399 protein-coding genes, 9 tRNA genes, 1 other RNA gene and 1 pseudogene (2 of these 410 only partly in view) are annotated in these 454978 nt (G+C 72.4%); 225 read left to right on the top strand and 185 right to left on the bottom strand.

Annotated elements, in window-relative coordinates; all coding sequences use genetic code 11:
* The 4 genes in view from iolC to OHA81_RS11905 are tightly spaced (at most 13 nt apart) and all read left to right on the top strand, a layout consistent with a single transcriptional unit that may run on beyond the window.
* On the top strand, positions 1-385 hold the final stretch of the coding sequence (gene iolC, locus OHA81_RS11920; RefSeq protein ID WP_443056760.1) for a 5-dehydro-2-deoxygluconokinase. The gene continues 527 nt to the left of window position 1, outside the view; only the last 385 of its 912 coding nucleotides appear in the window; the start codon falls outside the window, past its left edge; the stop codon is at positions 383-385.
* Positions 382-1218, top strand: a complete 837-nt coding sequence (gene iolB, locus OHA81_RS11915; protein ID WP_443056509.1) for a 5-deoxy-glucuronate isomerase — start codon at positions 382-384, stop codon at positions 1216-1218. The genes iolC and iolB overlap by 4 nt, the downstream gene beginning before the upstream one ends.
* Positions 1215-3092, top strand: a complete 1878-nt coding sequence (iolD, locus tag OHA81_RS11910) for a 3D-(3,5/4)-trihydroxycyclohexane-1,2-dione acylhydrolase (decyclizing) (RefSeq protein ID WP_329195352.1) — start codon at positions 1215-1217, stop codon at positions 3090-3092. The genes iolB and iolD overlap by 4 nt, the downstream gene beginning before the upstream one ends.
* A 13-nt stretch (positions 3093-3105) precedes the next feature.
* A complete protein-coding gene (locus OHA81_RS11905) occupies positions 3106-4605 on the top strand; it encodes a CoA-acylating methylmalonate-semialdehyde dehydrogenase (protein WP_329195351.1) in 1500 nt (499 codons plus the stop codon).
* Between the two features lie 37 nt (positions 4606-4642).
* On the opposite strand, the gene OHA81_RS11900 is transcribed toward OHA81_RS11905, so the two are convergent.
* The 6 genes from OHA81_RS11900 to OHA81_RS11870 form a co-directional block, all read right to left on the bottom strand.
* A complete protein-coding gene (locus OHA81_RS11900; protein ID WP_329195349.1) occupies positions 4643-5689 on the bottom strand; it encodes a WxL protein peptidoglycan domain-containing protein in 1047 nt (348 codons plus the stop codon).
* 112 nt (positions 5690-5801) lie between these two features.
* A complete protein-coding gene (locus OHA81_RS11895) occupies positions 5802-7094 on the bottom strand; it encodes a hypothetical protein (RefSeq protein WP_329195348.1) in 1293 nt (430 codons plus the stop codon).
* A 170-nt stretch (positions 7095-7264) separates the two neighbouring features.
* Positions 7265-8527: a S8 family peptidase gene (locus tag OHA81_RS11890; RefSeq protein ID WP_329195346.1), complete on the bottom strand. Its 1263-nt coding sequence runs from the start codon at positions 8525-8527 to the stop codon at positions 7265-7267.
* Positions 8528-8603: 76 nt separating this feature from the next.
* The gene (locus tag OHA81_RS11885; protein WP_329195344.1) at positions 8604-9023 is read right to left on the bottom strand and encodes a GNAT family N-acetyltransferase; all 420 of its coding nucleotides are present in this window, start codon (positions 9021-9023) and stop codon (positions 8604-8606) included.
* Between the two features lie 475 nt (positions 9024-9498).
* Positions 9499-10200, bottom strand: coding sequence for a 4'-phosphopantetheinyl transferase family protein (locus tag OHA81_RS11880; protein ID WP_329195342.1), 702 nt, complete (start codon positions 10198-10200; stop codon positions 9499-9501).
* Positions 10201-10618: 418 nt separating this feature from the next.
* Positions 10619-11146 carry a hypothetical protein gene (locus OHA81_RS11870; RefSeq protein ID WP_329195340.1) on the bottom strand — a complete coding sequence of 176 codons (528 nt, stop codon included), beginning with the start codon at positions 11144-11146 and terminating at the stop codon, positions 10619-10621.
* Positions 11147-11539: 393 nt separating this feature from the next.
* Between OHA81_RS11870 and OHA81_RS11865 the strand changes: the two genes are divergently transcribed.
* The gene (locus OHA81_RS11865; protein ID WP_443056507.1) at positions 11540-12016 is read left to right on the top strand and encodes a phospholipase; all 477 of its coding nucleotides are present in this window, start codon (positions 11540-11542) and stop codon (positions 12014-12016) included.
* 108 nt (positions 12017-12124) lie between these two features.
* Here the strand turns inward: OHA81_RS11865 and OHA81_RS11860 are convergent, their stop codons facing one another.
* Positions 12125-13216: a hypothetical protein gene (locus OHA81_RS11860; protein WP_329195338.1), complete on the bottom strand. Its 1092-nt coding sequence runs from the start codon at positions 13214-13216 to the stop codon at positions 12125-12127.
* Positions 13217-13480: 264 nt separating this feature from the next.
* Between OHA81_RS11860 and OHA81_RS11855 the strand changes: the two genes are divergently transcribed.
* Positions 13481-14578: a glycosyltransferase gene (locus tag OHA81_RS11855; RefSeq protein WP_329195336.1), complete on the top strand. Its 1098-nt coding sequence runs from the start codon at positions 13481-13483 to the stop codon at positions 14576-14578.
* Between the two features lie 223 nt (positions 14579-14801).
* Here OHA81_RS11855 and OHA81_RS11850 read toward each other — a convergent pair.
* Positions 14802-14874 (bottom strand) — tRNA-Arg (locus OHA81_RS11850).
* Positions 14875-15206: 332 nt separating this feature from the next.
* On the opposite strand from OHA81_RS11850, the gene OHA81_RS11845 reads away from it, so the two are divergent.
* From OHA81_RS11845 to OHA81_RS11825, 5 genes are all read left to right on the top strand, one after another.
* A complete protein-coding gene (locus OHA81_RS11845) occupies positions 15207-16814 on the top strand; it encodes a dynamin family protein (protein ID WP_329195334.1) in 1608 nt (535 codons plus the stop codon).
* Positions 16815-16818: 4 nt separating this feature from the next.
* Complete coding sequence (locus OHA81_RS11840) at positions 16819-18636, top strand: GTPase (RefSeq protein ID WP_329195332.1); 1818 nt, start codon at positions 16819-16821, stop codon at positions 18634-18636.
* A 100-nt stretch (positions 18637-18736) separates the two neighbouring features.
* On the top strand, positions 18737-19144 hold the full coding sequence (locus OHA81_RS11835) for a single-stranded DNA-binding protein (protein ID WP_329195329.1): 408 nt from the start codon (positions 18737-18739) through the stop codon (positions 19142-19144).
* Positions 19145-19401: 257 nt separating this feature from the next.
* Positions 19402-20529, top strand: coding sequence for a TQXA domain-containing protein (locus OHA81_RS11830; protein ID WP_329195328.1), 1128 nt, complete (start codon positions 19402-19404; stop codon positions 20527-20529).
* A 617-nt stretch (positions 20530-21146) separates the two neighbouring features.
* On the top strand, positions 21147-22673 hold the full coding sequence (locus OHA81_RS11825) for a bifunctional phosphatase PAP2/diacylglycerol kinase family protein (protein WP_329195326.1): 1527 nt from the start codon (positions 21147-21149) through the stop codon (positions 22671-22673).
* A 69-nt stretch (positions 22674-22742) separates the two neighbouring features.
* On the opposite strand, the gene OHA81_RS11820 is transcribed toward OHA81_RS11825, so the two are convergent.
* Positions 22743-23297 (bottom strand): hypothetical protein, encoded by a 555-nt coding sequence (locus OHA81_RS11820; protein ID WP_329195324.1) that lies wholly within the window; start codon positions 23295-23297, stop codon positions 22743-22745.
* A 115-nt stretch (positions 23298-23412) separates the two neighbouring features.
* Here OHA81_RS11820 and ettA point away from each other — a divergent pair, with 115 nt between their 5' ends.
* Genes ettA through OHA81_RS11805 form a run of 3 tightly spaced genes read left to right on the top strand, consistent with a single transcriptional unit; the run spans position 23413 to position 26278 of the window.
* Positions 23413-25077 (top strand): energy-dependent translational throttle protein EttA, encoded by a 1665-nt coding sequence (gene ettA, locus OHA81_RS11815; protein ID WP_329195322.1) that lies wholly within the window; start codon positions 23413-23415, stop codon positions 25075-25077.
* Between the two features lie 11 nt (positions 25078-25088).
* A complete protein-coding gene (locus OHA81_RS11810; protein ID WP_329195320.1) occupies positions 25089-25562 on the top strand; it encodes an acyl-CoA thioesterase in 474 nt (157 codons plus the stop codon).
* Complete coding sequence (locus OHA81_RS11805) at positions 25559-26278, top strand: hypothetical protein (protein ID WP_329195318.1); 720 nt, start codon at positions 25559-25561, stop codon at positions 26276-26278. The genes OHA81_RS11810 and OHA81_RS11805 overlap by 4 nt, the downstream gene beginning before the upstream one ends.
* 109 nt (positions 26279-26387) lie before the next feature.
* Here the strand turns inward: OHA81_RS11805 and OHA81_RS11800 are convergent, their stop codons facing one another.
* Entirely contained in the window at positions 26388-26789 is a 402-nt protein-coding gene (locus tag OHA81_RS11800) for a globin (protein ID WP_190182506.1), read from the bottom strand.
* A gap of 113 nt (positions 26790-26902) precedes the next feature.
* Between OHA81_RS11800 and OHA81_RS11795 the strand changes: the two genes are divergently transcribed.
* Positions 26903-27889, top strand: coding sequence for a methyltransferase domain-containing protein (locus tag OHA81_RS11795; protein WP_329195314.1), 987 nt, complete (start codon positions 26903-26905; stop codon positions 27887-27889).
* 12 nt (positions 27890-27901) lie between these two features.
* On the opposite strand, the gene OHA81_RS11790 is transcribed toward OHA81_RS11795, so the two are convergent.
* From OHA81_RS11790 to OHA81_RS11725, 14 genes are all read right to left on the bottom strand, one after another.
* The gene (locus OHA81_RS11790) at positions 27902-28897 is read right to left on the bottom strand and encodes an FHA domain-containing protein (RefSeq protein ID WP_329202193.1); all 996 of its coding nucleotides are present in this window, start codon (positions 28895-28897) and stop codon (positions 27902-27904) included.
* Between the two features lie 45 nt (positions 28898-28942).
* On the bottom strand, positions 28943-30271 hold the full coding sequence (locus tag OHA81_RS11785) for a vWA domain-containing protein (protein ID WP_329195312.1): 1329 nt from the start codon (positions 30269-30271) through the stop codon (positions 28943-28945).
* Between the two features lie 10 nt (positions 30272-30281).
* Entirely contained in the window at positions 30282-31988 is a 1707-nt protein-coding gene (locus tag OHA81_RS11780) for a protein phosphatase 2C domain-containing protein (RefSeq protein ID WP_329195310.1), read from the bottom strand.
* A gap of 3 nt (positions 31989-31991) precedes the next feature.
* Positions 31992-34499, bottom strand: a complete 2508-nt coding sequence (locus OHA81_RS11775; protein ID WP_329195307.1) for a serine/threonine-protein kinase — start codon at positions 34497-34499, stop codon at positions 31992-31994.
* Entirely contained in the window at positions 34496-35779 is a 1284-nt protein-coding gene (locus tag OHA81_RS11770) for a hypothetical protein (RefSeq protein WP_329202191.1), read from the bottom strand. Before OHA81_RS11770 ends, OHA81_RS11775 begins: the two co-directional genes overlap by 4 nt.
* Before the next feature lie 100 nt (positions 35780-35879).
* The gene (locus tag OHA81_RS11765; RefSeq protein ID WP_329202189.1) at positions 35880-36815 is read right to left on the bottom strand and encodes a glutamate ABC transporter substrate-binding protein; all 936 of its coding nucleotides are present in this window, start codon (positions 36813-36815) and stop codon (positions 35880-35882) included.
* A 179-nt stretch (positions 36816-36994) separates the two neighbouring features.
* On the bottom strand, positions 36995-38425 hold the full coding sequence (locus OHA81_RS11760; RefSeq protein WP_329195305.1) for a hypothetical protein: 1431 nt from the start codon (positions 38423-38425) through the stop codon (positions 36995-36997).
* Positions 38426-38670: 245 nt separating this feature from the next.
* Positions 38671-39717: an N-acetylglucosamine kinase gene (locus tag OHA81_RS11755; RefSeq protein ID WP_329195304.1), complete on the bottom strand. Its 1047-nt coding sequence runs from the start codon at positions 39715-39717 to the stop codon at positions 38671-38673.
* Positions 39708-41024 (bottom strand): 6-phospho-beta-glucosidase, encoded by a 1317-nt coding sequence (locus OHA81_RS11750; RefSeq protein ID WP_329195302.1) that lies wholly within the window; start codon positions 41022-41024, stop codon positions 39708-39710. Before OHA81_RS11750 ends, OHA81_RS11755 begins: the two co-directional genes overlap by 10 nt.
* A gap of 5 nt (positions 41025-41029) precedes the next feature.
* The gene (locus OHA81_RS11745) at positions 41030-41923 is read right to left on the bottom strand and encodes a carbohydrate ABC transporter permease (protein ID WP_329195300.1); all 894 of its coding nucleotides are present in this window, start codon (positions 41921-41923) and stop codon (positions 41030-41032) included.
* 1 nt (position 41924) lies between these two features.
* On the bottom strand, positions 41925-42806 hold the full coding sequence (locus OHA81_RS11740) for a carbohydrate ABC transporter permease (RefSeq protein ID WP_329202187.1): 882 nt from the start codon (positions 42804-42806) through the stop codon (positions 41925-41927).
* A gap of 68 nt (positions 42807-42874) precedes the next feature.
* The gene (locus OHA81_RS11735) at positions 42875-44209 is read right to left on the bottom strand and encodes an extracellular solute-binding protein (protein WP_329195299.1); all 1335 of its coding nucleotides are present in this window, start codon (positions 44207-44209) and stop codon (positions 42875-42877) included.
* A gap of 108 nt (positions 44210-44317) precedes the next feature.
* Complete coding sequence (locus OHA81_RS11730) at positions 44318-45571, bottom strand: ROK family transcriptional regulator (RefSeq protein ID WP_329195297.1); 1254 nt, start codon at positions 45569-45571, stop codon at positions 44318-44320.
* Between the two features lie 128 nt (positions 45572-45699).
* The gene (locus OHA81_RS11725) at positions 45700-46767 is read right to left on the bottom strand and encodes a mechanosensitive ion channel family protein (protein ID WP_329195295.1); all 1068 of its coding nucleotides are present in this window, start codon (positions 46765-46767) and stop codon (positions 45700-45702) included.
* A 260-nt stretch (positions 46768-47027) separates the two neighbouring features.
* Here OHA81_RS11725 and OHA81_RS11720 point away from each other — a divergent pair, with 260 nt between their 5' ends.
* The 4 genes from OHA81_RS11720 (at position 47028) to OHA81_RS11705 (ending at position 50772) form a co-directional block, all read left to right on the top strand.
* On the top strand, positions 47028-47564 hold the full coding sequence (locus OHA81_RS11720; protein ID WP_136216423.1) for an HNH endonuclease: 537 nt from the start codon (positions 47028-47030) through the stop codon (positions 47562-47564).
* Positions 47565-48217: 653 nt separating this feature from the next.
* Positions 48218-48445 carry a hypothetical protein gene (locus OHA81_RS11715; RefSeq protein WP_329195293.1) on the top strand — a complete coding sequence of 76 codons (228 nt, stop codon included), beginning with the start codon at positions 48218-48220 and terminating at the stop codon, positions 48443-48445.
* 30 nt (positions 48446-48475) lie between these two features.
* A complete protein-coding gene (gene malQ, locus OHA81_RS11710) occupies positions 48476-50512 on the top strand; it encodes a 4-alpha-glucanotransferase (protein WP_329195291.1) in 2037 nt (678 codons plus the stop codon).
* Positions 50513-50532: 20 nt separating this feature from the next.
* Complete coding sequence (locus OHA81_RS11705) at positions 50533-50772, top strand: hypothetical protein (protein ID WP_329195289.1); 240 nt, start codon at positions 50533-50535, stop codon at positions 50770-50772.
* Positions 50773-50925: 153 nt separating this feature from the next.
* Here the strand turns inward: OHA81_RS11705 and OHA81_RS11700 are convergent, their stop codons facing one another.
* Positions 50926-51423: a MarR family winged helix-turn-helix transcriptional regulator gene (locus OHA81_RS11700; protein WP_329195287.1), complete on the bottom strand. Its 498-nt coding sequence runs from the start codon at positions 51421-51423 to the stop codon at positions 50926-50928.
* A gap of 136 nt (positions 51424-51559) precedes the next feature.
* Between OHA81_RS11700 and OHA81_RS11695 the strand changes: the two genes are divergently transcribed.
* The 3 genes from OHA81_RS11695 to OHA81_RS11685 are packed head-to-tail and all read left to right on the top strand — an operon-like array spanning position 51560 to position 54412.
* A complete protein-coding gene (locus OHA81_RS11695) occupies positions 51560-52516 on the top strand; it encodes an EamA family transporter (RefSeq protein ID WP_329195286.1) in 957 nt (318 codons plus the stop codon).
* 41 nt (positions 52517-52557) lie between these two features.
* Complete coding sequence (locus OHA81_RS11690) at positions 52558-53493, top strand: DMT family transporter (RefSeq protein ID WP_443056505.1); 936 nt, start codon at positions 52558-52560, stop codon at positions 53491-53493.
* A gap of 10 nt (positions 53494-53503) precedes the next feature.
* Positions 53504-54412, top strand: a complete 909-nt coding sequence (locus OHA81_RS11685) for a LysR family transcriptional regulator (RefSeq protein WP_329195285.1) — start codon at positions 53504-53506, stop codon at positions 54410-54412.
* Between the two features lie 50 nt (positions 54413-54462).
* Here the strand turns inward: OHA81_RS11685 and pepN (OHA81_RS11680) are convergent, their stop codons facing one another.
* The 4 genes from pepN (OHA81_RS11680) to OHA81_RS11665 all read right to left on the bottom strand — a co-directional run bounded on the left by pepN (OHA81_RS11680) (position 54463) and on the right by OHA81_RS11665 (position 62731).
* Positions 54463-57045 (bottom strand): aminopeptidase N, encoded by a 2583-nt coding sequence (gene pepN, locus OHA81_RS11680; protein ID WP_329195283.1) that lies wholly within the window; start codon positions 57043-57045, stop codon positions 54463-54465.
* A 221-nt stretch (positions 57046-57266) separates the two neighbouring features.
* A complete protein-coding gene (locus tag OHA81_RS11675; RefSeq protein WP_329195281.1) occupies positions 57267-58298 on the bottom strand; it encodes an aspartate-semialdehyde dehydrogenase in 1032 nt (343 codons plus the stop codon).
* A gap of 253 nt (positions 58299-58551) precedes the next feature.
* Positions 58552-61887: a S8 family serine peptidase gene (locus OHA81_RS11670; protein WP_329195279.1), complete on the bottom strand. Its 3336-nt coding sequence runs from the start codon at positions 61885-61887 to the stop codon at positions 58552-58554.
* 274 nt (positions 61888-62161) lie between these two features.
* On the bottom strand, positions 62162-62731 hold the full coding sequence (locus tag OHA81_RS11665; RefSeq protein WP_329195277.1) for a CGNR zinc finger domain-containing protein: 570 nt from the start codon (positions 62729-62731) through the stop codon (positions 62162-62164).
* Between the two features lie 125 nt (positions 62732-62856).
* Here OHA81_RS11665 and OHA81_RS11660 point away from each other — a divergent pair, with 125 nt between their 5' ends.
* Both OHA81_RS11660 and OHA81_RS11655 read left to right on the top strand, forming a co-directional pair.
* On the top strand, positions 62857-63315 hold the full coding sequence (locus tag OHA81_RS11660; RefSeq protein ID WP_329195275.1) for a VOC family protein: 459 nt from the start codon (positions 62857-62859) through the stop codon (positions 63313-63315).
* A 23-nt stretch (positions 63316-63338) separates the two neighbouring features.
* Positions 63339-64250 carry a pyridoxamine 5'-phosphate oxidase family protein gene (locus OHA81_RS11655; RefSeq protein WP_329202183.1) on the top strand — a complete coding sequence of 304 codons (912 nt, stop codon included), beginning with the start codon at positions 63339-63341 and terminating at the stop codon, positions 64248-64250.
* Here OHA81_RS11655 and OHA81_RS11650 read toward each other — a convergent pair.
* Positions 64226-65188: a hypothetical protein gene (locus OHA81_RS11650; RefSeq protein WP_329195273.1), complete on the bottom strand. Its 963-nt coding sequence runs from the start codon at positions 65186-65188 to the stop codon at positions 64226-64228. The two genes, OHA81_RS11655 and OHA81_RS11650, sit on opposite strands and share 25 nt — an antisense overlap.
* A gap of 209 nt (positions 65189-65397) precedes the next feature.
* Positions 65398-67971, bottom strand: a complete 2574-nt coding sequence (gene pepN, locus OHA81_RS11645) for an aminopeptidase N (protein WP_329195271.1) — start codon at positions 67969-67971, stop codon at positions 65398-65400.
* Positions 67972-68096: 125 nt separating this feature from the next.
* Between pepN (OHA81_RS11645) and OHA81_RS11640 the strand changes: the two genes are divergently transcribed.
* On the top strand, positions 68097-68744 hold the full coding sequence (locus tag OHA81_RS11640; protein WP_329195269.1) for a mycothiol-dependent nitroreductase Rv2466c family protein: 648 nt from the start codon (positions 68097-68099) through the stop codon (positions 68742-68744).
* A gap of 123 nt (positions 68745-68867) precedes the next feature.
* Here the strand turns inward: OHA81_RS11640 and OHA81_RS11635 are convergent, their stop codons facing one another.
* Together OHA81_RS11635 and OHA81_RS11630 are read right to left on the bottom strand one after the other, a co-directional pair.
* Complete coding sequence (locus tag OHA81_RS11635) at positions 68868-69524, bottom strand: superoxide dismutase (RefSeq protein ID WP_329195267.1); 657 nt, start codon at positions 69522-69524, stop codon at positions 68868-68870.
* 258 nt (positions 69525-69782) lie between these two features.
* Positions 69783-71189 carry an amino acid permease gene (locus OHA81_RS11630; protein WP_329195265.1) on the bottom strand — a complete coding sequence of 469 codons (1407 nt, stop codon included), beginning with the start codon at positions 71187-71189 and terminating at the stop codon, positions 69783-69785.
* Positions 71190-71355: 166 nt separating this feature from the next.
* Here OHA81_RS11630 and OHA81_RS11625 point away from each other — a divergent pair, with 166 nt between their 5' ends.
* Positions 71356-72138, top strand: a complete 783-nt coding sequence (locus OHA81_RS11625; protein WP_329195263.1) for an SDR family NAD(P)-dependent oxidoreductase — start codon at positions 71356-71358, stop codon at positions 72136-72138.
* 68 nt (positions 72139-72206) lie between these two features.
* Here OHA81_RS11625 and OHA81_RS11620 read toward each other — a convergent pair whose 3' ends face one another.
* Positions 72207-73604: an amino acid permease gene (locus OHA81_RS11620; RefSeq protein WP_329195261.1), complete on the bottom strand. Its 1398-nt coding sequence runs from the start codon at positions 73602-73604 to the stop codon at positions 72207-72209.
* 287 nt (positions 73605-73891) lie between these two features.
* On the opposite strand from OHA81_RS11620, the gene OHA81_RS11615 reads away from it, so the two are divergent.
* Positions 73892-74473 carry a biotin transporter BioY gene (locus OHA81_RS11615; protein ID WP_329195259.1) on the top strand — a complete coding sequence of 194 codons (582 nt, stop codon included), beginning with the start codon at positions 73892-73894 and terminating at the stop codon, positions 74471-74473.
* Positions 74474-74549: 76 nt separating this feature from the next.
* Here OHA81_RS11615 and OHA81_RS11610 read toward each other — a convergent pair whose 3' ends face one another.
* Positions 74550-75992, bottom strand: a complete 1443-nt coding sequence (locus OHA81_RS11610; RefSeq protein WP_329195257.1) for an amino acid permease — start codon at positions 75990-75992, stop codon at positions 74550-74552.
* 230 nt (positions 75993-76222) lie between these two features.
* On the opposite strand from OHA81_RS11610, the gene OHA81_RS11605 reads away from it, so the two are divergent.
* Together OHA81_RS11605 and OHA81_RS11600 are read left to right on the top strand one after the other, a co-directional pair.
* On the top strand, positions 76223-76708 hold the full coding sequence (locus OHA81_RS11605; protein WP_329195255.1) for a ribose-5-phosphate isomerase: 486 nt from the start codon (positions 76223-76225) through the stop codon (positions 76706-76708).
* A gap of 219 nt (positions 76709-76927) precedes the next feature.
* Positions 76928-77734: an Fpg/Nei family DNA glycosylase gene (locus tag OHA81_RS11600; RefSeq protein ID WP_329195253.1), complete on the top strand. Its 807-nt coding sequence runs from the start codon at positions 76928-76930 to the stop codon at positions 77732-77734.
* Positions 77735-77808: 74 nt separating this feature from the next.
* Here OHA81_RS11600 and OHA81_RS11595 read toward each other — a convergent pair whose 3' ends face one another.
* Positions 77809-79044 carry a GNAT family N-acetyltransferase gene (locus tag OHA81_RS11595; protein ID WP_329195251.1) on the bottom strand — a complete coding sequence of 412 codons (1236 nt, stop codon included), beginning with the start codon at positions 79042-79044 and terminating at the stop codon, positions 77809-77811.
* A gap of 141 nt (positions 79045-79185) precedes the next feature.
* Between OHA81_RS11595 and OHA81_RS11590 the strand changes: the two genes are divergently transcribed.
* From OHA81_RS11590 to OHA81_RS11575, 4 genes are all read left to right on the top strand, one after another.
* Entirely contained in the window at positions 79186-80301 is a 1116-nt protein-coding gene (locus OHA81_RS11590) for a PP2C family protein-serine/threonine phosphatase (RefSeq protein ID WP_443056503.1), read from the top strand.
* 202 nt (positions 80302-80503) lie between these two features.
* On the top strand, positions 80504-81904 hold the full coding sequence (locus tag OHA81_RS11585; RefSeq protein WP_329195247.1) for a pyridoxal phosphate-dependent decarboxylase family protein: 1401 nt from the start codon (positions 80504-80506) through the stop codon (positions 81902-81904).
* Positions 81901-82356: an HD domain-containing protein gene (locus tag OHA81_RS11580; protein ID WP_329195245.1), complete on the top strand. Its 456-nt coding sequence runs from the start codon at positions 81901-81903 to the stop codon at positions 82354-82356. The genes OHA81_RS11585 and OHA81_RS11580 overlap by 4 nt, the downstream gene beginning before the upstream one ends.
* A 166-nt stretch (positions 82357-82522) precedes the next feature.
* Positions 82523-82717: a hypothetical protein gene (locus OHA81_RS11575; RefSeq protein ID WP_136216973.1), complete on the top strand. Its 195-nt coding sequence runs from the start codon at positions 82523-82525 to the stop codon at positions 82715-82717.
* Between the two features lie 252 nt (positions 82718-82969).
* Here the strand turns inward: OHA81_RS11575 and OHA81_RS11570 are convergent, their stop codons facing one another.
* Both OHA81_RS11570 and OHA81_RS11565 read right to left on the bottom strand, forming a co-directional pair.
* On the bottom strand, positions 82970-83176 hold the full coding sequence (locus OHA81_RS11570; RefSeq protein ID WP_329195242.1) for an Imm32 family immunity protein: 207 nt from the start codon (positions 83174-83176) through the stop codon (positions 82970-82972).
* 111 nt (positions 83177-83287) lie between these two features.
* Positions 83288-84043: a GntR family transcriptional regulator gene (locus tag OHA81_RS11565; RefSeq protein ID WP_329195240.1), complete on the bottom strand. Its 756-nt coding sequence runs from the start codon at positions 84041-84043 to the stop codon at positions 83288-83290.
* A 78-nt stretch (positions 84044-84121) separates the two neighbouring features.
* Between OHA81_RS11565 and OHA81_RS11560 the strand changes: the two genes are divergently transcribed.
* The 6 genes from OHA81_RS11560 to OHA81_RS11535 all read left to right on the top strand — a co-directional run bounded on the left by OHA81_RS11560 (position 84122) and on the right by OHA81_RS11535 (position 87984).
* Entirely contained in the window at positions 84122-84400 is a 279-nt protein-coding gene (locus OHA81_RS11560; protein WP_329195238.1) for a hypothetical protein, read from the top strand.
* Positions 84401-84800: 400 nt separating this feature from the next.
* Positions 84801-85025, top strand: coding sequence for a hypothetical protein (locus tag OHA81_RS11555; RefSeq protein WP_329202180.1), 225 nt, complete (start codon positions 84801-84803; stop codon positions 85023-85025).
* A gap of 8 nt (positions 85026-85033) precedes the next feature.
* Positions 85034-85765: a GntR family transcriptional regulator gene (locus OHA81_RS11550; RefSeq protein ID WP_329195237.1), complete on the top strand. Its 732-nt coding sequence runs from the start codon at positions 85034-85036 to the stop codon at positions 85763-85765.
* Positions 85762-86100 (top strand): hypothetical protein, encoded by a 339-nt coding sequence (locus tag OHA81_RS11545; protein WP_329195235.1) that lies wholly within the window; start codon positions 85762-85764, stop codon positions 86098-86100. The genes OHA81_RS11550 and OHA81_RS11545 overlap by 4 nt, the downstream gene beginning before the upstream one ends.
* Positions 86101-86570: 470 nt before the next feature.
* Positions 86571-87359 (top strand): glycosyltransferase, encoded by a 789-nt coding sequence (locus tag OHA81_RS11540; protein ID WP_329195234.1) that lies wholly within the window; start codon positions 86571-86573, stop codon positions 87357-87359.
* Between the two features lies 1 nt (position 87360).
* The gene (locus OHA81_RS11535) at positions 87361-87984 is read left to right on the top strand and encodes a hypothetical protein (protein ID WP_329195232.1); all 624 of its coding nucleotides are present in this window, start codon (positions 87361-87363) and stop codon (positions 87982-87984) included.
* Positions 87985-88679: 695 nt separating this feature from the next.
* On the opposite strand, the gene OHA81_RS11530 is transcribed toward OHA81_RS11535, so the two are convergent.
* Positions 88680-88889: an e9imm peptide gene (locus OHA81_RS11530; RefSeq protein ID WP_329195230.1), complete on the bottom strand. Its 210-nt coding sequence runs from the start codon at positions 88887-88889 to the stop codon at positions 88680-88682.
* Positions 88886-89350, bottom strand: a complete 465-nt coding sequence (locus OHA81_RS11525; RefSeq protein ID WP_329195228.1) for an NUDIX hydrolase — start codon at positions 89348-89350, stop codon at positions 88886-88888. Before OHA81_RS11525 ends, OHA81_RS11530 begins: the two co-directional genes overlap by 4 nt.
* An 18-nt stretch (positions 89351-89368) precedes the next feature.
* Between OHA81_RS11525 and OHA81_RS11520 the strand changes: the two genes are divergently transcribed.
* The 11 genes from OHA81_RS11520 to OHA81_RS11470 all read left to right on the top strand — a co-directional run bounded on the left by OHA81_RS11520 (position 89369) and on the right by OHA81_RS11470 (position 96496).
* Complete coding sequence (locus OHA81_RS11520) at positions 89369-90148, top strand: GntR family transcriptional regulator (RefSeq protein WP_329195225.1); 780 nt, start codon at positions 89369-89371, stop codon at positions 90146-90148.
* A 137-nt stretch (positions 90149-90285) separates the two neighbouring features.
* The gene (locus OHA81_RS11515) at positions 90286-90624 is read left to right on the top strand and encodes an SCO3933 family regulatory protein (RefSeq protein WP_329195223.1); all 339 of its coding nucleotides are present in this window, start codon (positions 90286-90288) and stop codon (positions 90622-90624) included.
* Positions 90625-90626: 2 nt separating this feature from the next.
* Entirely contained in the window at positions 90627-91985 is a 1359-nt protein-coding gene (locus OHA81_RS11510) for an FtsK/SpoIIIE domain-containing protein (RefSeq protein ID WP_329195221.1), read from the top strand.
* An 81-nt stretch (positions 91986-92066) separates the two neighbouring features.
* The gene (locus OHA81_RS11505) at positions 92067-92711 is read left to right on the top strand and encodes a DUF2637 domain-containing protein (RefSeq protein WP_329195219.1); all 645 of its coding nucleotides are present in this window, start codon (positions 92067-92069) and stop codon (positions 92709-92711) included.
* A gap of 12 nt (positions 92712-92723) precedes the next feature.
* On the top strand, positions 92724-92915 hold the full coding sequence (locus tag OHA81_RS11500; RefSeq protein WP_329195217.1) for a mobile element transfer protein: 192 nt from the start codon (positions 92724-92726) through the stop codon (positions 92913-92915).
* A gap of 17 nt (positions 92916-92932) precedes the next feature.
* Complete coding sequence (locus tag OHA81_RS11495; RefSeq protein WP_329195216.1) at positions 92933-93091, top strand: hypothetical protein; 159 nt, start codon at positions 92933-92935, stop codon at positions 93089-93091.
* 23 nt (positions 93092-93114) lie between these two features.
* Positions 93115-93429, top strand: coding sequence for a hypothetical protein (locus OHA81_RS11490; RefSeq protein WP_329195215.1), 315 nt, complete (start codon positions 93115-93117; stop codon positions 93427-93429).
* Between the two features lie 89 nt (positions 93430-93518).
* A complete protein-coding gene (locus tag OHA81_RS11485) occupies positions 93519-93704 on the top strand; it encodes a hypothetical protein (protein WP_329195213.1) in 186 nt (61 codons plus the stop codon).
* Positions 93705-93739: 35 nt separating this feature from the next.
* A complete protein-coding gene (locus OHA81_RS11480) occupies positions 93740-95155 on the top strand; it encodes a replication initiator (RefSeq protein ID WP_329202178.1) in 1416 nt (471 codons plus the stop codon).
* Complete coding sequence (locus OHA81_RS11475) at positions 95148-95351, top strand: excisionase family DNA-binding protein (protein WP_329195212.1); 204 nt, start codon at positions 95148-95150, stop codon at positions 95349-95351. Before OHA81_RS11480 ends, OHA81_RS11475 begins: the two co-directional genes overlap by 8 nt.
* Positions 95351-96496 (top strand): tyrosine-type recombinase/integrase, encoded by a 1146-nt coding sequence (locus OHA81_RS11470; RefSeq protein WP_329195210.1) that lies wholly within the window; start codon positions 95351-95353, stop codon positions 96494-96496. The genes OHA81_RS11475 and OHA81_RS11470 overlap by 1 nt, the downstream gene beginning before the upstream one ends.
* A gap of 70 nt (positions 96497-96566) precedes the next feature.
* On the opposite strand, the gene OHA81_RS11465 is transcribed toward OHA81_RS11470, so the two are convergent.
* Positions 96567-96637: transfer RNA gene (locus OHA81_RS11465), tRNA-Gly, on the bottom strand.
* 203 nt (positions 96638-96840) lie between these two features.
* On the opposite strand from OHA81_RS11465, the gene OHA81_RS11460 reads away from it, so the two are divergent.
* The 5 genes from OHA81_RS11460 to clpX all read left to right on the top strand — a co-directional run bounded on the left by OHA81_RS11460 (position 96841) and on the right by clpX (position 101579).
* Positions 96841-96914: transfer RNA gene (locus tag OHA81_RS11460), tRNA-Pro, on the top strand.
* 202 nt (positions 96915-97116) lie between these two features.
* The gene (tig, locus tag OHA81_RS11455; RefSeq protein WP_329195208.1) at positions 97117-98511 is read left to right on the top strand and encodes a trigger factor; all 1395 of its coding nucleotides are present in this window, start codon (positions 97117-97119) and stop codon (positions 98509-98511) included.
* A 287-nt stretch (positions 98512-98798) separates the two neighbouring features.
* Positions 98799-99416 carry an ATP-dependent Clp protease proteolytic subunit gene (locus OHA81_RS11450; RefSeq protein WP_329195206.1) on the top strand — a complete coding sequence of 206 codons (618 nt, stop codon included), beginning with the start codon at positions 98799-98801 and terminating at the stop codon, positions 99414-99416.
* A 48-nt stretch (positions 99417-99464) separates the two neighbouring features.
* Positions 99465-100139, top strand: coding sequence for an ATP-dependent Clp protease proteolytic subunit (locus tag OHA81_RS11445; RefSeq protein ID WP_308433546.1), 675 nt, complete (start codon positions 99465-99467; stop codon positions 100137-100139).
* Between the two features lie 153 nt (positions 100140-100292).
* A complete protein-coding gene (gene clpX / locus OHA81_RS11440; RefSeq protein WP_008738998.1) occupies positions 100293-101579 on the top strand; it encodes an ATP-dependent Clp protease ATP-binding subunit ClpX in 1287 nt (428 codons plus the stop codon).
* A gap of 65 nt (positions 101580-101644) precedes the next feature.
* Here clpX and OHA81_RS11435 read toward each other — a convergent pair whose 3' ends face one another.
* Positions 101645-102571 (bottom strand): hypothetical protein, encoded by a 927-nt coding sequence (locus OHA81_RS11435; protein ID WP_329195191.1) that lies wholly within the window; start codon positions 102569-102571, stop codon positions 101645-101647.
* A gap of 93 nt (positions 102572-102664) precedes the next feature.
* On the bottom strand, positions 102665-103306 hold the full coding sequence (locus tag OHA81_RS11430; protein WP_329195190.1) for a hypothetical protein: 642 nt from the start codon (positions 103304-103306) through the stop codon (positions 102665-102667).
* 97 nt (positions 103307-103403) lie between these two features.
* Between OHA81_RS11430 and OHA81_RS11425 the strand changes: the two genes are divergently transcribed.
* Positions 103404-106025 carry a valine--tRNA ligase gene (locus OHA81_RS11425; RefSeq protein WP_329195188.1) on the top strand — a complete coding sequence of 874 codons (2622 nt, stop codon included), beginning with the start codon at positions 103404-103406 and terminating at the stop codon, positions 106023-106025.
* A 166-nt stretch (positions 106026-106191) separates the two neighbouring features.
* Positions 106192-107340 carry a sensor histidine kinase gene (locus OHA81_RS11420; protein ID WP_329195187.1) on the top strand — a complete coding sequence of 383 codons (1149 nt, stop codon included), beginning with the start codon at positions 106192-106194 and terminating at the stop codon, positions 107338-107340.
* Between the two features lie 8 nt (positions 107341-107348).
* Here the strand turns inward: OHA81_RS11420 and OHA81_RS11415 are convergent, their stop codons facing one another.
* On the bottom strand, positions 107349-108410 hold the full coding sequence (locus tag OHA81_RS11415; RefSeq protein WP_329195185.1) for a rod shape-determining protein: 1062 nt from the start codon (positions 108408-108410) through the stop codon (positions 107349-107351).
* Between the two features lie 117 nt (positions 108411-108527).
* Here OHA81_RS11415 and folC point away from each other — a divergent pair, with 117 nt between their 5' ends.
* The 18 genes from folC (at position 108528) to galE (ending at position 132343) form a co-directional block, all read left to right on the top strand.
* A complete protein-coding gene (folC, locus tag OHA81_RS11410; protein ID WP_443056502.1) occupies positions 108528-110066 on the top strand; it encodes a bifunctional tetrahydrofolate synthase/dihydrofolate synthase in 1539 nt (512 codons plus the stop codon).
* A gap of 3 nt (positions 110067-110069) precedes the next feature.
* Positions 110070-110420, top strand: a complete 351-nt coding sequence (locus OHA81_RS11405; RefSeq protein ID WP_329195183.1) for a DUF4233 domain-containing protein — start codon at positions 110070-110072, stop codon at positions 110418-110420.
* Between the two features lie 62 nt (positions 110421-110482).
* Positions 110483-110893: a nucleoside-diphosphate kinase gene (gene ndk / locus OHA81_RS11400; protein WP_329195182.1), complete on the top strand. Its 411-nt coding sequence runs from the start codon at positions 110483-110485 to the stop codon at positions 110891-110893.
* 330 nt (positions 110894-111223) lie between these two features.
* The gene (locus OHA81_RS11395) at positions 111224-112243 is read left to right on the top strand and encodes a rod shape-determining protein (protein WP_008738981.1); all 1020 of its coding nucleotides are present in this window, start codon (positions 111224-111226) and stop codon (positions 112241-112243) included.
* Positions 112244-112410: 167 nt separating this feature from the next.
* The gene (mreC, locus tag OHA81_RS11390) at positions 112411-113355 is read left to right on the top strand and encodes a rod shape-determining protein MreC (RefSeq protein ID WP_329195181.1); all 945 of its coding nucleotides are present in this window, start codon (positions 112411-112413) and stop codon (positions 113353-113355) included.
* A gap of 13 nt (positions 113356-113368) precedes the next feature.
* Positions 113369-114064: a rod shape-determining protein MreD gene (gene mreD / locus OHA81_RS11385; RefSeq protein WP_329195180.1), complete on the top strand. Its 696-nt coding sequence runs from the start codon at positions 113369-113371 to the stop codon at positions 114062-114064.
* A 13-nt stretch (positions 114065-114077) separates the two neighbouring features.
* Positions 114078-116252, top strand: a complete 2175-nt coding sequence (gene mrdA / locus OHA81_RS11380; protein WP_329195179.1) for a penicillin-binding protein 2 — start codon at positions 114078-114080, stop codon at positions 116250-116252.
* Positions 116253-116259: 7 nt separating this feature from the next.
* Positions 116260-117462, top strand: coding sequence for a rod shape-determining protein RodA (gene rodA, locus OHA81_RS11375; RefSeq protein WP_329195177.1), 1203 nt, complete (start codon positions 116260-116262; stop codon positions 117460-117462).
* A gap of 69 nt (positions 117463-117531) precedes the next feature.
* Complete coding sequence (locus OHA81_RS11370) at positions 117532-119052, top strand: CYTH and CHAD domain-containing protein (RefSeq protein WP_329195175.1); 1521 nt, start codon at positions 117532-117534, stop codon at positions 119050-119052.
* 85 nt (positions 119053-119137) lie between these two features.
* Positions 119138-121063: a TIGR03960 family B12-binding radical SAM protein gene (locus OHA81_RS11365; protein WP_329195174.1), complete on the top strand. Its 1926-nt coding sequence runs from the start codon at positions 119138-119140 to the stop codon at positions 121061-121063.
* A gap of 63 nt (positions 121064-121126) precedes the next feature.
* Positions 121127-121927, top strand: coding sequence for a hypothetical protein (locus tag OHA81_RS11360; protein ID WP_329195173.1), 801 nt, complete (start codon positions 121127-121129; stop codon positions 121925-121927).
* A gap of 111 nt (positions 121928-122038) precedes the next feature.
* Positions 122039-122818 carry a TIGR03936 family radical SAM-associated protein gene (locus OHA81_RS11355; protein ID WP_329202174.1) on the top strand — a complete coding sequence of 260 codons (780 nt, stop codon included), beginning with the start codon at positions 122039-122041 and terminating at the stop codon, positions 122816-122818.
* A gap of 233 nt (positions 122819-123051) precedes the next feature.
* Positions 123052-127074: an Rne/Rng family ribonuclease gene (locus OHA81_RS11350; protein ID WP_329195171.1), complete on the top strand. Its 4023-nt coding sequence runs from the start codon at positions 123052-123054 to the stop codon at positions 127072-127074.
* Between the two features lie 268 nt (positions 127075-127342).
* Positions 127343-127663 (top strand): 50S ribosomal protein L21, encoded by a 321-nt coding sequence (gene rplU / locus OHA81_RS11345; protein ID WP_030159347.1) that lies wholly within the window; start codon positions 127343-127345, stop codon positions 127661-127663.
* A 13-nt stretch (positions 127664-127676) separates the two neighbouring features.
* Positions 127677-127931: a 50S ribosomal protein L27 gene (gene rpmA / locus OHA81_RS11340; protein ID WP_030013081.1), complete on the top strand. Its 255-nt coding sequence runs from the start codon at positions 127677-127679 to the stop codon at positions 127929-127931.
* A gap of 169 nt (positions 127932-128100) precedes the next feature.
* Entirely contained in the window at positions 128101-129546 is a 1446-nt protein-coding gene (obgE, locus tag OHA81_RS11335) for a GTPase ObgE (RefSeq protein WP_329195168.1), read from the top strand.
* Positions 129547-129601: 55 nt separating this feature from the next.
* Positions 129602-131239 carry a glycosyltransferase family 2 protein gene (locus OHA81_RS11330; protein ID WP_329195167.1) on the top strand — a complete coding sequence of 546 codons (1638 nt, stop codon included), beginning with the start codon at positions 129602-129604 and terminating at the stop codon, positions 131237-131239.
* A gap of 102 nt (positions 131240-131341) precedes the next feature.
* Entirely contained in the window at positions 131342-132343 is a 1002-nt protein-coding gene (gene galE, locus OHA81_RS11325; RefSeq protein WP_329195166.1) for a UDP-glucose 4-epimerase GalE, read from the top strand.
* Between the two features lie 88 nt (positions 132344-132431).
* Here galE and OHA81_RS11320 read toward each other — a convergent pair whose 3' ends face one another.
* Positions 132432-133625: a glycosyltransferase gene (locus OHA81_RS11320; protein WP_329195165.1), complete on the bottom strand. Its 1194-nt coding sequence runs from the start codon at positions 133623-133625 to the stop codon at positions 132432-132434.
* Positions 133622-136492, bottom strand: coding sequence for a bifunctional glycosyltransferase/CDP-glycerol:glycerophosphate glycerophosphotransferase (locus OHA81_RS11315; RefSeq protein WP_329195163.1), 2871 nt, complete (start codon positions 136490-136492; stop codon positions 133622-133624). Before OHA81_RS11315 ends, OHA81_RS11320 begins: the two co-directional genes overlap by 4 nt.
* Before the next feature lie 182 nt (positions 136493-136674).
* On the opposite strand from OHA81_RS11315, the gene OHA81_RS11310 reads away from it, so the two are divergent.
* The 7 genes from OHA81_RS11310 to OHA81_RS11280 all read left to right on the top strand — a co-directional run bounded on the left by OHA81_RS11310 (position 136675) and on the right by OHA81_RS11280 (position 143712).
* Positions 136675-137667 (top strand): glycosyltransferase family 2 protein, encoded by a 993-nt coding sequence (locus OHA81_RS11310; RefSeq protein WP_329195161.1) that lies wholly within the window; start codon positions 136675-136677, stop codon positions 137665-137667.
* Complete coding sequence (locus OHA81_RS11305; RefSeq protein WP_329195159.1) at positions 137664-138194, top strand: GtrA family protein; 531 nt, start codon at positions 137664-137666, stop codon at positions 138192-138194. The genes OHA81_RS11310 and OHA81_RS11305 overlap by 4 nt, the downstream gene beginning before the upstream one ends.
* 78 nt (positions 138195-138272) lie before the next feature.
* The gene (gene proB / locus OHA81_RS11300; RefSeq protein WP_329195157.1) at positions 138273-139400 is read left to right on the top strand and encodes a glutamate 5-kinase; all 1128 of its coding nucleotides are present in this window, start codon (positions 138273-138275) and stop codon (positions 139398-139400) included.
* 108 nt (positions 139401-139508) lie between these two features.
* Entirely contained in the window at positions 139509-139907 is a 399-nt protein-coding gene (locus tag OHA81_RS11295) for a hypothetical protein (protein WP_329202172.1), read from the top strand.
* Positions 139908-140512: 605 nt separating this feature from the next.
* Positions 140513-141787, top strand: a complete 1275-nt coding sequence (locus tag OHA81_RS11290) for a glutamate-5-semialdehyde dehydrogenase (RefSeq protein ID WP_443056499.1) — start codon at positions 140513-140515, stop codon at positions 141785-141787.
* Between the two features lie 77 nt (positions 141788-141864).
* Complete coding sequence (locus OHA81_RS11285) at positions 141865-142431, top strand: SCO2584 family spore wall biosynthesis protein (protein WP_329195155.1); 567 nt, start codon at positions 141865-141867, stop codon at positions 142429-142431.
* Between the two features lie 81 nt (positions 142432-142512).
* Positions 142513-143712: an SCO2583 family membrane protein gene (locus OHA81_RS11280; RefSeq protein ID WP_329195153.1), complete on the top strand. Its 1200-nt coding sequence runs from the start codon at positions 142513-142515 to the stop codon at positions 143710-143712.
* On the opposite strand, the gene OHA81_RS11275 is transcribed toward OHA81_RS11280, so the two are convergent.
* Positions 143699-144799, bottom strand: coding sequence for a M48 family metallopeptidase (locus OHA81_RS11275; protein ID WP_329195151.1), 1101 nt, complete (start codon positions 144797-144799; stop codon positions 143699-143701). The genes OHA81_RS11280 and OHA81_RS11275 overlap by 14 nt on opposite strands.
* 138 nt (positions 144800-144937) lie before the next feature.
* Here OHA81_RS11275 and OHA81_RS11270 point away from each other — a divergent pair, with 138 nt between their 5' ends.
* The 14 genes and pseudogenes from OHA81_RS11270 to OHA81_RS11205 all read left to right on the top strand — a co-directional run bounded on the left by OHA81_RS11270 (position 144938) and on the right by OHA81_RS11205 (position 159293).
* A complete protein-coding gene (locus tag OHA81_RS11270) occupies positions 144938-145105 on the top strand; it encodes a hypothetical protein (protein WP_190182442.1) in 168 nt (55 codons plus the stop codon).
* Positions 145106-145203: 98 nt separating this feature from the next.
* Positions 145204-145821 carry a nicotinate-nucleotide adenylyltransferase gene (gene nadD / locus OHA81_RS11265; protein WP_136215685.1) on the top strand — a complete coding sequence of 206 codons (618 nt, stop codon included), beginning with the start codon at positions 145204-145206 and terminating at the stop codon, positions 145819-145821.
* A gap of 29 nt (positions 145822-145850) precedes the next feature.
* The gene (locus tag OHA81_RS11260) at positions 145851-147542 is read left to right on the top strand and encodes an LCP family protein (protein ID WP_329195146.1); all 1692 of its coding nucleotides are present in this window, start codon (positions 145851-145853) and stop codon (positions 147540-147542) included.
* A 128-nt stretch (positions 147543-147670) separates the two neighbouring features.
* Entirely contained in the window at positions 147671-148117 is a 447-nt protein-coding gene (rsfS, locus tag OHA81_RS11255; protein ID WP_136215683.1) for a ribosome silencing factor, read from the top strand.
* A gap of 86 nt (positions 148118-148203) precedes the next feature.
* A complete protein-coding gene (locus OHA81_RS11250; RefSeq protein ID WP_329202168.1) occupies positions 148204-148824 on the top strand; it encodes a histidine phosphatase family protein in 621 nt (206 codons plus the stop codon).
* Between the two features lie 133 nt (positions 148825-148957).
* Positions 148958-149030 (top strand) — tRNA-Ala (locus OHA81_RS11245).
* A gap of 144 nt (positions 149031-149174) precedes the next feature.
* A complete protein-coding gene (locus OHA81_RS11240) occupies positions 149175-149408 on the top strand; it encodes a hypothetical protein (protein ID WP_136215681.1) in 234 nt (77 codons plus the stop codon).
* A gap of 150 nt (positions 149409-149558) precedes the next feature.
* Positions 149559-149631 (top strand) — tRNA-Ala (locus OHA81_RS11235).
* 248 nt (positions 149632-149879) lie between these two features.
* Entirely contained in the window at positions 149880-152765 is a 2886-nt protein-coding gene (gene leuS / locus OHA81_RS11230) for a leucine--tRNA ligase (RefSeq protein ID WP_329195143.1), read from the top strand.
* A 121-nt stretch (positions 152766-152886) separates the two neighbouring features.
* The gene (locus tag OHA81_RS11225; RefSeq protein WP_329195141.1) at positions 152887-153615 is read left to right on the top strand and encodes a hypothetical protein; all 729 of its coding nucleotides are present in this window, start codon (positions 152887-152889) and stop codon (positions 153613-153615) included.
* Positions 153616-153895: 280 nt separating this feature from the next.
* Positions 153896-154741, top strand: a complete 846-nt coding sequence (locus tag OHA81_RS11220; RefSeq protein ID WP_329195139.1) for a DegV family protein — start codon at positions 153896-153898, stop codon at positions 154739-154741.
* A gap of 217 nt (positions 154742-154958) precedes the next feature.
* A complete protein-coding gene (locus OHA81_RS11215) occupies positions 154959-155906 on the top strand; it encodes a helix-hairpin-helix domain-containing protein (RefSeq protein WP_329195137.1) in 948 nt (315 codons plus the stop codon).
* 23 nt (positions 155907-155929) lie between these two features.
* Positions 155930-158287 (top strand): annotated as a pseudogene (locus OHA81_RS11210) (ComEC/Rec2 family competence protein); the annotation flags it as partial.
* Between the two features lie 124 nt (positions 158288-158411).
* A complete protein-coding gene (locus OHA81_RS11205; RefSeq protein ID WP_329195135.1) occupies positions 158412-159293 on the top strand; it encodes a YceI family protein in 882 nt (293 codons plus the stop codon).
* Between the two features lie 17 nt (positions 159294-159310).
* Here the strand turns inward: OHA81_RS11205 and OHA81_RS11200 are convergent, their stop codons facing one another.
* Positions 159311-159553, bottom strand: coding sequence for a hypothetical protein (locus OHA81_RS11200; protein WP_329195133.1), 243 nt, complete (start codon positions 159551-159553; stop codon positions 159311-159313).
* 79 nt (positions 159554-159632) lie between these two features.
* On the opposite strand from OHA81_RS11200, the gene holA reads away from it, so the two are divergent.
* Complete coding sequence (gene holA / locus OHA81_RS11195) at positions 159633-160625, top strand: DNA polymerase III subunit delta (RefSeq protein ID WP_329195130.1); 993 nt, start codon at positions 159633-159635, stop codon at positions 160623-160625.
* Between the two features lie 276 nt (positions 160626-160901).
* On the opposite strand, the gene rpsT is transcribed toward holA, so the two are convergent.
* A complete protein-coding gene (rpsT, locus tag OHA81_RS11190) occupies positions 160902-161168 on the bottom strand; it encodes a 30S ribosomal protein S20 (RefSeq protein ID WP_030159297.1) in 267 nt (88 codons plus the stop codon).
* 188 nt (positions 161169-161356) lie between these two features.
* Here rpsT and lepA point away from each other — a divergent pair, with 188 nt between their 5' ends.
* The 3 genes from lepA to hemW all read left to right on the top strand — a co-directional run bounded on the left by lepA (position 161357) and on the right by hemW (position 166613).
* The gene (gene lepA, locus OHA81_RS11185; protein WP_329195127.1) at positions 161357-163222 is read left to right on the top strand and encodes a translation elongation factor 4; all 1866 of its coding nucleotides are present in this window, start codon (positions 161357-161359) and stop codon (positions 163220-163222) included.
* Positions 163223-163461: 239 nt separating this feature from the next.
* Entirely contained in the window at positions 163462-165348 is a 1887-nt protein-coding gene (locus tag OHA81_RS11180) for an AMP-dependent synthetase/ligase (protein WP_329195126.1), read from the top strand.
* A gap of 32 nt (positions 165349-165380) precedes the next feature.
* Positions 165381-166613, top strand: a complete 1233-nt coding sequence (gene hemW, locus OHA81_RS11175; RefSeq protein WP_329195125.1) for a radical SAM family heme chaperone HemW — start codon at positions 165381-165383, stop codon at positions 166611-166613.
* A 247-nt stretch (positions 166614-166860) separates the two neighbouring features.
* Here the strand turns inward: hemW and OHA81_RS11170 are convergent, their stop codons facing one another.
* Both OHA81_RS11170 and OHA81_RS11165 read right to left on the bottom strand, forming a co-directional pair.
* Complete coding sequence (locus tag OHA81_RS11170) at positions 166861-167670, bottom strand: DUF3097 domain-containing protein (protein ID WP_329195124.1); 810 nt, start codon at positions 167668-167670, stop codon at positions 166861-166863.
* Between the two features lie 28 nt (positions 167671-167698).
* The gene (locus OHA81_RS11165) at positions 167699-168424 is read right to left on the bottom strand and encodes an MBL fold metallo-hydrolase (RefSeq protein WP_329195123.1); all 726 of its coding nucleotides are present in this window, start codon (positions 168422-168424) and stop codon (positions 167699-167701) included.
* A gap of 164 nt (positions 168425-168588) precedes the next feature.
* Here OHA81_RS11165 and hrcA point away from each other — a divergent pair, with 164 nt between their 5' ends.
* From hrcA to OHA81_RS11105, 12 genes are all read left to right on the top strand, one after another.
* The gene (gene hrcA / locus OHA81_RS11160) at positions 168589-169605 is read left to right on the top strand and encodes a heat-inducible transcriptional repressor HrcA (RefSeq protein ID WP_190182427.1); all 1017 of its coding nucleotides are present in this window, start codon (positions 168589-168591) and stop codon (positions 169603-169605) included.
* A complete protein-coding gene (gene dnaJ, locus OHA81_RS11155) occupies positions 169606-170745 on the top strand; it encodes a molecular chaperone DnaJ (RefSeq protein WP_329195120.1) in 1140 nt (379 codons plus the stop codon). It begins immediately after the preceding gene.
* A 146-nt stretch (positions 170746-170891) separates the two neighbouring features.
* Positions 170892-171983, top strand: coding sequence for a nitronate monooxygenase (locus tag OHA81_RS11150; protein WP_329195118.1), 1092 nt, complete (start codon positions 170892-170894; stop codon positions 171981-171983).
* Positions 171980-172726, top strand: a complete 747-nt coding sequence (locus OHA81_RS11145) for a 16S rRNA (uracil(1498)-N(3))-methyltransferase (protein WP_329195116.1) — start codon at positions 171980-171982, stop codon at positions 172724-172726. The genes OHA81_RS11150 and OHA81_RS11145 overlap by 4 nt, the downstream gene beginning before the upstream one ends.
* 97 nt (positions 172727-172823) lie before the next feature.
* Positions 172824-173183: a histidine triad nucleotide-binding protein gene (locus tag OHA81_RS11140; protein WP_329195114.1), complete on the top strand. Its 360-nt coding sequence runs from the start codon at positions 172824-172826 to the stop codon at positions 173181-173183.
* Positions 173184-173186: 3 nt separating this feature from the next.
* The gene (locus OHA81_RS11135; protein ID WP_329195112.1) at positions 173187-174092 is read left to right on the top strand and encodes a ribonuclease Z; all 906 of its coding nucleotides are present in this window, start codon (positions 173187-173189) and stop codon (positions 174090-174092) included.
* 170 nt (positions 174093-174262) lie between these two features.
* Positions 174263-175360 (top strand): carbohydrate kinase family protein, encoded by a 1098-nt coding sequence (locus OHA81_RS11130; protein WP_329195111.1) that lies wholly within the window; start codon positions 174263-174265, stop codon positions 175358-175360.
* A gap of 139 nt (positions 175361-175499) precedes the next feature.
* On the top strand, positions 175500-176558 hold the full coding sequence (locus OHA81_RS11125) for a PhoH family protein (protein ID WP_329195109.1): 1059 nt from the start codon (positions 175500-175502) through the stop codon (positions 176556-176558).
* A 13-nt stretch (positions 176559-176571) separates the two neighbouring features.
* Positions 176572-177069: an rRNA maturation RNase YbeY gene (gene ybeY / locus OHA81_RS11120; protein ID WP_329195108.1), complete on the top strand. Its 498-nt coding sequence runs from the start codon at positions 176572-176574 to the stop codon at positions 177067-177069.
* Positions 177066-178376, top strand: a complete 1311-nt coding sequence (locus OHA81_RS11115; RefSeq protein WP_329195106.1) for a hemolysin family protein — start codon at positions 177066-177068, stop codon at positions 178374-178376. The genes ybeY and OHA81_RS11115 overlap by 4 nt, the downstream gene beginning before the upstream one ends.
* The gene (locus OHA81_RS11110) at positions 178373-178726 is read left to right on the top strand and encodes an MmcQ/YjbR family DNA-binding protein (protein WP_329195104.1); all 354 of its coding nucleotides are present in this window, start codon (positions 178373-178375) and stop codon (positions 178724-178726) included. The genes OHA81_RS11115 and OHA81_RS11110 overlap by 4 nt, the downstream gene beginning before the upstream one ends.
* 36 nt (positions 178727-178762) lie before the next feature.
* The gene (locus OHA81_RS11105; RefSeq protein WP_443056497.1) at positions 178763-179128 is read left to right on the top strand and encodes a cytidine deaminase; all 366 of its coding nucleotides are present in this window, start codon (positions 178763-178765) and stop codon (positions 179126-179128) included.
* 590 nt (positions 179129-179718) lie between these two features.
* On the opposite strand, the gene OHA81_RS11100 is transcribed toward OHA81_RS11105, so the two are convergent.
* A complete protein-coding gene (locus OHA81_RS11100) occupies positions 179719-181023 on the bottom strand; it encodes an MFS transporter (protein ID WP_329195100.1) in 1305 nt (434 codons plus the stop codon).
* A 70-nt stretch (positions 181024-181093) separates the two neighbouring features.
* Here OHA81_RS11100 and OHA81_RS11095 point away from each other — a divergent pair, with 70 nt between their 5' ends.
* The 3 genes from OHA81_RS11095 (at position 181094) to era (ending at position 185391) form a co-directional block, all read left to right on the top strand.
* On the top strand, positions 181094-182125 hold the full coding sequence (locus OHA81_RS11095) for a GlxA family transcriptional regulator (protein WP_329195098.1): 1032 nt from the start codon (positions 181094-181096) through the stop codon (positions 182123-182125).
* A gap of 393 nt (positions 182126-182518) precedes the next feature.
* Positions 182519-183520: a beta-xylosidase gene (locus tag OHA81_RS11090; protein ID WP_329195097.1), complete on the top strand. Its 1002-nt coding sequence runs from the start codon at positions 182519-182521 to the stop codon at positions 183518-183520.
* Positions 183521-184440: 920 nt separating this feature from the next.
* Positions 184441-185391: a GTPase Era gene (gene era / locus OHA81_RS11085; RefSeq protein WP_229873350.1), complete on the top strand. Its 951-nt coding sequence runs from the start codon at positions 184441-184443 to the stop codon at positions 185389-185391.
* Between the two features lie 60 nt (positions 185392-185451).
* On the opposite strand, the gene OHA81_RS11080 is transcribed toward era, so the two are convergent.
* From OHA81_RS11080 to OHA81_RS11065, 4 genes are all read right to left on the bottom strand, one after another.
* Positions 185452-186144 (bottom strand): class I SAM-dependent methyltransferase, encoded by a 693-nt coding sequence (locus tag OHA81_RS11080; protein ID WP_329195095.1) that lies wholly within the window; start codon positions 186142-186144, stop codon positions 185452-185454.
* A 110-nt stretch (positions 186145-186254) separates the two neighbouring features.
* Complete coding sequence (locus OHA81_RS11075; protein WP_329195093.1) at positions 186255-187076, bottom strand: GNAT family N-acetyltransferase; 822 nt, start codon at positions 187074-187076, stop codon at positions 186255-186257.
* A 57-nt stretch (positions 187077-187133) separates the two neighbouring features.
* Entirely contained in the window at positions 187134-187403 is a 270-nt protein-coding gene (locus tag OHA81_RS11070) for a protealysin inhibitor emfourin (protein WP_329195091.1), read from the bottom strand.
* Positions 187404-187413: 10 nt separating this feature from the next.
* On the bottom strand, positions 187414-188478 hold the full coding sequence (locus OHA81_RS11065; protein WP_329195089.1) for a M4 family metallopeptidase: 1065 nt from the start codon (positions 188476-188478) through the stop codon (positions 187414-187416).
* 376 nt (positions 188479-188854) lie between these two features.
* On the opposite strand from OHA81_RS11065, the gene leuA reads away from it, so the two are divergent.
* The 4 genes from leuA to OHA81_RS11045 all read left to right on the top strand — a co-directional run bounded on the left by leuA (position 188855) and on the right by OHA81_RS11045 (position 193238).
* Positions 188855-190618 carry a 2-isopropylmalate synthase gene (gene leuA, locus OHA81_RS11060; RefSeq protein ID WP_329195087.1) on the top strand — a complete coding sequence of 588 codons (1764 nt, stop codon included), beginning with the start codon at positions 188855-188857 and terminating at the stop codon, positions 190616-190618.
* A 227-nt stretch (positions 190619-190845) separates the two neighbouring features.
* On the top strand, positions 190846-191541 hold the full coding sequence (locus OHA81_RS11055) for a TerB family tellurite resistance protein (protein WP_329195084.1): 696 nt from the start codon (positions 190846-190848) through the stop codon (positions 191539-191541).
* Positions 191542-191655: 114 nt separating this feature from the next.
* Positions 191656-192402, top strand: coding sequence for a DNA repair protein RecO (recO, locus tag OHA81_RS11050; protein WP_329195083.1), 747 nt, complete (start codon positions 191656-191658; stop codon positions 192400-192402).
* An 11-nt stretch (positions 192403-192413) separates the two neighbouring features.
* Positions 192414-193238 carry an isoprenyl transferase gene (locus OHA81_RS11045; protein WP_329195081.1) on the top strand — a complete coding sequence of 275 codons (825 nt, stop codon included), beginning with the start codon at positions 192414-192416 and terminating at the stop codon, positions 193236-193238.
* Between the two features lie 49 nt (positions 193239-193287).
* Here OHA81_RS11045 and OHA81_RS11040 read toward each other — a convergent pair whose 3' ends face one another.
* Genes OHA81_RS11040 through OHA81_RS11025 form a run of 4 tightly spaced genes read right to left on the bottom strand, consistent with a single transcriptional unit; the run spans position 193288 to position 196425 of the window.
* On the bottom strand, positions 193288-193743 hold the full coding sequence (locus OHA81_RS11040) for a Fur family transcriptional regulator (protein ID WP_329195079.1): 456 nt from the start codon (positions 193741-193743) through the stop codon (positions 193288-193290).
* A 20-nt stretch (positions 193744-193763) separates the two neighbouring features.
* On the bottom strand, positions 193764-194630 hold the full coding sequence (locus OHA81_RS11035; protein ID WP_329195077.1) for a metal ABC transporter permease: 867 nt from the start codon (positions 194628-194630) through the stop codon (positions 193764-193766).
* Positions 194630-195424, bottom strand: a complete 795-nt coding sequence (locus tag OHA81_RS11030; protein WP_329202166.1) for a metal ABC transporter ATP-binding protein — start codon at positions 195422-195424, stop codon at positions 194630-194632. Before OHA81_RS11030 ends, OHA81_RS11035 begins: the two co-directional genes overlap by 1 nt.
* Before the next feature lie 35 nt (positions 195425-195459).
* The gene (locus OHA81_RS11025; protein WP_329195075.1) at positions 195460-196425 is read right to left on the bottom strand and encodes a metal ABC transporter substrate-binding protein; all 966 of its coding nucleotides are present in this window, start codon (positions 196423-196425) and stop codon (positions 195460-195462) included.
* A gap of 154 nt (positions 196426-196579) precedes the next feature.
* Between OHA81_RS11025 and OHA81_RS11020 the strand changes: the two genes are divergently transcribed.
* Entirely contained in the window at positions 196580-197962 is a 1383-nt protein-coding gene (locus tag OHA81_RS11020) for a glycine--tRNA ligase (RefSeq protein WP_190182402.1), read from the top strand.
* A 93-nt stretch (positions 197963-198055) separates the two neighbouring features.
* Here the strand turns inward: OHA81_RS11020 and OHA81_RS11015 are convergent, their stop codons facing one another.
* The 4 genes from OHA81_RS11015 to OHA81_RS11000 all read right to left on the bottom strand — a co-directional run bounded on the left by OHA81_RS11015 (position 198056) and on the right by OHA81_RS11000 (position 203673).
* Complete coding sequence (locus OHA81_RS11015) at positions 198056-198766, bottom strand: VC0807 family protein (protein ID WP_329195070.1); 711 nt, start codon at positions 198764-198766, stop codon at positions 198056-198058.
* A gap of 178 nt (positions 198767-198944) precedes the next feature.
* A complete protein-coding gene (locus tag OHA81_RS11010; protein WP_329195068.1) occupies positions 198945-199538 on the bottom strand; it encodes a TetR family transcriptional regulator in 594 nt (197 codons plus the stop codon).
* Between the two features lie 21 nt (positions 199539-199559).
* A complete protein-coding gene (locus OHA81_RS11005) occupies positions 199560-200621 on the bottom strand; it encodes an aldo/keto reductase (protein WP_329195066.1) in 1062 nt (353 codons plus the stop codon).
* Between the two features lie 1627 nt (positions 200622-202248).
* Positions 202249-203673 carry an MFS transporter gene (locus OHA81_RS11000; RefSeq protein WP_329195065.1) on the bottom strand — a complete coding sequence of 475 codons (1425 nt, stop codon included), beginning with the start codon at positions 203671-203673 and terminating at the stop codon, positions 202249-202251.
* Between the two features lie 65 nt (positions 203674-203738).
* Here OHA81_RS11000 and dusB point away from each other — a divergent pair, with 65 nt between their 5' ends.
* From dusB to OHA81_RS10980, 4 genes are all read left to right on the top strand, one after another.
* Entirely contained in the window at positions 203739-204881 is a 1143-nt protein-coding gene (gene dusB, locus OHA81_RS10995) for a tRNA dihydrouridine synthase DusB (protein WP_329195063.1), read from the top strand.
* Between the two features lie 376 nt (positions 204882-205257).
* Positions 205258-207966, top strand: coding sequence for a pyruvate, phosphate dikinase (gene ppdK / locus OHA81_RS10990; protein WP_329195062.1), 2709 nt, complete (start codon positions 205258-205260; stop codon positions 207964-207966).
* Positions 207967-208409: 443 nt separating this feature from the next.
* Positions 208410-209462: an ArsR/SmtB family transcription factor gene (locus tag OHA81_RS10985; protein ID WP_329195061.1), complete on the top strand. Its 1053-nt coding sequence runs from the start codon at positions 208410-208412 to the stop codon at positions 209460-209462.
* A gap of 211 nt (positions 209463-209673) precedes the next feature.
* Positions 209674-210084, top strand: coding sequence for a VOC family protein (locus OHA81_RS10980; protein WP_329195059.1), 411 nt, complete (start codon positions 209674-209676; stop codon positions 210082-210084).
* 12 nt (positions 210085-210096) lie between these two features.
* On the opposite strand, the gene nirD is transcribed toward OHA81_RS10980, so the two are convergent.
* The 3 genes from nirD to OHA81_RS10965 are packed head-to-tail and all read right to left on the bottom strand — an operon-like array spanning position 210097 to position 214267.
* Complete coding sequence (gene nirD / locus OHA81_RS10975) at positions 210097-210435, bottom strand: nitrite reductase small subunit NirD (RefSeq protein WP_329195057.1); 339 nt, start codon at positions 210433-210435, stop codon at positions 210097-210099.
* Positions 210432-212993 carry a nitrite reductase large subunit NirB gene (gene nirB, locus OHA81_RS10970; RefSeq protein WP_329195055.1) on the bottom strand — a complete coding sequence of 854 codons (2562 nt, stop codon included), beginning with the start codon at positions 212991-212993 and terminating at the stop codon, positions 210432-210434. The genes nirD and nirB overlap by 4 nt, the downstream gene beginning before the upstream one ends.
* Before the next feature lie 2 nt (positions 212994-212995).
* Complete coding sequence (locus OHA81_RS10965; RefSeq protein ID WP_329195054.1) at positions 212996-214267, bottom strand: NAD(P)/FAD-dependent oxidoreductase; 1272 nt, start codon at positions 214265-214267, stop codon at positions 212996-212998.
* A 172-nt stretch (positions 214268-214439) separates the two neighbouring features.
* Here OHA81_RS10965 and OHA81_RS10960 point away from each other — a divergent pair, with 172 nt between their 5' ends.
* Positions 214440-215216 carry a sulfite exporter TauE/SafE family protein gene (locus tag OHA81_RS10960; protein WP_329195052.1) on the top strand — a complete coding sequence of 259 codons (777 nt, stop codon included), beginning with the start codon at positions 214440-214442 and terminating at the stop codon, positions 215214-215216.
* A gap of 34 nt (positions 215217-215250) precedes the next feature.
* Here OHA81_RS10960 and OHA81_RS10955 read toward each other — a convergent pair whose 3' ends face one another.
* Together OHA81_RS10955 and OHA81_RS10950 are read right to left on the bottom strand one after the other, a co-directional pair.
* Complete coding sequence (locus OHA81_RS10955) at positions 215251-215886, bottom strand: class F sortase (RefSeq protein ID WP_329195049.1); 636 nt, start codon at positions 215884-215886, stop codon at positions 215251-215253.
* A gap of 131 nt (positions 215887-216017) precedes the next feature.
* Positions 216018-216560, bottom strand: coding sequence for a hypothetical protein (locus tag OHA81_RS10950; RefSeq protein ID WP_329195048.1), 543 nt, complete (start codon positions 216558-216560; stop codon positions 216018-216020).
* Positions 216561-216931: 371 nt separating this feature from the next.
* Between OHA81_RS10950 and OHA81_RS10945 the strand changes: the two genes are divergently transcribed.
* A complete protein-coding gene (locus tag OHA81_RS10945) occupies positions 216932-217387 on the top strand; it encodes a gamma-glutamylcyclotransferase family protein (RefSeq protein ID WP_329195046.1) in 456 nt (151 codons plus the stop codon).
* A 10-nt stretch (positions 217388-217397) separates the two neighbouring features.
* On the opposite strand, the gene dnaG is transcribed toward OHA81_RS10945, so the two are convergent.
* The 4 genes from dnaG to OHA81_RS10925 all read right to left on the bottom strand — a co-directional run bounded on the left by dnaG (position 217398) and on the right by OHA81_RS10925 (position 222784).
* Complete coding sequence (dnaG, locus tag OHA81_RS10940; RefSeq protein ID WP_329195044.1) at positions 217398-219296, bottom strand: DNA primase; 1899 nt, start codon at positions 219294-219296, stop codon at positions 217398-217400.
* Positions 219297-219330: 34 nt separating this feature from the next.
* Positions 219331-220605 carry an NAD(P)/FAD-dependent oxidoreductase gene (locus tag OHA81_RS10935; protein ID WP_329195042.1) on the bottom strand — a complete coding sequence of 425 codons (1275 nt, stop codon included), beginning with the start codon at positions 220603-220605 and terminating at the stop codon, positions 219331-219333.
* Positions 220606-220698: 93 nt separating this feature from the next.
* Positions 220699-222015, bottom strand: coding sequence for a deoxyguanosinetriphosphate triphosphohydrolase (locus OHA81_RS10930; protein WP_329195040.1), 1317 nt, complete (start codon positions 222013-222015; stop codon positions 220699-220701).
* Positions 222016-222070: 55 nt separating this feature from the next.
* Complete coding sequence (locus OHA81_RS10925; RefSeq protein ID WP_329195038.1) at positions 222071-222784, bottom strand: sirohydrochlorin chelatase; 714 nt, start codon at positions 222782-222784, stop codon at positions 222071-222073.
* Positions 222785-223112: 328 nt separating this feature from the next.
* Between OHA81_RS10925 and OHA81_RS10920 the strand changes: the two genes are divergently transcribed.
* The 4 genes from OHA81_RS10920 (at position 223113) to OHA81_RS10905 (ending at position 228176) form a co-directional block, all read left to right on the top strand.
* A complete protein-coding gene (locus OHA81_RS10920) occupies positions 223113-223811 on the top strand; it encodes a SanA/YdcF family protein (RefSeq protein ID WP_329195036.1) in 699 nt (232 codons plus the stop codon).
* Positions 223812-223856: 45 nt separating this feature from the next.
* Positions 223857-224621: a glucose 1-dehydrogenase gene (locus OHA81_RS10915; RefSeq protein WP_329195034.1), complete on the top strand. Its 765-nt coding sequence runs from the start codon at positions 223857-223859 to the stop codon at positions 224619-224621.
* A gap of 153 nt (positions 224622-224774) precedes the next feature.
* Positions 224775-226856 (top strand): molybdopterin oxidoreductase family protein, encoded by a 2082-nt coding sequence (locus OHA81_RS10910; protein WP_329195032.1) that lies wholly within the window; start codon positions 224775-224777, stop codon positions 226854-226856.
* A 114-nt stretch (positions 226857-226970) separates the two neighbouring features.
* Complete coding sequence (locus tag OHA81_RS10905) at positions 226971-228176, top strand: RNA polymerase sigma factor (RefSeq protein ID WP_329195030.1); 1206 nt, start codon at positions 226971-226973, stop codon at positions 228174-228176.
* 80 nt (positions 228177-228256) lie between these two features.
* Here the strand turns inward: OHA81_RS10905 and OHA81_RS10900 are convergent, their stop codons facing one another.
* The 4 genes from OHA81_RS10900 to OHA81_RS10885 all read right to left on the bottom strand — a co-directional run bounded on the left by OHA81_RS10900 (position 228257) and on the right by OHA81_RS10885 (position 233913).
* Positions 228257-230179, bottom strand: a complete 1923-nt coding sequence (locus tag OHA81_RS10900; RefSeq protein ID WP_329195027.1) for an ABC transporter ATP-binding protein — start codon at positions 230177-230179, stop codon at positions 228257-228259.
* Entirely contained in the window at positions 230176-231909 is a 1734-nt protein-coding gene (locus OHA81_RS10895; protein ID WP_329195024.1) for an ABC transporter ATP-binding protein, read from the bottom strand. The genes OHA81_RS10900 and OHA81_RS10895 overlap by 4 nt, the downstream gene beginning before the upstream one ends.
* 120 nt (positions 231910-232029) lie before the next feature.
* Positions 232030-233508 (bottom strand): FGGY family carbohydrate kinase, encoded by a 1479-nt coding sequence (locus OHA81_RS10890; protein ID WP_329195021.1) that lies wholly within the window; start codon positions 233506-233508, stop codon positions 232030-232032.
* A gap of 102 nt (positions 233509-233610) precedes the next feature.
* Positions 233611-233913 carry a YtxH domain-containing protein gene (locus tag OHA81_RS10885; protein WP_329195019.1) on the bottom strand — a complete coding sequence of 101 codons (303 nt, stop codon included), beginning with the start codon at positions 233911-233913 and terminating at the stop codon, positions 233611-233613.
* Between the two features lie 145 nt (positions 233914-234058).
* On the opposite strand from OHA81_RS10885, the gene OHA81_RS10880 reads away from it, so the two are divergent.
* From OHA81_RS10880 to OHA81_RS10855, 6 genes are all read left to right on the top strand, one after another.
* Positions 234059-234131: transfer RNA gene (locus OHA81_RS10880), tRNA-Asn, on the top strand.
* Positions 234132-234136: 5 nt separating this feature from the next.
* Positions 234137-234209 (top strand) — tRNA-Asn (locus OHA81_RS10875).
* 174 nt (positions 234210-234383) lie between these two features.
* Positions 234384-234457, top strand: a tRNA-Ile gene (locus tag OHA81_RS10870).
* Positions 234458-234804: 347 nt separating this feature from the next.
* Positions 234805-235638: a class II glutamine amidotransferase gene (locus OHA81_RS10865; protein ID WP_329195017.1), complete on the top strand. Its 834-nt coding sequence runs from the start codon at positions 234805-234807 to the stop codon at positions 235636-235638.
* A 45-nt stretch (positions 235639-235683) separates the two neighbouring features.
* Positions 235684-236097, top strand: a complete 414-nt coding sequence (locus OHA81_RS10860) for an SHOCT domain-containing protein (protein WP_329195016.1) — start codon at positions 235684-235686, stop codon at positions 236095-236097.
* A gap of 46 nt (positions 236098-236143) precedes the next feature.
* Complete coding sequence (locus OHA81_RS10855) at positions 236144-236827, top strand: GAP family protein (protein WP_329195014.1); 684 nt, start codon at positions 236144-236146, stop codon at positions 236825-236827.
* A 27-nt stretch (positions 236828-236854) separates the two neighbouring features.
* On the opposite strand, the gene OHA81_RS10850 is transcribed toward OHA81_RS10855, so the two are convergent.
* From OHA81_RS10850 to OHA81_RS10840, 3 genes are all read right to left on the bottom strand, one after another.
* The gene (locus OHA81_RS10850; protein ID WP_329195012.1) at positions 236855-237820 is read right to left on the bottom strand and encodes a hypothetical protein; all 966 of its coding nucleotides are present in this window, start codon (positions 237818-237820) and stop codon (positions 236855-236857) included.
* A gap of 50 nt (positions 237821-237870) precedes the next feature.
* Positions 237871-239493, bottom strand: a complete 1623-nt coding sequence (locus OHA81_RS10845; RefSeq protein ID WP_329195010.1) for an MFS transporter — start codon at positions 239491-239493, stop codon at positions 237871-237873.
* Between the two features lie 210 nt (positions 239494-239703).
* Positions 239704-240861, bottom strand: a complete 1158-nt coding sequence (locus OHA81_RS10840) for a carboxylate-amine ligase (protein WP_329195008.1) — start codon at positions 240859-240861, stop codon at positions 239704-239706.
* Between the two features lie 223 nt (positions 240862-241084).
* Between OHA81_RS10840 and OHA81_RS10835 the strand changes: the two genes are divergently transcribed.
* Entirely contained in the window at positions 241085-242353 is a 1269-nt protein-coding gene (locus tag OHA81_RS10835; protein WP_329195006.1) for an MFS transporter, read from the top strand.
* 372 nt (positions 242354-242725) lie between these two features.
* Here the strand turns inward: OHA81_RS10835 and OHA81_RS10830 are convergent, their stop codons facing one another.
* Positions 242726-244078, bottom strand: a complete 1353-nt coding sequence (locus tag OHA81_RS10830) for a carboxyl transferase domain-containing protein (protein WP_329195005.1) — start codon at positions 244076-244078, stop codon at positions 242726-242728.
* Positions 244079-244187: 109 nt separating this feature from the next.
* Positions 244188-244901, bottom strand: coding sequence for a hypothetical protein (locus OHA81_RS10825; protein ID WP_329195003.1), 714 nt, complete (start codon positions 244899-244901; stop codon positions 244188-244190).
* Positions 244902-244971: 70 nt separating this feature from the next.
* Between OHA81_RS10825 and OHA81_RS10820 the strand changes: the two genes are divergently transcribed.
* Complete coding sequence (locus OHA81_RS10820; protein ID WP_329195001.1) at positions 244972-245412, top strand: Lrp/AsnC family transcriptional regulator; 441 nt, start codon at positions 244972-244974, stop codon at positions 245410-245412.
* A 382-nt stretch (positions 245413-245794) separates the two neighbouring features.
* On the opposite strand, the gene OHA81_RS10815 is transcribed toward OHA81_RS10820, so the two are convergent.
* The gene (locus OHA81_RS10815) at positions 245795-247390 is read right to left on the bottom strand and encodes a sensor histidine kinase (RefSeq protein WP_329194998.1); all 1596 of its coding nucleotides are present in this window, start codon (positions 247388-247390) and stop codon (positions 245795-245797) included.
* A complete protein-coding gene (locus tag OHA81_RS10810; protein ID WP_329194997.1) occupies positions 247387-248424 on the bottom strand; it encodes a rod shape-determining protein in 1038 nt (345 codons plus the stop codon). The genes OHA81_RS10815 and OHA81_RS10810 overlap by 4 nt, the downstream gene beginning before the upstream one ends.
* A gap of 223 nt (positions 248425-248647) precedes the next feature.
* Between OHA81_RS10810 and OHA81_RS10805 the strand changes: the two genes are divergently transcribed.
* Complete coding sequence (locus tag OHA81_RS10805) at positions 248648-249346, top strand: esterase/lipase family protein (RefSeq protein WP_329194995.1); 699 nt, start codon at positions 248648-248650, stop codon at positions 249344-249346.
* 115 nt (positions 249347-249461) lie between these two features.
* Here the strand turns inward: OHA81_RS10805 and OHA81_RS10800 are convergent, their stop codons facing one another.
* Positions 249462-250058 (bottom strand): hypothetical protein, encoded by a 597-nt coding sequence (locus OHA81_RS10800; protein ID WP_329194993.1) that lies wholly within the window; start codon positions 250056-250058, stop codon positions 249462-249464.
* 234 nt (positions 250059-250292) lie between these two features.
* Between OHA81_RS10800 and OHA81_RS10795 the strand changes: the two genes are divergently transcribed.
* Positions 250293-251141 (top strand): hypothetical protein, encoded by an 849-nt coding sequence (locus OHA81_RS10795; protein ID WP_329194991.1) that lies wholly within the window; start codon positions 250293-250295, stop codon positions 251139-251141.
* A gap of 20 nt (positions 251142-251161) precedes the next feature.
* Here the strand turns inward: OHA81_RS10795 and OHA81_RS10790 are convergent, their stop codons facing one another.
* The gene (locus OHA81_RS10790) at positions 251162-251584 is read right to left on the bottom strand and encodes a MarR family winged helix-turn-helix transcriptional regulator (RefSeq protein WP_329194989.1); all 423 of its coding nucleotides are present in this window, start codon (positions 251582-251584) and stop codon (positions 251162-251164) included.
* A 114-nt stretch (positions 251585-251698) separates the two neighbouring features.
* Here OHA81_RS10790 and OHA81_RS10785 point away from each other — a divergent pair, with 114 nt between their 5' ends.
* The 3 genes from OHA81_RS10785 to OHA81_RS10775 all read left to right on the top strand — a co-directional run bounded on the left by OHA81_RS10785 (position 251699) and on the right by OHA81_RS10775 (position 254190).
* The gene (locus tag OHA81_RS10785; RefSeq protein WP_329194988.1) at positions 251699-252721 is read left to right on the top strand and encodes an NADP-dependent oxidoreductase; all 1023 of its coding nucleotides are present in this window, start codon (positions 251699-251701) and stop codon (positions 252719-252721) included.
* 65 nt (positions 252722-252786) lie between these two features.
* Complete coding sequence (locus OHA81_RS10780; RefSeq protein ID WP_329194987.1) at positions 252787-253209, top strand: organic hydroperoxide resistance protein; 423 nt, start codon at positions 252787-252789, stop codon at positions 253207-253209.
* 147 nt (positions 253210-253356) lie between these two features.
* Positions 253357-254190 carry an EI24 domain-containing protein gene (locus OHA81_RS10775; protein ID WP_329194985.1) on the top strand — a complete coding sequence of 278 codons (834 nt, stop codon included), beginning with the start codon at positions 253357-253359 and terminating at the stop codon, positions 254188-254190.
* Between the two features lie 19 nt (positions 254191-254209).
* Here OHA81_RS10775 and OHA81_RS10770 read toward each other — a convergent pair whose 3' ends face one another.
* Both OHA81_RS10770 and OHA81_RS10765 read right to left on the bottom strand, forming a co-directional pair.
* The gene (locus tag OHA81_RS10770; protein WP_329194984.1) at positions 254210-254923 is read right to left on the bottom strand and encodes a carbon-nitrogen hydrolase family protein; all 714 of its coding nucleotides are present in this window, start codon (positions 254921-254923) and stop codon (positions 254210-254212) included.
* 128 nt (positions 254924-255051) lie between these two features.
* Complete coding sequence (locus OHA81_RS10765) at positions 255052-255633, bottom strand: TetR/AcrR family transcriptional regulator (RefSeq protein ID WP_329194983.1); 582 nt, start codon at positions 255631-255633, stop codon at positions 255052-255054.
* A gap of 181 nt (positions 255634-255814) precedes the next feature.
* Here OHA81_RS10765 and OHA81_RS10760 point away from each other — a divergent pair, with 181 nt between their 5' ends.
* Complete coding sequence (locus OHA81_RS10760; RefSeq protein WP_329194982.1) at positions 255815-258268, top strand: beta-glucosidase family protein; 2454 nt, start codon at positions 255815-255817, stop codon at positions 258266-258268.
* Positions 258269-258362: 94 nt separating this feature from the next.
* Here OHA81_RS10760 and OHA81_RS10755 read toward each other — a convergent pair whose 3' ends face one another.
* A complete protein-coding gene (locus tag OHA81_RS10755; RefSeq protein ID WP_329194980.1) occupies positions 258363-259259 on the bottom strand; it encodes an SGNH/GDSL hydrolase family protein in 897 nt (298 codons plus the stop codon).
* A gap of 251 nt (positions 259260-259510) precedes the next feature.
* On the opposite strand from OHA81_RS10755, the gene OHA81_RS10750 reads away from it, so the two are divergent.
* Positions 259511-260005: a DUF3145 domain-containing protein gene (locus OHA81_RS10750; protein WP_329194978.1), complete on the top strand. Its 495-nt coding sequence runs from the start codon at positions 259511-259513 to the stop codon at positions 260003-260005.
* 69 nt (positions 260006-260074) lie between these two features.
* On the opposite strand, the gene fabF is transcribed toward OHA81_RS10750, so the two are convergent.
* The 5 genes from fabF to OHA81_RS10725 all read right to left on the bottom strand — a co-directional run bounded on the left by fabF (position 260075) and on the right by OHA81_RS10725 (position 264989).
* Positions 260075-261340 carry a beta-ketoacyl-ACP synthase II gene (gene fabF / locus OHA81_RS10745; protein WP_329194977.1) on the bottom strand — a complete coding sequence of 422 codons (1266 nt, stop codon included), beginning with the start codon at positions 261338-261340 and terminating at the stop codon, positions 260075-260077.
* Positions 261341-261421: 81 nt separating this feature from the next.
* Positions 261422-261670: an acyl carrier protein gene (locus OHA81_RS10740; RefSeq protein WP_329194975.1), complete on the bottom strand. Its 249-nt coding sequence runs from the start codon at positions 261668-261670 to the stop codon at positions 261422-261424.
* A 57-nt stretch (positions 261671-261727) separates the two neighbouring features.
* Complete coding sequence (locus OHA81_RS10735; RefSeq protein WP_329194974.1) at positions 261728-262732, bottom strand: ketoacyl-ACP synthase III; 1005 nt, start codon at positions 262730-262732, stop codon at positions 261728-261730.
* Between the two features lie 20 nt (positions 262733-262752).
* Positions 262753-263670, bottom strand: a complete 918-nt coding sequence (locus OHA81_RS10730) for an ACP S-malonyltransferase (protein WP_329194972.1) — start codon at positions 263668-263670, stop codon at positions 262753-262755.
* A gap of 89 nt (positions 263671-263759) precedes the next feature.
* A complete protein-coding gene (locus OHA81_RS10725) occupies positions 263760-264989 on the bottom strand; it encodes a PucR family transcriptional regulator (RefSeq protein WP_329194970.1) in 1230 nt (409 codons plus the stop codon).
* A gap of 116 nt (positions 264990-265105) precedes the next feature.
* On the opposite strand from OHA81_RS10725, the gene OHA81_RS10720 reads away from it, so the two are divergent.
* Positions 265106-265762, top strand: coding sequence for a pirin family protein (locus OHA81_RS10720; protein ID WP_329194969.1), 657 nt, complete (start codon positions 265106-265108; stop codon positions 265760-265762).
* A gap of 52 nt (positions 265763-265814) precedes the next feature.
* Here OHA81_RS10720 and OHA81_RS10715 read toward each other — a convergent pair whose 3' ends face one another.
* Positions 265815-266633, bottom strand: coding sequence for a serine hydrolase domain-containing protein (locus OHA81_RS10715; RefSeq protein WP_329202164.1), 819 nt, complete (start codon positions 266631-266633; stop codon positions 265815-265817).
* A gap of 70 nt (positions 266634-266703) precedes the next feature.
* Here OHA81_RS10715 and OHA81_RS10710 point away from each other — a divergent pair, with 70 nt between their 5' ends.
* On the top strand, positions 266704-267084 hold the full coding sequence (locus OHA81_RS10710; RefSeq protein WP_329194968.1) for a MerR family transcriptional regulator: 381 nt from the start codon (positions 266704-266706) through the stop codon (positions 267082-267084).
* Positions 267081-268103 carry an aldo/keto reductase gene (locus OHA81_RS10705; protein ID WP_329194965.1) on the top strand — a complete coding sequence of 341 codons (1023 nt, stop codon included), beginning with the start codon at positions 267081-267083 and terminating at the stop codon, positions 268101-268103. Before OHA81_RS10710 ends, OHA81_RS10705 begins: the two co-directional genes overlap by 4 nt.
* Before the next feature lie 45 nt (positions 268104-268148).
* On the opposite strand, the gene OHA81_RS10700 is transcribed toward OHA81_RS10705, so the two are convergent.
* The 3 genes from OHA81_RS10700 to OHA81_RS10690 form a co-directional block, all read right to left on the bottom strand.
* Complete coding sequence (locus OHA81_RS10700) at positions 268149-268973, bottom strand: DUF4429 domain-containing protein (protein ID WP_329194963.1); 825 nt, start codon at positions 268971-268973, stop codon at positions 268149-268151.
* Between the two features lie 87 nt (positions 268974-269060).
* A complete protein-coding gene (locus OHA81_RS10695) occupies positions 269061-270227 on the bottom strand; it encodes an alpha/beta hydrolase (protein ID WP_329202163.1) in 1167 nt (388 codons plus the stop codon).
* 262 nt (positions 270228-270489) lie between these two features.
* Positions 270490-271143, bottom strand: a complete 654-nt coding sequence (locus OHA81_RS10690) for a TetR/AcrR family transcriptional regulator (protein WP_329194962.1) — start codon at positions 271141-271143, stop codon at positions 270490-270492.
* 164 nt (positions 271144-271307) lie between these two features.
* Here OHA81_RS10690 and OHA81_RS10685 point away from each other — a divergent pair, with 164 nt between their 5' ends.
* On the top strand, positions 271308-272915 hold the full coding sequence (locus tag OHA81_RS10685; protein ID WP_329194960.1) for an MFS transporter: 1608 nt from the start codon (positions 271308-271310) through the stop codon (positions 272913-272915).
* 199 nt (positions 272916-273114) lie between these two features.
* Positions 273115-273510, top strand: a complete 396-nt coding sequence (locus OHA81_RS10680; RefSeq protein ID WP_329194958.1) for a peptidase inhibitor family I36 protein — start codon at positions 273115-273117, stop codon at positions 273508-273510.
* Here OHA81_RS10680 and OHA81_RS10675 read toward each other — a convergent pair.
* Positions 273491-274357, bottom strand: a complete 867-nt coding sequence (locus OHA81_RS10675; protein WP_329194956.1) for a potassium channel family protein — start codon at positions 274355-274357, stop codon at positions 273491-273493. The genes OHA81_RS10680 and OHA81_RS10675 overlap by 20 nt on opposite strands.
* Before the next feature lie 70 nt (positions 274358-274427).
* Positions 274428-277160, bottom strand: coding sequence for a pyruvate dehydrogenase (acetyl-transferring), homodimeric type (gene aceE, locus OHA81_RS10670; RefSeq protein WP_329194954.1), 2733 nt, complete (start codon positions 277158-277160; stop codon positions 274428-274430).
* 449 nt (positions 277161-277609) lie between these two features.
* Here aceE (OHA81_RS10670) and OHA81_RS10665 point away from each other — a divergent pair, with 449 nt between their 5' ends.
* From OHA81_RS10665 to OHA81_RS10640, 6 genes are all read left to right on the top strand, one after another.
* Positions 277610-278035 carry a DUF3052 domain-containing protein gene (locus OHA81_RS10665; protein ID WP_030009300.1) on the top strand — a complete coding sequence of 142 codons (426 nt, stop codon included), beginning with the start codon at positions 277610-277612 and terminating at the stop codon, positions 278033-278035.
* Positions 278036-278208: 173 nt separating this feature from the next.
* A complete protein-coding gene (locus tag OHA81_RS10660; protein ID WP_329202161.1) occupies positions 278209-278667 on the top strand; it encodes a peroxiredoxin in 459 nt (152 codons plus the stop codon).
* A gap of 128 nt (positions 278668-278795) precedes the next feature.
* Positions 278796-279371: a TerD family protein gene (locus tag OHA81_RS10655; RefSeq protein ID WP_329194952.1), complete on the top strand. Its 576-nt coding sequence runs from the start codon at positions 278796-278798 to the stop codon at positions 279369-279371.
* 238 nt (positions 279372-279609) lie between these two features.
* On the top strand, positions 279610-280185 hold the full coding sequence (locus OHA81_RS10650; protein ID WP_329194950.1) for a TerD family protein: 576 nt from the start codon (positions 279610-279612) through the stop codon (positions 280183-280185).
* A 25-nt stretch (positions 280186-280210) separates the two neighbouring features.
* Positions 280211-281329: a DUF475 domain-containing protein gene (locus OHA81_RS10645; RefSeq protein WP_329194948.1), complete on the top strand. Its 1119-nt coding sequence runs from the start codon at positions 280211-280213 to the stop codon at positions 281327-281329.
* A 107-nt stretch (positions 281330-281436) separates the two neighbouring features.
* A complete protein-coding gene (locus tag OHA81_RS10640; protein WP_329194946.1) occupies positions 281437-282204 on the top strand; it encodes a TerD family protein in 768 nt (255 codons plus the stop codon).
* A gap of 63 nt (positions 282205-282267) precedes the next feature.
* Here the strand turns inward: OHA81_RS10640 and OHA81_RS10635 are convergent, their stop codons facing one another.
* Complete coding sequence (locus tag OHA81_RS10635; protein WP_329202159.1) at positions 282268-283059, bottom strand: TerD family protein; 792 nt, start codon at positions 283057-283059, stop codon at positions 282268-282270.
* Positions 283060-283267: 208 nt separating this feature from the next.
* Here OHA81_RS10635 and OHA81_RS10630 point away from each other — a divergent pair, with 208 nt between their 5' ends.
* The 4 genes from OHA81_RS10630 (at position 283268) to OHA81_RS10615 (ending at position 288553) form a co-directional block, all read left to right on the top strand.
* A complete protein-coding gene (locus tag OHA81_RS10630; protein ID WP_329194945.1) occupies positions 283268-284434 on the top strand; it encodes an HpcH/HpaI aldolase/citrate lyase family protein in 1167 nt (388 codons plus the stop codon).
* An 80-nt stretch (positions 284435-284514) separates the two neighbouring features.
* Complete coding sequence (locus OHA81_RS10625) at positions 284515-287070, top strand: phosphoribosyltransferase (protein WP_329202157.1); 2556 nt, start codon at positions 284515-284517, stop codon at positions 287068-287070.
* Positions 287067-287897, top strand: coding sequence for an HAD family hydrolase (locus OHA81_RS10620; protein ID WP_329194943.1), 831 nt, complete (start codon positions 287067-287069; stop codon positions 287895-287897). The genes OHA81_RS10625 and OHA81_RS10620 overlap by 4 nt, the downstream gene beginning before the upstream one ends.
* Complete coding sequence (locus tag OHA81_RS10615; RefSeq protein WP_329194941.1) at positions 287894-288553, top strand: O-methyltransferase; 660 nt, start codon at positions 287894-287896, stop codon at positions 288551-288553. Before OHA81_RS10620 ends, OHA81_RS10615 begins: the two co-directional genes overlap by 4 nt.
* A 53-nt stretch (positions 288554-288606) precedes the next feature.
* On the opposite strand, the gene OHA81_RS10610 is transcribed toward OHA81_RS10615, so the two are convergent.
* From OHA81_RS10610 to OHA81_RS10600, 3 genes are all read right to left on the bottom strand, one after another.
* Complete coding sequence (locus OHA81_RS10610; protein WP_329194939.1) at positions 288607-288828, bottom strand: FmdB family zinc ribbon protein; 222 nt, start codon at positions 288826-288828, stop codon at positions 288607-288609.
* A gap of 94 nt (positions 288829-288922) precedes the next feature.
* Positions 288923-289495, bottom strand: coding sequence for a DUF4383 domain-containing protein (locus OHA81_RS10605; protein WP_329194936.1), 573 nt, complete (start codon positions 289493-289495; stop codon positions 288923-288925).
* A gap of 101 nt (positions 289496-289596) precedes the next feature.
* Positions 289597-290841 carry a hypothetical protein gene (locus OHA81_RS10600; RefSeq protein WP_329194934.1) on the bottom strand — a complete coding sequence of 415 codons (1245 nt, stop codon included), beginning with the start codon at positions 290839-290841 and terminating at the stop codon, positions 289597-289599.
* Positions 290842-291025: 184 nt separating this feature from the next.
* On the opposite strand from OHA81_RS10600, the gene OHA81_RS10595 reads away from it, so the two are divergent.
* The 4 genes from OHA81_RS10595 (at position 291026) to OHA81_RS10580 (ending at position 293258) form a co-directional block, all read left to right on the top strand.
* A tRNA-Val gene (locus OHA81_RS10595) sits at positions 291026-291100 on the top strand.
* A gap of 563 nt (positions 291101-291663) precedes the next feature.
* On the top strand, positions 291664-292254 hold the full coding sequence (locus tag OHA81_RS10590) for a DUF4352 domain-containing protein (RefSeq protein ID WP_329194932.1): 591 nt from the start codon (positions 291664-291666) through the stop codon (positions 292252-292254).
* 119 nt (positions 292255-292373) lie between these two features.
* Positions 292374-293006, top strand: a complete 633-nt coding sequence (locus tag OHA81_RS10585) for a TRADD-N-associated membrane domain-containing protein (RefSeq protein WP_329194931.1) — start codon at positions 292374-292376, stop codon at positions 293004-293006.
* Positions 293007-293024: 18 nt separating this feature from the next.
* Positions 293025-293258 (top strand): DUF2277 domain-containing protein, encoded by a 234-nt coding sequence (locus tag OHA81_RS10580; RefSeq protein WP_329194929.1) that lies wholly within the window; start codon positions 293025-293027, stop codon positions 293256-293258.
* Between the two features lie 10 nt (positions 293259-293268).
* Here OHA81_RS10580 and OHA81_RS10575 read toward each other — a convergent pair whose 3' ends face one another.
* From OHA81_RS10575 to OHA81_RS10560, 4 genes are all read right to left on the bottom strand, one after another.
* The gene (locus OHA81_RS10575) at positions 293269-293763 is read right to left on the bottom strand and encodes a hypothetical protein (RefSeq protein WP_329194927.1); all 495 of its coding nucleotides are present in this window, start codon (positions 293761-293763) and stop codon (positions 293269-293271) included.
* Between the two features lie 248 nt (positions 293764-294011).
* Positions 294012-294644: a DedA family protein gene (locus OHA81_RS10570; RefSeq protein ID WP_329194925.1), complete on the bottom strand. Its 633-nt coding sequence runs from the start codon at positions 294642-294644 to the stop codon at positions 294012-294014.
* Positions 294645-294884: 240 nt separating this feature from the next.
* Positions 294885-296543: an alkaline phosphatase D family protein gene (locus OHA81_RS10565; protein ID WP_329194923.1), complete on the bottom strand. Its 1659-nt coding sequence runs from the start codon at positions 296541-296543 to the stop codon at positions 294885-294887.
* 160 nt (positions 296544-296703) lie between these two features.
* Complete coding sequence (locus tag OHA81_RS10560; RefSeq protein ID WP_329202156.1) at positions 296704-297357, bottom strand: HNH endonuclease family protein; 654 nt, start codon at positions 297355-297357, stop codon at positions 296704-296706.
* Positions 297358-297851: 494 nt separating this feature from the next.
* Here OHA81_RS10560 and OHA81_RS10555 point away from each other — a divergent pair, with 494 nt between their 5' ends.
* Positions 297852-298433 (top strand): TMEM165/GDT1 family protein, encoded by a 582-nt coding sequence (locus OHA81_RS10555; protein ID WP_329194921.1) that lies wholly within the window; start codon positions 297852-297854, stop codon positions 298431-298433.
* Positions 298434-299935: 1502 nt separating this feature from the next.
* On the opposite strand, the gene OHA81_RS10550 is transcribed toward OHA81_RS10555, so the two are convergent.
* Entirely contained in the window at positions 299936-300634 is a 699-nt protein-coding gene (locus OHA81_RS10550) for an HAD-IA family hydrolase (protein ID WP_329194920.1), read from the bottom strand.
* A gap of 179 nt (positions 300635-300813) precedes the next feature.
* On the opposite strand from OHA81_RS10550, the gene OHA81_RS10545 reads away from it, so the two are divergent.
* Positions 300814-301155 carry a DUF5713 family protein gene (locus tag OHA81_RS10545; protein ID WP_329194918.1) on the top strand — a complete coding sequence of 114 codons (342 nt, stop codon included), beginning with the start codon at positions 300814-300816 and terminating at the stop codon, positions 301153-301155.
* A 111-nt stretch (positions 301156-301266) separates the two neighbouring features.
* On the opposite strand, the gene OHA81_RS10540 is transcribed toward OHA81_RS10545, so the two are convergent.
* A complete protein-coding gene (locus tag OHA81_RS10540; RefSeq protein WP_329194916.1) occupies positions 301267-302268 on the bottom strand; it encodes a peptidoglycan-binding domain-containing protein in 1002 nt (333 codons plus the stop codon).
* 142 nt (positions 302269-302410) lie between these two features.
* On the opposite strand from OHA81_RS10540, the gene OHA81_RS10535 reads away from it, so the two are divergent.
* Positions 302411-304462 carry an MFS transporter gene (locus OHA81_RS10535; RefSeq protein WP_329194914.1) on the top strand — a complete coding sequence of 684 codons (2052 nt, stop codon included), beginning with the start codon at positions 302411-302413 and terminating at the stop codon, positions 304460-304462.
* A 110-nt stretch (positions 304463-304572) separates the two neighbouring features.
* On the opposite strand, the gene OHA81_RS10530 is transcribed toward OHA81_RS10535, so the two are convergent.
* Positions 304573-305151 carry a GNAT family N-acetyltransferase gene (locus OHA81_RS10530; protein ID WP_329194912.1) on the bottom strand — a complete coding sequence of 193 codons (579 nt, stop codon included), beginning with the start codon at positions 305149-305151 and terminating at the stop codon, positions 304573-304575.
* 129 nt (positions 305152-305280) lie between these two features.
* Between OHA81_RS10530 and OHA81_RS10525 the strand changes: the two genes are divergently transcribed.
* On the top strand, positions 305281-305676 hold the full coding sequence (locus OHA81_RS10525; protein WP_329194910.1) for a nuclear transport factor 2 family protein: 396 nt from the start codon (positions 305281-305283) through the stop codon (positions 305674-305676).
* A 126-nt stretch (positions 305677-305802) separates the two neighbouring features.
* On the opposite strand, the gene OHA81_RS10520 is transcribed toward OHA81_RS10525, so the two are convergent.
* Positions 305803-306138, bottom strand: coding sequence for an antibiotic biosynthesis monooxygenase family protein (locus tag OHA81_RS10520; RefSeq protein WP_329194907.1), 336 nt, complete (start codon positions 306136-306138; stop codon positions 305803-305805).
* 121 nt (positions 306139-306259) lie between these two features.
* On the opposite strand from OHA81_RS10520, the gene OHA81_RS10515 reads away from it, so the two are divergent.
* The gene (locus OHA81_RS10515; RefSeq protein WP_329194905.1) at positions 306260-308302 is read left to right on the top strand and encodes a bifunctional glycosyltransferase 87/phosphatase PAP2 family protein; all 2043 of its coding nucleotides are present in this window, start codon (positions 306260-306262) and stop codon (positions 308300-308302) included.
* Between the two features lie 232 nt (positions 308303-308534).
* On the opposite strand, the gene OHA81_RS10510 is transcribed toward OHA81_RS10515, so the two are convergent.
* Entirely contained in the window at positions 308535-308909 is a 375-nt protein-coding gene (locus OHA81_RS10510; RefSeq protein WP_329194903.1) for a DUF6193 family natural product biosynthesis protein, read from the bottom strand.
* Positions 308910-309032: 123 nt separating this feature from the next.
* Positions 309033-310283 (bottom strand): cytochrome P450, encoded by a 1251-nt coding sequence (locus OHA81_RS10505; RefSeq protein ID WP_329194901.1) that lies wholly within the window; start codon positions 310281-310283, stop codon positions 309033-309035.
* Positions 310284-310524: 241 nt separating this feature from the next.
* On the opposite strand from OHA81_RS10505, the gene OHA81_RS10500 reads away from it, so the two are divergent.
* Complete coding sequence (locus OHA81_RS10500; RefSeq protein WP_329194899.1) at positions 310525-311694, top strand: steroid 3-ketoacyl-CoA thiolase; 1170 nt, start codon at positions 310525-310527, stop codon at positions 311692-311694.
* 149 nt (positions 311695-311843) lie between these two features.
* Here OHA81_RS10500 and OHA81_RS10495 read toward each other — a convergent pair whose 3' ends face one another.
* The 7 genes from OHA81_RS10495 to OHA81_RS10465 form a co-directional block, all read right to left on the bottom strand.
* A complete protein-coding gene (locus OHA81_RS10495; RefSeq protein ID WP_329194897.1) occupies positions 311844-312299 on the bottom strand; it encodes a transglycosylase SLT domain-containing protein in 456 nt (151 codons plus the stop codon).
* A 338-nt stretch (positions 312300-312637) separates the two neighbouring features.
* Entirely contained in the window at positions 312638-313444 is an 807-nt protein-coding gene (locus OHA81_RS10490) for an ECF transporter S component (RefSeq protein WP_329194895.1), read from the bottom strand.
* On the bottom strand, positions 313441-315570 hold the full coding sequence (locus OHA81_RS10485; RefSeq protein WP_329194893.1) for an ABC transporter ATP-binding protein: 2130 nt from the start codon (positions 315568-315570) through the stop codon (positions 313441-313443). Before OHA81_RS10485 ends, OHA81_RS10490 begins: the two co-directional genes overlap by 4 nt.
* A complete protein-coding gene (locus OHA81_RS10480; protein ID WP_329194891.1) occupies positions 315567-316667 on the bottom strand; it encodes an energy-coupling factor transporter transmembrane protein EcfT in 1101 nt (366 codons plus the stop codon). The genes OHA81_RS10485 and OHA81_RS10480 overlap by 4 nt, the downstream gene beginning before the upstream one ends.
* 128 nt (positions 316668-316795) lie before the next feature.
* Positions 316796-317437, bottom strand: coding sequence for an SCO2322 family protein (locus tag OHA81_RS10475; RefSeq protein WP_329194889.1), 642 nt, complete (start codon positions 317435-317437; stop codon positions 316796-316798).
* Positions 317437-318669, bottom strand: coding sequence for a prenyltransferase/squalene oxidase repeat-containing protein (locus OHA81_RS10470; RefSeq protein WP_329194887.1), 1233 nt, complete (start codon positions 318667-318669; stop codon positions 317437-317439). Before OHA81_RS10470 ends, OHA81_RS10475 begins: the two co-directional genes overlap by 1 nt.
* Before the next feature lie 375 nt (positions 318670-319044).
* The gene (locus tag OHA81_RS10465) at positions 319045-320097 is read right to left on the bottom strand and encodes an MBL fold metallo-hydrolase (RefSeq protein WP_329194886.1); all 1053 of its coding nucleotides are present in this window, start codon (positions 320095-320097) and stop codon (positions 319045-319047) included.
* Between the two features lie 218 nt (positions 320098-320315).
* Here OHA81_RS10465 and OHA81_RS10460 point away from each other — a divergent pair, with 218 nt between their 5' ends.
* Together OHA81_RS10460 and OHA81_RS10455 are read left to right on the top strand one after the other, a co-directional pair.
* A complete protein-coding gene (locus OHA81_RS10460; RefSeq protein WP_329194885.1) occupies positions 320316-321788 on the top strand; it encodes an aldehyde dehydrogenase in 1473 nt (490 codons plus the stop codon).
* A complete protein-coding gene (locus OHA81_RS10455; RefSeq protein WP_329194883.1) occupies positions 321788-322021 on the top strand; it encodes a ferredoxin in 234 nt (77 codons plus the stop codon). Before OHA81_RS10460 ends, OHA81_RS10455 begins: the two co-directional genes overlap by 1 nt.
* Positions 322022-323049: 1028 nt before the next feature.
* On the opposite strand, the gene OHA81_RS10450 is transcribed toward OHA81_RS10455, so the two are convergent.
* Entirely contained in the window at positions 323050-323673 is a 624-nt protein-coding gene (locus OHA81_RS10450; RefSeq protein ID WP_190182302.1) for a TetR family transcriptional regulator, read from the bottom strand.
* A gap of 227 nt (positions 323674-323900) precedes the next feature.
* On the opposite strand from OHA81_RS10450, the gene OHA81_RS10445 reads away from it, so the two are divergent.
* From OHA81_RS10445 to OHA81_RS10430, 4 genes are all read left to right on the top strand, one after another.
* Positions 323901-325211 (top strand): glycosyltransferase family 4 protein, encoded by a 1311-nt coding sequence (locus OHA81_RS10445; protein ID WP_329194880.1) that lies wholly within the window; start codon positions 323901-323903, stop codon positions 325209-325211.
* A 54-nt stretch (positions 325212-325265) separates the two neighbouring features.
* Positions 325266-326000: a class I SAM-dependent methyltransferase gene (locus OHA81_RS10440; RefSeq protein ID WP_329194879.1), complete on the top strand. Its 735-nt coding sequence runs from the start codon at positions 325266-325268 to the stop codon at positions 325998-326000.
* A complete protein-coding gene (locus tag OHA81_RS10435) occupies positions 325997-327106 on the top strand; it encodes a prenyltransferase/squalene oxidase repeat-containing protein (protein ID WP_329194877.1) in 1110 nt (369 codons plus the stop codon). The genes OHA81_RS10440 and OHA81_RS10435 overlap by 4 nt, the downstream gene beginning before the upstream one ends.
* An 84-nt stretch (positions 327107-327190) precedes the next feature.
* Positions 327191-327709 carry a GNAT family N-acetyltransferase gene (locus OHA81_RS10430; protein ID WP_329194875.1) on the top strand — a complete coding sequence of 173 codons (519 nt, stop codon included), beginning with the start codon at positions 327191-327193 and terminating at the stop codon, positions 327707-327709.
* Here OHA81_RS10430 and OHA81_RS10425 read toward each other — a convergent pair.
* On the bottom strand, positions 327697-327996 hold the full coding sequence (locus OHA81_RS10425; RefSeq protein WP_329194873.1) for a hypothetical protein: 300 nt from the start codon (positions 327994-327996) through the stop codon (positions 327697-327699). The genes OHA81_RS10430 and OHA81_RS10425 overlap by 13 nt on opposite strands.
* A 113-nt stretch (positions 327997-328109) precedes the next feature.
* Between OHA81_RS10425 and OHA81_RS10420 the strand changes: the two genes are divergently transcribed.
* From OHA81_RS10420 to OHA81_RS10410, 3 genes are all read left to right on the top strand, one after another.
* Positions 328110-328757 carry a hypothetical protein gene (locus tag OHA81_RS10420; protein WP_329194872.1) on the top strand — a complete coding sequence of 216 codons (648 nt, stop codon included), beginning with the start codon at positions 328110-328112 and terminating at the stop codon, positions 328755-328757.
* A gap of 107 nt (positions 328758-328864) precedes the next feature.
* A complete protein-coding gene (locus tag OHA81_RS10415; RefSeq protein WP_329194871.1) occupies positions 328865-330376 on the top strand; it encodes an immunity 49 family protein in 1512 nt (503 codons plus the stop codon).
* Positions 330377-330488: 112 nt separating this feature from the next.
* Positions 330489-330869, top strand: coding sequence for a hypothetical protein (locus OHA81_RS10410; protein ID WP_329194869.1), 381 nt, complete (start codon positions 330489-330491; stop codon positions 330867-330869).
* Here OHA81_RS10410 and OHA81_RS10405 read toward each other — a convergent pair.
* From OHA81_RS10405 to OHA81_RS10380, 6 genes are all read right to left on the bottom strand, one after another.
* On the bottom strand, positions 330866-331876 hold the full coding sequence (locus tag OHA81_RS10405) for an LLM class F420-dependent oxidoreductase (RefSeq protein WP_329194866.1): 1011 nt from the start codon (positions 331874-331876) through the stop codon (positions 330866-330868). The genes OHA81_RS10410 and OHA81_RS10405 overlap by 4 nt on opposite strands.
* A gap of 124 nt (positions 331877-332000) precedes the next feature.
* Complete coding sequence (locus tag OHA81_RS10400) at positions 332001-332807, bottom strand: hypothetical protein (protein ID WP_329194865.1); 807 nt, start codon at positions 332805-332807, stop codon at positions 332001-332003.
* Positions 332808-332947: 140 nt separating this feature from the next.
* Positions 332948-333931: an N-acetylmuramoyl-L-alanine amidase gene (locus OHA81_RS10395; protein WP_329194864.1), complete on the bottom strand. Its 984-nt coding sequence runs from the start codon at positions 333929-333931 to the stop codon at positions 332948-332950.
* 141 nt (positions 333932-334072) lie between these two features.
* Complete coding sequence (locus OHA81_RS10390; protein WP_329194862.1) at positions 334073-335134, bottom strand: alpha/beta hydrolase fold domain-containing protein; 1062 nt, start codon at positions 335132-335134, stop codon at positions 334073-334075.
* Between the two features lie 61 nt (positions 335135-335195).
* Positions 335196-336137 carry an aldo/keto reductase gene (locus tag OHA81_RS10385; protein WP_329194860.1) on the bottom strand — a complete coding sequence of 314 codons (942 nt, stop codon included), beginning with the start codon at positions 336135-336137 and terminating at the stop codon, positions 335196-335198.
* Positions 336138-336212: 75 nt separating this feature from the next.
* Entirely contained in the window at positions 336213-336854 is a 642-nt protein-coding gene (locus tag OHA81_RS10380; RefSeq protein ID WP_329194858.1) for a class I SAM-dependent methyltransferase, read from the bottom strand.
* Between the two features lie 227 nt (positions 336855-337081).
* Here OHA81_RS10380 and OHA81_RS10375 point away from each other — a divergent pair, with 227 nt between their 5' ends.
* From OHA81_RS10375 to OHA81_RS10365, 3 genes are all read left to right on the top strand, one after another.
* Positions 337082-339217, top strand: coding sequence for an acyl-CoA dehydrogenase family protein (locus OHA81_RS10375; protein WP_329194856.1), 2136 nt, complete (start codon positions 337082-337084; stop codon positions 339215-339217).
* A gap of 22 nt (positions 339218-339239) precedes the next feature.
* Positions 339240-340427, top strand: a complete 1188-nt coding sequence (locus tag OHA81_RS10370) for a thiolase C-terminal domain-containing protein (protein WP_329202154.1) — start codon at positions 339240-339242, stop codon at positions 340425-340427.
* A 189-nt stretch (positions 340428-340616) separates the two neighbouring features.
* Positions 340617-342344 carry a DUF4153 domain-containing protein gene (locus OHA81_RS10365; protein WP_329194854.1) on the top strand — a complete coding sequence of 576 codons (1728 nt, stop codon included), beginning with the start codon at positions 340617-340619 and terminating at the stop codon, positions 342342-342344.
* Positions 342345-343088: 744 nt separating this feature from the next.
* Here the strand turns inward: OHA81_RS10365 and OHA81_RS10360 are convergent.
* Positions 343089-343439: a DNA-binding response regulator gene (locus OHA81_RS10360; RefSeq protein ID WP_329194851.1), complete on the bottom strand. Its 351-nt coding sequence runs from the start codon at positions 343437-343439 to the stop codon at positions 343089-343091.
* Positions 343440-343683: 244 nt separating this feature from the next.
* Between OHA81_RS10360 and OHA81_RS10355 the strand changes: the two genes are divergently transcribed.
* From OHA81_RS10355 to OHA81_RS10345, 3 genes are read left to right on the top strand one after another with little or no spacing between them, the layout of a single operon-like run.
* On the top strand, positions 343684-344538 hold the full coding sequence (locus tag OHA81_RS10355) for a MaoC/PaaZ C-terminal domain-containing protein (protein ID WP_329194850.1): 855 nt from the start codon (positions 343684-343686) through the stop codon (positions 344536-344538).
* Between the two features lie 34 nt (positions 344539-344572).
* Positions 344573-345649 (top strand): alcohol dehydrogenase catalytic domain-containing protein, encoded by a 1077-nt coding sequence (locus OHA81_RS10350; protein WP_329194848.1) that lies wholly within the window; start codon positions 344573-344575, stop codon positions 345647-345649.
* A 23-nt stretch (positions 345650-345672) separates the two neighbouring features.
* Positions 345673-346626 (top strand): 3-oxoacyl-ACP reductase, encoded by a 954-nt coding sequence (locus tag OHA81_RS10345; RefSeq protein ID WP_329194847.1) that lies wholly within the window; start codon positions 345673-345675, stop codon positions 346624-346626.
* A gap of 554 nt (positions 346627-347180) precedes the next feature.
* Here the strand turns inward: OHA81_RS10345 and OHA81_RS10340 are convergent.
* Positions 347181-347387, bottom strand: coding sequence for a hypothetical protein (locus tag OHA81_RS10340; RefSeq protein ID WP_329194846.1), 207 nt, complete (start codon positions 347385-347387; stop codon positions 347181-347183).
* Positions 347388-347520: 133 nt separating this feature from the next.
* Between OHA81_RS10340 and OHA81_RS10335 the strand changes: the two genes are divergently transcribed.
* Positions 347521-348810 (top strand): helix-turn-helix transcriptional regulator, encoded by a 1290-nt coding sequence (locus OHA81_RS10335; protein WP_329194845.1) that lies wholly within the window; start codon positions 347521-347523, stop codon positions 348808-348810.
* A gap of 42 nt (positions 348811-348852) precedes the next feature.
* Here OHA81_RS10335 and OHA81_RS10330 read toward each other — a convergent pair whose 3' ends face one another.
* Entirely contained in the window at positions 348853-349917 is a 1065-nt protein-coding gene (locus OHA81_RS10330) for a hypothetical protein (protein WP_329194843.1), read from the bottom strand.
* A gap of 187 nt (positions 349918-350104) precedes the next feature.
* Between OHA81_RS10330 and OHA81_RS10325 the strand changes: the two genes are divergently transcribed.
* Genes OHA81_RS10325 through OHA81_RS10315 form a run of 3 tightly spaced genes read left to right on the top strand, consistent with a single transcriptional unit; the run spans position 350105 to position 352991 of the window.
* The gene (locus tag OHA81_RS10325; protein WP_329194841.1) at positions 350105-350962 is read left to right on the top strand and encodes a Nif3-like dinuclear metal center hexameric protein; all 858 of its coding nucleotides are present in this window, start codon (positions 350105-350107) and stop codon (positions 350960-350962) included.
* Positions 350959-351702, top strand: a complete 744-nt coding sequence (locus OHA81_RS10320) for a zinc ribbon domain-containing protein (RefSeq protein WP_329202152.1) — start codon at positions 350959-350961, stop codon at positions 351700-351702. The genes OHA81_RS10325 and OHA81_RS10320 overlap by 4 nt, the downstream gene beginning before the upstream one ends.
* A complete protein-coding gene (locus OHA81_RS10315) occupies positions 351702-352991 on the top strand; it encodes a bifunctional RNase H/acid phosphatase (RefSeq protein ID WP_329194839.1) in 1290 nt (429 codons plus the stop codon). Before OHA81_RS10320 ends, OHA81_RS10315 begins: the two co-directional genes overlap by 1 nt.
* Before the next feature lie 61 nt (positions 352992-353052).
* Here OHA81_RS10315 and rnpB read toward each other — a convergent pair.
* Positions 353053-353454: RNase P RNA component class A (gene rnpB, locus OHA81_RS10310), an RNA gene on the bottom strand.
* A 78-nt stretch (positions 353455-353532) separates the two neighbouring features.
* On the opposite strand from rnpB, the gene OHA81_RS10305 reads away from it, so the two are divergent.
* Positions 353533-354252, top strand: a complete 720-nt coding sequence (locus tag OHA81_RS10305) for a MerR family transcriptional regulator (RefSeq protein WP_329194837.1) — start codon at positions 353533-353535, stop codon at positions 354250-354252.
* A 14-nt stretch (positions 354253-354266) separates the two neighbouring features.
* Complete coding sequence (locus tag OHA81_RS10300) at positions 354267-354863, top strand: hypothetical protein (RefSeq protein ID WP_443056496.1); 597 nt, start codon at positions 354267-354269, stop codon at positions 354861-354863.
* Here the strand turns inward: OHA81_RS10300 and OHA81_RS10295 are convergent.
* The gene (locus tag OHA81_RS10295) at positions 354860-356302 is read right to left on the bottom strand and encodes an RNB domain-containing ribonuclease (RefSeq protein ID WP_329194833.1); all 1443 of its coding nucleotides are present in this window, start codon (positions 356300-356302) and stop codon (positions 354860-354862) included. The two genes, OHA81_RS10300 and OHA81_RS10295, sit on opposite strands and share 4 nt — an antisense overlap.
* Before the next feature lie 141 nt (positions 356303-356443).
* On the opposite strand from OHA81_RS10295, the gene yaaA reads away from it, so the two are divergent.
* Positions 356444-357244 carry a peroxide stress protein YaaA gene (gene yaaA, locus OHA81_RS10290; protein ID WP_329194831.1) on the top strand — a complete coding sequence of 267 codons (801 nt, stop codon included), beginning with the start codon at positions 356444-356446 and terminating at the stop codon, positions 357242-357244.
* A gap of 21 nt (positions 357245-357265) precedes the next feature.
* Here yaaA and OHA81_RS10285 read toward each other — a convergent pair whose 3' ends face one another.
* Genes OHA81_RS10285 through OHA81_RS10275 form a run of 3 tightly spaced genes read right to left on the bottom strand, consistent with a single transcriptional unit; the run spans position 357266 to position 359538 of the window.
* Positions 357266-357844, bottom strand: a complete 579-nt coding sequence (locus OHA81_RS10285) for a GNAT family N-acetyltransferase (RefSeq protein ID WP_329194829.1) — start codon at positions 357842-357844, stop codon at positions 357266-357268.
* Between the two features lie 13 nt (positions 357845-357857).
* Positions 357858-358733 carry a PhzF family phenazine biosynthesis protein gene (locus OHA81_RS10280; protein ID WP_329194827.1) on the bottom strand — a complete coding sequence of 292 codons (876 nt, stop codon included), beginning with the start codon at positions 358731-358733 and terminating at the stop codon, positions 357858-357860.
* A 43-nt stretch (positions 358734-358776) separates the two neighbouring features.
* The gene (locus tag OHA81_RS10275; RefSeq protein WP_329194826.1) at positions 358777-359538 is read right to left on the bottom strand and encodes an SDR family oxidoreductase; all 762 of its coding nucleotides are present in this window, start codon (positions 359536-359538) and stop codon (positions 358777-358779) included.
* A 138-nt stretch (positions 359539-359676) separates the two neighbouring features.
* Here OHA81_RS10275 and OHA81_RS10270 point away from each other — a divergent pair, with 138 nt between their 5' ends.
* Together OHA81_RS10270 and OHA81_RS10265 are read left to right on the top strand one after the other, a co-directional pair.
* The gene (locus OHA81_RS10270; protein WP_329194824.1) at positions 359677-360969 is read left to right on the top strand and encodes a Bcr/CflA family multidrug efflux MFS transporter; all 1293 of its coding nucleotides are present in this window, start codon (positions 359677-359679) and stop codon (positions 360967-360969) included.
* 66 nt (positions 360970-361035) lie between these two features.
* Positions 361036-362061, top strand: coding sequence for a small ribosomal subunit Rsm22 family protein (locus OHA81_RS10265; protein WP_329194822.1), 1026 nt, complete (start codon positions 361036-361038; stop codon positions 362059-362061).
* A 21-nt stretch (positions 362062-362082) separates the two neighbouring features.
* Here the strand turns inward: OHA81_RS10265 and ddaH are convergent, their stop codons facing one another.
* The gene (ddaH, locus tag OHA81_RS10260) at positions 362083-362946 is read right to left on the bottom strand and encodes a dimethylargininase (RefSeq protein WP_443056757.1); all 864 of its coding nucleotides are present in this window, start codon (positions 362944-362946) and stop codon (positions 362083-362085) included.
* Positions 362947-363046: 100 nt separating this feature from the next.
* Between ddaH and OHA81_RS10255 the strand changes: the two genes are divergently transcribed.
* Both OHA81_RS10255 and OHA81_RS10250 read left to right on the top strand, forming a co-directional pair.
* A complete protein-coding gene (locus OHA81_RS10255; protein WP_329194819.1) occupies positions 363047-363715 on the top strand; it encodes a TetR/AcrR family transcriptional regulator in 669 nt (222 codons plus the stop codon).
* A gap of 158 nt (positions 363716-363873) precedes the next feature.
* Positions 363874-364623: a bifunctional DNA primase/polymerase gene (locus OHA81_RS10250; RefSeq protein WP_329194818.1), complete on the top strand. Its 750-nt coding sequence runs from the start codon at positions 363874-363876 to the stop codon at positions 364621-364623.
* An 83-nt stretch (positions 364624-364706) separates the two neighbouring features.
* On the opposite strand, the gene efeU is transcribed toward OHA81_RS10250, so the two are convergent.
* From efeU to efeO, 3 genes are read right to left on the bottom strand one after another with little or no spacing between them, the layout of a single operon-like run.
* On the bottom strand, positions 364707-365564 hold the full coding sequence (gene efeU, locus OHA81_RS10245) for an iron uptake transporter permease EfeU (protein ID WP_329194817.1): 858 nt from the start codon (positions 365562-365564) through the stop codon (positions 364707-364709).
* A gap of 26 nt (positions 365565-365590) precedes the next feature.
* Positions 365591-366877 carry an iron uptake transporter deferrochelatase/peroxidase subunit gene (gene efeB, locus OHA81_RS10240; protein ID WP_329194815.1) on the bottom strand — a complete coding sequence of 429 codons (1287 nt, stop codon included), beginning with the start codon at positions 366875-366877 and terminating at the stop codon, positions 365591-365593.
* Positions 366878-366912: 35 nt separating this feature from the next.
* Complete coding sequence (gene efeO / locus OHA81_RS10235) at positions 366913-368061, bottom strand: iron uptake system protein EfeO (RefSeq protein ID WP_329194813.1); 1149 nt, start codon at positions 368059-368061, stop codon at positions 366913-366915.
* A 230-nt stretch (positions 368062-368291) separates the two neighbouring features.
* Here efeO and OHA81_RS10230 point away from each other — a divergent pair, with 230 nt between their 5' ends.
* Positions 368292-368951, top strand: coding sequence for a PhzF family phenazine biosynthesis protein (locus tag OHA81_RS10230; RefSeq protein ID WP_329194811.1), 660 nt, complete (start codon positions 368292-368294; stop codon positions 368949-368951).
* 55 nt (positions 368952-369006) lie between these two features.
* Here the strand turns inward: OHA81_RS10230 and OHA81_RS10225 are convergent, their stop codons facing one another.
* Entirely contained in the window at positions 369007-369654 is a 648-nt protein-coding gene (locus OHA81_RS10225) for a biliverdin-producing heme oxygenase (RefSeq protein WP_329194809.1), read from the bottom strand.
* Positions 369655-369852: 198 nt separating this feature from the next.
* Positions 369853-370710 carry a type I methionyl aminopeptidase gene (gene map / locus OHA81_RS10220; protein ID WP_329194807.1) on the bottom strand — a complete coding sequence of 286 codons (858 nt, stop codon included), beginning with the start codon at positions 370708-370710 and terminating at the stop codon, positions 369853-369855.
* Between the two features lie 81 nt (positions 370711-370791).
* Between map and OHA81_RS10215 the strand changes: the two genes are divergently transcribed.
* Complete coding sequence (locus OHA81_RS10215; RefSeq protein WP_329202150.1) at positions 370792-371049, top strand: hypothetical protein; 258 nt, start codon at positions 370792-370794, stop codon at positions 371047-371049.
* Between the two features lie 27 nt (positions 371050-371076).
* On the opposite strand, the gene OHA81_RS10210 is transcribed toward OHA81_RS10215, so the two are convergent.
* Positions 371077-371685: a hypothetical protein gene (locus tag OHA81_RS10210; protein ID WP_329194806.1), complete on the bottom strand. Its 609-nt coding sequence runs from the start codon at positions 371683-371685 to the stop codon at positions 371077-371079.
* A 99-nt stretch (positions 371686-371784) separates the two neighbouring features.
* On the opposite strand from OHA81_RS10210, the gene npdG reads away from it, so the two are divergent.
* Positions 371785-372489 (top strand): NADPH-dependent F420 reductase, encoded by a 705-nt coding sequence (gene npdG, locus OHA81_RS10205; RefSeq protein ID WP_329194805.1) that lies wholly within the window; start codon positions 371785-371787, stop codon positions 372487-372489.
* A 24-nt stretch (positions 372490-372513) separates the two neighbouring features.
* On the opposite strand, the gene OHA81_RS10200 is transcribed toward npdG, so the two are convergent.
* Positions 372514-374571, bottom strand: a complete 2058-nt coding sequence (locus tag OHA81_RS10200) for a TerD family protein (RefSeq protein WP_329194803.1) — start codon at positions 374569-374571, stop codon at positions 372514-372516.
* Positions 374572-374778: 207 nt separating this feature from the next.
* Here OHA81_RS10200 and OHA81_RS10195 point away from each other — a divergent pair, with 207 nt between their 5' ends.
* Positions 374779-374952 carry a hypothetical protein gene (locus OHA81_RS10195; RefSeq protein ID WP_329194801.1) on the top strand — a complete coding sequence of 58 codons (174 nt, stop codon included), beginning with the start codon at positions 374779-374781 and terminating at the stop codon, positions 374950-374952.
* An 18-nt stretch (positions 374953-374970) separates the two neighbouring features.
* On the opposite strand, the gene OHA81_RS10190 is transcribed toward OHA81_RS10195, so the two are convergent.
* Together OHA81_RS10190 and OHA81_RS10185 are read right to left on the bottom strand one after the other, a co-directional pair.
* A complete protein-coding gene (locus OHA81_RS10190) occupies positions 374971-375576 on the bottom strand; it encodes a DUF1707 SHOCT-like domain-containing protein (protein ID WP_329194799.1) in 606 nt (201 codons plus the stop codon).
* Between the two features lie 30 nt (positions 375577-375606).
* The gene (locus OHA81_RS10185; protein ID WP_329194796.1) at positions 375607-376401 is read right to left on the bottom strand and encodes a site-2 protease family protein; all 795 of its coding nucleotides are present in this window, start codon (positions 376399-376401) and stop codon (positions 375607-375609) included.
* A 66-nt stretch (positions 376402-376467) separates the two neighbouring features.
* Here OHA81_RS10185 and OHA81_RS10180 point away from each other — a divergent pair, with 66 nt between their 5' ends.
* A complete protein-coding gene (locus OHA81_RS10180) occupies positions 376468-379857 on the top strand; it encodes a BTAD domain-containing putative transcriptional regulator (RefSeq protein ID WP_329194794.1) in 3390 nt (1129 codons plus the stop codon).
* 63 nt (positions 379858-379920) lie between these two features.
* Here OHA81_RS10180 and OHA81_RS10175 read toward each other — a convergent pair whose 3' ends face one another.
* The 3 genes from OHA81_RS10175 to panB form a co-directional block, all read right to left on the bottom strand.
* Entirely contained in the window at positions 379921-380775 is an 855-nt protein-coding gene (locus tag OHA81_RS10175) for an ABC transporter permease (protein ID WP_329194792.1), read from the bottom strand.
* Positions 380772-381797 (bottom strand): ATP-binding cassette domain-containing protein, encoded by a 1026-nt coding sequence (locus tag OHA81_RS10170; protein ID WP_329194790.1) that lies wholly within the window; start codon positions 381795-381797, stop codon positions 380772-380774. Before OHA81_RS10170 ends, OHA81_RS10175 begins: the two co-directional genes overlap by 4 nt.
* A gap of 225 nt (positions 381798-382022) precedes the next feature.
* The gene (panB, locus tag OHA81_RS10165; RefSeq protein ID WP_329194788.1) at positions 382023-382904 is read right to left on the bottom strand and encodes a 3-methyl-2-oxobutanoate hydroxymethyltransferase; all 882 of its coding nucleotides are present in this window, start codon (positions 382902-382904) and stop codon (positions 382023-382025) included.
* 288 nt (positions 382905-383192) lie between these two features.
* Between panB and OHA81_RS10160 the strand changes: the two genes are divergently transcribed.
* On the top strand, positions 383193-384224 hold the full coding sequence (locus OHA81_RS10160) for an endonuclease/exonuclease/phosphatase family protein (RefSeq protein ID WP_329194786.1): 1032 nt from the start codon (positions 383193-383195) through the stop codon (positions 384222-384224).
* Positions 384225-384332: 108 nt separating this feature from the next.
* Here the strand turns inward: OHA81_RS10160 and OHA81_RS10155 are convergent, their stop codons facing one another.
* The 6 genes from OHA81_RS10155 to OHA81_RS10130 all read right to left on the bottom strand — a co-directional run bounded on the left by OHA81_RS10155 (position 384333) and on the right by OHA81_RS10130 (position 390448).
* Complete coding sequence (locus tag OHA81_RS10155; RefSeq protein ID WP_329194784.1) at positions 384333-386087, bottom strand: NAD+ synthase; 1755 nt, start codon at positions 386085-386087, stop codon at positions 384333-384335.
* Between the two features lie 94 nt (positions 386088-386181).
* A complete protein-coding gene (locus OHA81_RS10150) occupies positions 386182-387585 on the bottom strand; it encodes a DUF4190 domain-containing protein (protein WP_329194782.1) in 1404 nt (467 codons plus the stop codon).
* 293 nt (positions 387586-387878) lie between these two features.
* Positions 387879-388298, bottom strand: coding sequence for a CBS domain-containing protein (locus OHA81_RS10145; RefSeq protein WP_329194781.1), 420 nt, complete (start codon positions 388296-388298; stop codon positions 387879-387881).
* 157 nt (positions 388299-388455) lie between these two features.
* Positions 388456-389172, bottom strand: coding sequence for a DUF305 domain-containing protein (locus tag OHA81_RS10140; RefSeq protein WP_329202148.1), 717 nt, complete (start codon positions 389170-389172; stop codon positions 388456-388458).
* A gap of 8 nt (positions 389173-389180) precedes the next feature.
* Positions 389181-389843, bottom strand: coding sequence for a DUF3105 domain-containing protein (locus OHA81_RS10135; protein WP_329194779.1), 663 nt, complete (start codon positions 389841-389843; stop codon positions 389181-389183).
* An 80-nt stretch (positions 389844-389923) separates the two neighbouring features.
* A complete protein-coding gene (locus OHA81_RS10130) occupies positions 389924-390448 on the bottom strand; it encodes a hypothetical protein (protein ID WP_329194777.1) in 525 nt (174 codons plus the stop codon).
* A gap of 173 nt (positions 390449-390621) precedes the next feature.
* On the opposite strand from OHA81_RS10130, the gene glnA (OHA81_RS10125) reads away from it, so the two are divergent.
* Complete coding sequence (gene glnA / locus OHA81_RS10125; protein ID WP_329194776.1) at positions 390622-391983, top strand: type I glutamate--ammonia ligase; 1362 nt, start codon at positions 390622-390624, stop codon at positions 391981-391983.
* A gap of 140 nt (positions 391984-392123) precedes the next feature.
* On the opposite strand, the gene OHA81_RS10120 is transcribed toward glnA (OHA81_RS10125), so the two are convergent.
* Both OHA81_RS10120 and OHA81_RS10115 read right to left on the bottom strand, forming a co-directional pair.
* On the bottom strand, positions 392124-393116 hold the full coding sequence (locus OHA81_RS10120) for a hypothetical protein (RefSeq protein WP_329194775.1): 993 nt from the start codon (positions 393114-393116) through the stop codon (positions 392124-392126).
* 73 nt (positions 393117-393189) lie between these two features.
* Positions 393190-395283, bottom strand: a complete 2094-nt coding sequence (locus tag OHA81_RS10115) for a PIG-L family deacetylase (protein ID WP_329194773.1) — start codon at positions 395281-395283, stop codon at positions 393190-393192.
* 515 nt (positions 395284-395798) lie between these two features.
* On the opposite strand from OHA81_RS10115, the gene OHA81_RS10110 reads away from it, so the two are divergent.
* Positions 395799-398786 carry a bifunctional [glutamine synthetase] adenylyltransferase/[glutamine synthetase]-adenylyl-L-tyrosine phosphorylase gene (locus tag OHA81_RS10110; RefSeq protein WP_329194771.1) on the top strand — a complete coding sequence of 996 codons (2988 nt, stop codon included), beginning with the start codon at positions 395799-395801 and terminating at the stop codon, positions 398784-398786.
* A 6-nt stretch (positions 398787-398792) separates the two neighbouring features.
* Here OHA81_RS10110 and OHA81_RS10105 read toward each other — a convergent pair whose 3' ends face one another.
* The 3 genes from OHA81_RS10105 to OHA81_RS10095 all read right to left on the bottom strand — a co-directional run bounded on the left by OHA81_RS10105 (position 398793) and on the right by OHA81_RS10095 (position 402462).
* Complete coding sequence (locus OHA81_RS10105; RefSeq protein ID WP_329194770.1) at positions 398793-399692, bottom strand: phosphatase PAP2 family protein; 900 nt, start codon at positions 399690-399692, stop codon at positions 398793-398795.
* Between the two features lie 105 nt (positions 399693-399797).
* Entirely contained in the window at positions 399798-400829 is a 1032-nt protein-coding gene (locus tag OHA81_RS10100; protein ID WP_329194768.1) for a LacI family DNA-binding transcriptional regulator, read from the bottom strand.
* Positions 400830-400854: 25 nt separating this feature from the next.
* The gene (locus tag OHA81_RS10095) at positions 400855-402462 is read right to left on the bottom strand and encodes a glycoside hydrolase family 13 protein (RefSeq protein WP_329194766.1); all 1608 of its coding nucleotides are present in this window, start codon (positions 402460-402462) and stop codon (positions 400855-400857) included.
* A gap of 222 nt (positions 402463-402684) precedes the next feature.
* Here OHA81_RS10095 and OHA81_RS10090 point away from each other — a divergent pair, with 222 nt between their 5' ends.
* The 5 genes from OHA81_RS10090 to OHA81_RS10070 are packed head-to-tail and all read left to right on the top strand — an operon-like array spanning position 402685 to position 408486.
* Complete coding sequence (locus OHA81_RS10090; protein WP_329194765.1) at positions 402685-403959, top strand: extracellular solute-binding protein; 1275 nt, start codon at positions 402685-402687, stop codon at positions 403957-403959.
* Positions 403960-403967: 8 nt separating this feature from the next.
* Positions 403968-404990: a carbohydrate ABC transporter permease gene (locus OHA81_RS10085; RefSeq protein WP_329194763.1), complete on the top strand. Its 1023-nt coding sequence runs from the start codon at positions 403968-403970 to the stop codon at positions 404988-404990.
* The gene (locus tag OHA81_RS10080; protein WP_443056495.1) at positions 404987-405844 is read left to right on the top strand and encodes a sugar ABC transporter permease; all 858 of its coding nucleotides are present in this window, start codon (positions 404987-404989) and stop codon (positions 405842-405844) included. Before OHA81_RS10085 ends, OHA81_RS10080 begins: the two co-directional genes overlap by 4 nt.
* 48 nt (positions 405845-405892) lie before the next feature.
* Positions 405893-407482 carry a glycoside hydrolase family 13 protein gene (locus OHA81_RS10075; RefSeq protein ID WP_329202146.1) on the top strand — a complete coding sequence of 530 codons (1590 nt, stop codon included), beginning with the start codon at positions 405893-405895 and terminating at the stop codon, positions 407480-407482.
* Positions 407467-408486: a LacI family DNA-binding transcriptional regulator gene (locus OHA81_RS10070; RefSeq protein WP_443056493.1), complete on the top strand. Its 1020-nt coding sequence runs from the start codon at positions 407467-407469 to the stop codon at positions 408484-408486. Before OHA81_RS10075 ends, OHA81_RS10070 begins: the two co-directional genes overlap by 16 nt.
* A gap of 55 nt (positions 408487-408541) precedes the next feature.
* On the opposite strand, the gene OHA81_RS10065 is transcribed toward OHA81_RS10070, so the two are convergent.
* From OHA81_RS10065 to OHA81_RS10055, 3 genes are all read right to left on the bottom strand, one after another.
* Positions 408542-408877, bottom strand: coding sequence for an SCO5918 family protein (locus OHA81_RS10065; RefSeq protein WP_329194760.1), 336 nt, complete (start codon positions 408875-408877; stop codon positions 408542-408544).
* 48 nt (positions 408878-408925) lie between these two features.
* Positions 408926-410395: a DEAD/DEAH box helicase gene (locus tag OHA81_RS10060; RefSeq protein WP_329194758.1), complete on the bottom strand. Its 1470-nt coding sequence runs from the start codon at positions 410393-410395 to the stop codon at positions 408926-408928.
* 347 nt (positions 410396-410742) lie between these two features.
* Positions 410743-410946, bottom strand: coding sequence for a cold-shock protein (locus OHA81_RS10055; RefSeq protein ID WP_053678014.1), 204 nt, complete (start codon positions 410944-410946; stop codon positions 410743-410745).
* Positions 410947-411512: 566 nt separating this feature from the next.
* Between OHA81_RS10055 and OHA81_RS10050 the strand changes: the two genes are divergently transcribed.
* Both OHA81_RS10050 and pulA read left to right on the top strand, forming a co-directional pair.
* Complete coding sequence (locus tag OHA81_RS10050) at positions 411513-413210, top strand: carbohydrate-binding module family 20 domain-containing protein (protein ID WP_329194756.1); 1698 nt, start codon at positions 411513-411515, stop codon at positions 413208-413210.
* Between the two features lie 30 nt (positions 413211-413240).
* Positions 413241-418592, top strand: a complete 5352-nt coding sequence (gene pulA / locus OHA81_RS10045) for a pullulanase-type alpha-1,6-glucosidase (RefSeq protein WP_329194754.1) — start codon at positions 413241-413243, stop codon at positions 418590-418592.
* A gap of 54 nt (positions 418593-418646) precedes the next feature.
* Here the strand turns inward: pulA and OHA81_RS10040 are convergent, their stop codons facing one another.
* The 7 genes from OHA81_RS10040 to OHA81_RS10010 all read right to left on the bottom strand — a co-directional run bounded on the left by OHA81_RS10040 (position 418647) and on the right by OHA81_RS10010 (position 425565).
* Positions 418647-419174, bottom strand: coding sequence for a GNAT family N-acetyltransferase (locus tag OHA81_RS10040; RefSeq protein WP_329194753.1), 528 nt, complete (start codon positions 419172-419174; stop codon positions 418647-418649).
* Between the two features lie 37 nt (positions 419175-419211).
* A complete protein-coding gene (locus OHA81_RS10035) occupies positions 419212-419916 on the bottom strand; it encodes a TetR/AcrR family transcriptional regulator (protein ID WP_329194752.1) in 705 nt (234 codons plus the stop codon).
* A 52-nt stretch (positions 419917-419968) separates the two neighbouring features.
* Positions 419969-421012, bottom strand: coding sequence for a PDR/VanB family oxidoreductase (locus tag OHA81_RS10030; RefSeq protein WP_329194751.1), 1044 nt, complete (start codon positions 421010-421012; stop codon positions 419969-419971).
* Positions 421009-421959, bottom strand: a complete 951-nt coding sequence (locus OHA81_RS10025; RefSeq protein ID WP_329194750.1) for a metal-dependent hydrolase — start codon at positions 421957-421959, stop codon at positions 421009-421011. Before OHA81_RS10025 ends, OHA81_RS10030 begins: the two co-directional genes overlap by 4 nt.
* Before the next feature lie 78 nt (positions 421960-422037).
* A complete protein-coding gene (locus OHA81_RS10020; RefSeq protein ID WP_329194748.1) occupies positions 422038-423969 on the bottom strand; it encodes a hypothetical protein in 1932 nt (643 codons plus the stop codon).
* Between the two features lie 146 nt (positions 423970-424115).
* On the bottom strand, positions 424116-424916 hold the full coding sequence (locus OHA81_RS10015) for a tyrosine-protein phosphatase (protein WP_329194746.1): 801 nt from the start codon (positions 424914-424916) through the stop codon (positions 424116-424118).
* A 70-nt stretch (positions 424917-424986) separates the two neighbouring features.
* Positions 424987-425565, bottom strand: coding sequence for a rhomboid-like protein (locus OHA81_RS10010; RefSeq protein ID WP_329194744.1), 579 nt, complete (start codon positions 425563-425565; stop codon positions 424987-424989).
* A gap of 167 nt (positions 425566-425732) precedes the next feature.
* On the opposite strand from OHA81_RS10010, the gene OHA81_RS10005 reads away from it, so the two are divergent.
* Positions 425733-426506 carry a hypothetical protein gene (locus tag OHA81_RS10005; protein ID WP_329194742.1) on the top strand — a complete coding sequence of 258 codons (774 nt, stop codon included), beginning with the start codon at positions 425733-425735 and terminating at the stop codon, positions 426504-426506.
* A gap of 63 nt (positions 426507-426569) precedes the next feature.
* A complete protein-coding gene (locus OHA81_RS10000) occupies positions 426570-428057 on the top strand; it encodes a PepSY-associated TM helix domain-containing protein (protein WP_329194740.1) in 1488 nt (495 codons plus the stop codon).
* A 72-nt stretch (positions 428058-428129) separates the two neighbouring features.
* Here OHA81_RS10000 and OHA81_RS09995 read toward each other — a convergent pair whose 3' ends face one another.
* Positions 428130-428726 carry a winged helix-turn-helix domain-containing protein gene (locus OHA81_RS09995; RefSeq protein ID WP_329194739.1) on the bottom strand — a complete coding sequence of 199 codons (597 nt, stop codon included), beginning with the start codon at positions 428724-428726 and terminating at the stop codon, positions 428130-428132.
* Between the two features lie 494 nt (positions 428727-429220).
* Positions 429221-430240, bottom strand: a complete 1020-nt coding sequence (gene glnII, locus OHA81_RS09990; RefSeq protein ID WP_329194737.1) for a glutamine synthetase — start codon at positions 430238-430240, stop codon at positions 429221-429223.
* A 211-nt stretch (positions 430241-430451) separates the two neighbouring features.
* Between glnII and OHA81_RS09985 the strand changes: the two genes are divergently transcribed.
* Positions 430452-431384, top strand: a complete 933-nt coding sequence (locus tag OHA81_RS09985) for a Gfo/Idh/MocA family protein (protein WP_329202143.1) — start codon at positions 430452-430454, stop codon at positions 431382-431384.
* A 90-nt stretch (positions 431385-431474) separates the two neighbouring features.
* On the opposite strand, the gene OHA81_RS09980 is transcribed toward OHA81_RS09985, so the two are convergent.
* Together OHA81_RS09980 and OHA81_RS09975 are read right to left on the bottom strand one after the other, a co-directional pair.
* Positions 431475-431990, bottom strand: a complete 516-nt coding sequence (locus OHA81_RS09980) for a hypothetical protein (protein WP_329194735.1) — start codon at positions 431988-431990, stop codon at positions 431475-431477.
* A 101-nt stretch (positions 431991-432091) separates the two neighbouring features.
* Positions 432092-432460, bottom strand: coding sequence for an ArsC/Spx/MgsR family protein (locus tag OHA81_RS09975; RefSeq protein ID WP_329194733.1), 369 nt, complete (start codon positions 432458-432460; stop codon positions 432092-432094).
* Positions 432461-432603: 143 nt separating this feature from the next.
* Between OHA81_RS09975 and OHA81_RS09970 the strand changes: the two genes are divergently transcribed.
* Positions 432604-432858, top strand: coding sequence for a hypothetical protein (locus tag OHA81_RS09970; protein ID WP_136215518.1), 255 nt, complete (start codon positions 432604-432606; stop codon positions 432856-432858).
* 122 nt (positions 432859-432980) lie between these two features.
* Here the strand turns inward: OHA81_RS09970 and OHA81_RS09965 are convergent, their stop codons facing one another.
* The gene (locus tag OHA81_RS09965; RefSeq protein ID WP_329194730.1) at positions 432981-434075 is read right to left on the bottom strand and encodes a PP2C family protein-serine/threonine phosphatase; all 1095 of its coding nucleotides are present in this window, start codon (positions 434073-434075) and stop codon (positions 432981-432983) included.
* Positions 434076-434154: 79 nt separating this feature from the next.
* On the opposite strand from OHA81_RS09965, the gene OHA81_RS09960 reads away from it, so the two are divergent.
* From OHA81_RS09960 to OHA81_RS09950, 3 genes are all read left to right on the top strand, one after another.
* Positions 434155-434856, top strand: a complete 702-nt coding sequence (locus tag OHA81_RS09960; protein WP_329194728.1) for a VIT1/CCC1 transporter family protein — start codon at positions 434155-434157, stop codon at positions 434854-434856.
* Positions 434857-434898: 42 nt separating this feature from the next.
* Complete coding sequence (locus OHA81_RS09955) at positions 434899-435798, top strand: TIGR01777 family oxidoreductase (RefSeq protein ID WP_329194726.1); 900 nt, start codon at positions 434899-434901, stop codon at positions 435796-435798.
* Positions 435799-436001: 203 nt separating this feature from the next.
* Entirely contained in the window at positions 436002-437267 is a 1266-nt protein-coding gene (locus tag OHA81_RS09950; protein ID WP_329194724.1) for an FAD-dependent oxidoreductase, read from the top strand.
* 62 nt (positions 437268-437329) lie between these two features.
* On the opposite strand, the gene OHA81_RS09945 is transcribed toward OHA81_RS09950, so the two are convergent.
* Positions 437330-438769: a regulator gene (locus OHA81_RS09945; protein WP_329194722.1), complete on the bottom strand. Its 1440-nt coding sequence runs from the start codon at positions 438767-438769 to the stop codon at positions 437330-437332.
* Between the two features lie 370 nt (positions 438770-439139).
* On the opposite strand from OHA81_RS09945, the gene OHA81_RS09940 reads away from it, so the two are divergent.
* The 5 genes from OHA81_RS09940 to OHA81_RS09920 all read left to right on the top strand — a co-directional run bounded on the left by OHA81_RS09940 (position 439140) and on the right by OHA81_RS09920 (position 442488).
* Complete coding sequence (locus tag OHA81_RS09940) at positions 439140-439394, top strand: hypothetical protein (RefSeq protein WP_329194721.1); 255 nt, start codon at positions 439140-439142, stop codon at positions 439392-439394.
* Positions 439395-439469: 75 nt separating this feature from the next.
* The gene (gene lipB / locus OHA81_RS09935) at positions 439470-440267 is read left to right on the top strand and encodes a lipoyl(octanoyl) transferase LipB (RefSeq protein ID WP_329194720.1); all 798 of its coding nucleotides are present in this window, start codon (positions 439470-439472) and stop codon (positions 440265-440267) included.
* A gap of 108 nt (positions 440268-440375) precedes the next feature.
* Complete coding sequence (gene lipA, locus OHA81_RS09930) at positions 440376-441323, top strand: lipoyl synthase (protein WP_329194718.1); 948 nt, start codon at positions 440376-440378, stop codon at positions 441321-441323.
* A 258-nt stretch (positions 441324-441581) separates the two neighbouring features.
* On the top strand, positions 441582-441779 hold the full coding sequence (locus OHA81_RS09925; RefSeq protein WP_136215599.1) for an SCO2195 family GlnR-regulated protein: 198 nt from the start codon (positions 441582-441584) through the stop codon (positions 441777-441779).
* Between the two features lie 10 nt (positions 441780-441789).
* Positions 441790-442488: a DUF4191 domain-containing protein gene (locus OHA81_RS09920; protein WP_329194716.1), complete on the top strand. Its 699-nt coding sequence runs from the start codon at positions 441790-441792 to the stop codon at positions 442486-442488.
* Between the two features lie 98 nt (positions 442489-442586).
* Here the strand turns inward: OHA81_RS09920 and OHA81_RS09915 are convergent, their stop codons facing one another.
* Positions 442587-443054: an RDD family protein gene (locus OHA81_RS09915; RefSeq protein WP_329194714.1), complete on the bottom strand. Its 468-nt coding sequence runs from the start codon at positions 443052-443054 to the stop codon at positions 442587-442589.
* A 185-nt stretch (positions 443055-443239) separates the two neighbouring features.
* Here OHA81_RS09915 and glnA (OHA81_RS09910) point away from each other — a divergent pair, with 185 nt between their 5' ends.
* Positions 443240-444649, top strand: a complete 1410-nt coding sequence (gene glnA, locus OHA81_RS09910) for a type I glutamate--ammonia ligase (protein ID WP_329194712.1) — start codon at positions 443240-443242, stop codon at positions 444647-444649.
* Between the two features lie 90 nt (positions 444650-444739).
* Here the strand turns inward: glnA (OHA81_RS09910) and OHA81_RS09905 are convergent, their stop codons facing one another.
* Entirely contained in the window at positions 444740-445393 is a 654-nt protein-coding gene (locus tag OHA81_RS09905) for a TetR/AcrR family transcriptional regulator (protein ID WP_329194710.1), read from the bottom strand.
* Between the two features lie 86 nt (positions 445394-445479).
* On the opposite strand from OHA81_RS09905, the gene OHA81_RS09900 reads away from it, so the two are divergent.
* A complete protein-coding gene (locus tag OHA81_RS09900) occupies positions 445480-446250 on the top strand; it encodes an SDR family NAD(P)-dependent oxidoreductase (protein ID WP_329194709.1) in 771 nt (256 codons plus the stop codon).
* 17 nt (positions 446251-446267) lie between these two features.
* Here OHA81_RS09900 and OHA81_RS09895 read toward each other — a convergent pair whose 3' ends face one another.
* From OHA81_RS09895 to OHA81_RS09870, 6 genes are all read right to left on the bottom strand, one after another.
* Positions 446268-446786 (bottom strand): DUF4240 domain-containing protein, encoded by a 519-nt coding sequence (locus tag OHA81_RS09895; protein ID WP_329202141.1) that lies wholly within the window; start codon positions 446784-446786, stop codon positions 446268-446270.
* Between the two features lie 163 nt (positions 446787-446949).
* Positions 446950-449631, bottom strand: a complete 2682-nt coding sequence (gene aceE, locus OHA81_RS09890) for a pyruvate dehydrogenase (acetyl-transferring), homodimeric type (protein WP_329194708.1) — start codon at positions 449629-449631, stop codon at positions 446950-446952.
* A 220-nt stretch (positions 449632-449851) separates the two neighbouring features.
* Positions 449852-450475, bottom strand: coding sequence for a GntR family transcriptional regulator (locus tag OHA81_RS09885; protein ID WP_190182736.1), 624 nt, complete (start codon positions 450473-450475; stop codon positions 449852-449854).
* 222 nt (positions 450476-450697) lie between these two features.
* On the bottom strand, positions 450698-452479 hold the full coding sequence (gene sucB / locus OHA81_RS09880; RefSeq protein WP_329194707.1) for a 2-oxoglutarate dehydrogenase, E2 component, dihydrolipoamide succinyltransferase: 1782 nt from the start codon (positions 452477-452479) through the stop codon (positions 450698-450700).
* A 53-nt stretch (positions 452480-452532) separates the two neighbouring features.
* Entirely contained in the window at positions 452533-453921 is a 1389-nt protein-coding gene (gene lpdA, locus OHA81_RS09875) for a dihydrolipoyl dehydrogenase (RefSeq protein ID WP_136217365.1), read from the bottom strand.
* 292 nt (positions 453922-454213) lie between these two features.
* Positions 454214-454978 carry the 3' end of a leucyl aminopeptidase gene (locus OHA81_RS09870; RefSeq protein ID WP_329194705.1) on the bottom strand. The gene runs 777 nt beyond the window's last position, so 765 of the gene's 1542 nt are visible here — the last part of the coding sequence; its start codon lies beyond the right edge, outside the window; it ends in the stop codon at positions 454214-454216.

Genomic DNA, 454978 nt, shown 5'->3' with positions numbered 1-454978 from the left:
GGCGCTCGCGCACGCCACCGTCGCCGTGGGCAACGCCGAGGAGTGCGCGATCGCCACGGGCGAGCGGGAGCCGTACGCGGCGGCGCGGGCCCTGCTGGACGCCGGGGTGGATCTGGCCGTCGTCAAACGCGGCCCGGCCGGTGTCCTCGCCGTCCACCGCGACGGGACGGCGGTCGAGGTGCCGCCGGTGCCGGTGGAGGTCGTCAACGGCCTCGGCGCGGGCGACGCCTTCGGCGGCGCGCTGTGCCACGGGCTGCTCGCCGGCTGGGACACGGCGCGCGTGCTGCGCTTCGCCAACGCGGCGGGTGCGATCGTCGCCTCCCGCCTGGCCTGTTCGACGGCGATGCCGTACGCGAAGGAGGTCGAGGAGGTGCTGGAACGGTGACGGTGACCGCCTCCCACACGATGGCCTCCACGGCCCTGCGGGTCCTGGACCTCGCCCCCGGCGAGAGTCACGAGCACTCCTGCGGCGACCACGAGTGGATCGTCCTGCCGCTGGCGGGCGCCTGCGCCGTCACCTGCCGTGCCCCCGATCCGCAGGTGATCGAACTCCGGGGCCGCGAGGGCGTGTTCGCTTCGGTGACCGATTTCGCCTACCTCCCGCGCGACGGCCGCGCCTCGATCACCTCTCCGGGCGGGGGCCGGTTCGCGCTCGCCGGGGCACGCTGCGAGCGGGCGCTGCCGGCCCGGTACGGGCCGGCGGAACGGGTACCGGTCGAGCTGCGCGGCGCCGGGCAGTGCTCCCGCCAGGTCAACAACTTCGCCGCCGCCGACGCCTTCGCGTGCGACCGGCTCATCGCGGTCGAGGTGCTGACCCCGGGCGGCAACTGGTCCTCGTACCCGCCGCACAAGCACGACGAGCACCGCCCCGGTGAGGAGTCCCGGCTGGAGGAGATCTACTACTTCGAGATCGCCCCGCACGAGGGCACGCCCGGCTGCGGCTACCAGCGTGTCACCCCCTCCCCGGCCGGGAAGACCGACATCCTCACCGAGGTGAGGACCGGGGACGCCGTGCTCATCCCGGACGGCTGGCACGGGCCGTCCATCGCCACCCCCGGGCACGACATGTACTACCTCAACGTGATGGCCGGCCCCGAAGGCCCGCGGGAGTGGCTGATCCGCGACCATCCCGACCACGGCTGGATCCGGTCCACCTGGGCCGGCGCGGAGGTCGACCCCCGGCTGCCCTTCTACCGAGCGGAGGACCACCGCCCATGACCACGATCAGGCTCACCGTGGCGCAGGCCCTCGTACGCTTCCTCGCCCGCCAGTACACCGAGCGCGACGGCAGCCGTCGGCGGCTGGTCGCCGCGACCTGGGGGATCTTCGGGCACGGCAACGTCGCCGGGATCGGGCAGGCACTGCTGGAGAGCGGCCCGCAGGAGATGCCCTTCCTCCAGGGGCGCAACGAGCAGGCCATGGTCCACGCGGCCGTCGGGTACGCCCGCCAGTCGGGGCGGCTGTCGGCGCACGCCGTGACCACCTCCATCGGGCCCGGCGCGACCAACCTCGTCACCGGGGCCGCCCTCGCGACGGTCAACCGGCTGCCGGTGCTGCTGCTTCCGGGGGACACCTTCGCCACCCGGCCCGCCGATCCGGTGCTCCAGCAGCTGGAGGTGCCCTACGCCGGCGACGTCTCCGTCAACGACACCCTGCGGCCCGTGTCCCGCTTCTTCGACCGGGTCACCCGCCCGGAGGCGCTGATCCCCGCCGCCCTCCAGGCGGTGCGGGTGCTGACCGATCCCGTCCAGACCGGTGCGGTGACGCTCGCGCTCCCGCAGGACGTACAGGCCGAGGCCCACGAGTGGCCCGAGGAGTTCTTCGCCGAACGGGTGTGGCGGGTGCGCCGGCCCTGGCCCGACCGGGACGAACTGGCCGCCGCCGCCGAAGCGGTACGGTCCTGTGCGCGCCCCCTGATCATCGCCGGGGGCGGCATCCGGCACAGCGCCGCCCAGGCCGCCCTCGCGGAGTTCGCGGGGGCCACCGGGATCCCGGTCGCGGTCACCCAGGCGGGCAAGGGCGCGCTCCCGTTCGGGCACCCCGCCGAGGTGGGCGGCATCGGACACACCGGCACGGCCACAGCCGACGCCCTCGCCCGCGACGCCGACCTCGTGATCGCGGCGGGTACCCGGCTGACCGACTTCACCACCGCCTCCGCGACCCTGTTCCAGAACCCGGCCGTCCGCTTCCTGGGGCTGAACCTCGACCCGTACGACGCCCACAAGCTCGCCGCCCGGCCGGTGGTCTGCGATGCGCGGGTGGGCCTGGAAGAACTCCGGGTCGCGGTCGCGGGGTACCGCGTGGACCCCGCGTACGAGGCGACGTACGAAGAGGGCAAGCGCGGCTGGGAACGGCTGGTCGAGCAGGCCTTCGCGAGTCCCGACGAGGACGCCGCCCCGACGCAGGCGCAGGTGCTCGGCCTGCTCGACGGCATCGTCGACGCTTCCGACATCCTGATCAACGCGGCCGGCTCGCTGCCCGGCGACCTCCACAAGCTGTGGCGCCCCCGGTCCGCCGACCAGTACCACGTCGAGTACGGCTACTCCTGCATGGGCTACGAGATCCCCGCTGCCATCGGGACGGCGCTGGCCGCGCCCGGACGGCCCGTGTGGGCGCTGGTCGGCGACGGCACCTACCTGATGAACCCCACCGAGATCGTCACCGCCGTACAGGAGGGCGTCCCGCTCAAGGTCGTCCTCCTCGACAACCACGGCTACGCCTCGATCGGCGGCCTGTCGGGGGCGGTGGGCGGCGAGGGTTTCGGGACGGCGTACCGCTTCCGGGCGGCCGACGGGGCGTACACCGGCGCGCCGCTCCCGGTGGACCTCGCGGCGAACGCGGCCTCCCTCGGGATGGCCGTCCTCCGCGCCGAGACCGTCCGTGACCTGCGAAAAGCCCTGGTGGAGGCGCGGGCGTCGGACCGTCCCACATGTGTCTACACGCGGACCCGAACACCCGACACAGTGTCGGGCCCACCCCCGGCACAGGCGTGGTGGGATGTTCCCGTGGCCGAGACCGCGACCCGTGCGGCGGCGGCCTCGGCCCGCGAAGAGTACGACCGGCAAGCCGCGCAGCGACGTCGCCATCTGTGAAGGAGCAAGGCAAATGAAGACCGTCAACCACTGGATCGGTGGCAAGACCGTCGAGGGCGCGTCGGGCAACTACGGCCCGGTCACCGACCCCGCGACCGGAGAGGTCACCACGCAGGTCGCGCTCGCCTCCGCCGAGGAGGTCGACGCGGCCGTACAGGTCGCCACCGAGGCCTTCCAGAGCTGGGGCCAGTCCTCGCTCGCCGCCCGTACGAAGGTGCTGTTCGCCTACCGCGCCCTGCTGGACGCCAACCGCGACGCGATCGCCGAGCTGATCACCGCCGAGCACGGCAAGGTGCACTCGGACGCGCTGGGCGAGGTCGCGCGCGGCCTGGAGATCGTCGAACTGGCCTGCGGGATCACCACGCAGCTCAAGGGGGAGCTGTCGACCTCGGTCTCCAACCGCGTCGACGTCTCCTCCATCCGCCAGCCGCTGGGCGTGGTCGCCGGCATCACCCCCTTCAACTTCCCGGCGATGGTGCCGATGTGGATGTTCCCGCTGGCCGTCGCCTGCGGCAACACCTTCATCCTCAAGCCGAGCGAGAAGGACCCCTCGGCCGCCAACAAGCTGGCCGAGCTGGCGGGCGAGGCCGGTCTCCCGGCGGGCGTCCTGAACGTCGTCCACGGCGACAAGGTCGCCGTCGACGCGCTGCTCGCCCACCCGGGCGTCGCGGCCGTCTCCTTCGTCGGCTCCACGCCGATCGCCCGCCACATCCACACCACCGCCTCCGCCAACGGCAAGCGGGTCCAGGCCCTGGGCGGCGCCAAGAACCACATGCTGGTGCTGCCGGACGCCGACCTGGACGCCGCCGCCGACGCGGCGGTCTCCGCCGCCTACGGCTCGGCGGGCGAGCGCTGCATGGCCATCTCCGCGGTCGTCGCGGTGGGTTCGATCGCCGACGAGCTGGTGGACAAGATCCGCGAGCGCGCCGAGAAGATCAAGATCGGCCCCGGCAACGACCCGTCCTCCGAGATGGGCCCGCTGATCACCGCCGCACACCGCGACAAGGTCGCCTCGTACGTGAAGGGCGCCGCCGACCAGGGCGCCGACGTGGTCCTGGACGGTACGGGGTACACGGTCGACGGCTTCGAGAAGGGCCACTGGATCGGCCTCTCGCTGCTGGACAACGTCAAGACCGACTCCGACGCCTACCGCGACGAGATCTTCGGGCCGGTGCTGTGCGTGCTGCGCGCCGAGACCTACGAGGAGGGCGTGGCGCTCATCAACGCCTCGCCGTTCGGCAACGGCACCGCGATCTTCACCCGCGACGGCGGCGCCGCCCGCCGCTTCCAGCTGGAGATCCAGGCCGGCATGGTCGGCGTGAACGTGCCCATCCCGGTGCCGGTGGGCTACCACTCCTTCGGCGGCTGGAAGGACTCCCTCTTCGGCGACCACCACATCTACGGCAACGACGGCATCCACTTCTACACCCGCGGCAAGGTCGTCACCACCCGCTGGCCGGACCCGTCCGAGGCGCCGGTGGGCATCGACCTCGGCTTCCCGCGCAACCACTGACGCCGCCCCGTCGTCCGACCGCTCGCCCTCCGCACCCTCACGCGGGGGGCGAGCCCCGTTCCGGCCGGGGCCCGGCCCGGCGCCGGCGCAGGACCCGCACGGTGAGGGCGGCCGCCGACAGGAGCAGGAGGGCGCCGACCGCGGGCCAGGGCACGGCGATGAAGTCCGTACCGGCCCGGGAACGCAGGTCCGGGTAGGCGGACGCGCCCGCCTCGACCCGGACGCGCACCCGGTCCGCTTGCGGGGCGTCCGGCCACGCCTCGGTGAGCTCGATCCGCTGGCCCGGGAGCAGCGTCAGTTTGAGGTCGCGGGCCGGCCGGTCCAGCACGGTCCGCCCGAACAGCCCCTGGGCGGACAGCGTCACCCGCGGCCCGACCACCACGTTGCCCCGGTTGACCAGGCTGTACGAGACCTTCGCGGAGGCGCTGTGCACCCAGGGCAGCAGCGGCGCGTCCCGGCTGACCCGCACGTCCTCCACGGACAGGCCCGCGGCGACCGGCCCCGCGACGCGCACGTACAGGCGGGCGCCGACCGAACGCTTCACCCCGACCTGGACCTTGCCGTCCTGCCGGATCCCCTCCACCGCGGTGTTCAGCGCCACGATCCCGCCGACGTGGTCACCCGGAGCGGCGTCCTCGGGGACCTTCACCGTGAAGGGGACGTCCTTGCGGCCCTTGGGCGGGACGGTGACCGTGGGCGCCGTCCCGGGCGGCAGGGTGGTCCAGGCGCCGACGTCCTTGGGCTCCGTCTCGACCGGCAGCAATGCGAAGGCGCCGCCGACCGGCGTGTTCACGGCGTCGGCGGCGAAGACCCGGAAGGTCAGCTCCTTGTCGGAGGAGTTCAGGATGGTCACGCTGTCGCTGAGCGTGGACCCGGCGGCGCCCTGGTGGAAGAAGTACGCCCGCTCCGTCATCGCAGCCCCGGGCGGCGGCGTCGGGAAGACCCCCCAGGTGCCGTTGTCGGCCGCGCTCGCGGCGGGCACGCCGAGCAGGAGCGGGGCGACGGGCAGCAGCAGGGCGAGGAGCAGGGCGAGGAGCCGCGCGCAGGGGGAAGGGGCGCAGGGCGAAGGGGTGCGGGGGCGCATGTCGGTTCTCCAGCTCTGGGCGGGCGCCTCGTTCTCGGACCGGAAGCTCTCGGAGGGTTCGAGGAACGGAAGGGTGGCGCGGCGCCCGGCCGCACCACCCTCCCGGCCGGGATCAGGCGATCGAGAAGGTCACGACCGACTGGTAGGTGTCGGCGAACATGAACGGCGGCAGCTGGAGCATCGCCGCGCCGCCCACCGCGAACTCGCCGCCCGTCAGCTCGTCACCGCCGGCCGCCTGTGAGGCGATCTTCATCGGGGTGTCCGTGATGGCCCCGGGCGCACCGGCGGTGCAGGCGCTCGGGCTGTCCGGGTTGGTCACCGTGCAGGACGGCTGGATGCCGATCTGCGCCTTGGCCAGGGAGTGGCCCGTGGAAGAGTTCAGGAACGGAGTACGGGTCGCCGTGACGTCCCAGCCGAGCGAACCGCCGCGGAAGTCCTGCACGGTGGCGGCGTTGAACGCGCCGAACACCGACTGCGCCTTGCCGTTGATGGTGACCGCGCCGAAACTGACGGCCGGCTGACCGTCCTTCGGGCCCAGGGCCAGCGCCCCGGGCAGCACCTCGACGTCGACGGGGTTCTTGACGCCCGCCTGGTCCTCGACGAACACGAACGACTTGTACGGGGTGACCGAGCCGTCGATCCTGATCGCGTCGGCCTTCTTCGTCACCGTCAGGCCGCAGGTGGCGGCGCCGGACGCGTCCGCCGTGCCGCTGCCGGTGTCACCGGTGGCCGCACCCGCGAGGAGCGCGGAGCAGGTGACCGGGCCGGCCGGGAAGTTGGCGCCCGTCACGGAGACGGCGGTGCCCGCCTTACCGCTGTTGGGCGTGACCTTGGTCGTCACCGGGTCCTTGGGCAGGGCCTCGACCGCGATCGAGGCGACGGAGGCGCTGGGACGCGGGTCCGGCGTGCAGGTGGTGGTGTAGACGGTGCCGCCGAGGTCGGCGTCCGTGACCACCTGGTCGATGGTGATCTGCAGCGTCGTGCCCTCGCTGCCGTCCGGGATGGTGAGGGTCCCGCTGAACGCGGGCGGGTCGGACTTCTTGCCGGCTTCCTGGTGGCTGGGGACCGCGGGGCTGGTGACCGTCTGGGCCACCCCGCCGACGAGCAGCTTCGCCTTGATGGTGTTGACCGTGTCGATGGTGAACATCGGGACGACCGGGGTCTCGCCCGGGTCGATGGTGATGGGCACGCTCTGACCGGCCTTCGCCGTGTCCGGCACCGTGATCGTGTAGTCCTGGGTGCCGTTGGCACCCGGCTGGGGAGCGGGGGCGACACACTTCACCGGCACCGGGGTCGTCTTGGTCGCGGCCTGGGCCGTCCCCGTCATGGCGACGACACTACCCGTCAGGGCCAGGGACAACGCGCCCGCCCCGGCCAGCACTCTTCGTCGGAACGTTGTACTCACTGGGTCGCGACTCCTTCGTCAGACGAACCCTCCCCCCACCCGCTGTGTGGGGGAGGACGAGCCGGTGCGGAGGCCGACATTGACGCGTCGCGGTGATGAGAAGTCAATGACTTGGCTTCCGGGGAAGCGCACACACATTGATGTCCCATCAGGGTCGGTGAGGGCGGGGTCTATTCGGCGGTGGGGGTGTGCAAGAGGAGGTTCGGGGTGCCGGCGGGGAGGCCGGTGATCCGGTCGGGGACGGCGCTGCGCAGCAGGGTCCGGGTGACCTGGGCGGGCGTCCTGCGGACTCCGTCCGCCAGGATCAGCGCGGCGACGCCCGCCGCGTGCGGGGCGGCCATGGAGGTGCCGGTGGCCCGGGCGAGGGCGGTGGCGGAGCCCTTCCAGGCGGAGGTGATGCCGACGCCGGGGGCGGAGAGGTCGACGCAGGCACCGTACGCGGAGAAGGCCGCGCGGTGGTCGGCGGTGTCGGTGGCGGCGACGGTGACGGCGTCGGGGACGCGGGCGGGGGAGCCGGTGCAGGCGTCCCTGCCGGAGTTGCCGGCGGCCACGGTGAAGGTGATCCCGGCGGCGATGGCCCGGGTGACGGCGGCGTCGAGGGCGCGGCTGCGGGTGCCGCCCATGCTCATGTTGGCGACGGCGGGCGCGGCGGCGGTGGCGGTGAGCGGCGCGGTGCCGTCGGCGGGGGTGGCGGCGGTGCCGCCGGCGGCACCGGGCGCGGTGCCGGTGCCCGCCGCCGCCTTCGCCGCCTTCGCGGCCTTGAGGGCGTCCCTCACCATCCAGTCGATGCCGTTCACGAGGGACGACAGCCGCCCGCTGCCCCGGCAGTTCGCCACCTTCACCGAGACGAGGGAGACCCCCTTCGCCACCCCGTACGTCGCCCCGCCGATCGTCCCCGCCACGTGGGTCCCGTGGCCGTTGCAGTCGTCGGAGCCCTCCAGCCACACGGCGTTGACGCCGGCCCGCGCGCGGCCCCCGAACTCCTGGTGCAGCGTGTTGATCCCGGTGTCGACGACGTACACGGTGACGCCCTCGCCCTTCGTGGCGTACGTGTACGAACCGTCGAGCGGGAGCTCGCGCTGGTCGATCCGGTCCAGGGCCCAGGGCGCGGGCTGCTGGGTGTCACTGGTCCGGAACTCCGTGTCCGGCTCGACGTACGCCACCCGCGGGTCGGCGGCGAGCTCGGAGGCGCGGGCGGCGGTGGTGCGGACGGCGAAGCCGCTCAGGGCGGTGTCGTAGACGGCCACGACCTCGTCGCCGGACGCGGCCGCCCCCGCGGCCATGGCGCGGGCCGCGGCGGCCGGCACGCGTGTGGCGCCCTCCTTGAGGACCACGACGTAGGGGGCGGTGGGGGCTTCGGGGGCCGGAGCGGTGGACAGGGCGGCCGTCGTCAGCAGGGCGGCGGCCGGGAGCAGCGCGGTGAGTGCGGTCATGCCGCGATGTTCGGCCGGGTGGGGGGCGGCCGCGCGGGGGGTGCGCCGAGTGGCCCCCGACACGCCGCCGCAGGGGTTACGGGGTGTCAGACAGGGGCCAGCCGCGCATGGCGAAGACGCCCTCGTCGCGGGCGCCGGCGGAGGCGTACGTGGCCAGGGCGGCTTCGTTGTCGGTGTCGACCCCCACCCACATGCCGTAACAGCCGCGCATCCGGGCCTCGTCGGCGAGTGCCAGGGCCAGCTGCCGGCCGATGCCGCGGCGCCGGTAGCCCTCGTCCACCGAGAGCTCGTACAGGCACATCTCCGTGCCCTTGTCGGGGTGGCTCATCTCGACGCCGGAGACCATGCCGGCCGGGACGCCATCGACGTAGGCGATCAGCATCAGATGTCCGGGCGCGTCCAGGAACCGCAGCGCCCACTCTTCCCGCACGGGCCCGTCGAACAGCCCTTCGGCGGCGACCAACTCGGCGACGGTCCGCGCCTGACGGATCTCCATGCGGACGATGATAGGCCGTCACGGCCCCGCCGCAGCCCCGGCGGGCGGGCCCCGCTACGTTGGCCCACGGCGGCCCGGCGGCTCGGTCGCTCGGCGCTGGGACGGCCCGGCGAGGGAGCAGTGGAGCGGCCTGGCCGTGGGACGGCTCTGCCGCCCGCCGAGTCGCCCCACCCCCAGCGTGCCGACCGCCCGGGCGGCAGGCGTCGACCCCCCCCGCAGTGGCGTGGTCCGGACGGCCGGGCGGGCCACCGCCCCGCCGGGGTGGGCCGCCGCTGTGCCGTACGGCGCTCGTGTCGCGCCGGCGGCTGCACCGGCGCGGTGACGTGGCCGCGCCCGGCACGGTCTGCCGCCGCCCCCGGAACCGCCGGGCCGGGGGCCCGTCGGGTCGGCCCCGGTGCTGCTGAACGGGATGTTCCGTCCGGCCCCGCACCGGTCCGGGGCGCGGGCGGGGCGGGCGCGCTTCGTCAGGGGCCGGTCAGGGCCCGGCCAGGGCAACGGCGGCGGCGTAGCCGGGTGGGGCCGTCAGGTCGCGCAGGGTCCAGCCCGTCACCTGGGCCGGGATGGCGCCCGAGCCGACGTACGGTTCGGCCACGCCACGCGCGAGGCCCGCGCCCGTCGCCTTGAGGACGGCCTCCTTGCGGGCCCACAGCCGGCCCAGCGCCTCCGGGCGGTCCGCCTCGGCCAGCGCCGTGAGTTCCGCCGTTTCCGCCGGGTGCAGGGTGCTCATCACGTCCGTCACCACCGCAGGGCCCGGAGTGCCCTCCACGTCCACCCCCACCGGTACCGCGGCGAACGCCAGGTACGCCACCCCCGCGGTGTGCGACAGCGAGAAGTGCAGCCCGCCGCCCGCCACCGCGGGGCGGCCGTGCGGACCGCCGCAGCAGGGGCACTCCTCGCGCATCAGCGGTACCGCCTCCGGTGCCTGCCCGAGGTAACCGCCGAGCAGCGCCCGCAGCCCCAGGTGGGAGGCCAGGTAGGCGTGCCGGTCAGTGGCCCGCACCAGCCGTCCGGCCCGCTCCCGCTCCGCCGCGTCGAGTACCGCCGCGGCCTCTTCCACCGGGTGCCCGGCCACCACGCTGCGGCCCGTGTCCAAGGCCCACACGATCACGGCCTCGCCCTCGGGCGGCGGGCCGACGCGCGGTAGGTCACCGCCGAGTTGGTTCACGTACACCGTCACCTGACGAGGGTAGACGAGGCCGCCGCCGCCCTCCGCGCCCCGGTTGCCCTCGTGCCTCCTCCGCCGCACCGCCGTTCCAGGGGGAAACACCGTGCACAGTGCCACCGTGACACCGCAGGACGACCGCATCCGCTGGGTCGAACTGCCCGGGGAGGAACCTGCGCGCGTGTACCTCCACGGCCTCGGCTCCACCTCGCCCGCCTACTTCGCGGCGGCGCCGAGGTGATCGCCCCCAGCATGGGCGGTGCCGTGGCCAGCGTGCTGGCTACGCGCCACCCCCTCCCCGGAACCGAGGCTTCGCCCGCGCCACCGCCGAGGCACTGCGCCCTGCCTGGCGTCGCAGACCCCGGCGCACCGGACGCTGCCTGACGGGCCGGTGGCTTCCCCGCCTCGGCGGCCGCCGGCGGACCGGCAGGGGCTACCGCGGGGCGGACGCCCGCACCACCGGGGGCGTCGTCCCCTGGGATATGAGGCCGCCCGGGGACGGCGTGCCGTCGGTCCAGGCGTAGACCCGCTTGCCGCGCACCGCGACCTGGTACTGGTAGTGGTCCCGGCACTCGGGGCGCGCATCGGCCCGGGTGTCGCCCGGCCACCACCGGGCGTTCAGCTGCGGCCCCCGCACCTTGTGCGGCGTCCCCGCAGCGCACTGCGGGCCGTCCAGCGGGGTCGCGCCGAGCGTGAACCGGATCAGCCGGGCCTGGCCGTCGGTGCGCGCCCGAACCCGTATGTCGGTGGCGTCCTTCGGCACCCAGCTCGGCAGGGCGAAAGCCCGGTCACCGCGCGTGTGCGCCTCGGCGGCGGTCGCGAAGTGCTTCCCCTTCTCCTTGAACAGGCTCTCGTTGAAGGACTCGGACACCGGGTTGGGCGGCAGATGCGGCAGGGCGAGGGCGGCGGTGGTCAGGACTCCCGCTGTGGCGGCGACGAGGACGAGCGGACGGCGGTTCATATCCACAAGTGTTCGCTCGCAGGACCCGCTCGCGCGTCCCTCCGCAGAACGAACCAGAAATCTGCCGGAAGTCTGACGGGGCTCATACCTGAGAGCGGTGGCCGCCCCCCGAGCGCCGCCCGCCCCTACGCGATGCGCTCACCTCCTGCCCCTCCCCGGCGTCTTCGCGATGCCCGCGCGATAAGAACGGCCCCGGTCACCGCCTTGGGGCCCGCAGTCCCCGACCGGCCGGCGGCCGCTGACGGGCCGCCCCGCCGAGTGACACGAAGTCATACCTGAGGCGTACACGGCCGGCGACGCCCCCCATACCCGGGACGGAGTGCCGCGTTAGAACAGCCGTAGCGGCCGCCCGTTCCGCGCGCACCGCCCGCAGCGACCCCCCGGAGAACCGCCTTGCGCCTCGTCACCCCCCTCCTCGTCTCCGCGGCCGCCGGTCTGCTCGCCCTCACGCCCCCCGTCGACAAGCCGCAGGTCCTCAGTGACTGGACCCAGCCCGGCGCCGCGAGCTACGACGCCTGGGCCGACGCGCGCGCGAACCGGCGCGACTGGGCCGCGTACGACTTCGACTGGACGACGGACTACTGCACCACCTCGCCGGACAACCCGTTCGGCTTCCCGTTCCGGATGGCCTGCGCCCGCCACGACTTCGGCTACCGCAACTACGGGGCCACGGGCCGCTTCCGCGCGCACAAACCGCGCCTGGACGACGCCTTCCACGCCGACATGAAGCGCGTGTGCGGCCACTACGCGGGGGCGCGCAGGGCGTCCTGCCTGAGCACCGCCTGGACCTACTACCAGGCCGTCAAGGCCTTCGGTGTCGGCGACCCGGGCACCGCCGTCGCCGAGGACGCCGTCACCCCTGCCCCCTGAATCCCCCGGACGCGCCAGTGTGCTGTGCCCCGCGACCAGGCGGACACAGCACACGTCACCGCACTGCTTCTGTACCTCTGTACTTCTCCTGCGCCACGGGCCGGAGGGTCAGGGGCGCTTCATGCCGTTCGCGGCGACCATGGGGCTCGCGGCGCCCTTGGGGCCGGCGGCGGGTTTCACGGCCGTCGCGAACTTCTTGCTCCGGAGCACCACCGGCGTCGGGGTCGTCTGCTGGGTCCAGGCCTCGTCCCAGAGGAACGTGGTGCCTTGGACGTCGCCGTGTGTCTGCCACACGGTCCCGTTCACCGTCACCGCCTTGACCCAGGCATTGCCGTCCCGCACCTCGATGGCGATGCCGCAGACACCCGCGGGGTAGTTCGGGTTCGCGGGGTCGTTCATGGTGGCCGTGGCGTTGGTGAGGTCCTGCCAGACGATCGGTCCGCCCAGCGGGGTCCCCCTGCCCACGTACGTCTTGCCGCCGGTGAGCACGGCCTGGAAGTCCACCGCGTCCCGTGCTGCGAGGGCGTCGATGTCGGCGCACGGCCCGGTGGCACCCGCCGGCCCGGCCGGTCCGGCGACTCCCTGGGGGCCGGCCGGTCCGGCCACGCCCGCAGGCCCCGCGGGTCCGCCGGGTCCTGCCACTCCCTGGGGGCCGGCCGGTCCGGCCGCACCCGCCGGTCCCGCCGGGCCGGCGGCACCCGGGGTCCCTGCCGGACCCGTGTCCCCGGTGGCCCCTGCCGGACCCGTGTCACCCGTGGGTCCCGTCGGGCCGGTTTCGCCCGCAGGGCCGGTGTCACCCGTCGGCCCGGTGTCGCCCGTCGGTCCGGGGGGACCCTCGGGGCCGGTCGGTCCCGTCGGGCCCTCACACCTGTCGTCGTGGGCCGCCTTCTTGGCCGCCGGCTGACCGGGCATCATCTTCTCGGCGCCCGGCTGTCCGAGCCGCGTCTGCTGGTCCTGCCCCGGCGGCGGGCCGTCCTCGTGGTGGTGCGGCGGCCGCCCCTGGCAGTGGTCGTCGTTCGCGGCCATCGCACCCGACAGACGGATGCCGGCTGCGGTCGTGGCGTGCGGCGCCATGGCGATCGCGGGACTCGCGATTCCCGTCAGCAGCAGGGCGAGCGACGCGACGACGCCGCCTTTCAGCCAGGTGCCGCGTTGGGGAAGCGGTCCGAGACAGGACCGGTTCGTGGGCCCAGGACTCATTCGTGTGCTCCTTGTCGAGCAGGATCAAGTGGTGTGGGGGAGACGGGTTCCCGCTCCCCCTGCCGTCTTCGGAGTCCTGATGCGGTGACTTGAGGCTTTTGTCGGTCGATTAACGGATTGGCCTACAAGCCCACCTCCAACGGCCGCACGCCCCCGGCAACCCGCCCGTGCGCCCCGGCGTGCCGCCCACGGTCGTCCCGGACCGGTGCCTAAGGTCGCATGTCGCCAGGTCGCCCGGCCCGACCCGCACGAAATGGTGATGCCGTGAAGAAGCCGTCCATCTGCCTCTGCATGATCGTCAAGAACGAGTCGAAGGTCATCGAACGGTGCCTCGCCTCCGTCCGCGACCTCGTCGACACCTGGGTCATCTCCGACACCGGCTCGACCGACGGAACCCAGCAGCTCATCCGCACGGCGCTCCACGGCATCCCGGGAGAACTCCACGAGGAGCCCTTCCGCGACTTCGGCCACAACCGGAGCCTGAACATCGCCTACGCCCGCGGCCGCGCGGACTACCTGCTCCTGCTCGACGCCGACCTGGTCATCCGGCGCGACGGCCCGCTGCCCCCACTGACGGCCGACTCCTACATGCTCCGCCACGAGGGCCCGACCGAGTACCGCATCAAGCGCCTGGTCCGCGGCGACCTGCCCTGGCGCTACGAGGGCGTCACCCACGAGTACCTGACCGCCGACCAGGACCACTCGCAGGAGAACATGGACGCGCTCGTCATCGAGGACTACGGCGACGGCGGCTCCAAGCACGACAAGTTCGAACGCGACGAGCGGCTGCTGAGCGCCGAGATGGAACGCGACCCCACCAACGCGCGAACGGTCTTCTACCTGGCGCAGACCCTGCGCGACATGCGCCGCACCGACGAGGCGATCGCCCTGTACGAGCGGCGCGCGCAGATGGGCGGATGGGCCGAAGAGGTGTACTTCGCCCTCCTCCAGTCCGGGATCCTGCGCGCCGAATCCGGCGACTGGCCGTCCGCCATGGACGCCCTCTCCCGCGCCTGGGAGTCGCGCCCGCAGCGCCTCGAAGCATGCTACGAACTGGTCAGCCGACTGCGCCGGATGGGCCGGTACCACGCGGCGCACGCCTTCGTCCGGCTCGCGCTGGGGAAGCCGCGCCCGGACGACCTGCTCTTCATCCAGCCGTGGGTGTACCGCTGGGGGCTGCTGTTCGAGTACTCGATCACGGCCTACTGGGTGGGCGAGTACGCCGCTTCCCTCGAAGCCTGCGACCGCCTGCTGGAACTGCCCGACCTCCCCGAGGCCCACCGCGAGCAGACGCTCACCAACCGCGAGTTCGCCGTCCGCCGACTCGCCCCGCTCCCCGAACCAACCGCGGCGAGGTCGTGACCCCCGCCGCCCGGCGGGGCCGGCCGGGGGCCGCCGGACCGGGCCGACCGGGCCTGTAGTGCCGGTGCGGCGGGTGTCCAGCGCCTGTGCAGTGGCTGTAAATGACACACGCCGGGTACGGACCGGCGTGCCGCGCCCCGGCGCGCCGGGCCCGCCGGCGGGCGTGCCCACGGCTTGCACGGAAGCCCTCCGCGGTGGGAGGGCTTCGACCGTGTGGAAAGAGTGCCCCCGGCAGGACTCGAACCTGCGGCCAAGTGCTTAGAAGGCACCTGCTCTATCCACTGAGCTACGGGGGCCGGAAGGTGGCCGTGGTGGCCTGGAGCCCCTGGGTGGGGGTGGGACTGTGGTCCGTGCCGGGTCAAGGATAGGGCTCCGGTCGCCTTGTCCCGGTTGCTTCACCCGCGTGCCACGATGTGGAGGTTCGGTGAAGCGGTCCGATAATCGCAGGCAGGTGCGATTCTCGCATCGCTTTTGCGCCGCGCCGCCCCTGGGTGTTGTGCACTCGTTATGCCTGCGTCCCACTCGTCCGCCGTGTCCATGATGTCCCGCCGGAGTCGCGGTCGGCGCGCAGAGGGCGTATAAGCTTCAAAAATGGCCTTAAATTGGGCATTCTTCGCATGTGGTGACCTTGGATGTTCGGCCTCAGCTGCTCGATGCCCTGTCCGCCCTGCGCGACCGGGTCGCGTCCGTGCGTCTGCCGCTGCCCCTGCCCGGCGCCCCGCGCGCCCGCCAGACGAGAGCCGAGCTGCTCGCGCAGCTCGACGACTACCTCGTACCCCGGCTCAAGGCGCCCGAGGCGCCGCTGCTCGCCGTCGTCGGCGGGTCCACCGGGGCCGGTAAGTCCACCCTCGTCAATTCCCTCGTGGGCCGCCAGGTGAGTGAAGCCGGTGTCCTGCGCCCCACGACGCGCATCCCCGTGCTCGTCTGCCACCCCGACGACCACCACTGGTTCGCCGGTATGCGGGTCCTGCCCGACCTGACCCGCGTATGGGCGCCGCCGGACGAGGAGGACGTACGCCCCACACCCAGAAGGACGAATCCGCGCGGACATCACCACGCCACCCGCGAACTGCGCATCGAGACCGTCTCCACCCTCCCCCGGGGCCTCGCCCTCCTCGACGCCCCCGACATCGACTCCCTCGTCGTCGAGAACCGGACACTCGCCGCCGAACTCATCTGCGCCGCCGACGTCTGGGTCATGGTCACCACCGCCTCCCGCTACGCCGACGCCGTCCCCTGGCACCTCCTGCGGACCGCCAAGCAGTACAAGGCCACCCTCGTCACCGTCCTCGACCGGGTCCCGCACCAGGTGCTCGCCGACGTCTCACGGCAGTACGGGGCCCTGCTCACCCGGGCCGGGCTGGGCGACGTACCGCGGTTCACGGTCCCGGAACTGCCCGAGTCCGCCGGCGGGGGCGGGCTGCTGCCGGCCAGTGCCGTCGCGCCGCTGTTCGAGTGGCTCAGCCACCACGCCACCGACCCGGCGGCCCGCCAGTACGCCGTCGGGCGCACCGCGCTCGGCGCGCTCGACTCCCTGGGCCGGCGCATGCCGGAACTCGCCTCCGCCGTCGCCGCCCAGCACGCCGCCGCCGTACGGCTGACGGCGGCCGTGGAGGACGCGTACAAGCGCGAGGGCAGGCGGGTGCGCAACCGGCTCGACCGGGGGGCCGTCCTCGCCGGTGACGCCCTGACCCGCTGGCGCGGCTACCCCCTGGACACGAGCGCCGACGAACTGCTCGACTCGCTGGCCGAATCCCTCGCCGCACTGCTCCAGTGCGCCGTCGCCGCTGCCGACGAGCGGATCGCCGACGCCTGGCGGCGCGAACCCGCCGCCGCGGCCCTGCCCCTGCCCACCCCCGACCGCGAAGCGGCGGAACGTATCGGCATGGCCGTACGCCGCTGGCGGCGCGTGCTGGAGGAACTCGCGGAGGACGAGGTGGCACAGCTCGACCGGCAGCCCGCGCCCGACCCCGACGGCGTCGCAGCCCTCCTCGTCTCCGCCCTCCTCGGCGGCAAACGGGCCCGGCCGGCCGGGGAGAAACTCGCCGAACGGATCGGCGCACAGGCCGCCCTGCGCCTGCGAGACCGGGGCGCGGAACTCGTCGGCGACCACCTCGACCAGGTCCTGCGCGCCGAACGCGACCGCCGGCTCGCCCCGCTGGAAGCCCTCGAAGTGACCCCCGAACCACAGGCCGAGCTGATCGCCGCCTTGTCCGTACTGCAGAAGGAGAGGTGACACGGTGGGCGCCTTGACCGACCGCAGCGAGGAACGCTGGGACGACGGGTTCATCGCACGCTCGCGCCCCAAGCCCACCGGCGAGGGCCCGGACGGCGACGACGGCGACGACGCCCTCGTCCGGGCCGTCTCCGGAGCCGGCAACGACGGCGGCAAGGCGCCCGCGCCCCCGCCCAGCCCCGAGGCTCAGGCCCTGCGGACCCGCCTGGACGCGCTGCGCCAGCTCGTCGGGCTCTCCCGCACCCGCATCCTCGACGGCAAGAGCCTCGCCGAGGCCGGCCGCGTGCTCGACGAGGCGGCCGCGCGGCGCGGACTCTCCACCCAGCACACGGTCGTCGCGATCGCCGGAGCCACCGGGAGCGGGAAGTCCACGCTCTTCAACGCCCTGGCCGGCGTACAGATCTCCGAGACGGGACTGCGCCGCCCGACCACCGCCGCGCCGATCGCCTGCAGCTGGTCGGACGGGGCCGCCGGACTGCTCGACCGGCTGGAGATCCCGGGAAGGCTGCGGCGACGGCCCCGGGAGACCCCGGAGGCCGAGGCGCTGCGCGGGATGGTCCTGGTGGACCTGCCCGACCTGGACTCGGCGGTCGTCGCGCACCGCGAACACGTCGACCGGGTCCTGGCGCTGGTCGACGCGGTGGTGTGGGTGGTGGACCCGGAGAAGTACGCCGACGCGGTGCTGCACGAGCGGTACCTGAGACCGCTGGCCGGCCACGCGGAGGTGACGTTCGTCGTGCTGAACCAGGTGGACCGGCTGCCCGCGGACGCCGTCGACCTGGTCCTGGACGACCTGCGGCGGCTGCTCGACGAGGACGGCATGGCGCTCGGCGAGCACGGCGAACCCGGCGCCACCGTCCTCGGCCTGTCCGCGCTGACCGGCGAGGGGGTCGGGGAACTGCGCGAACTCCTCGCCCAGTTCACCCAGGAGAAGGGCGCCGCGACCCGGCGGATCTCCGCCGACGTCGACCGGGCCGCGACGCACCTGTATCCGCTCTACGTGGCCGACGGGCATTCCGGCCCCGAGATCGGGGAGGCGGCGCGCGCCGCCTTCGAGGACCGGCTCGCGGAGGCGGTCGGGGCGTACGCCGCCGGGCTCGCCGCCGAGCGGGCCTGGCGGCGCAACGCCGGGAAGGCCTGCGGGACGCCGTGGCTGCGGCTGTGGCGCTGGTACGAGAGCAGGCGCGCCCCGCGCTCCCTGACGGGGCTGGCCGCCCTCGCGGCGATCGGGCGCTCCCCGGGGGCCGGGCCGGCGCCGGCCGAGGAGGAGGTCACGGCCCGGCAGCGGGTGGAGCAGGCCGTACGGACCGTCGCGGACGAGGCGGCCATCGGGCTGCCCGAGCCGTGGGCACAGGCCGTACGGGAGACGGCGGTGCGCGGGGCCGAGCGGCTGCCGGAGGCGCTGGACGAGATCGCGGTGACCCTCGGCGCGGCCGTCGCCGTCCCCAGGGCCAAGCCGCCGCGGCCCAAGTGGTGGCCGGCGGCGGTACTGACGCAGGCGGCCATGACGCTGCTCCAGATCTTCGGCGGTGCGTGGCTCACCGGGCAGATCATCGGGGTCCTGGAGCCGCGCCTGTTGCCGCCGGTGCTGCTGATGGTGGCGGGCATCGTCGGCGGGCCGCTGGTCGAGTGGGCCTGCTCGATGGCGGCGCGGGGACCGGCGCGCCGGTACGGGCAGGACGCGGAGCAGCGGCTGCGGCAGGCGGCGGCCGGGTGCGGGCGGGCGCGGGTGCTGGAGCCGGTCGCGGCGGAGCTGCTGCGGTACCGGGAGGTGCGCGAGCAGTACGCGACGGTGGCGCGGTTGTCCACAACCCACCAGTAATCCACAGGCCCGAGCGGGACCGGGGGCGGCGGGCCAGCATGGTCGTACCTCGTGCGGATGGTCCGGGCGGGGGAGCGGGATGCGGGGAAGGGAAGCGGGGATGAACGACACCCTGGTGACGCTGGTGGGCCACGTGGCGACCCAGATCGACTTCAAGGAGACGCCGGCGGGTCCGTCGGCGAGGTTCCGGTTCGCGGTGACGCCGCGGTATTTCGACCGGCGCAAGGAGGCGTGGGCCGACGGCTCCACCAGCTTCTACACGGTGTGGGCGCGACGGACGCTGGCGCTGAACCTGGCCAGTTCCGTTTCGGTCGGGGAGCCGCTGGTGGTGCACGGGCGGCTGCGGGTCCGGGACGACCCGCCGGACGGGGACGGCGTGCGGTGGTTCTCGGCGGACATCGACGCCGTCGCCATCGGACACGACCTCAACCGCGGTACGGCGGCGTTCCGCCGGGTCGTGAGAACGGACGTGTCCCTGATGGATCCTCAGAAGGCGGCGGTGGTCTGAATGTTCGAGGGGGCTAAGATCACCCGGTACTCACGGGCACCTGGGCCTTCGGCCCGAAGGGGAAGACTGTGTCGATCGCTGTTCCCGCATCCTCCGTTCCTGCTCCCGCCGTTGTTCCTGCGCCTGACCCTGTCACCGGCGAGCCGCCGGCTCCGCCCGCCCCGTCGGCGGCGGGTGTTCCGGTTCCGTCGGCCGGTGTTCCGGTTCCTGTCGTCGGGCGTGCTTCCGTACGGGCCTCCGCGCGGCGGCCGCTGGCGGTGGCCCTGCTGGCCGCGGCCCTCAGCGCCGCGCCGGGAGCGGCGGCCGCGGCGGATTCCGGTTCGGCGTCGGAGCGGGCCCCGGGGGGCGCGAGCGCCGTGCTGGACGGGTTGAAGACGTTCGGGCAGGCGGTGCTGCGCGGCGGGGACGGATCGGTCCGGCAGATCCCGGCCGGACTGTACGAGATGCGCGTCGACGGCGGCGGGATGCTCCAGACGTACGGAGTCGGGGTGGCGGGCTTCGCGCAGCCCGAGGCCCGGTACACCGAGAGCGGGTGGGGCGGGACCCCGCTCGCCGCCAACCAGGACGCGGGCCGGATCCGCTGGGTGCTGGAGCACTCCTACCCGCAGCTCAACGACCTGGCCGGGCTCGCGAAGGCGGCCGGGGCCGGCTCGCTGACCGCCGAGAGCGCGGCGGCCGGGACCCAGGTGGCGATCTGGCGGCTGGCCGACGGTGCGCAGGTCGAGGCGGCGGACCCGGCGGCGGAGAAGCTGGCCGGCTACCTCCAGCGGGAGGCGGGCCGGCTGCCGGAGCCGCCGGCGTCGCTGGGGCTGGACCCCGGTGAGGTGTCCGGTCCGGTATCGGGGCCCACGGGCGCCCGGCTGGGGCCGGTCACGGTGCGGACGGGCGCGCAGAGCGTGACGGTCACCCCCGACGCGGCGGCCGTGGCGATGGGGGTGCGGGTGGTGGACGCCGAGGGGCGGCCGCTGACCACCGCCGGCAACGGGACCCGGCTCTACTTCGAGGTGCCTGCGGGCACGCCGGACGGGCACGCCTCGGTCACCGTCCAGGGCTCCACCCGGGTCCCGGTCGGGCGGGTCTTCGCCAACGGGATCCCGGGGCAGGCGCAGATCGTGGCCGGCTCCAGCGCCGCCGCGACGGCCGCCACGGCGACGGCACTGTGGCCCTCGCCCGGGGCGACCCCGATGGGTGGGGCGGCGGCGGTGACGCTGTCCGTGCCGCAGGACTCCGCCGACGGGGAGCGCCTGGCCACCAGCGGCAGCTCGGCGGCGACCCCGGTGATCGCGGCCCTGGCCGTCGGCCTCGTGGTCCTGGGCGGCATGGTGGTCCTGCTCCTGCGCAAGCGCCCCCTGGAGGGCGAGGAGGACCCGCGCGAAGGGGCTTAGGGCGCGGCACGCAGGGCGGCGGCCTGACGTGGAGCCGGGGCGGCGGCCGCCCCGCGGAGCAGCGGCCCGCGGTCGGGGGTCGGCCACGGCGCGCGGTGTGCGGCCGGATCCGGCGGCGTGGCCCCGGGAGAGGGGGCGGTGTGGCCGGGAGGTGCCCGGCTCCCGCCCGCGCGCCGGTGGCGCCCGTGCCGTGGATCGCCGCCTGGGTTGCGGGGGTGCCCCGGAGCGCCGGGCGGGCCCGCCCGGGGTGTGGATGCGGCGGCCCGGGCGGGCCGGAGGCGGCGCGCCGCCGCATTTCGGGCAGGGCCCGGGGGTGTGCGGTGCTCGGTCCGTACGGCGGGGAGGCGGGCCCCGCCGAACGGCGCGCTCGCCCGGTGGCGGGCGCCCCGGTGTGTGCGGCGGCGCAACAGAGGGGCCGCCGTGTGGACGCCGGGTGCCGGGTGCCGGGCGAGCGGGGATGGGCCGGCTGCTGCTGGGCGGCCCGGACGCCCGCGGGGGGACGGGCCACGGCCTCGACGGGGCCCGGGGCTCCAGACCGCTCGGCCGGGTGGGGGTCCGGGCGTAGGGGACGCGTGTAGGGGGTGATTCGGATCAGGGTTGCCGGGTAGGCGGTGGCAATGGGTGATCAGAAGCTGACCTGGCAAGGCGCGCTCGCGCGGTGGGACCGGCGGCTGTTCGACGCGGTGGCGCAACGGCACTGGCCGGGGGCCGACCGGGTGCTGCCGCGCCTCGGGCGGGCCGCCAACCACGGCGTCCTGTGGGGCGGGGCCGCCGTCGCGATCGGCGTGTTCGGCTCGACCCGCTCCAGGAAGGCAGCCCTGCGCGGCGCGGCCTCGCTCGCGCTGGCTTCGGCCACCATCAACACCGTCGGCAAGTGGTCGGTGCGCCGCGCCCGCCCGCTGCTGGACGGGGTGCCCACCGTGCGCCGGCTGACCACCCAGCCCTGGACCACCTCGTTCCCTTCGGGCCACTCCGCCTCCGCCTTCGCGTTCACCACCGGGCTCGCGCTGGAGGCCCCGGGGTGGGGCCTGGCCCTCGCACCCGTGGCCGCCTCGGTGGCGTTCTCCCGGGTGTACACCGGGGTGCACTACCCCTCCGACGTGGCGGCGGGCGCCGCCCTCGGCGTGGCCGCCGGGCTCGTCGTGCGCCGGCTCGCGCGGGGCGTGGAGGACGCGCGGGTCGTGCCGGGCGACGAACGCAGGGTGGTCGGGGCGCCCGCGCTGCCCGACGGGGCCGGGCTGACCGTCGTGGTGAACACCGACTCGGGGACCGCTGCCCGGGCCGGCCTGGACTCCGTACTGGACCGGCTGCCCAAGGCGGAACTCGTCGAATGCGCGGGCCCCGACCTGCCCGCGGAACTGGCCGCGGCGGCCTCCCGCTCCAAGGTGCTCGGCATCTGCGGCGGAGACGGCACCATCAACGCCGCCGCCACGGCCGCCCTGCGCGCCGGGATCCCCCTCGCGGTGTTCCCCGGCGGCACCCTCAACCACTTCGCCCTCGACCTCGGGCTCGCCGGGGCCGAGGACACCTGCCGCGCCCTGGCCGCCGGGCACGCGGTCCGCGTCGCCGTCGGCCGCTTCAGCCCCGGCCCCCGCCCCGCCCCGCGGGACGCCGGCTCGGGGGAAGGGTCCGGCGAGGGGCGGCACGCGGAGTCCGGCTACTTCCTGAACACCTTCAGCGTCGGCGCCTACCCCGAACTGCTACGGCACCGGCTGCGCTGGGCGCCCCGGATCGGCGGCGGCCCCGCCGCCCTGCTGGCGGCCTGGCGGGTGCTGCGCGCCGAGCACCCCGTGGCGCTGCGGCTCGCCGGCCGCCCCCGGAAGGTCTGGCTGCTCTTCGCGGGCAACGGCACCTACCACGGCACCGGCCCCACCCCCCGCCGTCGCGACAGCATCGGCGAGGGCCTGCTCGACGTACGCATGGTCTACGGCGGCGGCCGCCCCGGCCCCCGCCTCCTCGCCGCCGCCTTCGCCGGCCCCCTGAGCCGGTCCCCCGTCCACACCGCGACCAAGCTCCGCAGCTTGCGCATCGCCGACATCCCCGAGGGCACGCCCCTGGCCTACGACGGGGAGTACGCCCACGCCCCCTCCGCCCTCGTCCTCGACGCGCTGCCCCACGCCCTCACCGTCTACCGCCCCCACTGAGGACCTGCGCCCCGCCCCCGGCCGCCTGCGCCCGCCCGCGCCCCGCACCCCCGGCCGGGGGAGCCCGTCTCACCCCGGCGGCGGGGCGACTCCCAGGTCGGCCCGCATGGCGCCGCGCATGACCATCCACTGCTCGTTGGCCTGCAGGAGAGCGGTCCGCATCTCCTCGAACGCGCCCTCGGGTGCGCTGTCGGCCTCCTCCAGGCGCAGCACCCCGTCGTAGATCGCCGCGAGGGTCCGCGACATGGAGTCCAGCTCCGCCAGTACCGCGTCGGAGGCTGCCATCTGCGCCTCGGCGAAGGCCGCGTGCATTGCATGACGGGCCTCCTCCAGGACCGTCCGCGCTTCCACGGTGACCTCCGCCCTGTGGACCAGCCACAGGTACTTCATGAGCTCGATGCGGTAACGGCGGTAGCCGGAGTTCGAGGTCACGTAGCAGGCGCGCCGTTTGTCCAGCTCGGCTGCCCGCTGCTCGCGGGCCCACTGGGCGTCCGCCGCGCGTTCCTGGCGCTCGAAGCGGTGCGATTCGGTGCGCGCGACGAGCCGCTGGGACAGGACGGGCGCGAGGAGCGTGCCCGCCACCGCGATGGTCGTGCCGGCGAGCGCCAGCAGGGCGTTGTCCATCCGTCCTCCCCCCGCCCCAGCTCAGGGGGCTCTGACCTACCCATTCGCCCGTGGGTATGGACGTCAGGCAAGATGGGGTGTATCTGCCCACCATCGATCTGCCGGACGGTTTCTCTTGGCTGAGTTCATCTACACCATGCGCAAGACGCGCAAGGCGCACGGCGACAAGGTGATTCTCGATGATGTCTTCTTGAACTTCCTGCCCGGCGCCAAGATCGGTGTGGTCGGCCCGAACGGCGCCGGCAAGTCCACCGTTCTGAAGATCATGGCGGGCCTGGAGCAGCCGTCCAACGGTGAGGCCTACCTCTCCCCCGGCTACTCCGTCGGCATCCTCATGCAGGAGCCGAAGCTCGACGAGTCCAAGACCGTCCTGGAGAACGTCGAGGACGGTGTCGGCGAGATCAAGGGCAAGCTCAACCGGTTCAACGCGATCGCCGAGGAAATGGCGACGAACTACACCGACGAGCTGATGGAGGAGATGGGCAAGCTCCAGGACGACCTGGACCACGCCAACGCGTGGGACCTCGACGCCCAGCTGGAGCAGGCCATGGACGCCCTGGGCTGCCCGCCCGGCGACTGGCCCGTCACCAACCTCTCCGGTGGTGAGAAGCGCCGCGTGGCCCTCTGCAAGCTGCTGCTGGAGGCCCCCGACCTGCTGCTCCTCGACGAGCCCACCAACCACCTCGACGCCGAGTCGGTGAACTGGCTGGAGCAGCACCTGGCCCAGTACAAGGGCGCCGTCGTGGCCGTCACCCACGACCGCTACTTCCTCGACAACGTCGCCGAGTGGATCCTCGAGCTCGACCGCGGCCGCGCCCACCCCTACGAGGGCAACTACTCCACCTACCTGGAGAAGAAGGCCGAGCGCCTCAAGGTCGAGGGCAAGAAGGACGAGAAGCGCGCCAAGCGCCTCAAGGAAGAGCTGGAGTGGGTCCGCTCCAACGCCAAGGGCCGCCAGGCCAAGTCCAAGGCCCGCCTCGCCCGCTACGAGGAGATGGCGGCCGAGGCCGACAAGATGCGCAAGCTCGACTTCGAGGAGATCCAGATCCCGCCGGGCCCGCGCCTGGGCTCGATCGTGGTCGAGGTCAACAACCTCTCGAAGGCGTTCGGCGACAAGGTCCTCATCGACGACCTGTCCTTCACGCTGCCGCGCAACGGCATCGTCGGCATCATCGGCCCGAACGGCGCCGGCAAGACCACGCTCTTCAAGATGATCCAGGGCCTGGAGGCCCCGGACTCCGGTGAGATCAAGGTCGGCGAGACCGTCAAGATCTCGTACGTGGACCAGGGCCGCGCCAACATCGACCCCAAGAAGACCCTCTGGGCGGTCGTGTCGGACGAGCTGGACTACATCAACGTCGGCAACGTCGAGATGCCGTCCCGTGCGTACGTCAGCGCCTTCGGTTTCAAGGGCCCGGACCAGCAGAAGCCGGCTGGCGTGCTCTCCGGCGGTGAGCGCAACCGCCTGAACCTCGCGCTCACCCTCAAGCAGGGCGGCAACCTGCTGCTCCTCGACGAGCCCACCAACGACCTCGACGTCGAGACCCTGGGCTCGCTGGAGAACGCACTCCTCGAATTCCCCGGTGCGGCCGTGGTCGTCTCCCACGACCGCTGGTTCCTGGACCGCGTCGCCACGCACATCCTGGCGTACGAGGGCGAATCCAAGTGGTTCTGGTTCGAGGGCAACTTCGAGTCGTACGAGAAGAACAAGGTCGAGCGGCTCGGCCCGGACGCCACGCGTCCGCACCGTGCCACCTACAAGAAGCTGACCCGAGGCTGAGGTCGGAGGTCATGGCCAGACACCACTACCGGTGCCCGCTGCGCTGGGCGGACATGGATGCCTTCGGGCACGTCAACAACGTCGTCTTCCTCCGCTACCTGGAGGAGGCGCGCATCGACTTCATGTTCCGCTTGGCGCCGGGGGAGGGCAGTGAGTCCTTCACGGGCGGCTCCGTCGTCGCCCGGCACGAGATCGACTACAAGCTGCCCCTCGTGCACCGGCACGAGCCGGTCCTCATCGAGAGCTGGGTGACCCGGATCGGCGCCGCGTCCCTGACCATCCGCTACGAGGTCAAGGACGAGGCGACCGAGGACGCACCGGAGACGGTCTACGTGCGTGCCGAAACCGTGGTCGTGCCGTTCAACCTCGCCGAGGGGCGGCCCCGCCGCATCACGGCCGAGGAGAGGCGCTTCCTGGAGGAGTACCTCGACGAGCCCGTGGCGGCGGGCGCCCCGAAGCACCGTGAAGGGCGCATCGCGGCATGAACGGGCAGTTGCGCTTCGCCGATTCCGGGGAGGCGGCGGACCTCGCCGCCTTCCTGGGCCGGCTGGTGCACTACGACCGCGCCGCCGCCGTCCGCCTGCAGGCCCGGGCGGAGGGCGGCGCGCTCGCCGTCTTCGGGCGGCCGCCGTCCTTCGACGTCCTGGCCATCCGTACGGTGCGGCTCGCCGTACCCGTCGGGCGGCCGCTGGACCTGACGGTGTCCGCCGGTGAGCTGCTGGAGTCCGTGGACGAGGACGCCGCAGGTGCCGTCGTCCCGCAGCCGGTCACCGGGCCGCCGTGGGCCGGTGTGCTGCCGCCCCGGGGAGGCTGGGAGCAGGTGCCCGGGCTGCCGGGCACCGACGCCATGCGGGCCGCCGTGGCGGGGGCCGTCGCGGAGTTCCGCGCCCGGGACGAGGCCCTGCCCCCGCAGCACCGGACCCGGTCCGAGCGCGACCGGATCGGCCGCGACATCTGGTCCCGCACCCTCGGTGACACCGAACTGCCGCTGCGCGCCGTCCACGCGGCGCAGTCCCTCGGCTTCCTGCGGCCGGTCCGCACCACGGTCCCGGCTCAGGCGGCGGCCGCGGGGCGCCCCGAGCCGGTGGCGCTGTTCACCTCCGGCGGCTGGCTCAGGCTGCGCACCCCGTACGGATCCGTCGCCATGCGGCGTCCCGGGCGGACCGGGGGACTCGGGGCCCTGCTGGTCCGGCCGGTCTGAGGCCCCTCGGCCCGAGCTCCGTCGGCCAAAGCCCGTTGATCAGCCAGGGTTCGTCAGCCAGTGTTCGTCGGGCAGTGCTCGTCGGGCAGTGTTCGTCAGCCAGTGCTCGTCAGGCAGTGTTGATCATCGAGGCGGCCGCGTAGGTCAGGTACCGCCACAGCTGGGCCTCGTGCTCCGGCGCCAGCCCCAGCTCGTCCACCGCCACCCGCATGTGGCCCAGCCACGCGTCGTGCGCGGCCGCGTCCACCTGGAACGGCGCGTGCCGCATGCGCAGGCGGGGGTGCCCGCGGTTCTCGCTGTACGTGGACGGCCCGCCCCAGTACTGCATCAGGAAGAGCGCGAACCGCTCCTCGGCCGGACCGAGGTCGCCCTCCGGGTACATCGGGCGCAGCAGCGGGTCTTCGGCGACGCCCTGGTAGAAGCGGTGGACGAGCCGGCGGAAGGTGGCCTCGCCGCCCACCAGCTCGTAGAAGGTCTGCTCCTGGACCGTGCCCTGCGGATTGTCATTCACCCGACCATCGTCTCAGACACCCGGACGGAGGACCGGGGTCCTAGGACCACCACCCGTGGCCGGGCCGACGACCACCGCTCGCCTTCGCCGCCGACCGGCAGGACAGTGGAGGCATGGGAGCACACACCACAGGACGGGACGTGCGCGAACTCGCGCACGCCGCCCAGGTGCGGGAGCTGACCGCCGCCGGGGTCCTGCAGGACCCGCACTGGCGGGCGGCCTTCACGGCCGTGCCCCGCCACGTCTTCGTGCCGTACTTCTGGACCGGCCGCGGCGCCGGGCACGAGCGGCTGTGGGGCGAGGACCCGGACCCCGAGCGGCGGGCCCGCTGGCTGCGGGGGGTGTACACGGACGCGCCCCTCGCGACCCGGCTGCGCGACGGCGAGCTGCTGTCCTCCAGCAGTCAGCCCTCCCTGATGGCCAAGATGCTGGAGTCGCTGGAGGTGCGGGACGGGGACGACGTACTGGAGATCGGCGCGGGCACCGGCTACAACGCGGCGTTGCTCTGCCACCGGCTCGGCGACGAGCACGTCACCACCGTGGACCTCGACGAGGAGATCACCGAGTCCGCCCGGGCCCACCTGGTCCGGCTCGGCTACCGGCCGACCGTGGTCACCGGCGACGGGGCGCGCGGCTGTCCTTCCCGCGCCCCCTTCGACCGGATCCTGGTGACCTGCACGCTCCCGCTGATCCCGCCGGCCTGGCTCGGCCAGTGCAGGCCCGGCGCGCGCATCCTGGCCCCCCTGTCGACGGGCCTGATCGCGCTCACCGTCCGCGACGCCGACTTCGCCGAGGGCCGCTTCCTGCACACCCCTGCCTACTTCGTCCCCCTGCGCGGGGCCACCGCGGCGGCGCCGCCCTCCGCGGCCGCTCAGGAGGCGCTCCCGTACGAGCTGGTGGAGAACGAGCGCTTCCAGTTCATGCTGATCCTCAGCGCGGGCGCGCTGCACCCGCGGGAGGGGCTGGACCTGTGGCGCCGGGAAGGCCGTCCCGGCCGTGAGCGGTTCGGCGTGACGGTCACCCCCGAGGGGCAGTGGTCCTGGCTGGACGACCCCCAGGGCCCGTACGTGTGGCCGCTGGGGGAAGCCGCGTCGGTCTGAGTCGCGCGGGGCTCAGCCGCGCCGGACGGTGATCGTCGTCCAGGCGCCCACGTGGACGCGGTCGCCGTCGGCGAGGGGGATGGGGACGTAGGGCTGGATCGGCTCCTCGCCGCCGTTGATCGTGGTGCCGTTGGTGGAGTTCTGGTCCACCACCGCCCAGCTGCCGTCGGGCTGCTGGACGAGGACGGCGTGCTGGTGGGAGACGCCCGGGTCCTCCGGGGGGACCGACAGGTCGATGTCGGGGGACTCGCCCGTGGAGGCACGGCGGCGGCCGATGGTGACCTGGCCGCCGGAGAGCGGCAGGTGCTGCTCGGGGGAGTAGGCGGGGAGGTTGAGCCCCGCAGCCTCGGGGCCGCTGCGCTGCATCATCGCCATGAAGTACGAACGGTCCGGGCCGATCGTCGCGCTCCAGGAACCGCCGCCGCCCTGGGAGGGGAAGGGCTGCTGGGGCTGTTGCCCGGGCTGCTGCTGCGGCGCGTACTCCTGGTGGTGCTGGGGCTGCTGGTACTCCTGCGGCGCCTGCTGCTGGTAGTGCTGTTGCTGCGGCGGTGCGTACTCCTGCCGGAGCGGCTGCTGCTCGTGCGCCGGCGGCGGGAGCAGCCAGTCGTCCTCGCGCTGGAGCGGCTCGGCCGGCCGGTTGACCCGCGACGGGCGGGAGCCCTGGTACTCGAAGTGGTCCTGGGAGAAGGTCGGCGGCGCCGGTACCGGCGGCGGGGGCACGGGCGCGCGGCCCGGGCCCGCCGGCCCGTCGGGCGCGAAGGAGGGCGGGGTCGGCGTACGGGTCAGGAAGTTGAACCGGCACTCCTCGCAGAACGGCGCCATCGCCTCGCGCGGCGTGCGGCACTGCGGGCACAGCTCGGCCTGGGCGGTCGGCTCGCCGGCCGTGGGAGGGTAGCCGTAGCCGTAGGAGGGCGCCTCGGGAGCGCTCGTAGCGGCAGCCATGCGGTGGCCGCAGACCTCGCACCAGTCGTCGGAGGCGGACTGGTGTCCGTTCGGGCAGGTCGGCATGGCGACGCTTCCCCCTTCTCCCTGCGTCATCGCGTCAGGTTCTTCTCAGGTCTTCTTCACTCGGACGGTCTGCGTCGAACGCGTTTCAAGGGTCATCTCGTCGGCATCGGCGACCTTCGCTTTCAGCCGCACAGTACCCGCCGCCGCATCCACGACATCCACCACCTTCGCCAGAAGCCTGGCGGTGTCGGCGTTCCCGGAGGCGCTCGCCAGCTGCACGGCGCGCCCCAGCTTGGCGGTCGCGCCGTCGACATCGCCCAGTTTGCGGGCCTCCAGCCCCTGCTGGATGGCCTGCGCCAGCTCCGCCTGTCCCGTGTAGTGCGCCACCTGCGGGCTGATGGCGGTGGAGGAGGCGAGGTCGTCCGTCCACACCGCCCGGACCAGGCCCTGGGCGAGCGTGGCCGGCGGCTCACCGGCGCCCTGGGGCATCACCAGCATGGCCCGCGCGGCCAGCATCTCCTGGCCGACGGACGCACCCGGCACCCGTACGCACACGTGGTACTCGCGGGACTCGTCGCCCCACGAACCGGTCGGGTAGTCGCCCGCGCGCGGACCGGCTTCGGTGCGGCGGCCGGTGAGGTCCTGGACGGCGGGCGCGACCTGCTTGACGTACTGGATCTCCGCGCCGACCGGCGTCCACAGGCGCAGCGAGACGTCCGCCACCTCCTTGCCCATGACGTTCTCCATCATGCGCGTGAAGTCCTCGCTCAGGTGGGCGGGATCGGCCACGATGTCGGCGGAGCCGAGCAGCGCGCCCGCGATGTCCGTGACGTCCTTCACCTCCCAGTCGGTGCCGACACCGCGCGCGTCGCAGGTGAAGCGGCCCGCGCAGGCGTCGAGCGTGGCGCGCAGCACGGCGGGCTCCTCGTGCTCGTTGCGGCCGTCGGTGAGCAGGATCCCGTGCCGGATGGTGGCCGTCGACCCGCGCAGCAGGCCGTCGGCGAGGCGCAGCCAGGTGCCGATGGCGGTGCCGCCGCCGGCACCGAGGCCGCGCAGCGCCTCCTTGGCCTGGGCGCGGGTGGCGGGGTCGGCGGTGGCGAGACGGCCTTGGCCCGGGTAGACCTCGCGGGCCACGTGGGTACCGGCGATCACCGCGAACGAGGTGCCGTCGCGCAGCGTGTCGATGGCGGCGGCCGTGGCCTCGCGGGCGCCGCGCATCTTGGCCGGCGGGTGGTCCATCGATCCCGAGCAGTCGAGCATGATCACGACGGCCGCGCCGCCGGGCGCGAGGGCGGCGGGGCGGGCGGCGGTGGCGCCCCCGGTGGAGGTGACCGTGACGATGGCGTGGACGTCGCGGCCGCCCTCGGGCAGGAACTCGTTCTGGTACACCTCCACGCTGAAGCGCGGGGCGCTCGGCTTGGCGAAGTTCGCCATCGGTGGACTCCTAGGAGGTCGGTTCCGTTTCCGGTTCCGTTTCGGCGTGGACGGGGGGCCGCGGCGGGGCGGCGGCGAAGGGGACGACGGCCACGGTGATGTTGTCGTGGCCGCCCCCGTCGAGGGCGTGCCCCACCAGGACCTGCGCGCTGTGCAGGGGGCGGAACGCCGCGTCGGGGGGAAGGACCTCGGCCATCTCCCGTGCGGACTCGGCGTAGTTCCACAGGCCGTCCGTGCAGACGACGACGACGCCGGGGTGGTCCGGCTTGAAGCTGGCGGTGTGCGGTTCGAGGTCGTACGCGTCGGCGCCGAGCCAGCCGGTGATGGCGTGGGCGCGGACGTCCGCGTACGCCTCGGCCTCGCCCATCAGGCCGGCCGCGACCATCTGGGCGGCCCAGGAGTCGTCCTCGGTGAGGCGGCGGGGGAGTGCCGCACGGTCGTCGGGCACCCAGTAGGCGCGGCTGTCACCGACCCAGCCGATGGTGAGCACGCCGCCGCTGACGACGGCGCCGACGAGGGTGCAGGCGGGGGCGTTCTGGGCGCCGGGTACCTCCGGCGCGAGCGCGTTCACGGCGGCCGCGGCGGCGAGGATCGCGTCGTGCATGGCCTCCTGCGGGTGGGCGCCGCGGGGGAGGGCTTCGAGCAGCGCCTCGTTGGCGGCGCCGGCGGCCGCGGCGGAGGCCTCGTCGGGGCGGCTGGCGGAGGAGACGCCGTCGCAGACGATGGCCACGGTGGCGGCGGAGCCGTCGGGGAGGGCGGTGGCGGCCACCGCGAAGGAGTCCTCGTTGCGGTGGTGGCGCAGCCCCCGGTCGCTGACGGCGGCGACGCTCCCGAGCTCCTCTTCGAGGTGGTCCCGCTCCCGCGGTTGCGCGTGCCCGCAGTGCTCGCAGTACCCGTCGGTGTCCACCCGCCCGGCCCGGCACGCGACGCAGGTCTTCCCGTCGCCCGGTGCGGCCCCGGCCTCCTGCGGTGGCTCCTGCGGGGTGCTGTACGGGGGTTCTTGGGCGGGGCCTGACTGCCAGGGGCCGCCCTCGCCGGGCCCGGAGGCCGTGTCACCGTGCGGTGACCCCTGCGCGGTGCCGTACGGGGGTTCGTGGGCTGTGCCGTACGGGGGTTCCTGTGCGGGGCCGGTGCCCTGTGGGTTGCCGTACGGGTGCTCCTGGGCGGGGCCCGATTGCCAGGCGGCGGCCGGGGCCGGGTCGGCCGGGGCGGCGGACCAGTCGCCGGCGTCGTCGACCAGCGTCGGGGCGGCGCTGGTCACACTGCCCCATCCGGGCGCGGGCACACCGGAGCCGTACCCGCCTGCGGGCGCGGCCGGTTCGGGGTCGTAGGGCCGGCCCCTGCCGGTGGGCGGCGACGGTACCGCCCGGGCGGCGTACTCCCCGGCGGACCCGTACTCGCTCCGCTCCCGGTCGTCCCCGGGGTATCCGGGACCGCCGCCCGGGGCGGCGTCCGGCCCACCGGGGCCGGCCGGGGCGGGGGTCTGGTAGGCGTCCGGAGCGCCGGGGTCCCAAGGCGCCGGGGCGCGGGGGGACTCGGCGCCGGACGGGCCCGGGGCCGGGGAGGCGTCCCCGTCCGCCCCGGAGGGCGCCGCCCCGCCGGGCGGCCCTGCGTCGGGGCCGGCGGGGACCGGGTGGCCGCAGACGCCGCAGAAACGGTCAGCCTCTTCCAGGGGCTCCGCACAGCCGGGGCAGCCCGACAGCCGATGCATCGACATCAATCACACCCACGTCCGGGGACGGAAACGGTTAGCCCGCTCCACCAGTTCGATCCTCTCCTCGCCCCGCTGCGCCAGCCGAGCGAGGACGCGGTACGAGCGCTCCAGGCCGAAGCGCAGCCCCCGCTCGTCCAGTTGACTGCCGAGCAGCGAGGTCCGGCCGGGGTCGGCACCCCGGCTACCCGACAGTACCCAGTCCAGGGCCGAGCCCAGAACCTCCACCGACAGCCGTTCCCTGCGCACCGAGTCCAGCCCGAACCGCCCCAGCGCCTCCACCTGCGCGGCAGCCGCCACCAGGTCGGGCAGCAACGGCTCTTCCGGTGACCGGTCGCGCAGGCGTGCCCGTACGGCCGCCACCCGGGCGGCGGTGTAGTGGATCGACACCTCCGGGACCGACTCCAGCGTCCGCACCGCCCCCGCCCGGTCGCCGGACGCGAGCTGCACCCGCGCCAGCCCGAACGCCGCGCTCACGAAGCCGGGATCGGTGATCCAGACGAGCCGGTAGTACTCGGCGGCGTTGTCCAACTGCCCCAGGACCTCCGCGCACAGCCCCAGCGCCAGCTTCGGCGCGGGCTCGCCGGGGAAGGCGTCGTAGACGGCGTCGAAGGACAGGGCGGCCACCTCGTCGTCCCCGGTGGCCAGGGAGGCGATGCCGCGCGCCCACACCACCCGCCAGTCGTCGGGGTGCCGGGCCTCCAGCTCGGCCAGCGCCGCCCCCGCCACCGCGAGTTCGCCCAGCTCCAGCCGGGCCCGCAGCTCCCGCAGCCGCAGTTCGGCGGAGTCGGCCGGCGCCGAGCCCAGCGCCCCGAGGAGGTCGGTGGGCGCGGCGGTGAGCAGTCCGGCGAGGAACCCGGCGTTGGCGTCGGCCGCATCCACCAGCGGAACCGGGAGCGCCAGCGCCGTACCCCGGGCGTCCGGCTCCGCCGGCCCGCCGCGCGGAGCGGGGCCGGCCGGGACGGCCCGGTTCACCGCCCCGCTCCGCCGCTGCGCCGGGACCACCGCGCCGGCCCCGGCGGCGGTACCCGCCTCGTCTGCGTACAACCGGGTGTCCGGCACCCGCAGTTCCGGCCCGAACAGCGTCGAAAGCTGGGGGCGCGGCCGCCCCGTCTGGAGCGCCACGACCTCCCGCAGCACGCCCGTCAACTGGTCCGCCATCTCCTGCGCGGACGCGAACCTGCGGCCGGGATCCGGGTCCGTGGCCCGTACCAGCAGCCGGTAGAACGACTCGTACCGCCGGAACACCTCGATGTGCTCGGGGTCCGGCAGCGAATCCACGAACACGTTCGTGTAGCCCTGGAAGTCGAAGGTCAGCACCGCCAGGGTGCGCGCCACCGTGTACAGGTCCGACGCCACCGAGGGACCCAGTTCCGCCACCTCCGGCGCCTGGTAGCCCACCGTGCCGTAGATGGCCGACTCCTCGTCGTCCATCCGCCGCACCGCGCCCATGTCGATGAGCTTGAGCTGGTCCTGCTGCTGGATCGCGTTGTCGACCTTGAAGTCGCAGTACAGCAGGTTCCTGCTGTGCAGGTGACCGAGCGCCTCCAGCGCCTCGATGCCGTACGCGCACGCCTGCTCGACCGGCAGCGGGTCGCGCCTGCCGTCCGGCCGACGCCGCTCGTTGGCGATCTCCTTGAGCGACTTGCCGCCGACGTACTCCATGACGATGTACCCGTCCAGCGAACCGGTCCGCTGGTCCAGGTGCTCCACGAAGTTGTAGATCCGCACGATGTTGGAGTGCTCGATCTCCGCGAGGAAGCGCCGCTCGGAGATCGCCGCCTCCATCGCGTCCTGGTCCCCGGTGTCCAGCAGGCCCTTGAGCACCACCCAGCGGTCCGAGACCGCCTTGTCCACCGCCAGGTACACCCAGCCGAGGCCGCCGTGGGCCAGGCAGCCCGCCACCTCGTACTGCCCGCGCACCACGTCGCCCGCGTTCAGCTTGGGCACGAAGGAGTACGGGTGCCCGCACTTGGTGCAGAACCCCTCCGTCCTGCCCGGCCGGTCGCCGCGCGCCCGCCCCACCGGGGCCCCGCAGTCCGAGCGGGAGCAGAACCGCTTGCGCTCGGGGACCTCGGGGTTCTCCAGTACCGCCGCCGACGGGTCCGGCCGGGGCACCTGCGGCACGTCGACCAGACCGGCCCCCAGACGGCCGCGCCCCGAAGACGAGCCGGCCGAACCCGAACTGCGCACCGACACCGAACGGCTGGACGCCGTCCCCGGCAGCGAACGCGACAGCCGCCCCGACACCGAACGCCGCGACGAGGACGAACGCGAGGAACGCGCCGACCGGGAGGAGCCGGCCGACGCGGACGAGGAGCGCCCCGAGCCCCGGGAATCACCGTGCCGCGCGGCGCTGGTCATGCCGGTGGGCGGCGACACCAGTTCCTCCGCACCCGCCGACACGGCGCCGACCGGCGCCAGCCCGCAGGTGCCGCAGTAGACCTCCCCGCCCCCCATGTCCTCGTACGACCCCGGGCAGCCGGGGCGCACGCACGCGGTTCCGATCAGGCTCATCCGTCTTCCCTTTCCGCCCCGCCGTCGGCGGGGGGCGTCTCCTGCGGCTGGGGCTGCGACTGCGGCGCCAGCGCCTCGGCCGTCGCCCGCTGGTAGCGCAGCACGGCCTGCTCGGCGGCCCGCAGGTCGCACGGCGCGCTCCACAGCATCCGCCGGGCCGTGTCGTAGCGCTCCATCAGCAGCGGGTCCTCCGCCATGCCGTGCCGGGCGACCTTCGCCTTGTACGCGTCGAGCCGGCCCCGCAGCTCCGCCCGCACCGCGAGCGGCGCCGTCACCGCCGTCAGCGACTCGCGGGCGCGGCGCAGTTCGTCCTCGGCGCGTTCCTCCAGGGACTCCAGCAGCGGTGACAGCCGGTGCCACTGCGCCTGACGGCGGTACTCGGCCGCCGCCGCGAGCTGCTCCTGCAACGCCGTCGGCGGACCGCTGACCGCCGGAACCTCCGACGCGGCGATCTTCGCCAGCACCTCGCCGCGCGCAGTCCGCGCCTCCGCGAGGGTCCGGTCGGCCCGCGAGAGGACGTCCCGCACGCCCATCAGCCGCTGCTCGGCGTCCTGCCGTACCGCCAGCACCGCCTCGATCTCACGGCGTACGTCGTCCAGCGCGCGCGCAGCCCGGTCGTACCGGGTGGTGTCCGGACGGCCGCCGCCCGGGGCGGAGCTCCCCGCCACCCTGACCCAGAACGCCAGCGGGTCCGCGATCACCTGCTCCCGCAGCTGCGCCAGCTCTGCGGTGATGTCCTCCAGGTCGTCCCCCGAAGGATGTTCACCGGGGCGCACGCCGACCGAACGCGCCAGCGAACGGGTCCGGTGCAGTTCGGCGGCGAGCAGGTCGATCCGGGCGGGCAGCGCCGACCAGACCGCGTCGGCGGCCACCACCACGTCCAGGGAGCCGGCGTACAGCTCGTTCATCCGCACCACCAGCTCCGCGAGGGAGAACCGCTCCGCGATCCCGGCCCCCTCGGCCCCTGCCCCGGCGACCACCACACCGGGCCCGCGCAGCCGGTCGGTCAGTTCCGCGAGGTCCTCGCGGCTGGGCCAGCGCCGCCGTTCGCGGATCTGCCGGGCGGCGGCCAGAGCGCCGCTGTAGGCGTCGAAGTACGTCCACAGCCGGGTGATGGCCGCGTCGGCGGCCGTCCACCGCTCCTTGGTGGTCCCGGTCAGCCCGGCGCCCTCCAGCAGCCGCCGCCCGGCGTGGTCCTGGAGCGCGAGCAGGGAGGTCTCCACGGCCTCGTGCTCCGCGCCCAGGCGGGCCAGCGCGCAGTCGACCTCGTCCCGGTCCATCACTGCCGGCCCCGTCTGCGGAAGGCGCACCCGGCTCTCCCCGTTCTCCTCGCCCGCGTACGGCTGCGGTCCCGATCCGTATCCCGATCCGGCCACGGCCTCAGCCGTCCCGGTACTTGGGCGCGGGCGGTGCGGTGACGTTCGGCAGCACGGCCTCCAGGTGGGTGCGGTAGGCCTGCATCCAGGGACTGTCGTTGCCGCCCGCGCGGTAGTTCTCCAGCACCTTGTTCACGCGGCGCACCAGGTCGCCCGCGTCCTTGTTCATCGCGACGCCGTAGAACTCGCGGGTGAAGGGCGAGCCGACCAGCTGCACGGACGGGTCCTGCGCCGCCTGGCCCGCCGCGAGGGCGTTGTCGGTGATGATGCCGTCCACCTCGCCCAGCTGGAGCCGGACCAGGCAGTCCAGCTGGTTGGCCACGGAGACCGGGACCGCGCCGTACGACTGGGACCTGAGGGCCGTCTCCGCGGTGGAACCGGCGGCGGTGCAGATCTTGCGGCCGTTCAGCGAGGGGTCGTAGCCGGTGATCGGGGAGCCCTTCGGCGCCAGGACCTGCTGCCCGGCCTCGAAGTACGCCGTGGAGAAGGCGACGTCCTCCAGCCGCTTGCAGTTGATGGTCATGGTGCGCACCACGATGTCGACGCGGTTCTCCTTGAGCGCGGGGACGCGCTGGCTGGTGGGGATGGCCCGGTAGATGACGGCGTTCTCATCACCCAGGATGTCCTTGGCGATGGCCTTGACCAGCGCGATGTCGAAGCCGTCGAGGTGGCCGTCCGGCTTGCGGTAGCCCCACTTGAAGCTGTTCTGGTCCACGCCCGCGACGAGTTTGCCCGCCTTGCGGATCCGCTCGATCGCCGGGCCGTCCACCCCGCCCGGCCGCAGGCTGGCCTCGGGGTCCTGGCAGGTGTCGGCCGGGGTCGCCGGAGCCAACGCCATCGTGGCGGGCGGCCGGACCGCGCCGGGCCCGACGCCGTCCGGAGCGGCCTGGGCCAGCGGCAGCAGCACGGCCGCCGCGGTCAGCGCACAGGCGACCGCCATCGCGCCGACACCGCCCCAGCCGCGCAGCCGGCGCACGGGCCACCGCGCCGCGGAGCCCCCGGACCGGCCGGCCCCGGGGGCGGCCCCGGACCGGCCGGCCGCGGAGCCCGCCGGCTCCCCGGCCGGGCTGCCGTCGGCGCCGTACCCCTGGTCCCGTCCCGCGCGTATCCGCATCGATCTCACCTGTACTCCGAAAGCCTGCGACCGATGCCGAGCAGTGCGGCCGCCGCACCGACGACCGCCAGGGCCGCCGAGCCCGTCACCAGACCGCCCAGCGCCCCGAGTCCGCCCCGGGCCGCCTGAGTGAACTGCTTCTGCTCGTGGGCCACGGCCTGCTCCAGGGAGGCGTCCACCGTGTCGAAGGAGGCCCCGCTGCTGTCCTTGTGGTCCTTGTCGCCGATGACCTGCGGCAGCGCGAGCTCGTAGTCGCCGCGCATATCGGTCTCCCGGGCCGCCGCGTGCCGCTGCTTCCACTGCGCCACGCCGTCGAGGGCCTGCTGGACGGGCCGGCGGCCACTGCTGTCGTCGGCCAGCCGCAGTGCCGTCGCCAGCCCCGAGTCCAGCTCCTTCATGTTCTTCGTGAACTCCACGTCGTACTTGTCGGACGTCTTGTCCTCGGCCAGTACGGCGCCGCGCGCGATCAGCGTCAGGTTCTCGCCGGCCCGCGCCTGGAGCGAGGCGATCCGCGCGTCGTTCAGCACCTTGAGCGACTCCTGCCCGCCGGAACGGGCCTCACTCAGCCCCGACCGGGCCAGTGTCTGTCCGACGGTCAGCCACAGCAGCACCACCGCCGCGGCGGCCGTCGCCGCGACGAGGCCGTGGTTGAAGACACGGTTGGTCCGGCGGTAGTTGCGCCGCTGCGCCCACACCAGGGCGCCGAGCGCGAGCAGGCCGGTGAGCGTCGCGACGGGCGGCCAGGAACGGGCGTCGTCGTAGTCCTTGTAGAGCCGGCCCGTCTCCGCCTCGTAGAGCCGCTGGGCGGCCGGCAGCAGCACCGTGCTCATCTGCTCGTTGGCGTACCGCAGGTACGCGCCGCCGAGCGGCAGACCCTGCCGGTTGGTGGCCCGCGCCTGCTCGATCAGGCCCGTGTAGCGCGGCAGCTGCTGACCCAGCAGCGCTATCTCCTTGCGGGAGTCCCCGCCGGCGTCGGTGTTGGCGGCCGCGTTCACCAGCAGGCGGGAGGCGTTCGCGATGTCCTTCTCGTACCGTTCGCGGACTTCGCGCGGCTCCTGGGCGCCCGCGAGGAAACCGCTGGAGGACGCGGTGTCCGCGTCCGCGAGGGAACGGTAGATGCTCGCCGCGTCCGCGCTCAGCGGCTGGCTGTGCCCCACCACGTCCTCGGCGGCGGTCACCCGGTCCGAGACCTCCCACACCGCCGACGTGCCGAACAGCAGCACCAGGGCGGCGAGTACCGCCCCGATGATGCGCAGCCGGCCCGGCTCCGTGGTCGCGGCCGCGCGCAGCCGCTCGACGCCCTCGGCCCAGGCGGTGCGCGGCCCGGGCGGTGCGGGCTGCTGCGCGGGCGGTCCGGCGGCGGGCGTCGTGGAGACACCGCCGCCGGGCGCGGGCGCGCGTGATGTGATGGCCACCGTGACCTCCCCCTCGGTCATGACTTCCCCCCGGCTGCCGGGCGGGGCGCCCCCCGGTCCGGTCACCGCGGGAGTACCCGTCGCAGCAGTATGGCCGCATCGGCGGACAACTACAGCACGAGGTACCGGATCTTGACGATCCTTCCCCCGGTCCGGCGCCGCCGCCGCGTCCGTCACCGCTTGCGCCGCCGCTCGCGTCTCCCCTTCACCGTCAATACGTCCGGGCGTCCGTCACGGTTCCACACCGCCCGCCCCCGTGGGCAGGTTCACCCGAAATGGGCACGGAGTTTGCCGTACGCCTCGGGCGGCGCCCCCACCGCGTCCAGCCCCAGCAGCCCCGCGCCCAGTACCGGCGGGGCCACCACCACCGAGATCCGGGCCCGCGGGGCCGCTTCCGCCAGCCCCGACTCGATCGCCCCGTTCAGCTGTGGATGTCCGGCGGCGAGCACCCCGCCGCCCAGCAGGACGGGAACCTCCTCGCCGAGCATCCCGAGCCGCGCCAGCGCCACCGACGCCATGGCCACCACCTCCCCGGCCTGGCGCTCCACGATCGCCGAAGCCACCGGATCGCCGGCCGCGGCCACCGCGAACAGCACCGGCACCAGCTCGTGGGTGCGCTCGTACGCCACCGCGCCCAGGTGCAACGCCTCGATCAGGCCGGCCATCCTCGCGAACCCGAAGTGACCCGGCACCGCCGAGGCCAGCTCGGTCGGGCCGCCGCGTCCGTCCTCGGCCCGCGCCGCCCACCACAGGACCTCCGCGGCCAGACCCGAACCGCCGCCCCAGTCGCCGGAGATCCGCCCGAGCGCCGGGAACCGTGCGGTCCGGCCGTCGGGGGCCACTCCCACGCAGTTGATCCCGGCCCCGCACACCACGGCGACCCCGTACGGGGCTCCCGGCGCCGTCAGTCCGGCCCGCAGGACGGCGAAGGTGTCGTTGCGCACCTCGGTCGCCGTGCCCCAGCCGCGGGCGCCGATCGCGTCCGCGAGCCGCCGTTCCTCCACCGGCAGGTCGGCGTTGGCCAGGCAGGCCGACACCTGCTGCGCGTACGGGCCGTCGGGACGCAGTCCGGCCGCCTCCGCCGCCTCCACGACGGCTTGCCCGAGCACGTCCACGGCCGCCTCGACCCCGGTGCGGGGCGGCTGGAAGCCCCCGGAGCGGCCGGTGCCGAGCACCGTGCCGTCGGCGCTGACGAGGGCCGCGTCGGTCTTGCTGTTCCCGGCGTCGACGGCCAGCACGGCGGCCGGGGGCGGGCCGGCAGCGGGCGGCGCCGCGAGCGGGGCGGCGCGCGGCGCGGCCGGGTTCAGGCCCATGCCAGGTACTCCTTGTTGTGCGCGAGCAGCCGGTCCGTCAGGCCCTCGGCGAGGTCGAACTGCCCGACCAGCGGGTGCGCCAGCAGCGCCCGGAAGACCCGCTCGCGGCCGCCGCGCAGCGCCGCGTCCAGCGCGAGGTCCTCGTACGCGGTGACGTGGGAGATCAGCCCGGCGTACAGGGGGTCCAGCCGGGGCACCGCCAGCGGGACCGGCCCCGAACCGCCCGCGCCGCCGGAACCGCCCGCGCCGCCCGATCCGCCCGCGCCGTCGATGCGCGCCTGCACCTCGATGACGGCGTCGTCCGGCAGGAACGGCAGGGTCCCGGCGTTGCGGGTGTTGACGACCTGCACCGGGGACGCGCCGCGGCCGTCGCCCAGCAGGGCCGCCGCGAGGTCCACGGCCGCCTCCGAGTAGAACGCCCCGCCCCGCCGGGCCAGCAGGGCGGGCTTCTCGTCCAGTGCGGGGTCGGCGTACAGGGCGAGCAGCTCCCGCTCCATCGCCGCGACTTCGGCGGCCCGCGAGGGCTTCGCACCGAGCTCCCGGACCACCTCGTCGTGCGCGTAGAAGTAGCGCAGGTAGTACGACGGCACCACGCCGAGCCGGTCCAGCACGGCCCGCGGCAGCCGCAGGTCGGCGGCGATGGCCCCGCCGTGCTCGGCGAGCAGCCCGGGCAGCAGGTCCTCGCCGTCGGGGCCGCCCTTGCGCACGCCCAGCTCCCACGTGAGGTGGTTGAGGCCGACGTGGTCGAGGTGGATGCCGGACGGGTCGACCCCCAGCAGCGCCGCGAACTTCCTCTGCAGGCCGATGGCGACGTTGCACAGCCCCACCGCCCGGTGCCCGGCCCCCAGCAGCGCCCGCGTGACGATCCCGACCGGGTTGGTGAAGTCGATGATCCAGGCGTCGGGACTGGCCCGCCGGACCCGTTCGGCGATGTCGAGGACGACCGGGACGGTGCGCAGGGCCTTGGCGAGCCCGCCCGCACCGGTGGTCTCCTGGCCGAGGCAGCCGCACTCCAGCGGCCACGTCTCGTCCCGGAGCCGGGCCGCCTGTCCGCCGATCCGCAGCTGGAGGAGGACCGCATCGGCGCCGGCGACGCCCGCGTCCAGATCGGCGGTGGTGGTGATCTTGCCGGGATGGTCCTGCCTGGCGAAGATCCGCCGGGCCAGGCCGCCGACCAGCTCCAGCCGGTCCTCGGCCGGATCGATCAGCACCAGTTCGCTGACGGGCAGGGTGTCGCGCAACCGCGCGAAGCCGTCGATCAGCTCGGGGGTGTAGGTGGAACCGCCGCCCACCACTGCGAGTTTCATCGTCGCTAGCCTTTCACTCCGGTCAGTGTGACTCCCTCGACGAACGCCTTCTGGGCGAAGAAGAAGAGGACGATCACCGGCGCCATGACGAGCACGGTCGCCGCCATGGTCAGGTTCCAGTTGGTGTGGTGCGCCCCCTTGAAGGACTCCAGGCCGTAACTGAGCGTCCAGGCGGCGGGGTTGTCGGAGGCGTAGATCTGCGGGCCGAAGTAGTCGTTCCAGGCGTAGAAGAACTGGAACAGCGCGACGGCGGCGATCCCGGGCCTGGCCATCGGCAGTACGACGCGCAGCAGCGTGCGCAGCTCGCCGCAGCCGTCGACACGGGCCGCGTCCAGGTACTCGTCGGGGATCGTCAGCAGGAACTGGCGCAGCAGGAAGACCGAGAACGCGTCGCCGAACGCCATGGGGATGATCAGCGGCCACAGCGTGCCGGACAGGTCCAGCTGCCCGGCCCAGAACAGGTACATCGGGATGACCACCACCTGCGGCGGCAGCATCATCATCGCGATCACCAGCAGGAGCGACAGCCGCCGCCCGCGGAAGCGGAACTTGGCGAGCGCGTAGGCGACGGGCACGGAGGAGACCACGGTCAGCAGTGTGCCGACTCCCGCGTACAGCAACGTGTTGCGCCACCAGGTCAGGAAGCCGGGGGTGTGCCACACCCGGGAGTAGTTGCCCCACTGCCAGGTGTGGGGCCACAGGTCGCGGGTCAGCGCCTGCCGGTCGTCCATCACGGAGGTCAGGAAGAGGAAGACGAAGGGGAGGACGAAGAACAGGGCGGCGGCCACCCCCAGGCTGTGCACGGCCACCCAGTGCACGAGCGCGCCCCGGGCGCGCCGAGGCGGTGCGGGGGCGGTCCGCGCGGGGGCGGTGCCCGTCGCCGTCGTGGTCACGGCCATGTCAGTCACCTGATCCGATCAGTCCGCCACGGCGGCGCATCAGCAGCGCGGTGAACGCCATGGAGAGGGCGAAGAGGACGAGGGCGGCCGCGCACGCGGCGCCGTAGTCGAAGCGCTGGAAGCCCAGGTTGTAGACGACCTGCGGCAGGGTCAGCGTGGACTTGTCGGGGTAGCCCGGCTCGAACTGCTCGCCCGAGCCGCCGATCACCCCGGCCGCCACCTTCCCGGCGACCAGCGGCTGCGTGTAGTACTGCATGGCCTGGATGACCCCGGTGACCACGGCGAACAGGATGATCGGGGAGATGTTCGGGAGGGTGATGTGGCGAAACCGCGCCCACGCACCGGCCCCGTCCAGTTCGGCGGCCTCGTACTGCTCCTTCGGTACGTCGAGCAGCGCGGCCATGAAGATGACCATCAGGTCGCCGACGCCCCATACCGCGAGCACGGTCAGCGCCGGCTTGGACCAGTCGGCGTCGGTGAACCAGCCGGGCGAGTGCAGTCCGACGCCTTCCAGCAGGACCCCGGCCGGCCCCGTGCCCGGGTTGAGCAGGAAGACGAACGCCAGCGTCGCGGCCACCGGCGGAGCGAGGTAGGGAAGGTAGAACAGGGTCCGGAAGAGGCCGGGCGCCGTCTTGATCTTCGTGATGAGCAGCCCGGTGCCGAGACCGAAGACGACCCGGCAGCCGACCATCACCACGACCAGCCACAGGGTGTTGCGCATCGCCGGCCAGAACAGCGGATAGTCGGTGAACAGGTACGTCCAGTTGTGCAGGCCGCTCGGGACGGGCGGGCGGAAGCCGTCGTACTTGGTGAAGGAGAAGTACACGGTGGACAGCAGCGGGTAGGCGAAGAAGAGCGCGAACCCGATCAGCCACGGCGACATGAAGGCGGCGGTGCGCAGCGCCGAACGGCGCCGCTTCGCCCGCGCGGTGTACGGGGAGGCCACCGGGGTTACTCGGCCTTCGCGATGTCGGTGTCTATCTGCTTGTCGGTGCGGGCGAGCCCGGCCCCGATGTCGGCCACGTCGCCCTTCTCGACGCCGTACGCGAAGTCCTCGAAGGTCAGCTGGTAGGTGCCGCCGTCCGCCTGGGCCGGGGTGGTGGCGGACTTGGGGTGCCGTGCGATGTCGATGAACGTCTTGAACTCCGGGGTGACCTGGAGCTTCGGCGACGCCAGTGCCTCCAGCGTGGAGGGGACGTTGTGGATGGCGTTGGCGAAGGCCACCACCGTGTCGGTGTCGGTGGTCATGTACCTCACCAGTTCCCAGGCGGCGTTCTGTTTGCGGCTCGCCGCCGAGATGCCCATGACCGTGCCGGAGACGTAGCCCTTGCCGTAGTCGGCCACCTGGTCGTCCGGTACGGGCAGCGGCGCGGTGCCGATCTCGAACGCGACACCGGCCTCCTTCGCCATCGCGGGACGCCACTCGCCGTCGATCTGCATGGCGACCTTGCCGGTGTGCAAGGGGTGTTCCGCGCTCCACTCGTCACCGAAGGTGGCGCGGTACTTCTCCAGCTTCTCGTAGCCGCCGAGCTTGGCCACGAGGTCCTTCTGCGCGGTCAGCATCTTCGCGAAGGCCGGGTCCCCGGCCAGGTTCGACTTGCCCCGGGCGTCGAAGTAGGTCCCGCCCCACTGGGCGGCCAGCCGGGTCGGTTTCGTCTCGTAGCCGTGGAAGGTGGGCATCACCCCGAGCCGGTCGTAGGTGTCGCCGCGCGCCACCGTGAGCTTCTGCGCGTCCTCGGTGAACTGGCTCCACGTCTTGGGCGGTTCGGTGATCCCCGCCGCCGCGAAGGCGCTCTTGTCGTAGACGAGTCCGTAGGCGTCGCTGAGCAGCGGCAGGGTGCACTGGTTGCCGCGGTACTGGGTGTACTCCAGCAGCGTCCTGGGGAACACCTTCGCCTTGTCGACGCCGGACTTCTCGAGGAAGGGGTTCAGGTCCGCGAAGGCGCCCGAGTTGCAGAACTTGCCGACGCTGTCGGTGGTGAAGGAGGAGACCACGTCGGGGGCCTTGTCGCCGCCCGCGCGCAACGCCTGGTTGATCTTGTCGTCGGTCATGTTGGCGGTGACGCGGACCTTGATGTTCGGGTGGGCCTGCTCGAACCGGGCGATGTTCTCCTCGATCGCCCTGACCTCTCCCGGCGCGGACCAGCCGTGCCAGAAGGTGAGCGTGACCTGCGCGTTCGGGTCGTCGTCGGCGGAGGCGCCGCTCTGGCCCGTACAGGCGGTGGCGAGGGCGGTCAGCGCCGCGAGGACGGCGACGGCGGTAGTGGGGCGTCCGGATCTGGGCATGGCGGGGCTCGCTCTCTGGGGTGAGGAACTTCCGTGGGGGGTGCCGTGGACGGGGTGGGGGTGGGCCTGGGGGGCTGAGGGGCGGGGGTGTGGAGGGGGGTGGGGGTGTCAGCGTCGGCGGGAGGTGTCGAAGACCTCTTCACGGGTGGTGATCAGGGCGCTCTCCAGCGCGCCGCGCAGGACGGGCCGCTCGCGCACTGCGCCGGGGACCAGGCGGGGCCGGGACGGCGCCAGTTCGGCGAGCTCGGCCTCCAGCAGCGCGCGCAGCGGTTCGCCGCCCGCGGCGATCGCGGCCCCGGACAGCACCACGATCTCCGGGTCGAGTACGGCGACCAGGGAGGCCAGACCGGTCGCGAGGACGGTGGCGTACGACTGGAGGAAGCGCAGGTGCGCGCCCTCCGGCCGGGCGGCGGCCCGCTCCAGCAGGGCGACCCCGGCGGCGACCTGCGGACCGTCCGCGGCCGCGTTCCCGTCGGCCGTCCCGGGCGTCCCCGCAGCCGCGATCCCTTCGAGGGGCTCGATCCCCAGCTCGCGCGCGAGGCGGGGCAGCACCTGTACACCCGCCAGTTCCTGGTAGCCGCCGGTGTTGGCGCGGGTGACCTGCCGCACGAGGGGGTGGCCGGGCACGGGCAGGAAGCCGACCTCGCCCGCGCCGCCGGTCCAGCCGCGGTGGAGCCGGCCGCCGAGCACCAGCGCGGCGCCGAGCCCCTCCTCGTTCCACAGCAGGACGAAGTCCTCGTGGCCGCGGGCCGCGCCGAGCCGCTGTTCGGCGATCGCGGCGAGGTTCACGTCGTTCTCGTACTCGACCGGCATCGGCAGGGCCGCCGCCAGTTCGTCGAGGAGGGTGGGGGAGTGCCAGCCGGGCAGGTGGCTGGCGTAGCGCAGCTGGCCGGTCTGCGGGTCGAAGGCGCCGGGGGTCGCGATGACCAGCCGGTGCACGTCGGTGCGCCGGAGCCCGGCGGCCTCGACGGCCTCGCCGAGCGCCTCGGTCACCTGTGCGACGGCGTCGCTGCCCTCCCGGTAGGGGTGTTCGAAGCTGCCGACCACCTCGCCGGTGAGGTCGGCGACGGCCGCCGCGACCCGGTCGGGGGTGACGTCGAGTCCACCCACGTGGGCGGCGCGGGCGTTGAGGGCGTAGAGCTGGGCGTTGGGCCCGGGCCGGCCGCCGTCGGTGCCGGTGGCCACGACCAGCCCGGCGGCCTCCAGCCGGGCCAGCAGCTGGGAGGCGGTGGGCTTGGACAGGCCGGTCAGGTGCCCGATCCGGGTCCGGGACAGCGGTCCGTGCGTCAGCAGGAGCTCCAGCGCGGCGCGGTCGTTCATGGCGCGCAGCAGGCTGGGCGTTCCGGGGGTGGCGGCGGGCATGGGGCGGGACTCTCCCTCACCGAGGCGAACTGTTAGGTAAGTTTCCTATTGCCGTCCGAGCCGTGTCAATGGCGCTGCCCCGCAGGTTGTGACCTGCGGGGCAGCGGTGAGGTGGCGGTGCCGGGGGACTACTTGGTGATACGGGGGCTCCCCGGCGAGGCCGGGGGCGGGATCGGGCTGGTGGCCAGGGACTGCACCGAGGCCGGGTTGGCGAGCGCCGACGGCGGGGCGACGGCGGCCGCCGGGTCGGCGCCCTCCTCGGCCTCGTCGGCGGCCGGCAGACCGCCGATGATGCCGATGCCCGCGGCGTCGAAGGCCTCCTTGATGCGCCAGCGCAGCTCGCGCTCCACGGCGAACTGCTGGCCCGGCATGGTCTTCGCCGACACCTTCACCGTCATCGAGGCCAGCAGCACCTCATCGAGACCCAGCACCTCCACCGGGCCCCACAGCCGCTCGTCCCACGGCGACTCCTTCGCCATGCCGTCGGCGACCTGCTGGACCACCTCGCGGAGGCGGGAGAGGCTCTCCGTCGGCTTGACCTGCACGGCCACGCCGGCCGTGGCCCAGCCCTGGCTGAGGTTGCCGATGCGCTTGATCTCGCCGTTGCGCACGTACCAGATCTCGCCGTTGTCCCCGCGCAGCTTCGTCACGCGCAGTCCGACCTCGACGACCTCGCCGGAGGCCACCCCGGCGTCGATCTTGTCACCGACGCCGTACTGGTCCTCCAGGATCATGAACACGCCGGACAGGAAGTCCGTCACCAGGTTCCGGGCACCGAAACCGATCGCCACACCGGCCACACCCGCACTCGCCAGCAGGGGCGCCAGGTCTATCCGGAGCTGGGAGAGCACCATCAGCACGGCCGTGCCGAGGATCAGGAACGAGGCCACCGAGCGCAGCACCGAACCGATCGCCTCCGAGCGCTGGCGCCGCCGCTCCGCGTTGACGAGCAGCCCGCCCAGCGCCGTTCCCTCGACGGCCTCCGCGCCCCGGTTCATCCGGCTGATCAGCTTGGTCAGCGACTTGCGGATGACCGAGCGCATGGCGAAGGCGATGACCAGGATCAGCAGGATCCGCAGGCCCATGGCCAGCCAATCGGCCCAGTTCTTCTCGATGAAGTCCGCGGCGTTCGTCACGCTCTCGGTCGCGTCGTCTGTGGTCGCTGCCAGCGGTAGCAGGGTGGCGGGCGAGGGCACGGCGGGGAACCTCCAGGCATAGCGGGCCGACCGCGGGAGAAAAGCGGACGACCCGTCCACACTAACGGGGCGGCCGCCCCGACCCCGCTGCCGTGTTCGAGGGAGAGACCGGACTCACGTGGGGAGGAAGCGGGTGTGTCGGAAAACACCTCCGACCCGTTACGAGCGCGTGGTGGCGCTTCCACCAGCCGTAAGGGGAGACTGGAGAGCAGATCGTCCCGGCGCGAGCCACGCGCCGCCGGCGTACAAGGAGGCAGTCCGTGCCGCACGTCCTGGTCCTCAACGCGTCGTACGAGCCCCTCGGCGTCGTACCGCTCCGCCGCGCGCTCGTCCTCGTCCTGGAGAACAAAGCGGTCTCCCTGGAGGAATCCGGCGCCTTCCTGCACAGCGCGACCAGAGCCGTCCCCGCGCCCAGCGTGGTCAGGCTCAAGCGCTTCGTGCGGGTCCCCTACCGGGGGCCCGTTCCACTCACCCGGCGCGCGCTCTTCGCCCGCGACGGCGGCCGCTGCATGTACTGCGGGGCCGTCGCGACGAGCGTCGACCACGTCGTCCCGCGCAGCCGGGGCGGCCAGCACGCCTGGGACAACGTGGTCGCCGCGTGCCGCCGGTGCAACCACGTCAAGGCCGACCGGCACCTGCTCGAACTCGGCTGGCGGCTGCGCCACCAGCCGGCCCCGCCGTCCGGCCTGGCCTGGCGCATCATCGGCACGGGCCACCGCGATCCCCGCTGGATGCCGTACCTGGAGCCGTACGGGGCCGAGGCGGCGCTGGACCGGATCGGGGTGGCGGCGTCATAGCGCGGGCGTCACGGGGTTCATAGGGCTCCCCCCCCTCGCCCGGGCGTCGGCAGCGGCCGGTGCTGTCCGGTGCGTCCGCGGTGCGCCCGTGAAGTCGGGCCGGGCCGGGCGCTGTTCCCGCAGAGCCGCCCGTCCGCGGGCCCGCCCGGCCGCCGGAGCCGGCCCGTCCGCAGGAGTCGGCCGCCGGTCCGCAGGCCCCGCCCGTCCGCAGGAGCCGGCCGCCGGCCCGGTCCACCGCGAGCGGGGCCCGCGGCCCCTCTACAGCGGCTCGCGGAGCATCTGAGGGCGGGTCCAGGACCGGTCCGGACGAGGGCCGTCCCCGGCTCCCTCCGGGCCGGGTGCGGGGGGCCGCGCGGCACGCGAAGACGCCCGGCGGACCGGTGGGGGCAGAGCGGCCGAACAGCGTTCCCGGTCACCGCGACCGCCGCCGCGGTGGCCGCTCTGCACCCCTGAGCTGCACGGAGCCACCCCGTCCCGAGCCGTCCGCCGCCGTACCCGGCCGCCGGGCCGGCAGCGCGTGCGGCGGGGACGCCGCGCCCGGCGGTGATCTTGGACGGATACGCCAGGAATGCCGGGCGCCCGGCGGGGTAGTGCTGCGGTGTTCGCCGGGCGTGTTACATCGGTCCCACGAACCCGCGCGAAGGAGTGCTTCCATGAAAGCCGGACCCGTCCGCACCTCCACCGTCCACCCCCCGGCCAGCCGCGCCCCCCTCCGCCACCTCCGCGCCCAGAGCGGTCCGGCGGACGTCCCCTGCGCCCCCCTCACCAGCGAACCCCCGCTCACCTGCACCGCGTACGCCCCCCTGACCAGCGAACCGCCGCTCACCTGCGAGGCCGCACTGACGAGCGAGCCCTCGGTACCCGCCCGCGCGGCCGACTGACCACGACCCAGCGATCAGACAGGGACTCACATGGACGACCTCGACCGGCTCGCGGCCCTGCACGGTGTCGCCACCTCCTACCAGCCCGCCGAGGACGTCACGCTGCGGGTCCCGCGGGCCACCGTCGTCGCCGTGCTGGGCCGGCTGGGGGTGGCCGCCGGGGACCCGGAGGCCGTACGGGCCGAGTTGGCGTCGGCGGACCGGGCCGCGGCGGACCGGCTGCTGCCCCCGGTCCTCGTCGGCTGGGCCGGAGCCGCCCCGGACGAGCTGGCCGGACTCCCGCCCGGCACCGCGCTCCGCGTGGCCCTGGAGGAGGGCGGCGAACTGCCCTGGGGACCCGGACTGCCCCTGGGCGTGCACCGCCTGACCGCCCAGGCCCCCGACGGCCGCACCGCCACCGCCACCTTGATCCTGGCCCCGGACCGGGCCCCGGCCGCGCCCGGCCGCACGCACGGCCTGCTCGTCCAGCTCTACTCCCTGCTCTCCGCACGCTCCTGGGGCATGGGCGACCTCGGGGACCTGGCCGCCCTGGCCGGCTGGGCGGCCCGCACGCACGGCGCCGGGTTCCTCCAGGTCAACCCGCTGCACGCGGCCGTCCCCGGGAGCCCGACCGACCCCTCCCCCTACCGGCCGTCCTCGCGCCGCTTCCCCGACCCGGTCTACCTGCGCATCGAGGACGTCCCCGAGTACGCCGCCAGCCCCGACCGGGAGGCGCTGGCCGAACTGGCCGCCCGGGCCGGGGAGCTCAGGCGCGCGGTGCTGGAGAAGGGCGCCCTCATCGACCGGGACGCGGTGTGGGGGCTCAAGCGCGCCGCCCTCGAACTGCTGTACGCGGTTCCGCGGGAGCCCGCCCGGGACGCCGCGTTCCGCGCCTTCCGGGAGGCGGGCGGCTCCGCACTGGCCCGGCACGCCACCTGGTTCGCGCTGGCCGAGCGGTACGGCACCGACCGGGCACGCTGGCCCGAAGGCGCCGAGGACGCGCCGGAGACCGCCCGGGGAGCCGAGTTCCACTGCTGGCTGGCCTGGCTGACCGATGCTCAGCTCACCGCCGCCCAGCGCGCCGCCCGGGACGCGGGTATGACGGTCGGCCTGGTCCACGACCTGGCCGTCGGCGTGCACCCGGAGGGCGCGGACGTCTGGGCCGCGCCGGACGCGTACGCCGCTGCGGCCACCGTGGGCGCCCCGCCGGACGCCTTCAACGCGCGCGGCCAGGACTGGGGGCTGCCGCCCTGGCGCCCCGACGCGCTCGCCGCGAGCGGCTACGCCCCCTTCCGGGCCCTGCTGCGCGGGGTGTTCCGGTACGCGGGCGCGCTGCGCATCGACCACGTGATGGGCCTGTTCCGGCTCTGGTGGATCCCCGAGGGCACCCCGCCCGCCGAGGGCACGTACGTCTCCTACGACGGCGAGGCGATGCTGGCCGTGCTCGTGCTGGAGGCCCACCGGGCCGGGGCCCCGGTCATCGGCGAGGACCTCGGCACGGTCGAGCACGGGGTGCGGCGGGCGCTCGCCCGGCGCGGGGTGCTCGGTACTTCGGTGCTGTGGTTCGAGCGGGACTGGCAGGGCGAGGGGCAGCCGCTGGAGCCGGCCGACTGGCGGGCCGACTGCCTGGCCACCGCCACCACCCACGACCTGCCGCCCACCGCCGCCAAGCTGGCCGGCAGCCACGTCGAACTGCGCGACCGGCTCGGCCTGCTGACCCGGCCCGTCGACACCGAGCGGGCCGAGGACGCCGCCGACACCGCCGAGTGGCTGGCCGTGCTGGACCGGCTGGGCCTGGAGGCCAAGGGCGAGGAGGCCGCCGTACGCGGCCTGTACGCCTTCCTGCTGCGCACGCCCGCCCACTTGGTCGGCGTGTGGCTGCCCGACGCGGTGGGGGACCGGCGGCCGCAGAACCTGCCGGGCACCTGGGACCAGTACCCCAACTGGCGGCTCCCGGTCGCGGACGAGGCCGGCCGGCCGGTGACGCTGGAGGCGCTGATGGCCTCGCCCCGCGCGAACGCCCTGCTGAGCGCCGTGCGGGAGGGTGCGCGCACCCGTACGGCACCCCCGGGCGCGCGCCCCCTTTAGGTGTTCGCTACGTTTGCACCGTGGACAAGAAGAACGCTCTGCGCGCCGGCGCCGTCACGGCCGGAACGACGCTGATGATGCTGCTGATGACGTCTCCCGCCCTCGCGGTGATCCGCGACGACGGCGATGACCCGGGCCCGGGCCTGAGCATCGGCGAGACGCTCGGCCTGTACGTGGCCACGCCGATCGTGCTGTTCCTGGTCATCGCCGGTCTGGTGATGGTCGGCGACAAGTCGCGCAAGCAGCGTCCGACCGACTGATCCGGCCGCCCTCCCACGGGCGGTCCTCCATGACTTCCGGGGCGCCGGGGGTCCGCACTCCGACATGTGGTCGGTGGTCGCGGGACCCCCGGCGCTCCGTCGTGCCCGGCGCCGGTGACCGCCTCCCCGGTGAAGGGGCCGCGGTGGTGAGGCTCAGCCCACGCCCGCCATCAGCTTGCGCAGCAGCCCGCTGAGGGCTTCCACCTCTTCGCCGTCCAGCCCCGACAGTGCGGCGCGCTGCACCTCCAGGCCCGCGGCGACGGCCTCGTCGATGAGCTCGAGCCCGCGCTCGGTGATCGTCACCTGGAGCCCGCGCCGGTCGTTCGGGTCGGGGTTGCGGCACAGCAGCCCGGCCTTCTCCAGCTTGTCCAGCCGTCCGGTCATACCGCCGCTGGTGAGCATCAGCGTGGCCGAAAGCTGGCGCGGCGAGAGGGTGTACGGGGCCCCGGAGCGGCGCAGGGTGGCGACCACGTCGAACTCGCCGAGGGAGACCCCGTAGCGGTTGTAGGTGCGTTCCATCTCGTCGCTGACGGCCCGGGCGATCCGGTTGATACGGCCGAACACGGCCATCGGGACGGTGTTCAGGTCCGGTCGCACCGCGTACCACTGGTCGGTGATCGCGTCGACGGCGTCCTTGTTGGCCTCGGTCATGAGCACAGTATCCGGCCTCTCCTTCTTCGATCACCAAAGTCGCTTGACGAAAAGTAGCTTAGCGCTAAGCTACTTACAAGCAACCTAACGAGGGCGCCGCCGACCTCGTAGCCGTCCCTCTCCCCGAGGAGTAGCCGTGAACCGCCTCGCCACCGTCGCCCTGACCGCCCTGGCCCCCATCTCCTGGGGCTCCACCTACGCCGTCGCCACCGAACTGCTGCCACCCGACCGGCCGCTGTTCACCGGCGTCATGCGCGCACTGCCCGCCGGACTGCTGCTGACCCTCCTGTCCCGCCGCCTCCCCAAGGGCGAGTGGTGGTGGAAGTCCGCGGTCCTCGGGGCGCTCAACATCGGCGCGTTCTTCCCGCTCCTCTTCCTCGCCGCCTACCGGCTGCCCGGCGGCGTCGCGGCCGTCCTCGGCAGCGCCGGCCCGCTGTTCGTCGTGGGGCTCGCCGCCCTGGTCCTGGGCGAGCGGGCGAGCCTGCGCACCGTACTCGCCGCCGTCACCGGAGCCCTCGGCGTCAGCATGGTGGTGCTGACCGCCGCCGCGAAGCTCGACCTCATCGGCATCATCGCCGGTGTGGTCTCCTCCGCCTCCATGGCCGCGGGCACCGTGATGACCAAGCGCTGGGGCCGCCCGGACGGCGTCGGACCACTGGCCATGACCGGCTGGCAGCTCACCGCCGGCGGCCTGATCATCATCCCCATCGCGGCCCTCGTGGAAGGCGCCCCGCCCGCGCTCGACGGCAAGGCCTTCCTCGGCTACGGCTACATGATGCTCATCAACACCGGCACCGCGTACTGGCTCTGGTTCCGCGGCATCGGCAAGCTCTCCGCCACCTCCGTCACCCTGCTCGGCCCGCTCTCCCCGCTCACCGCGGCCGTCATCGGCTGGGCGGTCCTCGGACAGGCGCTCTCCCCGGTCCAGCTCGTCGGCATGGCGATCGCCTTCGGGGCCACCGTGGCGGGCCAGCTGTTCGCCGCCCGGGCCGCCGCCGCCCAGGCCGCCCGCACTCCGGAACCGTTCACTTCTGCTGAAAAGACCGATCGGAACATTTCGATGGACCTGACAGCTGAACCGGTGCGACCGTAGCCCCACGAACCGTCGACCGAATCCCGAGGGGGAGACACCCAGTGGCCGTCCTGGACCGCAACCGCACCGTCGCACCAGCAGCACCGCAGTCCACCGGCACGGGGAGGAAGGGAGCCGCCGGCCTCGGCGTGCTCCTGGCCCTGGTCGCGACGGTCGTCTGGTCCGGCAGCTTCGTCGCCACCCGCGGAATGGCCGAGACCGTACCGCCCGTCCAGGCCGTCTTCTGGCGCTGGGTCATAGCCGCCCTCGCGGTCACCCCCCTCGCCGCCCGCCAGGCCTGGCAGCAGCGGGCACTGATCCGGCGCCACCTGCGCTACATCGCCCTCGCCACCCTCTTCGGCGTCACCCTCTACAACACCCTCGTGCACCAGGCGGGCCTGACCACCTCCGCCTCCAACATGGGCATGATCATGGCGGCCTCGCCGGTCGTCATGGCCCTCTACGCCCGCCTCGGCGGCGAACGGCTCGGGGCCCGCCGCGTCTTCGGGATGCTGCTCGCCGCCTTCGGGGTACTGCTCCTGGTCGGGGACGGCTCGCTCGGCTTCGACTTCACCGCAGGCGACCTGTGGATGTTCGCCGCCGCCCTGTCCTTCGCCACCTACAGCGCCCTGCTCAAGCGCAAGCCCGCCGAACTGGGCGGCCTGGCCTTCCTGCTCACCACCTTCGTGCTCGGCGCCCTCATGCTGGCGCCCGTCTACGCCGTGTCCCTCACCGTCCAGGGCGGCTTCCGGCTCACCCCGGCCGCCGGCGGCATGCTGCTCTACGTCGGCGTGATGTCCTCCGCCGTCGCCTTCTTCGCCTGGAACAAGGCGATCTCCCTCATCGGCGCGGCCCGCGCCGGAGTCGTCTACTACCTCCAGCCGGTCTGCGTCGCCGGCCTCGGACTGCTGCTGCTGGGCGAACGGACCGGCCCGGCGCAACTGCTGTGCATGGCGCTGATCCTCGTGGGCGTGGGGCTGGGGAGTGCCCGCCGGTAGGTTCGGGCCCATGACCGAGTGGGACATCAAGAAGCTGCGGATCCTGCGGACGCTGGCCGACCGGGGAACCGTGACCGCGACGGCCGGGGCGCTGCACATGACGCCCTCGGCCGTTTCGCAGCAGCTGACGAACCTGGGCCGGCAGCTGGGGGTGGTGCTGCTGGAGGCCCAGGGGCGGCGGGTACGGCTCACGGACGCCGCCCACCTGGTCCTGCGGCACGCCGAGGCCGTCTTCGCCCAGCTGGAACGGGCCGACGCCGAACTCGCCGGGTACCTGTCCGGGGAGGTGGGCGAGGTACGGATCGGCGCCTTCTCCACCGCCGTGCCCGCCCTGGTGGTGCCGGCCGTCGCCGCCCTGCGCCGGACCCGGCCCGGGGTGGAGGTGCGGGTGCGGGAGACCGAGGCCGCCGAATCCTACGAGCTGCTCTCCGCCGGGGTCGTCGACCTCGCGCTGTCCCTCGCGGCCCACGCGCCGACCGCCCGCGACCCCCGCTTCACCCGGGTCACGCTGCTGGAGGACCCGCTGGACGTGGCGCTCCCGCCGGACCACCCCCTGGCCGCCGCCGTGACCGTGCGGCTCGCCGACCTGTCGGGGGACCGGTGGATCTACGGGGGCAGCGGCCCCTGGTCGCAGATCACCCGTTCCGCCTGCGAGGCGGCCGGGTTCGTCCCGGAGCAGGCCCACTCGGCGTCCGGCTGGAGCGCGATCCTGGCCATGGTCGAAGCGGGCATGGGGGTGGCCCTCGTACCCCGCATGGTGACCGGACGCGCCTCGGGCACCGCCGTACGGGTGCTGGCCCACGACCGCCCGGCCCGCCACGTCATCGCGGCCACCCGCAGCGGAGCCGAGTCGGCCCCGGCGCTGGCCCCCGTCCTGGAGGCACTGCGCGACGCGGCCGCGGCGCGCGCCACCGCTTGAGCAGACGCAGGTGTGCCCCGGCCGCCGGAGCGGGCCGGGGCACACGGGGCTCAGGACGCGGCTGCCGCGTCCGCCGCCCGGGCCTTGAGGGCACGCTCGACACCCGCGCGCGCCTCCGACACCAGACGGCGCAGACCCGCGTTCGGCTCGGCCGAGGCCAGCCACGCGTCCGTCGCGTCCAGCGTCGCGCGCGAGACCTGGAGGGACGGGTACAGCCCCACCGCGACCTGCTGCGCGATCTCGTGGCTCCGGGTGTCCCAGACCTCCTTGACCGACGCGAAGTACTTCTCCGTGTACGGGGCCAGCAGCTCGGCCTGGTCGGACTGGACGAAGCCGCCGATCACCGCCTCCTGCACGGCGTTCGGCAGGTCGCCCGACTCCACGACCGATGCCCAGGCCTGCGCCTTGGCCTCCGCCGTGGGGCGCGCCGCCCGGGCGGTGGCCGCGTGGCGCTGGCCCGCCGCCGTGGCGTCCCGCTCCAGCTCGGCCTCGATCGCCGCCTCGCCGGCCACGCCCGTCGCCACCAGCCGCTCCAGGAACGCCCAGCGCAGCTCGGTGTCGACCACCAGGCCCTCGATCTCCGCCGAGCCGTCCAGCAGCGCCGACAGGTACGTCAGCTGCCCCTCGGTCCGGGCCGTCGCCGCGAATGCACGGGCCCACGCCAGCTGGTGGTCGCTGCCCGGCGCCGCCGCCCGCAGGTGCTCCAGCGTCGCCTCGGTCCAGGTGGCGAGGCCCTGCTCGCGCCACGCCGGGTCGGCGTAGAGGTCGAGTGCCAGCTTCACCTGGCGGTGCAGCGACTGCACGACGCCGATGTCCGACTCCTTGCCGATGCCCGACAGGACGAGGGAGAGGTAGTCGCGGGTCGCCAGCTCGCCGTCGCGGGTCATGTCCCAGGCCGAGGCCCAGCACAGCGCGCGCGGCAGCGACTCGGTGAAGTCGCCCAGGTGGGCGGTGACGTTGGCGAGGGACACCTCGTCCAGGCGGACCTTCGCGTACGAGAGGTCGTCGTCGTTCAGCAGCACCACGGCCGGACGGGCGCGGCCCACCAGCTCGGGTACCTGCGTCAGACCGCCGTCGATGTCCAGTTCGATCCGGTCCGTGCGGGTCAGCAGACCGTCCCGCAGGTCGTACAGGCCGATCGCGATGCGGTGCGGGCGCAGCACGGGCTCGCCCTTGGCGCCCGCCGGCAGTGCCGGGGCCTCCTGGCGGACGCCGAAGGCCGTGATGACGCCCTGCGCGTCCGTCTCGATCTCCGGGCGCAGGACGTTGATGCCGGCGGTCTCCAGCCACGCCTTCGACCAGGCGGTCAGGTCGCGGCCCGAGGTCTCCTCCAGGGCGCCCAGCAGATCGGACAGGCGCGTGTTGCCGAAGGCGTGCGCCTTGAAGTACGCCTGCACGCCCTTGAAGAAGGCGTCCATGCCGACGTAGGCGACGAGCTGCTTGAGCACCGAGGCGCCCTTGGCGTACGTGATCCCGTCGAAGTTGACGAGGACGTCGTCCAGGTCACGGATGTCGGCCATGATCGGGTGCGTGGACGGCAGCTGGTCCTGCCGGTACGCCCAGGTCTTCATCGAGTTGGCGAAGGTGGTCCAGGCGTGCGGCCACTTCGAGCCCTCGGCGTAGGCCTGGCAGGCGATCGAGGTGTAGGTGGCGAACGACTCGTTCAGCCACAGGTCGTTCCACCACTCCATGGTGACCAGGTCGCCGAACCACATGTGCGCCAGCTCGTGCAGGATCGTCTCCGCGCGCACCTCGTACGCCGCGTCCGTCACCTTCGAGCGGAAGACGTACTGGTCGCGGATGGTGACGGCGCCCGCGTTCTCCATCGCACCCGCGTTGAACTCGGGCACGAAGAGCTGGTCGTACTTGGCGAACGGGTAGTCGTACGCGAACTTCTCCTGGAACCAGTCGAAGCCCTGCCGCGTCACCTCGAAGATCGCGTCGGCGTCGAGGAACTCCGCGAGGGAGGGCCGGCAGTAGATGCCGAGCGGCACGGACTGCCCGTCCTTGCCCTCGTAGGAGCTGTGCACCGCGTGGTACGGGCCGGCGATCAGCGCGGTGATGTACGTCGAGATGCGCGGGGTCGGCTCGAAGCGCCAGACGTTGTCCTTGACGTCCTCGGGAGCGGGCGTCGGGGAGTTCGAGATGACCGTCCAGCCCTCGGGGGCCGTCACCGTGAACCGGAAGGTGGCCTTCAAGTCGGGCTGCTCGAAGCTGGCGAAGACCCGCCGCGCGTCCGGCACCTCGAACTGGGTGTACAGGTACGCCTGCTCGTCGACCGGGTCGACGAACCGGTGCAGGCCCTCGCCGGTGTTGGTGTAGGCGCAGTCCGCGACGACGCGGAGCTCGTTGTCCCCCGCGGCCAGGTGCTCCAGCGCGATCCGGGAATCCCGGAAGACGGCGGCCACGTCGAGGGTCTCGCCGTTCAGGACGACCTCGTGCACGGACGGCGCGACGAGGTCGATGAAGGTCGCGGCGCCCGCCTCGGCCGACTGGAAGCGCACGGTGGTCACGGACCGGTAGGTGCCCCCCTCCTGCGCACCGCCGAGATCGAGTTCGATCTCGTACGAGTCGACGGTGAGCAGCTTCGCCCGCTGCTGAGCCTCTTCACGGGTGAGATTCGTGCCAGGCACGCGGTCATCTCCTTTGATGGTGACGTTGCCGCCCCATCCTTCCACGCGGCCCCGCGCCGGCGCGCCCGAGTAATCCACGGGCGAACAGGGTCGGGCACCGCCGCCCCCCGGGCGCCCTCCCGGCCACCGCCCCGGACGTCTTCGCACGCCGAAGGGGCGGCGCCGGCGCGGGCGCCGCCCCTTCGGCGGTTGCGGGTCGGGCCGACCGGCGATCGGCGTGATCAGCCCTGACGCAGTTCGTCGGCGACGAGCTCCGCGATCTGGACCGCGTTCAGCGCGGCGCCCTTGCGGAGGTTGTCGTTGGAGAGGAACAGCGCGAGGCCGTTCTCCGTCGTCTCGTCGACGCGGATGCGGCCGACGTACGAGGCGTCCTTGCCCGCCGCCTGGAGGGGGGTCGGGATCTCGGAGAGCTCGACGCCCGGGGCGTCCGCGAGCAGCTCGTAGGCGCGCTCCACACTCAGCGGACGCTCGAAGCGGACGTTGACCTGGAGCGAGTGGCCCGAGAAGACCGGCACGCGCACACAGGTGCCGGAGACCTTGAGCTCCGGGATCTCCAGGATCTTGCGGGACTCGTTGCGGAGCTTCTGCTCCTCGTCGGTCTCGAAGGAGCCGTCGTCGACCAGGTTGCCCGCGAGCGGGACCACGTTGTACGCGATCGGCCGCTTGTAGACGGCCGGCTCCGGGAAGTCCACCGCGCCGCCGTCGAAGGTCAGCTGGTCGGCGGCCTCGGAGACCGCGCAGGCCTGGCCCTTGAGCTCGGCGACACCGGCCAGGCCCGAGCCCGACACGGCCTGGTAGGTGGTGGCGACCATCGCCTTCAGGCCGGCCTCGTCGTGCAGCGGGCGCAGGACCGGCATGGCGGCCATGGTGGTGCAGTTCGGGTTGGCGATGATGCCCTTGGGGCGGTTCTTGATCGCGTGCGGGTTCACCTCGGAGACGACCAGCGGGACCTCGGGGTCACGACGCCAGGCCGAGGAGTTGTCGATCACGACGGCGCCCTGCGAGGCGACCTTCTCCGCGAGGGCCTTGGAGGTGGCGCCACCAGCGGAGAAGAGCACGATGTCCAGGCCGGAGTAGTCGGCCGTGGAGGCGTCCTCGATGGTGATCTCGCGGCCCTCCCACTCCAGGGTCGAACCGGCCGAACGGGCCGAGGCGAACAGCCGCAGCTCGTCCACCGGGAACTTCCGCTCGGCGAGGATGCCGCGCATGACTCCGCCGACCTGTCCGGTGGCTCCGACGATTCCGACCCTCACGGTGACTCCCTCATGTGTTGCGTTCGACGCGGGCGCGCGTAAGGCCATCATGCGTTCGGTCCTACGAGCCTTGTCCAATCCATTGTCCGAGGTGCGGACGATCTCCCGCGTGTGAACACCGTGCCGGATCCGTCACAACCCCGCCGCCGGCTCGCCCTGGACCCCGTTTCACCTGGTCAGCGGCGGTATCGGCGCCGGGAACGCCCGAAGGGGCGGCGCTCGGTCGAGCGCCGCCCCTCCGGTGTCGTACGTACTACGGCAGGACCTTGTCGATCTGCACGCTGCCGGTGCCCGCGGCGGTACCGCGGCCGTTCAGCAGCTGGACCTGGCCGAAGAACTGCCGGCCCTCGGGGGCCGCGCTGCTGACCAGGACGTTCGCCGAGACCTGCGCGCTGGCGCCGTTGGCGAGGTTCACCGCGGCGGCCTCGTCGACCTGGACGGAGCCCAGGGCGGTCGAGAAGTACACGTCGCGGTAGTCGTACGTGGTGCTGCCGGACGGGACGGCGTAGCCGATCACCTTGATGCTGTAGGTGCCCGCGGCCGGGTTGAGCAGGCTCACGGCCTCCTCGGAGTCGCCGTCGGCGGAGGAGCCGACCTTGACGCCGTCCTTGTAGACCTCGAGGTCGAGGTCGGCGGCGGCGTCGGAGACCTTGCCGATCGCGACGTCGAGGCGCGAGACGCCCTCGCCGACGGTGACCTCGGTGGTCTGGGTCTCACCGGCGGCGATGGTCGGCTTGGCGACCTTCGCGGAGCCGAGCGGGCCGCCCTGGAGCTTGCCGCCGCTGATGGCCGCGGCGTCGTTCTTGATGCTCCACTGGACGGGCGCCGGGGTGCCCTGCTTGACCTCGGGGAGCACCTTGACCGCGGGGTCGAAGGTGGCGCCGAGGACCGAGACGTCCAGCTTGTACGGGTTGTCGAGCAGCGGCGACGTACGGCGCGACTCGACCTCGATCTCCCAGACGCCCGGGGTCGGGTCGGCGTAGGAGCGCAGGTCGGGGCGGCACTTGTTCGCCGGGTTGTCGTAGTTCGGGTAACACTGCGTCGTCGCGCTGTCCTCGACGCCCGTGCCGTACGGGTGGATCGAGATGAAGCGCGTCTGGCTGCCGGCCGCGAGGCCGCCGAGGGCGACCTCGAGGGTCTTGGCGCCCTGCGGGACGGTCACGAAGTACGACTTGTGGCTGTTGCGCTGCACCGAGGAGGTGTCCGACAGCGCGAACGACGGCTTCGCCAGCGGGGCCGAGGCCACGACCGTGGTCATGATCTGCTTGTCGATGCCCTCGGTGGTCTCGTCGTCCAGCTGCAGGATGCCGCTGTGCACGCCGGCCGACTTGACGTTGGCCTCGACCTTGATGGTGACGGGCTTGTTCAGCGGCAGGGTGACGTAGTCGTAGCCGCCGACGACCTTGAAGGTCCCGTCGTTGTTGCGCCAGCTCAGGTTGTGCCGGGTGCCGTACTTGACGCCCGTGGTGCGGGTGACGACGACGTCGTAGACCTTCTTCTGGCCGACCTTCAGGCCGCCCTCGCGGTCGTAGAGGCCGGTGCCGAAGCCCGGGGTCTTGAGGAACTGGTCGATCGCGGTGTCGACCGGGGCCTTGACGCTGAACTCGTTGGCCTTCGCGCCGCGCTGGAGGGACTCCCACGCGTCGACGATGTTGATCAGACCCGCGCCCTGGGCGTGCGCCGGGACGTCGTCGATCTTCTTCGCGGTGCTGGTGAGCGCCACGCGCAGGCTCGCCGGGGTCACCGCGACGTGCTGCTGCTTGGCCGCTGAGAGGAGCAGGGCGCTGGCGCCCGTCGCCTGCGGCGAGGACATCGAGGTGCCCTGGAGCATGGAGTAACCGGCCGGCAGGGTGTAGCCGGCCTCCTTCACCGGGGAGCCGGGCAGCCAGGTCTGCGTGGTGTTGATGGCCGCACCGGGGGCGGTGAGGGTCGGCGTCATGCCGCCGTCCTCACGCGGACCGCGCGAGGAGAAGGGGAACATGTTGTACTTCTTGGTCACGCCGGAGCCGTAGTTGGCGGCCCAGGTCTCCTTGGAGACCGCGGCGCCCACGGAGATGACCTTGTCCGCGAGACCGGGGTCGCCGATCGTGTTGACGCCCGGGCCCTCGTTGCCGGCCGAGATGACCAGCTGGACGCCGTAGGTGTCGATCAGGTTCTTGTAGAGCTCGGCGCGCGCGTTGTTGCCGTCGTTGAGCGCCGGCAGACCGCCGATGGACATGTTGACGATGTCCACGCCGCGGTTGGCGACCAGGTCGATCATGCCCTCGGTCAGCGCGACGTTGGTGCAGCCGCCGGACCAGGAGCAGGCGCGCGAGGAGACGATCTTGGCGCCGGGCGCCTCGCCGTTCATCTTGCCGCCGAAGAGGCTGTTGGCGGCGGTGATGCCCGCGACGTGCGTGCCGTGCTCGGACTCGATGATGCCGATGTTGACGAAGTCGGCCTTCTTGCCGACCCAGTCACCACCCAGCGGGTCCATCGGGACGTCCTTGCGGATCTGGATCACGAACGGGATCCGCTCGGCGACGTCGGTCGCCGGGTTGTCCGTGCCGAAGTAACCGATCTGGTAGCCGTCCTTGTACGGCTTCATCGGCTCGTTGTTCGTGAAGTCGCCGTCCTGGTCGGTGTCGACGCGGACGGTGCCGGCGGCGGCGTCGTAGAGCATGCCGAACCGGTCGGTGGTGTCACCGTCCCGGTTGACGTCGCCCTTCTCGTCACCGGTGGCGGTGATCGACTCGCTGAAGCGGCTCCACTGGTACGAGCCCTCCGGGGCCTTCCAGCTCTGGCCGCCCGCGGTGAAGGTCCCGCCCGTGGCCGTGACCGGGGTGATCTGGGCGCGCCAGGTGGCGTCGTTGTCCGTGATCGGGTCGGTCGCGGTGACCCAGTCGACGATCTTGCGCTCGCCGGTGGTGGTCTTCTGGAGCGCGGGGTGGCCGAGGTCGACGCCGGAGTCCAGGATGCCGATGGTCACGCCGCGGCCGTCGGCCTGCGGGTTCTTGGCGACGAAGTCGACCGCGCCCGTCTCGAAGGACGGGTTGTACGGGTTCTTCGCCGGCGTGTCCTTGCCCGGCCCCGGGTAGGTCTCGGCCGCGGTCTTCTTGCTCGCGCCGGCGTCCTTGCCCGAGTCCGGCCTCGGGTCCGACAGCTGGATCTCGTGCTTGAGGTCCATGGCGTGGACGGAGGACAGCTTGCCGGCTTCCTTCAGCGCGGCCTCGGCCTTGCCGGTGGGGATCGTGGCGCGCACGTAGCCGAGCTTGTCGTTCGTCTGGCCCACCGAAGCGCCCTGTACGGCACCCAGCTGGTCGGCGACCTGCTTGGTCTGACCCGGCGCGGTGGCCACCATGACGGTGACGGTCGCGTCACCCTTGGCCTTGGCGTCCTGGAGCAGTTCGGCGTCGGACGAACCGAGCTTCTGGTCCGCGGACTTGACCGCCGTCGGGGCGCCGGGGTCAGTGGCTCCCGTCGCGGCGAAGACGGGCATCGCCCCGGACGCGCAGAGCGCGGCCACCAGGCCTGCGGCCGCCGCGACGCGGGCGACGCGCCTGGAGGCCGGTATTGCCCCGGTTGTGGAGCTGGGGGATTCGAGGGTCATCAGCATCCCTGGCTAAGTGAAAGATACGGTCCGGATTTCGGTGCCGGATGACCGGTCAGCCTTGCGCAAGTGACCACTGTTTGGGGAGACATGTCATTGACCGAGACCTGACATGGCGGACACCCGCCAGGGTGGGGTTTCCGCCATCGGGAACAACTCGGGGCAAGCCGGGGCGACTTGTGCCGGTCAGGTAGTGGATTTATCGACTTACAGGCCGTGTGGCAGGGGTCTGTCAGGGTCTGGTCTCACCCGAGGTGTGACAGATTCCGACCGTTCAGCGCTCGCGCGTGCGCGCGTAGTGGCGCGAGGCCTTGGCGCGGTTGCCGCAGACGGCCATCGAGCACCAGCGCCGGGTGCCGTTGCGCGAGGTGTCGTGGAAGTGCAGCACGCACGTCTGTGAGGCGCACTTGCGGATCCGGTCCGGCGCGGACCCCAGCAGGCCCAGGTAGTCGCGGGCCGCGAGCCAGGCCGGCCCCCAGGCCGGGTCGTCGAACTCGGCCCGCTCGCCCGGTCCTTCGGCGGTGAGCGTGGCCCGGATGCGGCCGTGCTCCAGTACGGCGTCGATCAGTTCGCGGGCGTCGGCGTCGGCCGGGTCCGCGACGGCGCGGGCCAGCGCCTCGCGCGCGGTCAGCAGGTGGACCAGGGTCGACTTGTCGGCGCGGAAGCGGGGGGCCAGGCCCGTGCTCTCGAGCCAGAGGCCCAGCCCTTCGAGGCGGCTCAGCCCGAAGGCCCCGGCGAAGAGGTCGGCGGGCTCCCCGTTCGGCATCCAGCGCGTGTTCACCAGGTCGAGGGCGAGCGGCTCCCCGGTGAGCGGACGGGGGTCCGTCGTCGGTACTGCCGTCATGTCCGCCTCCTCGCACCGCTAACCCCTCAAGGGTACGTGACCGGTTGACGCACCGGGATCTAACCCCTAACGTCGCCCTAGGAGGTTAGATCCGAACGTCGGACATCCTCGGGAAGGGAACCCTCATGACCACCACCACCGCCGCCCTCCGCACCGGGCACGTGGGCCTCAACGTCACCGACCTGGAGCGCTCGCTCGCCTTCTACCGCGACGCCCTGGGCTTCGGTCTGCTCGGCGAGGGCAAGGAGGACGGGCGCCGCTTCGCCTTCCTGGGCCGGGACGGCGAGCTCGTCCTCACCCTCTGGCAGCAGGCGGACGACCCGTACGCCCCGCGGGCGGCCGGACTGCACCACCTCGCCTTCTCCGCCGGAGCGATCGAGGAAGTGCGGGCGTACGAGGAGCGGCTGCGCGGCCTGGGCGTCGACTTCGCCTACGAGGGCGTCGTCGCCCACCGCGAGGGCGCGGCCTCGGGCGGGATCTTCTTCCACGACCCGGACGGCACCCGCCTGGAGATCTCCGTGCCGACCGGCGCCGAGGGTGCTCCCGCACCCGTCGAATCCGCTCCCACCTGCGGTTTCTTCTAAGGAACGGGGAAGTGAGGGCCGTCATGGACCGGTACCACCAGGGCTCCCTGGCCATCCAGGAGCGGGTCGGCGTCCGTACGCTCGCCGAGCACGTCGGCCGCTCGATCGGACCCGGCATCCGGGACGTGGCGGCCGCCTTCCTCGCCCTCCAGCCCCACCTCGTCGTCGGCGCCGCCGACGGCGCGGGACGGCTGTGGGCCTCGCTGCTCACCGGTCCGCCGGGCTTCGTCCGGGCCACCGGGCCGGACCGGATCGCGGTCCGCGGGGGCCTGCCGGACGGGGACCCGCTCGCCGGGGCGCTGGCCGCCGCCGGCACCCGGGTCGGCACCATCGCCCTCGACCCGCGCACCCGGCGCCGGATGCGGCTCAACGGCACCCTCGCCGTGACGCCCGGCGGCTTCGCGGTGGCGGCGGAGGAGGTCTTCTCCAACTGCCCGAAGTACCTGCAGAAGCGGCAGCCGCTGGAGCTGGTCGCCGAGGGTCCCGGAACCGTACGGCGCTCCGCGTCGCTCACCCCGGACCAGGAGCGGGCCGTGCGCGGCGCCGACACCTTCTTCATCTCCACCACGGCGGAGGCGGGCGGGGCCGACGCGAGCCACCGGGGCGGGATGCCGGGCTTCGTGGAGGTGCTCTCGCCCACCGAACTGCGCTGGCCGGACTATCCGGGCAACGCGATGTTCCTGACCCTGGGCAACCTCGCGCTCGACGAGCGGGCCGGACTCCTCTTCCCCGACTGGGAGGGCGGCGGGCTGCTCCAGCTGAGCGGGCGGGCCCGGACCGAGTTCGGAGCCGACGGGGGCCGCGAGGTCCGGTTCCGGGTGGAGGCGGTGGTGCAGAGCCTGCATCCGGGGCGGCTGCGCTGGAGCGCCCCGGAGTACTCCCCGGCGAACCCGGGCCTCCCGGGCGCCCCTCACCGGGGCAGGACCACCAGGTAGGCGGCGGGCTCCCGGTCGACCGAAGCCGTCAACGCGGTCCGGACGACCGCGGCCTGCTGCTCGGGCCAGTCGCGCAGCTTGCGCGGGGTGATGTGGATGACGGTCACCCCGAGCCGCTCCAGGGCGTCCCGCTTGCGGACGGTCTCCGACCACTGCTCGTCCTCGCCCTGGCGGGGAGCGCGGGTGTCGATCTCGACGGCGACGGCTTGCTCGGGCCAGTATGCGTCGACCCCGCCGAGGTGGGGGCCACCGGGCAGCCGCAGGTCCACGTTCCAGACCGGCTCCGGGAGCTCGTACCCCCGTACGAGCTGGTACAGCCGGTCCTCGGCGATGGCCCGGCCCTCGGCGAGCAGGGACTCGACGGCGTCGACCACGTGCGGCCGGTCCAGCAGCCGGGCCACCGTCAGCTCCCGCACGACGGCCGCCGGTTCGCAGTGCCCCGCGCGGACGGCCTCGCTCAGCAGGCGGCGTACGGTACCCGCGTCGGAGAGCCGGGCGACGGCGTCGGCGACGGCGCGGGCGACCGGCGCGACGGGCAGGCCGGTCACCTGCGTCGGCCGGGGCGGGGTGTGCGTGCGGATGATGCGGACGCCGCCGGTGGAGCGCAGCCGACGGGTGTTCGAGACGAGTACGTCGATGTGCGCGAGCGCCGTGAGCGCGGGGGCCGCGCCGAACCGGTACAGGGCGAGGGCGGCGAGCCCGGTGATCATGGTTTCGTCGGCGGTGCGGCGCCCGGCGTACAGCAGGGCGGCGTGCAGCCGCTCCTCGCTGGTCGGGGGGCCGGGGTGGAGCAGGAACACCCCCGGCAGGATCTGCTGCCAGGCCCGGCCGGCGGCGTCGGAGGCGCTGACGCCGTGCTCGCGGAGCTGCGCGAGGGTGAGCACGCGGGGCCGGCTGCCGGTGAGGTGGGTGAGGGGGAGGGGCGCGTTGTGGTTCATGCGGCGGAGATTCCCGCACGGCGGGGGCCCGCTAACCCCTGTTACGTTCCCGTCGACAAATCGGGACAAGCCCGCACTAAAGTACGGCCGTTCGAAAGCCGATACCGCCGTTCGCTTCTCGCCCGGACCGCCTGGTCACCGGCGCCGACGTCCGGTGTCCGACGCCTGGGCCGGGCCTGGCGCAGCCGGGCGAGAAGCGCTTGGGGCGACTATCCGGCGGTCGCAGCGCCGTCGGCGGCGCCCGCGTCACACGCCTGGGCGCGCAGCGCGCGGGCCAGGTCGTCACGAGACTCCACCACCAGCCGCCGCAGCGCCGGCGGCGCCGACTCGTGCGCGGCCAGCCACGCGTCCGTGGCCTCCAGCGTGGCCCGCGAGTCCTGGAGGGCAGGGTAGAGGCCCTTCACCACGTCCATGCCGATCTGGATCGACCGCTGTGCCCACACCCGCTCGATCGCCTCGAAGTACCGCTCGGTGTAAGGCGCCAGCAGGGCCCGCTGCGAAGACTGCTGCATCCCCGCGATCGTGGCCTCGACCAGCGCGTTCGACAGCGCGTCCGATTCCACCACCGCCGCCCACGCCTGGTCCTTCACCGCCGCCGACGGCCGGGCCGCCAGGCACCGCACGTGGTGGCGGCGGCCCGACGCCGTGTCGTCACGCGCCAGCTCCGCGGCCAGGAGGCCCTCGTCCACCGCCCCGTGCGCGGTCAGCGGCAGCAGGAAGTCCCAGCGCAGCTCCTGGTCGACCTCCAGCCCGTCGATCTGCGCCGAACCGTCGAGCAGCCCCAGCAGCAGCTGGAAGTCGCCCTCGGTGGTGGCACCCGCCGCGAAGAACCGGGCCCAGATCAGCTGGTGCTCGGACGCGGGCTCCGAGAAGCGCAGCTCCTGCAACGCGACCGCCGACAGCACCCGCCCGCCCTGCTCGCGCCACTCGGGCGCCGCGTAGTGGGTGACGGCCGTCAACGCCTGGTGGTGCAGCATCTGGAGCACCCCCAGGTCGCTCTCCCGGCCCGAGTGGGCCAGGACCAGCGAGACGAAGTCGCGGGCCGGCATCAGGGCGTCGCGCGTCAGGTTCCACAGCGCCGACCAGCACAGCGCCCGGGCGAGGGGGTCCCGTACGCCGCCCAGGTGGGTGCGCAGCGTCGCCAGCGACCCCTCGTCGAAGCGGATCTTGCAGTAGGTGAGGTCGTCGTCGTTGACCAGGATCAGGTCGGGCCGCTCCTGCCCGGCCAGTTCGGCCACCGTCGTCCGCGCCCCGGCGACGTCCGCCTCGGTCCGCGCGTACCGCACCAGGGCGCCGTCCTCCAGCCGGTACAGGCCCACCGCGACGCGGTGCGGGCGCAGCTCGTCCCCCTCCTGGACCACCGCGAGCTCGTCGATCCGGCCGTCCGGGCCGTAGGTCACCACCGGCGCCAGCGCGTTCACGCCGGCCGTCTGCAGCCACGCCCGCGACCACTCGGCCATGTCCCGGCCCGAGACCTCCCCGAGCACCGACAGCAGGTCGCCGAGGGTGGTGTTCCCGTAGGCGTTCGCCTTGAAGTAGCGCCGCGCGCCCTCCAGGAACGCCTCCCGCCCGACGTACGCGACGAGCTGCTTGAGCACCGCCGCGCCCTTGGCGTAGGTGATGCCGTCGAAGTTCAGCTTCGCGGCCTCCAGGTCGGGGATGTCGGCCGTGATCGGGTGGGTGGAGGGCAGCTGGTCGGCCCGGTAGGCCCACGCCTTGCGGTTGTTGGCGAAGGTCACCCATGCCTGGTCGAACCGGGTCGCCTCGACCAGCCCGAACGAGCCCATGAAGTCGGCGAAGGACTCCTTGAGCCACAGGTCGTCCCACCACTTCATGGTGACCAGGTCGCCGAACCACATGTGCGCCATCTCGTGCAGGATGACGTTCGCGCGCCGCTCGTAGGAGGCCTGCGTGACCTTCCCGCGGAAGATGTACTCCTCCCGGAAGGTCACCATGCCCGGGTTCTCCATCGCGCCCAGGTTGTACTCCGGCACGAAGGCCTGGTCGTACTTGCCGAACGGGTACGGGTAGTCGAACAGCTCGTGGAACAGGTCGAAGCCCTGCTTCGTGACGAGGAAGACGTCGTCCGCGTCGAAGTGCTTCGCCAGGCCCTTGCGGCACATCGCGCCGAGCGGGATCGTCAGGTCCCCGCGCGTGTAGGTGTCCGTGACGTAGTGGTACGGGCCCGCCACCACGCAGGTGATGTACGTGGAGATCGGCTCGGTCTCGGCGAAGCGGCGGGTCTGCCCCTCCCGGGACTCCTCGACCCCGTTGCTCCACACCTGCCAGCCCTCGGGCGCGGTGACCTCGAAGCGGTAGGGCGCCTTCAAGTCCGGCTGCTCGAAGTTGGCGTACACCCGCCGGGCGTCGGCCGGCTCGTACTGGGTGTACAGGTAGACCTCGCCGTCCTCCGGGTCCACGAAGCGGTGCATGCCCTCGCCGGTGCGGCTGTAGGCGCAGTTCGCGTCGACCACCAGGACGTTCTCGGCGGCGAGGCCGTCCAGGGCGATCCGCGAGCCGTCGAAGACGGCGGCCGGGTCCAGTTCGCGCCCGTTCAGGGTGATCCTGTTCACCGACGGGGCGATCAGGTCGGCGAACGTCGAGCCGTCCGCGGTCGCGGCCCGGAAGCGGATCGTCGTCACCGACCGGAAGGTCCGCGGGGCGTCCGCCGGTTCGGCCTCGTCCACCGCCGACCTCAGGTCGAGGGACACCTCGTACGCGTCGACGGACAGCAGCTCGGCCCGTTCGCGGGCCTCGTCACGGGACAGATTCTCTCCGGGCACCTGCACTCCTTCGTGCGTGATCGCGGTTTTGGTCGAATCCTCGCACGGGGGGAATGGGAGCGGCCCGGAGCTGGTTGGGCAGGGGGCAACGTGACCGGATTCGGGTGAACGACTTGAGGAGAGACATGGCCGACACGCAGGTGCGCGGGAAGACCCCGGTCGATTTCTGGTTCGACCCGCTCTGCCCGTGGGCGTGGATGACCTCGCGCTGGATGCTCGAAGTCGAGAAGGTGCGCGACGTCGAGGTCCGCTGGCACGTGATGAGCCTCGCCGTCCTCAACGAGAACAAGCTCGAAGAGCTGCCCGAGCGTTACCGCGAGATCCTCGGCCCCAAGGGCTGGGCGCCGGTGCGCGTGGTCATAGCCGCCCAGCAGAAGCACGGTGACGAGTACACCGGCAAGCTCTACACGGCCCTCGGCACCCGCATCCACAACGAGGACAAGGGCGCGACCCGCGAGGTCATCGCGGAGGCGCTGGAGGAGGTCGGCCTCCCGGCCGAGCTGCTCGCCTACGCCGACTCCGACGAGTACGACGAGGTGCTGCGCGCCTCCCACAACAACGGCATCGAGCGCGTCGGCCAGGAGGTCGGCACCCCGGTGATCTCCGTACCGGGCGCCGACGGCGGCGAGGTGGCGTTCTTCGGGCCGGTCGTGACGCCGGCCCCGCGCGGCGAGGCCGCCGCCCGGCTGTGGGACGGCACGCTGATGGTCGCGTCCACCCCCGGCTTCTACGAGATCAAGCGCACCCGCACCCAGGGGCCCGTCTTCGAGTAGGCGCCCCGGGATCCGAGCACGGAAGACCCCCGTGAGTCACGTCCTCACGGGGGTCTTCCGCTGTACACGCCCGCCGGTGAAGGTTGAGAAGACGATCACGAGGCGGCCGGGCCGTGGCGCCGATCAGCCCTTGACGGGGATCAGCAGCGGGGTGTTGGCCTTGGCGTCGGCGTAGCGCCTGGCGACGTCGTGCCAGTTGACGACGTTCCACATCGCCTCGATGAAGTCCACCTTCTGGTTCTTGTACTGCAGGTAGAAGGCGTGCTCCCAGGCGTCGAAGACCAGGACCGGCACCGAGGCCTGGCCGACGTTGCCCTGGTGGTCGTAGACCTGCTCGACGATAAGACGGCCGCTGATCGGCTCGTACGCGAGCACGCCCCAGCCCGAGCCCTGCGTGGCGGAGGCCGCGAAGGTCAGCTGCTTCTTGAACTTCGCGAAGGAGCCGAAGGACTCGGTGATCGCGTCCGCGAGGTCGCCGACGCCGTCCGCGGCGGTCGGCTCGCCACCGCCCTCGCCGGTCTTCGGGCTGGCCATGTTGTGCCAGTAGATGCTGTGCAGGATGTGGCCGGAGAGGTGGAAGGCCAGGTTCTTCTCCAGGCCGTTCAGCGCGCCCCAGTTCTCCTTCTCGCGCGCCTCCTCCAGCTGCTCCAGCGTGGTGTTGGCGCCGGCGACGTAGGCCGCGTGGTGCTTGTCGTGGTGCAGCTCGATGATCTGCGGGTTGATCACCGGCTCGAGTGCCGCGTAGTCGTACGGAAGCTCAGGAAGCGTGTAGATGGCCATGCGTGTATTCCGGTCCCCTCGGCGTGCCAACTGCTTATTGCAATCAATGCGCAACTGAACGCTAACAGTATCTATGGCCGAACACACGTAAGGGTCGCCTGCCTTCGTATGCCTTCGCCGCCCTCGCCGAAGCACCGGGCCAAGGGGCCACGACAGCGACCACGACCACGACCACGACTACGACCAGGACGAGGGGACACACGACAAAGGCGCGCCCCGTGCCGTCGCACGGAACGCGCCTTCTGCGCCGCCGGTCCCTCAGGCGGCCGCGGTCCGCCGCCCGCGTACCCGGCCGACCACCGCGAGGACGGCCGTCAGTCCGGCGGTGAAGACGACCTGGACCCGGGTGTCCCCGCCCAGCGCCATCAGGACCAGCACACCGGCGACCCCGGCCAGCGCGACCCACGTCAGGTACGGGAAGCCCCACATCCGTACCACCAGCTTCCCCGGCGCCTCCCGCTCCAGGCGGCGGCGCAGCACCAGCTGGGAGACGCCGATGAAGCCCCAGACGACGAGGATCACCCCGCCCACCATGTTCAGCAGCCAGGCGAACAAGGTGTCCGAGTACCAGTAGGACAGCAGCACGGTGACGAACCCGAAGCCGGAGGAGGCCAGCACCGCCCGGCGCGGCACACCGCCGCTGACCTTGCCCAGCGCCCTCGGGCCCTGACCCCGGGACACCAGCGAGTGGGCCATGCGCGAGGAGCCGTAGATGTTGGCGTTCATCGCGGACATCAGGGCGATCAGGATGACGACGTTCATGATCTGGCCCGCGGCCGGGATGCCGAGGTGGTCCAGGGCGGCGGCGTACGGGCCGTCCTCGACCACCGCCGGGTCGTTCCACGGCAGCAGCGTGACGATGACCAGCATCGAGCCGACGTAGACGATCGCGATCCGCCACATGGTGGTCCGCACGGCCCGGGCCACGCCCCTGACCGGGTCCTCGGACTCGGCGGCCGCGATCGTCACCGTCTCCAGTCCGCCGTACGCGACCACCGACGCGAGCAGGCCGACCAGCAGCCCGTCCGTCCCCTTGGGCAGGAAGCCGCCCTCGTGGACCAGGTTCGCGGCGCCGGGGGAGGCGGTCCCGGGCAGCAGTCCCAGGACGGCCAGCACCCCGAGGCCCAGGAACAGCGCGATCGCCCCGATCTTGAGGGCGGCGAACCAGAACTCGAACTCGCCGAAGTTCTTCACGGCGGTCAGGTTGCCGACGGTGAACAGCACCATGAAGAGCAGCACCCACATCCACGACGGGGTGCCCGGGAACCAGCCAGTCATGATGTGCGCCGCGCCGATCCCCTCGATGGCGACGCCGACGCACAGCAGCGTCCAGAACATCCAGCCGGCCGTGAACCCGGCCCACGGGCCGATCGCGCGCTCCGCGTGGACGGAGAACGAACCCGAGGCGGGGTTCGCGGCGGACATCTCGCCGAGCATCCGCATCACGCACATCACCAGCAGCCCGGACACGGCGTACGCGAGGACGATCGAGGGACCCGCGGCCGCGATGCCGGCGCCGGAGCCGACGAAGAGGCCGGCGCCGATGACCCCGCCGAGCGCGATCATGGACAGGTGGCGTTGCTTGAGGCCGCCGGCGAGGGGCGATCCGGCGCCGCCCGAGGGGGGCGCCTCCTCGGCTCGGGGTGCGGTGGCTGTCTGGCTCATGAAGGTGTTGCCTGTCCGGTGTGCGGGTGGACGGGAGGAAGTGCCCCAGTCTCACCATTGTCCGATCATCGGACACTTCGCGTCCGTTATTCGGACAACGGGATGACCATCGGTGATCGCCCCCGTACGCTCGCGACAAGACACCCACGACGCGGCAGGGGGCCGAATGGACCACGGCATAAGGGAATTGGCGGCGACGGGCCGGGGCGTCCTGGTCACCGGAGCCTCCCGGGGCATCGGACGGGCCGTCGCCACCGCCTTCGCCCGCCGGGGCGACCGGGTTGCCGTGCACTGCACCGCCCGCCGGGCCGACGCCGAACGCACGCTCGCCGAGCTGCCCGGGGAGGGCCACGTCCTGCTCACCGCCGACCTCGCCGACCCCGCGCAGGTGGCGGACCTGGCCGCCGCGGCCGAGGACGCGCTGGACGGTGTGGACGTACTGGTCAACAACGCCGCTGTCATGGTCGCGCACCCGCTCCCCACCACCTCGTACGCCGACTGGCAGGCGGCCTGGCAGCACACCGCCGCCGTCAACCTGTTCGGCGCCGCCACCTCGTGCACTGCGTCGCCCCGCCGCATGATCGACGGCGGCCGGGCGGGCCGCGTCGTCAACATCGGCTCGCGCGGCGCCTTCCGGGGCGAGCCCGACCACCCGGCGTACGGCGCCACGAAGGCGGCCCTGCACGCCCTCGGCCAGTCCCTCGCCGTCTCCCTGGCCCCGCACGGCATCGCGGTCGCGGCCGTCGCGCCCGGCTTCGTGGCCACCGAGCGGGTCGCCGGCCGGCTCGACGGGGAGGAGGGGATGCGCATCCGCGCCCAGAGCCCCTTCGGCCGGGTCGGCACCCCGGAGGAGGTCGCCGCCGCGGTCCTCCACCTCGCCTCGCCCGCGGCGGCCTGGAGCTCGGGCACCGTCCTCGACGTCAACGGCGCCTCGTACCTGCGGACCTGACGGCCCCCGAACGCCGAGCGGGCCCCCGCCTTCCGGCAGGGGCCCGTTCCTTCACCGCTCCCGTGCCCTCAGGCCCGGCGCGCCCTGAGCTCGCGCACCCACGCCACCACGAGGACGGCCGCCGCCGCACCCGAGGACCACAGCAGCTGCGGCCGCGCCGAGTCGTCGAACAGCATCAGCACCAGCACCGCCGCCATGCCCAGCAGCGCCGCCCACGTCAGGTACGGGAAGCACCACATCCGCAGCGTGAGGCGCTCGGGCATGTCCCGCTCCAGCATGCGGCGCAGCTTCAGCTCCGAGACCGCGATCAGCGCCCACACGAACAGCAGCACCGCGCCGACCGCGTTCAGCATGTAGAGGAAGACCGTGTCCGGCCACAGCAGGTTCAGCACCACCGACACGAAGCCGAAGGCCACCGAGGCGAACACGGCCCGGCGCGGCACCCCGCCGCCCGACACCTTCAGCAGTGCCTTGGGCGCCTCGCCGCGCTCGGCCAGCGAGAACACCATGCGCGAGGAGCCGTACAGATTGGCGTTGAGCGCCGAGAGCAGCGCCACGAACACCACGATGTTCATGATCTGGCCGGCCGCGGGGATCCCGATGGAGTCCAGGACGGCGACGTACGGGCTCTGCCCCGGCTCCAGCGAGTCCCACGGCAGCAGGGTCACGATGACCACCATCGAGCCGACGTAGAAGAAGAGGATGCGCCACACGGCGCTGCGCACCGCCCGGGCCACGGACTTCGCCGGGTTGTCGGACTCCGCGGCCGCGATGGTGACGACCTCCAGGCCGCCGAAGGCGAAGATGACCGCGAGCATGCCCGCGACCACCCCGCCGAACCCCTCGGGGAAGAACCCGCCCTGGCCGGTCAGGTTGGCCATGCCGATGGGATCGGTGTCCGGGAGCAGGCCGAAGATCGCGAGCGTGCCGAGGATCAGGAAGAGGACGATCGCGCCGACCTTCAGGGCCGCGAACCAGAACTCGAACTCGCCGAAGTTCTTCACGGCGGCCAGGTTGGTGACGGTGAAGACCACCATGAAGATCAGCACCCAGACCCACTGGTCCACCGAGGGCAGCCAGCCGTTCGCGATCTTCGCCGCGCCGGTGGCCTCCACCGCGAGCACCACGACCAGCAGGAACCAGTAGAGCCAGCCCGCCGAGAACCCGGCCCAGCGCCCCAGGGCCCGCTCCGCGTACACGGAGAAGGAACCGGAGGCGGGCATGGCCGCCGACATCTCGCCGAGCGCGCGCATCACCAGCATGGCGAGGGCGCCCGCCAGCAGGTACGAGCAGATGATCGCCGGTCCGGCGATCGAGATGCCGGCGCCGGAGCCGACGAAGAGCCCGGCGCCGATCACTCCGCCGAGGCCCAGCATGGTCAGGTGGCGCTGCTTGAGGCTGTGGCTCAGGGGTTCGGGGGAAAGCCCGTCCGCGGGGGCGGGCTTGTCGGTCAGGCGGTCGCGCATGAGGGTGGGCTCGTACTCTCGTTCGGCCTGGTGGCGAAGGGGATTCGCGCAGATTGGAGGGACCCTACAGTCTCGCCGGAGGGCGTTCGTCTGCGCAAAACGGACGTGAAGTCTCTAGTGGGTCGTGATGGGGATCACTGCAACTCTGGTGCGGGGAAGGGTTTTTGTCCACTCTCCACGAAACCGCGCAGTACGGCTTGTTCCTGGCGGCGGTGGGGCGGCGACCGGCCCCGGACTAACGTCGATGATCGTCCCGTCATCCGATCACCCCCACGCGGAGTCCCCTCATGAGCACTGCTTCCGTCTCCTCCCGGCCCGGCGCCGTCCTCGCCGACCTGCTGCCCGCGAGCCGCGTACGTGACGTCGCGCTCGTCGTCGGCGGAGCCGCGCTCATGGGCGTCGCCGCCCAGATCTCCGTCAAGGTCCCGGGCCTGATCGTGCCGATCACCGGCCAGACCTTCGCCGCACTGCTCGTCGGCGCCGCGCTCGGCGCCGGCCGCTCCTTCCTCTCCATGGCGCTGTACACGCTCGTCGGCATGGCCGGAGTGCCGTGGTTCGCGCACGGCGCCTCGGGCGCGGGCGGCGCCACCTTCGGCTACGTGCTCGGCATGCTGCTCGCCTCCACCGTCGTCGGCGCCCTCGCCCGGCGCGGCGGCGACCGCTCCGTCCTGCGTACGGCGGGCACGATGGTGCTCGGCTCGGCCCTCGTCTACGCGGTGGGCGTCCCGTACCTGGCCCTGTCCACCGGGATGACCTTCGCCGCGGCGGTGGCGGGCGGCCTGACCCCGTTCCTGATCGGCGACGCCGTCAAGGCGGCCCTGGCGATGGGCCTGCTGCCCGCGACGTGGAAGCTGCTCGACCGCCGCTGAGCGGCCCGTACGCGAAACGAAGCAGCCCCGGACCACGAGCGTGGTCCGGGGCTGTTGCGCGGGGAGTACCCCGGGACTACGCGGACGTGACGGCCCCGGCGGCCTTGCGGCGCCAGTCGCGGACCGCGCCGATCACCAGGACGACCGCCGCGACCAGCAGCGACAGCATCACGGTCTCGCGGTTGTCCTTGTCGTAGACCATGTAGGCCAGGACGAAGGCGATCATGCCGGCGGTGATCCAGGTCAGGCCCGGGAAGAGCCACATCTTGACGGTGAGCTTCTCCGGCGCCTCGCGTTCGAGGATCCTGCGCATCCGCAGCTGGGTCAGGCAGATGACCAGCCACACGAAGAGCGCGATCGCACCCGAGGAGTTCAGCAGGAAGTCGAAGATCGTGTCCGGGAACGCGTAGTTGAAGTACACGGCGAGGAAGCCGAAGACCACGGACCCCAGGATCGCGGCGGTCGGCACACCGTTCTTGCTGACCTTGGCGAACGCCTTCGGGGCGTCACCGCGCTCGCCCAGCGAGAACGCCATGCGCGAAGCGGTGTACAGGCCCGAGTTCAGGCAGGACAGCACGGCCGTCAGGACGATCACGTTCATGATCTGACCGGCGTGCGCGATGCCGATCGAGTCGAGGGCGGCTACGTACGAGCCCTTGTCGACGATCGACTTGTCGTTCCACGGCAGCAGCGTCAGCACGATGAAGATCGAGCCGAGGTAGAAGACGCCGATGCGCCAGATCACCGAGTTGGTGGCCTTGGTGACCGCGCGGCGCGGGTCCTCGGACTCGCCGGCGGCGAGGGTGACGATCTCACTGCCCATGAACGAGAAGACGACCATCAGCACACCGGTGAGGATCGAGCCCCAGCCGTTGGGCATGAACCCGCCGGCGTCCGTGAGGTGGGCGAAGCCCGCGCCGGGGTTGTCCGAGCCCGGCAGGACGCCGAAGACGGCGAGCATGCCGACGATCACGAACGCGCCGATGGCGACGACCTTGATGCCCGCGAACCAGAACTCGAACTCGCCGTAGGAGGCGACCGAGCCGAGGTTGGTGACGGTCAGGACCGCCATCACGATCAGCGCCCATCCCCACTGGGGGACGGCCGGTATCCAGCCTTCGAGGATCTTCGCGCCGGCGGTGGCCTCCACCGCCAGGACGACGACCCAGAAGAACCAGTACAGCCAGCCGATGGAGAAACCGGCCCAGCGGCCGAGCGCGCGGTCGGCGTAAGCGGAGAAGGAGCCCGAGTTCGGGCTCGCGGCGGCCATCTCGCCGAGCATGCGCATCACGAAGACGACCATCGCGCCGACGAGTGCGTACGACACGAGGATGGCGGGACCGGTCTTGGCGATGCCGCCGCCGGAGCCGACGAAGAGTCCTGCTCCGATGACACCGCCGATGGCGATCATGGACAGGTGGCGGTTCTTGAGACCGGCCTTCAGACCATCGGAGGGCTTGGCGTCGCCGGGGGTGCCGGAGGGGTCGCCTGCCTTCTGAAGGGTCGTCGTGGAGCTCATGGACGATTCCTTAGGTTCTCGGGTTGCGAGTCCCGGCATTGAAACCTGAGATGAACGCCAGACGGAAGACCTCGTTCCGGAAGGTTGCCCCGGGCTAAAGTCCGGGACCTTCGTCCCACCCCGTCCCGTCTGGGTTGTTGGGCATAATTTGAGCTTGGCGGGTGACTCATGCCACACCCCCGTCGCCACCCTCCAGCCGTAGTCCAGGCAGGCCGTGCCACACTCGACCCATGCGCGTGTACCTCGGATCTGACCATGCCGGCTTTGAGCTGAAGAACCACCTCGTGGACTGGCTCAAGAACAACGGCCACGAGCCCGTCGACTGCGGGCCCCACATCTACGACGCGGTCGACGACTACCCGCCGTTCTGCCTGCGCGCCGCGGAGAAGACCGCGGCGGACGCTGACAGCCTCGGCATCGTCATCGGCGGCTCCGGCAACGGCGAGCAGATCGCCGCGAACAAGGTCAAGGGCGTCCGCGCCATCCTGGCCTGGAGCGTCGAGACCGCGAAGCTCGGCCGTGAGCACAACAACGCCAACGTGATCTCCGTCGGCGGCCGGATGCACACCCAGGACGAGGCCGTCGCCTTCATCGAGGCCTTCCTGGCGACCCCGTACTCCGGCGAGGAACGCCACACCCGCCGCATCGACATGCTCACCGCGTACGAGACCACCGGCGAGCTCCCCCCGATCCCGGCCCACCACCCCCAGGGCTGATCCGCACGATCTTGTGGGCCGTGCCGCCGGACACCGGCGGCACGGCTGTTCCCGCCGCTCCGGGCGAGCGGCACGGCTGTTCCCGCCGCTCCGGGCGCCCGCGGCGAGCCGCGCGTCTTTCCGCCCGGCCTCGCGCCCGTCGCCCCGCCCGGCGCCACGCTCGTTTGCCCGCCCGTCGTCCCGCCCGCCTTCCCGCTCGTCGCCGTGAGGAGCCCCGCCGTGCCCGAGGGGCATACGATCCACCGCCTCGCCCAGGACCACACCGCACGCTTCGCCGGGCGTCCGGTACGGGTGAGCAGCCCGCAGGGCCGGTTCGCCGAGAGCGCCGCCCTGCTCGACGGCCGCACCCTGGAGAGCGCCGAGGCGCACGGCAAGCACCTCTTCCTGGAACTCGGCGACGCCTGGATCCACATCCACCTCGGCCTCTTCGGCAAGCTCGGCTTCGGCCCCGCGCCGGCCCCGCCCGCCACCGACACGGTCCGCCTGCGCCTGGCCAACGAGGACCACTGGGCCGATCTGCGCGGGCCGACCGCCTGCGCGCTGCTCGGCGAGGGCGAGAAGAAGGCGATACACGAGCGTCTCGGCCCCGACCCGCTGCGCCCGGGCGACGACCCCGACCGGGCGTGGAAGCGGATCTCCCGCTCCCGTAGCACCGTCGCCGCGCTGCTCATGGACCAGAAGGTGATCGCGGGCGTGGGCAACGTCTACCGGGCCGAGGTGCTCTTCCGGCACGGCATCGACCCGTACCGGCTCGGCAAGGACCTGACGCGGGCGGAGTGGGACGCCGTCTGGGCCGACCTGGTGGCCCTCATGCGCGAGGGCGTACGGAACAACCGGATCGACACCGTCCGCGACGAGCACATGCCGCAGGCCATGGGCCGCCCGCCCAGGGTCGACGACCACGGCGGCGAGGTGTACGTCTACCGCAGGGCGAACATGCCCTGCCACATCTGCGGGGGCGAGATCCGCACCGCCGGCCTCGCCGCCCGCAACCTCTTCTGGTGCCCGGGCTGCCAGATCCGCTAGGCGCCGTCTCTTTCGGATCTTGCCGGGCGGCGCGGGTCAGGCCCGATCCGCAAGAGACGGCCCAGGCGTGCGCCTCAGAACCCGTGGGGGAGCCAGGGCGCCACGTCACCGGCGAAGGCCCGTGAGGCCCGCACCAGTGCGCCAGGGCGCAGCTCGCGCACGCGCCCGGCGCCGGCCAGCGAGGTCAGCGTGATCCCGCCCAGGTACGCCGAGCCCAGGTCCCGCACCGACAGCTCCAGGTCCACCGGGTCGGCGCTGCGCACGCAGGACGCCGTCCCGTCCGGCCCGACGCGCAGCCGCCACCGCCCCTCGTTCCACGGACAGAACGCGTCCTCCACCTCCAGGACCACGTCCAGCGGCGTCCCGTACCTGCGCGCCTCCAGCGCCGCTCCGAGATCCACGAGCCGCACGTACAGCGCGTCGCGCGGGTTCGGCCTCGACCGCCGCACGTCGCTCACCAGGTGCAGCACCGGATCGTCCGCCGGGCGCCCGGTGGCCCGCACGGTCGACGTCAGGTCGATCCCGCAGAGGTAGCGCCACAGCGCCGCGTACACCGCCGGGTCCAGCGCGTCGAGGTCGCACACCTCCACCTTCCCCGCCGCGCCGGTGGGCTCCCACTCGGGCTTCACCCGGTAGCGGGCGTACCCCGCCACCTGCCCGTCCGGCCCCTCGGCGACCACGCACTTGAGCGGCGAGGCGCCCGCCCGCACGGACTCCGGGTCCAGCAGCGCCTGCCGCTCCCAGCCCGGCTGCCGGGCGGGCATCCCCGGCCGCAGCGCCGTCAGGGCGGCGTAGACCCGCTCACAGTCGGCCAGGGCCTTCTCCGGGTCCACGAGGCGCAGCCTGATCGCGTCGGTCCCCGGAGGCGCGCAGAGCCGTACGCGGCTGGTGTCGATCTCCAGGGCCAGCGCGTAGGTGCCGGTTCCGTAGCCGAACCGTCCGTAGATCGCGGGCTCCGAGGCCGTCAGCACGGCGAGTGGTTCACCACCCGCCCGGATGTCGTCCAATTGGCGGCGCATCAGCGACGTCAGCACCCCGCGCCGGCGGTGGGTCGGCGCGACGCCCACCATCGTGACGCCCGCGGCGGGCACCAGAACCCCGCCCGGCACCGACAGCCGGAAGCTGAACGCGCTCGCCGAACCCACGCAGTCCTCGCCGTCCCACACCGCGAGCGAACGTTCCAACTCCGTGAGGGACTTGTAGAGTTCACGCTCCTCGGGGGACTCGGGCACACCGCCGAACGCCAGTTCAAGGTGGTCGTACCAGACATCCCACTCATCAGCCTGCAATACCCGCGTCTCAAGAGCCATATGCGCATCCTTATCAGGGCAATCCCGTCCAGTCGCGTTTTCGCCCCTCGGCGGGCCCCAGGTCCGGGGGTACCCCTGCGCGCGCACAGCCAGGATGGATAGGGTCCCGAAGCAATGGCCGGAGCAGGTGTGGAGACGCTCATGGCCCGGACGCGCATGCTGTCGCACCGGGCACGCACCGGGCTGCGCAAATCCGCGGTCGACTACTTCCGTGGGGACGCCTCCGACTGGCTCGCCTTCGGGGGCCTGCTCCTCACCGTGCCCGCGATCGCCTTCGGCACACTGATGATGCCCGTCTGGTTCTCGCCGTCCGCGCTCGTCCTGCCGATCGTGGCGGGCGGCCTGCTGCTGCGGCCGGCCAGCCTGCTCGCCCTGTACGCCGCCTCGGCCGTCGCCCTGATCGTGGAGGCGCTCGTACTGGGCCCGTACACCGAGGGGCCGGCCAGGGTCACGCCCGGCACGGTGCTGGTGGTGGCGGCCTGCGGGTTCTTCGGGCTGGTCATCGCCCAGTTCCGCAGCCGGGTCGGAGTGCCGTGGCGGCGCGGCGGCACCATGCTGTTCGACCTGCGCGAACGGATCCGGGTGCAGAGCAAGCTGCCGTCCCTGCCGTCCGGGTGGCACCGGGAGATGGCCCTGCGACCGGCCGGCGGCCAGTCCTTCTCCGGGGACTTCGTGGTGGCCGCCCGCACGAACGGCGGCCGGACCCTGGAGGTCGTCCTCACCGACGTCTCCGGCAAGGGCATGGAGGCCGGCTCCCGCGCCCTCCTCCTCTCCGGGGCCTTCGGCGGCCTGCTCGGGGCCCTGCCCCCGCACGGGTTCCTGCCCGCCGCCAACGGCTACCTGCTGCGCCAGGACTGGGAGGAGGGCTTCGCCACCTCCATCCACCTCGTCCTGGACCTGGAGACCGGGGACTACGAACTCCTCTCCGCCGGCCACCTCCCCGCCCTCCAGCTCTCCGCGGGCACCGGCCGCTGGCGGGAGGTCTCCGGCGAGGGCCCGCTGCTCGGCGTCTACGACGGCGCGGAATTCACCCCGGCCCGCGGGAACCTCCGCCGCGGGGACGTCCTGATGCTCTTCACGGACGGCCTGGTCGAGACCGCGGACCGCGACATCAGCGAGGGCATCGACCGCCTGACGGGCGAAGCCGACCGCTACGTCGCCGCCGGCTGGGACGGCGCGACCTGGCACCTCATCGAGAAGGTGGCCAAGGACGTCAACGACGACCGCGCCCTCCTCCTCATCCGCCGCTCCCCGTAAGGGGGACGCTGCCGGCATGATCCAGCCCCGCCGGCGTTTGAGGCGCGGTCCGCAGCCGGGCGGAGCCCCGCAATGCCCGGCGCAGCCGGGGCCGCTCGCGCCGCGGCGCCGCACGGGATCCGGCGCCCCCCGGCGAGGCAGGGGGCCACCCACCGCCGATTGGCCCGCCCCCCGGCCCCCACCCCCCGCATAACGTGCCCGAATGCATCCCACCCTCGCCGCCGACCTCGCCCGCCTCCCCGCCCTCCTCGACGCCACCCGCCACGCCGCCGCCGAGGCCCTCGCCACCCTCGACACCCGCCCCGTCCTCCCCGGCGCCGGGACACCGGCGGAGCCGCCCCTCACCCCCGAGCCCCTCCCCGACACCCCCACCGGCACCGAAGCCACCCTCACCGCCTTCCGCACCCGCTGGGCCCCCCGCCTCTCCGCCTCCGCCGGCCCCCGCTACCTCGGCTTCGTCACCGGCGGCGCCACCCCCGCCGCCCTCGCCGGCGACTGGCTCACCGCCGCCCACGACCAGAACAGCAACTCCGCCCTCGACGGCGCCGGTCAAGACCTCGAACGCGAGACCGTCACCTGGCTCCGCGACCTCTTCGGCCTCGGTCCCGCCCACACCGGCACCTTCGTCAGCGGCGCCACCATGTCCAACACCACCGGCCTCGCCATCGCCCGCGAGTGGCTCGGCGAACGCCTCGGCGTCTCCCCCTCCGACGACGGCGCGGCAGCCCTCGGCCCCGTCCGCGTCCTCTCCGGCGCCCCGCACTCCTCCATCGCCAAGGCCCTCTCCCTCCTCGGCCTCGGCCGGAGCGCCCTGGTCCCCGTCCCGACCCTCCCCGGCCGGGAGGCCGTCGACCCCGCCGCCCTCGACCGGGCCCTGGCCGACACGCCCGGCCCCGCCGTCGTCGTCGCCAACGCCGGCACCGTCAACACCGTCGACTTCGACGACCTGCGCGCCCTCGCCGCCCTCAAGACCCGGCACGACTTCTGGCTCCACACCGACGCCGCCTTCGGCGCCTTCGCCGCGCTCTCCCCGGACCACGCCCACCTCACCGACGGCCTCGACGCCGCCGACTCCGTCTGCGTCGACCTGCACAAGTGGCTCAACGTCCCCTACGACAGCGCCGTCCAGTTCACCCGTCGCCGCGACCTCCAGGCCCGCGTCTTCCAGAACGCCGCCGCCTACCTCGGGCCCCTCGGCGACCACCCGGACCTGGTCCACCTGACCCCCGAGAACTCCCACCGGCTGCGCGCCCTCGCCGCCTGGTTCACGCTCCGCGCGTACGGCCGCGAGGGCCACCGGGAAATCGTCGAGCGCGACATCGCCTGCGCCCGCGCCCTCGGCGCCGAGCTCTCCGCGGACCCGGCCCTCACCCTCCTCGCCCCCGTCCGCCTCAACGTCGTCTGCTTCACCCTCGCCGACGCCCCCACCCCCGCCCGTCTCACCGCCCTCCGCGAGGCCGTGCAGCCGGAGGTGTTCGTCACCCCCACCGTCTACGCGGGAACCCCCGCGCTGCGCGCCGCGTTCTCCAACTGGCGCACCACCGGGGCGGATGTGCGCCGGGCCGCCCAGGCCCTCCGTACGGCAGCAAGGGAGCTCACATGACGGACGGGGTCCTGACCCTCCTCGAAGTGGAGGCCCTCGCCCGCGCGGCGCACGAGGGGCAGACCGACAAGGCCGGCCGTCCCTACGCCGAGCACCTCGCCGCCGTCGCCGAGGGCGTGCGCATGCGCGGCGGCACGCCCGAGCAGCAGGCCGCCGCCTGGCTCCACGACGCGATCGAGGACCACGCCCTCACCCCCGCCTGGCTGGAAACGGCCGCCCTCCCCGAGGGGGTCAAGGCCATGGTCCTCGCGCTGACGAAGATCCCGGGCGAGCCGGTCGAGGAGTACACGGCCCGCATCCTCGCCACCGAGGGCGCCCTGCTGGTCAAGGAGGCGGACCTGGCGCACAACGCCGACCCCGCCCGCCTCGCCGTCCTGGACCGCCCCACCCGCGACCGGCTGTCCGCGAAGTACGCGTATGTCCGCTCGCTCCTCGGCCTGCCCACCCCTTGACCCCCGCCCCGCGCCCGAAATATGCGGCCGACACCTGCGGTTGAGCGAAAACCCGCGATGGCGGTTCGTCACGGGACGGATAGCCGGGCCCGGTTGGTGGGAGGATGGTCCTTGTGGGGGCAAGTGCCCCGGGCCGACCAGGGGACGACCGAAGGTGTGATCAGTAGTGGCCATTTCGCTGTCAGTGGTGGTTCTGTTGGCGATCATTCTGGTGGTGCTGATCCGCGGCAGCCACATCAAGGCCGGCCCGGCGATCGTCGCGGTCCTCTTCGGCTTCTTCCTCGCGTCCAGCTCCATCGCCCCGGACGTGAACCGCTTCCTGAACTCCCTGGCGGACACCATCGCCGGCATCAAGCTCTGACCCGGCCCCGGACCCCGGGCCGCACCCCCCGCAAGAACGACCGAGGGCCGGACGGAGGAGTCATCCTCTGCCCGGCCCTCGGCCATAAGAGCGGGTGACGGGAATCGAACCCGCGTAGCTAGTTTGGAAGATCGCGTACCCGCATCGCCCCTGGCGAGCCAAGACGCTGACCTGGCGCTTTCCCGCTCCCTCACCCGTGCTGCCCGCAGTTCCCCGCTCGCGGCCCCTTCACCGGGCACGTGAGGGGCACGCCTAGAGCGCGTCGTCACGCTCCAGGACAAGGTCGGCCGAGCCTGCCTCAAGGTCGACGTTCGCATCGAGGTGAAGGTGGTATCCGTTCCTGAGGTCGGGGTCGGCAAGCTCCAGCAGCCTCGCCGCGAGGGCGCGCAGCCCTTCTGCGTTGGCCGTTATGAGAGCCTCGCCTTTCGAGCTCTGCACCTTGATCCGCGGTTCATCCATGTCGTCACACTAATGTGCGGCCGAGGAAGCGACCCTGTGCCTTGAGCCGGGTCTCGGGCGCTGGGATGTCCGAGGTCACCTGCGCCGGGAAGGGGACCTGCGCATCGGGGGTCAGCGGCTGATCGGAACCTCGTACACGATCTCGCACAGTGCGACGGGAATGACGATGTCCGCGGTCTCCACGGGCTGTCCCTGGTCGCTGTAGTAGGTCCGTCGGATATGAGTCACCAGGGCCGCCTTCTGGATGCCCAGAAGAGACGCCTCTTCGGCACTCGCCTGCCGCGGCTCCGGCTGCTCCACGGCATGACTGACGGTGATCCCGATCTCGGCCATCCGGTTCACCACCCCCACCCCAGCGTGCGGCCCGCCTTCCGGCAGTACGACGAGCGTCCCCGCGGTGAGTTCGTACGGCTCCCAACTCGTCGACAACTGCACCGGCCTGCCGTCCGCGAGGAACTCGTACACCGTCCGCACGCACAGCTCGCCCTCGGCGATCCCGAGCCGCACTGCGATCTCGGCCGGTGCGGGCACTTTCGCCTCGGTCCGGCTCTCCCAGTTCCCCTGCTTGCCCAGGGCCTGCATGTCCGCGCGGAACGGGGAGCTGCTGAGCTGCTCGCGGGCAGAGGAGCGCACCACCCGGACGCGCTGACGGGGCTCCGCGACGTACGTACCTGAGCCTGCGCGGCCTTCCAGCACACCTTGCGAAATCAGCAGTTCCTGCGCCCGGCGGACCACGTTCTCGCCGACACCGCACTCCTGGGCGATCTGGGCTCGTGAGGGGAGCCGGTCGCCAGGTGTCCACTCGTGATCCGCGACCCGCTGCCGCAGTACGTCGGCGATGCGGAGATAAGGCGGCTGCTCAGGCATGTAGAAAATCTAGTCCACTAGCTCTAACCTAGTTAACTAGCTTTACTCCACGTAATCGTATGGCGACCGGAGGCCCCTGTGCCCGCTTCGGAAGGAAGGGCCGAAGGCATCGCAGCTCGGTTGTCCGACCTCGGACTGACCACCCGCGTGGAGGAACACGCCCGTTACGCGTCGATCGAAGCGGAGGTGCCGGAAGCGCTGCCCGCCGATGCGTGGCGGGACGTCCTGGCAGTGATGGCGGAGGCCGATCGATTCGGGCTTCTCGCCAGCAGTTTGACCGGCCGCACCCTCTGGGCCGCCGTACACAAAGAGGTCCCCGCGACGGGCGACGTCCGGGGACCTGGCCATCAGCGATAGGAGCTGATCAGCGTGTCCAACCCTATGGGCCCCACCGCCACCCACACCAGGGGGCGCTACCCGTCTGAGGGCTGGCGTCGCCTTGCCTTAACGGGACCGCCACCCAACCCGCTTGACGGCAAGGAGCGCCCAGAAAAGGCCTCTACCGCCATCTCCCACCCTCTCCCCACCCAGACCCTCCCCACAGAGGCGGAGACCGTCTGATGCCTCCTCAGCAGCGCTCAGCGGCTTACGCCCCAGCCACCCCCTATCTGTCGAGCTCCTGTGTGATCGGCACTCATCGGGAGTGCGCGCAGTCGTCTCCCGCCACGGCACCGGTCGGTGTACCTGTGATCTACGAGGCATGCGTCTGCTCCTGCCATCCCGCCGACGGGCAATCCGAACCGCGGCGGGTGACCCGGTGAGCGGATGGACACCGAGCGGTGCCCTGGCCGCGAACATCGAGATCACCTCAACCACCGTCCGGCGTGGCGACGTCATCCAGATAGGCGGTCAGCCATGTCGCGTCGCGGACCTCATCCAGCTACCAGCCGGAGCAAAGAGGCTTTTCTTCGAATCGGGTGAACTGCTGACCATGCACGCCCGGACCCGCCTCATCGCCCTTCGGATGCAGAGGAAGTGGTGAGCCGGCTCATGTCCTCTCGTCGTCACGTCATCGCCGATGACCTGCGGAACCAGATCCTTTCGGGCCGCATCGAGGCTGGCGCGCGTCTCCCTTCCGAGGCGCAACTCGCCGCCCGGTACGCGGTCAGCACGCCAACGCTGCGGAGCGCCCTCGCACTGCTCCAGGGCGAAGGGCTGGTGGAGAAGTTCCACGGAAGCGGGAACTTCGTCCGTCGCGCCCGCCTCAGAATCACCTACGTCGGCGGGAGTCGTGCCTCAGCCGTGCAGCTCGCAACTGATCGGACGCTGCGCGTCAGGGTTGAGGCCACACACCTCCGCGCGCAAGCCCACCTGGCTGCCCTGCTCAATGTTCCGCCTGGCAGCCCTCTAACGGAGTTCCTCTGCCTCAGCCACGAGGGGAAGTCGGCGCACAGCCTGACCCGCATCTACGTCCCTCGCGACCTGGCGCCGGCTGACCTCTCCGGTGCGTTGTCTGACCCCGAGGACATAGCGGCGAAGCTGGCAGCGCTGCGTCCACCCCTGGCCGAGGTCCAGGAGACAGTCAGCGCCGGCCTCCCCACCCCGGAAGACGCAGCGGCCCTTCGGATCAGCACATCCCTGGCTGTCCTCTCGATCAGGCGCGTGGCGACCGACACCACCGGTCGCGTAGTCGAAGCAGCCCTTCTGCTGCTCCCCGGGGACCGAGCAGACGCCCACTTCACCGCCCGCCACACGAGGGAAGAGAGGGGTTCGAACGCATGACGCCGCACAACGAACTGCGACTCCTCCCATGGTCGGGCCCAGACGGCAAGCCCTGCTTCCTGAGCGCCGGGGCCAACGACGGCTACCTGTCGCGTCTGGCTGACATCTCAGAAGCGGCTCAGCTCGACCTGGGGACCGAGCTCCTGGAACACGCCCTCGATCTACTCGCCGACGAAGAGGCGGAGCCGGACGAACTGCGCACCCTGGCCACCGACCTGACCCGAGCCCTACGAGATGCCGTCCGGGTAGCAACCAGCCGCGGCCACCGGCTACCGACACCAGCCCCCTTGTCGCAGGAGGAACACGACAACACCGACCACCCGCTGCTGGCCTAACGCCACCCCAGTTGCGACAGCCATGTCCCAGACCTCGTCTGGGACATGGCTGCTTCGCGTCCATTGAGGCCGACACACGGCTCCGGAGGCCCTGTGCGCCTCACGCGTTTCAGCTGGCCAAGGGGCTGGGTGCATTGCTACCCGCTTTGCCAGTCCACGAATAGGCCGCGAGCAACGAAACTGTGCCGCACGGTCAGCGACAGCTGCTTTGTAAGCTCGATCACCGCACGGCTTGACCCTACGGCCGTATGGTCACGCCGTCCACATCAGGGTACTCAAGCATGCTGTCGCCCTACGTTGTTGATGTCACCAACAGATGTCAGCCGCCGCGCCGCGCTCTGCCGGGAAGCACAGGTGGGCACCCCATCGACCACCGACGGAAATCACTCTAATGGGTCTATAACGATGCGCCACACAGAACACCGTTCTAACCTGGCCGGAGATGCGTGACGGAACCGTAGGAGAGGCCCGTGGACAACCCGGAGGAGAAGCGCGATGTGAGATTCAGCGCCGTGATTCCAACATGGAATGAAGAGGAATGGCTTCCCGGACTGCTGTCGAATCTCCGACGGTTCTCACAGATTACGGAAATCATCGTTGCCGACAATGATTCAGGCGATCAAACCCGCAGGATAGCCCGGCTTCATGGCGCTCGCGTAGTTGCCGGAGGGTACCCCGCCGCGGCCAGAAACGAAGGAAGCAAGTACGCGACTAGCGATTACATTCTATTCATAGACGCCGATGCGGCCGTAAGTGCCCCAGTACTCAAAAAGGCCGCCGAAGCATTCGCTGATGACCAGAACGTCGCCGTGCACTTCCCGTTGGCACCCATTGACAGCTCCTCCTCCTTTTTCAAAGTTTGCTACTTTCTCATGAACGCCTATGTGAGAACGCTTTCGATCTTCGGAATAGCGCAAGGCACGGGGACATTCTTGGCAGTAAGAAAGGATGCTTTCCACGCAGCGCGTGGTTTTGATGAATCCATAGGACCTGGCGAAGACGCGGATTTCCTGAGGAGGGTAAGCCGCCAGGGAAGAGTGCGGTACGAAAGGTCGGCGCTGGTAGGCACCTCAACCCGCCGCTTCCATCTTGAGAACCCGCTAATTTTCATGCTCAAGACTTGCGGTTGGGCACTCTTGCGGCTGGTTCAGGCTCACTTCCTGGCAGGGCGGTACACCTGGAAAACCTACCCATCCGGATTGGGCAGCAGGGAGCGCGCGCTCTACGTCGACTTCATACGCGAACAGGAAGCGACCTGAGATGGCTATATTCCGAAGCAAGAGAAGGGAGGAGGCCAGTCGTGGGGAGAGTTTCGAGGCCCAGAGGTCCGAGATCGCCTTCTTCATGGAGAAAGCTTTTCAGATCTCCTTCGTATATTTTGCCGGAGTCGCCGCCTTCTTTGCGGTCTCTAAGAGCGACGTTATGACTTCGATCGTTCAGGCAACTGGGATACCTCTGTCAGGCCTGGCAGCCGTGGTGATCCTGCTCCTTAATCTAGTCTACGTGACACTCGCATGTGCTTGCCTATTTGCCGTGCTGAAGCGCGGCTTGTTCATCCTCACTCACACCTCAAATGCGCCTATAGGGCAAGCTAAGGAGTCGATTCATTGGAAATGGGAGGAGTTTGTTAGGAATGATGAGGCCATGGGCGCCGCAAGGATGCGAAATGTAGCGTGGAACATCGACAACTACTACATGATCCCTCTGTTCTCCGTCATTGTGATCGCTTCGGTAATTTCCGCCGTGATGGCCATGGCATGCGGGTCCGTCATAATCCAATGCACGGCTTCCGTCCTGATAGTCCTGCATGTGATACCGGGATTCATACTGCGGCAGTTGACTGTCCTTGATCGGCAATGCCGCAGAATACTTGAGGGTGAGTAGAGCCGATATGGTCGCGCTTCTCATCGGGGTTCAGTTGGTTGGGGGCCCGTGAGGTAACTAGCCGGTACCACGCTTTCCCGTATTGCAACTCGCGTCAGCCGCAGCACACCCTCGCTGTCATCCCGTCTGCCGTCGACCCACACGGAGTGATAGCAGACCAGGCTTCTGGGGCCCAGGTGGAGCGCCCTGCTGGACGAACGACCTGGGACCCAGAAGCCTGGTCTGCTATGGCTTGCCTGGGGCGACGGCAGACGGGATGACAGCTCCCCACCCCCACCGCAAACCGGCCCGCAGCCGCACGGCCGGCCCCACTCATCCCGGAGCCTGAGCTCCCCCGCCGGAGGCATGTCTTTGAGCGGCTGGTGATGTCGGACCTCGGGATCCTGGTGCTCGGCTCTCGGCGGCTCGGTGCGTTCCGCTGGGGCCTGCGTCAGGGGCTGCGCCTGGTGGTGTTGGCCGAAGTCGTGCCTTCGCTCGGCGCCGTTGGTGGGGCTGGGCTGGAGTCGTGGGCTCGGTCGCGTCAGCCGTACAGCGGTTGTCCCTCCATCGAACCCGTGCCGTCTGGCGGGCGGCCGGCGGTCGGGCTGGAGCGGGGCGGAGACAGGAGCGCAGGCCCGGGCGACGGGCCGCGCGCGCCGCGCTGTGCGCGGCGGGTGCCTTGATGAAGTAGGGAAACTCTTACCGCGTCGCCGGGCTCAGAGCGCGAAGGGCTCGTATGCCATGGCTCGGGCCACGATCTTCTCGGGGCTCAGGTTGGGATCGAAGTCCCAGTAGATGTAGTCGCTGATGTGCGGGCATCGCGGTGCCAGCCTCAGGGCGTCAACGGTCGCGTCAACTTCGGCCTCATCGGTGATGCTGCCGTCCATGAGCCGTGCGACGAGTCGTACCGCTTCGTCGCGGGTCACGCTGTGAGCAGCTGGCGGCCGTCGTGGCTGCGGACGTGGGGGCCCGCGTCGTCCAGGGCGTCCAGGAGGCGGATCGCGTAAACCTCGGACATCTGGGCTGCGACCTCGTCCGGGGTGAGCCAGGCAACCGCGGTCGATTCTTCCGAGGTGCGCTCGGTGCCACCGGACGGCTTGCAGCGGAAGACCAGGGCGACGATGCCTCGGGTCGTGTTCTTGTAGACGCCGGTGAGTTCGTCTACCTCGACCTCGATGCCCGTCTCCTCCAAGACCTCGCGGCGGACGCCGGCCTCCGGGGCCTCGGTGAGTTCGAGTACGCCGCCCGGCAGTTCCCACGTCCCGTTGTCCGCTCGGCGGATCGCCAGGAGCCGGCCGTCCTCGCGGAGCACTGCCCCGGCGACGGACACGGAGTGCAGTGGCGTTGACTTGTCCTGCGGGGAACCCGTACTCATGTACAGGAGCATAGGAGGAAGAGAAGGACTATGGGAACCGCAGTGGGAGGTGGCAGGGCCGTACCTCGGTACGTGCAGATCGCCGACGACATCGTCCAGCAGATCCGCGCCGGGGTACTCAGTGCCGGCGACATGGTGCCGAGTGAGTCCGAACTGGTGGAGCGCTACGGCGTCTCCGGCGGAACGATCCGCAAGGCCATGGTGGAGGTCCGCGCGAGTGGCCTGGTGGAGACCCGGCACGGCAAGGGGTCGCTGGTGAAGGCCCGGCCACCGGTACGGCACCGGTCCTCGGACCGCTTCCGGCGTACGCATCGGCAAGAGGGCAGGGCGGCGTACCTCGCCGAGTCCGCGCAGTCCGGGGCCGAGGCCAAGGTGAGCGTGCTGTTCATCGGGCCGATGGAGGCTCCGGAGGAGATCGCGGAGCGGCTCGGAGTCACTGCGGGAACTCAGGTCCTGGCTCGGCGACGCCTGTACTTCCGGAACGGGACGCCCGTGGAGACGGCTACCTCGTACCTGCCCTGGGACGTGGTCAAGGACATCCCGGAGCTGTTCGCCGAGAACCCCGGTCCAGGCGGCATCTACGCACGGCTTGAGGATCAAGGCCACGTCTTCGCTGAGTTCGTCGAAACCCTCCAGGCAAGGCCGGCCGCCAAGGCGGAGGCGACCGAGCTGGCCCTGAGTCCCGGCGCCCCGGTCGTACATCTCCTACGCGACGCCATCACGGAGGACGGTCGGGTGGTGGAGGTCTGCGACACCCTCATGGCCGCTGACCAGTTCGTCTTCGAGTACCGGATCCCCGCGCGCGACTGACGCACGCTCAACTCTCTACAGCCCGCTGCGATTCCTCGCGTAGCGGGTTGACTCATGTACAGGAGTCGGGCACTCTTCTTCATGTCTCTCATGTACATGAGTGACGGAGTTCGGCATCTGTAGAGGAGTGATCTGTTGTGCGTCAAATTCCCGTCGACACCAACGGCGCGACCGTGATGGTCGCCCAGCCCCCGCAGCTCAAGATGCGTGACAAGAAGACCGGTCAGGTCGCCGTCGACAACGAGAGCGGCAACAACCTGATGAACGTGGACGTGTTGTTCGTGATGAACGGCAACGCCGAGGTCATCTCCGTGATCGTGGCGGAGCCCGACATCTCCGGTGAGCTGGCCATGGGCACCCCCGTTGCCCTGACCGGCCTGGTCGCCCGGCCCTGGGAGAATGAGTTCAACGGCCAGAAGCGCCACGGGATCAGCTTCCGTGCCGTCGCCGTCACCTTGCTGGCCAAGGCGAGCTGAGCATGACCGCCTTATGGGTCACGCTGCTGGTGGTCCTCGTGCTGGCGCTCGTCCTGCGCTGGCAGCGGCCCACCTGGTACTGGATGACCTTCGGCGTCACCTTCGCGGTGATCCGGGTCCTGGTCCGCTACCGCGCGGTGATGGACGCCTGCGGGCTCACCATCCCGCCCTCCCGCTGGCGGCTCACCCTGGCCCGAGTGGCCAACCGCCCCGTCCCCGAGTCCCGCTCGCCCCGCATTCTGCGGCTGCGGCCCACCGCGACCGGCCTCGTCCTGCGGCTGAAACTCCGTCCCGGTCAGGACGCGTTCGATTTCTCCGCCTCGTCCGACAGGCTCCGGCATTCCTTCGTCTTGCACAACGTCGTCTCCCGGGAGATCCGCTCCGGCGTCGTGGAGCTGCGGATGACCGGATACGACGTACTCAAGCGGGTGCGGATGCCAGTCACCCGATCTACCGAAGTGCTGCGGATACCCGTAGCGCTGCGGGAGGACGGGGAGATTCACTACCGGGACTACCGAGCAGTCCCGCATGCCCTGAACGTCGGGGCGACCCAGTCAGGTAAGTCCGTCTACCAGCGCACGCTGGTCGCAGGGCTGGCTTCACAGAACGTCGCGCTCGTCGGCATCGACTGCAAGAACGGTGTGGAACTCTCCCCGCTGGCACGGCGCTTCACCGCCCTCGCGGACAACCCTGCTGCCGCGGCTGATCTGCTGGGCGCACTCGTTCAGTACATGGCCCGGGTCTACGAGGTCATCCGAGCCGAACAGCGCATCAGCGCAGACCTGCCGGATACGGAGATCACCGCCGACCTCTGGGATCTGCCCGCGCACCTTCGCCCCGTACCCGTCGTACTCCTGGTGGACGAAGTCGCGGAGCTGGCCCTCGCAGCCAACAAGGTCGAAGAAGTACGGCGCGACCAGATCATCACCAACCTGGTCCGACTCGCCCAGCTCGGCCGCGCCGCCGGCATCTACTTGGAAGTCTGCGGCCAGCGCTTCGGCTCCGAACTCGGCAAGGGCATCACCATGCTCCGCGCCCAGCTCACCGGCCGTACCGCCCATCGCGTCAACGACGAGACCTCAGCGAACATGGCCTTCGGCGACATCTCCCCGGACGCCGTCCTCGCCGCCGTCCAGATCGGCAAGGACCGCCCCGGCACCGCCGTGGCAGGCGACTCCTCCGGCGGCTGGTCCCGCATCCGGGCCCCGCACACGACGCTGCGCCAGGCCGTGGACATCTGCAATGCCCACGCCCACCGCACCCCGGCGATTCCGGAGCTGGATCCCTTCCGGCCCGTGCTCCCGGCCCGCGTGCTCGTCGGCAAAGTGCAGCCGAAGCCCAATACAGCAGGTGCCTTCTAAGCACCTGGCCCACCCCCGGTCGGCGCGACCTCAACGCGCCAGGTCCCTACCCACCCCATGCCCGAAACGGAGGTGAAGACCATGACCCGCCTGGTCCGCCCGGACGCCGTCCTCGTCCAGGCCGTCATCGCCGGAGCCCTCTCCTTCGCCCACCTTCACGACCTCGCCGCGGCCGCCGGACAGGACGGCTGGAAAGCCTGGGCCTACCCCATCAGCGTGGACCTGCTCCTCGTCGCCGCCTGGCACCGCCTTCGCACCCTGCGGGATGCGGGAGAGCCCTCGGGCTCGGCCTGGTCCTGGTTCGCCGTCGCTCTCGTCGCCTCGCTCGGCGCGAACGTTGCGACCGCCGGCCTTCTCGACCTCGGCCACGTCCCGAGCTGGCTCCGCATCCTCGTCGCCGGATGGCCCGCCCTCGCCTTCCTCGGCGGAACCCTCCTGGTCCACCGGCCAACGTCGCCTCCTGAACCGGACTCGGAGCCTGTCCACGCGCCCCCGCCCGTGGCCAGCCGGGCGACAGAACCCGGCGTACAGGCCGCTTCCTCGGGTCCCGCCCTGCCTGCCCCGGCGCCGGCGGTCACCGCTCCGCCCGCCCTCGTCGCCCACGCCCAGAAGATCGCGGTCGACCACCGCGCCCGGACCGGCTCGGACATCGACGCCGACGCCCTGCGTACCCGGCTCGGCGTCCCGCCCCAGATGGCGGAGGCCATTGCCGCCCAGCTCGCCTGACAGGAGACCGCCATGCCCGCCCGGATCAACTTCCGCTCGCTCCTGAAGATCGGCCCCGTCCAGATCGGCACCTACCGCGACCGCCGTGGCCGCAGCAAGGACACCGCCGTCTGCACCATCGACGGCTGCGGCTGGTCCTCTGACTACAGCTCCTCGACCACCGCCCAGCTCGCCGCCCGCTCCCACCGCTGCCGCGTCAGCTGACCCGAAAGGCCAACGCCATGGACGTACCGCTCTGGTTCGCCCTCCTCGTCGTCGGTGTCCTCGGCTACAAGCTCATCCGCCCGCCGCTCTGGCTCGTCGCCGTGGTCCTCCTCGGCGGCTTCCTCCTCGCAGACAGCTTCCTCGCCCCGGCCATCGACACCGCGATCAACAAGTAGCCCGCCCCGGAAGGAGAACAGCCGTGTTCAAGCCCCAGTACCCCCGGCCCGACACCTACGCCCCGGCGACCATCCGCCCCACCCCCACACCCGTTGAGCAGCCGGCACCGTCCCCGGTTCCCGCGAAGCACCCGACCGCCCTGGGCGGTTTGGTCCAGCAGTCGCCCGGCACCGCGCTCGCTCTCGCCGCCGGCGGAGTCGCCGGAGTCCTCGCCCTGGCCTCCGTCGCCGTCTCGCTGCTCCTGGCGGTCGCCGTCACCGCTGTCGCCCTGTCCGTCAGCGCCGTCGTCCTGCTCTTCCTCGTCCGCGCCCTGCGCCAGGAGTTCAAGGGCCACTGACCGGCCCCGGAACGGCCTCAACCGCCAAGTCTCCGCCGTCCCGGCGCCGTGCTCCTGCCCGATCCAACGAACCGGAAGGAACCCACATCATGGCCCAGCCCATGGCCTTGCCCGCCGAGCCCTGCCCCGACTGCGGCGGCTTCCCCACCGTCCACATCACCCTCGGCGGCCGCGACCGCACCGGCGCCCTGCGCACCATCACCGCCCACTGCCCGGCTTGCCACGGCACCGGCACGCGCTCCATCCGCCGCCCCCGCCGGAGGGTGACCGCGTGACCGACCTGCTCCAGGACCCGGCCACCCTCGGCGACATGCTGAGGGTGGCCTCCGCCCCCGACCACCAGCGCTGGGCCGACCAGATCCACCGCACCGGCGGGTGCTCCGACCCCATCCACATCACCGGTTGGACCGTCGCCAAGGACAAGACCAGCGGCGAGATCCTCCACCGCTACTCCACCGAGACCGAACCCGGGGCCCGCCTGCGCATCGCCTGCGGCAACCGGCGCGCATCCCGCTGTCCCGCCTGCGCGTGGACCTACGCGGGCGACACGTACCACCTCATCCGCGCCGGACTCGCCGGGGACAAACGACGCGACATCCCCGTCACGGTCCGCGAACACCCTCGCGTCTTCGCGACCCTCACCGCCCCATCTTTCGGCCGGGTCCACAACCGCCCGGCCGGCCGCCCCTGCCGCTGCGGCCGGCACCACCAGGAGGACGCCGCCGAACTCGGTACCGCCCTCGACCCGACCACCTACGACTACGCCGCGGCCGTCCTCTTCAACAACCATGCCGGGCAGCTCTGGCAGCGCTTCACGACCCGACTGCGCCGCGAGATCGCCGCTTCCGCCGGACTGACCCAGCGGGAGCTGCACGACACCGCCCGGATCTCCTACGGCAAGGTCGCCGAGTTCCAGAGGCGCGGTGCCATCCACTTCCACGCCGTGATCCGTATCGACGGGCCCACCGGCCCCTCCAGCCCGCCGCCCTCGTGGGCCAGCACTAACCTCCTGGACCGCTCCATCCGGGCGGCTATCGCCCACCCCTACACCTCGGCATCGGTTCCGGCCGCAGCCGACCAGCCCGCCCGTACGTTCCGTTGGGGCACCCAGCTTGACGTCCGCCCGATCAAGGCCTTCGGCGATCACTCCGACGTCACGGAGCAGGCCGTAGCCTCCTACGTCGCCAAATACGCGACGAAGGCCGCCGAGGCCACCGGAGCCTCCGACACAGCCGTGCACTGCCGCATGTGCGGGGGATCGGGCCGCTCCAGCCGGTACAGCAGCTCTGCTTCCCCGCTGAGTCGCTGTGCCCGCTGCCACGGCACCGGGCTGGGTGAGGACCTCGCCCAGATGTCCGTCTCGGACCACGCCCGCCGTCTTATGGGGGCCTGCGCCGCCCTGCAACCCCTCTACCCGGACCGCCCGCTCACCCGCTGGGCCCACATGCTCGGCTTCCGCGGGCACTTCTCCACCAAATCCCGCCAGTACTCGACCACCCTCGGCGCCCTCCGTCAGACCCGCGCCGACTACCGAGCCGCCCAGGAACGCGAAGCCCGCGGCCTCGGAGACGTCGAGCCGGACACCGTGCTCGTCCTCGCCTCCTGGCAGTACGCCGGCCGCGGCCACAGCCCGGGGGAGTCCGTCCTCGCCGCCACCATCGCCCGTGACATCCAGCTCAACCGCCAGACCGCCCGCGAAGCCCTGCAAGGAGAGCAGCATGAATGAGCGCTACCTCAGCGTCGTCCAGGTCGCCGAACTGCTCGGCACCACTGTGCGGTTCCCCCGCCGCCTGATCGAGGAACGACGGATCACCTATGTGAAGGTCGGCAGGCACGTCCGCATCCCGGAAAGCGCCCTGCGGGAGTACATCGCCGCCCACACCGTCGAGCCGCGCCGCCGCCGGATGGGGGTGGCTGCCTGATGGCCACGAAGCGCCGGCAGTTCGGGCGGGTGCGGAAGCTGCCCTCAGGTCGGTACCAGGCTCGGTACGTCGGCCCGGACGGGCAGCTGCGTCCCGCTCCGGAGACGTTCCGTACCAAGAGGGACGCGGATGACTGGCTCGCCGACAAGCAGACCGAGATGCGGCGGGGGGACTGGCACGACCCGGACGCCGGCAAGGTCGCCTTCGGTCCCTACGCCCATGCCTGGATCAAAGAGCGCGAGCTGACCAGCACCACCCGGCAGCTCTACGGGTCCCTCCTCAAGCACCACTTGGAGCCGGTCCTCGGCTACGTCAACCTGGCGGAGATCTCGCCGCCCCTCGTGCGGCGCTGGCGCGCCGACAAGCTCGCCGCCGGCACCGGGCCCACCACCGTGGCCAAGGCGTACGCCCTCCTGCGCGCCATCCTCGGCACCGCCGTGTCGGACCAGCTGATCCGGCGGAACCCGTGCCAGGTCAAGGGAGCCAGCACCGTCCACACGCCGGAGCGGCCGACCGCCACCGTGCAGGAGGTGTATGCGCTGGCCGATGTGATCCAGCCGCGGTACCGCACCCTCGTGCTCATGGCCGGATTCCTCGGCTTGCGCTGGGGCGAGCTGATCGGCCTGCACCGGCGGGACATCGACCTGGAGCGCGGCACCGTGCGCGTCCGGCGGTCCGTCGCCGAGCTGGGGAACGGGCAACGAGAGATCAAGGCCCCCAAGAGCGCCGCGGGCAAACGGACGGTCTCCATCCCGGGCGTGATCATCCAGGACATCCGCGTCCACCTGAGTCTGTACGCCGAACCGGGCGCTGACGGGCGTGTCTTCATCGGGGCCAAGAAGGCCACGCCGCGCCGGAACCACTTCAACCGGCTGTGGCACAAGGCATGTCGCGAGGCTGGGATCAAGGGGCTTCACTTCCATGATCTTCGGCACACGGGAAACACCCTGGCCGCGTCCACGGGAGCCAGCACGCGGGAGCTGATGGCGCGGATGGGCCACAGCACGGCCCGCGCCGCGCTGATCTACCAGCACGCCAGTGCGGACCGGGACCGGCTGATCGCCGACGCGCTGAGCGGGCTCGTGGAGAGGGGCAGGAAAGACACGGACGAGCGCAAGGGGCACGCGGGGGACACGGACGGCTGATCACAGCCCCCGGGAACGACTCAGGGCCAGGCGGAGGAAATGTCCTCTGACCTGGCCCTGAACTGTGGAGAGCGGGTGACGGGAATCGAACCCGCGTAGCTAGTTTGGAAGACTAGGGCTCTACCATTGAGCTACACCCGCAATGCGTGCGCCGCAGGTCCTCGGGACCGCGGCACGGACAGCATACTAGCGGGTCGGGCGGGGGGATCGCACACCGCATTTCGGTCCGCCCTTCGTGGCCGCCGTCGTGGTCGCGTTCGCCGGCGGGGCCCGGGCGGGGCGCGTTCCCTGGGAAAGCGGCGTGTCGGACCGTCTTCGGGCATGTACCCTACGTGTCGCACCGACGGGGTGTGGCGCAGCTTGGTAGCGCGTCCGCTTTGGGAGCGGAAGGTCGTCGGTTCGAATCCGGCCACCCCGACTAGTAGCACCTTCTCCACACAGTGTCCCCGGGCACGCCCCACCGAAGATCGCCGCGGTGATCGCGTTGTGGGCTGATTGCCGCTTGCGGTTACTATGCAAGCTGCGTGCCCGTGTGTCTGATGCCGGGCCGAATCCGCCGAACCGCTGAATCGCAGCGCGACGGCAGAACCCCCAGCAGTCAGCCACAAGGAGACCGAACCGTGAAGAGCGCCGTGGAGACCCTGAACCCGACTCGGGTTCGGCTCACTGTTGAGGTGCCCTTCGAGGAGCTCAAGGACAGCCTCGACGCGGCCTACAAGAAGATCAACCAGCAGGTCACGGTGAAGGGCTTCCGCAAGGGCAAGATCCCGGCCCGCGTCATCGACCAGCGCTTCGGCCGCGGTGCGGTGCTGGAGGAGGCCGTCAACGACGCCCTCCCGAAGTTCTACACCGAGGCGGTCAACGAGGCCGACCTGAACCCGCTGGGCCAGCCCGAGGTCGACATCACGGAGCTGAAGGACGGCGAGCTGCTGGCCTTCACCGCCGAGGTGGACGTCCGCCCCGAGATCGAGATCCCGGACTACTCCGGCATCGAGGTCACCGTGGACGCCGTCGAGGTCACCGAGGAGGACGTCGAGAAGTCGGTCGAGCAGCTGCGCGGCCGTTTCGCGTCCACCAAGGACGTCGAGCGCGCCGCCCAGGACGGCGACGTCGTCACCCTCGACCTGGAGGCCAAGGTCGAGGGCGAGGTGCTGGAGGACGGTGTCGCCCAGGACGTCTCCTACACCATCGGCTCGGGCGAGCTCCTCGACGGCATCGACGAGGCCGTCAAGGGCCTGGAGGCCGGTGGCGAGGCCACCTTCACCTCCCAGCTCAAGGGTGGCTCCGCCGAGGGCAAGGACGCCGAGGTCACCGTCAAGGTCACCAAGGTCTCCGCCCGCGAGCTGCCGGAGCTGGACGACGAGTTCGCGCAGATGGCGAGCGAGTTCGACACCCTCGAAGAGCTCAAGGCGGACAGCCGCAAGCGCCTCGAGAACATGAAGCAGTACGACCAGGCCACCCAGGCCCAGGAGCGCGTCCTGGAGAAGTTCCTGGAGCTCGCGGAGATCCCCGTCCCCGAGAAGCTGCTCGCGGACGAGGTCCAGACCCGCAAGCACAACCTGGAGCACCACCAGCTCGGCCAGATGGGCCTGAACCTGGAGAAGTTCCTGGAGATCCAGGGCAAGACGGTCGAGGAGTTCGACGCCGAGACCTCCGAGCAGGCCGTCAAGGGCATCAAGACCCAGTTCCTGCTGGACGCCCTGGTCAACAAGGAGAAGCTGGGCGTCAACCAGGAGGAGCTCACCGAGCACCTCATGCGCCGCGCGCAGTCCTCCGGCATGTCCCCCGACCAGTTCGCCCAGGCGGTCGTCGAGGGCGGCCAGGTCCCGATGCTGGTCGGCGAGGTCGCCCGCGGCAAGGCCCTCGCGGTCGTCGTCGAGGCCGCCAAGGTCGTCGACACCAACGGTGAGGTCGTCGACCTCTCCGACGACGAGGACGAGGTCGAGACGGCCGCCGAGACGGTCGAGGCGGCCGTCGAGGCCGACGCCGAGACCGAGGGCGACGAGGCCAAGTAACACCCCCGGGCGGGCCGCACGCCCCGCCCACCCGGCAGTGCCCCGAGGGGCCCGGACGCGACCGCGTCCGGGCCCCTCGTCGTCCCGCGCGGGGGCCCCGGGACCTTGCGCTCCGAGCGAACAGTTCGGGAAGCGGGATGGCGTTGTCCGACCTGCGCGTTAGGGTCCATGAATACGAGGGCACGGGATTACCCGACGCCGGCGGACATCGTCCGCACCGGCTGGTCCGCGCCCCAGAACGAGACGCTGAGACGGCATGTGGCCGTCGGAGACGAGCAGGTGGATACGTGACGAATCTGAAGCCTTACGCCGCGGGTGAGCCGTCCATCGGTGGTGGCCTCGGCGACCATGTCTACAACCGGCTGCTCGGCGAGCGCATCATCTTCCTCGGCCAGCAGGTCGACGACGAGATCGCGAACAAGATCACGGCGCAGCTCCTCCTCCTGGCCGCGGAGCCGGAGAAGGACATCTACCTGTACATCAACAGCCCCGGCGGCTCGGTGACGGCGGGCATGGCGGTCTACGACACCATGCAGTACATCCCGAACGACGTCGTCACCATCGGTATGGGCATGGCGGCCTCCATGGGCCAGTTCCTGCTCACCGGTGGTACGGCCGGCAAGCGCTTCGCGCTCCCGAACACCGACATCCTGATGCACCAGGGCTCCGCCGGCATCGGCGGCACCGCTTCCGACATCAAGATCCAGGCCCAGTACCTGCTGCGCACCAAGCAGCGGATGGCCGAGATCACCGCTCACCACTCCGGCCAGACCGTGGAGGCCATCATCCGCGACGGCGACCGCGACCGCTGGTTCACGGCGGAGGAGGCCAAGGAGTACGGCCTCATCGACGAGATCATCTCCGCCGCGTCCCTGGTCCCCGGCGGTGGCGGCACCGGGGCCTGATCCCCGGCACCGCACCAGGCAAGCCTCAGCCCGCAGAACGCCACCAGGATGGTGAACACCCAGATGCACATGAACAACCTTTCTCCCGCGAGCGGCCTCTACACCGGCGCTCAGGTGGACAACCGGTACGTGATCCCGCGTTTCGTCGAGCGCACCTCGCAGGGTGTGCGCGAGTACGACCCGTACGCGAAGCTCTTCGAGGAGCGCATCATCTTCCTCGGCGTGCAGATTGACGACGCGTCCGCCAACGACGTCATGGCGCAGCTGCTGTGCCTGGAGTCGATGGACCCGGACCGTGACATCTCCATCTACATCAACAGCCCCGGCGGCTCCTTCACCGCGCTGACGGCGATCTACGACACGATGCAGTTCGTGAAGCCGGACATCTCGACGGTCTGCATGGGCCAGGCGGCCTCCGCCGCCGCCGTGCTGCTCGCCGCCGGTACCCCCGGCAAGCGTCTGGCCCTGCCGAACGCCCGTGTCCTGATCCACCAGCCGTCCGGCGGTACCGGCCGTGAGCAGCTCTCCGACCTGGAGATCGCGGCCAACGAGATCCTGCGCATGCGCGACCAGCTGGAGACCATGCTGGCCAAGCACTCGACGACGCCGATCGAGAAGATCCGCGACGACATCGAGCGCGACAAGATCCTCACTGCCGAGGACGCACTGGCGTACGGCCTGATCGACCAGGTCGTCTCCACCCGCAAGAGCACCGCGGTCTGATCCTTGCCGCCAGTTGGCGTGGTCGCGCTGTCGCATTGGGCAATGTGAACCACGTCAAGGGGGCCCCGTTCGGGGCCCCCGGCAAGGTACCGTCGGATATGAGGCACCAGGAGCGCTGAACCAGGCGTCTCCCAGGCGAAGGGGAAGCACCTCGTGGCACGCATCGGTGACGGCGGCGATCTGCTCAAGTGCTCGTTCTGCGGAAAGAGCCAGAAGCAGGTGAAGAAGCTCATCGCAGGACCCGGTGTCTACATCTGCGACGAGTGCATCGACCTCTGCAACGAGATCATCGAAGAGGAACTCGCGGAGACCTCCGAGGTCCGGTGGGAGGAACTCCCCAAGCCCCGTGAGATCTACGAGTTCCTGGAGAGCTACGTCGTCGGCCAGGAGCCGGCGAAGAAGGCGCTCTCCGTGGCGGTCTACAACCACTACAAGCGGGTCCAGGCCGGCGAGAACGGCGGCGCGCAGGGCCGGGACGACGCGATCGAACTCGCGAAGTCCAACATCCTGCTGCTCGGCCCCACAGGCTCCGGCAAGACGCTGCTGGCCCAGACCCTGGCCCGCATGCTGAACGTCCCGTTCGCCATCGCCGACGCGACGGCGCTGACGGAGGCGGGGTACGTCGGCGAGGACGTCGAGAACATCCTGCTCAAGCTGATCCAGGCGGCCGACTACGACGTCAAGAAGGCCGAGACCGGGATCATCTACATCGACGAGATCGACAAGGTCGCCCGCAAGAGCGAGAACCCGTCGATCACGCGCGACGTGAGCGGCGAGGGCGTCCAGCAGGCGCTCCTCAAGATCCTGGAGGGCACGACGGCCTCCGTCCCGCCGCAGGGCGGCCGCAAGCACCCGCACCAGGAGTTCATCCAGATCGACACGACGAACGTGCTCTTCATCGTGGGCGGCGCCTTCGCCGGCCTGGAGAAGATCATCGAGTCGCGTGCGGGCGCCAAGGGCATCGGCTTCGCGGCGACCATCCGCTCGAAGCGGGAGATCGAGGCGAGCAACCAGTTCCAGGAGGTCATGCCGGAGGACCTGGTGAAGTTCGGGATGATCCCCGAGTTCATCGGCCGCCTCCCCGTGATCACCTCGGTCCACAACCTGGACCGCGAGGCGCTGCTCCAGATCCTCATCGAGCCGCGCAACGCGCTGGTGAAGCAGTACCAGCGGCTGTTCGAACTCGACGGCGTCGAGCTGGACTTCGAGCGCGAGGCGCTGGAGGCGATCGCGGACCAGGCGATCCTCCGCCAGACCGGCGCGCGCGGCCTGCGCGCCATCATGGAAGAGGTCCTGATGTCGGTGATGTACGAGGTCCCGTCCCGCAAGGACGTGGCCCGCGTGGTCATCACCGCCGATGTGGTCCGCTCCAACGTCAACCCGACGCTGGTCCCCCGCATCGTCCCGAAGGACCAGGGCCCGCAGGAGAAGTCGGCCTAGCCGCAACGGACATACGCGAAGGGGCGCCCCGGAGGACCGGGGCGCCCCTTCGCGTGTGCGCCGGGTCAGACCTTGACGCGGGCGGTCTTGTAGAGCTTCGCGGTGAGGTCCGCGGTCTGCTCCATGGTGTAGCCCGGCCTGCCCGCGAGGATGGAGGCCACGTCCGAGGCGCTGACGACACTCAGCGTGCTGTAGTCACCCCAGATGCAGATGGGGAGGGTCATCTCCTTGGGGCCCTTGGAGGCGGTGTCCTTGAAGGTCACCTTCATCTCCTGGCACTTCAGCACGGCCCCCTTGAATCCGGCGGGGTTGATCTCCTTGGGGCTCCCGATGAGCTCGGCGGTCGCGTCCTTCTTGTCCTCGGCGGCCTTCAGTTTGGCCATGGCGAAGTACCCGTCCACGGCCTTCTCCGGGTCGGCGATCTGGCCGAAGACCCCCTGGAAGTTGAGGCCCTTCATCGACAACGGGTTCTTCGGGTCACCCGCCAGGTATTCCATGCCCACCTGGCTGGCGTTCTTGATGCCCGCCGTTTCGGCCTCTTTCCTGTCCTTGTCGCTGAAGGGCTTCTGCTGGTACTTCGGGTCCTGCTTGAAGTCGTCCACCGACGGCGGCGGGACCAGCTTGTAGCCCTTCGTGTCCGCCGCCACCTTGCCCGAGGCGCCGCCGCCCTTCGTGAAGTACCAGCCGGCGCCCGCGAGCACGCCGAGGACGACCACCACCGCGATCACCGCGCCCGCCTTGGACTTCTTCGGCGGCTGCTGCGGCGGCATCCCGCCGTACGGGGGCTGCGGGGGCATGCCCGGCTGCTGCTGGTAGCCGTAGGGCTGCTGCGGGGGCTGCTGGGGGTAGCCCGGCTGCGGGGGCTGCTGCGGGTAGCCGTAGCCGGGCTGCCCGTACGGGCCGGGCTGCTGCTGCTGCGGCGGCTGCGGGCCGCCGTACGGTCCCGGCTGCTGCGGCTGATGCCCGTACGGCCCCGGCTGGTTGTAACTCATGACCCGCGTCCCCCTTTAGGAACTTCTTATGTTGGTCATATCTTGGCCGAAGTCCCCGCAGGTCCCGGCCCCGGGGCCCCAGGCGTTACCGAACTACGACGCCCGCACCTCCATCACGCCCCGAAGTGCCCGGGTCTGCTCCGCGAGCGCGGCGATCGCGACCGGCTCGTTCTCCACGGGGACCGTGACCGTGACGAGCGAGCTGTGGTCAGCCCACATGCACACCGGGAGCGCACCGGCGTCGACGTGGACCGTGCCGCACGACATGGCGGCGCCCTCCGGCGTCCCGGCCCGCTCCGTGACCGCGTCCGCCGCCCCCCTCTCGTGCAGGCCGCGGACCAGCGCCGAGCCCGGGTCCCTGTCGTCGAACCGGCCGGCCGCCCCGCTGACCACCAGCCGCGCGGTGCCCGATCCGTCGGCGTAGACCACGGCGACCTGCTCGGTGCCCGGCTTCCGCGGGCCCTGCCCCAGCTTGATCGCGTCGACGCGCGGGCCGGAGTCCTGGAGCGTCAGGCCCTGGAAGGAGGGGGGCGGCACCAGCCGGTACCGTCCGGCGTCGGACGGGCCGCCGTCGAGGACCGCGGTCACGGCCGCCTTGCCGGCGGCCACGCCCACGAGGGCCCCGAGCGCCACTCCGACCTTCACGAGCACCCGCTTCTTCGACGGGACGTTCGGGACGGAAGCGTAGGGGTGTACCGAAGGGGCGGCCGCGGGCTGCCCGGTGATCTCGTTCATGCGCACAGTCAGACCGATCGGTCATGACCCGGTCAAGGCGGACCGGAGGGCGGAACGGATTCGTAACCGGGGTGGGGCCGCCCGTATCCTGTGGTGCGTGACCGAGAACACGCAGACACCCAGCAGCCCCGACTCCGAACTGCCGACCCAGTACGCGCCGGCCGAGGTAGAGGGGAAGCTCTACGAGCGCTGGGTAGAGCGTGGGTACTTCGAGGCGGACGAGAAGAGCGAGAAGCCCCCGTACACGATCGTCATCCCGCCGCCCAACGTCACCGGCTCCCTCCACCTGGGGCACGCCTTCGAGCACACGCTGATCGACGCCCTCACCCGCCGCAAGCGCATGCAGGGCTACGAGACGCTGTGGCAGCCCGGCATGGACCACGCGGGCATCGCCACCCAGAACGTCGTCGAGCGCGAGCTCGCCAAGGAGGGCAAGTCCCGCCACGACCTCGGCCGCGAGGCGTTCGTCGAGCGCGTCTGGCAGTGGAAGGGCGAGTCCGGCGGCCAGATCTCCGGCCAGATGCGCCGCCTGGGCGACGGGGTCGACTGGTCGCGAGAGCGCTTCACGATGGACGAGGGCCTGTCGGAGGCCGTCCAGACGATCTTCAAGAAGCTCTACGACGACGAGCTGATCTACCGCGCCGAGCGGATCATCAACTGGTGCCCGCGCTGCCTGACGGCGATCTCCGACATCGAGGTCGAGTACCAGGACGACGACGGCGAGCTCGTCTCCATCCGCTACGGCGACGGCGACGCCTCCATCGTCGTCGCGACGACCCGCGCCGAGACGATGCTCGGTGACACGGCCGTCGCCGTCCACCCCGACGACGAGCGCTACGCGCACCTCGTCGGCACGGAGATCGAACTGCCGCTCACCGGACGCCGGATCCCGGTCGTCGCCGACGAGCACGTCGACCCGGAGTTCGGCACCGGCGCCGTCAAGGTGACCCCTGCGCACGACCCCAACGACTTCGAGATCGGCCAGCGCCACGGTCTGCCGAACCTCGCCGTCATGGACGAGCACGCGGTCATCACCGTCCACGGCCCCTTCCAGGGTCTGGACCGGCTGGAAGCCCGCTCCGCCATCGTCGCCGCGCTCCGCGCCGACGGACGGATCGTCGCCGAGAAGCGTCCGTACAGCCACTCCGTCGGCCACTGCTCGCGCTGCAAGACCACCATCGAGCCCCGCCTTTCGATGCAGTGGTGGGTCAAGGTCGGCCCGCTCGCCAAGGCCGCCGGTGACGCCGTCCGCGACGGCAAGGTCAAGATCCACCCGCAGGAGATGGAGAAGCGCTACTTCGACTGGGTCGACAACCTCCACGACTGGTGCATCTCGCGCCAGCTGTGGTGGGGCCACCGCATCCCGGTCTGGTACGGCCCGAACGGCGAGGTCGTCTGCGTCGGTCCGGACGAGCAGCCGCCCGCCGGCGAGGGCTGGACCCAGGACACCGACGTCCTCGACACCTGGTTCTCCTCCGGCCTGTGGCCCTTCTCCACGCTGGGGTGGCCGCGCCAGACCGAGAGCCTGGCGAAGTTCTACCCGAACTCCGTCCTGGTCACCGGCTACGACATCCTCTTCTTCTGGGTCGCCCGGATGATGATGTTCGGCCTGTACGCGATGGACGGCACCCCGCCGTTCCATACCATCGCCCTGCACGGCATGGTCCGCGACCAGTTCGGCAAGAAGATGTCGAAGTCCTTCGGCAACGCGGTCAACCCGCTGGACTGGATGGACAGGTACGGCTCCGACGCGGTCCGCTTCACGCTGGCGCGCGGCGCCAACCCGGGTGTCGACGTCCCGATCGGTGAGGACTGGGTCCAGGCTTCCAGCAAGTTCGCCAACAAGATCTGGAACGCCACGCGCTTCGCGCTGATGAACGGCGCCACGATCGAGGGCGAGCTGCCGAGCGCCGAGCAGATGTCGGCGACCGACCGCTGGATCCTGTCGCGGCTCAACAAGACCGTCGCCGAGATCGACGCCTTCTACGAGGACTACCAGTTCTCGAAGCTGTCGGACGCCCTCTACCACTTCGCGTGGGACGAGGTCTTCGACTGGTACGTCGAGCTGTCGAAGACGACCTTCTTCGCGGGTGGCGAGCCGGCCAAGGCGTCCGCCCGGGTCCTCGGCGAGGTCCTCGACGTCATGCTGCGGCTGCTGCACCCGGTGGTCCCCTTCGTCACCGAGACGCTGTGGACCACGCTGACCGGCGGCGAGTCCCTCGTGATCGCCGACTGGCCGAAGGACAGCGGCTTCCGCGACGCGGCCGCCGAGGCCGAGATCGAGGGCGTCCAGGCCCTGGTCCGGGAGGTCCGCCGGTTCCGCAAGGAGCAGGGCCTCGACGACAAGCAGAAGGTTCCGGCCCGCCTGGACCTGTCTGCCACCGCGCTGGCCGCGCACGAGGGCGCCATCCGCCAGCTGCTGCGCCTCCAGCCGGAGGGCGAGGCCTTCCAGGCCACCGCCACCCTGCCGGTGGCCGGCGCCACCGTCGCCCTGGACCTGTCCGGGACCATCGACGTGGCCGCCGAGCGCAAGCGCCTGACGAAGGACCTCGGCGCCGCCGAGAAGGAGAAGCAGCAGGCCGAGGCGAAGCTCGGGAACGAGGCCTTCCTGGCCAAGGCGCCCGACAACGTCGTGGACAAGATCAAGGGCCGTCTCGCCAAGGCGGAGGCGGACATCGCCCGCATCCAGGCCCAGCTGGAGGGGCTCCCGCAGGCGTAGCGGCCGCCCCCGGGCCCTGTCCGGGCGGCACGCGAAGGCGCCCCCACCACCGGCCGGTGGTGGGGGCGCCTTCGCCGTACCCCGCCCCCTGCCGAGTGCGGGACATCACCCCGGGGCCCCGCGGCCCGGGTCCGATCGCCCCCGCCGCTCCCGCATGATGGAGGGCATGCACGTCAAGCCCGTCGCCTCGGCGCTCCACCGGGTCGTGGCCGTCGGCCGCAGGGTCACCGAGAGCTGGGCCGGGTCGCCGCGTGCGCTGGACGTCCTGACGGCGCTGAGCTGCCTCGCCCTGATGGCACTGGACCTGCCGGGACTCGCCGCCGCCGACAACTCCCTGAACGGTCCGGCTGCCGCCGCCGTCTTGACCGCGGGCTGCGCGAGCCTGCTGGTACGCAGGCGGCTGCCCTGGGCCGGGTACCTCACCGCGCTGCTGTTCATCGGCTGGCTGCACGAGCTGACGCTGATCCAGTTCGCCCTGTACTCCGTCGGCCGCTACCGGGGCCGCCGGGCCGGGATCCTCGCCACCGCCGGGTACGTGGTCTTCTCGCTCGCGGTGTTCAGCCTGCCGGGCTGGCCCGAGCCGAGGGCGGAGACCCTCAGCGCCTTCCTGAGCCTGGTCGTGCCGATCGGGGTGCTCGCCTCCGCGGTCGGCATCGCCGCCTACCGGCACGACCTCGTGCGGGAACTCGACACCCGCCGCGCCGAGTCCGCCGTCCTCCAGGCCGTCCAGGACGAGCGGACCTCCGTGGCCCGCGACGTCCACGACTTCGTCGGGCGGGAGCTGACCATGCTGACGGTGCGCTCGGAGGTGCTGTCGGTGCGGGCCCGCGAGAGCGCCTACGCGAAGGACTTCGAGGAGCTCGCCGACACGGCCCGCCGCGCGCACCTGGTGCTGAACGACATCATCGTGCAGCGCGGGGAGCGGGCCGCGACCCCGGGCGTGGACGGGCTCGAAGCGCTCGCGCGGGAGAGCGGGCGTGCGGGCTCGCCCGTACGGCTGGTGATGGACCCTCAGGCGCGGGAGCTGTCGCCGCTGCGTCAGGCGGCGGTCTACCGGGTGGTGCAGGAGTGCCTGACCAACGCCGCCAAGCACGCCCGCGGCGAGACCATCGAGGTGTCGGTCACGGCCGGCGCCCGGTGCCTGCGCATACGCGTCACCAACGGCCTCGCCGACCGGAACCCGGCCCGCGCCCCCGTCTCGGCCGGCTCCGGTACGGCGAGCATGGCCGAGCGCGTCCACAGCCTGGGCGGAACCCTCACGGCGACCCGTACCGAGGACGCGTACGTCGTCGAAGCGACCCTGCCGCACGGCTGAGGCGGGTCCTACGCCTTCGCGGGGGCCAGCAGGCCGGCGAGGGTGTCCATGTCCTCCACGCAGCGGCCGGAGCCGAGGGCCACGCAGTCCAGCGGCGCGTCGGCCACGAACACCGGGATGCCGGTCGCGGAGGCGATGCGCAGGTCCAGGCCCGGCAGCAGCGCCCCGCCGCCCGTCAGGACGATGCCGCGCTCCATCACGTCACCGGACAGCTCCGGCGGGCACTCCTCCAAGGTGGTGCGCACGGCGGCGATGATCGCCTCGACCGGCTCGTCGAGGGCGGCCCGCACGTCGAGCGCCGTCAGCTCCAGCGTCCTCGGCATGCCGCCGGCCTTCTCCCGCCCGCGCACGGTGTGGGTGCGGCTCTCCAGCTCGGGCAGGCCCGGGACCGGCCAGGCCGAGCCGATGGCGACCTTGACGTCCTCGGCGGTGCGTTCCCCGATGAGCAGCGCGTGCTCCTTGCGCACGTGGTCGGTGATCGCGGCGTCCATCCGGTCGCCGCCGACCCGCAGCGACTGCGAGGTGACGATGCCGCCCAGCGAGATGACGGCCACCTCCGAGGTGCCGCCGCCGATGTCCACCACCATCGAGCCGCGGGGCTCCGACACCGGCAGCCCCGCGCCGATCGCCGCCGCCATCGGTTCCTCGATCAGGTGTACGGACTTGGCCCCGGCGCGGGTGGAGGCGTGGATGATGGCCCGCCGTTCGACGGGGGTCACCCCCGACGGCACGCAGATCACCATCCGGGTGCGAGGCCGGCGGCCGGGGACCGCCTTGCGCACGAAGTGCCGGATCATCTCCTCGGCGGCCTCGTAGTCGCAGATCACCCCGCCCCTCAGCGGGCGGATCGCGGTGATGGAGCCCGGTGTGCGGCCGATGGTCTCCTTGGCTTCCGTCCCCACCGCCAGGGCCGTCGTCGTACCGGCCTTGACCGCGACCACGGACGGCTCATTGAGGACGATCCCGTGCCCCCGGGCGTAGACGAGGGTGTTCGCGGTCCCCAGGTCGATCGCTATGTCACGGCTGGAAGCCGTCTTTTCCCTGCTGGCGTCCGTGCTGGCCTGCGGCATTCGTTCCCCTCTCTGCTGCCGCAAGGCTTGCATAACGAAACGGTCGCGAAGGCAGCCGAAGGTCCCGAAACGGCCGGGCCGAAGGTCCCCCGGGTCCTCGTCCGTAGACTGGTCCCCGTGAGTGAGCAGCAGCCCGACAGCCACGGCCCCGACGACCTCGGCCGGCCCTTCGAAGCGATCGACGAGTTCGACCGGATCGTCGCGGAAGAGTCCGACCGCGACCCCGACCTGGCGGTGATCGAGGCCGGGAGCCGCACCTTGCGCGCACACGGCGGAGCGCCGCAGGGCGAGCAGGTGCCCGCCGCGCCCGCCGACCCGGAGGTCGCGAAGGCGCTCCAGGAGGTGGAGCAGGAGCTGTCCACCCGCTGGGGCGAGACGAAGCTGGAGCCGTCCGTCTCGCGGATCGCCGCGCTGATGGACGTCCTGGGCGAGCCGCAGCGCGCGTACCCCTCCCTCCACATCACCGGCACCAACGGCAAGACCAGCACCGCCCGCATGATCGAGGCCCTGCTGAACGCCTTCGACCTGCGGACCGGCCGCTACACCAGCCCGCACGTGCAGTCGGTCACCGAGCGGATCAGCCTGGACGGGGCGCCGATCAGCGCCGAGCGGTTCGTCGAGACCTATCACGACATCAAGCCGTACGTGGAGATGGTCGACGCCGCCGAGGAGTACCGGCTGTCGTTCTTCGAGGTGCTCACCGGGATGGCGTACGCGGCCTTCGCGGACGCGCCCGTCGACGCGGCGGTGGTCGAGGTCGGCATGGGCGGCTCGTGGGACGCGACCAACGTGATCGACGGCGCGGTCGCGGTGATCACCCCGATCAGCCTGGACCACACGGACCGGCTCGGATCCACTCCGGCCGAGATCGCCCAGGAGAAGGGCGGCGTCATCAAGCAGGGCGCCACCGTCATCCTGGCGCAGCAGCCGGTGGACGCGGCGCAGGTGCTGCTCAAGAAGGCCGTCGAGGCCGATGCGACCGTCGCCCGCGAGGGCATGGAGTTCGGCGTCGTCTCCCGCGAGGTGGCGGTCGGCGGCCAGATGCTGACCCTGCGCGGCATGGGCGGCGAGTACGACGGCATCTTCCTGCCGCTGTACGGCGCCCACATGGCGCACAACGCGGCGGTGGCCCTGGCCGCGGTCGAGGCGTTCTTCGGCGTCGGCGGCGAGCACGCCCGTGAGCTGGACGCGGACACCGTCCGCCGGGCCTTCGCCTCGGTGACCTCGCCGGGCCGCATGGAGGTCGTCCGGCGCAGCCCCACCGTAGTCCTGGACGCCGCGCACAACCCGGCGGGGGCGCAGGTCACCGCGGAGGCGGTCACCGAGGCCTTCGGGTTCAGCCGGCTGATCGGCGTGGTGGGCGCGAGCGACGACAAGGACGTGAAGGGGGTCTTCGAGGCCTTCGAGCCGATCTTCGCGGAGGTCGTCGTCACCCAGAACTCCAGCCACCGTGCGATGCCGGCCGACGAGCTGGCGGCCATCGCGGTCGAGGTCTTCGGGCCGGACCGGGTGCAGGTGGAGCCCCGGCTGGACGACGCGCTGGAGGCGGCCGTCACCCTGGCGGAGGAAGAGGCCGAATACGGTGGGGCCGGGGTCCTGGTGACCGGGTCCGTGATCACGGTGGGCGAGGCCCGCCTGCTGTTGAAGAGGGGCTGAGGAATGCGCACGCTGTGTGCTTCGACGCTGATCGGCGAGTTCTTCGTGATCGGGTTCGCGGGTCTGGTGGCCATGAAGGACCCGGACCTGACCCAGGCGGCCGTGTGGACGGTGTGCGGGATCGCGATGCTGCTGTCCGTGCTGCTGTGCGGGATGCTCTCGCGCCCCGGCGCGGTCCAGCTCGGCTGGGCCCTGCAGACCGGGCTCGTCCTCAGCGGGTTCGTCGTCCCGACGATGTTCTTCCTGGGAGCGGTCTTCGCCGGCCTGTGGTGGTGCTCGGTGCACTACGGCCGCAAGGTGGACGCCGCCAAGGCCCGCTGGGCGGCGCAGAGCGAGGCGCAGGCCGAGGCGTAGGGCGCCCCCGGGCCCCCTGTAGCCTCGTCGGACCGCACCCGTATGCCGCAAGGAGTTACCACATGACCCAGCGCACCCTCGTCATCCTCAAGCCCGACGCCGTCCGTCGTGGCCTGATCGGCGAGATCATCGGCCGCATCGAGCGGAAGGCCGGCTGGACCATTCCCGCGCTGGAGCTGCGCACGCTGGACCAGGGGACCCTGGAGACGCACTACGGCGAGCACAAGGGCAAGCCCTTCTACGAGCCCCTCATGGGCTTCATGGCGAGCGGTCCGGTCGTCGTCCTCGTCGTCGAGGGCGAACGCGTGATCGAGGGCGTCCGCCAGTTGGCGGGGCCCACCGACCCGATCGCCGCCGCGCCCGGCTCCATTCGGGGTGACTTCGGTTCCATCACCCGGGAGAACCTCATCCACGCCTCGGATTCCGAGGAGTCGGCGGAGCGCGAGCTCAAGCTGTTCTTCCCCGCTCTCTGAGCCGATCCGGAATCCGCACCGGGGCGTCGGCGCGCCGGTCGCCCCTGACGCGAGATCAGCCAAATAGCGCTCATGACCTGGGGCGACCGAAGTAATTTCGGTCGCCCTTCGGTATGACGGGCGGCGAGCGGGAACGCATGTGCAGGACACGACGTCACCACTTAGGGGGCGGGTATCCGTTCCGGCGGGATTACCGGAGTCCCGTCGCGCGATGTCCGTACCCGCGGCACTACGATGGGGCCTCCACCCACACACCCACCTCGCCGACCTGACAGCAGCCGCTATCAACTGGAAGGCCAGACGCTCCTCATGGGGAACAAGGGGAACAACATGTCGTTCATCGGCCGTGACATGGCGATCGACCTCGGGACCGCCAACACGCTGGTGTACGTGAGGGGCCGGGGGATCGTCCTGAACGAGCCGTCCGTGGTCGCCATCAACACGAACACCGGTGGAATCCTGGCGGTCGGCTCCGAGGCGAAGAAGATGATCGGCCGGACGCCCGGCAACATCGTCGCCGTACGACCCCTCAAGGACGGCGTGATCGCCGACTTCGAGATCACCGAGCGCATGCTCCGGTACTTCATCCTCAAGATCCACAAGCGCCGCTACCTGGCCCGCCCGCGCGTCGTGGTCTGCGTCCCCTCCGGTATCACCGGAGTGGAGCGCCGCGCCGTGATCGAGGCGTCCACCCAGGCCGGCGCCCGTCAGGTACACATCATCGAGGAGCCGATGGCCGCCGCCATCGGCTCGGGCCTGCCCGTCCACGAGGCCACCGGCAACATGGTCGTGGACATCGGCGGCGGCACCACCGAGGTCGCCGTCATCTCCCTCGGCGGAATCGTCACGGCGCAGTCCATCCGGGTGGCCGGCGACGAGCTGGACAACGCGATCATCCAGCACATCAAGAAGGAGTACTCGCTCCTCCTCGGCGAGCGCACCGCCGAGCAGATCAAGATCACCATCGGGTCGGCGTACGACCTCGACAAGGACGAGCACACCGAGATCCGGGGCCGCGACCTCGTCTCCGGTCTGCCGAAGACGGTGGTCATCTCCGCCGCCGAGGTCCGCAAGGCCATCGAGGAACCGGTCAACGCCATCGTGGACGCGGTGAAGACCACCCTCGACAAGTGCCCGCCGGAACTCTCCGGCGACATCATGGACCGCGGCATCGTCCTCACGGGCGGCGGCGCCCTGCTGCGCGGACTCGACGAGCGGCTGCGCCGCGAGACGGGCATGCCGATCCACATCGCCGAGGACCCCCTCGACTCCGTGGCCCTCGGCTCCGGCAAGTGCGTCGAGGAGTTCGAAGCACTCCAGCAGGTCCTGGACGCCCAGCCCCGGCGTTGACGCAAATCCCCGTAACGGGGCATGTGGAACACAAGGATCCGCCGTACGGGTGCTAGCGCGCCTGTGCGGCGGATCGTTGATATACAGGCACAGTCCGGTGCGAACCCCCGCTCCGTCGGAGCGGCTCCGGCACCGCGAATACCTACGAGGAAGGCACGCCGCCGCACGTGAGGGACACACGAGAGAGCCGGCTGCTCCTGGTGCTTCTGATCGCCATCGCGTTCGCTTTGATCACGGTGGACATCAGGGCGGGCGAGGAGTCACCGGTCGACGGCGCCCGGCAGGCCGCCGCGGCGGTCTTCGGCCCCGTGGAGAAGGGCGTCGCGACCGCGGTCAACCCCGTCGCCCACGCCATAGGCGCCGTACGGGACTCCGGCGAACGCCACAACCGCATCAAGACGCTCGAACGCGAGAACACCGCGCTGAAGGCGAAGCTCGGCAGCGACGCGCAGACCCACAGCCGGATCCACGAACTGGACGAGATGCTCAAGCGGGCGGGCGCCGGGCAGTACGGGATCAAGGGCGCCGAAGTCATCGGGATAGGAGCGGCCCAGGGCTTCTCCTGGACCGTCACGATCGACGCCGGCAGCAAGGACGGCATCGAACGCGACATGACCGTCCTCAACGGCGACGGCCTCGTCGGGCGCGTCGCGACCGTCGGCCCCGACACCGCCACCGTGGTCCTCGCCAACGACCCCGACTTCACGGTCGGCACCCGCCTGGAGAAGACCGGCGAACTCGGCTTCGCCACCGGCCAGGGCGACCGCGCCCTGTCGGTCCAGATGCTGAACGGCAAGGCCAAGATCGCCCCCGGCGACCGGCTCGTCACCTTCGGCTCGCGCGGCAACAAGCCCTTCGTGCCGGGCGTCCCGCTCGGCGAGGTGGTCAAGGTCGACCCCTCGCGCGGCGACCTGACCCGCACCGTGTGGGTGCGGCCGTTCGTCGGCTTCTCCCGCCTGGACATCGTCGGCGTCGTCGTGATGCCGCCGCGCGAGGACCCGCGCGACACCGTCCTGCCGCCCAAGCCGGAAGTGAAGCCCACCCCGACCGTCACCGTCACCGTGGCCCCGTCGGCGTCCGCCAGTGCCCCCGCCAAGCCGGCCGACGAGTAGGAGCTGACCGATCATGCGCTTCAACCGGATCCTGCTCTCGGCCACGCTGATCGTGGTCGCCCTCGTCATCCAGGTGACCGTCCTCGGCCGGCTGCAACTCCCCGGCGCCGTGCCCGACCTGCTGCTGCTCACCGTCGTCGCCCTCGCCCTGGTCTACGGACACCTCAGCGGCGCCTTCGTCGGCTTCGGCGCGGGTCTCCTCGCGGACCTCGCGCCGCCCGCCGACCACGCCGCCGGACGGTACGCCCTGGTGCTCTGCATCGTCGGTTACCTCGTCGGCCTGGTCCGCCCCGACAACGGGCGGTTCCGCTCCGCGTGGGGGCCGCTGACGACCGTCGTCGCCGCCGCGATCGGCTCCACGCTGCTGTACGCGGGCGTCGGCGCCCTCGTCGGCGACACGGCCGCCCGGCACGTGGGCCTCACCGAACTGCTGTTCACCGCCACGCTGTACGACCTGCTCCTCGCGCCCTTCACCGTGCCGCTCGTCATGGCCCTCGCCCGCCGCGCCGAGAACGACCCGCTGGCCGTCGAAGCGGGCGGCGGACCGCCCCAGGGCAAGGCCGTGTCCTCCGGCTGGCTGGCCGGTGGAACAGGGCTGCGGATCGGCAGCCAGCGCGGCGGACTGCGGCTCAAGACGGCGCGCGGCCGCGCCAACAGGGCCGGCCGCATAAAGGGCGTCAAAGGTGTGAAGAGCGTCAGGAAGCTGTGAGGGGGGAGCGGACGTGACCAACATCCCGGAGACCGGCCGCACCCCCCGGGTGCAGATCCGGCTCGTCATCATCCAGGTGCTCGTCTTCTCGCTGCTGTTCACACTCGGCGGACGCCTTTGGTACCTCCAGATCCGCAACGGCTCCGAGTACGCCGACGAGGCCAAGAACAACCACGTCCAGCAGGTCGTCCAGCCCGCCGTGCGCGGCTCGATCCTCGACGACCGCGGGGTGCCGCTCGCCGACAACGAGACGCGCCTGGTCGTCTCCGCCAGCCGCACCGAGCTGATGAAGATAAAGGACAAGGGCAAAGGCGTCCTCGCCCGGCTCGCCGCCGTACTGGACATGAAGCCGCAGGCCGTCATGGACAAGGTCCGCCTCTGCGACTCCAAGACCCCCCAGCCCTGCTGGAACGGTTCCCCCTACCAGCCGATCCCGGTCACCCTGGGGGCCACCACCCAGCAGGCCCTCCAGATCCGCGAACGCCCCGAGGACTTCCCCGCCATCACCGCCGAGCCCACCGCCGTACGCCGCTACCCGGCGCCGGGCGGCGCCAACACCGGCCAGGTGCTCGGCTACCTCTCCCCGGTCACCGACGACGAGATCCAGAAGGCCAAGAACACCAACTCGCCGTTCCTGCGCTCCGACCAGGTCGGCCGCTTCGGCCTGGAGCGCACGTACGACAAGGAGCTGCGCGGCAAGTCCGGCGTCACCCGCTACGAGGTCGACAACCTCGGCCGGGTCATCGGCGAGGCGAAGAACGACCCGGCCGTCCCCGGCGCCCACGTCGTCACCAGCATCGACGCCCGCGTGCAGGCGGTCGCCGAGTACGAGCTGAACGCCGCGATGGTCGAGGCGCGCAAGCAGATCGACCGCAACACCGGCGTCCCCTACAAGGCCGACGCCGGAGCCATCGTCGTCCTGGAATCCAAGACGGGCCGCGTCGTGGCCATGGCCTCCAACCCCACCTACGACCCCAACGTCTGGGTCGGCGGGATCTCCGGCAAGGACTACGCCAGGCTCACCGCCAAGGAGTCCAACGTCCCGCTGATGAACCGGGCGATCCAGGGCCAGGCCGCCCCCGGCTCCATCTTCAAGGTCATCCCGACCACCGCCGCCGTCAACGCCGGCTACAAGTTCGACGGCAGCTACCCCTGCCCCAGCTCGTACTCCATCGGCGGCCAGGTCTTCCGGAACTTCGAGTCCCAGGGCCACGGTTCGATCACCCTCGGCAAGGCCCTCGAAGTCTCCTGCGACACCGTCTTCTACGGCCTCGCCCACCAGCAGTGGCTCAAAGACGGCGGGCTCAAGCCCGTCAAGCACCCCGGCGACATCTTCTTCAAGACCGCCCACAAGTTCGGCCTCGGCGCCGAGACCGGCGTGGACCTGCCGGGCGAGGTGAAGGGCCGCGTCCCCGACCGCCAGTGGAAGCAGCGGTTCTGGGCGGCCAACAAGGACGACTGGTGCAAGACCGGCAAGAAGGGCGGCACCTACGTCGAGCTGCTCAACTACGAGAACTGCCTCGAAGGCAACCTCCTGCGCGCCGGTGACGCCGTCAACTACTCGATCGGCCAGGGCGACACGCTCGTCACGCCCATCCAGATGGCCACCATCTACGCAGCCATCTCCAACGGCGGCACCATGTGGAACCCGACCATCGGCAAGGCCATCGTCAGCGCCGACGGCAAGAGCGTCCAGCAGATCCGGCCCAAGGCGCACGGCAGGCTGCCCATGGACGAGAAGACCCGGCGGCAGATGGTGGGAGCGCTGGAGGGCGTCGCCACCCGGGGCACCGCCGCCTGGCGCTTCGGCGGCTGGCCGCAGAAGCAGATCCCGATGCACGCCAAGACCGGTACCGCCGAGGTCTACGGCAAGCAGACGACCTCCTGGTTCGCCACGTTCACCGACGACTACACGATCGTGATGACGATCTCCCAGGGCGGCACCGGCTCCGGCGCCTCCGGCCCCGCCGTGCGCAACGTCTACAACGCCATCTACGGTCTCGACATGACCGGCAAGCAGGACCTGGCCAAGGCCCTGCTCCCCAAGCCGCAGGCGCAGCTGCCCGCCATCCAGGCGGACGGCTCCATCGAAGCCCCCGAGATCAAGCCGTACGTGCCGCCGTCCCCCGAGGACGTGCCGCCGCCACTCGCGGGACCGCCCGCGCCGCCCGTTGCCAGGCAGGACTGAGGACCCGATGCAGACCGCCAACAAGTTCTCCGTCTCCCGGTACGCGCCCGAGCAGCGCGGGGCGCTGGCCAGGCTCACCGCGCGCGACTCGGTGCTGCGCCGGCTCGACTGGCCGATACTCCTCTCCGCGATCGCGCTGTCCTTCATCGGCTCGCTGCTGGTGTGGTCGGCGACCCGCAACCGGACCAACCTGAACCAGGGCGACCCGTACTACTTCCTGGAGCGGCACGTCCTGAACACCGGGATCGGCCTGGTGCTGATGATCGGGACCGTGTGGCTGGGCCACCGCACCCTGCGGGGCGCGGTGCCGATCCTGTACGGGCTCTCGCTCGTGCTCGTCCTCGCCGTCCTCACCCCGCTCGGCGCGACCATCAACGGCGCGCACGCCTGGATCGTGATCGGCGGCGGGTTCTCCCTCCAGCCCTCCGAGTTCGTGAAGATCACGATCATCCTGGGCATGGCGATGCTGCTGGCGACCCGGGTCGACGCCGGTGACCTCGACCATCCCGACCACCGCACGGTGGTGAAGGCGCTGTGCCTTGCCGCCGCCCCGATGGGCATCGTCATGCTGATGCCCGACCTCGGTTCGGTCATGGTGATGGTCGTCATCGTGCTCGGTGTGCTGCTCGCCTCCGGCGCCTCCAACCGCTGGGTGCTGGGGTTGATGGGCGCGGGCGCGGCCGGGGCCGTCCTCGTCTGGCAGCTCGGGATCCTGGACGAGTACCAGATCAACCGCTTCGCCGCCTTCGCCAACCCCGAACTCGACCCGGCGGGCGTCGGCTACAACACCAACCAGGCGCGGATCGCGATCGGCTCCGGCGGCCTGACCGGCTCGGGACTGTTCAAGGGCTCCCAGACCACCGGGCAGTTCGTGCCGGAGCAGCAGACCGACTTCGTCTTCACGGTGGCGGGGGAGGAGCTGGGCTTCATCGGGGCCGGGCTGATACTGGTCCTGCTCGGCGTGGTGCTGTGGCGCGCCTGCATGATCGCCCGGGAGACCACCGAGCTGTACGGGACGATCGTCTGCGCCGGGATCATCGCCTGGTTCGCCTTCCAGGCCTTCGAGAACATCGGGATGACCCTGGGCATCATGCCGGTGGCGGGGCTGCCGCTGCCGTTCGTCTCCTACGGAGGATCGTCGATGTTCGCCGTGTGGGTGGCGGTGGGGCTGCTCCAGTCGATCAAGGTGCAGCGGCCGCTGTCGGCCTGATCCGGCCGATCGGCGGGCAACCTTCCGTTTCTTTTCACGTCGTGATCCGTTCAGAGCTACGTTCGAAGCATGGCGGACACGAAACGAGAGATCGAACGGAAATTCGAGTTCACTTCGGCCGCGACGAAGAGGCTGCCGGACCTGACGGGCACGGCCGGGATCACGGCCGTGCGCCGGCAGGGCACCACCCGCCTCGACGCCGTCTACTACGACACCCCCGACCTGAGGCTCGCCGCCGACGGCCTCACCCTGCGCCGCCGCACCGGCGGCGCTGACGAAGGCTGGCACCTCAAACTCCCCGTCTCCCCGGGCGTCCGCGACGAGATCGCGGCCCCGCTCGGTGACGACACCGTCCCCCGCCCCCTCGCCTCCCTCCTGCGCTCCCGCACCCGCGAAGCCGAACTCGCCCCCCAGGTCCGGCTCCTGTCCAAGCGCAAGGTCACGCACCTCCTCGATGCCGACGGAACCCTGCTCGCCGAACTGAGCACCGACACCGTCACCGCCGAACGGGGCCCCGCCACCGCCGCCTGGACCGAAGTCGAGGTCGAGCTCGCCGACGGCGCCGACCCCCTCCTCCTCGACGCCGTGGAGAAGGCCTTCCGCAAAGCCGGCCTCAAGGTCAGCGACGCCCCCTCCAAACTGGCCCGGGCCCTCGCCGAGACCGGCGCCGCCCCGCCCGCCCGGCCCGCACCCGGCCCCGCCGACGACACCGCCGGCGCGCGCGTCCTCACGTACCTGCGAGAGCAGCGCGAGGCCCTGATCACCCATGACCCCGCCGTACGCCGCGGCCTGCCCGACTCCGTCCACCAGATGCGCGTCGCCACCCGCCGCATGCGCAGCGCCCTCGCCACCTACCGCAACGTCCTCGACCGCACGGCCACCGACCCACTGCGCGCCGAACTGCGCTGGCTCGCCGCCGAACTCGGCGTCGACCGCGACCAGGAAGTCCTCCAGGAACGGCTGCACACCCGGCTGGGTGAACTCGACGTCACCCTGCTCCTGGGCCCCGTCCGCGCCCGCCTGCGCATCTGGGACACCGTCCGGCGCACCGAATCGCGCCTGCGCGCCCTCGCCGCCCTCGACAGCGAGCGGTACCTGGCCCTCCTCGACTCCGTCGACGCCCTGCTCGCCGACCCGCCGCTGCGCAAAGCCGCGACCCACCCTGCCGCGAAAGTCCTGGCCAAGGCGGTACGGCGCGACCACGACCGGCTCGCCCGCAAGGTGAAGCGCGCCCTCGCCCAGGGCGCCGGCCACGAGCGCGACCTCGCCCTGCACGAAGCCCGCAAGGCCGCCAAACGCGCCCGCTACGCGGCGGACGCCGCCGCCCCCGCGCTCGGCAAGCCCGCCGAGCGCCTCGCCGAAGCCACCAAGAAGGTGCAGACCCTGCTCGGCGACCACCAGGACGGCGTCGTCGCCCGCGAGGCACTGCGGGGCCTCGCCGCCCAGGCGGCCGGGGCCGGGGAGTCCGCCTTCACCTGGGGCCTGCTGTACGGCCGCGAGGAAACCCTCGCCGAGCGGTACGAACGGCAGCTGCCGAAGGTGTGGAAGAAGGCCTCCGCCCGGGGCGCCGCCTTCGCCCGCGGCCGCTGACCGGAGCGTTGATCACTGCGGCGGGGGGCGGCCGGGACGCGCGGTACGCTAGAGAGTCGCCCCCTGCCCGCTTCACGAAAGTCGCGTGATGTCCGAGTCGGTCTTCCCACAGCTCGAAGCTCTGCTCCCGCATGTGCAGAAGCCCATCCAGTACGTCGGTGGTGAGCTCAACTCCACCGTCAAGGCCTGGGACGAGTGCGACGTCCGCTGGGCGCTGATGTACCCGGACGCGTACGAGGTCGGGCTGCCCAACCAGGGCGTCATGATCCTCTACGAAGTGCTCAACGAGCGGGAGGGCGTGCTCGCCGAGCGCACCTACAGCGTGTGGCCGGACCTCGAAGCGCTGATGCGCGAGCACCAGGTCCCGCAGTTCACCGTCGACTCCCACCGCCCCGTCGGTGCCTTCGACGTGTTCGGGCTCTCCTTCTCCACCGAGCTCGGCTACACCAACATGCTGACGGCGCTGGACCTCGCGGGCATCCCGCTGGAGGCCCGCAACCGTACGGTCGACCACCCCATCGTGCTCGCCGGCGGCCACGCCGCCTTCAACCCCGAGCCGATCGCGGAGTTCATCGACTGCGCGATCATCGGCGACGGCGAGCAGGCCGTCCTGGACATGACCGAGATCATCCGGACCTGGAAGGCCGAGGGCCGCCCGGGCGGGCGCGAGGAGGTCCTCCTGCGGCTGGCCAAGACCGGCCAGGTCTACGTCCCCGGCTTCTACGACGTCGACTACCTGCCGGACGGCCGCATCGCGCGCGTCGCCCCGAACCGGTCGGGCGTCCCGTACCGGGTCTCCAAGCACACGGTCATGGACCTCGACGAGTGGCCGTACCCCAAGCAGCCGCTGGTCCCGCTGGCCGAGACCGTCCACGAGCGGATGTCCGTCGAGATCTTCCGCGGCTGCACCCGCGGCTGCCGTTTCTGCCAGGCCGGCATGATCACGCGCCCCGTGCGGGAGCGAAGCATCACCGGCATCGGCGAGATGGTCGAGAAGGGCCTCAAGGCCACCGGCTTCGAGGAGGTCGGCCTCCTGTCGCTGTCCTCCGCGGACCACACCGAGATCGCGGACATCGCCAAGGGCCTGGCCGACCGCTACTCGGACGACAAGGTGGGCCTGTCCCTCCCGTCGACCCGCGTGGACGCGTTCAACGTGGACCTGGCCAACGAACTGACCCGCAACGGGCGCCGCTCCGGCCTCACCTTCGCCCCCGAGGGCGGCTCCGAGCGGATGCGCAAGGTCATCAACAAGATGGTCTCGGAAGAGGACCTCATCCGCACCGTCGCCACCGCGTACGGCAACGGCTGGCGCCAGGTGAAGCTGTACTTCATGTGCGGGCTGCCGACGGAGACCGACGAGGACGTCCTCCAGATCGGCGACATGGCCGTCAACGTCATCGCCAAGGGCCGCGAGGTCTCCGGCCAGAACGACATCCGCTGCACGGTGTCGATCGGCGGGTTCGTGCCGAAGCCGCACACCCCCTTCCAGTGGGCCCCGCAGCTGTCGGCGGAGGAGACGGACGCGCGCCTGACGAAGCTGCGCGACAAGATCCGCGGCGACAAGAAGTACGGCCGCTCCATCGGCTTCCGCTACCACGACGGCAAGCCCGGCATCGTGGAAGGCCTCCTCTCCCGCGGCGACCGCCGCATCGGCGACGTGATCCGCGCGGTCTACGAGTCCGGCGGCCGCTTCGACGGCTGGCGCGAGCACTTCTCCTACGACCGCTGGATGCAGGCGGCGGAGAAGACCCTGCCCGCCTACGGCGTGGACGTGGCCTGGTACACCACCCGCGAGCGCACGTACGAAGAGGTCCTCCCCTGGGACCACCTCGACTCGGGCCTCGACAAGGACTGGCTCTGGGAGGACTGGCAGGACGCCCTCGACGAAACCGAGGTCGACGACTGCCGCTGGACCCCGTGCTTCGACTGCGGCGTGTGCCCCCAGATGGACACCCAGATCCAGATCGGCCCGACGGGCAAGAAGCTGCTCCCGCTGTCGGTCGTCAAGTAACGCCTGGGTATCGAGAGGCCCCCCGCCGCAACGGCGGGGGGCCTCTCGTGTGTCCGTATGTTCATGGAACAAGACAATCCGCACCCGGCGCAGGGAGAAGGCTGCCTGGTCGGGGCCCTGCGCATCCCCGTGAAGATCGTGGCGGTGCTGATCGTGCTGCCCGTACGGGTGGTCTGCGAACTGCTCGCCGCCCTCGGCCGCGGGCTCGTGCGGTACGTGCTCGCGCCGCTGTGGACGTACGTGCTGGAACCGGTGGCGCGCGCCGTCGGGTGGGTGGTGGCCACCCTGCTCAAGCTGGTCTTCGTCTGGCCGTGGGCAGCCCTGTGGCGCTACGTGCTGCGGCCGGTGGGGGCCTGGGTGTACGCCTACCTCCTCGCCCCCGCCGGCCGGCTGCTCTACGCCTTCCTGCTGCGGCCCTTGGCGGTGCTGACCTGGCAGTACGTGCTCGTGCCCGTCGGGCGGGCCCTGGTGTGGCTGGCCGTGACCGCGTACCGGTACCTGCTGCTGCCCCTCTACCGGTACGTGCTCACCCCGGTCGGGCAGGCCCTCGCCTGGGCCTGGCACGTGGCCGGGCGGATCACCGGTGCGCTGTGGCGGGCGGCCAAGTGGGTCGGGTGGGTCCTCGTCGGGTGGCCCCTCTCGCAGGTGTACCGGTACGTGCTGACGCCCGCCTGGCACCTCCTGCGCGCCGTGTGGCGGACGGTCCGCGACACCGTCCGGGAGGCCCGCGCCGAGGTGCGCAGGGCGTTGTTCGGTACTCCTCCCCGGGAACCGGCGAGGTCACGGGCGCGTACTCTGGGTAGTACGACAGCCGCCGACGCGGCACCCGCTGACGAGATCTCCCTGCGCCAACGGCAGGGGTGAGCCGGAGCGGGTCGAGAAGACCTCAGGGCGACGCGCGAGCCGCGGAGCCCCGCACAAGGAGAAGAACCACTGGGCAAGCGACAGCCCGAAGGCCCGCCCCCCGCACCGGTGGTGCAGCGCATCCGACTGCGCTACACCAAGCGCGGACGCCTCCGGTTCACCAGCCACCGGGATTTCCAGCGCGCCTTCGAGCGGGCCCTGCGCCGCTCCGAGGTGCCGATGGCCTACTCGGCCGGCTTCACCCCCCACCCCCGGGTCTCGTACGCGAACGCCGCGCCCACCGGCACCGGCAGTGAGGCCGAGTACCTGGAGATCGCCCTCGCCGAGCCCCGCGACCCCGCGATGCTCCGCGAGCTGCTCGACGAGTCGATGCCGGTCGGGCTCGACATCGTCGACGCCGTCGAGGCCCGGACCTCCGGGCTGGCCGAGCGGCTCACGGCCTCCGTGTGGGAGCTGCGCCTGGACGGCGTGGAGCTCGCGGACGCCGAGCGGGCCGTGACCGCCTTCCTCGAGGCCGGGAACGTCGAGGTCCAGCGCCGCACCAAGAACGGCATGCGGACCTTCGACACCCGAAGTGCGGTGGTCAGCCTCGAAGCGCATCCCGCTCCGGTTGATAGGCCACTGGACAATGCCTGTGCGATACTGCGGCTGGTTGTTCGGCATCTGACACCTGCCGTGCGACCCGACGACGTCCTGTCCGGTCTCCACGCTGTGGCCGACCTGGCGCCGCCGGTCCCCGCAGCGGTGACCAGGCTGGCGCAGGGGCTCTTCGACGAGGAGTCCGGCACGGTGACCGACCCGCTCGCGCCCGACCGCGAGGCTGTCACGGCCGCCCCACCCACGGCCGCCGTAGCAGCCGACGCGAAGGCGCCGGAAGGTCCCGCCGCGTAAGGATCGTCATCGTCGCGCCGCCCTGGCACCCGGGAGCCAACCGGGTCGGGCAGCGCACAGACCTGAAGACTTCCGCCAGGCCGTACCGACAACGCGTACGGAACCGGCGGCCACGAACTGAGCTCCCGTGTGGCGAACGCGCCCCGGAGGCCGGTTCCGCGCCCTGTGCGCGGAGCCGTGCCGGACCGGATGTCAGCCGCGGCGCCCGGGAGCGTGACGGGAGAACCGCCCGCATGCTCGACAACGAAACCGAGAACACCAACCCCACCGCCGCCGGCAACGCCGACAGCGGGACCCCGAGCGACAGCCTGCCGCCGCGCAGGCGTCGTCGTGCCGCGTCCCGGCCCGCCGGGCCCCCCGGTGCCGCTGCCGCCGAGGCCGCTCCGGCCGCCGCCGCGCCCGTCGCGGCCCCCGCCGAGGAGGCCGCTGCGGCCGCCGCCCCGGCCCGTGCCCGCCGCCGCGCGACCCGCGCCGTGGCCGCTCCGGCTGCCGACGCCGTGGCCGAGGTGGTGGTCGAGGCTCCGGCCGCGGCCCCCGCTCCCGTCGCCGAAGCCGTGCCCGCCGTGGAGGAGCCCGCCGCTGCGGCCGCGCCGCGTGCCCGTCGCCGTGCCACCCGCGCCGTGACGGCCGCCGCGGCCCCGACCGCAGAGTCCCCGGCCGCCGCCGCGCCGGCCGCCGAGGCCGTGCCCGCCGTGGAGGAGCCCGCCGCTGCGGCCGCGCCGCGTGCCCGCCGCCGTGCCACCCGCGCCGTGACGGCCGCCGCGGCCCCGACCGCAGAGTCCCCGGCCGCCGCCGCGCCGGCCGCCGAAGAAGCCGCGCCCGCCGTGGAGGAGCCCGCCGCTGCGGCCGCGCCGCGTGCCCGCCGCCGCGCCACCCGCGCCGTGACGGCTCCCGAGACCCCGGCCGCCGAGGCCCCCGCGGCCGCCGCCGAGGAGCCGGTCGCCGCCAAGGCCACCGTCACCGTCGCCGACGCCGTCGACTCCCCGAAGCGCGGCGGACGCCGCCGTGCCACCCGCTCCGCCTCCCCGGCCGCCCCCGCGCAGCCCGCGGCGGCCGCTCCCGCCGCCGAGCCCGAGGCGCCCGCCGCCCCGGCCCCGGCGTCCCGTGGCGCCCGCCGCGCCGCGCGCCCCGCCGTGGCCGTGTTCCAGGCCCCGGTGTTCGCCGAGCCGATGTTCCAGACCCCGGAGACCGCCGCCATGGCCGCCGCGGCCGCTGCCGCCGCCTCCCGGGCCGAGGAAGCCGAGGAGGAAGAGGAGCCCGAGGCCGAGGTCGAAGCCGCCGCGGCCCCCGCCCCGCAGCCGGCCGGCCGTCGCCGCCGCCGTGGCCGTGGCGCCGTCGAGGCCGCTCCGGCCGCCGAATCGGCGCCCGTCTCGCTGGCCGACGTAGAACTGCACGAGGCCGAGGAGGCCGAGGTGGAGGCCGAGGCCGCCGACCTCGACGACGAGGAGACCGACGGCGAGCGTCCGTCGCGTCGCCGCCGTCGCGGTGGCCGCCGCCGTCGCCGCGGTGAGGCCGCCGACCTGGACGAGTCCGCCGAGGACGAGGCCGAGACCGAGGCCGCCGAGCAGGAGGCGGAAGAGGACGAGGACGCGGGCGAGGGCGATGACGAGGAGAGCGGCGCCCTCGGCTCCAGCTCCAGCCGGCGCCGCCGTCGTCGTCGCCGCCGCAGCGGTGACAGCGGCACGGACGTCGAGGCGGCCGAGGAGGACGGGGTCCGCACCGTCGTCAAGGTCCGCGAGCCGCGTCCGGCCCGCGAGAAGGCCGAGCCGTCCGACGAGGTCCAGTCCATCAAGGGCTCGACCCGTCTGGAGGCGAAGAAGCAGCGCCGCCGAGAGGGCCGCGAGCAGGGCCGCCGCCGCGTCCCGATCATCACGGAGGCCGAGTTCCTGGCCCGCCGTGAAGCCGTCGAGCGCGTGATGGTCGTCCGCCAGGCGGGCGAGCGCACGCAGATCGGCGTCCTCGAGGACAACGTGCTCGTCGAGCACTACGTCAACAAGGAAGAGGCCACCTCGTACGTCGGCAACGTCTACCTGGGCAAGGTCCAGAACGTGCTGCCGTCGATGGAGGCCGCCTTCATCGACATCGGCAAGGGCCGCAACGCCGTCCTGTACGCCGGTGAGGTCAACTTCGAGGCGCTGGGCATGGCCAACGGCCCGCGCCGCATCGAGTCCGCCCTCAAGTCGGGCCAGTCGGTCCTGGTGCAGGTCACCAAGGACCCGATCGGCCACAAGGGCGCCCGCCTGACCAGCCAGGTCTCACTGCCCGGCCGGTACCTGGTCTACGTGCCCGAGGGCTCGATGACCGGCATCAGCCGCAAGCTGCCCGACACCGAGCGCGCCCGCCTCAAGACCATCCTCAAGAAGATCGTCCCCGAGGACGCGGGCGTCATCGTGCGCACCGCCGCCGAGGGTGCGAGCGAGGACGAGCTGCGCCGTGACGTCGAGCGTCTGCAGGCCCAGTGGGAAGACATCCAGAAGAAGTCGAAGCAGATCACGACGTCTTCGCCGAGCCTGCTGTACGGCGAGCCGGACATGACCGTCCGCGTCGTGCGCGACATCTTCAACGAGGACTTCTCGAAGGTCATCGTCAGCGGTGACCAGGCGTGGGAGACCATCCACGGCTACGTGTCCCACGTGGCGCCGGACCTCGCGGACCGGCTGTCGCGCTGGACCTCCGAGGTGGACGTCTTCGCGACGTACCGGATCGACGAGCAGCTCGCCAAGGCGCTCGACCGCAAGGTGTGGCTGCCCTCGGGCGGTTCCCTCGTGATCGACAAGACCGAGGCGATGATCGTCATCGACGTCAACACCGGCAAGTTCACCGGTCAGGGCGGCAACCTGGAGGAGACCGTCACCAGGAACAACCTGGAGGCGGCCGAGGAGATCGTGCGCCAGCTGCGGCTGCGCGACCTGGGCGGCATCGTCGTCATCGACTTCATCGACATGGTGCTGGAGTCGAACCGGGACCTGGTGCTGCGCCGCATGCTGGAGTGCCTGGGCCGTGACCGGACCAAGCACCAGGTGGCGGAGGTCACCTCCCTCGGTCTGGTGCAGATGACCCGCAAGCGGGTCGGCCAGGGTCTGCTGGAGTCCTTCTCCGAGACCTGTGTCCACTGCAACGGACGCGGTGTCATCGTGCACATGGACATCCCGACGGCGGCCGGCGGCGGTGGCAACGGCAAGCGCGCCAAGCGCCGTGGTGGCCGCGGTCACGAGCACGACCACGAGGTCGAGGCCGTCAGCACGGCCGTGACGGTCGACGCCGACGAGTACGAGGCCGAGACGGAGGCGGAGGTCGCGGCCGAGGTCGCGGCTCCGCGGGCGCTGCCCGAGCCGGAGTTCGTCGCGGGCGAGGAGCTGTACAGCAGCCCGGCCGAGGCGGAGGCCGCCGCGGGCATCAGCGGCCGGCGCAACCGTCGCCGTGCCACCCGCAAGGCGACCGCTCCGGCCGGCGCCCCGCGCGGTGCGGCCGCCGCTGCGGTGCAGGCCCCGGCCGAGGTGGCCGCCCCGGTGACCCCGGTCATCGAGGACGAGCCGGCGCTGGAGCCGGCCGACACCGTCCTGGAGCCGGCCGCCGAGGTCGTCGCCGAGGCCGTGGAGGCCTCCGAGACGGTCGTGGCCGCGCCGGTGGAGGAGGCCCCGAAGGGCCGCACGCGTCGCCGTGCGACCCGCAAGGCCACCGCTCCGGCGGGTGCCCCGGCGGCTCCGGCCGAGCCGGAGGTCGTGGTCGAGGCCGTGGTCGCGCCCGAGGCCGCCCCCGTGGCGGAGCCGGTCGCGGTACCCGAGCCCGAGCCGGTCGCCGCGCAGGCCCCGGCGGAGCCCGTCGCCGAGGCCGCTCCGGCCCGTCCGCGCCGCCGTGCGACCCGCAAGGCCACCGCCCCGGCCGGTTCCCCGGCGGGCGCGGCCGAGGCGGCCGTGCTGGTCGTGGAGACGGCGTCGGCGGAGCCGCAGGCCCCGGCCGAGGCGCCGGTGGAAGCGGAGCCGGCCGAGGAAGCCGCTCCGGTCGCCAAGAAGGCCGTCCGCAAGACGGCCGCCAAGAAGGCGACCACCACCGCGGCGAAGAAGGCCCCGGCCAAGAAGGCCCCGGCGAAGAAGGCGGCGGCCACCAAGACCGCCACCGCGAAGAAGACGGCCGCCAAGAAGGCCACCACGGCCACCACGGCGGCCAAGAAGGCTCCGGCCAAGCGGGCGACGAAGAAGACGGCGGCGGCCGAGCAGCAGACGCCCCCGTCGGTCTCGGCTCCCGCCGAAGCCTGATCCGCGCAACGCCCGTGGGCCCCGCCGAGCGGCGGGGCCCACGGCCTTGCGGGAGCCGGTTTGACCCCCCGGAACCAGCCCCGTAACCTAGACCGTCGGCATGTCCTAGACGATTGACGTCTAGTGCGCGTCGCGCTCCTGAGCACCTTCCTCCCGCTGAGCACCACGTGCGGGAGAGGCCGCTCGTCCATTCCGGATCACCGTGGGCCCCGGCCCATGTGAGCGGCTGGCTTCAGGAGCATCCGTCCCGAGTGAGAGAGAGATCCGCGTGTACGCCATCGTGCGCAGCGGTGGTCGCCAGCACAAGGTTGCTGTCGGCGACATCGTTGAGGTTGACAAGATTTCCACTGCCAAGGTTGGCGACACGGTCGAGCTCTCGACCCTGCTCGTTGTCGACGGCGACGCCGTGACCAGCGACCCGTGGGTGCTGGCCGGGATCAAGGTCCAGGCCGAGATCGTGGACCACCACAAGGGCGCCAAGATCGACATCCTGCGCTACAAGAACAAGACCGGCTACCGCCGTCGCCAGGGTCACCGTCAGCAGTACACGGCGATCAAGGTCACCGGTATCCCCACGGCTGCGAAGTAAGAGGGACTGAGACATGGCACACAAGAAGGGCGCATCGTCCACCCGGAACGGGCGCGACTCCAATGCCCAGCGGCTCGGCGTGAAGCGCTTCGGCGGTCAGGTCGTTTCCGCCGGCGAGATCCTCGTCCGCCAGCGCGGCACCCACTTCCACCCGGGTTCGGGTGTCGGTCGTGGTGGCGACGACACGCTGTTCGCGCTGCAGGCCGGTTCGGTCGAGTTCGGCACGCACCGTGGCCGCAAGGTCGTCAACATCGTTCCGGCCGCCTGATCCAGCTCCTGCTGATCAGCGGTACGTAACTTCCCGAGGGCGGATCTCAGCTCTTCCCGGCGCGAGCCGGGAAGAGAGGTCCGCCCTCGGCGCGTTGTCATATAGACCACGTTTTAATGGGCAGCAAGGCCTGCCCGGGACATTCCCGTATGTATCTGGAGGAACACCCATGACCACCTTCGTGGACCGCGTCGAGCTGCACGTCGCCGCGGGTAACGGGGGCCACGGCTGCGCCTCCGTTCACCGGGAGAAGTTCAAGCCGCTCGGCGGCCCCGACGGCGGCAACGGCGGCCGTGGCGGCGACGTCATCCTCGTGGTGGAGCAGGCGATCACGACCCTGCTCGACTACCACCACAGCCCCCACCGCAAGGCCACCAACGGCAAGCCCGGCGAGGGCGGCAACCGCTCCGGCAAGGACGGCCAGGACCTGGTCCTGCCCGTGCCGGACGGCACCGTCGTCCTCGACAAGGAGGGCAACGTCCTCGCCGACCTCGTCGGCCAGGGCACCACGTACGTCGCCGCGGAGGGCGGCCGCGGCGGTCTCGGCAACGCCGCACTGTCCTCCGCGCGCCGCAAGGCGCCCGGCTTCGCGCTCCTCGGCGTCCCCGGCACCACCGGTGACATCGTCCTGGAGCTCAAGACCGTCGCCGACGTGGCGCTGGTCGGCTTCCCGAGCGCCGGCAAGTCCTCGCTGATCTCGGTGCTCTCCGCCGCCAAGCCGAAGATCGCGGACTACCCCTTCACCACCCTCGTCCCGAACCTGGGTGTCGTCACGGCCGGCTCGACCGTCTACACGATCGCCGACGTCCCGGGTCTGATCCCGGGAGCCAGCCAGGGCAAGGGCCTGGGCCTGGAGTTCCTGCGCCACGTCGAGCGCTGCTCGGTGCTGGTGCACGTACTGGACACCGCCACCCTGGAGTCCGACCGCGACCCGGTGGCCGACCTCGACGTCATCGAGGAAGAGCTCAAGATCTACGGCGGCGGCCTGGAGAAGCGCCCGCGGCTCGTCGTCCTCAACAAGGTCGACATCCCGGACGGCCAGGACCTCGCCGACATGGTCCGCCCCGACCTGGAGGCCCGCGGCTACAAGGTCTTCGAGGTCTCCGCCGTCGCCCGTACGGGCCTCAAGGAGCTCTCCTACTTCCTCGCCGAGGTCGTCGCGAAGGCGCGCGCCCGCAAGCCGAAGGAGGAGGCGACCCGCATCGTCATCCGCCCGAAGGCCGTGGACGACGCCGGCTTCACCGTCACCTACGACGAGGTCGAGGACGTCTACAACGTGCGCGGCGAGAAGCCCGAACGCTGGGTCCGCCAGACCGACTTCAACAACGACGAGGCCGTCGGTTACCTCGCCGACCGCCTCAACCGCCTCGGTGTCGAGGACGCCCTCAAGAAGGCGGGCGCCCGCGCCGGTGACGGCGTGGCCATCGGCTCCGACGAGAACGCCGTGGTCTTCGACTGGGAGCCGACCATGATGGCCGGCGCCGAGATGCTGGGCCGCCGTGGCGAGGACCACCGCATGGAGGCCCCGCGCCCGGCCACGCAGCGCCGCAAGGAGCGGGACGCCAAGCGCAGCGACTCCGTGCAGCAGGAGTACGACGAGTTCCGCCCCTTCTGAGTGGTGACCGGTCCTGTTGAGGTGACCTTTATCCGGGTCGCCTAGGATCCACTGGGTGACCAGCTCCAATGCCGCCACCGTTTCCGTCGTGGTGATCGCGTACAACGACGCCGGGCTCGTGGGCGAAGCCGTTACCTCGGCTCTCGCCCAGGGCCCGGTGGTCGCCGAGGTCGTCGCCGTGAACGACGCCTCCTCCGACGACACCGCGAGGGTGCTGGACGACCTGGCCGCCCGGCACCCACGGGTGAGGGTCCTGCACCGCACCGAGAACAGCGGTGGCTGCGGGACCCCTCGCAACGACGGGATCGCGGCGGCGACCGCCCCCTACGTCCTGTTCCTCGACAGCGACGACGTTCTGCCGCCGGGTGCGGCCGACGCCCTGGTCGGCGCCGCGCGGGAACACAAGACGCCGGTCACCGTGGGCGCGTGCGTGCGGCGCGAGCTGCCGCAGCACCTCGACGTGCCGTGGGTGCCGAAGCTGTACACCGCCGGTGACGTGATCGAGCGGCCCGCGCAGCGGACCGAGCTGGTCCGCGACACCCTCTGCGTCAACAAGCTCTACGAGCGCGCCTTCCTGGACGAGCACGCCATCCGGTTCCCCGACGGCCGCTTCCGCTACGAGGACTTCGTCTTCACCGCGCGCGTGCTGGCCGCGGAGCCGCGCATCGCGGTGATCGGCGATCTCGTCTACGTCTGGCACGTGCGCCGCGACGCCGCGCAGGTGTCGATCTCCCTCGACCGCAAGGACGTCGGCAACTGGCGTTCGCGGATCGAAGCCCACCGCACCGCGTCCCGGATCCTCGCCGAGTCCTCGCCGGAGCTGGGCCACGCCTGCCAGGTCAAGTTCCTGGAGTACGACCTGCGCATGTACCTGCGCGAGATCGGCCCGGACCCGCAGTACCAGGCAGCCTGGTGGACCCTGACGCGGGAGTACCTGGCCGGTTTCGCCGAGGCCGACATCGAGGCCGCGGGGGCGCACGCCCGCTGGATCGTGCGGGTGCTGCGGGCGACCGCGACCCCGCCCGCCGACCTCGCGCGGCTCGCCCGCTTCGCCGCGGAACCACCGCGCCTGGAGCCCCCGTACGCGACCTCCGCCGAGGGGCTGCCGGTGTGGAGCCAGGAGCTGCCCGTGGAGCTGGACCGCCTGGCGGAACTGCCGACGCAAGACCTGCCCGTCACCATCGACGCCCGGGCGGCCGGCGTCTCGGGGCTTCACCTGCGGGTGCACGACCTGTACGGGCGCCTCGCCGCGGCCGGGCCGCGCACCGTCCGGCCGGTGTTCCTGCCGCGCTCGGGCGGGGAACCCGTACGAGGGCTGCCGGTGGAGCTGCGCCCGGCCGAGGACGGCGACGGCTGGGTCTGCGACGTGCCGTTCCGTCTCACCCCGCTGGCGGACGCCGGGCGGCGCCAGGGCCGGCGCGGGATGCAGGCCTGGGGCGTGCAGATCGGTGTGGAGTGTGCCGACGGGAGCTCCCTGACGACCTCCCCGCGCCCCCTCGACGGCCTGCTCCGCAGACGCGCCCTGCCCAGCAGCCGGTACGGTGTTCTGCTGGCGCAGCCGTACCGCACGGCCGGCGGCTCGCTGGCGGTCCGGCTCGCGCCGGGCGCGGCGGGTGCGCTGAGCTTCGTACGCAACCGGCTCGGCAGGGCCACGGCCAAGATGAAGGCCAAGGCCGCGCCGAAGCCGGGCTGACCGGCGCGCCAGGCACAGGCGCAGGACGCGGCCGGCCCGGGCAGGGCCGGCACGGCACGGCACGGCAAGACCACAGGACAGACAGGACTCGGGAGACTAGGCATGACATTTCTGATCACCGGTGGCGCCGGGTACATCGGCGCGCACGTCGTCCGCGCGATGCTGCTCGCGGGAGAGCAGGTCGTCGTCATCGACGACCTCTCCACGGGCGACGAGAGCCGTGTGCCGGAGGGCGTGCCGCTGGTGATCGGCTCGGTCCTGGACCGGCTGATCCTCGACGAGACCATCGCGCAGCACGAGATCACCGGCGTGGTGCACCTCGCGGGCAAGAAGCAGGTCGGCGAGTCCGTCGAGAAGCCGCTGTACTACTACAACGAGAACGTGCAGGGCCTGACGGTCCTGCTCCAGGCGGTGGCCGCCGCCGGCATCCGCAACTTCCTGTTCTCCTCCTCCGCCTCCGTCTACGGCATGCCGGACGTCGACCTGGTCACCGAGGACACCCCCTGCCTGCCGCTGAGCCCGTACGGCGAGACCAAGCTGGCCGGCGAATGGCTGGTCCGCGCCGCCGGCAAGGCCCACGGCATCTCCACGGCCTGCCTGCGCTACTTCAACGTGGCGGGCGCCGCCACGCCCGAGCTCGCCGACACCGGCGTCTTCAACCTCGTGCCGATGGTCTTCGAGCGCTACAGCGCCGGTGAGGGCGCGCGGATCTTCGGCGACGACTACCCGACCCCGGACGGCACCTGCATCCGCGACTACATCCACGTCGAGGACCTGGCGGACGCCCACGTGGTGGCCGCGCGCAAGCTCGCCGAGTGGGGCGCGCAGGGCCAGTACCAGGACCTCACCGTCAACATCGGCCGCGGCGAGGGCGTCTCCGTCCGCGAGATGGTCGAGCTGATGAACGCCCACACCGGGCACGACCTCGCCCCCGTGGTCACCCCGCGCCGCCCCGGCGACCCGGCGAAGGTCGTGGCCTCGGCCGACAAGATCGCAGCCGAGCTGGGCTGGAAGGCCAAGCACGACGTCCGCGAGATGATCACCTCCGCGTGGGCGGGCTGGGAGGCCAACCGCGAGGGCGCCCTCGACCCCGCCGGCCGCTAGCCGGTACGTACGAAGCCGGTACGTACGAAGCCGCCCGCCCCGGATCCGGTCCGGGGCGGGCGGCTTTCGTATGCGGCGGGCGGGGAGGTCAGCGCTCCAGGAAGGAGAACAGCGCCTCCCAGCGGTCGGTGATCTCGGCACTGGAGTACCGGCGGACCTCGCGGAACGCGGTGTCGCCCAGCCGGTCGCGCAGACCGCCGTCGGACATCAGCACGTCCAGGTGCCCCGCCAGCTCCATCGTGTTGCCGAGCCTGGCCAGCAGCCCGTCCTCACCGTGCCGCACGATCTCCCGCACGCCCGGCGCGCAGTCGAAGGCGACCACCGGCAGGCCCGCGGCCATCGCCTCCAGCAGCGTGATGGGGAACCCCTCGGCCCGCGAGGCCTGCGCGAAGACCGAAGCGCCGCGCAGCGCGCCCAGCACGTCGTCGGTGCTGCCCATCCACTGCACGGACTCCTCGATGCCGAGCTCGGCGGCGTGCGCCCGCAGCTTCGGCTCCTCCACGCCCGCCCCGTAGATCCGCAGGACCCAGTCGGGGTGGCGCGGCGCGGCGTCCGCCCAGGCGTCGAGCAGCAGGTCCATGCCCTTCTCGAACGCGAGGCGGCCGACGCTCGCGACGACCTTCTCCGTGCGCGGCGCGGGGGAGTCCGGCATGAACGGCAGCGGGTTCGGCATGCTGTCCACGTTCTGCACGCCCGCGCGGATCCAGAGGTCCGCGTCCTCGGGCGTCAGCACCAGCAGCCGGTCGACGTCCTGGAAGAAGCGGCGTACCCGGTCGCCGCGCGAGGACTTCTGACTGGCCTCGAAGGACTCGTGGCTCATACCGATGACGGTGAGCCCCTTGGTGTCGGCGAGCGCCACCCACTCCATCGCCCACACCTGCGTGACGATGACCACGGCGCCCGGGCGGGCGGCGCGGAACAGGGAGTTCAGCGTCTCGGCCTTGGCCCGCATCCCCGCGCGGCGGGCCGCCTGGCGGCGCCGCTCGGGGGCGTTGAGCCGGCCCTTGAGGCCGGTCAGCCGGCGGGCGGACGGCGGACGGGCCGCGTACAGCGTCGTCGTCCCGTACGGCAGGTCCTGCGGGAACTTCTGCCGCAGCTCCTCCTCGACCGGCGCGATCCCGATGAGGTGGACCCGGTGGCCGCGGTCGGTGAACAGCCGGGCCATCTGGTGCGACCAGGTGGTCACACCGCCGAGCTCGTCCACGCTGTTGGAGACGAGGAAGATGTCACGGCCGTCCGGCGCGGACGCGTCGGACGGTCCGGCGGCGGTCTGCTGGCTCACTTGCCGCTCCTGGTGAAGAACTTCTCGACGATCTGGCGGGCGGCGTCCCCGCGGTCGTACTCGCCGAACTCGGTGAGGAAGCGCTGGCGCGCCTCCGCGTACTTGGCGTCGGCCTCGTCGAAGGCGGAGACGGCCTGCATCAGCTCGTCGGCGGTGGCCACGACCGGCCCCGGAGCCTTCTCCTTGAGGTCGAAGTAGGTGCCGCGGATGTCCGTCGAGTACGCCTCGTAGTCGTAGGCGAAGAACAGCATCGGCCGGTCCAGCACCGCGTAGTCGAACATCACCGACGAATAGTCGGTGATCAGGCCGTCGGCGAGGGCCAGCAGCGGGGTGATGTCGTGGTGCCGGGAGACGTCGATCACCCGGCCCGCGACCGACGGCGGCAGCGAGACGCTGTTGAGGTAGTGCGTCCGCACCAGCAGGACGAAGCGCTCGCCCAGCCGGTCCGCGAACTCCTCCACGTCGAAGGGGAAGGCGAAGTTCTCCACCGCGCCGTCGACGCCCGCCCGGAAGGTCGGCGCGTACAGCAGCACCCGCTTGTCGGGGTCGATGCCCAGCTCGGCGGCGAGCGGCCCGCGCACCCGCTCCCCGCTCTGCACCTCGGCGCGGTGCGCCTCGACCAGGGCGTCGTTGCGCGGGTAGCCGGTGCGCTCCAGCACCTCGTCCCGCAGCCGGAAGCCCTTGGCGAGGGTCCGGGCGTCGTGCTCGGAGCGGATCAGGAAGTGGTCGAAGCGGTCCACGGCCGCCTGGAAGCGGTCCTGTCCGGCCTTGCCCTGGGCCTTGGTGCGGGGCTCGTGGAAGCCCATCCGCTTGAGCGCGGAGCCGTGCCAGGTCTGGATGTAGGTGGTGCCCGCGCGCTTGGTCAGCGCCAGTGGGAAGCCCTGGTTGTCGACCCAGAACTCGGCCTGCGCGAGCGCACGCAGGTACGGCCAGCTCCAGCGGCGGACCAGGGTGGCCTCCTTGGGGAAGCCGGTGGGCTTGGCACCCGCGTACGACCAGATCGCCTCGAACGGCACGCCCTGGCGCACCATCTCCTCGTAGATCGCCTTCGGGCTGTCGCTGTACTGCTTGCCCATGTGGCTCTCGAAGACGACGGTGCCCTTCTTGAGCGGCAGCTTCGAGAAGACCTCGTGGTAGACCTTCACCTTCTGCTCGCCCGAACCGATGTTGCGGCGGGCCCGCAGCGCCTTGCGCAGACCGCGCTTGACCACGCCCGCGGCCTTGCCGTGCATGGCGCTGTCGATCAGCGTCCGGGTGCGCTGCGCGGCGGCGCCCTCGGCGGTCAGGACGTAGGAGAGGTTGCCCTTCTTGGTCACCTCCGGCTCGAACCGGTCGGAGACCAGCCGGGTCAGCCGGGGCCGCACGCGCAGCCGGGCCGCCGACTCCAGGTCGACCCCGCCGACCGAGACGCGGGTGGTGATCCGGTCGCCGCCGGCCGTCAACTTGAGGCGGACGTCCCAGACGGCGTCGATGATGCCGAGCGGGCGGACGGTGCTCGCGACGTCGGCGGTCGCGGTCCACTCGATCGTGTCACCGGCGTGGCGCACGGTTGTCGCCGGGAAGCTGAACGAGCGCACGCCGATCTGGCGCCGGGCGCGGAACTCGAGGGTGGCCTTGAGCTCCTGCCCCTCCGCGATGCGGCCGAGCGGGTTGACGACGGCGCCGGACAGCGTGACGGTGCCGCGCCCGTCGTCCTCGTACGAGGTGAGGCGGTTGCCGAGGGACAGCGAGGGGAGCGGGGTCGTGTGGAATCCCTGCTCGGTGACGTCCAGTATCCGGCGGCCCTCGGCGTCGTCGAGGTGCCGGGCACACCAGTAGATCCGGCCGTCGCGCTCGGCCAGCGGCGACGTGAGGCGGCCCTTGTTGGTCATCGCGTCGGCGGCCGGCAGCAGGTTGTCCCAGTCCTCCTTGCCGAGCAGGTAGGCGCAGATGGCCTGGAGGTGGTTGACGCTGTCGTACGCGGCCGGGTCGATGCCGGCCAGGTAGCCGTTGGCCAGGCGGGCGAACTCCTGGCGGTACGCGTCGCCCAGCAGGGGCAGGTCACGCAGGTGCAGCACCAGGTCGTGCTTGAGGAACTTGGCGTCCTTGGCGGTCTTGATGTCGGTGTGGCCCTTGGCGGCCAGCAGCTCGTCGACGCGGCGGTGGATCTCCATCCGGTGGACGAAGTTCGCGATCTCGTGGCGCCGGTTGCTGATCGACTTCGCCGCCGCCTTCTCCACCACGTTCCAGAAGTAGACGTGGTTGGGGATCAGCGTGATGCGGCGCGCGGCGACGTACGCCTGCGCGGAGAACAGCAGGTCCTCGTAGTGGATGCGGACCGGGAACTCCAGGCCCTGCTCCAGCAGGAACGCGCGCCGGTAGCACTTGTTCGTGGAGAGGGTGTCGTAGACCAGCAGGTCCGGGTACTCGGTGATCGACTCCAGCGTGCGGGTGCGCGAGTAGATCCAGGGGTACCACTCGGTGGTCTTGCCCCACCGGTTGTCCAGGTGCACGCGCACGCACATGCCCGAGACGAGGTCGGATCCGGTCCGTTCGGCCGCGGCGACCATGTTGCGGCAGGCGTTGCGTTCCAGCACGTCGTCGCTGTCCAGGAACATGACGTAGGTGCCGGTGGCCTGCTGGACGCCGTGGTTGCGGGGCGCGCCGCAGCCGCCGCTGTTCTCCGGCAGCCGGAAGGCGCGGACCCTGCCCGGGTGCGCCGCCTCCAGTTCCTGGGCGACCGCGTAGGACCGGTCCTTGCTGCAGTCGTCCACGATCACGACTTCGACCCCGTGCAGGGTCTGGTCCAAAACCGACTGGACGGCTGTCGACAGACGCTCTGCGTCGTTATAGACGATGACGACCACGGAGACGTCAGGCACGTGCACCTCGATCCCTTTGTTCCATTCCGCCCCCGGACTCCGTCCGAGGGGACCCCCCGCCCGTCAAAGCTACCGTGTGTCACGCCCGACTCCGGCAGGCCGCCCCCGCCGTGCATACTTCTGAGGAAAAGGTGTGTGGCGGGTCCGGTCGCCGACAATCACCCGTTCGGACCCAGCAGGAAGTGTTCATGACCAAGCTGTCGGTAGTTGTCCCTTGCTACAACGAAGAAGCCGTCATCGACAGCTTCGACGTCGAGATCCGCAGGGTCCTGGACGCACTGCCCGTCACCTATGAGGTGTGTTACGTCGACGACGGGAGCCGGGACGGCACCCTGGAGAAGCTCCGCAAGATCGCCACGGAGCACGGCGAGCAGACGCGCTACGTCTCGTTCAGCCGGAACTTCGGCAAGGAGGCCGGCATGCTCGCCGGCCTGCGCGAGGCCACCGGTGACGCTGTGGTGATCATGGACGCCGACCTCCAGCACCCGCCCGAGCTGATCGCCACCATGCTCGACTACCACCGCCAGGGGCACGACCAGATCATCGCCCGACGCACGCGCGAAGGGGACAAGAAGGTCCGCTCCGCGCTCAGCCGGCTCTACTACCGCGGCGTCAACCGCTGGGTCGACGTCGAGCTCACCGACGGTGTCGGGGACTTCCGGATGCTCTCCCGCCAGGCCGTGGACGCCCTGCTGGCGCTGCCGGAGTACAACCGCTTCTCCAAGGGGCTCTTCTCCTGGATCGGCTTCGACACCGTCCACTTCGACTACCGCAACGCCCAGCGCGAGGCCGGCGAGACGAAGTGGAAGTTCGGCTCGCTGCTGAACTACGCGATGGACGGTCTGATCTCCTTCAACAACCGGCCGCTGCGGATCGGGATCTGGCTCGGCGTGTCGCTCGTGGGCCTCACCGGGCTCTACGCGCTGTGGATCACGGTGATGGCGATGACCCACGGTGTCGACTCACCCGGTTACGTCACCCTGGTCGCGCTCATCACGGGCCTCGGCGGCGTGCAGATGATCATGCTCGGGCTGATCGGCGAGTACATCGGACGCATCTACTACGAGACCAAGCGCAGGCCCCACTTCCTGGTCAAGGAGGCGCACGGCGCGGGGCGGGCGCAGGCGGAGCGCGGGGGCGCTGCCGCGGAGGCCGTGATCGTCGAGCGCAGCCGCGGATGACGGCCGACGGCACCCCCGGCAACGGCGACGGCAGCGGCAACGGCAATGGCGACGGCAACGGCGGCGTCAGCGTTGGAGACGCCGGCCCCGGCCCCGGCCGCAGTGCGCGGCGCGAGCAGTTCGGGCAGCTCCTGCGCTTCGGCCTCGTGGGCGGGGTGAACACCGGCACCTTCTTCGGCATCTACCTGCTCCTGCACCCCTGGATGCCGTACTTCGCCGCCTACACCCTGGCCTTCCTGCTCTCGATGGTCGGCTCGTTCTTCATGAACACCTACTTCACCTACCGGACCCGGCCGACCTGGAAGAAGTTCGCGCTCTTCCCGCTCACCAACGCCACCAACTACGTGATCCAGTCGGTCGGGCTCTACGCCCTGGTCACCTGGGCCGGGATGGACACGCGGATCGCGCCGCTGGTCGCGGCCGTCGTGGCGATCCCGTTCACCTTCCTCCTCTCCCGCAAGATCCTCGTCCCCGGAGCGGTCCCCGCGGCCGGGCAGGAGCCCGCCCGGAGCCGGTCCACGCTCTGAAACCGCCGCGCGGCCCGCTCCGGCCACCCCGTAGATTGAGGGCGCAAGGATCAGGCAGGCGAGGGGCAAGGGGAAGACGTGTCAGCGGCTAGGCAGAGCGTCGTCGACGCGCGCAGGATCGTGGTCAAGGTCGGATCCTCCTCGCTGACCACCGCGGCGGGCGGTCTCGACGCGGACCGGGTGGACGCGCTGGTCGACGTACTGGCCAAGGCCCGCAGCGGCGGCGAGAAGGAGATAGTGCTCGTCTCCTCCGGCGCCATCGCCGCCGGACTCTCCCCCCTCGGACTGCGCCGCCGCCCCAAGGACCTGGCCCGCCAGCAGGCCGCCGCGAGCGTCGGACAGGGCCTGCTCGTCGCCCGGTACACCGCCTCCTTCGCCCGCTACGGCATCCGCGTCGGCCAAGTGCTCCTCACCAGCGACGACACCAGCCGGCGGGCGCACTACCGAAACGCCTACCGGACCCTGGACCAGCTCCTGGTGATGGGGGCGCTGCCCGTCGTCAACGAGAACGACACCGTGGCCACGGACGAGATCCGCTTCGGCGACAACGACCGGCTGGCGGCCCTCGTCGCCCACCTCGTCCGCGCCGACCTGCTGGTCCTGCTCTCCGACGTCGACGGCCTCTACGACGGGGACCCGTCCCTGCCCGGCACCACCCGCGTCGAGGAAGTGCGCGGCCCCGAGGACATCGCCCACGTCTCGATCGGCAGCGCCGGCAAGGCGGGCGTCGGCACCGGCGGCATGGTCACCAAGGTCGAGGCCGCCCGGATCGCGGCGGCGGCCGGGATCCCGGTCGTCCTGACCTCCGCGAGCCAGGCGGCGGACGCCCTGGCCGGGCGCGGCACGGGCACCCTCTTCCACGCGACGGGCCGCCGTTCGGCGGACCGGCTGCTGTGGCTCCAGCACGCCTCGACCCCCCAGGGACACCTCGTACTCGACGACGGGGCGGTGCGCGCGGTCACCGAGCGCGGCAGCTCCCTGCTGCCCGCCGGAATCGCGGCGGTGGAAGGGGAGTTCGTCGCCGGGGACCCCGTGGAGCTGCGCTCCGCGGACGGCCGGGCGGTGGCGAGGGGCCTGGTCAACTTCGATGCCAAGGAACTCCCGAGGCTGCTGGGACGATCCACCCGCGAGCTCGCGCGAGAGCTCGGACCCGCGTACGAGCGGGAGGTCGTCCACCGGGACGATCTGGTGCTGCTGGAGGGCTGAGGTTCGGCAAAACCGCCGCACGGCAGGCCAAGGACTGGTCAACTGTGAGAGGCAGACGGACACGCGGGGTGTGGCGGAGCAGACAGGAGGCGGCTGGTGAGGCGAGCGCTGACCAGCGTCGGCACCGGGGACGGTGACGGCGGCGGAGGCGGGGACCAGGGCGACACCTCCCGTCTCTGGCACGTGACCCTGAGCGTCTCCGGCAAGCCGGCCCCGCTGTGCGAGGTGCGGCGCGGGCTGGAGCAGCTCGCGCATGATCACCCGTTTCTGCTGACCAGCCGGTATGCCGACGACCATGCGGAGATCCGGTACTGGGAGGAGGCCCGCGACCTCCACGACGCGGCGGCCGTCGCCCTGCGGCTGTGGGGCGAGCACCGCTCGTCGGCGCGGCTGCCACCGTGGGAGATCGTCGGCCTGGAGGTCATCGACCGCTCGACCTACCACCAGCGCGTCGCGGAGGGCTACGGCCCACCCCCGGCCCACCCGGTCGGCGTGCACCCTTACTAGACGCGGCCCCGTTCTCGCCCACGGCTGCACCCCTTGCCGCTTGCGGCCCGGGGCCGGGCACTTCCAGCCCCGCCGGCGTTTGAGGCGCGGGTCCGGGACTTGTGGCCCGGGCATCTCCAGCCCCGCCGGCGTTTGAGGCGCGGGTCCGGGACTTGCGGCCCATGCCCGGGGACTTCCAGCCCCGCCGGCGTTTGAGGCGCGGGTCCGGGCAGAGCCCGGATAGCCGCCCGGCAGGGCGCGGTGGCTTGGCGCCGGGTACGGCTTCGCCGGGGTATTCGGCCGCCTACGGGTGAGGCGCGGGGTGCGGGGCGGAGTCCCGGGAAACGGTGAAAGGGCGGGGCGGAGAGCAAGCCCGCGCAGCGCCCCCGGGCGGAGCCGGGCACCCTCCCGGCCGGCGGCAGCGGCTCGGGTCCCTGCTCCGCCCGGACAGGGCTGTGGGCCGGCCCCCGGACGACCCGGAGGGGAGCAGGCCGGCCCCCTCGCTGCCCGCCGCAACCCCCCGCCGCAGCCCCCCGGCGGAGCCCCCCGGCGGAGCCTCACGGTGGGGCGTCTCGGGGGGTGGAATCCCGGCGGCCGCCGATCGCCCGGGGATTACCCTGGGCCGCATGACCTCGTACGACGCCCCCAGCCCCGTCACCGCCACCGCGCAAGCCGCCAAGGCCGCCGCCGCAGCCATCGCCCCGCTCCCGCGGTCCGCCAAGGACGCCGCCCTCCTGGCCATCGCGGACGCGCTGGAGGCCCGTACGGCCGAGATCGTCGAGGCCAACGCGGTCGACACCGCCAAGGCCGCCGCGGCCGGCACCAGTGAGACCGTCATCGACCGCCTCACCCTCACCCCCGAGCGCGTCCGCGCCATCGCCTCCGACGTGCGCGACGTCGCCGCCCTGCCCGACCCCGTCGGTGAGGTCGTCCGCGGCTCGACCCTCCCCAACGGCATCGACCTGCGCCAGATCCGCGTCCCGCTCGGCGTCGTCGGCGTCATCTACGAGGCCCGCCCCAACGTCACCGTCGACGCCGCCGCGCTCTGCCTCAAGTCCGGCAACGCCGTCCTCCTGCGGGGCAGTTCCTCCGCCTACGCCTCGAACACCGCCCTGGTCGGGATCCTCCGCGACGCCATCGTCTCCGCCGGCCTGCCCGCGGACGCGATCCAGCTCGTGCCCGGCGAGTCCCGCGACTCCGTCCGCGAGCTGATGCGCGCCCGCGGCCTGGTCGACGTCCTCATCCCGCGCGGCGGCGCCTCGCTCATCAAGACCGTGGTCGAGGAGTCCATCGTCCCGGTCATCGAGACCGGTACCGGCAACTGCCACGTCTACGTCGACGCCCAGGCCGACCTCGCCATGGCCGTGGACATCCTCGTCAACTCCAAGGCCCAGCGGCCCTCCGTCTGCAACTCCGCCGAGACGCTCCTGGTCCACCGGGACATCGCCGCCGCCTTCCTGCCCCTGGCGCTGGACGCCCTCGCGGACGCCGGCGTCACCGTGCACGGGGACGGCGAGGTGCTCTCGTACGCCGAAGGCACCAAGGTGACCGCGCTGCCCGCCACCGACGAGGACTGGGCCGCCGAGTACCTCTCCTACGACATCGCGGCCGCCGTCGTGGACTCCCTCGACGAGGCCGTCACCCACATCCGCCGCTGGACCTCCGGGCACACCGAGGCGATCGTCACCACCTCCCAGGCCGCCGCCCGCCGCTTCACCCAGCTGGTCGACTCGACCACGGTCGCCGTGAACGCCTCCACCCGGTTCACCGACGGTGGTCAGTTCGGCTTCGGCGCGGAGATCGGCATCTCCACCCAGAAGCTGCACGCCCGCGGCCCGATGGGCCTTCCCGAGCTGACCTCCACCAAGTACATCGTCACCGGCGACGGTCACGTCCGGTAGCCGAACGGCGCACGCGGTGTGGCCGGATTTCCGCTCACACCCTGCCCAAAGCAGCCCCCCAGGTCTACGCTGTCCCCGTGCCGGACGACGTGGGGGGCAAGCCGTTCCCGGACGACGGTGAGCCCGACGACGACCGCGGAGGCGCGGATCAGGACTTCGCCTCCGTGGTGTTCGACGAGGCCTTCGTCCGGAACGCCGAGATTCACGAACCGAGCGCGGCCGAGCGCCAGCGCGCCGCCGACCGGGCCCGCGCCGAGGCCGCCGAGGCCGCGCGCGTCGCCGGTGGCCGGACCGGCGAAGACGACTACGAGGGCTACGACGGCTACGGGTACGGCTCTGCCGACGCCTACGACCTCGACGAGCCCGGCTGGGAGCACGGCGGCTACGGCCACGGGTACCCGGACGGCCCCTACGGCGTCTACGGAGGCCGCCTGCGGCCCTACCGCGGACGCTCCCCGTGGCTCCGTCCGGTCGCCTGGGTGCTGGCCGTCGTCATGGGACTCGGCATGGTCGCCCTGGCGTTCAGCGCGGTGTACCGGAGCGCCGAAGCCGACTCGGACCCCGCCCCGGCCCCGGCCAGTACCCCGCTGCGCGAAGTCACCGGCGCGGGTGCGTTTACGTACCCCGTCGGCCGCCAACCCTGAAAGTACGACCCCTTGAGCACGACCCCACTCGCGTGACCGGAGCAGGGGGCTTCTCTACAGCGGGGACAGCGGGGAGAAGCGATGGCCGTTCCAGGAGATCCACCCAACGGCACCCCCGAAGGCACCGGCGGGGGCGACGACGACTTCCGGGCGGACGAGTACCGGTCCGTCGTCTTCGACGAGGACTTCGTGCGCGCCGCCCGGCTCCAGGAGTACTCCGCCGAGGAACGCATGGGCGAGCACGCCCGGGCCGTACGCAGCCGCTCACTCTGGTCGGCCGGCGGGACCGGGCACCGCACCGGCACTCCCGGCAGGGGCGCCCGGCAGGGCATGCTGCTCGTCCTGCTCATCGCCACGGCCTTCGCGGCCGCGGTGTACATGGGCCTGCGCAACCCGTACGTGCCCACGCCCCAGGGCGAAGCCCAGCCGCTCGGCAGTGTCGTCGTCCCGCTCGCGCCGGCCGTTCCCGTCCCCGGCGGAAGCCCGGCTGACCTCTACGCGAACAGCCCCGCGGCCCACTACGCCGTCGGGGCGGCCGGGATCAGCCTGCCCGCCGTGCGCCGCACCCCGCATTTCAGCGACAGCCAGATCCTCGCGGCGCTGTCCATCGCCAAGGACTACCTGGTGCAGTCCTCGCTCGACCCGGACGTCCTGGCCGGCACCGCCTCCCGGCCCGTACGCGTCCTGCTCGACCCGGCCCAGCAGTCGCAGTTCGACCAGAGCATGACCTCGCCCTCCGGGGACGGCCGGCACGCCGCCACCGGGTGGCTGGTCCGCTTCGACCCGGGCACCGCCGCGATCGCCGATTCACGCGTGCGGGTGAACGGCACCCTCGGCTTCGAGGAGGTCACCCCCGACGCGCTGGAGGTGACCACCGACCACACCTTCGTCTACGCGGTCCGCCCCGCCACCGGATCCCCGACCGCCGTCGACGGCGCGTCGCTCTTCACCGTCCGGCGCGAGCTGCTGCTGCGCTTCGACCGCGCGGACCTCACGGCCCGGCGTGCCGAGCTGCTCTCGGCCTACGTGACGGCCGGACCGCAGGACTGCGCCACCGACCCGGCAGCCGGCTTCCGCCCGCTGCTCGCGGGAGCCGCGCCCACCACCGTCGGGCCGCCGGCCAGCGACCCGTACGCCAGCGGCCACCCGAGGCGCACGGCCGGGCTGTGCGGCGTCCTGGCGACGCCCGCACCCCCGGACGCCCCCGGCGCGACCGAGCCGGAAGGCCGGACCCTGCCGGAGAGCCAGGTCCCGCCGGACGGTGCGGCTACTGCTCCGTAGCCCCGCCCTTGCCGTCCCCGCCGTGGCCGGCTCCGCCCGCCCCCGTACCGCCGCCCGCGCCGGAACCCGAGCCGGTGAACACGTCGCGGAGCTTGCCGCCGAGGTCGCCCGCACCGCCGGCTATGTCGCCGACCAGCTTCATCAGCGGATCCTTGCTGCTGCGCACGGAGTCCGCGTAGTGCGAGGCGGACTCCCGGAAGGAGTCGCCCACCGAGGTGTCCTTGTCCTCGTCCCGCCGCGGGTAGTGGCCGTCCATGATCCGCTGGTAGTCCCGGCTCTGCGACCACTTCTTGAGCTCGGCCGCTCGCACCGTGGTGAAGGGATGCGTGCGCGGCAGCATGTTGAGGATCTTGAGGACGGAGTCCCGCAGGTCACCGCTCTCCTCGTACTCCTCGGCCTGCGCAAGGAAGGCGTCCACGTTCATCTCGTGCAGGTGGTGGCCGCCGGCCAGCTTCATCAGCCCGCGCATAGAGGCGTGCACGTCCTGCCCCGCCAGCAGCCCGGCCCGGTCCGCCGACAGCTCCGACTTGCGGAACCACTCCCGCAGCGCGGTGACGATCGCCATGATCGCCACATTGCCCAGCGGGATCCACGCCACCTTGAGCGCCAGGTTCGTCAGGAACAGCAGGACCGTGCGGTACACGGCGTGCCCGGACAGTGCGTGGCCCACCTCGTGGCCGACGACCGCCCGCATCTCCTCCTCGTCGAGCAGTTCGACCAGGCCCGTCGTCACCACGATGATCGGCTCGTCCAGCCCGATGCACATCGCGTTCGGCTTCGGATCCTGCTGCACGTACATCTGCGGGACCTGCTCCAGGTCCAGGACGTAGCAGGCGTCGAGCAGCATCCCGTGCAGGTGGGGGAACTGCGTCTCGCCCACCCGGACCGAATCCGACAGGAACAGCAGGCGCAGGCTCCGCTCCGGCAGCAGCCCGCTGAGGGCCTTGAACACCGTGTCGAACCCGCTGAGTTTGCGCAGCGCGACCAGCGCCGAGCGGTCCGCCGGATGCTCGTAGGCCCGCGACGAGATGCCGGGGAACCTCCTGCGGTTCCGGGCCGGTACCTTCTCGGATCCGGTGTTCGTCATGACGCCCTCCCCCTGGATAGACCTGTGTGCTCGCGTCCATCCTCTCCAACGCCTGAGTCGGCGTGAGGGTGCCCGGGGCCCCCGCATACGATGTGAGGGAAGTCTCCGCTCCCTCCCGACTCGATAGGTACCTGCCTGATGAGCCTCTCCACCACCACCCACAACCTGGTCGTTCTCGCCTCGGAGGGTGCCGAGCAGCACGGCGGCAACCACGACAGCCTGAGCCCCTACCTGACCGGTGGCGGCGCCTTCTGCGTGCTGCTGCTCCTGCTGTGGGTGACCACGCGCCTCAACCGCGACCGCTAGACCCGTTGTCCGAGCGCACCGCCCGGCTGCCCGAGCCCCCGGGCGCACGCTCGAATGCGGGTCCGGGACGGGCCGCCGGGCCAGTAGGCTCTGCGCTCATGGGAGAGCAGGGAACGCCTACCGGCCCGGTCAAGCGCCGCCTCGGCGTGATGGGCGGGACATTCGATCCGATCCACCACGGACACCTGGTGGCCGCCAGTGAGGTGGCCGCCCTCTTCCACCTCGACGAGGTGGTGTTCGTACCGACCGGCCAGCCGTGGCAGAAGTCGCACAGCGTCGTCTCCCCGGCCGAGGACCGCTACCTCATGACCGTCATCGCGACGGCCTCGAACCCGCAGTTCTCGGTGAGCCGCATCGACATCGACCGCGGCGGCCCGACGTACACCATCGACACCCTGCGGGACCTGAGCGCCCTCAACCACGACTCCGACCTGTTCTTCATCACCGGGGCGGATGCCCTCGCCCAGATCCTGACCTGGCGCAACGCCGAGGAGCTGTTCTCCCTCGCGCACTTCATCGGAGTGACCCGGCCGGGCCACGTGCTGACCGACGACGGGCTGCCCGAGGGCGGTGTCTCCCTGGTCGAGGTGCCCGCGCTGGCGATCTCGTCCACCGACTGCCGGGCGCGCGTCGCGCAGGGCGACCCCGTTTGGTATTTGGTGCCGGACGGTGTCGTGCGCTACATCGACAAGCGTGAGCTGTACCGGGGAGCCTGAGCTTCCGGTTCAGCAGAGAGGGGCCCGCGGTGAACGACCGCCAGGATCCGTACGACCCGTACGCCGCCCAGGAGCAGCAGCTCATCGGCTACGACCCGTACGGCCGGCCGGTGTACGGCCCTGCGCCCGCCCAGGCCCCCGCCCCCGCGTACGAGCAGCCGTACGGCTACGACCACCAGGGCTACGCCCCCCAGCAGCCCTACCCGCAGCAGCAGCAGCCCGCCCAGGACCACGGCACTCAGGGCGGGGCGTACGGCCAGGAGCAGTACGCGCCCGGCCCCGGCTACGGGTACGACACCCAGCAGGCCCAGCAGTGGATCCCGCAGCAGCATGCCCCGCAGGAGCAGGCTCCCGGGCAGCAGGCGCCCCGGCAGCAGCCCGCCCCGGACCCCCGGCCGGCCCCCCAGGTCCCCCAGCCGCGCCGGGCCGCCCCCGGACCCGGGACCGAGCCCGAAGCCGGCCGGGACTACCGCACCGAGATGTTCGCCTTCATCGACCAGCCGGACGAGGAGTCCGAGGACGTCATCGACTGGCTCGCCTTCACCGAGAGCCGCACCGAACGCCGCGAGGAGGCCCGCCGCCGGGGCCGCAACCGGACCGTCGCGCTGATCGTCGTCCTCGCCTTGATCGTCGTCGGCGGCGCCGGCTACCTCTGGTACGCGGGCAAGCTCCCCTTCCTCGACGGGCCCGGTGGTCAGAAGAAGCCCGCGGCCGCGACCGGGGCACAGAAGCGGGACATGATCGTCGTCCACGTGCTCAACACGAAGAAGGGCGGCTCCTCCACGCTGCTGCTCGTCGACAACGTGACCACGAAGCAGGGCGCCACCGTCCTGCTGCCGAACACCCTGAACGTCCCCAAGGAGGACGGCACCGGCCAGCCGCTGTCCAAGTCGGTCGAGGACGGCGGCATCGGCACCCGCGAGTCCCTCGACTCGGTCCTCGGCACCCGCATCGGCGGCACCTGGCGCCTGGACACCCCCTTCCTGGAGCGGCTCGTCGAGCTGGTCGGCGGCATCGAGGTCGATACCGACACCGCCGTCCCGGCCGACGACCAGGCGAAGACCCCGGCCGTGTCCCAGGGCGCCAAGCAGAGCCTGACCGGTGCGATGGCCGTCGCCTACGCCACCCACCGCGCCCAGGGCGAGCCGGAGACCAAGCAGCTGGAGCGGCTCGGCAAGGTGCTGTACGCCGTCCTGCGCAAGATCCCCGCCGACCCGAAGGCGGCGGCGGTGACCGTCGAGAGCATGGGCCAGATCCTGGACCCGGCGCTGAACGCGCAGAACCTGGGCGCGCTGCTGTCGCGGATCGGGGAGCACGCCAAGGTGGGCGCCTACCGCACCGAGGTGCTCCCGGTGAAGCCGGACGGCGGCCTCGGCGACGACGCCGGCAAGAAGGCCGTCGACGAGATCCTCGGCGGCTCCGCCGCGGCGGTCCCCGGCGCCGCTCCCCGGATCGGCCTCAAGGACGCCACCGGAGACGAGAAGGCGCAGCTCGCGGCGAAGGCGGCGCTGCTGAACGGCGGCTACACGCTCGTCGAGGGCGGCAAGGCCGACAAGAGCGCGGCGCTCTCGCAGATCACCTACCGGGACGAGGCGCAGCGGGCCAAGGCGGTCGAGGTGGCCAAGACGCTGGGGCTGCCGGAGACGGCCGTCAAGAAGGCCGAGAGCGCGGTGAACGCGGACGTCGTGGTGGTCCTGGGCAAGGACTACAAGGCGTCCTGAGCCGCTGCGGGCGGCCTCGCCGGGCCCCTGAGCTGTGATTTCGTCCGCGCGGAACGTTCCGCGCGGGCGGTGTCGGCGGTACATGAGACCCTTGAGAGGATCTGCCCGCCAACCCGAAAGCATGGCCAGTGACCGCCACGGACCGCTCCATCGAGCTCATCACCGCCGCCGCCCAGGCCGCGGCCGACCGGCTCGCGCACGACATCATCGCGTACGACGTCAGCGACGTGCTGTCGATCACCGACGCCTTCCTCCTCGCCTCCGCGCCCAACGACCGCCAGGTCAAGTCGATCGTGGACGAGATCGAAGAGCGCCTGCTCAAGGAACTCGGCGCCAAGCCGGTGCGCCGCGAGGGCGACCGCGACGCCCGCTGGATCCTGCTCGACTACGTCGACATCGTCGTGCACGTCCAGCACAGCGAGGAGCGGGTCTTCTACGCGCTGGAGCGCCTGTGGAAGGACTGCCCCGAGATCGAGCTCCCCGAGGACGCCAAGCTCACCATCGGCAAGGCCGAGGAGCACGCGAAGCTGCGCGAGGCGCAGGGCGACGACGAACTGGACGGTGATCTGTTCTGAGCACGACCGACACGGGTACGACCGGTACGGCCGCCTCCACCGCACCGGCCGCTTCGGACGGCAAGGGCGGTCGCACCGGTCGGAAGATCGTCCTTTGGCGGCACGGGCAGACCTCGTGGAACCTGGAGCGCCGCTTCCAGGGCTCCACGGACATAGAGCTGACCGAGACCGGTGTGGCGCAGGCGCGCCGCGCCGCCCGGCTGCTCGCCTCGATGAAGCCGGACGCCATCGTCGCCTCGGACCTGCGGCGCGCCTCCGACACGGCCGCCGAGCTGGCCGCGCTCACCGGCCTCGCGGTGGAGCACGACGAGGCGCTGCGCGAGACGTACGCGGGCGAGTGGCAGGGGCTCACGCACGAGGAGATCCTCCACAAGTACGGCGAGCAGTACGCGGCGTGGAAGCGCGGCGAGCCCGTACGGCGCGGTGGCGGCGAGCTGGAGACCGAGGTCGCCGACCGGGCCGCGCCGGTGGTCCTGCGTCACGTCGACCTGCTGCCCGAGGGCGGCACGCTGGTGGTGGTCAGCCACGGCGGGACGATCCGTACGACCATCGGCCGTCTGCTGGAGCTGGACCCGTCCTCCTGGGAGAGCCTCGGCGGGCTCACCAACTGCTGCTGGTCCGTCCTCGGCGAGGGCGCGCGCGGCTGGCGCCTCATGGAGCACAACGCCGGCACGCTGCCGGAGCCGGTGCTCGGCGACGACGACTGAGCACGTCGGCGCTGCCCGCGGCGCAGGTCGGTGCGGGCGCACGGCCGGATTTCACTTTCCGGCTGGTCGCAGGCTAGAGTTCTTCTTGTTCGCAGCGCGGAACGCCGGAAACGGGGGGAGCGCCGCGGAGAGCGGGGCTATAGCTCAGTTGGTAGAGCGCCTGCATGGCATGCAGGAGGTCAGGAGTTCAATTCTCCTTAGCTCCACAATCGGTATCCCGTCCCCAACAGGGGGCGGGATACTTGCGTTTGTTCCTTTTTGTGCTTGCTGACCCGGCGCGTACCGGCATGGCAGAATCGGACCGCCGGAGGGGGACACGACGGCCCGACGCGGGAGGGAGTCGCTGACGGATGGGTGCACACCGGCGGCGGTGCGACTGGTGCAACAACGGCACGCCGATCGTGCGGGACATGGAGCCGGTCAACCCCGACTACCAGTACTGGTGCGAGGAATGCGCGCGGGCGCTGATCATAAAAGGCGACCCCATCGAGACGTACCGCGAGCTGGAGGGCGAGCCGATCTACGGCCGACTGCTCGACGAGCACTGCACGCTCAAGCGCTTCTACCAGTTCGCGAAGGCGTGAGGAAACGGACGTAGTGGTCCATGTCCGTCATGGCTCCGGCGGTGCGGAAACCGATTTTTGGACCAGGGCCATGACCGTGTAATGTTTGGGACGTCGCCAAGGGGAACCGCCAAGGGAAACCGGAACGGCAAGCAGTACCAAGCAGTACGAGGGGCTATAGCTCAGTTGGTAGAGCGCCTGCATGGCATGCAGGAGGTCAGGAGTTCAATTCTCCTTAGCTCCACAGTGAGGAAGCGGGTCACCCGGATCGGGTGGCCCGCTTCTCGTTGTGCGGAACGCCCGAGCGGGCGTCGGGGCCGCTGCGGTACCCTGACGCCATGCGTGCCGTACGCCTTCTGCTTACCGAGCCGCGCTGATCAGTACCGACCCTTCGAGACGGTCGGCATCGGCGCGGCGTCCCCTCCTGTGCGAGGGGTTTTTTCGTTTGGGCAGGCAGAGACGGCAGAGACGATCGATGGAGCTTCAGAAATCATGAGCGAGACGAACACCCCGGCCCCCGAGGCGGCCGAGGCGCACCGCTACACGGCTGCCATGGCCGCCGACATCGAGGCACGCTGGCAGGACGTATGGGACGCGGAGGGCACCTACGAGGCTCCCAACCCGACCGGTGACCTGGCCGGGGCCGACTCCGCGAAGACGGCGGCGCTCGTCGCGCGGCCCAGCAAGTTCATCATGGACATGTTCCCGTACCCCTCGGGTGCGGGCCTGCACGTCGGTCACCCGCTCGGGTACATCGCCACGGACGTCTTCGCCCGCCACCAGCGGATGACCGGCCACAACGTCCTGCACACCCTGGGCTTCGACGCCTTCGGCCTGCCGGCCGAGCAGTACGCCGTACAGACCGGCACGCACCCGCGCGTGTCCACCGAGGCCAACATCGAGAACATGAAGGTCCAGCTGCGCCGGCTGGGTCTGGGCCACGACAAGCGCCGCTCGTTCGCGACGATCGACCCGGACTACTACAAGTGGACGCAGTGGATCTTCCTGCAGATCTACAACTCCTGGTACGACGCCGACGCGAAGAAGGCCCGCCCGATCGCCGAGCTGGTCGCCTCCTTCGAGGACGGCTCCCGCGAGGTCCCCGGAGGCCGTGCCTGGGCGGAGCTGGGTGCGGGTGAGCGGGCCGGCGTGCTGAACGAGTACCGGCTGGCCTACGCCTCGGACGCGCCCGTGAACTGGTGCCCGGGACTGGGCACCGTACTGGCCAACGAGGAGGTCACCGCCGACGGCCGGTCCGAGCGCGGCAACTTCCCCGTCTTCAAGGCGAAGCTGAGCCAGTGGAACATGCGGATCACGGCCTACGCCGACCGCCTGCTGGACGACCTGGACGCGCTGGACTGGCCCGAGGCCATCAAGCTCCAGCAGCGCAACTGGATCGGTCGCAGCGAAGGCGCCCGCGTGGACTTCCCCGTCGGCGCCGACGCGATCACCGTCTTCACCACCCGTCCCGACACCCTGTTCGGTGCCACCTACATGGTGCTGGCGCCCGAGCACGAGCTGGTCGAGAAGATCGTCCAGGCCGCCTGGCCCGAGGGCACCCACCAGGTGTGGACCGGCGGCGCCGCGACCCCCCGCGAAGCGGTGGACGCGTACCGCAAGCAGGCCGCGGCCAAGTCGGACGTCGAGCGGCAGGCCGAGGCCAAGGACAAGACCGGCGTCTTCACCGGCGCGTACGCCACCAACCCGGTCAGCGGCGCCCAGGTCCCCGTCTTCATCGCCGACTACGTCCTGATGGGCTACGGCACCGGCGCGATCATGGCCGTCCCGGCGCACGACAGCCGCGACTTCGAGTTCGCCCGCGCCTTCGAACTGCCGATGCGCTGCGTGGTGGAGCCCTCCGACGACCGCGACGCCGACCCGGCGGAGTGGGACGACGCGTTCTCCTCCTACGACGGCACGATCGTCAACTCCACCGGCGAGGGCATCTCGCTGGACGGCCTGGGCGTCGTCGAGGCGAAGGCCCGCATCACCGACTGGCTGGCCGAGCGCGGCATCGGTGAAGGCACCGTCAACTTCCGTCTGCGCGACTGGCTGTTCAGCCGCCAGCGCTACTGGGGCGAGCCGTTCCCGATCGTCTACGACGAGGACGGCGTCGCGCACCCGCTGCCCGAGTCGATGCTGCCGCTGGAGCTGCCGGAGGTCGAGGACTACTCGCCGCGCACCTTCGCGCCCGACGACGCCGCCTCGAAGCCCGAGACCCCCCTGTCGCGCAACGAGGACTGGGTCTACGTGGAGCTGGACCTGGGCCGGGGCGAGGGCGTCAAGCGCTACCGCCGCGAGACCAACACCATGCCCAACTGGGCCGGCTCCTGCTGGTACGAGCTGCGCTACCTGGACCCGCACAACGACTCGGCGCTGGTCGACCCGGCGATCGAGCAGTACTGGATGGGCCCGCGCGAAGGCGCCCCGCACGGCGGCGTCGACCTGTACGTGGGCGGCGCCGAGCACGCGGTGCTGCACCTGCTGTACGCGCGCTTCTGGTCCAAGGTGCTGTTCGACTTGGGTCACGTCTCCTCCGCCGAGCCGTTCCACAAGCTGTTCAACCAGGGCATGATCCAGGCCTACGCCTACACCGACGCGCGCGGCGTGTACGTGCCCGCGGCCGAGGTCGAGGAGCGCGACGGCGGCTACTTCTACCAGGGCGAGCCGGTCAAGCGCGAGCACGGCAAGATGGGCAAGTCCCTCAAGAACGCCGTCACGCCGGACGAGATCTGCGAGGAGTACGGCGCCGACACGCTGCGCCTGTACGAGATGGCGATGGGCCCGCTGGACGTGTCGCGCCCGTGGGACACGCGGGCCGTGGTCGGCCAGTACCGGCTGCTCCAGCGCCTGTGGCGCAACATCGTGGACGAGGAGACGGGCGCGGTGACGGTCGTCGACGCCGAGCCCGCCGAGGACACCCTGCGCGCGCTGCACAAGGCCATCGACGGGGCCGGCGCGGACCTGGCGGGGCTGCGCTTCAACACCGCCATCGCGAAGATCACCGAGCTGAACAACTTCCTGACGAAGGCCGGCCGGCCGCTGGAGCGCTCGGTCGCCGAGCGGCTGGTGCTGCTCGTCGCCCCGCTGGCTCCGCACATCGCGGAGGAGCTGTGGCACCGGCTGGGGCACAGCGACTCGGTGGTCCACCAGGACTTCCCCGTCGCGGACCCGGCGTACGTGGTGGACGAGAGCGTGACGTGCGTCGTCCAGGTCAAGGGCAAGGTCAAGGCGCGCCTGGAAGTGCCGCCCACGGTCTCCGAGGGCGACCTGGAGCAGCTGGCGCTGGCCGACGAGGCGGTCGTGGCGGCGCTGGGCGGTGCGGAGATCCGCAAGGTGATCGTGCGCGCGCCGAAGCTCGTGAACATCGTCATCTGAGGGGCGGCGGCCTGATCTAGGGGTCTTCCCGTACGGGCAGGTTGGGGGTTCGAAGGGAACCCCCGGCCTGCCCGTTGCGTTTACGGTGGAGGGGACGGAATAGGCAGGGGAAGGGAGCCTCATGGAGGCGGGCGCGTTGGTCATCTTTGCCCTGTTGGTGCTGTTCGCCTTCTTGGGGCTGGGTGCGTGGGTCACGGTGAAGGCGGTCGGCGCGGCCAAGCGCGGCGTGGACCGGACGCTGACGCAGGCCCGGCGGACCGTGGAGGACACGACCCTCAGGGCCAGGAGCCTCGGCCAGGTGGGGGTCACGGCGGGGCTGGCGCAGCTGAGGCTCGACCTGCGGACATCCATGCGGGCCACGCAGCAGGCCCTGTACCAGGGCGTGCAGACGGACGCCTCGCTGAGGGAGTCGATCGGCCTCTTCGAGCGGCTGAGCGAACACGGGCACGACCTGGACGCCGAGCTGAAGCGGCTGGAGCAGGAGCCGGACCGCAAGCGGATCGCCGCGAGCCTGCCCGACCTGCGGGAACGCACGCGCAAGATCACGGAGTCGGCGGACTCCTTGCGGTGGGCGGCGCGGGAACGCGCGCGGCGCTTCGCGGAGGACGACCTGTCCACGCTGTCTGCGCAGATCGAGGTGGAGTCGGGCGCGCTGCGCGACTGGTCGCGGGAGTCGGTGGACGACCTCACGGCCGCCGCCGCCTCCTGGGACGCGACGACCGGGCCGGAGCGCCGGGCCGATGCCCCGGCGGAGCCGGGCCCCGCGGCCCTGAACCCGGCCTCCCGGACTCCTCGTCACCCCTGGGAGAAGGCGCCGAGGAAGACTCCGAGGCCGGAGACGACGGCCTGAGGGTGGGTCGACGGGGTGGGTCCGGAGCGTTCGGGTGCGCTGCTCTTCGGGTGTGCTGCTTGAGTTGAGGCCGCTCGGGCGTGAGGGGGTGGCTTGGCCAGCGGCCCGGGGTGGAGGCCGCTCGGGCGTGAGGGGGTGGCTTGGCCGGCCGGCGGTTTGGCGGGGAGCCCGCTCGGTGGTCCGGCGTGGAGTCCGCTCGGAAGGGTCCGGCCCGTGTGCGAAGGCCCTGGTGAGGGGCTCGTGCTGCCGGAGGGGGGTCGCTGGCGGTAACCTCCCGCTCATGTCCCGCCATGTCGCGATCGTCACCGATTCCACGGCCTACCTGCCCCCACCGGCGATGGCGCGGCATCGGATCACCGCTGTCCCCCTGACCGTGGTGCTCGGCGACGAGGCGCTCGAAGAAGGCACCGAAATCTCGGCCCGCAGCCTCGCCCTCGCCCTGCAGAAGCGCCGCTCGGTCACCACCTCCCGCCCCAGCCCGGACGACTTCGCACGGGCCTACCGGGCCGCCGCCGACGCCGGCGCGGCTGGCATCGTCAGCCTCCACCTCTCTGCCGAGTTCTCCGGCACCTGGGACGCGGCCGTGGTCGCCGCCAAGACCGCCCCCGTCCCGGTCCGGGTCGTGGACACCGGCATGGTGGCCATGGCCCTCGGCTTCTGCGCGCTCGCCGCCGCCGAGGTGGTGGAGACCGGTGGTTCGGTGGACGAGGCCGTGGCCGCCGCGGAGAAGAGGGCCGCCGACATGTCGGCGTACTTCTACGTCGACACCCTCGACTACCTCCGACGCGGAGGCCGCATCGGGGCCGCGCAGGCCCTCCTCGGCTCGGCGCTCGCCGTCAAGCCGCTGCTCACGCTGGACGGCGGTCGGATCGAGATGCTGGAGAAGGTGCGGACGGCGTCCAAGGCCATCGCCCGCCTCGAAGAACTCGCCGTCGAACGCGCCGGCTCGGGCAGTGTCGACATCGCGGTGCACCACCTCGCGGCGCCGGAGCGGGCCGACAAGCTTGCGCAACGGCTCCGGGAGCGGGTCCCCGGGCTGGTCGAGCTGCACGTCAGCGAGGTCGGCGCGGTCATCGGCGCACACACCGGGCCGGGTCTGCTGGCGGCCGTCGTCTCGCCACGCTGATCGTTGGCGGGTGCACGGCCGGGGTTGTTCGGCGGCGGGGGGACAGCCCGGGCTGGTCGTCGGCGGGGCACGGTCGGGTGCTTTCGGGCGGCGTCCGGCGCACGGAACGGCCCGGCGGGTCACCGGAACGGGTGGCCGGGTTATCCACAACGGTCAGGTCATCCACCGGAATTGATGCCTCCGAACGAGGATCGGGGAAGGCCCCTACCGTCGTGGCATGACTCTGCGCACGCGTACTTCGTCCCCTTCCCGAGCCGGCGGCACCAGTGGCCCCGGTCGTCCGCGCCGGTCCGACGGACGGCTGCGTGACCGCCGGCGGCAGCCGTACCCCGATCCCGCGACCGTGCGGCGCCGGGCCGAGGCCATCCTCACGGCACCGCCGCCCGAGCCGCCGCCCGACCCCCTGTCCGACCCGCCGCCCGGGGTCCGCGTTCGCGTCCCCGACGCCGTGGCCGGCCCCGAGCCGGTGGTCGGGGCCGAAGCGGCCCCGCCGGACGGCCGGGGCTCGCGGTGGCTCGCAGTGCGGGAGCGGCTGCCGGTCTGGGTCCAGGCGCGGTGCGGGGTGGAGCCGCGGACGGTGGCGGCGCTCGCGGTGGTGCTGGTTGCGGGGGTGGGTTTCGCCGCCCAGCAGTACTGGTCGGCGCGGCCGGGGCCGGTGACCGCGCCGGCGGTGGTCGCCCCTGCTTCGGTACCCGCCCCGGCCCCGGGGCCGTCGGCCCCGGCCCCCACGGGAGGCAACCGGGTCGTGGTGGACGTCAGTGGCAAGGTCCGGGAGCCGGGGGTGCGGACGCTGCCCGCCGGAGCGCGGGTGGAGGACGCCCTGGCCGCCGCCGGGGGAGTGCGGCCGGGCACCGACATGACCGGGCTGAACCGGGCCCGGGTGCTGGTGGACGGCGAACAGGTGGTGGTGGGCGCACCCGCGCAGCCCCCGGCGGGGGGTGGCGGCCCGGGTTCCGGGTCCGGGTCCGGTGGCGGCCCGCTGAGCCTGGGCAGCGCCACCGTCGCGCAGCTCGACGGGCTGCCCGGGGTGGGTCCGGTGCTCGCGCAGCACATCGTCGACTTCCGGACCGCGCGGGGCGGGTTCCGTTCCGTGGAGGAACTCCGGCAGGTCAACGGCATCGGCGAACGCCGGTTCTCCGACCTGCGCAAGCTGGTGCGGCCGTGAATCGCCCCGAGGGGTCCGGGCCGATGGACCTGCGGCTCGCCGGCCCGGCCCTGGGCGCGTGGGCGGCGGCCGCCGTCTGCCTCGACGTGCCGGCCGCGTGGACCGTCGCCGGGGTGGGCCTGGCGGTCGCCGCGGCGGGGCTGTTGCTGCTGGTCGGCCACCATGGGCCGGGTCCGCTGTGGAGGGTGGGCGCGGCCGCTGCCGCCGCGTTGCTCTGCGCGGGCGCCGGTGCCGGGGTGGCCGGGCTCCAGCGGGCCGAGGCGCGGGCCGGTCCCGTGCTCGGGCTGGCCGGGAAGCACGCCCGGGTCTGGGCGGAGCTCACCGTCGGCTCCGATCCCCGCGGCGTCGGGGGCGGGGGCGGGCCGCCGATGGTGACGCTGGACGCGGTGGTGACCCGGGTGACCGGCCCCGACGGCGCGCGGACCAGGGTCGAGACGCCGGTACGGGTGCTGGCCGGGCACCCGGCGTGGGCGGGGCTCCAGCCCTCGACGCGGGTCGAGGTGGTGGGGCGGCTGTCCCCCGGCCGGGGCGGTGAGCGGGCCGTGGCGTTGCTCCGCCCGGCCGGGGACGCGCCGCCGAGGGTGATTCGTGGCCCGGACCGGGTACAGCGCCTCGCGGGAACCCTGCGGGCCGGGCTGCGCGAGGCGACGCGGGGGCTCGCGCCCGACGCCCGGGCGCTGCTGCCGGGCCTGGTCGTCGGCGACGTGTCCCGGGTCCCGCCCGACCTGCACGAGGCGTTCCGCGCCACCGACCTGCTGCACCTGCTGGCCGTGTCCGGCTCCAACCTGACGGTGGTGCTGTTCCTGCTGATCGGGCCTCCGGCCGCCGCGCAGCACGCCGAACGGCGCGGCCTGGCACCGCGCCTGGGGCTCTCGCTCCGGGCCACTGCCCTGTGCGGGGCGGCGCTGACGCTCGCCTTCGTGGTGGTGTGCCGGCCCGAACCGAGCGTGCTGCGGGCCGCCGCCTGCGGGGCGGTCACCCTGCTGGCCCTGGCCACCGGCCGGCGCAGGTCCCTGGTGCCCGCACTGGCCGCGGCGGTTCTGCTGCTGGTGCTGTACGACCCGTGGCTGGCCCGCAGCACCGGGTTCCTGCTGTCCGTGCTGGCCACCGGGGCGCTGCTCACGCTGGCGCCGCGGTGGGGCGAGGCCCTGCGGCGGCGGGGCGTGCGGCCGGGGCTCGCCGATGCGCTGGGGGCCGCCGCGGCCGCCCAGGCGGTGTGCGCGCCGGTGGTCGCGGTGCTGTCCGCCCGGGTCAGCCTGGTGGCGGTGCCGTGCAACCTGCTGGCCGAACTCGCGGCGGGTCCCGCGACGGTGCTCGGGTTCGCGACGCTCGCCGTGGCTCCGCTGTGGATGCCCGCGGCGGAACTCCTCGCCCGGTGCGCGGGGGTGCCGGCCGGGTGGATCGCGGGGGTGGCCCGCGCCGGGGCGGGGCTGCCAGGGGCGGAGCTGGCGTGGCCCGACGGGTGGGCGGGGGGTGCGCTGCTGGCCGCCGCCACGGTCGGCGTGGCCGGTCTGTGCGTCCGGTGGGGGCGCAGGTGGTGGTTCTGCTCCGCCCTGGCCGTGGCGCTGCTCGCCGCCGTACTCAGGCCGCCGCTGCTCGTTCGTACATTCAAAGGATGGCCGCCGCCCGGCTGGAGTTACGTCCAGTGCGCGGTGGGGCAGGGGGACGCGGCCGTGCTCGCCGTGGGCCCTGGTACGGCGGTGGTCGTGGACGCGGGACCGGAGGCCGAACCGGTGGACGCGTGCCTGCGGAGCCTGGGGGTGCGGAGGATCCCGTTGCTCGTGCTCACGCACTTCCACGCCGATCACGTGGGCGGGCTCGCCGGGGTGCTGCGGGGCCGGGCCGTGGGCGCCATCCAGACGACGACGCTGGAGGAGCCGGCCGGGCAGGCCGAGTTCGTCCGGCGCACGGCCGCCGGCGCCGGGGTTCCCGTCATGGCCGCCGTCGCGGGAGAGCGGCGCCGGACCGGACCGCTGGAGTGGCGGGTGCTGTGGCCGCCACCCGCCGGCCCGCCGGCGCAGGGACCGAACGACGCGAGCGTCGCCCTGCTGGTGCGAACCTCCGGCCTGACCCTGCTCCTCCTCGGTGACCTCGAACCACTCGCCCAGCAGGCCCTGTTGAGGGATCATCCGGAACTGGGGCCCGTGGACGTGCTGAAAGTGGCGCACCACGGCTCCGCGCACCAGGACCCCGTGCTCCAGGCGCGGGTCAGGCCACGGATCGCCCTCGTCCCGGTCGGCGCCGGCAACCGGTACGGACATCCCGCACCCGCTACGCTCGCCAGGCTGCGGGCGATGGGCACGGCCGTCCTGCGCACCGACACCGACGGCAGCGTGGCCGTCGCGGGAAGCGGCCCCGGGCTACGGGCGTTTCCGGCCGGGCGACGGCGCGGACGGCGCGGGCATACCGGGGTCGACCCTTCTGTTTGCCCCCAACCCGACAGCATGATCGAATGCGTTTTCGCCAACACGGTCCAAGTCCACACTGCACGGGGGTGCATCAACCATGTTCGGACGCCGACGGGGGACGGATACGGGCGGCAGCGCCGCGTCCCATACGGCCGCGACGCTGACGTTGCCGCCAACGGCCCGGTTGCTCAGCTGCCGGGTGCTCGACACGGTCCACCAGCCGGTCCGCCAAGCGAAGTTCGAAGTCACCGACCCGATAGGCCGCCGGGTCGTCAGCGGGGAGACCGACCCGTACGGCGGGTTCAACGCAGCCGTGCCGGAGGGGGAGTACCGGCTCTCCGTCACCGCCGAGGGCTACGCGCCCTTCCACGGGGCGACGCTGGTCGGCGACCCGGCGCAGCACGGCACCGCGGAGATCGTCCTCGACGCGGTGGAGCCGCCGCTGCTGCCCGCGCCCGGACACTGGGAACTCGACCCGACCCACTCCTCGATCGGCTTCACCGCACGGCACATCGGCTTCGCCCGGATCCACGGACGGTTCACCACGTTCGCCGGAGCGGTACGGATAGCCGAGCGGATGGAGGACTCCTCCATGCGCGTGATCATCGACGCGGGCAGCATCGACACCGGGCTGCGGATGCGGGACGACCACCTGCGCTCCGCCGACTTCCTGGACGCGGCGCGCCATCCCACGGTCGAGTTCTACAGCGAGCGTTTCATCCACCGCAGTGGCAGCCGCTGGGCCGTCGCGGGCGCACTGACCCTCCACGGCGTCAGCCGCTCCGTGACCCTGGACACCCAGTACCTGGGCCACGGCACGGGCCTCCAGGGCGAACCCCGGGCCGCTTGCCGGGCGACTGCCGCACTGAACCGCGAGGACTTCGCGCTCAACTGGCAGTCACTGCTGGCCCACGGGGTCGCGGCGATCGGTGCGAGCGTCGAGGTCGAGCTGGACGTCCAGATCGTCCACAAGGCCTGAGGGGGCCGGGGCGGGGCTCAGGGAGCCTCCAACCACCCGTCGTAGGCGCCGGCGAGGTCGTCCAGGGAAGCGGAATCGAGCTTCTCCTGCGGGTCCTCGATGACGACCAGCCACTGGGCGTCCTCCGCGTCGTCCTCGCCGGCCAGGGCGTCGCGGACCAGTTGGGGCTCCTCGGGCAGGCCGAAGCGGTCGACGGCCTCGGTCGCCACCTCCTCGGCGGCGTCGCGGTCGGGCAGGACCAGTACATGTCGCACGTTCACCCGGCCATTCTCCGGGACGGGGCGGTGGCCGCGGATCGGGGGAGGGGGACTGTCGGTGGGGCGTGGGATGCTGGAGGCGATGGCCACCAGGAAGAACCCCACCGACGATCCGCTCGCCCCGCTCACCCTCGCGGTGGGGCAGGAGGACCTGCTGCTCGACCGCGCCGTACGGGAAGTGGTGACGGCGGCGCGTGCCGCCGACGCCGACACGGACGTGCGCGACCTCGCCTCCGAGCAACTCCAGCCCGGCACGCTGGCCGAGCTGACCAGTCCCTCGCTGTTCTCCGAGCGCAAGGTCCTGATCGTGCGCAACGCGCAGGACCTGTCCGCCGATGCGGTGAAGGAGGTCAAGGCGTACCTCGCGGCGCCCTACGAGGAGATCGTCCTCGTGCTCCTGCACGCCGGTGGCGTCAAGGGCAAGGGCCTGCTGGACGCGGCGCGCAAGGCCGGGGCCCGGGAGGTCGCCTGCCCGAAGATGACGAAGGCCGCGGACCGGCTGTCGTTCGTGCGGGGGGAGTTCCGCACGCTGGGGCGTTCGGCCACCCCCGAGGCGTGCCAGAGCCTGGTCGATGCGATCGGCAGCGACCTGCGGGAGCTCGCGAGCGCGGCGGCGCAGCTGTGCGCGGACGTCGAGGGGACCATCGACGAGGCCGTGGTCGGGCGGTACTACACGGGCCGGGCGGAAGCCTCCAGCTTCACCGTCGCGGACCGGGCGGTCGAAGGGCGGGCGGCGGAGGCCCTCGAAGCCCTGCGCTGGTCACTGTCCACCGGTGTGGCGCCGGTGCTGATCACCAGTGCCCTGGCCCAGGCCGTACGGGCCATCGGGAAACTGGCCTCGGCCCCGCGCGGAGCCCGCCCGGGCGACCTCGCGCGGGACCTGGGCATGCCGCCGTGGAAGATCGACCGGGTCCGGCAGCAGATGCGGGGCTGGTCGGCGGACGGCGTCTCGGAGGCGTTGCGCGCGGTGGCGCTGGCCGACGCGGGAGTGAAGGGCGGCGGCGACGATCCGGAGTACGCCCTGGAGAAGGCGGTAGTGGCGGTCTCCCGCGCAGCCCGCCCCCACCAGCGCTAGGCCGCCTCTTCCGGATCTTGCTTGACCCGCGCCGCCCGGCGCCGAGCGGCTGCCTCCGGCGCCATCGGCGTGCCGGGGGCGTGTCGGCGGCGTCCTCGCTGCCGTCCGGGTAGGACGAAGGCCCCGGCCGGCCCTGGGGAAGGGTGGCGGTCGGGGCCTTCGGTACTTCTGGGTGCGCCGCACCCGCGTGGCGAACGCTTCGCGTGCGGCGCGGTTGCCGGTCAGGAGCGGGAGAGAGGGCCCGCTGGGTCCCTACCCGGCGATCACATCAGGAGCTCAGCCCTGGAGGGTGGCAACCTTGGTGGCCAGCGCCGACTTCTTGTTGGCGGCGGCGTTCTTGTGGATGACACCCTTCGAGACAGCCTTGTCGAGCGCACGCGCGGCGGCGCGGGAAGCCACGGTGGCCTTCTCGACGTCACCGGCGGCCACGGCCTCACGGGCCTTGCGGATCGCGGTCTTGAGCGAAGACTTGACGGCCTTGTTGCGCAGGCGCGCCTTCTCGTTCGTCTTGTTCCGCTTGATCTGGGACTTGATGTTCGCCACGAAAGAGCCTTTTCAGGTTCAGAGTTTGATCTTCGGATTGTGTCCCGGACGGTGAGAGGCCATACGAGACACAGCTGCCCAGGCTACCAGGCACGCTCCGGACGGCCCAAACCGAGCGCACTACGCCGTCCATGGGACCATGGGACTCTGCATCTACGAGATATACGACCCGAGAATCAGGACACTGCGTGCCCGCGATCCCCAGCCACGTGCCCGAGCCGAGCCGTACCGACCCGGCGCTGATCCGCAATTTCTGCATCATCGCGCACATCGACCACGGCAAGTCGACCCTCGCCGACCGGATGCTCCAGCTGACCGGCGTCGTCGACCAGCGGCAGATGCGCGCCCAGTATCTCGACCGCATGGACATCGAGCGTGAGCGCGGCATCACGATCAAGTCGCAGGCGGTCCGTCTGCCCTGGGCGCCCACCGAGGGCCCGGGCAAGGGCGACACGCACATCCTGAACATGATCGACACCCCCGGTCACGTCGACTTCACGTACGAGGTCTCGCGCTCCCTCGCCGCGTGCGAGGGCACGGTCCTCCTCGTCGACGCCGCCCAGGGCATCGAGGCGCAGACCCTCGCCAACCTGTACCTGGCGATGGAGAACGACCTCGCGATCGTCCCGGTCCTCAACAAGATCGACCTGCCGGCCGCCCAGCCGGAGAAGTTCGCCGAGGAGCTCGCGAACCTGGTCGGCTGCCAGCCCGAGGACGTGCTGCGCGTCTCGGCGAAGACCGGCCTGGGCGTGGACGCGCTGCTGGACAAGGTCGTCGCCACCGTCCCGGCGCCGGTCGGCGTCAAGGACGCCCCCGCCCGCGCGATGATCTTCGACTCGGTCTACGACTCGTACCGCGGCGTGGTGACCTACGTCCGTGTCGTCGACGGCCAGCTCAACAAGCGCGAGCGCATCCGGATGATGTCCACCGGCGCCACGCACGAGCTGCTGGAGATCGGCGTCTCCTCCCCGGAGATGACCCCGGCCGACGGCATCGGCGTCGGCGAGGTGGGCTACATCATCACCGGCGTGAAGGACGTCCGTCAGTCCAAGGTCGGTGACACGATCACCAGCCTGCACAACGGCGCGACCGAGGCCCTCGGCGGCTACAAGGACCCGAAGCCGATGGTCTTCTCGGGCCTGTACCCGCTCGACGGCTCGGACTACCCGGACCTGCGCGAGGCCCTGGACAAGCTCCAGCTCAACGACGCCGCGCTCGTCTACGAGCCGGAGACCTCGGCGGCGCTCGGCTTCGGCTTCCGCGTCGGCTTCCTCGGCCTGCTGCACCTGGACGTGGTCCGCGAGCGCCTGGAGCGCGAGTTCGGCCTCGACCTGATCGCCACCGCCCCGAACGTGGTCTACCGCGTCGTCCTGGAGGACGGCAAGGAGGTCACCGTCACCAACCCGAGCGAGTTCCCCGAGGGCAAGATCTCGGACGTGTTCGAGCCGGTCGTGCGGGCCACGATCCTCGCTCCCAGCGAGTTCATCGGCGCGATCATGGAGCTGTGCCAGACCCGCCGCGGCACCCTGCTCGGCATGGACTACCTCTCCGAGGACCGGGTCGAGATCCGCTACACGCTCCCTCTGGCCGAGATCGTGTTCGACTTCTTCGACCAGTTGAAGTCCAAGACGCGCGGTTACGCCTCCCTGGACTACGAGCCCACCGGCGAGCAGTCCTCCAGCCTGGTCAAGGTCGACATCCTGCTGCACGGCGACAAGGTCGACGCCTTCTCGGCCGTCTGCCACAAGGACGCCGCCTACGCGTACGGCGTGCGGCTCGTCGCCAAGCTGCGCGAGCTCATCCCGCGCCAGGCCTTCGAGGTGCCGATCCAGGCGGCCGTCGGCTCGCGCGTCATCGCCCGCGAGACCATCCGTGCCATCCGCAAGGACGTCCTCGCGAAGTGCTACGGCGGTGACATCTCCCGTAAGCGGAAGCTGCTGGAGAAGCAGAAGGAAGGCAAGAAGCGGATGAAGATGGTCGGCTCCGTGGAGGTCCCGCAGGAGGCCTTCATCGCCGTCCTCTCCAGCGACGAGTCCGGCGGCAAGAAGAAGTAGCCGACGGGTGACCCCACTCGCGACAAACGGGCCCACATGTGGACGCATGTGGGCCCGTTTCGTTATGAACCGGCCGCTCGCCGCCCCTTACGCGCGGGCCGGGCGGCCTTTAGTCTGATCACTGCTCGATGGTTACTCGCCAGTCACAAACTCGCCAACAGCACGTGCGCAGGTCCCCACCCCGCCAGCCCCAAGCGCCCCACGCCCACGCTGCTGCGTGGACCGGTCCGGAGGATGTCGTGAGCGACACACAGACCTTGATCGAGAACCGCCCGCCCACCGTGGCGGCCCTCTTCCTTGAGCGTGTCGCCGCCACGCCGGACGGGGAGGCCTACCGGTACCCGGTCCCCTCGGCGAACGGCGGGCCCGACGACTGGAAGTCACTCAGCTGGGGCCAGGCCGCCGACCGGGTGTTCGCCATCGCCGCCGGTCTCGTCGACCTCGGCCTCGGCTCCGAGGACCGGGTCGCGCTGGCCTCCAACACCCGGGTCGAGTGGATCCTCGCCGACCTCGGCGTGATGTGCGCCGGCGCCGCGACCACCACCATCTACCCCAGCACCAACGCGGAGGAGTCGGCCTTCATCCTCGCCGACTCCGAGAGCCGGGTCCTGATCGCCGAGGACGCGAAGCAGCTGGCCAAGGCCCGCGCGCACCGCGCCGACCTGCCGCGCCTGGCCCACGTGGTCGTCCTGGACGCCGACGACGCCCTGGAGGCGGAAGGCGACCCCGAGGGCTGGGTCCTCTCCCTCGACGCCCTGGAGGCGCGCGGCAGGGAGTACCTCGCCAAGCACCCCGAGGCGGTCAAGGAGCGGATCGGGTCCATCAGCGCGGACCAGCTCGCCACGCTGATCTACACCTCCGGCACCACCGGCCGCCCCAAGGGCGTGCGCCTGCCCCACGACAACTGGTCGTACATGGCCAAGGCGACCGTGGCCACCGGCATGATCAACGCGGACGACGTCCAGTACCTGTGGCTGCCGCTGGCCCACGTCTTCGGCAAGGTGCTCACCTCCGGCCAGATCGAGGTCGGGCACGTCACCGCCGTCGACGGCCGTATCGACAAGATCATCGAGAACCTGCCGGTGGTGCAGCCGACCTACATGGCGGCCGTCCCGCGCATCTTCGAGAAGGTCTACAACGGTGCCGCGGGCAAGGCCCGGGTCGCGGGCGGCGCCAAGTACAAGATCTTCAAGTGGGCCGCCGAGGTGGCCCGCGAATACGCCAGGACCAGCCAGGACAACCACCGGCGCACCGGAAGCACGAAGGTCCCCCTCGGCCTCGCCGCCAAGCACAAGGTCGCCGACGCGCTCGTCTACTCCAAGCTCCGCGAGGCCTTCGGCGGCAAGCTGCGCGCCGCCGTCTCCGGTTCCGCCGCGCTCGCGCCCGACATCGGCTACTTCTTCGCCGGCGCCGGCATCCACATCCTGGAGGGTTACGGGCTCACCGAGTCCAGCGCCGCCTCCTTCGTCAACCCCGGCGAGGCCTACCGCACCGGCACGGTCGGCAAGCCGCTCCCCGGCACCGAGGTCCGCATCGCCGACGACGGCGAGATCCTGCTGCGCAGCCCCGGCATCATGCAGGGCTACCACCGGCTGCCCGACAAGACCGCCGAGGTGCTGGAAGCGGACGGCTGGCTGCACACGGGCGACATCGGCGAGCTCTCGCCCGACGGCTACCTGCGCATCACCGACCGCAAGAAGGACCTGATCAAGACCTCGGGCGGCAAGTACGTGGCCCCGGCGGAGGTCGAAGGCCAGTTCAAGGCCATCTGCCCGTACGTCTCCAGCATCGTCGTGCACGGCGCGGACCGGAACTTCTGCTCGGCGCTGATCGCGCTCGACGGCCCGGCGATCCTGGGCTGGGCGGCCGAGCACGGCCTGGAGGGCAAGACGTACGCCGAGGTCGCGGCCGCGCCGGAGACCAACCGGCTGATCGAGACGTACGTACAGACCCTCAACGAGGGCCTCCAGCGCTGGCAGACGATCAAGCAGTTCCGGCTGCTGCCGCGCGACCTGGACGTCGAGCACGGTGACCTCACGCCGAGCCTGAAACTCAAGCGTCCGGTCGTCGAGCGCGAGTTCAAGCACCTCATCGACGAGATGTACGCGGGCTCGAACGAGGCGTAAACGACCTTGGGGCAGTGCGGGACAATGGGCACATGCCTTCCGCACTGCCCGACGGTGACCCCATGCCCGAAGACGGCTCGCTGCCGTCCCACGCCCTGGCGGGTGCCGGGGACCGGCCGCTCGGGTTCTACCTGCACGTCCCGTACTGCGCCACGCGCTGCGGCTACTGCGACTTCAACACCTACACGGCGACCGAGCTGCGGGGTACCGGAGGCGTGCTCGCCTCCCGCGAGAACTACGCCGACACCCTGATCGACGAGGTCCGCCTCGCCCGCAAGGTGCTCGGGGACGACCCCAGGGCCGTGCGGACCGTGTTCGTGGGCGGCGGCACGCCGACACTGCTGCCGGCCGCCGACCTCGTACGGATGCTCGCGGCGATCCGGGACGAATTCGGTCTGGCACCGGACGCGGAGATCACGACGGAGGCCAACCCGGAGTCCGTGGACCCCGCGTACCTCGCGCAGCTGCGGGCGGGCGGGTTCAACCGGATCTCCTTCGGCATGCAGAGCGCCAAGCAGCACGTCCTCAAGGTGCTGGACCGTACGCACACCCCCGGGCGGCCGGAGGCGTGCGTCGCCGAGGCACGGGCGGCGGGCTTCGAGCACGTGAACCTGGACCTGATCTACGGCACGCCCGGCGAGACGGACGAGGACTGGCGGGCGTCGCTCTCGGCGGCGCTGGGGGCCGGTCCGGACCACATCAGCGCGTACGCGCTGATCGTGGAGGAGGGCACGCAGCTGGCCCGGCGGATCCGGCGCGGCGAGGTCCCGATGACGGACGACGACGTGCACGCCGACCGGTACCTGATCGCGGACGCGGTGATGGCGGAGGCCGGGTACCACTGGTACGAGGTGTCGAACTGGGCCACCTCGGAGGCCGGGCGGTGCCTGCACAACGAGCTGTACTGGCGCGGCGCGGACTGGTGGGGCGCGGGGCCGGGGGCGCACTCGCACGTGGGCGGGGTGCGGTGGTGGAACGTGAAGCACCCGGGGGCGTACGCCGCCGCGCTGGCCGAGGGCCGTTCCCCCGGGGCCGGGCGGGAGGTCCTGTCGGAGGAGGACCGGCGGGTGGAGCGGATCCTGCTGGAGCTGCGGCTGGTGGACGGCGTGCCGTTGGCCCTGCTGGCTCCGGCCGGGCTGGCCGCGGCCGGTCGGGCCCTGGCGGACGGGCTGCTGGAGCCGGGGCCGTACGGGGCGGGGCGGGCCGTGTTGACGCTGCGGGGGCGGTTGCTGGCCGACGCGGTGATCCGGGACCTGGTCGACTGACGCGGGTCGACTGACGCGGGGCGGCGGGTGCGGGTGCGGGTGTGCCGGTGCCGGTGCCGGTGCGGGTGTGCCGGGTGCGGCGCCGTTGCGCTGCGCGGCCCCGGCTGTGCCGGGCTTTCCGGGGCTCCGCCCCGGGCCCCGCGCCTCAAACGCCGGCGGGGCTGGGTTTCCTCGCCCCGCGCCTCAAGCGCCGGCGGGGCTGGGTTTCCCGCGCCTCAAACGCCGGCGGGGGTGGATTGCCCGGGGATCAGGCGTCGGCCGGGGTCGTGACGTGGTCGATGAGGTGTTCCACCGCGCGCAGGAGGGTGGGGTCGAGGTCCTTGTAGGACGTGACGCGGGACAGGATGTGCTGCCAGGCCGCGCCCGTGTTCGGGGGCCAGCCGAGGGCGCGGCAGATGCCCGTCTTCCAGTCCTGGCCCGGGGGGATCACCGGCCAGGCCGGGATGCCCAGGGCCGAAGGCTTCACCGCCTGCCAGACGTCCACGTACGGGTGGCCCACCACCAGGACGTGCGGGGACGTCACCGACGCCGCGATGCGGGACTCCTTCGTACCCGGCACCAGGTGGTCGACCAGCACGCCCAGGCGGGCGTCCGGCGCCGGGGCGAAGTCCGCCACGATGGCGGGGAGGTCGTCGATGCCCTCCAGGTACTCCACGACCACCCCCTCGATCCGCAGGTCGTCGCCCCACACCCGCTCCACCAGCTCCGCGTCGTGGCGGCCCTCGACGTAGATCCGCCCCGCCCGCGCCACCCGCGCCCGCGCCCCGGGGACGGCCACCGAGCCCGAGGCCGTCCGCGTGGGCACCACCGCCGCACGCACCGGGCGGGTCAGGGTGACCACCGCGCCGTCCAGGAGGAACCCGCGCGGCTCCAGCGGGAAGGCGCGGCGCTTGCCGAAGCGGTCCTCCAAGGTCACCGTGCCCGCCTCGCAGCCCACCACCGCCCCGCAGAAGTCGGTGCCCGCCACCTCCACCACGAGGCCCGGGTCGGCCGGCACCTCGGGCACGGCCTTGGCGCGCTTCCACTGCGGGGTCAGATCGGGGGAGTACTCACGCATCCGGCCGACGGTACGAGAGAGCCCGCGCTCACGCGCCCGACACGCCGAACCGGCCCGCCAGTGTGGCGCGTTGCGCACGCACGAAGCCCGCGTCGACCACCGCTCCGTGACCGGGCACGTACAGCGCGTCGTCCCCGCCGAGCGAGAGCAGCCGGTCGAGCGCCGCCGGCCACCGCGCCGGGACCGCGTCCGGGCCCGCCTGGGGTTCGCCCGACTCCTCCACCAGGTCCCCGCAGAAGACGGCCTCCCGCTCGCCCGGCACGAAGACCGCCAGGTCGTGCCGCGTGTGCCCCGGCCCGACGTTCGCCAGCAGGACCTGCACCCCGCCCAGCTCCAGCGTCCACTCGCCCGACACCAGGTGCCGGGGCAGCGGGAGCGCCCGTGCCGCTTCGGCGGCCTCCGCCGGGTCCAGTCCCTGCCGGACCGCGTCCTCCCGCAGGTCGTCCCGGTCCAGCGCGAGGTGCGCGTCCAGCCCGACCGCACCGTAAAACTCCGCCTCCGGGAAGGCGGAGCCGCCGAGCACGTGGTCGAAATGTCCGTGTGTGAATGCGATATGGGTCACGTGGCGGCCGGTCAGCCGCTCCGCCTCCGCCCGCAGCCCCAGGCCTTCGCGGACGCAGGATCCGGGGTCGATCAGAAGCACCGACTCATCGCCCACCACCAGCCCCACCGTGCAGTCCCACACCGGCAGTCGGCGTCTTCCGGACCGCCCGGTCAGCCGTTCCCAGCCCGCCTCTTCCCAACGCACGTCCATGCGGGGACGCTACCCTGGCGGGCCGCCCTTGCCCGCGGCGTACTACCCGGCCGTACACTGACCGGGGGATGTCTGGCACTCGGATGCGCAGAGTGCCAGTGGCCCGTCCCGGGCCGGCCGAAAACGACCGCAGCGACGACCCACCGCACTGGAGGTGTGCACGAGTGCTCAGCGAACGCAGGCTCGAAGTATTGCGCGCCATCGTCCAGGACTACGTGGGGACGGAGGAGCCGGTCGGCTCCAAGGCGCTCACCGAGCGCCACCGGCTCGGCGTCTCCCCGGCGACGGTCCGCAACGACATGGCCTTGCTGGAGGAGGAGGGCTACATCGCCCAGCCCCACACCAGCGCCGGCCGCATCCCCACCGACAAGGGCTACCGGCTCTTCGTCGACAAGCTGGCGGGGGTCAAGCCGCTGTCGACGCCCGAGCGCCGGGCCATCCAGAACTTCCTCGACGGCGCCGTCGACCTCGACGACGTCGTGGGGCGCACCGTGCGGCTGCTCGCGCAGCTCACCCGGCAGGTCGCCGTCGTCCAGTACCCGAGCCTGACCCGCTCCACCGTCCGGCACGTGGAGCTGCTCTCCCTGGCGCCCGCGCGCCTGATGCTCGTACTGATCACCGACACCGGGCGGGTCGAGCAGCGGCTCGTCGACTGCCAAACCCCGTTCGCGGAGACCTCGCTCGCCGACCTGCGGGCGCGCCTGAACAGCCGGGTCGTCGGCCGCCGTTTCACCGACGTACCGCCGCTGGTGCAGGACCTCCCGGAGTCTTTCGAGGCCGAGGACCGGGCGACGGTCAAGGCCGTCCTCGCCACCCTGCGGGAGACGCTGGTGGAGGAGGCGGAGGAACGGCTGATGATCGGCGGTACCGCCAACCTCACGCGGTTCGGACATGACTTTCCCCTGACGATCAGGCCGGTGCTGGAAGCGCTGGAGGAGCAGGTCGTGCTCCTCAAGCTGCTGGGCGAGGCCAGTGAGTCGGGGGTCGCCGTGAAGATCGGGCATGAGAATGCCTACGAGGGACTGAACTCCACGTCCGTCGTCTCGGTCGGTTACGGTTCGGGCGGCGAAGCAGTCGCCAAACTCGGCGTGGTCGGACCGACCCGCATGGACTACCCCGGAACGATGGGAGCGGTACGCGCAGTGGCACGTTACGTCGGACAGATCCTGGCGGAGTCGTAAGTGGCCACGGACTACTACGCCGTTCTCGGCGTGCGCCGCGACGCATCGCAGGACGAGATCAAGAAGGCCTTCCGTCGCCTCGCGCGTGAACTCCACCCGGATGTGAATCCGGACCCGAAGACGCAGGAGCGCTTCAAGGAGATCAACGCGGCCTACGAGGTCCTCTCGGACCCGCAGAAGAAGCAGGTCTACGACCTCGGCGGCGACCCGCTGTCCTCCTCGGGCGGTGGCGGCGGCGCGGGCGGCTTCGGAGCGAGCGGCTTCGGCAACTTCTCCGACATCATGGACGCCTTCTTCGGCCAGGCCTCGCAGCGCGGCCCGCGCTCGCGCACGCGCCGCGGCCAGGACGCCATGATCCGCCTCGACCTGGAACTGGACGAGGCGGCCTTCGGGACGACCAAGGACATCCAGGTCGACACGGCCGTCGTCTGCACCACCTGCTCCGGTGAGGGCGCCGCCCCCGGCACCTCCGCGCAGACGTGTGACATGTGCCGCGGCCGGGGCGAGGTCTCGCAGGTCACCCGGTCGTTCCTGGGCCAGGTCATGACCTCGCGGCCCTGTCCGCAGTGCCAGGGCTTCGGCACCGTCGTCCCGACCCCGTGCCCCGAGTGCGCGGGCGACGGCCGGGTGCGCTCCCGCCGCAGCCTCACCGTCAAGATCCCGGCCGGCGTCGAGAACGGCACCCGGATCCAGCTGGCGGGCGAGGGCGAGGTCGGCCCCGGCGGCGGCCCCGCCGGTGACCTGTACGTGGAGATCCACGAGCTGGCGCACCCGACCTTCCAGCGGCGAGGGGACGACCTGCACTGCACGGTCACCATCCCCATGACGGCCGCGGCCCTGGGCACCAAGTGCCCACTGGAGACGTTGGACGGGCTGGAGGAGATCGACATCCGGCCCGGCACCGGATCCGGCCAGGCGATCCCGCTGCACGGGCGCGGCGTCACGCACCTGCGCGGCGGCGGCCGGGGCGACCTGATCGTGCACGTCGAGGTCACCACCCCGGGCAAGCTGGACGCCCAGCAGGAGGAACTGCTGCGCCAGCTGGCGAAGCTGCGCGGCGAGGAGCGGCCGACGGGCCAGTTCGCGCCGGGCCAGCAGGGTCTGTTCAGCCGCCTCAAGGACGCGTTCAACGGCCGCTGACCGGCCCGCCTCACCTCCTGCGAGCCCGCCCCGGGGAACGCCCCGGGCCGGGCTCGCGGCGTTCCCGGACCCGCGCCGGGAAGCGGACTATGCCAGGCGAATGCGGTGATTCGGCCGGGTGCGCCGGACGTGGCACGATGCAGGGCATGTCCACCGCGCCGAACGGTCTCTCCCCGTACCCGATCGTGCAGGCCCCCATGGCGGGCGGTGTCGCCTGCCCGCCGCTCGCCGCCGCCGTGTGCGAGGCCGGCGGACTCGGTTTCCTGGCCGGCGGCTACAAGACCGCCGACGGGATGTACCAGGAGATCAAGCGGCTGCGGGCGCTCACCCGGCGCCCCTTCGGCGTCAACCTCCTCATGCCGCAGACCGGCTACGTCGACCCCGCGGCCGTCGAGACGTACCGGGGGCAGCTGGCCGGCGAGGCGACCTGGTACGAGGTGTCCCTGGCGGCGGACGACATCGTCGGCACCTGCGACGACGGCTACGACGCCAAACTCGCCATCCTGCTGGAAGACCCCGTCCCGGTGGTGTCCTTCACCTTCGGCTGCCCCCCCGCGGCCGTCCTGGCCCGGCTGCGGGAGGCGGGTACGTACACCGTCGTCACCGTGACCGGTGTCGAGGAGGCCCGCACCGCCGAGGCCGCGGGCGCCGACGCGGTCTGCGTCCAGGGCGTCGAGGCGGGCGGCCACCAGGGCACCCACCGCGACGACCCGGAGAACGACGGCACGGCGGGCGTCGGCCTGCTCGTGCTCGTCGCGGCGGTACGGGAGGCGGTGGCCCTGCCGATCATCGCGGCGGGCGGGGTGATGCGCGGCGCGCAGATCGCGGCGCTGCTCGCGGCGGGCGCCGCGGCCGCCCAGCTCGGCACGGCCTTCCTGCCCTGCCCGGAATCCGGCGCCGACCCCCTGCACAAGAGGGCGCTGACCAACCCGCTGTTCCCGCACACGGAACTCACCCGGGCCTTCTCCGGCAGACCCGCCCGGGGACTGGTCAACCGCTTCATGCGCGAGCACGGCCCGTACGCCCCGGCGGCCTACCCGCAGGTCCACCACCTGACCTCGGGACTGCGCAAGGCGGCGGCCGCCGCCGGGGATCCGCAGGGCATGGCGCTGTGGGCGGGGCAGGGCCACCGGCTGGCGCGGCCGCTGCCGGCGGGGGAACTGGTGGAGGTGCTGGTGGCGGAACTCGCCCTGGCACAGAGTGCGTTGAAGGTCATGCAGATGAGGAGAGCGTCATGACGGCCCCGGTGTTCGTGGTCGAGGAGGTCCCCGCGGGGCCGGAGTTCGTGCTGGACGGCCCGGAAGGCCGTCACGCGGTCTCCGTGAAAAGGCTGAACCCCGGTGAGGACGTGGTCCTCACCGACGGGCGCGGCCACTGGGCGGAGGGCGTCGTCAAGGCCGCCGAGGGCAAGGACCGCCTCGTCGTCATGGACCTCGAGTCCGTCCAGGAGGAGCCGGAGCCGGCCGTCCGGATCACCGTCGTGCAGGCCCTGCCCAAGGGCGACCGCGGCGAGCTCGCCGTCGAGACCATGACCGAGACCGGTGTGGACGCCATCGTCCCCTGGCAGGCCTCGCGCTGCATCACCCAGTGGCGCGGAGAGCGGGGCGCCAAGTCCCTGGCCAAGTGGCGGGCCACCGCGCGGGAGGCGGGCAAGCAGTCCCGCAGGGTGCGGTTCCCGGAGGTCGCGGAGGCCCTGTCCACGAAGCAGGTCGCGGCGCTGCTCGCCGAAGCCGACCTGGCCGTGGTCCTGCACGAGGACCGCGACACCCCCTCGGAGGCGCTGGCCACCGCCGAGCTGCCCACCGCGGGCTCCATCGTCCTGGTGGTCGGCCCGGAGGGCGGGGTCTCCCCGGAGGAACTGGCCGCCTTCGCGGCGGCCGGGGCCCACCCGTACCGCCTGGGCGCCTCGGTCCTGCGCACCTCCACCGCCGGAACGGCCGCGACGGCGGTCCTGCTGGCACGGACGGGCCGCTGGTCCTGAGGCCGTCCGCCCCGAGGTGGCCGAGCAGGTCACGAGCCGGGGGATCACGCCGCCGGTTACGATGCCCCGACCGATCAACGTCACGAGAGGCGCAGCAATGGCCGGGGAACCGCAGGCGGACTGCCTGTTCTGCAAGATCGTGGAGGGGAAGATCCCGGCGACGATCGTCCGCGAGTCGGAGACGACCGTCGCCTTCCGGGACATAAACCCGCAGGCGCCCACGCACGTGCTCGTGATCCCCAAGGCGCACTACCCCGACGCCGCGTCGCTCGCCGCCGCCGAGCCGGCGATCGCCGCCGACGTGCTCCGCGAGGCCGGGCAGATCGCCGCCGACGAGAAGATCGCCGACCACGGCTACCGGATCGTGTTCAACACCGGCGCCGGGGCGGGCCAGACCGTCTGGCACGCCCACGCGCACGTCCTCGGCGGCCGCGGCCTCCAGTGGCCCCCCGGATAACCGGTGTCCGTACGCGAGTTCGTGGTCCTGGGGACCGCCAGCCAGGTCCCCACCCGGGCCCGTAACCACAACGGCTACCTGCTGCGCTGGGACGGCGAGGGCATCCTCTTCGACCCGGGCGAGGGCACCCAGCGCCAGATGCTGCGCGCCGGGGTCGCCGCGCACGACATCAACCGGATCTGTGTCACCCACTTCCACGGTGACCACAGCCTCGGCCTCGCCGGGGTGATCCAGCGGATCAACCTCGACCAGGTGCCGCACCCCGTCACCGCGCACTACCCGGCCTCGGGGCAGAAGTTCTTCGACCGGCTCCGCTACGCCACCGCCTACCGGGAGACGGTGGCGCTGCGCGAGGAGCCGGTGGCCGCGGACGGGACGCTGGCGCAGGGGCCCCCGTACACGCTGGAGGCCCGGCGGCTCTCGCACCCCGTGGAGTCCTTCGGCTACCGGATCACGGAGCCCGACGGGCGCCGGATGGTGCCGGAGCTGCTGGCGCGGCACGGGATCAAGGGGCCGGACGTGGGCCGGCTCCAGCGCGAGGGGAACCTGGGCGGCGTCACCCTGGACGAGGTCAGCGAGCACCGGCGGGGGCAGCGTTTCGCCTTCGTGATGGACACCCGGCTGTGCGCGGGCGTCGACGCGCTCGCCGAGGGCTGCGACATGCTGGTGATCGAGTCGACGTTCCTGGACGAGGACGTGGCACTGGCCACCGACCACGGCCACCTCACCGCCGGACAGGCGGCCCGGGTGGCCAGGGACGCGGGGGTCCGGCACCTGGTGCTGACGCACTTCTCCCAGCGGTACTCCGACCCCGCCGAGTTCGAGCGGCAGGCGCGCGCGGCCGGCTTCGAGGGCGAGCTGACGATCGCCGCGGACCTCGTACGGGTCGCACTGCCCAAGCGCGCGTAGCGGGGAGCCGGGGGCCTTCGGATCCGGCCGGATCCGAGCGCTCATGTGGTGATGTGCGTCACACTGGGTTCTGGTTCGTCCGCGCTCGGGCACCGACGACGACTGTCCGCCGCAGGCCCGGGCGCGAGCCGTCCACATCGGCCGCACACGCACGGAACGGGGAGCGCATCGTGACCACTCGGGAAAGCCGTACCAGCCCCGAAGCGAGACTGGACCCGCTCGGGCCGGTGCGCGATCCCCAGGAACCGGGCTGCGACGTCTTCCTCACGGGCACCGTCTTCCTCGACATCATCTTCACCGGCCTGGACTCGGCTCCCGTCCGCGGCACGGAGTCCTGGGCGCGCGGCATGGGCTCCAGTCCCGGCGGGGTAGCCAACATGGCCGCCGCACTGGCCCGGCTCGGCCTGCGCACCTCGCTGGCCGCGGCCTTCGGCGACGACCACTACGGCGAGTACTGCTGGGACGCGCTGGAGCAGGGCGAGGGCATCGACCTGTCGATGTCCCGCAGGATCCCCGGCTGGCACAGCCCCGTCACCGTCTCCATGGCGTACGAGGGCGAGCGCACGATGGTCTCCCACGGCCACGAGGCCCCGCTCCCGACGGGCCCCGGCCGCTTCCCGCAGTGCCCGCCCCGCACCCGGGCGGCCGTGGCCTCGCTGGGCCCGGGCGGGGGCGAGGAGTGGATCGCCCAGGCGGCCCGGCAGGGTTCGCGGGTCTTCGCCGACGTGGGGTGGGACGAGAGCGGCCGCTGGGACCTCGGGGCCCTGGCCGACCTGGAGCACTGCGAGGCGTTCCTGCCGAACGCGGGCGAAGCCATGCGCTACACCCGGACCGAGTGCCCCCGCGCGGCGGCCCGGGCCCTGGCGGACAAGGTCCCGGTGGCGGTGGTGACCATGGGCGCGGACGGCTCCTGCGCGGTGGACGGCCGCACGGGGGAGACGGCGGAGGTCCCCGGGATCATGGTGGACGCCCTGGACCCCACCGGAGCCGGCGACGTGTTCGTGGCCGGCTTCGTGACGGGCACCCTGGCGGGCTGGCCGCTGGCGGACCGGCTGGCCTTCGCCGGGCTCACGGCCGCCCTGTCGGTGCAGGAGTTCGGCGGCTCCCTGTCGGCCCCAGGCTGGCCGGAGGTCTCCCACTGGTGGCGCGCGGCCCCGGCCGACCTGCGGGGCCGCTACGCCTTCCTGGACGCCCTGGTGCCCCCCGGCGCGCCGCCGGGCCCCCGCCGCCGCGCCGTCCCCACCATCGGCTTCCGGCCCACCCCCTGAGCCGCGGGCCCGGCGGCGAGCGGACCGCCGGGAAAAGCCCTCGGGGATGGCGCCGGGGAGTCGTACCCTTGGTAGTCCGGAGGTCGACGATCGGCGCGACCCCTCAGTGGGAGGTATGCGCAGGCCACAGTGCCGGCCCATGACTCAGACACCGACAGCCCGTACCCCAGCGCCGGGGCAGGCGCGAGCCCACTTCACCGTACCGGCCACGCATCCGATGGTGACCGTACTGGGCTCTGGTGACGCCCTGCTGCGCGTCATCGAGAATGCCTTCCCGAAGGCCGACATCCATGTTCGGGGCAATCAGGTCAGCGCGATCGGCGACGCGGTGGAAGTCGCCCTGATCCAGCGCCTGTTCGACGAGATGATGCTGGTGCTCCGCACCGGGCAGTCGATGACGGAGGACGCAGTGGAACGCTCGATCGCCATGCTCAAGGCGAACGGCAAGGGCAACGGCGGCGACAGCGGCCACGACGAGACCCCCGCCGAGGTGCTCACCCAGAACATCCTCTCCAGTCGCGGCCGGACCATCCGTCCCAAGACGCTCAACCAGAAGCGCTACGTCGACGCCATCGACAAGAACACCATCGTCTTCGGCATCGGCCCCGCCGGTACCGGCAAGACCTACCTCGCCATGGCCAAGGCGGTCCAGGCCCTGCAGTCCAAGCAGGTCAGCCGGATCATCCTGACCCGCCCCGCCGTCGAGGCGGGCGAACGGCTCGGGTTCCTGCCGGGCACCCTGTTCGACAAGATCGACCCGTACCTGCGTCCGCTGTACGACGCCCTGCACGACATGCTCGACCCGGACTCGATCCCCCGCCTGATGGCCGCCGGCACCATCGAGGTCGCGCCGCTCGCGTACATGCGCGGGCGCACCCTCAACGACGCCTTCGTCGTCCTGGACGAGGCGCAGAACACGACCGCCGAGCAGATGAAGATGTTCCTGACCCGCCTGGGCTTCGATTCGAAGATCGTCGTCACCGGTGACATCACGCAGATCGACCTGCCGGGCGGGGCCAAGAGCGGCCTGCGCCAGGTGCAGGAGATCCTCGACGGGGTGCCGGACATCCACTTCTCGCGGCTCACCTCCGAGGATGTCGTCCGGCACAAGCTGGTCGGCCGTATCGTCGACGCGTACGAGAAGTACGACGACAGCCAGGACTCCCCGCAGTCCCGGAACGGCTACCAGCGGAAGTAGAACTCAGCGCACCATGTCGATCGACGTCAACAACGAGTCCGGGATCGAGGTCGACGAGCAGGCGGTCCTCGACATCGCCCGCTACGCGCTCACCCGGATGCGGATCCACCCGCTGTCCGAGCTGTCCGTCATCGTCGTCGACGAGGAGGCGATGGAGCAGCTCCACATCCAGTGGATGGACCTGCCCGGTCCCACCGACGTCATGTCCTTCCCGATGGACGAGCTGCGCCCCCCGGCGAAGGACGACGAGGAGCCCCCGCAGGGGCTCCTCGGCGACATCGTGCTCTGCCCCGAGGTGGCGAAGCGGCAGGGCGAGGAAGCTCCGACGCAGCACTCCATGGACGAGGAGCTCCAGCTCCTGACCGTCCACGGGGTGCTGCACCTGCTCGGGTACGACCACGAGGAGCCGGACGAGAAGGCCGAGATGTTCGGCCTCCAGGCGGCCATCGTCGACGGCTGGCGCGGTGAGCGCGGCCTGACCGGCCCGTCCCCCGCCCCCACCGTCTCGTGACCGGCGCACCGCAGCTGATCAGCGGCGCGGTGCTGCTGGTCGTCGTGGCGTGGTTCGCGGCCTGCGCGGAGTCCGGGATCGCCCGCGTCTCCAGCTTCCGCGCCGCCCAGGCCGTACGGGAGGGCCGGCGCGGCAGCGCCAAGCTGGCGCAGGTCACCGGGGACCCGACCCGCTACGTGAACGTGGCGCTGCTGGTCCGGGTCACCTGCGAGATGGCGGCGGGCGTGCTCGTCACGTACGTGTGCCTGAACGAGTTCGGCGAGAACTGGACCGCGCTGCTCGTGGCCATCGCCGTGATGGTGCTGGTCTCGTACGTGGCGGTCGGGGTCTCCCCGCGCACCATCGGCCGCCAGCACCCGCTGAACACGGCGACCGCGGCCGCGTACGTCCTCGTTCCGCTCGCGCGGATCATGGGGCCGGTCCCGCAGCTGCTGATCCTCCTCGGCAACGCGCTCACCCCGGGCAAGGGTTTCCGCAAGGGGCCGTTCGCCTCCGAGGCGGAGCTGCGGGCGATGGTGGACCTGGCGGAGGCGGAATCGCTGATCGAGGACGACGAGCGCCGGATGGTGCACCAGGTCTTCGAACTCGGCGACACCCTCGTGCGCGAGGTGATGGTGCCCCGTACCGACCTGGTCTGCATCGAGCGGTACAAGACGGTGCGCCAGGCGACGACGCTCGCGCTGCGCTCGGGCTTCTCGCGCATCCCGGTGACCGGGGAGAACGAGGACGACATCGTCGGGATCGTCTACTTGAAGGACCTCGTCCGCAAGACGCACATCAGCCGGGAGGCGGAGTCCGACCTTGTCTCGACGGCGATACGGCCGGCCGTCTTCGTACCCGACACCAAGAACGCCGGTGACCTGCTCCGCGAGATGCAGTCGGTGCGCAACCACGTGGCCGTCGTCATCGACGAGTACGGCGGCACGGCGGGCATCGTGACGATCGAGGACATCCTGGAGGAGATCGTCGGCGAGATCACGGACGAGTACGACCGGGAACTCCCGCCGGTCGAGGAGCTGGGCGACGACCGCTACCGGGTCACCGCGCGCCTGGACATCACCGACCTCGGGGAACTGTTCAAGGTCGAGGCGTTCGACGACGAGGACGTGGAGACGGTCGGCGGACTGCTCGCCAAGGCGCTGGGCCGGGTTCCGATCGCGGGCGCGTCCGCGGTGGTGGAGCTGCCCGACGGGCGGCCGCTGCGGCTGACCGCCGAATCGCCGGCCGGGCGCCGGAACAAGATCGTGACGGTGCTGGTGGAGCCGGTGGTGGAGGAGCCCGACGAGGACGCGGAGGTGTCGCCGTGACGCCGGGGGAGCTGCGCGCGTTCTGCCTCGGGTTCAACGCGGCGGTGGAGGAGTTCCCGTTCACGCCCGAGACGTCGGTGTTCAAGGTGCTGGGGAAGGTGTTCGCGCTGACGGCGCTGGACGCCGAACCGTTGAAGGTCAACCTCAAGTGCGAGCCGGAGGCGGCGGTACGGCTGCGGGCGGAGCACGAGGCGATCGTGCCGGGCTGGCACATGAACAAGCGGCACTGGAACACCGTGACGGTCGGCGGGCTGCCGGACGAACTGGTGCGGGAGCTGGTGGAGGACTCGTACGACCTGGTCGTCGCCGGGCTGCCGAGGGCGGAGCGGCTGCGGCTGGACCGGCCCTGAGGGTGGGTGCGAGCGGTCGGGCGGGGCGCGGTCCCTATGCTTTCGCCCATGAGCGAGAACACCGGGATCGACCCCGAGGACAGCAAGATCATCACGCTGGCGCGCAGCGCCCGGGCCCGTAACGGGGTGCCGGAAGGGGCGGCGGTGCGCGACGAGACGGGCCGCACGTACGTGGCCGGGACCGTGGAGCTGGACTCCCTCAGGCTCAGCGCCCTCCAGACGGCGGTCGCGATGGCGGTGGCGAGCGGGGCCCGGTCGCTGGAGGCGGCCGCCGTGGTGAGCGCGGCCGACGCCCCGGCCGACGCCGACCGGGCGGCGGTCCGCGACCTCGGCGGCCCGGACACCCCGGTGCTCCTGGCCGCCCCGGACGGCACCCTCAAGTCCACCACCCCGGCGGGCTGACGCCCCCCGCCGTCCGGCGCGGACCGGGCGGGACCGGCGCGGACCGGGCGGGCAGAGCGGCGGCTCCAGGTGCACCGTCCGGCAGGACGGGCTCCCCGGACGGGCCGTGCCGCAGGGGCCGGGGCGCCCGAACAGCTGCCGGTGAAACCCCTGACCGAGGGACGGGACCGGATCTTGAACCACCGGAAGGCGGCATCGGCGCGATCGCGGCGGCGGCGAGCAGGCAGGCCGCCCGGGCTGTCGGCCAAGGGCGACCTCGACGACCACCAGGGCGCCGCCCGGTGCCGGCAGCCGAGCCGTGCACCGCTGCGCACGGCCCCCCTGGTGCCGGCCGCCGCCCGGACGGTCGGCCTCGCCGACGGGAGGGGCGGGGGTGGAGCGCGGCGGCGCAGATGATGACGCCGTACGGGCCCGGGCAGGCCCGACCGCCCCATCGGCCCGGCCGGCCAGGTGGCCACCGCCCCAGCCGGCGTTCGGCCACGCTGCCGTAGGATCCTGCGCCCCCAAGGGCCCGGAGGTGCGGTGCCCGCGCCGAGCGCCGTTGCGGGGCCCGGGGCCGTGCGGTGTGGCAGCCGGCCGCGGCAGACCCGTCAGGCCGCGGCCGGGGCACCGGACCGGCGGCGGATGACCATCGCCATCAGGGCGGCCATCGCGCAGAGGGCGCCCGCCGCGTACCAGACCAGGTCGTACGAGCCGAAGGCGTCGCGGGCCAGGCCGCTCAGGAAGGCCACCAGGGCCGCGCCGACCTGGTGCGACGCCAGGACCCAGCCGAAGACGATGGCGCTGTCCTCCCCGTACTGCTCCCGGCACAGCGCGATGGTGGGCGGCACGGTCGCGACCCAGTCCAGGCCGTAGAAGACGATGAAGAACACCATCGGCGGGTGCACGGACGGCGCCATCAGCATCGGCAGGAACAGGAGCGAGACCCCGCGCAGGGCGTAGTACACCGCCAGCAGCCGGCGCGGCTGGAAGCGGTCCGTGAACCAGCCGGAGGCGATGGTGCCGACCACGTCGAACACGCCGACCACCGCGAGCAGCCCGGCCGCCGCCGTCACCGGCATGCCGTGGTCGTGGGCCGCGGGCACGAAGTGGGTGCGCACCAGCCCGTTCGTCGTGGCGCCGCAGATCGCGAAGGTGCCGGCCAGGAGCCAGAAGGGGCCGGTCCGGACCGCCTTGAACAGCACTGACAGCGCTCGCCCCGCCGCACCCCGCACCGGCTCGGGCTTGGCCGCGTAGGTCCCCCCGTACGGTGCGAGCCCCACATCGGCGGGGTGGTCGCGCAGCAGCAGCCATACGAACGGCACCACGACCGCCGCGGCCAGCGACACCGTCACCGCGCCCGGGCGCCAGCCGTGCCGTTCCACCAGCCATGACAGCAGCGGCAGGAAGAGCAGCTGCCCGGAGGCCCCGGCCGCGGTCAGGATCCCGGTGACGAGCCCCCGGCGGGCGGTGAACCAGCGGTTGGTCACGGTCGCGGCGAACGCCATGGCCATCGAGCCACTGCCGAGGCCGACCACCACGCCCCACAGCAGGACCAGTTGCCAGGCCTCGGTCATCCAGACCGTGGCGAGCGCCCCGCCGGATATGACGAGCAGGGCCAGCGCCACGACCCGGCGGATGCCGAAGCGGTCCATCAGCGCGGCCGCGAACGGTGCGGTGAGCCCGTACAGGGCGAGGTTGACGGAGACGGCGAAGCCGACGGTGCCGCGCGACCAGTCGAACTCCTCGTGCAGCGGCTCGATGAGCAGTCCGGGCAGGGACGCGAACGCGGCGGCGCCGACGATCGTCACGAAGGCGACGGCCGCGACGAACCAGGCGCGGTGGACGCGTCCGGGCCGGCGGGGAGCGAAGGGGGGATCGGCGGAGGGGGCGGGTACGGGCGCTGTCTGAGTCACCAGCACAGCTTCCGACCAGGGGGATCCGCACGACAGTGGCCTGAACGACACGCTTCGCTATGATCGGGCCATGGAGCCCCGCACGCACCGCGTCGTCGTCCTCGCCCTCGCCGGACTGCTGCCCTTCGAGCTCGGCATCCCGCACCGGATCTTCGGCCGCGCCAAGGATCCGGCCGGACGTCCGCTGTACGAGATCCTCACCTGCGGCCTGTCCGCGGGACAGGTGCCCACCGACGCCGACTTCGCGGTCCACGTCGAGCACGGACCGGAGCTGCTCGCCACGGCCGACACGGTCGTGGTGCCGGCCTCGTACGAGCTCGGGCCGGTGTACGAGCACGGCAGGCTCACGGACGAACTCGCCGCCGCGCTGGCCCACATCCGGCCCGGAACCCGGCTCGTCTCCATCTGTACGGGCGGCTACGTCCTGGCCGCCGCCGGGTACCTGGACGGCCGGCGCGCCACGACGCACTGGGCGTCCGCCACGCACTTCCAGCGGCTGTTCCCCGAGGTGCTCGTCGACGCCGACGTGCTCTACACCGACGACGGGGACGTCCTCACCTCCGCCGGGGTCGCCGCCGGCATCGACCTGTGCCTGCACATCGTGCGCCGCGACCACGGCGCGGCCGTCGCCAACGAGGTGGCCCGGCGGACGGTGGTGCCGCCCCACCGGGACGGCGGGCAGGCCCAGTTCACGGAGCGCCCGGTGCCCGAGCCGCAGCTGGCCAGCACCACCGCCGCGCGGGCCTGGGTGCTGGAGCGGCTGCACGAGCCGGTCCGGCTGAGCGACCTGGCCCGGCAGGAGGCCGTGTCGGTACGGACGTTCACGCGCCGGTTCCGCGAGGAGGCCGGGGTGAGCCCCGGCGAGTGGATCGTCGCGCAACGGGTGGAGCGGGCCCGGCGGTTGCTGGAGCGGACGGAGCTGCCGATGGAACAGGTGGCGCGGGAGACGGGGTTCGGTACGGCGCAGTCGCTGCGCAAGCACGTACGGGCCGCCCTGGGGGTCAGCCCGACGGCCTACCGCAGGACGTTCCGGGCCGACGCCGACTGCGACTTGCTGCCATCTTCTGATGGCCCATCAGTCGATGTGGGGGCCGCACATTGACTTCTCCCGCCCACCGCCCCTGAATGGCCCCCGGGCCGGACCAACCCAGGGGGCGGGCAGTGGGGACAGCGGCGCGCAGCACGAGAGGGCCGGTGGCGCTCGCCGGCCTGGCCGTCCTCGCGGCCGTCACAGGGGGAGCGCTGGGTGCCCCGGCCGCCGCCGAAGAGGGAACGGCCCCGGGGCGGGTCGAGTTCCCCACGCACTGCCTGCCGCCCCAGGAAGCCGGGCTGCCGCCCGCCGAGGGGCCCACCGCGGCCCGGATCACCGCCGACGATCCGGCGCCGAAGGTCGGCGACACCGTCACCGTGACCTACCAGCTGGCCGCGACCCCGGCCGTCAACCCCGTCCCCGGCGCGCTGCCCGCCGACGTACTCACCCCCACCGGGGCGGGTCGTGCTCGGGGGCGCGCAGCAGGGCGAGCTCACCGTCGTCGGCGCCCCGCGCAACGACCCCGTACCGGCGGGGGAGGAGCTGCCCGGGGTGACCATGACCGGCACCTTCACCGTCACCGCACCCGGCGCGATCACCCTCGCCCCGGGCGGCTACACCCTGCACACCCGGCACCTGGGCGACCTGGACACCGTCTGCACCCCGGCCGCGCCCGCGCCCGTATCGGAACGCCTGACCGCCACCCCGCTGCCGAGGGCCAACCTGCGCGCCCTGACGCTGGGGTCCGCCCACGGGAAACCCGGTGCGGCGGTCGAAGTCTCCGGCACCGGCTTCGCCCCGGGCGCGGCCGTCACCGTGGCGGGCCGCGCGGGAGTCGCCGAGACCGCCGACCGGGTGGCCGCCACGGCCGATGGGGCGGGCGAGGTCCGGGCGGAGCTGCCCGTCAGGGACAGGGCGACGACGGGCGTGGTGGCGTACGAAGGCACCGGGTGGTCGGCGCAGCGGGGCTCCGGCGTCGCGGCGTACACGGTCATCGCCGCCGTCGCCGTGCCGCCCGGGGCGCAGGAGGTGACGGCGGTGGTGGAGCCGGGCGCGCTGGCGATGACGCAGGCCGGGGATTCCGTCACCCTGGGCGGAGTCCCCTACGGCGACGGGGGCGCGGCGCCCGGCCGGATCGGCACCGTCACCGTCAAGGACGCCCGGGGCGGCCCCGCGGGGTGGTCGCTGGTCGGCAAGGTCACCGACTTCACGGGGCCGGGCGGTGTGCGCATCCCGGGGGCGTCCCTGTCGTGGACGCCGAGCTGCACGGCGGCTCCGGGCAGCCCCAGCCGGTGCTTGGCGGGCAGCCCCGGGGTGGTGGGCGCCGAGGGCGCCGTCCTCGCCTCGGCCCCCGACGCGGCGGTGGTGGGCGGCACGTTCACCGTCGACGCGGGAGTGGAGCTCCGGGTACCGCCGTACACCCCGCCCGGGGCGTACACGGCGGTCCTGACGCTGACCCTGTCGTGAACGGCGCCGCCGCGCGGTGGGTGGCCGGCGCCCTGGCCCTGCTCGGGGCGCTGCTGGCGGGCGCCGCCGGGACGGCGTGGGGCGCCGACAACGGGGAGTGGTCCGTACTGCCCGCCGCCAACGCCGTCGGGCAGCGCCCGTACTTCTACCTCGCCGCCGCCCCCGGAACCACCGTCCGGGACGTCGTCACCGTCACCAACCGGACCGGCCGGCCCCGCACCTTCCGCCTCTACGCCGCCGACGCCTACAACACCGCCCGCGACGGCGGCTTCGCCGTGCGCGGCCCCGACGAGCCGCGCCGCGCCACCGCCGCCTGGACCGCACTCGCCCGGGACCGGGTGACCGTCCCGGCCCGGGGCTCGGCAGGCGTCGCCCTGACCGTCACCGTCCCGGAGCGGGCCGAGCCCGGGGACCACCCCGGCGCCGTCGTCGCCCTGGAGGACGAGCCGGCCGCGACCACCTCCGACCCCGGCATCGGGGTGCGACGGGCCGTCGCCGCCCGCCTCTACCTCCGGGTCACCGGACCCACCGCCCCCGCACTCGCCGTCCGGGACGTCCGGGTCCGCGCCGACGGCGACGGCGCGGAGATCACGTACGCCCTCCGCAACCTCGGCAACGTCACCCTCCGGCCCCGCATCACCCTCACCGCCACCGGCACGGCAGGCCGAACCCCGGCGGCCCTCCCGCTCGGCGGCCCGCCGGCGGAGCTGCTGCCCGGCCAGGAGGTGCGGCTGCGCAGCCGGTGGGCCGATCCGCCCGCCCTGGAATGGGCCCGGCTGACCGTGCGGGCCGACGACGCCGGAGCGAGCGCCGAAGGCACCGCCGACTACGCGCGCCACCCCCGGCTCACGGCCGCTCTGGCCGCCGCTCTGGCCCTCGCGGCCGTGGCCTGGTCGGCGCTGGGAGCGGCATCGGGGAGAATGGCCCGTATGAGCGATCGTTCCCCCGAGCCCACCGCCCCGCACCGCGCGGGCTTCGCCTGCTTCGTCGGCCGCCCCAACGCGGGCAAGTCGACCCTGACCAACGCGCTCGTGGGCACCAAGGTCGCGATCACCTCGAACCGGCCGCAGACCACCCGCCACACCGTTCGCGGCATCGTGCACCGGCCCGACGCCCAGCTGGTGCTGGTCGACACCCCCGGCCTCCACAAGCCGCGCACCCTGCTCGGCGAGCGCCTCAACGACGTCGTCCGGACCACGTGGGCCGAGGTCGACGTCATCGGCTTCTGCCTGCCGGCCGACCAGAAGCTGGGCCCCGGCGACAAGTTCATCGCGAAGGAACTCGCGGGGATCAAGAAGACCCCCAAGATCGCCATCGTGACCAAGACCGACCTGGTCGAATCCAAGCAGCTGGCCGAGCAGCTCCTGGCCATCCACCAGCTGGGCGCGGAGCTCGGCTTCGAGTGGGCCGAGATCGTCCCCGTGTCGGCGGTCGGCGACAGCCAGGTCCAGCTGCTCGCGGACCTCATCGCGCCGCTGCTGCCGGAGAGCCCGCCGCTGTACCCCGAGGGCGACCTCACCGACGAACCCGAGATGGTGATGGTCGCGGAACTCATCCGCGAGGCCGCGCTGGAGGGCGTGCGCGACGAGCTCCCGCACTCGATCGCGGTGGTCGTGGAGGAGATGATCCCCCGGGAGAACCGTCCGGCGGACCGCCCGCTGCTCGACATCCACGCGAACGTCTACATCGAGCGGCCCAGCCAGAAGGGCATCATCATCGGCCCGAAGGGCTCCCGCCTCAAGGAGGTCGGGATGAAGTCGCGCAAGCACATCGAGGCGCTGCTCGGCACGCCCGTCTTCCTCGACCTGCACGTGAAGGTGGCGAAGGACTGGCAGCGGGACCCGAAGCAGCTGCGCAAGCTGGGCTTCTGATCTCCGAGGCGCGACCCGCCGGCGCAGCGGGCCGATGCGCACGGCCGGGGATCGGCCCGCCTACGGCAGTCGCCGGACCTTGACCGCGTTGTCGGTGCGCGTGCCGGGGTTGCCGTCGGGGCGGGTCTGGACGCGCTCGTGTTCCGCCGCGAGCAGCACCTCCCACTCGCCCTGCGGCAGCTCCAGCGAAGCCACCACCTCGTCCGGGGCCGGGAAGTGCACGCGGTGGTCTGGGTGCTCGTGCCAGGCCGGCCAGCCCGCGTGGCCGGCGATCAGCAGGATGCCGCCCGGGGCGACGGCCGCGGCGGCCCTGCGCAGGATCCGCTCGCGCGGGAAGTCCCCGTAGGAGTGCAGGAAGCAGGCGGAGACGAGGTCGAACTCCCCGTCCGGGAACGAGACCGCGAAGTCGTGGCGCTGCCAGTCGACCCGGTCGCCGACCCCGGCCTCCTTCGCGTGGGCCTCCGCCCGTTCCAGCGCGACGCCGGAGATGTCGGTCGCGGTGACCCGCCAGCCCTGCCGGGCCAGCCACACCGCGTCGGCGCCCTCGCCGCAGCCGAGGTCCAGGGCGCGGCCGGGGGTGAGTCCCCCGGTCTCCCGGACCAGGACGGCGTTGGGGTTGCCGCTCCACACCCGGTCGCTCTCGCGGTAGCGGGAGTCCCAGTACTCCTCACCACCCTCGGCGGCGGGGTCGGGGGTGTTTCCGGCGGGTCCGGTGTGTGCGGCGTGCGTGGTGCGGTCGGGTTCTTCGGGCATCGGCGTCTCTCTTCCCGGGGTACGTGGACACGTGCGGTTGCGCTACGCCGATGGTCCGCCCGGCCGGGGCGGGCGGGCAAACATCCTTGCCGTTCCGGCAAATGCCGTACTCAGGCGCCGTCCGCCGCCGGGGGTTCCGCGATCAGTGCCGTTGCGACCCGGCGGAAGCCGGCCCGCCCGTAGATCCGGGCCACGTCCTCGTCGCCCGCGGACAGGAACACCGTACGGACGCCCCGCGCGAGCGCCTCCGTGACCAGCGCCGCCGTCACCGCGAGGGCCAGCCCCTGGCGGCGGGCCGCCGGGAGGGTGCCGACGCCGACGATCTCGGCCACGTCGCCGACCGGGTTGTACTGGCCCGAGCACAGCACCACCCCGTCCCGCTCGGCGGCGGCCATCACGGTGCGGCCCGACGCGATCATCGCCGCGATCGAGGCGCGGCGTACCTCCACCGCCGGATCCGCGGTCGCCGCGGCGAGTTCCGCCGGGCCGGCCTCGCCCACTTCCGTCCCCCGGGCCGCGAAGGCGAGCATCGGCACCGTCAGGGCCGCCGCCAGCCGGGGGTCGTCGGCGCCGAGCACGTGGGCGGCCCCGGGCTGCGGCGGGAGCGGTTCGGCCGTGTCCAGCACCATGAGCGGGTGGGCGTGGACGTGGAGCCCCGCGGCCTCCACCGACGCGCGCAGGGAGGGGTTGTTTTCGGCCACCCATTCGAATGCCTCGGGCACTTCGAGCTCCCGCTGGCGGGCCAGGACCCGCTCGACGTCCGCGACCGAGGCCTCGGCGCCGCCGAGCGTGGGCCGCGCGTAGTACGCCCAGCCGTCGCCCTCCTGCACGAAGAGCGTCAGCGGCCCGAAGTCCTCCGCGCGGGCGCCGCCCCCGCGCGGCACGGCGTCGTAATACTGCTCCAGCGAAATCAAGATCGTTTGAGTGGCCATCTGGTCATCCAAACAAAGCCGCCGCTGCCGGGCATCCGAATTCCCGGGCGGGCGCCGCTACGCGCCCTCCTTGAGCACGCGCATGATCAGGCTCCGCTGGGCCTCCGACAGGTACGGCTCGGCGCAGGACACGGTCCTGCCGTCCACCGTGATCCGGTACGAGAACCCGTCCCGCACCCGGTCCGCCCCGTGCCCCGGCGGACCGGGCCGCAGCGCCAGCAGCGCCAGAGCCCGCCACTCGTTCTCGTCCGGCCGGCCCGAGGTGTCCACCTCGACCCGGCGCTCGATGCCCGCGAAGCCGCCCGTCCGTACCACCAGAATCCGCATGTCGGCCCTCTTACCCCAGGCCGACCGCCGACCACGCCTTCTGCATCGCCTGGTGTTCCGCGCCGCCTTCCCCGTACCGGGCGACGGCCGCCGCCGTGGAGAGCCGGGCGAAGTCGGCGAAGTCGGCGTCGGAGGCCAGTGCGCCGCCGGTCAGCGTGTCGTACCAGATCCGCCCGGCCCGCTCCCAGGCCTTGCCGCCCAGCTCGCTCGCCACGATGTAGAACGCGTGGTTGGGAATGCCGGAGTTGATGTGTACGCCGCCGTTGTCGCTGTGCGTGGTGACGTAGCCGTCCATCGTCGCGGGCTGCGGGTCCTTGCCGAGCTCGTCGTCGTCGTACGCCGTCCCCGGCGCCTTCATCGAGCGCAGCGCCACCCCGGTGACGGCCGGTCCGAGCAGGCCGGCGCCGATCAGCCAGTCCGCCTGGTCGGCCGTCTGCCCCAGCGAGTACTGCTTGATCAGGGAGCCGAACACGTCCGACATCGACTCGTTCAGCGCGCCCGACTGGCCCCGGTATTCGAGGTTGGCCGTGTACTGGGTGACGCCGTGGGTCAGCTCGTGCCCGATCACGTCCACGGACACCGTGAAGTCGAGGAAGAGGTCGCCGTCCCCGTCGCCGAAGACCATCTGGCGGCCGTCCCAGAAGGCGTTGTCGTAGTCCTCGCCGTAGTGGACGCTCGCGTCCAGCGGCAGGCCGGCGTCGTCGATGGAGTGGCGCCCGAACCCCTTGAGGAACAGGTCGTACGTGGCTCCCAGCCCCGCGTACGCGCGGTTGACGCTGGCGTCGCCGGTCGCCTCCCCGCCCTCGCCGCGCACCTTCGTGCCCGGCAGCCGGGTGCGGTGCCCGGCGTCGTAGACCGTCCGCTGCGGCTCGTCGGAGACGGGTGCGGCGAGCGGCGGGGCGATGCCCCGGACGGTGGTGATCCGGCGGCGGGTGCGCAGGGCGGCGTCGTGTTCCAGGGTCCGCTGGGCGGTGTCGGCGCGGCGGGCGTGCCCGGAGCGGGCGATCCGGTCGAGGAGGTGGGGAGGCACGACCGTGCAGAAGACGGGGAGTGAGGGGCGCAGAGTGGCATCCATGTGCGCAATGTGGCAGTGCGTGACGATCCTGTCACTAATCGCGACCATGATTCATTCGGTTGTCTGAAAGCCGTCGCGTCGCGTTGACGGATCGACCGGACATCCCGTGGCTGCGACGGTGCATAACGAGTCTTAACTCACAAAGGGGTACAAAACGGACCAGGGGGTCTTGCATACTGAAACAGGTCCTCGCGTTACGGCGCGGCTCGGCTAGGCTCGGCCCATCATGCGTTTCGGGCTGCTTCTCCTTAGCTGCCGCGGCGAGGGTCTGTAGTCGTAGGCCGGCCCCCTCCCCGCGGAGTTTGGTGTTGCGGATTTACGACCGCCGTCGGCCGTCCCAGCGAACTACACGCGGACACGCGAGGAGCCCCACGCCATGAGTCAGCACACTTTCGCAGGTCGCCCCACGCCCATCACGAACGCGACCCACATGCAGAAGCCCTCCGGGATGCCCGTCCACAAGTACGGCTTCTACGAGCAGGTCGACATCCCGGACCGCACCTGGCCGAACGCCCGCGTCACCAAGGCCCCCCGCTGGCTGTCCACCGACCTGCGCGACGGCAACCAGTCGCTGATCGACCCGATGACCCCCGCCCGCAAGCGCGAGATGTTCGACCTGCTGGTGCGCATGGGCTACAAGGAGATCGAGGTCGGCTTCCCCTCCTCCGGTGAAACGGACTTCGCCTTCGTCCGCTCCATCATCGAAGAGGGCGCGATCCCGGACGACGTCACCATCTCCGTACTGACCCAGGCCCGCGAGGACCTGATCGAGCGGACCGTGGAGTCGCTGGTCGGCGCCAAGCGCGCCACCGTGCACCTGTACAACGCGACCGCCCCGACCTTCCGCCGGGTCGTCTTCCGCGGCTCCAAGGAGCAGATCAAGCAGATCGCCGTCGACGGCACCCGCCTGGTCATGGAGTACGCGGAGAAGCTGCTGGGCCCGGAGACCACCTTCGGCTACCAGTACAGCCCGGAGATCTTCACCGACACCGAGCTGGACTTCGCCCTGGAGGTCTGCGAGGCCGTCTGTGACGTCTGGCAGCCGGCCGAGGGCCGCGAGATCATCCTGAACCTGCCCGCCACCGTGGAGCGTTCCACGCCCTCCACCCACGCGGACCGCTTCGAGTGGATGGCCCGCAACCTGACCCGCCGCGAGCACATCTGCATCTCCGTCCACCCCCACAACGACCGCGGCACCGCCGTGGCGGCCGCCGAGCTGGCCCTGATGGCCGGCGCCGACCGCATCGAGGGCTGCCTGTTCGGGCAGGGCGAGCGCACCGGCAACGTCGACCTGATCACCCTGGGCATGAACCTGTTCTCCCAGGGCATCGACCCGCAGATCGACTTCTCGCAGATCGACGAGATCCGCCGCACCAGCGAGTACTGCAACCAGATGGAGGTCCACCCGCGCCACCCCTACGCGGGCGACCTGGTCTACACCGCCTTCTCCGGCTCCCACCAGGACGCCATCAAGAAGGGCTTCGACGCGATGGAGGCCGACGCGGCCGCCGCCGGCAAGACCGTGGACGAGATCGAGTGGGCCGTGCCGTACCTGCCCATCGACCCGAAGGACGTGGGCCGCTCCTACGAGGCCGTCATCCGGGTCAACTCCCAGTCCGGCAAGGGCGGCATCGCCTACGTCCTCAAGAACGACCACAAGCTGGACCTGCCGCGCCGCATGCAGATCGAGTTCTCGCGGATCATCCAGGCCAAGACCGACGCCGAGGGCGGCGAGGTCACGCCGAAGGCGATCTGGTCGGTCTTCCAGGACGAGTACCTGCCCAACCCCGAGAACCCGTGGGGCCGCATCCAGCTGCGCTCCGGCTCGACGGCAACGGACAAGGACGGCACCGACACGCTGACCGTCGAGGCGGTCGTGGACGGGGCCGAGACCGTCCTGACCGGCACCGGCAACGGTCCGATCTCGGCCTTCTTCGACGCGCTGGCCGGCATCGGCATCGACGCCCGCCTGCTGGACTACACCGAGCACACGATGAGCGAGGGCGCCTCCGCCGTGGCCGCCTCGTACATCGAGTGCGCGATCGACGGCCGCGTCCTGTGGGGCATCGGCATCGACGCCAACACCACCCGCGCCTCCCTGAAGGCGGTCATCTCCGCCGTCAACCGCGCGGGCCGCTGATCCCACCCGGTCCCACCGGCCGCGCGAGCGAACCCCGCACCTCCCCCGGAGGCGCGGGGTTCCGCTTTTTCCGGGCGGCGCCGCGCCTCGCGGTGGGGGCGCAGATCGGCCAACTCCGGTTCCCGGGCCAGGTTGTCTCGTCACACGCCTGACACACACTCACGGATGTGGCTAACATCACGCCCACCCGGCGATGGTGCCGTGGGGTCCGCATACGGAGGTGCGACGTGCTGCCAGTTCGGGGTGGGGACGGCCGGAAACTGACCGTATGGGGCATCCGTACCACCTGGAGCACCGTGGCCGACGGGGAGTTCTTCTGCCCCGGCTGCGGCGGTGACCGCAACTACCGCAGGCGCACCGGCCGACGCCGCTTCGCGGTCCTCGGCGTGCCGCTGCTGCCGCGCGGATCCGCCGGGCCGGTGGTCGAGTGCCAGGCCTGCAAGGAGCGCTTCGGCACCGACGTGCTGGACCACCTGACCACCACCCGCTTCTCGGCGATGCTGCGCGACGCCGTGCACACCGTGACGCTGGCCGTCCTCGCCGCCGGCGGGACCACCTCGCGCAGCGCCCTGGAGGCGGCCGTGGCGGCCGTACGGGGCGCCGGGTTCCAGGACTGCACGCAGGAGCAGCTGGAGGCCGTGGTGGACGCCCTGGCGACCGACGAGGGGCGGCTGGGGCTGTACGACGGCCCGGAGTGCTGCGGGGCCGCGCTCTCGATAGAGCTCCACGAGGCGCTGGAACCCCTCGCGCCGCACCTGGCCGGACCGGGTCGGGCGTCGCTCCTGCTCCAGGGCGCCCGGATCGCCCTCGCCGACGGGCCGTACATCCCGGCCGAGCGGGAGGTGCTGGCCACCGTGGGCGCGGCGCTGCGGATGGGAGCGGACGAGGTCGCCCGGCTGCTGTCGGCGGTCCGCGCCCCGTAGCGGTCCGCCGCACGACGGCCCGCGACGTCGGTCCCGCGCGACGTCGGTCCCGCGCGACGACGGTCCGCCGCACGACGGCCCCGCGCCGGTCCCCGCGCAGGGGACAATGGGCCCATGAGTCTGTTCCGCGACGACGGCATCGTGCTGCGCACCCAGAAGCTGGGTGAGGCGGACCGCATCATCACGCTCCTCACCCGGGGCCACGGCCGGGTGCGGGCCGTCGCCCGCGGGGTACGGCGCACGAAGTCCAAGTTCGGCGCCCGGCTGGAACCTTTCTCCCACGCCGACGTGCAGTTCTTCGCGCGCGGCAGCGACCTCGTCGGCCGCAGCCTGCCCCTGTGCACCCAGACCGAGATCATCGCCCCGTACGGCAACGGCATCGTCACCGACTACGCCCGCTACACCGCCGGCACCGCGATGCTGGAGACCGCCGAACGCTTCACCGAGAACGAGGGCGAACCGGCCGTCCAGCAGTACCTGCTGCTCGTCGGCGCCCTGCGCACGCTCTCGCGCGGTGAACACGAGCCGCACCTCATCCTGGACGCCTTCCTGCTGCGCTCGCTGGCCGTCAACGGCTACGCGCCGAGCTTCGAGGACTGCGCGAAGTGCGGCATCCACGGCCCCAACCGGCACTTCTCCGTCGCCGCGGGCGGGGTCATATGCGGCGACTGCCGGGTGCCGGGCAGCGTCGTACCCTCGTCGGAGGCCATCGCCCTGCTCAGCGCGCTGCTGACGGGCGACTGGGGTCACGCGGACGCCTGCGAGGCGCGTCACGTGCGGGAGGGCAGCGGGCTGGTCTCGGCCTATTTGCACTGGCATCTGGAGCGCGGGCTACGCTCCCTGCGATACGTCGAGAAATAGGAGCTGGGCACATGGCACGACGCGGGATTCTGGGACGCTCTCGCCGGGAGTACAAGGTTCCCGAGCCGCACCCGTCCGGTGAGCGCCCGCCGAAGATCCCCGGCGAGCTCGTCCCGAACCACGTCGCGGTCGTCATGGACGGCAACGGCCGCTGGGCCAAGGAGCGCGGGCTGCCGCGCACCGAGGGCCACAAGGTGGGCGAGGGCGTCGTGCTCGACGTGCTCAAGGGCTGCCTGGAGATGGGCGTCAAGAACCTGTCCCTGTACGCCTTCTCGACGGAGAACTGGAAGCGCTCGCCCGACGAGGTCCGCTTCCTGATGAACTTCAACCGGGACGTCATCCGGCGCCGCCGGGACGAGATGAACGAGCTGGGCATCCGCATCCGCTGGGTCGGCCGGATGCCGAAGATGTGGAAGTCGGTCGTCCAGGAGCTCCAGATCGCGCAGGAGCAGACCGTCGGCAACGACGCGATGACCCTGTACTTCTGCGTCAACTACGGCGGCCGCGCCGAGATCGCGGACGCGGCGCAGGCGATCGCCCGGGACGTGGCCGCCGGCAAGCTGGACCCGTCGAAGGTCAACGAGAAGACCTTCGCGAAGTACATCTACTACCCGGACATGCCGGACGTGGACCTGTTCCTGCGGCCGAGCGGCGAGCAGCGCACGTCCAACTACCTGATCTGGCAGAGCGCGTACGCCGAGATGGTCTTCCAGGACGTCCTGTGGCCGGACTTCGACCGCCGCGACCTGTGGCGCGCCTGCCTGGAGTACGCCCAGCGCGACCGCCGCTTCGGCGGCGCGGTCCCCAACCAGCCGGAGCCGGGCGCGTCCCGCTGACCCCGTCCGAGGCTTCCGGGCGGGGGGACGGCCCCTGCCCGGACCGCCCTCAGGAAGCGCCGGCGGCGCAGTCCGCGCAGGTCCCGAAGATCTCCACCGTGTGGGCGACGTTCACGTAGCCGTGCTCGGCCGCGATCGCCTCCGCCCACTTCTCCACCGCCGGGCCCTCGACCTCGACGGCCTTGCCGCACTTGCGGCACACGAGGTGGTGGTGGTGTTCGCCGGTGGAGCAGCGCCGGTAGACGGATTCGCCGTCGCTGGTGCGCAGCACGTCCACCTCGCCGGCGTCGGCGAGGGACTGGAGGGTGCGGTAGACCGTGGTCAGGCCCACGGAGTCGCCGCGGTGCTTGAGCATGTCGTGCAGCTCCTGGGCACTGCGGAACTCGTCCACCTCGTCCAGCGCCGCGGCCACGGCGGCGCGCTGCCGGGTGGATCGTCCTCGTACTGGCGCGGTCTCGCCAGGCGCAGTCGCCACCGGTTCCTCCTCGTATCGGCCTCGCCCCATTGTGCCAGGCTGCCGACGGGTCAAACCTTTACGTCGTCGCGTGTGCAGACCTCTTCGGCCACCCGGGCCGCCTTGGCCCGGCGCCGCGCCAGCGGGGTGGACAGGGCCGTCATGACCATGAAGACACCGATGGCGAGCAGCACGATCGTGGCGCCCGAGGGCACGTCGATGTAGTACGTGGCCGCCGTCCCGGTCAGGGACACCGTCAGGCTGATCGCGATGGCCAGGCCCAGCGTGGCCGCGAAACCGCGCGTCAGGCGCTGCGCGGCGGCGACCGGGATCACCATCATTGCGCTGACCAGCAGCAGGCCGACGATGCGCATGGCGACGGTCACGGTGATCGCGGCGGTGACCGCGATCAGCAGGTTCAGCGCGCGCACCGGCAGGCCGGTGACGCGGGCGAACTCCTCGTCCTGGCAGACGGCGAAGAGCTGCCGGCGCAGGCCGATGGTCACCGCGATGACGAACGCGGCCAGGATCACGACGGCGGTCACGTCCTGGGTCGAGACGGTGGTGATCGACCCGAACATGGCGCTGAGCAGGTTGGTGGTGGAGCCGCCGGGAGCCATGTTGATGATCATGACGCCGCCTGCGAGGCCGCCGTAGAAGAGCATCGCGAGCGCGACGTCGCCGCTGGTCCTGCCGCGGGAGCGGATCATCTCCATGACGACGGCACCGAGGACGGCGACGAGCGTCGCCATCCACACCGGGCTGGTGTTGAGCAGGAAGCCGAGGGCGACACCGGTCATGGCGACGTGGCCGAGGCCGTCCCCCATGACGGCCTGGCGGCGCTGGACGAGGTAGGTGCCGATCGCGGGGGCGGTGATGCCGACCAGGGCGGCGGCGATCAGGGCCCGCACCATGAAGGGGTAGTGGAGGAGGTCCATCAGCTCAGCAGTCCCGTCCGCAGGGGCTCGGCGTCGTGCGCCGCGTGGGGGTGTACGTGGTCGTGGCCGGGCAGGGCGTGCTGGCCGACGGCCTGCGGGGGCGGGCCGTCGTGCACGACGCAGCCGTCGCGCAGGACGACGGCCCGGTCGATCAGCGGCTCCAGGGGGCCCAGCTCGTGCAGGACGAGCAGGACGGTCGTACCGGCGGCCACCTGGCGCCGTACGGCCTTGGCCAGGACCTCCTGGTTGGCCAGGTCGACGCCGGCCATGGGTTCGTCCATGATCAGGAGTTCGGGCTCGACGGCGAGCGCCCGGGCGATGAGCACGCGCTGGTGCTGCCCGCCGGAGAGGGCGTTGACGGAGGCGTCGGCGTGCGCGTTCATGTCCACGAGGTCCAGCGCGCGCTCGACGGCGATCCGGTCGGTCTTGCGCAGGACGCCGAAGCGGGAGCGGGCCAGCCGGCCGGCGGAGACGACCTCCCGGACGGTGGCGGGGACGCCGCTGGCGGCGGTGGTGCGCTGGGGGACGTAGCCGATCCGCGACCACTGCCGGAAGCGCTTGAAGTCGGTGCCGAAGAGGGACAGCGTGCCGTCGCTCAGCGGGACCTGGCCGACCACGGCGCGGACGGCGGTGGACTTGCCCGAGCCGTTGGCGCCGAGGAGCGCGACGACCTCGCCGCGGCGGACGGTGAGGTCGACCCCGCGCAGCACGGGGCGCGAGCCGAGCGAGGCGGTGGCCCCGCGCAGGGATATGACGGGCTGCTCGGCCGCCGATGCGGCCGTACCGGATTCCATGGCCATGGCTCGCGCCTCCGTTGCTGCTGCTGTCATCACTTGGTGCCGAGCGCCTTCTGCAGGTTCTTGAGGTTGGACCGCATGACCTCGAAGTAGTCGGCGCCCTGGGACTTGTCGGTGATCCCCTCGAGGGGATCGAGGACGTCGGTCTTGAGGCCCGTGTCGGCGGCGAGGGTCTTGGCGGTCTTGTCGCTGGCCAGCGTCTCGAAGAACACGGTGGACACATTGTCCTTCTTCGCGACGGCCTGGAGGTCCTTCATCCGGGCCGGGCTGGGCTCGGACTCGGGGTCGACGCCGGAGATGCCCTCCTGGTCCAGGCCGTAGCGCTCGGCGAGGTAGCCGAAGGCGGCGTGGGTGGTGATGAAGGTCTTGGAGGCGGTGCCGCCCAGGCCGTTCTTGTACTCGGTGTCCAGGGCGGTCAGCCTGGCCAGCAGGTCGTCGGTGTTCTTCTTGTACTCGGCCGCGTGGGCGGGATCGGCCTTCTCCAGGGCGGCGCCGACACCCTTGGCGATCTCCGCGTACTTGTGGGGGTCGAGCCAGACGTGGGGGTCCGCGCCGGCCTCGCCGTGCGCGTGACCCTCCTCTTCGCCCTCGGTCGCGTGGTCGTGGTGGCCGGAGGCGGCGTGCTGCTCCAGCTTGGTGAGGGTGGCGGCGTCGACGGTGTTCTTCACGCCGGCCTGGGCCACCGCCTTGTCGACGGCGGGCTGGAGGTTCTTGAGGTAGAGCACGACATCGGACTCGGTGAGCCGGGCGGTCTGCTTGGGGGTGATCTCCAGGTCGTGCGGTTCGACGCCCGGCTTGGTCAGGCTGGTGACCTGCACGTGGTCCTTGCCGATCTGTTCGGCGAGGTACTGCAGCGGGTAGAACGACGCCATCACGTCGAGCCTGCCGTCCTCGGCGGCTCCGGAGGCACCGGCGCCGGAACAGGCGGTGAGGGCCGTCGCGGCGAGGGCCACGGCTCCGGCGAGGGCGGCCGTGGGTATGAGGCGTCGTACGTTCATGACATCCATTTTCATCAAAGATGGAAACGGTTGTCAAAAACCCTGGTGGGGCAGCCCGGGCAGGGCCGTTGAAGGGGTCCCGATTTGATAGCGGGGGTGCGGGCGCCGGTAACCTAAAGGCTTCGCCGTTCGTCCTCGTAATGAAGAGAGCACCGTGGCCGCCGACAAGATCGAAACCATCGTCAGCCTGAGCAAGCGCCGTGGCTTCGTTTTCCCGTGCAGTGAGATCTACGGCGGCTCCAGGGCTGCCTGGGACTACGGTCCGCTCGGCGTCGAGCTCAAGGAAAACATCAAGCGCCAGTGGTGGAAGGCCATGGTCACCGGCCGCGAGGACATCGTCGGACTCGACTCCTCCGTGATCCTGGCCCCCGAGGTGTGGCAGGCCTCCGGCCACGTCGCCACCTTCTCCGACCCGCTCACCGAGTGCACCTCCTGCCACAAGCGGCACCGCGCGGACCACCTGGAAGAGGCGTACGAGGCCAAGCACGGCCGTCCGCCGGCCAACGGTCTCGCCGACATCAACTGCCCCAACTGTGGTGTGAAGGGCCAGTTCACCGAGCCGAAGCAGTTCTCCGGCATGCTGGAGACCCACCTCGGCCCGACCCAGGACACCGGCTCCAAGGCGTACCTGCGCCCCGAGACGGCCCAGGGCATCTTCACCAACTTCGCCCAGGTGCAGACCACCTCGCGCAAGAAGCCCCCCTTCGGCATCGCGCAGATGGGCAAGTCCTTCCGCAACGAGATCACGCCCGGCAACTTCATCTTCCGCACCCGCGAGTTCGAGCAGATGGAGATGGAGTTCTTCGTCAAGCCGGGCGAGGACGAGCAGTGGCAGGAGTACTGGATGGCCGAGCGGTGGAACTGGTACCGCGACCTCGGCATCCGCGAGGAGAACATCCGCTGGTACGAGCACCCGAAGGAGAAGCTGTCCCACTACTCGAAGCGCACCGCCGACATCGAGTACCGCTTCAACTTCGGTGGCAACGAGTTCTCCGAGCTGGAGGGCGTGGCCAACCGCACGGACTTCGACCTCAAGGCCCACTCCGCCGCCTCCGGCCAGGACCTGTCGTACTTCGACCAGGAGGCCGGCGAGCGTTACACCCCGTACGTCATCGAGCCGGCGGCCGGTGTCAACCGCGCCATGCTCGCCTTCATGCTCGACGCGTACAACGAGGACGAGGCCCCCAACGCCAAGGGCGTCATGGAGAAGCGCACCGTCATGCGCCTCGACCCGCGCCTGGCGCCGATCAAGGTCGCCGTCCTGCCGCTGTCCCGCAACCCGCAGCTGTCGCCGAAGGCCAAGGGTCTCGCCGCCGACCTGCGCAAGAACTGGAACATCGAGTTCGACGACGCGGGCGCCATCGGCCGCCGCTACCGCCGCCAGGACGAGATCGGCACGCCGTTCTGCGTGACCGTCGACTTCGACACCCTGGACGACAACGCGGTGACCGTGCGCGAGCGCGACACCATGAAGCAGGAGCGCGTCTCCCTGGACCAGATCCAGAGCTACCTCGGCAGCCGCCTGCTCGGCTGCTAGGCCCGTCGGTCCCGCTTCCCGCGGGAACGGGCGGTGGCCCGGTGCGCACTGCGCACCGGGCCACCGCCGTTTTTCCGTCCTGCCGCCTGCCTGTCAGGCGGCCGCTGCCTGCGCGGCGGCCGCCGCCGCGGCGCGGCGTTCGCCCTCGGCCTGGGAACGCTTGCCGTAACGCGCGGTCCAGACGGCCAGCAGGCCGAGCACCGTGTAGATCATGATCGGGCTGACGGTGACCATCGTGCCGGTGTCGAGCACGTACGTCAGTGCCACCCGCACCGCGGCCTCGACCAGGTACGCCACACCCCAGACCGTGGTCATGACGGTCAGCGTCCGGCGGAATCCCTCGTACTGCCACAGGCCGTTCCACCAGCCGGTGCTCTCGGGAGTGCCGTCGGTGGCGAACTTGCGGCCGAAGTAGAACATCAGCGGGCGCGGGGCGAGCAGGGTGGCCAGGCACAGCAGCCCGAACAGCCCGGTGACGCACGAGTCCTTGATCAGCAGCGCGCGGGCCGAGTGCGCGCCGATCAGCGAGACCACGGCCGTGATGACGAGGAACACCAGCGTGACGATGGCGAACTCGTCGAGCTTGCGGCGCCAGGCCAGGCTGATCGCGCTGTCGAGCACCGGCCAGGCGCTGCTGATCAGCAGCGCGCCGAACTCGCTCCAGCCGTGATCGTGGAGCTGGTTGTACGTGATGACCGGTGCGACCACGTTGAGACCGATGGTCACGATCCAGCCGACCGCGGCCGCCCCGCCCGACCGCGCGGGTGGCGCCGGGCGGCCGACCTGTGGCTGCGTTGTGGACATGCTTCCCCCTGAGACGTACCTGATGGAGTGTTCGGGGGGAACCTAGGCCAGGTATGCGGGCCCGCGACAGGGCCCCCCGGCTCAAATGATCACCAAGTGAACGCGGAATGAGCCAGTCCGGCGCAGACGGCCAGCCCGGCGCAGCGGACGGGGCAGGTGTGCGGGGCAGGGCTGTTGGTCAGGCCCGCAGGCCGCGGACGATCAGCGAGGTGACCGCCTCGAACTCCGCGATGATCGTGGGCGAGCGCCAGTCGGCCGCGTACTGCGGATCATGGAAGCGTCCGGTGGCGTCGAACACCGCGCGGGCGGCAGCCGGTACGTCCTGCGCGGCCAGTGTCCCGTCCGCGACGCCCTGGGCGATGATCCGGGTCAACTGTCCGATGAGTTCGCTCAGATGGTGATCCACCACCCCGCTGCTCTCGGCCAGCAGCACCGTGTACGTAGCGAACAGTTCCGGGTCGTCGCCCGCCTTGTGCCGCTTGGCTTCGAAGAGCGCCTCCAGCCAGGTCTCCAGCTTGGAGGGGGCCGACTCGGCCGGCGCCGAGGCGATCTCCTCCAGCTGTACGACGCTCTTGGCGAGCCAGCGGTCCGTGACGGCTTCGCGCAGCGCCGCCTTCGACGGGAAGTGCCGGTACACGCTGCCGTGACTGACACCCAGCGCGCGCGCCACGTCCACCACGGTCGCCTTGGTCGGGCCGAAGCGGCGCAGCACTTCCTCGGTGGTCTCGAGGATGCGCTCGGGGGTCAGGGGTTCGGCAGCAGCGGAGGGCATGAGTACGACCGTACCGCCAGGTCAGCGCTCGCTGTCCAGATGGGCCATCTGCGCCGCCGGGTAACGCTCGCCGGCTGCGGCCCCCGCGGGTATCGCCGCCTCGATGGCGGCCACATCGGCGGGGCTCAGCTCCATCCCCAGGGCACCCAGTGCCTCCTCCAGCCGGTCCCGGCGCCGGGCGCCCACCAGCGGCACGATGTCGACCTGGTGCCGCCGGCCCTGAGCGAGCACCCACGCTATGGCGGTCTGGGCGACGCTCACTGCCTTCTCCTGTGCCACCTTGCCAAGGGCGTCCACCAGATCGAGGTTCCGGTGGAGGTTCTCGCCTTGGAAGCGCGGGCTCATCCCGCGGAAGTCGTCGGCGGACAGCTGCCGGTCGCGGCCGAAGTGGCCGCTGATCAGGCCGCGGGCCAGTACCCCGTACGCGGTGATGCCTATGCCGAGCTCGCGCGCGGTCGGCAGGATCTCGGCTTCGATCCCGCGCGACATCAGCGAGTACTCGATCTGGAGGTCCGCGATCGGAGCCACGGCGGCGGCTCGGCGCAGGGTGTCCGCGCCGACCTCTGAGAGCCCGATGTGCCGCACGTGCCCCGCCTGGACCGCCTCGGCGATCGCGCCGACCGTCTCCTCGATCGGCACGGCCGGGTCCAGGCGGGAGATGCGGTAGATGTCGACGTGGTCCCGGCCGAGGCGCTGGAGCGAGTAGGCGAGGAAGTTCTTCACGGCCTCGGGCCGGCCGTCGATCCCGGTGAATCCGCCGTCTACCGTCCGCAGGGCGCCGAACTTCACGCTGGTCAGCGCCCGCTCCCGCAGCGCGACGGGCGCGCTGCGCAGGGCTTCGTTGATCAACAGCTCGTTGTGCCCCATGCCGTAGAAGTCGCCGGTGTCGAGCAGGGCGTCCATGCCGTCGGGGACGGCGTCGAGGTAGGCGTGGATGGTCGCGATCGACTCGGACCGGTCGCTCTCTCCGTACAGCGCGGACATGCCCATGCAGCCGAGCCCGATCGGAAAGACGGCGGGGCCGGTGGCGCCGAGGGTCGTGGTGGTGGTGGTGGTCGGTCGGATGGTCTCGTTCGTCGTCATGCAACGAGAATGACATGACGGGTGACAGATTTCAATATCTGTCACCCGTCAGCGTGGTGGTACCGGCTCGGGCGCCTGCGTGGGGCGTAGGGGAGTGCGCGCAGGCCTGGCGCCACGGCGCGTGATCGAGGGACGGTGACGGCACCGCTCGCCCGCCCGCCGCGCCGCGGAGGAACCCCGGAGGGTCGCGGGCTGCGGGGTCGGGCGGGCTCGGCCACCGGTCCGGGCGCGGCCGCCGCGCGGGCGGCAGGTGCCCGGCCGCCGAAGGCCCACGTTCCTGGCGGCGGAGGCCGCTGCGGGTGCCCGGTCACTCCCTACGACCTCGCCCGAGCGGCCGGGGTTGGTCAGCAGCCTCCTCGGGCGGGAGGGTGAGGGGCCACCGCGCCGGCCCGGCGGTCCGGTCCGCACCGTTCACCCGGCGAGCAGGATGCGCCGGACGCCGTCCGCGCCGCCCCGCACGCCCCGACTGCGACTGCACGGAATGCGGCGGCTGTGGACAAGGAGGACGCCCGGAGACTCGGGGCCTGTCAGCAGAGCCTCACGCTGCCGGCAGAGCAGCGCTGCCGGGCTGCCGCCGGGAGCGCTCCGCTATCCGCTACCGGCGCTGCACCTCAGCGTTGTTGGGCTCATATGCGGTGGCCCCCGACTGACGTCGCAGGCCGTCCTGCGCTCTGCCGGGGCTTCGGCGGCACCGGACGCGGCGGCCGTTGCGGAATTCGAGCCCGCCGTCAAAGCCATGCCTGGTCCAATGCGGCACTCGTCCTCGGCAGCAGCTGGGAGAGGTGCCGAGTACCCGCTGCGGGGCTTCGGCCCGGCCGGACGGTGTCCGGAGGGCCGGTGCCCGGCTGCTCGACCTGTCGTCAGAGTCCGCGAGCTCTGTGTGGTCCGATGCGGCACCCCGTCCCGAGATGCCGCTGGGAGGTTCTCCTGGGGCGGCAGTGCCCAGTACTGGCTGCAGGTCCGGACATTGCCCGGGGGGGTGTCTGGGGGCTCGGCCCCTCGTCAGAGCCCGCGTAGTCGACGTGGCCCGGTGCGGCACGCGTTCCCGGCTGTTCCCGCGTTGGCGTCGGGTCCCCGCTGCCGGGCTTCGGCCGGGCCGGACAGTGTTCGGGAGGACGGCCCTCGGCTCTGGGGGGCTCGGCCACCGCTCAAAGCCCGCGCGCCCGGAGTGGTCTGCGTGGCGCGCCCCCTCCCCGGCTGCCACTGCGAGGTGCCGGGTACCTGCTGCCGGGCTTCGGCCGGGCCGGACAGTGTCCGGGGGCGGGTCTCTGGCGGCTCGGCCCCTCGTCAGGGCCCGAGCGCCAGGCCTGGTCCGACGGCGCCCGTCCCGAGCTGCCGCTGGCACGGTCCCCCGCGTGCGGCGTCGGATCCCCGCTGCCGGGCTTAGGCGTGTGCCGGAAGCCGGAAGCCGGAAGCCGGAAGCCGGAAGCCGGAAGCCGGAAGCCGGAAGCCGGAAGCCGGAAGCCGGAAGCCGAAAGCCGGAAGCCGGGCCCACGGACCGGCAGGCAGGCCGGGCTCGGCACCGTCGGCGACGAGCCGTCCGGGAGGGACAGGCGGTCCGGCTCGCGCCGTCGTGCTCGGCGGCGCGGCCTGGTCGTCGTGGTGGTGCCGGCGAACGGTTGCGGCGCTACTTCGGTGTCAGGGCCGCGTTCAGGGCGCCGGCCGTGCGGGTGGCCGTCTGCCGGGCCCAGCGGCCCGTCGTGGCGATGCCCGTCGCCAGGACCAGGACAGCGCACACCGTGATGATCCACCAGGCCGGCCGCGCCGCGGCGACGAAGCCGCCGCCCTGGGACAGCCCGGCCGCGAGCACCGCGCCGATCACCGCCACGCCCAGCGTCCCCCCGGTCTGCCGGCTGGTCGACGCCACCGCCGCCGCCACCCCCGCCTGGGCCCGCGGCATCCCGGACACCGCCGTGTTGGTGATCGGCGCGTTGACCATCCCGAAGCCCAGCCCGAACAGCACGTACGCGGCGAACATCAGCGGGTCCGACCCCTCCGCCTCGAACGCCGCGAACAGCAGCCCGCTGCCACCCATCGCCACCCCCGCGATCACCAGGGGCAGCCGCGGCCCCACCGCGCCGACCAGCCGTCCCGAAAGCGGCGCGCAAAGGAAGGCCAGCGCCGCCATCGGCAGCATGTACAGCCCGGCGTGCAGTGCGTCCAGCCCCCGTACCTCCTGGAGGTAGAGGGTGTTCAGGAACAGGAACCCCGACAGCGCGGCGAAGGCGCTCACCGCGATCACCGTCGCCCCGCTGAACGGCGCGCTGCGGAAGAACCGCGGGTCGATCAGCGGCTCCGCCCGCCGCGGCTCGTACACCAGCAGCCCCACCAGGGCCGCCACCGCGAGCGCCGCGCAGCCCAGCACGGTCGGTGAACTCCAGCCGGCCGACGGGGCCTCGATGATCCCGTACGTCACCGACCCCAGCAGCGCCACGACCAGCAGCTGCCCGACCGGGTCCGGGCGGCGCGGGTGCTCGGCCCGCGACTCGGGGATGTAGCGCAGGGTCAGGGCCAGGGCGGCCAGCCCGACGGGGAGGTTGACCCAGAAGATGGACCGCCAGCCGACGGAGTCCACCAGCAGGCCGCCGATCAGCGGCCCGGCGGCCATCGAGATGCCGACGACCCCGCCCCAGACGCCGATGGCCCGGGCGCGCTCCTTGGGATCCGTGAACGTGTTGGTGATGATCGACATGGCCACCGGGTTGAGCATCGAGCCGCCCACGGCCTGGATCATCCGGAACGCGATCAGCCACTCCAGGCTCGGCGCCAGCGAACACAGCACGGAGCCCGCCGTGAAGACGACGAGGCCGGTGCTGAACACCTTCCGCCGCCCGATCCGGTCGCCGGTGGACCCCGCCAGCATCAGCAGCGAGGCCAGGACCAGCGTGTAGGCGTCGATCGTCCACTGCATACCGGCCACCGAGGCGTTGAACTCCCGCCGCATGGAGGGGAGCGCGACGTTCAGAACGGTGGTGTCCAGGCTCACGATCAGCAGGCTCATGCAGCAGATCGCCAGCACGAGGCTGCGTCGCCTGGGGCTCAGGGTTCGCATGACTCAGATAGTACGCCTAACTAACGAATTACAGGGGTGTGGCCCGGCTGGGCGACAATGGGGGGATGACCACGCTCCCCCCGCCCCTCGCGATCGGCCCGCACACCGTGCAGCCCCCGGTGGTGCTCGCACCCATGGCCGGTATCACCAATGCCCCGTTCCGCACCCTGTGCCGCGAGTTCAGCGGCGGCAAGGGGCTGTTCGTCAGCGAGATGATCACGACGCGCGCCCTGGTCGAGCGCAACGAGAAGACCATGCAGCTGATCCACTTCGACGAGACCGAGAAGCCCCGCTCGATACAGCTGTACGGAGTCGACCCCACGACGGTCGGCAAGGCGGTCCGCATGATCGTCGAGGAGGACCGTGCCGACCACATCGACCTCAACTTCGGCTGCCCCGTCCCCAAGGTCACCCGCAAGGGCGGCGGCTCGGCCCTGCCCTACAAGAGGAACCTGCTGCGCGCGATCCTGCGCGAGGCCGTGGCCGGCGCCGGTGACCTGCCCGTCACCATGAAGATGCGCAAGGGCATCAACGACGAGCACCTCACCTACCTCGACGCCGGCCGGATCGCGGTCGAGGAGGGCGTCACGGCCATCGCCCTGCACGGGCGCACCACTGCCCAGCACTACGGCGGCACCGCCGACTGGGACGCCATCGCGCGGCTCAAGGAGCACGTGCCGGAGATCCCGGTGCTCGGCAACGGCGACATCTGGTGCGCCGAGGACGCGCTGCGCATGGTCCGCGAGACCGGCTGTGACGGAGTGGTCGTGGGCCGCGGCTGCCTGGGGCGGCCGTGGCTGTTCAACGACCTGGTCGCGGCCTTCGAGGGGCGCCCGGAGGACTTCCACAAGCCGACGCTGCGCGAGGTCGCGGCCACCATGCACCGGCACGCCCAGCTGCTGGGGGAGTGGATCGGCGACGAAGCGCGGGGGGTGATCGACTTCCGTAAGCACGTGGCTTGGTACCTCAAGGGCTTCTCCGTGGGATCGGAGATGCGCCAGAAGCTGGCGGTGACCTCTTCCCTCGCCGAACTGGACGCTCATCTGAGCGAGCTCGATCTGGACCAGCCCTGGCCCGACAGCGCCGACGGTCCGCGCGGCCGGACGTCCGGAAACAACCGGGTTGTCCTGCCGGAGGGCTGGTTGAAGGATCCGTACGACTGCGCAGGCGTCAGCGAGGACGCCGAGCTGGACACCTCCGGAGGCTGACAGCAGCCGACAAATCGCCCTCGGTGTAGCGTGATATACGCCACGCATGGGAGAGGTTTCGCTCAGATGAGCAGTTAAGTCACGGGTAAGACTTTCAAAGGGTGGCACTGGGTGCCACCCTTTGTTCGTTCAACACTTGAACGCAAATGTATCGATGATCGCTCATCCGAGCGCAAACAGGCCTCAAGGGCCACCTCACCGTTCGGGATGTGAACGCTCTTCGCCCGTCGGCATTACTTATCGGTTACTTTCGATTGGCTGGCACACGGGTGGTTACAGCCGCATGACGCCTAAGTGGACATACCCAGACGCCTTCGATCTGGGTATGTTCCTGGCCGTCAGGGCAGCCACCCGAGTCCTCGAGGAGTCGAGACCCGTGTCGGAAAACAAAGATCAGAAGTTCGTCTACGACTTCACCGAGGGAAACCGCGACCTCAAGGACCTTCTCGGCGGCAAGGGAGCCAACCTCGCCGAGATGACCAACCTTGGTCTCCCGGTGCCTCCCGGCTTCACCATCACCACCGAGGCCTGCAAGGTCTACCTCGAAAGCGGCGAGGCCCCGGCCGCGCTGCGCGACGAGGTCAGCGCGCACCTGGCGGCCCTCGAAGCGAAGATGGGCAAGAAGCTCGGCCAGTCGGACGACCCGCTGCTGGTCTCCGTGCGTTCCGGCGCCAAGTTCTCGATGCCCGGCATGATGGACACCGTCCTCAACATCGGCCTCTCCGACGAGTCCGTGGTCGGCCTCGCCGCCCAGGCCGGCGACGAGCGGTTCGCGTGGGACTCCTACCGCCGCCTGATCCAGATGTTCGGCAAGACCGTCCTCGGCGTGGACGGCGAGCTCTTCGAGGACGCCCTCGACGAGGCCAAGGCCGCCAAGAAGGTCACCGTCGACACCGACCTCGACGCCGCCGACCTCAAGAAGCTGGTCAAGGCCTTCAAGAAGATCGTCGCGAAGGAGGCCGGCCGGGAGTTCCCGCAGGACGCCCGCGACCAGATGGACCTCGCCGTCGAGGCGGTCTTCAACTCCTGGAACACCGACCGCGCCAAGCTCTACCGCCGCCAGGAGCGCATCCCCGGCGACCTGGGCACCGCCGTCAACATCTGCTCCATGGTCTTCGGCAACCTCGGCCCGGACTCCGGCACCGGCGTCGCCTTCACCCGTGACCCCGCCACCGGCCACCAGGGCGTCTACGGCGACTACCTGCAGAACGCCCAGGGCGAGGACGTCGTCGCGGGCATCCGCAACACCGTCCCGCTGGCGGACCTGGAGAGCATCGACAAGGCCTCCTACGACCAGCTCATGACGATCATGGAGACGCTGGAGACCCACTACAAGGACCTCTGCGACATCGAGTTCACGATCGAGCGCGGCCAGCTGTGGATGCTCCAGACCCGCGTCGGCAAGCGCACCGCCGGCGCCGCCTTCCGCATCGCCACCCAGCTCGTGGACCAGGGCCTGATCGACGAGGCCGAGGCCCTCCAGCGCGTCAACGGCGCCCAGCTGGCGCAGCTGATGTTCCCGCGCTTCGACGAGGGCGCCAAGACGACCATGCTCGGCCGCGGCATCGCCGCCTCCCCGGGCGCGGCGGTCGGCAAGGCCGTCTTCGACTCGTACACGGCCGTCAAGTGGTCCCGCTCCGGCGAGAAGGTCATCCTGATCCGCCGCGAGACCAACCCGGACGACCTGGACGGCATGATCGCCGCCGAGGGCATCCTGACCTCCCGCGGCGGCAAGACCTCGCACGCCGCCGTCGTCGCCCGCGGCATGGGCAAGACCTGCGTCTGCGGCGCGGAGGACCTCGAAGTCGACACCAAGCGCCGCCGCATGACGGTCGGCGGGACGGTCGTCGAAGAGGGCGACGTCGTCTCCATCGACGGCTCCACCGGCAAGGTCTACCTCGGCGAGGTACCCGTCGTACCGTCCCCCGTGGTCGAGTACTTCGAGGGCCGCATGCACGCCGGCGCCGACGACGCCGACGAGCTGGTCGCCGCCGTGCACCGGATCATGGCGTACGCGGACCGCGTCCGCCGGCTGCGGGTGCGCGCCAACGCCGACAACGCCGAGGACGCCTCGCGCGCCCGCCGTTTCGGCGCCCAGGGCATCGGCCTGTGCCGCACCGAGCACATGTTCCTCGGTGAGCGCCGCGAGATGGTCGAGCGCCTGATCCTGGCCGACACCGACGACGAGCGCGAAGCGGCACTCAGTGCCCTCCTGCCGCTGCAGAAGAAGGACTTCGTCGAGCTGTTCGAGGCGATGGACGGGCTGCCCGTCACCGTCCGCCTCCTCGACCCGCCGCTGCACGAGTTCCTGCCCGACATCACCGAGCTGTCGGTGCGCGTCGCCCTCGCCGAGTCCCGCAAGGACGCCAACGAGAACGACCTGCGCCTGCTCCAGGCCGTGCACAAGCTGCACGAGCAGAACCCGATGCTGGGTCTGCGCGGCGTCCGCCTCGGCCTGGTCATCCCCGGCCTGTTCGCCATGCAGGTCCGGGCGATCGCCGAGGCCGCGGCCGAGCGCAAGAACGCCAAGGGCGACCCGCGCGCCGAGATCATGATCCCGCTCGTGGGCACCGTCCAGGAGCTGGAGATCGTCCGCGACGAGGCCGACCAGGTCATCGCCGAGGTCGAGGCCGCCACCGGCACCAACCTCAAGCTGACCATCGGCACGATGATCGAGCTGCCGCGCGCCGCGCTGACCGCCGGCCAGATCGCCGAGGCCGCGCAGTTCTTCTCCTTCGGTACGAACGACCTGACCCAGACGGTGTGGGGCTTCTCCCGCGACGACGTCGAGGCCAGCTTCTTCACCGCGTACCTGGAGAAGGGCATCTTCGGGGTCTCGCCCTTCGAGACCATCGACAAGGACGGCGTCGGCTCGCTGGTCCGCAGCGCGGTCGAGGCCGGCCGGGCCACCCGCCCCGACCTCAAGCTCGGCGTCTGCGGCGAGCACGGCGGCGACCCCGAGTCGGTGCACTTCTTCCACGAGGTCGGTCTCGACTACGTCTCCTGCTCGCCGTTCCGGATTCCGGTGGCGCGCCTGGAGGCCGGCCGTGCGGCCGCCGAGTCGAAGGGCTCCGACAGCCGCTGAGCCCCCCCGTGCCGGGTTCCGGCGCGGCTCAGCCGGGCACGAACCCGGCCGGGCGGCACCGGTTCCTGAGGCTGCGCCTGCTTCCGGTTTCCCTGACCCCCGGAAGCGGGCGCAGCCTGCTTTGCGTTCAAGGACCGTATTCAACCAAGTCGCCTTTACGGCACCAGGCGGTGGACGGATCCCCACCCGTCCACCGCCTGCCGCCTATCGCCGGGCACGTCGGCGCTTCCCTGTGCGACCGACCGCCAGGCCCCGCAAAGCCCCCCACGGCCTTCACGGAGCGTTTCGGTCGCACTGGAGTGTGCCCGGCGGAGTACAGGATTTCGGTTGTCACGCTCCTGCCGAAAGGGGTTTCAACTGTGGCTGAAAGGGCGTGGTGACCACGTGTGACGGCGTGCATACTCATGGGGCGGGGGGATTGCGGTTGCACAGGTGGGGGTTCGGTGCTTCGTATCCATTTCACGGGAGTGGACCTCGCACGCGTACGGATGGCGGGACGTCCCGATGCGTTGTGGGAAACGATTCTCAGCTTTCACCGCTTAAGGGACCGGCGTGACGCCCGGTTGTTCGGTGAATGGCGTACGGAAACCCGGAGCAGGTTGAATAGTGAAACAAGACTCCTCGGTGCGCTGATACCGGGGCGCGGCTATTTCCCCGATTTCCTGACCCCCGTGGAGGGGCAGTACGGGTGGGACCTCGGCCTCGACGCGCTGCGTGGCATACGCCCCGAGCGAATACGCCGAGAGCTGTCGCTGATGGGCGCGGGAGCGCGCGTCGGCGCGGCCTTCGGCATGCCGCCGGGCGCGGGTGGCGCGGGCGACACCCTCGTCCCGCGCCGGCTGCGGGAGTTCATGGACGACGCGCCGGGGCACATGCCGAGGCTGCTGGGCGAGCTGCGCGCGTACCACCGGGTGGCCGTGGAGCCCTACTGGACCCACATCCAGGCCCAGATCGAGGCCGAGCGGGCAGCCAGGGGCCGCGCACTGCTGGACGGCGGCGCGGACGAGCTGCTCGCGTCGCTGCCGCCGATGCTGCGCTGGCGGGCGCCGGTCCTGGAGTGCGACTACCCGGTGGACCGGGACGTCCGGTTGCGGGGGCGCGGGCTGCTGCTCCAGCCGTCCTTCTTCTGCCGCCGCACGGCCGTCACCCTGCACGACCCGGAGCTGCCGCCGGTCCTGGTGTACCCGGCGGCGGCGCAGCTCGCCTCGGCCCCCGCCCAGGGGGAGGCCGCCCGGCCCGCGGAGGAGCAGCGCCAGCGGACCTTGGGCAAGCTGGTCGGGCACACCCGCTCGGTGGTGCTGCGGGCCATCGGCGACGGAGCCACCACCAGCGAACTGGCCCGCCGGGCGGGGGTGTCGCTGGCCTCCGCGAGCCAGCACGCCTGTGTGATGCGGGAAGCGGGCCTGGTCACGACGCTGCGCCGGGGCAACGCCGTGCTGCACACCGTGACCCCGCTGGGGGCGGCACTGCTCAAGGGCGGCGCGGTGGCGTCCTGACGGCGGTGGCCGGGCTTCCCGTAGGAGAGGCGACGGCGGTGCCGGGTGCCCCGTAGGAGAGGCGACGGCGGTGGCCGGGTGCCCCGTAAGAGAGGCGACGGAGGCGCAGGGGCGGGCCCGCGGAAAAAAAACCCTCCCCGCGCCGATGAGTTTCCCGGGGCCGCCCGGTCTACCCCTTCGAACGCACCCACGCGAGAGAAGAGGGACCGAGATGTCCGCCACCATGATCTTCGTCAACCTGCCGGTCAAGGACCTGGAGGCGAGCAAGGCCTTCTGGGGCGGGCTCGGTTACTCCTTCAACGCCCAGTTCAGCGACGAGAACGGCGCCTCCCTGGTCATCAGCGACACCATCTACGCGATGCTGCTGACCGAGGCCCGCTTCAAGGACTTCACCCACAAGGCCATCGCGGACACCTCCACCACCACCGAGGCCCTGCTGTGCCTGAGCGCCGAGAGCCGCGAGGCGGTGGACGCGCTGGTCGACGCGGCCGTCGGCGCGGGCGGCACCGAGCCCCGCCCCGCGCAGGACCACGGCTTCATGTACGGGCGGGCCTTCGAGGACCTCGACGGCCACACCTGGGAGATCATGTGGATGGACCCGGCGGCGATCCAGGCACAGTGATCCCCCGGCGGCCTATACGGGCGCGGGCACGGCGGTCCGCACCGGGTAGGTCCGGACCGCCACCGCCTCGTCGTCCAGGCAGCGCCCCGATTCCAGGTCGAACCGCTGCTTGAGCAGCGGCGAGGCCACGAACGGGCGCCCCGTCACCGCGCCCACCAGTCCCCGGGCGAGTACCTGCGCGCCGGTGAAGGGGTCCCGGTTGCCGATGGCGTACGGGCGTCCCCCGCGGTCCACGAACACCGCGGCTTGGCTCCCGTCGGGCAGCAGGGCCGCGACCCCGCGCCCGGGGGTCAGTTCCGAAAGCTCGCACACCGTCAGCCAGCCGCCGTTCACTTCCAGCTCGATGGTCACCGGTTGCCTCCCACGGGCTCAAGGGTCAGTACGGTCAGGTCGGGCTTGACCTGGTCGCGTTCCGGCACGAACCGCACGCTGGGGTCCGGGGCGCCGGGCGCGTTGACGAAGGACACGAACCGGCGCAGCCGCTCGGGGTCCTGGAGGGTTTCGGCCCACTCGTCGCGGTAGTGGGCGACGTGGTCGGCCATCAGCGACTCCAGCTCCGCGCACAGGCCGAGCGAGTCGTGCACGATCACGTCCCGCAGGTGGTCCAGCCCGCCCTCCAGCCGCTCCAGCCAGGTCGAGGTCCGCTCCAGCCGGTCGGCGGTGCGGATGTAGAACATGAGGAACCGGTCGATGAGACGGACCAGTTCGGCGTCCGACAGGTCCTGGGCGAGCAGGTCGGCGTGGCGCGGGCTGGCCCCGCCGTTGCCGCCGACGTACAGGTTCCAGCCGTTCGCCGTGGCGATGACGCCGAAGTCCTTGCTCTGCGCCTCCGCGCATTCGCGGGTGCAGCCGGACACCGCCGACTTCAGCTTGTGCGGGGCGCGCAGGCCCCGGTAGCGCAGCTCCAGGTCGATGGCCATGCGCACGCTGTCCTGCACGCCGTAGCGGCACCACGTCTGGCCCACGCAGGACTTCACCGTGCGCAGCGCCTTCCCGTAGGCGTGCCCGGACTCGAACCCGGCGTCCACCAGCCGTGCCCAGATGCGCGGGAGCTGGTCGACCGCGGCCCCGAAGAGGTCGATCCGCTGCCCCCCGGTGATCTTCGTGTAGAGGCCGAAGTCGCGGGCCACCTCGCCGATCACGATGAGCTTGTCGGGGGTGATCTCGCCGCCCGGGATCCGGGGGACGACCGAGTACGAGCCGTTGCGCTGCATGTTCGCCAGGAAGTGGTCGTTGGTGTCCTGGAGGGCGGCCTGCTCCCCGTCCAGGACGTATCCGCTCGCGCCCAGCGTCGCGGCGAGCGAGGCGATGATCGAGGCGACCGCGGGCTTGCAGACCTCGCAGCCCTCGCCGCCGCGGGCCTCGTCGCGCCCGTGGCCGTCGAGGATCTCCCGGTACGAGGTCAGGCGGCGGGTGTGGACGATCTCGTACAGCTCGGCGCGGGTGTACGGGAAGCAGCCGCACAGCCCCTTGTCGGCGGCGGCGGGCAGCAACTGCCCGATCACCTTGAGGCAGCCGCCGCAGCCGGTGCCGGCCTTGGTGCACTTCTTGACCTCGGGGAGGGAGGTGAAGGCGGTGATCTCCTTCTTGGTGACGTTGTGGCAGGAGCAGATCACCGCCGTGTCGGGCAGCGCGGACGGGCCGAGCTGTGCGGCCGGCCCGATGCCCGCGGGCAGCACCAGCTGCTCGGGCAGGACCGGCGGAACGCTGCCGGTGAGCGGCCGCAGCAGCCCGTAGGCATCGGCGTCACCGACGAGGACACCGCCGAGCAGTACGCCGTCGGGGGAGACGACCAGCTTCTTGTAGACGCCGGAACGGGAGTCGGAGTAGACGACGTCGAGGCAGTCGGGGGTGGCTCCGTGGGCATCGCCGAAGGACGCCACGTCCACGCCGAGCAGCTTGAGCTTGGTGGACAGGTCGGCTCCGGTGAACTCCCGCTCGCGGCCCAGCAGGTCGTCGGCGGCCGTCTCGGCCATCTCGTAGCCGGGGGCGACCAGGCCGTAGACCCGGCCGTCGACGGCCATCGCGCATTCGCCGATGGCGTACACGCGGGGGTCGGAGGTGCGGCAGCGGGCGTCGACGGCGATCCCGCCCCGTTCGCCGACGGTGAGGCCGGCGTCGCGGGCGAGCTGGTCGCGGGGGCGGACACCGGCGGAGAAGACGACCAGGTCGGCGGGGACGGTCGAGCCGTCGGAAAGGCGCATCCCGCTCACCGAGCCGTCCTCGCCGGTGAGGACCTCCTGGGTGCCGACGCCGGTGTGGACGCTCAGGCCCATGGCCTCGATGGTCCGCAGCAGCGCGGCGCCGCCCCCGTCGTCGACCTGGACGGGCATCAGCCGGGGGGCGAACTCCACGACCCGGGTGGCCAGCCCCAGCCCTTGCAGGGCGCCCGCGGCCTCCAGCCCGAGGAGTCCGCCGCCCACGACGGCCCCGCTGCTGCGGCCCTTCCCGTACGCCTCGATCGCGAGGAGGTCCTCGATGGTGCGGTACACGAAGCAGCCGGGGGCCTCCTTGCCGGGCACGGGCGGCACGAAGGGGTAGCTGCCGGTCGCCAGCACGAGGACGTCGTACGGGAACACCCGCCCGGAGCGGGAGGTGACGGTGCGGGCGCCGCGGTCGATGGTCTCCGCGGGGTCGCCCAGGTGCAGGTCGATCCCGTGCCGGGCCATGAACCCGTCCGGGGTCAGCGACAGGTCCTCGGGGGTGCTGCCGGAGAAGTAGGAGGTCAGGTGGACCCGGTCGTAGGCGGGCCGGGGCTCCTCGCACAGGACGGTGACGCGGTGCGTGGAGGTGATCCCGCGCTCGGCGAGGGCCTCCAGGTAGCGCTGGCCGACCATGCCGTGGCCGACGAGCACGAGGGCGGGGCCGGCCGCGGGGGCGGGTCCGGGGGTGGGCGGGACTGCGGCCATGATCAGGAGCCTCCGTCGTCGGTGAGCAGGTGCGAGAAGTCGGTCAGGGCGGCCCCGTCCTCCCATGAGCGGGCCAGGGCGCCCACGGTGGACAGTTCGCCGAGGAGGACCCCGCCGACCAGGCGGTCGCCGCGGACGACGACCTGTCGGTAGGTCCGGCGGGTGGCGTCGGCGAGGCGGATGACGTCGTCACCGGGCAGCGGGGTCGGCTCCCCGAAGGCGGCGAGGTCCAGGGGCGCGCTGCCGCCGGGGAGGCCGCCGGCGCCGTCGCCGGGGGTGAGGGTGAGCCGGGTCAGCGCGCGGGTGCCGGTGTAGGTGCCGGCGGGGCCGCCGGTCCCGGTCAGGGCGGCCGCCAGGGCGTCGGCCTGCTCCAGTGCGGCCCCGGCCAGCCCGTACACCCGGCCGTCGTGCTCGGCGCAGTCGCCGATGGCGTGGATGCGGGGGTCGCTGGTGCGCAGGCCGTCGTCCACGACGATGCCGCCCCGCACCTCCAGCCCGGCGGCCCGCGCCAGTCCGGTGCGCGGGCGCACCCCGCAGGCGAGCACCACGAGCTCGGCGTCGAGCCGGTAGCCGTCGGCGAGTTCCACGCCGGTGACCCGGGTTCCGGCCCCGGGGCGGGGGGCCGCGGCCTTGGTCAGGCCGCGCACCCGGCACTCGGTGTGGATCTCGATGCCGAGAGCCGTGAGGTGGGCGCCCAGCAGGGCCGAGGCAGCCGCGTCCAGCTGGCGTTCCATCAGTCGCTCGGCCTGCTGTGCGAGCACCACCTGGGCGCCCCGGGCGGCGAGTGCGCGGGCCGCCGAGACCCCGAGGAGACCGCCGCCGATCACCACGGCGCGCAGGCCGGGGCGTACGGCCGCGGAAAGGGCCAGGCAGTCGTCCATGGTGCGGAACGCGTGCACGCCCTCGGGCAGTTCCCGGCCGTCCGGCTCGAACAGGCCGCGCAGCGGCGGAAGGACCGGGTTCGAGCCGGTGGCCAGGACGAGGGTGTCGTACCCGAGCACCGCCCCGTCGTCGCAGTGCACCGTCCGGTCGGCGCGGTCGACGCGGACCGCGCGCACGCCCCGGCGCAGCGCCGGGCCCGGGTCCGGGAGCCCGATCACCTCGGGGGCGTACCGGCCGGCCAGGATCTCGGCCAGCAGCACGCGGTTGTACGGGACGTGCGGCTCCTCGCCGAGCACCGTGACCGCCGCGGCACCGCCGGCGGTCAGCCGCGCCGCGCACCGCAGGCCGGCCAGGCCGCCGCCGATCACCACCACACGCCGATCCGAAGTCATGGAACGAGCGTGCGGGGCCGCTGTTTCCCCGCCGCATCGCCGCTGTTACCCGGACGGAACGCGCACCTCAGCACGGAGCCGGGCGGCCCGTGAGGCTCTCGAACCTCAACCTTTGCGCAAGTTTCCCGGGATCCGTGGTCATTGCAGCCAACCGCTCCATAGGGTCGGAGCCGTGCCTGACATATCAACCACGATGATCATCGTGCTCTGCGTGGCCGCCGCGGCGGCCGGCTGGATCGACGCGGTGGTCGGGGGCGGCGGACTGCTGCTCCTGCCCGCCCTGCTGCTCGGTCTTCCGCACACGCCCCCCGCCGCCGTCCTCGGCACCAACAAGGCGGTGGCCATCGTCGGCACCACCGGGGCGGCCGTGACGTACGTCCGCAAGGCACCGGTGGACGTGAAGCTCGCCGTCCGCATCGGCCTGGCCGCGCTCGCCGGTTCGATGGGCGGCGCCGCGCTGGCCGGGGGGATCAGCAAGGACGCCATGCGCCCGCTGATCATGGCGGTACTGGTGGTCGTCGCCGCGGTGGTGATCTTCAAGCCCGGTTTCGGCGCGGCCGCGTCCACCGCGCCCGTCAGCCGACGCCGCGTGCTGCTCGCCATCGGCCTGGCGGGACTGGGCATCGGCTTCTACGACGGACTCATCGGGCCCGGCACCGGCACCTTCCTGGTCCTCGCCCTCACCGCGCTGCTCCACCTCGACCTGGTGACCGCCTCCGCCACCGCCAAGATCGTCAACTGCTGCACGAACGCCGGGGCGCTCGCGATGTTCGCGTACCAGGGGATGGTGCTGTGGCAACTGGCGGCCCTGATGGCGGCTTTCAACCTGGCCGGCGGCATGATCGGGGCCCGGATGGCGCTCACCAAGGGCAGCGCGTTCGTCCGGACGGTGCTGCTGACGGTGGTCGGCGCGCTGGTGGTCAAGCTCGGCATCGAGCAGTGGGGCTGAGGCGTACCGGCCGCCAGGGCCGCCCTGTCCTGTCCTAGTACGTCCCCGTCAGGTGGGCGAAGACGACGACGTTCCCCTCGTAGCCGGTGCGGGGTGAGAAGGCGCCCCCGCAGGTGATCACGCGCAGCTCGGCGCGCGGCGAGGGCCCGTACACCCGGGAGTCGGGGAAGGCCCTGGCGTCGTACACCTCGACGGCGTGGACGGTGAACACGGCCGTGCGTCCGTCCGCGCGCGCCACCTCGATCGTGGCCCCGCGGCGCAGCGCGCCCAGGTGGTAGAAGACGGCCGGGCCGGTGGCGTGGTCGACGTGGCCCGCGATCAGGGCGGTGCCGGTGGCGCCGGGAGTGGTGCCGTCGCGGTACCAGCCCGCGAGGTCGCGCCGGGCGGGCGGCGGGACTTCGAGGCTGCCGTCGGCCTGTAGCCCCAGCCCGGTGAGCGGGGCGTCCACGCGGATCGACGGGATCCGGATCCGGGTGGGCGGGGAGCCGGGCAGCGGGGCGATGCTCCCGGCGTACGAGGCCTGGCCGCTGAGCGCGCTCAGCGCCTCGGCGGGGGACGGCAGCGGCGGCCCGACGCTCTCCCCCGAGCCGCTGCTCACGAGCCAGATGCCCACGCAGGCGGCGAGGGCCAGGAGCCCGCCGCGGCCGGCGATGCCGGAGGTGCCCACCATGCCTGCCCCCTCGTGCTCGCTTCCCGTGCGTATGACTGGCCGTCGCCCGGCCCCGCGAACGGGGGGGACCTCGCGGGGCGGGCGACGGGGGGACGGTACCGCTCGGACCGCGGCCACGGCCGCGGGGTCCGTCAGCTCCGCGTGCCGCTCGCCCGGCGACGCAGGAGCCAGGTACCGCCGACGGCGACCGCGGCCAGCACGGCCGCTCCCGCCGTGATCTTGGCGGGGTCGGTGGTGGTGGTCGTGCCACCACCGACCCCGGTCCGTACGTGGCCTTGCGGGCCACGATCGGTGACGACCAGGTCGCCGGTGGCGAACTTGCCGTTCGCGCAGGTCGCGCCGATGTCGTAGGTGCCGGGCCGGAGGTCGCGGGCGACCTGGAACTGCCCCGTGACCACTTCCTTGCGGGTGCCCGGCATCAGCTTGAAGCGTCCCCCGCCGACGGTGGTCGCATCGCCCTCGGCGTGGCCGGAGGGGCCGCAGGCGCTGGTGTTCACCGTGACGGTCACACCCGGGGAGGCGGACTTCGGCCAGACCTCCAGCGGGGCGAAGTCGCCCGGGGCGAAGCCCGGCATGCCGAGTTCCGCGGCGGCGACCGCGCCCGCGACCGGGCCGGCGAAGGCGACGGCGGTCAGCGCGGTGGCGGTCAGCACGTGTGCGGTGCGGCGGCGCATGGGGGCTCCTGGGAACGCGGGGTCGTGTTCCGAGATAACCCGCCCCGGCCGCGCGCCGCCTCCTGATGCGGTGTCAGGTACGCCGTGCGGGCGGGTGTCCGCGCAGCTCAGACGGGCCCGCTTGGGCCGTCCGGGGGACCCTGCCCGTCCGGGTGACACCGGCCATCGCCCGGTGCCGGTCCGTGCCGTCCGTCGCCGGTCCGTGCCGTCCGTCGCCGTCTTGTCCCGTCCCGTCGCGTGCCCGCCCGGGGCCCGCACCGGCCGGGCGCAGGAGGTACGGCACGGGCTTACGCCGGCCCCGAGCGGTGCGTACGGTGGAGGCCCGCGCGGACGGAGCGACCCGCCGCGCGGCCACGTCCTGGGAGGGCCTCGTGACACCGCTCGACCGGCCGGGAACCGCCGCGCCCGCACTGCCGTTCTTCGTGTACGGGACCCTGCGGCCCGGCGAGGTCAACCACGACATGTTCCTGAGGGGCCGTACGGCGGCGGAGGAACCGGCCCTGCTGCCGGACGCCGCGCTGTACGAGGGCCCCGGGTACCCGTACGCCGTCGCGCGCCCCGGAGCCGCGATTCGCGGCGAGCTGGTCACCCCCGAGCCCGAGGCCTACGCGGAGCTGCTGGTCGCGCTCGACCTGCTGGAGGAGTACCGGGGCCCGGGCCTCCCGGGGAACGTTTACGACCGGGTCGCCCGCGAGGCCCTGCGCCCCGACGGCATCCGGGTCCTGGCCTGGGTGTACCTGGCCGCCGCACCGCTGGCCCGCGCCCTCGCCCGCTCCGGGACCGAGATCCCGGGCGGCGACTGGCTCGTCCCCGGCCGGTCCGGGTGACGACCGGCGGCTACAGCCCCTCGGCCCCGCGGTTGCGCAGCCGCTGCCCGTACTGCTGGAGGACCCACAGCTCCTCCTGGACCGCCGCCAGCTGCTCCGGCGGGGCCTGCGGCCCCAGCCGCGAGAGCGTGCCCTGGATCTCCTGCACCCGGCGGTCCACGGCGCGCAGCCGCACCTGCACCAGCTGGACCCCCGCGTAGACCTCGTCCACCGTCTTCGCGTGGATGGCTTCGACCGCGAGTTCCGTGACCAGCGCGCGCACGGTGTCGTTGGGCGCGGCCTCACGGACCCGCGTCAGGTAGTCCTCGGTGCCCAGCGAGGCGCCGCCCGCATCCTGGATGGCCTGGCGGACCGCCGCGTAGGGCGGCGCGGTGAACTCGTCGATCCCGTACGCGTCGAAGGCGGGGGAGACCAGGGCCGGTCTCTGCAGCGCCAGCTTGAGCAGCTCGCGTTCGGTGCGGTGGGCGGGGCTGCGCAGGTTCAGCGCCGGGCCGCCCGCCGCCACGGGGGCGGGCGCGGGGGCGGCCTCGTACGACCGGCCGCGGCCGCCGTGCTGCGGCTGGCCCCCCCGCTCGCGCGCCCAGCGGGCGAGCTGCGCGACCCGCTTGACCACGAACTGTTCGTCGCGGATGCCCAGCATTCCGGCCAGCTGTACCGCCGACTCGTGCTGGATCGCGATGTTCTTGATGTGGGCGACGACGGGGGCCGCCTCGTCCAGCGCGGCCGCCCGGCCCGCCGGGTTCTCCAGGTTGTGCCGGGCCACGATGTGCCGCAGGGCGAACTCGAACAGCGGGGTCCGTGACTCCACCAGTCCCGAGACGGCGGCGTCGCCCTGCGCGAGCCGCAGGTCACAGGGGTCCATCCCGCCCGGGGTGATCGCGATCGAGGTCTCTGCGGCGAACTTCTGGTCGTCCTCGAAGGCGCGCAGCGCGGCTTTCTGGCCCGCCGCGTCCCCGTCGAAGGTGAAGATCACCTCGGCCGTGGCGTTGTCCATCAGCAGCCGGCGCAGGATCTTGATGTGGTCCCCGCCGAAGGCCGTGCCACAGGTCGCGATCGCGGTGGTGACCCCCGCCAGATGGCAGGCCATCACATCGGTGTAGCCCTCCACCACGACGGCCCGCGAGGTCTTCGCGATCTCCTTCTTGGCCAGGTCGATGCCGTAGAGCACCTGGGACTTCTTGTAGATCGCGGTCTCGGGGGTGTTCAGGTACTTGGGGCCGTTGTCGTCGTCGCGCAGCTTGCGCGCGCCGAAGCCGACGACCTCGCCGCTGATGTCGCGGATCGGCCACATCAGCCGCCCGCGGAACCGGTCGATCGGCTTCCCGCTGCGGCTGTCCTGGGCCAGGCCGGAGGTGATCAGCTCCTTGTCGCTGAACCCCTTGCCGCGCAGGAAGCGGGTCAGGTGGTCCCAGCCGGCCGGGCTGTAGCCCACGCCGAAGTGCGCGGCCGCGGCCTGGTCGAAGCCGCGCTCCGCCAGGAACTTGCGGCCGATCTCCGCCTCGGCGCCGCCCAGCTGGTCGGCGTAGAACTGCGCGGCGGCCTTGTGCGCCTCGACCAGCCGGATCCGCTCGCCGCGGCCGCTGGTACCGGCGGTGTAGCCGCCCTCCTCGTAGCGCAGGGTGATGCCCGCCTGGCCGGCGAGGCGCTCGACCGCCTCCGAGAAGGAGAGGTGGTCGATCTTCATGATGAAGTCGAGGGTGTCCCCGCCCGCCTGGCAGCCGAAGCAGTGGTACAGCCCCTTGCTCGGACTGACCTGGAAGGACGGGGACTTCTCGTCATGGAAGGGGCACAGGCCCTTGAGGTTTCCGCCGCCGGCGTTGCGCAGCTGGAGGTAGTCGGAGACCACGGCGTCGATCGGGACCGCGTCCCGTACCGCCTTCACGTCGTCGTCGTTGATCCGTCCTGCCACGCGTGAAGTCTACGGCCGGGCGCCGACAAACCCGTCAGGCCCCCTCCGCCGCCACCAGGGAAGAGAGCGGAACCGACGGGTCCGCCAGTTTCTCCCGGTCCACCGGCGCGTGGGAGCGGATCAGGGCCTGGATGTGCCCGGTGACGTCCCACACGTTGACGTTCATCCCGGCGAGCACCCGGCCCTGCGACAGCCAGAACGCGATGAACTCCCGCTTGCCCACGTCGCCGCGGATCAGCACCTGGTCGTAGCCGCCCACCGGCGCGTACCCGGAGTACTCCAGGCCCACGTCGTACTGGTCCGAGAAGAAGTAGGGCACCCTGTCGTACGCGACCTCCTGCCCCAGCATCGCCCGGGCGGCCGCCGGGCCGCCGTTGAGCGCGTTCGCCCAGTGCTCGACGCGCAGCCGGGTCCCGAGCACCGGGTGGTGGGCGGCCGCCACGTCCCCGACGGCGAACACGTCCGGATCGGACGTGCGCAGCGACGCGTCGACGGCGATCCCGCCGCCGTGCTCCCGGTCCACCAGGGCCAGCCCCGAGCTCTCCGCGAGCGCCGTGCGGGGCGCGGCACCGATCGCGGCGAGCACCGCGTGCGCCGGGTGCTCCTCGCCGTCGTCGGTCCGGGCGGCCAGCACCATCCCGTCCTGCCCGACGATCTCGGTCAGCCGCGCGCCGAAGTGGAAGCGGACCCCGTGCTCGGCGTGCAGGTCGCCGAAGAGCCGGCCGATCTCCGGCCCCAGCACCGCGTGCAGCGGTGTGGCCAGCGGCTCGACCACGGTCACCTCGGCGCCGTACCCGCGGGCCGCCGCGGCGACCTCCAGACCGATCCAGCCGGCGCCCGCGATCAGCAGGTGGCCGTTGTCCCGGCCCAGCCCGGCCAGGACCTGCTTGAGCCGCTCCGCGTGTGCGAGGCGCCGCAGGTGGTGCACCCCCACCAGACCGGTGCCGGGGACGTCGAGGCGGCGCGGCTCGGCGCCGGTGGCCAGCAGCAGCTTGTCGTAGTGCAGGGCCGTGCCGTCACCGAGGACGACCTTCTTCGCGGACCGGTCCAGCTGGACGGCGGGCTGGCCCAGGTGCAGCTCGATGTCGGCACCCGCGTACCAGGACGGCTCGTGGACGAAGACGCTCTCGCGCTCCTCCTTGCCCGTCAGGTACCCCTTGGACAGGGGAGGGCGTTCGTAGGGATGCTCACGCTCGTCCCCGATCAGGATCACCCTGCCCGTGAACCCCTCGGACCTCAGGGTCTCGGCCGCTTTCGCCCCGGCGAGACCCGCGCCGACGATGACGAACGTCCTGTGTGCGTCGACCACCTGATGCCTCCTCATAACCTCTGCGCCACATGCGGCCACATGCGAGCGTCCCGCACCGAGCCTGCCCCGTGAAGGGGGAGTGGCCCGATCGGCTCACCCTTCGGCGCGTCGCGGGCGTCGGGTGAGACGGGCGTGCAACGAGCGGGCCGAGGCGTCGGTGAGGGCGGCGATCTGGTCGATGACCGCCCGTTTCCTCGCCTTGTCGTCGGGCGCGTCCTCGAAGATCGCCCGGAACTGGGGGTCGAGGCCCTCGGGTGCGCGGGCGCTGAGCGCCTCGGCGAGTTCGGCCAGGACGATGCGCTGGTCCGCGCGCAGCCGCTCCTGCTCGTCGCGCTGCATCACGTACAGGTCGGCGACCGCCTTGAGGACGGCGCACTCGTTGCGCGCCTCCCGGGGAACGACCAGCTCGGCGGCGTAGCGGGTGAGGCGGCCCGATCCGTACGCCTCCCGGGTCGCCGCCTCCGCGGCCAGGCAGAAGCGGCCGATCAGCTGGCTGGTGGCGTCCTTGAGCCGGGCCTGGGCGACGGCCGAGCCGTCGTAGCCGTGCGGCCACCACTCCTCCCCCATCAGCCGGTCCAGGGCCTCCCGCAGCTCCTCCGGCGCCGTGTCGGCGGGCACGTACCGGCCGATCGCGACCTGCCAGATGGCATCGCGCTCCGGTTCGGCGAAGAGCATGTTCGGGTCGAGGTGCCCGGCGTGCAGACCGTCTTCGAAGTCGTGGACCGAGTACGCCACGTCGTCCGCCCAGTCCATGACCTGCGCCTCGAAGCACTTGCGGTCGGCGGGCGCGCCCCGGCGCAGCCAGCCGAAGACCGGCAGGTCGTCCTCGTACGCGCCGAACTTCACCGAGTCGGGGTCGGTGGGGTGCCCGCCGCGCGGCCAGGGGTATTTGGTGGCGGCGTCCAGCGCGGCCCGGGTCAGGTTGAGACCGACGCTGACGAGTTCGCCCGTCACCGGATCGGGCACGAACCGCTTCGGCTCCAGCCGGGTCAGCAGGCGCAGCGACTGCGCGTTGCCCTCGAAACCGCCGCAGTCCTTGGCGAACTCGTTGAGGGCTTCCTCGCCGTTGTGTCCGAAGGGCGGGTGGCCCATGTCGTGGGAGAGGCAGGCGGCCTCGACCAGATCGGGATCACAGCCGAGGGCCGCCCCCAGCTCGCGGCCCACCTGCGCGCATTCCAGGGAGTGGGTCAGGCGGGTGCGGGGGCTCGCGTCCCAGTCGTAGGAGCGGGTTCCGGGGGTGACGACCTGCGTCTTGCCGGCGAGGCGGCGCAGGGCGGCGGAGTGCAGTACGCGGGCGCGGTCCCGTTGGAAGGCGGTGCGGCCGGGCCGTTTGTCGGGCTCGGCGGCCCAGCGCTCGGTGTCGGCAGGCTCGTAGGGGTCGGTGCGGGTGGTGCTCTCCATGCCTTCCATGCTCAGACGTTAACCGGAAGAGCCGACAATGCGGGTGATCCGGGGCGGCCCGGACCTACGCGGTGGCCGGCTCCAGAGGTGTCCGGCGCCGGGCGAGGGCCTGGTCGTAGCGCAGCAGGACGAGACGGGCGAGGGCCGGGTGGTCGCCGAGCGGCGCCGCGGCCGGACCGGTCGCGGCAGCGGCGCTCTGGGCGGCGAAGCGGCCGGGGGCGGTGAAGTACGAGGCCACGGCGATCCGGTGGTGCCCGCGGGCCGCGAGGGTGCGCAGGGCGCCGGCCACGGACGGGGTCGCGGCGGAGGCGTGGGCGGCCACGACGGGCACCCCGCCGAGCCGCTCGGACAGCAGGGCGGCGGTGCGGCGGGTGTCCTCGGCGGCGTCCGGGTCGCGGGAGCCGGCGGCGGCCAGTACCACCGCCGTCCCCGGCGCCCAGGAGGCCTCCAGGAGCCGCTCGTACAGGGCCTCGACCAGCAGCGGGTGCGGCCCGAGCGGGGCCGCGACCCGGGTGCGCAGGTGCGCAGCGCGGGCGGCCGCCGCGGGGAGGTCGCGCTTGACGTGGTGTCCGCGGCTCAGCAGCAGCGGTACGAGGACGGCCTCCCCGGCGAGGGCGTCGAGCGTCTCGCCGAGCAGCGGCCGGTTCAGCTCGATGTGCCCGAGGCGGACGTCGAGGCGGGGGCGGAGCAGGCGGACCCGCTCCAGCAGGGCCCGGACGCTGTGGAGGGCGCGCGGGTCACGGCTGCCGTGGGCGACGGCGACGAGGGCGGGCTGCATGCGGGCACTCCGTTGGTCCGGGCCCCGGGGGACGCGCGGTGTCCGGCTGAGCACCGGGACGGACGGTGATCCGGGTCGGCGGCTCGACGGCGGTGGCGGGGGGAGACGGGAAGGGCGGGGATTTCCGGAGGGTGCGCGGGCTCCGTCATGAACCGATCCTGCGGGGCGCAGATTGCCGCCGCGTTGCGCCGCCGTGACGGGTCTTTTCCGGCTGCTCACAGTGGGCGGGGCGGGACGCGGCCCGGCGGCGGGTGAAACCGGACCGGCCCCGGCCGCGTCCTGACCAGCGGAGACCGGGTGACAACCAGCGACAACCAGGGGGAACGTCATGCGCGGAGCGCGCCTGAGCCGGATCGCGGGCGGGGTGCGGGGGCTGCTGCCGCGCACGGTGCGGGCCAGGCGGCGCGCCGTCCGGGCCGTGATGGTGCTGTGCGTGCTGGCGCTGCTGCCCTCGGCGTGGACGCACGCGGTGGCCGCCGACCGGCTCGGCAGCACGGCCCAGGCACCCTCCGCCCCGGTGGCCGTGGTGTTCGGCGCGGGCCTGCTGGGCGCGCGGCCCACCCCGTACCTGGCCGACCGGCTCGACGCGGCCGCCGAGCTGTACCGCGCCGGAAAGGTCAAGGTCGTCCTGGTCACCGGGGACAACAGCCGTACCGAGTACTCGGAGCCGGACGTGATGCGCGCCTACCTGACCCGCCACGGGGTCCCGGACGACCGGATCGTCAGCGACTTCGCCGGGTTCGACACCTGGGACTCCTGCGTGCGGGCCCGGCGGATCTTCGGCGTGGACCGCGCGGTGCTGATCAGCCAGGGCTTCCACATCCGGCGGGCCGTGGCCCTGTGTCAGGCGGCGGGGGTGGAGTCGTACGGGGTCGGGGTGCAGGACGTACACGACGCGACCTGGTACTACGGCGGCGCCCGCGAGGTCTTCGCGGCCGGGAAGGCGGCGCTGGACGCGGTGTTCAAGCCGCGGCCGACGTTCCTGGGGCCCAAGGAGGACGGGGTGTCGCGCGCCCTGGCGCTCTGACAGACTGGCACGGATTGTCAGACGTAGGGGGGCATCGTGGGCACCGTGCCGGATCTGAGCGGCAAGGCCGTCGTCATCACCGGAGGGGCCCGGGGGCTGGGCGCGGCCGCCGCGCGGGCCGTCGTGGACGGCGGCGGCCGGGTGCTGGTCACCGACGTGCTGGAGGCCGAGGGCGCCGCGACGGCGGCCCGACTGGGCGGCGCGGCCCGCTTCCTGCGGCACGACGTGACGAGCGAGGACGACTGGGCGGCGGCGCTGGAGTACGCGGTCGCCGAGTTCGGCCGCCTCGACGGCCTCGTCAACAACGCGGGCATAGCCACGGGGCAGTTGCTGGAGCACGAGAGCGTCGAACACTTCCGCCGGGTCGTCGAGACCAACCTGGTCGGCACCTTCATCGGCATCAAGGCGGCCATCCCGCTGCTGCGCGCGAACGGCGGCGGCTCCATCGTCAACATCTCCTCCGCCGCCGGCCTGACCGGACTCGCGCTGACCGCCGGGTACGGCGCCTCCAAGTGGGGCGTGCGCGGTCTGTCGAAGATCGGCGCGGTCGAGCTCGCCGAGGCCCGGATCCGCGTCAACTCCGTCCACCCGGGCATGACGCTCACCCCGATGACCGCCCCGGTCGGCATCCGGGCCGGCGAGGGCAACTACCCCGGCGCCCCGCTGGGCCGCGTCGGCACCCCCGAGGAGATCGCCGCGGCCGTCGCCTTCCTCCTTTCCGACTCCGCCGCCTACATGACGGGCGCCGAACTCGCGGTCGACGGCGGCTGGACGGCGGGCCTGACGGTGAAGCACCTGACGGGCCACTGAGCTCACCCCTGCCGGGCCGCAACAGCGCGTGCCGCCCGCACCGGCGCCGACGCCGCGCCTCACCGGGGGCCGGCGGGAGCGCTGAGGGGGAGAACCCCCGGCCGTAACGCGAGGGGGCGGTCCGTGTAACACCCGCGGCGCACCGTGGTCGGTATGCACACCGAAGGCACCGCCGGACCCGTCACCGCCACGCACTGCCCGTACTGCGCCCTGCAGTGCGGCATGAACCTGCGCGCCGGGACGGACGGCGGCGTCGAGGTGGAGGAGCGGCCCGACTTCCCCGTCAACCGGGGCGCCCTGTGCGGCAAGGGACGTACCGCCCCCGCCGTCCTGTCCTCGCGGGTGCGCCTGACGCAGCCGCTGGTGCGCGGCCGTACCGGGCGACTGGAGCCGGCCGGCTGGGACGAGGCACTGGACGCCGTCGCCGAGGGCCTCGCCCGCACGGGGCGCTCGTACGGGCCGGACGCCGTCGGCGTCTTCGGCGGCGGCGGGCTGACCAACGAGAAGGCCTACGCGCTGGGCAAGTTCGCCCGCGTCGCCCTGCGCACCTCCCAGATCGACTACAACGGCCGCTTCTGCATGTCCTCCGCGGCCGCCGCCCACCAGCGCGCCTTCGGGCTGGACCGCGGCCTGCCGTTCCCGCTGGAGGACGTCCCCCGCACCGGCTGCGTGATCCTCGTCGGCTCCAACCTGGCCGAGACCATGCCGCCGGCCCTGCGCTTCCTGCGGGAACTCAAGGACAACGGCGGCACGTTGATCGTGGTGGACCCGCGCCGCACCCGCACCGCCGAACAGGCCGACCTGCACCTCGCCCCCCGCCCCGGGACGGACCTCGCCCTCGCCCTGGGCCTGCTCCACCTCGTCGTCGCCGAAGGGCGCACCGACGAGGCGTTCATCGCCGGGCGCACCAGCGGCTGGCCCGAGGCGCGGGCCGCAGCGATGGCGCACTGGCCGGAGCTGGTGGAGCGGATCACCGGGGTCCCCGTGCCCCGACTGCGCGAGGCGGTGGGGATGTTCTGCGCCCCCGAGTCCGCCATGGTGCTGACCGCCCGCGGCCCGGAGCAGCAGTCCAAGGGCACCGACACCGTCGGCGCGTGGATCAACCTCTGCCTGGCCACGGGCCACGCCGGGCGCCCGCTGTCCGGTTACGGCTGCCTCACCGGGCAGGGCAACGGCCAGGGCGGGCGTGAGCACGGCCAGAAGGCCGACCAGCTCCCCGGGTACCGCAAGCTGACCGACCCGGCGGCCCGGGCCCACGTCGCCGGCGTCTGGGGCGTCGACCCGGACAGCCTGCCCGGCCCCGGCCGCAGCGCCTACGAACTCCTCGACGCCCTCGGCACCGAGGTGAAGGCGCTCCTGCTGATGGGCTCCAACCCGGTGGTCTCCGCGCCCCGCGCCGCCCACATCGAGGGCCGGATCCGCTCCCTGGACTTCCTCGCCGTCGCCGACGTCGTCCTCTCCGAGACCGCCGAACTGGCCGACGTGGTGCTCCCCGTCACCCAGTGGGCGGAGGAGGACGGCACCACCACCAGCCTGGAAGGCCGCGTCCTGTTGCGCCGCCGGGCCCTGACCCCGCCGTCGGGCGTCCGCACCGACCTGGAGGTCCTGCACGGCCTCGCCACCCGGCTCGGCGTCGAGAAGGGCTTCCCCACCGTCCCCGAGGAGGTGTTCGAGGAACTCCGCCGCGCCTCGGCGGGCGGCCCGGCCGACTACTCGGGGATCTCCTACGCCCGCGTCGAAGCAGAGCAGGGCGTCTTCTGGCCCTGCCCCGAGGGCTCGCCCGGAACACCCCGGCTGTTCCTGGACCGCTTCGCCACCGACGACGGCCGGGCCCGCTTCGTGCCCGTCGTGCACCGGGACGCGGCCGAGGTCCCCGACGCCGAGTACCCGCTGCTGCTCACCACCGGCCGGGTCGTGGCCCAGTACCAGTCCGGCGCCCAGACCCGACGGGTCGCGGAGCTCAACGCGGCCGCCCCCGGCCCGTTCGTGGAACTCCACCCCCGCCTCGCCTCCCGCCTGGGCGTCACCGAAGGGGCCCCGCTGGCGGTCGTCTCCCGGCGCGGGCGCGCGGTCGCCCCGGCCCGCATCACCGACGCGATCCGGGCGGACACGGTGTTCATGCCGTTCCACTGGCCGGGGGAGGGGCGCGCGAACACCCTCACCAACCCGGCCCTGGACCCGGTTTCCCGCATGCCGGAGTTCAAGACCTGCGCGGTGCGGGTCGAGCCGGCCTGAGCCGCGGGCCCGCTCGGACATGCGTCCGGGCGGCTTCGGGCGTCCCGGCGGGGGGTAACCATCCGGTCACGCACCGGACTCAGAAAGTGCTCGCACGCCCCTCGTGGCTGCGATGTGTCGTACCCCACACTGAAATCCGGTGCCCCCGTCCTCGGAGCCCTGGAGGTCGCCCCCGTGCAGACCCAGACCCTGACCGCGAACGTGAGCCACCCCGCCCAGGCCGACGAACCCGCCGATGCGGAGGCCGAAGTCGTGGACGTCGAGCCCGAGGAACCGGAGGTCCTCGACCTGACCGGGGAGGTGCCCGAGCAGCGCGGGCGCGACGGCGACCATGAAGGCGGGACGGGTGAGACGGGCGGGACGGGTGAGACGGGCGGGACGGGCCGGACGGCCGGTACGGGCGGGGCGGGCCCCTCCGCGGACCTGTTCCGGCAGTACCTGCGCGAGATAGGCAGGATCCCGCTCCTGACCGCGGTCGAGGAGGTCGAACTCGCCCGGCGCGTCGAAGCGGGACTGTTCGCCGAGGAGAAACTCGCCGCCGCCACCGGGCTCGACCTCCAGCTCACCCTCGACCTGGACAAGCTCGTCGTCATGGGCCGCATGGCCAAACGCCGCCTCATCGAGTCCAACCTGCGGCTCGTCGTCTCCGTGGCCAAGCGCTACGTGGGCCGCGGGCTCACCATGCTCGACCTCGTCCAGGAGGGGAACCTCGGGCTCATCCGGGCCGTTGAGAAGTTCGACTACGCCCGCGGCTACAAGTTCTCCACCTACGCCACCTGGTGGATCCGGCAGGCGATGTCCCGGGCCCTCGCCGACCAGGCCCGGACCATCCGCGTGCCCGTACACGTCGTGGAACTGATCAACCGCGTGGTGCGCGTGCAGCGCCGCATGCTCCAGGAGCGGGGGTACGAGCCCACCGCCGAAGAGGTCGCCGCCCACCTGGAACTGACCCCCGAACGGGTGCTGGAGGTGCTCCGCCTCGCCCAGGAGCCGGTCTCCCTGCACGCGCCGGTCGGCGAGGAGGACGACGTCGCCCTCGGCGACCTCATCGAGGACGGGGACGCCGCCTCACCCGTCGAGTCCGCCGCGTTCTTCCTGCTGCGCGAGCACCTCGAAGCCGTGCTGTCGACCCTCGGCGAACGCGAACGCAAGGTCGTCCAGCTCCGCTACGGCCTCGCCGACGGCCGCCCGCGCACCCTGGAGGAGATCGGACGGATCTTCGGCGTGACCCGCGAGCGGATCCGCCAGATCGAGTCCAAGACGCTCAACAAACTGCGCGACCACGCCTTCGCCGACCAACTGCGCGGCTACCTCGACTGAGCGGCCCCCCCCGGGAGACCCGCTGCGCACGAAAGGGGTGCCCCCGTACGAGGGCACCCCCGGCCGACGGCGAGGTCCGGCTAGTCGACCTCGGCCACCGCCTGCGCGAACTGCGCCGCGTACAGCCGCGCGTAGGCGCCGTCCGACTCGAGCAGTTCCTCGTGCGTGCCCTGCTCCACGATCGAGCCATTCTCCATCACCAGGATCACGTCCGCGTCGCGGATGGTGGAGAGCCGGTGCGCGATCACGAAGGACGTACGGCCGTGCGCGAGGCGCGCCATCGCCTTCTGGATCAGCACCTCGGTACGGGTGTCCACTGAGCTCGTCGCCTCGTCGAGCACCAGGATCACCGGATCCGACAGGAACGCCCGGGCGATCGTGATGAGCTGCTTCTCACCCGCGCTGACGCCCGCGCCCTCGTCGTCCAGCACCGTGTCGTAGCCGTCCGGCAGGGTGCGGATGAACCGGTCCGCGTGCGCGGCCCGCGCCGCCTCCTCGATCTCCTCGCGCGTGACCTCGCGCGAAGCCCCGTAGGCGATGTTCTCCGCGATGGTGCCGCCGAACAGCCAGGTGTCCTGGAGCACCATGCCGATGCCCGTGCGCAGTTCCTCGCGGGTCATCTTCGCGACGTCCACCCCGTCCAGGGCGATCCGGCCGCCGGTGACCTCGTAGAACCGCATCAGCAGGTTGACGAGCGTGGTCTTGCCGGCGCCCGTCGGGCCGACGATCGCGACCGTCTGCCCCGGCTCGACGCTCAGCGAGAGGCCCTCGATGAGCGGCTTGTCCGGCTCGTAGCGGAACGCCACCTTGTCGAGGGTGACCTGGCCCCGCAGCCGCTCCGGCCGCTCGGGAACCTCCGCGTCCGGCTCTTGCTCCCGCGCGTCCAGCAGCTCGTACACGCGCTCCGCCGAGGCGACTCCGGACTGCACCAGGTTCGCCATCGAGGCGACCTGCGTCAGCGGCATCGAGAACTGGCGCGAGTACTGGATGAAGGCCTGCACGTCACCGATCGACAGGGAACCCGAGGCCACCCGCAGACCGCCGACCACCGCCACCAGCACGTAGTTGATGTTCGAGATGAAGAACATCACCGGCTGCATGATCCCGCTGACCAGCTGTGCCTTGAACGAGGCCCGGTACAGCGCCTCGTTCTGCTCGGCGAAGACGGCCGCGGACTCCTTCTGCCGGCCGAACACCTTGACCAGCGTGTGGCCCGAGTACATCTCCTCCACGTGCGCGTTGAGCGCGCCCGTGGACTTCCACTGCGCCACGAACTGCGGCTGCGACTTCTTGCCGATCTTCGCCGCGACGAACACCGACACGGGGATCGTCACCAGGGCGACCAGCGCCAGCAGCGGCGAGATCCAGAACATCATCGCCAGCACGCCGACGATCGTCAGCAGCGAGTTGAGCAGCTGGCCCATCGTCTGCTGGAGCGTCTGCCCGATGTTGTCGATGTCGTTCGTGGCGCGGCTGAGGACCTCACCGCGCTTCTGCTGGTCGAAGTACGACAGCGGCAGCCGCGACAGCTTCCCCCGCAGCTCCTCGCGCAGCCGGAACACGGTGCCGTTCATGATGTGGTTCGACAGCCGCGTCGCGACCAGCATCAGCAGTCCGGCGAGGGTGAAGACCACCAGCGCCCAGACCGCGACGGACCCGACCGCGGAGAAGTCGATGCCCCGGCCCGGGGTGAAGTCGGTGCCGGACAGCATGTCCGCCATGCCGCCCTGCCCCCTGGCGCGCAGGCCGTCCAGCGCCTGCGCCTTGGTGATCCCGGCCGGCATCTGCCGCCCGACGATCCCGGCGAACACCAGGTCGGTGGCGTTGCCGAGGATCTTCGGCCCCACCACCGAGCAGGCGACGCTGCCGACGACGGCCGCGACCATGCCCCAGATCCTGGCCCGGTCCTGCGCGAGCTGGCCCAGCAGCCGCTTGCCCGATCCCTTGAAGTCCATGGACCGCTGGACCGGCCCCATCATCATCCGTCCTCCGGGCCCGCTCATGCGGCCTCCGCCTCCGTCAGCTGGGAGAGCACGATCTCCCGGTAGGTCTCATTGCCGGCCATCAGTTCGTGATGGCGCCCCTCGCCCACCACCTGGCCCTCGTCCAGGACGATGATCCGGTCGGCGTCACGGATCGTGGACACCCGCTGGGCCACGATGACGACGGTCGCGTTCTGCGTCTCCAGGGCCAGCGCGGCGCGCAGCGCCGCGTCCGTCGCGTAGTCCAGGGCCGAGAAGGAGTCGTCGAACAGATAGATCTCCGGACGCTGCACCAGCGTGCGGGCGATCGCCAGCCGTTGGCGCTGCCCGCCGGAGACGTTGGTGCCGCCCTGGGTGATCGGCGCGTCCAGTCCCCCTTCGAGTGCGGAGACGAACCCGCGGGCCTGGGCCACCTCCAGGGCGTGCCACAGCTCTTCGTCCGTCGCCTCGGGGCGCCCGTAGCGCAGGTTGGAGGCCACGGTCCCGGAGAACAGGTACGGCTTCTGCGGAACCATGCCGACCGTCTTGGCCAGCAGCTCCGGGTCGAGCCGGCGTACGTCCTCCCCGTCGACGAGCACCTCGCCGCCGGTCGCGTCGAACAGCCGCGGCACCAGGCCGAGCAGCGTGGACTTGCCGCTGCCCGTCGAGCCGATGACGGCGGTCGTCTCGCCCGGGCGGGCCAGCAGGTCCACCCCGCGCAGCACCGGCGCCTCGGCGCCCGGGTAGCGGAAGTCGGCGCCGCGCAGCTCCAGCTGCCCGTGCCGCAGCAGCTTGCGTACCGGGTCGGCCGGCGGGATGACGCTGGAGTCGGTGTCCAGGACCTCCTGGATGCGCTCGGCGCACACCTCGGCGCGCGGCACCATCATGAACATGAAGGTGGCCATCATCACGGACATGACGATCTGCATCAGGTAGGCGAGGAACGCCGTCAGCTGGCCGATCTCCATGCCGTTGCCGTCCACGCGCATCGCGCCGAACCAGATGACGGCGACGCTGGAGATGTTCACGACGACGATGACGACCGGGAACATCAGCGCGAGCAGCTTGCCGGAGGCCAGCGACACCCCGGTCAGCTCCGCGTTCGCCTCCCGGAAGCGCTCCTTCTCGTAGGAGTCGCGGACGAAGGCGCGGATCACGCGGTTGCCGGTGATCTGCTCGCGCAGCACCCGGTTCACGATGTCCAGCCGTGTCTGCATCGTGCGGAACAGCGGGCGCGTCTTGAAGACGATCGTGCCGACGGACAGGCCGAGGACGGGGACGACGGCGAGCAGCACCCCGGACAGCTTCACGTCCAGCGACAGCGCCATGGCGATACCGCCGATGCACATGATCGGCGCCGACACCATCAGCGTGAAGGTCATCAGGACCAGCATCTGGACCTGCTGTACGTCGTTCGTCGTACGGGTGATCAGCGACGGGGCGCCGAACTGGCCGAGCTCCCTGGCGGAGAAGCTCTGCACCCGGTCGAAGACGGCGCCGCGGATGTCCCTCCCGACCGCGGCGGCGGTGCGGGCGCCGAAGTAGACGGCGCCGATGTTGCAGGTGAGCTGGACGAGCGACACGCCCAGCATCAGGGCGCCGAAACGCAGGATGTACCCCGTGTCACCGCTGACGACACCGTTGTCGATGATGTCCGCGTTGAGCGTGGGCAGGTAGAGGCTCGCACTGGTCTGCAGCAGTTGCAGCAGCACCAGGAGGGCGATGGGTTTCCTGTACGGACGCAGGTGTGTCCGCAGAAGTCGTATGAGCACGCGCAGGCTCCGGTCGGCATGATCGAGGGGGGTTCACCCCATCTTCGGCCAACCGGAGGCCACAACCCCAACGGTTTTCGCAAAGCCCGGTCAAAAGGAGTACTCCTCCCGACGGGGGTCCTACGCCGTCCCGCCCTGGAACGCCCCGCCCTGGAACGCCCCGGGGTGGATCTGCTCGCGCGTGGCCACGTACTGCTGGCGCACCGCCTGCCACGCCGGGAACTCCTCGCCCGGCTCGAACGTCTGGGCGGCCGGGGCCGGCCAGACCGGCGGGCTGTGCGGGGCGAGCGTGCCCTGCGCCACACCGAGGGCCCACGCCGCCTGGCGCGCGGAGCCCAGCGCGGCGTAGTCGGCGGGAGCCGGCACCACGACCTGCGTGCCGAACAGCCCCGGCGCCGCGGCCTGTACGGCGGGCAGCTCGGCCGCCGCCCCCAGGAGGAACACCCGGCGGATCTCCACCCCCCGGTGCCGCAGCACGTCGAGGGCGTCGACCAGCCCGCAGAGCATGCCCTCGAACGCGGCCCGCGCCAGGTGCTCCGGCTTCATCGAGTCCCGGCGCAGACCGGAGAGGGTGCCCGCGCTGAGCGGCAGGTCCGGGGTCCGCTCCCCCTCCAAATACGGCAGGAGTACGAGGCCGTGCGCGCCCGGCGTCGACTTCAGCGCGAGTGCGCTCAGCCCCTCCAGGTCGGTGCCCAGCAACTCGGCGGTGCCGCGCAGGGCCCGTACGGCGTTGGAGGTGTTCACCACCGGCAGGTGCATGCCGCTGGCGTCGGCGAGCGAGGTGATCAGGCCGCCCGGATCGGAGACGGCGTGGGGGTGCACGGCCATCACCGACCCCGAGGCGCCCAGCGAGACCACCGCGTCGCCGGGGACCAGGCCCAGCCCGAGCGCGGCGGCCATGGTCTCCCCGGTACCGGCCGAGATCAGCAGCCCCTCGGGGGTCGTCCCGGCGGCATCGGCCGGGCCGAGCACCTCGGGCAGCAGCGCCCGGTGCCCGAGCGCCAGCTCGACCAGGTCGGGCCGGTAGGAACCGGTGGCCGGGGACCAGTAGCCGGTCCCGGAAGCGCCGCCCCGGTCGGTGGTGCGGCGCGCGGGCCGGCCGAGCAACTGCCAGACGAGCCAGTCGTGCGGGGACATCAGTACGGCCACCCGCCGGGCCGCCTCGGGCTCGGTCCGGGCCAGCCAGGCGAGCTTCGCCAGCGGCTGCGCCGAGTGCGGCACCGAACCCACGGCCTCCGCCCAGGCCTGCCGGCCGCCCAGCGCCTCGATCAGGTCGGCCGCCGCGACCTGGCCCCGCTTGTCGTTGCCGACCAGGGCCGGCCGGACCAGGCCGCCCTGCGCGTCGAGCGGGAGCAGGCCGTGCTGCTGCGCGGAGACGCCGATGGCCTGGACCCCTTCGAGGAGCCCGTTGCCGGCGGCCTCGCCGAGCGAGAGCAGCCACGCCTGCGGGTCGGTCTCGTGCTTGTTCGCCCCGGCGGCCTCGCCGGTCGGCTGCGGATGGGGCGCGTAGCCCTGGCGCAGCACGGCCCCCGTATCGGTGTCGCAGACGACGATGCGAGTGAAGGCGGAAGAGCTGTCCAGCCCGGCGACTATCCCCATGCGGAGAATTCTGCCGCACCGCGTGGCGGTCGTGACCGCCGAGTAGGCACGCGAACGCCGCGGGCCCCGCAAAGTGCCGGGCCCGCGGCGTTCGCGTCACCGTCAGGTGTTGCTCGTACCCCACTCGTCCTCGCCGCCGGAGCCGCCCCGGCCGCGCAGCGTACGCACCCGTGACACGAGGGATTCCGGCAGCTTGTCGCCGACCTTGCCGCCCACGACGGCGAAGGCCTTGCCCGCGTAGGTGCGCCCGGCCTGCCCGGCGGTTTCGGCGGCGTTGCGCACCGCCGGGGTCTGCGCGACCTCCCGTGCGGACTTCTTCAGCTGCTCGTACCGCTCGCGCCCGGCCCGGGTCCCGAGCACGTACCCGACGGCCAGTCCGATCACGAACGTGACCTTGTACCGCATGCTTGCCACCCTTCGTCGTGTGGTGCCCGGCCCACTGCCGATACCGATTGGCGGAGCACCCCCCTGCTTGCGCTAATCTATGACTCGCAACGGGCGCTCGCCCCCCGGCAAGGCCGGAGGTGGGCTGTTCGGCGCACCGCAGCAATCCCCTGTAGCTCAATTGGCAGAGCAGCCGGCTGTTAACCGGCAGGTTACTGGTTCGAGTCCAGTCGGGGGAGCGCGATCCCCTGTAGCTCAATTGGCAGAGCAGCCGGCTGTTAACCGGCAGGTTACTGGTTCGAGTCCAGTCGGGGGAGCACGGAAGACGAGGGCCCCCGGCGGGTCCTCTTCTTTTTTGCCCCGAGCCGGAACCGGGCAGCGCTCGGCACGGTCTTCTTGGGCAGGCGAAGCCGATCATGCGAGGCAGCAGATCGTATGAGCGGCTATGCTGCGGCAGACGGCGCGCACACGTGTACGCGCCACGCCGTAGAGGGGCGGTAGCTCAGCCGGTTAGAGCAGCGGACTCATAATCCGTCGGCCGTGGGTTCGAGTCCCACCCGCCCCACCGTGCCACAGGTCAGAAGAAACGTTCTGATCTGTGGCTTTTTTCTTGCTGCCGGTCGGTCGTGGAACCGGAGACGGCCTATGGCCGGAGCACGCACGGGACTTGGCCGATCGTGTGGTCCGCACGGCCGGCCACGGTCGGCCGGCCGTTCCCGGAGGGCCGCCTGCGACTTCCCGCTCAGCGCGACCGAATCCCGTACGCCTGCGGGCCCGCTCCCGTCCGCGTGGCGATCACCAGGGGATGGGCAGACCATGGGAATGCCGGTGGGTCCGGCCGGCTTCCTCCTCGGCTCTCGCCGGGGAACGGCCTTCGGACCCAGCGGGACAACGAGGAACGGGTGATCATCCATGTGCCGATGGCTCGCTTACTCGGGGACGCCTCTCCTGCTCGACACCATCCTGTACAAGCCGGCGCACTCGCTGATCGACCAGAGCCTGCACTCCAAACTGGGTGTGGAGACCACGAACGGCGACGGGTTCGGCGTCGGGTGGTACCCGGAGAACGGCGGCACACCGGCGGTCCTGCGGGACATCGGGCCCGCCTGGAACAACCGCAACCTGCGGGAGATCGCGGACCACGTCCAATCCCCGTTGTTCTTCGCCCACATCCGGGCGTCGACCGGAACGGCGGTCCAGCAGACGAACTGCCATCCCTTCCGGCACGGCCGCTGGCTGTGGATGCACAACGGTTCCATCGCCGGTTTCCACCTCATGCGCCGGGAACTCTTCCTGCTCGTCGACCCCGCGCTGTTCAACGACATCGAGGGAACGACGGACTCCGAGATGATGTTCTACCTCGCGGTCACCTTCGGCCTGGACGAGGACCCGCCCGGCGCCGTGGCGCGGATGGCGGGGGTCGTGGAACGCATCGGGCGCGAGCAGGGTGTGGAGTTCCCCCTCCAGATGACGGTCGCCGTGACCGACGGCGAGCGCGTCTGGGCCTTCCGCTACTCCAGCAAGGGCGAATCCAGGTCACTGTTCTACAGCAGCCGGGTGGAGCCCCTGCGCAGGCTGCACCCTGACGTGACGTTCTTGCAGGACGTGTCCGACGAGACCCGCCTCATCGTGTCCGAGCCCCTCGGTGATCTGCCCGGCGCCTGGAACCAGGTGCCGGAGAGCAGCTACGGCGTCGTACAGCCGGGAGGGGACGAGCTGCTCCCCTTTGCTCCTCAAGCGGCCTGACGCCGCGAGCGATGCCTGTGCCCGCAGTCAAAACGGAGGCGTGCCATGAACGAGTCGATGCTGGACCTGGCCGTGGACTACCCGCTGCTGAACATGTTCTGGACCATGATGATGATCTTCCTGTGGGTCCTCTGGTTCATGCTGCTCTTCCGGGTCATCGGCGACATCTTCCGCGACGACGACCTGGGAGGCTGGGGCAAGGCGGGGTGGACCGTCTTCGTCATCGTCCTTCCCTTCCTCGGTGTGTTCGTGTACCTGATCGCCCGGGGTCGCGGGATGGGCGAACGCGAGCTGGCCCGGGCCCAGCGCAGCGAGCAGGAGTTCCGCTCCTACGTACAGCAGACCGCCGGAGGTGCCAGTCAGGCGGAGGAGCTCGCTCGGCTCGCCGAGCTCAAGAACAAGGGCGACATCACGGCTGCCGAGTTCGAGCGGGCCAAGGCCAAGATCCTCGCGGCATAAGGCGGACGAGCCGCCATGGTGCCCGGCATGAGCCGGATGCGTTGCCATGGTGCTTGACCTGCTCGTCATCGGCCTGGTCATCACGCTCTACCCACTGCCGATCGCGGCGTTCGTCGTGGTCGTGTCCGCCCCCCGCGGGGTGCGGAAGGGGCTGGCGTTCATCCTCGCCTGGCTCGCGTGCCTGGTGGCCGTGATCGCCGTCGTGCTGCTCCTCACCGACGGGGAGCCGCCCCCGCCGCGCTCCCCGCCCTCCACCGCCGCACTCGTGGTCAAGGTGGTCCTCGGGCTCGGACTGATCGTGTACAGCGAGCGCAAGCGGCGTCGACGGCGTACGGCCGCTGCCCGCGACGGCGCGGCGGACGAGGGGCGGCCGGTGGCGTCCAAGAGGCCGAAGACCTCCAGGATGGACCAGGTCACGGTGTGGTCCGCCGCCTCGCTCGCCGTCCTCCTCCAGCCCTGGGGCATGGTCGGCCTCGCCGCCACCACGGTGGTGGCGGCCGACCTCTCCCACGGGGAGTCGTACCTGGCGCTCCTGGGCTTCTGCGTCCTGGCCACTTCCACCCTGCTGACCATGGAGCTGTACGTGGTGTTCGCGCCGCAGCGGGCGCAGCAGGCCCTGACGGGCCTGCGCGCATGGCTGGAACTGCACACGGAACAGGCGATCGTCGTCACGTGCCTCCTCCTCGGCCTGTGGACCGTGGCCCGGAGCCTCTACGAACTCACCGCCTGAACTCCCGGGCGGTGAATTTCCGGGCGGTCAGGAGCAGGCGGTGGCCGGGTGGTCGTGGACGAGCGCGCAGACCATCCGTTCGCCGCGCCCGTGACCGGGGTACGCCGTGAGCAGCTCGGCCTTGAAGTCGTCCCACTGGCGGGTGATCTCGGCGGTGGCCCCGGCCGTCGCGCGGTGGAAGTTGTCGCCGGTCCTCGAACGGGCGGATGCGGGCGTGTCCTTGTTCAGGGCGCGGTTGTGGGAGACGCGGCCGTCGCAGTCGGCGGGTTTGACACCGGTGGAGTCGAAGTCGGGGTAGCAGCCGGTGGCGAGGTCCGCAGGGATGCGCTCCCGTGCCTCCCGGGTCCAGTCGGCGTCCTTCATGGCGCTGTAGCGGCGGATGTCGAGGAACGGTGCGAGGCCCGTACGCTCCAGGCCGGGCGGGTTGTCGAGGCCGATCGGGCCGGGGGCGGCCCGGTCACTCCAGTTGGAGTGGGAGTAGAAGTCCTCGATCTGGTGCCAGCCTCGGCCGAGCTGTTCGAGGACGGCACATTTGGCCCGCCCGGCCTTCTCCTCCCACGTGCAGGGGGAGGAGAGGTCGCTCTGGTCGGCGCGCACCGTGCCGTCGGCGTCGACGAGGCCGTCGGCGGCCCGTACGGCGTTCCGGAAGCGGGCCACGGAGGTACGGATGCAGGCGAGGAGCTCGGTGGTGGCCTCGTCCCGGGTGCGGGGGTAGCCGGGGGCGTGGCGGGGGGCGAGGTAGTCGGCGTTGTCGCAGTGCAGGGGGCCGACGTCGAAGTAGGGGCGGTGGTCGTTGGCGTTGACCGCCCCGTCGCGGGCGTCGGCCATCGCGGTCAGCGTGAGGGGCTCGAAGGGCAGTGCGGCCCGGGTGATGTCCTCGTGGTTGGCGCCGGTGAAGGCATGGGCGGGGCCGCCCGGCACGGCGCTCAGGGCAGCTGCCAGGACGGCTGCGACAGCCGCGGAGCGGGCCCGTGCCGGCGGGATGACAGCCATACCTCCATGCTGCGCGCCCCGAACGGACCCCGCACACGCGCGGGCAGCGGTTACGGCTCCGTCGAGCGCGGCTGGACCGACGGGATCCGCCGGGTGAAGAAGAGGGCGATCAGCGCGGCGAAGGCCAGGACGGCGAGTGCCGCGCGAAGGCCGTCGAGCCGGGCGTCGGCGTTCGCGTCCAGCACGGCCTTGGACACTTCCCCGCTCGCGCCGGCTTGATCGAGGGCGGTCTTCAGCTGGGCGTCGGACAGGAACGGTGCGCCGCTCTGGAGCTGGACGGTCGCCCGGCTCGTGACGCTGTCGGGGACCGCCGGATTCGCCTCGACGTTGGTCAGGAAGGAAGTGGTGAGTGCGGCGATCATGATCGATCCGGCCAGTGCCGTACCGATCGAGGCGCCGAGGTTGGTGACGGCGTTCTGCACGCCGCCGACCTCCGCGCTCTGCGCCTGCGGCACCGCGGACACGGTGACCGACCCGAGCTGGGACGCCAGCGCGCCCATGCCGAGCCCGACCAGCAGGAGGGGGATGGTGACGACCTCCGCGCCGGCGTCCGCGTCGAGCGCGGCCATCAGGACCACCGCTCCCGCGAGCAGCGCGAGGATCCCGAGCCGCACCACGCGCCGCGGCGAGACGTCCGGGAGGAGGCGCGGGATCAGGGTCGCGGCCGCAAGCAGGCTCACCGAGAGCGGCAGGAGGCGGGCGCCGGTCTGCAGCGCCGACAGCCCCAGGGCGACGGACAGGTAGAGCGGGACGACGAAGAACACGCCCATCTGCACGAGGAACTGGAAGAAGAACATCGTCAGGCCGCCCGTGAGCTGCCTGTTCTGCAGCATGCCGGGATCGATGAGGGGATCCCGCCCCCGCTCGACGACCTTGGCCTCCCAGCGGAGGAAGAGCCGGACCAGCGCCAGACCCGCCAGCATCAGCCAGGTCGTCAGGGAGACCCCGAGCCACGCGGGGGCGTCGGGCTTCGGCTGGAACCAGCCCCACTCGTCGGACCGGAGCACGCCGTAGACGAAGATCCCGAGCCCGAGCGCGGAGAGGACGGCGCCCACGTAGTCGATGCTCCGGCGTTCACCGAGCGGGGCGTCCGCGATGCGGCGCGCGAGCACGAGGATGCCGAGCACCACCAGGACCTCCCCGGCGAAGACCCACCGCCAGGAGAAGTACGTCGTCGCGAGACCGCCGATGAGTGGCCCGACCGCGATCGCCACGGCCCCCGCCGCCACGACGAGTCCGTAGGCGGCGGGACGGCGTTCGACGGCGAAGTTGCCGGCGACGAGCGCCACGATCGCGGGCAGGATCAGGGACGCCCCGATTCCCTCCAGGAACGACCAGCCCAGCAGCAGCACGGGCAGGTTCGGAGCGAGCGCCGTGGTGAGGGAGCCGACCCCGTAGATGCAGCAGCCGATCATGAACGAGCGTTTGCGTCCGATCAGCGCACCGGCCTTGCCGCCGGGGATCATGAACATCGCCATCACGAGGGTGTAGGCGGTGATCGCGCCCTGGATGCCCGTCACCGTGGTGCCCACGTCCTCGGCCACCGTGGCGATGGAGACGTTCATGACGGAGCTGTCGAGCGCCATCAGGAACTGACCGGACGCGAGCGTCAGCAGGACGATTCGCGACCTCGCCGACTCCGAACTCTCGGCCGTGCCTGCCTGGGATGCCATGGACGCATGGTTCCAGCCGCGTACGGGCCCGAAGGGGCCGACCCGCCGCGCAGTCGACCGGACGGGCGCGACGCGGGGCGGGCGCCGTGCCCCGGTCCGAGACCGCCCCGCCCGCCCGGCAGGTGCTGGGCTGCCGTCCCACTGCGAGCCGCAGGTGCAGGACCTGGTGCACCTGCGGCTTCGGTGTTCCCCGGGGCACGGGGTGCCCGGCTAGAAATCCTCCGTTTCGTCCGTGAGATGGCGCAGTACGTCCGTCAGATCCCGGCGGCGCGCGAAGACCGTGCGCTGGCGTTGGGCGCCCGAGCCGTCGCGCAGGAGGGACGCCATGGTCTTGGCCGCGTGGTCGAGGTCGCCGGCGGCGGCCAGTTCGGGGGCGACCAGGTCGAGCAGGGCCTCCGCCAGGTCGGCTGCGGGGAGTTCCGTGCCCGTGTACGGGTCCAGACCGAAGCCCTCCAGGCCGTCGTGGGCCGCCCGCCAGCGGGCCAGGCGCAGTACGTCGTCCCGTACGGGTGGATCGGGGCGCTGCTCCGCGACCTCCTGCAGGGCCGTCGCCACCAGCGCGCGCGCCAGCACGGCCTGCAGGACGGCTCCGTCGATGTCCGGGGACATGTCGGGCGCCCGGAATTCGAGCGTCGGCCAGTGCCCCGAGGGGCGCATGTCCCAATAGACCATCTTGGTGTCCAGCGCCGCCCCGGAGCCGAGCAGGGTCTGTACCGAGCGCCGGAAGTGGGCCGTGGACGCGAAGTGCGGGGGCAGGCCCGCCGAGGGCCAGCCCGACCAGGCCATCGCCCGCCAGCTGGCGTGACCCGTGTCACGGCCGCCCCAGAACGGCGAGTTGGCGGCCAGCGCGATCAGCGTCGGCAGCCAGGGTCTGACCCGGTTGGACACCGCGACCGCCGTGTCCACGTCGAGGGTGCCTATGTGGATGTGGCGGCCGCAGCTGACCAAGGTGTCGGTGAGCGCGCCGAACCGGCGGTGCTGCTCGCGCTGGCGCGGCTCGTCGTCGGTCAGGTGCAGCGGACTCTCCACGGCCACGACCGGCGAGGGCGCGGCCAGCAGCCGGCAGCCGTGGGTGCGGGCCGCACGGCCGAGGGTGCGCCGCAGCGCGGCGAGTTCCGTGCGCAGCGAATCCGCCGAACGGGCGATCGGGGTGGAGATCTCGACCTGGTAGCGGGTGCCCTCGGCGTGAAGTTCGCCGGGCAGCCCGTCGGCCGTCGCGAGGACGAGCGGGGCGGCCGGGACCACCCGGAAGGTACGGGCGTCGACGAGGAGGAACTCCTCCTCGACTCCGACGGTGAGGGGGCCGGTGGTGCGCACCGCGTTCTGCTCGGTGCCGGTGCTCGTGGTGCTGTTGCCAGGTTCGATCACTACGCCTCCCTGGACATACGAGTCTTTTCATCATGAGCTGAACACGCGGGGGGTAGCGCACGGCGATTCGGTCAAATGTCCAGTGAGGATGGCGGGTTACCGGCAAACAACCAGCCGCACCGGGGCCGCGGGGAAGCGGGGGGCGAGCGGGGCGACTGTTGCCGGTGTGTGAACGCCGTGGACGGGCCGGAGGGAGCCGGCGGGCCGGTGGTTATCATCCGCTGTGCCCCATACGACCACGCCCACGCCCACGCGCCCCCGGCGGCGCATATTCGCCGACCTGACCCCGCTGCGCACCTCCGTGCACTACCGGCGGCTGTGGGTCGGCGGCACCATCTCGTGGCTCGGGCAGGCGATGACCGCCCTCGCGATCTCGCTCCAGGTCTACGAGATCACCGGGTCGAACTTCGCCGTCGGGCTCGTCGGACTCTTCGCGCTCCTCCCGCTCGTCGCCTTCGGGCTCTACGCCGGCGCCATCGCCGACACCCTGGACCGGCGCAAGCTCGGCCTCCACAGCTCCCTCGGCTCCGCCGGGCTGTCCGTCGCGCTCACCGCGGCCGCGCTGCTCGGCTACCACCGGGTCTGGTTCCTGTACGCCGTCGTCGCGCTCCAGGCCGTGTGCGGGGCACTCGCCGGGCCGGCGCGGTCCGCCATGATCCCCAGGCTCCTGCCGGCGGAGCAGCTGCCCGCCGCCAATGCGCTGAACTCCGTGACCATGACCTCCGGGATGATGGTCGGCCCGATGCTGGGCGGGCTGATCGTCGGCTGGTGGGGCTACCAGGCCGCGTACCTGATCGACGCCGTCACCTTCCTCGCCGCGCTCTACGCGATGTGGCGGCTGCCCTCGATGAAGCCCGACCGCGCCGAGGGCACCCGGGGCCGGGCCTCCGTCCTCGACGGCCTGCGCTTCCTCGGGACCCGGCCCAACATCCGGATGACCTTCTTCTCCGACATGGCCGCCATGGTGCTGGCGCAGCCCCGGGCGCTGTTCCCGGCCATCGCCGGGCTCTGGTACGGCGGCGACGCCAAGACGGTCGGCCTGCTGGTGGCCGCGCCCGCCGTGGGGGCGCTGCTGGGCGGGCTGTTCTCGGGCTGGCAGGGGCGCGTGCGGCGGCACGGGCTGGCGATCCTGATCTCCGTGGCCGGCTGGGGGCTGGCCGTCGCGGTCTTCGGGCTGACCCGGAACCTGTGGCTCGGGCTGCTCTTCCTGGCCCTGGCCGGTTGCGCCGACACCGTCTCGATGGTGTTCCGCAGCACCATGATGCAGGCCGCCACCCCGGACGAGATGCGGGGCCGCCTCCAGGGCGTCTTCATCGTGGTCGTCGCGGGCGGCCCCCGGCTCGGGGACTTCATCGCGGGCACCGTGGCCGACCTGACCTCCCCCGCCGTGGCGGTCACGGGCGGAGGACTCGCGTGCGTGCTGGTGCTGGGGCTCCTCGCACTGCGGTGGCGCTGCTTCGCCCGCTACGACGCGCGGTCCCCGCAGGCCTGACCGCCGAGCTCGAACCTGAGGCTCGCGGTCTCCTCGTCGGCGGCCGGCCAGTGCTCCACCTCGTGCGGGACGACGTACAGCTCGCCTTGGCCGAGGACCCCGTCTCCGTCGCGCAGGGGGTGTCCCGGACGCCTTCCGCCTCGAGCCGCAGGGGCGAGCCGCCTTCACCACGACCTGCGAGTCGCTGACCCTGCTGCCGGGCGGCCACACGCTGGTCGCCGGCGTCGAGGCCATGGTCGTCACCCACCACGACGGCACCGGCCGGATCCGGCTGCTGCCGGCCGGCGACGACAACGAGTTCCCGAGCAGATCACCCGTCTGTACACGGCGGACGTGAAGCTGCCGCGCCGCTCCTGAGGGCGCGAGGCGCTTCTAAGGGCGCGACGCCGGGGCGACCACGCCCCGGGCCACCCCCAGGGCCACCAGGTCCTGGGGGCGGATGCGCAGTTGGTCGGCCGTGGCGGGGGCGGCGGTCGGGGGGCGCTTGAGGATGGCCGCCGCCAGTTCCGGGGCGATCACGGAGAAGTAGCTGTCCGGGGTGACCCAGGTGTTCCCCGGCGCCGCCAGGGCGAGGGCGCCGCCCGAGCCGCCCTCGCCGATGAGGAGGGTGGTGACGGGGACGGTGGCGCCGGCCAGCGCCGCGAAGGTGTCCGCGATGGCTGCGCCGGCGCCCGCGTGTTCGGCGGCGGCGTCGTTGGCCGCGCCGGGGGTGTCGACCAGGGTGAGCACCGGAATGCCGAGCCGGTCGGCCAGGCGGATGACGCGGGCGGCCGTACGGTAGCCCGCCGGGCGGGTCGCGGTGCCGCACTGGGCTGCGTACGCGACGGGCCGTCCCTCGCGCAGCCCGAACCCGCACAGCATGCCGGGGTCGGTGCCGCCCGCGCGGTCCCCGGAGAGGGGCAGGCGGAGGGTGAAGTACGCGTCCAGGTACGCCTCGGCGCGCGGGCGGCCGGGGTGCCGGGCCTGCCGGACGGCGTCCCAGCCGGTCTGCGGCTCCTCCACGCCGGCCAGCGCGGCCGGGGGTGCGACGGGCCCGGCGGGGCGGGGCGCGGTCAGCACGCGGAGCCAGTCCGCCAGGGCGCCGGGCAGCTCGGGGGCGGGCACCACGGCGTCCACGTGACCGGCGGCGTACTGCCCCTCCGCGGAGTAGGCCGCCGGATCGGCGTCCGCCGGGCGCACCCGGGAGCCCGCGAAGCCGACCTGCGCCCCCGGCAGCGCGAGGACCACGTCGGCCCCGGCCCCCAGGGTGGCCCACCCGCCGCCGGTGGTGGGGTCGCGCAGGACGGCGAGCTGGGGGAGCCCCGCGGCCCGGGTCAGTACGCACTGGCGGGCCACGCGCTGGAGTTGGGTCAGCGCGAGCATCCCCTCCTGCATGCGGGAGCCGCCGGTGGCGATGAGGGAGACGAGGGGGAGGCGGTGCTCGCGGGCGTACGCGTACGTGGCTTCGAGCCGGTCTCCGGTGCGTTCGCCGAGGGACCCGCCGAGGAAGCCGAACTCGAAGGAGATCACGGCCGCTTCGTGACCGCCGATGCGGGCGGTGCCGGTGACGACGGACTCCTGCTCTCCGGTCCGCTCGGCGGCGCGGGCGCGCGAGTCGTCGTAGCCGGTCCAGCCGAGGGGGCCGTCGGGCGGTGACTCCCGCAGCGGGGCGGGGAGTTCGGCGAAGCTGCCGGGGTCGGTCACGGAGGCGATGGCCGCGCGGGCCGAGAGCCGGGTCGTCGTCACGCGGCCAGCCTAGGTCGTGGCGTCAAGGTCCCGCCCGGCCGGCGTTGCTTCGACGATGCTCCCCCGGAGAGGCGGATCGGGGACGCCCCCGGGGGGCGGGCGGGTGGGCTCAGGGGAGCGGGAGGGCGATCTTCACCGCGTAGGCGGCGACGAGTCCGTAGCCGAGGCGGAAGGTCCATGCGCGGGTGGTGTCGGAGATCCGGCTGCCCGCGAGGGCGGCGAGGGCGACGAGGGTCTGCTGCCAGAGGAGCGAGGCGGCGGCGACGCCGGCGAGGAAGGCGGCTCCGGCCGCGCCGGTCCGGAGGGTGGCGCCCTGGGCGGTGGTGAGGGCGGCGAAGTAGAGGGCGGTGGTGGGGTTGAGCGCGGTGAGTCCCACGTACCGTCCGAACGCCCTTGTCGCTGCCGCTGTCCCGGGGTCCCGCGCCTCGATCGCCGGCGGGGTTGAGTGGGGCCCCGGCGCCTCGATCGCCGTCAAGGCCGGGGGGTCGTCCCGCGTTTCGGAGGGTGGCCGGGGGGAGGTGCGGCGTCGGGAGGGGCGGGATGTGGTGAGGCCGTGGGCGGCGATGGCCAGGAGGATCAGGGCCGAGGTCAGGCGGACCCAGGCCTCGACGGGGGAGATGTGGGAAGCCGCCCAGGGGCCGACGGCGGTGGCGACGGCGGCGTAGCCGAGGTCGACCGCCGCGATGCCCGCGGCCGCGGCCACCGCCACCCGGCGGCGGCGCATCGCCTCCTGGATCAGCAGCACGCTCATCGCGCCCATCGGCATCGCCACGCCCAGGCCTGCGGCGGCTCCGGCGAAGGCCGGAGTCATCAGTTCGCTCATGGAGGAGAGGGTTCGGGCCCCGACCCGGCGGAAGGGCGCGAATATCGGCTCCGGCTGCGAGAATCGCGGGATGGACCGCCTCGACAGGGAAATCCTCGGGATCCTCCGGGAGGATGCGCGGATCTCGTACCGGGACCTCGGCGTCCGGGTCGGCCTCAGCGCCAACGCCACCGCCGACCGGGTGCGCCGGATGCGGCGGGACGGGGTGATCCGCGCGTTCACCGTCGTCGTCGACCCGGCCGCCGACACCCGGGGAGGGCTGGTCGTCTTCATCGACCTCACGCTCCGCCAGGACACCACCAACGAGCAGTTCGAGCAGCGGGTCGCGAAGCTTCCCGGGATCACCGAGGTGGTACACGTGACGGGGGAGTACGACTACCTCGTACGGGCCCGGGCCGCCGACCCCGCCGCCCTCGACGGGCTGCTGCGCCGGCTCAAGCGGGATGCCGGGGTGGCCCAGTCCAGCACCCGGATCGCGCTGCGCGCCGCCACCCGGCCCGGCACGGCCTGATCCGCACGGGGCCCAGAGTCGGGCCGGTGTTCACGGGCCCGGCGTTCGCCCGGCCGGACCGGTGATCCAGGTTCAGCGGTGTGGAGATACCCCTCTGGGCCCGCTGGGTCCTCCTGGGATCGGCGTGCTCGGCCTGCTCGGTGCCCACGCGGCCCTGCGCGGGTACCGTACGGCGGCCCCGGGCGGCCCCGGCCGCACGGGCGCCGCGCTCGACGCCGCCGAGTCCCTGCTCGGTGTGGTGCTGCTGGGCGCGCTCGCCTTCGGGCGGTTCGGCGCCGCCGTGTGCGCCCTGGCGGCGCAGGGGCCGTCCTCGGTACGAAGGCGGTCCGCGCCGCCAGCCGTCGCCGCGCCGTCGTGGCGAGGCGCCGGGCCGGAGAGACGGCTAGAGCTCCGACACCCACGTCACCTTCGTCCCCCGCGTCCCCGACTCCGTCCGTCCGTCGTCGCAGACCGTCAGCCGGACCCGGGAGGGGACCGCGTCGACCTTCACCTCGATGGCGGTGACCCCGGAACGACGGTGGGCCGCCGCCAGGGCGCCGCGCAGGGCGGAGAGCAGGTCGCCCGCCACCGGCTCGGGCACCAGGGCGTCCACCGCCCCCGTGAAGTGCACCGACGGCTGGAAGCCCAGCAGCACCGCCGCGCCGCCCGTCTCGCGCAGCACCCGGCCCCGGAACGTCGTCGGGGCGTCCGTCGGGGGCTGCTGGAGCGCGAAGATCGTGGTGCGGACCTCCTGGATGGTGGAGTCCAGTTCGTCCACGGCCCGCCCGAGTTCGGCGCCGACCGTGTCCCCGGTCGCGGCGGACGCCGAGCGCTTCTTCGTGCTCTCCAGCATCATCTCCGTCGCGAACAGCCGCTGGACCACCAGGTCGTGCAGGTCGCGCGCGATCCGGTCGCGGTCCTCGTAGACGGCCAGCTGCTCGCGGTCGTGCTGTGCGTCCGCCAGTACGAGGGCCAGCGCGGCCTGGGAGGCGAACTGGGAGGCCAGCAGCCGGTCCACGGCGTCGTACGGGCGTCCGCCGCGCGCCCGCGGCAGGGCGAGGGTGCCGATCAGCCGGCCGCCGCTCTGCAGCGGGAGCATCATGCTCGGGCCGAACCGTTCCCGTACGTGGGTGGTCATCCGGGGGTCGGTCGCCGAGTCCTCTATGAAGACCGCCTCCCCGCCGAGCAGTTGTTCCAGGACCGCCGAGCCGGGGGCGATGGTGGTGCCGACGAGGTCACCGGGGTCGCCGTGCGTGGAGGCGGCGACGATCTCCATGCCGCCCTCGGGGGTGGGCTGGAGCACCACACCGGCCATCGCGTCCGCCAGCAGCCGGGCCCGGTCCGCCACGCACATCAGCGCGTCGGCCGCCGGGCGGCCCGCCAGCAGGGTGGTGGTCACCGCGGCGGCGCCCTCGATCCAGCGCTCCCGGCGGCGGGCGGTCTCGTAGAGGCGGGCGTTGCCGATCGCTATCCCGGCCTGGGAGGCCAGTACGCGCAGCAGGGACAGGTCCTCGTCGGTGAAGCGGCCGCCGCCGCGCTTCTGCGTGAGGTAGAGGTTCCCGAAGACCTCCGTGTGCACCCGGATGGGTACGCCGAGGAACCCGCGCACCGGGGGGTGCCCGGGCGGCAAGCCGACCGCACGGGGATCCAGGGCCAGGTCGTCGAGCAGCAGCGGGCGGGGGTCGCTGACGAGCGCGCCGAGCACCCCGGTGCGGCCGTCGGGCAGCCGGGGGATCGCGGCCCGCTGGTCGGCGGTCAGGCCGGAGGTGAACAGCTCGGTCAGCAGGCCGCGCTCGGGGTCGACGACCCCGAGCGCGGCGTAGCGTGCCGCGCACAGGTCGGCGGCCGAGTCCACGAGGTGCTGGAGGGTGCTGCGCAGCTCCAGCTGCGACCCGACGGCGAGCACCGCCTCCAGCAGCACGGGCAGGCTCGCCGGGACCTCTGCGCCGGAGTCCTGGCCGGACCGGCGTTCCGGGTCGTCGGATACGTGCGGCGTCATTCGGTCAAGGGGTTGAGGACCATCGGGGCGATCTTTCCTTCCAGCATCGCGCCCAGACCCATCACCGCGCACACGTCGGGGCGTTCCGCGATGGCGACGGGCATCCCCGTCGCGTCGCGCAGCATCTGGTCCAGGCCCGGCAGCAGGGCGCTGCCGCCGACCATCATGATGCCCCGGTCCGTCAGGTCGGCCACCAGGTCCGGCGGGCAGTCCCGCAGCACCTTGCCGATGCCGTCGAGCACCGCCGTCAGCGGGGTGTGGATGGCGTCGCGCACCGCCGCGGTGTCCACCTGCACGGAGCGGGCCAGCCCCGTGGCCACGTCCCGGCCGTGGATGAGGGTGGAGGCCGGGCCCTCGGCGGTGATGCCGTTGCCGTGCAGCGCCAGCTGGAGCGGCCGGACGGCCTGGCTGGGGAGCATCAGCTCGTGCGCGTGCCGCAGGTGTTGCACCACGGCGTGGTCGATGGCCTCCCCACCGACGGGGATCCGCTCGGCGGTGACGATGGAGCCCAGGGACAGCACCGCCACCTGGGTGGCCGCCGCCCCGCACACCATGATCATGGTCGCGGTCGGCTGCTCCACGGGCAGGCCGCAGCCGACGGCCGCCGCGATCAGGGTGTCGACCAGCTCGACGCGCCGGGCGCCGAGGCCGACCAGCGTCTCCACCGCAGCCCGCTGCGCGAGCGGATCGGCGTCGTGCGGGGTGCAGGCGGCGGCCCGCAGCCGGGGCTTGCGCCGCAGGGCGCGGCGCAGCTTCTCGCCGAGCAGGTGACGCAGCATCCGCTGCGCCATCTCGATGTCGACGACGGTGCCGCCGGAGACGGGGCGCACCACCCGGATGTAGTCGGGCGTACGGCCCGTCATCCGTTCGGCGAAGGTGCCGACGGCGATGAGGGCCCCCGTACGGGTGTTCACCGCGGCGACGCTGGGCTCGTCGACGACCAGGCCGGCGCCCTTCACGTAGACGCGGGTCCTGGCCGCCCCCAGGTCGACAGCGACGTGGCAGCGGCGCAACTGCTCAAGACTGACGGTCACGGCAGATTCCTCCGAGAGCGCTGACGCAAGAAGACCGGCGACTGCCGGTCGGACAACTCATATCTTCTCGGGTCAATAGGGTCACGCGCCTGTTGGGATGCTCCGGCCGAGGTGGGTCACGTGTGCCAGGCGGTGCTGCACAGGGGTGGTCTTCTGTACCGACAGGCGCCACGATGCGCGCACTGTCCGCGCTACCGGCGCGTAACGAGGTAAAGGGGAACCGATGCTGACGCCCCGCCAGGGACTGCCGGCCCTCCTGACGCTCTGCCTGACCCTCTGCGTCACCTTCCTCGCGCCGTCACCGGCCCGGGCGGCCTCCGGGGCGGCCGTCCGCAATCCGGTCGTCTTCGTGCACGGCTACAACGCCGATCCCGGGGTGTGGGGGTCGCTGCGCGAGGACCTGCGCGCCGACGGGTACGCCGACGCGGACCTCTTCTCCTTCGGTTACGACACCCACCAGTCGGTGAACGAGGTCCTCGCCGGGCAGCTCGGTGCCTACGTCGACCAGGTCCGCGGGCGGACCGGCGCGGCCAGGGTGGACATCGTCGGGCACTCCTTCGGCTCGCTCGTCAGCCGCTGGTACGTGAAGTACGGCGGCGGTACGGCCGCCGTCGCCCACTGGGTCTCGCTCGCCGGCCCGAACCACGGCACCTCCACCGCCTGGGCCTGCGCCCTGTGGGACCAGGCCTGCCGGGACATGACGCCGGGGTCGTACGTGGTGAAGAACCTGGCCGCCGGGGACGAGACGCCGGGGGCGGTCGCGTACGCCACCTTCTGGTCGGACTGCGACGAGGTGGTCAACCCGGACGCCAGCGTCCCGCTGGCCGGGGCCACCAACGTGGCGGTGGGCTGCCTGAAACACAACGACCTGCTCGGCGACGACGCCACCTCGGCCGGGGTGCGGGCCTTCCTCGCGTCCTGAACCGGGGGCCTGAACCGGGCGGGGCACGAACCGCGCAGGGCCTGAACCTCACGGGGCCTGAACCGCGCGGGGCGCGAACCTCGCGGGGCCGCGGCCGCCCCCGCCCGGCGGGGCCTCAGGCCGTCCCCGGCCGGACCTCCTGGAGGAGGCCGTAGGTGAACTCCGCCACCAGAGGCTCCCCCGACGCGGCGAAGGCCAGCCGCCACCGCGTCGGGGCCGTGCCCTCCATCGGGCGGACCGGCGCGAAGGCCCGCGCCACCTCGTCCACCGTCGCCGACCAGGCAGACAGGTCCCGCGCCGTCTCCAGTACGGGCCCCCGCGCGCCCGGGGCCCGCACGAGCCACTCGTTCCACACCGCGCCGTCGGGGCCGGCCAACACCTCGAAGCGCAGGTCGGGCCAGAGCGGCACCGGCCACAGCAGCGCCTCGCACTCCAGGTCGCCGATCCGCCGGTGTGCGGTGGACTCCGGTGGACCGAGCACCGAGCGGTAGCGGGCCAGCGCCCCGCGGGACCGGGGTGATCGGACCATGGCCTGCCAGCGCTTGTTCGCCTGACGCTGCTCCGCGAGCGAGGCGCCCAGGCGCAGCCGTGCCTGCTCGGCGAGGCCGGGCTGGAAGTCCGCCATCCTTCGCAGCAGCACCAGTTGGAAGGCGGCCGGGCCGAAGGCCCCCGGGGCGGCGGCCGGGTGCGGGTCCGGCGGGGTCGCGGTCATGGAAGACACGATTCCACACAGGATCCTTACGTTCCCGGAATCCCGCTGTTGCCGCCGACCACGTAGCCTGCGGGCCCTATGAATTACTGCCCCGCCTGCCAGAGGTACCTCAACGGCGCGCTCGCGTGTGCCGGATGCGGGACCCCGGCCGAGTACCTCATACCCGCCCCGCCGGCATCCGCCGCGGCGCCAGGCCATGAGCAGCACGGCCATGCGCAGCCGGGGTTCGCGCCGATGCGGGACCACCGGACGCAGGACGCCGGCTACGCCCCGCCGGGATACGGGGGCGGCGACGACCCCGGGCACGCGGGACACGGCGGCTACGCCGACCCCGGGAACACCGCGTACGCCGACCCCGCGTACGCCGACCCCGGGAACACCGCGTACGCCGACCCCGCGTACGCCGATCCCGGGTACGGCTCGAACGCCGGGTATGCCGGGCCCGCCTACCCTGCCTACCCCGCCTACCCGCAGCACCAGGACGTGCCCCCCGGCTCCGCTCCCGAGTCCGACGACCTCGACGCCGATTCGCTCGTGGTGCTGTCCGGGCCGGTGGACGGCCGGTCCCGGACGCGCGGCCGGGCCGCGGCCCGGGGTGGCAGCCGGACCCTGATCAGCGTCGGGCTCGGGCTGCTGCTGGCCACGGGCGGTTCGGTGGCCCTGGCCCGGATGACGACCGACAACGAGGGTGGCGGCCGGGCCGCCAAGGTCGAGCTGACCGACGAGGTCGGTCCCGAGACGCCGGAGCCGGCACCGGACGCGCCGAGCGGCGGGCCGCACTCCGGGGCGACGGGTACCGGCAAGGGCGCCGGGGGCGCGAAGGCCCCCGCGAGTGCCAAGAATTCCGCCGGGCCGAGCGGGTCCCCGAGCGGGTCCGCGCAGCCGGGCGCCGGGGCGAGCGCCTCCGCCTCCGGGGAACCGGGGCCGACGCCCACCGCCTCCGGGTCGGGGTCATCCGTACGACCCACCAAGCCGGGACAGCCCGCGCCCAGCACCTCCGGTACGACGAAGCCCCCCGCGCCGGTGCCCACGCCCACCCCGACGAAGAAGCCCAAGCCCACGTGCTGGTTCATCTTCTGCTAGCGGGGCCCGGCCGCTGAGGCTCAGCCCAGCATCCGCCTGAGCAGGTCCCGCAGCATCCCCCGCTCGGCGTCGGACAGCCCCGCCAGCGGTTCGCGCGCGAAGTCGAGCGACTCGCGCAGCCGGTCCGCGGTCAGCAGCCCCTCCTCGGTGGGGGCGGCCAGCTTCACCCGGCGGTCCGCCGGGTCCGGCCGGCGTTCGACCAGGCCGCGGGACTCCAGCCGGTCCACGATGCCGGTGATGTTGGAGGGCTCGCACCTGAGCTTCTGCGCGATCCGGCGCATGGGCATCGGTTCCAGGGACAGCAGGTTCAGTACGCGGGCCTGGGCGCCGGTGAGCTGGTGGCCGGCGGCCGCGTGCTCGTACTCCTGGTGGTAGCGGGCCACGACGTCGCCGATGAGCTCGACGACCTCAAGGGTCAGTGGGTCTGTGCGACGACTGGGCATGGATCTAGAGTACCCATTTACTTGACAACATGAAATATCCAGGAGCATGGTTGTTTCAGGTAGTGAAGCATTTGCCGCCGGGTTCCGTTTTCCCTCATGCCTCAGGAGCACCCCATGTCCCAGATTCCCGCCGTGAGCCGCGAGTGGCACCTCGTCCGCCGCCCGCAGGGCTGGCCCGTCGCCGAAGACTTCGCCCTGCGCGAGGTACCGGTGAACGCCGAGCCCGCCCCGGGCCGGATCCTGGTGCGCAACCTCCACATGTCCGTCGACCCCTACATGCGCGGCCGGATGAACGACGTGAAGTCCTACGTCCCGCCGTTCCGGCTGGACGAGCCGATGGACGGCGGCGCGGTCGGCGAGGTCGTCGCCTCCGCCGCCGAGGGCATCGCGGTCGGCGACCACGTGCTGCACGGCCTCGGCTGGCGCGAGTACGCCGAGCTGGACGCCAAGCACGCCACCAAGGTCGACGCCTCCCTCGCCCCGCTCTCCGCCTACCTGGGCGTGCTCGGCATGCCGGGCCTGACCGCCTACGCCGGTCTCTTCGAGGTCGCCTCCTTCAAGGAGGGCGACGCCGTGTTCGTCTCCGGCGCCGCGGGAGCGGTCGGCAGCCTCGTCGGCCAGTTCGCGAAGATCAAGGGCGCGTCCCGGGTGATCGGCTCGGCCGGCTCGGACGAAAAGGTGACGCTCCTCACGGAGAAGTACGGCTTCGACGCCGCCTTCAACTACAAGAACGGCCCCGTCGCCGAGCAGCTCAAGGAAGCCGCGCCCGAGGGCATCGACGTCTACTTCGACAACGTCGGCGGCGACCACCTGGAAGCCGCGATCTCCTCCCTCAAGGTGCACGGCCGCGCCACCCTGTGCGGTGCGATCGCCCAGTACAACGACACCGAGCCGGCGCCCGGCCCGCGCAACCTCGTGCAGGTCATCGGCAAGCGGCTGCGACTCCAGGGCATCCTCGTCGGCGACCACGCGGGGATCCAGCAGCAGTTCGTCCAGGACGTGGCCGGCTGGCTGCGCTCCGGTGAGCTGCGCTACGACGAGACGGTCCACGAGGGCGTGGAGAACGCCGCCGACGCCTTCCTCGGGATGCTGCGCGGCGAGAACACCGGAAAGATGATCGTTTCCTTCACCCGTTAGGCTCACTCCACACCGTCGTGATCGTGGGCGCGAGTCACGGCGATTCATATGGAGGATCCACTTTCATGTCCATCACGCAGTCCGACGTCGCGTACACCGCCGTGGCCACCGCCGAGAACGGCCGTGACGGTCGCGTCGCCACCCACGACGGCAAGCTCGACGTCGTCGTGAACCCGCCGAAGGAGCTCGGCGGCAGCGGCGAGGGCACCAACCCGGAGCAGCTGTTCGCCGCCGGCTACAGCGCCTGCTTCCAGGGCGCCCTCGCGGTCGTCGCCAGGAACGAGAACGCCGACGTCTCCGGCTCCACCGTCACCGCCGAGGTGGGCATCGGCAAGAACGACGACGGTTTCGGCCTGATCGTCAAGATCTCCGCCTCGATCCCGAACGTGGACGCCGCCACCGCCAAGGACCTCATCGAGAAGGCCCACCAGGTCTGCCCGTACTCCAAGGCGACCCGCGGCAACATCACGGTCGAGCTGGCCGTCTGACCGACGGGCCGGCTGACCGTCCGGCTGACTGGCTGACTGGCTGACCGGCTGACCGGCTGACCGGCTGACCGTCCGGTCCGCACCGCGGAGCCGAAGCGAAGGCCGCACTCCCCCGGGGGTGCGGCCTTCGCCCGTAAACTGGGCCGCATGGGTGATCTTGTGGGGGGTTTCCGGTACCTGCTCGCCGGACAGCGGTGGGTCTTCGCCAACGGCCGCTGGCTGGGCTTCGGCCTGCTGCCGGGGCTGGTCTCGCTGGTGCTGTACGCCGGCGCGCTCGTCGGGCTCGGGTTCGGCGCCGACGACCTGACGGCCTGGGCCACCCCCTTCGCCGACGACTGGTCCTCCCCGTGGCTCGGGCTGTTCCGCGGCTTCCTGACGGCCCTCGTGTTCGCCCTCGGGCTCTTCCTCGCGGTGATCACCTTCACCGCCGTGACCCTGCTGATCGGCCAGCCGTTCTACGAGTCCCTCTCCGAGCAGGTCGACAGGACCGAAGGCGGCGAGGTGCCGGAGTCCGGGCGGGGGCTGTGGGAGGACCTGTGGATCTCCGGCCGGGACAGCCTGCGGCTGCTGCTGCGGGTGGCGCTCTACGGGATCCTGCTCTTCGCCCTCGGGTTCGTCCCGGTGGTCGGGCAGACCGTGGTCCCGGCGATCGGGTTCTGCGTGTCCGGCTACTTCCTCACCCAGGAGCTCACCTCCGTCGCCCTCCAGCGGCGCCGTGTTGACCTCGGCGGGCAGTTGGCACTGCTGCGGGCGAGGCGGGCGCTGGCGCTCGGGTTCGGCGTGCCGCTGGTCCTGGCGTTCCTGGTGCCGCTGGTGGCGGTGTTCCTGATGCCGGGCGCGGTGGCGGGGGCGACGCTGATGGCGCGGCACCTGATGGGGGCGGATGCCGAGGCGGAGGACGCCGGGGACGCCGAGACGGCCTCGCAGACGGCCCCCGAGGCGGCTCCCGCCGGGGAGTTCGGTCCGCCGCCGTCCTGGTAGGGGGCCGCGCGCCGGCCGGTCAGGCCTCGATCGTGGCCGTCACCACGGACGGCGTACGGTCGTCCGCCTCGGCCACGAGGCTGCCGTCCGGCGCCCACACGGCGGCGCCGCCGCAGCCGGTCCACGGGCCCGCCGGGCCGACGTGGTTGGCCAGCACCACGTACATACCGTGGGCCCCGGCGATGCCCGGGTGGACGGTGGCCCGCTCCCGGACGCCCTCGCCCGTCCCGTACAGCGAGCTCGCCAGGTGCACCCGGCAGCCGTCCGCCGCGGCCCTGGCGGCCAGGTCCGGGAAGTGGTTGTCGTAGCAGACGCCGAGGCTGAAGCGGATCCCGCCGAGGGTGAAGCGGCCGTCGGCGGTGCCCGGTGCGAAGGCGCCCCGTTCGTGACGGTAGAGGTGCTGCTTCGCGTACGTCGTCACGTGCGCGCCGTCCGTGTCGTGGACCAGCGTGGCGAGGGCGGGCAGCGGGCCCGTGGTGCGCAGGGCGACGTTGACGGCGGTGGCGGTCCCGGCGGAGCGCAGCGGGTCCAGCCGGGGGTCGTCGGAGTCCGCCAGCCACAGACCCGGATCCCCGGCCAGGGCGTCCAGTTCGTAGCCGGTCAGGGTGAGTTCGGGGAACACCACGAGCTCGGCTCCCTGCTCCCGCGCGGCGGCGGCCAGTGCGGCGGCCGCGGCGACGTTGGCCGCGACATCGGCGGGTACACAGGTGAGCTGGGCTGCGGCGATCTTCACGCGCCCCAGGATGTCAGCCCCGTCCGCGGGGCCGACCTGGGGGTGGCGCGGCGCCGGGCCGTCCGGCCGTCGCCGTCGCCCCCCGCTCGCGGCGGTCCGCGAGCCGCTGCCCGGCCCGGGCGGCACGGCTAAGGGGCCGCCTGCGGGCCGCGGAGCAGGGTCAGGAAGGAGCGGAACGCGGCGGGCATGTCCACCGACTGCGGGGCGAGGAGCCACTGGTACTGGAGGCCGTCCATCACCGCCGTCAGCAGCGGGGCCGCCTCCTCGGGGGTGAGGCCGGAGGGGAGGCGGTCGCCGAACTCGGCGCGCAGCACCGCGGCCATCTCGGCGCGGACCTGCGCGTAGCGGTCGGTGAAGAACTCCCGGGCCGGGTGGCCGTCGGTGACGCTCTCGCCCAGCAGCGCCGAGAAGGTCTGCACGATGCCCGGGCGCATCGCGTTGTAGTCGACGAGGGAGGCCAGCAGGTCGAGCCGCCAGGTGTCCGCCGAGGCGCGCGAGCCGCCGCCGGTGTCCCAGCGGTCGCGCTCCTCCAGCACCGCGACCAGCAGTGCCTCCTTGGTGGGGAAGTAGTGCAGCAGCCCCTGCTGGGTCAGGCCGACGCGTTCGGCGACCGCGCCCAGGGACGCGCCCCGGTAGCCGCGCTCGGCGATCACCTCGACCGCGGCGCGCACGATCTCGCCGCGCCGCTCCTCGCTCCTCGTCCTGGCCATCGCCCCGGCACCCCTTCCCGTCCGCACCCTGCCCCGCCAGCAGGACCGTACGGCATGCTGATATCACAAGAACATCACGAGACCTACCGCTCTACAGGGAACGGGTCCACGATGGGCACACCGCACCGCACCGCACCGCACCGCGCCGCCCACCGCACCCACCCGACGAGGAGGCACGGCCGTGACCGATGCCGATCAGGCCCGTGAAGACGCCGTAGAGGCCGCGCTCGACAAGCTGGATCTCGACACCAAGACCCGTCTGCTGGCAGGTCAGGACATGTGGTCCCTGCCCGCCGTCCCCGAGATCGGGCTGGCGTCCCTGGTCATGTCCGACGGTCCCGTCGGCGTGCGCGGCGTGCGCTGGACCGCCGACGACCCGTCCGTCGCGCTGCCCTCCCCGACCGCGCTCGCCGCGGCCTGGGACCCCGCGCTCGCCCGCCGGGCCGGCCGGCTCCTCGCCCAGGAAGCGCGCCGCAAGGGCGTCCACGTACTCCTCGCCCCGACCGTCAACCTGCACCGGTCCCCACTCGGAGGCCGGCACTTCGAGTGCTACTCCGAGGACCCGTACCTCACCGGCGCCATCGGCTCCGGCTACGTCAGCGGAGTGCAGGACGGCGGGGTGGCCACCACCGTCAAGCACTTCGTCGGCAACGACGCCGAGACCGACCGCTTCACCGTGGACGACGTGATCGCACCGCGCACCCTGCGCGAGCTGTACCTCGCGCCCTTCGAGGCCATCGTCAAGAACGCCCGCCCCTGGGGCATCATGACCGCCTACAACCAGGTCAACGGCTCGTCCATGACCGAGCACCGGCACCTCGTCAACGAGGTGCTGCGCGCCGAGTGGGGCTTCGACGGGTGCAACGTCTCGGACTGGATGGCCGCACGCTCCACCACCGGCGCCCTCCTCGGCGGCCTCGACGTGGCCATGCCCGGCCCCCGCACCGTCTACGGCAGCGCCCTCGCCGGAGCCGCCCGCGCCGGGGAGGTCCCGCCGGAGGCGGTGGACGGCGCCGTGCGCAACGTCCTGCGCCTCGCCGCCCGCGTCGGCGCCCTGGAAGGCGCGCCCGCCGCCGTCACCGAACCTCCGGCCGGGATCGACGGTCAGGCGCTGGCCCGGGAGATCGCGGCCCGGGGCTTCGTGCTCGTCCGCAACGAGCCCGCGTCCGGCGGGCGGCGCGCCCTGCCGCTCGACACCGCGCCCGGCCGCACGGTGGCCCTGGTCGGCGCCGCAGCCCGCGACGCCCGGGTCCTCGGCGGCGGCTCGGCGACGGTCTTCCCCGAGCGGGTCGTCTCCCCGCTCGACGGTCTGGGAGCCGCGCTTCCCGCCGGGTCGCTCACGTTCAGTGTCGGCGCCGACCCCAGCGAGGAGCTCGTCCCGGCCGACAAGGGCTTCGAGCTCCGCGCGATCTGCCGCGACGCCTCGGGCGCCGTCCTCGGCGAAGGCAGCCTGCCGTCCGGCCAGGTGCAGTGGATCGGCGAGGACCTCCCGGCCGGCGCCACGTACGAGACGATGGCGAGCATCGAGGTCACCGGCACGTTCGTGCCGCGCGAGAGCGGCGAGCACGCCTTCGGCACCCGGGGGCTCGGCGTCTTCGCCCTCGCCGTGGACGGGCGCACGCTCTGGGAGGGCGTCCAGCGGATGGGCGAGGAGGCCGACCCGTTCGAGGCCTTCTTCGGCGCCCCCAGCGAACGCACCCGCACCACCTTGACCGCGGGGGAGCCCGTCGAGGTGTCCTTGACCTTCCAGGTGCCCGACGTGAGCGCCCTGCCGCTCAAGGCGATCATGTTCTCGCTGCTCCACCTGGGGCCCCGGCGGGACGCGGACGAGCTGATCGCGGAGGCCGTGGAGGCCGCCCGGGCCGCCGATACCGCCGTGGTCGTCGTCGCCACCACCGAGCGCGTCGAGTCCGAGGGCTTCGACCGCAAGGACCTGAGGCTGCCGGGGCGCCAGGACGACCTGGTCCGTGCCGTCGCCGCCGTGAACCGGAACACCGTGGTCGTCGTCAACGCCGGTTCCCCCGTGGAACTGCCCTGGCGCGCGGACGTGGCCGCCGTGCTGCTCACCTGGTTCCCCGGGCAGGAGGGCGGCGCCGCGCTGGCCGACGTACTCCTCGGGGAGACCGAGCCGGGCGGCCGGCTGCCCACCACCTGGCCCGCCGCGCTCGCCGACGCACCCGTCACCGAGGTCGTCCCCCGCGAGGGGCGGCTGGAGTACCGCGAGGGGCTCCTCATCGGGCACCGGGCGTACGAGGCCCGGGGGGTGAAGCCCGCCTACCCGTTCGGGCACGGCCTCGGCTACACCGAATGGGCGTACGAGGCGCTGGAGGTCACCGGGTCGGTGGCGCGGGTGCGGCTCACCAACACGGGCGCCCGGCCCGGGCGGGAGATCGTCCAGCTCTACCTGGCGCCGCTCGCCGACGACGCGGGGCGCCCGGCGAGCTGGCTGGCGGGGTTCGCACCGGTCGCCGCGGGCCCCGGTGAGAGCGTCGAGCTGGAGATCACCCTGCCGGACCGGTCCTTCGAGGTCTGGGACGAGAGCGCCGGCTCCTGGCGCCGCGTCGGCGGCGGATACGAGGTCCGGGCGAGCCGTGCGCACGGCGACACGCGGCTGACGGCCACTCTCCACGTCTAATGGCCGGAAATCACCCCTGAACCGGACCGGTGGAGGCCCCTGACGGCCCCCGCCGGTCCTCTCGCCCCGGCCCTGCCGCCGATGCCGCCGGAACTCAGCGCGGCAGCTCGGGCGCCGTCACCTGCCGGTGCGCGAGTTCCGCGAGCCGGGCCTGACCGGCCTTGCCCGGGTGGAACCAGTCCCAGCGGCTCAACTGCTCGGCCCCGAAGGGGTACTGGAACACGGCGCCGCCGTCGTAGCGGCAGAGCGGGTCCTTCGCGCAGACGCTGCGCAGCACCTCGTTGTACTCGACCACGCGCGCCCGGACGCGTTCCCGCCGGGCCGTCGCCTCCTCAGTGGACGACAGCGGCTCGGCCAGCATCGACTGGCAGATGCCGAGCTTCCACACCTGCCGGACCATCGGGGCGTCCTTGCCCTGCTCCCACAGCCGCTGCAAGTCCGGCACGGAGGACACGTACACCTGGGTCGAGGGGGACGCGGCCCGCAGGACGGCGAGGGCCTTCTCGAAGCCGTCCTTGAAGGCGGCGACCGAGGTCATGGAGGAAGTCGTGGGCCGGCAGGCGTCGTTCGAGCCGACCATCACCGTGACCAGGTCGGGCTTGTGCTCGGCGGCCGAGGCCAGCTGGCCCGCCAGGTCCGCCATCCGGGACCCGGTCACCGCGTAGTTCCAGCTGTTCGCGGGTGCATCGGCCTGCCCGAGCAGCCGGGTGGCGAGGGAGTCGACCTCGGGGTCGGCCCCGGTGGCCCACGAGACCTCCGGGCAGTCCGCCAGCACCGAACAGGCGTCGAACCCCCGGGTGATGGAGTCACCCACGGCGGCGATGGACTTCGGGGCGGTGTTCCAGCGTGGTCCGGCCTGCGCCCCCCGGCCGCTCTCGCTGCCCGGCCCGCCGCCCTCACAGGCCGTCGTGCCCCCTGCCAGCAGGGCGGCCGTCGCGACCGCCGCCGCGAGGGTCCGGCGGGTGCGTCGGCGCGGAGCGGTGGTGCCCATCGGGGTGGTCCCTCCCTCGTCGCCCCCCGTCCTGCGGGGGCGTCCTGCTGAGTGAATGCTCTGTGTCCACGGGGGTTCTGAGCGACCGTACGTCACACCGGGACCCCTGGCGCACGGTAGCTTTTTCCCGTGGCGTTTCGGCCGCAGGTCCCGCGACGCAATGTCAGATCATTTCCGTTACATTACATCTCGTCACATACTGTCCGTTTTCTGGAGTTTATTCCCGACCTCGTCCCACACTGGAGGTCCCGGTGACGACACGTGGAGTTCTGTACGTGCATTCCGCGCCGCGCGCGCTCTGCCCGCACGTGGAATGGGCTGTTGCGGGTGTTCTCGGGGTGCGGGTGAACCTCGACTGGATCAGGCAGCCGGCCTCCCCCGGCACCTGGAGATCCGAGTTCTCCTGGCAGGCCGAGGCGGGCACCGCCTCGAAACTCGCCTCCGCGCTGCGCGGCTGGCACCTGCTGCGCTTCGAAGTGACGGCCGAGCCCTGCCCGACGGCCGAGGGGGAGCGCTACAGCTCGACCCCCGACCTCGGCATCTTCCACGCCGTCACCGGACTGCACGGCGACATCCTGATCCCCGAGGACCGGCTGCGCGCCGCCCTCGCCCGCTCCGCGCGCGGCGAGAGCCACCTGGAGACGGAGATCTCCACGCTGCTCGGCAAGCCCTGGGACGACGAGCTGGAGCCCTTCCGCCACGCGGGCGAGGGCGCCCCGGTCCGCTGGCTCCACCAGGTGGTCTGAGCCGCTCCCGGTCAGGCGGAAGGCCCCGCCCGGCACAGCCGGGCGGGGCCTTCGACGTCGAACGGGGTATCAGACCGTGCGGAACGCCAGCGTCACGTTGTGGCCGCCGAAACCGAACGAGTTGTTGATCGCCGAGATCGGACCGTCCACCGGCAGCTTGCGCGGCTCACCGCGCACGATGTCCGCGTCGATGTCGTCGTCCAGCTCGTCGACGTTGATCGTCGGCGGGGCGATCCGGTGGTACAGGGCCAGCACCGTCGCGACGGTCTCGATACCGCCGGCACCGCCCAGCAGGTGACCGGTCATCGACTTGGTCGCGGAGATCGCGATGTGGTCGAGGTCGTCGCCCAGGACCTTGCGCAGGGCCTTCAGCTCGGCCGTGTCACCCTGCGGGGTGGACGTGGCGTGCGCGTTCAGGTGCACCAGTTCGGACGGGTCCAGGTCCGTGTTGTCGAGCAGGTTCTGCACGGCGGCCGCGACACCGCGGCCCGTCGGCTCCGGCTGCGCGATGTGGTGGCTGTCCGCGGACAGGCCCTGGCCCAGCACCTCGCAGTAGACCCGGGCGCCGCGCGCGGCGGCGTGCTCGGCGGACTCCAGCACCACGACGCCGGCGCCCTCGCCGAGGACGAAGCCGTCACGGGCCTTGTCGTACGGACGCGAGGCCTGCTCGGGGTTCTCGTTGTTCTTGGACATCGCCATCATGTTGGCGAACGCGGCGATCGGCAGCGGGTGGATCGCCGCCTCGGTCCCGCCGGCGACGACCACGTCGGCGCGGCCGGTACGGATCATCTCGACGGCGTAGCCGATGGCCTCGGCGCCCGACGCGCACGCGCTGACCGGGGTGTGCACACCGGCGCGGGCGTTGACCTCGAGGCCGACGTTGGCCGACGGGCCGTTCGGCATGAGCATGGGGACGGTGTGCGGGGAGACCCGGCGCACGCCCTTTTCCTTCAGTACGTCGTACTGGTCGAGCAGAGTGGTGACGCCGCCGATGCCGGAGGCGATCACGGTGCCCAGGCGCTCGGGGAGGACGGAGACGTCCTCGCCGGCCGGGGCGGTGTAGCCCGCGTCGGCCCAGGCCTCACGGGCCGCGATCAGCGCGAACTGCGCCGAACGGTCGAGCTTGCGGGCCAGCGGCTTGGGCAGGACTTCGCCGGGGTCCACGGCGGCCTGAGCGGCGATGCGGACCGGGAGTTCGGCGAAACGTTCGCCCTCCAGGGGCTTGACGCCGGAACGGCCGGCAAGCAGACCTTCCCAGGTCGAAGCGCTGTCGCCACCCAGCGGAGTGGTTGCGCCGATACCGGTGACGACCACGGTGCGATTGGTCGGGCTCACAGGAATTCTTTCTCCACGTCTCAGGGGGTGCTGAATTGTCACGGCGCCACCGCGGGGTGGCGACAAACGCTCGGCAGGCTCTTAGGCCTGGTTCTTCAGGATGTACTCAGCGGCGTCGCCGACCGTCTTGAGGTTCTTGACGTCCTCGTCCGGGATCTTGACGTCGAAGCGCTCTTCGGCGGCGACGACGACCTCGACCATGGACAGGGAGTCGACGTCCAGGTCGTCGGTGAAGGACTTGTCGACCTGGACGTCCTCGGTCGGGATACCGGCGATCTCGTTGACGATCTCGGCGAGACCCTCGACGATCTCTTCCTGGGTGGCGGCCATGAGGCGCTCCTTCTTTAGCTAATTGAATGATCAGGGAGGGAAAAAACGATCCCGGCCCTAGGGGAGGGTAACGACCGTCGCGGCGTAGACGAGCCCCGCCCCGAAGCCGATGACGAGCGCGGTGTCGCCGCTCTTCGCCGCTCCGGTCGCCAGGAGCCGCTCCATAGCGAGCGGAATCGAGGCGGCCGACGTATTGCCGGTGGTTTCCACGTCACGGGCGACCGTGACGTGGTCCGGCAGCTTGAGAGTCTTCACCATCGAGTCGATGATCCGCATGTTGGCCTGGTGCGGAATGAAGACGTCCAGGTCATCCGCGGTGATCCCGGCCGCGTCGAGCGCCTGCTGGGCCACCTTGGCCATCTCGAAGACGGCCCAGCGGAAGACCGCCTGGCCCTCCTGGGTGATGGCCGGGAACTTCTCCCCGCCGCCCTTGCCGAGGTACTCGTCCCACGGCACGGTCTGCTTGATCGTCTCGGACTTGTCGCCCTCCGAACCCCACACCGTGGGGCCGATGGCCGGTTCGTCCGAAGGACCGACGACCACCGCGCCGGCGCCGTCGCCGAACAGGAAGGCCGTCGCCCGGTCCTCCAGGTCGGTCAGGTCCGACAGGCGCTCGACACCGATGACGAGGACGTACTGCGCGGACCCCTCGACGACCATGCCCTTGGCCAGCGTCAGGCCGTAACCGAACCCGGCGCAGCCAGCGGAGATGTCGAACGCGGCCGGCTTGACCGCCCCGACCCGGTGCGCGATCTCCGTCGCCACGGCCGGCGTCTGCTTGAAGTGCGAGACCGTGGAGACGATCACGGCGCCGATCTGCTCGGGCGAGACACCGGCATCGGCCAGCGCCTTGCCCGAGGCCTCCACCGACATCGCGGCGACGGTCTCCTCGGGCGAGGCCCAGTGCCGGGTCGCGATGCCCGAGCGCGAGCGGATCCACTCGTCGGACGAGTCGATCGTCTCCAGGATCACCTCGTTGGGCACCACACGGGTCGGGCGGTAGCCGCCGACACCGAGGATGCGGGCGTACGGGGAGCCCTTGGCAGGCTTGATCTTCGACATGCTGAGGGGGGCTCCTTCTCTCAGGCCGCGTGCTCGGCGAGGAGCTCCGCGGCCTTCTGGAGATCGTCCGGGGTCTTGAGGGCGACGCTCGGAACGCCCTTGAGAGCGCGCTTGGCCAGACCGGTGAGGGTCCCGCCGGGGCACAGCTCGATGATCCCGGTGACGCCCAGCTCGGCGAACGTCTCCATGCACAGGTCCCAGCGGACCGGATGGGCGACCTGGCCGACCAGGCGGGCGACGACATCGGCGCCCGAGGTGACGACCCCGCCGTCCTTGTTCGACACGTACGTCAGCGCCGGGTCCGCCGGGGAGAGGGCCTGCGCGGCCTCCTCCAGGGTGGCGACCGCCGGGGCCATGTGATGCGTGTGGAAGGCGCCCGCGACCTTGAGGGCGACGACCTTCATGGAGCCTTCGGGCTTGTCGGCCTCCAGAGCGGCGATCTGCTCCAGGGTGCCGGCCGCCACGATCTGGCCCGCGCCGTTGATGTTGGCCGGGGCGAGCCCCAGCTTCTCCAGGTGCGCCACGACCACGTCGCGGTCGCCGCCCAGCACCGCGGCCATGCCCGTGGGGGTGACGGCCGCGGCCTCGGCCATGGCCAGGCCCCGGGTCCGTACGAACGACAGCGCGTCGGCCTCGCTCAGCACACCGGCGTACGCGGCGGCGGTGATCTCACCGACGCTGTGACCGGCGACCGCACCGAAAGCGGAGGGGGAACCCAGCGCAGAAGCGGACAGCAGACCCGCCGCGACCAGCAGCGGCTGGGCCACCGCCGTGTCGCGGATCTCGTCCGCGTCGGCCTTCGTGCCGTAGTGGGCGAGGTCGAGCCCGAGAGCGTCGGACCACCCCGCCACGCGCTCGGCGGCGCCGGGGAGTTCGAGCCAGGGAGTCAGGAAGCCGGGCGTCTGAGCGCCTTGGCCTGGAGCGACGAGTACGAGCACCCTCACACTCTCTCTTGTATTCGGCCCGCGCCGCCCGTGGGGACAGGGACGAAGAACCGTCGGGGTAATTGTTGATGTCCGACAAAAGTCTAGGACTGGAGATCGCCGTCGGCCAGACGCCCCAGGATCAGGGCGATCCGGAGCGTGAACGCGGAACGGACATCGGAGGGTGACCAGCCGGTGACGTCGGTCACACGTCGCAGCCGGTAGCGCACCGTGTTGGGGTGCACGAACAGCATCCGCGCCGCCCCCTCCAGGCTGCTCGCCTGCTCCAGGTAGACGCTCAGCGTCTCCAGCAGCGCCGAGCCCGCCTCCTCCAGCGGTCTGTAGATCTCCTCCACCAGCTGCTCCCTCGCCGAGGGATCCGCCGCGATGGCGCGCTCCGGAAGAAGATCGTCCGCCAGCACCGGACGCGGCGCGTCCTGCCAGGCCGTGCACGCCTTGAGCCCGGCCGCCGCGGCCTGCGCGGACTTCGTCGCGTTCAGCAGGTCCGGGACCACCGGCCCGGCCACCACCGGACCGGCCGCGAACGGGCCGATCAGCGACTTCGCCACCTGCAACGGGTTGTCGCTGCCGCCCGCGATGACCACGAGGCGGTCGCCCAGCACGCCCGTCAGCACCTGGAGCTTGTGGTGCCGGGCGGCACGCCGGATCGCCTCGACCGTCAGCTCGCTGTCCCCGTCCGGGGCGGTGCCCAGGACGACGCACACGTGCTCCGGCGAGTTCCAGCCCAGCGCCGCCGCCCGCGACAGCGCGCCCTCGTCCGCCTCGCCCGACAGCACCGCATTGACGACGAGGGACTCCAGGCGGGCGTCCCACGCACCACGCGCCTCGGCCGCCTGGGCGTACACCTGGGCGGTCGCGAAGGCGATCTCCCGCGCGTACACGAGCAGCGCCTCGCGCAGCACCGACTCGTCGCCCGGGGCCGCCACCTCGTCGATCGCGGTCTCCATGACCTCGATCGTCGTACGGACCATCTCCACCGTCTGGCGCAAGGTGATCGCCCGGGTCAGCTCGCGCGGAGCCGTCCCGAACACGTCCGTGGAGATCGCCTGCGGGGTCTCCGGGTGCCGGAACCACTCCGTGAACGCGGCGATGCCGGCCTGGGCGACCAGGCCGATCCACGACCGGTTCTCCGGCGGCATCGCCCGGTACCACGGCAGGGTCTCGTCCATGCGCGCGATCGCGTTCGCGGCGAGCCGGCCGGCGGACTTCTCCAGCCGGCGCAGCGTCGCCGAATGCGGGTGGGCGGGATGCGCGGCGTGCGCGGGACGCGCCGGGCCGGTCTCGGGGGAATGCTCACGTTCGGGTTGGGGCACGGGACAAGACTGCCTTATCGGTGACGGGGCGCGGAGCCGGGTCACCGGCACCCGCCCCCGCCGCGCCCGCCGCACCCGTCCCGGAAGGACGCGCACAGAGGTCTACGGTGGCCACCATGATTGACGTACGCCGCGCCGCAGACCGGTACGAGGGCGGGAACCCGGCCGCCGGGATCACCACCCGGCACGCCTTCTCCTTCGGGTCCTTCTACGACCCGGACAACATCCGCTTCGGGCCCCTGCTGGCCTGCAACGAGGAGTTGCTCCGGCCCGGCTCCGGTTTCGACGAGCACCCCCACAGCCAGACCGAGATCGTCACCTGGGTGGTGGAGGGCGAGCTCACGCACAAGGACAGCACCACCGGCCACACCGGCCAGGTCGGTGCCGGCGACGTGCAGCACTTCTGCGCCGGCTCGGGCGCGCGGCACATCGAACGCAACGACGGGCCCGTCCCGCTGCGCTTCGTCCAGACCTGGCTCGCCCCGCTCACGGCGGGCGGTGAGCCCTCCTACCGGCTCGTCCGGGGCCTCGCGGACGGCGAGGCCTGCGAGATCCCGGCCGCCGGGGCCGTCCTGCGCGTGCGGCGGCCCGGGGCGGGCGAGCGGATCACCGTGCCGGCGGCGCCCCGCGTCTACCTGCACGTCGTACGGGGCGACCTGCGTCTGGACGGCGAGGAACTCGGCCCCGGCGACTCGGCGCGCATCACCGGCGAGCCGGAGCTGCAGATCGTCGCCGGCTCCCCGGGCGAGCTGCTGATCTGGGAACTGCCCTGAACCCGTGCGGCGCCGGGCGACGCGGCGTCCGGCAAGATGCGAAAGAGACTGCCTAGCGCCCGCGCAGTTCTGCGAGGACCGCGTCGGTGAACGGGGTCCAGGCCTCCACGGCCCACGGGCCGAAGGCGCGGTCGGTCAGCGCCACGCACGCCGCGCGGGCGTCCGGGTCCACCCACAGGAAGGTGCCGGACTGGCCGAAGTGCCCGAAGGTGCGGGGCGAGGAAGTGGTGCCCGTCCAGTGCGGGGACTTGCCGTCGCGGATCTCCAGGCCGAGCCCCCAGTCGTTGGGGGACTGGTGCCCGTAGCCCGGCAGGACGCCCTTGAGGCCCGGGTGCACGACCGAGGTGGCCTCGGCGACGGTCCGGACGTCGAGCAGCCTCGGCGCCTGGAGCTCCGCGGCGAAGCGCACCAGGTCGGAGACGGTCGAGACGCCGTCCTTGGCCGGGGAACCGTCCAGGGAGCTCGACGCCATGCCCAGCGGCTCGAAGACGGCCTGGTGCAGGTACTCGGCGAAGGGGATCCCGGTGGCCTTGGCGATGTGGTCGCCGAGCACCTCGAAACCCGCGTTGGAGTACAGCCGGCGCCGGCCGGGCGGGCCCATCACCCGGTGCTCGTCGAAGGCGAGACCGCTGGTGTGGGCGAGCAGGTGACGGACCGTCGAACCCTCCGGTCCGGCCGGCTCGTCCAGTTCGACCGCGCCTTCCTCGTACGCGACGAGAGCGGCGTACGCGGTGAGCGGCTTGGTGACCGAGGCCAGGGGGAAACGGTGGTCCACGGGCCCGTGGGAGCCGGCCACGCTCCCGTCGGCGCGCACGACGGCCGCCGCGGCGGTCGGTACCGGCCAGCTCTCGATGGTCCGCAGGGTCTGCAAGGTCTCCGGGCTCTCCATGCGCCCGAGCCTACTTGCTTGGAGTGCACTCCAAGGTTTTAGCGTGGTGGTCATGAGCCTGACGCAGACGCGGTACACGATCAGCGAAGTCGAGGCCCTGACCGGTCTGACCCAGCACACGCTGCGCTGGTACGAACGGATCGGCCTGATGCCGCACGTGGACCGTTCCCACTCGGGGCAGCGGCGGTTCAGCGGCAAGGACCTCGACTGGCTGGCCTTCGTGGGCAAGCTGCGCACCACCGGGATGTCGGTGGCGGACATGGTGCGGTACGCGGAGCTCGTCCGGGAGGGGGAGCACACCGTCGACCAGCGGCGGGAGCTGCTGGAGCGGACGCGCCGCGAGGTGCGGGCGCGGATCTCGGAGATGACGGACGCGCTGGCCGTACTGGACTACAAGATCGAACACTACGCGGGGAAGGCTGTACGTCGATGACGCAGAGCACGGCGAAGATCAAGCAGGTCGAACTCGGCAAGGGCGGCCCCCTGGTCGGTGTCCAGGGCCTCGGCTGCATGGGCATGAGCGAGTTCTACGGGGACACCGACGTGGCGGCGGCCCGCCAGACCCTGAACGCGGCGCTGGCCGCCGGGGTCACCCTCTTCGACACCGCGGACGTGTACGGGCGCGGGGCGAACGAGGAGTTCCTCGCGTCGTTCGTGGCGGCGCACCGGGACGAGATCACCCTCGCGACGAAGTTCGCCATAGAGCGAACCGACGACCCGCACTACCGCGGGGTCCGCAACGACCGCGCCTACATCAGGCAGGCGGTCGAGGGCAGCCTGCGGCGGCTCGGCACCGACGTGATCGACCTCTACTACATGCACCGGCGCGACCCGGCCGTGCCGTTCGCCGAGTCGGTGGGCGCGATGGCCGAACTCGTACAGGAGGGCAAGGTGCGCCACCTCGGCCTGAGCGAGGTCACCGGCGCGGAGCTGCGCGAGGCGCACGCGGTGCACCCGATCGCGGCGCTCCAGTCGGAGTGGTCGCTGTTCAGCCGGGACGTGGAGCGCAGCGCGGTGGGCGCGGCGGCGGAGCTGGGGGTGGCGTTCGTGCCGTACTCCCCGCTGGGGCGCGGGTTCCTGACGGGCGCGTTCGCGGACGCGGCGGCGGACCTGTCCGAGGGGGACTTCCGACGGTTCCAGCCGCGGTTCACCGGCGACAACGCGAAGGCGAACGCGGAGCTGCTGGCCCCGGTGCGGGAGATCGCGGCCGCGCACGGGGCGACGCCGGCGCAGATCGCGCTGGCGTGGGTGCATCAGCGGGCGCAGGTGCACGGGCTGACCGTGGTGCCGATCCCCGGAACCCGCAAGCCCGGGCGCCTCGCCGAGAACACGGCGGCGACGCGGATCACCCTGACGCAGGCGGAGCTCGACCGGCTGGAGCCGATCGCCGCCCAGGTCAGCGGTGACCGCTACCCGGACATGTCCTCCACCTCGGCAGCCCGCGAGGGGTAGTCCCCCCGGCCCGGGGCCGCTCCCGCAGGGCCGCGCCGCGGCGGCTCAGCCCAGCCGGTCCCGCAGGGCCGAGTACTCGGCGTCCGTGAGCAGCCCCGCGCTGTGCAGCTCCCGCAGGTGGTGCAGACGGTCCCCGCCGGAACCCTTCGGCGCGGCCGTCGCCACCGTCAACCGCCGCCCCCGCACCGCCGCCAAGACGGCCGCCGCGAACGGCAGTGACTCGTGCACCGCCCCGTACCCCACCCCGAACACGGCCGCGGCCAGGTCGTGGTCGGGCCGGGCGTCACCGCCGGGGGCGTCCCGCAGCCGCAGCCGCAGATGCCCCTCCGGCCCCTCCGGCGAGCGCCACGCCACCGCGGTCACCGCCGCCAGCGGATACCGCTGGTCGCCCGCCTTCCACTTGGCGCTGCTCGCCCCCGTGCGCGACCAGTGGAAGGTGACGGCCGTCCCGTCGAAGCCGACGCGCGCGTCGTACGCCTTGAGGGGAGCCGTCACCTCGGGGACGCCGACCAGGAAACGTTCCGCCGCCGTCGCCGGTCCGAGCCGGCCCCGTACCTCGTCCGCCAGCGCCGCGGCCCGCGCGCCCGCCTCGGCGGGAAGCACCAGGCGGTACGGGTCGCAGCTCTCCTTGAGCTGCCCGGCGGCGGCCTCCATCAAGGGATCCGCCCCGGCCCGCGGCACGGCGCGCAGCACCACGGTGTCCCGTTTGCCTCCGGTCACCGTCACCTCCGACAGTGCCTCCAACGGGATCCGGCGCTCCCTCAGGGCGTGCCAGAGCCGTGGTGTCCGCAGCCCCCGCGCGAACCGAATGATCACCGAGTCGGAGTCGAGCTCCCAGACAGCATGGTTTCCGGCCAGTACGTCCCCCATACGGCTCATGGTAAAGGGACGCACCCCCGCTCGTCCCCTTCACCGCAGAGACGGTTCTTCGGTCCCTGCGGGAGCCCTGAGATCCCGTCAGTCCTCGGAAACCCCATGTCGGCAGGTGTCGGCCCCGGTCACGCACACAACGGAACCGAAGGCCCCGGTTCCGATCTTCGCGAAGTTGTCCAGCGAAGCGGTCCCTGGCTCGAAATAGCCGGTGTGGGTGCGGGCCCCCGCCGAGGACAGCAGTCGCGCGCCGAAGCCCGGCGAGACGGGGTCCGCCCCGTGGCCCAGGCCGCCCAGTTCGAGGTGCGGCACATCGGCGATCCAGTCACCGGAGTCGCGCATCGCCCAGACCCGGGCCGGCGTGTGCAGCTCGGCGGCGTTCGACACGCGCATCCCGGGGCTGCCCGCCACCACCACGTCGGTCACCCGCGGCGGCAGCTCGCGGGCCGCGACCCCGCACACCACCGACCCGTAGCTGTGGCAGAACAACGCGACGCTGGACTGACCCGGCAGGGCGGTGGTCAGCGCCCGCAGCCGTACGGAGCCCTCCACCGCGAGCTTGCCGGTGGCGGCGTCCATGCCGACCCCGGTCGGCGCCGTGTAGCCGGCCCAGGCGATGACCGCGGTCCTGCTGTCCGGCGCCGTCACGCGTTCGGCCTCGTAGAGGGAGTGCGCCATGCCGGCGGGCGCGGTCAGGCTGCGCTGCGTCCGCTCGAAGGTGAGCAGGTCGGTGTCGACGCCGGGCACGACCACCGAGACCCGGCCGGCCCGGTCGAGGTCGCCGAAGACCTCCGCGACGAGTCCGTCGCCGGTGGGATCGAACAGGAGGATCTGGCGTCCCGGTTCGGCGAGGGACTCCAGGCGGTGGGCGCGCCGCAGCGCGGTGGCGCGGTCGGCCGGGGTCAGGGCGACGTCCCGGCTGCGGGCCTCCTCCACGCGCCGCGCCTGCTCCAGGGAGCGCAGGTTGGCCCGGTAGCGGGTGGTGGCGGGCACCCCGTCGAGGTTGCCGACGACGAGCGGGTAGCCGTCCGCGAGCCGGGCCCGCTGGGCTCCGTCGAGCCCGGCGAAGAAGCGCGAGACCGCGGCCACGGGGGCGTCGGCCGCGGGCAGGGCCCGTCCGTCGATCCGGGCCAGCGACCAGGCGGAGAGGGCGGCCGCCCGGGGCGAGATGCCCGCCTCGGGCCGGTGCACGGAGGTCCAGCCGGTGATCACCAGCATGACGAGGACGACCGCGAGCGCGAGCAGGGTGCGCATTGCGGCGGGGGGCGCTGTGGCGCCGGCGGTGTGGTGGACGGAGCCGGGCAGTTTCACTGGAACCAGCCTAGGAGACCGCTCGAGTACCTGGCGCGCGGGGTGACGGGTCTCACCGCCGACCGTGTCACACGCAGTCACCCCGCCACCGTCGGCCACGGCACTGCCCCGCCGCGGCCGCGGCGGGGACCGGCGCCGTCACCGCCGCCCGCCACGCCGCCGTTCGCGCCGCGGACCGGCGCCGCCGCCCGCGGCAACGCCCCGCTCAGCGCCAGTCCGCGGCCAGCGCCGGGCCGATCTGGTCGAGGTAGGACTCGGTCATCCGCCGGATCGCCGCCACGCTGGTGTCCTGGCCCTGCCCCCACAGCCGTCCGGTGACCCGCATGACGCCGGAGAAGGCGGCCACCGCCACCCGCGGCCGCGGATCGGCGTCCACGTCCAGGCCCTCGCGGTCGGCGACGAGCCGGGCGATGCGCTCCTCCAGCTCGGCGGAGCGCCGCAGGTGTACGGCGAGCAGTGCCGGGGTCGACTCGATGAGCTGGTAGCCGCGCATGTAGAGGTCCACGGGCACCACGTCGGAGATGGCCTCGTCGACGGTGTCCCAGGCGACGAGCACCGCGTTCCGCATCGCCGTCAGGGGTCCCTCGGCGGCCGGCCGCGCCCGCAGCGCCGCCACGAAGTGCGACTCGACCAGGTCCTGGACGGCGAAGGCGACCTCTTCCTTGTTGGCGAAATAGCGGAAGAAGGTGCGCTGGGAGACCTGCACGACATCGGTGATCTCGTCGACCGTCGTCTTGTCGTAGCCCTGCGAAAGGAACAGCAGGAGGGCCGCGCGCAGCAGCGCGTCCCTGGTGCGCTGCTTCTTGCGCTCGCGCAGTCCGCCCGCCGGGACGGCCGGCGCGGGCCGGTGTTCGGTCATCACCGCGGGGTCCCCTTCCGGTGCCGCTGCCGGTCCGTGGTGCCGGGCCGCCGTTGGTCTGTTCTGACGCTGAGTGAGCGGTCAGGTTACCTGTGACCCACCTGACAGCGACTGCCCCGTTAAGCCGTTTGTGAAGTGTCAGTCGCTGTCACTAGCCTGTTCGCATGACTAGTCAGATCACCGCCGACGGCCGGGTGACCCTGGACAAATCCGGCCCGGCGCCGTCGCGTTCAGGACTGCGCGGCCATCCATGGCTCACCCTCTTCGCCGTTGCGATCGGCGTGATGATGGTGACCCTGGACGGCACGATCGTCGCGGTCGCCAACCCCGCCATCCAAAAGGACCTCGGCGCCACCCTCGCCGAGGTGCAGTGGATCACCAACGGCTACCTCCTGGCCCTGGCCGTCTCCCTCATCACCGCGGGCAAGCTCGGTGACCGCTTCGGTCACCGGCAGACCTTCCTCATAGGCATCGCGGGCTTCGCGCTGTCCTCGGCCGTCATCGGGCTGTCCGACGGCGTCGAGCTCGTCATCGCGTTCCGCGTCGCCCAGGGCCTCTTCGGCGCGCTGCTGATGCCGGCCGCGCTCGGACTGCTGCGCGCCACCTTCCCCGCAGAGAAGCTGAACATGGCCATCGGCATCTGGGGCATGGTGATCGGCGCCTCGACCGCCGCCGGTCCCATCGTCGGCGGCCTGCTGGTCGAGCACGTCAGCTGGCAGTCCGTCTTCTTCATCAACGTGCCCGTCGGGATCGTCGCGCTCGGCTTCGGCCTGTTCATCCTGCTCGACCACCGGGCCGAGAACGCCCCGCGCTCCTTCGACCTGATCGGCATCGTGCTGCTGTCCGGTGCGATGTTCTCCCTGATCTGGGCCCTGATCAAGGCCGCCGAGTGGGGCTGGGGGGACACCAAGACCCTGGTGTTCCTCGGCGCCTCGGTCGTCTGCTTCGCGCTCTTCGCCTTCTGGGAGACACGGGTCGCCGAACCGCTCATCCCGCTCGGGATGTTCCGTTCGCTGCCGCTGTCCGCGGGCACCGTGCTGATGGTGCTGATGGCCTTCGCGTTCATGGGCGGCCTGTTCTTCGTCACCTTCTACCTGCAGAACGTCCACGGCATGAGCCCGGTCGACAGCGGCCTGCACCTGCTGCCGCTCACCGGAATGATGATCATCGGCTCGCCGCTGGCGGGCGCCGCGATCACCAAGATCGGCCCGCGGATCCCCCTCGTCGCCGGCATGGTCGCCACCGCCGTCGCCTGCTTCGGGATGGCTCGGCTGACCCCGGGCACCGGCACGCTCGTCATGTCGCTCTGGTTCGCCCTCCTGGGCCTCGGCCTCGCACCCGTCATGGTCGGCGCCACCGAGGTCATCGTCGGCAACGCCCCGCTGGAGCTGTCCGGGGTGGCCGGCGGGCTCCAGCAGGCGGCCATGCAGGTCGGCGGCAGCCTCGGCACCGCCGTGCTCGGCGCCGTCATGGCGGGCACCGTCCGTGACTCGTTCGGGGACAACTGGCAGCGCGCGCAGCTGCCGCCGCTCAGCCCCGAGCAGCTCGACCTCGCCGAGAAGGGCGTGCAGGTCGGCATCGCGCCCGTCCCGCCGGGCGCCCCGCCCCAGATCGCGCAGGCGATCACCACGGTCGCCCACGACACGTTCGTCTCGGGCATGAGTACGGCCTTCACCGTCGCGGGCGTGGTCGCGGTGCTCGCCGCGATCGTGGCCGGCTTCACCAAGCGCGGCGAGAACGCCGCCGCGGGGGCGGGCGCGGCCCACGTCTGAGCCGCCCGCCCGCGCGCCGCGCAGGCGTCAACCCCGCACGCACGACAGCCCCGCCGGACGGTTCCGGCGGGGCCGTCGCCTATCAGGGTGGACCCGTCCGCGGCCCCTTCCGTACGCACGTCACCGCAGGTCAGCGTGGGGTCGTCGGAGCTTCGGAAACGGTCCGGGGCCCGAGTCGTCCACAAGGAGTTGACCCGTCATGCGTACGAGTACCCCCGTGCAGCCCAGCACGTTCCTGGCCGCCGTCGCCCTGGCCGCGGCCGCCCTCATCCCGGGTACCGCCGGCCCCGCACACGCCGCCGGGCCACCGACGCTCGGGGTCTGCGCCACCGGACAGCTGTGCCTGTGGGCGAAGCCCGACTTCAAGGGCACCCGGCACACCTACGAGCTCAGCACCCTCGACATCAACAGCTGCACCGCGCTGCCCGCCGGGACCAGAGCCCAGGCCCTCACCAACCGGACCGGCCGCCCGGTGACCACGTACCAGTCGGCCGAGTGCCAGGAGACGGGAGAGTTCCAGACGTACCCGGGCGACGGCGTCTGGCTCCCGCAGTCGCCCTACCAGGTGCGGGCGTTCAAGGTCTGGGAGCGCTGACGGGCTCCCCGGGGAGAAGTTCCCCGTCCGCCGCCCCGTCCGCCGCCCCGGCGCGGTCCTCCCGCGCCGGGGCGGCGCCCGGGCCCGGACCCGGACCCGGACCCGGCTCCGGCCCCGGGCCGGCCGCGCCGCCGAGGCGGGCGACTTCGGCGCGCAGCGCCCGTACCTCCCGCGCCAGTTCGGCGATCGCGGCGGTCTGCGCCCGCTCCACCTGGTCGTCGCGTTCGAACCGGGAGATGAACCAGGCGGCGATGTTGGCGGTGACCACACCCAGCAGCGCGATGCCCGACAGCATCAGCCCGACCGCCAGCAGCCGCCCCAGCCCGGTGGTGGGGGAGTGGTCCCCGTACCCGACCGTCGTCATGGTGGTCACCGACCACCACAGCGCGTCCCCGAGGCTCTTGATGTTGCCGCCGGGCGCGTCCCGCTCCACGCTCAGCACCGCCAGCGAGCCGAACATCAGCAGCCCCACCACCGCGCCCGCCACGTACGTGGTCAGCCGGACCTGCGGCGCCATCCGGGCGCGCCGGCCCACCAGCAGCAGCGTCGACACCAGCCGCAGCAGCCGCAGCGGCTGGATCATCGGCACCAGTACCGCCGCCAGGTCCAGCCAGTGGCCCCGTACGAACGCCTTCCGCGACGGCGACAGGCCCAGCCGCACCAGGTAGTCGGCGGCGAAGGCGCCCCACACCACCCACTCGGCGTGCGTGCACGCCCGGTGCACCGCGGGGCTGGCGTCCGGGGCCACGATCGGCACGGCGTACGCGACGGCGAACGCCACGGCGAGCACGAGCAGCGGGGTCTGGCTCCGCCGCTCCCACCGGGCCTGGCGGGAGGGTTCCTTCATGCCAGCATGGTAAAGAACGAGTAAGGGGCGCTGGGACAACCGTCCCAACGCCCCCTCGCACGAGTGACCCCTACGCGTCGCCGCCCGCCGCGCCCGGATCGGCCGCCGCGACGTCCAGCAGCTGGTACCGGTCGATCGCCTGCTTGAGCACCGAACGGTCGATCCGGCCCGCCTTGGCGAGCTCGGTCAGCACGGCCAGCACCACCGACTGCGCGTCGATGTGGAAGAACCGGCGGGCCGCGCCACGGGTGTCCGCGAAACCGAAGCCGTCGGCGCCGAGCGAGGTGTACGGGCCGGGGATCCAGCGCGAGATCTGGTCCGGCACCGACCGCATCCAGTCCGAGACCGCCACGAACGGCCCCTCGGAGCCCGAGAGCTTGCGCGTCACGTACGGGACGCGCTGCTCCTCCTCCGGGTGGAGCAGGTTGTGCTCCTCCACCTCCACGGCCTCGCGGCGCAGCTCGTTCCAGGAGGTCGCCGACCAGACGTCCGCCTTCACGTTCCACTCCGCGGCCAGGATCCGCTGCGCCTCCAGCGCCCACGGCACGGCTACGCCGGAGGCCATGATCTGCGCCCCGACGCTGCCCTCGGTGCCCGCCGACACCCGGTGGATGCCCTTGAGGATGCCGTCGACGTCGACGTCGGCCGGCTCGGCCGGGTGCTGGATCGGCTCGTTGTAGACGGTGAGGTAGTAGAAGACGTCCTCGGAGTCGGCGCCGTACATGCGCCGCAGACCGTCCTTGACGATGTGCGCGATCTCGTACCCGTACGCCGGGTCGTAGGCCACGCAGCCCGGGTTGGTCGACGCCAGCAGCTGGGAGTGACCGTCGGCGTGCTGGAGACCCTCACCCGTGAGGGTGGTCCGCCCCGCCGTCGCGCCGAGGACGAAACCGCGCGCCAGCTGGTCGGCCATCTGCCAGAACTGGTCACCGGTGCGCTGGAAACCGAACATCGAGTAGAAGACGTAGACCGGGATCAGCGGCTCGCCGTGCGTCGCGTACGCCGAACCCGCCGCGATCAGCGAGGCCGTGCAGCCCGCCTCGGAGATGCCGTCGTGCAGCATCTGGCCGGTCGGCGACTCCTTGTAGGCGAGCAGCAGCTCGCGGTCGACCGCCTCGTACTGCTGCCCCAGCGGGTTGTAGATCTTGGCGCTCGGGAAGAAGGCGTCCATGCCGAAGGTGCGGTACTCGTCGGGGGCGATCAGCACGAACCGCTTGCCGATCTCCTTGTCGCGCATCAGGTCCTTCAAGATGCGCACGAACGCCATCGTCGTCGCGATCGACTGGTGTCCCGAGCCCTTCTTGGCCGCCGCGTACGCCGAGTCGTCGGGCAGCTGGAGCGGCTTGGCGCGCACCACCCGGGTCGGCACGTAGCCGCCGTGGGCGTTGCGCTGGTCGTGCATGTACTGGATCTCGGGGGAGTTGCGGCCCGGGTGGTAGTACGGCGGGGCGCCGCTCTCGAGCTGCGCGTCCGTGATCGGGATGTGCAGGCGGTCGCGGAAGCGCTTGAGGTCGTCGACCGTCAGCTTCTTCATCTGGTGCGTCGCGTTGCGGCCCTCGAAGTTCGGGCCCAGCGTCCAGCCCTTGACCGTCTGCGCCAGGATCACCGTCGGCTGGCCCTTGTGGGCCTTGGCTGCCGCGTACGCCGCGTACACCTTCTTGTGGTCGTGGCCGCCGCGCCCCAGGTGCTGGATCTGCTGGTCGGACATGTTCTCGACCATCGCGCGCAGCCGCTGGTCGCCGCCGAAGAAGTGCTCACGGATGTACGCGCCGGACTCGGTGGCGTACGTCTGGAACTGCCCGTCGGGGGTGGAGTTCATCTTGTTGACCAGGATGCCGTCGCGGTCCTGGGCCAGCAGCGGGTCCCAGGAGCGGTCCCAGATCAGCTTGATGACGTTCCAGCCGGCGCCCCGGAAGATCGACTCCAGCTCCTGGATGATCTTGCCGTTGCCGCGGACCGGGCCGTCGAGGCGCTGGAGGTTGCAGTTCACGACGAACGTCAGGTTGTCCAGACCCTCGCGCGCCGCGATGGACAGCTGGCCCAGCGACTCCGGTTCGTCCATCTCGCCGTCACCGAGGTACGCCCAAACGTGGGACTTGGAGGTGTCCGCGATCCCGCGCGCCTCCATGTACCGGTTCATCCGCGCCTGGTAGATCGCACCCAGCGGGCCCAGGCCCATCGAGACGGTCGGGAATTCCCAGAAGTCCGGCATCAGCCGCGGGTGCGGGTAGCTGGACAGCCCGTACGGGGCCTTCGACTTCTCCTGGCGGAACGCGTCGAGCTGCTGCTCGGAGAGCCGGTCCAGGAGGTAGGCGCGGGCGTAGATGCCGGGGGAGGCGTGACCCTGGAAGAAGATCTGGTCGCCGCCGTCGCCCTCGTCCTTGCCGCGGAAGAAGTGGTTGAAGCCCACGTCGTAGAGGGAGGCGGAGGAGGCGAAGGTCGCGATGTGACCGCCGACGCCGATCCCGGGACGCTGGGCGCGCGAGACCATGACGGCAGCGTTCCACCGGGTCGCGTTGAGGACCTTGCGCTCGATCTCCTCGTTCCCGGGGAAGAAGGGCTCGTCCTTGGTGGCGATCGTGTTGACGTAGTCCGTGCTGCGCATCTCGGGCACGGCCACGCGCTTCTCGCGGGCCCGCTCGATCAGTCGCAGCATGAGGTAACGGGCACGTTCACGGCCGCGCTCGTCAACGGCCGCGTCAAGGGAGTCGAGCCACTCCTGCGTCTCTTCCGGATCGAAGTCCGGGACCTGGCTCGGCAGGCCGCCAATAATGATCGGATTGCGATCGGATGCGGAAGCCACGCTGTTCCTTCGCTGTCGGGGGAGTCGTGCCTTGGGGTCGCCGCCTCCCATGGTCTTACGCTCGGCCGAAATCTTCACCTCTACCACTGGGTAACCCCTGGAAAGTCTGGGCACCGCGGGTGGAGCGGGGAGAAGGGACGTCCGAGCGGGTCCGGCCGGACCGCCACCTTACGCCCCTGTGGATCAACCCCTTCGTAAAGCCGTTCGTCCCTCAAACAGGTGGGAAGTCCCGAGCGATGCCGAATGAGGCGGAATGGTGTGGGATGAATCACCACAGGCCCGTACGGGCAGGCTCAAAGTTGCGGCGAGACGGCCGCAATCGTCACCGTTTCGACGGTCTCGGCGGCCGGGTACTTGCGCGATCCGCCGCGCCCGTGTGGACTACGCCCAATGCTGCGCGTACGCGCGCCGCCGAAAGACATTCACCGAACATGAGCAGGAGGCACCCCGTGAGCGCGACCGCGGACCACGCGGAGAGCCTGGCCGCCCGGCTGGGTTTCCAGTCCGAACAGGTGGTCCAGGAGATCGGCTACGACGACGACGTCGATCAGGAATTCCGTGACGCCGTCGAGAAGCTCGTCAGCGAGCTCGCCGACGAGGACTACGACGACGTCGCCGACGCGGTGCTGTTGTGGTTCCGCGACGAGGACGGCGATCTGACGGACGCCCTGGTCGATGCGACCGAGCTGGTCGAGGACGGCGCACTGATCCTGCTGCTGACCCCCAAGACGGGCCGTGACGGCTACGTCGAGGCCAGCGACATCAGCGAGGCAGCCGAGACGGCCGGCCTCTCCCTTGCCAAGGGCCTGCCCGTCGGCAAGGAGTGGACCTCCACCAAGCTGGTGACGCCGAAGGCCGCCAAGGCCAAGCGCTGAGCCGCGCCCCCGCAGCCGAGCGGGACGCACCCCGCCGACCGGAATCACCCCGGTCGGCGGGGTGCGCGCTTTCCCCGGGCGCACGCCCGTTCCCCTCCCGGAGGCGGTACCCCATAGGCTGGCCGCACCCGAACAGCCCAACGCAGGCATGCAGGAACGAAGGGATGCGACAGATGGCGATCGAGGTCGGCAGCAAGGCCCCGGAATTCGAGCTCAAGGACAACCACGGCGCCACCGTGCGGCTCTCCGACTTCCGGGGGGAGAAGGCCGTCGTGCTGCTCTTCTACCCGTTCGCCTTCACCGGCGTGTGCACCGGTGAGCTGTGCGAGCTGCGCGACCAGCTCCCCCGCTTCCAGAACGACGAGGTCCAGCTCCTCGCGGTCTCCAACGACTCGGTGCCCACCCTCCGGGTCTTCGGCGAGCAGGAGGACCTGGATTACCCGCTGCTCTCCGACTTCTGGCCGCACGGCGAGACCTCCCGCGCCTACGGCGTCTTCGACGAGGACAAGGGCTGCGCGGTCCGCGGCACCTTCATCATCGACAAGGACGGCATCGTGCGCTGGACCGTCGTCAACGGGCTGCCCGACGCACGCGACCTGAACGAGTACATCAAGGCTCTCGAAAGCCTCTGAACGGGTACGCCGTCCGATCCGCGGGAAATCCGGTGACGGGCGGGAACCCGTCACTAGGATCGGGACGTTGATCCGACAGCAACCGCACGAAGGGGCGCAGCCCCACACCGAAACCCAATGGAGGACCCGTGGGAGTCAGCCTCAGCAAGGGCGGCAACGTCTCGCTGACCAAGGCCGCGCCTAACCTGACGGCGGTCATCGTCGGTCTGGGCTGGGACGCTCGCACCACCACCGGTGTCGACTTCGACCTCGACGCCAGCGCGATCCTGACCAACGACCAGGGCAAGGTCGCCAACGACTCGAACTTCGTGTTCTTCAACAACCTGAAGAGCCCGGACGGCTCGGTCGAGCACACCGGCGACAACACCACCGGTGAGGGCGAGGGCGACGACGAGGCCATCAAGGTCAACCTGGCCGGCGTCCCGTCCGATGTCGCCAAGATCGTCTTCCCGGTCTCGATCTACGAGGCCGAGACCCGTCAGCAGAGCTTCGGCCAGGTGCGCAACGCGTACATCCGCGTCGTGAACCAGGCGGACAACAGCGAGCTCGCCCGCTACGACCTCTCCGAGGACGCCTCGACGGAGACCGCCATGGTCTTCGGCGAGCTGTACCGCAACGGCGCGGAGTGGAAGTTCCGCGCGATCGGCCAGGGCTACGCCTCGGGCCTGCGTGGCATCGCCCAGGACTTCGGCGTCAACGTCTGAGTCCTGGCCCCAGCCAGCCGGCTGTGACCCCACAGCCGTTTCCTGTCCGGCGCCGTGCACTGTGTGTACGGCGCCGGACCGGCTTTACCCGCACCACCGGAACCACCGGTTCTACCGGCGGCACGGCAGCACCACCGCAACACCGGCACCACCGCAGTACGGCACCGCAACACCGGCACCACCGCAACACCGGCACCACCGCACCACCATCACCACGTCGTCCGGGGAGGACCACAACATGGGCGTCACACTCGCCAAGGGGGGCAATGTCTCCCTGTCCAAGGCCGCACCGAACCTGACCCGGGTCCTGGTCGGTCTCGGATGGGACGCGCGCTCGACCACGGGCGCCGACTTCGACCTCGACGCCAGCGCGCTGCTGTGCCGCGACGGCCGGGTGCTCGGCGATGCGTACTTCGTCTTCTACAACAACCTCAAGAGCCCCGAGGGCTCCGTCGAACACACGGGGGACAACCTCACCGGCGAGGGTGAGGGCGACGACGAGTCGATCATCATCGACCTCACCAAGGTGCCGGTGGAGGTCGACAAGATCGTCTTCCCCGTCTCCATCCACGAGGCGGAGGCCCGCCGGCAGAGCTTCGGCCAGGTCAGCAACGCGTTCATCCGCGTGGTGAACCAGGCCGACGGCCAGGAACTGGCCCGCTACGACCTCACCGAGGACGCCTCCAGCGAAACCGCGATGATCTTCGGTGAGGTCTACCGGTACGGCGGCGAATGGAAGTTCAGGGCGGTGGGACAGGGGTACGCGTCGGGGCTGAGGGGCATCGCTCTAGACTTCGGGGTCAACGTTTCGTAAAGCCGTACAAGACGATGGGGTGCCAGTGGTTCTCAAAACCTTCGGCTGGTCGTTCGCAATCACTGCGCTCGGTCTGGCCGCAGCGGTGTTCTACGGGGGGTGGACCGCTTTTGGGATCGTGGCGATCCTGTCGATCCTCGAAATCTCGCTGTCCTTCGACAACGCGGTGGTCAACGCCGGCATCTTGAAGAAGATGAATGCCTTCTGGCAGAAGATCTTCCTCACGGTCGGCGTTCTGATCGCGGTCTTCGGCATGCGGCTGGTGTTCCCCGTCGTCATCGTCGCGATCACCGCCAGCTTGGGCCCGATCGAAGCCGTCAATCTGGCTTTGACCGACAAGGACCGTTACCAGCAGCTGGTCACCGACGCCCACCCGGCGATCGCGGCCTTCGGCGGAATGTTCCTGCTGATGATCTTCCTCGACTTCATCTTCGAGGACCGGGACATCAAGTGGCTCGCCTGGCTGGAGCGTCCGCTGGCCAAGCTCGGCAAGATCGACATGCTGTCCGCGTGCATCGCGCTGATCGTCCTGGTCATCACCTCGGCGACCTTCGCCACCCAGGCCCACCAGCACGGCGGCGCACACGTCGACAAGGCGCAGACCGTCCTGGTGTCCGGCATCGCCGGTCTGATCACCTACATGATCGTCGGCGGTCTCTCCGGCTACTTCGAGAACAAGCTCGAAGAGGACGAGGAGGCCGAGCACGAGGCGGAGGAAGCGGCGAAGAAGAGCGGCAGCCCCGTCCCCGCCGTCGTCATGGCCGGCAAGGCCGCCTTCTTCATGTTCCTCTACCTCGAAGTCCTCGACGCCTCCTTCTCCTTCGACGGGGTCATCGGCGCCTTCGCCATCACCAACGACATCGTGCTCATGGCCCTCGGCCTCGGCATCGGTGCCATGTACGTCCGGTCGCTGACGGTCTACCTGGTCCGCCAGGGCACCCTGGACGACTACGTGTACCTGGAGCACGGCGCGCACTACGCCATCGGCGCGCTCGCCGTGATCCTGCTCGTCACCATCCAGTACGAGATCAACGAGGTCATCACCGGCCTCGTCGGCGTCGTGCTGATCGCCTGGTCCTTCTGGTCCTCCGTGCGCCGCAACAAGCGCCTGGCGGAACTGGAAGGGGTGCCCGTCGAGGCATGAGCCCGGCGGGAATGCGGAACGCTCCAAGTGCGGGGCGGCCTGGGGGTCCACGGACCCCCGGGCCGCCCCGCTTCCGTACGTCAGTGGGCTTCAGGGGGGTAGGGGACATGGGTTTCTTCGGCAGCTTCTTCGACGGCGGCCTCTTCGACGGCATCAGGGGCGCCCGCGCCATGCAGTTCGACTCGGGCAGCGCCTCGTCCAACGCGATCGAGCTGACCAGGCGGCACCCGACGGTGTCGCTCACCAAACAGGGGGCCGTCCACGGCAACCTGCGCGTCAACCTCTCCTGGCGGATGCGCAGCTCCGACATCGGCGGCCGCTCCGGCCAGAGCGGCCGGCTCCTGCGGCACCCGTTCAAGCTCTTCAAACCCGACATGGTGCAGGCGCACACCCAGGGCATGGTCAACGTCGACCTCGACATCGGCTGCCTGTACGAGCTGACCGACGGCACGAGGGGAGTGGTCCAGCCGCTGGGGAACCTGCACGGCGACATCAACAACCCGCCGTACGTGAAGCTCAGCGGCGACGACCGGTTCGGCGCGCCCTCGGGAGAGACGATCTTCGTCAACCTCGACCACGCCGACGAGATCAAGAGGCTGCTGGTCTTCGTCTACATCTACGACCAGACCCCGGCCTTCGACCGCACCCACGCCCTGGTCACCTTGTACCCCAGCACCGGGCCGCGGATCGAGATCCAGCTGGAGGAGCGCCACCCGCAGGCCCGGTCCTGCGCCGTGGTGTCGCTGGAGACCGTCAAGGGCGAGCTGACGGTGCGCCGCGAGGTGAAGTTCGTCTACGGGTTCCAGGCCGAGCTCGACCGGCTGTACGGGTGGGGGCTCCAGTGGGGGCGGGGCTACAAGAGCACCAAGGCCTGACCGGCACCGGTCAGGCCCTGGTGCGCGGGGCCGCAGGTCAGGCCCCGGCCCGCGCGGGGCGGGTCAGCGGCGGATGAACTGGGGACCCTGCACCGGCAGCCGGAAGGCGGAGTCGCCGCCCGGCCCGGGAACCGGTGACACCGGCTGCGGGTAGCCGTAGGCGGGCTCGACGGCCGGCGGGGCCTGCGTCGGGGGAGCGGGCACCGGGGGCGCCGCCGGCATCGGGGGCGTGGCCGGGGCAGGCGCCGCCATCGCGGCCGTCTGCTCGTCGGTGGTTCCGGGGGCGGGGCTCGCCGCCTGGTCCGGGGCGTTCTCGTCCACGGAGATCCCGTGGTCCGTGGCCAGCCCGACCAGCCCGTCCGAGTACCCCTCGCCCAGGGCGCGGAACTTCCACCCCTCAGCGCGGCGGTAGAGCTCGCCGCAGATCAGCGCCGTCTCGGCGCCCGTCTCCGGGTGCACGTCGAAGTAAGCCAGCGGTTCGGAGCCGCCGGTGGAGGTGGCGTCGTACAGAAGGATCCGCAGGTCATGGACCCGCTGGAACGGCACGTCCTCGGCGGAGGCCACCACCAGGACGCGGTCCACCGCGGTGGGCACCGCCCGCAGGTCCGCCTGGACGGCGTCGGTGATCGCCTCGCCGATCTGTTTCTTGCCCAGGCGCCACACCGCCCCCGAGGGGTGCCTGGGCTGGTTGTAGAAGACGAAGTCCTCGTCGGAGCGCACGCGCCCGTCCGCCCCCACCAGGAGCGCGGACGCGTCCACATCCGGTACCTCGGCCCCGGTGGTCCAGCGCAGCACCGCCCGGACCGCCACGGCGGACACCGGGATGTTCGAGCCCTTCTGCATCGCGTGCGTCATGCCGGTCATCCTGCCCTCCCGGCCATGACCTGGACAATGCGGCCCCCCGTAGTCACGTGCCGGTAGCCACTTGTACGGAACGCGAGACGTGGGCATGGTGCAAGAGGGTTACCTGAACTTCATGTGCTTGCGGAACTCTCGACTCTCATTCGTACGTACTATTACCGGCCACGCCAGTTGGGCCGCCGAGGCAGTACGGGGGAAGCGCATGCGTCACTTCGGGCACATTTCGCCCAGCGTCCGCAAGGACCTCTTCCACCAGGAGCCGGCCGAATTCACCGCCGCCTCGCCCGCCCGTACGCTCGCCGCCGGCCTCGGCGCCACCCTCTACAGCCCGGCGGTCCGCCCCCACCTCGCCGACGACATCCGCAAGCAGGCGGCCCGCGGAGTGGTCTCCATGGTGCTCTGCCTGGAGGATTCCATCAGCGACGGCGAGGTGACGGCCGGCGAGGCCAACCTGATCCGTCAGTTCGCCGCACTCGAAGAGGACCACGAACAGCTCCCGCTCCTGTTCATCCGGGTACGCACCCCCGAGCAGATCCCCGACCTCGTGCGCCGCCTCGGCGGCTCCGGACGCCACCTGGCCGGATTCGTACTGCCGAAGTTCACGGAGAGTCGCGGAACCGCCTTCCTCGACGCCGTCACCCAGGCGGAACAGGTCTCCGCCGTCGCCCCCCTGTACGCAATGCCCGTCCTGGAGACCCCCGACCTGCTCCACCTGGAAACCCGGGTCGAAGCCCTCGCCGGGATCTCCCGGACGGTCAACCGCTACCGCGAGCGCGTCCTGGCCCTGCGCCTCGGCGTGACCGACTTCTGCTCCGTGTACGGACTGCGCCGCACCCCCGACATGACCGCCTACGACGTCAAGATCGTCGCGGGTGTCATCGCCGACGTCGTGAACGTCCTCAGCCGCGCCGACGGCACCGGCTTCACCGTCACCGGTCCCGTCTGGGAGTACTTCCGCAGCCAGCAGCGCCTCTTCAAGCCGCAGCTGCGCCGCAGCCCGTTCCTGGCAGAGGGCGTCGAAGAGCTGCGCACCGCCCTCATCGAGCACGACCTCGACGGGCTGCTGCGCGAGATCGAACTCGACCGGGCCAACGGACTGCTGGGCAAGACCTGCATCCACCCCGCCCACGTCACGCCCGTCCACGCGCTGTCGGTGGTCTCCCACGAGGAGTTCAGTGACGCCCAGGACATCCTGCGCCCCGAGCGCGGCGGCGGCGGGGTCATGCGCTCCGCCTACACGAACAAGATGAACGAGGTGAAGCCCCACCGGGCCTGGGCCGAGCGCACCATGCTGCGCGCGGAGGTCTTCGGTGTGGCCAGGGAGGAGGTCGGCTTCGTCGACCTGCTCACCGCCGGGCTCCAGGTGTGAGACGGCCGTCGGACACGGATTTTTCAGCGCTCCCCGATCGTTTCCGGTGGTGGGGGCTTTCCACGGAGAAGGGCAAGACGATCGAAGAGGTGTGGTCGGGAACCTGGGTCGCGGACCGGCTGGGCGTGCGCCTGGAACAGGGCGCGGCGCCGGGGCGGACGATGGTGCCGGGGCAGGCTGCGCCCGGGGGGCCGCCGCTGCGTGAGCTCCTGGGCCTCGCCCTGCGCCGCAACCCCAAGCGCGCCCACCTGCTGGTCTCCCGGATCCTCGGCAAGCACGTCCCGCAGTCCCCGGCGGCCGTGCACGCCGCCGGATACGGGCTCGGCGAACGCGTCCGGGGCCTGCTGGGCGGGGAAGCCGCCGACGCCGTCGTCCTCGGGTACGCGGAGACCGCCACCGGCCTCGGCCACAGTGTCGCCGACGGCCTCCGTGACGCCCCCTACCTGCACTCCACCCGCCGCCCCGTGCCCGGTGTCGAGCCCGCGGGCGGCTTCGAGGAGGCCCACTCGCACGCCACCTCGCACCTGCTGCTGCCCGAGGACCCGAAGCTGCTGACCGGCAGCGGGCCCCTGGTACTGGTCGATGACGAGTTCTCCACCGGCAACACCATCCTGAACACCATCAGCGACCTGCACGCCCGCCACCCCCGGCCCCGCTACGTCGTGGTCGCCCTGGTCGACATGCGCTCCCCGGCCGACCGCGAGCGGCTCGACGCCTTCGCCGCCGGGCTCGGGGCCCGGATAGACCTCGTCGCCCTCGCCTGCGGGACGGTCCGGCTGCCCGAGGACGTGCTGGCCAAGGGGCAGGCGCTGGTCGAGGAGCACGAGACCCGGGGTGCCCCGGCCGAGGCCGGCCCGGCGGCCCCCGTCCGGCGCATCGGCCTGGACTGGCCCGCCGGGCTGCCCGACGGGGGCCGGCACGGCTTCACCCCCGCCCACCGGGCCCGGCTGGAGGCGGCGCTGCCCGCGCTGGCTGCCCGGATCGACGCAGAACTCGCCGCCGGGCCGGGGGGCGGGGCCGACGCCGGGCCGGGGGCGGGGACGGCGGCTGGGCGGCCCCGGCGGGTCCTGGTCCTGGGCAACGAGGAGCTGATGTACGCGCCGCTGCGCCTCGCGCGGGCCCTGGAGGAGTCCGGGGCGCCCGCGGGACGCGAAGTCCGCTTCTCCACCACCACCCGCTCGCCGGTCCTCGCCGTGGACGACCCCGGCTACGCCATCCGGACGCGGCTGACCTTCCCGGCCCACGACGATCCCGCCGACGGGCCGGGGGAGCGGTACGCGTACAACGTCGCGGGCGCCGGCTTCGACGCCGTCGTCGCCGTGGTGGACTCCCACGGCGACACCGACGCGCTGCACGCCCCCGACGGGCTCCTCGCCCGGCTCGCCGCGCACACCGGCCAGGTGCTGCTGGTGGTGGTGCCGTCGTACGTACCGGGGACACCGTCGCAAGCCCCCGCGGCGGTCCCCACCGAGCCCTACGACCGGCAGGAGCCGATCATGACCGAGCCCCTGCGCGGGCCCGCCTTCTCCTCCTACGCGGCCGAGGACGTCGGCTGGCTGCTCCAGGACTTCTCGGCCGTGGAACTGGAGGCCCCGACCGAGGAGCGCGAGGAGGCCATCCAGGCGGGCGGCGCGCACTACGCCGAGTCGCTGCCCGTGGAGTACCAGCCGTCCCCCGAGTACCAGCGGCTGTACCAGAGCGCGCTGACCGCCTCCGCCGCCCGAATAGCCCGCGCCGTGGGCACCGTCACCGAGACGGTGCTCGCCGAACGGTCACCCTCGCCCGTGCTCGTCTCCCTCGCCCGCGCGGGAACCCCCGTCGGTGTGCTGATGCGGCGCTGGGCGCAGGCCCGGCACGGACTGCACCTGCCGCACTACGCCGTCTCCATCGTGCGCGGGCGCGGGATCGACGCCAACGCGCTGCGCTGGCTGGCCGCCCACCACGACCCCGCCGACGTCGTCTTCGTCGACGGCTGGACGGGCAAGGGGGCCATCACCCGGGAGCTGCGCGACGCCCTGGCGGAATTCGACGGGTTCGACCCGGAGATCGTCGTCCTCGCCGATCCCGGCTCGTGCGTGGCGACGTACGGCACCCGCGAGGACTTCTTGATCCCCTCCGCCTGCCTCAATTCCACCGTCTCCGGACTCGTCTCGCGTACGGTGCTCAGGTCCGACCTGGTCGGGCCCGCCGACTTCCACGGCGCGAAGTACTACCGCGAGCTCGCCCCCGCCGACGTGTCGGTCGCGTTCGTCGACGCCGTCGCCGCCCGCTTCGACGAGGTGGCCGATGCCGTGGACGCCGAGGTCAAGGAACTGCTCGCGGCCGACCGGACCCCCACCTGGGAGGGCTGGGCGGCGGTCGAGCGGATCAGCGAGGAGTACGGGATCCACGACGTGAACCTGGTCAAGCCCGGCGTCGGCGAGACCACGCGCGTACTGCTGCGCCGGGTGCCGTGGAAGATCCTCGCCAAGCGCGGCGCCGGCGCCGACCTGGACCACGTACGCCTCCTCGCGCAGCAGCGCGGGGTGCCGGTCGAAGAGGTCGACGGGCTGCCCTACACCTGCGTGGGACTCATCCACCCCCGCTTCACGCGCGGCGCCACCGGCGCCGACGGAAAGGCCGTGGCCTCCAAGTGACCGTCCTCGTAGCCAGTGACCTCGACCGCACGCTCATCTACTCGGCGGCAGCCCTCGGCCTGACCATGCCCGACCCGGTGGCGCCCAGGCTGCTGTGCGTGGAGGTCCACGAGAGCAAGCCGCTGTCGTACATGACCGAGACCGCGGCGGCCCTGCTGGCGGAGCTGACCGCCGACCCGGGCGTCGTCTGGGTCCCGACCACCACCCGCACGCGCAAGCAGTACCAGCGCATCCGCTTCCCCGGACGCCCCGCGAAGTACGCCATCTGCGCCAACGGCGGGCAGCTGCTCGTGGACGGCGTACCGGACCGGGACTGGCGGCGTCAGGTCGCGGCGCGGCTGGCCGAGGAGTGCGCCCCGCTCGCCGAGGTGTACGCACACCTGCTGGCGACCGCCGACCCGGCGTGGCTGCGCAAGGCGCGGGTGGCGGAGGACCTGTTCGCGTACCTGGTGGTGGAGCGGGCGCTGGTCCCCGACGAGTGGCTCAAGGCGCTGGTCTCCTGGGCGGAGCCCCGCGGCTGGACGGTGTCCCTGCAGGGCCGCAAGATCTACGCCGTCCCGGGCCCGCTGACCAAGAGCGCCGCCATGCGGGAGCTGGCCCGCCGCACCGGGGCCGCCACGACCCTGGCCGCCGGTGACTCGCTGCTGGACGCCGATCTGCTGCTGGCGGCGGACCGGGGATGGCGGCCGGGCCACGGCGAACTCGCGGACGCGGGCTGGACCGCCGGGTCGGTCACGGCGCTGGCGCAGGCCGGCGTCCTGGCGGGTGAGGAGATCGTGCGCGCGTTCCGGCGAGCGGTCGGGGAACTCGGCACACTGGGCGCATGACCAAGGGCAACAGCACCAAGATCACCGACGAGCTCTACCAGTACATGCTCGACCACAACCCGCCGCTGGACGCCGTCCAGCGGGGTCTCGTGACGACCACGTACGAGAAGTTCCCCGATGCTGCGGGCATGCAGTCGGCGCACGAGCAGGGCCCGCTGCTGGCCTTCCTGGTCCGGCTGACGGGCGCCCGCCGCATCGTGGAGATCGGCACCTTCACCGGCTTCTCGACCCTGTCCATGGCGCAGGCGCTGCCCGCGGACGGCGCGCTGATCGCCTGCGACATCTCCGAGGAGTGGACGGCGTACGGCAGGCAGGCCTGGGAGGAGGCGGGCGTCGCGGACCGCATCGACCTGCGGATCGCCCCGGCGCTGGAGACGCTGCGCGCCATGCCGGGGGAGCCGCACATCGACATGGCCTACGTGGACGCCGACAAGGAGAACCAGATCGCCTACTGGGAGGAGCTCGTGCCGCGCATGCGGCCGGGAGGGCTGATCGTCAGCGACAACACCCTCTACCACGGCCGGGTGGTGGACGAGGCGGCGACGGGCGCGGCGGCCGCCATGCGCGCCTTCAACGACCACGTGCTGGCCGACGACCGCATGGAGTCGGTGCTGCTCGCCATCTCGGACGGCCTGACCCTGTCGCGCAAGCGGTAACGGCAGCCGCCGCCATTTCAGGCGCAGCCGCCGTTTCAGCCGTCGCCGCGGTTTCAGCCGCAGCCGCCCCCACCGCAGCAGCCGCCGCCCATGGCGGGGGCGGGGGCGGAAGCCGGCCCGCTGCGGGCCGCACCGCCGACCGCGACCGCGGAGAGCAGCTTGACGGTGTCGGCGTGACCGGCGGGGCAGTCGGCGGGCGCCGAGGACTCGGCCATCGGACGGCTCACCTCGAAGGTGTCGTCACAGGTCCGGCAGCGGTATTCGTAACGGGGCATGGGCACAGGCTAGCGGCACCGGCCCCGCAGCCGTAGTGCTCTGGCGGGCGGGGCGTGCCTCAGGGGGGGCGTGCCTCAGGGGGTGGGGCATGCCTCAGGGGTGGGGCGGCGTGCGACGGGTGCCGAGTGCGCGCCGGGCCGCGGCGCGGTCCTCCCGGGCGGCCTCCTCGGGGTGGCGGGCGCGCCAGTACGGGTTGTCGTGCGACAGGCCGCCCCCGACCCGCCCGTACATGCCGAACCACATCAGCATCACGCCGACGACGAAGCTGAACAGCACGTTCGGGAGGTGGAACGCCAGGAAGTTGAGCCCGGTGTCCAGCAGCGCGAGGTTCACGAACCCGCTCGCGATGAACAGCAGACCCAGCGCGATGTTCAGGGTCGAGGCGAAGTTCCCGCCGACCACCATCCCGTAGAACAGCAGCGCGCCGATGCAGATCGACAGCACGCTCAACGCCCCGTTCGTGTTCAGCGCCATCACGGTGTCCCCGCCGGTGTCGAAGAACCCGATCCGGTGCACCAGCCCCAGGACGCCGAACACGACCAGCAGCAGCCCGGTCAGGCCCGCGCCCACCCGGTACACCTTGCTGAGCTTGTGATCGACCGGCAAGTGCTCGTCGAGCCGGGCACTGACCGGCCGCCGCATGTGCGGAGCCGCGTGAGTGACCATGGCGGCCTCCTCTGCCGAGGTCTGCTGAGGTCCTTCCCAGCATCCGCCGCGGGCAGTGCCCGGACAAGTTCGGCCATCAGGCGCGCGGCCCCGGAGACGGCCTACGCGTGTCCGCGCTCGGCCCGGATCTCGTTCACCACCCGGTTCACGGACGCCCGGACGCCCTCCATCTCCTGGAGGAACTGCCAGTAGTCGGGGTGGCGCCCCTCCAGCCCCGACAGCGCCCGCTCCACCCGCGCCACCGACTCGTCCAGCGGCCGGGCGTGGCGCGGATCGGGCACGGTACGGCCCTCCATCGCCAGCCGTTGCGCGTCGCGGATCGCGAAGCGGGTCCGGCGGACCTCGTCCTGGGGGTCCCGCGCCACGGCCTCCAGCCGCGCCAGCCGGTCCTGCGCCGCCGACACCGCCTCGTCGGTCGCGTCCAGGCAGGTGCGGACCTCCTCGATCAGCGCCCCCACCTCGGTCCACCGCTGGGCGTCACGTGCCCGGCCGGCCTCCGCCAGCTTCTCCTCCGCCCGCGCGACCTCCCGTACCGCCTGTTCGGGGACGTGCTGGAGGTCCTGCCAGCAGGCCGCGCTGAACCGCCGGCGCAGCTCGCTCAGCACCGGATCCACCCGGTCCGCCCGGTTGCGCAACGCCTGCGCGCGGGTCCGCAGGCTCACCAGCCGCCGGTCGACCTCCGCCGCCCGCTCCGGCAGCCTGGCCGCCTCGGCCCGTATCGCCTCCGCGTCGCGCAGGATCCGGTCGGCGCGCTGCACCGTCTCCTGCACCCCGTGCTGGGCCGCGCCCTGGTTCAGCTTGGTCAGCTCCGGCCCCAGCGCGGCGAGGCGCGCCGCCAGGTCGTCGGCCCGCATCCCCTTCGCCCGGACCTCGTCCAGCGCGTTGCTCGCCGCCAGCAGCGCCGCCTTCGCCCGCTCCCGGGCGGGCGCGACCCGGGCCAGCTGCGTCTCGGCCTTGTCCAGCAGCGGCTGCAACCCCTGCGCGAAGCGGTCCAGCTCCGCCTTGACCCGTACGAGGTCGTCCCGCGCCCGCGTCAACTGCTCCCGCGCCCGCGCGGCGACCGAACCCTCCAGCTCGGGCCGGTCCAGGTCGTGCGCGTCGACGGCCTCGATGTACACCTGGCTGGCCTGGTCGATGCGCTGCCCGAGCGCGACGAACCCCTGCGCCGCCTGCCGCGCTGCGGGCGACCCGTCCGCCGCGGCGATGGTCTCCATCGAGATCCGCAGGTCCCGCTGCGCCGTATCCAGCTCGTAGAACGCGGCCGCGGCGGCATCCTTCGCCGCCTGCGCATCGGCCCGCCGGCCCTCGTCCCGCCCACCGAACCACCGCCGGGATGCCGTTGTCACAATCCCTCTCCCGTGCCGCGTCCGCCATGCCCCGCTCCATTCTCCCCTACGCCAACGCGTTTGCGCCGGGGGTGCACCCGCCATGTAGGCTGTCGTCCTGCCTTCGGGCACCGGGCACCCCTGGTCCTCAGACCAGGGGCACGTGGGCTGTCCCCTCACCAGGCGGCCACGGCCAAGCCCTCGCGGGTGCGTAGCTCAGGGGTAGAGCGCTGCTCTTACAAAGCAGATGTCGGCGGTTCGAAACCGTCCGCGCCCACCAGCACAAAGGCCCCCAACCGATCATGGTTGGGGGCCTTTGACGGCTAAAAGTGACGGCAGTCCCTGGAGCGCTGACCCGGGTCGGGCGGCCTGGGACGGCTACACGGGGTCCACGACAGCTGGTGGTGGCTCAGCCGCAGAGGGAGGCGGCGGGGCGTCAGTCGTGGCTGGGCTGAGCGCCGTTGGGCGCCCGGATCGGGGCCAGTGCGCGGACCTTCGTCCGTCGGCTTGCGCCTGCCGCAGTACCTGGGGGAGGCGGCCAGCGCCGACGTGTTGCCGGTCGCGGATGGGGACGATGCGAGGGGGCCGTCGCCTCCCTTCACCGAACCACTCGTATGACGTCCGTCGGGGCCGGGGAAGCCGTGCGCCTTCCGCCTCGACGACCTGACCTCACATCCTGGGAGCGCGCGGTCGCCAGGCTGCCTCCCGGTGGTCGCGTGCCGGTCGCAACGCCGGACCCGCCGAGCGGGATCCCCACGGAAGGTCACGGTTCGGGCATAGCGCCACGGGCGCGCCCACGCCCCCCTACGGTGGCCGGATTCGCACTCGTCCCGTGGGGGTCTCATGTCCCATCAGTTTCCGCCGTCCGGCCCGCCCCAGCCCGGATACGGCTACCCGCCCCCGCCGGCGCCGAAGAAGTCCAACGCCGGCAAGATCGTCGGATTCTCGTGCCTGGGTGTCGTCGGCGTAGTCGTCCTGCTCGGCGTCGTCGGCGCCCTGGTCACTGGTGGCGACGACCAGAAGAGCCCTTCGCGACCCGTCGAGGCCGTGGCCTCACAGCCCGTCAAGGCCCCGGAGGTCCAGCCTTCCAAGGCGCCGGAGAAGAAGCAGTCGGTCACCGTCACCGCCCAGAAGACGGCCTTCAAGGCGAGCGTCCTCGCGCAGGGCGACGGTTACACCAGCGTGTCCGTCACCGTCACCAACAACTCGACGAAGCCGATCAACGTCAACCCGCTCTACTTCACCCTCACGGACACCAACGGCACCAAGCACGCCTCCCAGCTCGCGGTGGACGAGAACCAGATCGACACCGTCGAACTCGCGCCGGGCGAGAACATCACCGGTGCCGTCACCGGCAAGGGCGCGTTCAGCGCGAAGACGGTGACCTATACGGACGGGCTCATCGGCGAGGCTGTGCGCGCCGAGGTCCCCTAGCCGGCCACGCGCACCCACGACGCCTGCGCGCCTGCGCCGGCACGCAGGCGTCGTGAGGTCGGACAGAAGGGCATGACGGCGGTCTTGGCGGCGGGGGTGGGCCGTGCGATCGTCGGGGGATGGGGGAGTGGGTGGCGTGGGCGGCCGCGCTCGTGGGCGGGGCGGGATACCTCGTACTGGAGCGGCGGGCCCGGCAGGGGTTCGAGCGGAGGCGGGAGGCCGAGCGGGAGCGGTTGCTCGCGCTGCTACCGGCACCCCGGGCGGAGGCGGGCGATCCGAAGTACGCGGACGTCGGTGGGATACCGGTCAGGACCGCGGCCCGGGGCGACGATTTCACCCCGCTGCTCGTCGAGTACTACGCCTACGGGCTCACCCAGGCGCGCAGCAGCTTCGTGACCAGCCAGCGCTTCGCCGGGGCCGGGGCGGTGATCCTGCTCGGCGGGGTGGCGCTGGCGGTGTGGAAGGCGGAGAGCAGCGGCGACCTGTACCTCGGCATCGTCACCAGCTCCGTCGGACTGGTCGTCACCGTCATCGGGCAGCTCTTCCACCGCAGGGCCGACGTCGCCCTGCGCTACATGGCCGGGCAGACGGCCTCGCTGCGGGACGACCGGCGCTCGGCGGAGTCGATGGCGCAGGCGGTCCGGCTGCTGGACGAGGTCGCCGATCCGGAGCTACGGGGACGGCTCCAAGCCGGCCTGATCATGAAGCTGTCCGGGGCCGAGCTGCCGGAGCAGGGCCCGGCCGCGGGGTAGCGGAGCCATAGTGGAGGTATGTGCCGTTCCATTAAGACCCTGCGCCCGCCCGCCATCCCGGAAAAGGCCACGGAGGAGGAGATCCGCGCAGCCGCCCTCCAGTACGTGCGGAAGGTCTCCGGGTTCCGGGCGCCCGCCGCACACAACCGGGAAGTGTTCGACGCCGCCGTGGACGCCATCGCCGAAGCGACGGCAGCGCTCCTCGACGGTGTGCACGTACGGGGCCGGGAGCCGGTCGCCCAGACCGGGTGACGGGAGGTCGTCAGGCGTGCGGTTCGCGGCGTCGGCGCAGCACCCACAGGCCGGCGCCCAGCGCACTCGCGACGAGCGCGCCGCCGATGGCGACCGGACCCGTACTCACCGTATCCACGCTGCCGCCGAGCCCGCCGCGGGCGGCGCCGAGGCTGACGGTCAACGTCACCGTGACGCGTTCACCGCCGGTGCCGCCGCACTGGAAGGTGACGGGGTGGGAGCCGGTCGTGGCGCCGCCGAAGACGATGGCACTGCCGGACAGCCGGGTGGCCTGAGCGTTGCCGGGCGCGAGCTGGACGTCCCCGAACGCGGGTGAGGACGCCCTGGCGGTCCGGCTGCTACAGCCCGTGACGCTGAGGTTGACGCGGCTGCCGGGGGCGACGACCCCGGGCGAGACGGACGCGGAGGCGTTGGCGTGGGCGACGGTGGCGGGTGTGACGGCGGTGACGGCGAGCGTCGCGGCAGCGGCTCCCATCAGGCGGTACCGCTTGCGGGTAGCGGGCATGGGAACTCCTCGGGCTGCTCGAAACGGCGCGGCCAGGACACGGGTGGGACGCGGATTCGGTCGCGCTCCGTGTTCAGGACGCTAGAAGCCCGGCCCCGAACCGGCGATCGCAGCCGGGTGAACGGGTGACCCGCTGCCCCGGCCGGCCTACAACCGGCCCGTCTGGTGCTGCCGGAGCCGGAGCCGGGCCCGGCGCCTGCGCACCGCGTCCGGAGCCCGGCGTCCGGACACCGTCCCGACCAGACGGCCTACGCGGCCGGTGCCGCCGACGGCAACGGGCGGCGCAGCAGGAACACCGCGAGGGAGCCCGCCGCGAACAGGGCGATCACGGAGACCGCCGTACCCAGCCACGCCGCGCCCAGCCACTGCGTCCCGAAGTAACCGAGCGCCACGCTGTAACCGGCCCACGCCATGCCCGCCAGCACCGACCACGGGAGGAACTCGCGCACCTCGCGCTGCGTCTTGCCCGCACCCAGGGACACCACCGAGCGGCCCGCCGGGGCGAAGCGGGCGATCACCACCAGCGCGCCGCCCCCACGGGCCAGAGCCACGCCCAGCCGCTCATGGGCCCGGGTCAGCCGGCGCGAACGGGCGATGACCCGGTCCAGGCGGGCACCGCCGCGCCGCGCCAGCCGGAACGCGGCCATGTCGCCCAGCACGGAGGCCGTCGTCGCGATCACCAGCAGCGCCATGACGTCCGGCACCCGCGCGTGCACCGGCGCCGCCGAACCCGCGGCCCCGGCCGCCGCCGCTGCGGCCGCCGAGGTGATCACCAGGACCCCGCTCGGCAACACCGGCAGGAACACGTCGAGCACGACGGACACCGCCACCACGGCGTAGATCCAGGGGCTCGAAGTCAGCGAACCCAGAGCCTCAAGCAAAGCGGGACTCCCCAGTCCGAAGCGCCGCGTCGTCGCGGGGAGCGGCAGGGGCGGCTTGACAGCCATACAGCGTACGCCCGACGCCGTAGCCCCCGAGCCCCGGGGCCGTCGGTCCGTCAGCCTCCCTGCGCAGCCCACCGCCCGCGGTCCCCGGCAGCAGCCGCCCGCCCCCGGGCCCGCCCCCCGGCCGCACTCGGGCCGGACCTCCGTCGGCCGCCCCGCGCCGCTCGGCCGTGCGCGTTACTCCGGTTCGGTGAGCCGCCGGTCCAGCACCGTCACCAGCCGGGCCCCCGAGCCGCCCGAACGGGCCTGGTCCAGCCACAACCTGGCCGTCCGCCCCGCCAACGCCAGCGTCATCAGCTGGTTGCCGAACCAGGGTCCGCCCGTACGCCGCCAGCTCAGCGGCGGCCGGCCGGTACGGCCGTGGCGGGAGAAGCCGCGCCCCAGCCACCGCCCCAGCCGCGACCAGCCCAGCCGGAAGCCGAGCTTCACCGCGAAGTGGATCGAGTTGTGGACCGGTGAGCAGGTCAGCTGGAACACCCGGGCCGTGCTGGGTATTCGGGGCTCGGCCACATACGCGTGGTGCACGTCCCCGGACAGGACCATGACGGTCGCCGGAGCCCGCGGGCCCGTGGCCACCTCCTCGATCAGATCACTCAACGCCGCGAACGAGGCCGGGAACGCCGCCCAATGTTCCAGGTCGGCGCGCCGGCGCAGATCCTCCCCGATCCGCGCCCACCGCGGCCCGCGCTCCCCGCGGCACAGCGCCGCGTTCCACACCTCCGCGTCGTGTATCAGCGGCGGCATCAGCCACGGCAGGGAGGACCCGATCAGCAGGTGGTCGTAACCACCTTGCCCGGCCAGGGCGTTGTCCCGGAGCCACTGGTGTTCCGCCGGGTCCAGCATCGCCCGGCCGTCCTCGGCGAGGACCCGCGCCGCACGGGTGTCCACCATCAGCAGCCGCGAGCGGCCGAAGTCCCGCCGGTAGCTCCACCGCTCCGAACCCGGATCGGCGTCCGCCCGGGCCGCGAAGGCGCGCAGCGCGTCCGTACCGTCCGGGCAGGCCCGTACCGCCCCGTACAGCTCGTCGGCGGCGAGCTCGGCCGGGGAAAGATTGCCGAGGTGCTGGTACACCCAGTACGACATCAGCCCGCTGAGCACCCTCTCCTGCCACCAGGGCGTCGCCCGCATCCCCGCCAGCCAGGCCTCGCTGGTGTTCCAGTCGTCCACGACGTCGTGGTCGTCGAACATCTGCAGACTGGGCACGGTCGACAACAGCCAGCGGATCTCCGGGTCGAGCCAGGACTCGTAGTAGAGCCGGGTGTACTCCTCGAAGTCCGCGACCTGGGCGCCCGGAGGCTCCCGCAGGTCCCGCCGGGCCGCCAGCCACCGGCGGGTCTCCCGCGACAACTGGTCGGCGTACACCTGGTCGCCCAGGAGGAGAAGGACATCCGGCCGGACCGCGTCCGGCTCGGCGGCCATCCGGGCCGCGAGGGTGTCCAGCGCGTCGGGACCGTGCGGCCCGCGCCGGCCGGCGGGCGGCGCCGCCTGCCGGCAGGACCCGAACGTCATCCGCAGCTCCGGCGCCGTCCGGCCGGGTCCGGCGACGGCGGGCGTGGTGATGGTGCTCGGCGGGAAACCGCTGTCGGGCAGGGGCCACACGCGGACGCCGTCGAGCAGCACCTCGTACGCCGTGGTCGCACCGGGGGTCAGGCCCGTTATCGGGACCAACGCGTAGTGGTGGCCGGCTATCTGGAAGGTGCGCACGCTCCCGGCGGCGCCGTCCGTGCACCGCACCTCGGCGGTGCACGGGCGGTCCGCCTCGATCCACACCGTGGCGGAGCCGCCGTCGTCCCAGTCGACGTAGCGCAGCAGCGGCCCCAGACGCAGTCCGGCCATCCGACTCCCCCTCCTTCTCATCCCCTTCGATCACGGTACGGGGTGGAGGGGGAGCCTGGCCTCCCCCTGACGGGGGAGAAAGATCGCAGTCCGTTTCCCGTGAGCGCAGTCCGTTTCCGCGGGGCGGGGGACCGGGGCCGGAGCGGGCGCCGAAGCGGTGTCAGCAGCCGTTGAGGACGTTGACCAGGGCCGTCTTCTCGCCGGAGTTCATGCTGAGGCCCCAGTACTGCTTCACGTTCACCCACATCCGGGCGTACGTACAGCGGTAGGCGGTCCGGGGCGGCAGCCACGTGCCGGGGTCCTGGTCGCCCTTGGACTGGTTGACGTTGTCGGTGACCGCGATGAGCTGCGGCCGGGTGAGGTCGTTCGCGAACTGCTCGCGCTTGGCGGTGGTCCAGGAGGCGGCGCCCGAGCGCCAGGCCTCGGCGAGCGGTACCACGTGGTCGATGTCGACGTCCGAGGCGGCGGTCCAGGTGGCGCCGTCGTACTCGGAGTACCAGCTTCCGCTGACTGCCGAGCAGGAGGAGTTGACGGTCACGCCGGAGCCGTCGCGCTTGAGGACGGTCTCGCGGGTGTCGCAGGAGCCGGAGACCGTGCTCCAGTGCGGGAAGAGGGTGCGGCTGTAGCCGGAGAGGGAACCTTCCGCCACCGGGGTCACCGTGGCCAGGTACGAACGGGCCGCCGCGGCACTGATCGGGGCGGGCGGGGACGCCTGGGCGGTGGGCGCGCTGACGAGGGAGGTCAGGGCGGCGAGCGCGGCGGCCGGGGCGAGGACGCCGATCCGGCCGGCTCGACGCGCGTAGACGGAGGGTATGAACGCCATGGGGGCTCCCTTGATGCGTGGGGGTGATGGCCGTGCGACCCCGGCGGGTCGCGGCCATGGTGGCGGCGCCAGGTGTCCGACGGGTGGGCGCCAGGTGACAGGGTGCCGACATGGGCACGTCACATCAAGGAGTTCAACGGTCCCGAGTGGTAAAGGAGTTGAGGGGGAGGGGGAAGTGGCCGGGCGAGCTGGGGTCAACGTCACATTCCGGACGCCCCTGAGTGGCGGCGGGCATCGCGTACCCTGGAGGAGCGAAGGGGAGTAGCTCTACGCCGGACCGTCGACATACTGCTGGGTCACACCAGCCGGCGCCCGGAGGCAGACCGCGTCAGCGGCCGGCCAGCGAGACCTTCGGCCGCAGTGTCCTGGAGCCGCGCATTCCGCGTGGCGACGTACCGGGGTGCCGCCGTGCCGAAGCGACCCCCGATCCACCCAGGTCTCTCGGTACGACGGCGTCCTGCCCGACCGATTGAGGTTCAGCCCCCGTGTTCAGCTTCACCGTCACGGCGATCGCCTTCGGCGTCGTCTTCCTCGCCGAACTCCCCGACAAGACGGCCCTGGCCGGACTGATGCTCGGCACCCGCTACCGCGCGTCCTACGTCTTCGTGGGCGTCGCCGCCGCCTTCGCCCTGCACGTCGGCCTCGCCATCGCGGCGGGAAGCGTGCTCACGCTGCTTCCGCACCGGCTGGTACAAGCCGTCGTGGGCGTGCTCTTCCTCGCGGGGGCGGCCGTGCTGCTGCTCAAGAAGAGCGATGACGAGGAGGAGGTCAAGCCGCCCGCCGACCAGTCCTTCTGGAAGGTGTCGGGGGCCGGTTTCATGCTGATCCTGGTGGCGGAGTTCGGTGACCTGACCCAGATCATGACCGCCAACCTCGCCGCGCGGTACGACAACGCCGTCTCTGTCGGCGTCGGGGCGGTGCTGGCCCTGTGGGCGGTCGCCGGCATCGGCATCCTGGGCGGGCGCACGCTGATGAAGTACGTGCCGCTGCGGCTGATCACCAAGGTCGCGGCCGCGGTGATGGCGGCGCTGGCCGGGTTCTCGCTGTACGAGGCGATCACGGGCTGAGGTCCGTCCCGGCGGGGTGGTGATGCCGGGTGCCGGGTGCCGGGTGCCGGGTGCGGGGTGTCGGGTGCGGGGTGTCGGGTGCGGGGTCGCTGCGGGCGCCGCGGACGGTGCGCAGCTCGTGCGCCCGCGCGGGTTGCGGCGCCCCGCGCGGGTTGCGGCGCCCCGCGCGGGGCCGTCCCGCTGCCCCGCGGGGCGGCACGGAGCCTGATCCACCGCTTTGGCCGGGTGGGCACTCGGGTCGCGCCCCGGGCGGCCTTCAAGCCCCGGGAGGGGCTGGAATGCCCCTGCGGGGCGGAGCTGAACCCGGGCGCTGACCCGCCGCCCTGGCCGGGGCGGTGCCCTGCCGGCCGTGATGGTGCTCTGTCGGCCCGTCATCGGACGGCCTGGGCCCGGAAGGCCCGGACGGGCCGGGGCCGCCCGGCCCCCGGGGTGGTGAGGCCGCTCTGCGGGTCTCCCCGTTGACTGCTCCCGGCGGCCGCCCTGCGCATGTGCCGACGGGCGGCGTGCTCCTTGGCGCGGCCGTTCGTCAGCGTGCGGAGTGGTCCACAGTGCGGCCGAGCCTGGTGCCGCCGTAGGTAACCAGGGGGGTCCCCTCTGAGCAGGCCGGACGGGGGCGGGTGACGGGCCGCTCCGGAGGGCCGGTGTGGGTGGCTCGCGCTGCGGCCACAGCGTGATTCCTCCCCGGCCCTGGTCCCTCCCAGGGTGAGGCGTTCGGTCGCGTGCCACAGCGAAGTGGGCGCGGGGCGTAGGGCTGGCCGAGGCTGGTGTCGCCGTAGGGCGCCAGGGGGTCTCCTCTGAGCAGGCGGGACGGGGGCGGGTGACGGGCCGCTCTAGAGGGCCGGTGTGGGTGGCTCGCAGTGTGGCCGCGGAGTGGTGCCGTCCCCGGCGGTCCCGCCCAGGGTGAGGCGTTTGGCCGCGTGCCACAGCGGCGCACAAGGCCGGCCGAGCCTGGTGCCGACCGCGGGAGCCCGACAGGCACGCGCCGACGCACGGTACGAGCCACCCGGGCACCGGCACCGGCCTCGGCCGCTGCCCGTTCGCGGGTCGTTCTGCCGGGGCCCCAAGGGCTGTCCCGTGATCCGCGGTGGGTGAGCGCGGGGCGTCGGGGCGCGGTGCATCGCACGGCCCAGGGGCCATTGCCTCCTCAGGCGGTCTCGACATGTCGGTCGCCGTCGCGTGGATGCGCGACAAGGGTGCGACCCGATGTCGGGCTCGTCGTACTGGCCGATGCCGGCGGTGTAGGTGCAGGGAGGGTGAGCGCGGCGTTCCTGGGCGGGGCTGGGGGCGTCCTCACACTGGGCGTACGCGGGCGATCCGACAGCACGGCGAGATGCCGTAGCCGGCGCCCGCGCGCCCGGGGTTACCGGACAGCCCTGAGCCCCCTGCGGGCACTGATGCCGCAGCGGGGCGTACGCCACCGGCCGTCGGGCGCCGCTCCCGGAGGTACGGGAGTCGGCCGCGGGCCGGCCCGCCGGGTGGGATCCGTAGACCCGCCGGGCCGGTCAGGCGGGGGTGAGGGTGAGGGTGAGGGTGAGGGTGCCGTCCGGGGTGGAAGTGACACGTACCCGTGTCAGGTCGGGGACGTGGGCGGTCGGGGCGTGTGCGGCGGCGCGGGGCCCGATGCCGATCACGCGCATGCCGGCCGCCTGGCCTGCGGCGATACCGGCGGCCGAGTCCTCGAACACGATGCAGTCGGCCGGGTCCACGCCCAGCTCGGCCGCGCCTTTGAGGAACCCCTCGGGGTGGGGCTTGCTGGCGCCGACCGACTCGGCGGTCACCCGCACCCGCGGCATCGGCAGTGCGGCCGCCGCCATCCGGGTCCGGGCCAGGGCGGCGTCGGCGGAGGTGACCAGGGCGTGCGGCAGGTCGGCGATCGACGCCATGAACTCCGGGGCGCCGGCGATCGGGACCACGCCGTCGGTGTCGGCCGTCTCGCGGGCGAGCATCTCGGCGTTCTCCGCGTGGTTGAGCTCCATCGGACGCCCGGGCAACAGGATCGCCATCGTGGCGTAGCCCTGGCGGCCGTGCACGACCTCGAGCGCTTCCTGCGGGTCGAGCCCGTGGGCCACTGCCCAGTCCCGCCAGCACCGTTCGACCACCGCGTCGGAGTTGACGAGTGTGCCGTCCATGTCCAGGAGCAGGGCCTTGGCGGAGAGGGCGACGGTGGTGCGGGCGGCGTTGTTGGTGGTGCTGGCCGACATCGGCGGGGCTCCAGACGGGGGACAAAAGAGAACAAGTGGTTCCGTCCCCCGGTCAGGGAGTGAGGACGGAACCACTTTGTTCCTCCACTATACAAAATCTGACGCCGTTCGCGCCACCGGCTGTCAGTGAGGGGAGGCATGATCGGCGCAGCGGTCCTCGACAGGAGACGGGAGGCGTCATGCCGATCACGAGTGAGCAGGTCGCGCGGTACGGCTTCCTGCGGCAGCTGTACGCCGACCCGTACTTTCCCGACCACGTCGTCGACAAGGGCAGGGCGGTCCTCGTGCGGCTGTGTGAGCGGGTGGAGGCGGAGCAGCCGGCCGACCTGGCGGCGCTGTACGTGCTCACCCACGCGGCGACGGACGCGTTCAATCTGCTGGAGGCCGACTTCGAGGCGGCCGGGAGCGGGATCGAGACCGTTGCGCGGGAGGCCATCGCCGAGGACTTCTGGTTCGTGGCCGCGGCCTACGGGTTCACGGACGCGGACGTCGAGGAACTCATCGCCACCCGGGAGTGGTGAGCAGAGCCACGGGGCCCGGCGCCCCGGGCGCTGGGCCGTCTCTTCCGGATCCTGCCTGACCCGCGCCGCCCGACACCGGCACCTCGCCGCGTTGTCGGGGAAAGAGGCGGCCTAGCCCTCCAGGGCCTTGCGGGTCGCGGGGCCGTAGACGCCCCAGGGGTCCTCGGTGATGTCGTTGTACCACTGGAACTCCGACACCGCGTCCTCCGTGGACTTGCCGTACTTGCCGTCAGGCCGACCGCGGTACAGGCCCTGCCCGGCCAAGAGCTGCTGGAGCTTCTTCACCTCCGCGCCCGAGTCGCCGTAGCGCAGGGTCGGACCCTGCGCGGCCGGGGGCGGCGGTGGGGCGGCGGAGGTACGGCTCGGGGTGGGGGAAGGGGTGCGGGACGGCGCCGCCGAGGTGCGGGACGGGCTCGGTGATGCGGAGGGCGACGCCGAACGCGAGGCGCTCGGCGACGGCGAAGCCGAGGCGGACGCCGAAGCCGACGGGCCGGCCGAGGCGCTGGGCGATCCCTGCGACGGGACGCCCGGGGTCAAGCCCATCACCGGCGCGGACGGCTTCGCGTCGAGCAGCGTCGTACCGCCCGACCCGGAACCGCCGGACGCGCCGAGGGCCACGGCCACGCCACCGACGGCGACGAGGGCGGCGGCGCCGGCCAGCAGCAGGGGGAACTTGCGCCGCTTCTCGGGCCCCCCGCCCCCACCCTCCCCTCCCGCTGTCACGTTCGTGGTTCCCGGTGCCCGGGGGACCGCACGGAGCGGGACCGTGTGGTCCGGCCAGGGCTGCGGCGACGGTACGGGGGTCCCGTACGCCGGGGTGTCCTGGCGGGGCGGTACGGGGGCTCCGTACGCCGGGGCGTGCTCGTGGGGCGGCGCGGGCGGCACCGTGGGCAGGAGCTCCGTCGCGTCGGCGTCGGCGTCGGCGTCGGCGGGCGCGCCGGGCCCGGCCATCGCGCCCAGGACCGGCTGCGGGGACGGTCCGGCGTCACCCGACCGGCCGGTTTCGGACAGGTTGACGTACGGACGTATGCGCAGGGGGTCGAAACCCGCTACCGGAGCACACCCGCAGCCGGCGCCCGGGGCGTCGCATTCTGGACAGCGCTCAGCGCTCACTGGAAAACCCTCCCTGGGCCGATGCCAGCGATTATGCAGACCCACCGGGCCGCACCCAACCTCCCGACAGGCCATAACCGGACACACCGCTCAGGATGGAGATGTTGTCCTGCCCGAGGCCCAGACATTTACGGAGGAGCCGATGGCACAGGAAGTGACCACATCGGCGGTGGACCCCCGTCCACGCTCGGAGCACACCTCCCGTGAGGCGCTCGTCGCCATCGGCGCGCTGCTGCTCGGACTGCTCATTGCGGCACTCGACCAGACCATCGTCTCCACCGCGCTGCCCACGATCGTCAGCGACCTCGGCGGCATGGAACACCTGTCCTGGGTCGTCACCGCCTACATCCTCGCCTCCACGGCCGCGACACCGCTGTGGGGCAAGCTGGGTGACCAGTACGGACGCAAGAAGCTGTTCCAGGCCGCCATCGTCATCTTCCTCATCGGTTCGGCACTGTGCGGGCTGGCACAGAACATGCCGCAGCTCATCGGGTACCGCGCCCTGCAGGGTCTGGGCGGCGGCGGCCTGATCGTGCTGTCCATGGCGATCGTCGGAGACCTCGTCCCGCCCCGCGAACGCGGCAAGTACCAGGGCCTCTTCGGTGCGGTCTTCGGCGCCACCAGCGTCCTCGGCCCTCTGCTGGGCGGCCTGTTCGTGGACCACCTGTCCTGGCGCTGGGTCTTCTACATCAACCTCCCCATCGGTCTCGTCGCCCTCCTCGTCATCGCGGCCGCCCTGCACATTCCGGGGCGCCCCTCGAAACACACCATCGACTACCTCGGCACGTTCCTCATCGCCTCCGTCGCCACCTGCCTCGTGCTCGTCGCCTCCCTGGGCGGCACCACCTGGCCCTGGGGGTCGGCGCAGGTCATCAGCCTCGTCGTGCTGGCCGCCGTGCTGCTCGTCGCCTTCATCGCCGTCGAACGGCGGGCCGCGGAACCCGTCCTGCCGCTGAGCCTGTTCAAGATCCGCACCTTCACCCTCTGCTCGGTGATCAGCTTCGTCATCGGGTTCGCGATGTTCGGCGCGATGGTCTACCTGCCCACCTTCCTCCAGGTGGTCCGGGGCGTCTCACCGACGATGTCCGGTGTCCACATGCTGCCGATGGTCCTCGGCCTGTTGATCTCCTCCACCGGCTCCGGTCAGATCGTCAGCCGGACCGGCCGCTGGAAGGTCTTCCCGATCGTCGGCACCGCCGTCACCGCGGTCGGCCTGCTGCTCCTGCACCAGTTGCAGCGCACCAGTTCCGATCTGGTCATGAGCGTCTACTTCTTCGTCTTCGGCGCCGGTCTGGGCCTGGTCATGCAGGTGCTGGTCCTCGTGGTGCAAAACGCAGTCCGCTACGAGGACCTGGGCGTCGCCACTTCGGGCGCGACCTTCTTCCGTTCCATCGGCGCCTCCTTCGGCGTCGCCATCTTCGGCACGATCTTCAACAACCGTCTGGGTGACGAGCTGTCCGCCGCCCTCGCCGGGGTGCCGTTGCCTCCCGGGGTGAGCGTCAACGGTCTGGAGGCAGACCCGCGGGCAGTCGCGATGCTGCCGCCTGCTCTTCGGCCGCCCGTGCTCGACGCCTACGCGTCCTCCATCACCGACGTGTTCCTCTACGCCGTGCCGCTGGTCCTCGTCGCTTTCGTCGTCGCCTGGTTCCTCAAGGAGGACAAGCTGCGCGGCTCGGTCACCGCACCCGACGGGAGCGAGACCCTGGCCACCAACCCCGTCCAGCGTTCCTCCCGGGACGAGGTGGCCCGGGCGCTGTCGGTGCTCGGCACCCGTGAGGGCCGCCGCCACGTCTACGAGAAGATCACCGAGAAGGCCGGCTTCGATCTGCTGCCCGCCGCCAGCTGGATGCTGCTGCGGATCAACAAGTACGGATCGGCGGAGCCGGCGGTGCTGGCGGAACGCACCACCGTGCCGCTCAAGACCATCACGGATGCCGCCCGCCAGGTCGAGGAGCGCGGGCTCGCCGTCCGCGACGGGCTGCCGTTGATCCTGACCGACCGCGGCCGCGAGGTCGCGGCCCGGCTGGCCCGGGCGAGGGAGGAGTCGCTCGCCCAGCTGCTCGGTGATTGGTGGGGTCCTGAGCGGCCGACCGACCTGGCCGACCTGCTCAAGGAGCTCAACGACGAGCTGTGCGGATCCGACGCCGAGGAGCCCTACGACACCTTCTCGCGCCGCGACCACTCCAGCCACTGACCCGCGGGGTCGGCAGGGCGAGCCGCAGCTGTGGACGCCGTCAGCTGCGCACGTCCGTCAGCTGCCCACGCCCTCAACTGCGCCGAAGTACGGCCAGGTCCCGGCGTCGCTCACGCCCCTTCGGGGACGTCCGTCGCGGATATCGGCTTCTCGAACCAGTGCTCCGCATACGGGCCGGTGTTGTAGGCGGGTATCTCCACATACCCCTGCCGCGCGTACAGGCGCCGCGCCTCCACGAGATCGGACCGCGTGTCCAGGCGGACCCGCTCGGCGCCCAGTTCCCGGCCCGCGTCCTCAAGAGCCCTCAGCAGGGCCGCCCCGCCGCCGGTGCCGCGGGCGCGCGGGTCGACGTACACCCTCGTGAGTTCGGCGGTGGTCGCATCGAGGAGGCGTATGCCGCCGCAGGACATCGGACGGCCGTCGTACCGGCCGACCACGAAACGGCCCGTCGGCGGAGCGAGCCCGTCGGCCGGGTCGTCGCGCAGCCCCTGGTCGATCTCGTCCTCGGTGACGGACCTGCGCCAGTACCGGCCGGCGACTTCGGCGTAGTACGCGCGGCGCAGGGCGGTGGCGTCGGTGGTGGTGAACGGTTCGGGGGCGACCTGCCAGGTGCCCGTTGCGGTGATCTGCTCGCCGGCCTGTGCGTTGCTTTGTTCCGTGTGCTGTTCCGTGCTCTGTTCGCTGGTCATGGCGTCATTCTGGGGCGGTCGGCGGATGGCTGCGCTGGAATATCCACAGGGGCGGCCCGATGATGTGAAAAGGGGTAAATCACTGAGGTCGGAATGCCGGCCAGAGTTCGATCAGAGGATGTGGGCGCCATGTCCGAACACCCTGACGCCGCCTTGGTCCGCCGTGGCTACGAGGCCTTCAACAGCGGCGACTTGGAGACGCTCGGCTCCCTCATGACGGCCGACGTCATCCACCACGTACCCGGCGACAACATGCTCTCCGGGCACCACAAGGGCCGCCAAGCCGTCCTGGACCTCTACCGCGCCTTCGGCGAGGAGACCGGCGGCACCATGCGGGTCGAGCTGCTGTCGGTGCTCGTGGACGGACGCGGCCACGCCATGGCCTTTTACAACACCCGCGCCGACCGCGCCGACCGCGGGATCGAGATCCACCAGGGCCTCTTCTTCACCATCGTCGGCGGCAAGATCAGCGACATCGACCAGTGCACCCAGGACATCGACGAGGAGAACACCTTCTGGGGCTGAGGGCCGGGCAAGAACCGCAAGGAGACGGCGGCCGCCCGCCAAGAACAACGGACAGCCGCCGCGCGCCAAGAACAACGGACGGCGGCCGCCGACCGGCCCCGGCCCCCAGCCCCTGGGGCCCGGGCCTCAGCCCTGGGGCTTGGGCGCCGCCTGCTGCACGACCTCGAACGACCACACCGACGAACCCGACGCGGCCGGCTTCGGCCGCTCACCGCCACCCGCACCACCGCCACCCTGGTGCGCCGCCTTCATCGGGCCCTCCATCCACGCCTGGAAGTCCTCCTCGGAACGCCACCGCGTGTACACGAGGTACTGGTCCGTGCCCTCCACCGGACGCAGCAGCTCGAACCACTCGAACCCGTCCGAACCCTCCACGGCCCCCGCCCGCGAGGCGAACCGCTGCTCCAGCACCTCCCGCTGCTCGGCGGGCACGGTCAGCGCGTTGATCTTCACGATGCTCATGCCCGCCATCCTAGGGATCCCGCGCGGGATATCGTCGTCCCCAGGTAATCAAGTGGTGCATGAAGCGCGGCAGCCAGGCGAAGTCAGGGTTGCGGTCAACAGGGCGGGAGGCCGGCGAGGCGTGGCTAACGCGGCGGAGCACAGGGGTGGACCCGGACATGCCGGGGTCATAGGCGATGGCGGAAGGCTCGGGGCGGCGCGCCTCCTGCTGTGGGCGCTGGCGGCGGTACTCGCCGTCAGACAGGCCGCCGTCGTACTGCGCGTCCCACCGGGGCAGTGGCTCAGCGCCTTCCACCTCCCGGGCAGCCTGCCCGGCTCGCTCTACGACAGCGGTTCCGGCCAGTTCACCGGCACACCCTTCGCCGGCCTGGTCCTCAAGCCGTTCGTCGGGTTCGCCGCGCCCTCGCTGGAGGTGGCGTGGACCTGCGTCACGCTCCTGTTCGTCGCCGCGATCGGGCTGGTGGCCGCCCGGGCGCTGCCCGACCCGGTGCCGCGCCGCACCGCGCTGCTGGCCGCGCCCGTGCTGGTCGCGCTGATGATGGTGTCGCTGCCCGTCCGCGAGGCCGCCTCGCCCGGGCAGACCGCCGTACTCCCCGTCCTGCTGGTGCTGCTCGCCGCCTTCCGGGTGCCCGCCGAGCGGCCGGCCGGGTTCCTCGTCGGCCTCGCCGCCGCGCTGCAGCCCGGGCTGCTGCTCTTCGCGCCGCTGCTGTGGCTGACCGGGCGCCGCGCCGGGGCCAGGGCCGCCGCCGTGACCTTCGCCGGTGCCACCGCGCTGTCCTGGGCGTCGCTGCCGCGCGACTCGTGGACGTACTGGGTGCACAACGTCGCCGGCACCGGCCTCGGCGGAGCCCCCGACAGCCTCGCCAACCAGTCCCTGCACGGCGCCCTGCTGCGGATCGGCCTGAGCGGCCCGGGCGAGATCGTCCTCTACGTCGCCCTGGCCGCCGCAGTCGTCTGGACCGGCCTGCGCCGCGCGGCCCGCTACGCCCGCGACGGGCAACTGCTGCTCGCCGCCGCGATCACCGGCTGCGTGGCCGTCGCCGTCTCCCCGGCCGGCTGGCGCCACCAGCTGCTGTGGGTCCTGCTCGCGGTCGCCGGGAAGGTGGGCAGGCGCGCCGCCGACCGCACCGTGTGGCCGGTGGCCGTGGTCCTGGCCATGACCCTGTCCGCGGACGTGCTGCTGCCGAACCTGGCCGCGCTGGCCCCCGTACGCGACAACGTGCTGCTCCTGACGGCGCTGGCCGCGGCCTGCGCCGTACCGTTCCTGCCCCGCTCGTCCCCGTACTGGCGCGAGCCCGTACCCACGGCCTACGGGCGGCCGGCCGCCGCCCGCTGGTCACGCGTGCCGCTGATGCCGTTCTGGCGACGCGTACTGTCGCGCCCCAACCTGTTGCTGGAGCTGCTGCTGATACGGGTGGGGTACTCGCTCTACTCGCACATCCGGGCCGCCGCACCCACCAGCCGCAGCCTCGCCGAGAGCAACGGCAGGCTCATCCACGGCATGGAGAAGGCGCTCGGCCTCGACATCGAGCACGCTGTGAACCACGCGGTGGTCAACGCGCCCCCGGTGAAGGCGTTCTTCAACTTCTACTACACCTCCTTCCACTTCGTGGTCCCGCTGACCATCCTGGCCGTCCTGTACTGGCGCCGCCCCGGTGACTACCGCTGGGCGCGGGCCTCGCTGGGCCTGGCCACGGTCCTCGCGCTCGTCGGTTTTTGGCTGTTCCCGCTCGCGCCGCCGCGCCTGATGCCCGACCTCGGGTTCGTCGACACGGTGCACGGGGTGCAGGACCTGGCGCACCCCCAGTACGGGGCGATGACCGCCATCTCCAACCAGTACGCGGCGATGCCCTCGCTGCACTTCGGCTGGTCGCTGTGGTGCGGGATCGTCATCATCGTGCTGGCGCCCAAGACCTGGCAGAAGCTGCTGGGGGCGCTGCACCCGCTGATCACGGTGTGCGCGATCGTCGCCACCGCCAACCACTGGGTGCTCGACGCGGTCGGCGGCGCCCTCGTCGTCGCCGCCGGGTTCGGGCTGGTCTACGTGCTCTCCGGGCCGCGCGGCGCGCTCGCGCCGGCCGACGTCAGCCTCAGCATGCCGCGCCCGCGCACGCCGGAGCGGATGGGCAGCGCCAACCCGTCCGGGGAGCGCACCAGCGCCTGACCCGCACACGGGCGCAGCGCAGGGCGCGTACATGCGGCCCGCGCAGGGCGTGCACATGCGGCCCGTGCAGGCGCGCGCGGCCCCAGGCGTTCCCCACGCGGCCCCCGCGCAGGCCGAAGGGGTGCCGGAGCACGGCATCGAGCCCGCTCCGGCACCCCTTAGATGGATCGCCGCGTCCGTCCAGGATGGGGCCGCAGCACCGCCCCCGCCACCCGGGACACCGCTCGACGTCCTACGCCTGCCCGTCCGCGGGCAGCTGCGCCACCACGAGTGCGATCGCGGCCTCGGCGGTGTCGGTCTCGCCGACGACCTGCTCCCCACGCGGGCCGCGCACCCGGAACCGGCCGTCGGGCAGCGGTTCGGCCGCCGGCACGTCGACGTTGAACGGCGGGCTCGTACGGGAGCTGAACCACAGGGTCCACTGCTTCGTGAACGGGTACAGCCGGCGCAGCCGCGGTTCGGCGGAGGCCGCCGCCAGCAGCGCCAGAACGCCCTGGCTCAGCGTCTTGGACTCGGCCCGGTCCCGCACCAGCCGCCACGTCAAGGGCATGCGCTGCCAGCGGGCTTCCACCGCGTCGGTGGCCCCGCGTTCCTCCTGAAGGTTCATCCGCGAAGTGTGCTGCCCCGACGCCGCAAGGACAACGGTTTCGCAGGTCACGAACCGGTAGACCAGCGGACGGCAGGGGCCGGGGCGTGGGCGGGAGCGGCCCCTGCCGCCCTGGATCACGGGTCAGCCGCGGCCGTGGCTGACCCGGAGCTCCTTGATCCCGTTGAGCCAGGCCGCGCGCAGCCGCCGCGGGCCGTCCCCGGCGAGGCGCAGGTCGGGCAGGGAATCGGCGAGCGCGTTGAAGATCAGGTCGATCTCCATCACGGCCAGGGACTTGCCGAGGCAGAAGTGCGGCCCGCCGCCACCGAACCCGAGGTGGGGGTTGGGGTCGCGGGTGATGTCGAAGACGTCCGGGTCCTCGAACACCTCGGGGTCGTGGTTGGCGGAGGAGTAGAACAGCCCCACCCGGTCGCCCGCCTTGATCTTCTGCCCGCCGAGCTCGGTGTCCTGGGTGGCGGTGCGCTGGAAGGACACCACCGGCGTGGCCCAGCGCACGATCTCCTCCGCCGTCGTCGACGGGCGCCTGTCCTTGTACAGCTCCCACTGCTCGAGGTGGGTGAGGAAGGCGTGCATGCCGTGGCTGATGGCGTTGCGGGTGGTCTCGTTGCCGGCGACCGCCAGCAGCAGCACGAAGAAGCCGAACTCGTCGGAGCCCAGGTTGCCCTGGCCCTCGGCGGCCACCAGCTGCGTCACGATGTCCTTGGCCGGGCACTCCTTGCGCGCAGCGGACAGGTTCATGGCGTAACCGATGAGTTCCATCGCCGCATCGGCGCCGACCTCCTCGGTGATCGCGTACTCCGGGTCGTCGTAGGCGATCATCTTGTTCGACCAGTCGAAGATGCGCGCGCGGTCCTCCTGCGGCACGCCGATCAGCTCGGCGATGGCCTGGAGGGGGAGTTCGCAGGCGACCTGGGTGACGAAGTCGAAGCTGCCGTCGGCAGAGGCGGACAGCGCCTCTTCGACGATCTTCCGCGCGCGGTCGCGCAGTGCCTGCTCCAGTCCGCGGATCGCCCGGGGGGTGAAGCCGCGCTGCACGATCTGGCGCACGCGCGTGTGTTCCGGCGGGTCCATGTTCAGCATGATGAGGCGCTGGGCATCAATGGCATCACGCCGGATGTGCTCGTTGAAGCGGATGATCGCCGTGTTGAGGGTGGAGGAGAACAGCTCCGGGTGCGTGGAGACGTACTTGACGTCCGCGTGCCGGGTGACGGCCCAGTACCCCTCGTCGTCGAAGCCGGTCACGCCCCGCCGCTGGGCGCACCACCACACGGGCGCCGTCCGCCGCAGCTGCGCGAACTCCGGGAAGGGGACGCGGGCGTGGAGGAGGTCGGGGTCGGTGGCGTCGAAGCCTTCGGGCAGCGCGGGACACGACATCGGGCGACTCCAAGGTCTGACAGCCCATCAGAAGATGGCTCGAAGGTAGTAACGAGTTCTAGAAGTGACAAGGGCCGCGGCGTCGGCTGTTGCGTGTGGAATCCGTGTAAGCCGCGTGCAAGACCCTTGCGTGCCGGGCCTGCGGGTCATAAGACTGCGCAGAGAAGTAGAACGCGTACTAGTTCAGGCGGGGCGCCGGGACGGCCCGCCGCGCCGGCACCGTGCAGGAGAGGACGAGCTCATGGCCGCGGAACCCGTCATCGTCGAAGCCGTACGCACCCCCATCGGAAAGCGCGGGGGCTCGCTCGCCAACCTCCACCCCGCCTACCTGCTCGGCGAGACGTACCGCGAACTGCTCGCCCGGACCGGAATCCAGCCCGACTGCGTCGAACAGATCGTCGGCGGCACCGTCACCCACGCCGGCGAGCAGTCGATGAACCCGGCCCGCAACGCCTGGCTGGCCATGGGCCTGCCCTACGAGACCGCCGCCACCACCGTCGACTGCCAGTGCGGCAGCTCACAGCAGGCCAACCACATGGTCGCCAACATGATCTCCGGCGGGGTCATGGACATCGGCATCGCGTGCGGCGTCGAGGCCATGAGCCGCGTCCCGCTCGGCTCGGGCTCCAAGCACGGCCCCGGCAAGCCCTTCCCGGACGAGTGGAACGTCGACCTCCCCAACCAGTTCGAGGCCGCCGAGCGGATCGCCCGCCGCCGGGGCCTGACCCGCGAGGACGTCGACCGGCTCGGCCTGCTGTCCCAGGAGCGGGCCGCGGCCGCCTGGGCCGAGGAGCGCTTCAAGCGCGAGACCTTCGCCGTGCAGGTGCCGACCACCGAGGCGGAGCAGGCGGCCGGCCAGGGCATGTGGCGACTGGTCGACCGGGACGAGGGGCTGCGGGACACCTCCATGGAGGCGCTGGCCCGGCTCAAGCCGGTCATGCCGACCGCCGTGCACACCGCCGGGAACTCCTCCCAGATCTCCGACGGCGCCGCGGCCGTGATGTGGGCCTCGCGCAAGATGGCCCGCGCCCTCAAGCTCAAGCCGCGGGCCAGGATCGTCGCCCAGACGCTGGTCGGTGCGGATCCGCACTACCACCTGGACGGGCCGATCGACGCGACGCGGGCCGTGCTCGGCAAGGCCGGGATGTCCCTGAGGGACATCGACCTCGTCGAGATCAACGAGGCGTTCGCCTCGGTCGTCCTCAGCTGGGCGCAGGTCTTCGACCAGGACCTGGAGAAGGTCAACGTCAACGGGGGCGGCATCGCGATCGGGCACCCCGTCGGCGCGACCGGCGCCCGGCTGATCACCACCGCGCTGCACGAGCTGGAACGGCGGGACAAGGAGTTCGCGCTGATCACGATGTGCGCGGGCGGCGCGCTGGCGACCGGGACGATCATCCAGCGGCTGTGACGGCGGTCGCCGAGGGGCGTACCGCCACTGAACCCATTGGGATGGGGAAAGCCGAAGGCCCCGGTGGCCGGCCTGGGGAGGCCGGCCACCGGGGCCTTCGCACACGCACCACTCAGGTGCGTCGTGCGGCGTCCGCTGCCACTGGCGGCTTAGTACCAGTGGTGCGACTGCCAGAAGTTCCAGGCGCCCACGGGGCTGCCGTAGCGGGAGTTCATGTAGTCCAGGCCCCACTTGATCTGGGTGGCCGGGTTCGTCTTCCAGTCGGAGCCCGCGGAAGCCATCTTCGAGGCCGGCAGGGCCTGGACCAGGCCGTACGCGCCGGAAGAGGCGTTCGTGGCGGTGTGGTTCCAGCCACTCTCGCGGGACACGATCTGGTTGAAGGCCGCGAACTGCGCCGGGTCCTTGATCATCTGGCGCGCGATGGCCTTGGCGTCCATCGGGGCCGCCTGGGCGGGAACCGTGGCGAGCATGGAGCCGGCGACGCCCAGGGCGAGGACGGAGCCCGCGAGGGTCTTCTTGGTGGCGGCGATGCGGCGGATGACGGCGTTGGACACGGAGGGAACCTTCCGAAGGGGACAAGGGCGGTCGCTGCATGCCGAAGACATGCGTGAGCCACTCACGCAAAGGAGAGGGGTTCGTCAGGCGGGGGGTGGGAACCCCTGCCGCCGTGGCGACATCACCCAGTTAGCCAGGTCCGGGCAGCCCTGGCAACGACCCCTGTTACTAGGCACTTTCATAGCGGGCCCCCTGTGACCCGGGTGCGCTCCGGCAGGGGTCCGCGCAGGTCAGGGCGGGTTTTGCGGGGGTCGAACGGGGGCCCGGGAGGCTACTAAAGAGCGCCGTATGTGACGTGGGTCCTGTGGGCCGCCTCACCCCGAAAGGGCCCGGATCTCACGCTGTGTGACCGGGCGTGCAACGAAATAGGGTGTGGTCGGGGCCACTTTCAACGCATATCGAAGCAAATCGGGGCATCGAACGCTGCTTTCCGCGTCGCCCGGCGGAGCGCTTTCAGCAGGGTCGTGCCGAGCGCGAGCGTCAGTACGACGGTCAGGGCGGCCCGGCCGAGGTCCCAGCCGACCGAGGTGGCGAGGCAGTACGCGAGGAAACGGGCCAGGTTCGCCGGCACCGGGTCGCCCGGGTGGAAGGAGATGCCCTGGCCCATGCCCTGGAGCAGCACCCAGCCCTGCAGGTTCATGACCGTGCCGTAGGCGAACGAGCCCACGCACCCGTACGCCGCGAGCATCCACACCTCGGCCCGCCCCCGGATCCGGCCGGGCCCCGGAAGCAGCCCGGCGCCCAGCGAGAACCAGCCCAGCGCCAGCATCTGGAACGGCATCCACGGCCCCACACCGCCCGTGAGCAGCGCGGACGCGAACATCGTCACGGAGCCGAGGACGAAACCGAAACCGGGACCCAGGACGCGGCCGCTGAGCACCATCAGGAAGAACATGGGCTCCAGGCCGGCCGTACCGGCGCCCAGCGGTCGCAGCGCGGCGCCCACCGCGGCCAGCACGCCCAGCATGGCGACGGCCTTGGAGTCCATCCCCTGGTCGGCGATCGTGGCGACGACCACCGCAACCAGCAGCGGCAGGAGCGCCGCGAAGAGCCAGGGGGCGTCCTGGGAGTGGGAGAGGCCGGAGCGGCCGTCGGCGAGCAGGGGCCAGCCGAAGGCGGCGATGCCGATGAGGGTGACGAGGGTCAGCGCGGCGGCGGCGCGGGGCCCGAGGGGCAGGGGGCGGGCGGCGGTCATGAGGGGCGGCCCTCCGGGGCCGTGGAGGCCTTTGCCGAAGGCTCCGGCGGCGGGGACAGGGCGGCGGCGACCTGGGACACCGTGAGCCAGTGGCCGGGCGCCAGGACCTTGGCCACCTGCGGGGCGAAGGCGGGGGAGGAGACGACCACCTCGGCGGTCGGGCCGTCGGCGACGACCTCCCCGCCGGCCAGGACCACCACGCGGTGGGCCAGCTCGGCGGCGAGCTCGACGTCATGGGTGGCCAGGATGATGGCGCGGCCGTCGGCGGCCAGGGCGCGCAGGAGCTCGACCAGTCGCGCCTTGGCGGCGTAGTCGAGGCCGCGGGTCGGCTCGTCGAGCAGCAGCAGGGCCGGTTCGCCGGTCAGGACCAAGGCGAGGGCCAGGACCAGGCGCTGGCCCTCGGACAGGTCGCGGGGGTGGGTGTCGTCGGCGACGCCGGGGAGGAGGGAGGTGACGAGGGCGCGGCAGGTGCCGGGGGCGGCGCCCGCGTCCGAGTCGGCGGCGGCGCACTCGGCGGCGACGGTGTCGGCGTACAGGAGGTCACGGGGGTCCTGCGGGACGAGCGCGACACGGCGGATCATCTGCGGGGGTGGCGTGCGGTGGGGGGTGAGGCCGCCGACGAGCACCTCGCCGGTGGTGGGGGCGAGGGTGCCGGCGAGGGCGGCGAGGAGGGTGGACTTGCCGGCGCCGTTGCGGCCCATGAGGGCGATGGTTTCGCCGGGGGTGACGGTGAGGGTGATGTCGTGGAGGACCTCGGCGCGGGCGCGGCGCAGGGTGAGGTGGGTGACCCGGGCCGGTTGCTCCGCCGGTTGCTCCGCCGGTTGCTCCGCGGGTTTCGTGGCGGGGTCGCGTCGGCGGAGGCGGGCCCAGAGGGAGGTGTGCGGCGCCGTCGCGCGAGCGGCCCCGGCTGCGCCGGGCTGTGCGGGGCTCCGCCCCGCGCCCCGCGCCTCAAACGCCGGCGGGGCTGGAAAACCGGCCTCGCGCGCCGGCGGGGCTGGAAAACCGGCTTCGCGCGCCGGCGGGGTGGGAGAACCGGCCTCGCGCGCCGGCGGGGCTGGAAAACCGGCCTCGCGCGCCGGCGGGGTGGGAGAACCGGCTTCGGGCGCCGGCGGGGTGGGAGAACCGGCTTCGGGTGTCGGCGGGGTGGGGGAACCGGTGTCGCGCGCCGGCGGGGCCGGGTGGGGGTGGGTCGGAAGCTGCGCCCCGGGCATCGGCGGGGTGGGAGAACCGGCCTCGGGCGTCCGCGGGGCCGGAAAACCGGTCACGAGGGCCGGGTGAAGCGTAGGTGCGGCCGGGGTAGGGGGCGGTGCCGCTGCGAGGCGGGCTTTGAGGGGGGCGGCGAGGCGGCGGGCGTCGCGGACGGAGAGCGGGAGCGGGGACCAGCCCGCGAGACGGCCGAGGGAGACGACCGGGGGGTGGACCGGGGAGACCGCCATGATCTCGGCCGGGCTGCCGAGGACGGGGGCCGCGCCCGGTGCGGCGAGGAGCAGCACGCGGTCGGCGTACTGCACCACCCGCTCCAGGCGGTGCTCCGCCATCAGCACCGTCGTGCCGAGGTCGTGCACCAGGCGCTGCAGGACCGCCAGCACCTCCTCCGCCGCCCCCGGGTCCAGCGCGGACGTCGGCTCGTCCAGCACCAGCACGCGCGGGTGCGGGGTGAGCACCGACCCGATCGCGACCCGCTGCCGCTGACCGCCCGACAGGGTGGCCAAGGGCCGGTCCCGCAGCTCGTTCAGGCCCAGCAGGTCCAGCGTCTCCTCCACCCGACGCCGCATCACCGCAGGTGGCAGCCCCAGCGACTCCATCCCGTAGGCCAGCTCGTCCTCCACCACGTCCGTCACGAAGTGGGCCGCCGGGTCCTGCCCGACCGTGCCCACCACGTCCGCGAGCTCCCGCGGCCGGTGCGTGCGCGTGTCCCGTCCCGCAACGGTGACCCGCCCCCGCAGCCGGCCGCCCGTGAAGTGCGGGACCAACCCGCAGACGGCACCCAGCAGCGTCGACTTGCCGACTCCCGACGGGCCGACCAGCAACGTCAGCTCGCCCTCCGGCACGGTGAAGTCCGCGTCCCGCAGCGCGGGGGCGCGGGCGCCCTCGTAGGTGACCGAGACCTGCTCGAACCGGATCACAGCGACGACGCCTCCTTCGGCGGTACGGGTGCCACGAGGGCGGGGAGCAGCCCGATGAGGATCGCCGCCGCGGGCCACAGCGGCAGCGCCGGGGCGACCAGCGGCACCACCCCCGGGCGCAGGCCCTGCGGGTCCGCCGCCCCGGCGTAGGCGAGCAGGGCCGCCACCGCCGCGCCCGACCCGGCGACCAGCCAGGCCCGGCCGCCCCACCGGTCGGGCCGGTACCGGGTGCGGACGCTGCGCCGGCCGCCCAGGCGCAGTCCGGCCAGGGCCAGGGCGAGGCCCATCAGGAGGACGGGCAGGCCGAACACGGCGCCCTCCGCCGCGAGCAGCCCGTACGTTCCGGCGCACATGCCGAGGAGTCCGCCGAGGGTGAGCGCGCTGGTGGTGCGGCGCACGGCGGGCGGGACCTGCGCGGTGCGGCCGTACCCCCGCGCGTCCATGGAGGCGGCCACCGCCACCGAGCGCTCCAGGGCGCCCTCCAGTACCGGCAGGCCGATCTGCAGGACGGCCTTCACCCCGCCGGTGGGGCGCCCGCGCAGCCGGCGGGCGGTGCGCAGGCGGGCCACGTCGGCCACCATGTTGGGCGCGAAGGTCATCGCGACGACCACGGCCACGCCCGCCTCGTACAGGGCGGCGGGCAGCGACTTGAGCAGCCGGGCCGGGTTCGCGAGCGCGTTCGCGGCGCCGACGCACACCAGCAGGGTGGCGAGCTTCGCGCCGTCGTAAAAGGCGAAGACCAGCTGCTCGGCGCTGACGCGACCGCCGAGACGGATGCCCTGCGCCCATGCGGGCAGGGCGACCTCCGGGAGGGTCACGAGGGTGTGCGCGCCGGGGACGGGCGAGCCGAGCAGGGTGGAGAAGACCAGGCGCAGGCCGATGACGACGAGCCCGAGCCGCAGGAACGCGCCGTAGGAGCGCGCCCAGGGCGCGGCGGTGCGGCGGGCGGCGACGACGTAACCGGCGACGGCGACGATCAGCCCGAGCAGGAGCGGGTTGGTGGTGCGCGAGGCGGCGGTCGCGAGCCCGAGCGCCCACACCCACCAGGCCCCTGCGTGCAGGGCGTTGCCCCGACGTGCCTCGGGAGCCCTGCCCAAGCCCCTTGCGTCGTACGCCGGCACGCGCGACCCCTCACCGGCCCCGCCCGGACCGTCCCCGGCCGGGGCCAGGTGGCCGGGTGCGGCGCCGTGCGGGGTGTCCGTGCGCGGGGCCCGCGGGAGCGGCGTCATCGGGAGCGGCGGCGGGACTGCCAGACGCCGGCCGCCGCGAGGGCGGCTACCGCCGCGGTACCCGCGAGCAGGCCCGCCGAGGGACCGCCGTCACCGCCCGGGGCGGCCTTCGGCTCCTGCCGCGCGCCCTCCGCGAGCGGCTCCCCGCAGCCCTGCCCCGGGTAGCCGGAGATCGCGCACAGCAGCGCCGCGCTGTTGTAGCGCAGCGGCTTCGCCACCGAAGCCAGCGCCTCGGCGGTCGTGGCGTCCGGGGCCACCTGCGCGCAGGCGGTGCGCGGTCCGGCCTGCGGCGGGGTCTCACCGGAGGGCGAGTCCTGCGGGAGCCCGAAGTCGATGACCAGGGCCACCCGCTTCTTGCCCTCCACCGCCGGGGTGCCCGCGCAGACCGCCGCGAAGTCGGCGTCGGCCCGCGGCCGGGACGCCCGGTCCCCGGCGTCCTTGCTCACCGCGAAGCGGAAGCCCTCGACGGTTCCGTCCGCCGGACGGGCCGCCGTCCCCTGGGTGGCGTACGTCCAGGGGCCCTTCGCGCCGCCGTCCCAGAACGACCAGTAGCGGTAGCTCGACGCCAGCGCCGGGGACGCGGCCAGGAGGGTGAGGAGGACGCCGAGGGCGGCGGCGAAAACGGGCAGCCGGCGCATCAGACCTGGTTCTTCTTCCGGCGGCCGCTCAGCAGGAAGCCGATGCCGACGCCCGCCGCGGCGCCCGCGCCGATCATCCAGCCGATGTTGCCGGAGCCGTCCTCGTCCTTGTCACGTGCGGGCATGGCGCCCGTCGCCGGCGTCTGCGGGGCCGGGCCCGTCGCGTTCAGCGCCGCGATCAGGTCGGTGCCGCCGAAGGCCCGCGGGTCGGTGCCCGTCGCGTGTGCGGTGAGGACCAGGGTGCCCAGCGCCGCCGGGTTGCCCTTGGCCCACTGCGCCGAGTTGCCCTTGAGCCACTCCAGCGCGCCCGCCGCCGACTGCTTGTGGCCGGCCGCGGCCAGGGCGATGACGGCGTCGGCGGTGTTGCCGGTGTCGGGGGTGGGCTGGTCGGCGCCCGGGGTGGCGGCCGTCAAGTGGCCGTCCTTCTTGAGGGCTTCGGCCAGGTACCCGGCCGCGCCCTCGGCGGCGGCCGCGGGGTCGGGTGCGCCCGCCGGGCAGGCCGGGGCGGCCGCGGGGGTGTCCGTGGAGGCCGGGGCGACGACGGCGCCCTTGCCGAGGCCGGCCAGGGTCGCGGCGGCCGTCGCGTCGGCGTTGGCGGGGAGCTTGCCGTCGGTCGGCTGGTACCCGAAGGCACCCCGGTCGGAGGCCGGTTCGGCGTCGCAGCCCAGCCGGAAGGAAAGCAGGCCGTCGTACGCGGACTTGCCCGCCTTCGACGTGACGTCGGCCGGCTTCTCGCCCGCCACGGCCAGCGCGCTGATGACGACGGAGGTGGAACTCGCCTCGCTCGGGGAGCCCGGGACGTACGCCCAGCCGCCGTCCTCGTTCTGGACGGACTTGAGCCAGTCCACGCCCTTCTTGACCTGGGCGTCGTGGCCGCCGAGCGCCTTGAGTGCCTGCACGGCCACCGCGGTGGCGTTGGTGTCCAGCGGCGTCGCCGGGTCGCACGCCTTCGTCGCGTCCGCGCGGAAGGAGGCGAAGCCGCCGTCGGCGCACTGCTGGCCGCTGAGCCAGGCGATGGCCTGCGGGGCGGGGCGCAGACCGACCGTGTGCTGGGCGAGCAGGGCGAACGACTGGCGCCAGACACCGTCGTAGGTGGGGTCGGCCTGGCCGAACAGACCGGAGGGGATCACCGGCGCCGGGGAGGGGGAGGGGGCGGCGAGTGCGGCGGGAGCGGCGCCCAGGCAGAGCACGGCGGAGGCGGCGAGCGCGGCTGCGCTGCGGCGGACGTTCATGGCGGGGCGGGTGCCTCTCGTGCTGGGGGAGCGGGGGCAGGCACACGCGGGTACCGGGCTCCGGCTCCGTATTCCTCGACGGTGCCGGCCGCCGGGGGCCCGGCGGCACGAGCCGCGCACTCCCGGCGGGGCATCCCGGCTTCCCGCCCCCGGCGGCGCCGGTGCGGGTCACGGTTGCGGGTCAGCGCCGGATTCGCACCGGCTTGCCCCCGTACGGAAGTGTGGACGACGGCCTTACTGTACCGGCCCGGGTCCGGCCCCCCGGGGGCCGCCTGCCCGGGGTGCAACTGAGGAGCGCCCCTTACCCGGCGCCGGGGCCCGGGGCGGCGCACCGCCCGGGTGCCGCGCCCTGGGCGGCACACACCGGCCGGTACGTCACACCGCCCGGTACGTCACCGGGTCCGTGCCCGGCACCGCTTCCGCCCTGCCCTGTTTCACCAGCCGCCGCAGGTGCGCTTCGGCTTCGGAGACCGCGATGTTCCGGGACCCGTACGGGATCTGCTCCCAGGGCCGGTTCCACTGCATCCGCTCGGCGAGCCCCCACGGGGTCAGCGGCTCGGCGAGCAGCTCCCGGAGCCCGTCCAGCCGTTCCTCGTGGTGTGCCAGCAGCTCCCGCACCCGGGCCGGGGCGTCGGTGAAGGGGTGCTGGTGGGCGGGGAGCACCTCGGCCGGGCGGAGGCGGCCGACGCGTTCGAGGGAGTCGAGGTAGTCCCCGAGCGGATCGGTGACCCGCTCGTCCTGCGGGTTCTCGTACAGCCCGATGTGCGGGGAGATGCCGGGCAGGAGGTGGTCCCCGGAGAAGAGGCGGCCGTTGCCGGGGAGGTCCGCCGGGTGGGCCTCCTCCAGGTGCAGGCAGACGTGGCCGGGGGTGTGGCCGGGGGTCCAGATCGCGCGCAGCCTCCGCCCGGCGAGGGGCAGCAGCTCGCCGGGGACGATCTCCCGGTCGGGGACGGCGGCCCGCAGCCCGGGCAGGGTCCGCATCCGGCCGCTCGCCCGGGCCGCCCGCAGCGGGGCGATGTGCTCCTCGGGGGCGCCGGCGGTGACCAGCTTCTCGCTCATGTAGTCGAACCAGACGCCCGGTTCGGCGGACCGGGTCCGTACGACGACTTCGGTGTCGGCGGCGTGCATCGCGATCCAGGCGCCCGACGCCTCCCGGACCCGCCCCGACAGGCCGTGGTGGTCGGGGTGGTGGTGGGTGATGACCACGCCGTGGAGGCCGGTGACGGGGATGCCGAACGCGGCGAGGCCGGCCACCAGGGTGTCCCAGGAGTCGGGGTCGTCCCAGCCGGTGTCGATCAGGACGGGCCCGCGGTCGGTGTCGAGGACGTGGACGAGCGTGTGCCCGAGCGGGTTGTCGGGGATGGGGACCTTGATGCTCCGCACGCCTCCGCCGTGGTCGGTGACCTGAGGTGGGGCGAGGGGCGTCATGCGGACTCCAGGGGACGAGAACGTGGAACGGGTGCGGAACGGGAGCACGGAACGAGAACGTGTTGCATTGGTCGCCCCAGTCCACCATCCGGGTACGGGTTCTGACTAGTCGTCGGATCCGCGCCCCGGCTGTTGCGTGCGCGCCGTGGACTCCTGCAACTAGAACTGGTATCAGTTCTGGGACGCCCAGCCCGCTGGTAGCCGCAGGAGGCCTTGCCATGACCGAGCTCGTGGAACACGGACAGCTGTTCATCGGCGGGCAGTGGACGGATCCGCTGGGCGACGCCACCATCTCCGTCGTCTCACCCCACACCGAACAGGTCATCGGCAGCGTCCCGCACGCGAGCGCGGCGGACGTGGACCGCGCCGTCGCCGCCGCCCGCAAGGCCTTCGACGAGGGGCCCTGGCCCCGGATGACCCTGGAGGAGCGGATAGCCGTCGTCTCCCGGATCAAGGACGCCATCGCCGTCCGGCACGAGGAGATCGCGCGCTCGATCAGCTCCCAGAACGGGTCCCCGTACTCCTGGAGCGTCCTCGCCCAGGCGCTGGGCCCGATGATGGTCTACGACGCCGCGATCACCGTCGCGCGCGACTACCGGTACGAGGAACACCGCCAGGGCGTGCTCGGGCCGATCCTGGTGCGGCGCGAGCCGGTGGGGGTCGTCGCCGCCGTCATCCCGTGGAACGTCCCGCAGTTCGTGGCCGCCGCCAAGCTGGCGCCCGCGCTGCTCACCGGCTCGGCGGTGATCCTCAAGCCCTCGCCGGAGTCGCCGCTCGACTCCTACATCCTGGCCGACATCGCGCGGGAGGCCGGCCTGCCGGAGGGCGTGCTGTCGATCCTGCCCGCCGACCGGGAGGTCAGCGAGTACCTCGTCGGGCACCCCGGCGTGGACAAGGTCGCCTTCACCGGTTCGGTGGCGGCCGGCAGGCGCGTCATGGAGGTCGCCGCGCGCAACCTGACCCGGGTCACCCTCGAACTCGGCGGCAAGTCCGCCGCCGTGATCCTTCCGGACGCCGACCTGGAGTCCACCATCGCCGGGATCGTCCCGGCCGCCTGGATGAACAACGGGCAGGCCTGCGTGGCCCAGACCCGGGTCCTCGCGCCGCGCAGCCGCTACGGGGAGGTGGCCGAGGCCCTCGCCGCCGCCGCGGCCGCGCTGGTCGTCGGAGACCCGCTGGACCCGGCGACGCAGCTCGGGCCGCTCGTGGCGCAGCGGCAGCAGCAGCGCTCGCTGGACTACATCCGGATCGGGCAGGAGGAAGGCGCCAAGGTCCTCACCGGCGGCGGCCGCCCGGCGGGCCTGGAGCGGGGCTGGTACGTCGAACCCACCCTCTTCGGGGACGTCGACAACTCGATGCGGATCGCCCAGGAGGAGATCTTCGGCCCGGTGGTGTGCCTGATCCCCTACGGGGACGAGGCCGAGGCGGTACGGGTCGCCAACGACTCGGAGTTCGGCCTCAGCGGCAGCGTCTGGACCGGCGACGTGGAACACGGCCTCGACTTCGCCCGCGCCGTCCGCACCGGCACCTTCAACGTGAACACCTTCAGCCTGGACATGCTGGGGCCGTTCGGCGGCTACAAGAACAGCGGCGTGGGCCGGGAGTTCGGGCCCGAGGGGCTGAGCGAGTACCTGGAGCACAAGATGATCCACCTTCCGGCGGGGTACCAGGCCCCGGGGACCGGTGCCTGATGGGTGACCGCTGGCAGGTGGAGGTCGACCGCGGGGTGTGCATCGGCTCGGGCATGTGCGTGAACCACGCCCCGGCGGGCTTCACCCTCGACTCGGCACGCCAGTCCCACCCCCGCGAGCCGGAAACCGACGCGAACGAGCTGCTCCTGACGGCGGCCGAAGGCTGCCCGGTGGAGGCCATCACGATCACGCTGCTGACCACGGGGGAGGCGGTGTTCCCGCCGGAGGAGTAGGGGCGGGGCTTCGGGGGGCGGGGTTTCGGGGGGCGGGGTGTCGGCCGGGGTGCTCGGCCCGCTGGGCGGGGCCGGGGGGCGGGGTGTCGGCCGGGGTGCTCGGCCCGCTGGGCGGGGGTTGCGGGGGCGGGGTTTCGGCCGGGGTGCTCGGCCTGCCGGGCGGGGTTGCGGGGGCGGGGTGTACACCGGACGGGATCAGAGAGGGCATGGGGGGTTCCCGTCAGTCCGATCGTCTCTCCGCGTCGGGCCGGTCCCTCAAGGGCGCTCCTTCGTCGCGTCGCTTCGCGATGGCCTTCGGCCACCCTTGACCGACCGGCCCGCCACGGATCAACGAAGACTGCCGGGAACCCCCCAAGAGAACGATCACCGGGCAGAGACCCGGAGGAGCGGCCACGTCAGCGATCCGAGGCGGGGTCCCCGCGCATCAGATCGCTACGCGCTCCTCCCGTCCCGGCGTCCGCAGACCGTCTGGGGCTGGACATAGGCCGCCAATTCGGGCATGTGGTGCGGGCGGTGGGCGTCTGCGGGCGGTGAAGGGCTCTTGTCGGAGTCTGATGCCGGATTTCTCCACCTCAGGCTCCGACAGGAGGCCGGGCGGCCCGCAGTCGCAGTCCGGGGCGGCTGGAGGGGGCCGTGGGCGGCCTATGTCCAGCCCAAGACGGTCCGGAGACGCTGGGACGGGGGGAGCGCGTAGCGATCTGGCGCGGTATCCAGGAGTGGGGCCCCTGCAGCTGTGAGGGGGATGGGCAGAAAGCAGGCACCGGCCCGTTCCTCTGGGGGTTTCCCGTCAGTCTTCGTTGATCCGTGGCGGGCCGGTCGGTCAAGGGTGGCCGAAGGCCATCGCGAAGCGACGCGAGCGCAGCGAGCGCCCTTGAGGGACCGGGCCGACGCGGAGAGACGATCGGACTGACGGGAAACCCCCATGCCGTCTCTGAGCCGGTCCGGTGAACACCCCGCCCCCGCAACCCCGCCCGGCGGGGCGAGCACCCCGGCCGAAACCCCGCTCCCGCCCCCCGCCTACGACGCGTTCAGGCCCTTTCCGGCGCCGTCAGGTCGATCAGGCGGCAGACCGTCTCGATGTCGATCTTGACCTGGGCGATCGAGGCGCGGCCCGAGAGCCAGGTGATCAGAGCCGAGTGCCAGGTGTGCTCGATCACCCGGACCGCCGAGAGCTGTTCCGCCGTCGGCGCGGACTCCAGGCCCATCGCGTCCAGGATGATCGCCGTCGTCAGTCGCGAGACCGTGTCGACCTCCGGGCTCACGCTGCGGTCCGCGAACGTCAGGGCGCGCACCATCGCGTCCGCCAAGTGCGGCTCCCGCTGCAGGGCCCGGAACGCGCGCATGAGGGTCTCCGCGACGCGGGCCGCCGGGTCCTCGGCCGCCGGGGGCCGTTTGCGCAGCGTCGTGTGCATGTGCTGGAGCTGGTCCTGCATGGTGGCCACCAGCAGGTGGACCTTGGAGGGGAAGTACCGGTACAGGGTGCCCAGCGCCACGCCCGCCGCCTCCGCGACCTCGCGCATCTGGACCGCGTCGAACCCGCCCCGGCCGGCCAGCTGCGCGCTGGCGTGCAGGATCCGCCGGCGGCGCGCCTCCTGGCGCTCCGTCAGGGGCGGGGACGCCGGTGTGGTCACGGCCTTCGCTTCCACTGTCATCTGTCCTGTTCCAAGGCGTTCCGTGTCGTTGGCGGGGCTGCTCGCGCCGGGTTCGCCCGTCAGCATGTCAGCCGCCGGAGCCGTGGCGTGAATCACCTGCTCCGCCTCTTACGGTGTGGTTTCCGGCCGGTAGATTCAATGCTCTTCGACGGATCAAGTCTGAAACTTGTTCTACATTATGCGAGCGGTTACGCTCCGGCGAAAGTGCAGGGAGAAGGGGGCCGAGAGTGACCGCAGAGGCCATGGTGACGAGCCCTTTCGCGGGTTCCGTCGCCGACGGCGACCGCCCGTTGCGCATCGCACTCCTCACCTACAAGGGGAACCCGTTCTGCGGTGGCCAGGGCGTCTACGTCCGGCACCTTTCGCGCGAGCTCGTACGGCTGGGCCATTCGGTGGAAGTCATCGGCGCGCAGCCCTACCCGGTGCTCGACACCGGCGCCACCCTCACCGAGCTGCCGAGCCTGGACCTCTACCGCAGCCCCGACCCGTTCCGCACTCCGGGACGCGAGGAGTACCGGGACTGGATCGACGCCCTTGAGGTCGCCACCATGTGGACCGGCGGCTTCCCCGAGCCCCTGACGTTCTCCCTGCGGGCCCGCCGCCATCTCGCCGCGCGCGCCGGGGACTTCGACGTCATCCACGACAACCAGACCCTCGGCTACGGCCTGTTGGGCGAGCTGGGCGCTCCTCTCGTCACCACGATCCACCACCCCATCACCGTGGACCGGAAGCTGGACCTGGCCGCCGCCAAGGACCGCAAGAAGCGCCTTTCCGTCCGCCGCTGGTACGGCTTCACCCGCATGCAGGGCCGCGTGGCCCGCCGCCTGCCGTCGGTGCTGACCGTCTCCGGCTCCTCCCGGCAGGAGATCGCAGAGCACCTCGGTGTGCGCGACGAGCGCATCCACGTCGTCCACATCGGCGCCGACACCGACCTGTGGTCGCCCGACGCCTCGGTGGCGGAGGTGCCCGGGCGGATCGTGACGACCTCCAGCGCCGACGTGCCGCTCAAGGGGCTCGTCCACCTCGTCGAGGCGCTCGCCAAGCTGCGCACCGAACGACCCGACGCCCACCTGGTCGTCGTCGGCAAACGCGCCGAGAAGGGCCCGGTCGCCCGCGCGATCGAGACGTACGGGCTCCAGGACGCCGTGCGGTTCGTGAAGGGCATCACCGACGCCGAACTCGTGGACCTGGTGCGCAGTGCGCAGGTCGCCTGCGTGCCCTCCCTCTACGAGGGCTTCTCGCTGCCGGCCGCCGAGGCCATGGCCACCGGTACGCCGCTCGTCGCCACCACCGGCGGGGCGATCCCCGAGGTCGCCGGCCCCGATGGGGAGACCTGCCTCGCCGTGCCGCCCGGCGACGCGGGGGCACTGGCCGCCGCGCTGGGCCGGCTGCTGGGTGACGAGCGGCTGCGCGCCCGCCTCGGCGCCGCCGGACGCGAGAGAGTCCTGGCCCGGTTCACCTGGGCGAAGGCCGCCGAGGGGACCGTGGTCCACTACCGGGCCGCCATCGAGCAGGCCCGTTCCCGTCGCTCGCGCTGACACCGTTTCGACCCACCACCCGTACACCCCCGCGACCCGCGAAGGCAGGACCCCGTGCTGACCGTCGATTTCTCCCGGTTCCCGCTCGCCGCAGGCGACCGTGTGCTCGACCTGGGCTGCGGCGCAGGCCGGCACGCCTTCGAGTGCTACCGGCGCGGCGCCCAGGTGGTCGCCGTGGACCGCAACGGCGAAGAGATCCGCGAAGTCGCCAAGTGGTTCGCCGCCATGAAGGAGGCCGGCGAGGCGCCCGCGGGCGCCACCGCCACCGCCATGGAGGGCGACGCGCTGGCCCTGCCCTTCCCGGACGAGTCCTTCGACGTCGTCATCATCTCCGAGGTGATGGAGCACATCCCCGACGACAAGGGCGTCCTCGCCGAGATGGTGCGCGTGCTCAAGCCCGGCGGCCGCATCGCGGTCACCGTGCCGCGCTACGGCCCCGAGAAGATCTGCTGGGCGCTCTCCGACGCCTACCACGAGGTCGAGGGCGGCCACATCCGCATCTACAAGGCGGACGAGCTGCTCGGGAAGATGGAGGCCGCGGGCCTCAAGCCGTACGGCACGCACCACGCGCACGGCCTGCACTCCCCGTACTGGTGGCTCAAGTGCGCGTTCGGCGTCGACAACGACAAGGCGCTGCCGGTGAAGGCGTACCACAAGCTCCTGGTCTGGGACATCATGAAGAAGCCGCTGGCGACGCGCCTCGCCGAGCAGGCCCTCAACCCGGTCATCGGCAAGAGCTTCGTGGCGTACGCGACCAAGCCGCACCTCCCCCTCGGCGCGGCGCAGTGAGCACTCCCGGACGCACCGAACACCTGGTCCTGGACGGCGTGCTGACCGCCGAGCAGGCGGCGGGCACGGTGGCGGGGATCCTCGCGGCGCAGCGCGCCGACGGGGCGATCCCGTGGTTCCGCGGCCACCACCTGGACCCGTGGGACCACACCGAGGCCGCGATGGCGCTGGACGCGGCCGGGGAGCACCGGGCCGCGGAGCGGGCGTACGAGTGGCTGGCGCGGCACCAGAACGAGGACGGCTCCTGGTACGCGGCCTACGCCGACCGGCCGGACGGGGTGGACACCGCCGAGCCGCAGGACGCGAGCCGGGAGACCAACTTCGTCGCGTACATAGCGGTCGGGGTCTGGCACCACTACCTGGCCACGGGCGACGACCCGTTCCTGGACCGCATGTGGCCGGCGGTGTACTCGGCCGTGGAGTTCGTACTGGCGCTGCAGCAGCCGGGCGGCGAGATCGGCTGGAAGCGGGAGGCGGACGGCACGCCCGTCGGTGACGCGCTGCTGACGGGTTCCTCCTCCATCCACCAGGCGCTGCGGTGCGCGCTGGCCATCGCCGACCACCGCGGGGACCCGCAGCCGGACTGGGAGCTGGCGGCGGGCGCGCTGGGGCACGCGATACGGCGGCACCCGGAGCGGTTCCTGGACAAGTCGCAGTACTCGATGGACTGGTACTACCCGGTACTGGGCGGCGCCGTCACCGGCGCCGAGGCGAGGGCGCGCATCGAGGAGCGGTGGGACGAGTTCGTGGTCCCCGGGCTGGGCGTGCGGTGCGTGCTGCCGAACCCGTGGGTGACGGGCGGGGAGTCCTGCGAGCTGGCGCTCGCGCTGTGGGCGATCGGGGAGTCGGACCGGGCGCTGGAGATCCTGCGCTCGATCGGGCACCTGCGCGCCGACAACGGCATGTACTGGACGGGCTACGTGTTCCAGGACGAGGCGGTCTGGCCGGTCGAGCAGACGACCTGGACGGCGGGCTCGCTGCTGCTGGCCGTCGCCGCGCTCGGCGGCGACGAGGCGACGGGCGAGGTCTTCGGCGGCCTCTCGCTGCCCGCCGGTCTCGAACCGGACTGCTGCGGCCGGGAACAGGACCAGACCCCGGCCGGCTGAGGGGCCTCGGGCAGGTAAGGGCCGGGTGGTAAGGGCCGGGTAGCAGCTGCGCCCCTATACGCCCGGGTCCTTATACTTCGGCGCATGCAGTCCGTGACGATCAGACGCGCCCTCGCCCAGGACGCGGAGCGCCTCACCGCGCTGGTCCAGGAGTCCGGGGCCTACTCGGGTGCGTACGCCTCGATCATCTCCGGCTACCGGGTCACGGCCGACTACATCGCCCGGCACGAGGTCTTCGTGGCCGTCGGCCCGGACGGGCGGGTGCTCGGCTTCTACGCCCTCGTCCTGGACCCGCCGGAGCTGGACCTGGCGTTCGTGGCGGACGAGGCGCAGGGCGCGGGCGTCGGACGGCTCCTGGTGCAGCACATGAAGGGACGTGCCCGGGAGGCCGGTCTGTCCGGCGTGCGGGTCGTGGCGCATCCCCCGGCGGAGGAGTTCTACCGGCGCCTGGGGGCGCGGCGGGTGGGCGTGGTGCCACCGACGCCGCCGAGGATCGGCTGGGAGCGCCCGGAGCTGTGGTTCGACACGGGCGCCGGAACGCCGGCGGCCGCCACTTCGGACGTGGCGGCGGCCGGGGGAGGGTCCCGGGGTCAGCGGCGGTAGAGCCAGCCCGAGACGACGTGACCGATGAAGAGGTAGACCACCGCCGCCAGGCCGTAGCCGACCACCACCTGGACCCACTCGCGGTCGAAGGTGAACAGGTCGTACGACCAGCCGGCGAGCCAGGTCGCGGCGTCGTGGACGAAGTCGACGAACGCGTTACCCCGGTTGGCGTCCAGCAGGTAGAGCAGGATCCACAGGCCGATCACGAAAGCCAGCACGTCGGCCAGGACGGCGACGGCCCGGCCCAGGCCGCTACCTCGGGCAGGTGCTCTGGTGTATGTCCGCATGTCCCGCGTCTTGCCGCCGCGGGGCGCGACAAACCCCGAACGGGTCCCCCGAGTAGCGCAGTCGCGCGGTCCGGGCGAGGCTGCGGAGGACACCTCAGTCCCCGGAGGCAACCGTGTCCCACCCCACCACTTCCGTCCGAATCCGCCGCGCCCTGACGGCGGCCCTGCTGTCCTGCGCGCTCTTGGCCGGTGCGACCGCCTGTGGTTCCGGCGGTGGCTCCGGCACGGTCACCGCGAGCCAGAACGACGACGTCTCGGTCGCCGTGGCCGCCTTCGCGGAGGCCGAGGGAGCAGCCGCGGCAGCCGACGCCCGGGCCGCCGCCGCCGAGCCGACGCCCAGTACCTCCGCCGAGCGGCAGAAGTTCGCCAAGACCCGCTTCGTCGCCAACGCCGGTCTCGCGGCCGGGGCGACCTACCAGTGGATCATCAAGCCCTACAAGGCGGGCAAGTTCAAGAAGGGCGCCAAGGGGCGCACGTTCGCGCTCGTCAAGGCCGGCCTGGCCGGTGCCTTCGCCTACAACCGGCTCAAGGCGGCCGTCAACAACGCCAAGGGCGACCCGCTGCTGTCGAAGGCGGTGGCCCCGCTCACCGCGGGCATCGAGTCCCTCAAGGGCCTCGGTTCCAAGCTCCGCAAGGGCGACGCGAACGACGCGGACGTCACCAACTTCCAGAACGTGATCGGCGGCGTCAAGGACGCGGGCCAGAGCGCCGGAGCCCCCGTCCAGGACCAGGTCCCGAGCCTGTCCCAGCTGCGCGGCTAGGGCGTCCCTTCCGGATCCCGCCGTAGGCGGCGCCCCGGCGGGCGGGGGCAACAGCCCCGGCCCGCCCCGGCGTCGCTCTGTCACACCCCCCTCGTAGAGTCGGGAGGGTGAACCGAGACGACGCCCCCCACCCGACGGACGCAACCGGACTGCTCCGGGACGTACACGCCCGGCTGCTCCCCGTGGACGCGTTCACCCCCGAGCTCGCCGGGGCCATGCGCTACGCGCGCGTGGTCGCCGACGGGCTCGTCTTCGCGTACGCCCTGGACGGTCCCACCAGCGTGCGGATCCTCACCGACCACGACGTGGAGCGCGTCGGTCTCCAGGAGCTGGGGCGGGCGGGGTACGCCAACCTGATGCGCGTACCCGTCGAGTACGCGCAAGTGCCCGGACGGGAAGGGGCCCGGCTGCACTCCGTGTACGGAGACTCCCACTTCGTCGCCAGCAAGGCGCTGTTCCTGTCCGAAGTGGCCCGGCAGGTCACCGGCGAGCCACTCCCGGACGCCGGCGCCCTCGTCGTCCTGCCCAGCCGGCACAACCTCGTGTACCACCCGATCGGCGACGGATCGGTGGTCGACGCGCTCAACACCCTCGCCGAGTACGCGTGGGGGGCCCACGCCGACGGGCCGGGCGAGCTGTCGCCGCGGGTCTACTGGTGGCACGAGGGCGGACTCACGTCGCTCACCGTCATCGACGAGGACACCCGCACCCTCTCCGTCCAGCCGCCGCCGCGACTGCTGGGCCTGATGAAGGGCCTGGTCCGTCTGGACCGCGCGGGCCGGCTCGCCACCCCCGCCACGGCCGACGCCCCCGACGTCGACCAACTCACTTGCGCCACCGCCGAGTCGTTGGGCCGTCTCGCCGAGGACCCGGCAGGGCTGGGCGACGCCTTCGGCTCCGCCCTCGCGCTCGCCCACGCCCACTGCGCCGCCGATCCCGACGCGTCGTGGATCGACACCTGGGACGCCTGGGCCACCGCCGTGCAGCTCGGCTCGGCGCTGTTCGCCGGCGCGCAGCCGCAGGAGTGCCGGCTGGGCGAGGACCTCGTCAGGGAGCTGCCCGAGACGCCCGCCGAACCGCCCGCGGACGTCCGCGCCTGGCTCGACGCCCTGTACCTCGCGATCGTGTGCCGCCAGCACGAGCGGATCGGCCGGCTGTGCCAGGTGCCCATGGCGAGGCTGCGCGAGGACGACTCGGTGGACGAGTACGTCCTGCACTGGGCGGACACGCTGCGGACCTACTTCTCCCGAGGGCCCATGGACGACGTCGTGGACAAGCTGCTCGCCACGATGGAGGCGTCCCTGCCCGAAGCGCTGGCGCACGCGCCGAAGGACTTCGTGAACCGGGTGGACTACCAGCCGGTCGCCCTCTTCCACCGCCTCGTCGCGGGTGACCCGGAGGCCTTCGCCGCGGCGCTGGCCGAGGCCCTCTCGGAGCACGGCGGCTACTGGGGTGGGTCGGGGGCGCCGCGCGCCCGGCTGGCGCTGGGGCCGCTCGCGATGGCGAGCCTCGCCTACGACCGGGGGTTCCCGGTCGATCCGAAGCAGCCGTACTTGCCGGCCTGCCTGCTCAACCGGGAACGGATAGAGACCATCCCCGACGCCGGGGTGCCCGCGTAGGCCCTGTCCGGGGCCGCGCCGCGCCTCCCGCCCGGCGGTCCCGCGAGCCGCTCGCGGAGGGGACCCGTTGCGGACGGGAGCCACGCGGCCGGACCGCTCTTAGGATGAGCGGATGTTCGGATTCCTCTTCCTTGCCGTCGTCGCCGCCGTGACCGGGTGGCTGGTCCGGCGCGCGCAGCGCCGGCGGGCGGTGGCCGGCTCCCCCGCCGGCCTCCCCTGCATGGCCCGCCACCCGGCCGGCCGGGGACGCTGGCGGTCCGGCCGGGTGTACGTCGACCAGGGCGCGGCGCGCTGGCGCCCGCGCCGGGGTCCGGCCGTCGACCTGACCGGTGCCCGCGCCACCGCCGTGCGGCCGCCCTCGGTACGGGAGGGCCTGTCCATCAACCCCGGCTCCCGCATCGTCACCTGCACCCCCGCGGCCGGCCCGGCCATCGAGATCGCCGTGATGCCGCTGGACCTTCGGGAGCTGCTGGCCGCGGTACCGGAGGCCTAGGTGTTGAGTTCCGCGAGGACGCGCAGGGTGTGTGGGTCGGGGGCGGTGAGGAGGAGGTCGGTGACCGGGCCCTTGCGCCAGAGGTCGAGGCGCTCCGCGATCCGCTCGCGCGGCCCGATCAGGGAGATCTCGTCCGCGAACGCGTCGGGGACCGCGAGCACCGCCTCCTCCTTGCGCCCGGCGAGGAACAGGTCCTGGATGCGGCGGGCTTCCTCCTCGTAGCCCATCCGGGCCATCAGGTCGGCGTGGAAATTGCGGGCCGCGTGGCCCATGCCCCCGATGTAGAAGCCGAGCATCGCCTTCACCGGGAGCAGCCCTTCCGCGACGTCGTCGCAGACCTTGGCGCGGGCCATCGGCGCGATCATGAAGCTCTCGGGGAGCGCCGTCAGGGAAGCCCGGTAGACGTCGGTGCGGGTCGGCGACCAGTACAGGGGGAGCCAGCCGTCCGCGATCCGGGTCGTCTGGGCGATGTTTTTCGGACCCTCCGCACCGAGCAGGACGGGCAGGTCCGCGCGCAGCGGGTGGGTGATCGGCTTGAGGGCCTTGCCGGTGCCCGTGCCGTCGGGCCCGCGGTACGGGTGGCTGTGGAAGCGGCCGTCGAGGGCGACGGGCGCCTCGCGGCGCAGCACCTGGCGGACGACGTTCACGTACTCCCGGGTGGCGGTGAGCGGGCTCGCGGGGAACGGGCGCCCGTACCAGCCCTCCACCACCTGCGGCCCCGACAGGCCGAGCCCCAGCATCATCCGGCCGCCCGAGAGGTGGTCCAGGGTCAGGGCGTGCATGGCGGTGGCGGTGGGGCTGCGGGCGGCCATCTGCGCCAGGGCGGTACCGAGCCGGATGCGGGAGGTGTGCGCGGCGATCCAGGTCAGCGGGGTAAAGGCGTCCGACCCCCAGGCCTCGGCCGTCCACACCGAGTCGTACCCGAGCCGCTCGGCCTCCGTCGCGAGGGCGAGGTGGTCCGGGCCGGGGCCGCGGCCCCAGTAGCCGAGTGCGAGTCCCAGGCGCATGTGCGGCCCCCCGTGAGTCCCCGGTGGGCCCCCGGCGGGCGCGCACCTGACGCTGCGTCAGGAGACTGTAGGCCAACGGCCCCCCGCCCGGAAGGGCGAGGGGCCGTCGGGAGGCGACCGGAGGCTATCCGCGCTGGATGCCGGAGGTGTCGTTCAGGACGCCGCGACGGCCGTCCTGGGTCTGGGCGATCAGGGTGGCTTCGCCGCGCTGCTCGACGGCCAGGTACCAGGTGCCGGGCGCGAGTTCGGCGATCGGGGTGTGCGAGCCGTCCTCCGGGAAGAGCGGCCGGGCCACCGGGACGGCGAACCAGAACGGGGAGAAGTCCGCCGCCGGGCCGGGGGCCGGGGTCTGGGCCGCGTCCTGCGGGCCGGGGGCGGGCGTCGGAGTGCCGCCGTACGGCGGGACGGGCTGCGGCGTGGACCCGTACGGCTGCTGCTGGGCGCCCGGGTAGCCGTACCCGGCGCCGGGCTGACCGCCGAAGGGCGGGACGGCGGCCGGACGCGGCTCGGGGACGAGCTGACCGGCCAGCGCGGGGATCTTCGGCCCGGCGACGGCCACACCGGCCAGCGCGAGGGCCGCGAGGAAGGACAGGATGCAGCCGGCGCCGAGGTCCGCCCTGGCCGGGCAGACGATCAGCGACCACAGGGCGTTCCAGGCGGCCGCGACGGCGAGCACCGTACCCCAGGCGGCCAGGGGCAGACCGAGGACCTTGCGGGACTCCGGCTGGAAGCGGGCGGAGATGAGCAGCCCCGCCGCGACGAAGCCGAGCAGGAAGATCGCGGGCAGGGCCAGGCCGCTGTAGTCGGTGTTCCACACGCTCGGCATGTCGGCGCCGGTGACGGAGTAGAAATCGAGGAACGAGGCGATGAACAGCAGCACCGCTGCTCCGATCACCACGCCGTCGCCTCGAGTGAGGGAGCGGATGTTCACGTCTTAGGTGTCCTTCTCGGTCTCGGTCGTCTCGTGGTGCCGCGGTCGCAGATCAGAGCTGGAGCGGGGCGGGCGGCACCATGGTACGGAGGTTTCCCGTGGCCGAGAGGGCCGGGGCGGCGGGTGGCCCCGGAGGGGGACTACCCGCCCAGGAAGCCGACGATACCGTCCGCGATGCCCTGCGCTGCTTTCTGGCGCCACTGCGGATTCGTCAACTGCGCCGCGTCCTTGCTGTCACGCATGTTGCCGCATTCGATGAACACCTTGGGCCGGGTTGAGAGGTTCAGTCCGCCCAGATCGTCACGGATCACCAAACCGGTGCCGCCGCCGAGGTAGTTGGCCGGGCTCGATCCCGTCGTACGGGCGAAGTTCCTCGCGATGCGTTCGCCGAGGAGCCGGGAGGGTTCCACGATCTTGGCGGTGTCCGCCTTCCCGCCCTTGACCTCGGCGGGGAGGATCACGTGGTAGCCGCGGTTGCCCTCGGAGACGCCGTCCGCGTGGACCGAGACTACGGCGTCGGCCTTCGCCTCGTTGCCGATGCGGGCCCGCTCGTCGATGCAGGGACCCCAGGCGCGGTCCGTCTCGTGCGTGAACACCACCTTGAGGCCCTTGGCCTCCAGGAGGGTGCGCAGCCGACGGGACACGTCCATGGTGAAGTCGGCTTCCATGTAGCCCGAGTTGGTGGTGGTGCCGGTGGTGTCGCACTCCTTGCGGTTGGTGCCGATGTCCACCTCGCGGTCGATCTCGGTGGTGTGGTCGAAGTTGCCGGTGTTGTGGCCGGGGTCGACGACCACGGTCCGGCCGGCCAGTGGGCTCCCCGCGGGCGGCTGCGCGGAGGAGGCCGTGCCGGAGCGGCCGGCACCGGTGGGGGTGGCGCCGGCAGCGGTGTTCGGTTTGCCGTCCAGGCCGGTGGCGTGGGAGGCGGGCAGCGGGGCGGCGGCCGGGGGCGGCTGCCCGTCGTGCCCGGACCCGGTCAGCGCCTGGGTCAGCACCCAGGCCGCCAGGGCGGCCGGGACGAGGGACGCGGCCGCGATGGTGAGGGCGGACCGGCGCATGAACCAGCGCCGGTCCGGACTGATCGAAGAGGCGGATTCCGGGGGCGGGGGACTGTCGTCGTAGCGCACGTCGCGATGCTAGACCGGCCCCGCCCCGGGAGGCCGGAGCTGGGCCATCCGAGGGCGTGGTCTGTTTATATGCCCGAGAGTTGTATGCCCGAGGAGTTGTATGCCCGAGGGCCGCAACGGCCCGAGGTGCAAGGCGCCGCATCACGCCCGGGGCGGGGCGAGCAGGCGGCGGAGCCAGCGGGTGCGGGCGTCGCGGGCGTCCCGGGTGAGGGCCGCTCGCGGTGCCAAGGAGTCGAAGCCGTGGCAGGCACCGGGCCACACGTGCAGCTCGGCCCGGCCGCCGGCCTGCCATATCGCGTTCGCGTAGGCCACGCCCTCGTCCCGCAAGACCTCCGCCGATCCGACCTCGACGTAGGCCGCGGGAAGCCGGGAAAGGTCCGTGGCACGGGCCGGGGCCGCATAGGGCGGCAGGTCCGCGGCGCCGTAGCGGTCGCCCAGCGCCGCCTTCCACACCGTCTCGTTGGAGGCGGGGTCCCACACGTCGTGGCCGGCCGGCCGGTGACCGGAGAAGGTGCTGCCGCGGTCGTCCAGCATCGGGGACAGCAGCAGTTGCCCCAACGGGCGGGGCCCGGCACCGCCCCGGTCGCGGACCAGCAGGGCGAGGGCCGCGGCGAGCCCGGCGCCGGCGCTCTTGCCGCCGATGACGATGCGGTCCGCGTCGATGCCCAGTACGCCGGCGTGGCCGGCCGCCCAGACGAGCCCGGCGTAGCAGTCCTCCAGCGGTCCCGGGTACTGCGTCCGGGGCGCCAGCCGGTACTCGACCGAGATGACGGCCAGTTCCAGGGGGAGGACCCACTCGCGCAGGATCCGCGGCAGCACGGACCAGGCGTTGCCCATGACCAGGCCGCCCCCGTGCATGTAGTACAGCAGCGGCAGCGGCCGCCCGGCGAGCCCGGCCGGCCGCGCGCTGACGAGCGTGACCTCCGGGCCGTCCGGCGGTCCTGGCACCCGGAGTTCCGCCACCTCGAAACGCCCGTCTGCGCCCAGCTCCTCGACCGTCGGCCTGGGCCGCCGTGCGGCATCCCGCCGCTGCCGGTCCGCAAGGTTCGCCGGGGTGAGTGGCTCCGGCGCCCGCGACCCGTTCGCCGCCAGTGCGGCGCCCAGTTCGGGGTCGAGGGGCGGCGCGGCCCGCGGCGCCGGCCCACGGCGGCGCTCACCCGTGGCCGGGACGCTGCCGCGCCGGACGCCCTCCCCTGAACCCATACGGCACAGCCAACCACACCGCCGGGCGCTAGCGGAGCCGGACGGGGCGCCGCCCGCACGCTCAGGAACGGTGCACGGAGTTCAGGGCGGCGAGGTCGTCGCCGGACAGGCGCAGGGCGCCGGCGGCCACGTTGGCGTCGAGGTGGTGCGGGTCGCCGGTGCCGGGAATGGCCAGGACGTGCGCCCCTTGGTGCAGGGTCCAGGCCAGCCGGACCTGTGCCGGGCTCGCGCGGTGGGCGCGCGCGACGGCGGCCACCGCGGCGTCCTCCTCCACCCCGGTCCCGCCGATCGCACCGGCCGTGCGCCCGGGCCCGGCGATCGAGTAGAACGGCACGAACGCGACCCCCTGCTGCCCGCACTCCCGGACGAACTCCTCGTCCTCGGGGCGTACTCCGAGGCCGTACATGTTCTGCACGCACACCACGGGCGCGATGGCGCTGGCCTCCGCGAGGTGGTGGGGGCGGACGTTGGAGATGCCCAGGTGGCGGATGAGCCCGGCCTCGCGCAGGTCGGCCAGTGCGCCGAAGCGCTCGGCGATCGGATCGTCGCCGACGATGCGCAGGTTGACCACGTCGAGGTGGTCGCGGCCGAGCTGGCGCAGGTTCTCCTCGACCTGGCCGCGCAGCTGTCGCGCGGTGGCATGGGGGAGCCACTCGCCCGACGGGTCCCGGCCGGGTCCGACCTTGGTGGCGATGACGAGGTCGTCCGGGTAGGGGGCCAGGGCCCGGTTGATGAGTTCGTTGGCGGAGCGCAGCGGTGAGAAGTAGAACGCGGCGGTGTCGATGTGGTTCACCCCGAGTTCAACGGCCCGGCGCAGCACGGTGACGGCCTGCTCCCGGTCGCGGGGAACGGCGTCCGCCGCCAGCGCCTCGCCGCTCTGCGGCAAGCGCATGGCGCCGAAGCCGATCCGCCTGATCTCGGTGTCGCCGCCGAGGGTCCAGGTGCCGGCGGCAGCCGCCGCGACGCCGTCCGGGTTGGTGTCCGTGTTCGTGTACGTGGTCATGTCGGGGATGATCGCCAGGATGCGGGCTGCCGGGCCATTGGTTAAGGCATGTGTGAATCCTCGGCGCGGCTGCCGTCAGACGCCTTCGCCGGTACGCCGCAGGACGCGCAGCGAGTCCGTCACCGAGACCTCCTCGAAGGCGCCGGAGGCGAGCGCGCGCAGGTAGATCCGGTACGGGGCCTGGCCGCCGTCGGCCGGGTCCGGGAACACGTCGTGGATCACCAGGGTGCCGCCCACGGCCAGGTGCGGGGCCCAGCCCTCGTAGTCACCGTTCGCGTGCTCGTCGGTGTGGCCGCCGTCGATGAAGACGAAGCCCAGCGGGCCGCCCCAGGCCGCCGCCACCTGCGGGGACCGGCCGACGATCGCGATCACGTACTCCTCCAGACCGGCCTGGTGCAGGGTGCGGCGGAAGGTCGGCAGCGTGTCCATCAGCCCGATCTCGGGGTCCACCACCGTCGGGTCGTGGTACTCCCATCCGGGCTGCTGCTCCTCGCTGCCCCGGTGGTGGTCGACGGTCAGGACGGCCACGCCCGCCTCACGGGCGGCGTCCGCCAGCAGGAGGGTGGAGCGGCCGCAGTACGTGCCGACCTCCAGCAGCGGCAGACCGAGCGCGGCCGCCTCGGCCGCGGCGGCGTACAGGGCGAGCCCCTCGCCCACGGGCATGAACCCCTTGGCGGCCTCGAAGGCGGCGAGGGTCTCCGGCTTGGGGCTGGCCATGGTGGTTCCTCCTGCTGAGCGGGGTGCGCGTGGGCGGCCCATGGTGCCCTACCGCCCGGGAGGGCACCACGCCCGGGGGGCCTCGGCCCGCGGTACGGCTCGCACGGGGGGAGGCCCGGGCGGTGGAGGCGGGCCTTCGTCGTGTCCGGCGCCGGACGGCGGGTCCGGGCGGAACGGATGGCGATCTGACCTTCCGTCAGAATGGAACGTGTTCTAGCCTGCCGCGCATGGGCATCGGAATCACGCAAGAGCAAAGGGAGTTGGCCGACGCCGTGCGCGGCCGGCTCGCGCGGGCCGTGCCGGCCGAGGAAGTGCGCAAGCTGCTCGACACCCCGCCGCAGACCGGCGCGCGGCCCGCGTACTGGGACGACCTCGCCGATTCGGGGCTGCTGTTCCCGCTCCTGGAGGGCGGGACCCTGCTCGACCTCGCCGTCGTCGTGGAGGAGGCCGCCCGGGCTGCGCTGCCCGGGGCCTACCTGCCGAGCGCGCTGGCCTCCGTACTCCTGGCGCGGGCCGGGGCGCAGCCGCTCGGCGGGCGGGTGGGGGCCGTCGCGCTCGGGCCCGGGACCATGACCGCCGTCGCCGTCGAGGGGGGCGGCCACCTGCTGGAGGGTCTCGCTCCGCCCGTGCTCGGCGCCGGGGAGGCGGAGCTGGTGCTGCTGGCCGCCGAGGCCGACCCGGGGACGCTCTGGTTCGCGGTCGACGCCGCCTCCCTGGACGTGCGCACCCATGACAGCGCCGACCCGACCCGGCCCAGCGCCGAGGTGCGGGCGCGCGCGGTCGCCGTTCCCGCCGGGCGGCTGCTGGAGCTGGACTCCGATCTGGTGCGGGACGCGGCCTGCGCGCTGTTCGCCGCCGACGCCTGCGGAACCGCCGCCTGGGCCGTGCACACCGCCGCCGAGTACGCGAAGGTGCGCGAGCAGTTCGGCCGGCCCATCGGGCGGTTCCAGGGCGTCAAGCACCTGTGCGCCGACATGCTGGTCCGGCTGGAACAGGCGCGGGCGCTGGCCTGGGACGCCGCCCAGGTGCTGGAGGAACCGGACGGGGTGCGCTCGCTGGTGACCGCCCTCGCGGCCGCGACCGCCATGGACGCCGCCTACTCCTGCGCCAAGGACTGCATCCAGGTGCTCGGCGGGATCGGCTTCACCTGGGAGCACGACGCGCACGTCTTCCTGCGCCGGGCGGTCGTGGCCCGCCAGTTGCTCGGCCCCGGCGACGCGCACCGGATACGGGCCGCGGGGTACGCGGCGGCCGGCGCGCGGCGGGAGCTGCACCTGGAGCTCCCGGCGGAGGCGGACGCGTACCGCACCAAGGCCCGCGGCGCGATCCGGGAGGCGAGGGGTCTCGATCCGGCCGCCGCACGCAAGGTCCTGGCGCCGACCGGCTACGCGGCCCCGTACCTGCCGCCGCCGTACGGGCGGGGCGCCGGGCCCGTCGAACAGCTGGTGGTGCAGCAGGAACTGGCGGCGGCCGGGGTCAAGCTCGCCGACCTCGGGATCGCCACCTGGGTCGTGCCCTCGCTGCTCGCCCACGGGACCCCGCGGCAGCAGGAGAGGTACCTGATGCCGACCCTGCGCGGGGACGTCACCTGGTGCCAGCTCTTCTCGGAGCCGGGCGCGGGCTCCGACCTGGCCTCGCTGCGGACGAAGGCGGAGCCGGCGGCGGAGGGGGGCGGCTGGATCGTCAACGGACAGAAGGTGTGGACGAGTTCCGCACACCACGCCGACTTCGGGATCCTCCTCGCCCGGACCGACCCGCAGGCGCCCAAGCACAAGGGCCTCGGCTACTTCGTGGTCGACATGCGCACGCCCGGCATCGACATCCGGCCGCTGAAGGAGATCACCGGGGAGTCACTGTTCAACGAGGTCTACTTCGACGAGGTCGCGCTGCCCGCCGACGCGCTGGTCGGGGCGGCCGACGAGGGCTGGAAGGTGGCCCGCAACACCCTCGGCAACGAGCGCGTGCACATGGCCGACCAGATGGCCTTCGACACGGGGCTCGAAGCGCTGATCGCGGCCTGCGCCGCCGGGCCGGACGACACGTACCGGGCGCGGGTCGGCGCGCTGGCCGCCGAGGCGCACGCACTGGCCTGCATCGGCCTGCGCACCACGCTGCGGCAGGTGTCGGGGCTGGAGCCGGGCGCGGGTGCCTCCGTACGCAAACTCCTCCAGACCCCGCACCAGCAGCGGCTGGCGGAGCTGGCGCTGGAACTGCTGGGGCCGGTGGGCGCGGTGCGGGAGGGGGCGGGCGAGCGGGCGGTGCACGGGATGCTCATGTCGCGCTGCCTGACCATCGCCGGCGGCACCACACAGGTCCAGCTGAACGTCGTCGCCGAGCGGATCCTCGGCCTTCCCAGGGACTGAATGAGGAGTGGCAGTGGCACGGATGAAGTCGTACATCGTGGGCGTCGGCATGACGAAGTTCGAGAAGCCGGAGTCGCGGGAGTGGCAGTACTGGGACATGGCGAAGGAGGCGGGCGGCGCGGCGCTGGCGGACGCGGGGATCGGGTACGAGCTGGTGGAGCAGGTGCCGGTGGGGTACTGCTTCCAGGCGTCGACGGCCGGTCAGCGGGCGGTGTACGAGCTCGGGCTGAGCGGGGTGCCGGTCTACAACGTGAACAACAACTGCGCGACCGGCTCGACGGCGTTGATGATGGCGCGGCAGTTCGTGGAGGGCGGCCTGAGCGACTGCGTGCTGGCGCTGGGCTTCGAGAAGATGAAGAGGGGCGCGCTGGGCGGCGGCGCGGACGGCGGTGACTTCAAGGTCTCGCCGGTCGCCCGGCACTACGGGATCATGGCCGCCGGGCACGGCTTCGAGATGTCGCCGCCGACCGCGCAGATCTTCGGGAACGCGGCGCGCGAGCACATGGAGCGGTACGGGACGACGGCCGCGCAACTGGCGGCGGTGGCGGCGAAGAACCACCGGCATTCGGCGAACAACCCGAACGCGCAGTTCCGGGACGTGTACGAGGTCGAGGAGATCCTCGCGGCGAAGACCATCCACGATCCGCTGACGAAGTTGCAGTGCTCGCCGACCTCGGACGGCGCCGCGGCGGCGGTGGTGGTGTCGGAGCGGTTCATGGTCGCGCACGGGCTGCACGGCAAGGCGGTGGAGATCGTGGCGCAGGCGATGGCGACGGACACGGAGGCGTCGTTCGCGTCGGGCTCGTGCATCGACGTGGTCGGGAAGCCGATGTCGGCGGCGGCGGGGCGGGCGGTGTTCGAGGCGTCGGGGCTGGGCGTCGGGGACGTGGACGTGATCGAGCTGCACGACTGCTTCTCCATCAACGAGTTGCTGACGTACGAGGCGCTCGGGATGTGCGGCGAGGGCGGGGCCGGGGAACTGGTGGAGAGCGGGGCCACGACGTACGGGGGACGGTGGGTGGTCAACCCGTCCGGAGGCCTGATCTCCAAGGGGCACCCGCTGGGGGCGACGGGGCTGGCGCAGGCGGCGGAGCTGGTGTGGCAGCTGCGGGGCGAGGCGGGCGGCCGGCAGGTTCCGGGGGCGGGGGTGGGGCTGGCGCACAACATCGGGCTGGGCGGGGCGGCGGTGGTGACGCTGCTGCGGCGGTAGCGGCAGCGGAGGCCGTAATGGGAGCCGGAGCCGTAGGGAGGCCTTAGCGGAAGCCGCCCCTCTTGTTTGTCACGGTCACGACACAAGGGTTTCTTGAATATGTTCAAAACCCTGTGGGCCGTGCCTACCCTGTCGCATCGCCGCCCTCCAGTTCCGGTGTTCCGGGGCGGCCGACAGGGGAGGAACCTGATGTCCGACAACGCCGACCAGGCCGAACGCGATGCGGCCGGGGGTGGGAGCGCCGCCGCGCAGGGGGCGCCGTCGCCCGGCGCGGTGCCGCCCCCGGCCGCGGTGCCGCCGGCCGCTGCTCCGCCCCCGGCCGCGCCCGGGATGCCCGGGCACGATCCCGCGGCGTGGCACGGCTGGCTGATGTACCAGCACGAGCTGCGCCGGCAGCAGGCCCACGCCGATGCGGTGGCGAAGGCGGCCGCCTCGATCGGCGGGCGCGTCCGCACCGCCCAGGCCGCGCCGATCCGTACCGCCACCCTGGTGGCCGTCCTCGTCGCGGGGCTGGCCACCGCCGTCTTCCTCGGCGACGGCATGGGCCCCGGCCTGCTGCTCGCGGCCCTGCCGGCCATGGTGGCCGCCTACGTCTCGGCCCGGGCGGCCGGCCGCACCGCCCGCCCCTGGTCCGTGCTGTGGGCCCTCGGCTGCGTGGCGCTGCTCGGGGTCCCCGCTCTGCGCGACTCCGCCTGGCCCTCGACTCTGGCCGTCCTGGCCGCCGTGCTGCTGGCCGCGCTGGCCCTGCACGGGAGCCGGCGGTGGCCCGGCGTGCTGTTGAGCCCGCTCGGATTCCTGAGCACCGCCGTCTCCGGGGTCGGTTGGGCCTGGGCGGGAGTGCGGGAGCGGGGCGGCGGGGCCGGGCGTGAGCGCTGGCTGCCCGTCGCCAAGGCGAGCGTGGTGGCGGTCGGGCTGCTGCTGGTGTTCGGGGCGCTGTTCGCCTCCGCCGACGCGGCGTTCGCCGACCTGCTGGGGGAGCTGGCTCCGGACGTCTCGGTGGGGGAGGGGCCGTTCCGGATCCTGCTCTTCCTCTTCGGCGCGGTCCTCGCGCTGGCGGCCGCCCGTACGGCCGCGGCCCCGCACCGCTGGGACCGCATCGAGGTGGCGCCGGGGAAGGCGCGGTCGAGGGTGGAGTGGGGGCTGCCGCTGATCGTGCTGAACCTGTTGTTCGCGGGCTTCATCGCGGTGCAGTTGGCGGTGCTGTTCGGGGGCTACGACAAGGTGCTGGAGAGCACCGGGCTCACCTACTCCGAGTATGCGCGCCAGGGGTTCTGGCAGCTGCTGTGGGCCACGGTGTTCGTGCTCGGCGTCATCGCGCTCGCCCTGCGGTGGGCGCCGCGGGGGACGGCCGGCGACCGGCGCTTCGTGCGGGTGGTGCTGGGTGTGCTGTGCCTGCTGACGCTGGTGGTGGTCGCCTCCGCCGTGCGGCGGATGGACCTGTACGTGGACGCGTACGGGCTGACCCGGCTGCGGCTGTCGGTGGTCACGATGGAGCTGTGGCTCGGGCTGGTGATCGTGTTGCTGATGGCGGCCGGGGTGGCGGGCGGTCGCTGGCTGGCCCGGGCGGTGGTCGGGAGCGCGGCGGTGACGGTGCTGGCGTTCGGGCTGGTGTCCCCGGACGGGGTGATCGCGCGGAGCAACGTGACGCGGTACCAGGAGGAGGGCAAGATCGACCTGGCCTACGCCCGTGACCTGTCGGCGGATGCGGCGCCGGCGTTGGACCGGTTGCCGGAGCCGCAGCGGTCGTGTGCGCTGATCGGGATCCGGGACGAGCTGCGGGACGGGGGGCGGGGCGGGGCGCGGTGGTACGCGACGAGCCTCGGGGAGTACCGGGCCCGGGAGATCCTGCGGAAGCGGCCGGTGACGGTGTCCCTGAGCGAGTGCCGAACGCTCGGCGCGCCCGACGCCCGCCGATAACCCGCCCCGGCCAACGCCGGCTTCCTCCCCGGGCCGGTCAACTCCCGCCCCCGGGCCGGTCAACGCCGACCCCGCCGGGGCCCGGGGCGGCCATCTCCAGCCGGGGTTTGTGCCCGGGCCGCCCAACTCCGGCCCGCCCGGGGTTTATACCCGGGGCCGGTCAACGCCCGCCTCGACGGGGCGGCCATCCAGCCTCGCCGGCGTTTGAGGCGCGGGGTACGGGGCGGAGCCCCGAAAGCCCGGCGCAGCCGGGGCCGCTTGCGCAACGGCGCCGCACCGGCCCGGACCGGCCGGGGCCGGACATCAAGGGCAGGCCGGCTGCGCCGGGCCTTCCGTGGCTCCGCCCTGAGCCCCGCGCCTTTATCGTCGGCGAGGCTGGGTTGGGTTACCCGGCTGGATTTGGTTACCCGGCTGGGTTGGCCTGTCCTCCGGACCCCGCGCCTCAATCGCCGGCGAGGCTGGATTTGCCGGCCGCCTGGTTGCGGTGGGCCCCTCCGGGCCCCGCGCATCAACCATCGGCGGGGCTGGGTTTGTTGCGGCCGGCTGCGCCGGGCCTTCCGGGGCTCCGCCCCGAGCCCCGCGCCTCAAACGCCGGCGAGGCTGGGCTTGGCCGCCCGGCTGGGTTGGTTCCCCGGCTAGGTGGGGCCATACCCCGGCCCCCCCATCAAGCGCCGGAGAGGATGGAGTTGCCCGCCGATCGGCTTTGGCTCCCCGCCCGGGTGGGCCCCCGGCGGGCGGTGGGTGTTACGGGACGTCAAGGGACGGGTCCGTGACCCGTTCGCCGCGGGAGGCGGCGTGGAGGGAGCGGGCGAGGTCCGGGAGGGGGGCGTCGTGCAGGACCAGGCCCGACGCGCCCGCCGAGAGGGCGGCTTCGCGCAGGCCCGGGCGGGCGGAGCCCACGGCCAGCAGGACCGCGCACTCCGGGGCTTCCTCCCGTACCTCCCGGACCCCCTCCACCGACTCCACCAGCGCCACCGCCGGCCGGCCCAGCGGCGAGGCCACCACCTCGATGTCCCGCTCCAGCCCCAGCCGTACCGCCAGCGCCGGGTTCGCGGGCCACAGCAGCACCCGCAGGGGCCGGCCGGTTTCGTTCATGCCGCCAGGGTAGGGTCCCGGCCCCGCGCGCACCCGGAAAACATGCCGCATGCAGATCATCTGACGTCGGGTCAGCAGTCTTCACAACTCGGTGGGGGTGCGTTATACATGGCCTCACCGGCCGCCTAGAACGCGTTCTACCCGTGGCGGCCCCGCAGACGACCTCGGTGCGGCCGACGGTGCGGACGACCGCGCCGAGGTCTTCCACTCACGGAGCACCCACGCAGCAAGGAGCAGCATCCGAATGCCGATCGATGCCGCCAAGGCCCTGGCCGCCGAACCCCGCCAGGGGCACATCGCCTGGGACCACAAGGACATCCAGCTCTACCACCTCGGCGTCGGCGCCGGCCGGCCCGCCACCGACCCCGACGAGCTGCGCTACACCCTGGAGTCCAAGCTCCACGTACTGCCCAGCTTCGCGACCGTCGCCGGCGCCGGCATGGCCATGATGGGCGGCCTCGCCGCCCCCGGGATCGACGTCAACCTCGCCCACGTCCTGCACGGCGGCCAGTCCATCGAGCTGCACCGGCCGATCCCCGTCAAGGGCAGCGCCACCTCCTCCGCCAAGGTCGCCGCGCTCTACGACAAGGGCAAGGCCGCCGTGATCGTGCTGCGCACCGAGGTCGAGGACGCCGACGGGCCGCTGTGGACCTCCGACGCGCAGATCTTCGTACGCGGCGAGGGCGGGTTCGGCGGCGAGCGGGGGCCCTCCGCCCGGGAGGAGGCGCCCGAGCGGGCGCCCGACCGTACCGTCGAACGGCAGATCCGCGAGGACCAGGCGCTGCTGTACCGGCTCTCCGGCGACTGGAACCCGCTGCACGCCGACCCGGAGTTCGCCAAGCTCGCCGGCTTCGACCGGCCGATCCTGCACGGCCTGTGCTCCTACGGGATGACCCTCAAGGCCGTCGTCGGCACCGCCCTGGCGGGGGACGTGTCCCGCGTCCGCGCCTACCGCACCCGCTTCGCCGGGATCGTCTTCCCGGGCGAGACGCTGCGCATCCGGATGTGGGAGGAGCCCGGTCGGGTGCGGGTGGCGGTGAGCGCCGTGGACCGCGACGACGCGCCGGTCCTCGCCGACACCGTCGTGGAACACGCGTAACCCCCGCCGACGAACGAACCGAAGGAGCCGCACCGTGCGCGCAGCGCTGCAGAGCGAGATCGGCCAGGACAAGCTGGAGGTCGTCGAGGACATGGAGGCCGTGGGCTTCGGCCCCGGCAAGGTCAGGATCCGCATCAAGGCCACCGGCCTGTGCCACTCCGACCTGTCCGCGATGAGCGGCGTACTGCCGCAGCCCGCCCCCTTCATCCCCGGCCACGAGGGCTCGGGCGACGTCGTCGACGTCGGCGACGGGGTGACCACCCACGAGATCGGCGACCGGGTCCTCGTCTGCTGGCTGCCACCGTGCGGACACTGCCCCGCCTGCAAGCGCGGCCAGGGCCACCTGTGCCTGGAGTCCTTCGGGAACGTGGCGACGCCCAACTTCCGCCGCGCGGACAGTGACGTCTTCGGCTTCGCCGGCACCGGCACCTTCGCCGAGGAGATGGTGGTGCCCGCCGCGTGCGCCGTGCCGATACCCGACGACCTGCCCTACGACATCGCCGCCCTGATCGGCTGCGGCGTGACCACCGGGCTCGGCGCGGCGATCAACACCGCGAAGGTCGAGGCGGGTTCCTCGGTCGCGGTCATCGGCTGCGGCGGCGTCGGCATCTCCGTCATCCAGGGCGCCAAGGTGCAGGGCGCGGCGCAGGTCGTCGCCGTCGACCCGGTCGCCTCGCGCCGCGAGGCGGCGCTCCGGTTCGGGGCGACGGAGGCGGTCGCGCCGGACGCCTTCGGCGACGCCAAGAACCGGATCACCGCCGGGGAGGGCTTCGACTACGTCTTCGAGGTGGTAGGCAAGTCGGCGACGACCCGGACCGCGTACGAGATGACCCGGCGCGGCGGCTCCGTCGTGGTCGTCGGCGCGGGAGCGCTGGACGACGACTACTCGGTCAACATGTTCTCGCTCTTCTTCGACGAGAAGAAGATCCTGCCCTCGATGTACGGGGGCGGTGACGTGCTCCGCTCCTACGAGCGCACCATCGCGCTGTGGCGGGCCGGCCGGGTGGACCTGGCGAGCCTGATCACGCACCGGGTGCGGCTCGGGGAGATCAACGACGCCCTCGACCAGATGCGTACGGGCGTGGCCCTGCGCACCTGCATCGAACTCTGAGCCGGACGAGAGGAACGCGGGAGATGTCACTGCCACATGAGCGGCCGCTCGAGGGGCTCAGCGCCCTCGTCACGGGCGCGGGCCGCGGGCTCGGCCGGGCCGAGGCGATCGAACTGGCGCGGCTCGGGGCGAGCGTGGTCGTCAACGACTTCGGCCAGCCCGGCCGCGACGGTTCCGGGGAGGCGTCGGCGGCCCCGGCGCAGGAGGTGGCCGAGGAGATCCGGGCCGCGGGCGGACAGGCGGTGGCCCACCTCGGTGACGTGGCCGACTTCGAGCAGGCGCGCGAGCTGGTGGAACTGGCGGTCGCCAGCTTCGGAAAGCTCGACGTCCTGGTCAACAACGCGGGCATCCTGCGGGACCGGATGGTCTTCTCCATGTCGGAGGAGGAGTGGGACTCGGTGATACGGGTCCACCTCAAGGGCCACTTCAACACCACCCACTTCGCCTCCGTGCACTGGCGGGAGCGGTCGAAGGCGGCCGGCGGCCCGGTGTACGGCCGGATCGTCAACACCTCCTCCGAGGCCTTCCTCGGCGGCAGCGCCGGCCAGCCGAACTACGCGGCGGCCAAGGGCGGAATCGTGGGCCTGACCACCTCGACCGCCCTGGCCCTGGCCAAGTACGGGGTCACCGCCAACGCCATCTGCCCGCGCGCCCGTACCCGGATGACCGAGGACGTGTTCACGGGCTTCCAGGAACCGGAGGAGGGCAAGCTGGACGCCCTCGCCCCCGAGCACGTCTCCCCACTGGTCGGCTACCTCGCCTCGCCGGCGGCCGCGAAGGTCAACGGGCAGCTGTTCGTGGTGCACGGCGGGATCGTGGCGGTGATGGAACGCCCCAAGGTCGCCGCGAAGTTCGACACCTCCAAGGAGGCGTTCACCTTCGAGGAACTCGACGGGCTCCTCACCTCCCACTACGACTCCCGCCCGCCGAACGAGACCTTCGCGGCGGCGGAGGTCCTGGGCCTCAAGCACGACTAGGCCCCCGGAGCCGGTATTCGGAGCGGGTGTGGTGCGGCCGGGACCAGGGGTTCCGGCTGCACCACACCCGTCGGTGTACCCGGCGTTACCTGACGTCCTTCGCCGCCGGGTTGAGGAGCATGGCGACGTAGACCCGGCCCTCGTTGAGGCGGCACGCTTCCGCTACCGGGCCAACAGCACCTCGAACCCGGGAACCCCCAGTTGGGGTTGCACTCGTAGCGGCTGTACAGCCCGAGCCCGATGCTGAGCGAACCGGCCTGTATGCACTGCGTGGAATCCGCGTACGTGCCGCCAGACACCCGGTAGCCGGCGGCCTGCGCGCTCCCGGCGCCGGCGCCCAGCACCGCGACGGCGCTCGCCGCGCACAGGCCGGCCACCAGCAGACGACGGCCACTGCTGCCGCATCCGTTGTGGGTGACGATGTTTCTTTCCGCTCGGATGGGCTTGCTCGTCAAACGGCGGGCGTTCATCAATCGAAGAGCGGGGTCGGGCCCACACCACCCAACCGGCAGCGGATGGCGTCCGCCGCCCCCTCACCCGGTCTCCCGGGCGGCTCAGTCGAGCGGCTTGCCGGGGCACCACGCGTCGCCCCAGGCCGTCGTCACGACACAGTGCTTGCCGGGCCGACCCTCCCCGGAGGCGGCGGCGACCGATGCATGGTCGGGGGCGCCGCCGTCGCCGTACGCGGCCGCGGCGGACCAGCCGAGACCCGTGCCCAGTACCAGTGCGACCAGTGCTCGTACGGCGACCAAACGCATCACGTCAACTCCTGGCCATGAGGGAGGGTTTCGGCCGAACATCCCGGCCGATGCCACCAGCCCGGCAGTCGGTCCCGCCTGCCGACAGCTCCGCAGAGGATCATCTGTGTGTCATGCATCTTTAGGAGGCAACGCCATGGAGCCGAAGGCAGGGGCGGACCCCGTGACCGGAATCCCCGGTCTCGACAGTGCGGCGGTCACGCTCTACCGCTGGACGATCGTGCACGAGCTCCTCCTGCCCGCCGCCCTGGCGCAGGCGGCCGCCGAGACCGGGCTGAGCGAGCAGGAGTGCCGCGAGGCGGTGCGGACGCTCACCGGAGCCTGCCTCTTCCAGCCGTTGCCCGGCGGCGGGGGGCAGGAGCCCGCGGGCTGGCAGCCGGTGAGTCCCCAGGCCGCCGCCGCGCGGCTGCTGTCCGACAGTGACGCCGCGCTGCGCGCGCACGAGCAGGCCCTGCGGGAACAGCGCCAGCGCATCCAGGACCAGCGCGAAGGGCTGGCCGCGCTCCTGCCCGTCTACCTCCAGGCGCGCCAGCACGCCTTCCCGCAGGGCACCATCGACCACCTGCCGGACAAGTTCGCCGTCCGGGCGCTGCTGTCCGACGTCATCGACTCCTGCCGCAGCGAGGTGCTCGTCTCCAAACACGGCGGTGCGTTCCCGGCCGCCGCGCTGCGCGAGGCGCTGCCCCGGGACGTGGCGCTGCTCGGCCGCGGCATCCGCATGCGCAGCCTCTACCAGCACGCCACCCGCTTCGACCAGGCCACGCGCGGCCACGCCGCGCAGCTCATCGAAGCCGGTGCGGAGATCCGCACCCTTCCCGAGGTCCTGCCGCAGATGATCGTGGTGGACTCGGCGCTGGCGCTGCTCCCCGCCCGGTCCGGTGGGGCCCTGATCATCCGCGAACCCGACCTGCTCGCCTACCTGCTGGACGTCTTCGAACGCGACTGGCAGCAGGCGACCCCGTTCGCCACCGGTCCGCGTGCCGCTCACGACATCTCCGAGACCATGAAGCAGAGCATCCTGGTCCTGCTGGCCAAGGGGCTCAAGGACGACTCCATCGCGCGCCGCCTCGGCATCTCCCTGCGCACCTGCCGCCGTCACGTCTCCGAGATCCTGGACGGCCTCGACGCCCGCAGCCGCTTCCAGGCCGGGGTCATCGCCGAGCGGCAGGGCCTGACCGGCTGCCCCGCCGCGGCTTCGGCCCCCGGCCCGCAACGGGAGCCGGAGCCCGGTAACGGGCCCGCCCCCGAGGCCGGGGCCGTGGCCCGTTGCGCCGGTTGTGGCGGGCCGCTGTCCGGACCCGGCAGTGGTGGGGACCGGCCGGCCGGCCGGCCCGCGCGGTACTGCTCGCCCCCCTGCCGGTCGCGGGCCTACCGGGCCCGGGTGAAGCACCGGTCCGCGCGGCCCGAAGACGCCGCCCCGGCCTGAGCACCGTCACGAAAGGGCGCGTGCGTCACGAAACGCTCCGCCTCAGTTCAGCGGGGCCTGCTGGAGGGGGACCGGGCGGGGTGCCACGGGCGGCGTGATCCGGACCGGCGGCGGCGGGGGCACCGGCTGGGCCAGGGTGACGACCGCGCACGGCACCTCCGGCGTGGCGCAGGGGAGGCGCAGCACCCCCTGCGGCGTCCAGAGCCCCGCACCCAGCCAGCCCATCGGGGCGGAGATCCGGAAGACCTGCCGGTCGGCCGGGCGCCACAGGGCGATGCCCTCGGGCACCCGCAGCGCGACCCCACAGCTCTCGGGCATCAGCGCCTGCCCCGGCTGCACCGCGAACGGCACCGCGTCCGCCGACCGCAGGCACTCCGGGAAGCGGACCGGGCGCTCGCTGCCCAGCACCCCCCAGGCCAGGCGCGGCTCGCCGGGCGCGTCGGAGCGGATCAGCAGCAGCCCGCTGTCCGGCTCGGCCAGCAGCAGCCGGTCGTCGCTGTGCTCGGCGATCTGCAGCAGCGGGGTCACCTCCCCGCCCCGGGCCAGGTCCACCACCACCGCCTTGGTGCGGCCTTCCAGCTCCCGGTCCAGCGACAGCAGCCGGCCCGCCCGGTCCAGCCAGACGCCGCCCGAGCAGCGGCCCGCGAGGATCGCCGCCCGCCGGGGCCCGCCCGGAGCCCCGGCCACCTGCCACAGGACCGTCTCCTCGGCGGCCACCGCCAGGGCGTAGGCGCCGTGCCCGTCCGGGGACGGCGGCAGCAGGAAGACCCGTACCTCCTGCGAAGCCGGGACGACGGCGCCGAGCGGCAGCTCCCCGGTGCGCGGCCCGGCCCCGGCGCCGCCCGTCGGGTACAGCAGCGCGAAGGCGTGCCGGTCCGCGACCCGGCGGTGGATCAGGACCCGCCCGTCGGTCAGCGGCAGCACCTCGCTGTCCGCCTCCTCCGGCTGCCCGAGCGGCAGCGGCACCGCGTACGGCTCGGGCCCGGCCAGAGTCCAGCGCTCCGGGTACCGCGCCTGGCCCTCCCCGGCCAGCCGCGCGGCGTACGCCCCGTCCGCCGCGATCGTGAACGCGGCAGCCGTCGTCATCTCGATGGCACAGACAGTCATCCGTGCGTCACCTCCGGTGAGGAAGCTAGTTTTCGCACTTCCTGACGGACAGCACCACCTCACCCGCTTCACACATACGGGTGGCGGCCCGGCGATTCGGATGTGGCGCGGGGGGTGGCTGTGCTGCGCGGTGCCGGGGTCCCCCGGCACCGCCACCAGCGGCCGCCACGGACGGTAGCCTTGGCCCGTGCCCCGTCTCTGCGAAGTCATCGCCGCCCTCGACGCTCTCTGGCCCCCCGCGCGGGCCGAGCAGTGGGACGCCGTCGGCACCGTCTGCGGTGACCCCGACGCCGAGATCACCCGGGTCCTGTTCGCGGTCGACCCGGTGCAGGAGATCGTCGACGAAGCCGTGCGGCTCGGCGCCGACCTCGTCGTCACCCACCACCCCCTCTACCTGCGCGGCACCACCACCGTCGAAGCGGGCACCTTCAAGGGCCGCGTCGTGCACACGCTGATCAAGAACGACATCGCGCTGCACGTCGCCCACACCAACGCCGACACCGCCGACCCCGGCGTCTCGGACGCCCTCGCCGGCGCCCTGGACCTGCGCGTCACCGGCCCCCTCGTGCCCGACCCGACCGACCCCGCGGGCCGCCGCGGCCTCGGCCGGATCTGCGAACTCGACCACCCCGAGACCCTGCGCGCCTTCGCCGCCCGCGCCGCCGCCCGCCTGCCGCACACCGCGCAGGGCATCCGCGCCGCCGGCGACCCGGACGCGCTGATCCGCACCGTCGCCGTCAGCGGCGGCTCCGGAGACAGCCTGTTCGCGCAGGTCCGCGCCGCCGGCGTGGACGCCTTCCTCACCGCCGACCTGCGCCACCACCCCGCGTCCGAGGCCCGCGAGCAGAGCCCGCTCGCGCTCGTCGACGCCGCCCACTGGGCCACCGAGTGGCCCTGGTGCGAGCAGGCCGCCGCGCAGCTCGACGCGATCTCCGAGCGCCACGGCTGGGGTCTTCGCACCCACGTCTCGCGCACGGTCACCGACCCGTGGACGGCGCACGCGCCGTCCGTCACCTCCCCTACCAACCCTGGAGCCCCCAACTGAACGCCGAGCCCGCCGACCAGATCCGACTTCTCGATGTCCAGGCCCTGGACGTCCGGCTGTCTCAGCTCGCCCACAAGCGCAAGTCGCTGCCCGAGCACGCCGAGGTCGACTCCCTGACCAAGGACCTCACCCAGCAGCGCGACCTGCTCGTCGCCGCCCAGACGCAGGCCAGCGACGCCGCCCGGGAGCAGACCAAGGCCGAGCAGGACGTCGACCAGGTCCGCCAGCGCGCGGCCCGCGACCAGGCGCGACTGGACTCCGGCGCGGGCATCTCGGCCCGGGACCTGGCGAACCTGCAGAGCGAGGTCGTCTCCCTCGCCAAGCGTCAGGGCGACCTGGAGGACGTGGTCCTGGAGGTCATGGAACGCCTGGAGGCCGCGCAGGCGCGCGTCACCGAGCTGACCGAGCGGGTCTCCGGCCTGGAGGCCAAGCTCGCGGACGCCACCGCGCGCCGCGACGCCGCCACCGCCGAACTCGACGCCGAGGCCGCGGGCATCACCAAGGACCGCGAGGTCATCGTCGCCTCCATGCCGCAGGCGCTGATGGCGCTGTACGAGAAGATCCGCGTCAAGCAGGGCGGCGTGGGCGCCGCGCGCCTGTACCAGCGCCGCTGCGAGGGCTGCCGCCTGGAGCTCGACATGGCCGAGGTCAACGAGATCAAGGCCGCCGCCCGCGACCAGGTCGTACGCCACGACAACTGCGGCCGCATCCTGGTCCGTACGGCGGACTCGGGGATCTGATGCCGAGGCTCGTCCGGTTCGTCGTGGAGGCGGACGGCGGATCCCGGGGCAACCCGGGGCCCGCCGGCTACGGCGCGGTGGTCCTCGACCCGGCCACGGGCGAGACGTTGGCCGAGCGCGCCGAGTACATCGGCGTCGCGACGAACAACGTGGCCGAGTACAAGGGGCTGATCGCCGGGCTGAAAGCCGCCCGCGAGCTGGCCCCCGACGCGCTGGTCCTCGTACGCATGGACTCCAAGCTCGTCGTCGAGCAGATGTCGGGCCGCTGGAAGATCAAGCACCCGGACATGAAGCCGCTGGCCACCGAGGCGGCGGCGATCCTGCCACGCGCGCAGGTGACGTACGAGTGGATCCCGCGGGAGCGCAACAAGCACGCGGACCGGCTCGCCAACGAGGCCATGGACGCGGGCCGCAACGGCCGGCAGTGGGAGCCGTCGGCCTCCTCCGCCGCCCTGGACCACTCGGTGGCGCGCGCCCTGGCGACCCCGCCGCCGTCGGGCCCTCCCGGCGACGCCACGGCAGGGGCGGCCGCGGTCCGCGCGGCCCTCGCCGCCCCATCCGTTACGCCGGCACCCGCCGCGGGGGCCGAGCAGGCGGCGGACACCCTGTTCGCGGAGCCCGGCCCCGCCACGCCGGCGCCGGCGCCGGGATGGGGTCCCGACCTGGGTACCCCGGCCACCTTCGTGCTGCTGCGCCACGGCGAGACGGCGCTGACCCCGCAGAAGCGCTTCTCCGGCAGCGGCGGCTCCGACCCCGAACTGTCCCCGGCCGGCCGCCGCCAGGCCGCCGCGGTGGCGGGGGCGCTGGCCGCGCGGGGCACCGTGGAGGCCGTCGTCAGCTCCCCGCTGCGCCGCTGCCGGGAGACCGCGCAGGCGGTGGCGGACCGGCTCGGACTGCCGGTCGTCATCGAAGAGGGCCTGCGCGAAACGGACTTCGGTGCGTGGGAGGGCCTGACCTTCGCCGAGGTGGGGGAGCGCTTCCCGGACGACCTCCAGGCATGGCTGGACTCCCCGAAGGCGGCCCCCTCGGGCGGTGGCGAGAGCTTCACCGCCGTCACCCGCAGGGTGTCCGCCGCCCGCGACCGCCTGCTGGAGGCGTACGCGGGACGCACGGTACTGCTGGTCACGCACGTGACCCCGGTCAAGACGCTGGTCCGCCTCGCGCTCGGCGCGCCCCCGGAGTCCCTGTTCAAGATGGAACTGTCGGCCGCCTCGCTGTCGGCGGTGGCCTACTACGCCGACGGCAACGCCTCGGTCCGCCTCCTGAACGACACCTCGCACCTGCGCTAGGCACACGCGCCGGAGCCCCCGCCACACTGTGGCGGGGGCTCCGGGCCGTTGCGACGGAGGACAGACGAGCCGGCCTGTACGCCGGGTTCTGTCGCCCGGAGACCTCGCGGTCGCCGGGGAGACGGCCATCCATCTAGGACCGGCGTTGCCGCCGGCCTCGTGCGGTCTACCCGCGGACTCGGGCGGGCAGCCCTCGATCGTCCGCGCAGGGCCGTCCGGAGACGACCCCTCTTGACCTTGCTCCGGGTGGGGTTTACCTAGCCGCCTGAGTCACCTCAGGCGCTGGTGGTCTCTTACACCACCGTTTCACCCTTACCGAGGGCCGAAGCCCCTGGCGGTCTGTTTTCTGTGGCACTGTCCCGCGGGTCACCCCGGGTGGGCGTTACCCACCACCCTGCCCTGTGGAGCCCGGACGTTCCTCGGCGGGATCCGAGGACCCCGACGCGGCCGCCCGGCCGACTCGTCTGTCGTGCCGACCATGCTACCGGCTCGGCCGTCACGGCTTGACCTTGCCGCAGCGGCAGGGTTTCTACTGGGCGCCATGCGGATCGGAGAAATCGCCGCCCTGGCGGGAGTCACGACCAGGGCGGTACGCCACTACCACCACATAGGCCTGCTCCCGGAACCGGCGCGGCTGACCAACGGGTACCGGACGTACACCGTCCGGGACGCCGTCCTGCTGGCCCGCGTGCGCAGGCTGACCGAACTCGGGCTGGGCCTGGACGAGGTGCGGGACGTCCTGGCCGACGACGCGGGGCGCGAGCTCGCCGAGATCCTGGCGGAGCTCGACGCGGACCTGGCCCGGCAACAGGACGAACTGGCCGCACGCCGGCGGCGGCTCGCGGAACTGTCCGGCGGGGACGCCCCGCCCGCGCTCGCCCGGCTGCTCGACGAGGCGCCGCCGACGTCCTCGCCCAGCGCCGTGCTCGACCGGGAGCACCTGACGCTGCTCGACGCGACCGGTGCCGGGACCCGGGAGCTGTACGCCGCACTGGCCCTGCTGGCCGCCGACCCGGCGGTACTCGCCCTGTACGAGAGGCTGGACGCGCTCGCCGACGCCGCGGCCGACGACCCCCGCATCCCGGCGCTCGCCGCCGACCTGGTGGCGGCAGTCCCCGACGAGGCGTTCGCGGCGATCGCGCCCGGCACGGGCCTCGACCTCCCCGGGTTCAAGGAGGCCCTGCTCGCCGAGTACGCCCCCGCGCAGGCGGAAGTCGTACGCCGGGTCATGGACGCCTTCGCGGAACGGGTCCGGGGATGAGGGGCGTAGGGGCTGTGCGGCGGCTGGTGGGCAACGAAGTGCGGGCCGCAGCCGCGCTCGGGCGGTGGGTGCTGCGCAAGCCGCCGCAGGGGGTCGGCGGGGGCGATGTCGCCGCCGGGTACACCGGACCGCAGACGGCCATGATGTACGGGCTGCTGTTCGTGGCCCTGGTGGAGACGGTCGCCCTGGAACTCCTCGTCCCCTGGCCCGTCGTGGCCCGGGTGCTGCTGGTCCTCGACGGGTACGGCGTCCTGGCGGTGCTCGCCCTGCACGCCGCCTGCGTGCAGCGGCCGCACGTCGTGCGCGCCGACGGCTCGCTGCGGATCCGCTACGGGGTCCTCTTCGGCCTCACCGTCCCGCCGGACGCGGTGGCCTCGGTCCGGGTGGAGCGCCGCTACCCCCAGGGGCGGCTCGTCACGGTGTCCGAGGACGGGGTGCTCGACCTGGTGGTCGGCGGTCAGACCACGGTGACCCTGGAGCTGGCCCGGCCGCTGGACTTCGTCCGGCCGCTCGGGGCCCGCGCGCGGGCCCGTACGGTCCGCTTCCACGCCGACGACCCCCGCGCGGTGGTCGCCGCCCTGAGGCGCGGACCCGCGGACCAGACGGCCTAGGCAGGGGCGAAGAGGATCTTGGACGTGCCCGGGTCGGACCGGGTGAGACGGACGCGGATGCGTTCGCCGAGGGGCAGCTGCGCCGTGGGGGACTCGATGCGGCCGACCACCGCCGGGTCCTCCAGCTGGACCGTTCCGATCTGCGGTTCGTGTTCCTTCACGTCGATCACCGTCGCCTCGAAGGTCTCGCCGACCCGGTCCTTGAGCACGGCCGCCTCGACCAGGTCCACGCACTCCCGCTCCGCGGTGTTCGCCAGCCGGGTGCCCTCCGCCATCTCGTGCGGCAGCGCCGACAGTGCGGCGACGGCCCACTCCGGCGGCTCGGCCCCGGCGGACGCCGCCACGCACAGTTCACCGGCGTACCGGTCGACCAGCCGGCGCAGCGGTGCGGTGCAGTGCGCGTACGGGGCCGCCACCGCGGCATGCAGCAGCGGGACGGGGGTCTGACCGGGGGCGAAGGCCGTGTACCCGGCGCCGCGCAGCAAGGTCGTGCACTCCTGGAGGAAGGCGGCGTGGGCGGGCAGGTGCGGGTCGAGGGAGCGGACGAGTTCCGCGTACGGGACGTGGTGGGGCCAGTCGATCCGCAGGGCCTTCGCCGCTCGCCGCAGCCGGCCGACCGCGCCGTCGGGGGCGCTGGGCAGGGTGCGCAGGATCCCGGTCCCGGCGGCGAGCATCATGTCGGCGGCGGCCATGCCCGTCATCAGGGAGATCTGGGCGTTCCAGGCGTCCGCCGGGAGCGGCACCCGGAAGGCGAGCGCGTAGGAGCCGGCCTGCTCCACCACCTCCTGCTCGGGCACGTTCAGGGAGATCCCGCCGCGCTCCACCTCCAGGGCCTCGCGGAGCGTCCCGACGGTCTTGAGCAGAGCGAGGGCCTCATCCGCCGTCCCGGAGTCGATGGCCTCCTGGACGGTGGCGTAGTCGAGTTTCGCCCGGCTGCGGACCAGGGCCCGGCGCACCTCCGCGCTCTCCACCCGGCCGTCGGCGTCCAGGTCGAGCCGCCACACCAGCGCGGGGCGGCTCTGGCCGGGCAGCAGGCTGGCCGCACCCTCCGAGAGCACGGCCGGGTGCAGCGGGACCTTCCCGTCGGGGAAGTAGAGGGTGGTGACCCGCCGGTGGGCTTCGGCGTCGAGGGCGCCGCCGGGGGTGACGAAGGCGGCGACATCGGCGATCGCGTAGTGCACGCGGTAGCCGCCGGAGGGACGTTTCGCCAGGTGCATGGCCTGGTCGAGGTCGACGGAGCCGGGCGGGTCGATGGTGAAGAAGGGGATGCCGGTCACGTCGGTCGACGGGAGGCGGGGGTGCGCGGCGGCCGACTCGGCCTCGGCGATCACGGCGGCGGGGAACTGCTTGGGCGCGCCCAGCCTCGTCCGCAGTGCGCGCAGCGCGGCCCGCAGCGCGGCCCCGTCCGCGCCGGTCATGTGCAGGTGACGGCGTGGCATGGACCGAGCCTATGGGGGGCGGCCCCGTACTGCCCGTCGAATCCCGCCGGGCGGACGCGTCGGTCCGCCCGCGCCGCGCCGTTTACGCTGGGCGCCGGGGGCCGCACCCCCTGCGCCGTGTCGTACCGAAGGAGAACCACCGTGCTCGTGCTGCTGCCGCCCTCCGAGGGAAAGGCCGCCGGGGGTTCCGGCGCACCACTGGACCTGGGATCGCTGTCGCTGCCCGGGCTGGCCGGGGCACGGGCGGCCGTGCTGGACGAGCTCGTCGAACTGTGCGCGGCCGACGAGACCAAGGCGCGCGAGGTGCTGGGCCTGAGCGAGGGCCTGCGGGGCGAGGTCGCCAAGAACGCGGAGCTGCGGTCGGCCGTCGCGCGGCCCGCCGGGGAGATCTACACCGGGGTGCTGTACGACGCCCTCGGCCTGGCCGGCCTCCCGGAGCCGGCGCGGGCCCGGGCCGAGCGGTCGCTGCTGGTGTTCTCCGGGCTGTGGGGCGCGGTGCGGATGACGGACCGGATCCCCACCTACCGGTGCTCGATGGGCGTGAAGCTGCCCGGGCTCGGCGCGCTGGGCGCGTACTGGCGGACGCCGATGGCGGAGGCCATGCCACAGGCGGCGGGGGAGGGCCTCGTGCTGGACCTGCGCTCCTCCGCGTACGCGTCGGCCTGGAAGCCGAAGGGGGAGGTCGCGGGGCGGACGGCGACCGTGCGGGTGCTGCACTCCCAGGTGGTCGACGGGGTGGAGAAGCGGTCGGTGGTGAGCCACTTCAACAAGGCGACGAAGGGCCGGCTGGTACGGGACCTGCTGCTGGCGGGCGCGGTACCGGGCAGCCCCGCGGAGCTGGTGGAGGCGCTGCGGGAGCTGGGCTACGCGGTGGAGGCGCAGGAGCCGGGCAAGCCGGCGAAGCCGTGGTCGCTGGACGTCGTGGTGACGCAGATCCACTGAGCCGGGACCGGGCGGCCGCTGCTACCAGAGGCGGTCGACCGGCCCCGGGTACAACGGGATCCGCGCGGCCGTGAACACCGCGCGGGTGGCCGCCGGGTCCGGGGTGAAGAAGGCCGCCAGGACGGACTTGTCGAAGCCCGGCCGGTCGCTCGGCAGCGGATCGGCCGGGGTGCCGCCGAGCAGGACCGTGCCGGGCAGGTGCGCGAAGCCGGCCGCCTCGTAGAACGGGGTCAGCTCCCGGTCGCAGCTGAACAGGGCCACGTCCACCTCCGGGTCGGCGGCCAGCAGCTCACGGGCCGCCCTCACCAGGCGGCCGCCGAGGCCCCGCCCGCGCAGCTCCGGCCGGGTCACCACCGCGCTGAGCCCGGACGCGCGGTACGTGCCGCCCGCGAACCGGATCTCCTTGCGCAGCAGGGTCAGGCAGGCGGCCACCACCCCGGCCCCTTCCCCGGCCCCCTCCCCGTCCCCGTCCCACAGCACCACGGTGCGCGGGGCCAGCGCCGGGTCGTGGCCGGACCCCGCCCCGGGCCAGGTCACCGCCTCCAGCGCCCCGACCTGCGCGGCGACCCCGGCCGGGAGCACCTCGTACACCTCGATCACGCGGCCGCGCCCGTCACGCGAGGGCCACCGCGGCGCCGCCCACCCGCACCCGGGCGTCACCCGGCCGCAGTTCCACCGTCAGGACCCCGGGCCGGCCCATGTCCTCTCCCTGGCGCAGCGTCAGCGTCGCCCCCTCCGGGACCAGCCCGAGCTCGCGCGCGTACGCCCCGAACGCGGCCGCCGCCGCCCCCGTGGCGGGGTCCTCGACGACGCCGCCGACCGGGAACGGGTCCCGGACGTGGAACAGCTCCGGGCCCTCGCGGTACACCAGCTGGACCGTGGTGAGGTCCAGGCGGCGCATCAGCGCCTCCAGCCGGGCGAAGTCGTAGTCCAGGCGGCCCAAGCGGGCGCGGGTCGCGGCGCCGAGCACGAGGTGGCGGGCCCCGGCGTAGGCGATGCACGGCGGGAAGGCCGGGTCGAGGTCGGCGGCCGGCCAGTCCAGCGCGGCCAGTGCCTCGGCGAGGTCCTCGGGGGACACGGCCTCGGTGTGCGGCTCGACGCTGGTCAGCACCGCCCGCAGGCCCCCGTCGGCCTCGGTCACCGATACCGGCACGGTGCCCGCCGGAGTCGCGAAGACGAGTGCGCCCGGACCGATCCGCTCGCCCAGCGCGACGGCGGTGGCGACGGTGGCGTGCCCGCAGAAGGAGACCTCCGCCTTCGGGCTGAAGAACCGCAGCGTGAAGCCCCGTCCGGGCTCGGCGTCCAGGTCCTGCGGCGGGGGAGTCAGGAACGCGGTCTCGCTGTACCCCAGCTCCGCCGCGATCTCGAGCATCCGCTCGTCGTCCAGCGCGCTCGCGTCGAGCACGACCCCGGCGGGGTTGCCGCCGGCCGGGTCGGTGGAGAAGGCGGTGTAGCGCAGCACCCGGGTCGGTTCCGTCGTATCAGTCATGATCAGCCCAACTCCCGGGACACCGGCCGTCATTCCCGTCCGCTCAGCCCCGCCCGATGTACGGCATGGCAGTCGCCATCACCGTCGCGAACTGCACGTTCGCCTCCAGCGGCAGCTCCGCCATGTGCACCACCGTGCGCGCCACGTCAGCCGCGTCCATCACGGGCTCCACGGCCAGCTGCCCGTTGGCCTGGAGGATGCCGCTCTGCATGCGCTGCGTCATCTCGGTCGCCGCGTTGCCGATGTCGATCTGCCCGCACGCGATCCGGTACGGCCGCCCGTCCAGCGACAGCGACTTCGTCAGACCCGTCATGGCGTGCTTGGTCGCGGTGTAGGCGATGGAGTGCGGGCGCGGCACGTGCGCCGAGATGGAGCCGTTGTTGATGAGCCGGCCGCCCTGCGGGTCCTGCGCCTTCATCTGCCGGAACGCCGCCTGCGCGCACAGGAAGGAACCGGTCAGGTTGACATCCACGACCGAGCGCCAGGCCTCGTACGTGATGTCCTCCAGCGGGACCCCGCCGGGGCCGAAGGTGCCGGCGTTGTTGAAGAGCAGGTCGAGCCGCCCGTACCGCTCCCGGACGGTTCGGAAGAGGGCGTCCACCTCGTCCGGATCGCTCACGTCCGCCCGTACGCACAGCATGTCGGCGCCGTCCCCGGCCGCCTCGGCGGTGTCCTCCAGCGGCTGCGCACGGCGCCCGGCCACCGCCACCGACCAGCCCGCGGCCGCCAGGGCGAGGGCGACGGAGCGGCCGATGCCGGAGCCGGCCCCGGTCACCACAGCGATCTTCTTCCCAGGTGCGTTCATGGGGCCGCAGGGTACGTCACAGCGGACATTCGCCCGCGGACGTTCCGACAGCTGAGAGCATGGGTCGGTCAAAGGTGCGAAAACGTACGACGAGACCCGACGAGACACGACGAGCCGACGACGAGAGTGGAGTTGCGCATGCCGGAGAGAGTCCCTGGGACGGCCCGCGGCCGCAAGCCGTCGTCCGCCCTCCCGCACCCCTCTCCGGCGGCGCGCCGAACCGGCCTGCTCGTCACCTTCATACTCGGCGGGCTGACCGCTCTGCCGCCGCTGTCCATGGACATGTACCTGCCGGCGCTGCCGCAGGTCACCTCCGCCCTGCACAGCCCCGCCGCCACGGTCCAGCTGACCTTGACCTCCTGCCTCGCCGGCATGGCACTGGGCCAGCTCGTCATCGGCCCGATGAGCGACAAGTGGGGGCGCCGCAGGCCCCTGCTGACCGGCATGATCGTCTACGTGCTGGCCACCGCCGTCTGCGCGCTCGCCCCCACCACCGAACTCCTCGTCGGCTTCCGGCTGGCCCAGGGCCTGGCCGGCGCGGCGGCCATCGTCATCGCCCGCGCCATCGTGCGCGACCTGTACGACGGGGTCGAGATGGCCCGGTTCTTCTCCACGCTGATGCTGATCTCCGGCGCCGCCCCGATCATCGCCCCGCTCATCGGCGGCCAGGTGCTGCGCTTCGCCGACTGGCGCGGGGTCTTCGTCGTCCTCACCGCCGTCGGCACGGCACTGACGCTGGTGGTGTGGCGGGCGCTCGACGAGACGCTGCCGCCCGAGCGGCGCCACACCGGAGGCGTGGGTGCCGCCCTGCGCACCATGCGCGGGCTGCTCGGCGACCGGGTCTTCGCCGGGTACACCCTGGCCGGCGGCTTCGCGTTCGCGGTGCTCTTCTCGTACATCTCCGCCTCGCCGTTCGTGGTCCAGGAGATCTACGGGGCTTCGCCGCAGCAGTTCAGCCTGCTGTTCGGCCTGAACTCGGTCGGCCTGATAGCGGTCGGCCAGATCAACGGCAAGCTGCTGGTGGGCCGGGTCAGCCTGGACAAGGTCCTGGCCTGCGGGCTCGCCGTCGTCACCGTGGACGCGGTCGCCCTGCTGCTGATGGCGGGCGGCGCGTTCGGGAAGGTGGGGCTGGCGCCGATGGCGGCCGGGCTCTTCGTGCTGATGTCGGCGATGGGCGTGCTGATGCCGAACACCAACGCGCAGGCGCTGATGCGTACGCCGCATGCCGCGGGGTCCGCGTCCGCGCTGCTCGGCACCTCCTCGTTCCTGGTCGGGGCGGTCGCCTCGCCGCTGGTCGGCATCGCGGGCGAGGACACGGCGGTGCCGATGGCGCTCGTCCAGCTCGTCTGCGCGCTGCTGTCGGCGGCCTGCTTCCTCGGGCTGTGCCGCCCGTGGCAGAACCGGGAGCCGCTGGTGGCCGCGGGTCAGTAGGCGGCCTCGGGCGGCCGCCGGCCGCGGCCGGGGCGCGGCCCGCGCCGGGCGCCGTAAACTTCCCGGGTGAACGCCTCCGCCGCCCTTCCCGCTTCCGGTCCCACCACCGCCGAGACCCTGCGCTCCGCGCTCGGCGGGCTGCTCGACGGGCTGCCGCCGAAGCAGGCCTCGGCGGCCGTCGAGCGGCTGATCGCCAACTACCGCGGCACGATCCCCACCGACGTGCCCGTGCTGCGCGACCGTTCGGACGTGGCGGCGTACGCGGCGTACCGGATGCCGGCCACCTTCGAAGCCGTACGTTCCGCCCTGGACGCCCTGGCGGAGGCCGCGCCCGAGTGGTCGCCGGGCTCGCACGTCGACGTGGGCGGCGGCACCGGCGCCGCGACCTGGGCGGCGGACGCCACCTGGGACGGCCCGCGCGCCACCACGGTGCTGGACTGGGCGGAGCCGGCGCTTGCCCTGGGCCGGGAACTGGCCTCGCGCTCCTCGTCGCCCGTGCTGCGCGCGGCCGAGTGGCGCCGGGCCGTCATCGGCGCCGGGACCACGATCCCGGAGGCGGACCTCGTGACCGTGTCGTACGTGCTCGGCGAACTCACCGTGGAGGCCCGCCGGGCGGTCGTCGCCGAGGCGGCGCGCGCCGGCCGGGCGGTGGTGCTGATCGAGCCGGGCACCCCCGAGGGCTACCTGCGCATCCGCGAGGCCCGCGGGCAGCTGATCGACGCCGGGATGACGGTGGCCGCGCCCTGCCCGCACGACGGGACCTGCCCGATCGAGGTCGGCCAGGACTGGTGCCACTTCTCGGCGCGGGTCAGCCGGTCCTCGCTGCACCGGCAGGTCAAGGGCGGCTCCCTCCCGTACGAGGACGAGAAGTTCAGCTACGTGGCCGCGACGCGCTTCCCCGTGGAGCCGGCCGCCTCCCGGATCACGCGCAGGCCGCAGATCCGGAAGGGGCTGGTCCTGCTGGACCTGTGCGGTCCGCCGCAGGAGGGCTTGACCCGGGCCACCGTGACCAAGCGCCACGGTGACCTCTACAAGGCGGCGCGGGACGCGGACTGGGGACAGGACTGGCCGCCCGCCCCCGAGCCGCGCTGACCCCCCGGGGTCAGGGCGCCGTCACGGCCGCAGCTCCTGCGTGCAGCACTTGATGCTGCCACCGCCCTTGAGCAGCTCGCCCAGATCCATCGGGATCGGCTCGAAGCCCCGCTCGCGCAGGGGTGTGAGCAGACCCGCCGCGGCCTGGGGGAGCAGGACGTGCAGGCCGTCGGAGACGGAGTTCAGGCCGAAGGCCGCCGCGTCCTCGTCGTCCACGATCAGGGCGTCGGGGAACAGCCGCCGCAAGACGGCCTGGCTGCCGGGCGAGAAGGCCGGCGGGTGGTACATGATCTCGTCGCCGTCCAGGACGCACAGGGCGGTGTCCAGGTGGTAGAAGCGCGGGTCCACCAGGTCGAGGCCGATGACGGGGCGGCCGAAGAACTCCTGCGCCTCGTCGTGCGAGAGCGGACTGGAACGGTAGCCCCGGCCCGCCAGGATGTAGGTGGCGGTGACGGCGAAGTCGCCCTCGCCCTCGTTGATGTGGGACGGCTCGTGGATGTCCCGGAAGCCGTGGGTCCGGAACCACTCCAGGTGGATCTCCGCCTCGGCGGAGCGTTCCGCGTAGGCGAACCGGGCCCCCAGCACGCGGCCGTCGATGACCAGGGCGCCGTTGGCCGCGTAGACCATGTCGGGCAGTGCGGGGTCCGGAACCAGGGTCTCGACGGTGTGGCCCAGGGCGCGGTAGCGGTCCCTCAGGTCTTCCCACTGGGCTTGTGCGAGGGGCAGGTCCACCGGTTTCGCGGGGTCCATCCACGGGTTGATGGAGTACGTGACCTTGAAGTGCGCGGGTGGGCACATCAGGTAGCGCCGGGGTGTGGCGTCTCTGCGCAAAGAAGGCTCCTCACGACTGACTCGCGGTGCGTGTGCTGTGCGTGTGCAGAGAATCGTCTCTCCTCGACGTGGACCGCGCAGTGAACTGATTGGGTGGTTTATCGGAATGACCGGAACCGGAAGACGGTCCGTCTCGCGTTGGTACGTTGAGGGCATGAGCAGGACTCCCCACACCAAGACCCCCGGGGCCGCACCCACCGGAGGCACGAGGCCCGAAGCCACGGCGCCCGGAACCAAGGCCCCCGATCCCACCCGCCGCAGCGACCGGTCCCGCCGGGCCATCCTGGACGCCGCGCTCGCCCTCGTCGGGGAGGTCGGCTACAACAAGCTGACCATCGAGGCCATCGCCGCCCGCGCGGGGGTCGGCAAGCAGACCATCTACCGCTGGTGGCCCTCGAAGGCGGCCGTTCTGCTCGACGCCTCCCTGGCGCTGGCCGGGGACGCCGCGACGGCGGACGGCAGGACCGGCCTCCCGGACACCGGCGACCTGGCCGCCGACTTGAAGCGGGTGCTGCGGGCCACGGTGGACGAGTTCAACGACCCGTCGTACGACGCCCCGCTGCGCGCCCTGACCGCCGCCGGGGCGACCGACCCGGAGCTCGGGGCGCGCTTCACCGAGCGGCTGCTGGCCCCCCAGCTCGCCCTGTACGAGGACCGGTTGCGCAGCGCGCGGGTGGCGGGGCAGCTGGCGGGGGGAGCGGATCTGCGACTGATGACGGAGATGCTGCTCGGCCCGCTGACGTACCGCTGGTTGTTGCGGACGGCTCCCCTGACGCACGCGTTCGCGGACGCGCTGGTGGACGCCGTGCTGGGCACCGCGTAAAGACCCGGGGCCGCGTCACGCAGTCCCGCGTGACCGAGAACATATGGCCGAATTCTGCCTTTATGGGCGGGCCCGGTGCGGGGGTGCGGTCACCCGGCACCCCGGAGGGTGGGACCATGGGAAGGTCCGCCGGGGGCAACGGTGAGGTGAGGGGATAGATGGGGTCTGAGTCCGGCCGCGTCCAACGCGGCGAGCAGAGCAGGATTTCCCAGTGGCTGCGCCGCCGCTCGAAACCGGCTCCCGAAGACCCCGGCAGGGAACGCGAGGCCCTCCTCCTGGCCGTCGCCGCCGCCGGCCTCCCGATCGCCCCCGCCGCCCACCCGGCCGGCTACCGGTGTTCCTGCGACCGCATCGGCTGTCCGACGCCCGCGCGACACCCCGTCTCGTTCGCCTGGCAGACCCAGGCGACCACCGACCGCGCGCAGATCGAACGATGGGCGCGCAACCACCCCCAGGCCAACTTCATCACCGCGACCGGCATGGTCCACGACGTCCTGGACGTCCCGCTGGAAGCCGGACGCGACGCCCTGACCCGGCTGCTGGCTGCCGGCGTGGAGGTCGGCCCGGTGGCCGAGTCCGGCGGTACGGGCGACCAGGCCCGCATGCTGTTCTTCACGGCGACCCGGGGGACGCCGGAGGACGAGGACGAGTGGTGGCCCTGCGAGCTGGACTGCCACCCCGAGACGATGGACGAACACCCCGGCCTGCGCTGGCACTGCCGCGGCAGCTACGTCCTCCTGCCGCCGGCCGCCCTCCCGGGCGAGCAGCGCGTCGCATGGCTGCGCGGAGTGGAACACCCGCTCCCGGACCCGCTGACGCTGCTCGAAACCCTGACCGACGCCTGCGCCCAGTACGCGGGAACCTCCGAGCAGACCCCCGCGGCCGTGGCCTGGCCCCTCGGCCGCTGACCCCGCGAAAGGCGACGGGCCGGACGACTGCTGTCGTCCGGCCCGCGCTCTTTTCCCGTTCCTTAGGCCCGGCCCGGCCCGGCCTAGCCCTGCGCCCGCGCCGGCCGCCGGTCCGCGGGCTCGCCCTGCCCGCTCCGGCCCTTGACGGCCGACGGCGCCAGGAACAGGCCCAGCACCGTCAGCAGGTACACCACCCACACCACGAGCTGGACCACGGTCGGGTCCGGCTGGAAGTTGAACGTCCCCTTGAGCAGGGTCCCGTACCAGCTGTCCGGCGGGATCGTCGCGCTGATGTCGAACGCCTTGGTCAGGATGCCGGGCAGGAACCCGGCCTCCTGGAGGTCGTGGATCCCGTACGCCAGAACGCCCGCCGCGACCACGACCAGCATGCCGCCGGTCCAGGTGAAGAACTTGGCGAGGTTGATCCGCAGGGCCCCGCGGTAGAACAGCCAGCCGAGCAGCACCGAGGTGCCGATGCCCAGCAGCACACCGGCCAGCGGGCCCGCGCCGTCACCGGCCGCCTTCACCGAGCGCCACACGAACAGCGACGTCTCCAGGCCCTCGCGGCCCACGGCCAGGAACGCCGTCGTCACCAGCGCACCGGTGCCCATGGCGAGCGCCGAGTCGAGCTTCTCGTGGAGCTCCGCCTTCAAGTGGCGCGCGGTGCGCTTCATCCAGAAGACCATCCAGGTCACCAGGCCCACCGCGACGACCGACAGAGACCCGCCGATCGCCTCCTGCGCCTCGAACGTCAGCTGCTCCGTGCCGAACTCGAGCGCTGCGCCGAAACCGAGGCTGAGGGCGGCCGCGAGGCCGACGCCCAGCCACAGCGGCCCGAGCTTGTCCTTGTGGCCGGTCTTCACCAGGTAGGCGATGAGGATGCAGACGACGAGGCTGGCCTCCAGCCCCTCGCGCAGGCCGATCAGGTAATTGCTGAACACGTGGTTCCTCCTACGCGTCTACAGGTCTACGCGAACAGCGTCCGGCCCCACCAGTCGTCCTTGTCGCGGACGCCCGGCGGGACGGCGAAGACGGCCGAACCCACGTGCTGGATGTATTCGTTGAGCGCGTCGTTCTTCGACAGGTTGCGCTGGACCGGGATGAAGCCCTTGCGGACGTCCCGCTGGTAGGCGAGGAAGAACAGACCCGCCTCCAGGCGGCCCAGCCCGTCCGTGCCGTCCGTGAAGGAGTAGCCGCGGCGCAGGATCCTCGCACCGTTGTTGCTGTCCGGGTGGGCGAGGCGGACGTGCGCCTCGGGCTTCATGGCCTTGAGGAAGGGCTCGTCGCGCTCCTTCGACTTGCCGACGGGGGCGCCCTCGCCCTTGTCGCGGCCGAAGACGTCCTCCTGCTCCTGGAGGGAGGTGCGGTCCCAGGTCTCGATGTGCATCCGGATGCGGCGGGCGACCAGGTACGAGCCTCCGGCCATCCACGGGCTGCCGTCGGACGCGGCCGCCCAGACGTGCTGGTCGAGTGCCGCCCGGTCGGTGCCCGAGATGTTCCGGGTGCCGTCCTTGAAGCCCATCATGTTGCGCGGGGTCTGCGCGTCCGGGGTGGTGGACGAGGTCTTGCCGAAGCCGAGCTGCGACCAGCGGACCGCCGTCTTGCCGAAGCCGATGCGGGCCAGCTGGCGGATGGCGTGCACCGCGACCTGCGGGTCGTCCGCGCAGGCCTGGACGCAGAGGTCGCCGCCGGAGCGGGCCGGGTCCAGGTTGTCGCCGGGGAACTGCTCCAGGTCCACCAGGGCCTCGGGGCGCTTGTCCTCCAGCCCGAAGCGGTCCTTGGCGAACAGGCCCGGCCCGAAACCGATCGTCAGGGTCAGCCGGGACGCCTTGAGGCCCAGCGCCTCACCCGTGTCGTCCGGCGGGGCCTCCGGGAGGCCGCCGAAGCCGCCCTCGCCGACGGGGTGCCCGGCGGTCATCAGCCGGGCCGCCTCCGTCCAGTCCTTGAGGAGCTTGATCAGCTCCTCGCGGTCCTTCGTCTTCACGTCGAAGGCCGCGAAGTGCAGGCGGTCCTGGACGGCGCTCGCGATGCCGGCCTGGTGCTCGCCGTGGAAGGGCACGGCCGCCCCGGCCGAGGCCGCCGGCACCACGTCCGACGTGCCGCCGAACGCCGCGACCGCACCGCCGGCCGCGGCGGCGCCCAGCGCCAGCCCGGCCCCGCCCCAGCCGAGTACGGCACGCCGCGAGGGCGCGGTCGCCCCCTCGGGGGTGTCGTCGCCGTCGTGCTCCGCCGCTACCGGCTCCGTGCCAGTCATCCCGGTCCTCCCGCCTGCTCCGCTGTTCCCGACCGTTACTTCGTGACCGCTGCGGCCAGCTTGGAGAGCGGCTCGGCCAGCGCGTTCACGGCGTCCGAGAGCTCCTTGCGCTCCGGGTCGCCGACCTTGTCGTAGGAGGTGAAGTCGTAACCGTTCTTGTCCGCGCGGTGCTTGTCGAGCAGCGCGTCCAGCGCGGCGAACTGGGTGTCGAGCGTCTTGGCGAGCTCCGGGTCGTTCTTCGCGGCGACCGGCTTGAGCAGCTCGTACGCCTTCTGCGCACCCTCGACGTTCGCCTTGAAGTCCACCAGGTCGGTGTGGCTGTAGCGCTCTTCCTCACCCGTCACCTTGCCGGTGGCGACCTCGTCGAGGAGCTCCTTGGCGCCGTTGGCCATCGAGGTGGGGGTGATCTCCGCCGTGCCGATCTTCTTCTGCCAGTCGGTCACGTCGGTCATCAGGGTGTCGGCGAGCTTCTTCTCGTCGTCGCCGATCTTGTTGTCGGCCCACAGCGCCTTCTCCAGGCGGTGCCAGCCGGTCCAGTCCTTCGCCGGGTCCTGGCCCGCCTCCAGGCCGTCCTCGCGGACGTCGACCTTCGGGTCGATGTCGCCGAAGGACTCCGCGACCGGCTCGGTGCGCTCCCAGCCGATGCGGGAGACGGCGTAGGCCTTCTTCGCGGCCTCGACGTCACCGGCCTTCACCGCGTCCACGAAGGCATTGGTGGTGGGCAGGGACTCGTCGGCCTGCGCCTGCACGTACTTGCGGTAGTCGGCGACCGCGGCGTCCAGCTCGGGGCTGCGTTTGGCCGCGGTGCCGCCGGTGGCCTTGACCTTCTGGCGGATGCCGTCGCCCTTCATGCCGGGCTTGCAGGCGATCTCGTAGTCGCCCGCCTTGATCTCGGCGGTGATGGTGGCCTTGGTGCCGGGGCCGATGTTCTCGCGCTCGGCGACGATGCGGTCGTCCGGGAAGAGGACGTAGACCTCGGTGACCTTGGAGCCCTTGTTGTCGACCTCGATGGTGACCTTGCCCGCGGGGAACTCCGTCTTGGAGACGCCGCAGGCGCTGTCGGAGGCGGCCACCTGGAGCGTGCCCTCGCCACCCGCCGCGCTCTTCTCGGCGCAGCCGGTCACGGCGGTGAGCGCGGCCACTGCGGCAGCCGCGGTGACGACGGTGAAGCGGGCGGGGCGCATAGGGGCTCCTGGCGGGTCTGGCGTTCGGCAGACGGCCGCCCCGTCGGATGGGGGGCGGCCGGGTGAGGCGGACCTAACTTAACCGAGGCTTACCTGACCCCGCGCCGCGCGTCCAGTGATTCGGCGCACACCGCCCCCCGCCGGACACGGGGCCGTCACGGAGCCCTCACGGGCGAGCCACGGGAAGGTCAAGCGGAGGCAAAGGAGGGAGCCCGTGCTTGAATGCCGGGGTGAATGATCTCGACGTGCTCGCCGTCTTCTGCGCGGGCGACGGCCGTCACGGCAACCTGCTCGGAGTCGTGCGCGACGGCCGCAGCTGCCCCGACGACGCCTCCCGGCAGGCCCTTGCGGCGGAGCTCGGATACAGCGAGACGGTCTTCGTCGACGACCCCGAACGCGGGGTCGTGGACATCCGCACGCCCGGCACCCGGATGGCCTTCGCGGGCCACCCGCTGGTCGGGGTCGCCTGGCTGCTCGACATCGAGGAACTCCAGCCGCCGGCCGGCTCCGTGTGGGCCCGCGACGACGGGGAGTTCACCTGGATCACCGCCCGCCCCGAATGGGTCGAGGGCAAGCGCACCGAGCAGTACGCGAGCGCCGCGGAGGTGGAGGCGCTGCCCTCCCCGCCGCCGGGGGAGGGCTGGCTGTACGCCTGGGCCTGGGAGGACGAGGCCGCCGGACGGATCCGGGCCCGCGGCTTCCCCCGCCGCCCGGACGGGGCGATCACCGAGGACGAGGCCACCGGCTCGGCGGCGGTCCTGCTGACGGCCGAGCTGAACCGGGCACTGAACATCACCCAGGGCGCGGGCTCCCAGATCCTCACCGCCCCCGGCCCGGACGGAACGGTCGAACTGGGCGGCCGCGTCCGCTTCGCGCCCCGGGAGCCGTGAGTGCGTCTCCCGCGGCTCACGCGTCTCCCGCGGCTCACGCGTGTCGCGCGGCCGGCTACGCGCTGAGGGGGAACTGCTCGCCCAGCTCGCGGAACACCGCGCCGTTGAGCTCGAAAGCGAGCTTGCACTCGTCGATGATGCGCTGCTTCTCCAGGTCGTCGGCGGCGATCGCGTCGAGCAGCTCCCGGTAGCCCCGCTTGAACGCCGCCGGGTTGGCGATGTCCGCGAAGACGTAGAACCGCACCCCGTCGCCCCGGCGCTCGAAGCCCCAGGTCCGCTCCGCCCTGTCCCGGATGATCTGGCCGCCCGAGAGGTCGCCCAGGTAGCGGGTGTAGTGGTGGGCGACGTACCCGCCGGGCCAGGTCGCCGCGCACCGGGCCACCCGGTCCGCGTACGCCCGCGTCGCGGGCAGGGCGGTGACGGTCTCGCGCCACCCCGGGCCGCGCAGGTGCGCCAGATCCCGCTCGATCTGCGCGACGCGCATCAGCTCCGGCCGGATGAACGGCCCCGCGACCGGATCGCCCTCGAGCGCCTCGGCCGCGTCCTCCAGCGCCCGGTACACGAACCACAGCTGCTCGGTGTAGCGGGCGTACGCGGCCACGCCGAGCCGGCCGCCCAGCAGGTCGCTCATGAACGTCGAGGTCTCGGCCTCGGTGTGCTGCTCGTGCGAGGCGACACGGATGGCCGTGGAGAAGGCGTCCAAGGCGGACCTCCGAGGGTTCGCGTAGGAGGAGCGGGCGTCACGAGGACGGGCGTCGGCGGGCGCGGGCACGGCGGCCCCGCCGCCCCGCCCGGTCTCCCCACCAGTCTTCCCGACGCCGTGTCGGCAAAAACCTCGTCCGCCGCCCGCTGCCGCCCGCTGCCGCTCATGCCGCCGCGCCGCCTGCTGCCGCCCGCTCCGCTACGGCAGGGTCAGGATCTCCGCCCCGGAGTCGGTCACGACCAGCGTGTGCTCGAACTGCGCGGTGCGCTTGCGGTCCTTGGTGACGACCGTCCAGCCGTCGGCCCACATGTCGTACTCGTGCGTGCCCAGCGTCAGCATCGGCTCGATGGTGAAGGTCATGCCGGGCTCGATGACGGTGGTCGCGTGCGGGCTGTCGTAGTGCGGGATGATCAGGCCCGAGTGGAACGACGTGTTGATGCCGTGCCCCGTGAAGTCCCGGACCACGCCGTAGCCGAAACGCTTCGCGTACGACTCGATGACCCGGCCGATGACGTTGATCTGGCGGCCCGGCTTGACCGCCTTGATGGCCCGGTTCAGGGACTCGCGGGTGCGCTCCACCAGCAGGCGCGACTCCTCGTCCACCTCGCCGCACAGGTAGGTGGCGTTGTTGTCGCCGTGGACGCCGCCGATGTACGCGGTCACGTCGAGGTTCACGATGTCGCCGTCCCGCAGGACGGTCGAGTCGGGGATCCCGTGACAGATGACCTCGTTGACCGAGGCGCACAGGGACTTCGGGAAGCCGCGGTAGCCGAGCGTCGAGGGGTAGGCACCGTGGTCGCACATGAACTCGTGCGCGACCCGGTCCAGCTCGTCGGTGGTCACGCCCGGCGCGATGTGCTTGGCGGCCTCTTCCATCGCCCGGGCGGCGATCCGGCCGGCGGTGCGCATCGCCTCGATGGTCTCGGGCGTCTGCACCTCCGGTCCGGTGTAGGGCGTGGGCCCGGGTTTGCCCACGTACTCGGGCCGGCGGATGTTGCCGGGAACGGAACGGGCGGGGGAGAGCTCGCCGGGTACGAGCAGCGACTGGCCAGACATGCAAGCGAGTGTATCCAGCGGGGATGGGGCAGCATGGCGACAGAGAGCGGCGGGAGCCGCAACGAGAGGAGCCGGCGGACGATGGCCCTGTTCAAGAAGCGCCAGACGGGCAAACCGGGCGAGTGGTACTACTGCCTGGTCCACCACAAGGTCGAGGAAGGCCCCGAGTGCCCGGCCAAGGACCGGTTCGGCCCGTACTCCAGCCCCGAGGAGGCGGCCCACGCCATGGAGACCGCCGAGGAGCGGAACCTGGAGTGGCAGAACGACCCCAAGTGGAACGACAAGACCGGCGACGGCGGCGGACCGGACGGACCGGACGGGAGCGCGCCCTCTCCCTAGGCCCGGACCGGCGCCCCGCCGCGCGGCCTACCAGCGGCTGGGTGGCGGCGCGGTGAGCTGGTCGGCCAGCCGCGCCAGCCGGTCCCGCAGCCGGCGCGGCCCGCCGCGCGGCCCGGGCAGGTGGTTCTCCCCGGCCGCCGCGCTCACCAGGTGCTGCACGGTGTCCAGGTCCAGCTCGGCGGTGGCGTCCGGCACCGACAGCGCCTCGTGGGCCAGCGTGCCCAGGTCGGGGTCCCCGCCGTCCAGGGACAGTACGGTCGCCCCGGCCCGGCGGGCGTCGTGGACGCGCTCCAGCAGACCCCCGCCCGGCTGTTCCGGGGCGACCACCAGCAGGGTGTGCCCGCGCCGGGCCGCCTCCAGCCGGCTCAGCCCCACCGACAGGTGCGGCGGTTCACCCGGCCGCACCAGGTGGCGTACGAGGGTCGGCGCCAGCTGGGGCAGTCCCGACCAGGCGGCCTCGTCCACCAGGTGGGCGGCCAGGTGCCAGGGCTCGTACCGCTCGGTGCCCACCAGCAGCAGGTTCCCTCCGGCCGGTACGACCGAGCGGCGAAGCGCACCGGCGAACCGGCGCGCGGCGCCGGGCCACTGCGTACCGGCGAGCACCTCGCGCAGCAGCGCGACCCTCACGGCGTCCATGGCGGCATCCTGCCGCAGACGCGGTCGGTACGGTGGGCACTTCCCCGGGATGCCTCCCGACGGGTGGGGGGGACGGTACTCGGCAGTACCTTTGCCCCCATGACTACCTCAGACAGCACGCAGAAGCCGCCGGCCAAGGACCCCTGGGACCTGCCGGACGTCTCGGGCCTCGTCGTCGGCGTCCTCGGCGGCACCGGTGACCAGGGCCGCGGCCTGGCCTACCGCTTCGCCCGGGCCGGCCAGAAGGTGATCATCGGCTCCCGCGCCGCCGACCGCGCGCGGGCCGCCGCCGGGGAACTGGGCCTGGGCGTGGAGGGCGCGGACAACGCCGAGTGCGCGCGGCGCAGCGACATCGTGATCATCGCGGTGCCGTGGGAAGGCCACGCGAAGACCCTCGAAGCGCTGCGCGAGGACCTCGCGGGCAAGCTGGTGGTGGACTGCGTCAACCCGCTCGGCTTCGACAAGCAGGGCGCGTACGCCCTCCAGGTCCCCGAGGGCAGCGCCGCCCAGCAGGCCGCGGCCCTGCTCCCCGACTCCCGGGTCACGGCGGCCTTCCACCACCTCTCGGCGGTGCTGCTCCAGGACGAGTCGGTCGAGGAGATCGACACCGACGTGATGGTCCTCGGCGAATCCCGCGCCGACACCGACGTGGTCCAGGCCCTCACGGCCCGCGTCCCGGGCATGCGCGGCGTCTTCGCGGGCCGCCTGCGCAACGCCCACCAGGTCGAAGCCCTGGTCGCCAACCTCATCTCCACGAACCGCCGCTACAAGTCCCACGCGGCCCTGCGCATCACGGACGTCTGACCCCGGACCCACCCTGCCCGGCGGTCAGCCGCGTCGCGCGGAACGCCCGTCCAGCACGCCCAGCTGTGCGATGACGCCGTGATAGAAGCGGTCCACGGCGTCATCCACGCTGCGGATGAAGCCCGAATCCGTGTTGCCCCGGGAACTCCCCATTCCCTTGACCAGGGACAGCCGGAACCCGGTGGCCGGCGCCCCGCCCTTGGGCAGTAGATTGCCCGGTTCGGGACGCAGCCGTTCCAGCGTGCCGCGCGGGCCGTTCCCACCCTCCATCAGTGTCTCCACGTGAAGATCGGCCGGTGCCTCGGCCAGCGTCCGCAGCAGCTTCTTCGCCATGGCCAGGGGGTACGAACCCGCAGGCGCGGGGATTTCCACTGACGTGCGGATCCTGGCCGTCCGCAGGTCGGCGGTGACCGCGACGACACTGTTCGTCCCGTCGATCCGGAATTCCGCCGTCAGTCGCCCGTCCGCGCAGAGCCTCTCGGCCGCGGCGAGCCGCCGTTCCTTCGGGTCGCTACCGCGCCGGGCCCGCTGCACCGGCAGCGCCTTCTGGCCCAGTTCACCACCGAGGCGCAGGCACGTCTGGCGGATGAGCCGCTCCCAGCTCTCCACGACGTCCACCGCCCGGCTGTCATCGACGCAGAGCGTCTCGTCCTCGATGCCGTTACGAACGGCCACCCAGGAGGGGCCCATGTTCTGGAAGCCGTGGCAGCCGGAGTTCTCGTGCTGGAGGTACTGCAAGAACTCCTGGACGAGCCACGCATGTGCTGCGTTCCCCACGCCCTCGTGCCGGATCAGCATCTGGGCCTGGTGGGCCACCTCGGCCCAGGAAAGGTGCCAGAGACCGACCTTGTGCTTCCGTCGTCCGTCGATCTTGATGTCGACGACGTCCGAGCCTTCGAGGGCCACGTCGTTGGAGAGGGTGATCACGGCCTCGTAGCCGCGCCGAGCCGCGATGTCCACGTACTGCTGCACCTGCTCGGGCTTGAGCGGGTTCCCGTTGGTCTTCGTCTCCACCAGGGCCGTCCACAGCTTCCCGGCACGTTCCACCCGGATCACACCGTCCGGCCGGCGCGGGGTGTCGCCGTGGGGGAGGGACACCTCGGTGAAGGTCTGCATGCGGCCCGTCGGGGCGCCGAACGCGGCCGTGAGCCGACGCCCCAGTTCGGGCACCTGGGCCATGACGGACAGCAGCACGGAGGTGGCGCGGACCTCCCGTTCACGGTCGCTCTTGAGCGAGGGGACCGGAAACAGACGCGCCATCTGCCAAGCGTCGCTCTCGGCGAGCGACTTCTGGTCCTTGGGGAGCGTGACCTTCTTCTTGGTGGTCCGGGGCCCCTTGGAACGCTGCGCGGGGATGCTCGCGGCTTCGGCCCCGGCGCCTTCCGGGGCCGCCGAACCAACCGGTGCTTGCGGCGCTTCCGCTTCCTTGCTCGTCAAGGGGCCGGGCGCTTTCGCTCCGTCGGCGTCCTCGGGTCCCTCGATGGCCGTGGTGCCTTCGGCGTGTTCGGTGGCTCCGGTCTGTTCGGGCTCCTCGCTGTCGTCGAGCACCACGATGCCGAAGTCGGTGGCGAGACCGGCCAGACCGGTTTCGTACCCCTGGCCCACGGCCCGGAACTTCCATTCGTCGCCTCGCCGGTACAGCTCACCGAAGATGAACGCCGTCTCGGGGCCCGCGTCGTCGATGGAGAATCCGACCAGCGCCTCCCCGGACCGGTCCGCGACCGTCATCCGCAGATCGTCGAGGTCCCCGAAGCGCGCGCCGCCGTACTGGCTGGCCGCAACGACGATCCGTGTGACGTCCTCCGGCACCGCCGTCAGATCCAGGCTGATGCGGTCCTCGTCACCGCTCTCGGTCGGAGCCTTGCCGAGCAGCCGCACGCTGCCGTCGGCGGCGGCCGGGTGGTTGTAGAAGTAGAAGTCGTTCTCGCTGCGGATCTTGCCACTCGCGTCCAGCAGCAGAACGGAGACGTCAGCGTCTCCGGCTCCCGATGCACTCGTCCAGCCAAGGCTCACGACAACCGCTCCGGCGTCCTCGCTGAGAGCGGTCAGACTGACGTTCGCGCCCTTGGAGATCTCCTGCATGTGTCCCCCCGTTCGCCGGCTTCGCCCCTGTGGACACAGCCCCCGGCGAACCGTAACGGGGTGCCGGGCGAAAGAGCGGCTGAAGAGGAAAATGCGATGATATGCACCCGGCGGTCAGCGGTGGGACGGGTGAGGGCGGCGGGTGGGTGGGGATGGGGGACACTGGAGGGGCTCGACCCCTTCTGTGCCGCCGAGGAGCTCTGCCGCATGCCCCGCCTTGCCGTGTTCGCCGTTGTCGTCTGCCTCATGTCCGTGGCCGCGGCCGTGGTCGCCTTCGTGGAGGGCAGCTTCCTCGGGATCGTCTGGGTCCTGCTGGCCGGTCTGACCTCCAACATGGCCTGGTACTACGTCCGCAAGGCCAAGGCGGAGAAGCAGGCCTGACCGGCCGCCGGACGCCCGCTAGCCCTTGCGGCGGGGCTGCTTGATCTTGATGCGGCCGGTCCGTGGGTGCCCGACGACCGTGAGCACCGGGGCGGCCGGGTCCGCGGGCGCCGAGACCTGGTTGGCGATGTGCGCCGTATTGGTGCTCGACCCGTCGATGCGCACCGCCCAGCCCTGCGGGACGACCAGCTGGATGCTGCCCGATCCGCACCGCGCCTCGACGGTGACCTCACCGTGCAGGCAGATCGCCTCGGTGAAGTCGATCACGATGCTCAGCATCTTGCACTCGGCGACGATCCTGCGCGGGACCGTCCACCGGCCGTGCTGCTTGATGCTGCTCATACCGGTCTTGAGGACGAGCGTGTCCGCTTCGGTCCCGGGACGTACCCCCGAACCCCGCCCCTGCGGCAAGTCGGCCACCAGCACGTCCAGTTCGCCGTAGGTCTTCGCGGCGTACGCGCGATCGAGCCGCTCCTCCAACTCGGCGAGGCCGAGCCGGCCCTCACCGGCGGCGACCCGCAGCTGCTCGGCCACCGCTTCCCGGTCCACGTCCGCTGCCCGGAGCTCCACCGTGTCCCGCACCGACGGCTCCGGCGACTCCTGCTCCCCATTGATCATGGTCATGGACTGTAATCGCAGTGAAGCGGCCCGGCGCTACGGGAGCGTGCAGTAGCCGTCGGTCTCCTGCCAGAAGCGGTAGAGGTTGTGGCCGCAGTACGTCTCCAGGTCGGACACGCCCAGCGCGCCGAGGACATCGGTGACCCGGTCGAAGAAGAACACGTTCACCTCGGGGATCCACAGCAGCGCGAACACGCCGATCAGGGCGAAAGGTGCGAGCGGCGCCACCTCGCGGCGCACCCGCTGGGACAGCCAGGGCTCGATGACCCCGTAGCCGTCCAGCCCCGGGACCGGCAGGAAGTTCAAGATCGCCGCCGAGACCTGGAGCAGCGCGAGGAAGGCCAGGGCGAAGCGGAAGACGAGGGGCACGCCGTCGAGGGCGTGCAGCCAGAACGGCGCCGTGCACACGGCCGCGAACAGCACGTTGGTCAGCGGGCCCGCCGCCGAGACGAGGCTGTGCTTCCAACGGCCGCGGATCCTGTCCCGCTCGATGTACACGGCGCCGCCGGGCAGGCCCAGACCGCCCAGGATCACGAACACCACCGGCAGCACGATGCTGAGGAGCGCGTGCGTGTACTTGAGCGGATTCAGCGTCAGGTAGCCCTTGGCCCCCACCGAGATGTCACCGCCGTGCAGGGCGGTACGGGCGTGCGCGTACTCGTGCAGGCACAGGGAGACCACCCACGCGGACGTCACGAAGAGGAACACGGCGAGCCCGGGGCTCGTCGCGTAGCCGGTCCACACGGCCCAGCCGGTGACCGCCATGACGGCGACGATGCCCAGAAACACGGAACTGACCCGCCGCTCGGAGCGGCTCCCCTGGTGACTCATGCGGCGAAACCTATCCCGGCCGGTAAATCGGTCGGGCCCGGGGGCCCGGGCAGCGACAATGGGCCGGTGCGTTACGCGATTCTCGGCACCGCCCAGGCCACTCGCGACGACGGGACCCCCGTCGCCGTCGGCGGAGCGCGCCTGCGGGCCCTGCTGACCGCGCTGGCGCTGCGGCCCGGCCGCACGGTGCCGGCGGACCTGCTGGTCGACCAGGTCTGGGACGGGGACCCGCCCGCCGACGGCATCGCCGCGCTCCAGGCCCTCGTGGCCCGGCTGCGGCGCACTCTGGGGCACGAGGCCGTGCGCTCCGCCGGGGGCGGCTACCTGCTGGCCGCCGACCGGGACGACATCGACCTCTACCGCTTCGAGCGGCTGGCCGGCTGCGCCGCTGCGGAGCCGGACCCGGCCCGGGCCGCCGCCCTGTACGACGAGGCCCTCGCCCTGTGGCGCGGACCGGCGCTGGCCTCCCTGCCCGACCCCGCGGCCGAGTCCGCGCGCTGGGAGGCCGTACGGACGGACGCGCGCCGGGGCCGGCTGGCGGCGGCCCTCGCGCTGGGGCAGGCGGAGCGGGTCCTGCCGGAGCTGGGCGCGCTGTGCGCCGAGCAGCCGCTGGACGAGCCGTCGCAGGCGCTGCGGATCCGCGCCCTGCGCGACGCGGGCCGGCCGGCGGAGGCACTGGCCGCCTACGAGCAGGTCCGGCGGGACCTCGCAGACCGCCTGGGCGCCGACCCGGGCCCCGCCCTGCGTGCCCTGCACGCCGAACTGCTGACCCCCGCGCCGGTCCCCGTACCGACGCCGGTCCCCGTACCTGCGCCGGCCCCCGCACCGCCCGAGCCGGCGCCGGTACGGGGCAACCTGAGGGCCCGGCTCACCACCTTCGTCGGCCGCGAGGAGGACATCCGGGTCATCGGCGACGACCTCGCCCGCGCCCGCCTCGTCACGCTGCTCGGTCCCGGCGGGGCGGGCAAGACCCGGCTCTCGCAGGAGGCCGCCGAGGCCCAGGCCCCCGACGGCCTGCCCGACGGGGTGTGGCTGGTGGAGCTGGCACCCGTGGACGACCCCGAAGACGTGCCCGAGGCGGTACTCGCCGCGCTCGGAGCCCGCGAGACCAAGCTGCGCGGCGCCGCCGCCGAGGAACTGCGGGCGCTGACCGACCGCAACGGCGACGACCCCCTCGAACGGCTCGTCGACCACTGCGCACGACGGCGGCTCCTGCTGCTCCTGGACAACTGCGAACACGTCGTCAAGGCCGCCGCCGCCCTCGCCGAGGAACTCCTCGCCCGCTGCCCCGGCGTACGCATCCTGGCCACCAGCCGCGAACCCCTCGGGGTGCCGGGGGAGACGCTGCGTCCGGTGGAACCGCTGCCCGACCCGGTCGCGCTACGGCTGCTCGCCGACCGGGGGGCCGCCGCCCGCCCCGGGTTCCGGACGGAGGACGACCCGGAGGCCGCCGCCGAGATCTGCCGCCGCCTCGACGGACTGCCGCTCGCCATCGAACTCGCCGCCGCCCGGCTGCGGCTGCTGACCGCCCGGCAGATCGCCGACCGGCTGGACGACCGGTTCCGCCTGCTCACCAGTGGCTCCCGAACCGTCCTGCCGCGCCAGCAGACGCTGCGCGCCGTCGTGGACTGGTCCTGGGACCTGCTCGACGCCCCCGAACGGGCCGTGCTGCGCAGGCTGTCGGTCTTCGCGGGCGGCTGCGACCTGGCCGCCGCCGAAGCCGTCTGCGGCGGGGCCGGTGAGACCGGGGCCGGTGAGACCGGGCCCGCCGGCTCCCGGGCTGCCGCCCGGGACGGCTCCGGCGCCCGGGACGGCTCCGGCCCGCGGGACGGCGCCGACGTGCTCTTCCTGCTCGGTTCGCTCGTGGACAAGTCCCTCGTCGTCGCCGCCCCGGGCCCGGACGGCGGCATGCGCTACCGGCTGCTGGAGACCGTCGCCGAGTACGCGGCCGAGCGCCTCCACGACATGCCCGGCGACCGCGCCGCCACCGAGCGCCGCCACCTCACCCACTACCGCGAACTCGCCCGCACCACCGAGCCGCTGCTGCGCGGCCACGGCCAGCGCGAGGCCGGCGAGCGGCTGGCGGTCGAGTACGAGAACATCCGTACCGCCCTGCGCCGCGCCGTCGCCACCAAGGACGTGGGCGAAGTGCTCTGCCTCGTGCACTCCCTGGGCTGGTACTGGCACATGCACGACCTGCGCGCCGAGAGCCGCCACTGGTCCGCCCTCGCCGCCGCCCTCGGCCCCGACCCCTTCGCCCCGCCCCTCGTCCCCGCCGAGCCCGTCCTGGAACTGATCGTCGACTCCCCGCCGCCGTACACGGGCGAAGTGCTCACCGAAGCCTGGCGAGGCGTGCAGATGATGTGCATGGCCTCCCGCGACCAGACCAGCACCGACTGGAGCAGTCCCGAGATACGGACGCAGGTCGAGGCGATCGTGCAGGTCTACCAGCCCGGTCTCCCGCAGACCTGCCGGTTCCCCGGCACCTTCTGGATCTTCGCCGTCATGATCAACGGGGACGTGGGCCTGCTCCGGCGCATCCTCGACGCGACCGTCGACACCTCACGCGAACTCGGCTACCGCTGGGCGTACGCCAACGCCCTCCAGCTGCGCGCCAACGTCCTCGCCAACCATGCCGACTGGAGCGGCGACGCCGCCCGCGACGCGGAGGAGAGCCTGGCCGTCTTCCGGGAGCTCGGCGACGCCTGGGGCTGCGCCGAAGCCCTGTCGGCCCGCGCGGAATCCCTGGAGAAGCGCGGTGAATTCGCCCTGGCGGCAGCCGACTTCCGGGCCGCCGTCGACTACGCCGAACGCCTCGGCGCCCAGGCGCAGGTCACCGTCCTGCGGGTGCGGCGGGCCGGGAGCCTCATCGAGAACGATCAGGTGGAGGAGGCCGAGGCGATCCTCGACGAGCTCATCGGGATCGTCCAGCAGTTCAACAACGAGGCCATGCCGGCCGCCCGGATGTTCCTCGCCGGCGTGTACGGCCGCACCGGCCGCATCCCCCAGGCCCGCGAGCTGCTCCTCTCGCTGCGCGAGGAGTTCGCCTCCGGCGCTTACGCGATCTTCGACTGCTTCCTGCTGGCGATGCTGGCCTGGCTCGACAACCAGGAGGGCAGGTACCGCGAGGCACTCGCGTTGAACCGGCAGGCCATGGCCGCCGCCCAGGACCCGCTCGCCACGATGGTCGCGCCGCAGATGCCAGCTGTCTTCATGATCACGGCGGCCGTCTCCCTCGTCGGACTGGGCGGCCGCGAGCGCGCCTACGACGCGGCCCGGCTGGTCGGGGCCTACCGGGCCCTGCTGCCGCCCGGGCACGTCCCGGTCTCCACCGAACGCGCCGACGCCGCCCGCGCCGAGGAAGGGGCGCGTGCGGTACTGGGCGACGCCGTCTTCGAGGCGGCTCGCGCCGAAGGCGGCGGCCTCACCCTGGAGGAGGCCACCGCCCTCTTCTGATCCGCCCCCCGTACGGGGCAGGTCCGTCCCGGGACGCGATCCGAAACGGACCGGCCCCCCGGATCAGGTCTTCTGGCGGAACTTGCGCACCGCGAGCGGCATGGTGACGAGCGTGATGGCCACGGACCAGGCCAGGGTCACCCAGACCGGGTGGGCGACCGCGCCGCCGTTGATCAGGCCGCGCGCCGCGTCGGCCAGGTTGGAGAGCGGGTTGTAGTCGGTGAAGGTCTGCAGCCAGCCCGGCATGGTCGACGGCGGGGCGAAGATCGAGCTGCCGAACTGGAGCGGCATCAGGACCAGCATGGCCATGCCCTGGACGGCCTGCGCGGTCTTCATGGTCAGACCGAGCAGGATGAAGATCCACATCAGAGAGGCGCCGAACACGGCGGACAGCCCGATGGACAGGAACAGGTCCAGTACGGAGGTCTTGATCGACAGGCCCAGCATGAAGCCGACGGCGAGCAGGATCGCGATGGCGACCATCATGCGGCCGAGTTCGACCACGATCTTGGCTATCAGCACGGAGGACCGGGCGATGGGCATGGACCGGAAGCGGTCCATCACGCCCTTCTTGAAGTCGTCGTTGACCCCCGTACCGACGCCCATGGCGATGTTCATGCCCATCATGGCCATCAGGCCCGGGACGACGTAGTTGACGTACGCCTCCTGCTGGCCCTTGCCGGAGATCGCGCCGCCGAAGACGAACACGAACAGCAGGGTGAAGATGATCGGCATGAACACGACGTCGAACATCGACTCGGGATCCTGCTTGATCTGCAGGGTGTTGCGGCGCACCAGGGCGCCGATGTGCCGCAGGTTGCCCCGCAGGCCGATCCGGCCCTCGCCGGCCGGTCCGGCGGCCGTGGCCGCCGGGGCGGCCGCGGGGGTACTGGGCTTGGACGTGGTGACGGTGCTCATGCCGCGACCTCCTCGGTCTGCTGGGCGGAGTCCTCGGAAGAGGGCTTCTGGCCGGTGATGGAAAGGAACACCTCGTCGAGGCTGGGGAGGTAGGTGCCGAGGTCGGCGATCGCGTACCCGCGGGCTGCCAGCAGGCCGACCACCGCGGTCAGCTGCTCGTCGCTGAGGATCGGCACCAGCAGCACGCCCTCGTCGGGCACGGCCTGGGAGCCGGCCACCCCGTCCAGCCCCGCCTCGGCCAACGCCCGGGCCATGCCCGGCAGCTCGGCGGAGGCGACGGGCCGGATGCGCAGGGTGCGGCCGCCGACCCGGGCCTTCAGCTCGTCGACCTTGCCCTTGGCGATGACCTTGCCCCGGTCGATGACCGTCAGCTCGTTGGCGAGCTGCTCGGCCTCCTCCATGTACTGGGTGGTCAGCAGGACGGTCGCGCCCTCCGCGACCATCCGCTGCACCTCGTCCCACACCTCGTTGCGGGTACGGGGGTCGAGGCCGGTGGTCGGCTCGTCCAAGTAGAGGACGGCCGGGCGGCCGATCATCGACGCCGCCAGGTCGAGCCGGCGCCGCATGCCGCCGGAATAGTGCATCGCGGCCTTCTTGGCGGCCTCGGTGAGCGAGAACCGCTCCAGCAGCTCGTCGGCGCGGGACCGGGCCTCCTTGCGGGGCAGGTCCAGCAGCCGGCCGATCATGTAGAGGTTCTCCCAGCCGGAGAGCTTCTCGTCGACCGAGGCGTACTGGCCGGTCAGGCCTATGGTGCGGCGCAGTTGCCGCGGCTGGCGGACCACGTCGAAGCCGGCGACCGTCGCCGTCCCGGCATCCGGGGTGATCAGGGTGGACAGGATGCGGACCAGGGTGGTCTTGCCGGCGCCGTTGGGGCCGAGGACCCCGAGGACGGTTCCCTCGCGCACGTCGAGGTCCACGCCGTCGAGGGCCTTGGTCTCGCCGTAGTGCTTGACCAGCCCCCGCACCTCTACGGCGTGCGAGCCGTTCAGGGGATTCTTGTCGTTTCGCGTCATGTCCACCATGGGACCATCGACCACTGACAAACCGCCGACAGAGGACCGACAGCGAACCGACGGGCGGCCGACGGGCCGAGACCACGCGCGTCCGGCGGCCCCTGCGGCGGCTCCCCCGGCTCCCCCTGCCGCGCCCCCGGGAGGGGCGACAGCCCGCCGGCACCGGAGCCGACGGGCTGTCAGACGGGATCGGAGGGGCCGGTGGAGCCCCCGGTGGAAGGCGGGCAGGATCCCTCAGTGGAAGGCGTGCTCCGGCTGCGGGAACGATCCGCCGGTCACGTCCTCGGCGAAGGCCTTCGCCGCGTCACCCATGGTCTGACGGAGGTTCGCGTACTGCTTGACGAACTTGGGCATCTTGCCCCCGGTCAGGCCCATCATGTCGGTCCACACCAGCACCTGCGCGTCGCACTCCGCACCCGCGCCGATGCCGACCGTCGGGATGTGCAGCGACCGGGTGACCTCCGCGGCCAGCTCGGCCGGGACCAGCTCCAGCACCACCGCGAACGCACCCGCGTCCTGCGCCGCCTTCGCGTCGCGCAGCAGCTGGTGCGCGGCCTCGTCGCCGCGGCCCTGCACCCGGTAGCCCATGGCGTTCACGGACTGCGGGGTCAGGCCCAGGTGGGACATGACCGGGATGCCGGACTGCACGATCAGCTCGGTCTGGGCCAGCGAGCGCTCGCCGCCCTCCAGCTTGACCGCTCCGACGCCCGCCTCCTTGACCAGCCGGGTCGCGCTCCGCAGCGCCTGTACGGCGCCTTCCTGGTACGAACCGAACGGCAGGTCGCCGATGACCAGGGCGCGGCGGGTGCCCCGTACGACGGCCGCCGACAGCAGGGTCATCTCGTCCATCGTCACGGGGACGGTGGTCTCGTAGCCCAGGTGGCAGTTGCCCATCGAGTCGCCGACGAGGATCACCGGGATCCCGGCCTCGTCGAACACGGACGCGGTCATCGCGTCGTACGCCGTGAGCATGGGCCACTTCTCCCCGCGCTCCTTGGCCAGGGCCAGGTCGCGGATGGTGAGGCGGCGGGTGCCCGTGCCCCCGTACAGCGTGGGGCCGGAAGCTTCGCGGGCAGGCGAAACGGCATGCGTCATTGCTGCTGCTCCTTGTGTCATCTCGAGGCGTCCTGACGACGTCCCCGGACTCATCCACCATGGTGGCACTCTCCGGGCCCGGGGAGGAAGTGGCGCGATGACCGGTCCGTCACACTCCCGGCCGCGCTACGAGCCCCACTCCAGCCGCTCCGGATCGAATGTGCGCGTTTCGTGACAACCGGAACTACGGGCGGACAGCTGTTCGTCCTCCCGGTCGTACGGCCGGAACGGACGGCACGGATGGCTGCGTCCATCGCCTAGGGTCAAGGGGCGGGGACGGAGCGCAAGCACGGCAGCGAGGGCAGTTACATGGCACAGGCGTACATGACGGAGACGGGGAACGGCGGCGGCTCGGAGCCGGGGCCCTCCGGATCCGGCCTGCGGCGCCGACTCGCCGAATGGCGCAGGGACCGGGGCATCTGGCGGCGCGGGATCGTGACGGCGGCCCTGGCCGCGCTCGTCTCGCTGGTGACGATCTTCCATGCCGAGCTGCCGAACGACGTCGGCAACCTCGGCAGCCTCACCGAGACCTTCCTGCCCTGGCTCGGGCTGGCCGTGCCGCTGCTGCTCGTCGCGGCCGTGATCCGGAAGTCGGCGACCGCGCTGATCTCGATAGCGCTGACCGCCGCCGTCTGGGTGAACCTCTTCGGCGGCCTGGTCACCGACAAGTCCGGGACCGGCGGCGACCTGACGGTCGCCACCCACAACGTGGACGCCGCCAACCCGGACCCGCGCCGCACCGCCGAGTCGGTCGCGAAGGCCGGGGCCGACGTGCTGGCCCTGACGGAGCTCAAGGCGGGCGCCGTCCCGGCCTACGAGAAGGCGCTGGAGCCCACGTACAAGTACCACGCCGTCGAGGGGACGGTCGGCGTGTGGAGCAAGTACCCGCTCACCTCCAGCCGGCCCGTCGACATCAAGATGGGCTGGACGCGGGCGATGCGCGTCACCGTGAAGACCCCGTCCGGGGACGTGGCCGCCTTCGTCGCCCACCTGCCGTCCGTCCGGGTCAAGCTGAACGCCGGGTTCACCGCGAACCAGCGCGACAACAGCGCCGACGCGCTGGGCGCCGCGCTCGCCGCGGAACCGCTCAAGCGGGTCGTGCTCCTCGGCGACCTCAACGGCACCGTCAACGACCGGTCGCTGTCCGAGATCACCTCGCAGATGCGCTCCACCCAGGGCGCGGCGGGCGACGGGTTCGGGTTCACCTGGCCGGCCCGGTTCCCGATGGCCCGCATCGACCAGATCCTGGTCCGGGGCGTCACCCCGAAGGCCTCCTGGACCCTGCCGCGCACCGGCAGCGACCACCTGCCCGTCGCGGCGCGGGTCACGCTCACGCCGTAGTCCCGCAGTCCCCTTGCGCAGGTGTTCACGTACCGGGGCCCCGGTCGCCTTTCACGGCGGCCGGGGCCCCTGGTGCACGTACGGCTCGTCCGGCGCGTGCCGCCGGCCCTACGCGTGCTCGCGCCAGCCGTTGGTGATGGGCAGGCGGCGGTCCTTGCCGAAGCCCTTCGCGGAGATCTTGGTGCCCGGCGGGTACTGGCGGCGCTTGTACTCGGCCGTGTCCACCATCCGGAGGGTCTTGGCGACCAGCTCGCGGTCGTAGCCGGCCGCGACGATCTCCTCCAGCCCCCGGTCGCGGTCCACGTAGAGCTCCAGGATCGCGTCCAGCACCGGGTAGTCCGGCAGCGAGTCCGTGTCCACCTGGCCCGGGCGCAGCTCGGCGCTCGGCGGCTTGACGATCGAGTTCTCCGGGATCGGCGGGGTCTCGCCGCGCGCGGCGGCGGCCCGGTTGCGGTACTCCGCAAGGCGGAAGATCACCGTCTTGTAGACGTCCTTGATCGGGCCGTAGGCGCCGACGGAGTCCCCGTAGAGGGTCGAGTAACCGACGGCCAGTTCCGACTTGTTGCCGGGGGCCAGCACGATGTGGCCCTCCTGGTTGGACACCGCCATCAACATGGTGCCGCGCAGCCGGGACTGCAGGTTCTCCTCGGCCAGGCCCGACAGGCCCAGCGACCCCATGTACGCGTCGAACATCGACTCGATCGGCACGGTACGGAGGTTGAGGCCGGTACGCCGGGCCAGCTCGGCCGCGTCGCCCTTGGAGTGGTCCGAGGAGTACTTCGAGGGCATCGAGATGCCGTACACGTTCTGCGCGCCGATGGCGTCGCAGGCGATGGCGGCGACGAGCGCGGAGTCGATGCCGCCGGACAGGCCGATCAGCACGGAACGGAAACCGTTCTTCTTGACGTACGCGCGCAGGCCCACGACCAGCGCGTCGTACACCTCCTCGTCGTCGTCGAGACGCTCGGCGTAGCCGCCCGCCACGACCGGCTCGTACGGCTCCACCGGCTCCTCGGACAAGATCACCCGGTCGATCCGCAGACCGTCCTCGACCACGCCCTCCGGGGCGTCCGCGCGGGCGGCGGGCAGGTCGAGGTCGACCAGCACGCAGCCCTCGGAGAACTGCGGGGCGCGCGCGATGACCTCGCCGTCGGCGCCGACGACGATCGAGTCGCCGTCGAAGACCAACTCGTCCTGGCCGCCGATCATCGCCAGGTACGCCAGCGTGCAGCCGGCTTCCTGGGCGCGCTTTTGGACCAGCTCCAGGCGCAGGTCGTCCTTGTTGCGCTCGTACGGCGAGGCGTTGATCGACACCAGCAGACCGGCCCCGGCGGAGCGGGTGGCCGGGACGCGCCCGCCCTCCTGCCACAGGTCCTCGCAGATGGCCAGCGCCACGTCGACGCCGCGGACCCGGATGACCGGCTGGGTGTCGCCCGGCACGAAGTAGCGGAACTCGTCGAAGACGCCGTAGTTGGGCAGGTGGTGCTTGGCGAAGCGCAGCACGACCTCGCCGCGGTGCAGGACGGCGGCCGCGTTCTCCGGAGAGCCGGGCGGCAGGCCGAGCCGTTGCGCGGCCCGCTCGGCGCGGTCGAGGTAGCCGACGATGACCGGCAGCTCGCCGAGGCCCTCGGCCGCCAAGCGCTGCGCGAGGTCGCGCAGCGCCTGGCGGGAGGCCTCGACGAAGGAGCCGCGCAGGGCGAGGTCCTCGACGGGGTACCCGGTCAGCATCATCTCCGGGAACGCCACCAGGTGGGCGCCCTGCTCGGCGGAGTGCCGGGTCCAGTGGACGACCGAGTCGGCGTTGGCGGCGATGTTGCCGACGTGCGAGTCGATCTGATTCAGAGCGAGGCGTAGTTGAGGCACGGGGACAGTGTAATCGTCTGACTGACGCAATGTCCTGGGGGGCGTGGTGTCGATCGGTTTCCGCATCCCGTACGGTGCCCGCGGCCGGGGCCGGTCAGCTGATCGGACCGCTGAACCGGGCGGCGGGGGCGGGGATCACCGGGGAGACCTCCGCGGTGACGTACGCGGTGCCCTCGGGGACCTCGTAGGCGGCCGTTCCGGTGGCGGTGGCGCCGGGCTGGATGGTGCCGGTGATCATCTTCGGGGTGTCGACGTCGAAGACGAGCTTGGCGCGGTGGCCCTGTGCGTCGTGGACGGAGGGAACCGCGTAGATGACGTTGACGGGCTTGTCGGAGCTGTTAGTGATCTTGATGTCGATCCGGACCGCGTTGCCGACCTCGATGTACTTGCGCTTCGTGACGTACTTCTCCGGCGTCGACAGGCTCACGCGGAGGCCGTTCGCGTAACTGACGGTGCTGCCGAAGGGGACGGCGGAGTCGAAGCCCTGGCCGTGGTCCGGGGCGGTGGGCTTCGACGGGTAGTCGGGGTAGTCGGGGTAGTCCGGATCGGCCGGGTCGTCCGGCAGGTCCCAGTCGCGGTCGAGGCGGCGGTCCGCCGCGTCCTCGGCCTTGTGGACGACGGCGACGCTGAGGTAGAAGCCGCCGACGGAGGAGACGAGGCCGAGGACGCCGAGGATCGTGCCGATCACGGCCATCGTCTTGCGGGGGGCGCCGCGGGAGGCGCTGACGATGGCGGCGATGCCTATGCCGGCGCCGGTCAGGCCGAGGAGGGCGCCGACCCAGAAGACGAACGGGATGACACCGAAGGCGATCGCGAGCAGCCCGAGCACGAGGGCGGCGATGGCCATGTTGTTGGCGGGCGCGGCGGGGTGGCCGGGATAGCCGGGGTAGCCGGGGTAACCCGGGTACCCGGGGAAGCCGGGCTGGCCGGGTCCGGCGCCGGTACCGGGGTACGGGCCCGGCCCGGGCTGGCCCGTGTACGCGCCGGGGCCGGGCTGGCCGGGGTATGCGCCGGGGCCGGGCCGGCCCGGCCAGCCGTACGGCGCGGCCCCGGGCGGTGTCGCCTGCGGCGCGGCGGGAGGCGGGGTGAGCGGCGCGAAGTGGGCGGCGCCGGGCCCGCCCTGCGGTACGGCGTCTTCGGGCGCGGGCTGCGGGGCCGTCGGTGCGGCGTCTCCGGGGGCCGGCTGGGGGGCCGGCTGCGGTTCCTTGGTCAGGGACAGCGGTGCCGCGGCCGGCTTCGGCACGTCGGGCGCGGCCTGCGGTGCGGCGTCCTCGGGGGCCGGCTGCGTTTCCTTGGTCAGGGACAGCGGCTCGGCGGGGGGTGCCGCGTCCTCGGACGGGGTTTTGTCCAGGGACAGCGGCGACGGCGCCGGGGCCGGCGCGTCCTCGGGCGCGGGCTGGGGGGCCGGTGGGGCGGCGTCCTCGGGTATGGGGTTCCCCGAAGGCCCCGTCGGCGGGTCGCTCGGGCTGCTGCTCGGCGGGTTCGGGGGCGTACTCATACCTGGGGCGTCCTTCGGAACGGGGAGCGGTGATCACCTACCCTGCCACGGCCCCCGACCCCCTCCAACCGCTTTCGGCGCCCGTCCGCACCGCCGCCCTCGTCCTGGTCGACTCCACCGCCGCCCGGCCCCCGGACGGTGCCGGGCGCGGGCCTGCACACCGGGCGCCGCCCGTGTGCAACGGCCGCGCCGTGTGGGCCGCCGAGGCCCTCGGGGCCCGGACCACGCACCTGGTCGTGCGAGGACCACCCGCGCCAGGTGGCGCGGGCGGTCCTCGAAGCGCAATATGCCGGTCAGCGCCGGGCGTAGACCCTCTCGACGAAGCCGGCTATCTGCTCCTCCGAGAGGTGCTGGGCCAGGTCCGCCTCGCTGATCATGCCGACCAGCCTCTTGTCCTGGATCACCGGCAGCCGCTTGATCCGGTGGCTCTCCATCTCGTCCAGGACGTCGGAGACGTCCGCCCCGGCGTCGATCCAGCGCGGAGTTCCCTGACAGAGGTCACGGCAGGTGACCACCGACGGGTCGTGCCCCTTGGCCACGCACGACACCACGATGTCGCGGTCCGTGATGATGCCGCAGAGGCGTTCGTTCTCGTCGCTGACGGGCAGGGCGCCCACATTGAGCCGGGCCATCAGCTGAGCCGCCCGGTCCAGGGTTTCTTCGGCCGGGATCCACTGGGCCCCGGGGTGCATGATGTCTGCGGCGGTCGTCATCGCGAGTACCTCCTGAGCGCGCCGTGCGGGCGGGCGCGGACGCACCCGTCCCGGCGTTCCCATCGTCGGTCGCCCGGACGGAGCACGCGACCCCACCCGTACGGGTGGGCGCCCGTACGGGTGGAGGACCGGACGAAAGCCCAGGTGGCGCCTTCTCTCAGCCGCGCGGGGCGGCCCCGCGCTGCCTGAGCATGTCGGCCATCAGGGTGAGCTCCGAGCGCTGTGCCGCCACCATCCCCTCGGCCAGCTTCCGCTCGGCCGGGGTCGCGCACTGGCTCGCGCAGCCCTGGGCCATGGCGACGCCGCCCTTGTGGTGGTCGGTCATGAGCTGGAGGTAGAACACCTCCGCGTCCCGGCCCTCGGCCGAGCCCAGCCGCTCCAGCTCCTCCTTGGTGGCCATGCCGGGCATCAGCGCGCCCGGCTTGGTGGTCGCGCCGCCCATGTCGTGCCCGGACATGTCCTGTCCGCCCATGTCGTGCCCGGACATGCCGTGCCCGTCGCCGCTGCCCATCCACGACATCGGCGGTTCGTCCGCCACCACCTTCGGCAGGCCCCACAGGTCGAGCCAGCCCAGCAGCATGCCCCGCTGGTTGGCCTGGGTGTTGGCGATGTCGTAGGCGAGGCTGCGGACCGCCTCGTCCTTGGTGCGGTCCCGGACGATGAAGGACATCTCCACGGCCTGCTGGTGGTGCACCGCCATGTCCCGGGCGAAGCCCGCGTCCGCCGAGTAGAGCGCCGGCGCCCGCGAAGCGGCGGAACCGCCGTCCCCGTCCCCGCCGTTCGCGGTGGCGACCGTGGCCCCCACCGCGAACAGCGCGGCGACGACGACCGCCGCGCCCGCGCCCACGTACGTACGGGAGACCCGCCGGCCCAGCGGCGGGGTCACTTTCCGGCCAGCCCGTTGGTGCAGGCCGCGCCCGGCTCGGGGGTCTGCGGGCCCTGCACGTACTTGGTGAAGAACTCCGCCACCCGGGGGTCGGCCGCGTTGCTCACGGTCAGCTGCTTGCCCCAGGCGCTGAGCACGATCGCCCCGGCTTGCGTCTTGTCCGGGCTCATCAGCGTGTACGGGGTCTTGCGGACCTTCCCGGCCAGCGTGTCCACATCGGCCTTGGCGGCCTTGTCGTTGTACGTGACCCAGACCGCGCCGTGCTCCAGCGAGTGCACCGCGTTCACCTCGGGCAGCGGGCTGGTGTAGACGTCGCCGTTGCAGTTCATCCAGCGGGGGCTGTGGTCACCGCCGACCGGCGGGTTCATCGGGTAGCTGACCGGGGTGTCGACGTGGTTGCGGCCCAGCGTCTTGGCGTCCCAGCTCTGCTCGCCGCTCACCGGCGCCTTGCGGGCCTCGGCGGCGTCCTTCTCCTTCTGCTTCTGGCTCATCAGCATCCAGGAGCCGAAGCCGATGAGGGCGGCGACGACCGCCGTCGAGGCGGTGATCGCGATGATCTTGTTGCGCCGGTCGCGCGCCTTGTCCGCGCGGCGCATCTCGGCTATGCGGGCCTGCCGCGCGGTGTTGTCGGGGGTGGTCTTGCCGGACTTGCTGGCCATGTGCCCTGTTCCTTCTGCTGAGGGGGGTGGAAGGCGGTTCCGTTACAGGGGCGCGCGCCGGGCGGCGGCGCCCGACGGCGTCAGGTCCGCAAAACCTGGAGGGCGTGCAGGTCGGGGGCGCGCGCGAGCGTTCCGGGCGCCCGGACGGGCCCGGCGTACGCGGGGCGCACGGCCACCACGGCCCCGGCCCCCGCCGCGGCGAGGGCCGACGGCGGCACGGGCAGTACGGCGGGAGGCGTATCGGAGCGGGGGGAGCAGCCGGGCAACTGGTACGGGGCCACGCAGTCGGCGTGCACCCGCCCGTACGCGGCTTCGCCCGCGGGGCCGTAGGGCCGCCCGTACGCGGCTTCGCCCGCGGCACCGTGAGCCCGCCCGCCGGCCGCTTCGCCCGCCCGGGCGTGCGCCGGCACCTGCCCCTGCCCCTGCGCGACGGCCGTCCGCGCTCCGTGGGACCCCACGGAGCGCGCGCAGGGGAACGCGGCACCCCACAGCAGCGCGCCGAGGGCGAGCGCGGCGGCCAGGGCCGTCAGCGCGGCCGACGGGACGGCACGCCGGGGCGGGGGACCGGTGTGGCCCCCGAGCTGCGCGTGCTTCCTGCCCCCCATGGCCGCAGATGGTAATGCTCATGACCGGCCCGGGGTCAGTGCGGGGGTGCCACGACCTTTCAGGGGTGCGTAATGTGGCGGAAACCACGGGTGGCGATACTGGGACGGCCCGACTGTGCTCCCCCTCCGGGGGTCGGTGGTGCACACGTCGTCTGAACTGCGAGGATGAAGGCATGGACAAGCAGCAGGAATTCGTCCTCCGGACGCTTGAGGAGCGTGACATCCGCTTCGTGCGCCTGTGGTTCACCGACGTACTGGGCTTCCTCAAGTCCGTCGCGGTCGCGCCCGCGGAACTGGAGCAGGCCTTCGACGAGGGCATCGGCTTCGACGGCTCCGCGATCGAGGGCTTCGCCCGGGTCTACGAGTCGGACATGATCGCCAAGCCGGATCCGGCCACCTTCCAGATACTGCCGTGGCGCGCCGAGGCCCCCGGCACCGCCCGGATGTTCTGCGACATCCTGATGCCGGACGGCTCCCCGTCGTACGCGGACCCCCGGTACGTCCTCAAGCGCATCCTCAACAAGACCTCCGACCTGGGCTTCACCTTCTACACCCACCCGGAGATCGAGTTCTTCCTGCTCAAGGACAAGCCGCTGGACGGCACCCGCCCGGTGCCCGCGGACAATTCCGGCTACTTCGACCACACGCCGCAGAACGTCGGCATGGACTTCCGCCGCCAGGCGATCACCATGCTCGAATCGATGGGCATCTCGGTCGAGTTCAGCCACCACGAGGGCGCCCCCGGCCAGCAGGAGATCGACCTGCGCTACGCCGACGCGCTGTCCACGGCCGACAACATCATGACCTTCCGCCTGGTCATGAAGCAGGTCGCCCTGGAGCAGGGCGTGCAGGCCACCTTCATGCCGAAGCCGTTCTCGGAGTACCCGGGCTCGGGCATGCACACCCACCTCTCCCTCTTCGAGGGCGACCGCAACGCGTTCTACGAGTCGGGCGCCGAGTACCAGCTCTCGAAGGTCGGCCGGTCCTTCATCGCGGGCCTGCTCAGGCACGCCGCGGAGACCGCCGCCGTCACCAACCAGTGGGTCAACTCCTACAAGCGCATCTGGGGCGGCTCCTCCCGCACCGCCGGCTCGGGCGGCGAGGCCCCCTCGTACATCTGCTGGGGCCACAACAACCGCTCGGCCCTGATCCGCGTCCCGATGTACAAGCCGGGCAAGACCGGCTCCTCCCGCATCGAGGTCCGCTCGATCGACTCGGGCGCCAACCCGTACCTGACGTACGCCGTCCTCCTCGCGGCGGGCCTCAAGGGCATCGAGGAGGGCTACGAACTCCCGGCCGGCGCCGACGACGACGTCTGGGCGCTCTCCGACGCCGAACGCCGCGCGATGGGCATCGAACCCCTGCCCCAGAACCTCGGCGAGGCCATCTCCCTGATGGAACGCAGCGAACTGGTCGCAGAGACCCTCGGCGAGCACGTCTTCGACTTCTTCCTGCGCAACAAGAAGCAGGAGTGGGAGGAGTACCGCTCCGAGGTCACCGCCTTCGAGCTCCGCAAGATGATGCCGGTGCTGTAGCCGCAGGTCTCGGCGGTATCCCAGTCAGACGGCACTCCGGGCCGGCGGCACTCAGCCGTCGGCCCGGAGTCGTCTCACCCTTCCTGGGCCGTCTGTGGGCCGTCAGGAGTGCGTCCCTGCGTCTCGGCCGGTGCCTCGTGTCATGGGGTGGGCAAGGGGCCTTGCGGGTCGGGCCCCTCCCAGAATTCGGGGCCGAGGGTTTCTTTGAGCAGGGCGTACATGTTCTTTCGGAAGTGAGCGGTCACGAGCCAGGGGCGGGTGAAGATGCGGATCCCCCCGACTTCGCCCGCATCGTTGAGGGTGAACATCTCGACGAGTTGCTGGACGTGACCGTCCACGTATTCGTCGATCACCACTGCGAATCCCGGTTCGCCTTCGATGTCGAGGACGGCACGAACCTTGAGGTCGCTGAAGCTCTTCGCCGCTGCTTCGAGGACAGGCCCGACGACGGCCTTCCCCGTCGGCTCTTCGCTCAGGATCGGGGAGTACAGGGTGACGTCCTGCGCCAGGGGCGGGACGGCCGGATGGTCTACCCAGTCCGGCGTCGGCCCTTCCGGGGCGTACGGTCCGGCTCCGAGGCCCGGGTCTGCGAGAGCGGGGTCGGTCTTCGCTATCACTTCACGCAGAGCGGCCATGGACGGCCACGGCCGGCCGTAGACGTCGATGGTGGCCACCAGGCCCGCAGAGTCGTTCCGCGCCAGCGCCACGATCTCCGTCTCCCGACCGCCGGGGCTCGCGCTGTAGACGACCCCCTCCACCTCGTCTCCTTTGAGGCCGGCTGTGGCCTCGGGCGCGGCCAGGGCCTGCCGGTACGTACCGAGAGCTGCCGAAACGGCGTCACGACCGACGATGCGGGATGCGGCCACTGGAGTCGCGAGCGAGACGTCTTGGGCGAGCGCTGTCGGGGCCTGCCCCGCAAGCGCTTCGTACAACTGATCCGACATCGCGCGCTCCTCGTGGTCACGCTCAAGGCGGTCCTGGGTTCGGGGAATGCTCGGGCGCGAGGTCACAAGGGCGCGCTCGACGTCGGCGCCCTGGGGGTCACCGAGGACCAGGAGCCCTGCGCCGCGGCCAGGTGCGTCTCCGTTTCCAGCATGCGCCCGGAACACGGCGGGACGCATGCGGGAGGCCATGGCACCACTACCGCTCGGAGGTCACCGCCTTCGGCGTAACGGGTGGCCGGGCGGCGGCCGGGGCCGGGGGCCGTCAGGTCAGGGGCGCCCGCGCCGGGAAGACCGCCGGGTGCCAGACGGGGCCCGTGGTGCCGGTGGGCGGGGTCATGGCCGTGTGGAGCGCGGCGTCGAGGCCGAGGACCGCCGTCGTCGCGGCGCCCGTGCGGTCGAGGGTGGCGGACGGTGCGCCGGAGTAGAGCATGCCGGATTCCGTCCAGGCGGGCGGGCCGCTGGCCGAGGTGGTGCTGACGGTGCCGGTGTCGGCACGGCCCGTCAGGAGGCGGCCCGCGACCCCGACCGCGCCGTAGCCGGCCCGGCCGCCGGACTCGGCGACGGGGGACACCTGCGGCTTGCCCGGGCCCGCGGTGACCAGGGCGCTGCGGACCACGCCCGAGTCGGGGCGGCGGAAGTAGAGCCGGACGCCCGCGCCCTCGGGAGCCGCCGTGAGGGGGACCGTGGTGGCGGGGAGGTTCGTCTGGAAGGGCCCCTGGAGGGGGGCGTCCGGGGCGGCCTGGGTCCAGGCGAGGACGGAGGTGCTGGTGGTGGCGTACACGTGGCGGCGGCCCGCGGCGTCCACCGCGACCACCGGGTCGCTCTGCAGGTCCGCGCCGCCCAGGTGCAGCCACTCGCCGAAGCCGCCCGAGGGCTGCTGGACGGAGGCGCGCAGGGTGCGGTGGGCGTCGCGCAGGTACACGGTCAGCCGGCCGTCCGCGCCGACGACCGCAGCGGGGGCACTGATCGCCGAGGTGCCGGGCTCGTCCGCCGCCTCGGGGGTGCCGAGCGACTGCCAGGCGCCGAACGCACCGCCCGGCGCCGTCTGGGTGAGGGTGACCACCTCGCGGCGGTAGTCCTTGCCCCCTTCGCCGAAGGCGGTACGGGTGGCGACGACCGTGACCCGGCCGTCGGGGAGGCGGGTGGCGAAGACGCCGGGGTCGATGCCCTCACCGGGGATCAGGGCCGGGGCGGTCCACATGCCGGCGGGTTCCCGGGTCCACACGGCCAGCCGGCCGTCGAGCGCCGCGAAGGCGTAGAGCCGGCCGGGCACCCCCTCCGTCATCCAGGAGGTGTTGTCGGCGCGGGCGTAGCGCAGGGACTGGGCCCAGTTGCGGCCGGTGGGGCTGCCCGCCACCTTCCGGTCGCCGCAGCCGGCGATGCTGCCGCAGTAGTTCTCGTGGTCCAGCCAGGCGTAGGTCTTGAGGTAGCCGATCTTCGTCTCGGCGGTCTGCGGGTCCAGCGCGTGCGGGAGGCTGCCGGTGTGGTAGCCGAGGTAGTTCTGGACCGCGAAGTGGGGGCGGTCGCTGGTCTGGCGGGCGTAGGCGGCGTAACCGGCCTGGACGAAGCGCGCGCCGTACATGTGGTCCTGGTGGTCGGTGTACGTGCCGGTCACCTGGTCCCGGCCGGGGGTCGGGTCCTGCATCCGTATCGTCGTCGGACGGTACTTCGTCAGGACCCCGGCTATGACCTGGACCACCTGGTCCTTGGTGTACGTGTACGGCTGCTTGACGGGGGAGCCCGAGGCGAGCTGCGCCTCCAGGGCGGGTATCTGGCCGTTCCACAGGCCGCGCAGGCTCTCGGGGGTCGGGGCGGTGGTGCTGCGGGCCTCGCGCAGCTGGAGCCAGACCAGGTTGATCTGGGGGTGGGCGAGGAGGACGTCGACTTCGGCCTGGCCGCCGCCGACGGTGGGTATGACCGTGCGCTGCCACGCGCTCGTGCGGTCCCCCGTCGCCATCTGCGCGTACGCGCAGCGTATGCCGTTCTGCCTGGCCTCCGCGTAGTGCGCGCGGTCGGCGGGCTGCTCGGGGTCCTTGGCGGCGCCGCCCGCGGCCTCGTTGCGGCCGTCGGCCTCGCCGGAGGTGAGGTAGACGGTGGTGACCGGGATGCCCGCGGTCAGGGACCGGCTGAGGTCCGGGTTCATGAAGAAGAGGTCGTCGTCGGGGTGGGCCACGACCTGGACCACCGAGCCGGCCGTGGTGCTCGCCGGTATGACGGGCGCGGCGAGGTGCTTGTCCTGGCTGGCCTCTGCCGAGGTCTGCTCGCCCGAGGCGATGGCGAGTACACCGGTGGTGCCGACCGTCAGGACGGGCAGCAGGGCGGCGGCCAGCATGAGGCGGCGGCGGGTCATCGGCATGGTCACGCCTTGGGGTCGTTCCGGGCGGGAAGAACCGCGAAGCGGTCACTCGAAGAGAGGTCAATCCGGGCGACTTGGTTCATCGTTGTCGCCGATGACTCGTGCTTTCCGAAAAACGACCGGATGTGATTGTGCCTCGTGCGGGTCCGATCGCGGTAAATGCCCGCCATGCGGACGCCTTTGTCCCGTACCGTGGGCCAAGTCGAGGCAGGTTATGGGCTATTGAGTCTTGTTTAGGTGAATTGGCCGGTTTGAGTGTTTTAGGTCGTTTTGAGCCCGCTCTCGTCCGTACGCCCACGAGCCCCGTCCCGGCACGTTTGCGCCGGTCACCGCACCACCGGGCGCCCGCCGCACCCCCGCCCCCAGGGCCCTGCCGCCGCGCACGCCACCCCTGCCTGTGAGCTTGTTCACTCCACCGCCCCCGCGCCCCGGCGAGCCGGGCCCGCGCTCCGGCTAGGCTCGGGTACCGGCCGGCCGGGCCAACCCCGGCAGCGACGCACGCGGGAGGCGGCGGGATGACAGTCCCGGGACGCAGGAGCAGCACCTTCATCCGGCTGCTGCGGAGCGGGTTCACCGACCCCTCCGCCGCCGCCCGGCTGCTGGAGAGCCCGGTGCTGGCCTCCGTACGCACCGACCCGGTACTCCTCGACGCGCTCGGCGCCACCGCCGACCCCGACCTCGCCCTCCTCGGCCTCGTCCGGCTCGCCGAGGCGCAGCAGCCGCAAGAGCTGCCCGTGCTCCTCGACACCCTGCTCGGCGCCAAGCCGCTGCGCGACCGGCTGCTCGGCGTACTCGGCGCCTCCGAGGCCCTCGCCGACCACCTCGCCCGCCACCCCCGCGACTGGCACACCCTCGTCACCTACGAAGCCGCCGACCTCCACCCCGGCCTCGCCGACTTCGAACGCGGCCTCGCCGACGCCCACGACCCCGTCGCCCTGCGCGTCGCCTACCGCCGCTGCCTGCTCTCCATCGCCGCCCGCGACGTCTGCGGCACCATCGACGTCGCCGAGACCGCCGCCGAGCTGGCCGACCTCGCCACCGCCACCCTCCGCGCGGCCCTGCGCATCGCGAGCGCCGCCGCCCCCGAGGACGCGGCCCGCTGCCGCCTCGCCGTCATCGCCATGGGGAAGTGCGGCGGCAACGAGCTCAACTACGTCTCGGACGTCGACGTCATCTTCGTCGGCGACGCCACCAGGGGCACCGACGAGGGCACGGCCGTCCAGGCCGCCACCCGCCTCGCCTCCCACCTGATGCGGATCTGCTCCGAGACCACCGTCGAGGGAACCATCTGGCCCGTCGACGCCAACCTGCGCCCCGAGGGCCGCAACGGCCCGCTGGTGCGCACCCTCTCCTCCCACCTCGCCTACTACCAGCGCTGGGCCAAGACCTGGGAGTTCCAGGCGCTGCTCAAGGCGCGCGCCGTCGCCGGCGACCCCGAGCTCGGCGCCCAGTACATCGAGGCCATAACTCCGCTCGTGTGGCAGGCCGCCGAACGCGAGAACTTCGTCGCCGACGTCCAGAAGATGCGCCGCCGAGTCGTCGACAACATCCCCGCCGCCCAGGTCGAGCGCGAACTGAAACTCGGCCCCGGCGGCCTGCGCGACGTCGAGTTCGCCGTCCAGCTGCTCCAGCTCGTGCACGGCCGCAGCGACGCCACCCTCCACTCCCGCACCACCCTCGACGCCCTGCACGCCCTCGCCGCCGGAGGCTACGTCGGCCGCGCCGACGCCGCCCAGCTCCACGACGCGTACTGCTTCCTGCGCGCCATGGAACACCGCATCCAGCTCTACCGGCTGCGCCGCACCCACCTCGTCCCCGAGGACGAGAACGACCTGCGGCGCCTCGGCCGGTCCATGGGACTGCGCACCGAACCCGTCGCCGAACTGGGCAAGGCCTGGCGGCGGCACGCCTCCGTCGTCCGCCGCCTCCACGAGAAGCTGTTCTACCGGCCGCTGCTCGACGCCGTCGCCCAGCTCACCCCCGGCGAGACCCGGCTCTCCCCGCGCGCCGCCGGACAGCGCCTCGAAGCCCTCGGCTACGCGGACCCGTCCACCGCGCTGCGCCACCTCGAAGCCCTCGCCTCCGGCGTCAGCCGCAAGGCGGCCATCCAGCGGACCCTGCTGCCCGTGATGCTGGGCTGGTTCGCCGACTCCGCCGACCCGGACGCCGGCCTCCTCAACTTCCGCAAGGTTTCCGACGCCCTCGGCCGCACCCCCTGGTACCTGCGGCTGCTGCGCGACGAAGGCGCCGCCGCCGAGAACCTCGCCCGCGTCCTGTCCGCCGGACGCCTGGCCCCCGACCTGCTGATGCGCGCCCCGGAGGCGGTCGCGCTGCTCGGGGACCCCGAAGGCCTCCAGCCCCGTACGCACGAGGCGCTCGAACAGGAGGTACTGGCCGCGGTCGGCCGCGCCGAGGACCCGCAGACCGCCGTCGCCGCGGCCCGGGGGGTGCGCCGGCGGGAGCTGTTCCGTACCGCCGCCGCCGACATCATCGCCTCCTACGGCACCGAGGACAGCCCCGCCGAAACCGACCCCGGCGCCCTCGTCGACCGGGTCGGCCGGGCCGTCTCCGACCTGACCGCCGCCACCATCGGCGGCGCCCTGCGCGCAGCCGTGCAGTCCCACTGGGGCGACACCCTGCCCACCCGCTTCGCCGTCATCGGCGTCGGCCGCTTCGGCGGGCGCGAACTCGGCTACGGCTCCGACGCCGACGTCCTGTTCGTCCACGAACCCCGCGAGGGCGTCGACGAACAGGAGGCCGCGAAGGCCGCCCAGGCCGTGATCGCCGAGATGCGCAGGCTGCTCCAGCTGCCCACCGCCGACCCGCCGCTGCTCATCGACGCCGACCTGCGGCCCGAGGGACGCTCCGGGCCGCTGGTGCGCACCCTCCCCTCCTACGCCGCGTACTACCGCCGCTGGTCGCTGACCTGGGAGAGCCAGGCCCTGCTGCGCGCCGAACCGGTCGCGGGGGACGCCGAGCTGGGAGCCCGCTTCATCGAGCTGATCGACCCGCTGCGCTACCCGGCGGAGGGCCTCGGCGACAACGCGGTCCGGGAGATCCGCCGGCTCAAGGCGCGGATGGAAACCGAACGGATGCCGCGCGGCGCGGACCCGACCCTGCACACCAAACTCGGCCGCGGCGGGCTCAGCGACGTCGAGTGGACGGTCCAGCTGATGCAGATGCGCCACGCCTGGAACGAACCGGGCCTGCGCACGACCCGGACCCGCGAGGCCCTGGCCGCGGCGCACGCGGCGGGCCTCATCCCGGCCGACGAGGCGCAGATCCTGGACGAGGCCTGGGTACTGGCCACCCGCGTCCGCAACGCCGTGATGCTGGTCCGCGGCCGCGCCGGGGACACCTTCCCCTCCGAGGCGCGCGAACTGGCCGCCGTGGGCCGCTACCTCGGCTACGCGGAGGGCACGGTCGGCGACATGCTCGACGACTACCGCCGCACCACCCGCCGTGCCCGCGCGGTCGTGGACGACCTGTTCTACGGGTCGTAGCGGGCGTTACGCGGCCGGCCGGCGGCGCAAGCGGTTCACGAGCGCGGCCGTCGCCGGGTGCGGGTCGGTGGCCCGGGGGCGGCGCGGCAGGCGGTGGGGGAGGGAGCCGTACCAGAGCCCCGAGACCGTGTACCCGAACGCCAGGCAGAGCATGCCGCCCGCGGCGTCCAGCCAGAAGTGGTTCGCGGTGGCCACGATGACCACCAGGGTCGCCGCCGGGTACAGCAGGCCCAGCACGCGGGCCCACGGCGCCGACGCGACCGCGAAGATCGTCAGCCCGCACCAGAGCGACCACCCTATGTGCATGGACGGCATCGCCGCGTACTGGTTCGACATGTGCTTGAGGTTCCCCGAGGCCATGGAACCCCAGGTGTGGTGCACCAGCACGGTGTCGACGAAGCGCTGCCCGTTCATCAGCCGGGGCGGCGCCAGCGGATAGAAGTAGTAGCCGAGCAGCGCCACGCCCGTCGTCGCGAACAGCACGAAGCGGGTGGCCGCGTAACGCCCGGGATGGAAGCGGTAGATCCAGACCAGCACGCCGATCGTCACGACGAAGTGCAGCGTGGCGTAGTAGTAGTTCATACCGACGACGAGCCACGTCACCGAGTTGACCGCGTGGTTGACGCTGTGCTCCACGGCGATGCCCAGCGAGTGCTCGGTGCGCCAGATCCAGTCGGCGTTGGCCAGCGCCGCCGCCTTCTGCTCCGGCACGGCGTTGCGGATCAGCGAGTAGGTCCAGTAGCTGAGCGCGATGAGCAGGACCTCGAACCAGATCCTCGGGCGGCGCGGCATCCGCAGGCGGGCGAGGAGAGTGCTCCGGGACCCCGGGCGGGTCTCCTGCTCGGTCACTTGGGGTGACGAGACGTCCGTCCGGGTTTCCAGTGTCTTCACGCTCGCTTCACCCATGGGGAAAGAGTCTGCCAGATGGCTTCCAGACCCCGATCATCCCTCGGGACGGTCTTGGGCGCAGCCGCTCCGCCCTGGGGAGTACACCGACCCCTGCCGGAACCCTTACGTGGCCCGCCGCTGTCCCGGGCCCGAAGCGGTCGATCCGCGCACCACCAGCTCCGGCAGGAACACGAATTCGCTGTGCGGGGCCGGCGTACCGCCGATCTCCTCCAGCAGCGTGCGCACCGCCGCCTGCCCCATCGCCTGCACCGGTTGCCGGATCGTGGTAAGGGGCGGATCGGTGAACGCTATGAGCGGGGAGTCGTCGAAGCCGACCACCGACACGTCCTGCGGCACCCGCAGCCCCTGCTGCCGCGCCGCCCGGATGGCGCCGAGCGCCATCATGTCGCTCGCGCACACGATCGCCGTGCAGCCGCGCGAGATCAGCGCGGCCGCGGCGGCCTGGCCGCCCTCCAGCGAGTACAGGGAGTGCTGGATCAGCTCCTCCGTCGCGGCCCCGTCCAGCCCGAGCCGCTCCTTCATGCCGAGCCGGAACCCCTCGATCTTGCGCAGTACGGGTACGAACCGCTTCGGTCCGACCGCCAAGCCGATCCGGGTGTGCCCGAGGGCGCTCAGGTGCGTCACGGCGAGCTGCATCGCGGCCCGGTCGTCCGGGGAGACGAACGGGGCCCGCACCTTGTCGGAGAAACCGTTGATGAGTACGAAGGGGACACCCTGGGCGCGAAGTTGGTCATAGCGGCCCATATCGGCCGTGGTGTCCGCGTGCAGCCCCGAGACGAAGATGATCCCGGAGACCCCGCGGTCGACGAGCATCTCCGTCAGCTCGTCCTCGGTGGAGCCGCCGGGCGTCTGGGTCGCCAGCACCGGGGTGTACCCCTGCCGCGTCAGCGCCTGCCCGATCACCTGCGCGAGCGCCGGGAAGATGGGGTTGTCCAACTCGGGGGTTATCAGGCCCACCAGGCCCGCGCTGCGCTGGCGCAGCCGTACGGGCCGCTCGTAGCCGAGCACGTCGAGCGCGGCCAGCACGGACTCGCGGGTGCCCGCGGCCACACCGGGCTTGCCGTTGAGCACGCGGCTGACTGTGGCTTCGCTGACCCCCGCCTGGGCTGCGATGTCGGCTAGCCGTGCGGTCACGGCATTGGACTGTACCGGTCGCACGTCACAATGCCCACCACGTGCACGACTCCGGTGGCAACAGCACCGTGCGCCCGTCCGTCTCCACCGGCGCGCTCGAGAGCACGGGCCGCCCCGGCGAGGGCAGTTCGAGCGGCGCCGGGAGGCTGTTGAGGGTGCAGGCGAAGCCGGGCCGGGTGAACAGGAGCACCCCTTCGGGCGCCGGCAGCCAGGTCAGCCCGCCCGCCTCGGGCGCACCCAGTCCCGGCAGCGCGCGGCGCAGCTCCAGGGCCGCGCGGTACAGCTCCAGCGTGGAGTGCGGATCGCCCGTCTGGGCGGCGACGCTCAGCCCCGCCCAGTCGGCCGGCTGCGGCAGCCAGCTGCCGCCCGGACCGAAACCGTACGGGGGCTCCTGGCCCGACCAGGGCAGCGGGATCCGGCAGCCGTCGCGCAACCCCTCCTGCCCGGCGGAGCGGTGGAACGCCGGGTCCTGGCGCACGGAGTCCGGCAGGTCCGCCACCTCCGGCAGGCCGAGTTCCTCCCCCTGGTAGACGTACGCCGATCCCGGCAGCGCCAGCATCAGCAGCGCGGCGGCCCGCGCCCGCGCCAGGCTGCCGAACCGGGTCCGGTGCCGCACGACGTCGTGGTTGGACAGCACCCACGTCGTCGGCGCCCCCACGGAGGCGGTGGCCGCCAGCGACTCGTCGATGACGGTCCGCATCGCCGCCGCGTCCCAGGGGCAGTTCAGGAACCGGAAGTTGAAGGCCTGGTGCATCTCGTCGGGCCGCACGTACAGCGCGAGCCGCTCCGAGGTCGGCGCCCACGCCTCCGCGACCCCGATCCGCGCGCCCTCGTAGGAATCGAGCAGCCGCCGCCAGGAGCGGTGGATCTCGTGGACCCCGTCCTGGTCGAAGAACGGCAGCGGCTGGGTACCGATGAGCGTCGCCTGCGCGCCGTGGCCGATGTCGGGCATGCCGGGGGCCTTGACCATCCCGTGCGCCACGTCGACGCGGAACCCGTCCACCCCGAGGTCCAGCCAGAACCGCATCACCGAGGCGAACTCCTCCGCGACCTCGGGGTGGTCCCAGTTGAGGTCGGGCTGCTCGGGGGCGAAAAGGTGCAGGTACCACTGCCCGTCCGCCACCCGCGTCCAGGCCGGCCCGCCGAACACGGACTCCCAGTCGTTGGGCGGCAGCGCGCCGCCCGGTCCGCGTCCCGGCCGGAAGTGGTAGCGGGCCCGCGCCGCCGGATCGGCGAGGGCCGCACGGAACCAGGGGTGCCGGGCGGAGGTGTGGTTCGGCACGACGTCCACGATGACCCGCAGGCCCAGGGCGTGGGCGGCGCGGACGAGGTCGTCGGCGTCGGAGAGGTCGCCGAAGAGGGGGTCGACGGCGCGGTAGTCGGCGACGTCGTAGCCGCCGTCCGCCTGGGGAGAGACGTAGAAAGGGGTCAGCCAGAGGGCGTCGACCCCGAGCCGGGCCAGGTGCGGGAGCCGCTCGCGGACTCCGCGCAGGTCGCCCACGCCGTCGCCGTCGCTGTCGGCGAAGGACCGGACGTACACCTGATAGATGACGGCATCGCGCCACCAGCCGCCGTTCGCGGTCCCGTCGCTGGAAGCGCTTGCAAGCCGGGACGCGGTCAGCTCATGGGTCATATCGGGGTCAACGCGAGCACACGCCCCCTGGTTGCGGGCCTGACGACTCGAAGGTACGTCGAACTAACAGCAAGCCGCGGCAACCGTACGGACACACGGATGTAACGATCACCAGCACTTGCAGAAAGTTGCCGCAAGGTCTTTCGGTCGGCTTTCAGTCTTGTTACGTTCCTGGCAACTCGGGACCGCGAGGAAGCGGCCGGGATCATCGAAGGAGTTCATATGCGGCGTGGCATAGCGGCCACCGCGCTGGTCGCGACCCTGGCACTCGCGGCGACGGCTTGCGGTGGGGACACCAAGGACAACGGCGGCGACACCCAGTCCGGCGGGGAACTCTCCGGGACCGTCACGTGGTGGGACACCTCCAACGACGCGGAGAAGGCCAGCTTCCAGAAGATCGCCGAGGCGTTCACCGCGAAGCACCCGAAGGTCACCGTCAAGTACGTCAACGTGCCCTACGGTGACGCCCAGAACAAGGTGAAGAACGCCTTCAGCAGCGGTTCCGAAGCCCCTGACGTGATCCGCGCCGACGTCGGCTGGGTCGCCGACTTCGCCTCGCTCGGCTACCTGGACGAGGTCCCGGCCGACACGGTGAAGAAGGTCGACGCCGAGTTCCTGCCGCAGGCCGCCGCCAGCGGCAAGTACGAGGGCAAGACCTACGCCGTCCCCCAGGTCATCGACACCCTCGGCCTCTTCTACAACAAGAAGATGCTCGCCGACGCCGGCGTCGAGCCCCCCAAGACGCTGGAGGAGGTCAAGACCGCCGCCGCCGCCATCAAGGCGAAGACCGGCAAGGCCGGCCTCTACCTGCGCGGCGACGACTCCTACTGGTTCCTGCCGCTGATCTACGGCGAGGGCGGCGACCTGGTCGACGCGAAGACCAAGACGGTCACCGTCGACAACCCGGCGGGCGTCAAGGCCTTCAAGACGGCGCGTGACCTGGTCACCTCCGGCGCGGCGATCACCAACGCCACCGACGGCTGGACCAACATGCAGACCGCCTTCAAGTCGGGCGAAGCCGCCATGATGATCAACGGTCCGTGGGCCGTCGCCGACACCTACGCGGGCGACCAGTTCAAGGACAAGGCCAACCTCGGCGTCGCGCCCGTCCCGGCCGGCTCCGTCAAGGCCGGCGCCCCGCAGGGCGGCCACGACCTCGCTGTCTACGCCGGTTCCAAGAACCGCGCCGCCGCGCACGCCTTCATCGACTACATGACCTCGCAGGAGGTGCAGGTCCAGTCCGCGAAGGAGCTGAGCCTGCTGCCGACCCGCACGGCCGCCTACGAGCAGCCGGACGTCAAGTCCAGCGAGATGGTCCAGTTCTTCAAGCCGGCCGTGGACAAGGCCGTCGAGCGCGCCTGGATCCCGGAGAACGGTTCCCTCTTCGAGCCGCTCAAGGTCGAGTACACCAAGGCCATCACCGGCGCGGCGACCCCCGAGGACGCGGCGAAGGCGACGGGCGTCGAGTTCCGCAAGATCCTCAAGGGCTGGAAGTAGAAGAGAAGATGGCTGCTCACACCAGCCAGTCGGTGGCGAAGGCCGCGGACGTCGAGGGCCCGCAGGCCCCCGCCGTCCGCGGCCGGAGCCGCATGACTGACAACCGCGGCGGAGCGAGGCGCGCCCTCGCCACCCACTGGTACGCCTGGGCCATGATCGCCCCGGTGGTGCTCGTGCTCGGCGTGATCATCGGCTGGCCGCTCGTCCGGGGCGTCTACCTCTCGCTGACCGACGCCAACGAACGCAACGTCGCCCGCACCATCGGCGCCAACCACATCGAGGCGACGTACCGGTTCGTCGGGCTCGACAACTACGCGGACGTCCTCGCCGACCCGGTGTTCCTGCAGCGGCTGGTGTGGACCGTCACCTGGACCGTCCTGTGCGTGTCGATCACCTTCGCGCTCGGACTGGCCCTCGCCAACATGCTCAACCGCGAGTTCCGCGGCCGCGCCGCCTACCGCATGGCGCTCATCCTGCCGTGGGCCGTCCCCGGCTTCGTGTCCGTCTTCGCCTGGCGGTTCCTCTTCAACCGCGACAGCGGCATCCTCAACAAGCTCCTCGACGGCGGCGGGATCTCCGCGATCCCGTGGCTCGACGACCCCACCTGGGCGAAGGTCTCCGTCATCGCCGTCAACGTCTGGCTCGGCGTCCCCTTCATGATGGTGGCCCTGCTCGGCGGACTGCAGTCCATCCCCGGCGAGCTGTACGAGGCCGCCGAGATGGACGGGGCCACCCCCTGGCAGCGGTTCCGGCACATCACGCTGCCGGGTCTGCGGACGGTGAGCATGACCGTGATCCTGCTCTCCACCATCTGGACCTTCAACATGTTCCCGGTGATCTTCCTGCTGACGCGGGGCGGACCCGGCGACTCCACCGAGATCCTCGTGACCCAGGCCTTCCGCGAGGCCTTCGTGTCCAGCCCGCGCGACTTCGCCGGCTCCGCGACCTGGGGCGTGCTGATCCTCGCCCTGCTCATGATCTTCGCGCTGGTCTACCGGCGCTCGCTGCGCAAGCAGGGAGAGGTGTGGTGACCGTGACGACCGACGTTCCCGTCCGCAAGCGGGGCGAGCGCTCGCCCCTCGCCTCCGCGGGCCTGCACGCCACCCTGATCGTCGCCTCCGTGATCGCCGTCTTCCCGGTGCTGTGGGTCCTGCTGACCTCCATCAAGCCCGCGAAGCACGCCATCTCCACGGACTTCGTGAAGGAACCCACGCTCGACAACTACCGCTACCTGGTGGAGTCGACCTCCTTCTTCACCTGGTTCGGCAACTCCGTCCTCGTCGCCGGCATCACCACGGTCCTCGGCGTGTTCATCGCCGCCACCACCGGATACGCCGTCAGCCGGTTCAAGTTCCCCGGCATGAAGCCGCTGATGTGGACCCTGCTCATCACGCAGATGTTCCCGATGGCCATCCTCATCGTCCCGCTCTACAACCTCATGGGACAGCTCGGACTGCTCAACCAGCCCGTCGGCCTGGTCATCACCTACCTCACCATCGCCGTGCCGTTCTGCGCCTGGATGATGAAGGGCTTCTTCGACACCATCCCGGTCGAGATCGACGAATCCGGCCGCGTCGACGGGCTCAACCCCTTCGGCACCTTCTGGCGCCTCATCCTGCCCCTCGCCAAGCCCGGCCTCGCCGTCACCGGCTTCTACGCCTTCATCACCGCCTGGGGCGAGGTCGCGTACGCCTCCGCGTTCATGGTCGGCGACGAGCACCTCACCCTCGCCGGTGGCCTGCAGACCTTCGTCACCCAGTACACCTCCAACTGGGGTGCGATGAGCGCCGCTTCCGTCCTCATCGCCATCCCCGCGGCGTTCTTCTTCCTCTTCGCCCAGCGTCACCTCGTCGCCGGTATGACAGCGGGCGCGACCAAGGGCTGACCACCCTTGCCCGCCTCCCCGCTCCGGCCCGACCTCTCCAAGGACACCATGACCCAGCACCTCGCCGACGCACTCCCCGCCACGACCGCAACGCGGCCCGGCTGGTGGAGAGAAGCGGTGATCTACCAGGTCTATCCGCGCAGCTTCGCCGACTCCAACGGGGACGGCATGGGGGACCTCGAAGGCATCCGCAGCCGGCTGCCCTACTTGAAGGAACTGGGCGTCGACGCCGTCTGGCTCAGCCCCTTCTACGCCTCCCCGCAGGCCGACGCCGGCTACGACGTCGCCGACTACCGGGCCATCGACCCCATGTTCGGCACCCTGCACGACGCGGACGCCGTGATCCGCGAAGCCCACGCGCTGGGCCTGCGCATCATCGTCGACCTCGTCCCCAACCACTGCTCCGACCAGCACGAATGGTTCAAGCAGGCGCTGCGCGAGGGGCCGGGCAGCCCGCTGCGCGAACGCTTCCACTTCCGCCCGGGGAGCGGTCCGGACGGCTCCCTGCCCCCGAACGACTGGGAGTCGATCTTCGGCGGGCCGGCCTGGACCCGGGTCGCGGACGGGCAGTGGTACCTGCACCTGTTCGCCCCCGAGCAGCCCGACTTCAACTGGGAACACCCCGCGGTGCAGGACGAGTTCCGCTCCATCCTGCGCTTCTGGCTCGACCTCGGCACCGACGGCTTCCGCATCGACGTCGCCCACGGCCTGGTCAAGGCCCCCGGCCTGCCCGACCTCGGCCGCGACGAACAGCTCAAGCTGCTCGGCAACCAGGTGCTGCCGTTCTTCGACCAGGACGGGGTCCACGAGATCTACCGCTCCTGGCGCAAGGTGCTCGATGAGTACGCGGGCGACCGCATCGGCGTCGCCGAGGCCTGGACCCCGAGCGCGGAGCGGACGGCCATGTACCTGCGGCCCGACGAGCTGCACCAGGCCTTCAACTTCCACTACCTGAACACCGGTTGGGATGCGGCCGCACTGCGCGGCGCCATCGACGACTCGCTGGACGCGATGCGGCCGGTGGGGGCGCCGACGACGTGGGTGCTGTCCAACCACGACGTCGTGCGGCACCGGACCCGGTTCGGCAGCCTGGCGCGGGCGCGGGCGGCCGCGCTGCTGATGCTGGCGCTGCCGGGATCGGCGTACGTCTACCAGGGGGAGGAACTCGGCCTGCCGGAGGTGGTGGACCTGCCGGACTCCGTGCGCCAGGACCCGTCCTTCTTCAAGGAGAACGGCCAGGACGGGCTGCGCGACGGCTGCCGCGTACCGATCCCGTGGTCCGGAACCGAGGCACCGTACGGCTTCGGCGACGGCGGCAGCTGGCTGCCGCAGCCGGCCGAATGGGCGGCGCTGAGCGTCGAGGCGCAGACCGGTGACCCCGGCTCCACGCTGGAGCTGTACCGGGCGGCGCTGCGGATCCGCCGCGAGCGGGCCGAGCTCGGGGCCGGCGACGCCGTGGAGTGGCTGGACGCCCCCGCCGGCGTACTGGCCTTCCGGCGGGGCGACTTCGTGTGCACGGTCAACACGACGGGTGAGGCCGTACGGATGTCCCCGCCCGGCACGGTGCTCCTCGCCAGCGGCGACGTCGCGGACCCCGGTGTCCTGGAGGCCGACACGGCGGTGTGGTGGCAGGGGTGACCTCCCCGCTGCGGCTGACGGACATCGCCGCGCAGGCCCAGGTCAGCGAGGCGACCGTCAGCCGTGTGGTCAACGGCAAGGCGGGCGTGGCGGCCGGCACCCGGCACAGGGTGCTGGCCGCCATGGACCTGCTGGGCTACGAGCGGCCGGTGCGGCTCAAGCGGCGCAGCAACGGCCTGGTGGGGCTGCTGATCCCCGAGCTCACCAACCCCATCTTCCCGGCGTTCGCGCAGGTCATCGAGCAGGCCCTGGCGGGGCACGGGTACACGCCGGTGCTGTGTACGCAGACGCCGGGCGGGGCCACCGAGGACGAGCTGGTGGAGCAGCTGGAGGAGCGGGGGGTCACGGGGATCGTCTTCCTGTCCGGGCTGCACGCGGACTCCACGCTGGACCCTTCGCGCTACCAGCGCCTCTCCTCGCGGGGCGTCCCGTTCGTCCTGATCAACGGCTTCAACGAGCACGTCAACGCCCCGTTCATCTCCCCGGACGACCGGGCTGCGGCCGAGATGGCCGTACGCCACCTGGAGGACCTGGGACACCGCCGGATCGGCCTGGCGATCGGCCCGACGCGCTACGTCCCCTCCGCCCGCAAGGAGGCGGCGTTCGCCGCCGCCGTGCCGGGGGCGGAGGGGGAGGGCCTCATCCAGCGCACGCTGTTCACGGTGGAGGGCGGCCACGCGGCGGGGGGCGCACTGCTCGACCGCGGCTGCACGGGCATCGTGTGCGGCAGCGACCCGATGGCGCTCGGGGTGATACGGGCGGCCCGGGAGCGGGGCCTGCGCGTCCCGGAGGACGTGTCGGTGGTCGGCTTCGACGACTCCCCGCTGATCGCCTTCACGGACCCCCCGCTGACCACGATCCGCCAACCGGTCCGCGCGATGGCCACGGCAGCGGTCGGAGCCCTCCTCGAAGCGGTGGCCGGCACCCCGGTCCAGCGCACGGAGTACGTCTTCCAGCCGGAACTGGTCGTCCGCGGCTCGACGGGCCAGGTGCGGGGGCTGTAGTGCCCCCGCCCCGGCCCGCCTCGCGCCCGAGTGCGGTGCACCGGGGCGGGGACCGCTACACCCGCTGCAACCCGTCCGACGCCGCCCCCGGAGAGGTCAGGCCCAGGAGGGCCGAGGCCGTTTGCAGGGGGGTCAGGGGGGCGGCCGGGCGGAGCGGGGTGGCCGACCGGCAGGTGAATCCGAGTGCCGTCATGGCCCGGGTGACCTCCGCGGCGCTGAAATCGCGGCGGTCCTGTCGGGTGACGGCCTCGCCCACCTGCTTCACCGGGTACTGGCGCCGCCCGATGATGACGGAGTCACCGGTGACCGGTTCGGGCTTGACGCCCTTCATCGCGTCCAGCACACCGCTCTTGGTGAGCTCGAAGGGGAAGCGGGCGATGACGCAGCGCATGGGACCTCACAGGGTGGGAGGGAGCTGTCGGGAGGGGGGTGAGCGGTCCTACGCGGCTGCGCCGAAGGACCGGCGGTTGCCGCCGGGGCGGCGGCCGCGCCGGGCGGCGCCGCCGCGGGTGCTGCGCGCGGCCACGGGCGCCGTGATGGTGACCGGGACGCCCGAGGGGGCCTGGGCACCGGTGATGCGGTTCAGCTCCGCCTCGCCGGACCGCACCTGGGTGGTCCGCGGGGTGATCCCGGCGGCGGCCATCAGCCGCACCATGTCACGGCGCTGGTTCGGGGTGACCAGGGTGACGACGCTGCCCGACTCCCCGGCGCGGGCGGTGCGGCCGCCGCGGTGGAGGTAGTCCTTCGGGTCGGTCGGCGGGTCGACGTTGACGACGAGGTCGAGGTTGTCGACGTGGATGCCGCGGGCCGCGACGTTGGTCGCCACGAGGACCGTGACGTGCCCGGTCTTGAACTGCGCGAGGGTGCGGGTCCGCTGGGGCTGGGACTTGCCGCCGTGCAGCGCCGCGGCGCGCACGCCGCTGTTCAGCAGGTCCTGCGTCAGGCGGTCCACCGCGTGCTTGGTGTCCAGGAACATGATCACGCGACCGTCGCGGGCGGCGATCTCGGTGGTGGTGGCCTGCTTGTCGGCGCCGTGGACGTGGAGCACGTGGTGCTCCATCGTCGTGACCGCGCCGGCCGAGGGGTCCACGGAGTGCACCACGGGGTCGGTCAGGTAGCGGCGGACCAGGAGGTCGACGTTGCGGTCCAGGGTCGCGGAGAACAGCATCCGCTGGCCCTGCGGACGTACCTGGTCGAGCAGGGCCGTGACCTGCGGCATGAAGCCCATGTCGGCCATCTGGTCGGCCTCGTCGAGCACGGTGACGGCCACCTGGTCGAGCCGGCAGTCACCCCGCTCGATGAGGTCCGCGAGCCGGCCCGGCGTCGCGACGACGACTTCGGCGCCGCCGCGCAGCGCGCCGGCCTGCCGGCCGATCGACATGCCGCCGACGACGGTGGCCAGGCGCAGCCTCAGCGAGCGGGCGTACGGCGCCAGCGCGTCGGTGACCTGCTGCGCGAGCTCACGGGTGGGTACGAGGACCAGGGCGAGCGGTTGACGCGGTTCCGCGCGCTGCCCCGCCGTACGGGCCAGCATGGCGAGCCCGAAGGCCAGGGTCTTGCCGGAGCCCGTACGGCCGCGGCCGAGGACGTCGCGTCCGGCGAGGGTGTTGGGCAGCGTCGCGGCCTGGATCGGGAACGGTACGCAGACGCCCTCGGCGCCGAGGGCGGCCAGCAGCTGCTCCGGCATGTCGAGGTCGGCGAACGCCTCGACGGCGGGCAGCGCCGGCGTGAGGGTGACGGGCGGGGCGAACTCACCCTGGAGCGCGGCCGGACGGCGGCCGTAGCCGCCGGAGCGGGCGGGGGAGCCGGAGCGGGTGGGGCTGGGGGAGCCGAAACGGGCGCCGCGGTTCGTGGAGCCGCCGGCGGCGCGGGTGCGGGGGGAGCGGTCGTTCGTGCGTGTGCGGTTCATGCTGAACCTTCCTCGATACGGGGACGGCACGCGTCGAGGGAATTCAGCAGCGCATCGGAATGACCGCGCGAATTCACAGGAACGAGCCGACTGAATGTCGACGGCAGTGGTGACGGGCGGCGTCGAATGCCGGCCGGAGTGCCGTGACGTGGGCGCCGTAATGGGTGCCGGGAGTGCGGCGGCCATTCGGACGGAAAAGTCGTGGGAAACCGGGGGAGTGAAGCACCCGGTGGGTGCTCGCGCGGGCCGTGGGAGGCGGGCGGAGACAAGGGGAGGCGCGGGTAACGCAACGAGCTGGGGCCCGCACCCCAAGGTGCGGGCCCCAGCTGCGTGACGATGCGCCGGTGTCAGGCGGTGACGATGTTCTCCGCGGTCGGGCCCTTCTGGCCCTGCGCGATGTCGAAGCTCACCTTCTGCCCTTCCTGGAGCTCACGGAAGCCCTGGGAGGCGATGTTCGAGTAGTGGGCGAACACGTCAGGACCGCCGCCCTCCTGCTCGATGAAACCGAAACCCTTTTCGGCGTTGAACCACTTCACGGTGCCATTAGCCATGTCGAATCTCCTTCGGGGCACGAGCCCAGAGTCCGCACTGTGCGGATCTCAAGTCGCCGCGATGATCGCCCGCCCGGGAAATTCCGGCACACAGAAGCCCTCCGCCGGATTTTTCGTCCGGTGGTGGGGCTGAAAGTTTGGGAACCACAACTGCAACTGAAATCACAGTAGCACGGTATGGCCGAGGGGGTCGGGGAAAAACCGGGTGAGTCCCTCCGCGGAGGGAAATGTTCACCGAGCCCGCTCCGAAATTCTGTGCTTGCCGCGGTAGGTATGGGCAGGGTTTTCCCTCGGATTTCTGCCCGCTATTCGGGGCGCCGGTGGCCGCCTCGCGGCCCCGGGTGCCTCCGGTCGGACGGGGGCGGTGCCCTGCCCGGCATGGCGCGGCGGGGGTGCGGACCCCGCCCCCCGGGCGCAAGTCGGGACACATCGCGGAAACATTTCTGCAATCTCTTGCGCAAGGTCTTGCAGGTGGATGGTCTGGGACCTACGGTCGCTGCAATCCCCGCCTGTTCGACGTCCGTTCCCCCGTCTGTACTGCGCCTCTCCGCCAGGAGGAAACCCCCATGCCGACGATTCCGCGTGCCCCCAGAGCCCTGCTCGCCGCCACCGTGCTCGCCGCCGCCTGCGTCAGCGCGCAGGCCGTCCCCGCCGTCGCCGCCCCGCCCGGGGCGAAGGACGTGACCGCCGTGATGTTCGAGTGGCGGTTCGATTCCGTGGCCAAGGCCTGTCGGGACAGCCTGGGGCCCGCCGGGTACGGGTACGTGCAGGTCTCGCCGCCGCAGGAGCACGTGCAGGGCGCGCAGTGGTGGACCTCGTACCAGCCCGTCAGCTACAAGATCGCCGGGCGGCTCGGGGACCGGACCGCATTCAAAGGCATGGTGGACGCCTGTCACGCCGCCGGGGTGAAGGTCGTCGCGGACTCCGTCATCAACCACATGGCGGCCGGTGACGGGACCGGGACGGGGGGCTCTTCGTACACGAAGTACGACTACCCGGGCCTGTACTCCGGCTCCGACATGGACGACTGCCGGGCGACCATCTCGAACTACACCGACCGCGCCAACGTGCAGAACTGCGAGCTCGTACAGCTGGCGGACCTGGACACCGGTGAGGACCACGTGCGGGGGCAGATCGCCGGGTACCTCAACGACCTGCTCTCCCTCGGCGTCGACGGCTTCCGGATCGACGCGGCCAAGCACATGCCCGCCGGCGACCTCGCCGCGATCAAGTCCCGCCTGACCAACCCGAACGCCTATTGGAAGCTGGAGGCGATCTACGGGGCGGGGGAGGCCGTCCAGCCCGGCGAGTACCTCGGCACCGGCGACGTCCAGGAGTTCCGCTACGGCCGTGACCTCAAGCGGGTCTTCGAGAACGAGAACCTGGCGTACCTCAAGAACTTCGGCGAGGCATGGGGGTACCTGCCCGGCGGACAGGCGGCCGTCTTCGTCGACAACCACGACACCGAGCGCGGCGGCGACACCCTCAACTACAAGTACGGCGCCGACTACACCCTCGCCAACGTCTTCATGCTGGCCTGGCCCTACGGCTCGCCCGACGTGCACTCCGGCTACGAGTGGACCGACAAGGACGCCGGTCCGCCCAGCGGCGGCACCGTGAACGCCTGTTACGCCGACGGCTGGAAGTGCCAGCACGCCTGGCGCGAGATCTCCTCCATGGTCGCCTTCCGCAACGCGGCGCGCGGCCAGGCCGTCACCGACTGGTGGGACAACGGCGGGGACCAGATCGCCTTCGGGCGCGGGGCGAAGGCGTACGTCGCCATCAACCACGAGGCCTCGGCCCTGACCCGGACCTTCCAGACCTCGCTCCCGGCCGGCGCCTACTGCGACGTGCAGAGCGGGCGGACGGTCACCGTCGGCACGTCGGGGCAGTTCACGGCCACCCTCGGCGCGAACACGGCCGTGGCCCTCCACGTCGGCGCCCGTACCTGCACGGCGCCGGCGCCGGTCGCGGCCGGCACCTCGTTCGCCGTGAACGCCACCACCGTGCCCGGCCAGAGCATCTACGTCACCGGCGACCAGAGCGCCCTCGGCAACTGGAACACCGGCAGCGCCCCGGTGCTCGATCCGGCCGCCTACCCCGTCTGGAAGCTCGACGTCACCCTCCCCGCCGGGACCGCCTTCGCGTACAAGTACCTCCGCAAGGACGCGGCCGGGAACGTCACCTGGGAGAGCGGTCCCAACCGCACCGCCACCGTGCCCGCCGACGGCAAGGTCACGCTGACCGACGCCTGGCGCGGCTGACCTTCCCCGTCCCCTCCAAGGAGATCCGCAGTGATACGCCCCGTCGTCGCAGGAGTGCTCGCGGCCGCCCTGGCCGTGACGTTCCTGCCCGCCCTCCCGGCGGCGGCCGCCGCAAAGGCGCCACCGCCCCCGCCCTCGGACGCGAAACTCGCGGCCGAGCCCGCCCGCCACGACCTGACCCGGGAGCAGTTCTACTTCGTGCTGCCCGACCGGTTCGCGAACGGCGACCCGCGCAACGACCGGGGCGGGCTGACCGGCTCCCGGCTGCAGACCGGCCTGGACCCGACGGACAAGGGCTTCTACCAGGGCGGTGACCTCAAGGGGCTGACGGACCGGCTGGACTACATCAAGGGGCTCGGCACCACCGCCATATGGATGGCGCCGATCTTCAAGAACCAGCCGGTCCAGGGCACGGGCAACGACGCGTCCGCCGGGTACCACGGCTACTGGATCACCGACTTCACGCAGGTCGACCCGCACTTCGGCACCAACGCCGACCTCGGGCGCCTGATCGACAAGGCGCACAAGAAGGGGATGAAGGTCTTCTTCGACGTCATCACCAACCACACCGCCGACGTCGTGGACTACCGGGAGGGCTCCCACGACTACCTCTCGAAGGGCGCCTTCCCCTACCTCACCAAGGACGGGGTGCCCTTCGACGACCGGGACTACGCTGACGGGAAGCAGAAGTTCCCCGCGACCGGCCCCGGCACCTTCGCGCGCACCCCCTTCGTCCCCGAGGCGAAGAAGAACCTCAAGTCGCCGGCCTGGCTCAACGATCCGTCGATGTACCACAACCGGGGCGACTCGACCTTCGCGGGCGAGTCCGCCGAGCAGGGCGACTTCTCCGGCCTGGACGACCTGTGGACCGAGCGTCCCGAGGTCGTCACCGGCATGGAGAAGATCTACGAGAAGTGGGTCGCGGACTTCGGTGTGGACGGCTTCCGCATCGACACCGTCAAGCACGTCGACACCGAGTTCTGGACCCAGTGGGCGACCGCGCTCGACGCGTACGCCGCCCGGCACGGCCGGAAGAACTTCTTCATGTTCGGCGAGGTGTACTCCGCCGACACCGCCGTCACCTCCCCGTACGTGACCCGCGGCCGCCTCGACGCCACCCTCGACTTCCCGCTCCAGGACGCCATCCGCGCGTACGCCTCCCAGGGCGCGGCGGCCGGGCGGCTCGCCTCCGTATTCGGTGACGACTACCGGTACACCACCGACAAGGCCAACGCCTACGAGCAGGTGACCTTCCTCGGCAACCACGACATGGGCCGTTTCGGGTCCTTCCTCAAGCAGGACCGGCCCGCGGCGGCGGAGCAGGAACTGCTCGCGCGCTACCGCCTCGCCAACGAACTGATGTTCCTCTCCCGCGGCAACCCGGTGGTCTACTCCGGCGACGAGCAGGGCTTCACCGGTTCCGGCGGCGACAAGGACGCCCGCCAGCCGCTGTTCGCGACCCGGATCGCCGACTACCTGGACGACGACCAGCTCGGCACCGCCCGCACCCACGCGAGTGACGCCTACGATCCCCAGCACCCGCTCTACCGGCAGATCAGCGCCCTCTCGAAGCTGACCAAGGACCACCCCGCCCTGCGCGACGGCATCCAGAGCGAGCGGCTCGCCGACGGCTCCGTGTACGCCTTCGCCCGCACGGACCCCCGCAGCCGCACCGAGTACCTGGTGGCCGCCAACAACGGCGACCAGCCCCGTACCGTCACGCTCGACGCCCCGGCCGGCGCCGGGTACCGCACCCTGTACGGCGGCGCCGACGCCCCGCGCGCCGATGCCGCCGGCAAGCTCACCGTCACCGTCCCCGCCCTCGGCTCCGTCGTCCTGCAAGGCGTCACGCCGCTGCCGGCCCCCACCAGCCGGCCCGCCGTCACCCTCAAGGCCCCGGCGGCGGCCACCGGCACCGTCGAGCTCACCGCCGACGTCACCGGCGGCGCCCTCGACCGCGTCGTCTTCGCCGCGCAGAGCGGCACCGGGCCCTGGCAGGTCCTCGGCTCCGCCGACCACGCCCCGTACAAGGTCACCCAGCACGTCACCGCGGCCCCCGGCACCCCGCTGCGCTACAAGGCCGTCGTCATCGACGCCTCCGGCCGCACCGCGAGCGCGACGGCCGCCTCCACCGCCGGACAGGCCCCGCCCGTGGACGTCCCCACCGCCACCCAGCGTGACTACGCCGTCGTGCACTACCACCGCCCCGACGGCGATTACACGAACTGGCGGCTGTACGCCTGGGGCGACCTCGCGGACGGGGAAGCGACGCCCTGGCCCGCCGGACACGACTTCACCGGACGCGACGCGTACGGCGCCTTCGCCCACGTCCGGCTGAGGCCCGGCGCCTCCTCCCTCGGCTACCTCGTCATCGACAAGGACGGCACCAAGGACGTCACCGCCGACCGCACCCTCGACGTGACCAGGACCGGCGAGATCTGGCTGGAGCAGGGCCAGGAGGCCGTCCGCACCGAACGCCCCGCCTACCCGCCGCAGGACACGACCAAAGCCGTCCTGCACTACCAGCGCCCCGACGGCGCCTACGACGGCTGGGGTCTGCACGTCTGGACCGGCGCCGCCACCCCCACCGACTGGGGCAAGCCGCTCCCGCCCGTCCGCACCGACTCCTTCGGGGCCGTCTACGAGGTCCCCCTCGCCGCCGGCGCCACCAGCCTGAGCTACATCCTCCACAAGGGCGACGAGAAGGACCTCCCCACCGACCAGTCCCTGGACCTGAGGTCCACCGGGCACGAGGTGTGGATGCTGGGCGGCCGCGAGAAGTACCTCCTGCCGCAGCCCGCCGGATCGGCCGCCGCCCTGGACCTCACCAAGGCCGGGGCCGTCTGGATCGACCGCGACACCGTCGCCTGGAACGCGCCCGCGGCAGCCGCCTCCGTACAGCTCCTCGCCTCCCGCGAAGGCGCCGTCACCGCGGCCGACGGCATCCTCCACGAGGCCGGCGCGCAGTGGCTGCGACTGAACCGCTCCGAGCTCAGTGCCGCCCAGAAGCAGAAGTTCCCGCACCTCGCCTCCTACGCCGCCTACACGATCGACCCCCGCGACCGCGACCGCGTCCGGGGCGCCCTGCGCGGCCAGCTCGTCGCGAGCGCCCGCGCGGCGAACGGAGCCGTCCTGGCCGCGACCGGAGTGCAGCTCGCCGGGGTCCTGGACGACCTGTACGCCACCACCACCCCCCTCGGCCCCGTCTTCAAGGACGGCCGCCCCACCCTGTCGGTGTGGGCGCCCACCGCCCAGCAGGTCTCCCTCGAACTCGACGGCCGGACCGTCGCGATGCACCGCGACGACACCACCGGGGTCTGGTCGGTGCGCGGCGAGCGGAGCTGGACCGGCAAGCGCTACCGGTACGCCGTCACCGTCTGGGCCCCGACCGTCCGCCAGGTGGTCCGCAACCTCGTCACCGACCCGTACTCCACCGCGCTGACCACGGACTCCGCTTACAGCCTGGCCGTCGACCTCGCCGACCCCGAGCTGTCGCCGCCCGGCTGGCGCGAGCTGCGCAAGCCCGCGCCCGTACCCTCCACCTCCGCGCAGATCCAGGAACTCCACATCCGGGACTTCTCGATCGCGGACCGCACCTCGGCCCACCCCGGCCAGTACCTGGCCTTCACCGACACCGCCTCGGCCGGCATGCGGCACCTGCGCGAGCTGGCCGCCGCGGGCACCTCTTACGTGCACCTCCTGCCGGCCTTCGACATCGCCACCATCCCCGAGAAGCCCTCCGACCGCACCGAACCGGCCTGCGACCTCAAGGTGTACGCCCCCGACTCGGAGCAGCAGCAGGCCTGCGTCGCGGCCGCGGCCGCCAAGGACGCCTACAACTGGGGCTACGACCCGCTGCACTACACCGTGCCCGAGGGCTCGTACGCCAGCGACCCCGACGGCACCGCCCGCACCGTGGAGTTCCGCCGCATGGTGCAGTCGCTGAACGGGGCCGGGCTGCGCACCGTCATGGACGTGGTCTACAACCACACGGCGGCGTCGGGCCAGTCCGACGGGTCGGTCCTGGACCGCATCGTCCCCGGCTACTACCAGCGGCTGCTCGCCGACGGCAGCGTCGCCACCTCCAGCTGCTGCTCCAACACGGCGCCCGAGAACGCCATGATGGGCCGTCTCGTGGTGGACTCCGTCGTCACCTGGGCCAAGCAGTACAAGGTCGACGGCTTCCGCTTCGACCTGATGGGCCACCATCCGAAGGCCAACATCCTCGCCGTGCGCGCCGCCCTCGACGCCCTGACCGTCGAGAAGGACGGCGTCGACGGCAAGAAGATCATCCTTTACGGGGAGGGGTGGAACTTCGGCGAAGTCGCCGACGACGCCCGGTTCGTGCAGGCGACGCAGAAGAACATGGCCGGCACCGGGATCGCCACCTTCTCCGACCGGGCCCGCGACGCGGTCCGCGGCGGCGGCCCCTTCGACGAGGACCCGCGCGTCCAGGGCTTCGCCTCGGGCCTGTTCACCGACCCCAACGCCGCCCCCGCGAACGGGAGCCCCGAGCAGCAGCGCGCACGGCTCCTTCACGACCAGGACCTGATCAAGGTCGGGCTGACCGGTAACCTCGCCTCCTACGCCTTCACCGACACCACCGGCCGCCGGACCACGGGCTCCGAGCTCGACTACAACGGCGCCCCGGCCGGGTACGCGGCCGCCCCCGGCGACGCCCTGGCGTACGCCGACGCCCACGACAACGAAACACTGGCCGACGCGCTGACCTACAAACTGCCCGCCGGGACCCCGGCCGCCGACCGGGCCCGCATGCAGGTCCTGGCCCTGGCCGTCACCACCCTCTCGCAGGGGCCGTCCCTGTCCCAGGCCGGCACCGACCTGCTCCGCTCGAAGTCCCTGGACCGCAACTCCTTCGACAGTGGCGACTGGTTCAACGCCATCCACTGGGACTGCCACGACGGCAACGGCTTCGGCCGGGGCCTGCCGCCCGCCGCCGACAACCAGGCCAAGTGGCCCTATGCGAAACCGCTGCTGACCACCGCGGCCCCCGGCTGCGCCGAGATCGACGGCGCCTCGGCCGCCTACCGCGACCTGCTGCGCATCCGTACGACGGAACCCGCCTTCGCCCTCACCACGGCCCAAGCGGTCCAGTCGGGCGTGGCGTTCCCGCTGTCGGGGACGGCGGAGACACCCGGGGTGATCACGATGAGCGCCGGGGACCTGGTGGTCGTCTTCAACGCCACCCCCACCGCGCAGACCCAGCGCGTGGCAGCGCTCGCGGGCACCGCGTACGCCCTGCACCCGGTGCAGGCGGCCGGCGCCGACAGCACGGTCAAGCAGGCGACGTACGACGCCGCCACGGGCGAGTTCAAGGCCCCGGCCCGCACGGTCGCGGTCTTCACCCGGGGCCGCCACTGACGGCCCTCGGGCCCGGGCCGGCCCGAGGTGGTGGTGCGCCGCCGCACCACCACCTCAGGCCACGTCCAGGCGCCGCTCCATCAGGATCACCCCGTACACCCGGCCGTCCGCGGCCTGTTTGGACGGGAACTCGCCGACGACCCGGTAGCCCGCGTCCCGGTAGTAGCCGAGCAGCCGCGGGTTGGTTGAGACGCAGTCCAGCCGGGAGCGCTCCCGCCCGGTCCGGGCGATCCGCCACTCGGCGTGTTCGAGTATGCGGCGGCCGGCGCCCGGGGGCGCGGCCTCGCGCTCCACCATCAGCCGGTGGACGTAGCCGGCCACGGGCGGCTGCACGCCCCACGCCTCCTCGTCGGACCACCACAGCTCGTACGCGCCGACCACCCGGCCGTCGGCGTCCTCGGCCAGCCACACCTCACCGTCGCGCATCCGCGCGCGGAAGTGCGCCACGTCCTTCTCGCCGGGCTTCCACTGGTCGATCCCGTTCTTGCGCATCCACCGGGCGGCCTGGTCGTACAGCTTCACCAGCGTGCCGGCGTCCTTCTCCCCGGCCTGCCGGAACAACATCCCGTCGTCAATGATCACGCGGGCATTATCACGCGGCGCCCGCGCCACGTCATGATCACCGGGTGCCCGGTACCAGCGCCGCCAGCCGCCCCACGAGCACCCCGAACGGTCCGTCGGCCGGTTCCGAGGAGAGGATGCGCACCAGGATCTGGGCCATCTCCTCGTCGTAGGCGGCGCTCACGGCGGCCAACGCGGCGAAGTCGTGCACCAGTTGCAGTTCCAGCTCGGAGCGCGGGATGCGCCGCCCGTCCAGCCAGATCAGCGCCGTGGACTCGGCCAGGGACACCCACGACCGCACGACGAGCTCCAGCCGCGCCGGCGGGGACTCGGGCGAGACGCCCAGGTGCTTGAGGATCTCCTCGTACGCGGCCTGGCGGACCTCGTCGATCATCGCGTTGGCGCGGCTGCTGCCGACCGCCGGACCGCCCCGCATCAGCGCCGAGAACCCGGGCCCGTGGTCCTCGACGAACGCGAAGAACCGCCCCATCACGCGCAGCAGCCGCCCACCGAGCGGCCCCTCCTGCGGCTCCACGAACCGCAGCGCCAGCTCGTCGGCCGCCCGGCGCAGCGCCGCCTCGTACAGGCTCAGCTTGCCGGGAAAGTAGTGGTAGACGAGCGGCCGCGATATGCCCGCGGCCGCCGCGATCTCGTCGATCGACACATCGTCGGGAGACCGGTGGCTGAACAGCTCCAGGGCCACCCCGATCAGCTGCTGCCGCCGCTCCTCGACACCCATCCTGCGTCGCACCCCGGTTGTCATGCGGACACCCTACTTCCACTCCGCAGGGCGCCCGGCGGGGGTGTTCGCGCCGCTACAAGTCCAGGACCAGGCGCTGCGATACGGCGCGGGAGACGCACAGGAGCATCGAGTCCTCGCGTTCGGCGTCGGTGAGGAGCTCGTCGCGGTGCTCCACCTCCCCCTCCAGCACCCGGTGTCGGCAGGTCCCGCAGAAGCCCTGCCCGCAGGAGTACGGGGTGGCGGGAAGGGCGCGGCGTACGGCGGCCAGGGCGCTCTCGTCCGCGGCGACCTCGACCGTGAGGCCGGAGCGGTGCAGTGCGATCGTGAAGGCCTTCGCCCCGTCCGTGGTGGCCGCGGGGGCGAAGCGTTCCAGGTGCACCGCCGAGGGGTCCGCGACGGCGGCCAGCACCGCGTCCATCAGCGGCTCCGGGCCGCAGCAGTAGACCGGGACGCCGGTGACCGCGGCGAGCGGGCCCAGGTCCGGCAGGCCCGCCTCGTCCTGCGGGACGAGCGTGACCCGGTCCCCGTACGCGGCGAGTTCCGCGAGGAACGGCATCGAGGCGCGGGAACGGCCGCCGTAGAGCAGCGTCCAGTCGGCCCCCGCCGCGGTGGCCGCCCGCAGCATCGGCAGGATCGGCGTGATGCCGATCCCGCCCGCCACGAACACGTACGCCGGGGCGGCCACGAGCGGGAACCTGTTGCGGGGCGCCCGCACCCGCAGCACGGCGCCTTCCACCAGCCGGTCGTGCGCCTCACCGGAGCCGCCGCGGCCGTCCTCGACGAGCCGGATCGCGATCGTGTAGCGGCCGGCGTCCGCGGGGTCGCCGCACAGGCTGTACTGGCGCACCAGCCCCGAGGGCAGTACGACGTCCACGTGCGCCCCCGGGGTCCAGGCGGGCAGCTCGGGTGACTCCAGGGTCAGTTGGACGACGCCCTCGGCGGGCTCGCTCCGCGCGGTGACCGTGGCCCGCAGCAGCCTGCGCGGGGAGTGGCCCGACACCGGGTCCTCCAGGGCCGGCAGCGGCCACAGGGGGGAGCTCCGGATCCGGCGGCGAAGTGCGCGCCGGGTGAGGAGCGCCGCGCCCGCGGCGGCCGTGAGCGTCAGGGCGCGCCTCATGCCGGTACCCCCTGGTTCGCGCCGGTCGTGCCGGTTGCGCGGGTCCCGCCGTTCGCGCCGGGCGACCCGGCGAGGTAGGCCACGGCCTGGGCCGTCGAACCCTCCTGCGAGGGGTGGTAGGTGCGCGAGAGGTAGGTCGGGATGGACTTGAGCATCGAGCCGGTCGAAGGGAGCACGCCCTGCCGACCGGCCCGGAACAGCTGGCCCAGCGAGGCCTTGGCGGCCGGGAGTTCGGGATCGTTGTCCATGAAGAAGCGGGCGCCGCGCTGCCAGAGGAACGTCAGGGCCGCGAAGGCCGTCGCCCAGGTCCGCACCCGGCGCCGGTAGCCGCCGTCGACGTGCATGAACAGGTCGAAGGCCACCGAGCGGTGCTCCACCTCCTCCGCCCCGTGCCAGCGCAGCAGGTCCAGCATCATCGGATCGGCGCCCCGGCGGTCGAGTTCGTCGGCGTTCAGGACCCAGTTGCCGAGGAAGGCCGTGTAGTGCTCGACCGCCGCGATGATCGCGACCCGCTCCATCAGCCACCACTTGCGGGCCCTGCCCGGCGGGAGGGTCCGGTCCCCGAGCAGTTTCTCGAAGAACCAGTCGACCTGCGCCGTGTACGGGGTCGGGTCCAGGCCGAGCCGTTTCAGGTGCGGCAGCACGTCGTCGTGCGCGGCGGCGTGCATGGCCTCCTGGCCGATGAAGCCGATGACGTCCGCCCGCAGCCGCTCGTCCGTGATGTACGGGAGCACCTGCTTGTAGACGTGGACGAACCAGCGCTCCCCGGCGGGCAGCAGCAGGTGCAGGACGTTGATGGTGTGCCCGGCGAAGGGGTCGCCGGGCAGCCAGTGCAGCGGGGTGTCCTCCCAGGAGAAGGACACGTTCCGCGGCTGGAGGCCCATGTGGTCGTACAAGCCTATGTTTTCCGACGCCACGGGGGCGGGAGCGTGCGGCGTATTAGACATGTTGTCAATGTACTGAGGGGTAGCGGGGAGCAGAACCCCTGTGCGCCGGGATTTTCCGGTCCCCGTGCGTGTCTGCGGTCAGCGCAGGGCTTCCGCCTTCGTGCCGTCCGTCAGCCTGCCCGAGAGGTCGACCTGGGCGCCCTGCGTCGCCTTCAGCGCGAGCCGGTTGCCGTTCACGCTCCCGCCGACTCCGCCGCCCGACGCCGTGACGGAGCCGAACTGGGCGCTGCCGGCGGCCAGTACGTACCACTGGCCCGCCTTCGACTTCCACAGCACGCCCGCCAGCACCCGGGGCTCCCGGGGGCCGCACGCCGGGGAACCCTCCGCCTTGGCCGCCTGGGCCGCGAGCGGCGCCCCGGGAGCCAGGAACTGGGCCTGCACCCGGTCGGCGGTGCCCTGCCAGGTCTCCGCCCGGCTGCACAGCCAGGTCGCCGTCCCGTCCCCCTCGGGCAGCGGCTGCTTCGCGTACGTCCAGGCGTTGACGCTGCGGACCCCGTGCGAGCGGACCGACGGCAGCAGGCACGCCGTCCGGGACCACTCGCCCAGCTCGGCCGGCTCCGTCACGTCCCGCTCGGCGCCCGGCGCACCCGAGGTCAGCCGGGCCGGGGTCAGTTCACCCAGGTCCGTCACCAGCCGGGTCGCGCCGTCGCCGGTCAGGGCCAGCGCGTTCCAGCTCGTACAGCTGCCCGCCGGGGCGGGGCCGGGTACCGGCGGTGTCATCCCGTCCGGGCCGAGCTTGAGCACCGAGGGGGATTCGCCCGGCTTGAGCAGGTCCCGCAGCGAGGCGCCGACCACCCAGGGGGCGGTCAGGTAGCGGACGTTGCCGTCGACCCGGCTGAGCACCAGCGCGGTCGCGGTGTCCGCCGACGCCCCGTCCGTGCGGGCGAAGTCGAGGGCGGCTCCGGCGGTCCCGCTGCGCGGCTCCGCGTACCGGACCACGCGCAGTCCGTCGTACAGCAGGACCACCACCGCCTGGTCCACGGCCCCCGCGAACAGCAGCTGCGGCGGCCCCATCGGCGGCCCCGACGGGGTGCCCGGGGTGGCCGAGACCACCACCGAGCGGCCGGGACGGGCCCACACCGCGAGCGCCCGGCGCAACAGCGCGGCGTCGCCCGCACGGTCGCCCCGGGCCGGCCATGCGGAGAAGTCCGTTCGGGAGGAGGTGCGCCAGAGCGTCGGCGGGACCCGGACCAGCTGGCCGGGGTCCAGCGCCTGCTCCGCCACGGCGTTCTTCGCGTAGAGCGGGGCGGCGGGCCCGTCCGAGCCCCAGCCGCCGCCCGGCAGCGCCAGCAGTGCCCCGCACACCGCGAGGGCGGCCGCGGCGGCGATCCCGGCCCGCGTGAACCGGCGGCGCCGCAACAGGTCGGTGGGCCGGGCCTGGAGCACGCACGGGTCGAACTCCGGCGAGGCGAAGAGGGCGTCGTGTGCCGGGTCACCGGACTCCGCGACCGCCCCCGTGGGGTTGGCCACCCCGGCGTCCGCCAGCACCCTCAGGACGTCCGGCTCCGCCAGCCCCTCCAGCGCCCGCAGCACGCAGGCCGCGCGCCCGGGGCCGCTGAGGGTGGTCAGCCACTGGTCCAGCGCCAGCTCCTCGGCCCCGCCCGAACGCGGGAACAGCCGCAGCCCCCACACCTGGGGGAGCACCCGGGGCAGCTGCCCGCGCAGCGGGAGCGCCCGGAAGGTGAACGGGACGCCCGCCTCCAGGGCGGAGCGCAACACGCGCAGCCGCACGTACGGGTACCCCGACTCGGCGCCCTCCAGCCCGCCCCGCTGCGCGGGGACCCCGCCGCGCACGGCGGAGGCGTCGCTGCCGCGCCGGCCGCGCGGCAGCCCGCGCTGGGTCAGCGAGTGGGCGGTGAGCACCCGCCGGTTGCGCCCGAGCGAGGGCGGCAGCACCAGGTAGGCGAGCCGCACCAGCCGGGGGTAGTGCTCGACGATGGCGGCCTCGGCCTGCTCCAGGCCGGGCGTCAGGGGAGGCTGGGGGCGGGTGGCGGTATCCGGCGCAGTCACGTTCAGCAGAACGAGCGAATCGTCGGATGGTCACCCGCTTCCGGCACGCCCGTTCGGGCGATTCCGTGCGGCGGCCGGGTGACCGGGTGGCCGGTGGCCCGGCGGCTGCGCGCCCTCGGGCGTGGGGCGGTGGGTCGGTGGGGCGGTCAGGCGATCAGGCGGGCCCGCAGCGCGTCCACGGTCCCGTCGGGAACGCCGAGGCCCTCCCGTACGTACTTCTCCATGGAGCCGTAGCGGGCGGCGACCTCCTCCAGCGCCGTCTCCAGGTACGAGGGGAACACCCCGATCAGCGCCAGCGCGATCTCCGGGTCGCCGCCGGCCGCCGTGAAGCCCTCGATCATCGGCGCGAACGCCCGCTTGACCGCCGGGTTCACCGACAGGTACTCGTCCATCAGGGTGTCGTCGTCCGCGCCGAGCAGCGACAGGATGACCGTCGCGCCCCACCCCGTACGGTCCTTGCCGGCCGTGCAGTGGAACAGCAGCGGCCCCGCCTGCGGATCGGCCGCCTCGGTGAGCAGCAACCGGTAGGCGCTCTGCGCGGAGGCCGAGCTCACGAAGGACCGGTAGACCTCCCCGAAGATGACCTGCGCCTTGCCGCCGCCCAGGTGTTCCTCGGCCACCACGGGGTCCGCCATCAGGTCCTTGAGCTGCGCGGCCGGGGGCATCTTCCCTATCCCGGCGTGCATCTTGTCCGCCAGTACGTCACTGACCAGCAGCCGCGCGCCCGTCGGCAGCCGGTCCGGGTGGTCGCCGCGCTCGGCGTCGCTGCGGAAGTCGATGACGGTACGGATCCCCAGCGCGGCCACCGTCGGATCGGCGTCCAGGTCGAGCCGGTCGAGCGCGCCGGAGCGCAGGACCAGCCCCGGGCGGACGGTGCGGCCGCCCGTGAGCGGGGTACCGCCGAGGTCGCGGAGGTTCGCGACGGTGGTGGACGGGGTGGCGGTCATCGGGTGGCTCCAGTCTCCGGCGGCGGGGAGGAGAAGGCGGGGGAATCGGGACGGGGGTCGGTTGCGCGTGTCATACGGGGCGTCCGAGACCGATTTTCTGATGATTCGTTCCGGAAAGACAATCGACGGCCAACGCGAGGCCGATGCCGAGCCCGAGCGCGACCAGGTGCCCGGCGTCGGTGAAGGTGCGCCCGCGCCTGACCACCGGTCGCGCGGCGAGGGCCAGCAGCCCCACCCGCGCGGCGACCCGTGGCCGCCCGCGCGGCAGTGCCGAGGTGAGGGCGCCGAGCACGGCGCCCAACCCGTAGCTGGTGCCGACGTCCCGGGCGCGCCGGGTCTCCCGGTCCGCCCTGCCCCGCAGCGCCCCGTAAACGAGCAGGGACGCCGCCGCGTGCCCGAACAGGAAGACGGCGGCCGTCCACCAGGCGCCGTACGCGTACTCGGCGTACCCGAGCACCGCGACCAGCAGCAGCGCGTAGGGCAGCGGCATGGGCTCCTCGACGGTGAGGGCACTGCTCAGCAGGGTCTCCCAGCGGCCCGCGTCCAGGTTGTCGACGTTCGTGGAGCAGCGGCGCAGCAGCCGGTCCCGCCTGTCGGTGCCCATCCGCTCCAGCGCGAGGGCGCCGAGCTGCACCCCCGCGGTGTACACGACGCCGAGCGGCACGGGCCACGCGGACGGCGGTTGCGGCGACGGCGACGGCAACGGAAACGGCAACGGCGAAGGTGACCTCGACCACGGCGGCTGTTCCACCTGTCCATGATCGGATACGACCTCCTCGCGGAGGGCGGCGGGGTCCATGGGAGCATGATCCGGACATGTCTGACTCCCGTGCGCCGGTGCGCGCCCTGCGGGCCGCGATGTTCGCGGCGGTGTGCGTCGCTCTGGCCGCCCTGGGGCATTCGTACATGTCCGGGAGGGATGTTCCCGCCACGGGGCTCCTGGGGTCCTTCGGCGCGATCGGCGTCCTCGCCCGGCTCGCCGCCGGGCGGCGGCGGGGCCCGTTCGCGATCACCGCCGCACTGCTCGGCGCGCAGGGCGCGCTGCACCTGGCCTTCACCGCGAGCCAGGCGGGCGGCCCGGACTCCACCCCGGCCGCGATGCCCGCGCACCGCCACGCGGCGGGCATGGACCACATGCCCGGCATGGACCACATGTCCGGCGTGCACCACATGCCGGGCATGGACATGAGCGCCATGGGCGCCGACGCCACCGGCCTGACCGGGATGCCCGGCCTGACGGCGATGCCCGGCATGGACGGGCACGGCCACGGCGGCCTCGGCATGATCGCCGCCCACGTCCTGGCAGGGGTGTTCTGCGCGGCCTGGCTGGCCTGGGGCGAGGCGGCCGTCTTCCGGCTCGCCGCAGCCCTCGGAGCCACCGCGCTCGTGGCGGCCCGGCCGCTGGCCCGCGCGCTCGTACTGCTGCGGACCCGGGTGGTGCCCGTACCGGCGCCGCCCGCCCACCGGGCCCCGTACGAACGGCCGCGCCGACTGCGAGGTGCCGTACCCGCCCACACCGTGGTCCGGCGCGGGCCCCCCGTCCGGCAGGACACCCGAGCCACGGCCCCCGGCCTGCCCGCCACCGCCTGAACGAAGCGCGCGGCGGGGCCAGGGGCCGGTCACCCATGTCTTCGCCGACTTCCAAGGACACCCATGTCTCTTGACGCGCTCCACGCCGACCCCTCGCGGGCGGCCGAAGCACCTTCCGACCCGCCCGCCGGCGCACCGGCGGCCCGCACCCCGGGAGCCTGGGCCGCGCTGCGGCCGTTGCTGCTGCGGATGCACTTCTACGCCGGACTGCTCATAGCCCCGCTGCTGTTCGTCGCGGCCGCGACCGGGCTGCTGTACGCAGGCTCCTGGCAGGCTGAGAAGATCCTCTACTCCGACGAGCTGACCGTCGCCCGCGTCGGCGACCACACCCTGCCGCTGGGCGACCAGGTCGAGGCGGCCAAGTCAGCCGCGCCGCAGGGCGAGGTCGTGGCCGTGTGGCCCGCGCCCGACGCCGGGTCGACCACCCGGGTGATCATGGAGAAGCCGGGCCTCGCGGAGGGCGAGAACCTGACCGTCTTCGTCGACCCCTACACGGCGGACGTACGCGGCAAGCTCACCACCGCCGGCGACGCGCTGCCGCTGCGCGCCTGGCTGAGCGGGCTCCACGCCGACCTGCGGCTCGGCGCGTTCGGCCGCAACTACAGCGAACTGGCCGCCAGCTGGCTGTGGGTGGTCGCGCTGGGCGGGCTCGCCCTGTGGGCCGGCCGCCGCCGCAGCCGCAGGGCCCTTCTCGTCCTGCCCGACCGCGCCGCGACCGGCCGCCGCCGGACCCTGTCCTGGCACGGGGCGGTCGGCCTGTGGGCCGCCGCTGGACTCGTCGCCCTCTCCGCCACCGGCCTGACCTGGTCGAAGTACGCCGGTGAGAACATCGGGCAGCTCCAGGACGGCCTCGGCGGCGCCACCCCGACCGTATCCGCCGCCCTGCCCGGCGGCGCCGGCGCGAACGGCGGGGACGAGCACGCGGGCCACCTCCTCCCGACCCCGTCCGGGGGGACCCCCATGACCGAGGGCATGGAGATGCCCCCGCCGCCGCCCACGGTGGACGTCGGCATCGACCGGGTCGTGGCCTCGGCCCGGGCCGCCGGCGTCACCGAGTCGCTGCGCGTGACGCTGCCCGTCAAGGGCAAGGGCTACGTCGTCAAGGAGGCGGACAAGCAGGTGCCCGTGCACCTTGACTCCGTCGCCGTCGACCCGGCCGACGGCCGGGTCATCGACGAACTGCGCTTCGCCGACTACCCGTTGCTCGCCCAGCTGACCCGCTTCGGCATCGACCTGCACATGGGCCTGACCTTCGGGGCCGTCAACCAGCTGGCGCTGGCGGCGCTGGCCGTGGCGCTGATGTTCCTCGTGTTCTGGGGCTACCGGATGTGGTGGCTGCGCCGGCCCACCAGGCAACGCGCGTTCTCCGTGGGCCGCGCCCACCCGCGCGGGGCGTGGCGCAAGCTGCCCGTGACGCTGCTGCTGCCGCTCGCCGCGGTGACGGCGGTGGTGGGCTGGTTCGTGCCGATGCTGGGCCTGAGCCTGTGCGGGTTCCTGGCGGTCGACGTCCTGCTCGGCTTCGTCGCCCGCCGTCGGGCGGCGGCCCGGTAGTCCGCGGGGCGGGCCCGGACGCGCCTCCTCGCGCGCACGGGCCCGCCCCTGCCGGCCGGCCGGCCCGCCGGTTCAGGGGGAGTACTTGTAGCCCACCCGGCGGACCGTCTGGATCGCGTCGCGGTGGGCGGTGCCCAGCTTGCGGCGCAGGCGGGCGATGTGGACGTCGACCGTCCGGCCGTCGCCGACGTGGCCGTAGCCCCACACCGTGGTGACCAACTGGTCCCGGCTGTGCACCCGGTGCGGGTGCGCCACCAGGTGGGCCAGCAGCTCGAACTCCAGGTACGTGAGGTCCAGTACCCGGCCGTCGACCTCGGCGGTGCGCTGCGCCGAGTCGATCCGTACGAGGGCGTCGCCGGTGACGTCCCCCGTCGCGGGGGCGGTCTTCCCCGGAGCGGGAACGGAATGCGGTGCGAAGGCGACGGGCGGCTGCTGGTCGGCCGGTACGAGGACCAGGTAGCCGACCATCGGCGGGTGTCCGGGCAGCGCCGGCAGCGTGTGCTGGGGCGCGGGCAGCCAGGTGGCGCCGGGCGGGAGCAGGTCCGCCACCCGGGCCACCTCGTCCCGGTCCACGGCGCGCAGCCGGTGGCGCGGACTGGGCGGACGGGTCAGGGAGGCGGCGGAGGTCGCAGCGGAGGCGGCAGAAGTGACGGAGCGGGTGTTCGCCATGAGTGGTCAGCTCTTTCACGCGGAGTGGTCGGCAGGAGACGTACGTACGTGGTCGTCCGTCGTCGTTGTCGTACCGCGCAGACCGAAGGCCTCGGGGAGGTCCGGTGGTGGGGTCCCGGAGGCTTTAGAGGGCCGGCGCGTTCTCCGCGCGGCAACACACCCGATCGAAGTCGTGGTCCTGACGGGACGGCCAGAACGGCTCCAGGTCGCTGCGACCTGACGGGGTGTGCGGGTGGCTGGCCATGGGCGTCATTCAAGCAGATGTACGGGGCCCGGGGCAGAGCGCGTCTCACTTCGTGGAGCGGTATCTCATATTCCGCCACCGTGCCCTGCCGAGATCCCAACAAACCCGACAAACCTCCGGGCGCCGGATCCGGTCGAGCGGCCTGTTTCCCGTACTCCGTACCGGATGCTGGGCGGATTCGTCCCGGCCACTGACGACGGCGCCCGCCGGACCGGGTGCGGTCGGCGGGCGCTGCGGCGTTCGGGGCCGGTCAGACCAGGCCGTCCTTCTCCAGCCCGGTGCAGCAGGTGTCGGTGATCAGGCGGGTCACCACGTACGGGTCCACGTTCGCGTTCGGGCGGCGGTCCTCGATGTACCCCTTGCCGTCCCTCTCCACCTGCCACGGGATGCGGACCGACGCGCCGCGGTCGGAGACCCCGTAGCTGAACTCGTTCCAGGGGGCGGTCTCGTGCAGACCCGTCAGGCGCTCGTCGATCCCGGCGCCGTAGTTCTTCACGTGGTCCATCGGCTTCGACCCCTCGCCGAGGGCCTCGCACGCCGAGATGATCGCGCGGTAGTCCTCGCGCATGGCCTTCGTGGAGAAGTTGGTGTGCGCGCCCGCACCGTTCCAGTCGCCCTTGACCGGCTTCGGGTTCAGCGTCGCGGAGACGTTGAACTCCTCGGCCGTGCGGTACAGCAGCCAGCGGGCGATCCACAGCTGGTCGGAGACCTCCAGCGGGCCGACCGGGCCGACCTGGAACTCCCACTGGCCCGGCATGACCTCGGCGTTGATGCCGGAGATGCTCAGACCCGCCGCCAGGCAGTGGTCCAGGTGCTTCTCGACGATCTCGCGCCCGAAGATCTCGTCCGAGCCGACGCCGCAGTAGTAGCCGCCCTGGGCGGCCGGGAAGCCGTTGACCGGGAAGCCGAGCGGGCGGGTGCCGTCGAAGAAGGTGTATTCCTGCTCGATGCCGAAGATCGGCTCCTGCCCGGCGAACCGCTCCGCGACCGGGCGCAGCAGGGCGCGGGTGTTCGACTCGTGCGGGGTCATGTCGATGTTCAGGACCTCGCACAGGACGAGGACGCCGGTCCCGCCGCGGATCGGGTCCGGGCAGGAGAAGACCGGCTGCAGCACGCGGTCGGAGGCGTGCCCTTCGGCCTGGTTGGTGCTCGAACCGTCGAAGCCCCAGACCGGCAGCGCCTCCCCGTCGGCGAGGATCCTCGTCTTGGAGCGCAGCTTCGCCGTCGGCTCGGTGCCGTCGATCCAGATGTACTCAGCCTTGTAGCTCACGGGCCCCATCCTTCGGTACGTCGCTCCGGCGCAGACCCCGTCTGTACCGCCCTGCTCGTCGCAGCGTGCCCCCCGGCGATTTCTCTTCCGTTGCCCGTGTGTGAACCCCGTGTTACCGAGGTTCACACCGCAGGTGGGGGTGGCTGTGCGGGTCGGGGACGGGACACCCGTTCGGGTGGGGCAGACTGGTCAGGTGAGCGTTTCGTACGATTTGAACTCGTCCGCCGATCCCGTCCCGCCGGCCGGTGGAGGCCCCCGGCCCCGGGTCGGCCTGCTCGGTACGGGCCCCTGGGCGCACCGCACCCACGCCCCGGCCCTCGCCGCGCACGCCGGGTCCGAGTTCGCCGGAGTCTGGGGCCGGCGCCCCGAAGCGGCGGCCGAGCTGGCCCGCGCGCACGGCGTGAAGGTGTACGAAGACCCCGACGCGCTGTTCGCGGACTGTGACGCGGTGGCCTTCGCCCTGCCGCCCGACGTGCAGGCGCCGCTGGCCGTGCGGGCGGCCGGAGCCGGATGCCACCTGCTGCTCGACAAGCCCGTCGCGACGACGGTGGAGCAGGCCCGCGCCGTCGCGGACGCAGCCGCGCGCGGCGGTGTGGCCTCCGTCGTCTTCCTCACCCTTCGCTTCGCCGAGCCGACGGCGACCTGGGTCGAGGAGCAGGCCGGGCGGAGCGGGTGGTTCACCGCCTCCGCCCACTGGCTCGGCGCGGTCTTCCCGCCCGACGGTGAGCCCAGCCCGTACGCCGACTCCCCCTGGCGCAAGGCCAAGGGCGGCTTGTGGGACGTCGGGCCGCACGCCCTGTCCGTACTGATCCCGGTGCTCGGCGACGTCACCGCCGTTTCCGCCACCCGGGGGACCTCCGACGTGGTCCAACTCGCCCTGCGCCACGCCTCGGGCGCGGTCAGCACGGCCGTGCTCAGCCTGGGCGCGCCGCCTGCCGCCGCGGGAGTCGGCCTCGAGCTGCGCGGTACCGCGGGCGTCTTCGGCCTGCCCGACTGGAGCGACGTGCCCGCCGCGTACGGCCGGGCGCTGGACGCGCTGCTCACCGCGGCCCGGACGAAGGTGCCGGATCCGCGGGACGCGGCCTTCGGGGCCAGGCTGACGGAGATCCTGGCGGAGGCGGAGCACCTGGCGGCCGGAACCTGACGGGCCGCCGCCCGTACGGGGGCGGTCAAGGCCTGACGGGCCGCCGCCGTGCCGGGCTGCTGCGTGACGGGCGGCGGCCCGCGGGCGCGGCTACTTGATGAGGGCGTTGGCCACGATGATCACCACCCCGATCGCGGCGTCCGCCAGGCCGATGATCAGCGCGCTGCGCCGCCGGTAGCCGACCCGCACGGCCGCGAAGGTCCCCCAACCCCACAGCAGCGCGGTGTTCAGGAGGAGCGCGACGCCGGTCACCTCGTACTCGGGCCACCCCGTGAGCCCCGCGAGCAGCAGCAGCGAGACGCTGGGCAACGTGGCCGCCACCATGGGCCATTCCTGCCACATGGCGTCCCACAGACCCGTCCACAGGTGCCCGGGCGAGCCCGGCTGATGGCTGGTCATGTGGTGGGCGTAGCCGTGGGCGAGCGCCGCCGTCAGGGCGGTGACCAGGACCCAGGTGGCGTCGTAGAAGGGCGAGTACTGCTCGCCCGTCCGCTCCAGCGCGGCCAGCAGGCCGCTGGCGAGGAGGGCCCCGTACACCCCGCTGAACGTCCAGGCGGCCCGGCGACGGACCGGCGGGAGGGGGAGTTCCTGCGGTGATGCGGTCACAGTGGTCCTTTATGGCGTATCGGTGCGGTGTGTACTCCTTTGTTCAGATCCAGGGTAGGGGGTCGCGGAGGGGCCCCGGGTGAACGCGACGGGGACGGCCCTCAGCGGCGGGAGAGCGCGTCCCGGACCGCTTCCTCCGAGCGGGCCACCACGGCGGTGCCGTCCTCGGCGGTGATGATGGGGCGCTGGATCAGCTTCGGGTGCGCCGACAGGTGGGCGATCCAGCGCGAGCGCGCCTCCTCGGTCTCCTCGCGCGGCAGTTCCCGTACGCCGGTCTCCTTCGCCAGCGGATCCGAGGTGCGGGTGATGTCCCAGGGCTCCAGGCCGAGACGGTCCAGCACCTCGCGGATCTCGGCCTCGGACGGTACGTCTTCCAGGTAGCGGCGCACGGTGTACTCGGCGCCCTCCGCGTCCAGCAGGGTCAGCGCGCTGCGGCACTTCGAACAGGCGGGGTTGATCCAGATCTCCATGGCGTCCAGCCTAGGCCGTCCCTTTCGGATCCTGCCGGTGGACGGCCTGGCCGGCGGCCGTCTGGCCAGGGGCGATTGTCAGTGGGCCCCAGTAAAATCGAGGGAGCACGACAGGAAGCCAACTACCGTTTGGGAGGCTGTAGATGGCCGCTGCCGCGATCATTTCGATGCCCAAGAAGAAGCCACTGCCGGCCGGGCTGCCGCGCGAGTGGTACGAGAGCCACAACCGCCGTCTCAAGGCGATGCGGCTGGCCATATCCCTGCTCGACACGGGGACGTACGACGCCAAGCGCGCCACCAACCGCAAGATACGGACCATGGCGGTCCGGGTGGGCATCCACCGCCCGTCCAACACCACCTGCCGGATGGTGCGCTCCTTCATCCGCGACGGCGGCTGACGAGCGGGAGGCTGACGGCCGGGCGGCCGGGCGCGTGAGCGGCGGGGCCGGCCGGCCGGGCTCCGGTGGCGCGGGGCAGTCAGGACCCGGACGCGGATCGGGCAAGATCCGGAAGGGACGGCCTAGTCCGGTGGCGCACCGGCCCCCGCCGCCGACAGCACCAGCACGGCCACGTCATCGCGCGGCCCGCCCTCCGTGAAGGCCAGCAGGTCCCGCCACACCGCGCGCGGCAGCCCCTCCGGATCCTTCACCAGTACCGGGACCCGCTGGGCCAGCGGGTAGAAGTGCCCGGCGGCGTCCCGCGCCTCCGTCACCCCGTCGGTGTGCACGAGCAGCCGGTCGCCCGGCAGCAGCGGGACCTCCGTCAGCCCTGTGGGCGCCGGGCCCGCGAGGCCCAGTCCCAGCGGAGGGCCGGGTTCCGCGGCCAGCTCGCTGGCCACGAAGTCCCGGAGCAGCAGCACCGGCGGGTGCCCGCAGGAGACGATCCGCACCACGTCCCGTTCCGGCGGGAACTCCAGCAGTACGGCCGTCGTGAACAGTTCCGGGTGCTCCTCGCCGCCGTTCGAGGCGTCCTGCACCAGCCGCCGGTCCAGCCTGGCCGCGACCGCCTCCAGGCCGGGGTCGTCCAGCACCGCCTCCCGGAAGGCGCCCAGCAGCGCGGCGACGGTCCCGACCGCGGCCAGCCCGTGGCCCTGGACGTCGCCCACCAACGCCCGCACCCCGTAGGGCCCGGCCCGTACGTCGAACAGGTCGCCGCCGACCAGCGTGCCGCGCTGGGCCGCCCGGTAGAGGCCGTCACAGCGCACCCGGCCCACGCGCTCCGGCACGGGGGGCAGCAGCGCCAGTTGCGCCGCCTCGGCGACGGTACGGACGCTGACCAGCTGGGCGTCCCGCCGCCGCCGGACCCAGGCGATGACCACGCTGAGCAGGCCGACGGTGGCCACGGTGGCCAGGTCGGCCCCGCGGGCGTGCCCGACGCCCAGCTGGGGGAAGCCGAGCAGCACCAGCACCACGACCGCGAAGGCGGCCGTCCCGGTGGCCCCGTACGAGAAGGCCGCCACGGCCGGCAGCGCGGCAAGGAAGTAGCCGAGCTCGGCGACGTGGGGGGTCAGCCACTGGACGCAGGTCAGCACCACCAGGGCCACCAGGGGCGCGGCCCGGGCCCAGCGCGGTGGCGGCGCACCCCGCAGCCAGCCGGGCTCCTCGCGTCCGTGCATCACCCCTCCACCCTGGCTCCGGCGACCGCCCCCCGCACGCCGGGTGGCCCCGAACGCGCCGACACCGCACAGTGGCCCCGTGGCGGATGCGGCGGACACGCGCAGCGGGGCGATCAGCACCCGGCTGAACTGGCTGCGGGCGGGGGTGCTGGGCGCCAACGACGGGATCACCTCCACGGCGGGCCTGGTGGTGGGGGTGGCCGGGGCGACGACCGCGCGGGAGACGATCCTGGCGGCGGGGGTGGCCGGGCTGCTGGCCGGGTCCCTGTCGATGGCGGCGGGGGAGTACGTGTCGGTCAGCTCCCAGCGGGACTCCGAGCGGGCCGCGCTGGAGGTGGAGCGGCGGGAACTGGCGCAGGAACCGGACGCCGAGCTGGAGGAACTGACCGAGCTGCTCGCCGGGCGGGGGCTGAGCCGGGAGCTGGCCCGGGAGGCGGCCGAGCAGCTGACGGAGCGGGACGCGCTGCGGGCGCACGCGCGGGTGGAGCTGGGGATCGACCCGGACGAGCTGGTGAACCCCTGGCACGCGGCGTGGGCCAGTCTGATCGCCTTCACGGCGGGGGCGGTGCTGCCGCTGCTCGCGATCGTCCTGCCGGGGTCTTCGGCGCGGGTGCCGGTCACGGTGGCGGCCGTACTGACGGCGCTGACGCTGTGCGGAGCCGTCGGCGCCCGCCTGGGCGGCGCCCCACCGGGCCGCGCCATGCTCCGCAACGTCCTCGGCGGCGCCCTGGCCATGGCCGTCACCTACGCGGTGGGGACCCTCCTGGGCGACACGGCCTGACGCGCCGCGTCCGCCCGCCGACGGGTCCCGCACACTGGGCCCATGCGAATCGCCGTCACCGGATCAAGCGGGCTCATCGGCAGTGCCCTCGTGCGGGACCTCCGGGCCGATGGCCACGAGGTCGTGCGCCTCGTGCGCCGCGCCCCCGCGGGGGACGGGGAGGCCTTGTGGGACCCCGCCCGGGGGTACGTGGACCCGGCCGGGCTCACCGGCTGCGAGGCCGTGGTGCACCTGGCCGGCGCCGGCGTCGGAGACCGCCGGTGGACGGCGGCGTACAAGCGGGAGATCCGCGACAGCCGCGTGCTCGGCACCGCCACGATCGCCCGGGCCGTCGCGGAGTTGGAGCGGCCCCCCGCGGTGCTCGTCAGCGGGAGCGCCGTCGGCTACTACGGCGACACCGCCGACCGCACCGTCGACGAGGACGCCCCGGCCGGAGAGGGGTTCCTGCCCTCGGTGTGCGTGGAGTGGGAGGCCGCCGCCGCGCCCGCCCGGGCCGCCGGGATCCGGACCGTGTTCGCCCGTACCGGCCTCGTGGTCTCCGCACAGGGCGGGGCGTGGGGCAAGCTCTTCCCGGTCTTCCGGGCCGGACTCGGCGGCCGGCTCGGCAACGGCCGCCAGTACTGGTCGCACATCTCGATGCACGACGAGGTCGCCGCCCTGCGCCACCTCATCGACACCCCGGACCTCACCGGTCCCGTCAACCTCACCGCCCCCGAGCCGCTGACGAACCGTGAGGTCACCGCCGCCATGGGCCGCGTCCTGCGCCGACCGGCGGTGTTCGCCGTCCCGGCCCCGGTGATGCGCGTGGTCCTCGGGGAGTTCGCCCAGGACGTGCTGGGCAGTCAGCGGGTGCGCCCCACCCGGCTGCTGGAGTCCGGCTTCGTCTTCCGCCACCCGGGCATCGACGCCTCGATCCGCGCGGCCCTGGCCGGGCAGGACTGAACCGCTTCTTCCGGATCTTGCCCGACGGTGCCGTCCCGGCGGTCCGGGGGAGCGCCGGCCGCCCATGTGCGACCGTTCGTGACCCACATGCGACCGTCATGCGACCGGAGTTGTGCGCAATACCCCACAGGACTTGGGTTCTGCCGTAGCCCGAGTGGGGAAGGAGGACCCCACACAGCCGCGCCGACCTCGGGGAGGGGCACGTGCTCAGCAGCGCACACCATGCGGACGTCGTCATCGTAGGAGCCGGAGTCTCAGGACTCGCGGCCGCACACCACCTGATCGCCCAGGGGGTCACCGTCACCGTGCTGGAGTCCGCCGACGACCCCGGCGGCCGCATGGCCACCGAGTCGGCCGACGGATTCCGGCTCGACCGGGTCGGTCAGCTCCTGAACACCTCGTACACCGAACCCGCCCGCACCCCGGGCCTGGAGGCCCTCACCCTGCGCACCTTCGCGCCCGGCGTCCTGGTCCACGGCGCCGACGGAAGGCAACAGCGCGCCGGCGCCCTCACCCCTGCCCGCGCCCTGGCCAGCGGCTCCCTCGACCAGGCCCGGCTCAGCGCCGCCCTCGCCCGGCTCGCCGCCCAGCCCGAGGAACGCCTGCTCGCCCGGCCGGAGCGCACCGCCCTCGCCGCCCTCACCTCGCGCGGCCTGCCCCCGCGCACCCTGAGCGGCGTACTGCGCCCGCTCCTGGCCACCTTGCTGCGCGACCCGGAGCTCACCACCTCCAGCCGTGTCGCCGACCTCGCCCTGCGCGGGTTCGCCCGGGGCCGGCTGGCCGTCCCCGAGGGCGGCGCGGCTTCCCTGCCCGCCCTGCTCGCCGCCGGCCTGCCGCCCGGCACCGTGCGCACCGGGGTCCGCGTCCGCTCGGTGGCGACCAACCTGGTCACCACCGACGGGCACGGCGACTTCGGCTGCCGTTCCGCCGTCCTCGCCACCGGTGCCCGGGCCGCCGCCGGGCTGCTGCCCGGACTGCGCGTGCCCGACTTCCACGAAGTCACCGTCCTGCACCACGCGACGGCCGCCGTCCTGCCGTGGGACGGCTCGCTGCTCCTGGACGCCGACCCGAAGTGGCCCGTCGCCCACACCACGGTGATGAGCGCGGTCGACCCGACGCGGGCCCCGGCCGGGCGCAGCCTGGTCACCACCACCGTGCACGGACCGCCGCCGCCCCTGCGGACGGTCGCCTCCCGGCTGGCCCGGCTCTACGAGACCTCCACCCGGGACTGGGAGCTGCTCGCCGTCCACCACACCCCGGAGGCGGTGCCCGCCATGCCGCCGCCGTACGACATGCGGCGCCCGGTGCGGGTACTGGCCGGGCTGTACGTGTGCGGGGACCACCGGGACTCCAACACCGTCCAGGGCGCCCTGCACTCCGCCCGCCGCGCCGCGGCCGCCGTCCTGCGCGACTTCGGCATCCCGGTGCCGGCCGCCACCGGGAGGAGCCCGATGCGGGTGGCGGCCTGAAACCACCGCCGCCCGCTGAGGGCGGCGGCCCGGGAACCACCGGCTCCCGGCCGGGCCGCGGCTCACGCCATCGCCGCGACCCGGTCCCGGTAGGTCCGCACCGCCGGGGCGTCCCGGTACGGCTCCAGCCGCCGCTCGAAGTCCCGGACGTACTCCACCGCGCGCACCGAGCGCATCTCCATCGCCTGCTGCGCCGCCTCCGCGCCGAGCGCGCACGCCTGGTCCAGCTCCCCCAGCCCCAGCCGGGCCGTGGCCAGCACCACCCGGCAGAACAACCGCGAACGCGCGTACGCGGGAGCCCGCATCTGGAGCGAGCGCTCGGCGTGCTGCGCCGAGGCCCGGTACTGCTGGAGGTCCCGGTGGCAGTGCCCGAACTCGTCGGCGAGCTGCGCCTCGTCGTAGTCCCGCGCCCAGTGCGGCACGTCGTCCCCCGGGCGGGCCGCGCCCAGCGCCCGCTCGGCCCGCACCAGTGAGGCCGTCGAGGCGCGGACCTCCCCCAGTACGGCGTGCCCGCGCGCCTCCGCCGAGTGCAGCAGCGCCTGCACCACCGGCGGCGCCCCCGAGCCCACGCCCTGCTGGGCGACCCGGGCCAGCTGCACCGCCTCCCGGCCGTGGCCCAGGTAGACCGCCTGCCGGCTCATGGTGACCAGCACGTACGACCCGTACGGCCGGTCCCCGGCGGCCTGCGCGAGACGCAGTGCCTGCACGAAGTACCGCTGGGCCAGACCGTGGGCGGCGATGTCGTACGAGGTCCAGCCCGCGAGCCGGGTCAGGTCGGCGGCGGCGGAGAACAGCCGGCGCCCGGTGGTCTCCCCGTAGGTCCCGCGGAGCATCGGCTCGGCCTCGTGTTCCAGGTACCGCACCAGGGCCTGGCGGGCGTGCCCGCCGCCGTAGGCGTGGTCCAGGGCCCGGAACAGCTCGCTCACCGACCGCAGCGCCGCGATGTCACCACCCGTCACCCGCTGCCCGGGACCGCGGTCGATCTGCCGCTGCCGGGGCACCGACGTACGGCCCTGCATCGGGACGCGGGCGGCGGCGGCCTCCGCGCCCCGCCCGACCCGCTCGTCGGCGCGGCCGATCAGCCAGTCCCGGCTGGGGACGACCAGCCCGGCCGGGGTGAAGGCGATCTTGCGGAGTTCGGCGTGGGACCCGGAGTCCTTGCGCCACAGCCCGCTCGCGATGTCCACGGCCTCCTCGGGGGTGGCGGCGAACTCCAGCCCCGCGTAGACGGGTGCGCACGCGTCCAGCCCCAGGTCCTGCGCCGACAGCCGCCGCCCCAGGCGCCGGGTGAAGACCTCCGCGATCAGCGCCGGGGTGGTACCGCGTGGCTGCTGCCCGCGCAGCCAGCGGGTCACGGAGGTCTTGTCGTACCGCAGGTCGAGACCGTGCTCCAGGCCTAGCTGGTCGACGCGGCGGGCGAGCCCGGCGTTGGAGAACCCGGCTTCGGCGATCAGCGCCGCGAGCTGCCGGTTGGGGACACGCTGGGCAGGTCGTTCCGTCATCGGCTCCACGGTTCCTGACGTGACGGACCGGAGTCACCGGCCCTGTGAACGGCGTGAATGTAGCGGCGAACTCCGCCCGTACCGCCCGCTCTGTCCCACAGTCATCCGATCGTGTGCAGAACGATCCCGGGGGTGGACAAACCCACGTGACCAGGAGGTATCCAAGCAGCCCATATGACCTGACAGCCGGTGTCGGCCCCGGTCGCCGAGGCGTCGCCGTGCGCCGCGCGGCGGCCCACGGGTGCGTGCGCCGGCTTTAGCATCCCGTCGCGGTTTCGCGTGCAGGTCAGGGCCCCGTCCACCCCTTCGTGTGTACGAACGGGACGACCCTTTACGGATCGGACCACTGCGCCCGCATAGGCTGCCGGACATGACCCGCCGTACCACCGGGGCGCCGTTCCGCGGAGACTGCGCAGAATCCGCCGCCCCGCTGCCCGCGCCCGAGCTGACCGAGGCCGAGTGCCGGCGGTGCGGTACGTACATCGCCGGACTCGACGGGCGGTACGCCTGCGGGGTGTGCGGCTGGGTCAACGACCACTCCGAGGGGCACCGGCGGCTGCCGCGCGCCGACGAGGACCCGGACCGGCCGCCCAAGAGCAGGCGGCGGCCGAAGCCGGGGCCCTGAGGGGCCGCGCCGGGACCGCCGTACTCTTGCTGGTGCGATACGTGCACACAGCAGGTTCAACGAGGAGGCGCTGCGGTGACTGACCTTCGGTTTGTCCATCTGGGCTTCGGGCCGGACTACGTCGAGTACACCGAGGCCTGGGAAGAGCAGCGCCGCGTCCACGCCGCCCGCTTCGCGGACGAGATCGACGACACCTGCCTGCTGCTGGAACACCGGCCCGTCTACACCGCCGGCCGGCGCACCGACGAGGGCGAGCGGCCCCTGGACGGCACGCCCGTGGTCGACGTGGACCGCGGCGGGAAGATCACCTGGCACGGCCCGGGCCAGCTGGTCGGCTACCCGATCATGAAGCTGCCCCGGCCGGTCGACGTCGTGGCCCACGTCCGCCGCCTGGAGGACGCGCTGATCCGTACCGCCGCCGACTTCGGCCTGGAGACCACCCGGGTGGAAGGCCGCAGCGGCGTGTGGGTGCTCGGCGACCCCGTCGAGCAGCGCCCGAAGATCGGCGGCCTCTCCCTCGACTTCGACCCGCGCCTGCACGACGAGGAGTTCGACCCGCGGCTGAACGGCCCCGAGTACGCCCCCTCCAACGCCGGCCAGCGGCGTGAGGACCGCAAGCTCGCGGCCATCGGCATCCGGGTCGCCAAGGGCGTCACCATGCACGGCTTCGCACTCAACGTGAACCCGGACAGCACCTGGTTCGACCGGATCATCCCCTGCGGAATCAGGGACGCCGGTGTGACCTCGCTCTCGTACGAACTGGGCCGGGAGATCGCCGTCACCGAGGTGCTCCCGGTCGTGGAACGCCACCTCAAGGACGTACTGGAGCAGGCGGAGCTCAAGCCCAGGGAGCGAGAGACGGCCGCCGGCTGACGCTCGGGAATGGGTCGGGCGGCCCCCGGGTTGCCGGACGTAAGAGCGTACGAAATTACGGGCGTACCCTGGTGGGCGCCGAAGAATCGAAGTCACAGGGAGCCGGTCGTGTCCGCAGTCGCACCCGACGGACGCAAGATGCTGCGCCTGGAGGTCCGTAACAGCCAGACCCCCATCGAGCGCAAGCCCGAGTGGATCAAGACCCGGGCGAAGATGGGTCCCGAGTACACCAAGATGCAGGCCCTGGTGAAGGGCGAAGGACTGCACACGGTCTGCCAGGAAGCCGGCTGTCCCAACATCTACGAATGCTGGGAGGACCGCGAGGCCACCTTCCTCATCGGTGGCGACCAGTGCACCCGGCGCTGTGACTTCTGCCAGATCGACACCGGCAAGCCCGAGGCCCTCGATCGCGACGAGCCGCGCCGCGTCGGCGAGTCCGTCGTCACGATGGACCTGAACTACGCCACGATCACCGGCGTCGCCCGCGACGACCTGGCCGACGGCGGCGCGTGGCTGTACGCCGAGACCGTGCGCCAGATCCACGAGCAGACGGCGGGCCGCGAGGGCGGCCACACCAAGGTCGAGCTGCTGGCCCCCGACTTCAACGCGGTGCCGGAGCTGCTCGAGGAGGTCTTCGCCTCCCGCCCCGAGGTCTTCGCGCACAACGTCGAGACGGTGCCGCGGATCTTCAAGCGGATCCGCCCGGGCTTCCGCTACGAGCGCTCGCTCGACGTGATCACCCAGGCGCGCGCCTACGGCCTGGTCACCAAGTCGAACCTGATCCTGGGCATGGGCGAGGAGCGCGAGGAAGTCACGCAGGCGCTCAAGGACCTCCACGAGGCGGGCTGCGAGCTCATCACCATCACCCAGTACCTGCGGCCGTCGCCGCGCCACCACCCCGTCGAGCGCTGGGTGAAGCCGGCGGAGTTCGTGGAGCTGGCGAAGGAGGCCGAGGAGATCGGCTTCTCCGGCGTGATGTCCGGCCCGCTGGTCAGGTCGTCGTACAGGGCAGGACGCCTCTACGGCCAGGCGATGCAGAAGCGTGCGAACGCCTGACGGCCGACCGTGTGAAGTCCCGCACAAATAGCTACCAACCGGTAACCCCGCAGTGGCGCGGCCCCTAGGCTCTTCAGCAGAGCCCGGCGGGCCGCGTCGGCTTGTACAACGTGTCGGTCACATTTGACCGGCCGGTCATGCCCTGGTAACACCGTTCAGTGACGCTTGGTCCACGCACCGCACACACCTACGCACGCCGTCTCCACCCGTGAGCACCGTCCCGTGAGCACTGTGAGCACCGTGAAAGGGATCGACATCATGCAGGCCGCGCCCGTACGCGCCATCGCCATCCCGACCTTCTCCGACGCCTTCCGCGGCATCGAGTCGCTGCTGATGAGCGGCGCCCGCCGCAACGCGTGGACCGCCGTCCTCGAAGACCGCCGCAGGGCCAAGGACCGCGTCGAGACCGAGCACGTACTGGAGGCCGCGGCGACCCGGACCCCGCAGGCCACGTAAACTTCGCCTTATGGCGAGGAAGTCAAACGCAGAGACTGCTGCGAACCCCGGGCGACTGAAGCAGATCGCCCTGACGTACAAGATGACGCGCAAGGCCGACCCGAAGGTCGGTCTGATCGTCGCGGGCGTGGGAATCGTCACCTTCGGTGTCTTTCTCGCGATCGGCTTCCTGATCGACCACCCGGTCTACCTGGGCATCCTGGGCTTCCTGGTGGCGTTCCTCGCGATGGCGATCGTCTTCGGGCGACGGGCCGAGCGGGCTGCCTTCGGGCAGATGGAGGGACAGCCGGGCGCGGCCGCGGCCGTACTGGACAACGTGGGACGGGGCTGGACGACCACCCCGGCCGTCGCGATGAACCGCAGCCAGGACATCGTCCACCGGGCCGTCGGCAAGGCCGGTGTGGTGCTGATCGCCGAGGGCAACCCGAACCGGGTCAAGAGCCTGCTCGCGGCCGAGCGGAGGAAGATGGCCCGGATCCTGCCCGACGTCCCGGTCCACGACTTCATCGTCGGTACCGGTGAGGGCGAGGTGCCGCTCAAGAAGGTCCGTACGACGCTGCTCAAGCTCCCGCGCGTCCTGACCGGCCCGCAGATCACCCAGGTCAACGACCGCCTGCGGGCCATGGGCGACCTGATGAGCAACATGCCGGTGCCGAAGGGCCCCATGCCCAAGGGCATGCGCATGCCGCGCGGCGGAAAGATGCGCTGAGCGCGGTCCTTCCCGCACGCGAAGTGGGGCGCCCCCCGAACCGGTCGGTTCGGGGGGCGCCCCACTGTCGTTCCGGCGCCGCTTCGTATGCGATCCGCTTACATGCGCACCTGGACGGCGCGGGAGAGGCGGTCGTGGAGGCCCCGGCCGTCGCGGTCCCAGACCAGGGCCGGGATGACGAGGGCCAGCAGGACCGTGCGGAGCAGGACGCGCAGGACGCCGAGGCGGCCGCCGTCCTCCGCGGTCACCCGGAGGCCGAGGATCCGCTTGCCGGGGGTGAAGCCCACGGTGGCGACCGTCAGGAACGACAGGGTCACGAAGAGGGCGAGGGTCCAGTTGCGGGTGGCGGCCATGTCGCCGTGGGTGATCAGCCCGTAGGCGATCAGCTGGCAGCCGACCCAGTCGATGGCCACGGCGCCGAGCCGGCGTCCGAAACGGGCCACCGAGCCGGGCCCCGACCGGGGCAGGCCGAGGCGCTGGCCGCGGTAGCCGAAGTCGACGCCCATCTCCTCGGCGGCCGCGCGGGGGCCGGAGAGCCAGGATCCGATTGCTTGCCTGTTGTCCACTCGACCACGGTACCGGTGGCGCTCCATGCGACCTGGACGGGGCCCTGGTTAACTTGTGCGAAACAAATGGGTCATGCTTGAGAAATCCCGTGTGCTTATGGTCGGGTCAGCGTGCGGCACCGCACTGACGCGCCACGAGCTATAAAGCCCGTCCCTGCCCCGGGGCCGGGAGTAGGAGGAGTTGGATGTTCCAGAACGCCGACGAAGTGAAGCAGTACATCGAGGAGAACGACGTCAAGTTCGTCGACGTCCGCTTCTGCGACCTGCCTGGTGTGATGCAGCACTTCACCATTCCGGCGCGGGCGTTCGACCCGGCGGAGGAGCTCGCCTTCGACGGCTCCTCGATCCGCGGCTTCCAGGCCATCCACGAGTCCGACATGGCCCTGCGTGCCGACATCAGCACCGCGCGTCTGGACCCGTTCCGCAAGGACAAGACGCTCAACATCAACTTCTTCATCCACGACCCGATCACGGGTGAGGCCTACAGCCGCGACCCGCGCAACATCGCGAAGAAGGCCGAGGCGTACCTCGCCTCCACCGGCATCGCCGACACCGCGTACTTCGGGCCCGAGGCGGAGTTCTACGTCTTCGACAGCGTCCGCTTCGCCACCACCGCGAACGAGTCGTTCTACCACATCGACTCCGAGGCCGGCGCCTGGAACACCGGCTCCGAGGAGAACAACCGCGGTTACAAGGTCCGCTACAAGGGCGGCTACTTCCCGGTCGCCCCGGTCGACCACTTCGCGGACCTGCGCGCCGAGATCTCCCTGGAGCTCGACGCCCAGGGCCTCCAGGTCGAGCGTCAGCACCACGAGGTCGGCACCGGTGGCCAGGCCGAGATCAACTACAAGTTCAACACGCTGCTGGCCGCGGCCGACGACCTGATGCTCTTCAAGTACATCGTGAAGAACGTCGCCTGGCGCAACGGCAAGACCGCGACCTTCATGCCGAAGCCGATCTTCGGTGACAACGGTTCGGGCATGCACGTCCACCAGTCACTGTGGAACGGCGGCGAGCCGCTGTTCTACGACGAGGCCGGCTACGCGGGCCTGTCGGACACCGCCCGCTACTACATCGGCGGCATCCTCAAGCACGCCCCGTCGCTGCTGGCGTTCACCAACCCGACGGTGAACTCCTACCACCGCCTGGTGCCCGGCTTCGAGGCCCCGGTCAACATGGTGTACTCGCAGCGCAACCGCTCCGCGGCCATGCGCATCCCGATCACCGGCTCGAACCCGAAGGCCAAGCGCGTCGAGTTCCGCGCCCCGGACCCGTCCTCGAACCCGTACCTGGCGTTCGCGGCCTTGCTGCTGGCCGGCCTCGACGGCGTCAAGAACAAGATCGAGCCGATGGAGCCGATCGACAAGGACCTCTACGAGCTCTCCCCGGACGAGCACGCGAGCGTCCCGCAGGTCCCGACCAGCCTGGACGCGGTCCTCAAGGCCCTGGAAGAGGACCACGAGTACCTCCTGGCCGGCGGTGTCTTCACCCCCGACCTGATCGAGACCTGGATCGACTACAAGCGCACGCACGAGATCGCCCCGATCGCCCTGCGTCCGCACCCGCACGAGTTCGAGATGTACTTCGACATCTAAGAAGCAGCGCGAGCGCAGCGAAGCCCCGCCACTCTCTCCGGAGAGGGGCGGGGCTTCGCCGTTCCCGGGCCGGGCCCGCGCGGCGGGGGATCAGCGCAGGAGGGGCATGGCACCGGTGAGGGCGTGGAGGCAGCGGACGGCGAGTTCGGCGGGGGAGCCGGGGCCGGAGGTGGGGGCGTCGGTCGCCGACCAGAGTTCCAGGGCGATCCGGATGGAGTCGGTCGCGGCGGCGGCCAGCAGGCGGATCTCCACGGGGTCGGCGTCCGGGCCGGCGAGCCGGGAGACGACCGGGAGCAGGCGTTCCTCGGAGTCCTGGTTCACGCGGTACCAGACGGCGCGCAGGGCCTCGTCGGTCGCCGCCGCGCGGAGCAGGCCGCGGGTGACCTCCAGGCCCTCCTCGATGGACTGCAGGTCGCTGAGCGAGCGGGTCACCGCGCGGTCCAGGGCCTCGGCGAGGGGGGTGCCGGGGTCCTCCTCGGCGAGGAGGGCGCGCCAGGCGTCGCCGCCGCCCGCGAGCAGCGGGGCCACGGCCTCCTGCTTGTTGCGGAAGTAGCGGTAGAAGGTGCGCAGGGCCACACCGGCCCGGTGGGCGATGTCCTCGGCGGTGGTGCCGTCCGGGCCGTGCTCGGCGAACAGTTCGCAGGCGGCGCGGGCGATGTCGAGCTGGGTGGCCGCCTTCCGGCGCTCGGTCAGCGACTGCGCTGCGGGGCCGGCCTGGGGGGAGTACGGACGAGGGGATCTCACGAGTGCAGCCTACCGCCCGGGTGCGAGCGGGTTACGCATTTTGACAGTCTGGCAAAACGTGTCATGGCAGGAGTACGCTGCCTCCCATGAACCGTTACGAAGGACGTCGTGTCCTCATCACCGGCGGCGGCTCCGGCATCGGCCGGGCCACCGTCCACCGCATCCTCGCCGAGGGCGGCCGCGTCCACACCGTGGACGTCAACGAAGCCGGCCTCAAGGTCACCGCAGAGCAGGCGGCCGCCGACGGGCACGCGGACCGCCTGACCACCGCCGTACTGGACATATCCGACGAGCAGTCGGTCAGGACGGGTGTCACCGCCGGCGTCGGCGCGCTGGGCGGGCTGGACGTCCTGGTCAACGCGGCGGGCATCCTGCGCTCCGCGCACACCCACCAGACCACCCTCGACTTCTGGAACAAGGTCATCGCGGTCAACCTGACCGGCACCTTCCTGATGATCCGCGAGTCCCTCCCGGCCCTGCTGGAGGGCGACCAGCCGGTCGTCGTCAACTTCAGCTCGACCTCGGCGTCCTTCGCGCACCCCTACATGTCCGCCTACGCGGCCAGCAAGGGCGGCATCCAGTCCATGACCCACGCCCTCGCCGCCGAGTACAGCAAGCAGGGCCTGCGCTTCGTCTCCGTCGCCCCCGGCTCCATCGAGAGCGGCATGACCACCGGCACCGGCCCCGGCCTGCCCGAGGACACCGACTGGAGCCTGTTCACCAAGCTCGCCCCGGCCCTCGGCCAGGGCTTCGCCGGCCCGCAGACCGTGGCCGGCGTCGTCGCGATGCTGGGTTCCCAGGACGGCGCCTTCATCACGGGTACGGAGATCCGTATCGACGGCGGCACCCACTACTAGGCCGTCAGCCCCGTCCGTCAGCCCCTGAACCGGTCCCACAGCCGGGGGAAGCGCTCCGCGAGCACGGCCTCGTTCTCGAAGTCCAGCGGCGCGCCCTCCGGCTCGGCCGGTTGCAGCGCGACGCCCAGGTCCGGCGCCACCGCGCCCGTCAGCTGCTCGTACGCCTCGTCGGCCGCGTACCCGAGCTCCTCGCCGTCCCCGTCGATCTCCTCGTCGAAGTCGCCCAGCAGCTCCGCCAGCGAGTCCGGGTCGTGCACCGCGCCCTCGAAGACCTCCCGCCCCTGGCCGATCAGCCAGCAGCGGAAGTAGTCGAACGCGTCGTCGCTGGCCCCGTCGAGCAGCACCCAGGCCGCGCCCCACAGGTCCCAGGTGTACGCCCGGTTGTACCGGGACTCGAAGTGCCGGGCGAAATCGAGCACGGAGTCCGGGTCGAGTTGCGCGAGGCGCTCCACGAGCAGCTCGGCGTGCTCCTCGGGGTCGCCCTCGGCGGCCTCGCGGGTACTGTCGACGATCTCCCAGAACTCCGTCTCGTCCATCACGGCTCAAGCATCACGGGTCGACCCCCGCGCCGCCACCGCTCATACGGCCAAAGGCCGGTCAACGCCCCTCGCGTGGCCGCAAGAACCGGCCACGGAAAAGGCGTGAGGCGGTCCGCTCCCCCCACGGGGCGGACCGCCTCACCGGCGTGGCGCGCGGGGCCTACAGGCCGTAGCGCTCCCGGGCCTCCTTGATGGAGGACGCCGGGACCTCGCCGCGGCGGGCGAGCTGGGCCAGTGCGGCCACCACGATCGACTGCGCGTCGACACCGAAGTGGCGGCGGGCGCCCTCGCGGGTGTCGGACAGGCCGAAGCCGTCCGTACCCAGCGAGGTCCAGTCCTGCTCGACCCACTGGCTGATCTGGTCCGGGACCTGGCGCATCCAGTCGGAGACGGCCAGCACCGGGCTGGTGACGCCCTCCAGCGCGCGGGTGACGTACGGAGTGCGCATCTCGCCCCGCAGCAGCGCCTCGTCGCACTCCAGCGCGTCGCGCCGCAGCTCGCCCCAGGAGGTGGCGGACCAGACGTCGGCGGCCACGTTCCAGTCGGCGGCGAGCAGCTGCTGCGCCTCCAGGGCCCAGTGGATCGCCGTACCCGAGGCCATCAGCTGGATCTTCGGGGCGTCGGCCGCCGGGGCGGACTCCAGCGAAGAGGCCGTGTTGAAGCGGTACAGGCCCTTGAGGATGCCCTCTTCGACGCCCTCCGGCATGGCCGGCTGGACCTTCGGCTCGTTGTAGACCGTCAGGTAGTAGAAGACGTCTTCCGGCTTCTCGCCGTACATGCGGCGCAGACCGTCCTTGACGATCACCGCGATCTCGTACGCGAAGGCCGGGTCGTAGTTCAGCGACGCCGGGTTCGTGGACGCGATCAGGTGCGAGTGGCCGTCCGCGTGCTGGAGGCCCTCACCGGTCAGCGTGGTGCGCCCGGCGGTGGCGCCGACGATGAAGCCCTTGCCGAGCTGGTCGGCGAGCTGCCACATCTGGTCGGCGGTGCGCTGCCAGCCGAACATCGAGTAGAAGATGTAGAACGGGATCATCGGCTCGCCGTGCGTCGCGTACGACGTGCAGGCGGCGATGAAGTCGGCCATGGCGCCGGCCTCGGTGATCCCCTCGTTGAGGATCTGGCCGTCCTTGGCTTCCTTGTAGTACATGAGCTGGTCGCGGTCGACCGGCTCGTACGTCTGGCCCAGCGGCGAGTAGATGCCGGCCGACGGGAAGAGGGACTCCATACCGAAGGTGCGGGCCTCGTCGGGGACGATCGGCACCCAGCGCTTGCCGGTCTCCTTGTCCCGCATCAGGTCCTTGACGAGCCGGACGAAGGCCATGGTGGTGGCCATCTCCTGCTTGCCGGAGCCCTTGAGCAGCGGGGCGAAGGAGCGCTCGGCCGGGGCGGGCAGGGCCACGTGGTGGACCTTGCGGGCGGGGGCCGGGCCGCCGAGGGCCGCGCGGCGCTCGTTCAGGTAGCGGACCTCGGGGCTGTCCGCGCCCGGGTGCCCGTACGGGACCTGGCCGTCGGCGAAGGCGCTGTCGGGGATCGGGAGGCCGAGGAGGTCTCGCATGTCCTTGAACTCGTCGATCGTCAGCTTCTTCATCTGGTGGTTCGCGTTCTTCGACTCGAACCCGGCGCCCAGCGTGTAGCCCTTGACGGTCTGCGCGAGGATGACGGTCGGCGCGCCCTTGTGCTCCAGGGCGGCCTTGTACGCGGCGTACACCTTGCGGGGCTCGTGGCCGCCGCGGGAGCTGTGGAAGCACTCGGCGATCTTCGCGTCGGTCAGTACGGCCGCCAGCTGCACGAGCTCGGCGTTGGCGCCGAAGAAGTGCTGGCGGATGTAGGCCACGTCGCGGGTCGCGTACGTCTGGAACTGCGCGTCCGGTACCTCGCGCAGGCGGCGTACCAGGGCGCCCGTGGTGTCGAGCTGGAAGAGCTCGTCCCAGGCGGAGCCCCACAGGGACTTGATGACGTTCCAGCCGGCGCCGCGGAACTGGGCCTCCAGCTCCTGGACGACGCGGAAGTTGGCGCGGACCGGACCGTCGAGGCGCTGCAGGTTGCAGTTGATGACGAAGGTCAGGTTGTCGAGCTGCTCGCGGGAGGCCAGGGCCAGGGCGGCGGTCGACTCGGGCTCGTCCATCTCGCCGTCGCCGAGGAAGGCCCAGACGTGCGAGTTGGCGGTGTCCTTGATGCTGCGGTTCTGCAGGTAGCGGTTGAAGCGCGCCTGGTAGATCGCGGAGAGCGGGCCGAGGCCCATGGACACCGTCGGGAACTCCCACAGCCAGGGCAGGCGCCGCGGGTGCGGGTAGGACGGCAGGCCGTTGCCGCCGGACTCCTGGCGGAAGTTGTCGAGCTGCTGCTCGGAGACCCGTCCGTCGAGGAAGGCGCGGGCGTAGATGCCGGGGGAGGCGTGGCCCTGGATGTAGAGCTGGTCGCCCGATCCGTCGGCCTCCTTCCCGCGGAAGAAGTGCTGGAAGCCGGTCTCGTAGAGCCAGGCCGCCGAGGCGAAGGTGGCGATGTGGCCGCCGACGCCGTACTTGGAGCCGCGGGTCACCATGGCGGCCGCGTTCCAGCGGTTCCAGGCGGTGATCTTGGCTTCCATCTCCATGTCACCGGGGAACTCGGGCTCCGCGGAGGTGGGGATGGTGTTGACGTAGTCCGTCTCCAGCAGCTTCGGCAGGGCGAGGCCGGCGGCCTCGGCGTGCTGGAGGGTGCGGCGGAGCAGGTATTCGGCGCGGCGCGTACCGGCGGCCTTGGCGACGGCGTCGAGGGAGGCCGCCCATTCGGCGGTCTCCTCGGTGTCGCGGTCCGGGAGCTGGTCGAGCTCGCTCGGAAGCTTTCCTACGGGGTCGGACATCGGTGTGCGCCGCCTTCCGGACAAAGGAGAGGTGGTGAAGAAAATCCCTGACGGGCAGGACAGGGTCGGCGGACCCGGGTGGGGTCCGCGATGACTGTAAATCGCTGATCGATGATCGATCAAACGAAAGTGGCGAAGAAATGTCGATCCGGCGAAAGTCGGCACCGGGTGCCATGAAAATGGGCACCCGGTGCCGGGCAAAACCGGACAAGCCGACCCGTCAGGCTCGCGGCGCGCACCCCAGGACGTGCCGCTTCACCAGGACGCCGATGTCCGGATCCTGATTGCGGAAGGCCTCCACGAGGGCCGCGTGCTCCTCCGCGTACGACTTCTGCACCGTACCCAGCCACCGGATGGACAGGGCCGTGAAGACCTCGATGCCCAGGCTCTCCCAGGTGTGCAGCAGCACGCTGTTGCCGGCGGCCCGCACCAGCTCGCGGTGGAAGCCCACCGTGTGCCGCACCTGCGCCGTTCCGTCCTCGGCCCGGTCCGCCTCCCACAGGGCCGCCACGTGCGGCTCCAGCGCCGTGCAGTCCGCCGCCAGCCGCGGCGCCGCCAGCTCGGCCGCGATCTGCTCCAGGCCGGCCCGGACCGGATAGATCTCCTCCAGGTCGGCGGCGGAGAGGTTGCGCACGCGGACGCCCTTGTTCGGCGCCGACTCGATCAGCCGCAGCGTCTCCAGCTCGCGCAGGGCCTCGCGGACGGGCGTCTGGCTGACCTCCAGCTCGACGGCGATCCGCCGCTCGACGATCCGCTCGCCGGGCTTCCAGCGGCCGCTGACGATCCCCTCCACGATGTGCTCGCGGATCTGCTCGCGCAGCGAGTGCACGACGGGTGGGGTGATCATCGGCGCTTCATCTCCTGGGGGCGCGCGGGGCTGATGCGTAGACAATACGGCCGTGTCGGCCGACGCGAAGCGTTCCTGGTCAGGGACCCGGGGTGAGGCTGGTTACAGCGCGGGCACGGGGCACGGGCGGCGCCCGCACCGACGACGGCGCCCCCGCCCGGAAGGTTCCGGACGGGGGCGCCGTGCGCGACAGCTGTGCGGCTACCGCCGCGGCCGGCCCTACAGGCCGAGCTCGACCTCGAACTCGCCGGCCTCGAGGATGGCCTTGACGGCCGACAGGTACCGGGCCGCGTCCGCGCCGTCCACCAGGCGGTGGTCGTAGGACAGGGTCAGGTACGTCATGTCGCGGACGCCGACGACGGTGCCCTCGGGGGTCTCGATGACCATCGGACGCTTGACGGTGGCACCGATGCCCAGGATGGCGACCTGGTTCGGCGGCACGATGACCGTGTCGAACAGCGCACCGCGCGAGCCGGTGTTGCTGATGGTGAAGGTCGCGCCCGACAGCTCGTCCGGCGTGATCTTGTTGCCGCGGACCTTGGCGGCCAGGTCGGCGGTCGCCTTGGAGATGCCCGCCAGGTTGAGGTCACCGGCACCCTTGATGACCGGGGTCATCAGGCCCTTCTCGGAGTCCACGGCGATGCCGATGTTCTCCGAGTCGAAGTAGGTGATGGTGCCCTCGTCGTCGTTGATCCGGGCGTTGACGACCGCGTGGGCCTTGAGCGCCTGGGCGGCGGCCTTGACGAAGAACGGCATCGGCGAGAGCTTGACGCCCTCACGGGCCTGGAAGGAGGCCTTGGCCTTCTCCCGCAGCTTCATGATCTTGGTGACGTCCACCTCGACCACGGAGCTGAGCTGCGCCTGCGAGTGCAGGGCCTTCATCATGTTGTCGCCGATGACCTTGCGCATGCGGGTCATCTTGACCGTCTGACCGCGCAGCTCCGACACCGCGGCCGGGGCCTGGGTGGCGGCCGGGGCGGCAGCGGCGGCAACCGGGGCCGGGGCGGCGGCGGCCTTGGCGGCCTCGGCGGCGGCCAGGACGTCCTGCTTGCGGATGCGGCCACCGACACCGGTGCCCGAGACCGTGGACAGGTTGACGCCGGACTCCGAAGCGAGCTTGCGCACCAGCGGGGTCACGTACGCGCCCTCGTCACCGGCCTGGGCCGGGGCGGCGGGGGCGGGGGTGGCGACCGGAGCCGGAGCCGGAGCCGGAGCGGCGACCGGAGCCGGGGCAGCCGGAGCCGGGGCAGCCGGAGCCGGTGCGGCCACGGGGGCCGGGGCGGGCGCCGGAGCAGCGGCCGGAGCCGGTGCAGCGGCCGGGGCCGGAGCGGCCGGAGCCGGGGCAGCGGCCGGGGCGGCACCGGCGACGCCGATGACGGCCAGACGCGCGCCGACCTCGGCGGTCTCGTCCTCGCCGACCAGGATCTCCAGCAGGGTGCCGGAGACCGGCGCGGGGATCTCGGTGTCGACCTTGTCCGTGGAGACCTCGAGCAGCGGCTCGTCGGCCTCGACGGACTCGCCGACCTGCTTGAGCCAGCGGGTGACGGTGCCCTCGGTGACGGACTCGCCCAGCGCGGGCAGCACGACATCGGTGCCCTCGGCGGAACCGCCACCGGCGGCCGCCTCGGCCGTCGGGGCCGGAGCCGGGGTCTCGACCTCGGTCGACGGGGCGGCCTGCGGGGCCTCCGGCGCCGGAGCGGCGGCCTCGGCGGCCGGGGCGGCGGTCTCGGCGGCCGGAGCGGCAGCCTCGGCCGGCGCGCCCGAGCCGTCGTCGATGACGGCCAGCTCGGCGCCGACCTCGACGGTCTCGTCCTCGGCGACCTTGATGGAGGCCAGGATGCCGGCGACGGGGGACGGGATCTCGGTGTCGACCTTGTCGGTCGAGACTTCGAGCAGCGGCTCGTCGGCCTCGACGCGCTCGCCCTCGGCCTTGAGCCAACGGGTGACAGTGCCCTCGGACACGCTCTCTCCGAGCGCCGGAAGGGTTACGGAAACCGGCATGGTTTCAGTTGCTCCTAACGAAAGTGCGGAAGTGGTCGTCGCGCCCGTGACGATCAGTCGTGGGAGTGGAGCGGCTTGCCGGCCAGGGCCAGGTGGGCCTCGCCGAGCGCTTCGTTCTGGGTCGGGTGCGCGTGGATGAGCTGCGCGACCTCGGCCGGCAGGGCCTCCCAGTTGTAGATCAGCTGGGCTTCGCCGACCTGCTCGCCCATCCGGTCACCGACCATGTGGACGCCGACCACGGCACCGTCCTTGACCTGGACCAGCTTGATCTCGCCCGCGGTCTTGAGGATCTTGCTCTTGCCGTTGCCGGCCAGGTTGTACTTCAGGGCCACGACCTTGTCCGCACCGTAGATCTCCTTGGCCTTGGCCTCGGTGATACCGACGGAGGCGACCTCGGGGTGGCAGTAGGTGACGCGGGGAACGCCGTCGTAGTCGATCGGGACGGTCTTGAGACCGGCCAGGCGCTCCGCCACCAGGATGCCCTCGGCGAAGCCGACGTGCGCGAGCTGGAGGGTCGGGACGAGGTCACCGACGGCCGAGATGGTCGGCACGTTGGTCTGCATGTACTCGTCGACCAGGACGTAGCCGCGGTCCATCGCGACGCCCTGCTCCTCGTAGCCCAGGCCCTGCGAGACCGGGCCGCGGCCGATGGCGACCAGCAGCACCTCGGCCTCGAAGGTCTTGCCGTCGGCGAGGGTGACGCGCACACCGTTCTCGGTGTACTCGGCCTTGTCGAAGAAGGTGCCCAGGTTGAACTTGATGCCGCGCTTGCGGAACGCGCGCTCCAGGAGCTTGGAGCTGTTCTCGTCCTCGACCGGCACGAGGTGCTTGAGGCCCTCGATGACGGTGACGTCGGTACCGAAGGACTTCCACGCCGAGGCGAACTCGACGCCGATCACGCCGCCGCCCAGGATGATCGCGGACTCGGGCACGCGGTCCAGGACCAGCGCGTGGTCCGAGGAGATGATGCGGTTGCCGTCGATGTTCAGGCCCGGGAGCGACTTCGGCACGGAGCCGGTCGCCAGCAGGACGTGACGGCCCTGGACGCGCTGACCGTTCACATCGACGGACGTCGGGGAGGAGAGACGGCCCTCACCCTCGATGTACGTCACCTTGCGGGAGGCGACGAGACCCTGCAGGCCCTTGTACAGGCCCGAGATGACGTCGTCCTTGTACTTGTGCACGCCCGCGATGTCGATGCCCTCGAAAGAGGCCTTGACACCGAACTGAGCGGCTTCGCGCGCCTGGTCCGCGATCTCACCGGCGTGCAGCAGAGCCTTCGTGGGGATGCAGCCGTTGTGCAGGCAGGTGCCACCGAGCTTGTTCTTCTCGATCAGCGCAACGTCGAGACCCAGCTGGGAGGCGCGCAGCGCCGCGGCGTAACCGCCACTGCCACCGCCGAGGATCACTAGGTCGAAAACGGTGCTGGCGTCGTTCGCCACGTCACGTCCTCCATGCATGTGCGCCGGGCACCGGTCCTCTGTGACCGGGCGGCGGCTGGTATTCGGCCGCTTGTTTCTTCGGCCCTGTGGTGGGGGCCCTGTCCTGCCGAGAACCCATCTTCGCATTTGTCGGGGGAACGCGGGACGCCGGGCCCCGGCTGGGAACGGCCGTTCCGCCGGAATCGGGGTTACCAGTGCGTAGAAAACTACTGATCGTCGAGATTACGTCCACAGCGAACGCGCCCCGGGACCTCGTCCGGGTCCCGGGGCGCGTGAGCACGAGGCGGTGGCGTCAGCCGAGGTCGCCCGTCGCGGTGCGCTCGGCCAGCCGCACCAGGGTGCGCACGGCCGAGCCGGTGCCGCCCTTGGGGGTGTAGCCGTACGGGGCGCCCTCGTGGAAGGCGGGGCCCGCGATGTCGAGGTGGGCCCAGGTGATGCCCTCGCCGACGAACTCCTGGAGGAAGAGGCCGGCCACCAGGCCGCCGCCCATGCGGACACCCATGTTGGCGATGTCGGCGGTGGGGGAGTCCATGGTCTTGCGCAGGTCCTCGGGGAGCGGCATCGGCCAGGCGGCCTCGCCGACCTCCTCCGCGATCTCGTGGATCGAGGTGCGGAAGGCGTCGTCGTTCGCCATGATCCCGAAGGTGCGGTCGCCCAGCGCCAGCACCATCGCGCCGGTCAGGGTCGCGACGTCGACGATCGCGTCCGGGTTCTCCTCGCTGGCGCGGGTCAGCGCGTCACCCAGGACCAGGCGGCCCTCGGCGTCGGTGTTGAGGACCTCGACGGTCTTGCCGCTGTACATGCGCAGCACGTCACCGGGCTTGGTGGCGGAGCCGGAGGGCATGTTCTCGGCGAGCGCGAGCCAGCCGGTGACGTTGACCTGGAGGCCCAGCTTGGCGGCCGCGACGACGGAGGCGAAGACGGCGGCGGCGCCGGCCATGTCGCACTTCATCGTCTCGTTGTGGCCGGCCGGCTTGAGGGAGATGCCGCCCGAGTCGTAGGTGATGCCCTTGCCGACGAAGGCGAGGGTCTTCTCCGCCTTGGGGTGGGTGTAGGA

This window comes from Streptomyces sp. NBC_00667 (genome assembly GCF_036226825.1).
Taxonomy (GTDB): domain Bacteria; phylum Actinomycetota; class Actinomycetes; order Streptomycetales; family Streptomycetaceae; genus Streptomyces.
Note: the sequence above shows the minus strand (reverse complement) of the source record. Positions and strands in the feature narration are given on the sequence as shown.

Excerpts from the sequence above, each read along its gene's own strand:
- OHA81_RS10820 (WP_329195001.1), top strand. The coding sequence starts at position 244,972 with ATGGACCGCCTCGACAGGGAAATCCTCGGGATCCTCCGGGAGGATGCG.
- OHA81_RS10610 (WP_329194939.1), bottom strand. The coding sequence starts at position 288,828 with ATGCCCCGTTACGAATACCGCTGCCGGACCTGTGACGACACCTTCGAG.
- OHA81_RS10355 (WP_329194850.1), top strand. The coding sequence starts at position 343,684 with ATGCCGATCGATGCCGCCAAGGCCCTGGCCGCCGAACCCCGCCAGGGG.
- OHA81_RS10130 (WP_329194777.1), bottom strand. The coding sequence starts at position 390,448 with ATGGGGGGCAGGAAGCACGCGCAGCTCGGGGGCCACACCGGTCCCCCG.
- OHA81_RS11870 (WP_329195340.1), bottom strand. The coding sequence starts at position 11,146 with ATGAACCGCCGTCCGCTCGTCCTCGTCGCCGCCACAGCGGGAGTCCTG.
- iolD (WP_329195352.1), top strand. The coding sequence starts at position 1,215 with ATGACCACGATCAGGCTCACCGTGGCGCAGGCCCTCGTACGCTTCCTC.
- OHA81_RS10095 (WP_329194766.1), bottom strand. The coding sequence starts at position 402,462 with ATGACCCATGAGCTGACCGCGTCCCGGCTTGCAAGCGCTTCCAGCGAC.
- OHA81_RS10795 (WP_329194991.1), top strand. The coding sequence starts at position 250,293 with ATGCGGGACCACCGGACGCAGGACGCCGGCTACGCCCCGCCGGGATAC.
- OHA81_RS11095 (WP_329195098.1), top strand. The coding sequence starts at position 181,094 with ATGGAGCCCCGCACGCACCGCGTCGTCGTCCTCGCCCTCGCCGGACTG.
- OHA81_RS11470 (WP_329195210.1), top strand. The coding sequence starts at position 95,351 with ATGGCCACGAAGCGCCGGCAGTTCGGGCGGGTGCGGAAGCTGCCCTCA.
- OHA81_RS11810 (WP_329195320.1), top strand. The coding sequence starts at position 25,089 with ATGGCCAGACACCACTACCGGTGCCCGCTGCGCTGGGCGGACATGGAT.
- OHA81_RS11505 (WP_329195219.1), top strand. The coding sequence starts at position 92,067 with ATGACCCGCCTGGTCCGCCCGGACGCCGTCCTCGTCCAGGCCGTCATC.
- OHA81_RS11665 (WP_329195277.1), bottom strand. The coding sequence starts at position 62,731 with ATGACGGCAGTACCGACGACGGACCCCCGTCCGCTCACCGGGGAGCCG.
- OHA81_RS10035 (WP_329194752.1), bottom strand. The coding sequence starts at position 419,916 with ATGACAACCGGGGTGCGACGCAGGATGGGTGTCGAGGAGCGGCGGCAG.
- OHA81_RS10890 (WP_329195021.1), bottom strand. The coding sequence starts at position 233,508 with ATGGGGATAGTCGCCGGGCTGGACAGCTCTTCCGCCTTCACTCGCATC.
- OHA81_RS10685 (WP_329194960.1), top strand. The coding sequence starts at position 271,308 with ATGACTAGTCAGATCACCGCCGACGGCCGGGTGACCCTGGACAAATCC.
- OHA81_RS10215 (WP_329202150.1), top strand. The coding sequence starts at position 370,792 with ATGGCCCTGTTCAAGAAGCGCCAGACGGGCAAACCGGGCGAGTGGTAC.
- OHA81_RS10055 (WP_053678014.1), bottom strand. The coding sequence starts at position 410,946 with ATGGCTAATGGCACCGTGAAGTGGTTCAACGCCGAAAAGGGTTTCGGT.
- OHA81_RS10295 (WP_329194833.1), bottom strand. The coding sequence starts at position 356,302 with ATGCCACGCCGTCACCTGCACATGACCGGCGCGGACGGGGCCGCGCTG.
- OHA81_RS11240 (WP_136215681.1), top strand. The coding sequence starts at position 149,175 with ATGGGTGCACACCGGCGGCGGTGCGACTGGTGCAACAACGGCACGCCG.
- OHA81_RS09945 (WP_329194722.1), bottom strand. The coding sequence starts at position 438,769 with ATGACGGAACGACCTGCCCAGCGTGTCCCCAACCGGCAGCTCGCGGCG.
- OHA81_RS10510 (WP_329194903.1), bottom strand. The coding sequence starts at position 308,909 with ATGAACCTTCAGGAGGAACGCGGGGCCACCGACGCGGTGGAAGCCCGC.
- OHA81_RS11225 (WP_329195141.1), top strand. The coding sequence starts at position 152,887 with ATGGAGGCGGGCGCGTTGGTCATCTTTGCCCTGTTGGTGCTGTTCGCC.
- OHA81_RS10495 (WP_329194897.1), bottom strand. The coding sequence starts at position 312,299 with ATGTCTTCGGCATGCAGCGACCGCCCTTGTCCCCTTCGGAAGGTTCCC.
- OHA81_RS10160 (WP_329194786.1), top strand. The coding sequence starts at position 383,193 with ATGGCACAGGCGTACATGACGGAGACGGGGAACGGCGGCGGCTCGGAG.
- OHA81_RS10000 (WP_329194740.1), top strand. The coding sequence starts at position 426,570 with ATGTCTCTTGACGCGCTCCACGCCGACCCCTCGCGGGCGGCCGAAGCA.
- OHA81_RS11905 (WP_329195351.1), top strand. The coding sequence starts at position 3,106 with ATGAAGACCGTCAACCACTGGATCGGTGGCAAGACCGTCGAGGGCGCG.
- galE (WP_329195166.1), top strand. The coding sequence starts at position 131,342 with ATGACATTTCTGATCACCGGTGGCGCCGGGTACATCGGCGCGCACGTC.
- OHA81_RS10885 (WP_329195019.1), bottom strand. The coding sequence starts at position 233,913 with ATGCGGTACAAGGTCACGTTCGTGATCGGACTGGCCGTCGGGTACGTG.
- OHA81_RS10470 (WP_329194887.1), bottom strand. The coding sequence starts at position 318,669 with ATGAACGTCCGCCGCAGCGCAGCCGCGCTCGCCGCCTCCGCCGTGCTC.
- OHA81_RS10690 (WP_329194962.1), bottom strand. The coding sequence starts at position 271,143 with ATGACCGAACACCGGCCCGCGCCGGCCGTCCCGGCGGGCGGACTGCGC.
- OHA81_RS11045 (WP_329195081.1), top strand. The coding sequence starts at position 192,414 with ATGGCACGACGCGGGATTCTGGGACGCTCTCGCCGGGAGTACAAGGTT.
- OHA81_RS10535 (WP_329194914.1), top strand. The coding sequence starts at position 302,411 with ATGGCACAGGAAGTGACCACATCGGCGGTGGACCCCCGTCCACGCTCG.
- OHA81_RS10965 (WP_329195054.1), bottom strand. The coding sequence starts at position 214,267 with ATGACTTCGGATCGGCGTGTGGTGGTGATCGGCGGCGGCCTGGCCGGC.
- map (WP_329194807.1), bottom strand. The coding sequence starts at position 370,710 with ATGTCTGGCCAGTCGCTGCTCGTACCCGGCGAGCTCTCCCCCGCCCGT.
- OHA81_RS11605 (WP_329195255.1), top strand. The coding sequence starts at position 76,223 with ATGCGCGTGTACCTCGGATCTGACCATGCCGGCTTTGAGCTGAAGAAC.
- OHA81_RS10150 (WP_329194782.1), bottom strand. The coding sequence starts at position 387,585 with ATGAGTACGCCCCCGAACCCGCCGAGCAGCAGCCCGAGCGACCCGCCG.
- OHA81_RS11140 (WP_329195114.1), top strand. The coding sequence starts at position 172,824 with ATGGCCGGGGAACCGCAGGCGGACTGCCTGTTCTGCAAGATCGTGGAG.
- leuA (WP_329195087.1), top strand. The coding sequence starts at position 188,855 with ATGAGTCAGCACACTTTCGCAGGTCGCCCCACGCCCATCACGAACGCG.
- OHA81_RS09965 (WP_329194730.1), bottom strand. The coding sequence starts at position 434,075 with ATGCACGGACGCGAGGAGCCCGGCTGGCTGCGGGGTGCGCCGCCACCG.
- OHA81_RS10005 (WP_329194742.1), top strand. The coding sequence starts at position 425,733 with ATGTCTGACTCCCGTGCGCCGGTGCGCGCCCTGCGGGCCGCGATGTTC.
- OHA81_RS11370 (WP_329195175.1), top strand. The coding sequence starts at position 117,532 with ATGGCGGACACGAAACGAGAGATCGAACGGAAATTCGAGTTCACTTCG.
- OHA81_RS11535 (WP_329195232.1), top strand. The coding sequence starts at position 87,361 with ATGGCTATATTCCGAAGCAAGAGAAGGGAGGAGGCCAGTCGTGGGGAG.
- OHA81_RS10675 (WP_329194956.1), bottom strand. The coding sequence starts at position 274,357 with ATGAAGGAACCCTCCCGCCAGGCCCGGTGGGAGCGGCGGAGCCAGACC.
- OHA81_RS11500 (WP_329195217.1), top strand. The coding sequence starts at position 92,724 with ATGCCCGCCCGGATCAACTTCCGCTCGCTCCTGAAGATCGGCCCCGTC.
- OHA81_RS11065 (WP_329195089.1), bottom strand. The coding sequence starts at position 188,478 with ATGGATGCCACTCTGCGCCCCTCACTCCCCGTCTTCTGCACGGTCGTG.
- OHA81_RS10630 (WP_329194945.1), top strand. The coding sequence starts at position 283,268 with ATGCGTCACTTCGGGCACATTTCGCCCAGCGTCCGCAAGGACCTCTTC.
- OHA81_RS10450 (WP_190182302.1), bottom strand. The coding sequence starts at position 323,673 with ATGACAGTGGAAGCGAAGGCCGTGACCACACCGGCGTCCCCGCCCCTG.
- OHA81_RS10855 (WP_329195014.1), top strand. The coding sequence starts at position 236,144 with ATGGTGCTTGACCTGCTCGTCATCGGCCTGGTCATCACGCTCTACCCA.
- OHA81_RS10410 (WP_329194869.1), top strand. The coding sequence starts at position 330,489 with ATGTTCGGATTCCTCTTCCTTGCCGTCGTCGCCGCCGTGACCGGGTGG.
- OHA81_RS10075 (WP_329202146.1), top strand. The coding sequence starts at position 405,893 with ATGACCCAGCACCTCGCCGACGCACTCCCCGCCACGACCGCAACGCGG.
- OHA81_RS11475 (WP_329195212.1), top strand. The coding sequence starts at position 95,148 with ATGAATGAGCGCTACCTCAGCGTCGTCCAGGTCGCCGAACTGCTCGGC.
- OHA81_RS10365 (WP_329194854.1), top strand. The coding sequence starts at position 340,617 with ATGTCCGACAACGCCGACCAGGCCGAACGCGATGCGGCCGGGGGTGGG.
- rodA (WP_329195177.1), top strand. The coding sequence starts at position 116,260 with ATGCAGACCGCCAACAAGTTCTCCGTCTCCCGGTACGCGCCCGAGCAG.
- OHA81_RS11145 (WP_329195116.1), top strand. The coding sequence starts at position 171,980 with ATGACGGCCCCGGTGTTCGTGGTCGAGGAGGTCCCCGCGGGGCCGGAG.
- OHA81_RS10860 (WP_329195016.1), top strand. The coding sequence starts at position 235,684 with ATGAACGAGTCGATGCTGGACCTGGCCGTGGACTACCCGCTGCTGAAC.
- OHA81_RS10930 (WP_329195040.1), bottom strand. The coding sequence starts at position 222,015 with ATGGAAGGCATGGAGAGCACCACCCGCACCGACCCCTACGAGCCTGCC.
- OHA81_RS10775 (WP_329194985.1), top strand. The coding sequence starts at position 253,357 with ATGGGTGATCTTGTGGGGGGTTTCCGGTACCTGCTCGCCGGACAGCGG.
- OHA81_RS11820 (WP_329195324.1), bottom strand. The coding sequence starts at position 23,297 with ATGGACAACGCCCTGCTGGCGCTCGCCGGCACGACCATCGCGGTGGCG.
- OHA81_RS10025 (WP_329194750.1), bottom strand. The coding sequence starts at position 421,959 with ATGTCTAATACGCCGCACGCTCCCGCCCCCGTGGCGTCGGAAAACATA.
- OHA81_RS09940 (WP_329194721.1), top strand. The coding sequence starts at position 439,140 with ATGACCCGCCGTACCACCGGGGCGCCGTTCCGCGGAGACTGCGCAGAA.
- OHA81_RS11205 (WP_329195135.1), top strand. The coding sequence starts at position 158,412 with ATGTTCGGACGCCGACGGGGGACGGATACGGGCGGCAGCGCCGCGTCC.
- OHA81_RS11825 (WP_329195326.1), top strand. The coding sequence starts at position 21,147 with ATGGGTGATCAGAAGCTGACCTGGCAAGGCGCGCTCGCGCGGTGGGAC.
- OHA81_RS10250 (WP_329194818.1), top strand. The coding sequence starts at position 363,874 with ATGGGGTCTGAGTCCGGCCGCGTCCAACGCGGCGAGCAGAGCAGGATT.
- OHA81_RS10980 (WP_329195059.1), top strand. The coding sequence starts at position 209,674 with ATGTCCGCCACCATGATCTTCGTCAACCTGCCGGTCAAGGACCTGGAG.
- OHA81_RS10755 (WP_329194980.1), bottom strand. The coding sequence starts at position 259,259 with ATGGGCACCACCGCTCCGCGCCGACGCACCCGCCGGACCCTCGCGGCG.
- OHA81_RS11595 (WP_329195251.1), bottom strand. The coding sequence starts at position 79,044 with ATGGCTCTTGAGACGCGGGTATTGCAGGCTGATGAGTGGGATGTCTGG.
- OHA81_RS11510 (WP_329195221.1), top strand. The coding sequence starts at position 90,627 with ATGACCGCCTTATGGGTCACGCTGCTGGTGGTCCTCGTGCTGGCGCTC.
- OHA81_RS10520 (WP_329194907.1), bottom strand. The coding sequence starts at position 306,138 with ATGAGCATCGTGAAGATCAACGCGCTGACCGTGCCCGCCGAGCAGCGG.
- mreD (WP_329195180.1), top strand. The coding sequence starts at position 113,369 with ATGCGCTTCAACCGGATCCTGCTCTCGGCCACGCTGATCGTGGTCGCC.
- OHA81_RS10815 (WP_329194998.1), bottom strand. The coding sequence starts at position 247,390 with ATGACGCCGCACGTATCCGACGACCCGGAACGCCGGTCCGGCCAGGAC.
- OHA81_RS10015 (WP_329194746.1), bottom strand. The coding sequence starts at position 424,916 with ATGACCGCCACCCCGTCCACCACCGTCGCGAACCTCCGCGACCTCGGC.
- OHA81_RS10185 (WP_329194796.1), bottom strand. The coding sequence starts at position 376,401 with ATGAGTCACCAGGGGAGCCGCTCCGAGCGGCGGGTCAGTTCCGTGTTT.
- OHA81_RS10090 (WP_329194765.1), top strand. The coding sequence starts at position 402,685 with ATGCGGCGTGGCATAGCGGCCACCGCGCTGGTCGCGACCCTGGCACTC.
- OHA81_RS10465 (WP_329194886.1), bottom strand. The coding sequence starts at position 320,097 with ATGACGCCCCTCGCCCCACCTCAGGTCACCGACCACGGCGGAGGCGTG.
- glnA (WP_329194712.1), top strand. The coding sequence starts at position 443,240 with ATGTTCCAGAACGCCGACGAAGTGAAGCAGTACATCGAGGAGAACGAC.
- OHA81_RS11745 (WP_329195300.1), bottom strand. The coding sequence starts at position 41,923 with ATGGCCGTGACCACGACGGCGACGGGCACCGCCCCCGCGCGGACCGCC.
- OHA81_RS10780 (WP_329194987.1), top strand. The coding sequence starts at position 252,787 with ATGTCCATCACGCAGTCCGACGTCGCGTACACCGCCGTGGCCACCGCC.
- OHA81_RS11585 (WP_329195247.1), top strand. The coding sequence starts at position 80,504 with ATGCATCCCACCCTCGCCGCCGACCTCGCCCGCCTCCCCGCCCTCCTC.
- OHA81_RS11780 (WP_329195310.1), bottom strand. The coding sequence starts at position 31,988 with ATGTCGATGCATCGGCTGTCGGGCTGCCCCGGCTGTGCGGAGCCCCTG.
- OHA81_RS11740 (WP_329202187.1), bottom strand. The coding sequence starts at position 42,806 with ATGTCGCCGTGGCTGATCGGGTTCGCGCTCTTCTTCGCCTACCCGCTG.
- OHA81_RS11565 (WP_329195240.1), bottom strand. The coding sequence starts at position 84,043 with ATGCCTGAGCAGCCGCCTTATCTCCGCATCGCCGACGTACTGCGGCAG.
- OHA81_RS11580 (WP_329195245.1), top strand. The coding sequence starts at position 81,901 with ATGACGGACGGGGTCCTGACCCTCCTCGAAGTGGAGGCCCTCGCCCGC.
- OHA81_RS10105 (WP_329194770.1), bottom strand. The coding sequence starts at position 399,692 with ATGGGTGAAGCGAGCGTGAAGACACTGGAAACCCGGACGGACGTCTCG.
- OHA81_RS11750 (WP_329195302.1), bottom strand. The coding sequence starts at position 41,024 with ATGAAACTCGCAGTGGTGGGCGGCGGTTCCACCTACACCCCCGAGCTG.
- OHA81_RS11170 (WP_329195124.1), bottom strand. The coding sequence starts at position 167,670 with ATGCGTGAGTACTCCCCCGATCTGACCCCGCAGTGGAAGCGCGCCAAG.
- OHA81_RS10660 (WP_329202161.1), top strand. The coding sequence starts at position 278,209 with ATGGCGATCGAGGTCGGCAGCAAGGCCCCGGAATTCGAGCTCAAGGAC.
- OHA81_RS11775 (WP_329195307.1), bottom strand. The coding sequence starts at position 34,499 with ATGAGCCTGATCGGAACCGCGTGCGTGCGCCCCGGCTGCCCGGGGTCG.
- OHA81_RS11685 (WP_329195285.1), top strand. The coding sequence starts at position 53,504 with ATGACCGAGTGGGACATCAAGAAGCTGCGGATCCTGCGGACGCTGGCC.
- OHA81_RS11890 (WP_329195346.1), bottom strand. The coding sequence starts at position 8,527 with ATGACCGCACTCACCGCGCTGCTCCCGGCCGCCGCCCTGCTGACGACG.
- OHA81_RS11360 (WP_329195173.1), top strand. The coding sequence starts at position 121,127 with ATGGAACAAGACAATCCGCACCCGGCGCAGGGAGAAGGCTGCCTGGTC.
- OHA81_RS11485 (WP_329195213.1), top strand. The coding sequence starts at position 93,519 with ATGGCCCAGCCCATGGCCTTGCCCGCCGAGCCCTGCCCCGACTGCGGC.
- OHA81_RS11715 (WP_329195293.1), top strand. The coding sequence starts at position 48,218 with ATGAAAGCCGGACCCGTCCGCACCTCCACCGTCCACCCCCCGGCCAGC.
- OHA81_RS10110 (WP_329194771.1), top strand. The coding sequence starts at position 395,799 with ATGACAGTCCCGGGACGCAGGAGCAGCACCTTCATCCGGCTGCTGCGG.
- OHA81_RS10175 (WP_329194792.1), bottom strand. The coding sequence starts at position 380,775 with ATGAGCACCGTCACCACGTCCAAGCCCAGTACCCCCGCGGCCGCCCCG.
- OHA81_RS10280 (WP_329194827.1), bottom strand. The coding sequence starts at position 358,733 with ATGACTGATACGACGGAACCGACCCGGGTGCTGCGCTACACCGCCTTC.
- OHA81_RS10270 (WP_329194824.1), top strand. The coding sequence starts at position 359,677 with ATGCCGGAGAGAGTCCCTGGGACGGCCCGCGGCCGCAAGCCGTCGTCC.
- OHA81_RS10925 (WP_329195038.1), bottom strand. The coding sequence starts at position 222,784 with ATGCAGCCCGCCCTCGTCGCCGTCGCCCACGGCAGCCGTGACCCGCGC.
- OHA81_RS09995 (WP_329194739.1), bottom strand. The coding sequence starts at position 428,726 with ATGGCGAACACCCGCTCCGTCACTTCTGCCGCCTCCGCTGCGACCTCC.
- OHA81_RS11755 (WP_329195304.1), bottom strand. The coding sequence starts at position 39,717 with ATGGGCCTGAACCCGGCCGCGCCGCGCGCCGCCCCGCTCGCGGCGCCG.
- OHA81_RS10900 (WP_329195027.1), bottom strand. The coding sequence starts at position 230,179 with ATGAGCGGGCCCGGAGGACGGATGATGATGGGGCCGGTCCAGCGGTCC.
- ndk (WP_329195182.1), top strand. The coding sequence starts at position 110,483 with ATGACCCAGCGCACCCTCGTCATCCTCAAGCCCGACGCCGTCCGTCGT.
- ybeY (WP_329195108.1), top strand. The coding sequence starts at position 176,572 with ATGTCGATCGACGTCAACAACGAGTCCGGGATCGAGGTCGACGAGCAG.
- OHA81_RS10330 (WP_329194843.1), bottom strand. The coding sequence starts at position 349,917 with ATGACTGTCTGTGCCATCGAGATGACGACGGCTGCCGCGTTCACGATC.
- OHA81_RS10335 (WP_329194845.1), top strand. The coding sequence starts at position 347,521 with ATGGAGCCGAAGGCAGGGGCGGACCCCGTGACCGGAATCCCCGGTCTC.
- OHA81_RS10740 (WP_329194975.1), bottom strand. The coding sequence starts at position 261,670 with ATGGCCGCCACCCAGGAAGAGATCGTCGAGGGTCTCGCCGAGATCGTC.
- OHA81_RS11280 (WP_329195153.1), top strand. The coding sequence starts at position 142,513 with ATGGCCGTTCCAGGAGATCCACCCAACGGCACCCCCGAAGGCACCGGC.
- OHA81_RS10800 (WP_329194993.1), bottom strand. The coding sequence starts at position 250,058 with ATGACCGCGACCCCGCCGGACCCGCACCCGGCCGCCGCCCCGGGGGCC.
- OHA81_RS10360 (WP_329194851.1), bottom strand. The coding sequence starts at position 343,439 with ATGAACGAAACCGGCCGGCCCCTGCGGGTGCTGCTGTGGCCCGCGAAC.
- OHA81_RS11795 (WP_329195314.1), top strand. The coding sequence starts at position 26,903 with ATGGGAGCACACACCACAGGACGGGACGTGCGCGAACTCGCGCACGCC.
- OHA81_RS11765 (WP_329202189.1), bottom strand. The coding sequence starts at position 36,815 with ATGGCGGTCGCCTGTGCGCTGACCGCGGCGGCCGTGCTGCTGCCGCTG.
- OHA81_RS10705 (WP_329194965.1), top strand. The coding sequence starts at position 267,081 with ATGACGCAGAGCACGGCGAAGATCAAGCAGGTCGAACTCGGCAAGGGC.
- efeO (WP_329194813.1), bottom strand. The coding sequence starts at position 368,061 with ATGCGCCCCGCCCGCTTCACCGTCGTCACCGCGGCTGCCGCAGTGGCC.
- OHA81_RS10565 (WP_329194923.1), bottom strand. The coding sequence starts at position 296,543 with ATGGCCGGACTGCGTCTGGGGCCGCTGCTGCGCTACGTCGACTGGGAC.
- OHA81_RS11620 (WP_329195261.1), bottom strand. The coding sequence starts at position 73,604 with ATGCGCGACCGCCTGACCGACAAGCCCGCCCCCGCGGACGGGCTTTCC.
- OHA81_RS10455 (WP_329194883.1), top strand. The coding sequence starts at position 321,788 with ATGGGTGACCGCTGGCAGGTGGAGGTCGACCGCGGGGTGTGCATCGGC.
- OHA81_RS11635 (WP_329195267.1), bottom strand. The coding sequence starts at position 69,524 with ATGGCCATCTACACGCTTCCTGAGCTTCCGTACGACTACGCGGCACTC.
- OHA81_RS11430 (WP_329195190.1), bottom strand. The coding sequence starts at position 103,306 with ATGAACGAGATCACCGGGCAGCCCGCGGCCGCCCCTTCGGTACACCCC.
- OHA81_RS11480 (WP_329202178.1), top strand. The coding sequence starts at position 93,740 with ATGCTGAGGGTGGCCTCCGCCCCCGACCACCAGCGCTGGGCCGACCAG.
- OHA81_RS11165 (WP_329195123.1), bottom strand. The coding sequence starts at position 168,424 with ATGGACGTGCGTTGGGAAGAGGCGGGCTGGGAACGGCTGACCGGGCGG.
- OHA81_RS10255 (WP_329194819.1), top strand. The coding sequence starts at position 363,047 with ATGAGCAGGACTCCCCACACCAAGACCCCCGGGGCCGCACCCACCGGA.
- OHA81_RS10370 (WP_329202154.1), top strand. The coding sequence starts at position 339,240 with ATGAAGTCGTACATCGTGGGCGTCGGCATGACGAAGTTCGAGAAGCCG.
- OHA81_RS11610 (WP_329195257.1), bottom strand. The coding sequence starts at position 75,992 with ATGAGCTCCACGACGACCCTTCAGAAGGCAGGCGACCCCTCCGGCACC.
- OHA81_RS11630 (WP_329195265.1), bottom strand. The coding sequence starts at position 71,189 with ATGAGCCAGACAGCCACCGCACCCCGAGCCGAGGAGGCGCCCCCCTCG.
- OHA81_RS11660 (WP_329195275.1), top strand. The coding sequence starts at position 62,857 with ATGACCACCACCACCGCCGCCCTCCGCACCGGGCACGTGGGCCTCAAC.
- OHA81_RS11655 (WP_329202183.1), top strand. The coding sequence starts at position 63,339 with ATGGACCGGTACCACCAGGGCTCCCTGGCCATCCAGGAGCGGGTCGGC.
- OHA81_RS10275 (WP_329194826.1), bottom strand. The coding sequence starts at position 359,538 with ATGAACGCACCTGGGAAGAAGATCGCTGTGGTGACCGGGGCCGGCTCC.
- OHA81_RS10145 (WP_329194781.1), bottom strand. The coding sequence starts at position 388,298 with ATGACGACCGCCGCAGACATCATGCACCCCGGGGCCCAGTGGATCCCG.
- OHA81_RS11785 (WP_329195312.1), bottom strand. The coding sequence starts at position 30,271 with ATGGCGAACTTCGCCAAGCCGAGCGCCCCGCGCTTCAGCGTGGAGGTG.
- dusB (WP_329195063.1), top strand. The coding sequence starts at position 203,739 with ATGACCACGCTCCCCCCGCCCCTCGCGATCGGCCCGCACACCGTGCAG.
- OHA81_RS10635 (WP_329202159.1), bottom strand. The coding sequence starts at position 283,059 with ATGACGCACGCGATGCAGAAGGGCTCGAACATCCCGGTGTCCGCCGTG.
- OHA81_RS11805 (WP_329195318.1), top strand. The coding sequence starts at position 25,559 with ATGAACGGGCAGTTGCGCTTCGCCGATTCCGGGGAGGCGGCGGACCTC.
- OHA81_RS10200 (WP_329194803.1), bottom strand. The coding sequence starts at position 374,571 with ATGCAGGAGATCTCCAAGGGCGCGAACGTCAGTCTGACCGCTCTCAGC.
- hemW (WP_329195125.1), top strand. The coding sequence starts at position 165,381 with ATGCCTTCCGCACTGCCCGACGGTGACCCCATGCCCGAAGACGGCTCG.
- OHA81_RS11885 (WP_329195344.1), bottom strand. The coding sequence starts at position 9,023 with ATGGAGATCCGTCAGGCGCGGACCGTCGCCGAGTTGGTCGCCGCCGAA.
- OHA81_RS11730 (WP_329195297.1), bottom strand. The coding sequence starts at position 45,571 with ATGCCCGCCGCCACCCCCGGAACGCCCAGCCTGCTGCGCGCCATGAAC.
- OHA81_RS11150 (WP_329195118.1), top strand. The coding sequence starts at position 170,892 with ATGTCCACCGCGCCGAACGGTCTCTCCCCGTACCCGATCGTGCAGGCC.
- OHA81_RS10490 (WP_329194895.1), bottom strand. The coding sequence starts at position 313,444 with ATGACCGCCGCCCGCCCCCTGCCCCTCGGGCCCCGCGCCGCCGCCGCG.
- OHA81_RS10575 (WP_329194927.1), bottom strand. The coding sequence starts at position 293,763 with ATGCCCGCTACCCGCAAGCGGTACCGCCTGATGGGAGCCGCTGCCGCG.
- OHA81_RS10405 (WP_329194866.1), bottom strand. The coding sequence starts at position 331,876 with ATGCGCCTGGGACTCGCACTCGGCTACTGGGGCCGCGGCCCCGGCCCG.
- OHA81_RS11615 (WP_329195259.1), top strand. The coding sequence starts at position 73,892 with ATGAGCACTGCTTCCGTCTCCTCCCGGCCCGGCGCCGTCCTCGCCGAC.
- malQ (WP_329195291.1), top strand. The coding sequence starts at position 48,476 with ATGGACGACCTCGACCGGCTCGCGGCCCTGCACGGTGTCGCCACCTCC.
- OHA81_RS11545 (WP_329195235.1), top strand. The coding sequence starts at position 85,762 with ATGACGCCGCACAACGAACTGCGACTCCTCCCATGGTCGGGCCCAGAC.
- OHA81_RS10640 (WP_329194946.1), top strand. The coding sequence starts at position 281,437 with ATGGGTTTCTTCGGCAGCTTCTTCGACGGCGGCCTCTTCGACGGCATC.
- OHA81_RS10785 (WP_329194988.1), top strand. The coding sequence starts at position 251,699 with ATGTCCCAGATTCCCGCCGTGAGCCGCGAGTGGCACCTCGTCCGCCGC.
- OHA81_RS10605 (WP_329194936.1), bottom strand. The coding sequence starts at position 289,495 with ATGGTCACTCACGCGGCTCCGCACATGCGGCGGCCGGTCAGTGCCCGG.
- OHA81_RS11625 (WP_329195263.1), top strand. The coding sequence starts at position 71,356 with ATGGACCACGGCATAAGGGAATTGGCGGCGACGGGCCGGGGCGTCCTG.
- OHA81_RS10695 (WP_329202163.1), bottom strand. The coding sequence starts at position 270,227 with ATGCGCACCCTGCTCGCGCTCGCGGTCGTCCTCGTCATGCTGGTGATC.
- OHA81_RS11025 (WP_329195075.1), bottom strand. The coding sequence starts at position 196,425 with ATGAACGTACGACGCCTCATACCCACGGCCGCCCTCGCCGGAGCCGTG.
- OHA81_RS10920 (WP_329195036.1), top strand. The coding sequence starts at position 223,113 with ATGCGCGGAGCGCGCCTGAGCCGGATCGCGGGCGGGGTGCGGGGGCTG.
- OHA81_RS10460 (WP_329194885.1), top strand. The coding sequence starts at position 320,316 with ATGACCGAGCTCGTGGAACACGGACAGCTGTTCATCGGCGGGCAGTGG.
- OHA81_RS11525 (WP_329195228.1), bottom strand. The coding sequence starts at position 89,350 with ATGCTCCTGTACATGAGTACGGGTTCCCCGCAGGACAAGTCAACGCCA.
- nadD (WP_136215685.1), top strand. The coding sequence starts at position 145,204 with ATGGGAGAGCAGGGAACGCCTACCGGCCCGGTCAAGCGCCGCCTCGGC.
- OHA81_RS11305 (WP_329195159.1), top strand. The coding sequence starts at position 137,664 with ATGACGGCCGACGGCACCCCCGGCAACGGCGACGGCAGCGGCAACGGC.
- OHA81_RS10210 (WP_329194806.1), bottom strand. The coding sequence starts at position 371,685 with ATGGACGCCGTGAGGGTCGCGCTGCTGCGCGAGGTGCTCGCCGGTACG.
- OHA81_RS11405 (WP_329195183.1), top strand. The coding sequence starts at position 110,070 with ATGCGCACGCTGTGTGCTTCGACGCTGATCGGCGAGTTCTTCGTGATC.
- OHA81_RS10030 (WP_329194751.1), bottom strand. The coding sequence starts at position 421,012 with ATGAGGCGCGCCCTGACGCTCACGGCCGCCGCGGGCGCGGCGCTCCTC.
- OHA81_RS10390 (WP_329194862.1), bottom strand. The coding sequence starts at position 335,134 with ATGGGTTCAGGGGAGGGCGTCCGGCGCGGCAGCGTCCCGGCCACGGGT.
- OHA81_RS11105 (WP_443056497.1), top strand. The coding sequence starts at position 178,763 with ATGCTTTCGCCCATGAGCGAGAACACCGGGATCGACCCCGAGGACAGC.
- OHA81_RS10050 (WP_329194756.1), top strand. The coding sequence starts at position 411,513 with ATGCCGACGATTCCGCGTGCCCCCAGAGCCCTGCTCGCCGCCACCGTG.
- OHA81_RS11275 (WP_329195151.1), bottom strand. The coding sequence starts at position 144,799 with ATGACGAACACCGGATCCGAGAAGGTACCGGCCCGGAACCGCAGGAGG.
- OHA81_RS10850 (WP_329195012.1), bottom strand. The coding sequence starts at position 237,820 with ATGGCTGTCATCCCGCCGGCACGGGCCCGCTCCGCGGCTGTCGCAGCC.
- OHA81_RS11760 (WP_329195305.1), bottom strand. The coding sequence starts at position 38,425 with ATGACCGAGGGGGAGGTCACGGTGGCCATCACATCACGCGCGCCCGCG.
- OHA81_RS10825 (WP_329195003.1), bottom strand. The coding sequence starts at position 244,901 with ATGAGCGAACTGATGACTCCGGCCTTCGCCGGAGCCGCCGCAGGCCTG.
- OHA81_RS11040 (WP_329195079.1), bottom strand. The coding sequence starts at position 193,743 with ATGGGGCGAGGCCGATACGAGGAGGAACCGGTGGCGACTGCGCCTGGC.
- OHA81_RS11290 (WP_443056499.1), top strand. The coding sequence starts at position 140,513 with ATGACCTCGTACGACGCCCCCAGCCCCGTCACCGCCACCGCGCAAGCC.
- OHA81_RS11220 (WP_329195139.1), top strand. The coding sequence starts at position 153,896 with ATGTCCCGCCATGTCGCGATCGTCACCGATTCCACGGCCTACCTGCCC.
- OHA81_RS10735 (WP_329194974.1), bottom strand. The coding sequence starts at position 262,732 with ATGTCGAAGATCAAGCCTGCCAAGGGCTCCCCGTACGCCCGCATCCTC.
- OHA81_RS10120 (WP_329194775.1), bottom strand. The coding sequence starts at position 393,116 with ATGGCCTCCCGCATGCGTCCCGCCGTGTTCCGGGCGCATGCTGGAAAC.
- OHA81_RS11015 (WP_329195070.1), bottom strand. The coding sequence starts at position 198,766 with ATGTCCACAACGCAGCCACAGGTCGGCCGCCCGGCGCCACCCGCGCGG.
- OHA81_RS10530 (WP_329194912.1), bottom strand. The coding sequence starts at position 305,151 with ATGACCAGCGAACAGAGCACGGAACAGCACACGGAACAAAGCAACGCA.
- OHA81_RS10650 (WP_329194950.1), top strand. The coding sequence starts at position 279,610 with ATGGGCGTCACACTCGCCAAGGGGGGCAATGTCTCCCTGTCCAAGGCC.
- sucB (WP_329194707.1), bottom strand. The coding sequence starts at position 452,479 with ATGCCGGTTTCCGTAACCCTTCCGGCGCTCGGAGAGAGCGTGTCCGAG.
- OHA81_RS11670 (WP_329195279.1), bottom strand. The coding sequence starts at position 61,887 with ATGACCCTCGAATCCCCCAGCTCCACAACCGGGGCAATACCGGCCTCC.
- OHA81_RS11735 (WP_329195299.1), bottom strand. The coding sequence starts at position 44,209 with ATGCCCAGATCCGGACGCCCCACTACCGCCGTCGCCGTCCTCGCGGCG.
- aceE (WP_329194708.1), bottom strand. The coding sequence starts at position 449,631 with ATGTCCGACCCCGTAGGAAAGCTTCCGAGCGAGCTCGACCAGCTCCCG.
- leuS (WP_329195143.1), top strand. The coding sequence starts at position 149,880 with ATGAGCGAGACGAACACCCCGGCCCCCGAGGCGGCCGAGGCGCACCGC.
- OHA81_RS11080 (WP_329195095.1), bottom strand. The coding sequence starts at position 186,144 with ATGCCCGAAGAACCCGACCGCACCACGCACGCCGCACACACCGGACCC.
- OHA81_RS09925 (WP_136215599.1), top strand. The coding sequence starts at position 441,582 with ATGCAGGCCGCGCCCGTACGCGCCATCGCCATCCCGACCTTCTCCGAC.
- OHA81_RS09975 (WP_329194733.1), bottom strand. The coding sequence starts at position 432,460 with ATGGAGATCTGGATCAACCCCGCCTGTTCGAAGTGCCGCAGCGCGCTG.
- npdG (WP_329194805.1), top strand. The coding sequence starts at position 371,785 with ATGACTACCTCAGACAGCACGCAGAAGCCGCCGGCCAAGGACCCCTGG.
- OHA81_RS11900 (WP_329195349.1), bottom strand. The coding sequence starts at position 5,689 with ATGCGCCCCCGCACCCCTTCGCCCTGCGCCCCTTCCCCCTGCGCGCGG.
- OHA81_RS11415 (WP_329195185.1), bottom strand. The coding sequence starts at position 108,410 with ATGCCGCAGGCCAGCACGGACGCCAGCAGGGAAAAGACGGCTTCCAGC.
- OHA81_RS11035 (WP_329195077.1), bottom strand. The coding sequence starts at position 194,630 with ATGGACCTCCTCCACTACCCCTTCATGGTGCGGGCCCTGATCGCCGCC.
- OHA81_RS10085 (WP_329194763.1), top strand. The coding sequence starts at position 403,968 with ATGGCTGCTCACACCAGCCAGTCGGTGGCGAAGGCCGCGGACGTCGAG.
- OHA81_RS10865 (WP_329195017.1), top strand. The coding sequence starts at position 234,805 with ATGTGCCGATGGCTCGCTTACTCGGGGACGCCTCTCCTGCTCGACACC.
- panB (WP_329194788.1), bottom strand. The coding sequence starts at position 382,904 with ATGACACAAGGAGCAGCAGCAATGACGCATGCCGTTTCGCCTGCCCGC.
- OHA81_RS10615 (WP_329194941.1), top strand. The coding sequence starts at position 287,894 with ATGACCAAGGGCAACAGCACCAAGATCACCGACGAGCTCTACCAGTAC.
- OHA81_RS11790 (WP_329202193.1), bottom strand. The coding sequence starts at position 28,897 with ATGCCGACCTGCCCGAACGGACACCAGTCCGCCTCCGACGACTGGTGC.
- OHA81_RS11860 (WP_329195338.1), bottom strand. The coding sequence starts at position 13,216 with ATGAGTCCTGGGCCCACGAACCGGTCCTGTCTCGGACCGCTTCCCCAA.
- OHA81_RS11570 (WP_329195242.1), bottom strand. The coding sequence starts at position 83,176 with ATGGATGAACCGCGGATCAAGGTGCAGAGCTCGAAAGGCGAGGCTCTC.
- era (WP_229873350.1), top strand. The coding sequence starts at position 184,441 with ATGGCCCGTATGAGCGATCGTTCCCCCGAGCCCACCGCCCCGCACCGC.
- OHA81_RS10700 (WP_329194963.1), bottom strand. The coding sequence starts at position 268,973 with ATGGGGGACGTACTGGCCGGAAACCATGCTGTCTGGGAGCTCGACTCC.
- OHA81_RS10170 (WP_329194790.1), bottom strand. The coding sequence starts at position 381,797 with ATGGTGGACATGACGCGAAACGACAAGAATCCCCTGAACGGCTCGCAC.
- recO (WP_329195083.1), top strand. The coding sequence starts at position 191,656 with ATGAGTCTGTTCCGCGACGACGGCATCGTGCTGCGCACCCAGAAGCTG.
- OHA81_RS11435 (WP_329195191.1), bottom strand. The coding sequence starts at position 102,571 with ATGAGTTACAACCAGCCGGGGCCGTACGGGCATCAGCCGCAGCAGCCG.
- glnA (WP_329194776.1), top strand. The coding sequence starts at position 390,622 with ATGGACAAGCAGCAGGAATTCGTCCTCCGGACGCTTGAGGAGCGTGAC.
- OHA81_RS10195 (WP_329194801.1), top strand. The coding sequence starts at position 374,779 with ATGCCCCGCCTTGCCGTGTTCGCCGTTGTCGTCTGCCTCATGTCCGTG.
- OHA81_RS10425 (WP_329194873.1), bottom strand. The coding sequence starts at position 327,996 with ATGCGGACATACACCAGAGCACCTGCCCGAGGTAGCGGCCTGGGCCGG.
- OHA81_RS11700 (WP_329195287.1), bottom strand. The coding sequence starts at position 51,423 with ATGACCGAGGCCAACAAGGACGCCGTCGACGCGATCACCGACCAGTGG.
- OHA81_RS10375 (WP_329194856.1), top strand. The coding sequence starts at position 337,082 with ATGGGCATCGGAATCACGCAAGAGCAAAGGGAGTTGGCCGACGCCGTG.
- OHA81_RS11310 (WP_329195161.1), top strand. The coding sequence starts at position 136,675 with ATGACCAAGCTGTCGGTAGTTGTCCCTTGCTACAACGAAGAAGCCGTC.
- OHA81_RS10190 (WP_329194799.1), bottom strand. The coding sequence starts at position 375,576 with ATGACCATGATCAATGGGGAGCAGGAGTCGCCGGAGCCGTCGGTGCGG.
- OHA81_RS10910 (WP_329195032.1), top strand. The coding sequence starts at position 224,775 with ATGCACACCGAAGGCACCGCCGGACCCGTCACCGCCACGCACTGCCCG.
- OHA81_RS10505 (WP_329194901.1), bottom strand. The coding sequence starts at position 310,283 with ATGTCGTGTCCCGCGCTGCCCGAAGGCTTCGACGCCACCGACCCCGAC.
- OHA81_RS09955 (WP_329194726.1), top strand. The coding sequence starts at position 434,899 with ATGCGAATCGCCGTCACCGGATCAAGCGGGCTCATCGGCAGTGCCCTC.
- OHA81_RS10710 (WP_329194968.1), top strand. The coding sequence starts at position 266,704 with ATGAGCCTGACGCAGACGCGGTACACGATCAGCGAAGTCGAGGCCCTG.
- OHA81_RS11000 (WP_329195065.1), bottom strand. The coding sequence starts at position 203,673 with ATGCGAACCCTGAGCCCCAGGCGACGCAGCCTCGTGCTGGCGATCTGC.
- OHA81_RS10845 (WP_329195010.1), bottom strand. The coding sequence starts at position 239,493 with ATGGCATCCCAGGCAGGCACGGCCGAGAGTTCGGAGTCGGCGAGGTCG.
- OHA81_RS10765 (WP_329194983.1), bottom strand. The coding sequence starts at position 255,633 with ATGGCCAGGACGAGGAGCGAGGAGCGGCGCGGCGAGATCGTGCGCGCC.
- OHA81_RS09895 (WP_329202141.1), bottom strand. The coding sequence starts at position 446,786 with ATGGACGAGACGGAGTTCTGGGAGATCGTCGACAGTACCCGCGAGGCC.
- OHA81_RS11125 (WP_329195109.1), top strand. The coding sequence starts at position 175,500 with ATGACTCAGACACCGACAGCCCGTACCCCAGCGCCGGGGCAGGCGCGA.
- OHA81_RS10590 (WP_329194932.1), top strand. The coding sequence starts at position 291,664 with ATGTCCCATCAGTTTCCGCCGTCCGGCCCGCCCCAGCCCGGATACGGC.
- holA (WP_329195130.1), top strand. The coding sequence starts at position 159,633 with ATGGCCACCAGGAAGAACCCCACCGACGATCCGCTCGCCCCGCTCACC.
- OHA81_RS11215 (WP_329195137.1), top strand. The coding sequence starts at position 154,959 with ATGACTCTGCGCACGCGTACTTCGTCCCCTTCCCGAGCCGGCGGCACC.
- OHA81_RS10380 (WP_329194858.1), bottom strand. The coding sequence starts at position 336,854 with ATGGCCAGCCCCAAGCCGGAGACCCTCGCCGCCTTCGAGGCCGCCAAG.
- OHA81_RS11650 (WP_329195273.1), bottom strand. The coding sequence starts at position 65,188 with ATGAACCACAACGCGCCCCTCCCCCTCACCCACCTCACCGGCAGCCGG.
- OHA81_RS11445 (WP_308433546.1), top strand. The coding sequence starts at position 99,465 with ATGGTGAACACCCAGATGCACATGAACAACCTTTCTCCCGCGAGCGGC.
- OHA81_RS09970 (WP_136215518.1), top strand. The coding sequence starts at position 432,604 with ATGGCCGCTGCCGCGATCATTTCGATGCCCAAGAAGAAGCCACTGCCG.
- OHA81_RS10955 (WP_329195049.1), bottom strand. The coding sequence starts at position 215,886 with ATGGTGGGCACCTCCGGCATCGCCGGCCGCGGCGGGCTCCTGGCCCTC.
- obgE (WP_329195168.1), top strand. The coding sequence starts at position 128,101 with ATGACCACCTTCGTGGACCGCGTCGAGCTGCACGTCGCCGCGGGTAAC.
- OHA81_RS10585 (WP_329194931.1), top strand. The coding sequence starts at position 292,374 with ATGGGGGAGTGGGTGGCGTGGGCGGCCGCGCTCGTGGGCGGGGCGGGA.
- OHA81_RS10385 (WP_329194860.1), bottom strand. The coding sequence starts at position 336,137 with ATGACCACGTACACGAACACGGACACCAACCCGGACGGCGTCGCGGCG.
- OHA81_RS10500 (WP_329194899.1), top strand. The coding sequence starts at position 310,525 with ATGGCCGCGGAACCCGTCATCGTCGAAGCCGTACGCACCCCCATCGGA.
- OHA81_RS10115 (WP_329194773.1), bottom strand. The coding sequence starts at position 395,283 with ATGCCGATGACCCGCCGCCGCCTCATGCTGGCCGCCGCCCTGCTGCCC.
- OHA81_RS10135 (WP_329194779.1), bottom strand. The coding sequence starts at position 389,843 with ATGGCCAGCAAGTCCGGCAAGACCACCCCCGACAACACCGCGCGGCAG.
- OHA81_RS11420 (WP_329195187.1), top strand. The coding sequence starts at position 106,192 with ATGCACGTCAAGCCCGTCGCCTCGGCGCTCCACCGGGTCGTGGCCGTC.
- rpmA (WP_030013081.1), top strand. The coding sequence starts at position 127,677 with ATGGCACACAAGAAGGGCGCATCGTCCACCCGGAACGGGCGCGACTCC.
- OHA81_RS11550 (WP_329195237.1), top strand. The coding sequence starts at position 85,034 with ATGTCCTCTCGTCGTCACGTCATCGCCGATGACCTGCGGAACCAGATC.
- OHA81_RS11350 (WP_329195171.1), top strand. The coding sequence starts at position 123,052 with ATGCTCGACAACGAAACCGAGAACACCAACCCCACCGCCGCCGGCAAC.
- OHA81_RS11075 (WP_329195093.1), bottom strand. The coding sequence starts at position 187,076 with ATGGCCACTCAAACGATCTTGATTTCGCTGGAGCAGTATTACGACGCC.
- OHA81_RS11495 (WP_329195216.1), top strand. The coding sequence starts at position 92,933 with ATGGACGTACCGCTCTGGTTCGCCCTCCTCGTCGTCGGTGTCCTCGGC.
- efeB (WP_329194815.1), bottom strand. The coding sequence starts at position 366,877 with ATGACTGGCACGGAGCCGGTAGCGGCGGAGCACGACGGCGACGACACC.
- OHA81_RS10065 (WP_329194760.1), bottom strand. The coding sequence starts at position 408,877 with ATGCGCTGCGTCATCGCCCGCTTCCCCTTCGAGCTCACCAAGAGCGGT.
- OHA81_RS11835 (WP_329195329.1), top strand. The coding sequence starts at position 18,737 with ATGAACGACACCCTGGTGACGCTGGTGGGCCACGTGGCGACCCAGATC.
- OHA81_RS10550 (WP_329194920.1), bottom strand. The coding sequence starts at position 300,634 with ATGTCGGCCAGCACCACCAACAACGCCGCCCGCACCACCGTCGCCCTC.
- OHA81_RS11590 (WP_443056503.1), top strand. The coding sequence starts at position 79,186 with ATGGCCCGGACGCGCATGCTGTCGCACCGGGCACGCACCGGGCTGCGC.
- OHA81_RS10950 (WP_329195048.1), bottom strand. The coding sequence starts at position 216,560 with ATGCGCCGCCGCACCGCACACGTGCTGACCGCCACCGCGCTGACCGCC.
- OHA81_RS11520 (WP_329195225.1), top strand. The coding sequence starts at position 89,369 with ATGGGAACCGCAGTGGGAGGTGGCAGGGCCGTACCTCGGTACGTGCAG.
- OHA81_RS10305 (WP_329194837.1), top strand. The coding sequence starts at position 353,533 with ATGCGGATCGGAGAAATCGCCGCCCTGGCGGGAGTCACGACCAGGGCG.
- OHA81_RS10430 (WP_329194875.1), top strand. The coding sequence starts at position 327,191 with ATGCAGTCCGTGACGATCAGACGCGCCCTCGCCCAGGACGCGGAGCGC.
- OHA81_RS09920 (WP_329194716.1), top strand. The coding sequence starts at position 441,790 with ATGGCGAGGAAGTCAAACGCAGAGACTGCTGCGAACCCCGGGCGACTG.
- OHA81_RS10475 (WP_329194889.1), bottom strand. The coding sequence starts at position 317,437 with ATGCGCCGGCTGCCCGTTTTCGCCGCCGCCCTCGGCGTCCTCCTCACC.
- OHA81_RS11010 (WP_329195068.1), bottom strand. The coding sequence starts at position 199,538 with ATGCCCTCCGCTGCTGCCGAACCCCTGACCCCCGAGCGCATCCTCGAG.
- OHA81_RS09900 (WP_329194709.1), top strand. The coding sequence starts at position 445,480 with ATGAACCGTTACGAAGGACGTCGTGTCCTCATCACCGGCGGCGGCTCC.
- OHA81_RS11270 (WP_190182442.1), top strand. The coding sequence starts at position 144,938 with ATGAGCCTCTCCACCACCACCCACAACCTGGTCGTTCTCGCCTCGGAG.
- OHA81_RS11005 (WP_329195066.1), bottom strand. The coding sequence starts at position 200,621 with ATGACGACGAACGAGACCATCCGACCGACCACCACCACCACCACGACC.
- OHA81_RS10345 (WP_329194847.1), top strand. The coding sequence starts at position 345,673 with ATGTCACTGCCACATGAGCGGCCGCTCGAGGGGCTCAGCGCCCTCGTC.
- OHA81_RS10060 (WP_329194758.1), bottom strand. The coding sequence starts at position 410,395 with ATGAACCGCACACGCACGAACGACCGCTCCCCCCGCACCCGCGCCGCC.
- OHA81_RS10790 (WP_329194989.1), bottom strand. The coding sequence starts at position 251,584 with ATGCCCAGTCGTCGCACAGACCCACTGACCCTTGAGGTCGTCGAGCTC.
- OHA81_RS11395 (WP_008738981.1), top strand. The coding sequence starts at position 111,224 with ATGTCGTTCATCGGCCGTGACATGGCGATCGACCTCGGGACCGCCAAC.
- OHA81_RS11640 (WP_329195269.1), top strand. The coding sequence starts at position 68,097 with ATGGCCGACACGCAGGTGCGCGGGAAGACCCCGGTCGATTTCTGGTTC.
- OHA81_RS11030 (WP_329202166.1), bottom strand. The coding sequence starts at position 195,424 with ATGGAATCCGGTACGGCCGCATCGGCGGCCGAGCAGCCCGTCATATCC.
- OHA81_RS10315 (WP_329194839.1), top strand. The coding sequence starts at position 351,702 with ATGCCGAGGCTCGTCCGGTTCGTCGTGGAGGCGGACGGCGGATCCCGG.
- OHA81_RS11770 (WP_329202191.1), bottom strand. The coding sequence starts at position 35,779 with ATGGACCGGGACGAGGTCGACTGCGCGCTGGCCCGCCTGGGCGCGGAG.
- OHA81_RS10580 (WP_329194929.1), top strand. The coding sequence starts at position 293,025 with ATGTGCCGTTCCATTAAGACCCTGCGCCCGCCCGCCATCCCGGAAAAG.
- OHA81_RS10525 (WP_329194910.1), top strand. The coding sequence starts at position 305,281 with ATGTCCGAACACCCTGACGCCGCCTTGGTCCGCCGTGGCTACGAGGCC.
- OHA81_RS10720 (WP_329194969.1), top strand. The coding sequence starts at position 265,106 with ATGATTGACGTACGCCGCGCCGCAGACCGGTACGAGGGCGGGAACCCG.
- OHA81_RS11070 (WP_329195091.1), bottom strand. The coding sequence starts at position 187,403 with ATGCGGATTCTGGTGGTACGGACGGGCGGCTTCGCGGGCATCGAGCGC.
- OHA81_RS10545 (WP_329194918.1), top strand. The coding sequence starts at position 300,814 with ATGCCGATCACGAGTGAGCAGGTCGCGCGGTACGGCTTCCTGCGGCAG.
- nirB (WP_329195055.1), bottom strand. The coding sequence starts at position 212,993 with ATGGCCGCAGTCCCGCCCACCCCCGGACCCGCCCCCGCGGCCGGCCCC.
- OHA81_RS10680 (WP_329194958.1), top strand. The coding sequence starts at position 273,115 with ATGCGTACGAGTACCCCCGTGCAGCCCAGCACGTTCCTGGCCGCCGTC.
- OHA81_RS10805 (WP_329194995.1), top strand. The coding sequence starts at position 248,648 with ATGCTGACGCCCCGCCAGGGACTGCCGGCCCTCCTGACGCTCTGCCTG.